The organism is Gillisia mitskevichiae (assembly GCF_003634585.1).
In the GTDB taxonomy this organism is placed as follows: domain Bacteria; phylum Bacteroidota; class Bacteroidia; order Flavobacteriales; family Flavobacteriaceae; genus Gillisia; species Gillisia mitskevichiae.
This window is the reverse complement of the sequence record NZ_RBLG01000001.1, coordinates 346,030-807,402: the sequence shown is the minus strand read 5'-3', so window position 1 is coordinate 807,402 and position 461,373 is coordinate 346,030. Positions and strand designations below refer to the sequence as shown.

Sequence of the window (461,373 nt, the reverse complement as noted above, 5' to 3'; positions counted from 1 at the left end):
AAATCATTTGTAAGGCTTTCGTCTGCTATAATCTGCTCCCTACTTTTACCTTCAGCAATGGCAGTTTTTACGTTAGCATGAATTCCTTCTAACATTTTTAAATAATTCTCATAATCGGCATAACTCGCCATAGCTCCATGCCCTGGAATGATCTTGGTGTTTTCATTGATAAGCATAAGCCCTGTCTTTGCTGCTTCTAAATCTCCCGCTACACTACCGCCACTTTTAAGATCTATATAAGGAAACATCCCATTAAAAAAAGTGTCTCCAGTATGCAGTACATTACTTTTAGGGAAATAGATTAGCGCATCTCCATCTGTATGAGCATTGTGTACATGAACCGCCATAATATCATCCCCATTTAAATGCAATTGCATTTTATGATCGAAAGTGATCACTGGTAATCCAGATTGATCTGTATTTTTCTCATCTTCTTTTAAACGCCTTCTAACATTTTCATGAGCAAAGATGAGTGTTCCTTGTTTTTCAAAATTTGAATTTCCTCCAGTATGATCTCCATGATGATGTGTATTCACCAAATATTTCACCGATTTCTCGCTTAGCGTTTTTATAGAGGCCAAGATCTTTTCGGATAAGGGTGCAAATTGGTCATCTATCATAAAAACTCCATCCTCTCCAATAGAAACTCCAATATTCCCTCCTGCTCCAACAAGCATATAAATATTATCATTTACTGGGATCACTTCAATTTTCACATCCTCCATCTCTTGAAATGCAAAGGCAGAAAAGCTAATCATTACACTTAAAGCACCTAATAAAATTGACTTTCTCATAATCTAAATTTATTTGTTTTCTTCAAAAATACCACGCTAGAGCCGGGTGCTCGACGATTTGTATATTATTTATTAACTGTTTAATTAAACTTTTTAAGGTTTTTTAATCTGAATAAGTGTTGCCTGAGATGCTGCACAAAGCTTCTCTACTCCATCTTTCATAACAAAAACATCTGCTCTACAAACACTTAAAGTTCTGCCAGTTTTCAGGACATTTGCTCTGGCAATTAGCAAGTCTCCAATTCCCGGAGAGATCAAATTAAGCTTAAACTCTACAGCGAGAACAGACGCAGCTTCTTCCATTAGTGAAAAAGCTGCATATCCAGCAGCATTATCTGCGAGTGTGCTTATAATACCCGCATGAAAAAAACCATCTTGCTGGGTTAAGTTATCATTGTATGGTAAATGGATCTCACAAAACCCAGGTTCAATTTTCATCAGTTTAGCTCCTATAAAATCCATAAATTTCTGGGAGTTGAAACTGTTTTTAACTTTCTGCTTATAGTTTTCTGTTTTGGGCTTAAAGTCCATCTTCCTAATTAGTTAGCACTAAAATCGAATTCCTTTGGAGGTGTTGCTCCCATTAAGTGGGTTACAAAATAATCCCATCTTTTTCTCATCATATAGTTACTGTCCTGCCCAAAACCATGTCTTGCATTGGGGAAGATCACCAGATCGAAATCTTTATTAGCCTTTATCAAGGCATCAACCACCAAATACGTGTTATAAGGAGGCACGTTATCGTCTAATCCGCCATGAGCGAGCATTAGCTTCCCTTGAAGATTTTTAGCTAAAACCGCGTTCGCCTGATCGTCGTAATTTGAATTTCCTTCTTCATCTAGTTTCATAAGTCCTATATACCGTTCTCCCCAATCATCCTCATAATTTCTACTATCATGATTTCCAGATTCAGAAATACCAACTTTATAGAATTCCGGATAGTTAAACATTGCTGAAGCAGTAGCAAAACCACCTCCTGAATGTCCCCAGATCCCTACTCGGTCCAGATCCAGATATCCAAATTTTTCTGCCAATTGCTTGATCCCTGAAATTTGATCTTTCAAAGTATTATCTGCCATATTTCCATAACAGGCGTCATGAAAAGATTTTGATCTATCTGGATTGCAAGTTCCATCTATTACCACCACAATAAATCCAAGTTCTGCCAAGGCTTGATGATCTCTTCTCGCAGGCGCAAAAGATCTACTACCAACTCCACCAGCTTGCGGACCAGGATATATATAATTTACAACAGGATATTTCTTTGAAGTATCAAGATCTGTTGGAACAAACATGAGGCCGTACAAGTCCCATTTTCCATCATTAGATTTTACTTTTATAGGGGTTGCCGGTTTCCAACCGATTGCTTCCAATCTTGATAGATCAGCTTTTTCTAATTCTGAGATTAATTTGCCGTTGAGATCTCTTAATACTGAAACTGGAGAAACATTTGGCTGCGAATACGTATCTACAAAATAATTACTTTCTGGAGCTATATTTACACTGTGATTTCCATCTTCTGGAGTTAATAATTTTAAGTTTTTTCCGCTGAAGTCCACGCTATAAAAATGAGTGAAATATGGATCTCTCCCATTTTCCTTTCCATTTGCAAGAAAATATAATTTTCTGGTCTTTTCATCTATTTTTAAAAGCTGAGTAACCACAAAATCTCCTTTGGTGATCTGATGCTTCAACTTCCCTGTTTCAAGATCATAAAGATATAAATGCCCCCAGTCGTCCCTTTCAGAATACCAAATAACTTCTTTAGATTTCGGCAAATATCTCCAGTTAATAGCGCCTTGACCAGATTCGTATTGAGTTTCAACTTCTTCAGCAAAAATATTTCTTACCTCTCCAGTATTCGCATCTGCAATTCTGAGCCCTGCAATTTTATGATCTCTAGAAGTAGAAACAAATACCAATTTACTAGCATCTGCATTCCACTGATTATCATCGAAACTGCCTTCGCAGGAAATATCATCACATAAAGTTCCTCTTCTTGGATCTGGCGGCAATTGCAACCTGATCACTTTAGGAGCATCAACTTCTATAATAACTCTATGAATACGTATAATATCTTCGTCCTGTGGCAAAGGGTATTTCCAGCTTTGCAAATTAGGAGCACCAATATTAGTAGACACCAGATACATATCGCTCACATGTCGTTGATCTTGCTGATAAGTGGAGATCTTTTTAGAATCTGGAGACCAAAGTAGAATTGGGCGATCACTTTTTCTCCATCCTGCATTATCTGTAGCATATCCAAAATTCTCAATTCCATCTGTAGTAAGCTGGATCTCTTTTTCAGATTCCAAATCCATCATCCATAAATTCCAATCTTTTATATAAGCCGCTTTTTTACCATCTGGAGAAAGCACATAATTATTAATGCTTGGCTTCTGAATAACAACCTTATTCCTTTCAGAATCATCCAATAATTCCGTTAGATCTGAAGATTCTTTCTTTTTTCCAGATTTGGCATCTACCAAAACATACTTAGCTTCAGAATTTTTATTGATTACATACCAAAAATTTCCGTTTTTTAACCAGTTTGGCCTTACAGTAGCAAGATCGGTTAGAGGATACACATTAGAAGGAAGAAATTTTGCCGCCTGCTCATAGTCTTCTGCCGTTAATACTTTTTTCTCGGTTTCCTGTGCATTCAATCCAATACAAAGCAGAGAAATTATGAGGAAACTAAAGGAGGATTTTAAATTCATATGTTTTAATCTAGATGACTTCTACTGAAGTAAAATTATTATTGGTTTAAGATACTTATTATTACTGAACTGCTATTTTAAGTTTGTATTTATCTAATAGCCCAGTAACAGCAGGGATCGAAAAGAAAGCACCTTTTAGCTTATTACTTTCAGGATCTATAGAATAATTAAAGGCAGTATTAAAATTTGACCTTTCTAAATTACTGCGTTCAAAAATGGCTCCCGAGAGATCACAATTATCAAAGCTCGCCTTAGTGAGATTTGCTTCCGTAAAATCTACTTCCTTTAGCTTACTATTTAAAAAGCTGAAATTTATCAATTTCAACTGATAGAAAGAGGAGTGATCTAATTGGCAATTGGTGAAATCTATCGTTAATCCGAAGTTATCACAAAGGTCGAATCTAACACCTAGCATCTTGCAGTCTTCAAATTTCACTTCCTGAAAGGATGACCCAAAAATATTTGAAGAACTCAAATTGCAATCTATAAATTCACATTCTATAAACTTGCTGTTTGAAAGATCCGAATTTGAAAAATCACAAGAAGCAAATACGCATAGTTCATACTCTGCTCTGGTTAAAGGGTTTTTGGTGAAATCTAGCTTATTATATTCTTGTTCTTGTATGATCGCTAGTGACATTAATCTGGATTTGAAATTGTAAATAAATAGGACTACAAGTTAAAAAAGAATAATCTTTATTAATTCAAACATATCCCATTTATTAAAAAGGAGTTAAGATCTCTGCTTAAAGTAATTAAATATTGTAGTAACTACTTTATCTAATTTTTCGATTGGTGGTAATAAAGATGGATTGTTAAGACCCATCAAAATATCTTCAGAAACGTCTAATTGCTTTGGATAGATCAAAATAAAACTATTGCTCGGGAAATAGTTGTTGATATAATCTGAAACATTCTGCATTTGCCTATTATAGGAAGGATAATTCTCCCTGCTTAGAACAAGAAGAATATTATCATTTACATTAACCTGCTCTGAGATTTCTGAAAAATTACCCCAATTATTATAACTTTTGAACTCCGCCTCAATTTGGTGTTGCTTTTGGATCTCCTGCAAGATCTTTAAGGTTCTATCTGGGGCATAAAAAAGTAGTTTTGCACCGGTATTTCTAGAAATATTCCAAACTTTTAGAAGCCATAAAGGAAAACCAATCTCGTTTTCTGTAAATGCAGGCATTATTATAATATATCTCTTAATGGTGGCAATTGGTTGTTCAGATCTATACACAAAAATTGTAGCGCCACTATTTGCCAAGAGTCCGTTGGTGAGTTTACCTAAGAAGTTTTCTGAAATACTTTTATTAGAATGAAACCCCAGCACCAGATCTGTGATATTATTTTCTTTAATAACTCCGGTAATCCCGTTTATAATGTTAAGATCATATCTTAATAATCGTTGTAAAAAAATATCTGTAGAGGCAGCCAATTCTACTGCTTTTTCTAATATTTTTTTAGCTTTCAACTTCTCCTCTGCAGTGGATGTGTTATTAATAACAATGTTCAAGGCATACAATCCATTAATATTATTCTTGGATTTTATGAGAGTGCTAAAATTAATAAGTTCTTCTACGGTGTCTGGATTACTTATTGGGATCAGGATCCTTTCTTCGGTTTCATCTTCTTCCCTTTCTAAAAATTGAGATCCGGAAAACGAGATATTCTGCGCTCCTTTTTGTGCTACAAATGTGGCAATGGTACAAGTGATCAAGATCATAATAATTGTACCGTTTAAAATGCTCTCCCCTAATAACCTAATGGGCTCTCCATCTGTGGTTTCCCCTATTATTATATTATAACCTATTAGAACTGCCGCTAAAGTTGCTGCTGCTTGGGCATTGCTTAAACCAAAGATCAGCCTGCGTTCGTTAACACTAAATTTGAGCGTTTTTTGAGTGAGCCAGGCAGCTATGAATTTACAAGAGGTCGCCGTGATCGTCATGACAGCAGCTACTTTTATAGTTTCAAAGTCTGAAATAAAAGCTTTATAATTTACCAGCATTCCCACTCCAATTAAAAAGAAAGGGATAAAAATGGCATTTCCCACAAAGTCTATTCTATTCATCAAAGGGGATGTAGCTGGGATCAACTTATTTAATGCAAGTCCTGTAAGAAAAGCACCAATAATAGCTTCTACTCCTGCCACCTCAGCAAGAAAAGATCCAAAAAAGACCATGGCCAGCACAAATATGTATTGTGAAACTTTATCTTGATATCTCTTAAGAAACCATCTTCCAATTATTGGAAATAAATAGAGAACTATAACGCCGAAAATTAGAATAGAAACAGAAAGTTTGATCCAGAATTGCAAATTAACCTCGCCACTATGCATTCCCACTATTACCGCCAAGACTAAAAGAGCAAGAATATCTGTGATCATTGTGCCTCCCACTGCAATATTTACGGCCCTGTTCTTTGTAACTCCAAATTTGCTTAAAATAGGATAAGCGATCAAAGTGTGTGATGCAAACATACTGGCAAGTAACACTGAGGTAACCAAGGGGAAATCGAGAATGTAGATGCTTACAAGCATTCCCAAGATCATAGGAATAAGAAATGTATACATCCCAAAAATTAAACTTTTGGAACTGTTCCGTTTAAATTCGGCCATATCTATTTCCAGGCCTGCTAAAAACATAATATAAAGAAGTCCGGCTGTTCCAGAAAGAATAATACCGCTATCCCTTAACAGCAAATTAAATCCATTAGGTCCTATGATGGCTCCGGCAATAATTAGCCCTAAAATATGTGGGATCTTAAGTTTTCCTAGAAGTATAGGTGCAATTAAAATGATAATTAGAATTATCAGGAATTTTAATACCGGATTGGTAAGCGGGAGCGAAGTTTCTATAATGCTTAGGAATACCATATATTACAATTAGGCAAAATCTATAAATCGCTCATAAAAAGTGCACTCTATTCTTAGGTAATATTACGAAAAAAGTGATTCAATATGGTATCAATATTCTGACTCGCAGGAACATGAGAAATAACAAGTTTAATCATTTTTTATAAATCCTTGAATTTATAATTTAAATGAATTCCTTTATTCGTTAAATGCTGAAGGATAGCGCACAATTCCATTCACCCCATCCAGTCCATTTTTAACTAATTCAATTCCTAGTGCATTTTCTTTAGGCACCTCAAAAGGAAGCGAAATCCCAAATTGTTCCAGTAATTTATATCCAAACTTTGGATAGTATTTTTCGTGACCCAGTACGATTATAGATCTATATCCAAGCTGCTTCGCTTTTAAATGGGCTTCTTCAATCAACTTACCACCAATTCCTTTATTTTGAAATTCCGGCAAAACACTAACCGGCGCCAAAGCTAAAGAATCGAATTCCTGCTCCTTATTAATTATTTTGATCTTAGTTAAAAGGATATGCCCTAAAATTTGATCATTAGCTTCGGCTACCAATGATAATTCCGGGATAAATGCAGAAGAATCTCTCAGTCTGTTTACTAAATGTTGCTCTTTATGATCGCTATTTTCCTCATTTCTGAAAGCGCATTCAATAATATTAAACACTATTTTATGATCTTTCTTTGATTCTTGACGGATATTTATTTTCATTGAATTCAGCTTTAAGGTGTCGCAATTTATGGTATTCAGAACATAAAATTAGGATTTAATACTATTTAGTATCCGACAACAAACGCTTACAAACGCAAGTAAACGAAAACAAACCTTTCCCAACCGAATACCGCTGAAGTGCTCACATACATTTGTCTTGTTGAAATGAACCAATGATTTTCAACTGCAATAAATTCTATAGTTATGAGCACTTTAAGAAACAAAGTTCAATTGATCGGGAACGTAGGTAATGATCCTGAAATCGTACATCTTGAATCAGGTAAGATCCTGGCGAAATTCACCATGGCAACCAATGAATCCTATAAAAATGCAAAAGGGGATAAAATAACAGATACTCAATGGCACAATGTGGTTGCTTGGGGCAAGACTGCCGAAATAGTTGAAAACTACGTTCCAAAAGGTAAGGAAGTGGGCATTGAAGGAAAACTAACTTCCCGCAGTTACGAAGATAAGGAAGGAGTTAAAAGATATGTAACAGAGATCGTTTGTAGTGAATTGCTACTATTAGGAAAATAGTACAAGAGTAAATAACATTTACAATTATATAAAAGAAAGCGCCAAGGAGACTCAACTTCTTGGCGCTTTCTTTATTTACTTAATTTAAAAAATTATAAAGCTTTATCCATGATCTCCTGCACCACTTCTGGATTAAGCAAAGTACTGGTATCCCCTAGATTATCTGTTTCCTTACAGGCGATCTTTCTCAAGATCCTTCTCATGATCTTTCCGGATCTCGTTTTTGGTAAACCTTCAGTAAACTGAATTTTATCCAATTTTGCGATAGGCCCTATGTGTTCTGTAATGATCTGATTGATCTCTTTTCTTAGGTTATCATGAATTCGGGATTCCCCTGTTTCTTTCAGAATAACATAACCGTAGAGTGCATTTCCCTTCACATCGTGTGGGAATCCAACAATAGCAGATTCTGCAACCGCCGGATGCTCATTGATAGCATCTTCTATTGGCGCAGTTCCCAAATTATGTCCAGATACAATGATCACATCATCTACTCTTCCTGTAATTCTATAGTAACCTACTGCATCTCTCAAAGCTCCATCTCCCGTAAAATATTTGTTTTCGAAAGCAGAGAAATAGGTGTCTTTATATCTTTTATGATCTCCCCATATAGTTCTAGCCATTCCGGGCCATGGAAATTTGATACACAAGCGACCATCAACTTGGTCCCCCTTGATCTCTTTTCCTTGTTCATCCATTAATGCCGGCTGAATTCCGGGTAAAGGCAAGGTTGCATAGGTAGGAATGGTTGGTGTGCAATATGGAATAGGTGAGATCATGATCCCTCCTGTTTCTGTTTGCCACCAGGTATCTACTATCGGGCTTTTCTTTTTCCCAATGTTATCATTATACCAATGCCATGCCTCTTCATTTATTGGCTCTCCCACGGTTCCTAGAACTTTAAGGGAAGAAAGATCATGATTGTCTACATAATCTAATTTCTCCTTAGCCAAGGCACGAATTGCAGTTGGTGCTGTATAGAACTGATTCACTTTATGCTTTTCTATGATCTCCCAAAAGCGTCCAAAATCTGGAAAATTTGGAACCCCTTCAAACATTACAGTAGTTGCACCATTTGCCAAAGGCCCATAAACTATATAACTATGCCCGGTGATCCAACCAATATCGGCAGTACACCAATAAACATCCCCTTCTTGATATTGAAATACATTTTTAAAAGTGTAGGCGCTATAAACCATATAACCCGCTGTTGAATGCATCATACCCTTCGGCTTCCCGGTAGATCCAGATGTATATAATATGAAAAGTGGGTCTTCTGCATCCATTATTTCAATAGGACAGTCCTTTTCTGCTTTATCTAAAAGCGGCTGCAACCATTGATCTCTTCCCTCTTTCATATCGATATCAGCTTCGGTACGCTTCACCACCAAAACAGATTTTATGGTTGGTGTGTTCTCCAAAGCTTCATCTACAATTCCTTTAAGATCTATTTTTTTAGTTCCGCGGAAAGAACCATCGGAAGTGATCACCATATTGCATTCACAATCATTTATTCTGGTAGACAAAGCAGTTGCTGAAAATCCTGCAAATACTACAGAATGTATAGCTCCTATTCGCGCACAAGCTAATACTGAAATAGCCAGTTCTGGGATCATAGGTAAATAAATACATACCCGATCTCCTTTTTTAATGCCTTGATCTTTTAACACATTTGCAAAAGCACATACTTTTTCGTGTAGCTGCTTATAACTAATATGTTGTGCTTTTTCTGAAGGGTCATTCGGTTCAAATATGATAGCAGTTTTATCTGCCTTAGTAGCCAAATGCCTGTCTATACAGTTTTCAGTAATATTTAATTGAGCCCCTTCAAACCATTTAACTTCAGGTTTAGAAAAATCCCATTCCAACACCTTATTCCATGGCTTTCTCCAAACAAAATGTTCTTCGGCGATCTCTGCCCAGAAATTTTCCGGATCCCGCACCGATTTCCTATATACTTGGTAATATTCTTCTAAGTTCTTTATGTGGTAACTGCTCATACTTAATTCAAAATTTTAATCTGCTTCTAAGATATATAATTTTAAAGAGTATCGATAATGAGAACTGCATTTATAAGAGGATAGGCTTATTTTTTTGGAGAAGATTGTTATTATTGACAATCAAGAAATTTAAAAATAGATCTTTTGTGCCAATCGGAAAGTATTTGCGTGAGCTTCTAATATAATTTTAATATCTGGCGAATAGCCTCCGCCCATGCTTACTTGAACCGGAATCTTGAGATCGTGGCAAGTTTGCAAAACAAAACGATCCCGCTCTTTACAACCACCAATTGTACAACCCAGTTTCCCCAGTTTGTCTGTTGAAAGGATATCCACTCCGCTTAAATAAAAAATAAATTCCGGCTTCGTTTTATCAATTAGTTCTGGAAGATTTTTTTGTAATATTTGAAGATATTCTTTATCGCCGGTTTGGTCTGCCAATTCAATATCCAGATCGGATTTCTCTTTTCTAAAAGGATAATTATTTTTTCCATGTATTGAAAATGTAAATACTGAAGTATCATCTTGAAAGATCTCTGCCGTCCCATTTCCCTGATGCACATCCAGATCTACAATAAGAATCTTTTTTAATCCCTTTTTCTTCTGAAGGTATTTAGCTGCGATTGCCTGGTCGTTCAACAAGCAAAAAGCTTCCCCATGACTGGAGTAGGCATGATGTGTTCCCCCTGCAATATTCATTGCTATATCATATTCCAGAGCATGATCGCATGCTTTCATGGTACCATCTGCAATAATAAGTTCTCTTTGAATTAGCTCCTTAGAAAGTGGAAAGCCTATTTTTCTGGCAGCTCGGCTTTCAATAGCAAGATTCAATAGGTTGTTTACATATTCCTTATTATGAACAGCCAAAATATTGGACATTTCTGCCAGCTCCGGTTGAAAGAAATTCTCCATGGTACAAGTTCCTTCGTGGAGCAATTGCTTTGGTAGCAGATCATATTTCTCCATAGGAAACCGATGTCCATCTGGTAAAGGATGTTTAAAAATAGGATGGTATGCTATTTTGAGCATTGATTGTTATTATTAAAAAACCTCACTCCTAATAGCTTTGGGACGCTCGAGGAGACACATACTCGATTGTCAGTTCGAGCGGAGTCGAGAACTATCAAGAGTCTAGAACTAATTTAATCTTTATTTCTAAAATGTGAGTCATTCCTGCATTCAGCTAAAAGATGTAATAATAAATCATCTTCATTTGACAGAGCTCTTTTCTTAAATGCACTCCACTTTTTAATTTTCTTTTCAAAGTAGATAGCTTGATTCACATCACTGAATTCTTGGCTAAAAATGAGGTTTATAGGTCTTCTTTTATAGGTGAAACACGATTTATTTAAGCCTGAATTGTGTTCATTTATTCTTCGAACTAGATTATTTGTGATACCTGTATATAAAAGCATGTCTGAACATTCGACTATATATACATAATAGAATTTCATAACCAGCTATTTAGGTGATAACCTCTCTCCCGATAGCTATCGGGACGCTCGAGGTGACAATACCAGATTTAAAAACACAAATTGCATTCACAAAAGCCAAAAGACCTCTCGACTCCGCTCGAGGTGACAAAACTGGAATGTCAGTTCGAGCGGAGTCGAGAACTACTTAACACTTGACCTAACTAATTATAGTCCCGTTCTTCACGTTTTCCTCATCTGGGTTCAAAAACACCAATTTCCCTTCTGCATTCTCTGTCATCAAGATCATTCCCTGGCTTTCTACACCACGTAATTTTCGCGGAGCAAGATTCACCAAAACAGTGACTTTCTTACCGATAATTTCTTCAGCCTTAAAACTTTTAGCAATTCCCGAAACAATAGTTCTTACATCGATACCGGTATCTACTTTTAAAACTAAAAGTTTATCCGCTTTTGGCATTTTAGAAGCTTCAACAATGGTCCCAACACGAAGATCCATTTTGGTGAAATCCTCGAAAGTTGACTCCTCTTTTTGAGGCTCAGCTTTTTTATTATCGGCTTCATTAGCTGCTTTTGTAGCTTCCAATTTATATAGTTGTTGTTGAATTTGTTCGTCTTCAATTTTACTGAAAAGCAATTCTGCTTTCCCAATACTATGTCCTGCAGGAATCAATATCTCTTTTTCTGACACTTCTCCCCATTTAGGAGCAGCTTCTTCAGAAGAGATCTTTAAAATAGCTTTCAATTTTTCAGAAGTAAATGGTAAGAAAGGCTCACTCAATGTTGCTAATGCAGCCGAGATCTGAAGCGCCACAAACATTACTGTTTTTACACGTTCTGGATCTGATTTTACCACTTTCCATGGCTCCTCATCGGCTAAATATTTATTTCCAAGTCGTGCCAAGTTCATTAACTCTCCTTGAGCTTCTCTAAACCTGTATCGTTCTATAGAACTAGCTATCACCGCTGGATATGCCTTAACTGTTGCTAAGGTTTGTTCATCTACTTCAGAGAATTCTCCTGGTGCTGGTACTACTCCTTCATAATATTTATCTGTAAGCACAACTGCACGGTTAATGAAATTTCCGAAGATCGCAACTAATTCATTATTATTTCTGGCTTGAAAGTCTTTCCAAGTAAAATCGTTATCCTTAGTTTCAGGAGCATTAGCAGTAAGTGTGTACCTTAACACATCTTGCTGATTTGGGAAATCTTCCAAATATTCATGTAACCAAACTGCCCAGTTCTTAGAAGTGGAAAGCTTTTTCCCCTCCAAATTCAAAAATTCGTTAGCTGGCACATTTTCAGGAAGTATATAACTTCCTTCAGCCTTCAACATAATTGGAAAAATAATACAGTGAAATACTATATTATCCTTTCCTATAAAATGCACCATTTTGGTGTCTTCTTTTTTCCAGTAATCTTCCCAGTTCTTTCCTTCACGAGCTGCCCATTCTTTAGTAGCCGAGATATAACCAATTGGAGCATCGAACCAAACATATAATACTTTCCCTTCAGCTCCTTCTACCGGAACAGGAATTCCCCATTCCAGATCTCGAGTTACTGCACGTGCACGCAATCCTTCATCTACCCAAGATTTTACTTGTCCGTAGACATTAGCTTTCCAATCTTTTTTATGCCCTTCCAGGATCCATTCTCTCAAGAAATCTTCATATTGATCTAAAGGCAAGAACCAGTGTTTGGTCTCTTTCATACTAGGAACTGCACCTGTAATAGCCGATTTTGGATTAATAAGATCGGTAGCATTTAAAGAACTTCCGCAACTTTCACATTGATCGCCATAGGCTTCAGGATTGCCACATTTAGGGCAAGTCCCAGTAACAAATCGATCTGCTAAAAACTGATTTGCTTCTATATCGTATAATTGCTCGGTAGTTTCTTCTATAAATTTTCCGTCTTCATATAACTTCTTGAAAAATTCTGAGGCTGTGTCATGATGAATCTTACTAGAGGTTCTGGAATAATTATCGAATGTCATTCCAAAATCCACGAAGGATTGTTTGATAATGCCATGATACTTATCTATTAATTGCTGTGGCGAAATTCCCTCTTTCTTAGCCTTCATTGGGATAGCAACACCATGTTCATCACTTCCGCATACAAAAGCCACATCTTTCCCTTGCATTCTTAAATATCTTGCATAAATATCTGCAGGCACATAAACCCCCGCTAAATGCCCAATATGAATTGGCCCATTTGTATAAGGTAAAGCTGCGGTAATAGTATATCGTTGTGGTGAATTGCTCATTAGCTTCTATAATTTAATTAATAATCTTGAGCCAAGCCCAAGAGATATATCCCGATTTCCCGGGAAGAAAATACTTTTAATAAATACAGGCATTCCAATAGCTATTGGGATGATAAATTAAAACCCTCAGCGAGGGATTTAAGGCTGCAAAGGTAAGCAACTGCTAAATACTAAGCGTTAAATTATTGCAAAAGACAATGCCTATGTCCTGTTAGAACTCCATTTTAGCCTAAAATAAAATATATGCGCAAGTTTTTCCTTTTATCGGCTATTCTACTCATTGTTTCGTGTAATTCATCCAAAAACACAACAGCACCAACTTCTAAACAATTTTTTGTTGAAGATCTGTTAGAGATGAATGCCACTAGCATTAAAGATGCTTTTCCAAATGAAGTGATCACTGAAGATGTTGGTTTATTTGAAGAAGGAACCGAAGAACGCGCATACACAGTGATCTCACCTAATTCACCAGATGAGTTGCATATTACTTGGAAAGATAAAAATAGAACTCAGATAGAGGATATTAGAATGGACTCCAACGGAAAATGGAAAAGTAAAACCTCAATAAAAATAGGGTCTACCTACGATGAATTGACGGAAATGAATGAAAAACCAATTTCTTTCTATGGCTTTGGCTGGGATTACAGCGGTGCAACTTTATGGAATGATGGAAAATTAGAAAAATCTAATCTTCATGTATTTCTTGCGCCAGAAAAGGAGCCAAAAAATAAATTTTATGGAGATCATATCGTGAAGGCCACTCCTGAAGAAATTAAAGAAATGGATCTTAAGGTTAAGGCTATATTATTTAAATCTTAGTAAAGCTTCAAGATCGAATATTATGTAATCTACTGAAAAATAGTACATTTAAGTCATTATTATTTCCCTAAGAAACAACAATGTACAATAAATGGCATCTCACAACGAACTCGGTAAAAAGGGAGAGGACTTAGCGGTTTCATACCTTTTAAAACACGGCTATAAGATCGTAGTCCGAAATTTTAGATATCAAAAAGCAGAAGTAGATATTATTGCCAGAAAAAAGGATGTTTTGGCTATAATAGAAGTTAAAACCCGGAGCACTCCAGATTTTGGGAATCCACAGGAGTTTGTAAAAGGCAAACAAATCCAGAATCTTGTAAAAGCTGTGAATTTCTTTGTTACCGAACATGAACTAGAAGTAGAAGTTCGATTCGATATTATTGCAATCATAAAAAATAGTTCTGGAACCAAAATCGAGCATTTGGAGAATGCTTTTTTATATTTTTAGATTATTAGTTAATATTCCATTGTATATTTTAGTTCTCAACCATTTATAAAAACTAAATGCAATTATTTAAACATGCGATTTTCATTACTCTTACCTTTTTCTGCTTCAGTTTAATTGAAGCGCAAGAAATATCTGGCGAATATAAATTATTCGATTCCAAGATTATTGCATCGGACATTGGAGTTGTCTATAACTTTAATGAAAATGGTACTTTCACTAATATAACACATGAACATTTAGGAGAAAAGACTATTTCTAGAGGAGATTATTATATTAATAATGACAGCTTAATTCTTAATTATAAAAAGCTGGAAGGAGAGAATAAAAAGTCTTTAGAATTCATAAAAAAGAAAAAGTTAGATTCTCAAGATCGATTTTTTGCTGATCTCCAAATCTTTAATAGCAAAAACTTTCCTCAATCTGGGGTGAATATGTTGCTTCAAAATAAAAATAAAAAGAATGTGATGGCATTTTCTTCCGATGAGAATGGGAAATTCCCGGCCTTAGTAATAACTGACAATTACATACAATACCTCACATTTTCATTTATTGCGCATCGAGCACTCACCATTAATACAGATACTCTTTTCGGTTATGATACTGCAATCAAGGTCAATTTGGAAGACTCTGCAGAAACCTATAGTAATCATGAAGGAACTTATGCTTTTATAATAAAAAATCTTAATTCCGAAGGATTAGAATTGTTAGCCTTGAAAAATCAAAAAGAAACAATTAAGTTGAAAAGAATTAATTGATTTATAATCTAATAATTTAGGCAACTAAAAATATGAGAAATACCGTTTTAACTTTATTAGTGATTTTTACTGGAATTTTATATACTCAGGCTCAATTGAGTAGCATTCCTGAAAATCAGGTTAAAATGATCAAATATCTTATTCTTCATCCGAACTACAGCTTAAGAGCATATTAGGCGATCCTATAAATATAACCAGCGAATATTGGGAGATGGAGGAACTATGTGTTCAAAAATATCACTATTCTGGAGCAGACATTTATTTTAAGAATGGAGTAACTGGAATTAATATTGGTACAGGTGATCATATATACATTTATATAGAATATAATGGCTCCAATAAAATAACTTGTAAAGAGCAACGCTATTATTAAATTAAGCTTTAGCCTCTTCCTCCACTTTTACTCTAAAATCTAAGGGTTCCAAAACTTTTAAAGCTTTTTCTATAGAAGAGATCTTTTCAAAAGTTAGCAATAATCTTAAACCTGCTCTGGTTTGCTTTTCCTTCATAGTACAAGAATGTGTATGAGAATGTACATATTGTAAAACTTTGGAGAAAATTGGAGTTTGGTAGAATTTAGATTGTTGATCTGCTATAAAGTATCCAATTAACTTACCTTTTTTCATGATCACTTTCTCTAAACCAATATGAGCCGCGATCCATTTTATACGAACACTATTTAAAAGATCTATGGCTTGTGTAGGCAACTCGCCAAATCGATCTTCCAGATCTGCTTCAAATTTTTGAAGTTCTTCCTCGGTCTTCAAGTTGTTCAGCTTTGTATAAAGACTCAATCTTTCTGAGATGTTATTTATATAATCATCTGGGAACAACAACTCAAAATCGGTATCTATTTGCGCATCCTTAACAAAGACTTTCTGATCCACATCTTCGGTTTGCTCATATAGATCTTTAAATTCGTTTTCCTTAAGCTCCTCAATCGCTTCATTCAATATTTTCTGATACGTATCAAAACCTATATCACTAATAAATCCGCTTTGTTCTCCTCCCAAAAGATCTCCCGCTCCACGAATTTCAAGATCCTTCATGGCGATGTTAATTCCGCTTCCAAGATCAGAAAATTGCTCTAAAGCAGTAATTCTCTTTCTGGCATCGTCTGTCATTGCAGAATATGGCGGAGTTATGAAATAACAAAATGCCTTTTTATTGCTTCGTCCTACTCTACCTCGCATCTGGTGCAGATCTGATAATCCGAAGTTATTGGCATTGTTAATAAAGATGGTATTTGCATTGGTTACATCCAATCCGCTTTCAATGATCGTTGTAGATACCAACACATCAAACTCACTATTCATAAAACCAAGCATCAAGTTTTCAAGTTTCTTTCCTTCCATTTGCCCATGACCTATACCCACTTTAGCATCTGGCACCAAGCGCTGGATCAGTCCCGCAACTTCCTTAATGTTTTCAATTCTATTATGAATAAAGAAAACCTGTCCTCCACGTTGGATCTCATAAGAGATAGCATCGCGAATAGTTTCTTCTGAAAACCTGATCACATTAGTTTCAATAGGATATCTGTTGGGCGGCGGTGTGGTAATAGTAGAAAGATCCCTTGCAGCCATAAGACTGAACTGAAGTGTACGCGGAATTGGCGTTGCGGTTAATGTAAGTGTATCCACATTTTCCTTAATGGTCTTCAATTTATCCTTTACCGCTACTCCAAATTTTTGTTCTTCATCTACAACCAACAACCCAAGATCTTTGAATTTTACGGCTTTACTCACTAATTGATGTGTCCCAATAATAATATCGACTCTTCCATTTTCTAGGTCTTCTAGAGTCTGCTTACGTTCCTTTGCCGTTCTAAACCTATTTAAATAATCTACGGTCACTGGGAAATCCTTTAATCGTTCGCTAAAGGTTTTATGATGCTGAAAGGCGAGTATAGTAGTTGGCACTAAAATAGCCACTTGTTTGCCGTTATCTACAGCTTTAAAAGCTGCTCGAATTGCAACTTCAGTTTTACCAAAACCAACATCTCCACACACCAAGCGATCCATGGGTCTTGGACTTTCCATATCTTCCTTTACTGCTGCAGTAGCCGTGCTTTGATCTGGAGTATCTTCATATAAAAACGAAGCTTCTAATTCTAACTGCAAATAGGAATCTGGACCATATTGAAAACCTTCCTGAGTTCTACGTTTTGCATATAATTCAATTAGATTATAAGCGATATGCTTAACTCTAGCCTTGGTTTTCTGCTTTAAGTTCTTCCAGGCATTACTACCCAGTTTATATATTTTTGGTGGTTTCCCATCCTTACCGTTAAATTTCGAGATTTTATGAAGCGAGTGAATGCTCAAGTATAAAATATCGCGTTCTCCATAAAATAATTTAATGGCTTCCTGCATCTTTCCTTCTACATCTATCTTCTGAAGTCCGCCAAACTTTCCAATTCCATGATCTATATGGGTAACATAATCTCCAACTTCTAGATTTGTAAGCTCTTGTAAAGTAATAGCTTGCTTTTTAGCATACCCATTCTTTAAATGAAACTTGTGGTAACGCTCAAAGATCTGATGATCTGTATAACAAACCATTTTAGCATCTTCATCTATAAAACCTTGATACATCGATAGCACCACGGTTTTATATTTCACTTCCCTTTCCTGATCTTCAAAAATATCGTGAAATCTCTTAGCTTGTTGCTCGCTCACACAAAAGATGAAGTTCTTATAACCGGCTTCCTGATTCTCGATTAAGTTATCTATTAATAACTCAAATTGCTTGTTAAACGAAGGTTGTGGCTTGGTATTAAACTCAATAACTTCTCCGGCGTCTTCTACGGAAGTGCTGGATTTCTTCCTAAGATTATTAATGTTACCAAGATTAACAACTCTAAATTCCTCCAGCTGCTGGGTTAAAAGCCCGGAGGAACAAAATAATTCTTCTGGCGTATTATGTTTAACGTTGTCCCCTAATTTAGCAAAAGCCTCTTGTGCTTTTCCAAATAATTTATCCATTTCTCCAGAAAGCAATTCTGGATTCTTGATAAAGACTATGGTTTTTTCTGAAATATATTTTAAAAAGCTCTCTCTAACCTCATCCAAACGTTTGTGTTCCACATTTGGCATTACAGAGATCTTCTTTACTTTTTCTGTTGAAAGTTGAGTTTCTACATCGAAGCTTCTTATGCTATCCACTTCATTTCCGAAGAATTCTATCCTGTATGGCTCGTCATTACTAAAGGAAAACACATCGATTATTCCTCCACGCACAGAGAATTCTCCTGGTTCGGTTACAAAATCTACTCTGGTAAACTTGTATTCGAACAACACTTCATTTACAAAATCTAATGAAAGCTGGTCACCTACCGCGATCTTTAAAGTGCTTTTTTCTAACTCTTTTCTGGTAACAACTTTTTCAAATAACGCATCTGGATAGGTAACAATAAGAGCAGGCTTTTTTCTAGAGTTAATTCGGTTTAAAACCTCTGCTCTTAAAAGCACATTGGCATTATCTGTTTCCTCCAACTCGTAAGGCCTGCGGTAACTTCCCGGATAAAAAAGTACATTTTTATCACCCATTAATTGTTCTAGGTCATTCAAATAATAGGCAGCTTCTTCTTTATCATTAAAGATCAATAGAAAAGGTCTTTCTGAAGTGCTAAAAGCATTGGAAAGCACGTAGGATAAAGAAGATCCTACCAGTCCTTTTAATTGAATTTTTGTAAGATTATTTTGGGAAGAGGCAATAAAACTCTCAAGTTTCTGCTGTTGCAGAGACTTTGCAAAGGTTTGGGCAATAGTTGCGTTACTCATTGCGGCAAAGATAATCGCTGAAGCTAAGCCGTACAAAATATTAATAATAATTTGTATAATATTAATATCTATTTACTTCCATCTTACTAAACGTGATTTAGCATTATAGTAATTGATGAAGATAATTCCATGAAACATGGTTCTAGGTGCTTATACTACGAACTATTTATAATTTTGTTCGTTAAACATGTAGATGTTAATTTCAGCCTAAAACCAGACATATTTAAGTTTAAGGCTTCAATTTTAATTAATTTTCAACTCCATCTAAGAAAAATAGTATGTCAGGTTTTGAAGAGTATGATGTTTTTGTAATTGGTTCTGGAACGGCTGGAAAGCTAGTTGCTACCACATGTGCAAAAGAAGGTTTAAAAGTAGCTATTACAGATAATAGAGAATTTGGCGGCACCTGCCCAAATAGAGGCTGTGATCCTAAAAAAGTTCTTTTTGGTCTTACAGAAATTTTAGATCGGTCCTATAAAATGATGGGAAAAGGAATTGTAAAAATGCCAGTTACAAATTGGGAAGATCTAATGGATTTCAAAAAGACCTTTGTGAACGCGGTTCCTGCAAAAACAGAAAAAGATTTGAAAGCTTTAGGAATTAAAATGTATCATCAGTCCCCTAAATTCTTAGATAAGAACACCCTTTCTGTAGAAGGGAAAACGGTAAATGCAAAAAAGATAGTTATTGCCACCGGTAAAATCCCTTTAGAGCTTAAGATTCCTGGAAGAGAACATGCTTTAACCAGTGATGACTTTCTTAATCTAAGAAAATTACCAGAAACCATGCTTTTTATTGGAGCTGGATATATTGGGATGGAATTTGCTCATATTGCCGCAAGATTTGGGGTGAAGGTTACTATGATAGATACCGGTGAACGCCCACTTCATAATTTTGATGAGGATATGGTTAGCCATTTGCAAAAGGCATCAGAAGAGCTAGGGATTAAATTCATTTTTAATGCTGAAGTTATTGAAATAGAAAAATTGCGAAAAAATTTTAGAGTTACAGCAAATCAGAAAGGAAAGGAAATTTCAGAAGCAGTGGAATTAGTTTTTAATACTGCAGGAAGAATTCCCTCTATTGAAGATCTAGATCTGGAAAAGGGAAATGTAAGTTTTAGTAATCGTGGAGTTCTTGTTAATAAACACCTTCAAAACACCAGCAACGAAAGTGTATTTGCATGTGGGGATGTATCAGACAGTGATGGTTTGCCATTAACCCCCTTATCTTCAGAAGAAGGGAAAATTGTTTCAGAAAATATCTTGAAGAAAGGAATGCCAGCAATTTCAGAATATGCCCCGCAACCCTCGGTTGTATTTACCTTACCTAATCTTGCGAGTGTAGGACTTTCAGAAAAAGAGGCTAAAGCACAAGGACTGGAATATAGGCTGGAAAATAAACTAGTGCCAAGTTGGTTCAATGCGAAAAGAATAAATGCAGATGAATATGCTTATAAAACACTAGTAGATACTAAAACGGGGCTTATCTTAGGAGCTCACTTAGTTGGTCCGGAAGCTGCAGAGATCATTAATTTGTTTTCTATGGCAATGGCAGGAAATCTCAGTTGCGAGATAGTGCGTAAAATGATATTTGCATATCCAACATGGGGTAGTGATATTAAAAGCATGCTTTAATTTTTAAACATCATTTTGTACATTGGATTGCTCTTGCGATTAATAAAACCGTGGTAAGATATATTGACTAGTATTAATAGTGCTGCAATTAAACCTACATAAGCTAATGTCGTATGTTCATCTACTTGTTTTACGTAAATAGCTACCAAAGCCCAAACTCCCACTAAAGCAAATTCCCTCATATTTCTAGTGTAGATAATCGTGATATTAATTATGGCTGCTACAATAATCATAATAATGGCCCATTGCACTTCTGTAAGAAAACCACCACTCCAGCCTAGTTTTGCTAAGTAGGCAGAAATGTTTGCTATAGTTGCCACAGTTATCCATCCTGAATACAGGCAAATTGGCCACCAGAAAAACCCAATGATCTTAAAAGGGGCATCCCATCGCTCCATATTATTTTTTATAATAATAGCAATAAGGCTGCCTAACATGATAAGCATTAAAATAATTGAGAGTAAAGTATACTCATAGAGCCATGCGAAAACCCAAGAAGCATTTGCGAAATTCGCTATGAAAAACCAAGGTCCTGTTTTAAATAATCTTTCATCCTTAGGCTGATTTAAAAAAGATCTGTAGACTTGAAAAATAACAAATATTAAAAGCCCTATATAAATTGGTCCCCAAATAGCAAATGCATATCCTGCCGGAGTAAAGAGATTGTTATATTCGGCACTTAAACCACCTATAGTATTGCCATTTATACCAACTAACTGGGAATAATAACTAGCGAAAATGGCGGTTATTACCGATAACATATTTAAAACAGCTATTCTCTTACTCATAATTTCTAAGGTTTAAAAAACTGAAATAACTTCAGATTTTGTAATTGCAAAGATGCGGTCTCCTTCATTTGGCGAGATCCAGAAATTGCCTGTAAATTCACCAAAAGCGGGTAATATTAACTGTTCCTTGTTCTGATAAAAGCAGCGTAATTGAAGGATTTGCCTTCCGTTGCCTCTTAATTTAAATCCGGGGTGAAGGTGTCCACATATATTAAAAAAACCTTCTCTTTCTTCGGGATGATGCGTTAATAAAAGATCTCCAATAATAATTTCAGAATAGATCTTCACTCCTAAAGCTTCATATTTAAGCTCCGAGATTATATCGTGGTTTCCTGCCACCAAAATCACCGGGATGTCGATAGTTTGTATCCATTCTGTAAATAGATCCCACTCCATATTTAAAGAACTATGAAATAGGTCTCCCATAAAAACAATACTTAGCGGAGAAAAGAAATTTACCACTTGATCCAATCTCCTAAAATTCTCTGAAATAGCAGCCTGCGGGACAGCACTTCCATATTTTCTAAAATGCGAGATCTTTCCCAGATGCACATCGCTTATAAGCAGCATTTCTTGTTCTTCCCAAAACATAGTCCCGGAATGATGTAAAATAAATGTTTGATTAGCTAACTGGATCTTTTCTATCACCCTGCAAATTTAATTACTTTTCTAATTGTTTGAGCATTTTACGAATACGGTCTTCCACTTTTTCTGAAGTCAGTTTTTCGCGAAGCCTATCTGTAATTATAGGAAATGAAAAAGGAGTCGCTTTTTCACAAGCTTTCCATATAATGTCTTGAGTCGAAATCCTTTCTAAGGCTTGTCTTAATCTGCCTTCTTCCAACTGATGTTCAAAAGTTTCTCGAAAAGCCTGAAGAAATAAGAGATTATCTGCTTCATAATCTCTAAAAACACTAAAAAGCAACTGCGAATTGGATTGAAGGTGTTTTGTCTTAATTAGTTTATTGGGATAGCCAGTAAAGACAAGTCCTGCAATTACTGCCACATCCCGGAACTTCCTTCGTGCCATTTCAGTAGCATTTAAACTCTTATAGAGATCGTCCATTAAAAATTCCGATGAAAAAAGGTTGTTATCCAAAACCTCTTCCATGTTTATTTCTTGGTCTGAAAGCAACTCGAAACCATAATCATTAAATGCCAATGTAAAACTTATTGGAAGCAACAAACTGATTCTATAAGCTAGCAAACTACCAAGCGCCTCATGTACAAATCTACCTTCGAAAGGATAAAAAATGGCATGATATCCTTCTCTTGTTTTAAAAGTTTCAATTAAAAATTCATTGCTTTTAGGAATTATAGATTCGCGTAATTGTCTCTTGAAAATAGGTTTAAGCGCTTTTAATTCTTCTGAAGTTTTATTTAATTTTCCATTAGCATCTTTCTCCATTGAAGCTGCTGCTTCATACATTTCTTCTCGAAGTAATTCACTCATCTGTGCAGAAAACGCCATTCTTCCCCCTTGCCAACTAGGAACTCTGGAAGTTTTACTTTTTGAAGCCCTAACAATTACTTGCATATTCTTGATTTGCACCAATTCTAGATTTCTTCCGGCAAAGGTGAAAACATCGCCAGGCTTCAATTTGGAAATAAACCATTCTTCTATACTTCCTATAAAGCCACCTTTCATATATTTTACCGTGAGAACAGCATCACTCACGATCGTTCCAATTTGCAATCGATGCCGCATTGCAACTCCTCTATCGTTCACTTTAAATTTACCATCCTCCTCTATTTCCACTTTTTTATACTCATCATAAGCTTGTAAACTCTGACTTCCTTTGGTGATAAAATTAAGAACCCACTGCCATTGCTCATCTGTTATGGCTTGAAAACAGAAAGTGGATTTAATCTCCGGATAGATGTCGGCAGGGAAAAAACCATCTGAAACTGCTAGTGTGGTAAGGTATTGCACTAACACATCAAAACTCAATAAATATGGGATTCTATCTTCTACCACAGTTTTATTCACTGCTTTTTGCAAGGCAGAAGCTTCTATCAATTCTATTGCATGCGTAGGTAAAAAATAGATCACACTTTGCTTGCCCGGTTGGTGCCCGCTCCTTCCCGCCCGCTGAATAAATCTAGCGACTCCTTTTGGACCACCAATTTGAATAATGGTTTCTACAGGTGCAAAATCTACTCCTAAATCTAGACTAGAAGTACACACTACTGCCTTTAAAGATTCATTTCTTATAGCTTGTTCCACCCAAAGTCTTGTCTCCTTGTTTATACTTCCATGATGCATCGCCACATCTCCCGCAAATTCAGGATATTTCTCCATTAATTTCTGAAACCACAATTCACATTGAGATCGAGTATTGGTGAAAATTAAGGTGGTCTTAGAATTATTAATAATAGGAACAACCTCAGCAATTAAATGTAAACCTAAATGCCCTCTCCAAGGAAACTTCTCCATTTTCTTAGGAATAATCGAGCGCACATCTATTTTCTTGTTAAGATCTGCCTTGATCATTACTGAGTTTTGGTAAGCTTGTGAGTTTGTACCTAATAATACTTCTCTTGCCTCCTGAAGATTTCCAATAGTTGCAGAAATCCCCCAGATCTTTAGTTTTTTAGAAATTGTTTTAAGTCTGGATAATCCCAACTCTACTTGTACTCCGCGTTTTGTCCCTAATACTTCGTGCCACTCATCTATCACGATCGCATTTAGATCTTTAAACATTTTAGCATAATTCTTTGAAGAAAGCAACAATTGCAAACTTTCAGGAGTGGTAATTAATAGATCTGGCATCATGCGTTTTTGGGCAGCACGCTCTTTTTGGGAAGTATCCCCAGTTCTAATCCCAACGGTTAACTGCGTACCCATTTCCTCTGCAAATCTTCTGGCAGATTGCTCTATTTCTACGGAAAGGGCCCGTAGCGGAGTGATCCATATGGCTTTTAATCCCTTTTTATGTTTGGTTTTATAGTCTGGATTATTTTTAATGTATTCTAAAACTATTGGAACCCACAAAGCATAGGTTTTCCCACTTCCAGTTGGAGCATTTAATAGTCCGTTTTTGTTTTGCAGGTAAGATTTCCAGGTATCTTTCTGGAATTTAAAAGGTTTCCATCCTTGATTGGAAAACCAGTTACCTGCTAATTTTAGAGCTTCAGATCTGTTCAATTTAACAAATAGAATATTTGATGGTTATCAATAAAATGATGTTTTCGCTGAGCTTTTGTTTAAATTCAAATTAAATAAAAAAAGCTATCGCTTTAGTTTAAAATTATTAAGATCTATATCATCTACACCTATACTATCAAATGGATATTCCAATTGATTTTGGATATTATATAATGAGATCAATACAAACTGGGTTAATAGAACAATAAAATAAGCGATCCAATCTGCATCATTTAAGCCTAAATTATAAATGATTGTTGGCGCATAGATAAGAGGAAATATATAAATAAATACTTCACAATAGGCCATTAAACTTATAGGTGTTCTATGAATGTGAATTGCGTGTAAATTCTCTATAGATTCATGGGTATCTTTCATAAACCTAAAAACTCTGTCCCTAAGCTTATAGGGAATAAGGTTTTCCTTATCTGAAACAAAACTATATACTTGGTGTACAATTTCGTCTAATCCCTTAATGTCATCATTTCTTTTAGACAAATGCTCTATAGTTTTTATATTGATCTCAAATAAAAGATTTTCTACTTCAATTTTTCGATCTTCTACAACCTTATCATTACTTAAAATGTAATATTTCACCGTCTTTAAAGAGCTTAAAAATTTACTTAAATGTTCTAAAGCCTTTTCCCTTCTTTTAAATGAACTGCGAATTGTAAAAACCAAGGGGAAAATAATTGCAATACTCAGCAAGGTAAGGTCTACATTAAAGTTAATTCCTAACCTAAAGAACAAATATGTAATTACTGCCGAAAGGAATAAAGTAATAAATGTTCTAAAATTTATTATAGATAAATATTTTCTAATAGCTTGATTTTTAATATCTTAGATAAATATACATTTATTATGGGTAAATCTACTATCCTCAGTATTTTGCTCCCCACAATTTTCTTTATAAATATTTCTCTTGCGCAAGAATCTAAGAAAGATCTGCCAGAGATTCCATCTGCACTTTTTCTTAATAATGAAGTGATGCACATTTCGCTTAAGTACTCTAATAAAGATATTAAAAAAGTAACCAACGATTCTACATTTATTACAACCTTTCTAAAATTTAAAGAGCAAGAGGAAAGTTGGGATTCTTTAGAGGTTAATCTACGTAAGCGTGGAAATTTTCGACTCAAGAACTGCTATTTTGCTCCAATTAAGGTGAAGATCAAAAAAAAGGAAGGAAATAATACACTCTTTGAAGGACATAAAAACTTAAAGTTAGTTTTACCTTGTTTAGTGGAAAGAGAATCTAACGACAATATTATTAAAGAATATTTAGCTTATAAACTATATGAAATTGTGTCTCCTTTCCATTTTAAATCGAAATTAGTACACCTTAGTTACGAAGAGCAAAAGGGTAAGAATACAAAACCTTATGAAATATTCTCTATTCTAGTAGAAGATGATAAAACTGTAGCAAAACGCATTGGAGGAAAAGTTCTAAATATAAAAGCCCATCCGTTAAATCAGGTGCCATTAGAATGCGTTAGAAATTCTTTTTTTCAGTACATGATTGGGAATACAGATTTCTCCACCGCTTATCAGCACAACACAAAACTGATCTTTTACGAAAATAAGATCATCCCAGTGCCTTATGATTTTGATATGTGCGGAATGGTTAACACCAGCTATTCCACAGTTTCTCAAATAAATAATGAGCAATTATCCATAGATAACGTTAAACAACGGCTTTATAGAGGTTTTAAAAGAGACCCTTTAATAATAGCTGAAGTGAGACTGGAATTTTTAAAAAACAGGGCTGCCATATTAGAAGCCATTAAAGAATGTGAACTATTATTTGAAAATAAAGCTGAGTATGTTTCTACCATAGAATATATAGAAGACTTTTTTGAAGTGCTGATTGATGATAGAAAATTTGAAAAAGAAATTGTTAGTAAGGGAAGATCAAACTAAATATAGAACCCAGCTTTACTGGATTAGGGCTTTAAGATCTTCTAGCGTATTAGCTTCATTTATTTTCTTGTCTTGTCTCCATCTTAATATTCTGGGGAATCTGGTAGCTACACCACTTTTATGCCTTTTGGACTCTGCGATTCCTTCAAAAGCAATTTCAAATACGTGATGCGGAGTCACACTTCTAACAGGTCCAAAACGTTCTAATGTATTTCTCTTGATCCAAGCATCCACTTTTCTGAATTCTGCATCTGTTAAGCCCGAATAAGCTTTGGCAAAGGTTACCAATTCATTTTTTTCCTCATCCCACAATCCAAAAGTATAATCTGTAAATAAATTAGAACGTCTTCCATGTCCTCTCATTGCGTAAGTAAGCACTGCATCTATTGTTAAAGGAGCGACTTTCCATTTCCACCAATCTCCTTTTTTTCTGCCTACCAAATATGGCGAATCTAACTTCTTAAGCATTAGACCTTCAGATTTTTCCTCCCGAGAGCGCTCTCTTTCTAATGCCACTTCTTCCCAAGTATTAAAGGAAATACTTTTTGAAAGTTGAAGCGGAATAGCTTCAGTAGAGATTTGAGAAACTAAATCTTCTAAAATTTCGCGTCTTCTCTTAAAAGGTTCGGTTCTAATATCCTCCCCATTCCATTCTAAAAGATCATACACTTTTAAGATCACTGGAGTTTTTTCCAGCAAAGCTTTGGACACGGTTTTTCTACCAATTCTGGTTTGTAGGTCGTTAAAAGTACCAATCTCTCCCTTTGGATAAGGCAAGATCTCACCGTCCATAACAGTTCCGTTTGGAATAGTATTAATGAAGGCTTGAAATTCAGGATATTTATCTGTTACCAATTCTTCTCCCCGACTCCACACAAAAAGTTCATTATTTCTAATGATCACTTGCGATCTTATTCCATCCCACTTATGTTCTGCGCTCCAATCTTTAACATCTCCAAGTTCTTCAACTTCACTTTCCAAAGCGTAAGCCAAATAGAAAGGATAGGGTTTAGAGAGGTAATCTTCTTCGTTTTCTTCAAGAATTAGCTGCGTATAGGTGATCTTAGAAGGTTCCCAATTTCCCATTAATTTATAGGCAAGAATATCTTCGTCGATTTCTGTTGCTTTTGCTAATGCACGGGTCATTAATTTCTGACTCACTCCTATTCTAAAACTTCCAGTAATTAATTTACTGAATACAAAACGTTCATAATAATTGAGTTCCAGCCAATTCTTATGTAGATATTCCTTTTTCTCTAGCTCAGATAGCTTTTTTAACTCGATGATCTCTAATAAAAACTGATTCAAACTTTTATCTGAAGAACTATCTGATGCAGGAATTATCAAAGCAATAGTTTCTGCTAGATCTCCAACTATATGATATGATTCTTCAAATAACCAAAGAGGAATATTCGCCAATTCTGTCGCCCATTCTCTTAATAAGGTTGTATTTACTGGCCTAGGAGGTCTTCTATGTGAAAGAATTGCAATAGCCCATACTTTGTCTTTGTCTGGAGCATTTTCAAAATATCTAGTTAATGCTTCTACTTTTAATGTAGTTTTATTCGTGCTGTCCAGAGTTCTTATTAATTCAGCGAAAAGCTTCATAAGCTAGTTATTTTATCTACTGGTTCAGGATCCTTTTCTATTTCACTCTTCGCTTCTAATTCTCCTATTTCTCCTTCATACTGAGTTTCTTCTGTTCTAGCATCATATCCTTTTTCTCTTAAAAATCTTGAAAAAATATCGGTATATCCATGTGTGCAGATCACTTTTTCACATCCTGTTCCTTCTATTGCTTGTAGCAAACCTTGCCAATCACAATGATCTGAAAGCACAAATCCTTTATCTATAGCTCTTCGTCTTCTCGCGCCACGAAAGGTCATCCATCCACTTGCAGATGCAGTAACATAAGGAACCATTTTCCTTATCCAAGGAGTACCGTGAGCACTTGGAGGCGCCAAAACCATACTCCCTTTTAGTTCCTCTTTTTTAGTATCTCTTGTAATTCTAATAGTTTCGGGCATGCTTAACTGAGGTCTTAAAACTTCAGTCATATTTTCTATAGCTCCATGCGTATAGATCTTCCCAATGCTCGGGTCTAAATACTTCAACAAACGTTGAGCTTTTCCTAAGGAATATCCAAATAGAATGGAGGTTCTCCCATCCTCCCTATTTTGCTGCCACCAGTTATTAACATCTGTCATCACTTGATCCTGCGGTGTCCATTTAAATGCCGGCAAACCAAAGGTGCATTCAGTAATAAAAGAATGACATTTTACAGACTCGTAAGGAACTGCAACCCCATCATCTTCCATTTTATAATCTCCTGTAAAAACCCAAACTTCCCCTTTATATTCCACTCTAATTTGTGAGGAACCAATAATATGTCCCGCGGGGTGAAGGGAGAATTTAACACCGTTAATAGTAAATGTCTCATTCCACTCTTTTCCCGTAACTACTATTTCTCCCAATCTGTGTTTAATAATTGGAACATTAGAGTGATGAGTAATATATTTTTTATGTCCCCATCTGGAATGATCTGCATGTCCATGAGATATTATCGCGTGATCTACCGGTTGCCAAGGATCCAAATAAACCCTGGCTTGCTCACAGTAAATTCCCTTATCATTGAACACTAACAATGGATTACTCATAATGCTTCATTTGTTTTAGCTGAAGAAAGTTAGGGAATTTGCTTTTTTTGATAAAGCGATTAAGAAAAGATTAGCGAATGTAGAAGCCCAAATTAATTATGATATAATTGATTTCACATCATTCGAGGTTTATCTATATTTGCAGCATTAAATTATATTATATATGTCATTTGTAGATTTGTTTGACTCGGGAGAGCATTTACGTAATTTAGGTCACTTTGCAGCTATTGTTAACTTAGCAGCAATAGATGGTGAAATAAATGAGCTGGAAGAAGTTCAGCTTCAAAGATTTGCCAGAAAATTGAATATCGATGAATCTGAATATACTAAGGTATTAAAAAACCCTTCTTCGTTTCCAATTCAACCGCCTAATACTGTAGAAAGAAGATTGGAAAGACTTCATGATCTTTTCACCATCATCTTTTCAGATCACAATATAGATGAAGAAGAAGCAGAGCTTATCAAAAAATATGCAATTGGACTTGGTTTTTCTGAAGAATCATCTAAAGCAATCATCAAAAGATCTGTAGATATCTTTAGTGGTCACTTAAGTTTTGACGATTACAGGTATTTATTAAATAAAGACTAGATTCTAGCGATCTTTCGCCGTCATAAATTCTTCAGCTTTTTCTACCATTTTTGTACTTCCACAAAAGAATGGAACTCGTTGATGCAACTCTGTCGGCTTTAGATCCAATATTCTATCAAACCCATCGCTGGCCTTACCTCCGGCTTGTTCAACAATAAAGGCCATTGGGTTACATTCGTATAACAAACGTAATTTTCCAGAAGAATTCTGTGAGCTTTTAGGATAGATAAAAATCCCCCCTTTTATCATATTTCTATGAATATCGCTCACCATAGATCCAATATATCTAGATGTATATGGACCTTCAGGTTTCTCTTCCTGGCAGTATTTAATATAGTCTTTTACCCCTTGTGGAAAATGAATATAATTCCCTTCGTTTATTGAGTAGATCGTTCCAGTTTCAGGAAATTTCATTTGTGGATGAGATAAATACCACGAACCTAAAGCGGGATTTAAAGTAAACCCATTCACTCCGTTCCCTGTAGTATAAACCAACATAGTAGAAGTTCCATAAATAATATATCCGGCAGCAACTTGTTTATTCCCTGGTTGTAAAAAATCCTCTTTAGTCACTGGAGTTCCAACTGGAGTTACTCTTCTATATACAGAAAAAATAGTTCCTACAGAAACATTTACATCTATGTTAGAACTTCCATCCAAAGGATCCATAAGCACCACATATTTATTCTTGTGATCTTTATTATGACCTTCAATAGTTATAAAATCGTCATTTTCTTCGGAAGCGATCCCACAAACAATTTCTCTATTAGTAAGGGTCTTTATAAAAGTATCATTTGCATAAACATCCAACTTTTGCTGGTCTTCTCCCTGAATATTAGTCTCCCCATGAGCACCAATAATGTCCACTAATCCTGCTTTGTTAACTTCGTGATTTACCACTTTTGCAGCAAGCCTAATAGAATTTATCAATCTAGACAGCTCCCCGGAAGAGTAAGCAAAATCCTCTTGATTTTCTATTATAAATTCACCTAAAGTCTGATTTTTCTTGGACATTTTAATGGGATATGATTAAGTTGCGGCAAAAATATCTAAAATATATAAGGTACTATAACGTTTTCGTGTTTTAAATAATTGTAAGTTCCTTATTTTTGAATTAATTAACACGAATATGAAATTTACAATCCGCAAAGCTGAAAAGAAAGACCTTCCACAAATTCTGGAACTAATCCAAGAACTGGCAACCTTTGAAAAAGAACCTGATGCAGTAGAGATAAATGTACAGGATCTTGAAAAATTTGGTTTTGGTACCGATGCGTTTTACACTTGTTTCGTTGCTGAAGCTAATAATAGAATAGAGGGTATTGCTCTTGTATATTTTAGATTTTCTACCTGGAAAGGGAAAGTGGTCCATTTAGAAGATCTTGTAGTTAGACAAGAAATGCGAGGCACTGGAATGGGAAGTGCTTTATATAAGAAAGTGATTGCTTATGCTTTAGAGCAAGGCGTTAAAAGAACAGAATGGGTGGTTCTAGATTGGAACACTCCAGCAATAGAATTTTATGAACGCAGTGGAGCCAAAGTTTTGAAAAATTGGCATATTGTTCAAATGGATGAAAAAGCCATGAAATCTTATATAGAAAGGTAAAACCGTTTTAAGATATTCTCTAAAATGCAAAGCTTCTAAAACCTATAACTAGAATCTTTAGTTGCCAATCTCCAGATAATTATTCACTTTATATTCAGCCATTTAAATCTATAGATGGTAGGACTAATGGGAATACAATCACAAAAAAAATCAGAAATTCAGTTAAAAATTTATACGTGTATATTCAAATTCTACTTTCACATAACTACCATATATAAGAATGGTTTGCTAAATTTGTGAAAAAGCAACAATTATGGAATATACAATTAGAGAAGCACAAAAAAATGATATGCCACAAGTTCTAGAGCTTATCAAAGAACTTGCAGCATACGAAAATGCATCTAATCAAGTAGAAATAGAAGTTGCAGATCTAGAAAAAGAAGGTTTTGAGAACGGAAATTTCAACTGTTTCGTGGCTGAGGTGGATGGTAAAATTCAAGGAATGGCATTGGTGTATTTCAGATTTTCCACTTGGAAAGGACGTACCGTTCATTTAGAAGATCTAATAGTTAAAAAAGAGATGCGAGGTACAGGACTTGGTGGTGCTTTATACAAAAGAGTAGTACAGTATGGCCATGACAATGGAGTAAGACGCGTAGAATGGGTGGTTTCTGAAGGTAATGAAAATGCCATCGAGTTTTACGAAAATACTGGAGCAGATGTTAAGAAAAACTGGTATACCGTGCACATGGACGAAACCGGAATACAAAAAAATATCGAAAAGTAAGAATGGATATATATAAGTTTGGTGGTGCATCAACTAAAGACGCGGCTTCTGTACAGAACGTTTTAAAGGTGCTCAAACTAACAGGGGCAAAAGATAAAGTGATCGTTATCTCTGCAATGGGGAAAATGACTAATGCTTTTGAAGTTGTTATCAAAGATTATTTAAATAATCCAAAAGCTATTCCCGAAAGTCTTTCTGATATTAGATCCTATCATCTTGAAATTGTAGATCAATTATTCCGTTCTAAGCAAGCTCCCATTTATAAAAAGTTAGATGTTTTCTTTGAGGAGATCCAGAATTTCATGGTTCATAATAAATCTACCAAGTACGATTTTGTTTATGACCAATTGGTGTGTTTTGGAGAATTGATATCCTCTACTATTGTAAGTGAATATTTTACAGCCCAAGGGATCGATCATACTTGGTTAGATGCCCGAACCCTCATAAAAACCGATAATATTTATCGAGATGCCTCGGTAAATTGGGAAGAAACTCAAAACAGAATTGCAAACAAGGTTAAAAAAGAGCAACTCTATCTTACCCAAGGATTTATAGGGGGAGACACAAATAATTTTACCACGACTCTAGGTAGAGAAGGGAGTGATTATACCGCTGCCATTTTTGCTTATTGTTTGAATGCAGAAAAAGTGGTTATTTGGAAAGATGTTCCCGGAGTGCTAAACGCGGATCCTCGGGTTTTCGAAAATCCGCAGCTTCTGCATCAAATTTCTTATGAAGAAGCTATAGAATTGGCATTTTATGGCGCTTCTGTAATTCACCCTAAAACACTACAACCATTACAAAGAAAAGAAATACCTCTTTTTGTAAAATCATTTATAGACCCGTCTGGAAATGGAACAGCTGTAAGTAAAGGACAAGCTCTAATCCCAGCAATTCCTTGCTTTATAGTAAAAAAAGGTCAGGTTCTAATTTCATTATCTTCTCTAGATTTTTCCTTCATGGTAGAAGAAAATATCAGTGAGATCTTTAGACTATTTCATCTCTACCAAATAAAAGTAGACCTCATCCAAAATTCTGCTATAAGTTTCGCAGTTTGTATAGACAATAAATTTAATAATCTCGAGAAACTTATTCAGCATTTAAAAGCAAGATATAAGGTGAGTTACACTACAGGGGTTTCTCTTTATACAATTAGACATTTTAATGAAGGAGCTATTGGATCTTTAGAAAAAGATAAAGAAGTATTATTGAAACAAGTAATGCAAAACACCGTTCAAATAGTAACAAAGTCTTAAACTAACTCGAAAATTCTATTCGCTATCTTTGTTAACAATTTAAACAACGCTTAATGGGAATTGTTACCGCGCAGGAAGTTGCCAAAGTTATGAATCTTCAAAAATTAGGACCAATAGGCACTGCTATTGGTTGGATCGTTCTACGAAGCACAAAACTTTCTACTCTAAATAAAGAATACGAATCCAGAAAGAATCTAGATGGAATTACATTTATAAATTCTATTCTGGAAGGTTTTGAGATCGATTTTGAGATCCCCGATAAAGATTTAAAGCGAATTCCGAAAACTGGTGCTTTTATAACAGTTGCAAATCATCCTTTAGGCGGAATAGACGGAATGATCCTTATGAAGATCCTTTTAGATAAACGAAGTGATTTTAAAGTGATCGCTAATTTTCTTTTACATCGTTTAGATCCTTTGAAACCCTATATAATGCCGGTTAATCCTTTTGAAGATCATAAGGATGCAAAATCCAGTTTAGGAGGGATCAAACAAGCGATTGCACATTTAAAAGAAGGTGGAGCATTAGGGATTTTTCCCGCAGGAGAAGTTTCTACTTATAAAGACGAAAAATATATTGTAGATAAACCTTGGGAACCATCTGCTATGAAACTTATACAAAAAGCTAAAGTTCCCGTAGTCCCTATTTATTTTCACGCAAAAAACAGCACTTTCTTTTATCGCCTAGCTAGTATGAGCGATATTTTAAGAACCGCTAAATTACCAAGTGAAATGCTTTCTCAAAAGAAAAGAAAGATCATGGTTCGTATTGGGAATCCTATCTCTGTTGAAGATCAAACTGCAAATCCAAATTTAGAGGCTTTTACAGCATTTTTACGGAGAAAGACCTATATGTTGGCCAATTCTTTTGAAAAGAAAAGCCTTTTTGACAATATTCCAAAAAGTTTAAAACTGCCAAAAAGCCCAAAAAAGATTCCGTTACAGGCGAATCAGGCTTTAATGGAAGAGGAAATAGAAACTTGTAGGAGATTGGATAAACGCCTATTGTCGAGTAAAAATTATGAAGTCTTTTTAGCCAAAAAAGAAGTGATCCCAAATATTCTTACTGAAATTGGAAGATTAAGAGAAATCACCTTTAGAGAAGTTGGCGAAGGAAGCAATAACTCTATAGATCTGGATCCTTTTGATGAGTATTACTATCATTTATTTCTATGGGATAACGATACTAAAAAAATAGCTGGAGCTTATAGAATGGGAATGGGAAAAGAAATTTTTAAAGCCTATGGAATAAATGGCTTTTACCTTCAAGACCTATTTAGATTCGAGCCAGAGTTGTACGATATGATGAGTCAATCTATAGAAATGGGAAGAGCTTTTATCATAAAGGATTATCAATTACGGCCTATGCCTTTATTCTTGTTATGGAAAGGCATCGTTCATTGTACTTTACGTTTCCCAGAACATAAATATCTTATTGGCGGAGTAAGCATCAGCAATAAATTCTCGAATTTCTCCAAGTCTTTAATGATCGAGTTTATGAAGTCTAATTATTACGATCCCTATGTGGCTCAATATATTAGACCGAAAAAAGAATTTAAGGTGAAATTAAATGATGCCGACAAAGACATTGTCTTTGATGAAAGTGAAGCCGATCTAAACAAATTCGATAAAATTATAGATGAATTGGAACCGGAAAGCTTAAGACTTCCCGTTTTAATTAAAAAGTATATAAAACAAAATGCACGGGTAGTTGCCTTTAACGTAGATCCATTATTCAATAATGCTATAGATGGTCTCATGTATATTAAAATAGCAGATCTACCAGAAAGCACCGTTAAACCTGTAATGGAAGAGTTTCAGAAAGAATTGGAACAAAAGCTTAATCATACCTAAGTTTTTGATTATCGTGAGTTGTTAATTTCCTGTTATACCTTCAGCAAAATTGGGAATTGGATGATTTCATAAGTATATTAAAAAACTTTAAAATAAATAAGATGGAAAGAGTATTAGTAGTGGGAGCTACAGGACAGACAGGAAAAAGAATTATAGAAATATTGAATAGCTCTAGTACCTTCGAGCCATATGCAATGATCAGAAAAGAAGATCAGAGACAAATGTTTGAAGATATGGATGTAGAAACTGTAATGGGAGATCTAGAAAAAGATGTAGACCAAACAGTGCAAGGAATGGATAAAGTGATATTTGCTGCCGGTTCTGGTGGAAGTACTGGTGAAGAAAAAACCATTGCAATAGATCAAAATGGAGCGATAAAAATGATAGATGCCTCTAAAAAGGCAAAAGTTAAAAAATTCGTGATGTTGAGTTCTATGGGAGCAGATAAACCTGAATCTAATAAAGATCTAAAAGTTTATTTGGAAGCCAAGCAAACTGCAGATGAACACTTAAAAAATAGCGGACTTTCTTATACTATTGTACGTCCCGGAGCATTGAATGATGATCTAGGATTAGCAAAAGTAAAGCTTGCTGAAAAATTAGATGAAAGTGGTGAGATCTCTCGAGATGATGTTGCCTTTTTATTGGTGATGAGCCTTGCAGATCCTTTGGTTAAAAACAAAACTTTTGAAGCATTAGAAGGAAAAGAGTCTATAAAAAATGCAATTATAGATTTAAGTAGATAACATTTCGACATCCCGATAGCTATCGGGACAATGTGACAAGTTTCAATTTGTTATCCTGAGGGAAATAAAAAATCTCCAAATAGCAGCAATCACGCTCTATTTGGAGATTTTTTTTATGCTATTTATAAGAAAGCTTTATCGTTGGGTTCCCAAAGTTCAATTTTGTTTCCTTCTAAATCCATTATCCAACCAAATTTCCCTTCTTCTACAGATTCTGTTTTACCCAATACTTGAACTCCTTCTGCTTTTAGTGTCTCTAAAAGTTCATCTAGATTTTCAACTCTAAAATTCATCATGAATTCTTTTTTGGAAGGTTCAAAATAACCGGTGTCTTCTTTAAAGGGACTCCATTGCGTAGAACAGTCTTCGCCTTCTTTGTTCTTCCACCAAAAAGTAGAACCCCACTGATCTGTATTTAATCCTAGATGATCACGATACCAATCTTTTACCGCTTTTGGATCTTTGGTTTTAAAGAAAACTCCACCAATTCCTGTAACTCGATTTTTCATTGTCATTATTTTCAGAATTAGATTTCTATAATTTACTTCTTATATCGCTTCTCCAAATTTATCTATGATCTTATAGGCGATAGTAGAAGCCAATTTTCTGTGAGACTCCTCGGTCCAACCTGCAACATGCGGACTTAAAATTACATTTTCAAAAAACATAAGCTCCTTAAGATCGGGAGGGATTTGGTGATCTTGAAATAAATGCTCGAAAGAATCTTTTTCATATTCTAAAACATCTAAACCCGCTCCAAGAATCTTGCCTTCTATAAGCCCTAAAACCAGATCTGCAGTAATTACACTTTTCCCTCTTGCTGTATTTATAAACCAAAAAGGATTCTTGAACTTATTTATAAAGTTCGTGTTTACCATCTTATTTGTTTGCTGTGTCCATGGAGTATGCAAGCTTAATACTTCAGCAGTATTTTGAAGTTCTTCCAAACTCACTTGAGTGGCATTTTCATCTCCTACCCCTTTTAAAATATCGTAACAAAGAACCTTAACATCAAAACCTCTTAGCTTTTTAGCAAAGGCTTTTCCCATATTTCCATATCCAATAATACCAACTGTTTTCCCGTCTAGTTCTATTCCTCTATTATCCTCTCTATGCCAATATCCTTGATGCACTTCCCTATTGGCTTTGGTTAACTTATTAAGAAGAGAAAGTAACATTCCTAAGGCATGTTCCCCAACGGCATTGCTATTCCCTTCTGGCGCTGCAAAAAGTTCAATTCCACTTTCCTTTGCATATTCTACATCTATACTTTCCAAACCCGCACCAACTCTGGCTATAAACTTTAAATTTGGAGCTCTATCTATAAAGTCTTTATCGATCTTAAATCTGCTTCGAATTATAATTCCATCAAACAAATGTTGATTGGCAAGAATATCTTCTTTACAAACATCATAGGCTTCAACATTGTGATAACCTACTTTTTGTAATTCTTTGATCAGTAAAGGATTATTACTATCGGCATGCAGAACTATCATGGTTTCTAAATTTTTGGATACGAATTCACCGTTAACTCACTTTCTACATTACCTGTGTGTTTTACAGAAAGTTTTTCAAAAAGCATCACATGCACCTCTTCATCGTTCTTCGTCATTGGGCAATGCTCTACACCTTTAGGAACTACTATTAGTTCACCTTCCTTAACTTCCACCGTTTTGTCTCTAAATTGTATATATAAAGTGCCTTTTATAACTTGAAATAATTCATCTTCCTCCTCGTGGGTATGCCAGATAAATTCGCCTTTGAGTTTTGCAAGTAACACTTGCATATCATCTACCACGGCTATTTGATGCGGATTCCAATTTTTACTGAATTTTTCAAATTTAGAATTGATATTAATACTTTTCATAGAAACAAATAATGATGTGAGGTAAAAAAAGCTCCGGCCGGAGGGGTTGAAGGTTGCTTCTACTAAGTTAGAAACCTAAAATGATTTTCGCAATACTAAAATAAATTAATATTCCGCAAATATCATTACTAGTAGTAATAAAGGGTCCTGTTGCCATCGCAGGGTCTATTCCCTGTTTATCTAAAATAATAGGTACGAATGTTCCTATTAAAGATGCGATCACTATAACTGAGATCAAGGAAATCCCAATAGTTAACCCAAAGGTAAGGTCGAAGCCTAGTAAAAAGATGCCACCTACAGTTAGTAATATCGCAAGCACCACCCCATTAAAGAGACTTAAAACGATCTCTTTTAAAAGTCTATTTAGTAAAGAACCCTTTAAACTTTTGTTAGCCAAACCTTGCAAGACAATTGCTGAAGATTGTACTCCAACGTTTCCTGCCATCGCAGCAATTAAAGGAACAAAAAAGAATAATGCTGCATGTTCTTTCATCGCATCATCAAAAGTTCCTAAGACAGAAACACTAATAAATCCTCCAAAAAGCGCTAAAACAAGCCAAGGTAAACGCGCTCTGGTAAGCAACCAAATACTATCATCTGCCTCTACATCTTCAGAAATACCCGCTGCCATTTGGTAATCTTTCTCGGCTTCATCCTTTACAAAATCCAAAATATCATCAATAGTAATTCTACCAACGAGTCTTCCCATTTCATCTACAACTGGAATAGCTTCCAAATCGTATTTCTGCATGATCCTAGCCACTTCCTCTCCCGGCGTATGCACGTTTACATAATCCACCTGCGGGATGTACACGTCGCTTATATGTGCCTTACTTGGGGCGGTAAGCAAATCCTTTAGGGATAATCTTCCTTTTAGTTTATTTCTATCGTCCACTACATAAATAGAGTGAACTCTGGTTACGTTCTCTGCCTGATTTCGCATTTCGCTCATGCAACCTGTAACGTTCCAATTTTCATTTACTTTCACTAATTCCTTGGCCATAAGACCACCGGCAGAATCTTCATCATATCGAAGTAATTCTACAATATTATCTGCATGCTCTTCATCTAAGATCTGGGCAATAACCTTTTGTTGACGCTCTTCAGAAAGTTCAGAAATAATATCTGCGGCATCATCGGTGTCCATTTCTTCTAGTTCCTCGGCAATTTCCTTTGGAGATAAACTATCTAAAATACGCTCCCTTACCCCTTCTTCCAGCTCCATTAAAGCTTCTGAAGTTTTTTCGCTATCCAGTAATTTTACGATATAGGTAGCCTCTTCAATATCTAATTCCGAAAGGATCTCGGCGATATCTGCAGGGTGAACTTCCTCTAAATGCAATAGCAGTTCCGCATCGTTCTTTTGTTCGATGAGGTATTCAATTTTTTCAATTAATTCTTCACTTAATTCAAATTGCATCCTGCTGAATTTTTTCTGTAAGTTCTATAAACTCCTGAACACTTAACTGCTCTGGTCTTTGCCCAAAGATAACATCTTCCCTTAAATTATCTGATAATTCGAAGGTTTTCAAACTATTTCTCAAGGTTTTCCGGCGTTGCTGAAAAGCAGTCTTAACCACTCTAAAGAATAAAGCCTCATCACATGAAAGTGTGAAATTTTCTTTGCGTTTTAATCTTATCACTCCACTTTCTACTTTTGGAGGCGGATTAAAAACTGTGGGTGGCACGGTAAATAAATAATCTACTTCAAAAAATGCCTGTGCAAGTACAGATAGAATCCCATAGGTTTTATTTCCATGAGGTGCCGCTATTCTTTGGGCAACTTCTTTTTGGAACATTCCAGCAAACTCAGGGATAAGCTCCCTGTTCTCTAGAGTTTTAAAAACTATTTGTGTAGAAATATTATAAGGGAAATTTCCAATAATGGCATAAGGTTCTTTTTCAAAAATCTCGCTAATATCGGTCTTCAAAAAATCTTTCTCAAGGATCTTGCCTTCCAGTTGAGGATAGTTTTCACCCAAATAAGCAACACTATCTCTGTCTATTTCTATAACATGAAGATTTATGTCCTTCTTAATTAAATACTTAGTAAGAACACCCATTCCTGGGCCTATCTCTAATACATTCTTATAACCTTCATAGCCAAGAGATTCTGCAATTTTATCTGCAATTCCCTCATCGGTAAGAAAGTGTTGTCCCAAGTGTTTTTTTGCTCTAACATCGCCATCTGCACTAAAAGCGGCTTTCCCGGGAGCATATTTACTTTGCTTAAATTTATTATCCTTTGAATTGAAAGGGTTCTTGTGATTCTTTTTCATGCAGGGGTTTTTTACTGCTAACTATAATAAATAAAGTACAGCTTATTGCTCACTTACAATTTCCATCTCGGTTCTAAAGGCTACGAACTTACCTTCAAAGGGTTTCGATCTTGCTCTTAATGTTGCAGCATTCTCTTCATAATATTTTTGCAACATTGCTTTACTCTCCGTAGTAAATTGAACAGAATAAGTGATTCCGCCCATTTCTTCATTTACCATCACTCTACTCATCAAGGCTTTTTTAAATTTCCCTGTTTCCAACATCTCAGGAATATGCTCAGATTTCATCCAGTTAACCCATTCGTCGTGTATGTCCTCTTGGATATTTATGGTTACGTTATATATATACATGCAATATTTTATTAATCGTTAAGTGCTTTCTTTTCAAATACTTTTTGTGGATCTTAACTTATCCATGGCTTTGTGCTGGCAAATTTAAGCAAACTTCTAAGAGCTAGGATTGACAATCTAAATACTTATTTAGACTAAGCGAAACTATCTCTTAATTTATCACTCTAGTTCGTCTCCTCGTAGAGCACGGAATTTTTTACGCGCATCTACATAATAGATACTATCTGGAAAATTAAAAATGATCTGCTCGTAATATTGTTTCGCCTGTTCAGGATTTTTTAATTGATCCTTATATAATTCTGCTAACAAAAAAGTAGCATTATCTGCTAGGATATCCTTTCCATAAAATTCCAAGATCTTTAAATAATTATTTTCCGCCTGTTTCCAGTTTTCAGACATTTTAAATAATTCTGCCTGCTTTAACAGAGCTTCATCTTCAATTTTCTCTCCTTTATGATTTTGCAAGATATCATTTAACACCTCAATTGCCTCTTCTGTTTTATTCTGAAAAGCTAACAGATCAGCTTTTGCATATAATTTCAAAGCAGTTTGAGTAGAATCTTCTAGGCTATTTTCCTTGATAAGCAAACTCAACTCCAGCGCATCATTTGCAATTAATTGAGTGGTAGAAGCTTTTAACACATTTAACTGAGTAAGCGCCCAATTAAAATCTCCCTTAAAATAACTCGTTTTTGCCACCTTAAATCTTGCGTTTTGAGCGATCTCATTATTCTTTACTAAGCTTTGAATTTGGGAATAATAGATTAGCGCCTGATTGAATTTTTGATCCAACACAAGAATATCTGCCAGAGTCATCTTGATAGCTGCTTGCTGAAAATTATTTAGCTGGCTTTTAGAAAGCGTATCCAATAACTGCTTGGCCTCACCAATCTCCCCCACTCTAAAAGCTAGGAAATTGGCGAAATCTATTTGAATTGCCATGGTCTCCAAACCTGTTCCGAATTCTAAAAGCACTTTCTCATAATCCTTTTTAAGTTCTTTGAAATCTGACTCTTTTACAGTGCTCAACTTCATATCCAGTAATAATTGATTGGCTTGAATAAGTATGGTTGGCGAAGTAGTTTCAGCAATAATAAATGAAACTATTTCTTTAGCTGTTTCAATATCATCTTCAGACTTTGCTATAACCGTAAGCTGAATGATACGTTGTAGATCTTGATTGTTCCTTTTAAAGATCGCTTTCTCCTGAAGAAAAGCTTTGTCAAAATCTTTTTGCTGAATAAAAAGCCAGGCCAATAATTCGCTATAAGTAAGATCCTGAGTTTTTTGAAGCTTTTGAAGCAACTGTTTCCTAAGCGCGATATTTGCCAAATTAGAAGCATCTTCTAAGATGTACCTATCAAATTCCCGCATTAAGCTAATGCTCATATCGGGCTGCTTTGTAATTAGTTCTAAATAAGCAGCAAACATCTCATCTAATTTCCCTTGTTCTCCATAAATTCTAGCCAAAGGAAGCTCAAAATTCATTTCTGGATTTAGCTGCATCCCTAGAACATACGCCTGTTCTGCATAATCTAGTAAACTATATTTTTCAAAATTTCGAGCGATAGAATATGCGTAATTTGACTTTTCATTTAAAGCATTTAGAGCTTCTGTATATAGCTTTTTAGCAAATTCTGGCTTGTTCTGCAGCTCAAAATTATGACCTAATTCAATTAAAATGCTCGGATTATTATTGGTGACTTTAAGTCGTTCTTGCAATAAAACCTCGGCTTCATCAAAATTTTCTAGCTGTTGGTGAGAGTTCACCAAACCCATAAAATAGTTAGAATTTCCAGGTGATTCCTTTACTAAATTCTGATAGACGCTAAGAGCTTTGGCATATTCACCTTGATCCAAAAATTTTTGTGCCAATTCATCTGATTGACAAAAAACGCTCTGAATACCTATAAAAAATAAGGCTATATATAAGAAACACCGCATTTTGTAAAGATAACAAAATGCGGTGTTTGGAAATAACTATATAAATAAAACCCTATTAAGGGATTAATCGATCATTGAAAATCCGGTATACTTAACCAATACTTCAGGAACTTTAATTCCATCGGGAGTTTGATAATTCTCAAGAATTCCGGCTAACACTCTTGGCAATGCCAATGCACTTCCATTTAAAGTATGCACCAATTCCTTTTTTCCTTCTTTATCTTTATACCTCAACTTTAATCTATTTGCCTGAAAGGTTTCGAAGTTAGAAACAGAACTTATTTCTAACCATCTATCCTGAGCGGTAGAAAACACCTCGAAATCATAAGTTATTGCAGCTGTAAATCCAAGATCTCCAGCACACAACCTTAATATTCTATATGGTAACTTTAGATCTTGTAAAAGATCTTTTATATGATCTACCATCCCATCTAAGGCTGCATAAGAGTTCTCTGGTTTTTCAACTCGTACGATTTCAACTTTATCAAATTGATGCAACCTATTCAATCCTCGTACATGTGCTCCGTAAGACCCAGCTTCTCTTCTGAAACATGGAGTGTGACCAGTACAAGAAATTGGCAGATCTGCTTCAGTAAGCATTCTATCTCTAAAAAGATTGGTCATTGGCACCTCTGCAGTAGGGATTAGATAAAGATCATCTTCTGTAACATGATACATTTGCCCTTCTTTATCTGGTAATTGCCCGGTTCCAAATCCTGATGCTTCATTAACTAATAATGGCAATTGATATTCTGTATAACCAGCATCTACAGCTTTATCTAGAAAATAAGTGATCAAAGCTCGTTGTAATCTTGCTCCTTTACCTTTATACACAGGAAAGCCTGCCCCGGTAATTTTATTACCAAGCTCAAAATCTATAATGTCGTATTTTTTCGCTAATTCCCAGTGAGGCAAAGAACCTTCTGCTAATACCGGAATATCTCCTTCTTTAAAGATCTCCTCATTATCATCTTCTGTAATACCTTCAGGAACCAGATCGTTGGGAATATTAGGAACGGTATAAAGCAATTGCTCTAACTTAGCAAGGGTTTCATTAAAACTATCTGAAAGTGCTTTAGACTTATCTTTTAATTGAGAGGTTTTCTCTTTTAAGATATTCGCTTTTTGCTGTTCTCCAGATTTAAACAACATCCCAATTTCTTTGGAAAGCTGATTGGATTCGGCCAAAGTTTCATCTAATTGCGTTTGTGTGGAACGGCGAGATTCATCTAATGTTAAGATCTCTTCAAAGATCTCTTCAGCATTAAAATTCCTCTTTTTTAGGGCTTTAATATATCCCTCTTTATGCGCTCTAATATTGCTAACTTGTAACATAAGGCCAACTAATTTTTAGTAAGCAGCAAATGTAACAAAAGCAAGTAAAAATATCAGTCTAATTTAGAAGGTAAAATCCAGTCGTGGTGCTTAAAGTGATGCCACTTCTCATTTGCAAGATCTACTTTTGGATCTATAAATTGTTGGTAAGGTCTACCATTCACACTCACCTTAGAATCTACAAACACCTGCACATCTTGACCTTTTTTAGCATATTCACGTTTTAATCGCTGTGAAAATTGCCAGATCATATCGGGCTTAGAACTTATTGCCCCCAGTTGTTTTTTAGATAAAAACTTTGTTTTATCTATAAAATCAACTTTTTTAGTGTCTTTATCTACTACCCTAAAAGCGCTTCTCCCACTTTTACTACGCAGCATCATTCTCCAGGAAAGTCGGTGCCCTTCCTCTGTCCATAACACATCGTCTTCATAAAACCAATGTCTTAGTGGCAATCCTATTTGAAAAATGAACCAAATAGAAAGGACTGCTAAAAAAGCATTTCTATACTTCGGAATAACGACTTCTTTCTCATCGTAATATTTCTTTTTCCCTCTTAGAAACCATTTGTTTATTTTTTCAGCAGGGAAAAAGAACAAGATGAATGCGAGTGAGAGATATGGGAAAATCCCAATATGAAAAATAAAACTATTAAATAAGTGAAAGAAAATAGCTGCTATAAATATTGGAAGTCGAGTTTTTCTATATAATAGCAAGGGTATTATTAAAAGATCAAATAAAAATCCAAACCAAGAAATGGTGAAATGTGTCCATTTTTGCTGAAGCAACTCTCCCACTAACCAATAATCTGCTTTAGATTTCATTAATATCGCAGGAAATTCTCCTGTAAACCAATCTGGATAAAGTTTTGCCACCGATGCATAGGTGTAAACGATCCACATTTGAAACACAATAAAGAGCCAAACCCAACGCGGCATTGAAATTTCCCGAAGCGAGGCATTTCTCCAAGCATCTATAGAAACATTTTTATGAGCTGGTAAAAAGAACATAATACCACATAAAAGCATTAATAGATAATAATGGTTGTTATAGGAGGATTTTTGCATTAGATAGACAGATGCCCACATAATTCCATAACAAAAAATACTAAACCTATATTTATAACCTACCATAACTAATAAGCCAAACAAGCCCATTAATCCATAATAGTAAAGCATTCCATTACCAGGCAGAGGTTGTAAAAATTCGAAACCAATAAAATTAAAAGTCTCCTGAGGTTCTATAAGTGTGCGTTTTACCCAGCCTGTAGCAATACTGCCAAAAGCCTCCAATGCTGTTAATAATCCAAAAAACACCCGAAAAACTACAAGTGCAGAATTATCTATACGGGTGAAAAGGAACCTATTCAGCATAGTTATCTTTAATAAACTGTGAACTAAAAGCCTCGTCTTGTTTCATTGCTATCTTTAATGCATCTATAGAATCGAAATTCTTTTCGTCTCGAATTCTAGCAAGCAATTGGATCTCCAACTTTTGTCCGTAAAGATCCTGATCTAATAAGAAAAAATAAGTTTCTATAGTTTGCTCTGTACCTCCAACTGTAGGATTTGTCCCAATATTCATCATCCCAAAATATGGGATCTCATCTATAATTGCTCGAGCTATGTATACCCCATTTTTCGGGATGAGTTTATAATTTTCTTCGATTTTTAAATTCGCGGTTGGATATCCAAAACCTTTACCCAGACCTTTTCCTCTAACTACCGTTCCATTTAGCATAAAGGGTTTCTTAAGAAAGCGATTTGCTTTTTCTACCTTTCCTTCCATCAATGCTTTTCTGATCTTGGTAGAACTCACCGCAACATCTTCTATCTCTTGTTTTCCAATTTCCTCTACCTCAAAATCATATTCTTTCCCGAATTCTTTTAAGGTATTTATATCTGCGGTTCTATTCCTTCCAAATCTATGATCGTAACCTATAATGATCTTTTTGGCATTTAGTTTATTCACCAAAATATCGCGCACGAATTCTTGTGCAGTAAGTCTGGAAAATTGATGCGTGAAAGGATGAATGATAAGATGATCTATCCCAGAATCTGAAAGTATCTCCTTACGCTCGTCTATGGTATTAATGAGTTTAATATCGCTTTCTTTTTGCAATACCATTCTTGGATGTGGAAAAAAGGTAAGTATTGCCGATTCCATATTGCTAAGTTTAGCAGTATTCACCAGCTTTTCTATTATTTTTTGATGTCCAGCATGTACCCCATCAAAAGTACCAATGGTTATTACCGTTGGAAATTCACTTTTAAAAGTATATGCTCCTAAATGTTCTTTCAAGTGACTCTTATTTACCGTTAAAAGTATTCATTGTGATGTTTATTCCTGCGGTTCCGAAAGACTTAATAAGTTCGGCTGCTTTTTCTAATCGTTCTGGAAGCTGTTTCTCTTCTTCTAAAGACCATTCTCCCAACACATAATCTACCTGTCGTCCTTTAGAAAATTCATCGCTAATCCCAAATCTAAATCTGTTATAGGTTGCAGTATTTAACTGCAGTTGAATATCTTTTAATCCGTTATGTCCCCCATCGCTTCCTTTGGTTTTAACGCGAATAGCTCCAAAATTAAGATTAAGATCGTCTGTTACCACTAGTAAATTCTCTAAAGGGATCTTCTCCTTGGTAAGCCAATAATTCACCGCTTTCCCACTAAGGTTCATGTATGTACTAGGTTTTAGAAGAATAAAAGTTCTTCCCTTGAACCTGAAACTTGCAATATCCCCCAATTTATCAGTTGCGAATGAAACCCCCTCTTTTTCAGCTAAATAGTCTACTACTTTAAAGCCTATATTATGCCTTGTGTTGTGGTATTTTGGACCTATATTTCCCAGCCCAGCAATCAAAAATTTCTTCATAGGGTCTACTTCTTCCTCTGATGGTTTTTTACTAAATATTCTTCCGAAGAATGCCAACATGGAGTTTGTTTTGGTAAAGATAAAATTAATAATATTCTTCGCCTTACCAATTTTAGATGAGACTTTTAATAATTGATTTTTAATCGCTTCAGAAATAAGATTTAAAACGCAAATCGAATTATTTTTAAATAAAAAAGCATTCCGAATCCCGACTGAATCGGAACTGGAATGCTTTTAAATTTTATGCTAAGTGAAAGATTACTCTTTTACAGCAGCAGCATCATCTACCTCAGTAGCTGGTACTTCATCTGCAGCAACTTCATCTTCATCTTCATCAAGTTCAGCAGTAATATTACGAGATGTCTTAACTTGACAAACTACAGTATTATCTGGGTGATTGATTGTGTAACCATCATTTGATAAAGCAGTTACATATAATTTGTTTCCAATCTTAAGAGAGGTCACATCGGCTTCAATAAAATCTGGAAGATTTCCTGGAAGACCTTTAACTTTTAAACGACGTAAGTTGTAACGTAAAACTCCACCATTTTTAACTCCACGTGCAGTACCTTTAGTATGTACAGGAATTTCCATAGTGATTTCCTTATCGTCAAATATTTGATAGAAATCCATGTGTAGGATAGCATCGGTTACCGGGTGAAATTGGATGTCCTGAAGAACAGCATCAATTTTCTCCCCACCTTCCAAAGTAATTACCACAGTATGCACATCTGGTGTGTATACAAGGTTTTTGAAGGCAATTTCATCTGCTGAAAAATGTAATGGTTCGCCTCCTCCGTATACTACGCAAGGAACCTTTCCAGCATTACGTAAGGCTTTAGTAACTTTCTTACCTACGCTTTCTCTTTTAGATCCGTTGATCGTGATTGATTTCATTATAAAAAATTTTAGTGTGCAAAGGTGCGACTTTTTTTGATAGTATAAAATACTGAAATGGAATTATTTAAATGCCGTTTCAATTTAGCTATCCATATAAGTTATAGCCCTTGCAACCTATTACATAATAAATTTTGAGCTGATAGATTTATTATTGTGTACCCGATTCATTACATCTGCAAATAGATCGGCACAGCTTACAACTCTAATCTTATCGCATTTTTGTTTTAATGGAATAGAATCTGTTACAATTAATTCTAATAACTGTGATTTTTCTATCCTATCATAGGCCTCTCCAGAAAGTACAGGATGAGTACAAATAGCTCTTACGCTAATTGCTCCTTTTTCCATCATAACATCTGCAGCTTTAGTAAGGGTTCCGGCAGTATCTACCATATCATCTACCAATACTACATTTTTTCCAGTTACATCTCCTATAAGTTCCATGTGTGAGATCACATTTGCCTTAGCGCGTTGCTTATAACATATAACTACATCACTTTCCATAGCTTTAGAATAAGCATATGCTCTTTTAGAGCCACCCATATCTGGGGAAGCGATCGTAAGATTTTCTAGATTTAAGCTTCTTAAATAAGGCAAGAAGACAGTAGATGCAAATAAATGATCTACCGGTTTTTCAAAAAATCCTTGAATTTGATCTGCATGAAGATCCATGGTGATTATTCTAGTTGCTCCCGCAGTTTCTAAAATACTAGCAACCATTTTAGCTGCAATTGGAACTCTAGGTTTATCTTTGCGATCCTGTCTTGCCCATCCAAAATATGGCAGAACTGCAGTAATATGTCTAGCTGAAGCTCTTTTAGCTGCATCCAACATTAATAACATTTCCATTAAGTGATCTGCTCCTGGATGTGTAGACCCAATAATGAAAACACGAGAACCTCTAACAGATTCTTCGAAAGATGGTTGGAATTCTCCATCACTATAAGTACTCGTTATTACATTTCCCAGTGGTGCGCCGTAGGCTACAGCTATTTTTTCTGCAAGTGCTCTACTTTGGGTGCAATTAAAAATCTTGGCTTCGGGAATTACATTTGGCATGAGGTGTTGTGTTATAGGGTTAAATTAAGGTTTTGTTGTGTGCCCCAAATTTAGAAATTTATTCCCTGCCATTACCAAAGGAAAGCTTAGAATGTTCTTAAAATTTAAAAATTCTGATTATTCCAGTTCATAATCCCTAAATGCTGTAATCCAATACATTAATAAATAAAAAGCTACCTAAAAAAGTAAAAGGAAAATGTTTTTTGACTATTTATCCTTCTAAGTAATAGTTAATGTTGCTAGTGAGACCACTTCAATTTTAATGTGTTTTTTTTTAGTTTTAAAGTTCTATAATTACAAAATATCCTAATTTAAAAAAGCATGTTACTTATATTTAATAGGCTTAAGTAAAAAGTTCGGCTTAAAAATTGTAGATAACAAAAGCAAACATCTAACCTTCGGTTGCCCTACCTTCTGAAATATTAATTAAATCTTCAATTATGAAATTAATTTACATTCTAGTATTCTTCATTAGCATTAATATTCAAGCAAAAACTATTACAGGAATAGTCACCGATGATCAGGGATTACCATTACCTGCCGTAAATATTATCGTTGAAGGCTCTGCAAATGGTGTTCAAACAGATATAGATGGAAAATATTCTATAGAGGCAGAAGAAGGTGATATACTGGTATTTAGTTTTATAGGACTAAAAATGAAAAAACTAACTGTAGGAAATAAAACAGTACTAAATGTGGTATTAGAGAATGATAATTCCAGCCTTGATGAGGTAATAGTCTCTGGTTATTCAAAACAAATTAAAATTAGAGGAGTCTCTAGTTTTAGAGAACATATCACTGCAAATGAATCTTATAAAGAAATAGAGGAAAACAAATTCAAATTAGTAAAAACTTCTCCCCTTTCCACCTTTTCTATTGATGTAGACAAGGCGGGTTATAGCAATATTAGAAGAATGATCAATACTGGTAGTGAGATCCCAAAGGATGCTGTAAAAATCGAAGAAATGGTGAATTATTTCAATTACGATTATAAGCAACCAAAAGGAAATGATCCATTCTCCATACAAACAGAACTCATACAAACTCCTTGGAACAGCGACACCAAACTCGTGAAGATTGGAATTAAGGGAAAAGAGATTCCTCTGGATAATGTACCTCCATCTAATCTTGTTTTTCTATTAGATGTGTCTGGATCTATGGGCCAACCAAATAAGCTTCCGTTATTGAAATCGGCCTTCAGCTTACTTACAAATCAACTAAGAGAGCAAGATAAGATCTCAATAGTGGTTTATGCTGGTGCTGCAGGAATCGTTTTAGAACCAACATCTGGAAACCAGAAAAATAAAATAAAAGAAGCATTAAATAAATTAAATGCTGGCGGATCTACTGCTGGTGGCCAAGGAATAGAACTTGCTTACCAAATTGCACGCGATAACTTTATTAAAAACGGAAATAACCGTGTTATACTTGCTACCGATGGAGATTTTAATGTGGGATTGCAAAGCGACAGTGCAATGAAAGATTTAATAATAGAGCAGAGAGAAAGCGGCGTTTTTTTAACCGCTCTTGGCTTTGGAATGGGAAATTATAAGGATTCTAAACTGGAAACACTCGCTCAAGCTGGAAATGGTAATCATGCCTACATAGATTCTATGCAAGAAGCCCAGAGAGTTTTAGGAACCGAGTTTGGCGGCACTATGTATACCATAGCTAAGGACGTAAAGATTCAAGTTGAATTTAATCCAGAGAATGTTGAAGCTTTCCGATTAATAGGCTATGAAAACAGATTATTGAATGATGAAGATTTTAAAGATGACAAAAAAGATGCGGGGGAATTAGGCAGCGGACATAATGTTACTGCAATCTATGAGATCATTCCGCATGGTAGTAAAAGTGACTATTTAAAAGTCGTAGACGATTATAAATACAGTCAACAGGTTTCTAAAGGCAAGAATTCTGAAGAATTATTAACAGTGAAATTTAGATATAAGGAACCTACTGGCAAGAAAAGTAAAGTGATAGAAAGTATCGTAAATACCAGTTCGGAAAAAGCTCCCTCTGAAGATTTTAATTTCATATCGGCCGTAGCTCTTTTCGGAATGAATCTCAGGGAATCTGAATTTACCAATGGAAAAAACCTAGCTATGGTATTGAAGCTCGCTGAAAACGGAAGAGGTAAAGATAGCGAAGGATATAGAGCTGAATTCATTAGACTTGTGAAAAGCTATGAAAGTATGAATGAAAATTTAGCAGAAGATAATTAAGACCCTCATTATCCTAAATGAGGATTATTTAATGCTTCTAATAAATCTAAATTTTAGATCTATCCACTCTATCTATATGGCTTACTGAAGGTAAATCTCATAAATACAATTAGGTACATTTATTAAAAATGTTCATGATTATTTAGATTAACTATTTCTAAAAAAATTGTTAAGCGAATAAATAATTATGAACTTCCATGTATCTTGTTCAAAATTTAAAAACAACCTATGGCTTCAGGCTTTTTTGCACTTTTAGATGATGTTGCAGCACTTATGGATGATGTTGCAGTAATGGGGAAATTAGCTGGTAAAAAAACTGCCGGCATATTGGGTGATGATCTGGCCGTTAATGCGGAAAAAGCTTCGGGCTTCATATCTTCTCGGGAAATACCAGTTTTATGGGCTATTACAAAAGGTTCTCTCCTAAATAAACTAATTATCCTACCCTTGGCCTTCTTACTAAGTTGGTTATTACCATCCGCTATCACAGTAATTTTATTACTAGGAGGTTTGTACTTGGCTTATGAAGGTGCTGAAAAAATTTATGAATGGATATTTCCTCATCATCATGAAACAGCAAAACCAGAACTAAAAGAAATCACCAAAGAAGAAGCTTTAAGTTTGGAGAAAGAAAAAATAAAATCGGCGATCATAACAGATTTTATACTTTCCGTAGAAATAGTGATTATAGCTTTAGGTACTGTAGCAAGTGAAGCTTTAAATATTCAAATTATTGTTGTTACTATTATAGCCTTAGTTGCCACAGTTGGTGTTTATGGAATTGTTGCACTAATTATTAGAATGGATAATTTTGGGGCAAAACTTATATCATTAAATGATAGAAATGATAGTATTTCGGATATTATAGGAAGGTTTCTAGTAAATGCATTACCAATAGTTATTAAGAGTCTCTCTGTAATTGGTACTATAGCACTTCTACTAGTTTCTGGTGGGATTTTTGTGCATAACACGCCTTATTTTCATGGTTTTACTGAAAATATTCCTAGTATAATAATTGAGTTTCTGGTGGGGTTAGTTGTTGGTATAGTTGTTTTACTAATAATTAAACTTTTAATTAAGGTTTGGACTAAATTCTTTAAACCCTCTACTTAAGGACTTTATATAAAAGATGATTTTAAATTTTTTATGTAGGCTTTAAATAGCTTATGAATATACGGATGAAAAAAACATCCGATTATTGATAATTTTTAATCAGATTGTTCCATTCCATAGATTTTAAAGTGGCGATAAGTACTGGGTTAATTTCTCCCACAAGCATCGATCCTTTCGGAAAACTATAACTGTAATAATCTCTTTTTAATGTCTGCTGAAGGACCTCAAGCTCATCATTCAAATTTCTTCTGTCGATTTCGAATTTTAATATAGGCTGATCATAAACAAACAAAGCAGACTCTTTATCCTGAATTTTTTGAATCCCCTCCTTTTCGTTTGCTACTTCTTCACTTCTAATGTTATATTGATTAAGAAGTTCTTGCGCACTTGATCCGGCTACCGTAATTACTTCAAAATTATCCAAATCCTGAATATTATTTATCTCGTCTGAAATATTTTGAACCGTAAGTGAAGATGCTATTCCCGCGGTTAAACTAGAGATCATTATTATTGCCATAAACATCCAAATAAGCCCAATAAAGCGACCACCAAAGGTTTTAGGTGATTTATCCCCGTATCCCACAGTAGTCATAGTTACAGCGCTCCACCAAAAACCATGGAAAATTCCTTTTACCCCATCTCCAAATTCTTCATTATTTTTTTTTCTTTCAAATAGCCATACAAGAAACCCAAAAAGAAGAATTACTCCTAAAAGAATTAGTATAGCCGATAAAAATTTCCAGCTAAACATGTTTACAAGATAAGACCAAATCATGGTTTCACTTTTTTTTGCGATACCCGTATAGGAAATGAAATATGGTTGGGAGAAATCCAAGCGTTTCATTCTTGGATTTGTCACCGTCACAGGATTAATACTTAAATCTACCTCATTATTTTCAACGGCCTCCATTAAATGTATAAGTGAAGGGTAGGTTTTATATTCATATTCCAAGTTGAGAGTTTCATTAACCAGTTCCCACGAGGCAATACTTAATCCAGAAAATTCATTACCCTCTTTTACTATAAATGGAGGTGTTTCAGTAATACCTATAACAAGTTTACCATTTACGCCTGGAGATTGTATTGAATCTATTTCCTGTGCCATCCCTATTTCTGAAAAAAAGAAAATGCTGAATATACATAGGCTAATTATAGATTTCATAATCCAAGTTTAAGTGAAATCCCAAAATATGCTTTTTTTTTGGCTGAAGCTAATTAAAAGCTATTTCAACAATTACTGCTTTAATTTTGTATTCAGTAAAGGATGTAAATTTAATACAACTTTATATTTTCCAATTTCTATAAAAGCCCTAATACATTATCTTTGTTTTAATAATTTTTCATAAAATGGAAGAAGAAAAAAAAGATATTTATCAAACTGCCGAAGTAATCTTACTTATTATAAAATACGAAGGGGAGATTGAGGATATTATAGAATATCCATCAGAATTTGAAGCCGCTTATAAAGAGTTGCTTCAATATAAGATCATTAAACAAGGTGATGGTAAATACCTACCTGATGTTAATTTCACTAAAGCTCAAGAACTGGGTTTTAGAAAATATATCGAGCAAAGTAACAAACCATCAAAACTCAAACAATACATTACCAGCAAACCAACTTTAGGAGTTTTAGCTGGGGCGGTTTTAGTTACTGCAGCTTATCTTATGCGGACTGAGAAAAAGTATACTCATTAAATAAAGAAGTTAACTGAAAAGTTCTAAATATCGAACTCTGAATCTCGCAATACTTATTTGGGAATTTCCTTTTTCTGATTTATAGATTATTCAGTAAAAATTCTTTTTGGCCATGAAATCTTTCATTCTAGAATCATGTTCTGCGACGTCACAATTATGGATTTCTGACAATTTAATTCCTAGGTACTTATCTTTAATTTTAAAAGCAGAAATTTCTTCTTTATTGACCAGGAATTTTTAATAGATATCATAAAATCTATTACTAATAATATCCAGATTGCGATTTACTGATTTGGCTTCGACTGAAGATCCACGATTTCTATTCGCTTTTGAATTCCATCGATTTTGTCTATAATAATCCATTATAAAATCTGAAGATTAAATATTTGGAATATAATAGAATGAAAAAATGTTCTCCTATAATAGGAGGGTTTACTCTAGCCGTATTTGCTGTACTATTAGTAATCATTAAATTCCGCTAAAGTTAAAACAAGTTAAAATTCCGACTAAATCATTTATTAAGAAGCAATTATCATCATAAAATCCAAATGAGGATTAATACGCCATTATTAAAATTATTTCCGAATCATTGATGATTTCATCATTAAACACTTCTTAAATTTTATAAATTAAGAAATGTTTTAACATATCAATAACTTTTCAAAAGTTATAATTCTTTACTTTTAAAAATATTGACTAGCCTCCCTAAAACCTTGTTTATGAAAGATATAGATAAATGGAATGAAGCTGTAGATCCAGATAATTTAAGTGATGACGAGAATATGATTCTCGATGCTATGGGACTTAATGGAAGTTCAAGAAGGAAATTCTTAAAACAAGTGTCCGCAGCAAGCTTAAGTATTTACGCTTCTTCTTTTTTTACTTCAGAATTATTTGCCAACACTATGAAAGACTTGCCAGAAAAAACAACAGCACTCTTAAATGAGATTAAAGTAAATATTAAGGTGAATGATATGGTTAAGCCATTAACCTTAGACTCCCGAACTTCTTTGCTTGATGCACTTAGAGAAAGACTTGGATTAACAGGTACAAAAAAAGGTTGTGATCATGGGCAATGCGGTGCTTGCACTGTAATTATAGACGGAAAACGCAATCTTTCTTGCCTTACACTTGCAGCCACCTGCGAAGGAAAAGAGATCACTACAGTAGAAGGATTAGCGAAAAATGGCGAAATGCATCCAATGCAGCAGGCATTCCTAAAACATGATGGCTTCCAATGTGGATATTGTACTCCAGGACAAATATGTTCTTCTGTAGCACTATTAGAAGAAGCCAAAAATGGAGAAGTAAGTTATGTAACCGAAGATCTTAAGAAAGTTCAATCTGGTTTAAGCCTTTCCGAAGAAGAAATTAGAGAAAGAATGTCTGGAAATATTTGTAGATGTGGTGCCTACAATAATATTGTACAGGCCTTTAAAGAAGTGCATACCGGAAATGATGAAATGCCAACTTGGGAATTTGCTACACAGGAACAAATGGATAAAGCCAAGAATGCTTAAAAAATGCAAATTATCCTTATAACCAATGAATTTGAACATTTCAAGACTTTAAAATTAATCAACCATGAGACCATTCACTTATACCAGGGCAAATAATAAAGAACAGGCGCTTCAAGCTTTCACAGCAACTTCGCATTATCTCGGGGGTGGGACAAATCTGGTGGATTTGATGAAAGAAGATGTTGAAAGGCCAGATCAACTTATCGATGTTAATAATCTCGATTATAAAAAAATAACCTCTAATGATAAAGGCGGATTAACACTTGGTGCAATGCTTAGTAATTCCGAAACTGCCAATAATAAGGAGGTAAGAACCAATTATCCATTACTATCCATGGCTATGTTATCTGCTGCCACAGCACAAATAAGGAATATGGCTAGCAATGGAGGGAATTTGTTACAACGTACTCGTTGTCCTTATTTCTTTGAAGTTTCTATGCCTTGTAATAAACGCGATCCAGGTTCCGGTTGCGGAGCCTTGAATGGAATGAATGCATTACATGCGATCTTTGGATATAGTGATAGCTGTATAGCAACAAATCCATCAGATATGTGCGTGGCTCTTGCAGCCATTGGAGCAACTGTTGAAGTTCAACAGGCAGATGGGACTTCCAGAATGATAGAATTCACAGATTTCCATCGTTTACCTGGAGATCGGCCAGAAAAAGATACCACCTTATCGCAAGGAGAGTTAATCACCGCTATTCATTTACCAAAGGCTGAATTTTCCGATCATTATTACTATTTAAAGATTCGCGAACGTTCCAGTTATGCTTTTGCATTGATATCGGTTGCTGCCGGATTACAAGTTGAAAGCGGAGTGATTAACAAGGCAGGTCTCGCTATGGGTGGAGTTGCTCATGTACCATGGAAGCTCACCAAAGCAGAAGAATTCCTTGCTGGGAAGAAACCAACTACAGAAAATTTTGAAGCGGCCGCAGAACTGGAAATGAAGGATGCTAAACCGTTTGAGGCGAATAAATGGAAAGTAGATATGGGTAAAAATGCCATCGTAAGAGCACTTACCCAAGCGTTTGAAAGAGAAGTATAAGCCAATTTCAAAAAATAAAATTATGACAAAGTCGATAAATACATCCGGAGTTGGAAGTGCTATAAATAGAGTAGAAGGTCATCTAAAGGTGATGGGGAAGGCTAAATATGCATCTGAATTTCCGATAGAAAATAAAGTATATGGACAAGGAATCAATTCCACAATCGCCAAAGGTGAGATTGTTTCAATAGATACTTCTGAAGCTGAGAAGCTTGAAGGAGTGTTAAAAGTGATTACTTATAAGAATGCAGAAAAGCTTAAAACCTTAGAGGGAGTACGACCAGAAATTGCCACAGATACTATTGCGCCAGTGTTGCAAAGTAATAAAGTACATTATTTTGGGCAATATGTTGGTCTTGTGGTGGCAGAAACATTCGAACAAGCCCAATATGCTGCTAGTTTAGTAAAGTTTGAATATAAAAAAGACCCTTCAGCAGTTATCGACTTTGAGAAGTCCAGATCCAAAGCATATACCCCAGATAATGATTCAAATTATTCAAGAGGAAATATGGATCAAGGGCTAGCTGAGGCGGATATGGTAGTGGAACAAACTTATAATACCCCTATTGAACATCACCATCCAATGGAATTGCATGCCGTTATCGCTTCTTGGGATAATGGAAAAGTAACAGCATATGCAAGTCAGCAAATAATCGAAGATGCTAAAATAGCTATCTCTGGAACTTTCCAGATTCCAAAGAAAGATGTGCGCGTAATTTCCCCTTTTGTGGGTGGAGGTTTTGGCTCTAAACTAAATTTAGATCGACATGTGATAATGGCCGTAATGGCATCTAAAATGGTAGATAGACCAGTGCAGGTTACAGTTACGAGAACTCAAATGTTTACCAATACGAACATGCGCCAACAGAACGAGCAAAAAATGCGCGTAGGTGCTAAAAAAGATGGTATTCTTACAGCTCTTTCTCACGAAACACTTTCTCATACCTCTACCACTCAAGAATTCCAAGAGCCATGCGGAATGGTTTCTAAGATGTTATACAATGTGGCCAATAATGAAGTAACCTATAAGTTGATCCCGATGAATATGCAAACACCGTTTGCCATGAGAGCACCTGGAGAAGCAACGGGAAGCTTTGCATTGGAATCTGCTATGGATGAGATGGCATGGAAACTTAAAATGGACCCTATAGAATTCCGAATAAAAAATGATACCCAAACAGATCTTCATGAAGAAAGGCCGTTTTCTTCGAGATTGTTAGTTGAGTGCTTAAGAATTGGAGCTGAAAAATTTGGTTGGAAAGACAGAAAACCTGAGCCTCGCACAAATAAAAAAGGAAATTGGCTTATAGGATATGGTGTAAGTGCTGCTTCCAGAAATTCTCCATATCAGAAAACGCATTCTAAAGTAATTCTGGAATTAGATGAAGATAAAGTATTTGCCACCATTCAAATGGATGCAACAGATATCGGTACTGGTAGTTATACCATTATAGCACAAACCGCTTCAGAATATTTAAAAATCCCAGTGGAACAAGTAAATGTAGAATTGGGTGATTCAGATTTCCCAATAACACCCGGATCTGGAGGTTCGTGGGGTGCTGCTTCCTTTTGCAATGGTGCTCGTGCTGCCTGTGAAAATGCAATTAAAACACTTAAGAATAATAGAAATATAGCTCAAGATGAAGAAGTTGCTGTTTCTGAACTTCTAAAAAAGAATCAACTAACCAAATTCGAAGCTGAAGGAATGGCGGAGCCATCTGCAGAATTCGAGAAATACTCAGTCTTCTCATTCGGAGCTAATTTTAGTGAGGTTTGGGTAGATAAAGACACTGGGATGTACCGAATTAAAAGAATGGTGAATGTAGCTTCCGCTGGAAAAATATTAAATCCGAAGACAGCTTACGGACAGATCATAGGAGGTTTAACGATGGGTGTAGGAATGGTATTGGCTGAACAAACTAGAGTAGAACCTAATTTTGGAAACTTTATCACTCGTTCTTTTGCAGATTACCACGTTCCTGTTAATCTAGATCTGGCCAATATAGATGTAATCTTCCTTCCGGAAGAAGATAAGATCGCCAATAAAATGGGAATTAAAGGAATAGGCGAACTTGGGATTACCAGTGTTGCTGCCTCCGTTTCCAATGCCATATTTAATGCAACAGGAAAACGAATGCGAGATCTTCCAATTACTCCAGAAAAACTTATTGAAGCTGGTCTTGAAGAAGGTGTTACAGCTTAATGAAAATTATAAAGTCCAGAATCTATTCTGGACTTTTTGCATTTATCACCCCTAACTGCCAATAGTTCTTTTCTGAAATTTACAAAGGTGATTTATCGTAATTTTAATCTTCGTCTTTTCCATTTACTTCAGGCAAACCAATCCCTTAGGTTCTAAAAATCTTAAACCCATTGTGTTTTTTATTTACCCCCTCAATTCTATTGCTCGTTCTAAGAAAACTAAGTAAAAAAGAGAATACATTTAAGAATTACCAAATAAAAGCATTCTAAGCTTAGGATTATAAGTAATTAATTTCTTAATTTTTAGAAAAATTTAAGATCATGGCAGAATTCAGTATTACCATCAATGGCAAAAACCTTTCGGTAGATGTAGATCCTACTACTCCCCTACTATGGGTTTTAAGAGACCATTTTAAACTGGTTGGAACTAAATATGGTTGTGGTATAGCACAATGTGGTGCCTGTACTGTTCATTTTAATGGAACTGCCGTAAGATCCTGCCAGCTTCCAATTTCGGCTGCTGCAGATAATAAAATCACAACAATAGAAGGATTATCAGAAAATGGAGATCATCCGGTTCAAAAAGCGTGGTTAGAGCATGATGTACCGCAATGTGGTTATTGTCAAGCAGGACAAATTATGTCTGCTTCTGCGCTATTAGAACGTAACCCAACACCTAGCGATAAAGATATAGAAAATGCTATGAGCGGAAATATTTGCCGTTGTGGTACGTATACTAGAATTAAAGCAGCAATCAAAACAGCTTCAGATTCTCAAACAATTTAATTATCAGTTAATTCAAATTCATAACAATGACTAAAGTAAAAACATCATTAGGTAGAAGATCCTTTATAAAAAGTGTATCTCTAGCTGGAGGCGGACTGATAATTGGATTTAACTGGTTAGCGTGCAAAGGACCTGTAGAAGAAGGAAGCGAGGAATTGGCAATGCAAATGCCAAAGGAATGGTTTGAGTTGAACGGATATTTAAAAATTGGGGAAAATGGAATTGTAACCATTTATTCACCAAATCCAGAAATTGGTCAGAATGTGAAGACCTCAATGCCGATGATCGTTGCTGAAGAATTAGATGTAGACTGGAATAATGTTATTGTAGAACAAGCTCCACTAAATACTGAAATTTTCACCCGTCAACTTGCAGGTGGAAGTCAGTCCATACGCCAAGGATGGCAGTCATTAAGAACAGCGGGTGCAACAGCAAGACAAATGCTGCTAACTGCAGCAGCAGACCAATGGGGAGTCCCTATTTCTGAACTTAGCGTGGAAAATGGAGTAATAAAACATGAAGGCAGCGATAAAACTATAGGTTATGGGGAGATCGCCAAGGCTGCCGTAAATGTTGAAATTCCAGAAGAAGTTGAATTAAAAGAAATTGATAATTTTAAAATTATAGGGACATCTCGCAAAAATGTAGATGCAAAGAAAATAGTTACAGGTCAACCTTTATATGGAATAGACACTTATAAAGATGGAATGCTAATAGCCATGGTCATTCAGCCACCCGCCTTCGGAATGGAATTTAAATCTATGGATGCGGAGAAGGCCAAAGGAATGCCGGGTATAAAAGATATTTTTACCATAGACACCTATCCTGAAGATATGGAGAAAGAATGGAGCGATGTTGGTTCTTTTTCTAAACTTGTGGTTGTAGTAGGTGAATCTACTTGGCAGGTCATGCAAGCCAAGAAAGCAGTTAAGGTAGAATGGGATCTAAATCCTAAGCTAACTAAAGAAATTGAAATACTTGAAAAATCTGCCGGAATGGATGGTGCAACCGGATTGGAAAGCAGTGATATTCATACTAATCTAATGGCTGAAGTTGGATCTAGAAAATCAGAGATCGTTAGAAAAGATGGTGATCCAGAAAAAGCATTTAAAAATGCAGCACGGGTGATCGAGCGCTCTTATACCTGCCCTTTCCTATCTCATAATTGCATGGAACCTATGAATTTCTTCGCCGATGTTAGCGATGGGAAAGCAGAATTATTAGGACCTATACAAACTCCAGAATATGCAGAGAAAAGTGTAAATAAACGCTTAGGCTATGACCTTGAAAATATAGACATTCAAATGACCCGCATGGGTGGTGGTTTCGGCCGTAGACTTTATGGTCATTTCCTTGTGGAAGCAGCTGTAATTTCAGAAAAGATGGGTACGCCAATTAAACTTGTGTATTCTCGTGAAGACGATATGACGAACGGAGTTTATCGCCCAGCTTATCATGTTACTTATAGAGCTGCCCTTGATGCTAATAATAAATTAACTGCTTTTCATGTAAATGCAGGTGGAATTCCGGAAAGTCCACTTTTTGCCAATCGTTTTCCTGCAGGGGCAGTAGATAATTATCTTGCCGAAAGCTGGTCTTTAGAAACAAATATTTCTGTAGGAGCATTTAGAGCGCCAAGATCTAATTTTATCGCGGGGGCAGAACAGTCATTTTTAGATGAACTTTCAGAAGAAATGGGTCAAGACCCAATTCAATTCCGTTTAGATCTGTTGGAGCGAGCAGGAAGTGATCCTGTGGGTGAAGAAAACGACTACGATGCAGCCCGCTATGCTGCTGTACTTAAACTTGCTCGTGACAAATCGGGTTGGAATAATAGTTCGGGAATGAATCGAGGTGTTTCTGCCTACTATTGCCATAATTCATATGTAGCCCAGATCCTAGATTTAAGAGTAGAAAACAACAAACCATTAATAGATAAAGTTACTTGCGCAGTAGACTGCGGGATTGTAGTAAATCCAGATGCCGCAAAAAATATGGTTGAGGGTGGGACGATAGATGGAATTGGTCATGCCCTATATAGCGAGATGACCTTCAAAGATGGAGTGCCACAGCAAAGCAATTTTGATACCTATAAGATTATTCGCCATAATGAAGCTCCAAAAAGTATCGATGTTCATTTTATAGATAACGGGATAGATCCAACTGGTTTAGGTGAACCACCATTCCCTCCTGTAATGGGAGCATTGGCAAATGCATTGTATAAGGCTACTGGAAAAAGATTTTATAAACAACCATTTATTACTGAATTGCAGGGTGATTTAAAAACTTAAAAGAATTTCCTTGAATGAAGCAATTAAAGATCAAGTGTTGGATAGAAGAGGATGGAGAAAAGTTTTATGGACCGGGACCTCATGAACTCCTTAAACAGATTCAGAAGGAAGGCTCCCTTTCCAAAGCCGCCGAGCAAATGCAAATGTCCTACAAAAAAGCCTGGGCAATAGTTCAAAGACTGAATCAATTATCAAAAGAGGCATTGGTGATTTTGAAAAAAGGAGGTCAACATGGTGGAGGTGCGGAAGTAAGTCTTTACGCATTAGAAATAATGAAAGAATATGATGAGCTTCAATTGAAAATACAACAGCTGATAGAGCAAGAAGAAAAATTACTGAAGGTCTTAAAATAACTTTAAAGCCTAAAGATTAGTCGTTAGGCTTTATTAAATTTATATACCGATATGTTTACAAATACATAACGCTTTTAATGAATACTAAAAAGAAGATCTATTTAGATTATAATGCTACTACTCCTGTTGATAAAAGAGTGGTTGAAGTGATGTTGCCATATTTCACTGAAAATTTCGGGAATGCTAGTAGTGACCATATTTTTGGATGGGATGCTGAGGAAGGTATTGAGTTTGCGCGTGAGCAGGTTTCCAATCTGGTGAATTGCAAATCTACAGAGATCACCTTTACTTCTGGAGCTACCGAAGCTGCAAATCTTGCTCTTTTTGGCTTTTGTAAAAAGAATAGCTCGAAGGGAAAGCATATCATCACCTGTAAAACAGAACATAAAGCGATTTTAGATACTATGCAAGCGCTGGAAACAGATGGTTTTCAGATCACTTATCTAGATGTGGATGCTGAAGGAAATATAGATCTTGAGGAATTAGAAAGATCTATTAATTCGGAAACAATTTTGGTCTGCCTGATGTTGGCCAATAATGAAACCGGACTCATACATCCTCTGAAGCAGATCGCGAAAATTGTGCATGAGAAAGGAGTGAAATTGATGAGCGATATTACTCAGGCCGTAGGTAAATTTCCGGTAGATCTTATAGATCTGAATCTAGATCTAGCCATATTTTCATCACATAAGCTCTACGGACCTAAAGGTGTTGGTGCATTATATATCAATAAAAAGAATAAAATAGAGATCGATCAAACAGTTTTTGGCGGAGGCCAAGAAAAAAGAATGCGTCCGGGAACTCTAAACGTTCCAGGAATTGTTGGTTTTGGAAAAGCTGCGGATCTCATTTTTTCGGAAATGGAGGAAGAATCTAATAGAGTATCAAAATTGAGAGATCAGTTAGAAGCGCTTTTGGAAGAAATTGAAGATGTTCATATCAATTCTAAAAAAGCTAATCGCTTACCAAATACAACAAATGTCTCTTTTGAAAATATTGACGGCAATCATTTATTGAGAAAACTGAATAATCTTGCTGTTTCTCGTGGATCAGCTTGTACTTCGAACATTGTGCAGCCATCGCATGTTCTTAAAGCGATGGGATTAAGTGATGAGCTTGCATTGTCCTCTCTTCGAATTAGTCTCGGTAGAAATACTACGCATGCCGATATTGAATTTGCTTCACAAGAGATAAAAAATACAGTCAATCAATTAAAAAAAGCTGTGATATGAGAGAATTAGAATTCATCATAGCACAATACGAAAATTTAAGATCTCAGGAAATTGGATGTGTGCTTGCGACAGTGGTTCATGTGGAAGGTTCTTCCTATAGAAGAGCCGGAGCGAGAATGTTGGTAGATGAATATGGGAATATAACAGGAGCTATCAGTGGTGGCTGCCTTGAAGGCGATGCTCTAAGAAAAGCTTTACACGCCTTACATAAGCAGAAAAATAAATTAATCACTTATGACACCAGTGATGAAGATGATGCGATAATTGGTGCTCAGCTAGGCTGCAATGGAATCATTCAGGTATTGTTCGAACCTTTAGATTACGAGGATAGCCATAACCCATGCGAATTGCTTAAAACTGTTGTTGAACAGAAGCACCCTTTTGCGATAACTGTCATGTTCAATTTAAATAGATCTAAAGAGCAATTGGGAACTATTTTGCTAATTGATGAACATTCAATGTATAGCGGGAAGCAACCGGGTAAAGAAATATTAGATCTTATTCTGGAACAGGCTAAACTCACTTTTGAAAATAAGAGTTCTTATTTTGCTGAATTCAATATTGACAGAGAAACACAGCATCTTTTTATTCAGAATTATCAACCTCCTGTAAAACTGATCATTATTGGAGCAGGAAATGATGCTCAGATCTTAGCTCAACAAGGAGATCTGTTGGGTTGGGAAGTGATAGTAACCGATGGAAGGCCAACGCATGCTAATAATGAACGCTTCTCCAGTTCCTGCCAGGTGATCGTAACAAAACCTGAGCGAACGCTGGAACATATAGAGATAGATAAGCGGAGTTGTTTTGTATTGATGAGTCATAACTATAATTACGATTTGGCTGTATTGAAATTGTTGCTAACTGAAGACCAAATTCCATATATCGGAATTTTAGGCCCATTGAAAAAATATAATCGGATGCAAAATGATCTGGAGCCTGAAGGAATTCGACTTTCTGAAGAAAATAGGAGTAAGATCCATGCTCCTATTGGTTTGGAAATTGGTGCTGAAACACCTGCGGAAATCGGACTTTCAATTCTATCTGAAATTCAATCTGTATTGACGCAAACTGGTGCAAGACCATTAAGAGAGAAGTCGGAACCTATACATGAGAAGAAAGATAATCATTTTAAAGAAATAAAAGTTTGATACAGAATGCTAAAATCGGAGTTGTAATACTAGCTGCAGGTTCTTCCAGCCGACTTGGATATGCCAAGCAATTAGTGGAATTTAAGGGGAAATCTTTATTGCAACATACGATAGATGTTTCAACTTCGATTGATTTTGACAGCAAAGTTTTGGTCTTAGGAGCTAGAAAAGATAAAATAGAAAGTGAAATAGATCTAAAGGAATTTGTAGTCGAAATGAATGAGAATTGGCAAGAAGGAATGTCTACTAGTATAAAAAAAGGAGTATTGCGGTCTCAGGAATTAGAAAATGAGTTAGACCATATATTGATCTTGTTATCAGATCAACCCTTTGTGAGTAAAGAAAGAATTAAGGAATTAATTCAGGTTCAGTTGGACAAAAATACTCAAGCAACCTATTCAGAATACTCAGGAGATATTGGCGTTCCTGCAATTTTTTCCGCAGAAGTTTTTTATGATTTAAAAGAATTGAAAGGCGATCAGGGAGCAAAAAAACTAATTCATGATCAGGAACTAGATTACGAGATCGTGAAATTTGAAATGGGAAATTTTGATGTAGATACTGCAGAAGATGTAGAATTATTAAAACAGATGGAAGAAGAATGAAGGTGAATGTAAAATATTTTGGTGCGATCGCTGAATCAGCCGGGAAAAGTGAAGAAGTTTTGGATTTAGAGAAAGGATCATCTGTAAAAGATCTAAAGAATCAGCAGATCAAAAAATATCAGATTCAAGATGCAGATTCTATACAAATAGCGGTGAATCAGGATCTAAAGAATGAAGTTGAACTAAAAGACGGTGATGAGGTGGCTTTTTTACCACCATTTGCAGGAGGCTGATGAGATACGACAGACAAATAAAATTAGATGAAGTTGGAATTTCCGGACAAGAAAAACTCCGAAATTACAGGGTGCTTATCATAGGTGTGGGCGGACTTGGATGTCCTGCAGCGCAATATCTAGCAGGTGCTGGTGTAGGGAAGATTGGGTTGATGGATCATGATAAAGTTTCTATTACCAATCTACATCGTCAGGTTTTATTTAATGAGGATGATATTGGTAAGTCTAAAGTTTTGGTAGCTAAAGAAAAGTTACAACAATTGAATAGTGAAATAGAACTAATTGCAATTGAAGAAGCCTTAACGATTGAAAATGCGGAAAAGCTTTTTAGTGAGTATGATATTATTATTGACGGAACCGATAATTTTGAAACAAAGTACTTGATCAATGACGCTTGTATTCTTGCAGGAAAACCCTGGATATATGCATCTATTTATAAATATGAAGGACAGCTTTCGGTATTTAATTATGAAAATGGACCGACATACAGATGTCTTTTCCCAAAGACAACACGACAAAATATAAGTTGTGAAGCAACCGGAGTTTTAGGAGTAGTTCCGGGAATTTTTGGAATGCTTCAAGCAATGGAAGCTCTCAAGATAATTTTAGGGATTGGTGAAATTCTTTCAGGAAAACTAAAATTATCCAATTTGTTAACTGGTTCAGAACAAATTTTGAAGCTTCAGAAAAAGCAAGAAGAGATCGATAAGATTAAAGAGAACGGAATTATTCCGGTGAAGATTGTATGCAAGTTAAACGATGAATCTAGGCTGTATTTAGATATTCGTGAGATTTTTGAACAGCCCAGAATTAATTCAGAAAAAGTCATTCAAATCCCACTGAGCGATCTTGACGATCGAATTTGGGAAATTCCGAAGGAGAAAGAGATATTAGTCTTTTGCCAGTCGGGAAAACGAAGTAAGAAAGTGGTGGATCTCTTGAAAGCTGAATATGGTTTCGAGAATCTTAAAAATGTAGAAGGAGGAATAGAAACAATAATAGATGGATAAGAAAAAACCAAAGAAAGTATTTGTAGATGGCGCGATTCCGCCGGAAAAGATAGCGACTTCCATTGCAAATCATCAGTCTAAGACCAATATTGGTGCACACAGCATCTTTTTAGGTCAGATTCGTGCCGATGAAATAGACGGAAAAACGGTGAGTGCTATTGAGTATTCGGCGTATGAAGAAATGGCTGAAAGTATTTTTCATGAGATCCGGGAAGCGGCATTTTCCAAATTTGATATCACATGTGCTCATATCTATCATAGTCTTGGCGAAGTGAAAACCGGCGAACTATGCCTTTTTGTGTTTACTTCTTCGGCCCATCGAAAGATTGCGATTGAAGCTTGTAATTATTTTGTAGAAGAGATCAAGGCCAATGTGCCCATTTTTGGAAAAGAGATTTTCGAAGATGAAACCCACCAATGGAAAGTGAATAAATAGATGGTTGATATTACCCATAAAATAAATACGTTAAGAGAAGCTACCGCGATCGCGATTGTGCGAACTTCCAGCGAAGAAACGATCAAGGCGTTACAGGAAAATAGAGTCCCGAAAGGCAATGTTTTTGAAATGGCCAAAGCTGCAGGATTGCTTGGAGTGAAAAAAACTCCAGATCTTTTGCCCGATTGCCATCCGCTACCTATTGAATATACAGGAATAGAATATGAGATAAACGGATTGGAGATCCAAATCTCAGTAAAGGTTAAGACAATTTATAAGACCGGTGTTGAGGTGGAAGCAATGCATGGTGCGAGTATAGTTGCGCTTACTATGTATGATATGTTGAAACCTATAGACCAGAATGTAGAGATCGGGACTATAAAACTTCTGAATAAAAAAGGAGGAAAATCTTCTTATAAAATAGAGGCTGAAGGATTGACTGCGAAAGTCATTGTTTGTTCAGATACTATTTCCAAAGGACAAGGAGAAGATAAGGCAGGAAAGGTGATTGTTTCAAAATTGGAAGAATTAGGAATTAAATCTGAACGGATTATTATTCCAGACGAACCTGAAGAAATAAGAACTGCATTAAATTCTGCAGAAGCCAATATTGTAATTTTCACAGGAGGAACTGGCGTTAGTTCGCGTGACGTAACTCCGGATACTATAGAACCAATACTGGACCTTAAATTGAAAGGCGTAGAAGAACAAATGAGAAATTATGGCCAGCAGCGCATGCCTTATGCAATGCTTTCCAGATCTGTAGCCGGAATAAAAGACGGAAAAGTAGTTTTGGCATTACCAGGGTCTACCAAAGGAGCTGCAGAATGTATGGATGCAATATTTCCGCACGTATTGCACGTTTTTAAAGTGATAGAAGGGAAAAGACATGATTGAGGAGAAAAAGAAAATAGTAGATAATTTTGGTAGAGCACACACGTATCTTAGGATCTCCCTAACAGATCGTTGCAACCTGCGTTGCTTCTATTGTATGCCGGAAGAAGGGATAGAATTGATGGAGAAGTCGAGCATCATGAGCATTGAAGAGATCATTGCACTTGCTACTACTTTTCGAGATCTGGGAGTGGATACGATTCGGCTTACCGGTGGAGAGCCACTTGTGCGTAAGAATTTCGGATTTTTAGTAGAGGAACTGGCAAAACTTGGTGTTACACTAAAGATCACTACCAACGGAATTATGCTGGATAAATATCTGGAACTGTTTCAGAAGATAGGTTTGAAAAAGATCAATCTGAGTCTGGATACCTTGGATAAAGCAAAATCGGTTTTTATTACGAAACGGGATTATTTCGATCGCATTATGAAGAATATCGAAATGGCGTTGGAAATGGATATGGAATTGAAGCTGAATATTGTATTGATCAAAGGAGTGAATGACAATGAGATCAATGATTTTATAGAATTGACGAAGCATAAAAACCTCGCAGTAAAATTTATTGAGTTCATGCCATTTAAAGGCAATAACTGGGACTGGAGCAAAGGCGTGTCAGAACACGAGATATTAAATATCGTTTCCGCCGAATTTGGAGATATTCAAGAGCTCAAAAATCCCAAACATAGTACTTCCAATAATTTCCAGGTAAAAGGACATGTGGGAAGCTTCGGAATTGTGAGTACGATCACCAATCCGTTTTGCGATGAGTGTAATCGCATTAGGCTAACTGCAGATGGGAAAATGAAGAATTGTCTTTTTGCAAATTCTGAAACCGATCTGCTTACTCCTATGCGTAATGGTGAAGAAATGAACGAGCTAATTACAAATGCGATCAAGACGAAAAAGTTTTCACGTGATGGTATGGATGTAAAAATGGATGCCGAGCATTACGAACAGAATAGATCTATGATCTCAATAGGAGGATAATGGTTACAATTGAAGAAGCACATAAAATTATAAAAGATCAGAAGGTTAAGCTGAAAACCGAAACTAGGAAACTTGAAAACTGCTTAGATTTTTCAATTTCAGAAGATATTACTGCTCCCTTTGATATGCCATCTTTTGACAATTCCGCGATGGATGGTTACGCCTTGTGCGGAATTTCTCAGGAATACATCATTATTGGTGAGGTTGCAGCGGGTGATAAGAAAGATTTCAAATTGAAGTCGGGAGATGCGGTCCGGATTTTTACTGGCGCAAAAGTTCCTAAAAATACTACTGCAGTGATGATGCAGGAGAAAACTAGTGTGGTTGGGAAAAAGCTGACTTTGCAACAAATGCCGAAGGAAGGACAGAGTATTCGTAGAAAAGGAGAAGAATTAAGGAAGGGACAGCTAGTTTTCGAAAAAGGAACCACGATCACGCCAGCAGGAATTGGACTAATAGGAAGTCTGGGAATTCAGAATATTGAGGTTTATAAAAAGCCACTTATTAATTTGATCACTACAGGAAATGAACTGATCGAGCCCGGAAAGCCTAAGGCGGAAGGGCAGATTTACGAATCCAATAGCTATGCACTGGCTTTAGCTTGTGAACAATTTGGATTTAAATATGGGAATAAAAAGCAAATCGATGATGATTTTGAAGCAATTAAATCGGGAATCAAAAAATCCTTAGAAACTTCAGACGTATTGATCCTTTCCGGCGGAATTTCGGTGGGAGATTATGATTATGTAAAGCAAGCTCTAGAGGAAAATGGCGTAGTAGAACAGTTCTATAAAGTCTTTCAGAAACCAGGGAAACCCCTTTATTTCGGAAGAAAAGAAAATAAATTTGTATTTGCTTTACCAGGAAATCCTGCGTCTTCCTTAAGTTGTTTCTACGTGTATGTGTTGCCATTTCTTTATCGGCTTAACGGATCTGCAAAAAATGGATTGCAACGGTTTTCTTTCCCTATTTCCCACGATTTTAAAAACAAAGCAGATCGGCCTTTATTTTTGAAAGCAAAGATCAGCAATAATGAAGTTGAAATATTAGACGGACAAGGTTCCTCAATGATATTATCTATGGCACATGGAAATGCATTGGCATTTATTGAAGCTGAAACTTCGTATAATAAGGGAGAAAAGCTAGAATGTCTTCTAATCTCATAATATGCCTATAGAATATCTGCCATTTATCTTTTTCTTTATCGCTTTATTCTACAGTTCGGTTGGTTTTGGAGGAGGCTCTAGTTATCTAGCGATCTTGAGTCTGATACTTACCGATTTTTATGAGATACGATCTACAGCGCTCATCTTAAATATTTGTGTAGTTACAATTGGAACTATCATTTATATTAAAAACGGAGTTTTAAAGCCGAAATTAATCTGGCCGTTTTTTGTACTAAGTATACCAATGGCATATTTAGGAGCACTGGTAAAGCTTTCCCAAAATGCATTTTTCCTGTTGTTAGGAAGTGCTCTACTCTTGGCAGGAATTTTTATGATGCTGAAACTGATTCAAAGCAGAATAGAATCTGTAGAATTTTCCAATCCAAAGAAGCTGTTGTTAGGAGGAAGTATCGGATTGCTATCTGGTATTTCTGGGATTGGAGGAGGAATCTTTCTATCTCCGGTGCTAAATCTTTTAAAATGGAAAGACTCCAGAATCATCGCTTCGCTAGCTTCAGTTTTTATATTGGTTAATTCTCTGGCCGGGCTTGTTGGCTTAAACGTAGCGGGAACATTTAAGTTAGATTATGATCTAATTTTTAAGCTCATAATTGCAGTTATACTCGGCGGAAGTCTTGGCTCTTATCTTTCCAGTAAGAAATTCAACTTAAAGATTTTAGGGATTCTTACAGCGGTTCTAGTGATCTATGTAGGGCTAAAACTTATTCTTGACCATGGCTTCGGAATCCAGATCTAATTTTATTTCTTTCCACTTTCCTCTACTTAGCCAAAAATATAAAGCGTTGTCATTAGATTTTATTAGATAGGGTATTTTCCTGATTTGCCTTTAAAGAAATTCCTATCAGAAATCTTACAGTTTAGTAAAGTTCCAAAACAATTAATTGTTAGCAACAATAGGGCTTAGAGGTGTTTTGGAAAATTATAAAGCTAAAATTTGATGTTATTTTCTTCAAAGTGAATATAAAATATTATGAAATTAAGCTCAATAAAAATAAAAAACCCCATCAAAATATGAAAGGGTTTTATAGTACTCGAGGCGGGAGTGCTTGAAAATCTGCTTGTGCCGTTATTATTAGGCACTCCAAGCATTGGTAATTGGAGTGTCCCCGAATTAGACACCTTTAACTCAGTTTTAAGATTTACAAGAAGTTAAAAACTCTTCAGCCTTTTCCACCATTTCTTTATTACCACAAATAAAAGGCACCCTTTCATGTAGTTCTTCAGGCTGTAACTCCATTATTCTTTTAAGACCATCCGAAGCTTTTCCCCCAGCCTGTTCGGCTAAAAATGCCAAAGGATTACATTCATACAATAACCGCAATTTACCTTTTGGAGCTGTTGTTCCTTGAGGATACAAATAAATTCCACCAAGTAACATATTTCTATGAAAATCTGCCACCAAGGAACCGGTGTACCTAGAAGTAAAAGGTCTATTCTCTTCTTCGTTTAGCTCCTGTACCCATTTAATATATTTTTTAATTCCAGCAGGAAAATGTACATAATTCCCTTCGTTAACAGAATAAGTGCTTCCAGTAGCAGGAAATTTAATACTTGGATGAGAAAGAAAAAAAGATCCGATTCCTGGATCAAAAGTGAAGCCATTTACCCCGTTTCCGGTAGTGTATACCAGAATTGTAGAAGTACCATAAATCAAATATCCAGCTGCTACTTGCTTAGTTCCGGGTTGTAGATAATCTTTTAATTCTACCTTGCTTCCTTCAGGAGTAATTCTGCGGTAAATACTGAAAATAGTTCCTACAGTAATACCTACATCAATATTGCTTGAGCCATCAAGAGGGTCTATAAGCACAACATATTTCGCATTCTTATGTATTCTATCATCAAACACTAAATAGTCTTCTAACTCTTCAGAAGCTAGTCCGCAGATTTCACCACGTTTACGAAGGGAACTAATAAAAATATCATTAGCCATTACATCTAACTTCGCCTGGCTCTCTCCTTGTATATTTTCTTTACCAGCTTTTCCTAAAATTTCGGCAAGTCCAGCCTTATTAATTTGCTGATTTACCATTTTCCCTGCAAGCCGAATAGAACTTAGCAAAGCGCTTAATTCCCCTTTTGCATAGGGGAAATCCTTTTGATTTTCAACAATAAATTCTCCTAAAGTTATATGCCTTTCCATTCTTTTGATTTATATAAATTAATGATATCAGGCACTTTTAGAAATAAACCTTTTTTACTTCCCTTTCAGCTCCTTTATAATCGAAGTGCATTTTTTTACAAGGTTTACAATTTCAGTATAATTATAAGACCCAGTAGAATCCTTTATCATAAGCTTAGAACCAATACCCACACAAAAAGCCCCAGCATTAAACCAATCTTTTAAACTTTCCTCTGTAGGTTCAACGCCACCTGTAGGCATAATACTTGTCCACGGCTGTGGCCCTTTAATTGCTTTTATAAATTCAGGTCCATATATAGAACCCGGGAATAATTTCACCACTTCACAGCCCATTTCCTCCGCTTTTGCTATCTCAGTTAAAGATCCACAACCTGGAAAAAATGGAATTTTTCTTCTATTGCATACTATTGCAATATCTTCTCTAAACACAGGGGTTACAATAAAATCTGCCCCTAATTGAATATATAATGATGCTGAAGACCCGTCTGTAATAGAACCAATTCCCAATGCAAGACCGGGATAATTTTTTTGAACATGTTTACTTAGTTCGTTAAACACTTCATGAGAAAAATCACCACGTGCAGTAAATTCTAAAACCCTTGCTCCCCCATCGTAACAGGCTTTTATGATTTTTTTTGCAACCTCTATATCTTCATGATAAAATAAGGGAACTAAGCCTGTAGATCCCATAATATTTAATACCTCGAGTCTTGATAGTTTAGACATATCTAATAATTTTTATCGTTTTACTAATGCAGATAAGTCTCCTTGCATAATAGCATTGATCTCATTTAAGGAGGCTAAATTGATGTCTCCTGAAATTGTGTGCTTAAAAGAACTTGAGGCTACCGCAAAATCTAAAACCTTTTGAGCCTCCCAATCTTGACTTAGGCCATAGATAATACCTGCCATAAAAGCATCTCCAGTCCCTAAACGATCTACTACCGGAATGATTTCCTTTATATCTGAGGTAACTAATTTTCCGTTGGAATACATTATTCCACCAATTTTTTGATGCGATGCACTTTGGGAGTATCGTAATGTTGATGGTAAGAATTCTAGTTCTGGACAACTTTCTAAAACTTCTTTATAATGATCTCCTAAGGTCTCTGGCAAAGTATAGTCAGGATCAATATCTCTTCTCCCTAGCATTTTAAAAAGTGTAGCAAGATCAGCCAATATAACATTTGTTAAGGCTAAAATCTCTGGTAAGACCTCATCTGGTCTTTTTCCCCATTTCCAAAGTGTTTTGCGATAATTAAGGTCACATGAGATTTTAATATTCATGCTTCTTGCAGTCTTGCAAGCAAGCAAACATTCCTGAGCTGCCGCCTCAGAGATACCCGGTGTTATACCCGACCAATGAAACCATTCGACTCCTTTTAAAGCCTTTTCCCAGTTTATATCGCCGGTTTTCACATTAGCAATAGCACTTTCTGCCCTGTCATAAATAACCTTTCCCGATCTAATCGCAGAACCTTTTTCCAAAAAATAAATTCCGAGTCTATCACCTCCCTTTACAATATGCTTTTGTCCTACACGATATCTACTAATTTCTGAAAGAACCTTATCCCCAAAATCATTATCCGGTAATTTCGTTACGAATTGAGTTTTTAAACCCCAGTTTTGCAAAGAAACCAGGGTATTAAATTCTGCTCCACTGTAAGAGGTCTCAAACGTGTTTGCCTGAAAAAACCTAAGATGATCAGGTGGAGATAATCGCATTAAGATTTCACCAAAAGCAACAATATTTTTCATAAAGTTTTTTAAATTTAAGATTAGCTAAATGCTAGACTTAAGTTGATCTCTATATAATTTCCTGTTCTAAATAAGTTACTTCTGAAGCTAAATAACTCACAATATCTACAATTTGATATGCTTCAGTTTTTCTATATTCAAGAATTGCAATAACTGCTTCTTCCCTAATTTCATTTTTTAAAGTAATCATGGAAGAAGGATAATTTACAACATTTAGATTCCCAATGCTTGTCCACCACCAATTTGAATGGTTTCCGCAGTAATAAAAGCAGCATCATCACTTACTAAGAAGGATATAACAGAAGCTACTTCTTCCGGCTGTCCTAATCGCCCTAAAAGAATATTGTTCTTCCAAGAAGCAAACACTTCTGGTTTTGTAGATTTAATTTGTGCATGGAAAGGCGTGTCTATGGTACCAGGAGAAACTGCATTAACACGGATGCCATATTCTGCCAAGTCTTTAGCTAGCGCTCTTGTAAGAGTGTTGACAGCCGCTTTTGAAGTTCCATAGATACCTGCACCAGGACCACCAGCATTCCATCCAGCATTGGACGTATAATTTATAATTGATGGATTTTTTCCAAGTTTTAAAAATGGGATAGATGCTCGGGAAGCAAAAAATGCTGAATCCAGATTTAATGCCATTACAGATCTATAAAATTCTGTGGTCATATCTTCAAACCTAGATCTGCCTCCAAGACCACCTGCATTGTTTACAAGCACATCTATCTTACCGTATTTCTCTCCTATTTTTTTAATATTTGAAGAAACAGCCTCCTCGTTTGTTACATCAAAACCATAGTACTCTGCAGAAATACCATCTTTTTTAAGCTCCTCAATCCTGTCGGCGCCTTTTTCATCTTCAATCCCGTTTAAAATTACGGTATAACCGTCTTTTCCAAGTCTTTTAGCTACTTCGAATCCAATTCCGCCAGTTGCTCCTGTTATTAATGCTACTTTTTTCTTTGAATCACTCATTATATTTCAATTTATTTGATTAATTATTATTCTTTTTGTTATCTACGGGGCCAATATTTCTACATAATAGGTATACTGAAAGCACACCCAGAGGTACAAATACTGCTATTAGTATAAAGGCCGGAGTATAGGATTCTTTAGTAATTACAGGAATCAAAAAGTTCATTATAATTACTGAAAAAATCCCTACTGAACCTCCAAGTCCAGCTAGTGATCCTACAGATTTTCCACTGAATAGGTCGCTAGGTAACGTTTGAATATTAGAAATAGCGAACTGAAATCCAAACAACACAATTGCTACAATCCCAACAAATTTTACCGGTGTATCTGCATATAAAATTGTTGTAACTAGACCTAGGAACATTAAAAGACCACCTATCCAAATAGTTCTTTTTCTAGAAGTATCAACGGAGTTCCCACTAGCTATCCAGGTCCCCGTTAAAAGTCCACCTATAACACTTCCCGCAGCAGCACCAACAAATGGCACCCAGGCAAAAAGTCCGATTTCTTTTACATCAAACCCATAGGTATCTGCAAGATATAAAGGCATCCAACCTACAAACAACCACCAAATTGGTTCCAGAAAGAATCGGGATGCTAATACAGCCCAAGATTCTCTATGAGAAAGGATCTGCATTATACTTAACCCCTCGTCCTCATCATCTTCATTTCTCCCAAGGTGACGCCCGGAAACTATATGAGCTTTTTCTTTTTCTGTTATCCATTTATGATATTTAGGTTTATTCTTATTAAATATCAACCAGGGTATAATCCACAACATCCCACTAGCTCCAATAATAATGAAAGTTGTCTCCCACCCGAATGCTAAATACAAATAGGCAATTAATGGCGGTGCAATTACAGAACCCATGGAAGCACCAGCATTAAATATTCCTTGAGCGATAGCCCTTTCCTTTACTGGAAACCACTCGGCATTACTCTTAACAGCTCCAGGCCAGTTTCCTGCTTCTGAAACTCCTAGTAATACTCGAAATGCACTTAAGGATAACAATCCTCTTGAAAATGCATGCAAAATTGAAGCTAAAGACCAGAAGAATATTGAAAGTACATAACCAACACGTGTTCCTACCTTATCATACAATTTTCCTGAAATAGATTGCCCCAAAGCGTAGGCTACCATAAATACATTTAATATGATGGCATAATCTGAATCTGTCATGCCTAGATCTTTAGAAATCCCGGGCCACATAATTGCCAGTGCTGATCTATCAATATAGTTAATGACAGTAGCAAGAGCTATTAAACCTATAATCCACCATCTAAGACCTTTTATTTTCATAATTTTTGTTTTCTTATAATTAATGAGATACTAGCTTTAAATTAAGGCAAAGTATTCCCATACCCAGTCTAGAACTGAGTTTTATAGACAATAAATAATATCATTTACAGGTATAAATTTTAGAGAAGGAAGTCTATACCAAGGAACTATATCTATTTAATTAATTTCTCTCATTTCAACTTTTATAATTTGGAACGTGCATTCCAATTTTGCCATTTATAAGTCTACATTGTAACAATATTTATATAAACTTCTAAAATGTAATTTCATTTTCTCCTTAGCTTCTTGAGGATCCATATTTTTTATTGCTTTATAAATAGCTTTATGTTCTTCAATTCCAAGAATTGCTTGGTTTTCATCACAAACATGATATTTCGCGAAATTTGTAATAATTTCTGGAGTAATAATAAGCATGAAAGTATTCATAGTACTATTACCACTTGCTTTAGCGATAGCCAAATGGAATAGAAGATCTTCCTGAACTGCATCTTCCCCTTTAAGAGCCTTTTCCGTATAAGCTTCTAATGCATCTTTCATTTGCTTCAGCTGTTCCTCAGTGCGTCTCAGGGAAGCTAATCTCACGGTTTTTAACTCCAATAAGATTCTAGTTTCAACCAGAGATTTAAAGTCTGGATCATTTAAACTCAAAATATCCGAAATCATTCCGTTTAGAGCAACCACTCCAATATTGGCTAAATAAGTACCACTTTGAGGAACACATTGTAAGAGTCCGTAAAACTCAAGAGTTTGGATTGCTTCTCTTAAATTATTTCTACTTACTCCAAACCTATCAGACAGCATACGTTCTGAAGGCAACTTATCACCCGGCTCCAGATTTTTGAAATTAATATAGTCCCTTATTTCAGAAATAATATTATTCACTGTTTCCTGCTGAATATTTTTTTTGTTAAATGACTCCACTTTCATTTCTTCTTGTTTTAAAACGAGCTTAAGAATTGGTTAACCAAACTGGTTTGTCAAATTTAGGTATTTTTTTTTAGTTTACAGGATTAACTGAATTCAATTAATACATTCCTTTGCATTCTAGTGATTATTAGCTTTCACAAGCTTGTAAACTTGTGAAAGTCAATAATACTAATTGAAACTAAACCAATTTTAAGCTAATTCCTAATAGTTTCAATGGCTTACTTCAAGATCAAAATATTTTACTTTAGCAAATGAATTTTCATTTTTACTTGCAAAATAATTTCCGGCCTTAAAGTAGTTTTCAAATACATTCCATTTTTGGATATGTATATTATCGTAAACAACTTTTTCTTTATCATTTAAAGTTATTTCCATCTTTCCTTTGGAAGCAACAATCTCTAGAGTAAATTTTTCATGTCCAACTTCTTCTAAAAAATTAAAACCTTCATCATCACCCCAAGCATCTGTGAATAAGATCTCAGTGTCTGAAGCTTCAATATCTTTTAGGACTTTTGTTTTCACCCGTATCTTTCCTTTAAACCAATATATCTTTAATATAGGTGGCGCATTATTATCGTCTTCACCAATTAAATCCCTTTGCTCATTGGTAAGTCTGCCATGGATTTGCATTACTATTGTTCTTTCAAACTCCCCGTTCTCATCTTTAGAAATTTCTGGAACCGATAATGTACCTTTCATTTTCCCGCCTTGTTCGAAGGTCCAATTTACACTGTTATTTCCTGGTTGCATCTGCTCCCTGAGTTCTGTTCTGGAATAAGATGAGTTTGCAGTAGATGAAGCAGGAAATGTGTAAAAAACAAGTGAACCATCCGTAGAATCGTTATACATAAACCTTTTTAAGGTCTCATTTGTAGCATAATCTATAATCTCCGGCGGCTCAACTTCTGTAGGATTTCCTATTGGAATAGTAACTTTCCAATGGCTAAGATCTATATTTGGTAACTTATAGTCTTTAGAGATTTCCGTTTCTGGTACTACTTCTATAGGATCTACAATAGGTTTATCCACCGCTTCCTCTTTTTCACAGCTAATAAAAATACTCAGCAGGCCAAGCGTATAGAAAGAAAAACAGACGGACTTAAAATATTTCTTATATCTCCTATTTCTCATTTTCAATTTGTTAATGTGAAACTTTCAGTTTAGAGAATTTCACTTTAGCATATGCGCCCTCATCTGTGGTTTGAAGATAATTTCCTGCCTTGAAATAATTTTCGAATACTCCCCATTTTTCCATGTGAATGTTGTCATAGGTTTTAAATTCATTATTATTCAACGAAATCACCATCTTTCCATCTGATACATCAATTTCAATATCAAACTTTTTAAATCCAACCTCATTTTGAAAAGTGTAACCATCATCATCAGCCCAAGCTTCTTCATACAGCAGACCATCTGCTTTTGTGCCTAAAAATTTCAATTCTTTGGTCTTCACTCTTATTTTTCCATTATGCCAGTAAATTTTCAATATTGGTGGGGCATTATTATCCTTTTGCCCGATTAATTTCTTCTGTTCATCTGTTACTCTTCCATGAATTTGAAGAATGATCACCTTATGGTATTTTCCTTCTTTATCTCGCGATACATCTTCCATAGAAATGGTAGCTTTCAAGTTTCCTCCTTTTTTAAAGGTCCAATTAATATCATCATCCCCAGCAACCATTTGTTCTCGTAATTCAGACCTTGAATATTTAGTATTCGCTGTTGTCGCATTACTTGGGTGCGCGTAAAATACCAATGCACCAGAAGTTGAATCATTATACATATAAGGTTTCAACACTTCATTGTTTGCATAATCGAGGATTTTAGGAGGTTCCACACTTATGGCCCCTCCTTTTCCCTCCCCTTCCGGGATAGTTACTTTCCAATGACTTAAATCTATATCTGGTAATTGATACTTTTTATCTGAGTTAAGATCCTTTTCTGATGGATGATTAATTGCAGATCCAGCACTCTGACATTGAATTGAAATGGAACTAAAAGTTAGCACTCCAATTAAAATCACAGCTTTTTGAAAATATTTCATTGGTTGCTTAATCATTCTCCCTCTGTTTCTTCCTCCTCAATAACTGGAACTATAGATACATCATCTATGTAAGCATCACTCGTATTGTTAGTATCAAATAGCATGGAAATTTCTCCATTCGCACCAGTTTCAAATTCGATAATTAGCGCATTATAATTCCCTTTACCCTCGTTTTTCTCACCTTTTTCCTGAGCTAATAGCGTAGCAGATTCAAATTCATCATAATTTGATAATTGACCATCTATAATGGAAACCCTTATATAATCACCATCAGACTGCAATGCATAATAGACTGTGAACATATATTTTGTGTTAGGAGATACTGTTATACCTTGATAGGATTGACGTCCATTTGTCGCACTAGCTGGATATTTTGCAGCTTGTGTATCACCTCGGCCATCAGAACCTGTTATTTGATGAATACTTGCCCCGCTTAATCTCCAACAGTCCCGGCCATCTTGCCCATCACCACAAGCTTCGCTACCATCCTCAAAATCTGCCTCTCCTATAGTTGGTGTAATTGCTGCAGGCACTGGAGGCTCTACTACCTTAACTTCTTTGCTAAAGGAATTTGTTACGCCTAAATTATCTGATACTGTTAAAGTAACCATATAAGTCCCTTCGTCCGGAAAAGTATTAGTGGCGTCCAACTCTGTAGAGGTGTTACCATCTCCAAAATCCCACATAAAAGTTGTTGCACTATTAGATAGATTAGCAAAATTATATGTTAGAAAATCTGTATCACTTTGTGATGCTGTAAAATTTGCCGAAGGAGGTGTTTTATCTGCAATAGAACCAGCTTCAGGTAGATCATATTCATAATCACAAGCAAAAAGGCTAGACATCATTAAGACCACAGACATTAGCTTAAAAGATCTTAAGATGGAAAGTTTATTGATTATTGTTTTCATTTTAAATTTTTTAAAGATTTTAATATCCTGGATTTTGCTGCATTATCCCATTACTCAGGTTAATTTCCCTTTGCGGAATTGGTAGTAATAGATCTGTAGCACTAAAGCTATAATCATTCATACTTGAGAATGCGGAAAGGACTTCTTGAGCTGCCCCAAAACGAACAAGATCAAAGAATCTATGATTTTCAAAGGCTAATTCTACACGTCTTTCATCCAATAGGTCTTGTTTGGTAATAGTTGTAACAGTTTCTGTAAAACCTGCTCTATCCCTAACTTTTTGAAATGAATTTATCGCAGCAGTAGCACTTGTTTCTTGACCTCCAGCTAAAATTGCTTCAACATGCATTAATAAAACATCTGCATATCTAATGATTATCCAATCATTCCCCGCCAATTCTGGATTGCTGGATGTAGGTTCTATATCTAAACTTGAATCTCCATTCGGAAGATATTTTACAACTTGATACTGTGTAGGTTGCGCCATGTCTTGTCTATAGGAATACTCTGTTCTATTCCCTCCTTTAGCATCCAAAGCCAATCTAGCATCTGCGGTTACATAATTCACTCCACTGGTTCTACCTACGGAATTCAACCATTCTGCGGAAATATTCTGACTTTCTGAAGAAAGATCTGAAGTATAACCTATTGCAAAAATCACTTCATCATTATTCTCAGTATAAAATACATCCTTGAAATTCGATTCTAGAGAAAATTCTCCACTTGTAATAACCGATTCTAAAAGTGTTTGTGCTTCAGAATAATTTGTGCCTAGGGTTAGATAAACTTTAGCCAGAAGTGATTGAGCCGCAGCTTTAGATGCTCTATTCTTATAACTATTATCCAAGTTCTGAATAGATACTTTAAGATCACTAATAATTAGATCGTAAATTTCACTGGATGGAACTCTGGTAAATGCTATTTCCTTTTCAAGTGGGCCTATTAAACGATCTATCAAAGGAATATCTCCGTACAATCTCACCAAATTAAAATAAGCATAGGCTCTTACAAATTTCGCTTCTCCTTCAAACTTCGGAGATTTCGCCTCAGATGCTGCATCTAGATTTTCTAAAACCAGATTAGCACGGTAAATAATCTCATAAAAACTTATGTAATAATTAGAAACTATACCATTACTGGCAGTTACGTTATAACTTTCAAACTGAGCAGCTTCTCCTTCACTAGATTTAGTTCTGGTGTTATCGCTACGCATTTCAGTAAGGTAATATTCTCTTTGAATACTAAAGTTGTCGTCCAAATCATTAGAGTTCACACCTTGTATAGCATCATACATTCCTATAACTCCTGTTTCAATTTCTTCATCATTTTGAAAGTAACCCACTGAAGAGATTGCAGATTCTGGCAAAGGCTCTAGAAAATCGGCTCCACAGGAGATCATCATGATGGATAAAAATCCAAAAATTAAATATTTTATTTTTTTCATAATTGTGTCTTTTATACTTTTCTTACAATTAAAAATCTGCGTTTAATCCAATCGAAATTGTTTTATATATAGGAGATCCTCCTCTTTGATACCCGTAAGTTGTTGCCGAAGTGTCGTCTATAGATTCTGGATTAAATCCAGTATAGTTGTCTGCTGTCCAATACTTAAGGTTTTGTCCTGCTGCATAGATTCTTAATCCCGTTAATCCTATTTTTGAAGTAAGATTCTCTGGTAAATTATAACCAATATTAACATTTCTAAGAGCTACATAAGATGCATCTTGAATTACAGAATTGGTAAATATTTTTTCTTTAATAAAACCTTGGTTTGGGGTTGTTGCTGGAACAAAATCTTGCCCACTATTAAAATGATTGAATATGTATTGATCTCCCATATTCCTAACCTCCGCTCCATGGCTTCCCTGAAATAAGAAACTCACGTCTACATTTCCAATCTTAAAGTCGTTTGTAAGACTCCATAATAAATCTGGATACGGATTTCCAAGAATAGTTTTATCATCATCATCTATAACCCCATCGCCATTTAAATCTTTTACATATACATCTTGGGCCTGAGCTCCTATAGGAAAGAAAGGTTGTTGTAGATTTTCTAAAGCAATTTGCTCATCTACCACCCAACCGTAAAAGGAAGAAATAGGTTGCCCTTGTAAATTTATCCATTCTGCAGCTCTCTTGTCATCCACAATTTGGATTTGACCATTGGAATCTGCAAAATCTGTTAGTTCGTTATCATTCATAGAACCCAAAATAGTAGTACTCCATTTAAATTTAGAAGTGGATATGTTTCGTGTTCTTAACTCTAATTCCAAACCACTGTTTACAACTTCACCTATATTTACTAATGCATTTCTAAAACCGGTTGTGGAAGAAACAGGATTAAAAAGTAATAGTTGATCACTAGTACGCTTATAATAATCTACAGATCCTGTTAATCTGTTTTTAAAGAATCCAAAATCTAATCCAGGATTAATTTCTTTAGAACGCTCCCATTTTAAATCTGGATTTGCAATATTCAAAGCAATAAATGCCGACTCTAAACCACCACCTATTGTAGCAGATGCTGGTCCTAAAAGTGGTAATGATGGATAAAGATCTATAATATCGCTATTGGTATCTAAGTCTTTATTTCCGGTGAACCCATAACTTAATCTAAATTTAAGATTACTTACATAATTATTTTCTCTAAGAAAATCTTCTTGTGCTATATCCCATCCAACAGAAACAGCAGGGAAATCCCCATACTTTGATTCAGCTCCAAAAATAGAACTACCATCACGACGAAAACTTACAGATGCAAGATACTTATCTGCATAAGCATAATTCACTCTGGCAAAGTAACTTTGAAAACGTTCTGAATAAATAAAGGATCCAATATCTGTTGCAACAGTTGCTGCCGAAAGTGTTTTTATTAAGTCTGAAGAATAACCAGTTCCAAGAGAACTACTCCCTTCATAATCCCATTTTTCGAATGAAATACCAACCAAAGCATCAATTTCATGATCACCTATTGTAGTATCATAACTCAAATAAGTTTCAGAAGCTACATGAATTCTATTTTCATTAGACACTTCATAACTAGCATCGGAGGCACCGTTTCTACTAGATAAAACTCCCTGCCATCTATCTCTAAATGTATTTTGATAATCTCCAGATAAATTAGCTCTTATACTTAAATCATCCAAGATCTTATACTCTCCATAAAAATTACCATATAATTTTAATTTCAAATCATTTCTATCTCTCTCCACCACTTTCGCAACAGGGTTTGTGTTTGAGGTATCACTTATATCTATAAGAGTGCCGTCTCCAAATAAATCATAATTGTCAAAATGCCTCTGTATCGCATAATCTCCAATTTGAACATCTGGATAAACATTACGATCTACATATTGAATAGAATTTTCATCATGGTAAACTGGAAGCCAAGGAGATTGGCGTAGAATATCATGTGTAGATCCATCAAATCTTCTTGTATTAGTGTAAGAAGGAGCTAAATTTCCACCCATCTTAAATTTATCACTAACCTTAGTATCTAATTTTAATCTTAGATTATATCTTTTGTAATCATCTGTAAGTAAAACACCTTCATCATGAAGATAGCCCATTGATATACTGAATTTAGTTTTTTCAGTTCCTCCACGAGCACTTAAAGAGTGATTTTCAATAATCCCACCATCAAATATAATGTCTTGGTAATCACGGTCTATTCCAATTTTCTGAATATACTGAGTTCTGTTTGATAGCTGCCCGGTTGCGGCAAGTTCTGCTGCAGCGGTTTTAGCTACAGAAAAGTAATATGCATCGCTTTCTCTAGCTTCTTTAAACCCCATATAAGTTTGATAGCTAAAAACCGTTTTACCTTCTTTCCCTTGTTTAGTGGTAATTAATATAACCCCATTACTTCCTCTAGATCCATAAATAGCCGCAGATGCAGCATCTTTAAGCACATCGAAAGATTCAACTTCGCTCATATCCAAACTTCCCAAGAAATCATTGTCTACAACAAGACCATCTACAACAATTAAAGGATCTGAACTTCCTGTTAAAGAACCCGTTCCCCTAATTCTTATAGTTGGTGCAGAACCAGCTTCACCTTGCGTTGCCTGAATATTAACCCCAGATATCTGTCCAACAAGTGCATCATCTATTCTTGCCACCGGCAATTGATCAAGATCTTCGTTCACTACACTAGAGACCGCTCCGGTTAAGTGGCTTTTCTTTCGAGTACCGTAACCAATTACAACAGTTTCATCAAGTTGTTGTGCATCAACAGACATAGAAACATTCAATATTTTTTGTTCATTAATAATAATTTCTTCCGTATTGAAACCTAAAAAAGTGAACTGAAGGACATCTCCCTTCACTACATCGATTTCGTAATTACCATCAAAATCAGACACTACTCCCCTATTCGTACCCTTAACAATTACGTTAACCCCAGGTAAGGTAAGTTGATCTGATTCCGAGCTAATGGTTCCCGAAAGAAGAAAGCTCTCCTGCGCAATAAGAGTGAAATGGCAGAAAAACACCATTAAAACAATTGCAAATTTCTTCAAATTCATAAGTTGATTTTTTAGTTAATTAGACTCATTTAATAAATTAGTTACCAGACTAATCTTTAGATTTAATAATTCCTACCAGTGGAAATTCAGAGGAAAAAAGAGATTTGGATTACTTATGAATTTGTACATTTGTAACAATTGGTTACTACCAAGTAATCGATATGTATTTATAACTTCTCTCAATGAAGTTTTTATAAAAGGATAGGCGTGCACCTATCCTTTTTTCTTTTCTTAAATTTAATTATATAAGAACTTTTTCTGGTAAACCAATTTGGTTTTCCAATCTGGTTTACCAAATATATATTAATTTATTGTTAATTAAAAAATATATTGAGGTAAATTTTGCGGTTTTTTTAGTTAAAGTTTCTCAATTATGTACTTTGAAAGAAATCTTCTCTAATTGGACTGAATACATCTATCAAAATTCCTTTTTCTTTACAGATCGCTCCATGCATTTTATGAGGAGGAATATAAAAAGAGTCTCCTCCTTTCAAGATTTTAGTTTCATCTCCAATGGTTAATTCGAATTTTCCACTTACCACATAAGTTACTTGAGAATGGTGGTGCTCATGCATTGGACCTATGCTTCCTACCTCAAATTTCACTTTTGCCAGTAAGATTTTGTCATCGTATCCAAGAATTTGTCTTTGCACACCTTCTCCAACAGTTTCCCATTTAACTTCTTCGGACTTTAAAAATTCTTTACTTGTGCCTATATCTTTCATAATATTTAGTTTTCAATTATTGTATAATTCCCTTTCCAGGAAATTTCATTATTATTTATCCTTAAACTATGCCGGCCTTCTCCATTTTTATTAGCTATTACAAGAAGTAGCTTCGTTTTATTAAATCCAATAAGCTCAACAGCAGTATACTCATCATTATCTATAAGGATTTTCGCTTCCTTAATTTGGCTAAAGGAATTGTTCCCTAATTCGGTTATTGGATTATAACTTCCATGAGGCTCTAAAACCGAAACAAATACTGCATCTTTAGCTTTATGTTTTCTCCAAATGTAAACCGGATCTCTTCTTAGGTTGAATTGAGGATCTGAAGCTCCTAATCTGGCCATAATTAAACTATCTCCCTCTTTAGTAACATTAGTTAGCGTATAAAACTTATTATTATTAGACCAGGTGAATTTAGAATTGTTAGCAGAGGAGATTCCAGCAGCTTCTTTCCATAAATGCTGATATCCATTTTTTGAACCTAATTTTTCAAGTTTTTCTGGTGAATTATATTCAAAATTTGTTTCTATTATTTGACCGAAATAATAAAATGGCAAGTCATATTGATTCTCTTTTGCTCCTGTTACTCTAAAAATATCGATCATTACAGGTTTTTGAAAAATGTCACTATTTATTAATGCCATTGTTCTATGCATCTGAGTACCTGGATATGCATTATTTTCCTTTGCACTTATTATTTGGACATCTGGTTTGGAAAAATCTGAAAAATACTTCTCAGAATGAAACTTGGTACCTGTATCAAAATCACCATTAAAGTGAGAAGTTTCATTTTGAATAATTGTATTATGCGCTATACTTTGTTTTGCCCAGCTGGTGTTTTCTTTCAAATATCCTCCACCATTTTTTTGTTCAATATTTACGAATCTCGCAAAACCATAATCCTGGATCACTTCTTCTCCATCATTATAAAATGAATAAGAAAGTTTATCGTAATGTCCATGACTATCTCCTTGAGAAGTATATTTCATTACCAACGAGTACCTACTTTTATCCTCCTTACTATGTAAAATTGCTACACCTCCTTTATTCCCTTTTGACCCATCCGTAAGAATAATTGACTCTTTAAGAAACTCTTGCTCTTCCTTGTTTTTTAATCCAAGGGCTACAGCGAGTCCGGCATCATCTAAAGTAACCTCACCCTGTTTTTTTGCAATAGAAAGTAGCATTGGATTATGTTCTCCATAATAATATGCTGCATCTACAGACATGATCACAGAGTTATTGAAATAAGACATTCCTTTTTGGGCATCGTTCAAAGGGAAGAATTCCCCATCCGCATCAGTTAAATTTATCAAGGCATAAACTGATTTTACCAAGATGCCATCCTTATATTCAAAAATCTTTAATTCAGGTTTTTTATTCTGTAAGGCTTTCGCAAACAGCATAAATGGATACAATGCATATCTCTGATAGTATGGGCCTTCTGTATAGTATCCTGAAGGTGAAAAAGCTTCTTCCATATTAGCCAAAAAACCAGCTGCCTGACCTTTTTGCTTGATAAGTCCGCCATCATTATCTCTTGCAGTCTCATCTATATTATCTTCTTTAAGGCCATAAAGCGCAAGGTCTACCAACTCTTCATCATTCATTACTAAACCAATCATACCAACAGCGGCATTTCCCCAAGTACTGTGATTATGAATTCTGTTAAAAAATTGAGGGCTTTCTACTGAAAGAAAATCGGCAAAAGGCTTAAATAAATTGTTTTCTAAAGTTGCTCTTTCCTCTTTACTTATCCAGTTGTAGATACTGCTATAAGCCTGACTCATAGAAACCAACCAATTTGAATCGTTTAATGACTGCCAAAATATTTTTCCTCTTGCATAAGAACGCTCTTCAGGATGCAGGGGTAATTTTGGATACATCGCTGCATATTCCAAAAGCATCTTTTTAATATAATTGGCATATTTTTCTTCTCCTAGAATATTAAAAAGTACTCCGGCTTTCTGTGCTGTACTATAATTCTTCTTGTGGCGTTCGTGTGTATACCCACCTGCAAGATCTTTAGGGATAGGCACCTCAATACCATTATTAATTTCTATATCTACCTCATCTTTAATTTCTTGTAAACTCCTATCGAACAAAGGAACTTGTCCAAGATTATCTTTAATTTTCTTAAGACCCTCTTCTGTCAATATCAAACCTGAAGATTTTGAAGATGCCTGATCTTGTGCCTTTATAAATTGGCTGAAGATGAAAAGAAAAAAGAAAATTCTTAAAGAGTGACTTTGGAAAAGGCTTGTCATACAGGCTTTAGGTTTAGTGTATATTCAAAAAGATGAACTAATTTTTGTAATAAATTACTATATCGATATAGTAAATTGGTAATTGGTTTACCAATTTGGTTTACCAAATATAATAAAAAATTTATATGAAGCAAATGATACCTATGCGAATCTTAAAAGGAATTAAAATTTTAAGAGATAGATCTCAAATTTTTCTCTTGGTTGAAGTTCTACTTCTTGCTTATTCCCTTTTTTTAAATTGCCTTTAGTAGTAAAGCTTATTTTAAAAGGCTTAACTGAAAGTGATTGAATTAAGATCTTACTATCCGTTTTCTTAAGATAAATATCTGAGGATGCAGAAATATCAATTTGAGTGTTCTCTATTTTCAAACTAGATACAGAAAATAAAAATCCCGTATTCCCTTTTATTAATGATTTCAAATCTACTCCCTTCAACTCCCACGGTGTATCTATATTAAGTTGCCATCCTTTCAAATCGGGAGTTTTTTCATCTTCATTTATTCTTGCATCAAATACCTCAAAAGGAAATAGAATTGTGATAAAGCTGAAATTGGCCTGAGGCTTGGAAGATACTATAGACCATTGTTTGCCACGTTGTCCTGAGCTTACTACAGTATCTACAGATTGCAATTGGAGAATATCTAGCCCGGAGCCATCATCAAACGTAGATCTCAATAAATTTGGCGCCTGTTCTGCAGTATAATGTCCTTGCCAAATTTGTTTGTAAGTGTGATCTTTTTCAGCATTAAAATTATCCTTAATAATCCAAAAATCATCTTTTACAAAAATTACTTGTCTGGAATATTCTACTCCAATATTATTAAAGCCGTCATGACTGCCTATATATAGATCAAGCTCAGGATTTGATTCAAATACAATCGTATTTGGCTGGGGCAGCTCTCCAAATTTGCCAAAGCCACTGCCTCCTTTATTAGATTTATAATCCTTTCCTTGAAGTTCGTCATCTACCAAGGCAACATTCTTAACTAAAGAATTTTTAAAAAGTTCAAGATCCTCTAGTGAATAGCGCACTTGGTAATTAGGTAAAATCACTTTGCCATTGGCTATTGCCTGAATTCCCAACATATCCCCATGCTGATGATCTGGCTTTTTATCATCCAAACCAGCAGAAATAACCATCATTTTATCCTTTGCCTCCCAGCCATTACGCATTATATAATACCCGGTTTCTGTAAAAGCTAGAGATTTAAAATCTGGCTGTTTTGTTTTAATATTCTCTAACATCCCTAATTGATTCCCACTTAAATACCAATACATGTCAGATTCGACTTTATTAGTAGCAAAAAATCCCATTCCCGGATCGCTAAAAAGCAAGTATCCCAAGGTCATCGCACCAGAAATGTTATTTCTTTCTGCCCAAGGCGCATCGGTATCATCAGAAAACACAGGCGCAGATCGGTCAGGAAAAGCAATTTTCTCTAGCGAGATAAACAAAGATTTCAACTTTTCTTCCCAGACAGGTCCTACATTAATATCACTATTTTTTGCTAACTGATATACATAAAAATAATTTTTAATATCACTCATGTGGTAATGCACCGTCCTTTCAAACTGAAAACCATCTTTATTTATTTCCGCAGATAAATGTTGCTCCAACAGATCCATCGAACGTTCATACCATTTATCGGTTCCCTCCAAATCTCTTAAAAGAATACTTAGCATTGCAAGTGCAGACATTCCACGAGTTTGATGATTCCCAGAACTAAATTCTTGGTTATTTTCAAATAAATTCGCTCCATGTTGAAGCAAAGTGGCAATTGTTCTTAATTGATCTTCATCTGAATATTGCTTTTCTCCTAAAAACATATTATGAATTTGAAGCCAGTTTAATATTCTATATCCAGAACGAAATACTTCATACACCCCGTTTCCATCGTCAATAGTTTCAAATTTATTAGCTTCTAAAGCTTGGTTTAACGATTGTAATTGGGATGTGAAATAATTTAAGTAGGTTGTATCCTTTTGCTTATAATTATAATAAAAGGCTATATCCACCATTTTATGCTGCCGTGCTAAATGTCTAAGCGCATAGGCATCTACAGCTTCACCGGTTAAATAATTAAATGGTAATTTCCATTTAGCGTCACCTGGATATTTAGAAAGGTGATCTAAGGCTCTTTCAGTATGATGACCTTCAGATGAAGGATAAAGATTATTGTGAGTTTTAAATCTCTCGTCAAAATTTTTCCAATCGTAAAAATATCTTTCTGAAAATTTTTCACGAAAATAATTAGCTAGAACTGCGTTAGAAATAACACCTTTTTCCTCAGCTATTGCATTTTTAACCTCAGGCTTAAGATATGCAACAAGTTCATTATTGGGAATAACTTTCTCTGTAGGAAATTCCTGTGCATGAATACCTGTAGTCATCATAAAAAAGCAAAAAGGAAGAAAAATTTTAATAACTGACATTTATAGAATTTTAGTACATTAATTTTTGCTTCAGATTCTCTTCTATCTTGATCTCTCCGGAATTTTTGATGCTATTATTCTCAGGCTTCTGACCTTTTTCACCCCAAAGGATGGCGATATATTTTACCGAATTGTCTATAAAACTATTATCAGAAAACACGACATTCACTATCCCTCGAGTCTTTAATAGGATTTCTGTGTTTTCTGAAGTACCAGAGTTTTTGAAGGTGTTTCCTGTTAAGATTAGATTACCTCCAATTGTAGATTCATCATAACCGCCTCTATAATAATTTAAAACCTCCTCCTTAATATTGCTGAAATTGGAATTGGTGATGTAAACAAATTCTGCATTGTACTCTCCCTTATCATCGGTTTCTTCTGCCAGATTTATACCGCTCTGAAGATCTTTAATTGTTGAATTTGCTATAGAAATTGTATCGGCAAAAGAGCGTTGAGAAACTTTCAGAAGATTTTTAAATCCGCTAATTTCCGAATTATCAATCCACAAATTATAAGCGCTGGACATATTTTCTTTTAATGTCCCAAAAGCATCCCGGTTCTTTGTGCCCTTTAATATTATGTTTTCCATCTTAAGAGCTCCTTCCGGATTCATTTCGAATGCAGGAGAAGAATTACTTTCTGAAAATTGAAGAATAGCTTTCTTCTTTCCTTTTTCTGATCTAATACTAATCTTTTTATTTATTGGGATAGAAACCTCTAGCTTATAAGTACCAGATTTTACTTCTATAATATCTTCTGAAGCTGTTTTTTGGAGCACTTCCAGTAATTCGTCTGTAGTTGAAACTTTAAAAATCTTAGACTTTTTACTTTCCTTTACCGGAGTATACCAATCTGGCCCATATTCAGATAATTCGAACAAACGTTGATCTTTTTCTACTGGAAGGCTTACAGCACCAATACTTTTAATCTCGGTTCGATTGGTTCCAAAAATATCTTCCTGGATCTTTTCAAAATCAAAACCCGAATAAACCTCTGTTAGATTTTCAACAGGAACGTATAAATAGTCACTGATCTTTTTAATTTTAAAATCCTTTGTAATAATGCCTTTATCCTGCACTTCACTCTTATTGATACTATTTGAAATATTGTTTTTAAAACGTACCCCATCTACAGTATCGTAAGCTACAATTGGAAAATTCTGTTCCTTATCATTATAAATTAAATTATTGGCCAGCAATACACGCTCAGGTCTCGCAGAACGTATTTCAGTAGCAGGCAACACTTCACTTTTATCTACATTAGATCCTACACTAAAATGCCAAGGAGAGATGCAATTAACATAAGTATTGAAAGCAGCAACCACATCGGTCACCTGATTATATCTGTTCAAAGGGGATTTAGGGATTCCATTCATGACCGCTAATGGACTTCTAAATTCTGAACCTTTTAATTTATAAAAATAGTTGTTGGTGATCCAGTGCCCAGTATTTATTACCCGAATTCCACCTATAAATTCTGAATTATCATTTCCAATAAAAACATTTCCATCGATCGTTGCATAATTACCATGTCTTAGAACCAAGGAACCCTCCGATTCGAAAAAAACATTGTGGCTAAATTGATTGAAATTGGATTTGCTTGAAATAATTTCTACCTCCCCATTACATCTATAAAATAAATTCTCAGCAACATTAACGTATGCGGGTGTCATTGAGGTTTCACTAGAACCTATTTGAAGGGTTTCACCGTGAGGACCTCCTTTTCTGGGTCTAGGACCAAAATAATTATTAATGATTTGATGATGAGTATTAATATTTTCATTTCCCTTTAGGAAAACTCTTAAAGTAGGTCCGGAATTAGATTTCCCTGCTATATAACAATGATCTAGCTGATTATTTCTTCCCCAGAACTCTATCCAGTGATCCTGAACATCCCGACTTGGTTGAGTAAAGTTTTCAATTACACAATTAGTGACCCGGGAATGGTTAGCAATATTATCATTATCAACTTTAAATTGAATGACAGAATTAGACGGAGTGAAACCATTTTTGAAATACAAACCGTCCACTATTAGATATTCTCCTGCCAATTTCAGTGAAGATTTCCCTTCAATAGTTACCTTTCCCTTTTCTTCAACACTTAAAGAAATAGGTTGGTCTTTTGTTCCATTTCCCTTGAAAATTAATTCTACATCTTTCCAAACACCACTAGCCATTATAATATTCTCACCAGGTTTGGCAGAAGATACTGCAGAATTAAATTCTGTGATATTTTGAACTAGAATTTCTTTCCTGGAGACTTCTTGTGAAAAGTTTAGGCTGGAAGATAAAAGCGTAAAAAGGAGAAGGAAATATTTCATAATATAATCTGGTTTACCAATTTGGTTTACCAAATATAAAAATAATCACCTCTTTACCAAATATTTTTAGTCATTATAAGAATCTTCTAATTGATTTTTTTCCTTCTCTACACAACTTTAAAAAGTAAACAGACCATTATGTTTAGGAAAAAATATATAAAATTTATTAGCTTTTATAATCCTTCCACCCTAGGCTTATAATAATTTATTGTAATCATATTTTTGAAACTGTATACCTTACATCATCGCGTTTTCTTAGCATGTTTAATTGAAAAAAATCTTCAATTTAATATTTCCATTCTTTTGATAGGTGGGATTTTAACTGATATTCTATTCCATAATTACGGATTTATTTTTCTAAAAACTCATGTCTTCCACAAAGTCCCCCAAATCTACCATAACTAATCTTGCGCGTGGATCCTGTGCTGTTTTTATAGCGTACGGGAAGTTAAGCGTAAAATAAAAACAGCATAGGGCGCAAACTACTTTTGACGCAACTGGTACAGTAAAAAATTACGAATTTACTGGGGTTTCCAATCCATTTACTGTAAAATTAGGATAATTTGCGTCAAGGTCAATTGTTATGACAAAGCCTATTTTTTCTCCTCTAACCACTGCTTAAAATTATCTTCAACCTCTGGGTTTTTCGAGAAATACTCTTGATACTTTTCATTGCTAGTTTCCATAAGGATTTGATAGAGTTCAAATTTTTCGTTCTGTGTTTCACGCAAAGAATACCCAAAATAACCCAAAAGACTTAATGAAAGGATACCCAGTGAACAAACCAGGATCAGCAGATAATTCGGAATTATCCGAGCGTGTTTTAATTTCCTTTCTATCTCCCTTAGCACTTGATCCTTTAAGCTGTTTTCTTTTTGCTGTTGCTCTAAGAATTTATTCAAACTCTTATCCAATGCTTCGGTACTTATTGGAATGCTTAATTCGTGTAGCCTCGTCGAGAGTAGTTGAAGCGAAATAATTGCGGTTTTAAAATCTTCCATCTCATCAGTCATGAGCTCCATAATTTCATCTAGTTTTTTCATCTTTTAATTCTTTAAAATCCTATTCCCGCATCTAAACTTCTTTTAATCACTTGTTTTACTAGGCCTTTGGCTATACTTGCTGCCATATTACCGCTGAGTTGAACCGTTTTATCCAGCAATTTTAAACTTGTGGGGATTTCTTTCATTCTTGTATATGCTGAATTTCTAGTAATCTCACCAATGAGTTTACCACCCGTCATAGATCGGTGTACCTCACTTCCCTTTAAATTCACTCCCTTATATTCAAATCGGAAGCCTTGTAATTGATTTGATTTATTGATGCTTGGAATCACGGTTACTTGGTTCGCCTTCATCTTGCTGATATATTCATCTAATGATTTAGGCCTAGATTCCAATACCCGATCATGGATCTGTTTTATTATCAATCGCTGCGGATTTAGTTCTTGTAATTTTTCTTGTTGTACTTCTCGAACTCTGGTCAGACCTAACTCTTTCGCTACATTGTCTGCAGCTAGCTGACTTCGTTTTCCAATAAAGCTGTCGTTATAGGCTTTCCCATCAAATCCAATCCGGTTGGTATAAATATGTACATGGGTATGTGCTTTATCCCGGTGGACAAATCCAATGGATTGGTTGTTCTGCAAATTCATTTCCTTTAAAAACTTTTTAGAGAGTTCTTCCAAGTCTTTTACGCTTAAGTTTTTTCCATCTTCAATAGTTGGACTTAGTATAAAACTCAAGGTATTATTGATGCAGCGCTCATTTTGCGATTGGATGATCTTAAACTCTTCGGTGATTTCTTCGGGAGTATCCCCTGCCAGATATTCCTTTAGTACTACTTCCGCATCTTTTTCTTGGTTCCATCCGTACCCAATTGATGCTCCCGTTCTTGCTATGGAATGTCCCTTGCCAATCATTTCTTGAAATTTTTTAAATGGGATCTGATTTCCTCGGCAAGCTCTTGTACTTCTTTGGCAAGTTTTGGATTCCCCTTTTTAAACATATTACTAATCCGGCTAAAGTTGTTTTTATATTGAATCAAGAGTTGATAGGCTTCCAATTGTTCTTGAGTAATTCGTTCCACCATATTTATTTTGAATGCCGTAGCACGCAGATATTCAGAAAGGGAAATTCCAGCCCTGGCCGCTCTTTTTTTGAGCAACTTTTTCTCGTAGATCGAGCAGCGTATTTGGATGTATTCTCGTTTCATTTTTTCTTTTAAAATCTTTGCAACCTTCGGGAGCAAAGCAAGATTGTCATGACAATGACACATCTTGCTTTGCTTCTCCAAATGAAATTCTCCCTTTGGGCGTTCACCGGAGTTTTTTAATTTTCTTAATCATTTCTTTTCCTTTTCTAATTGAGATCAGTTGCTCGTTCAGATCCTTATAACCTATGTAGCAATCACTTTTATCTTTCACATTGGAATATCGATCGGTTAGTTCCTTAGAATGCATTCTTCCAGATTCATCCTGATCCAAATACAATTCAACTTCCTTATAATTTTCAAACAATTCCGAAACTGCTTGTAAAAAAGAGAGCGAGTTTAAAACAATCACATCGGAGTTTTCTAGTTGATTTGGATATAACTCAGCCATGGACAACAGATCGAACATCCCTTCTATAATTATTAAACGGTCTGCATTGTTTTTTAAATAAGTATAGGCTTTAGGAGAACTAGAGATCTTAAAATATTTATTTCGAAGTTCCCAACCACCCTCCTTATTTTGAAGACCGATTGAAAAATAGAACTTCCCAATAATTTGATAATGAACTTCCTTGCAATATCTCTGCGCTGTTTGTATCGAAATCATTCTAGCATCCATATATTGAATCAAACCTTGATGTTGGATGGGTTTCATTTCTAATATTTTTATTTCTGGCCTTTTTGGCTTTTTTAAAATGGGCTGCTGAAAAAAAAAGAAGTCCTTTTCTTTACTTAGAAGTTCTAGTGCTTCTCTAACTGAACACTTTTTCATAGCCACGATCAAATCCAGCCCGTTTCCGCCTGTTCCTAGTCCATGGTCATACCATTTGTTCAAAAGCAAAGAAACTTTGAAAGAGGCCTGCGTTTCTGACCGAAGGGGACTCAGAAACCAGGCTTCTTTCTCCGTTGTCCTGCTCGGAAAGTGCCCGAAGCTGGCTAGCGTTTTTACGATGGACAGCTTTCGGGCTCTTTCGCAGGTGATTCTTTTTGAGTTCATTATCTCTTATTTTACTATTTATATTTTTTCTTTCAGCAGCATTTTTTTTGTGTGGAATTGTACTTATTTATTAGCTTCCTAATGCTTAAATTATTTGTCATCATTTTATTTTTGATGACACTTTGATGACACTTTGATGACAGCCGTATCTCTTACTATCACTGGTCTAAGAGTATTCTGTCATCAAATCATCAAAAAAAGAAAGAATTTAAAAGTGTTTACTCCAAAAACTGGTTTGATTTTGATGAAATGATGACAACGCCCCAAACCCCCTCTAAAATCAAGGGTTTCGGTGTCATCATTTTGTCATCAAATCATCATTTTCCTTTTTATTTCTCGATTTTAATCTGAGTTTTGATCTTCAAAATGCTCCAAAAGGAACTTTTTATTTATAGTGAAATAGCGTCCTTTGCCATCTGTAAAATTGGTGCTACCATCTCCCCAGAGCGTAAACTTTTGATAACGGTTCGAATTCGGACTGCTTTCAAGCTTCCAGTCTTTCTTAAGAATTTTCCGGATCTGGGTTAAATCGGTTCTCAATCTTGTTTTGCTTAAAGCGTTTAAAGCGTCCAACGGACAAAACTTGATTTCTTCGAGATCGTGATTTTCCATCACCATCAGTAATATGCTTGCCAGTTCTTTCTCTACTCTATTTCGGTTATTTTGCACCAACTTGAAAAGTGCGGGAGTCTCTATTTGTTTGGGGGTAAACCACATCCTGGTTTGATGCGGACTATGTGGCTTTCGAGTTTGAAGGAAATATAAAAATGCAGGAATTTCCTGTTCTAAATTTTCTAAAAAACTCGTGATTTCCTTTTTAACTGATGGAACTTTCAATACCCAGAACCGGGTTTCATGATGGTCTATTTTTATAAAGTTCTCTTCGTTGTTACTGCAAAGGATGAACTTCCCAAAGAATTCTACCTCTCGCTTATCAACTCCTTTTTTTTCAAGTTTATTATAATTGGTCGTGCTTAAATACTTGATTCGCTCAGTGAGTTCCTCTTTATTGAACAAGACTTCATCGATGCAAATCAGCAATTTATTGGCCCAATCTGCATTAAACTGACTGCTAAAGCTATCATTGGTAAGATAAGTAAGATTGTTTTCAAAGATTTGCTTGAGCCATTTTAAAAAAGTACTCTTACCCGTGGAACGCTCACGGGATACCAGACAAAGAATAGGAAGTATTTGGATGGGTTTGGTATATAAGAGTTGGAGATAATCCAAACCCAGTTCAGAGTGATCCCCGAAAATATGTTTTACAAATTTTAAGGATTCACTGCAACATCCTTCCAGTATATGATGGTTTAACGGAGAATAGGTGTTGTAAAAGTTGTTATAGGTGGATTGAAAATTAAGATGATCCGGAATACAGGTAAAGCCATCGTATTTTGGAATACTGGCTAGAAATGTTTTTCCATGGTCTTGGCGAATAGTTTCAATGTTCCAAGAAACCAAAAGTTCATTTACCTGTCCGGCAATGGTGGGTGCTTCAACTATTTTGTAATAACTGACTCCTACCCGTATATATGAATTTTCACTTTGCATCTATTTCAAAGATGTTCAAACGTCAACACTATTCTCTTAAACCATAATTTATATGCTAATAAGAGTAAAATGTATTAACAAAACATCAATTCAAGATACAAAATTTCAGTTTTATTTAAACATTATTCAGTTAAAATACCTATTTAGTAAGAATAGTTCAATCTGATGTCAGATGAGTACAAATTTTATATAAGTTAGTACAGAATCATATCAAATGAGTTAATTTGAAATATTACAGTTTTTTGGAGAAAATGAACAAATAAGAAAATGTCGTCAGATTTTGATTTTTTGGTCATTAATACAAGAGAAAATAAAAGGCATTTCCTTTATAAAATTTTTAAGCGAGAATATTATTCCCTGTTTTTATCCTGCATATCAATTCTTTTCTTCAATAAATTCATATCCTCGCTTAATTTATCATCCAGTACCTTGGCATAATGTTGCGTTATTTTAAGGGATTGATGACCAAGCATTTTACTTACTGATTCTATAGGCACACCATTGGAAAGGGTAACAGTTGTAGCGAAGGTATGCCTGGCCATGTGAAAAGTCAAATTCTTATTTATTTCACAGCGATCGGCTATTTCTTTTAAATAACTATTCATTCGTTGGTTAGAATACACTGGGAGTAACTTTTCAGTTGGACTATCTAGATCTTTATATTTATCAATAAGTTTTTCAGCTACGGGAAGGATTGGAATGCTGCTCAAGGATTTAGTTTTTGTTCTTTTTATTTTAATCCATTGGTTTCCATCAATACCTTTTACAATATCATCAGCAGTTAGTTTGAAAACATCGGCATATGCCAAACCTGTGTAACATGAAAAAAGAAAAATATCCCTCACGTGTTCAATTCGTGGAATAGTAAATTGCTTTTCCATGATGCTAATGATTTCTTCTTTAGTTAAGAATTCACGTTCAATTACCTGAAGCTTAAGTTTGAAATTATAGAACGGATCTTTTTCTATCCAGCCATTTGCATAGGCTACTCGTACAATCTTTTTAAGATAAGCAAGGTACTTTACAGCAGAATTATGAGAATGATTTAGTTCAGTTTTTAAATAATAGATAAAACTATTAATGAATTTAGTATCAATATCCTTTACTGGATAATCCTTCATTTTATAATCGAATTTAATAAAAGAAGAAATATGCTTTTTTGTGGTTTTATAACGCTGCAGGGTTCTAAAAGAATAATCCCTTCCTATTAGTTTTTCCATTCTAGAATTATGTTCTTCAAACATTTCTACTATGGATTTCTGATTATCATTATTTCCTAAGTACACATCTTTAATTTTTAGAGCAGAAATCTCCTCTTGATTGTCTAAAAATTTTTGATAGATTTCATAAATCCTATTTTTGATGATGTCTAAATTCCGATTTACTTGTTTAGCTTCAATGGATGTTCCAATAACTTTATTTGCTTTAGGATTCCACTTTGAGCGTGTAACTTTCCTCATTGTACTTAACTCAACTCTTCTGCCTTCGTAGGTGATTCGCAGATAAACGGTAGCTTGAATAGCATTTTTATCTTTACTTTTTCTTGTATAGAATAATATTGATAATTGATCTTGCATCCTTTTTAGTTTAAAATTACATCTAAATTTACCTGAAAAAATTATAACTAAAAACCCCTAAAGCTTTATTTAACAGTCACTTACAAGCCATTCGGGGACACCTAACCAATTAACTAGAGTGTCCCCGAATTAGACACCTTTTAGATGTATTTATATGATATCAAATGAGTACAAGAAAAAAGAAAAACCCTATAAACAGTGAGGTTTATAGGGTTTTGGTGTTATTTGATACGTTAAAAGTACTCGAGGCGGGAATCGAACCCGCACTCCCGAAAGAACTGGATTTTGAATCCAGCGTATTTACTACTAAATTTCCATAAGATATATTATAATCAACTGATTAGCATATATTTAATTTTATATAATATCAATTGATATCGTTTAAAATCATAATTTGTTGTACCTATGTTGTACCAAAAATGATTATCTTTATATCCTAATATTTAAGATATGTCATCAAATGCAAAAATAGTACTTCGGAAAAAGCCTAATAAAGAAGGACATTGTCCTCTTTGTATTCGTATCACAAAAAACCGTCGCTCAAATTATCATTATATAGGTCATAATATTGACCCAAATGATTGGGATGTGAAAAATATTAGAGTTAGAAAATCACATCCTTACTCAGATAGGTTAAACGGTTTGCTTAGTACCAAACTGTCTGAGGCAAATAAAATGCTGATTGATTTGCAGTCGAGCAAAAAGGATATATCGGCAAATCAAATAAAAGAGAAACTTTATGCTTCTTCGGAATCAGTTACTTTTTTTGAAGTGGCACAAGACTTTCTTGATGATTTAGAAGCAAACGAAAAGCTGTCTAGGCTTTCAACAGATAAAGCAAGAATTAATCACGTTTTAAAATTTACCACGTCAAAGCAGCTAACCTTTCAAGAAATTGATGAAAATTTTCTAAAGAAATTTAAAACCTACCTCCGTACAAAACACAACCTATCAGAAAGGTCGATAGTAAATAATCTTATTGTGATTAGAACTATCTATAATAGGGCCATAAAATTGGGTATCGTAGATAGAAAACTTTACCCATTCGGTTCGGATAAAATACGAATTAAGTTCCCTGAAACTGAAAAAATAGGTCTTACTCGAAATGAAGTCATAGAGCTAGAGTCAGTTGATAACCTTACCAAGAATGAAACTCACGCTAGAAATCTCTGGCTTTTCAGTTTTTACTTTGCTGGCATCCGTGTAGCTGATATATTAAAAATTCGTTGGAACGACATTTTTGATAATAGACTTCACTATCGAATGAACAAGAATTCAAAACTGTTATCCTTAAAAATTCCAGATAAAGTTTTTCCAATTTTGAAAGATTACATAAATGACAAGCAGAGCGAAGAGGACTTTATATTTCCTGAAATGAAAAAAGCCGATTTAAAAAATGCTAAAGATGTTTATGCTAAAACAAAAACCGCTAATAAGAAATTCAATAAATATTTGGTAACGGTAGCTGATAAAGCCAAAATATCAAAAAAAGTAACTATGCATATTGCTAGACATACATTTGGGAATATATCGGAAGATAAAATCCCAATTAATATGCTCCAAAAATTATACAGACATTCATCGATTACCACTACAATAAATTATCAATCTAACTTTATGCATAGAGATGCGGATGACGCATTAGATAGCGTGGTAAATTTTTGAAGGGATAAAAAAATCAATTAGCGGATATTTTGAATATGCTAAACCTATCTGTAACAACAAAATATCTGTTCTTTATCTTTTCCAATTAAAAATTTAGTCTTTCCTAAATAGGAATTAAATTTAAATTGGATCCGCTAATTTTTGATTGAAACATTTTACCAACATTTTATATAGGTCAGGATGTTTCTTTTTGAGTAAGTCTGGACGCTCGAAGAAATATTCTGAAGCTACTGCAAAGAATTCAGCTTGATTTGTACCTCCATATTTTCGGATATCAGAATGATTGTCGTTTATGGCTTCCATTTCCTTATGAATTAAATTCAACCAAGGTAATGCATATTGATGTTCTAATAATCGCTCTGGAACTCCATCTGTACTATCATCCAGCTTATCAATAAGATGCACAAATTCGTGTATGCCAGTATTACTTTTATCGGTTGTGTTTTTAAAGCCGTGGTACAATGCTTTTTTAGATAAAATCATTTGCTTCTCAAAACGTCCATTCCCAACTATTCCACCAATATTTCTTGAGTTATCCTTACTACTAAATTGCATATCCTCATTAAAATAATCTGGATATAAAAGGATACCGCTTAAGTTGGTGTAATGCCATTCTTTAAAACCAAAAACAGGGATTACTGCGCTTGCCGCAATTAAAATCTTATCCAATTCTTCCAATTCAAACTGCACAGCATCGATATAGACCTCACTTAAAAATTGCATCATTTTTTGCTGAAAAATAAGCTGCCTATTTTTTGAAAGGTTTCTGTAAAACAGCACATTATCCATCAGTAATTTGTGCCAATCCTCTGGAAATGGCTTTACACTATGGCGTTTCGCTTTTCTATAAAAATGAACAGCAAAGAGAACAATCACAACTAAAATTAAAATGTAAGCCATATTAAAAAAACGTATTAGTCTACAGGTTCCGCCTTAAATCCTACTTTTTTCAAAGTTGATTTTACGTCTTCTTCGGTTGCACCATCGCTTTCAATGGTTAGGATTTTATCAGGATTAGAGGTATCTACTTCCCAACTTTCTACACCTTCTTGTTTGTTTAAAAAAGGGGTTACTTTCGATACACACCCACCACAATTGATATTTGTTTTAAATTTTAAAGTTTTCATAGTATTGAATTTATTTATTATTAAAGTTTTACTCGTTTAAGTCTTAAGCTATTTGCAACAACGGATACACTACTGAATGCCATTGCTGCACCTGCAATCATCGGGTCTAATAAAAATCCATTTACGGGATAAAGAACCCCTGCTGCGATTGGAATACCAATGATGTTGTAAATGAATGCCCAAAATAAGTTCTGACGTATGCCCAAAACAGTTCTTTTTGATAGTTCCAATGCTTTTGGGATGGATTGTAAATCCGATGTTATCAAGGTCATTTTCGCTACATCCATTGCTATATCCGAACCTTTACCCATTGCAATACTCACATTGGCTTGCGCCAAAGCGTGCGAATCGTTGATACCATCGCCTACCATTGCGACTATCTTTCCATCTGCCTGTAATTTTTCAACAAAAGCGGCTTTGTCCGAAGGCATTACTTCGCCCTGGTAATTTGAAATCCCCACCTGATTTGCCACGGCGGAAGCCGTTTTATTGTTATCTCCCGTGAGCATATAGACCTCGATGCCCCTTTCTTGAAGCGTAGCGATGGCTTTTTTTGAAGTTTCTTTAATCCTGTCCGCAATTGCCAGTATCGCAAGCACTTGATTTTCGTTACCCAAGAATATGACTGTTTTTGCCTTCTCTTCCAGACTTTCTGCTGTGTGCATTAAAGTAGCGTCAATTTGAATATTCTTTTCGACCATTAGTTTATGGTTGCCCACATAATATTTTGAACCATTCTCTGATTGCGCCTTTACTCCTTTCCCTGTAATGCTTTCGAAGGAAGTAATTTCTGCTTGTTCAATATTTTCCTCTTTTAAATGATTAACTACTGCTTCTGCCAAAGGATGTTCCGATTGTGCTTCGATAGCCAAAAGAATTTCCTTGTATTCATTTTGATTTTTAAGCTTGTCCTTCCAAAGAATGTCGGTTACCAATGGTTTTCCTTCTGTAATGGTACCTGTTTTATCCAGGATTACTGCATTCACTTTATGGCCGAGCTCTAAACTTTCGGCATCCTTTATAAGGATATTATTTTCTGCTCCCTTACCAATACCCACCATTATGGCGGTAGGCGTTGCCAAGCCCAAGGCACAGGGACAAGCTATAACCAATACCGCTACAGAGGTTAATAAGGCTTGCGAGAAGGCATTATCGCCTCCTACTGACATCCATACTATGAAGGTGACAATGGAAATACCCAATACCACGGGAACGAAGATACCGGCAATCTTATCGACCAGTTTTTGAACGGGTGCCTTACTCCCTTGCGCTTGCTGAACCATTTTAATGATTTGGGAAAGCAAGGTTTCTCCACCAACTTTTTCAGCGGTAAATTGAAAGCTTCCTTTTTGATTAACCGTACCAGCGAAGACCTTTTCCCCTTGGGATTTCTGAACTGGAACGGGTTCTCCCGTTATCATACTTTCATCTACATACGAGCTTCCCTTGGAAACTTCGCCATCCACAGGAATCTTTTCTCCGGGACGTACCAAAATGGTCTGACCAACCTGTACGGATGAAATAGGGATTTCCTTCTCTTCCCCATTCTCAATAATTTTAAGGGTTTTAGGCTGAAGACCCATTAGCTTTTTAATGGCTGAAGATGTATTTGATTTAGCCTTTTCTTCCAATAATTTCCCCAAGGAAATAAAGGTAATAATCACGGTAGCCGCTTCGTAATACACGTGAGGTTCGATACCACGACTTAACCAAAATTCAGGAAAGAAAGTATTGAATACACTAAAGAGGAAAGCGATTCCGGTACTCAAAGCGACCAAGGTATCCATATTAGCTTTACCGTGTTTCGCCTGCTTAAACGCATTGACAAAAAAGCTACGCCCGAACCAAAAGAGTATAGGAAAAGCCAATACCAAAGAAATCCATTTGCCTGGGTCCCATTGCATATAGAACATTCCCAACACAAAAATGGGAAGCGTGAGGATGGCCGACCAGATAGTACGACTTTTTATGTCCTGATAATGCTTTTGCTGAAGTTCTTGCTGTACTTCGGAAGGGTCTTCGGCATCTATGATAATATCGTAACCGACCTGTCTTAGAGCGTTTTGCAATTGTTCTTCGGTAGTGGCTTCGTCATAATCCACCAATACCGAACTGCTGGCAAAGTTAACCTGCGCGTCGTTCACACCTTCGGTATGTGAGAGTATAGATTCAACACTGGATGCACAGGCCGCACAGGTCATACCTGTTACTGGAAAGGATTTTTTTATTCCCTGTTGATGACTCTTTTTTTCGGTTTCAAATATGTTGACTGTCTCCATAAACCTATTCTTATTTATACACTACAAATTTCAGAATTAATAGGCTTTAATATGTTACGTTATATGCTGAATGATTTGTAGAATTCTCCCATATTCCTTAAAACGAATCAAGGACTACAATCATCTTGTAGTCCTTGATAGCGTCTTGCTTAGCAAATAAGCTTTCTACTCTTTAGCTCAAGAATTCCTCGCAAGCTTCAGCACATTTTCTGCAGGCATCTGCACATTCTTGACAATGTTTATGGTCGTGTTTGTCACATACATCCGCACATTTTTTACAGATATCACGGCATTGCTCTACCATACCCCTTACATCGGAATAATTTGAAGCAAGCAGATTTGCCGTGGCGCTACAGATTTCGGCACAGGCCCTATCGGTTCTAATACAATCAACCATCATTTTAATGTCGCCTTCGTCAAGACAAGCATCTGCACAATGATTACAATGTGTTACACAATTATTTAAAGCTTCGATTAACTTTGAATTTTTCATAAATATTTAAGAATTAAAATTAGTCCACTAATATAGCAGACATTAGTAAGGACAATTTAATATTTGAAGTAGTGTTTTTTGTTATGGAATATGCCGAATGATTTGTAAAATTTTCGGATTAACAGAGTTTAACATCAAATCTCATCCAAAGATTTGCGATTCTGATTTGTGCTTTTTTTAAACTGTGTAGGTGTCATTCCTGTAACCTTTTTAAACTGATTGCTTAAATACGCGACACTACTATAATGTAGTTGAAAAGCTATCTCACTCAAGGTTAATTCATCGTAAACTATAAGTTCTTTAACACGTTCAATTTTCTGGTTTATGATGTACTGCTCGAACGTAATACTTTCTACCGACGAAAAAAGTGAACTTAAATATTTATAATCCAAGTTAAGTTCGCCTGTAACAATATCTGCCCATTTGAAATCGAGCTCCTCGGAAGAATGATGGATTTTATCTACAACCAATGTTTTCATTTGTTCAATAAGTTGACTTTTACGGTCGTCAATCAAACTAAAACCTGAATTTTGAAGCGCTTTGGAAAGACCATTTTTGGTCTGGACACTTAATGAAGAAACTAATTTAACCTCCCCCAATTTTATAGAAACATACAGTATTTCAAGTTGTTCCAAAATATTAGATACCGCCGAGATACATCTTGGGCAGACCATATTTTTAATATGGATAATCTCATTCATATAGTACTTGTTTCAAAATAATTTTAATCCAGATTTGTATAGAGAATAATAAACAGCAGCTATTGCAGCAACTACAAAAATCAATACTATCACAACTAAAGCGATAATTTTATCTTTTCTTGAAATATCACTTTTAGGCTGATGTTTCTTTCTGTCATTTTTTCTTCTATTTCTTCTACTTTCACTCATTATCGTTCGCCGTGATAAAACCAAAATTAATTTATGGTCTTATTCAGATTACTTGATTAATCCATAATTCGCTTTATTGTAAAGTTGCATTTACTTCGCCACAGGTTAACATAGCCTCTCCATAATATGGGTTTCGCACCTCTTTTTCCAAACTAATCCAATAAGCTCCCTTATTGTTATCGGCCATTGGACAAAACTGGATATATACATTTTCGTTAACACCAAAAAGTTGCACGCTACTTATCATATGCGCAGAAAGATGTTTAAAATGTGCTCTTTGTGTTGCTATATCTGAATTGTTCTCAATAGTATTAGCCGAGGTCTTTAGTTCTTTTTGAATGGTCATCCAATGGTTATGTGCTTTTTCATCAGATAATAATTTCATATCCACTTTTTTCAAAGATTGGTTTATTTGTTTTCCTGCCTGTTGAGCGCCCTTGGCATCATCATTTACCAAAGCATCTTTTAAAAGGATATAATCATCAAAAACCTGTTTTAACTGATTCTGAAATTTGTTTGAAACTTCAATCCTTTCTTTCATTTGAGAATGGTTGGCTTCATTTGTATTTTCTCCAGAATTATCTTCTTGCATTCCCAAATGCCCTTCGTGGCCTGTCATTGTTTTACCACCAGATGCATTCATCATACTTTTTTTTCCCTGTAATTGTGCAGCGGCATCTACGGTAAATGTTCCGTTAGTTACGACTTCATCTCCATTCTTTAAACCTTGAAGAATGGTATAACTATCGCCATTGGCATTGCCCAATAAAACTTCCCTCATTTCAAAAATAGCTTCATTAGGGTTTGTTTTGACATAGACTACAGAGCGTTCTCCCGTCCACATAACAGCGGTTGACGGTACGGAAACAGTATTCTCGGTGCTTGTTTGCGTACCCTCAATTATACCTTCCACAAACATTCCCGGTTTAAAGAGGTCTTTCTTATTTTGCAAGACCGCTCTTACAACCACCGTTCTAGTTGCAGAATTTAATAAGGGGTCGATGAATGAGACTTTTGCATCAAAAACCTCATTGCGATAAGCATTTGTGGTCACTTTAATAGTTTGCCCTTCTTTTAGGGATGCAATTTGATTTTCATAAGCATCAAATTCTGCCCATACTGTATTGAGATTCGCAATTTTATATAAGGGTTGTCCTTGCTTTAAATAATCCCCTTCTTCTACCATTTTCATTGTTACCGTTCCTGAAACGGTTGCAAAAACCGGAAAGTTTTCTTGCACTTTCCCGGCAGTTTCTATGGCGTTGATTTGCTTTTCTGAAAGTTTCCAAAGTTTAAGTTTGTTCCTAACAGCCTTATACAATTCTGGTTGCGATTCTTTTAATGATGAAGCGGTAAGCAGTTCTTGCTGTGCAGCAACCAATTCTGGCGAATAAATAGTTGCCAAGCGTTGTCCTGCTCCAACACGTTCTCCTGTAGAATTAACGTACAGTTTTTCTATTCTTCCTCCAAAATAGGTAACCTGTACAGCATTTGACTCTTCATTAGCTTTTATCTTACCAGATAATTTAAGGGAATTATTTCCCATTTGTCCTTTTCCTACAAGTGATGTTTGGATATTGGCCAGAGCCATTGCGTTATCGGTCATTTTTATTTCATTGGCATTGAGACCATCTGCACCAGATTCGGCTGGAATTAAATCCATTCCACAAATGGGACAATCCCCAGGTTCTGGTTGCATAATCTGTGGATGCATAGAACACGTCCACATTTGATTAGAAGCAATTTCTTCTGAATGGTCGTGGGTGTCTTTCACATTAATTGTTGCCTTGTCCGCAGAACCTCCACCGAATAGTAGAAAGCCGCCTAACAGGCCAACAATCAAGGCAACACTTATATAAATGATGTTTTTATTCATTTTAATTTTATTTATTTGTTATTTTCCAATCGTTTTATCATTGCTTTCATTTCTGCAATTTCCTTTTCTTGTGCCTTGATAATATCTTCAGCTAACTTTTTAACTTCTGGATCTTGGATATCAGCACGCTCACTTGTTAAAATCGCAATAGAGTGGTGAGGTATCATTGCTTTCATCCACAATATGTCTCCTACCGTTGACTTCTGGTCGCGTACCAATCCTAATGCACCAACAAATAGCACAATGCTACCCCAAACAATGGCGATATTCTTCTTTTTGTTTTGGTACATATTACGCATCGCCACAAACATTATAATGGCCATAGCAGCAATACCCAAGCAACTCATATAAAAACGAGTAAGGCTAAAATAGACGTGATCTAATTGATAAGAGTTTAGGTACATTGTAATGTACATTGCCACAAATGATGCCGCCAGCATACCTACAAATTTTGTGTAATTGTTTTTTTTTGAATTTTGATTTGAATTTTCCATTATATATTGATTTTAGTGTTACTTATTTTCGTTTCTTTTTAATTATTTTTCTAATGGTTGGGGATGAAGTGTACCAAAGTAAAAAACCACTTAATACAGTAATCAACCCTAATAGTGAAAACCCTCGCAATACTAATGTGTTAAAATTGTCTCTACCTTGATAATCCATAGTGTGTGTCATCCAAAGGAAATCGAACCAACGCCAATCCCTGTGTCTTACCGTTTGAAATGCGCCATTTTCAATGGCCACGTAGGCCTTTAAATTTTGAGGTGTTTCATACGAAATTTCATACGCCGGAAGTGGACGACCACGATATTCGTGATGGTCTCCAACTTCATCAATAAGTTCAATACCTGATATTTTGAGGTCTGATAACATATATCTAGTAGCCACTTGTTTTGCTTCATCTCTAGTAATACCATTTTTTATATCTCCAGTACTTGCGTTGAAAAGTGTGGTCTCATTAATCCAATAATAAGGTTTACCAGCTATTTCCAATAGTTCTAAAGTTTGGATTGGTTGCTCTGTATCGAGTTGAGATGTACCGAGTAAATCGTTAAAAGACTTCTGTTTAGGTGCTACTTTTTTAAACTGGTCGCCGTGAATTTCATCTATATCTGTCCAACTGAAATACATCCCGCTAATCGTCCACATCAAAAACTGGATACCTAAGAAGATACCCAAGTAACGGTGTGCTTTTCTAATCCATTTTGCTGTTTTTCTGTTGACCATTATTGTTTTTACTTTATTCTTTATCTATATTTTAATTCACGAAAAATTTTACAATCAGTCCACCTGCCAACCATATATAACAGATATAGGCCGCATATTTTAAAACACTTTCAAGCAATGGACTTTTCGGTGCCATTTCGCTCATTGAGTGCTTTACATCCTTTCTCTTGAAAAACCCTAAGTATATGAGATATCCTGAAATTGCGAGAAAAGCCATATTCAAATAGAAGGTATAGTCAATTTTGAAATGCTCTTTGTCCTGTATTTTAACTTGTGATGTGTCAGGCAACATACCCAACAAATCGAAAGAGTAATGCAGAGCCAAAGCTGTTCCTATTAATGCCGTAAACAGTAAGAATAAAATGAACAGCGACATTTTCCACCCATAATACTTGGCGTTAATACGAAGTACAGGAAAGACTACCAAATCACTAAAAATAAAAGCCATAACCCCTGCAAAACTCACGCCCTTTCCAAAAAGCAATGCCGCCAACGGAATATTACCCATTGAGCCAATAAAAGTTAAAAATGCGGCAATAGGTCCTACAACGATATGTTCCAATATTTCAAGAAAGGTAAAGTCTGTATTGCCTTGACCACTATTGATAAATAGTGTCTGGAAGAAAGAATCGGGAACGAAGGCTGCGACGATACCTGCAATGGTAAAGCCAACGGTAACGTCCTTCCATACCATCTGCCATTCCATCTTATATTTTTTGGCAACCCTTGCCCAACTATCTTCTTTCTTGATTTGTTTTTTCCAATCTTTGGAATCATCCATTGAATCGTCATCTTCGTTCTCTAAATTCTTGCGCGCTTTTTCTATGAGCTTTTTAGGATTGATTATTCGTATCAAAATCCACGAAATAAGAATTAAAAGGATTCCACCTACATATTCGCCGACTACAAACTGCCATCCCAAAAATATGGAAATGATGATTCCAAGCTCAATTACGAGATTGGTCGATGCAAGAAGAAAAGCAATGGAAGACACAAAGCTTGCACCTTTTTTAAAGATAGATTTTGTGCCCGCTAAAGCCGAAAAACTACACGAGCTGCTTATAAAACCGAAAAACGTGCCTAAGAGTACACTTTTACCTTCACTCTCGTTCATTGTTTTTTGCATCCTTTTTTCAGTCACAAAAATCTGTATCATACTACTGATGATGTATCCCAAGATGAATGCCCAAAGCGCCATCCAGAAAAATCCGGTGGTCGTATAGGCCGCTTCGCCCCATTGTTTTAAGAATTCGCTCACAGTTTAAATTTTATTTTACATTTCTTGACGAAGAATGTGTTTTAATAATCTTCCATTTACCATCCATCTTTTTTAAGATAGACGTCGCTACTCCTTTTTTCTTTATCGTTCTACTTTCGCCTTTTTCATCTGGATTGAGCACGATAGTGTAGATGTAGGTTTCAGTAGTAAATGCATAAGGCAAATCTACTTCCGCATCAATTTCATAATCTGAAAATTCAAATTTTTTGAAATGCCCCAACTCAGGCCCCAAATGGTGTTCTATATAGTGCGCATACGAGCCTTCTACACCACCAGATTCAAATACTTTTGAATCTTCTGTAAATAGTTCAAATGTCCCCTCGGTCGTTAAGTTTTGTAGTGCATCTTTGTAAGCTTTCATTACTGCGATAACATCTTCTTTATCTTTAGAATCTTTATCATTCTGTGCATTGGTAATGCTGACTGTTGAAATGAGAACAGTTACGAGTGTAATAATTTTAAGTACTTTCATATTTATATTTTTAAAGGGGTTATTTGTTAACGTGAATTCTATTAATGTTTGCAATACCAAATACCAATACCAAAAAGCTCAAGAAAACTTCCATCATTACCAATAGTTTACCTGCAATATTCAATGGTACAATATCTCCGAAGCCAACCGATGAAAAAGTAATTAAGCTGAAATATAAAAACTCAAAAAACTGTAATGAAAATGAGCCATTGAGCGCTGTACTCGATTTAAAATTTTCAGGGTTCAAAGTATATAAAGCGTGATAATCTGCTGAAAACGAAAGGACAATCAAAATAATCAATACTCCAAATAAAGTAAGAACGTGGGTTAGCTGATGACTTTCGCCTATTATTTTACTTAACTGTATAAAAGTGAGCCTTACGATAAAAATGGTTTTGACCAAAGCCAAACCAACAATTATAAAGGGTAGAAATTGGCTGGCGGAATCTACACCTACCCATAGTATATAACTTAACGATAGAGCAATCACTATACTTGCAGTAAGCAATACCTTTTTAAACAGTTGCTTGTAAAAGCCAATTCTTTCAGATTTTTCTATTGTGTTCACTTTAGTCATTTTCAATTTATTTCCTTAACTAAATAATTGAAGCGCCAAAGCACCACCAACTATTAAGATTAGTATGGTATATATTATGTAATTGAACCATTTTCTAACTACAGACTTTTCAGTTGTATTTTGACACCCGTCTTTGCAACACTCTTTCATTGTTATATCTTCCTTTTTTATATGCAAAATCCTTTAAATAATACTTGAAAATGAGAGGCAACCTTTATTAACCAATAAACCAACCAAATGTTTACCCCTCACAATCAAGTACTCTTCACTAAACTTCTCTTCATCATAAATTTTTAATTGCCTGACATAGGAAGAGAGATGTTATTATTTTAGGGATATATTCTCTCTCCCTTGTGCAGGCTGCTATTAACCAAATCAACTTTTCTTTTCAAAATTAATTGTGCCTGACTAGGGAAGGAACTAACACTAACCATCAACATTGTTTTCCTTCCCAGGACAGGACTTAAAAACTATTCGGATATCTTTATCATTTTACAACCTTCTGTTAACTAATAAACCAGAACATTGAAAATATTTTTATACAAAAGGCTATCTATTGAATAGTTTTTTGAACTTTTCCACATTTAAGCATTTTGCTTCCGTAATACGGGTTCCTAACTTCGTTACTTGTACTTAACCAAGCACTACCTTTATCATACATTGGGCAAAATTGCTCGTATAACGTGCTTTTTGTACCCGTAATAGCTACCATATCAGTAATATCCTTACTTAACGTTTTAAAATGCTCGCGTTGGTGGTCTATGGCACTTTCAGAAATATGTTCTGCGTGCTCGGTAGCATCTTCTATGATATCAGCAAGCTCTTTTTGTTGTTCTTTTGTATAACTACCCATATCAAATGCTTTAAGAGAGGCTACCAATTTTGTTCCTGCTTGTGCTGCCTTTTTTGTATCGTCCGCAACTAAAGCATCTTTTAAATTAAAGTAATCACTTAAAATAGCTTCTGCTTTTGCGTCACTATTTTTATTCATCATTTTGCTATGGTCCATTTTCATATCTCCGTGATCGTGGTTCATTTTTTCTTTTTCCTGTGCATTGGTAAAAGAAACTGCTAACAATAGCATTGCTGCAATACTCATTTTTAAATTTTTCATTTTAATTACTTTTAAATTATTGTTTATAAACTATCTTTTAATTGTGTGATAAAATTGATTAACTCTTCTGCTTCAGCTTCTGTAAATGTTGCCTCACTATGTATCAAAGTGTAAGAATCCAAAGGCATTTCGCCATTTTCAATCTGCTTGATAATAGACCTTAACTTACTTGCTTTTCTTCGGCTGGATAATGAATCCCATTCGTTGAAATTAAGTTCAGCTTTGCCTTCTTTAATATGGTCTTCCAAAAACCAAGCAACAGGTTGAATCTTATTATACCAAGGGTATTGAGTATTATTGCTGTGGCAATCATAGCAGGATACCTGTAACTTTTTTTGAATAGTTTCTGGTACATTATTGACCAGCATAAAATCAGTTGACGGTACAGTATCACTTTGATTGCGTGTAGTGGGAATAAATTGAATTCCCACGAACGCTACCAGCAGTATTATTGCTATAATCTTTACAATTTTCATTTAGTTAATTTCACGTTGTACTTTGCCGCATTTTAACATTTGACTACCATAGTATGGATTGCGCACTTCCTCTTTAGTACTTAGCCAAGCTGTACCGCCATCATACATAGGGCAAAACTGCTCGTAAAGCTTCATCTCTGCTCCTGTTATAGCTACCATATCTATTACATCTTTACTTAAAACTTTAAAATGTTCGCGCTGGTGTGCTATATCACTTTCTGAAATGTGTTCTGCGTGTTCAACTGCATCCTCAACAATATCCTTTAATTCCGATTGCTGGGCATCGGTATATTGTGAGGCGTCAAAATTTCCTAAGGATGTTGCGAGGGTTGCCCCAAGTTCTTTGGCTTTGCCATTATCATCTCCCACCAACGCATTCTTTAAGTTGAAATAGTCATTTAATACCGCTTGCGCATTACTATCTCCACTCATTGCCATTTCCTTCTTTTCGCCGTCGTGATGACCATCACTGTTATCGTGGTTCATTTGTGAATGGTCTCCATCCGTGCTATTTTGTTCTTTGCTGTTGTCTTTACAAGACATTACTGTTAAGGTTATGAATGCTATCGCAACTATACCTAATGTTGATTTTAATTTGCTCATTTTGTTTTAATTTAAGTTTGTGTTTATTAATTATTATTACTGCCTTTTTATAGTGTCTTATAATTTTTCAATGACGTTTTCCAACATTGCAGTTATTTCGCTGGCTACCTCATTCAATTTTTCATTTTTTACAGCTTGCATTGATGCCATTGGGTTTACGGCCGCAACTTCAATGATACCTGCTTCGATTTCCTGTACTATGACATTGCAGGGCAACATCGTTCCAATTTTATCTTCTGCTTGCAAAGCTTTATGTGCATAGGGCGGATTACAAGCTCCGAGTATCCTATACTTTTTAAAGTCTATATCCAGTTTTTTCTTTAGTGTTTCTGTTACATCAATTTCTGTAAGGATTCCAAAACCTTCTTCCTTTAATCCTTGTGTCACTTTCTCGATGACCTCTTCGAAGGTTCCATTGATTGTTTTATTAAAATAATAGTTCATCTTTTTAATTTTTAGTTGTTTAAAATCTTGCTAATAGTCCACCACCCAATCCATATCGGTTATTGTAGTTAGCTTGGATTGAAAAATTGCGCGAAAGAATGTATGCAACCCCTACCAACCATTGTGTTTCGCTTTCAAATGATTTATTATTCTCTAAATCATTGACCCATCCAAAATCTGCTCTGTATTCGTATTCGCCTTCCAAAAAAATTCTTGGAAAAATCAATAATTCTCTGTCCAAACGTATTCTTGGGCGTAGCTGATGGTCCATACTCACATCTACATTAAATCTATAAGGCGTAAAATACTTTACACCAACCAATCCTACGGTATTAAATGTATCGTAAGAATCTGGTGTTGACGTTTCGGTATTTACTCCTGCATAAACACGTACCCAATCGTTCAGATACCTATTATAACTTATTTCGGCTTCAAGATTTTGGTCGTAATCGAACTCTGTTCTCAAACCAAATTCATTTCGGATATTGCTCGACGTTAAAAAGAGTTCATTAAAGTTTGAACCTGCACGAGCCAATCCCCACGAATAATAATGGTCTGTCTCATCGATAAGTTTCTGAACTGGATAATCTTTCATTCTATCATCCCTTGGGGTATCGTAACTAAACACTCTTGCCATACCACCCATCATATGGTACAATACGTGACAATGAAAGAACCAATCGCCATACTCTTCGTTATAAAATTCAATAATAACTTTCTGCATTGGTGGTACGTTCACGGTATGCTTTAATGGGGAACGTTCTCCTTTTTCATTGATGACCCTGAAGTAATGACCGTGCAAGTGCATTGGATGGTGCATCATAGTCAGGTTATTTAATGTAATTCTGGTTACCTCGCCTCCTTTTATATTTATCTTATCGGTTTCTGATAATGGAACCCCATTCATACTCCATACATAGCGATTCATATTACCTGTTAGGTTAAGCAACACTTCATTTACTGGTAAATCTGCCTTAAATTCAGTTTTTTCTTTTGCCTCTAAAAAATCATAGTTGAAGTATGTCTTTCGCTCCTCATAATCAAAAGAAGTAGAATCCTTCTGCATCATTGGCATATTGTGCATATGACCTTCCATTTTATTTGATGCTCCATTATGGCTCATTGACATCGAGTCTTTTTTCATTCCCATTGTATCATCCATCTTCATATCCATTTGGTCATTCATTTTGCCATCTTTCATCGACATCTTATCGTTCCCCATTTTCATCTCGCCGTCCTTCATATTCATCTTCATTCCGTACTTCTGCATTAAAACTTCGGGTGTATTCTTCTTCTTGTTTCCAACCATTGCAGGTGCTCCCATTTTCATATCCATTTTAGCCATTTGCTTCATCATCGCTACCTTATCAGGTCTATCAATTCTTTTGGCTGGGTAAAGAGTGCCATTACCTAACTGTATAGAGGTATGACCTGAACCATCTTGAGCGGTTGCGGTAATTTCAATAGTTCCTTCTGGAATAGTTACAATTACATCATACGTTTCGGCTATGCCAAAGAGAAATCTGCTTTTGGAAACGGGTTGCACGTCAACACCATCACTGGAAACCAACATTGGGTTACCTCCGCCAAAGTCCATCCAATAATAGGTAGAAGCCGATGCGTTAATGAAGCGAAGCCTTACTTTTTCGCCAGCCGTAAATTCTGGATACTCTGCCAGTTTTTTACCGTTGGACAAAAATGCGGGATAATAAATGTCTGCAATATCAGCCCCTTCCATACGGTCTCTCCAAAATTTAAGTTGAGCACCAAAGGCACCTTCTGAAATGACCCTACTTAATGGCACTGCTGTGCCTTTTTTAACTTGATACCACTCGTTACCTCTTTTAAGGTTTCGTAATACATTCATTGGTTTTTCATTGGTCCAATCTGATAATACCACGACTAAATCTTTATCATATTCCAAGGTTTTCTCTTTTGGATGAATGATAATAGACCCATAAACACCTTTTTGTTCTTGTAGCATTGTGTGGGAATGGTACCAATATGTTCCCGATTGGTTGATTGGAATCCTGTATTGGAAGGTTGTTCCTGGCTCAATCGGTGGGGTAGTTAAATATGGAACCCCGTCGTAAAAATTGGGAAGTATCAATCCGTGCCAATGCACTGAAGTTTCTTCATCCATTTTATTGGTTACGTTGATTATAGCAAGGTCTCCTTCATTAAATTCCAAAACAGGCCCAGGGATACCTCCATTGATGGTCATTGCATTGGCAGTAACACCTCCAAGTGTCATTTCGTTTTCCTCAATGGTAAGGTTATACTCCTTAACAGGTCGCCCATCTTCCTTTCTATCATTTCCGTTTGTGCCTACTTGGGCAAAAATTGAAGTTGTGAAAAGTAATAGCGTAATAATTTTTATTGTTTTCATTTTGTCAAATAATTTATGATGGCATATTCTGTATAATACCCTCTATTAGATTCGATTAAATTGATTTGAAACCTTAACTGCAATTCTTGTACATCGAGCACATCGTTAAAATCTATAGTTCCGGTTTCGTAATTCTTAATGAGAATTTCTTCGGCGTCATTCGCCTGCTTTAAATTGTCTGTTTGTACATTAAACTTAATTCTCATTGTATTTCTATTATAAATAGCTTGTGCAAGACGTGTTTCAAGGTTATTGAGCCTCTCTTCTTTCTGTGATTTTATTTCCAATTGTTTCAATTCATTTTGCTTTGTCACTGACTTATATTTATTATTGAAAATGGGAATTGAAATAGAAACCATAGGCATCACAATGTCTTTACCATTATCGGAAAAATTCATATCTGGACGTTCTGATACAGGCACATAGTCCAAACCAAAACCGATATTGGGCGCACTCTCTTTTTGGTTTAATAATTCGGCTTCTTCGATAGATTCATATAATTTATCGTATTTAATAAGTTCTGGGTTAAGCTGTAGATTGTCAGTCAAAATAAACACATCTTCTTCGGGAATTATCATCTGCTTTACGACCTCTACGGCAATATTTTCATCACGATTCAAAAGATTATTAAAGAGCGCTTGCTCCGCCAAATAATCTTGTTCCAGCACTTCTTTCTGCTGAATCAACTCGTTCTGTCTTATCTGAAGGCGAAGTACATCAACCGCTGATGCCTTTCCCACTTCTACAGAGGTTAATGCAAGGCGTTCATAGGTTTCCAGAAGTTCTATATTCTCATCCAGAATACCCTGTTTTGCACTTATGGCATAGAGTTTATAATAGGATTGGGATACTGATAACGAAAGTTTTCTTTTTGCAATCGCTATATCAACAAATTGGGCTTCGGCCATTGATGAAGTATAGTTTTCCCTTGCTGATATGGTTCCAAACCAAGGCAACATTTGCTTTACTGAAAAACGTGCACGTTGCGCCCCTGTTCGGGTTTCTGGTTCACTTATAAAGTAGCCTACGCCAATCTCTGTATTTGGTAACCAGTCAACTTCATTTACCTTTTCTTCAGCTATATTATAGCGCAGTTCAAAAGCCTGAATTTCAGGATTGTTCTTTTCAGCTTCCTGAATATAGGAAGCTAAATCTTGTGCATTTACTTCCGCGAAAGCGAAAAAAACAAGTCCTATTAAAATTATATATCTCATTTTGTAGCTCGTTTTAATTGATATTCTTTCTTCCAGCTAAATAGCACTGGTAATAAGAAATAAGAGGTAATATCGATAATCATTCCACCAAAAATTGGGATTGCCATAGGTATCATTATATCACTTCCTTTTCCTGTGGATGTGAGGATGGGTAATAGTGCCAGAATGGTAGTTACCGTTGTCATTAAACAAGGGCGTATTCTCTTGCCGGCAGCTTCAAGCGTTGCCTGTCGAATTCCCTTTTTGTCCGTTGGATTTTCTCTATCGAAGGACTGTGTGAGATAGGTTGCCATTACCACGCCATCATCTGTAGCAATGCCGAAAAGTGCAATAAAGCCTACCCAAACCGCCACACTTAAATTAATGGTTTTCATATTGAACAGGTCTCGCATATTTTCCCCGAAAAGATTAAAATTGAAGAACCAATCTTGGCCGTATAACCAAATCATAATGAAACCACCAGCAAAGGCTATAGTAATTCCTGAAAATACCATAAGCGATGTGCTGACTGATTTGAACTGGAAATATAGAATCAAGAAAATGATTACAAGTGCGAGCGGCACTACAACAGAAAGTGTTTTCTCTGCCCGTAATTGATTTTCGTAGGTACCTGTAAATTTGTAACTGATTCCTTTAGGAACGATCAACTCGCCAGCCTCAATTTTCTTTTTAAACAAAGCCTGCGCATTTTCAACCACATCTACCTCGGCAAAACCATCTAGCTTATCAAAAAGTACATACCCCACAAGGAAGGTGTCTTCACTTTTAATTACTTGCGGTCCTTGTTCATAGCGAATATCCACCAACTCGCCTAAAGGAACAGGACTTCCTTTTTCCACAGGTACATAAATCTTTTTAAGGTCTTCTGGGTTGCCACGCAACTCTCTTGGGTAGCGAACACGAACCCCATAACGCTCGCGACCTTCTACTGTTTGGGTAAGTGGCATACCACCAACGGCGACTTGAAGTACTTCTTGAACATCCATAATTGAAATTCCGTACCGCGCCAATTGCTCTCTTTTAATATCAATTAACAAATAGGGTTTACCTACAATACGGTCTGCAAAAACAGCTTGTTCTTTTACACCTTCGGCTTGTTTCAAAAGACCTTCCAATTGCAAACCAAAAGCTTCAATGGTTTTTAAATCAGGCCCTTTCACTTTGATGCCCATCGGTGCTCGCATTCCAGTTTGAAGCATTACCAATCTTGTCTCGATAGGTTGTAGTTTCGGTGCAGAGGTAACTCCAGGGAATTTAGTGACCTTAACTATTTCATTCCAAATATCATCAGGACTGACTATTTCTGGTCTCCAGTTACGGTAGTATTCCCCATCATCATCTGGAATTAAATCTTCATTAGTTGCGTTTGTTTTAAGCTGAGATGCTTCGTAGTTTGCATCGTCACTGATTTCGTTATTTGGGTTGATGATGAATTTTTCATTTTTCAATACAAACAATCCGTCATCATTCATTTTATAACGTTGGCGCTCTCCAGATTCATTCCGCATATATTCAGATTTATACTGAATCATATTTTCATACATCGATAGTGGTGCAGGGTCGAGCGCGGATTCTGTTCGACCTGATTTTCCTACTACTGTTTCTATTTCTGGAATCGTGGCAACCGCCATATCGAGTTGTTGCAGTACACGCTTATTTTCTTCTACACCAGAATGTGGTAAAGAAGTAGGCATTAAAAGAAATGAACCTTCGTTGAGCGATGGCATAAATTCTTTACCAGTATTTCGCATTATAACCACTCCTAAAATAAACACCGTTGTTGGAATGATTAAAAACAGTAGTCGGTTTTGAAGTGCCCAGCGTAATATATTGTCATAATACCTTTGGAAAATTGAAAACACACCCAGTAACCCAAAACAGATAATCGCTACAAAAATCAAGTTCATTAAGATGCTCCGATCAAAACCGAGCGGTCGCCAATATTCAGCAAGCAAGAACACAATAGCAATGCAGGAAATAATTATGTGAAATAAATTAGCTCTTTTAGTTGTTATAATATCTCTTACGCTCAAGAGCGCAACAACGCCATAAGCTATTAAGATAAGCCCTAACCAATAGCCGTAAACAATGGCAGTGATGCCAAGAATAATAAGCAAACCGTTGAGAATATATTTAGAACGTTCTCTAATATTCGTTTTCCTAAACAAGAATGCGGCAAATGGTGGTATCAAGAAAAGAGCAATAACCAAGGCCGCAGAAAGTGCCATTGTTTTAGTAAATGCCAGTGGTCTAAATAGTTTGCCTTCAGCACCTATCAATGTAAATACTGGTATGAAGCTTATAATAGTTGTGAGTACAGCTGTTAAAATAGCTCCTGAAACCTCAGCAGTAGCATTATAGACAATTTCATTTGTTGTGTATTCTATTCCACTTTCTTTAAAGCGTAATTTTTCATCTTCCAAATGCCGAATCATATTTTCGGCAAGTATGACGCCTACATCCACCATTGTACCAATGGCTATAGCAATACCTGATAAGGCAACAATATTTGCATCTACATTGAATAGTTTCATCGCAATAAATACCATTAATACGGCAACAGGTAATAATCCTGAAATAAGAATAGATGCGCGCAGGTTGAACACCATCACGATGATGACCAAAATGGTAATTAAGATTTCAAGTGTAAGAGCTTCATTAAGCGTATGAAGTGTTTCTTGAATGAGTTCTGTTCGGTCATAAAATGGGACAATAGTTACCTGTGAAGTGCGACCGTCAGCTAAAACTTTGCTTGGTAGTCCTGTTGAAAGTTCAGCTATTTGATCTTTGACGTTATTAATGACTTCCATTGGGTTTGCACCGTAACGAGCCACAACGACACCACCCACAACTTCGGCACCTTCCTTATCCAGAATACCGCGTCTGGTCTGTGGTCCTAAATTTACTTTTGCGATATCCTTGATTCGTATAGAAGTAAAATTTTCTGAAGTAACTACTGCATTTTCAATATCAGCCACAGATTTTACATAACCCAAACCACGAACTAAATATTCTGCTTGATTTATTTCCAGTGTCTGCGCGCCAATATCTTGGTTGCTTTCCTTTACTGCTTTTACAACATCGCTTAAACTAATACTGTATTGGCGCATTTTTTCAGGGTCAACATCAACTTGGTATTCCTGAACATAACCGCCAATAGAGGCAACTTCTGAAACACCACTTGCCGAGGACAATCCGTATTTTACATAGTAATCTTGAATACTACGCAGCTCCTGCAAATCCCAGCCTCCAGTTACATTTCCTTTTTCATCACGCCCTTCTAACGTGTACCAATATATTTGACCTAAACCTGTGGCATCGGGTCCTAAAGATGGATTTACGCCATCTGGTAATAGGTTGGCTGGCAGTGAATTTAGTTTCTCTAAAATCCGACTACGTGACCAATAGAATTCAATATCTTCTTCAAAGATGATATAGATACTGGAAAACCCAAACATAGAGGAACTACGAATGGTCTTTACACCAGGAATACCCAGAAGCGAAGTAGTAAGTGGATAGGTAATTTGGTCTTCAATATCTTGTGGTGAGCGACCTTGCCACTTGGTAAAAACAATTTGTTGATTTTCCCCAATATCTGGAATAGCATCTACAGCAACAGGATTAGATGGTAAAAAGCCGGTGTCCCAACCAAAAGGTGCGTTTACAACGCCCCAACCTATAAATAGGGTGAGCATTAAAACTGCGACGAGTTTATTCTCTATTAGAAATTTGATGCTTTTATTCAGCATAGAAATGATTATTAAGTAATTATAAATCTTGTTTAAAAAGTGACAAACAAGCACAAAGGTCCAAAACAAATTAATGTAGGACTACAGTTCTAATTACTTAAAAATCAAATAAGGAAGGTTTGGTCTAAAACTTGAATATCCCTGACCAAGGGAGGAGGTGTATAATCTCTATATGAATTTAAATCTTCTTGAAATTCGAAAAACAAATTTATATAGGTGTGGATAAAAGCAGCAACAAACAGTTGTTGGTCTTTATCCAATTTGTCGAACGACGTTTTTAAAGTATCTTGACCTTCAACAATCACTTGTTCATCACTACAACAACCTTTTTTGGAGATATCACACTCTGATGAATTCGATTGCTGTTGAACTTCCATACCGCAGGTTTCAGCGTGACCGAATAAAGAAGTATCCACTAAAGTATCGCCACAGTAATGACTATCAACAGTAAAAGATACTGTTGATAATAACACAATAAGTGCTAAAGAAAATGACGCTATTTTATGAAATATTTCTTTCATTATTGTTGCAAAGTTATGAAAAAATAATTCTAATTCCTGTATTTAACTTTTTTACAGCATAAAAATACAATGGATTTATCTATCAAACTGTCTTAAGAATTATGTACAAATAGACACCTTTTATATTAAATTTTATATGACGAAAGTCATATTCTAGTTGAAGTTTGTTAATTATCTTCGTAAAATATATCTCTATACTCTATACATAAAATTCTGATTATGAATTTATTAAATAAAATATCATATAGTTACTAAAAATCAAATGTTAAACAAAATTTAACTATCTTTAAGCGTGAAGTCTACTTTTGCCAAAATATTGTCCTTCTTTTTAGCATTATCAATACTGTTTTCTACCTCTTCCTTTACGGTAGATATGCATTTTTGTTGCAATAAATTAGTAGATATGGCTTTTTTTAGTAAAGCGAAATCTTGTATGGAGATTGTGAAAAAAAAAGATGATAATACCAAAAAATGTACTTCCATACAAGAGAAAGACTGTTGCGATAATCAGACCATTGTAAAAGAAGGAGATGATACTTTTAAAAAGTCTAATACAATACTCACAACCGAGACTATCGTTTTCTTAAACACATTCGTCTATTCCTATATAAATCTTTTTGAAGGATTAGATGAAAACGTAATTTCCTATAGAGCCTACAGGCCACCATTGCTCTCTACAGATATAATAATTCTCAACGAGACCTTCTTAATTTAAATTTCTACTGCGCAGGTTAAATTTAATCTGCATTGCATCTATAGCCACAGTTTCACTTCTGGCTAAAAATTGTTGTACCCCATTTTCAACAACACTATAACACCATTAACCCTGTTAGGTCTTATCCTTTCAAACCATTGAGTTAAAACTCAATGACAATACATTCTATACTATGAGCGAACCAAAGGAATTTTGGATTAAGAATATGGTCTGTAACCGCTGTTTAAAAGTAATTATGCAGGAATTACAAGAACTTGGAGTAACTGTACTTTCATTGGAACTGGGAAGACTATTGGTAGAAGCACCAAAAAAAACCAACAATGAAATTATCAATGCAGTAACAACCGTGCTTCACGCCAATGATTTTGAAATAGTGCAGAACGAAGAAGAAATGCTCGTAGAAAGAATCAAGATTATTCTAATTGAACAATTGCAAGAGCTACCATTACATATCAAAGTAAAAACATCTGAACTATTGGCATCAAGCCTTCATAGGGAATACAAGACATTGAGTAAATTATTTTCAGCAAATCAACAGACAACCATTGAAAAGTACTTTATCAAATTAAAGATAGAGAAAGTTAAAGAGCTCATTCAACTCAAACAACATTCCTTTTCAGATATAGGGTACTTATTGGACTACAGCAGCGTAAACCATCTGTCTAGACAGTTCAAAGAAGTAATTGGAGTGAGTATGACCGATTATAAAAATACTGAAAACTGGAAAAGAAATTTTTACGATGAAATTATGTAGATAACAACGAAAGTTATGCAGATAAACGCTTAAGGCAATCATTAATTTTATCAAAATAAATCAAACTAAAATGAAAAAACTACTCATCACATTAGTATTAATTCCGTTTCTAGGGATTGCACAAACTATAGAAAATTTAGAGTACATCTCGCCTTTTAACAATGAAGTAGCTGCCATTAAAAAAGGGAACGAATGGGGGTTTATTGACCAAGACGGCAAAGTAATCATTGATTTTCGAAATGATTTGGTGCTAACCAAAACAGGAAATGCAACCTACCCCATATTCAGTAACGAAAAATGCTTGATTGCCCATCAAAAAGATGGCATACTGTATTATGGCTATATCGATAAAACTGGAAAAACTGTCATTACACCTCAATTCTTGAATGCGACCAATTTCGAATATGATAAGGCATTGGTACTAAAAGTTGAAAAAGAGACCATAGGCTATAATGACATTTTCAACAAAGACGTCGTTAGCTACCATTATTTTGAAGTAGTTATAGATAAACAAGGAAAAGCCATTGACCATCTAACTCAATTGGCCATTCACATATCGCCTAAAGATAAGGAGGGTAAAAATCCACCTACCATAACATCTAAATTCATTTCGGAAAATTTAGTGGCCATTAAAGACAGCAACAAGAAATGGCGTTTAAAAAAAATTGAATAACAACGAAAAAGTTCCGGACAGAAATGAAATTAAAGAAGATTGAAAACCTTTTTAAATCTGACAGTTAATAGCTGATAACCCATTCCCTAAACTACGGTTTGTGGATTGTTGGGAATGGGTTTATAAAAATAAAAGTTTAACTCAATAAAATAGAAAATTATGAAAACATTACTAATTGTTTTATCAACAATCGGGCTTTTAAGCTTAAGCAGTTGCAACCAAGGAGCAGATCCTCAAGCACTTTTGGAAAATCCTGAAACTCGTACGGAGGTGTTTAATGCCATTACCGAGAACCACGATTATATGACCGAGTTTATGGAAAGTATGCACGGCAGTCAACACACAATGGCAATGATGCAGGGCAACAAAAAAATGATGGGCTCTATGATGCAAGGAGAAGGAATGCAAATGATGATGAAGGACAGTATAATGATGCATTCGATGATGAACCAAATGATGAATGACGGAAAAATGATGGGAACAATGATGAAAATGATGCACGAAAAAGGAATGATGAGCGAGGACTGTATGGAATCTTGCTCAAAGATGATGGGCGAAAAAGGAATGGATATGCAGAATATGAATAGTCCAAACAAACAGGATCATACCGAGCATCATTAATTTTTAACTTCTAAATACAAAAACAATGAAAAACAATCACTGGATTTGGATGGTCATAGGTTGTGGGCTACCACTATTGTTCATCTTTTTAGCGCCCTCATTTGGTATAGGAGGTGGTTCATCACTATTTATTTTCATCCTTTTTATGTTCGGCATCCATCTGTTTATGCCCCACGGTTCACACGGACACGGAAGGCACAATAATCATAAGCATCAGGATAGCGACCACAATCATTCTGAACAAGAAACAAAAGAAGAACACAAAGGACATCAACATCACTAAAAACTATATACAATGAAACAAAAATTTCAAATAAACGGAATTAGTTGTGGTGGATGTGTAGCAAGGGTCAAGAAGACTTTGGAAGAACATCCCAATATCGAAAAGGCAGAAATTTTTCTGGCACCAAAAGGAGCTACACGTATCACGATGAATGAAGCACTTTCGGTTGCCGACTTGCAAAAGCAACTCGATGAGCTCAATGGATATACAATCACAGAACTTAATCAATAACAATTAAAACCTAAAAACTATGCATTTATACGACGGACACTTTGGAGGAATGCACCTAATATGGTGGATTATATGGGTCATCTTACTTGCTTGGATATTCTTTATCCCAGCAGATATACCCTATCAAAAAACAATGAAGGACAGCCCACTGGATATTCTTAAAAAACGCTATGCAAAAGGCGAAATATCCAAGGAAGACTATGAAGAATCTAAAAAAATTTTAAACTCGGACAACTAATCTTAAACTATAAAATTATGCATCGCTTAAACGTAAAAAAACTCGGATTTGCCTTCGGTCTTACAGGAACCATAATTTATTTGGGCTGTATGATAGTAATGGCTACAGCAGGACGGGAAGGTTCAATCATCTTTTTCAATAGCTTATTGCACGGCTTGGACACTTCCAATATCATTAGAATGGATATTCCCCTATTAGAAGTGTTAATGGGTATCGTACAAACTTTTATCCTTTGGTGGCTTATAGGCGCTTCTATTGGCGCTTTTTATAATGCGCAAATAAAAATAAAAAAGTAAAAAAACCTTTTAGGATTTATGCAATACGTCTGGTTTATATGGTCACTAATTATTCTTGCCCTTTGGGCAATAATCTATTTTTCAAAAAAAGGGCATAGAAAAGAAATGCTCAAAATGAGCCTGATTACGATGCCCTTTGGTTTAACAGAACCGTTGTTTGTACCAGAATATTGGTTTCCACCTTCGCTTTTTGATTTGGCCGAAAAAACAGGCTTCGATATCGAAAGTTTGATTTTCTCTTTCGCAATAGGTGGCATTGGCACTGTACTCTACAACCTTATTTTTAAAAGAGGACTTGCCCAAATACCGCATAGCGAACGAAGTCATAGCAGGCACCGATTGCATATTTTTATACTTTTTATACCAGCAGCTGTATTCATCATTCTGGCGCTTTTTACGTCGCTCAATCACATTTATTGCGGCATTATAGCTTTGTTCATAGGTGGATTGGCGACTCTTTATTGTCGCCCAGATTTAAAAGGAAAGATTTGGGTTGGGGGAATTCTGTTTACGGTATTGTACTTCATTTATTTCGGAAGCATCCTTCCGTTCTATCCTCAATATGTGGAGTTGTACTGGAATCTTGACAACCTGACCCATATTCTTGTCTTGGGCATTCCTATTGAAGAATTATTATTCGCCTTCACTTTTGGGATGTTCTGGTCTGGATTATATGAACACATCTATTGGCGGAAACTCATAAAATCAAATAAAACAAGTAATCAATTTAAACCTATATAAAAAAGAATAAAGCATAGGATATTTAATCAATAAAACATTCAAATTATGAAAATAGTATTAGCAGTAGATGGCTCGGATTTTAGCAAGGTTGCCATTAAGAAACTTGCAAAATTTCCATTACCACAGGGCAGTGAAATTAGTATAATAAACGTTTATGAACATCCTGCGATGTCAACCCCAGAACTCATATCCACAACAGTAACTCTTGACGTGTATTATCAAGAATTTATAGCCAATGCTGAAAAAATAGGGAAAAAGATTGTTTCCGAAGCTGGTAAAGTATTGAAAGAAAAAAATCGCTCACTTCTTATAACAACAAATGTAATCAGCGGTCTTCCAAAAAGAGAAATTTTGGAAAAAGCGGAATCTTTTGATGCCGATTTAATTGTAGTCGGTTCGCAAGGGCAAGGAGCATTTTCACGTCTTTTATTAGGTTCTGTTTCACAATATCTAGCAACACACGCCAAATGCTCGGTATTAATTGTAAAAGAAAAAGAAAATGCTTAAGCATTTGTAAATGAGCTTCAAGCAATCTAATCTTTAAAAACATTCAAATTATGAAAATAGTGTTAGCCATAGATAGTTCTGATTTTAGCAAGGTTGCCATTAAGGAACTTGGAAAATTTCCATTACCAAAGGAAAGTGAAGTTTGCATCATAAATGTTTATGAGTATCGTGCGTTGCCAACATCAGGGTTACATTCAACAACAGCAACACTTTATAAATACCCTGATGAAGCTATAAAAAATGCACAAATAATAGGGGATAAAATTATTTCCGAAGCCATCAAGATATTAAAAGAAGAAAATGAATCGCTTAATATCACAACAAGTGTTATCAGCGGTCTTCCAAAAAAAGAAATTTTAGAAAAAGCAGAATCGTTCGGAGCAGATTTAATCGTGGTCGGGTCACAAGGTCAAGGGGCATTTTCACGTCTTTTATTGGGTTCTGTTTCACAATATTTAGCAACCCAAGCCAAATGTTCAGTAATGATTTTGAAAGACAAGGATGCAAAATAATCTATGGCTAATAACAATGTATAAAAACTAAATATGAACGTCAACCATTCAAATACTGCTATTACAGAATCTGCTTGCAAGATAACAGATGAAATCTGCCTTCCAGATACTAATTTACCTCGTGTTGTTATTATAGGTGGTGGGTTTGCAGGTTTGGCATTGGTTGAAAAATTAAAACATAAAGAGGTGCAGGTAGTATTGTTCGATAAAAATAACTTCCACCAGTTTCAGCCATTATTTTATCAGGTGGCAACGAGTGCTTTGGAGCCTGACAGTATTGTTTTTCCATTTAGAAAACAAATCAATGGCTATAAAAACGTATTGTTTCGTTTGGCTGAAGTGGAAGAAATCCAACCTTCTACAAACACCATTATAACCAATAAGGGAAGCGTTCATTTCGACTATCTCGTATTGGCAACGGGAACAACTACTAATTTTTTTGGTATGGACAATGTCGAGTCCCATAGTCTTGGGATGAAGGACATTCGCGATTCTCTAAATATTCGTCATATGATGCTGCAAAATTTAGAACAAGCTGCAATCACTTGTGATGACAAAGAACGTGATGCCTTAACAAATTTCGTCATCGTTGGAGGTGGTCCAGCTGGCGTGGAAATGGCAGGAGCTTTGGCTGAATTCTGTAAATACATTCTTCCTAAGGATTATCCCGAGTACCCTTCTTCCATTATGAACATTTATTTGATAGAGGCCATTGATGAATTGTTAAGTACGATGTCTGAAAAAGCATCTACGAAAACCCTGAAATATTTGAAGGACTTGGATGTAAAGGTACTATTCAATGAATCGGTAAGCGATTATGACGGCTCAATAGTAACAACCAAAAGTGGAAAAACCATTTTAGCCAAAAACCTAATCTGGACGGCGGGTGTTAAAGGACAGTTCCCAAAAGGTATTGATGAAAAACACGTGGTTAGGGGCAATCGCTTAAAAACCGACTCATTTTTAATGGTAGAAGGCTATGACAACATTTTTGCCATAGGCGACATAGCGGCTGTAATTACAGAAGAAACGCCAAAGGGGCATCCGCAAGTAGCACAAACAGCTATTCAGCAAGGTAAGTATTTGGGTAATATATTATTGAAAATTATTAAGAATGAGGGCGTAAACCCTTTTGAATATAAAGACAAAGGCTCATTAGCAACAGTAGGAAAACGCAGAGCGGTTGCCGATTTAGGCAAATTTAAATTTGCAGGCTATTTCGCTTGGTTGCTGTGGTCAATTGTACACTTATTATCCATAAGCGGATTTAGAAATAGATTGATGGTTGGTTTTAATTGGGCGGTAAGCTATTTCACTTATGAAAAGAGCAATCGCCTAATTATTAGAAATTTTGAACCAAAATCTTCAATTAATAACACAAAGAAATAATTTACAAATGAAAAACACCACAAATGAAAACGATAAGCTTTCCCTAATAGGTTCCATCTCTCTTGGTACAGGTGTAATGATAGGTGCTGGCATATTTGTACTTATGGGACAAATAGCTGAATTGGTAGGCGATTTATTTCCGATTGCTTTTATTGCAGGTGCTATCGTGGTAGGTTTTAGTTCATATTCTTATGTGAAGTTCTCAAATGCCTTTCCGTCATCTGGGGGGGTGGTTAAGTTTTTCAATAAATCCTATGGACCTGGAACGACCACAGGTGTCTATTCTTTACTAATGTATGTTTCAATGGTCGTTGCACAAAGTTTGGTCGCGGGAACCTTTGGCGCATATACCCTTCGATTATTCCCAGAAAGTTATGCTGGTTATGCATCCATTCTTGGTATTCTACTTTTGGTAACAGCGTATGTCATAAATATTCTAGGAAATAAAGTGATTGGAGCAACGGCCACATTTACAGCAATTATTAAAGTAGGTGGTATTGCATTGCTCGCCATTGCAGGTTTAGTAGCTTCCGGATTTGCAGATATTACAGGAGACTATATCCCACAAAATACCGAAACGCTACCACAAGGGCTAAGCTTTGTAGCGGCATTGGCATTATCAATCCTTGCCTATAAAGGGTTCACAACAATCACGAATCAAGGTGGAGACATCAAAAATCCACACAAAAACCTTGGAAGATCCATTGTGATTTCTATTCTTATCTGCACACTTATCTATGTGGCCTTGGCACTTGCTGTTGCAGGCGGTTTGAGTATCCCTGAAATAATAAAGGCAAAAGATTATGCTTTGGCAGCAGCAGCCGAACCTGTTTTTGGGGAATGGGGTTTATGGTTTACTATAGCAATCGCTATTGTAGCAACCTTTTCAGGGGTTATCGCCAGTGTCTTTTCGGCATCGCGCTTATTGGGGATGTTGAGTAATATGAAACAAATACCCTCTTTAAAAAAAATGGGTAATTTTAAAAATCCAGCACTCATATTTACGGTTGCCCTTGCCGTTTTACTCACTTCCTTTTTCGATTTAACAAGAATCGCTTCTATCGGCGCTATTTTCTATCTCATTATGGATATCGCTATCCATTGGGGGCTTTTTCGCCACTTAAAGAACGAGGTAAAATTTAAACCCATCATTCCTTTAATAGCCATTGTAATGGATATAGCAGTACTATCAGCTTTTCTATATATAAAATATCTGAATGATCCAATGGTGCTCATCGTAGCAGCAATTGGAATTATCCTGATTCTTGTTGCGGAACGTTTTTTTATGATTTCGCATACAGATGATGATGGCAATATGCCAATGGGAATGGGCGAGGATAAATCAAAAATAATAGAAAATCAAGTTAATTAATTTAAAATCAAAAAAATGAAACAACAAATTGAAATTACAGGAATGACCTGCGGAGGTTGTGTTAAAAATGTTAAAGAAGCATTAAAACAAATTGAGGGAGTACAAACGGTAGAAGTAAGTCTGAATCCACCCCAAGCAGTTATTGAAGCAAATGAATCTATAAGCAAAACGCAACTCAGTCAAGCCTTGGTAAAAGCAGGTGGTTATAGTATCGCGGGCGCAGAAGGGGATAAAAATCAAAAAAAATCAGGAGGATCCTGTTGCAGTTAAAAACCTGATTAAAACTCGGAGTAAAAGAAAAAGTTAAGATTTATTCAACAACATATTTATAAACTAGAAAATGAAAAATATAGCAGTTATAGGATACGGAGTCATTGGAAAAAGAGTGGCCGATGCCATCAATCTACAGGACGATATGAAGCTTTCGGGCGTGTGCGATATCATTAGCGATTGGCGCATTCAAAATGCCGTGAGAAAAGAGTACGATATCTATGCAGCCACCCCAGAAGCAACTGATAAAATGAAATCCGAAGGTATTTCAGTAAAAGGCGATATGCACGACCTGTTGAAAAAATCAGATCTCGTCGTGGACTGTACCCCTAAAAAGATTGCGGCTCAAAATGTCGCAATTTATAAAGAACAAAACATCAAATTTATTTTGCACGGAGGCGAAAAACACGAAACAACAGGCCATTCCTTTAGTGCTGAAAACAATTATCAATCAGCTCTAAATCTAGATGCTACAAGAGTTGTTTCTTGCAACACCACTTCTATTTTAAGGACGTTGACCGCTTTAAAAAGAGCCGATTTATTGGATTATGCCAGAGGAACACTTTTAAGAAGAGCAACAGATCCTTGGGAAAGTCATTTGGGCGGAATTATGAACACAATGCTTCCAGAAAGAGATATTCCAAGCCATCAAGGTCCTGACGCTAAAAGCGTAGATCCTGATTTGGACGTCATCACTTCCGCAGTAAAAGTTCCAGAAACATTAAGCCATATGCACTATTGGAACGTGAAGTTAAAAAAGCAAGTCTCGAAAGAAGAAGTCTTAAATGCTTTTAAAACGTCTAGTCGTATCAAACTAATTCAATATGACCAAGGCCTGGTTTCAAACAACACCATTAAAGAAATGTTCTTGGATATGGGAAGACCTTGGGGCGATATGTACGAAGTAGCCCTTTGGGAAGATATGCTGAAGGTAGTGGGAGATGAACTTTTTTATGCCTACGTGGTCGATAACCAAGCCATTGTAATCCCAGAAACGATTGATGCCATCAGAGCACTTACTGGAATTGAAACAGATGGTGCCAAATCCATCGCCAAAACAAATGAAAGTTTAGGAATTCATTAAATCTTATTCCAATGAAAACAAATATAAATATTACAGAACTATTAGGTGAAAAAGCGTCCTTCTATTTGAATCACGTTTGTGAAAAAATAACCAAGGACGAATTGCAAACACCTAGTAAGACAAGCCTAGACAGGGTATTTACTCAAAGTAATAGAAATCCGCAGGTACTACGAAGTCTTTCACAATTGTATAACCACGGAAATCTTGGTGGTACAGGCTACTTGAGCATCCTGCCTGTAGACCAAGGTATCGAGCATAGTGCAGCTTTTTCTTTCTATAAAAATCCGGATTATTTTGACCCAGAGAATATTATAAAATTAGCGATGGAAGCAGGTTGTAATGGCGTGGCTTCCACCTTTGGTGTATTGGGATTGAACGCTAGAAAATATGCCCATAAAATTCCCTTTATCGTAAAGATTAACCACAACGAACTACTTACCTATCCCAATAAATATGACCAAACCTTATTTGGCAAAGTAAAAGCTGCGTGGGATATGGGAGCAGTTGCCGTCGGTGCAACTATCTATTTTGGTTCCGAAGAAAGTAACAGACAGCTTAAAGAAATAGCTGAAGCTTTTGAAGAAGCCCATAATTTAGGTATGGCTACCATTTTATGGTGCTATACCCGAAACGAAGCTTTTAAAACCGAAAAAGAAGATTATCACGCCGCTGCCGATGTAACTGGACAGGCCAATCATTTGGGTGTTACTATTCAAGCTGATATCATCAAACAAAAATTGCCAACAAACAATTTTGGTTTTAGGGAGATAGGATTTGGAAAATATGATGATGAAATGTATGAAACGCTGACAACAAAACATCCCATTGACCTATGCAGGTTGCAAGTGGCTAATTGCTATATGGGGAAGATCGGATTAATTAATTCCGGTGGTGGCTCTAAAGGAGAGTCTGATTTAGTGGAAGCGATTACTACAGCAGTAATTAATAAAAGAGCTGGCGGTTCTGGGCTGATTATGGGAAGAAAGGCGTTTCAAAAGCCCTTCGGTGAAGGTGTGGAAGTATTACAATCCGTTCAAAAAGTTTATTTAGACCATAAAATTAGTATTGCATAACAAAATAAAGAATGTTCGAAACAGAAGTAAAATCACTTAAGTCACTAAATCACTATCTGGTAAAACTCGTAGAAAGCCGCTTATGGCTTAAGGTTATTATTGCCTTGTTTTTAGGTGTTGGATTTGGGTTGTTGTTAAGTCCTCATAATGGTTGAATTACCAAAGAAACAGCTGATGGTTTAGGAAATTGGCTGGCATTGCCAGGCGTACTCTTTCTAAAGCTGGTTCAAATGATTATGATTCCATTGATTGTGGCTTCAATCATCACAGGAATCGCCAGTAATGACAAGGATAGTTTGAAAAAATTAGGTGGTGGCGTATTATTATATTTTCTGGGCACTACCATAGTTTCGGTAAGTCTCGGTGTTATACTATCACAACTTTTTAGACCTGGTCGTTTTTTGCATCAACAATCGCTATCCGAACATAACGAAATAATGACCACCTCTACGGAGGATACCGAACTTTCTTTTGGGCTTGAAAATATTCCAGATGCCATTTCAAACCTGCTTCCCGAAAACCCTTTGGCGTCTATGGTAAATGCCGATATGTTAAGTATCGTGATTTTTACAATTATTATTGGTGTGGCTGTGCTCTCACTTAATGCAGCATTATTGCGCCCAGTAAAGATACTCTTAAGTGCCATTCAAGAAGTCTGTATGACGGTAGTGAAATGGTCTATGTTGTTAGTACCTGTTGCTGTTTTTGGGCTTATGGCACAGCTTACCTCTAGTGTTGGCTTGAGCTCTCTGTCAGGTCTAGCCTACTATGTTGTGGTGGTGTTACTCGGTCTATTGTTACTGGTGTTTTTCTATTTAGGACTGGTTGTCCTTCTTGGAAAAACAAACCCATTGCATTTCCTAAAAAAAATAAGGGATGTTCAACTATTGGCCTTTTCAACCACGAGCTCTGCGGCTGTAATGCCCTTGTCACTAAAAACAGCGGAAGAAGAACTGAAAGTGGATAAGAGCATTAGCAATTTTATTATACCTATTGGCGCAACCGTCAATATGGATGGAACGGCGCTCTATCAAACTATAACGACTCTTTTTATAGCCCAAGCCTATGGACTGGAAATGAGCTTACTCAATATTATAGTGGTCATCGTAACCATAGTAGCTGCTTCCATTGGCACACCAGCCATTCCTGGAGGCGGTGTGGTTATACTCGCTTCTGTTTTGGGAAGTGTCGGCATACCCGCTGAAGGCATCATTATTATTATTGGTGTAGAGAGACTCTTGGGGATGTTTAGGACTGCGGTAAATGTAACTGGTGATTTGACTGCCTGTATGGTTTTCAATAGATACTATGGTAAAACCCCAATCTTGGTTAGTGAGAAAACGGATAATAAATCAATTTCAAAACAATGACATTACTACTCATATCCATAGTGTTCATTCTTCCTGTTGTAGCTATAGCAAGCTATCAGCATTACAAAATTGGTAAGCAACCAGCTTATGATGCCAAAGAAACACTGTTGAATTATGAAATAATAGGCTCTGGAGAAAACAAACTTGTTTTGTTGCACGGTTTAACAGGCTCATTGCATTATTGGAAACGCAATTTAGAAAGTATTACAACTACACATAAGCTACTTTTAGTCGACCTGCTAGGTTTTGGTGATTCGCCAAAACCACAAAGTGATTATTCCCTTTCAATACAATTGCAAGCCCTTGAATTAATTTTAAACAAAGAAGAATTCAATGATGGCAAAACAATTATTGCGGGACATTCTATGGGAGCTATGATTTCATTGGCACTATTGGAAAAGCAACCAACTTGGTTCAAGGCAGGAATTTTTATAAGCATACCTGTTTATAAGAACGCTGATGAGTTTAAAGAAATTATGTCATCCCATTCCTTTGTGGATAGGATTTCAACAAGCAAATTCTCGAAATACATTTGTATGATTCATCCCATTTTTATGTCGAGTGCATTCAAACCTGACAACCTCACAGATGATGTTTATGAAGATGCAAAAAAGCATCATTGGCAGAGTTATTATTATTCACTTACAAAGGTCATCTTGAAAACAGATTTATATGCGATTGCAAAGAAAATTAAGGATAAAGACGTGCTTTTTATTCACGGAGAAAAAGACACCACTGCACCTTTAGAAAATGCCTTAAAATTATCAAAGGAATTTAAAAACGCACAACTAATTACTTCATCTGAAGGAGACCATCAGTTCTTTCTGAAAGAAGCAGAATTTGTTTGGAACACAATTCAAGATTTTACTATTTCAGATAAAAAATTACAAAAAACCATATCTAATGAGCACTAATAAAATTAAACATATAGGCGTATTTACTTCAGGAGGCGACAGTCCTGGAATGAACGCTGCATTGTACGCCATTGCAAAATCCGCTGAAGTAAAGGGTATAAAAGTAAGTGGTTTTCGAAAAGGGTATGAAGGGTTGATAGACGGTGATTTGGTTCCATTAGCATCACACGAACTAAAAAAAATAACCCAAAAAGGCGGTACCATTCTAAAAACAGCAAGAAGCAAACGATTTCTGGAATTAGAGGGCCGTAAAAAAGCATTGCAAACTCTAAAAGCAAACAACATAGATGCTTTAATTGCTATTGGTGGCGATGGCACTTTTAAAGGTTTATTGGCTTTTTCAGAAATATGCGACATCCCATTCATTGGTATTCCCGGGACTATTGACAACGATATATCTGGTACTGATTATACCCTTGGTTTTGATTCCGCAGTAAACACGGCTATTGAAAATATTGATAAAATAAAGGACACTGCCGAATCTCATAACCGCGTATTTATTGTTGAAGTAATGGGAAGGGATTCAGGCTACATCGCTATTCATTCGGGATTAATGGTAGGTGCAGATGCCATACTAATTCCTGAAAGTGCAAAAGATTTTATTTACCTATTGGACAAGATTAAAAATTACGATAGCGAAGATGCTTTTCTTGTCGTGGTTTCTGAAGGTGATGAAATAGGCGCTGAACTGGTTTCCTCAAAAATAAAGGAAGTCAATCCCAATGTCGATATACGAATTACGAGGCTTGGGCACGTTCAGCGAGGTGGAAATCCTTCTGCTTTAGATAGGATGTTGGGTATTAGGCTTGGGGTGGAAGCCGTAAAATCACTTTTACAAAGTAAAAAGAATGTAATGGTCGGGATTTTAAACAATCAATTGCACTTAACCCCTTTTAATGAAGTGGTCAAACAACATCAGGTCAATAAAGAATTGCACGAACTCTTAGAACTATTTGGAAAATAAAAACGAGAAAAATGAAAACATACATAGAGGAAAGACCTTGGGGAAACTTTGAACGCTTTACCCATAACGAGATTAGCACCGTAAAAATACTTACGGTTAATCCAAACGAAGAGCTAAGTCTACAGTTTCACCATAACAGGGAAGAATTCTGGAGAGTAATAGATGGAACGGGAACTTTCGTAATTGGCGACAATACCAAAGTTGGCCATAAAGGGGACGAATTTTTTATCCCGAAGGAAACCGTACATCAAATAAAAACATCTGATTCTTCTGTAAGTGTACTTGAAATTGCTTTTGGAAATTTTGATGAAAACGATATTGTCAGGCTAAAGGACAAATACAACAGGGAAGACCCCAAATAAATATTACAATATGGAACATACACATCAAATTAATACCAGAATACCCATAGAGAAAAAAGGGATACTGCTCAGTCCCACTAAATTGAAATTTGAGAGCAATGGGGTTTTAAACCCTGGAATATCTCAAGAAGGTGAAGAGGTGCATATCTTTTACCGTGCGGTGGAAGATGGCAATTACTCTACCATTGGATATGCCAAAACCAATGAGCATTTAGATCTCATAGAAAGGAAATCAAGCCCGTTAATAACTCGTGATTTTGATTATGAAAAACATGGTGTGGAAGATGCTCGTATTGTTAAAATTGAAGATATCTATTATTTAACTTATACAGCTTATGACGGGTTCAATGCCATGGGTGCTTTGGCAACTTCAAAAGACCTGAAACATTTTGAGAAAAAGGGGATAATCACACCATTCATTACCTACAAAGAATATAAATACCATTTGGAGCATTGTAATCAGGAAAGATTGAATCCAAAGTATTATTATTACTACAACTTGTTTGCACAAATTGGATTGGCAGATGAAAAACATAGGTATCTGAGGGATAAGGACATTGTCCTGTTCCCCAAAAAAATCAACGGTAAATTTGTAATGCTCCACCGTATATGGCCAGGAATACAAATAGTACAGTTTGAAAAGTGGGAAAACCTTACCAAAGAATTTTGGGAAAATCATATAAAGAACCTTCACGATCATATTCTTATGGATCCGTTCTACGATTTTGAAGTGAATTATCTCGGTGCCGGATGCCCTCCCATAGAAACAAAGGATGGTTGGCTGATGATTTACCACGGAGTTTGTGAAACCCACATTGGAAAGACCTATCACGCCGCCGCTGCGTTACTGGATATTGAAGACCCTATAAAAATAATTGGACGATTGCCCTATCCCTTATTTTCCCCTACCGAAGAATGGGAACTGCTTGGTGTTGTAGATCATGTGGTATTTCCTACCGGGACCGCATTGTTCGGGGACGACCTTCATATATATTATGGAGCGGCCGACAAACATACGGCGGTAGCTAAAGTAAGCCTACAACTAGTATTGAATGAATTAAAAAAAACAGCTATATCATGAAAAATCATAAAATTTTATTCGTATGCTCATATCCTCCACGCGAGTGCGGTATTGCTACTTTTTCACAAGATTTGATACGGGCTTTGAAAAGATGCTTTGGCTCAACCATAGAGATCGAGGTTTGTGCTCTGGAAAATGAGTGCTGCGACGCTAATGATTATCCAGAGGAAGTTAAATATAAAATAGATGCCCAAGAGTTAAGTTCCTTTTTCAAAGTAGCTAATAAGTTAAATGAAAGGGACGATATTGGAATGGTTTGTATACAACACGAGTTTGGGCTGTTTGGAGGTGACTACGGTGGCCATTTAGTGGCTTTTCTGCTAAAGTTAGACATCCCTATTTCTTGTGTGTTTCATACCGTGCTACCCTATCCAGATGAAAAAAGAACTAAAATAGTGCAAGCGTTGGGTGATCTTTCCGAGAAACTGATCGTTCTTACCAATAAATCCGCAGAAATACTAGAAAGTGATTATCATATTGATACTAACAAAATAGCTGTCATACCCCATGGCACCCATATTGTACTATGGAAAGAAAAACAACGGCTTAAAAATAGATATGGCTTTCAAAATAAAAATGTGCTCTCCACATTTGGTTTATTAAGTGAGAATAAAAATATAGAAACAGCCCTTCGTGCATTGCCAAAAATACTCCAAAAATTCCCTAACACAGTTTATCTGGTTTTAGGCAAAACACATCCTGATATAATAAAGAGAGAAGGCGAAACATATAGAAATGCGCTTTTAACAATAGTCGATGATTTAGATATTAAAGACCATGTCATTTTTATAAACGAATATTTGGAACTTTCCAAATTGTTGGAATACCTATCCTTGTCCGATGTTTACTTATTCTCATCTAAAGATCCCAACCAGGCCGTTAGCGGCACTTTTGCTTATGCCATGAGTTGCGGAAACCCTGTTATATCAACTCCTATTCCCCATTCTAAAGAATACCTTGATTCCAGTACTGGTATTTTATTGAATGATTTTGAAGATCCCATAGAAATTAGTAACGCTGTTATCGATTTGTTGGAACAACCGCTAATAGCAACATCAATGGGAAAAAATGCTTTTCTTAAAATGCGTGCTTTTAGTTGGGAAAATGTAGCCATTTCCTATTCCGATATTTTTCAGGATTATTTGCAACATAATAATTCTTTGGATTTTAGTTTACCACCCATAAAAACAGACCATATTGAAGATATGACTACTGACTTTGGGATGCTTCAATTTTCAAATTTTAGTGTCCCGGATACGTCTTTTGGTTATACACTTGATGATAATGCAAGGGCGCTTATAGCAATGCTTATGTATTATAAGAAAAAAAGAAATGACAAAGTCCTGCGGCTCATTGAAATTTATATGGACTTTATTGTGTTTTGCCAACAGGACGATGGACTGTTCTATAATTATGTGGATTATGAAAAGCAATTTACCAATCAGAATACCGAAGTGAACCTGGAAGATTCCAATGGCAGGGCCATTTGGGCACTTGGCTATGTATTGTCTGATACAGAAAACCTGCCAAAAAGTTTAGTAGCCAAAGCAGAAAACTGTTTTAAAAACGTCATACGAAATGTAGCGGATTTCAAATCCCCACGAGCCATTGGCTTTATATTAAAAGGACTTTATTATTATCAAGAAAATGAGCCTAAAACCCAATATAATCAGTTAGCAGATACATTGGCCCAAGAGCTCTTGCGCATTTTTAATATTACCAGTGATAAAAAATGGGAATGGTTTGAAGATTACCTGACCTATGCCAATAGTATATTGCCAGAAGCGCTTTTTTATGCTTGGCTAATCACAAAAAATAAAAAATACAAGGACGTTGCCGAAACTACTTTTGACTTTTTATTATCACAATATTTTATGAAAGGGCAAATTAAAGTCATTTCTAATGACGGATGGTTTCACAAAAGAAACAAACGTACCTTTCACGGCGAACAACCCATTGAGGTGGCTTATACCATTCTTTCATTGGACCTATTCTGTAAAGTTACCCATAAAAAGAAATACTCCAAACAGCTTCATACCGCATTTAATTGGTTTTTAGGCAATAACCATCTCAAGCAAATTATGTACAACCCTGTTAATGGTGCCTGTTATGATGGTCTTGAAAAAGAAAATATTAATATAAATCAAGGTGCGGAATCCAGCTTGTGCTACGTAATGGCGCGTTTAGTTGTTGAGGGTTACCCTTTGGAGGTTGGTCTTAAAGAAAATAAATTAGATTTAAGTTTAAAGATGGACTCGGCTTCAAAACGTGGCAAAAAGATCATCCAAGAAAAGTGCATCGGTAAAAGTTTAAAAATAGAACGAAATGTATCAAACAGTTAGCGATTTTAATCCTACCAAGCAATAAAAAAGTAGTTATGACCGAGGCCTTTAAAAATATCAACCCTTTCATCCTTGGACTGCTCATCAGTCTGGGCATTGGCCTTATTCTTGGGTTGGAACGTGAATATGATAAATTGAAGGAAGAACAAGGCTTTGCAGGTATAAGAACCTTCCCAATTGTTGCCATTATTGGTTTTATATTGGGAAATCTTTCCACAACCTATACACCTTGGTTGGTCATTATCATTGCGGCAGCATTTCTTTTGTTTCTGTCTTTGAGTCATCTTTCCATAGTACAAAAGCATATTATGACTGGTATTACCACCAATATGGCCTTGTTCGCTACGCTAATTTTGGGTGTTATGGTTGCCAATCATTTGCATAAGGAAGCAGTTGCGACCGCAGTAGTCGTGGTTACGCTGTTATCATTGAAAACGACCTTTAATACATTCATTAAGAATATTACTTCTGAAGAGCTCTTTGCTTTTATTAAGTTTTCAATTATTGCGCTTCTTATTTTGCCTTTCTTACCAAATCAAGATTATGGTCCAGAAGGTTTGCTAAACCCTTTTGAGATTGGAGCGATAATAGTAATAGTATCTTTTCTGAATTTCATCGGCTATTTTCTTGTAAAATATGTAGGTTCTAAACGTGGTATTCTGCTTACTGCTATTTTAGGTGGATTGATTTCAAGTACCGCAGTAGCTTGGATATATGCTTCGCGAAGTAAAGAATCGCCAGAACTTTCAAAAGAATATGCTGCGGGTATCATTATAGCTTCCGCAATTATGTTTCCCAGACTTGCGATTCTGGCCTATATTTTCAATAGTGCCATACTTTTAAATTTAGTCATTCCATTTACTATTCTTACCCTTATCTGCTTGATAAGCGCACTCTTATTCATCAAAAAGAATACAGATGTCACAAAAACAGCTATCAATCTGGGTAATCCGCTCAATATTTGGAACGCTCTTGGGTTTGGTGGTATTTATGTGGTCATCCTGTTTGCAGTTTTTTATGGAAATCAATTTTTTGGCGAAAGCGGTTTATACTATTCAGCCCTAATTGCAGGATTGGCAGATACGGATGCGATAACTATCAGTATGGCAAAATTTGGGTCATTGGAAGAAAAACTCACGCTGGCCACCAATGTCATTATAACAGCAACCATAAGCAATATGATTGTAAAACTTGGTATTACCTATTTCAAAGGTTCTAAAAAGACCGGGAAACTCGTGATGCTAATTTTTGGAACTGTTGTCATCGTAGGGTTAGTATATATTTTAATACAGTTAGGAAATTAAAAAAAGTGAAATGAAAACAACAGTATTCAGCACGCATAAGTTTGAAGAGCCGTATCTCGTAAAAGCGAATGATGGTAAGCATCAATTAAAGTTGCTTGAGAGTCGTTTAACTCAAGAAACTGCTATTCTCGCAACGGGTTCTAAAGCAGTAAGTCTATTTACGGGCGATGATGCCTCGGCACACATTCTTGAAAAATTCAATGCTTTTGGCGTAAAATATATTGCTCTGCGTTCAGCAGGATTCAATCACGTGGATTTAGCAAAAGCAGCTGAACTGGATATGAAGGTGGCACGTGTTCCAGCCTATTCCCCTTATGCCATTGCAGAGCATACAATGGCACTCATACTTGCATTAAACCGAAAATTGATTAAAGCACATAACAGGGTTCGTGACCAGAATTTCTCATTGAACGGTCTTACCGGTTTCGACCTCAATGGAAAAACCGTCGGCGTTATCGGGACTGGAAAAATTGGGTCTGTATTGGTAAAAATACTACACGGTTTTGGTTGTAAAATACTTGTTCAGGATGTCATTGTGGATGAAAATTTAATCAATTCCTACAATGTAATCTATACCAATTGTGAAACTATTTGTAAGCAGTCCGATATCATAAGCTTACACGTACCACTAACGTCTTCAACGAAACACTTGATTGATGCAAAACATATTTCATTAATGAAGCAAGGCGTAATGCTTATCAATACAAGTCGTGGAGGATTGGTCGATACCAAAGCTGTTATCGAAGGATTGAAAACTAAAAAAATTGGGTATTTCGGAATAGATGTGTATGAGGAAGAAGAAGGATTGTTCTTTGAAGACCATTCCGATGACATTTTGCAAGACGATGTGATTGCCCGATTAATGACCTTCAACAATGTTTTGATAACCAGTCATCAGGCCTTTTTAACCGAAACTGCATTGACAAATATTGCTGAAACCACAATATATAATCTGGATTGTTTTGAAAAAGGCAAAGTTTCAGGAAATGAAGTTTCTTGATTAAGAAGCAAAAAATAGTAGTAACACTTAAATCTTAAAATTATGAATCGAGTAAAAAATAAAGTAGCCATTGTCACAGGAGGTGCCTCTGGTCTAGGGAAATCAAGTGCTATTTTATTAGCACGTGAAGGAGCAAAAATCGTTGTTACAGATATAGATGAAGAAGATGGAAAAAAGGTAGTCCAACAAATCAAAGCTAACGGTGGGGAGGCTATATTCATTAAACAAGATGTATCCAAAGAAGATGAATGGAAAAATGTCATTGAGACCACGCTCAAAACTTTCGGAAAATTACACATATTAGCTAATTCTGCCGGAATAGGATTAGGTGGAACTGTAGAAGAAGTTACCCTTGAAGATTGGAAAAACCTCATAGATGTAAACCTAAATGGCACTTTTTTAGGTACTCAGTATGGTATAAAGGGTATGAAGGAAACTGGAGAAGGTGGTTCCATTATCAACTTCTCTTCCATTGAAGGACTTATCGGGGACCCTAACCTACCTGCTTATAACGCAAGCAAAGGCGGTGTTACCATATTCACGAAATCTGCTGCCCTGCATTGTGCAAGACAAGGCTACGGAATCCGTATCAATTCTATACATCCTGCTTATATCTGGACACCAATGGTAGAAAATTTTCTGAAAGCTCAAGGTGATGTAGAAGAAGGCAAAAAGCAATTAGAAAGTTTGCATCCTGTTGGCCATTTGGGAGAGCCTGATGATATAGGCTATGGAGTCGTCTATCTAGCTTCGGATGAATCCAAGTTTATGACTGGTTCTGAATTGGTAATCGATGGTGGCTATACCGCACAATAACAAACTACCCTAAAACAAAAAATTATGAAAAACATACTTGTACCTACCGATTTCTCTGAAAACTGTACTAAAGCTGCACATCTCGGGATTAAAATGGCAAAAACATACAATGCAGAAATACACTTTCTACATCAAATGACAACACCTGTGGATTGGGTAAAATTAGACAAACTTAAAGAAAAGCGTTATCCAGAAACCTTAAAGCAGATAGGTGCTGCAAAGGCTAATTTACGTGAACTCGAAAAAATAGCAGAACACGAAGGTCTTAAATGCCGAACCTTTCTTCAGTTCGATTCAGGACAAAAAGATATTCTGGAACATTCTGGCCATTTTCATCACGACTTTATCATTACAGGTAGTAGCGGAACAAAGGGTCGTGTACGGGAGATAACAGGCAGTAATGTTGAGAAAATTGTCCGAAAGGCTAATGCCCCGATTATTGTGGTCAAAGAAGAGGAAGTAACATTTCCCTTTAAGGACATTCTGTTCGTATCAAATTTTGAAGAAGATGTGAGTCATCCGTTTCAAGCGGTGCTTTCAATAGCTGAAAAATGCGATGCTAAAATTCATTTGTTACGTATAAATACAGAAACAGACTTTAATAGTATCAACGCTGGATTAAACCCTGTCAAGCAATTTCTTGAAAAGTTTCCCGCCTTAAAAAACTTTTCTATGAGTGTTCATAACGAATCTTCAGTAGAGGCAGGTATTAATACATTTTTAAAACATCAGCCAGCAGATTTAATTGCGATGAGTACCCACGGAAAGACAGGTTTTTTGAGCCTATTTTCAAAAAGTATTGCCGAAGGTGTAACCAATCATTCAGAACTTCCTGTAATGACCATACATATTAAAAAATGAAACATCCAATAAACATAGTAAAATATTCGGGCGACGTGGTAGCCTTTGATGTGGATAAACTTATCAATTCATTAAGACGTTCGCAAGCAAGTGAAGAATTGATTCAGCAAATAGTAGGGCAAGTTGAAGACCAATTATACGATGGTATTACCACAAAAAAAATCTATCAAATGGCATTTAAAATGCTAAAAGGTAAGTCGAGAGTAAGTGCTTCAAAATACAAACTCAAAAAAGCCCTGATGGAATTTGGTCCTTCTGGCTTCCCATTTGAGAAGTTGGTAGGCAAACTATTGGCGCACGAAGGATTTTCAACACAGGTTGGTGTCATAGTTCAAGGCAATTGCGTTCAGCACGAAGTGGATGTGATAGCCCAAAAAGACAATACCCATTATATGATTGAATGTAAATACCACAGTGACCAAGGTAGGTTTTGCAACGTGAAAATTCCCTTATATATCCACTCAAGATTTTTAGATGTTGAAAAACAATGGGAACGACAAAAAGGTCACGAAGCCAAGCTTCATAAAGGAGGCGTGTACACCAATACACGATTTACAAGTGATGCGGTGCAATATGGTAAATGCGTAGAGCTACTATTGACAAGTTGGGATTATCCAATTGGTGACGGTTTAAAAGACAGAATAGATAAGTTGGGACTGCACCCTTTAACCGCATTAACTACCCTAACCAAAGCTGAAAAAACAAAGTTATTAGATGAAGGTATCGTGCTCTGCAAGGAGCTTCACGAAAAACCTGTGTTATTGGAAAAGATAGGAATTGATAAAAAAAGACACAAAAAGATTTTAGAAGATTCAGAAGCGCTATGTAAAAGCTCTTGAGAATTAATAATATAAAAGTTCAACAATCTTAAAACAAAAATTATGAAATGAGCCATAGCGATTCTTGATAACAACCGAGATTTTTAATGGCGAATTACATCTGACCGATAAAAAACAATAAAATTTAAACAGATGAAAACAGATGAACTGCAAGAACAGAAAAAAATTGACCTAGAGCCATTTTACCAAGCATTGGAAGATGACCCAAAACTACTTGAGGAAGCCCTTGAAATATTATTGGGTATGGTACACTTCGAGCCTAAATCCGTAAAGAAGTTGGCACTCTTAATCAAAGAGGATTCCCGCAATCTATATAATGAAATAGCGGAATTGAGCAAATCAAACCAAGAAAAAGGAAATACGCCTTCCTGTTGTGGTGGACATTAAACAAATAACATAAAGATGAAAAACAATAAAATAAACATCCACTTTCTAGGAGCGGCAGGTACAGTAACCGGCTCAAAATATCTAGTGGATACAGGAGATAGAAAGATACTTATAGACTGTGGACTTTTTCAAGGGTTAAAGGAATTGCGTCTTAAAAACTGGGAGTACCCACCTGTTAATGTAGGTGATATTGATGCTGTTTTGCTTACCCACGGTCATATGGACCATACAGGTTATTTACCCAGATTGGTAAAACAAGGCTTCAATGGTCCCATTTATGGTACGAATCCTACTTTGGACATTGCAAAAATCATTTTGAATGATAGTGCAAAAATACAGGAGCAAGAAGCCGAACGTGCCAATAAGGAAGGCTATTCCAAACATAGTCCCGCAGAACCATTATACGATTTAAAGGATGTAGAAAAAACTATCCCACACTTTAAAGGAATTCCACAATCACAATGGATTCCATTATTTGACGGTATTAGAGTTCGCTTCCAATACAACGGACATATTCTGGGTGCAACCTATATTGAGTTGGATGTGCACGGAAAACGTTTTGTCTTTTCAGGAGACATTGGTAGAACCAATGATTTATTGCTATATCCACCCCTAAAACCAAAAAAAGTGGATGTACTTTTTATAGAATCTACTTATGGTGGAAGGCTTCATCCTGACGAAGTGGAAGCACTTCCGCAAATTGAAAAATTGGTCAACGACACCATTAATAGAGGGGGCAGTCTATTTGTCCCAAGCTTTTCGGTAGAACGTGCCCAGCTAATGATGCTCATCTTTTGGAAATTATTGAAAGAAAAGAAAATTCCAAAAGTTCAAATGATTATGGACAGTCCGATGGGTGCCAACGTATTGGAATTGTTTCATAGAACTCGTGATTGGCACAGACTGGAGGACAATGAATGTGATGAAATGTGTTCTCACTTTACGGTCGTAAGCAGTTATCGTGAAACAATGGAATTAAGAACAGACAACAAACCAAAAATCGTGATTGCTGGAAGTGGAATGCTTACAGGTGGAAGAATGCTCAACTATCTCGAAACCCAAGCGCAAAACCCAAATAACACCTTACTTTTTGTAGGCTATCAAGCTGAAGGCACTCGTGGAAGAAAACTATTGGAAGGCGACAAGGAATTAAAAGTGTATGGGAAAACGGTATCCTTTCAAATGGAAGTAGCCGAAATTCAAGGCCTCTCGGCACACGCAGACCACGCTGAACTTATAGACTGGATGAGCAAAATAAAAAATAAACCAGCCCGAATTTTTATTGTGCACGGAGAAAAAGAAGGTGCCGAAGCCCTTCAAAAAGGAATGAAGGAAACCTATGGGTGGGATGCAGAAATCCCACAGCTCTATAATATTGAAGAAATAGAATAAATCGAAAAATCACAACAATCAATAAAATATGGACACACACTCAAACATATTAAAATATAAACATCTCGGAATCTATACCCAAAACGAAAATGTAGTGTATATGCGCGAAGATTGCCACGTCTGTATTTCAGAAGGGTTTGAGGCACTTACCCGAATAAGAATATCCAATGCAAATAAATCAATCGTAGCAAGTCTTAATGTCCTGAATTCTGATATTCTGTTGCCCAATGAAATCGGACTATCAGATGCTGCTGCGAAAAAACTGAATGTTTCCCCAAATGATACATTATATGTTTCCCATTTAGAACCAATTGAATCTTTAAGCCACGTCAGGGCAAAAATCTACAATCAAAAGCTGGATTACAATGCATATAACAACATCATAACCGATATCGTTGAAGGCGATTATTCCAACATCCACCTTTCGGCATTCATAACTGCCTGCGCAGGTGACCGAATGGATATTGATGAAATATCTGACCTTACCAAAGCAATGATTGCTTCTGGTAAGCAACTGAACTGGAACAAAGATATCGTGGTGGACAAACATTGTATTGGCGGATTGCCTGGAAATAGAACAACACCGTTAGTCGTTGCCATTGTTGCCGCATATGGGCTTACTATGCCAAAAACATCCTCACGGGCAATCACTTCGCCAGCAGGCACAGCAGATACAATGGAAGTACTTACCAATGTGACGCTTTCTTTAGAAGAAATAAAGACCGTGGTAGAAAAAGAAGGCGGTTGTTTTGTTTGGGGCGGAACAGCCCAATTAAGTCCTGCGGATGATGTGCTCATCAAAATTGAAAAAGCCTTGGATATTGATAGTGAAGGGCAGCTCATTGCTTCGGTACTCTCTAAAAAAGCAGCAGCTGGTTCCACTCACGTGGTCATTGATATTCCCGTGGGTGAAACCGCCAAGGTTCGTAGTACCGAAATGGCTCAAAAACTAAAAAATCATATGGAAACCGTTGGGACATCTGTTGGCTTGAATGTAAAAGTTGTCATTACAGATGGCTCACAACCTGTCGGAAGGGGTATCGGCCCCACTTTAGAAGCCATTGATATTTTAAAAGTTTTGAAAAATGAAGCAGATGCACCAAAAGACCTAACAGAAAGAGCATTGCTTTTAGCCGCTGAACTAATAGAGCTTTCTGGCAAAGTAGAAAAAGGGAAAGGGTTAGAAACCGCACATCAAATTCTCACATCTGGTCAGGCTTATAAAAAATTCCTTGCTATTTGTAATGCGCAAGGTCGCTTTTCAAAACCTGTTTTAGCACCCTATAAAACCGAAATTAGAGCAGAAACCCCTGGGGTTTTAAAGCGAATTGATAACCGAAAAATCGCAAAACTCGCCAAGCTTTCCGGAGCGCCTCAATCCAAGTCCGCAGGGATTCTTCTAAATGTTCATTTGGGAGAACAAATTGAGGAGAACCAATTGCTTTATACTATATATGCTGAATCCAAAGGCGAACTCAACTATGCCCTGGAATATAAAAACAACCATAACGATATCATAACTATAATTTAAAAAACTATGAAAACAATATTATTCAGTCTTCCCGGAAATGAAGAACTCACAGAACTAATGGCTACAAAAATGGAAGCTGAAGTGGGCAAAGCCACTTTACGGAAATTCCCTGACGGAGAATCATACACGCGCATATTATCTGATGTTAAAGACAAATGTGTGGTACTGGTATGCACCTTGCACGAACCAGATGCAAAACTCTTGCCACTCTATTTTCTAAGCCATACAGCCAAATCGTTGGGAGCAATGTGTACCTGTTTAGTAGCGCCCTATTTGGCTTATATGCGTCAGGACAAAGTCTTTAATGAGGGTGAAGGGGTAACTTCTGGTTTCTTTGGAAAATTGATTTCAGGTTTTGCGGATAGCATTACCACGGTTGACCCTCATTTGCATAGAATTAGTTCTTTAGGAGAAGTGTATCAAATTCCAAATAAAGTGATTCACGCTGCCGATGCTATTTCAGAATGGATTAAAGAAAATATCGAAAATCCGGTACTTATTGGACCCGATTCGGAAAGTGAACAATGGGTTTCTGAAGTCGCCAAAAATGCCGGAGCACCATTTACAGTATTACAAAAGGTGCGTCACGGCGACCGTGATGTAGAAGTCTCTGTTCCCGATGTGGATAAATACAAAGATGCTACTCCCATTTTGGTAGATGATATTATTTCGACAGCACGTACAATGATTGAAACCGTACAACATCTGAAAAAAGCAGGAATGAAACCACCTATTTGCGTAGGTATTCACGCCGTTTTTTCAGGAAATGCCTATCAAGATTTATTGGATTCCGGAGTGGAAAAAATAGTGACGTGCAATACCATCCCGCACCCTTCAAATGCTATTGATTTAAGCGATATTATGGCAAAAGAGGTCAAAAAATTAATGCATCACATATGAGAAAACAAGGCTTCATAGTACTATTTATATTATTCAGTATCACAATAAATGCACAAACTGAAATGCTCATTGGGCAGATTTCAGGTAGAGTTGTTATTCGAGAAAATTTTGATGAAGAAGGCTCTTTTCTAAACAAACAAACTTTTGAAGCTGGTGAAACAATAAAGAAAAATGGATACTATGAAATTGAGGTGGTTACGGAATTGTTTGATAAAGACAAAATAGCGACCGATAAATACACCACAACCTATCGCTGTAAGCCTGATGAAGCCAGTATAATGGTAATGGCATTTCCATTTTCAAACCCAAAATCAAAAGAAACCGAAATTAATACCACTTCTAAAAAATTTAAAGAACTCTACGACTTGAAAAATCTTGAAAATATAGAACTGGAAATGAGTTTTGATTCGGGCTTGTTGAATTTTTTTGGCTCAAAAAGTACCATAAAAATTTACGACCGAAAATTTAATAATAGCGAAAATAATATTAATTCAAAAATTAACATTAAGGCCTATGCCTTGGGAATTCGCATTAAGCAACTCAATTATACTGTTAACGAGAAATTAAATGCACAAGGTCTATTGACCTTTCAAAAATTTACAGAAGAAGACAACAGTTATTTTACAATGACTTATAAATAAAAATAAATGAAAAATTATGACACCCTTTCAGAAGCTATTAACGATTTGCAGACAAACGAATACCCTTATGATTTCAACTTAAAACCTGAATGTCTGGAATGTGCTTCCCTGAAAATTGAGATTCGACCAGAAGATTTTAAAGTGGATAAAATATATCGCTTTGAAGGAATGAGCAGTACCGATGATAACAGCATTTTATATGCAATATCTTCCAAAAAAGGGCTTAAAGGTCTTTTAGTAGATGCTTATGGCGTCTATGCCGAAAACATATCGGAAGCAATGAGAAAAAAATTACGATAACACTTAAACAATACTATAATGGAAAATCACGAGCAGCACAAAAACAACGAAATGGACCATTCGAAAATGGATCATTCTAAAATGAACCACGAAAAAGAAGATCATTCCAAAATGGATCATTCCAAGATGAGAAATGGAGGTGGAGACCATTCGGGTCATAATCCGGGTCACGGACAAATGGGTCACGACCATCATAAAATGATGATTGCAGACTTTAGAAAACGGTTTTGGGTAACACTCGTGCTTACCATCCCCATATTGTTCTTCTCACCAATGATTCAAGAATTTTTTGGTTATGAATTTTTACTTCCAGGAAATCCATACATCCTTTTTGCACTTTCCACTGTTGTATATTTTTATGGTGGTTGGCCTTTTCTTAAAGGATTTGTTTCCGAAATAAAGAATGGTGCACCTGGTATGATGACACTTATATCTATGGCAATAAGTGTCGCCTATTTCTACAGTTCTGCAACTGTCTTTGGTTTACGAGGAGTTGACTTTTTCTGGGAGCTGTCAACACTAATTGCTATTATGCTTGTTGGTCATTGGATAGAAATGAAAAGTGTATTAGGCGCTTCAAAAGCATTACAACTTTTAGTTAGTATGATGCCTGCCGAAGCTCACAGGGTAAAAGGCGACACTATTGAAGATATACCACTTGAAGATTTGTTAAAAAATGACGTGATTTTGGTAAAGCCAGGAGAGAAAGTTCCAGCTGATGGTATCATAGTAGAAGGTTCAAGTTATTTAAACGAATCAATGCTTACAGGGGAGTCCAAGCCTGTAAAAAAAGAAGAAAAGGATAAGGTAATAGGTGGTTCAGTAAATGGCAATAGCACTTTAAAGGTAAAGGTGGAACATACAGGAAAAGACAGCTATCTCAATAAGGTTATTACGATGGTTGAGGAAGCACAAAAGACCAAATCTAAAATGCAAAACCTTTCCGATAGGGCAGCAAAATGGTTGACTTATATAGCTTTGGCTATTGGTTTTGGTACGTTGGCAGTTTGGCTGATTTTAGGCTTTCCGTTTGTGTATGCATTAGAAAGAATGGTTACCGTTATGGTCATCGCTTGTCCACACGCATTGGGTCTTGCAATTCCTCTTGTAGTTGCCATTTCTACTGCTGTATCTGCACAAAATGGATTATTAATCCGTAATAGAACTGCCTTTGAAGAATCACGTAAGATATCCGCCTTACTATTTGACAAAACAGGGACTTTGACCAAAGGGGACTTTGGCGTTACTCGAATCAAATCTGTAAATGCGTCCTATTCAAACGATGAAATCTTAAGACTGTCAAGTGCGTTGGAACAAAGTTCAGAACATCCAATTGCTGTTGGGATTATTAAAAAAGTTAAAGAAGACAATATTACAATCCCAAAGCCTGAAAACTTTAATGCGATCACTGGTAAAGGTGTAGAGGCAAATGTAGAAGGAAAGCAAGTAAAAGTGGTTAGTCCTGGTTATTTAAGGGATGAAAAAATAACTATTCCTGAAGATGCTTATAGTGACGCTGCTGAAACTGTTGTATTTGTATTAATTGAAGGACAACTAGCAGGATACATTGCGCTTGCTGATGAAATAAGACCTGAATCTGCGGAAGCTATAAAAATATTTAAAAAGAATAATATCAAAGTTTTGATGGCAACTGGGGATAACGAAAAAACAGCCAAAGCTGTGAGTGAAAAATTAGGATTGGATGGCTACTATGCCGAAGTGCTACCGCACCAAAAAGTAGAAATTGTAGAAGAATTACAAAACAAAGGAGAGTTTGTGGCTATGACTGGAGACGGCGTAAACGATGCGCCCGCACTTGCCAAAGCTGATGTAGGAATCGCTGTTGGTTCTGGTACTGATGTAGCCGCCGAAACAGCCGATATTATATTGGTAAATAGCAATCCACAAGATATTGCAAACCTAATTTTGTTCGGAAAGGCTACGTACAATAAAATGATTCAGAACCTAATATGGGCAACTGGGTATAATGTGGTGGCCATTCCATTAGCTGCAGGTGTTCTATACTCTTCTGGCTTTGTTTTAGGACCAGCTGTAGGAGCGGTATTTATGAGTTTGAGTACAATTATAGTGGCTATTAATGCGCAATTATTGAAGCGAAAAATCGGTAAAAAATAAATGGATAGAAAAGAAAAACTCAACAGGATATTTTTAATTCTATTGAGTTTGTTTGTAGTGATGTTGGGCTATGGTATATTATTGCCAACCCTTCCTTACTATACCGAAAGATTAGCTTTAAAAGACAATCTTGACACCGACCTTATCAATTTCCATATTGGATTGCTCACAAGCATTTATCCATTTTTTCAGTTACTATTCGTAGTGGTTTGGGGAAAACTATCGGACAGATACGGCAGGAAACCTATTATCATTTGTGGACTAATCGGTTTTGTAATTATGCAATTACTTACCGGCCTAGCCACATCCTTGACAATGCTATATATCGCTCGAATTTTTGGTGGAATTTTTACGTCATCAGTTATTCCAGTTAGCAATGCATATTTAAGTGATATTACATCTGAAAAACGTAGAACAAAAATAATGGCCTGGTCTGGTGTTGCCATTAGCTCTGGTGTTATTTTCGGCCCTGTCATTGGCGGCTTTCTGTCCCAAACTGATATTCATATAAAATATACAATAGGCCTGCTACATTTAGACCGATTTTCAGTGCCCTTTTTATTCGCTGCACTACTAGGATTGATTGTCCTTTTGGTTGTGATGAAATGGTTAAAAAACACCGCTCGCGTACATAAGTTCACAACACGAAAAGTGAGTTTGCGGTTCACATTTACTAAATATTTTATCGTATTACTAGTGCTATCGTTTGTTATCCAATTTGTGGTGACGCTATTTGAAACTGTCTTTTCAATCTACGGAAAAGATGAATTAGGATTTAATAGTAATCAAGTTGGTATTGGTTTTATGCTATGTGGTTCAATAATGGCTGTTTTACAACCTGTGTTCGCTACTTATGGAGAGAAGTTTTTATCAACAAAGAAACAAATTGCTTTAGGGTTATTAATATCTGGTTTATCCTTGATTGCCTTTCCATTTTTTAACAATGAATTTTTAGTCTATGGATTAATCGTTGTTTTTGCTGCTGGAGGCGCTATGGTAACACCAAATTTGCTCTCTGCGGTTTCATTAATATCAAAGAAAAATACTGGCAGGAATATTTCTATTCAGAGTTCGACCAATAGTATTGGTCAGATTCTAGGCCCCGTTTTAGGAACTTGGCTGATTGCAGGCGGTTTTTACTATCCTTTCATAATTGCTGGTAGCATTGTTTTGCTCGCTATTGGTTGTCTGTTCTTTTTTAAAAATCCCCCATAAAAAGATATAACATACAAACATTACTTATTGATAATTAACCCAAATCTAAAGCCCCAAAAATATTTTGCATAAGTTAATTCATATAATACTAGACAATTACAAAGAGGAAATAAAAGTAGTTGAGGAATCTAATCTAAACGATTTCAACAATGTTGAACAAGGTATTTCTATTTCAAGACAATACTTGCAGAAATTACGCATCTGTGTAAGGGAAAATGAATTCGTAGATAAAAAGAATGAAATAATATTCTTTAAAAAGCATAAACCTTACATCTATAGCAGACTGAAATTTTATGCCAAACTCTACAATTTCTTGATAAATAGACCTGCGGGAACAATAAAATCTCAACAGGAATTTATTGATTCAGAAATAAATAGGCTACAAGAAAGTAATCGACGGAATATAGATTTCATTAAATATTATAGAGAGGATTCTGAACTTCTGGATGAATTCTATTTTCTGCGAGGAAATGATAAAATTAGCTTGGTATCAAACACTTCTCATTTTTATACAGATGCTGAATTTTCCACAAGCCACGATAATGCAATTGCCAAAATTATGGCCTATGACCTATTAATAAGCCATTACGTTGAAGAGTTAAGTAATTTAAGGGATTTGTCATACGGCATACCGAATAAGCTGAATACTCTATCAAACGGTGAGCGACTTGGTTGGACTGCTTCAAAAACAGACCTAATTGAGTTAATTTATGCATTACAGGCATCTGGCGCAATAAAAAGTGGTACAGCTGGTATTAAAGAAATGGCATCAGCTTGTGAAGATATTTTTGAACTTAATCTTGGTAACGTTTATAGAACTTTTCTCGAAATAAGAGAACGGAAAATCGACCAAACCAAGTTTATTGATAGACTAAAAGCAACACTTTTAAGGCGAATGGAAGAAACGGACGGTTGATATTTTCATTTTTAAAAATGTTAAATTTCTTCCCAAGTTGGGTCTTACTTGGGAAAAAATAAAATTAATTTTATCTATTATCATTTGGCATAGATGATTTTAAGTGACACCTCTAAATCAAACCAATTTAAACCATTGAAAATGAGTAAATAAAAACACCCTACTTGGGTACAACTTGGGATTAAAATCCAATAAACCATCCCAAATTTGTAGAACGAAAGTCAAATCCTGCGAGGGGCTATCAAATTAGTTTAGACTGAGGCGGTAGCCCTTTTCATTTAAAACCGTTCTATTATGCCAACAAGTATCATTACCACAGACGATCTTCGGGAATTCAAAATGGAATTGCTCGATGACATTAAAAAGCTCCTATCCCGACAAGCAACCGGTAAACTTAAAAAGTACCTGAAATCTTCCGATGTAATGGAACTGCTTCAGGTCAGTCCGGGAACACTTCAAAATCTTCGTGTCAATGGCACATTGCCATACACGAAAGTGGGCGGTATCATCTATTACGATGCCGAAGAAATCCAGAATGTAATGTCTGCAAACCGTGTGCAGCACGGATTAAATTCTTAAGCGATGAATTATATAAAGCTACTCAACGCGGCTTTTGAAAAATTCTTTTTCGATGACCGCTTGAACCCGACCCATATCAGCCTGTATATGGCGCTGTTCCAAGAGTGGAACAGCAGCCGTTTTGCCGATGAGTTTTTTGTGAACCGTCGAGAGTTGATGCGCGTGGCTAAAATAGGTTCTAAATCGACCTATCATCGCTGTGTTACCGACCTGCACTCGTGGAACTATCTATCTTATTTTCCATCGAACAATCCTTACAAAGGTAGCAAAATCAAGATGTCCATTATCGGGACAAGTGATGAACCGGATATGGGACGGTACAATCCCGAATTGGAACAGCTTGCGGAACGGTACCATCCCATACGTGAACCAGTAGTGTACCAACACCATCCCACCAACGGACAAGCTGTGTACCCGCACCGTCCCTTGAGTGGACAAGCATTGGTATCTAATATAAACAATACCAAACAAGTAAACATTAATAAACAACCAAAGGGCAGGCAGGCCGTTTTAGATTTTTTTGTTGAAAAAAATTTTAATGCTGATGAAGGAAAAAAATTCTTTGCGCACTATGAAGCCAACAATTGGAAAACAAGCGATGGAAAAATAATACGTGATTGGCGGGCTCTAGCCAAAAATTGGATGGATAGAACCGAATTATTTACCGAAGAAAACAAACCAAACAAAAAGGGAGCGTCCCAAAATCGGGACAACCTTAAAACCACTAAAACCAAGGATTATGGACAACCCCTCTAAAATAACCGAAGGCGGCGTGGAATATTCGCTCGGCAAATTTGACGGGAAATGCGTGCTTTACGATTTCCCGAGAATACTAATTTATCTGAATGCCAAGGGAAAGCTCCTCTTTGGAAAGAAATTCAAAATTTATGAAGAGGACAAGGATATTTTGCTAAAGCTCTGTTCCTACTTCATCAAGGACAAGGAAAACTGCCAAAAATTTCAGATCGATGTTGACAAAGGTATTTTACTTTCGGGCCCAGTAGGGTGCGGGAAAACCAGTTTATTGAAACTTTTACGGCATTTAGTGCCATTGCAAAGACCTTATGAAATGATCCCCTGCCGAAATGTGGCATTCAGTTTTAATCATCTTGGTTTTAAAACCATTGAAGACTATGGAAATACGAAGTTTTTCTGTTTTGACGATCTGGGCGTAGAACCTGCCGGAAGGTTCTACGGTAAAGACCTGAATGTGATGGGTGAAGTCTTACTTTCGAGATATGAACTTTACCTTCAAACCAAGCATAAAATCAAAACTCACGCAACTACAAACCTAAACGCTGAGGAACTGGAAGAACGTTACGGAAACCGTGTCCGTAGCCGGATGCGGGAACTGTTTAATTTGATAGCCTTTGATGAAGGGGCTGGGGATAAAAGAAAGTGAACTTAAAATATTTTTTTCAAAGAGTACTTTCTTTGTGCCTGGGCATCTATATACTATTTGGCGGTCAGAGTCGGCGAATTTTTTAGCAACAACTTTTGTTTTCTTGAATTGGCGGACAAGGTACAGTTCCATAAGAGCAATAAACACAACAATCTCCTTCGTTTGGTTTTAGAACCGTTTTACAATTCTCACACTCGTAAAAGAATTGACAAGCGTTTGTTGGCATATCTTCTACTTTTTTATGTCCGCAGTTTGGACAAGTAATTTCTGATTTTAATATAATTTCCATTCAATTTTTTTATTATAGCATATGTGGTATGTCCGAAGCCAAAGTTGGATATGAGAAAATCATTGTTCTAATATCATTAACCTTCATCTTTGTTTTTATGGCCATTGCAAAGAGATTTATTGTTTCTTCTGTATGTGGTCCGATTAAATGCGCTCCCAAAATTGTTTGAGTTTCTTCGTCAATAATAGTTTTGAACGCATATTCTTCTACATTCAAACGCTTGGCATTGAACCAATTACCAACCTCCTTATAATTAATTCGAATATTGTAATTCAGCTCTTTCGCTTTCGATTCAGTACATCCAACAGAAGCCATAGTTGGTAACGTAAACACCACTGTTGGCATTGGCGGATAACTTATTTCTTTAGAATTGCCTTTAATAATATTTGAAGCAACCGTATGACCTTCCAGAACTGCAACTGGCGTTAAGGGCAAACCTTCTGAATCTGCAGCATCGCCTGCTGCATAAATATGAGGGTTTGAAGTACTTTGCAAGTATTTGTTCACTGTAACACCTTTATTAGTAAAGGCTATGTTCGCTTTGTCTAATTCCAAATCAAATATGGCTGGTGGTCGTCCGGCAGAGTTAAAAACAGCTTCAGCTTCAAAATATGCTGTTTTCTCTTGAGATTTACCTTTTACTCGATACTGGCTATCCACTTTCTCAATAGCCGTAACATCTGTATTAAGAATGAGTTTTATGCCTAACTCTTTTGTGGCAGAAACAAGATGTTTTACAATATCCTGTTCAAAATTTTCCAAGGGATTTTCTCTACGATGAACAATAGTGACTTCTGCTCCGCATCGAGCCGCTATATGTGCAAACTCAAAAGCGATATATCCACCACCGATGAATACTAAAGATTTTGGCAATTTTGCTAAATTCAAGAAATCGGTACTGGATTTTGCATAATGACCACCTTCAAATTCTAAAACCCTTGGCTTGGAACCCGATGCGATTACAATTTTGTTAGCCTTTATTTTGTCTGTTCCAACTTCCAATGTGTTTTCTGACAGGAATTTTGCTGAACTATGAAAGGTGTCTATTCCGTTCTTTTTATATCCTTTTTCAATTTTTGGTGGCATTTCATCCACAAAGGATTGTTTAAAGGCCATAATGTCCTTCCAATTGACTTTAGGTATGGTATCAATACCATTTCCTTTAAGCCTATTAGCAAAGTCTCGAACTTCCGTAGCGCCTATAATCACTTTTTTTGGGTCACAACCTCTCAAAGCACAGGTGCCACCATAAGGTAATTCATCCGTTATTCCTACTTTTAGCCCTTTTGAGGCACATTTATTTGCGATGGTCATTCCTGCCATTCCCGAACCAATTATAAATACATCATATTCTTTCATACTAATTGATTTCTTTTTTGTCGGTTACTTTATAACCTGTTGAGTTAATTGCTTTCTCGATTTCCGTTTCATTAGATTTGGATTTGTCAAATTCAATGATTGCGTTTCCATTCTCGTAGGACGCTTTTGTATCTACAATTCCGTTTAGTTTATTTACTTCGTGTTTGACGTGTTCTTCACAACTGACACAGGTCATTCCGCTGATTGTAAATTCTGTTGTTTTAATATCCGATTTGTCAACTACGATTATTTGCTTTTCCGTGTTTGGGTAAAAAATTCCTGAATAGTACGGGAAAGCCAACATTATAATTGCAAATGCAGTTACAATTCCTAAAAAGGTTTTTGATTGAATGAATTTTGGTTTCTCTTCCGTTTCGCATTCACAGTCAATTTCTTTTTGAGGTTTTAGTTTTTTATACCAAGCAAAAGCAAGAACTAAAATTGTCATTCCAATTAGATAAGGTCTAAAAGGTTCTATCCAAGAAAATGTTGAAGCAATTCCGCTTGTTCCTGCGATTAGAGCCAATACTGGCGTAATACAACATAATGAAGCTGTAATTGCAGTTAACAAACCTGCACCAATTAATTTGTTGTCACTTTTCATATCGTTTCTAAAATTTTGTTTTTATCAAGTATCTCAAAAAATGGGTTTAGCATTTTTTCGTATTCAGCTGTGAGTGAGTAAAAAATCGTTTGGGCTTCTCTATCGGTTTCTAATAGATTTCGGTCTTTCATTTTTCTTAAATGTTGAGAAATGGCAGAAATATTCATTCCGAGAATATCGCTTAAATCACAAACGCAAAGTCTTTTTTCCTCAAAGAGTAGATAAAGTATTTTAAGTCTTACGCTATTCCCGACCAATGAAAGTCCATTCGCTAAATAGTCGAACGATTCATTTAATTCTGAAACCGTGTCTTTGCAACGATTTATTTGTTCAATATCGGCTTGTTGTCTTATGCAAGAATTATTTTCCATAGCCAAATATACATTTATTTCTTATTTAAGCAAACACTAAACTAATGAAGTACAAAAAAAACTTAGATTTTTTAATTTGATAGCTTTTGAGTAGGCTGGTGATACAAAAAAGTAAATTTAAGGTGAATGGTTTTTCATAAACAGTGTATAGGGTTTATTCGGGTTTACTACCGGAAGCGACAAATACACCTCCATAATTAAAACTATCATCCACTTTAAAATTGGAAACCTTCGTCTCTAAATATTGGTATATTGGTCTGTCCACTTCGCCTTTCCCAATCCATTTTACAAAATCGCCCTTCAAACTTGGTTTTTCAAGATACCAGTCCAGAATAACAATTCTACCGTTTGGTTTTAAAATTGAAATCATATTGTCGATTATGTTTCGCCATTCGGGCAGCCCTGACAAACCAAGGTCGCAAAAAACAGCGTCAACGGTAATTTGTTCGTTTCGATAATCAAGCCAATTTCGGTCAATTTTAGTAGCATCGTTTAATTCCGTTTCGATATTCTTCCAACCGTTTTTTTCTATTTTTTGTTTGGCCTTATCAAGCATTCCACTCGACAGGTCAATGCCAATGATAAGTCCTGTATTGTTCAAATATTCGTTGAAATATTTAAAGTTGACCCCTGTTCCGCAGGGCACGTTTAATAAGGTCTGTCCATTTTTGAGTTGAAGCTCTTTGATGGCATAGTTCCTGGCTTTTTTATAATACCAATTTGAGATGTAATCGTAAATGACGGAAAGCTTATCGTAGTAACGAATAGCGTTTTCCTGTTCTTCCTTTGTTCCGTACATTTGAGTTTCCATTATGCTTTTTTATCTGGTGATGAACTTGATGTATAAAAATACTCATTTCTTATTTTTTAGGTCATAAATCTGCCTTAGAACTTCTGACAAAAAAACTTTCAATACTTCTCGGATGCTTTTAATTGTTTCGATGAATAAGTCTTTCATAATCGTTTATTTGAGTAGTTATAGATTCCTTTTAAAATAGCCATCGCCACGGCCTTGATTTTAGGAGGCTGCAAAAAATAGAATCCTTCATCTTCGTTGGTAAGAAATCCAACTTCTACTAAAACAGCAGGGCGGTAATCAACATTTTCCCGTAGCACCTGAAAATTCGCAAACTTCACGCCTCTACTCTCAAAACCCAATTCTTTTTTAAAATAAGCCTGCAACAGATAAGCAAGCAAGGTTGAAAGGTCTGAAAACTGAGATTTAGTATTTGCCACATAAACTTCAATGCCTCTTACGTTAGCATTATCTGAATGATTGCAATGCAAGGAAATAAATACATCCGTATCTAAAGCATTGGCCAATTTAGTTCGATCAGATAACGAAATAAGCGTATCACTATACCTGGTCAAATAAATATCCAAAGGTTTTTCCAATTCATTATTCAGCTTTAAAATGGCGTTTGAAATATCCAAAGCCACATCCTTTTCTTGGATACCATTTTTTCCAATTGCACCAGAATCTTTTCCACCGTGTCCAACATCAATTACAATTCGTTTTTGAGCACTCGTTTCTTGACCAAAAATGAAACACATTTTTAGAAGCAAAATCACAAAACTGACGTTTTTGAGCACTTTTTTCATTTTCACTTTTCGGGTTATTAACAACTCGTCTTCCAAAATCCATAGAATTTGATGTCAAATAATGGCAACGGAATTCAATTACTATCAAATAATATTTTATTCACAAATATTTGATTTTCAGGTGTTTGAATATAAATATATGTACTTTTCCCTTAACGAAAACGAATCAAAAACTTAAACTATTCCGTTATGAAAAAATCAATCTACTTGGCAACTTTTCTTTCGTTGCTCTCAACATCGCTTTTTGCACAAATTGGAGGAATCGAAGATTCAGTTGACGATGTTTCCAACACCATCAGGACAATTTTTCCAATAATCCTTGGTGTAATATTCCTAATCGGTTTCCTGTTCAACGCGGGACATTTCTTCGGGGAAAACGCCGATCTCAAAAAAGGGATTACCCGTGTTCTCGTTTTTGTATTGATTGCAGGAGCTGTGGTCGGCATTTTCACTTACCTAATCGGAATCGTAGTCTAAGCCTCTAAGAGGCATTTTAAAAAAATATGTGATATGAAAAAATTCGAGGTTTATAAAAACATCAGGAAGCGGGCTGTCATTTTCGGGCTGCCCATTTCCCTGTTTGCCATAATGATGGTTTCCATACTTGCTTCGCTATTGGTCATCATCTTTTCTTTCAGTTTCGGGATTATCATCGGCGTAATAGTTCTTAATTCAGCCTTCTATATCGCTTTGACCCGGATAACAAGCAATCCACAGCTTTTCCAAATGGCAAAAGCCTTCCCAAAAATCATCAGTAACAAAAGAAACTCCGGCATCGATTATGAACAAGATTAACCTTTCGGCATACCGACCCATCGCGGATATCCAGGACAATATCATTTTTGCCAACAATGGCAATGTGGTCTTATGCTACCAAGGCAACCTGCCCGAGATCTATTCCTTGTCCGAAAAGGATTTTGAGGATATGCACGGGGCTTGGTTTCAGGCTTTGAAGTCGTTGCCGGTGGGAACTGTAGTTCATAAGCAGGATATTTATTTGAAAAAATCCTATTCTTCGCAACAACTGCCCAATAAAACCTTTTTGGAAAAAGCGACCCACGATCATTTTAAAGGGCGTGAATATATGGAGCACCGCTGTTTCCTGTTCTTTATCCTGACCAAGAACAAAGCGCTTAACAGTCCCAAATATGTCAACCCCTTCCGAAAGGTTTCCAAGAGCATTATCCGGGAACTTGATGATAACGTGCGACGCTTTATCGGCTCGGTCAGCGATTCGGTTTCCTTTATCAACAATAGCCGTAAAATGGAATTTTCTCCACTTGATGCGGATTCAATTCAAAATCTAACGAATGGCTATTTCAATGGCTTCAATGAAGGCTTTGATACGGATATTTTACTTGAAAGAAAAAACGTCAATATAGGCGAAAATTATTTTGATGCCCTAGCCATCAACAGCGAACTGTGCTTTGGCGAAAGTGTACAGAGCAGCAAGACCAATGAGAAATTCACTTCTGACGATTTTGTATTTCATCAAGGGTTTATTGATGGTTTAGGGCTTACGCTAAACGAGAACCACATTGTCAATCAGATTCTATATCTGGACGATAAACAAAAATGGCGCAAGCTGCTCGATAAGAAAGTAGAGGAACTGAACAAAAGCTCCAACTTTGGTTCGCAGAACAAAGTGGTACTCGGAAAAATCCAGCACATCCTTGACCAGATCAATGCCGATGACAATGCGCGGATTATCCGTGGTCATTTAAATATTGTTTACTGGGACAAGAATCCAGCGTATTTACTACCAAATTTCCGTAAGTCATATTATAATCAACTGATTAACATATATTTAATTTTATATAATGTCAATTGATATCGTTTAAAATCATAATTTGTTGTACCTATGTTGTACCAAAAATGATTATCTTTATATTCTCAATACTTAAGATATGGCATCAAACGCAAAAATAGTACTTCGGAAAAAGCCTAATAAAGAAGGGCATTGTCCTCTTTGTATTCGTATTACAAAAAACCGTCGCTCAAATTATCATTATATAGGTCATAATATTGATCCTAATGATTGGGATGGGAAAAATATTAGAGTTAGAAAATCACACCCTTACTCAGATAGATTAAATGGTTTGCTTAGTACTAAATTAGCTGAGGCGAATAAAATGCTGATTGATTTGCAGTCGAGCAAAAAAGATATTTCGGCCAATCAAATAAAAGAGAAACTTTATGCTTCTTCCGAATCAGTTACTTTTTTCGAAGTGGCACAAGATTTTCTTGATGATTTAGAGGCAAACGAGAAGCTGTCAAGGCTTTCAACAGATAAAGCAAGAATTAATCACGTTTTAAAATTTTCCACATCAAAGCAGCTTACCTTTCAAGAAATTGATGAAAATTTTTTAAAGAGATTTAAAACATACCTCCGCAAAAAACACAACCTGTCAGAAAGGTCGATAGTAAATAATCTTATTGTAATTAGAACTATCTATAATAGAGCTATTAAATTGGGCATAGTAGATAGAAAACTCTACCCCTTCGGTTCAGATAAAATACGGATTAAGTTCCCTGAAACCGAAAAAATAGGCCTTACCAAAAATGAGGTTATAAAACTTGAATCCGTTGAAAATTTGACTGACCACGAAACTCACGCTAGAAATGTTTGGCTTTTTAGTTTTTATTTTGCCGGAATTCGGGTAGCTGACGTATTGAAAATTCGTTGGACCGATATTTATGACGCCCGGCTTCATTATCGAATGAACAAGAATTCAAAATTGTTATCCCTTAAAATCCCAGATAAAATATTTCCGATTTTGGAATACTATCAGGACATTAAACAAAATGATGATGATTTTATATTTCCGGAAATGAAAAAGGCAAATTTACAAGATGCAAAAGATGTCTATGCTAAAACAAAAACGGCCAACAAGAAATTCAATAAATATTTAGTTACGGTAGCTGAGAAAGCAAAAATTTCAAAAAAAGTAACGATGCACATTGCAAGACATACATTTGGGAATATATCGGAAGATAAAATCCCAATTAATATGCTCCAAAAATTATACAGACATTCTTCGATTACTACCACAATAAATTATCAATCTAACTTTATGCATAGAGATGCAGATAATGCCTTGGATAGCGTCATTAATTTTTGATTTCTGAAATTCTAAATCATCTTTGCACAACCTGTGCATCACAATTTTCTTATCTTTGCAGAGTGAAAATATTAACTATCATATTATCCCTTTACTTTTTGGTACTCAACGGTGTGCCCTGTGATGATAGTGAAGTTAGTTTATACGATTTTCAAAATGACTTACTGACGCAGTTAGATCATAATTCAGATAATACCGAACAGCCCGTATGCGTCAATTTTTGTCTATGCAGTGGTTGTCACGTAAATATTGTGAATGTCGATATATTGACATTCTCTGTGCCAACATTTGATATTTCCTCTGAAATATTTTTTCATTTTAATGGTTCGGGAGAAGATATTCCTCACTCCCTATTCCAACCTCCACGTGTTTAATTCAGTTTTTATAGGATAGTTATATCCTACTTTGACCTTTTTCTTGAGGTCAATTCTAATTTGATATGATTTTGCTCAAGGCAAATTCGTGTCGATAAGTTTCACTGAATTAAACCTTTCTTTTTTTATGATTAATAAAATCATTTCATTTTCAATCAATAATAAATTTATTATTGGTCTGTTAATAGTAGCCCTTGTAGGTACAGGCGTTTGGTCAATGGCCACTATTAATCTGGGTTCCGTTCCAGATATAACCAATAATCAAGTGCAAGTAATAACCACTGCCCCAAACTTGGGTACGGAAGACATCGAGCAATTTGTGACCTACCCTGTGGAACTCGCAATGGCCAACTTGCCTAATGTCATAGAACTACGTTCTGTATCACGCTTTGGTCTTTCTGTGGTTACCATCGTTTTTGACGATGAGGCAGGCACCTATCTTCCTCGCCAACTGGTACAAGAAAAGTTAGCGGAGGTCAGTGAAGAAATACCAGAAGGTTTTGGGTCGCCTTTTATGGCTCCCATTACCACAGGATTGGGGGAAATATTTCAATACACCTTAAAAATTAAGGAGGGCTATGAAGACCAGTATGATGCTATGGAGCTTCGCACCATACAGGATTGGATTGTAAAACGGCAAATGGCGCTCGTCCCCGGTGTTGTGGAAGTCAATGCTTTTGGCGGATATGTAAAGCAATATGAGATAGCTCTTAATCCGGATAAACTCAAAAGTTTTGGCATTACGATGAGCGAAGTGTTTGAAGCCCTTAAAATGAACAACGCCAATACTGGAGGAGCTTATATCGAAAAAAATCATCAGGCCAATTTTATAAGGGGAGAAGGCCTGGCACGTAGTCTTGAAGATTTAGAGAACACAGTGGTTATTACACAAAATGGCACCCCAGTATTAATAAGGGACGTGGCTGAAAAAGTAGGTTATGGGAGCCAAATACGGTATGGGGCGTTTACCCAAGACGGAAAGGAAACCGTTGGCGGACAAATTCTTATGCTTAAGGGGCAAAGTGCCAATAACGTAATAAACAATGTACAAAGTCGAATAAAGGAAATTCAAAAATCCCTTCCTGAAGGTGTTTATATTGAACCCTTTTTGAGCAGAAGCGAGCTTATTGGAAGAACGACCAGCACAGTAGAAAAGAATTTGGTCGAAGGCTCACTGATTGTGATATTTGTCCTCGTTCTCTTGTTGGGAAGCTTACGCGGTGGATTGATTACTGCATCTGTAATTCCTTTATCGCTTTTATTCGCCTTTATTTTAATGAAACAGTTTGGCGTTTGGGCAAACCTAATGTCACTTGGTGCCATTGATTTCGGGATTATCGTGGATGGTGCCGTAATTATCGTTGAGGGAATGGTTTTCCACATTCATCAAAGAATGAAAAAGTCCACCAAGCTTGTCAATCAGGCAGAAATGGATGAAATCGCCTATGAATCTGCAAGTACAATGATGAACTCCGCATTCTTTGGCCAATTAATAATCCTTATTGTATTTACCCCAATTTTATTCCTAACGGGCGTTGAAGGCAAAATGTTCCGTCCAATGGCATTTACCTTTGGTTTCGCGGTTCTTGGAGCCATTATCCTTTGCCTTACCTACGTCCCAATGATTTCCGCACTATTCCTTAAACCTGCAAGAAATCCAGATAGCTGGTTCGCAAAGTTTGAAAATAAGATTGACAGGTTTAGTGACCGTATTATGGCCGGTCTTAATAAGGTATATAGACCCCTACTTTCATTCGCCCTCAGATTTAAAGCCGGAGTAATCATAAGTGCTGTTGCTTTATTATTGATAGCCGGCTTTATATTCAGTAATATGGGTGGTGAATTCATCCCGAAATTTGATGAGGGCGATATCGCAATGCAAGCTCTTATTAAACCAGGTAGTAGTCTTACCGAATCAATTGAAGCTTCAAAAAAGCTACAGAATATCATTACAAAGTTTCCCGAAGTCAAAACAATGATTTCTAGAATTGGTGTGGCAGAAATACCCACCGATCCAATGCCTATGGATATTGCTGATAGTTATATCATACTTGAAAAAGACAAAAGCAAATGGACGAGTGCAGACACTAAGGAAGAACTTATCGAAAAAATTCAAGAGAGTATTTCTGTGATTCCAGGTGTGAACTTTGTATTCACACAACCCGTAGAACTTCGTTTTAACGAACTGCTCACAGGTGTACGAGAAGATGTGGCAATAAAGCTTTATGGAGAAAATTTGGACGTGCTGTCGGAGAAGGCAAACGAAATGGCTTCAATTATAAAAACTGTCCCCGGAGCCGGTGATGTTCGAGCGGAGGCAACCAGTGGGCTTCCTCAGATGACCGTGGAATATAACAGAGCTAAAATGGCTCAGTACGGAGTGACAATTGACAAGTTGAACGATTATGTAAGCGCATCATTTGCCGGGGAAAAGGCAAGTGTTGTTTTTGAAGGAGAAAAAAGATTTGATGTTGTCATTCGTCTTGCGGAGTCATTCCGTCAAGACATTAATAGTCTAAAGAATTTATATATCGACCTTCCCAATGGTGCACAAGTTCCTCTTAAAGAAGTGGCCGATATTAGTTATAAACCCGGACCTATGCAAATTTCGCGGGACAATACCTACCGACGAATTTCGGTCGGTGTCAATGTAAGGGGACGTGATGTAAAATCGATGGTAGAGGAAATTCAGCAAAAACTGGATGCCCAATTAAATCTTCCCCCTGGCTACTATATTACCTACGGTGGTTCTTTCGAAAACCTTCAGCGCGCTACAGACCGTTTAATGATTGTAGTGCCTATTGCACTTTTCTTAATCTTCATTTTGCTCTATTTCGCACTTAACTCATTTTCACAATCGGTAATGATCTATATGGCCGTACCCTTGGCCGCCATTGGTGGGGTGTTCGCCCTTTGGATTAGGGGAATGCCATTCAGTATTTCCGCTGGGGTCGGTTTTATCGTGCTCTTTGGGGTTGCGGTATTAAATGGACTTGTGCTTATCAATAAATTCAATGAACTAAAAGAAAGCGGTATGACAAATATAAAAGATAGAATTTATGAAGCCACCCACGAGCGGCTACGTCCCATACTCTTAACGGCAACTGCCGCCATTATGGGCTTTATACCAATGGCAGTGTCCACTTCGGGAGGCGCAGAAGTACAACGTCCCTTGGCGACAGTGGTAATCGGTGGACTGATAACGGCCACTTTCTTAACATTGGTCGTGGTTCCCGTTCTGTATAATTGGCTGGAATCCCGTAAAGAGCGCAAAGGCAATGGTAGCGAAACCAGTTACATCAAGAAAAGTACCACCGTCATTATTGTGCTTTTTAGCTTGGGAGGATTTCTGACCTCAAATTCGGCAGCTGCGCAGAATAGCCAAATGGCCCAAACAATTACTTTGGAAGAAGCCATAACAATGGCCAAGAAAAATTATCCTTCCCTAAGGGAAAGTCAAGCTTTTATTGAGCGAGAACAGGCGATGAAAGGCACCAGTTTCGACTTGGGAAATACACAGGTATTTACAGGAAAAGAAGAATACAGCAATAACCTTCCCGGTGTCCAGACCACTATTGGTGTGCAACAGCAAAATATCGATTTGCTTTCGGGTTTTTCAAAATTGAAATTTTACAAACAACGTGAGGTTTTGGGCGAAAAGTTCTATGCTGTGAACGAGCAGCAATTGATCCGAAATGTGATGCAGGCCTATGACCGTATCAATTATAACAAGGCACAGCTGCGCTTTGCGGAACAGTTGGACAGTGTTTACACCAACTTTAGGACAGCTGCCCAATTGCGCTATGACACTGGAGAAACTGGTAAACTGGAATTTATCGCCGCCTCTTCGGAATATCAGCAAATTCAGGTATTACGACAACAGGCCTATGACGATATTGAAATCGCCAAAAGAGCACTGAAGCAATATTTGGGTATCGACCAAGAAATAGAAACGGTTGGGCTGCCCTATGACACAATTAGTTTTATGGGCGTTCTGGATTCAGCTTCAGTGGCCAACAATCCAATATTGCAGTACTCAATGCAGAATGCGGAAGTAAGCAAAGCGAACATCGGTGTGGAAAAAGCACAGTTCCTGCCCAAGTTCAACTTGACCTATGGAAGACAGATCGTGGACGATGTTTCGGGCTTTAACACCTATCAAGCAGGTATTAGCATACCGCTTTGGTTCTTTCCCCAGAAATCAAGGGTAAAGGCTGCCAAGGCAGATGCAATGGTGGCAGAAAATCAATATTTGGAACAAAAAGCGATGACCGAAAGCACGGTCTCACAGCTAATAAAATCGCTGGAAAAAACACAAAAAATCCTAAACTATTATCAGGAGGGCGCATTGCTATTGGCTGAAGAGCAAATCACTACCGCCGAGTTGGCATCCCAAGAAGGGGAAATAGATTATGTAAACTACATCACTATCCTTAATAGTGCCATTAAAATTAAACAGAATCATTTGCAATATATCAATCAGTATAATCAACAGGCCATTGAATTACAATATCAAATGGGAAACCTTTAAACTAAAAAAAGTAAAAATGAAGAAAATCGCAATAATAAGTACCCTTATACTAACTATAATTTTAATAGGCTGTAATGGGAAATCAAACTCGGAAGTCGGGAATAAAAAAGCCAACGAACTTTCAGAAAATTTTCAAAATACTGAGGCAGGGGAAAATGAAGAAGGTGAAGAGGGTGTTGTAGAAATTACCAGTGAGCAAGCTGAAACTATAGGTCTTGAGTTGAATCAGATTGAAGAAAAAAGTCTAGGCAACAGTGTAAAGGTAACTGGCATCTTGGAACTTTACCCTCAATATAAGGCCAATATTAGTCCTTTTGTAGGGGGTAATGTTAGCTCGATACAAGTAATTGAAGGAGATGAGGTTCGAAGAGGGCAGGTATTGGCATATTTACAGCATCCTGATATTATAAGTATGCAACAGGAATTTCAGGAAAAGAACGATGAACTCGTCTTCTTAAAACAGGATTTTGAACGTAAGCAGACTCTATATGATAAAGGGGTTTCGTCGGCCAAGGATTTTCAAATGGCGCAGTCAAAATTCCGAAGTACCACGTCCAGTGTTAATGCTTTAAGTGCAAAATTAAAGCTATTAGGTTTTAATCTTGATAAAATAGCCAAGGGGGAAATCTTTCCCGCTGTGCCCATTACATCGCCAATTGGTGGGTTTGTTGATGAAGTTATGGTAAGTCTTGGTGACTATGTAGCTCCCCAGACCAAAATGTTTGCGGTAAGTGATAATTCGGAAATTCACGCCGATTTTAAAGTGTATGAAAAAGATATTTATAAAGTAAAGGAAGGTCAACAAATCTATTTTACCGTAGCATCAAAGCCAGATCAGCTTATAAAGGCAAAAATTCACGCAATAGGCAAAACATTTGAAACCGATCCAAAAGCCGTTCACGTGCACGCAGACATTCACAATGAAGATAAAGAATTACTTCCTGGAATGTATGTGGAAGGTAGAATAGTACAAGGTGAAAAAATGGTCTTGGCAGTACCAGAGGATGCAATTGTCAAAAATGGTGAAAAAACGTTCATTTTCGTAAAGGATAATGACAAGAAAGAAGAAAATAAACTACGGTTCAATATGGTTCCTGTAAATATAGGGATAAGTGATTTGGGCTATGTGGAAATAAGCCTTCCTTCAGGTATATCTAAAGATATAACCATTGTTACAAAGGGAGCATACATTCTCTCTTCCGAGATGATTAAAGCTGAATTGGGCGACGACGATTAGACCAAAATATAACAATGGTTTTGATTCCGAGTTTGTTTATCGTCTTAATTAGTTAGTTAAAAATTAAAAAACAGGCTCGGTTCAAAATCAATTAGCAATAAATAATTATGAAAGAAATAAAAGCATTTGTAAAACCGAACAGAATACAACGGGTCATTGAAGCCCTATCGGACAACGGATTTAAAAGTATGACCCTGTCGCAAGCAGAAGGCACTGGTGCATTTAAGGCGAAAGGTGCTAGACCGTCACTCGATTTTCACATAACGGACAGTCCCGTGGTAAAATTGGAACTCGTCTGCCAGAACGAAGAGGCTCAAAAGGCTATAGATATTATAACCGAAAACGGCAAATCTCCGGAAAAGGGGGACGGAATAATTTATATAACCAGTATAGACGATGCCTTTAAAATCAAAACTGGTGAATCTCTCAAGAGGTATGACTTATAAAACCTGTTGTTGTGTATTTGACCAAACTCTACGGAAATTAGAAAGTAAAAATAAAAAAATATGGATGCCAAGTTTATTAAAGTCTTTTTGCGATTAGCAATTTCAATCGGTTTTTTATCGGCGGTCGCCGACAGATTTGGAATTTGGAGCAAAGAAGTTTCTGTTTGGGGAAATTGGGACAGTTTCTTGAGTTATACCCAAATGATAAATCCTTGGATTCCGAATTCACTAATCCCAACAATCGGAATTTTGGCAACCGTAGCCGAAATTGTTTTTGCGATTTTCTTGATAATAGGATTTAAAACGGAACTGTTTGCAAAATTAAGCGGATTTCTGTTGTTGATATTTGCTTTGGCTATGACTTTTTCAACCGGAATTAAAGGAGCGTTGGACTTTTCTGTTTTTATTGCTTCTGCCGGAGCTTTTGCTTTGAGTCTTATGAAAGAGAAGTTTTTGGAATTGGACAGTCTGATTTCTAAACCGAAAAATTGAACAAATATAATAACGACGCAACAACAGCTTGTAAAAGTAATTACTTGTCCTTGCCTATTCGGAAAATCCGCAAGGATTTTCCAGTTGGTTCTGGACTTGCGAAGTTTATTTCTAAAATGCGCAATAATTGTTGCACAAACCTGATGTACAAATGGAAGACATAGTAAAAAAAATGGAAGATAAGGGCGTTAAACCTACCGCTATGCGCCTGCTAACTTACAAACATTTATCAAAAATGAAAGTGGCAATAAGTTTGGGCGAACTCGAAAAACATTTTAAAAGTTCAGAGCGTAGCACACTTTTCCGTACTATAAAAACATTTGAGGAAAATAAATTAGTACACGCCATCGAAGACGGTACTGGCCTTGTCAAATATGCCCTTTGTGGCAAAGATTGTCAATGTGAAGTGGGCAACGATCTTCATCTGCATTTTCACTGTAATAAATGCGATGAAACAATTTGCCTCACAGACCATAAAATACCCCAAATCAACCTACCCCAAGGTTTTAAGGCAGAAAATATCAATTTGATCGTACAGGGGATATGCGTTAAGTGTGCGAAGGAAGGTCAAGGTTCACTATGATTTTAAGGAATAAAATTGAAAAAGATTTCAAAATGATGACAATAACAAAACAAAACAAAACCCTCTACCTTATAGCTAAAGGAGTACTTGACCACAATGACTGTGCGAACTTTTTTTCAGAGTTGAATAGACAAATCAACACTGCTAAAGATCTCCGTTGTTATTTTGAAATGGGGGATTGCCAAGGCTGTACACCAGAGGTATTTCAGAAAGATTATTTTCTGAACCTTGAAAAAGAGAAACACCTTGAGAAGGTTGCGATTGTAAGTACTCCGAAATACCACGAAGAATTTACCAGATTACTAATGCCCTTTTCCAGAGCACATATCAGGTATTTTGATAGTAAGGATTCCGCTACTGCCAAAGAGTGGATTGAGGTTTAAACAGAAAATTAATAAACATTGAAAAACAGATATTATGAAACAAATTAAAAATGTAGGTATTCTAATGATTTTGGTGGCTTTGATGATAAGCTTTCAAAGCAATGCACAGCAAAAAAAAACAGACAAAATTTTGAAGGACCCTGAAAAAAGGGAACAGGTTATGACGGCCATTAGCAACAATCCTGAAATGAGGAAGGAAATGATGAAAATGATGATGGAAAAAGATTCAACGATGATGAAAGGGATGAAAGGGATGAAAGAAAAAATGATGATGGGAATGGAAAAAGACTCTATAAAGTCAAAAAAGATGAAGGAAAAAATGGCCACAATGAAAGAAAACAAGGATATGGAGTGTGACTGTAAGTGTAAAGATGAGGAAGAGAAGTGCCAATGCCAAATGAAGGATGATGATGATAAAAATAAGGATAAAAACAAAGATGGTGAACAGTGATACTATGATAAATATGTAGTGTTCATCTTTTTGGGGTTCTATTAAATCCCCTATTTCACGAATAATCAATAGAAAATTATGGAAGAGAATAAAATTGATAGAAGGAACTTTATAAAGCTAGGCAGCATAGGTGCCAGTGTTGTAATTACTTGGCCACTTTTAAGTTCTTGTAACGGTTTTGCTTCAGAAAACGATAAAGTCAACCCCAATTTTCAAGCAGATTTGGACTTAGAACTGACTGCCAAAGAGGCGAATGTTCAATTGTTCAAAGGAAATACCACCAAGGTTTGGATGTTTGAAGGAAAGGTTCTGACCGGTGATGGAACCGCAGTCCAAAAATTGGGCGAGAGCTATTTAGGGCCTGTGATTCGTGTAAAAAAAGGGCAGAAAATTAGAATCCGTTTCATAAATCAATTACCCGAAGAAAGTATCGTGCATTGGCACGGAATGCACGTCCCTGAAAAGGATGATGGCCATCCTAAAGATGTAATAGGAAACGGTGATACCTATGTGTATGAATTTGAAATAATGAACCGTGCAGGGACCTATTGGTTTCATCCCCATCCACACGGACGCACAGGACCTCAAGTATATAATGGACTTGCAGGGCTTTTTATAGTTACGGACGATGAGGAACAATTGTTGAAGTTGCCATCAGGCGAATATGACGTTCCCGTTGTACTGCAAGATCGCCAGTTTGATGGTAATAATCAATTGGTATATCTAAACCGTGGACGTATGGATAGGATGAACGGTTTTTTGGGCAACCGTATTCTTGTCAATGGAAATCCGGATAGGGAACTTTCTTTTAAAAATGGATGCGTCTATCGACTGCGTTTTCTCAACGGTTCCAATTCGCGCTTTTATAAGTTGGCGTGGGAAGACGGCACTCCCCTTGTTATTATAGGTAAGGATGGGAGTTTACTGGATAGTCCTAAATCTAAACCCTATATAATGTTGGGCGTTGCGGAAAGAATCGATGTATGGCTCGATTTAAGGAACAAACCTCAAGGCTCCCAAATGATTATGAAAAGTTTGTCGTTCTTTCCCGGGATGATGGGGATGATGGGTGGAATGATGGGCAGGGGTCGAAACAACCTTCCCCTAGGCAGTGAGTATGAAATATTGAAAATTTCCATCGATAAAGCAGGAAGCAACAACTTCCAGCTCCCACAAAAACTGGCAGTATTCAATAAACTTGATCCTGCCACTGCCGTTAATAGAAACAATCCAAGAACGTTCCGCTTCTTTATGAGGCGAATGCAATGGACAATCAACGGACGAACTTGGGAAATGACGGGGGTTACCGAAGAAGAAACGGTAAAATTAGATACAACTGAAATTTGGGAAATCGTAAATAGTGGTGGTGGAATGATGGGCAATGGTAATATGATGGGAGAAAGAGGTCGAATGCGAGACCGTGGAGAAATGGAAGGAGACAAAGGAATGATGGGCGGGGGAATGCAAATGCCGCACCCTTTTCATATTCATCATTTACAATTTAATATTCTTGAAAGGGACGTTTCTAAAGTGGACAGCAGGATTTGGAATTCGGTTAAGGATGGATTTATAGATGAGGGTTGGCAAGACACGGTTCTGTTAATGCCAGGTATGAGTGTTAAATTAATAATGCGCTTTGAAGACTTTAAAGGGCTCTTTTTATACCACTGCCATAATCTGGAACACGAAGATATGGGAATGATGCGCAACTTTAAAATTGAATAAAAGGTGAACAGGCATAGTACTGGCCGGCCTTTTATAAAATCGATTTTTGAAGAGTTTTGCTATGACAACAACGGAAAAAATATTATTTGCCAAAGGGATACGCCCTACTGTAATGAGGTTGAAAATTTACAAATACCTCAAGAGAAAGACCTATGCCGTAACCTTAAAGGAAATGCACAAAGTCTTTATCGCCAAAAGTCAAAAAAACAAAACAGCAAATAGAACTACCTTTTATCGCAACCTAAAGACTTTTGATGACAAAGGGCTGATTCATCAAATTAACGATGGGACTGGAGTGGCAAAATTTGCAATTTCTGATGACAATGCCAAAGGTAAATACGGTACAGATTTACATATGCACTTTCATTGTACCAATTGTGGAGAAACAATCTGTCTACCGAATAAAATATCGGAAGAAAGCTTGCCAGGCGATTATGAAGTGAGCGATGTGAACGTGGTATTGAAAGGAATATGTGAAAAATGCAGGGGAAAATAACAGGTGGGAGTTCCAGATCCCTGAACCATTGCGCCCAATGGTCAGGTTCAGGTATCTTCCACCTTCTCTAACTTAAAAAATATTTGAATATGGAAAAATTTGATGTAACTATTATAGGATCTGGCCCGGGCGGGTATGTAGGTGCCATCCGCTGTGCCCAATTAGGTTTAAAAGTGGCCATTATTGAAAGGTATAGCACCCTGGGCGGCACCTGTCTTAATGTGGGCTGTATTCCGTCAAAAGCTTGGTTGGAAGCCTCTGAACATTATTACAAACTCAAACATCAATTTGAAAATTTTGGGATTGATGTAAAAGAAGCAAATGTCGATATCGTAAAAATGAACCAAAGGGTTCAGGACGTAGTAAAGGAAATCATCAATGGAGTTGACTATTTGATGAAAAAGAACAAAGTTACCGTATATGAAGGCCACGGCAGTATTAAGGACAAAAATACGATTGAGATTAAGGGCGGAGATAAAACGGAAACCATAGCAACCGATAAAATCATCATTGCCACAGGGTCGAAACCCGCTTCATTGCCCAATATTAAAATCGACAAAAAGCGCATCATCTCTTCTACCGAAGCCCTTGCCTTAAAAGAAATCCCCAAACATTTATTGGTCGTTGGCGGCGGGGTTATCGGTGTAGAGATAGGTTCCGTATTCTCCCGCTTGGGTTCAAAGGTTTCTATTGTAGAATATTTTGATAGTCTCATAGCCAGTATGGATAGCTCTTTGGGACATCAATTGCACCGTTCCTTAAGAAAACAGGGTATCGAATTTTATTTGGAACACAAGGTTACGGAAGCAACAACGATGGACAACAAAGTGGAATTGAAAGCAGAAAACCTTTCCAATAAAAAAGAAATGAGTTTAGAAGGCGATTTTTGCCTTATGGCCATTGGTCGTAACCCGTACACCGCCAATTTAGGACTTGAGAATATAGGAGTGGAAATCAATGAAAAAGGACAGATATCAGTAGACGAAAACCTTGAAACCAATGTCAAAGGGGTATATGCCATAGGAGACGTAATTCGGGGAGCAATGCTTGCCCATAAGGCCAGTGAAGAGGGTGTTTTTGTAGCCGAAAAAATTGTCGGCCAAAAGCCACATATCAATTATTCGCTGATACCCAATATTATTTACACCCAGCCAGAGGTTGCCGGCGTAGGCTTGACCGAAGAAGAACTAAAGAAGGACAATAGAAGTATAAAAACAGGCTCTTTTCCATTTAAGGCTAATGCAAGGGCAAAAATTAGTATGGATACCGATGGTTTTATCAAGGTAATCGCAGATAAGCAGACCGATGAGATATTGGGTGTACATATGATAGGGCCTCGCATTGCAGATAGTTATACCGAAGCGGTGGTAGCGATGGAATTTAGGGCATCTGCCGAAGATATTGCAAGGATGTCACACGGGCACCCCACTTTTTCAGAGACCTTTAAGGAGGCGTGTCTGGCTGCTACCGATGATAGGGCATTGCATATTTAATTTTTACAAAAACTGGCACAATAAAATTAAAAAGAATGAAGAAGCTTCAGCAATTGACCAAGGAAATTAACGAATTGACATTGAGGATTGAACAGGACTACCCTGAACTATACCAATATCTTGATGAAAACCCAATTACCATTTCCTATAGTGATCAATCCGAGCTTACCGTTAACTCATTCTCTGAATATCTAGATAGTTTAAAGTCAATCTTGGAAAGATATATAGAATCGCATAAATAAATGAAGAACAGATGGAAGATTTTAAAAAAAGGTTCAACAAGCTCCTGACCAATAAATTTGGAAGACATCCAAATTTGTTGAGACCAGAAGTAAATTTTAGTGAAGACCTCGGGGCGGATATTTTGGATATGGTGGAATTGATGCTAGAGTTTGAAAATGAGTTTAATATAGCCATTTCAGATGATGAAGCAGAAAAAATAACTACCCTAGGCGAAGCCGAGACATATATTAAAGAAAAAATTAAAAATAGTAGATCTTAACAAAAGTGGAGCAAACTTGAATATTTCAAATAGCAAGTAATCAGGCTTTAAATTAAATAACCCAGTAGCACATAATAATGAAGAAAAGCACTTTCATAATAAGTAAAATGGACTGTCCATCAGAAGAGCAGATGATTCGGATGAAATTAGAGACTTACACCCAAGTTAAATACTTGGATTTTGATATACCCAACAGAAAATTGGAAGTGTACCATTTAGATGCGATCGAGGAGATACGTTCATCAATTGCCGAATTAAAGTTCAATGAAACACTTCAGGGAACCGAAGAAGCCGAACCTCCTGTAATGGAAGACCAATCCAAACAAAAAAAGATTCTTTGGTGGGTCTTGGGAATCAATTTTGGCTTTTTCGTCATCGAAATGACCACGGGTTGGATTTCTTCTTCTATGGGTCTTATTGCAGATTCGTTGGATATGTTGGCAGACTCCATCGTGTATGCGTTGAGTCTTTTTGCGGTCGGCGGTGCTATTGCTAGAAAAAAGAAAGTGGCGAAATTCAGCGGATACTTTCAGATGGCCCTAGCGACACTTGGATTTATGGAAGTATTGAGAAGGTTTTTTACTGAAAGCGAAACACCTTTATTCCAATGGATGATCATTGTTTCCATATTTGCCTTACTTGGTAATCTTATTTCACTTTGGTTGATTAACAAAGCCAAAAGTAAGGAAGCGCATATGCAGGCGAGCGCAATTTTTACCTCCAACGATATTATAGTAAACGGAGGTGTCATATTAGCGGGAACCTTGGTGTATTTTTTAGATAGTAAATGGCCAGATTTGGTTATTGGAGCTATTGTTTTCACGTTTGTTATGCAGGGAGCGATTAAGATTTTAAAATTGTCCAAGTAATTTAAATGTGCGTTTTCGCAAAGCATTGGGTGACACCAAGACAATTATGAAGAAAAGAAATATAGTCTTATTGATTTTACTGTTGTTGGCTATAGACCAGGCAATAAAGATATATGTGAAGACCCATTTCTATTATGGAGAGGAATACTATGTATTTGGCCAGAATTGGTTTCGCTTACATTTCTTGGAAAACCCCGGGATGGCCTGGGGATTAAAGTTTGGTGAAGGATATCTAGCCAAGGTTGTTTTAATCTTATTCCGATTAGCCGCCATTGTTTGGGGAACTTTTTATATCAAAAAGATGATTAGCAAGGGATATGCCAAGATTTTTATAATCTGTGCAGCATTTATATACGCAGGTGCGCTGGGCAATTTGATTGATGGAGCTTTCTACGGGATTATTTTTGAAAAAAGCGATCCAGCGCTTCAGAACATTGCAAAAATATTCCCGTCAGGCGGTGGTTATTCTGGATTTTTAAATGGCAATGTAGTGGATATGTGGTTCTTTCCGATTATAGATACAAGGCTTCCGGATTGGTTGCCGCAATGGGGAGGTAACAAATTTACGTTTTTTGACCCGGTATTCAATACTGCGGATGTTTGGATCAGTACGGGCGTGATTTCACTCCTGATTTTTCAAAATAAACGGCGTAAAGACCTAAAAATATCGAATAAGAAAAAGTCGAAATATATTGAAGGTAACGGAACAGTTTTAAACAACGATCAATAATGAACGTATTTAAATCAGTTTGAGGCTATTTCATTGGATTCGGGCAAATAATAATACAGAAATATGAAAAAGAAAAAATTAAACTTAAGGGATCTCAAGGTCGATGATAGCGGCAAAAAGGAAAATTCTATGAATAACAAAGTTTCATCACAGCTGAGCATTAGGGAATATATACCTTCCATATTCAGTTTTGTAATGCTGATAGCAGGCATCCTTTTTGACTATTTTGAAACATTTCCCCAATTTTCGGGCTGGATCCGCATCCTCTGGTACGTGGTTGCGTATATCCCAGTTGGATTTCCTGTAATAAAAGAGGGTTGGGAAAGTATTAAACAGGGGGATTTCTTTACCGAATTTTTTTTGATGTCCATTGCAACCTTAGGAGCTTTTGCCATTGGCGAATATCCTGAAGGCGTTGCGGTAATGCTTTTTTATGCCGTAGGCGAACTGTTCCAAAACGCAGCCGTAAAAAGAGCTAAGGGCAACATAAAGGCACTATTGGATGTAAGACCCAATACGGCTTTGGTCTATCGGAACGGCGATTATGTTTCGGTTGACCCTGAAACTGTAGAAATTGGGGAAAAAGTTCAAATCCGGGTAGGGGAAAAAATTCCTTTGGATGGAGTGCTACTTTCTCAAAAGGCATCGGTAAACACTGCTGCCATTACGGGAGAAAGCAAGCCCGATGCAATTTCAAAGGGTGACAAGGTATTTGCAGGAAGCATAAATCTAGAAGGTGTTATCGAGATTCAGTCAACAAAAGAATTCAAGGACAGTTCCATAGCCCGGATCCTGGATATGGTGCAGAATGCGACCGCTCGTAAATCAAAGACCGAATTGTTCATTAGAAAATTCGCTCGCATTTACACCCCTATCGTAGTTTTTTTGGCTATTTGCTTAACGGTCCTGCCCTATTTTATTGTTGAAAATTATGTATTTAGTGATTGGTTGTACAGGGCATTGATTTTCCTTGTAATATCCTGTCCCTGTGCGTTGGTCATTTCCATTCCTCTGGGTTATTTCGGCGGATTGGGTGCTGCATCCCGAAATGGTATTCTCTTCAAAGGTGCGTCCTTTTTGGATACAATGACCCAAGTGAATACCGTGGTTATGGATAAAACCGGAACCGTAACCCACGGGGTTTTTAAAATCAAGCAAATTGTAAGTTCTGCTTTTGCAGAAAAAGAGTTTATGAACTATCTACTTGCAATGGAAGAGCAATCCACACACCCCATTGCCCGTGCCGTTATGCAGTACGAATTACCAATAAAAAAATTCAGCGCCACGAAAGTAACGGAAATAGCAGGCAAAGGCCTCAAGGGTACCGTTAACGGAAAAATGGTCTTGGCAGGAAATAAGGCTTTGATGACAGCCAATAAAATAGAAGTTCCTGCGGAAACCGATACAATAGTAGAATCAATCGTTATGGTCGCTATTGATGGCAATTTTGCCGGCTATATAACCATTGCGGATGAACTGAAAGAAGATGCCCACGAAGCAATAAAGCAGATTCGGGAATCGGGTATTTCCAAAATCATAATGCTATCTGGAGACAAGGATTCCATAACCCAACAAGTGGCAAAAGAAATGGGTGTTGATTGGGCAAAAGGCGGACTGCTTCCTGAAGATAAGTTAAACGAAGTAGAGGCCTTAAAAAAACAGGTTGGCACTAAAGTAGCCTTTATTGGTGATGGTATCAACGATGCCCCCGTATTGGCAGCGAGCGATGTTGGCATCGCAATGGGTGGCTTGGGCAGCGATGTGGCCATTGAAACGGCAGATGTTATCATCCAGACCGACCAACCTTCAAAAATTGCAAGAGCAATAAAAATCGGTCGTTCTACACGTCGTATCGTCTGGCAGAATATTGGTTTGGCCTTTGGTGTAAAAATCATTGTTATGATTTTGGGTGCAATGGGGATGGCTACAATGTGGGAGGCTGTTTTTGCAGATGTTGGAGTGGCCTTTCTGGCAATACTTAATGCCATTCGATTACAGAAAATGAATTGGAAATAATTTAAAATTTCAAGAAGCAAAAAAAATGAAAAAATGTCTCAAAATCGAAGAAAGAGAAGGCAGAGAAAAAAGGATGAAAGACCTGTAGAAAGTACCATAACGAAGAAAGACAGACTGTATGGCATCTTAGCACTTGCCGGAATCTTTACTGTAGTACTTATTTTTTATTTCTTTGAAGCCATTTTTTATTTCTTTTACCTGCTCTTTTCGAATAAATAAAGTTGAAATAATGAATAAAAGTTAAAGGCTTTTAATTTATCTAATAATAGTGGGAGTTGAAAATTTAATGTTTAACTAAATGATTTCTTTAGATGATATCGTATTCCATTTAAGGATAGAAAGTTTGCATTATTCAGGGGGACTGTCTCTTTTGCAAGGTAAACCGTGTCTTGAAATGCTTGTAATTAAATTATGTCGTTAAACCGAAGGATAAGAAGAAGGGAGAAAAGGTCTAAGAGTAAAATAACCAAAAGAGATAAGTTATTGGCATCTATAGCCCTAATAGTAATTTTTATCGCAGCTATCCTCTTGTTCCATTTCTTTTTAAAAGATTTCGCACTGAAGTAACTCAGTGAGAATTTTTTTAACCACTCTTTTTCGAATGGATTGATTTTTAAGTGTATTTTTGTTTTTATTTAGTCTAAATAAAAATAGTAATTATTATAAAAGATTTTTATGTTACAACACAAGCGTTATTTATACAATTTTATAGTGGGTCTCATTGCTCTATTGAGTTATTCAAACATCTATGCTACGACGATAAAAGACGAATCCAACATTCAGACTATAATCCATTTATTGGATTATCTCTCAAAAGATTATCCCGCAGCAGTTAAAAATGGGGTTATAATAGATGAAGGTGAATATCTTGAAATGAAAGAATTTAGTGAAACCATCCTCTCTTTAAGCAAGAAACTTGAGCTCACTAAAAAGCAGGCGAATCAGATACAGAGGAATTTGATGGATTTGAAAGCAAATGTACTAAACAAGGTTTCCCATCAAAAAATAAAAGCTGTCACTTCAAAGGTCAAGTGGGCTATTATCAATTTTACGGAATTCGAAATTAGCCCACTTAATTGGCCAAATATTGATAATGGACAGAAGCTATTCCTGAACAATTGCATACAATGTCACGGAGCAAGCGGCAATGGAAAGGGCAAACTGGCGGTGGGTTTAAATCCAGCACCCACAAATTTTTTGAACGATACCATTATGCGTGAGGTGTCCCCGTTCCAGGCCTACAATACTATTAAACTTGGCGTAGAAGGTACTGCAATGCAAAGTTTCGGTATGTTGAGCGATAAAGAAGTATGGGATCTTTCCTTTTATATCAAATCCCTGAGGTTTAATGCCACTTTTGCGGATTCGCTTGAGCTAAAGGAAATATTTGACAAAGTCTCTAATGAAGTTTCCTTAAAAGATGTGGCTACTCTATCCGATAAGGAATTGATTCAAAAGTTGGGTTACGAAGATTCCGTTACTTATAAAAAAATGAAAGCTTTAAGAATTTTTTCTCTTCACGAGACCTCGACCGAAAATAGTCTTGTTGTTGCAAGAAATTACCTGAACGCTGTTCTGTTAGATTATAAGGAGGGCAATAAAAAATCGGCACGTCAAAACGCCTTAAATGCGTATCTCGAAGGTATTGAACCAGTGGAGGTACGCTTGAAAGCCAACGACCCAGAATTTACCTCACACCTAGAGCAGCAAATGATGGCGGTTAGACAAGCTATAGAGAGCTCTAAAAGCATCTCCACAGTACAAGCTGAAATCGCTAATGCGCTATCAATGATAGACCGTGCAGACCAATTGATGAGGGATACGAAGCTCAACTATTGGCTTTCTTTTTTCTTGGCAGCATCTATTATGTTGCGCGAGGGGCTTGAAGCATTCCTTATCATTGCCCTGATTCTGGCTTTAATAAAAACTTCAGGCACAAAAAAAGCGCTCCCGTATGTACACGGAGGGTGGATTATGGCCATTTTAATAGGTATTGCAGGATGGTTCCTTTCAGATTGGATAATAGGTATTAGTGGTAAGAACCGTGAGATTATGGAGGGATTAATTTCTTTAATAGCGGTAATAGTGTTAGCATTTGTTGGGTTTTGGTTGCATAATCATTCCCATTCAAAAAAGTGGAAAGAATTTATAGAAAAAAAGATAGGCAAACAACTAAGAGGGGAGAAAATGTTAGGATTGGCCGTATTTTCTTTTATGGTAGTATTTAGGGAAGCCTTCGAATCCATCCTTTTTTTACAGGCCATTAGCTTAGAGACCAAAACTGGCGATGGGTCTTCCATAGGTTTGGGCGTAATTGCTGCTTTTACACTGATAGCATTGCTTGCCGTTATTTTTGTAAAATATTCCAAAAGAATTCCAGTAAGGCAACTTTTTAGATACTCATCTTGGGTAATAACCTTACTTGCGATAATCTTGATTGGGAAAGGGGTTCACGCCGTCCAAGAGGCAGGCTGGGTATCAGTCACTAGTTTCCCTATTTCCCTTAAGATAGATTGGTTGGGCGTGTATCCTACAAATGAAACTCTAATGGCACAAGTGGTCTTGTTAGGGTTTCTTTTACTGTTGTATTATGTTAGCAATCATAGAAATAAGGCTATTCAAGTTAAATAAGAGATGCGTAGACTTGAGTTCCTCAAACTTTTACAGGCTTGAATATAATGTAATAATAAACCTAACGAATTAAAAAGCCTAATAATGGTAATAAAGTAACATTTATAGAGCGTGTATTTTAACTAGTCTCTCTTTATGACACCAAATGATTTAGGTGTTTTGTATTAAGTCGTATTGGAAACGATGTTAAGATGCAAAATGCGATTTCTTAAACCCCAAAATTACAGTTGTCAATAATGTGGGTTTTATTTTATTAACATTTAAACCCAGATTAAATTTGGAAAAAGATTTACTTAAAATAATAGAAGATTTCAAAAATGAAATATTAGAAATAGAGGAGTCCAACGTTAATGATTTCAATGTAGTTGAAAAGGGAATTACAATCTCAAGGAAATATTTACAAAAACTTCGGCTATGTATTAGAGATAATAATTTCAAAAATAAAGAAAATGAAATAACATTTTTCAAAAAGCACAAGCCGTATGTTTATAGCAGGTTGAAATTCTATGCTAAACTGTATAATTTTTTGATTAATCGCCCGGCGGGAACGATTCAATCTCAACAGATCTTTATAGACGAAGAAATTCAAAAACTTCAAGAAAGTAATCGCCGGAATATCGACTTTATTAAATATTACCGGGAGGAATCTACGGTTTTAGATGAATTTTACTTTATAAGAGGTAAAGATAAAATTAGTCTGGTTTCGGACACTTCCCATTTCTATACTGATGCTGAATTTTCTACAAGTCACGATAACGCAATTGCTAAAATTATGGCCTATGACCTCTTAATAAATCACTACGTTCAGGAATTAAGTTATTTAAGAGATCAGTCCTACGGTATTTCAAATAAACTAAACACTTTAGCCAATGGTGAGCGCCTTGGCTGGACGGCTTCAAAAACTGACCTGATTGAATTGATTTATGCCTTACAGGCTTCTGGAGCGATAAAAAGCGGTACAGCTGGTATTAAAGAAATGGCTTCAGCTTGTGAAGACATTTTCGAACTTAAACTTGGAAATGTATATAGAACTTTTCTAGAAATTAGAGAACGAAAAATCGACCAAACCAAGTTTATCGATAGACTAAAAGCCACACTTTTAAGGCGAATGGAAGAAACGGACGGTTAATATTTTGAGCTTTTAAAATGTTAAATTTTTTCCCAAGTTGGGTCTAACTTGGGAAAAAATAAAATTAATTTTATCTATTATCATTTGGCATAGATGATTTAAAGTGACACCTCTAAATCAAACCAATTTAAACCATTGAAAATGAGCAAATAAAAACACCCTACTTGGGTACAACTTGGGATTAAAATCCAATAAACCATCCCAAATTTGTAGAACGAAAGTCAAATCAGGTCAGGGACTATCAAATTAGTTGAAATCGATACGATAGTCCCTTTCTTTAAAACCGTTCTATTATGCCAGCAAATATTATTACCACCGACGACCTTCGAGAATTTAAAATGGAATTGCTCGATGACATCAAGAATCTTCTATCTAAACAAGCAACTGGAAAACTCAAGAAATATTTAAAATCTTCCGAGGTAATGGACTTGCTTCAAGTCAGTCCAGGTACATTACAGAATCTTCGCATCAATGGAACGTTGCCATACACAAAAGTTGGGGGCATTATCTACTATGATGCAGAGGAAATTCAAGATGTAATGAACTCAAATCGAGTGCAGCACAAGCAAAATTCTTAAAAGATGAACTATATAAAGCTACTAAATGCGGCTTTTGAAAAGTTCTTTTTTGATGACCGCCTCAATCCAACGCACATAAGCCTTTATATGGCACTGTTCCAAGAATGGAACAGTTGCCGATTTATGGATGAATTCTACGTAAACCGTAGAGACTTGATGCGTTGTGCCAAAATAGGCTCTAAGTCCACATATCATAGATGCATTGTGGAATTAGATTCTTGGCAATACCTATCGTACTTCCCTTCCAACAATCCGTATAAGGGCAGCAAAATCAAGATGGCCATTCTGGGGACAAGTGATGAACCTGATACGGGACGGTACAGTCCCAAATTAGAACAGCTTGCGGAACACTACCGTCCCATTGAAGAACCAGTAGTGTACCAGCACCATCCCAATAATGGACAAGCTGTGGACTCGCACCGTCCCACCAGTGGACAAGCATTGGTATCTACTATAAACAATACCAAACAAGTAAACAATATAAAACAACCAAAGGGCTGGCAGGCGGTAATAGATTTTTTTATTGAAAAAGGTTTTAATGCTGATGAAGGAAAAAAATTCTTTGAGCATTATGAAACCCGGAACTGGCAAACGAGTGATGGAAATGAAATTAGAGATTGGCGTGCCTTGGCCACAAACTGGATGGACAGAACAGAATTATATGCCGAGGAAAACAAACCAAACAAAAAACAAGCGTCCCAAATCAAGGACAACCTGCGAACCAGTAAAAACAAAGACTATGGACAACCCCTCTAAAATAACCGAAGGTGGCGTTGAATATGCGCTCGGGAACTTTGATGGCAAAAGCATTCTCTACGATTTCCCAAAAATTTTAATTTACCTGAACGCAAAAGGGAAGCTGCTTTTTGGCGATAAATTTAAAATCTACGACCAAGATGAAGCAATAGTCCTGAAGCTTTGCAATTATTTTGTCCGCGATAAAGAAAACTGCAAAAAGAACGGCATCGACCCAGAAAAAGGCATTTTGCTTTCCGGACCCGTGGGATGTGGCAAAACAAGTTTAATGAAATTACTGCGCCACATTGTACCGCTGCAACGCCCCTATGAAATGATTCCCTGCCGGAATGTAACCTTCAGTTTTAACCATTTAGGTTTCAAAACCGTTGAAGAATATGGCAACACGAAGTTTTACTGTTTCGACGATTTAGGTGTCGAACCCGCAGGTCGGTTTTATGGCAAAGACCTAAACGTTATGGGCGAAGTTTTGCTATCGCGCTATGAATTATTTGTTCAGACCAAAGGCAAGGTAAAAACCCACGCAACTACCAATCTCAACGCAGAGGAACTGGAAGAACGCTATGGGAATCGGGTACGTAGCCGAATGCGTGAACTTTTTAATTTGGTTGCCTTTGATAAAGGGGCTGAAGATAAACGCAAGTAACTCAACTTTTGAAGGATTAATACAGCAAAATTATTTCTGAAATAAACTGCTCTACTATAGCCTTCAAGCTCTTTGTTAACTCTAAAAAAATATCTTTCATAATTTTATGGATTTTTTAATGGATATTAATATTGATAGTGCGATGCGTTCAATATTGTTGTTATCTAAAATATAGCTTCCCTCATCCCAATTGGATAAAAAGCCCAATTCCAATAGTATTGATGTGCAATACTCAACAGTTTCTCGAAGTACCTGAAAGTTCGCAAACTTCACACCTCTACTTTGATAGCCTATTGTTTCACAAAATACTTTTTCAATTTGATAACCAATGAAAACGGATTCTTTAGAATATTCCCCTTGTTTCTTTGAAGAATAAACCTCAATCCCGCTTGCTTCTGGATTATCAGAATGATTGCAATGCAAAGACACAAACAAATCAGCATTTAAGGCTTTGGCCAGCTTGGTTCTATCCGATAGCGAAATGAGCGTATCACTATACCTGGTCAAATAAATATCCAAAGGCTTATCCATTTCATTATTTAGATTCAAAATGGCATTTGCAACATCCAAAACCACATCCTTTTCTTGGATGCCATTTATTCCGATTGCACCAGAATCTTTTCCACCGTGTCCAACATCAATCACAATTCTTTTTTGAGCAGTCGTTTCCTGTCCAAAAATGATGCACATTTTTAAGAGCAAAATCACAAAACTGACGTTTTTGAGCACTTTTTTCATTTTCAATTTTTGGGTTATCAACAATTTACTTTCTAAAATCCATAGAATTTGATGCCAAATAATAACAAACGAATTCAAACTAAATCAAATAATATTTTATTCACAAATATTTGATAATCAGTTATTTATGAACAAATATATGTAAATTTCCAATAACGAAAACAACACAAAATTCTAAACTGTTACGCTATGAAAAAATCAATTTATTTGGCAACTTTTTTGTCGTTGCTCTCAACATCACTTTTTGCTCAAATTGGGGGAATTGAAGATTCGGTCGATGATGTTTCAAACACCATCCGAACCATTTTTCCCATCATTTTAGGGGTTATTTTCCTAGTTGGTTTCCTATTTAATGCAGGACATTTCTTTGGGGAAAATGCTGACCTCAAAAAAGGAATCACAAGGGTTCTCGTATTTGTTTTGATTGCAGGCGCAGTCGTAGGCATCTTCACTTACCTAATAGGAATCGTAGTATAAATGAAACGGTTCGAGGTCTATAAAAACATTAGGAAACGGGCGGTCATATTTGGGCTGCCCATTTCCCTGTTTGCCTTGATGATGGTTTCCATACTTGCATCGCTGTTAGTAATTATTTTCTCTTTCAGCTTTGGGATAATTATAGGGATATTGGTATTCAATGCTGCATTATATGTCGCCTTGACTCGAATAAACCACAATCCGCAGCTTTTCCAAATGGCGAAAGCCTTCCCAAAAATTATCAGTAACAAAAGAAATTCAGGCTTCGATTATGAACAAGATTAATCTTTCGGCATATCAACCCATTACGGATATTCAAGATAATATCGTATTTGCAAATAATGGCAATGTGGTATTGTGTTTTGAAGGAAACCTACCCGAAATCTATTCTTTGTCCGAAAAGGATTTTGAAGATATGCACGGTGCTTGGTTTCAGGCTTTAAAATCTTTGCCTGTTGGGACAGTGGTTCACAAACAGGATATCTACCTGAAGAAATCCTATTCTTCGGAACAGCTTCCCAATAAAACTTTTTTAGAGAAAGCAACACACGAGCATTTTAAGGGTCGGGGACATATTGAACATAAATGTTATCTGTTCTTCATCCTCACTAAAAACAAGGCGCTTAACAACCCAAAATATGTCAATCCGTTCCGAAAAGCTTCAAAGGGAATTGTACAAGAACTGGATGACAACATTAAAAGCTTCGTCAACTCGGTAAGCGACTCTGTTTCCTTTATAAACAATAGCCGAAAAATGGCGTTCCTTCCCCTTAAAACGGAAGATATTCAGAAGCTCACAAGTGGCTATTTTAATGGCTTCAACGAAGGCTTTGATACTGACATAATACTGGAAAAGAAAAGCGTCAATATTGGCGAAAACCATTTTGATGCCCTTGCCATCAATAGCGAACTGTGCTTTGGCGAAAGTGTACAGAGTAGCAAAACCAATGAGAAATTCACTTCAGATGATTTTGTGTTTCATCAAGGGTTTATTGATGGTCTTGGGCTTACGCTTAATGAAAATCATATCGTCAACCAGATAATCTATCTCGATGATAAACAAAAGTGGCGCAAGCTGCTCGACAAGAAGATTGAGGAACTCAACAAAAGTTCCAACTTCGGTTCGCAGAATAAAGTGGTTCTTGGCAAAATTCAGCACATTCTTGACCAAATCAATGCCGATGATAACGCACGGATTATTCGTGGTCATCTTAATATCGTGTATTGGGCAAAGGAAGCTAAAGAGCTCGACAAGATAACTTCAAAAATAAAGACTGAATTTAAGGAATTGGATATCATCCCGTATTACCCACGAGGCGAAGAACGTAAAAACTATATTCTAAATAGTTACTGCTGCTTTTCATCCAACTTTTCAAACAACGATTTATATGTAACCGATTTAAAACACGCGCTCTGCTTGTTCATCAATAACACCAACTATAAAAGCGATAATACCGGAATCATCTTTAATGACCGTGAACATAACATTCCTGTTCTAAAGGATGTTTGGGATGAAAAGAAGAAACGCATCAAGGCACGAAACTTTGCCATTTTCGCCCCAACTGGCGAAGGAAAATCCTTTTTAGCAAATAACATTCTGCGCCAGTATTTTGAAAGTGGCGTTCGCTTGGTCATTATCGACTTAGGTGGCTCGTACACCAAATTCGCAAAGCTCTATCCTGAAAAATATACGGTGCTTCGCTACGAAAGCGGAAAGAACTTGGGTATCAATCCATTTTACATCAGTCATCAAGATGACTTAACACCAGAGCGATTGGAAGACTTATCCGTTTTTCTATTTGAACTCTTTGCTTCAGATTTAAAAGTTACGAAAGCACAATCGGTTTCCGTTAAAAAGATACTGCGCCATTATTATGATAGTACTTCTGAAAATCACTCGTTAGATGGTTTTTACAGCTTTATAGAAAAAAGCCAAGAAAATCTACTTGACACTCTTAAAATCCATCCCGACTACTTCAATGTCACGAGCTTCTTGCACGTAATGTCCGAATATGTCGGCGATGGTCTATACAGCTTTCTATTTGAAGTCAGCGAAGACCAGACTTATAAAATCGAAGACAAACGATTGATTGTTTTTGAACTGGATGAAGTAAAGGATAACAAAGAAATCCTATCCGTGATGTTGAAGCTGATTAAGTCAGCCATCCAAAGAACCATTTGGAAAAATAGGGCTGAAAAAGGCATCATTCTTTTTGATGAGTTTGCCAAGCAACTGAAGTTTGAAAACGTATTGGAAAGCGTTGAGTTCTACTACCAAGCAATTCGTAAACAGAACGGTGCTATTGGGATTATTCTTCAATCCATTAATCAGCTTCCGAACAATTCAACTTCAGCGAGCATACTGGAAAACACACAGGTCATTTATAGTTTGAATAATGAAAAAGGCTATGACGAATTGGTCAAACGTCTCAATCTATCCAGCCACGATTTGAACCAATTAAAATCCATCAAGAACAATCTTTCTGGACCACGGAAGTACACCGAAATGTTCATCAAGATAGGCAGGGAAAGTAACATCTTCCGTCTTGAAGTTCCGAAGGAAGTGTACGCAGCTTATTTGACCGATGGTCAGGAAAACGAAGAAATAATGAAGCTCTACAATGAGCATCACGATATGCAAAAGGCAATAATTCAATTCACTTCTAAAACATAATATTATGAAGACAAAAATCAAAATTTTAGTAATGACAGTAGCCCTTACCTTATTTATGTCGGGCAATGCTATTGCACAGGGAATGCCCACTTATGACAACACCAATTTTATCAGTTTGGTAAAACAACTGATAGAATCAGGTAAACAGACAGCTCAAATGATTAAGTCTGTAAAATTCCTAAAAGATGCAAAGGAAAGCATTGAGAAGGTATCAAGTGTTGTGCAACAATTAAATGCGGTTCAAGAAATTGGACAAAATAATCAACGCCTTATCAATATGATGCAAAACGATTTACAGGATATTTTGAACTCGCCTTACATCAAGCCAGGCGAAGTTAGCAGAGTTGTGGAATCATTCGATGCCATAGTCCAAAACTCACTGGACACGATGGATTTCATAGACGAAATCCTATCCAGCGATTATCTAAAAATGAGCGATGCTGAACGAGCTGAAATTCTTAAACAAAAAGAACTGGAATCAAAGGAAATGGTTTCTAATGTCAAAGCCAAAACCAAACGATACAAGGATATTATTTCCTTCAGAAAAATGCAGGATAAAATAAATAACCGCGAAACCGAATATTAAAGATGACCGCAACCATCATTTTAGGGATTGGATTGGAATATATAGACACGGTTTTCCAGACCATACAGAACAGCAGCTTCTCGCAATATACTATTGCAGGAATGAAAACGCTTGCTGTTCTGTTTTTTCTGGTCAATATCCTTAAAAAATATAATGAAGGTATTGCGGATAAGGATGGCTACACTTGGGGTTTGAGCCCAGGCGAACTGGCAAAGAATTTTGCAATAGTAGTTTTGGTCATATTTTCTACACAGGTGTTAGGCTTTTTCGATAGTATCTTGGTTTCTATAGAAGCACAATATCGAGGAACTGCTCCAGCCTTATTGCCTTTGCAAATGCAGGACATTCCAATAGAAGAAGATGTAAATTTAATTGACGCTGCAAAAAATGCAATGACATTGCTTTATGAAGCTTTGGTCACACCACTTTACGGGTTCAAAATATTTGCCTTTATCATTGGGATTATCCTATGGATTTTAGACCTGTTTATTTATCCGCTCTTTTTAGCAGAACGATTCTTCCTTTTGGGCATTATGCAGGCATTTTTTCCATTGGTCATCAGTTTAGCTGTATTTGAGAAATTCCGTTCCCTCGCCTATAATTTTTTCAAATTGTATGCAGCGGTATATATGCTCGTGCCAGCCTTCTTTTTGGTCAACGTATTTGTTAATGCGCTATACACAGAAATCAACACAAACTTTTGGAATAACCTTTTTGGAACAGATGTAGGTGAAGGTTTTTTTGCTCCTGTTGTACAACTTGGTTCAGTTGGCTTTATCGTCTTTCTGAAATTTAAGTTATACAGGCGCGCCACCTCCTTCACGTTAAGATTATTTTCCAACTAAAGCAAATCAGAATGAAAACACCTTATAAGAATATTTACAATGTCCTAAAGTTGAATAGGTTTATCGTTTTAGCAGTCGTAATATTTTCCTTTTTGGCTAGCACATTTTCGGTTTGGATGGCATTTACTACCCATAAAAGTGCACTAAACAATGCCTTTGCAATCAATACCGACGGTAGCATCATTCCGCTAAAACTCGTTACCCAAAAAGAAAATTTCAGGGTTGAAGCTTTGGCGCATTTAGAGTTGTTCCATACGTATTTCTACAATATCGATGCGAGTAACTATGAACGCAATTTAGAAAAAGCGCTTTGGTTGGGTAACAGTTCCATTGACAACCTTTATCGCCAGAAGAAAGCTGATGGTGTTTATAATCGACTCTTACAATACTCCTTGGTTCAAAAAGTATTGAGTATCGATTCAAGGGTAATCGAAAATAATGATTCATATAGTTTTACCACGACGACCATTTTTGAAATCAATAGAGGTTCCATAATTGACACTTATGAACTGGTTTCGACAGGAAAGCTGATTATGGTTGACCGAAACTTCCCGAACAATCCACACGGATTATTGATAACCGATTACTTTGAAAACACCTTAAAAAAATTGAACAATGAAAATTGAAAAAAATAAAATTGTCTTTGCAGCAGTATTGGCTGTGATTTTCATATTTCTAATTTCCTATTCCGTAATGGTAATTGGCGATGATGAGAGTGAAAATGAAAACCTTGAACAGACCTTGATACCCGATTTGGAAGAAAATCAAAAAGAATACGATTCCAAACTGGATGCCATCAATGATTTAAAGGAAGTACGTGAAAACAATGCACCGAGCATCTATGATGAAAAACTGATTGATTCCCTTGGCTTTTATGATGCAGATTTGCCTCAACGTGAAAAAGAACGTATCGTGGATAGCATTTATTCCGCAGGAAAAATCAAATATTCTGATTTGACTTATCAGAATCTTGGTTCAAGAAAAACAATTCGCAAAAAAGTAAAAGAGGTAGATTCCACTGAAATTAAAAGAGAACAAAAGATTGAAGCCAAAGAATTAGGCTTGGAACATCAATTGTTCTTTGCTGCTTCGCCAAAACCAAACGACATTTCCATTATCGGGAATACGGATGAAACAATCTATGTGGTCGTCGATGGCGACCAAGTAGTAAAAGCAAACTCCAGATTAAGAATGCGGCTTACCAAGGCTGCTATGATTAACAATAAGCAAATGCCAAAAAACACGCTCGTTTTTGGGTTTATCAGTTTTCAGCCCAATCGTGCTTTAATAGAAATTGAAAATATCAAACACCATCCCACTAAACTCAAAGCCTTCGATTTACAGGATGGTAGCGAGGGCATCTATGTCGAAAACAATTTTAGGGCAGAGATAACAACGGAAGTCCTGGACGATGTTATAGGCGATATTAATATTCCAAGTGTTCCTGAAGTTGGCGGAATCACAAAAATCCTCAAACGTAAAAACCGAAGTGTGAAAGTGACCGTGCTGAACAATTATAAACTTATTCTAAAACCAAAACTATGAGCCATCTCGGGTTCTTAAAAATTCACTATTATGAAAAAATATATCATAACTTCATTATTACTAGCTGTTTCCACATTTGCACCTCGAATTTGCTTCGCGCAGGTTACAGCACAAGACACAATTGTAATTGATACCATATATGCGAATGACACTAAAAATGTTGCGCTGTTTTTTCCAGAGCCCATTCGCCAGGGAATAACCGGTGCAGAAAATTTTATATTTACCTACAATCGTGAAAAAGAGCAGTATTTCGGGCTTCTTCAAGCAAAGCCTGGGAAAGAAAGCAATCTTCTGATAGTCAATAGAGATGGTTCAATTTTTTCGTATATTGTAAGGTATAAAGCGCAGCTATTAAAATTCAATTATTTTATTCCGAAGTCAAGTAGTATCGGGAATGAAAGACCAATATTGAATGATTCTATTTCTGTTGTTACTGCTGAAAGCAATGTTGATAACAGGAATTATTATTACCAGAAATTCAGTTCCTATCTTCTTGAGAGAAAGCAGCGTGTAGGTAGGATTAAAAAGAGAACCGAAGGTATAGTTTTGAGCGTTGAGAACATTGTTTTTGATACGGAAGAACTTTACTTTGTCATCCAGATTAAGAATAATTCTACGTTGGATTATGATTTGAATTTCTTAAAACTCTCTGTTGAAACAAGACAGAAGGGGAAAAAGAAATCGTTACAACGACTGTATCAAGAACCGATTTTCAAACATAATATGCCTTCTAAAATCACAGAAAACGAAACGGTTCGGTTTGTTTATGTCTTGCCGAAGTTTTCGCTATCCAATGACCGCAGAGCAATTTTTGAACTGCACGAAAAAGATGGCGAACGTAATATTGAACTGAAAATATCACATAGTTATATCAATAACCCAAATTAGTAACGTTATGAAAAATTTAGTCATTTGCTCGCTCATATTGTTGTTCTTCTCGTGTTCAGAAAAAAAGAACCTTTCCCCTTCTGAAACCACCAAAGTTGTTGCCGAAAGTTTTTATCACGGTGATGAAGCTACCTTAAAAAAGCATACAACTGCGGAAGGCTATGCAAACCTTTCAAGCATTCAAGAAATGTTTACTGAAGATAAAGATTCAGAGGCTAATTTTAAAGTGGTCGATGAAGCTATGGATGGCGAGGTGGCTTGGGTTAAATATTCAACAGCTTACGACCCAAAACCGGGTGTTTTAAAACTGGTTCAAGAAGATGGTCAATGGAAGGTTACCCATAATGGACCGAGGGATAAAGGGCCTTTTTGAAATGTTATTTATTTTTTGCTAAGTTTCAATATCAAAACCTGCTAATAATCACAAACTTTGTTAATTTTATTGATTAACAAATTTGTGATACTATTTAATGGCATTATTCCAGACATCAGTTCTAAAGAAATATTTAGCACAACAAGACGAGACAGCAGTTGATAAAGCGTACCGCAAGTATTCCAAATACTTTTTAAACCCTGAAGTACAAGAAAACATACGCAGTAGTAAAGAAGAGCAGTTTCAAGCTACATTTCTTACTGAACTTTTTGTGAATGTGCTGGATTATACTATAAATCCAAGCCCCAAATACAATCTTACTACTGAATATAAAAACGAAAAAAACAATCGAAAAGCCGATGGGGCTATTTTACACAACGAACTTACCGTTGCAGTTGTCGAACTCAAGGGAACTAACACCAAAGATTTAGAGAGCATACGTAGACAGGCATTTGATTATAAAGTAAACCATAAAGGTTGCCGGTTTGTAATTACCTCTAATTTTGAAAAGCTTCGTTTCTACATTAATGATGCTACCGATCACGAAGAATTTGATCTCTTCCAGCTTACACTAAAGGATTTTGCGTTGCTGTATTTATGTCTTCAGAAAGACAATTTGCTTAAGGCTGTACCATTAAAAATCAAGCAAGACTCATTGGTAAAAGAAGAGCAAATTACCAAAGATTTTTATAAAGATTATTCCCAGTTTAAGCGTGAACTTTATAGAGATTTGGTAAAGCGAAATAAGAAAAAGCTTAAAACTACTCTACAAAGTGACGTTAACATTACTGATGATTTAGAACACCTAAATGACTTGGAACGTCTTGAGAAGAATATCAAACTCACACTTTTTAAAAAATCCCAAAAACTTATCGATAGATTTCTATTCATCTTTTTTGCAGAGGACAGGGATTTACTAGAATATAATTACACTAAAAAGTTGTTGGAGGATTGGCAAAATGTTCGCAAATTAGATATTGATGAACCTTTATACGACCGCTTTAAAAAGCATTTTAGCTACCTAGATCAAGGTCGTAAAAATGAAAATGGAAGAAGTGAAATTTTTGCTTACAACGGAGGATTATTTAAACCAGATCCTATACTTGATAATTTAGAGATAGATGACAATTTACTCTATAATCATACATATACATTATCAACTTATGATTTTGAAAGTCAAGTAGATGTCAACATTCTAGGACATATTTTTGAAAACTCTCTTAATGAAATAGAAAGCATTACTGCGGAAATAGTAGATGGCGAATTCGACAAACAAAAAAGTAAGCGAAAGAAAGATGGTGTTTTTTATACGCCTAAATACATTACAAAGTATATCGTAGAAAACACTATAGGAAAGTTATGTGAAGAGAAGAAAGCTGAACTTGGTTTTAGAGAAGAAGAATATTTTAAGGGAAGGAAAAATCGAAAAGGATTTTTTCTTCAAAAGTTGGTGGATATACTTGACACTTATCGCGACTGGCTCTTACAGATTACCATTTGTGACCCTGCTTGCGGGTCTGGAGCATTCCTAAATCAGGCATTAGATTTTCTCATCAAGGAACATCAGTACATAGATGAACTCAAGGCAAAAGTTTTGGGTGGTGGGTTACAGTTTCCAGATATTGAAAACACAATTTTAGAGAATAACATATATGGTGTGGATCTTAATGAAGAGTCGGTAGAGATTGCAAAACTCTCACTTTGGTTACGTACCGCTCAACCACGAAGAAAGCTCAATGATTTGAGCAATAATATAAAATGTGGAAACAGTTTAATAGATAGCAAGGCCATTGCAGGAGACAAAGCTTTTCAATGGGAAAATGCTTTTGCTAAAGTGTTTGCAAATGGTGGGTTTGATGTTGTAATTGGGAACCCACCTTATGGAGATTACTTTTCAGAAAAAGAAAAAATCTATTTGTTAAAGAGATATCGACGGTCATTTTCAGGTACATTTGATATGTATATATTTTTCTTTGAAGTAGCCCTCGATTTATTAAAAAACGCTGGAAAGTTATGCTATATTACGCCAAATACTTTTATAGATTATTCTCAATTTTCAGGAATAAGAGATTTACTCAAAGCAGGAAACAATATAGAGCAAGTTATTGGGCTAACGAATGTTTTTGAAGATGCAATAGTTGATACGGCAATAATTTCTTTAGAAAAGAATAAAAATCAAACTTCAAGCTTTTTAGGCAATATCATTAAAACGAAACTTTTATCTCTTGACAATACAGAGTTATCAGCCATATCCTCCACTAATTTATTTTCTAAGGGCTTTGTAATTAGAGAGACCAAAGGTATGGATGTGTTGAAAATTATTACTGAATGTACTCACAAACTTTCTGATAAGATTAAAATAACACAAGGAATTACCACAGGAGGAAATTTAGCGTTTCTTAATACAGAAAAATATTTCACAGACGCTAAAATATCTCCTGAATATATACATAAGGTTCTTAAAGGAAAGACTATAAATCGATATCAAATCTTGTTTGATGATGAATACATATTATATTCAACGAAAGAAACTAACGAACAGGATCAAAAAAAAATCGCGAATTTATTAATTCCTTTTGAGGAAAAACTATCAAATAAAAGAGAAACAAAAAGCGGTAAATTGCCTTGGTATTGTCTTCATTGGTCAAGAGATGAGAAGGATTTCAACGAACCAAAAATTCTAATACGCCAAACAGCATCCGAAATAATTGGAGTGCTTGATGTTTCTAATTATTACCCAATTGATACTATTCATACACTAAACTTAATCCATAAAAGTGATAATAACGTAAACGAACTAAAATTCATACTAGGATTATTGAACTCATTATTTTTCAAATTTCTATACAATTGGAAGTTGGACGAAGCAGGTAAAGTATATCCACAAATAAAAAAAGTGAATATTGAATGGATTCCATTACCAAATTATACTATTACCGAAGTTGATTGTATGGCAAATCTGGTTAATACTGTTCAAGTTTTGATACAGGATTTGAATAAGCTCAAATATCAATTTAAAAGATATTTGATCTCTAAAATTCAAATAGTTAAGATATCTAGCAATATGGAAAACTGGCAAAAAATTGATTCTACGGAGTTTATAATCGAATTGAATAAAGCTATAAAAACATCCAACAAACAACGTGAAAAAGAAAACCAAAAACTGATAAACATCCTTACAAAAACAGATGAATTTGAATGGCTTGATCTCTTTGAAAAGAATAAGAAAAAAGCCCAAGAGCTGCAATCACAAATTGATTCCATAGAGCAACAAATAGATGCTATGGCGTATGAGCTTTATGGATTGAGTGAAGATGAGATTAGAATTGTGGAGAATGGGTAATATGGAAGGAACTTGTGCATTATATAGAACAGAAGGAGAATTAAGGAATAGTCACATTCTCCCAAAATTCATCATTAAACATTCCAAAAAAACAGGTTCAAAGTACCAAAGACGTGTTGTAGAACCTAATGTAAGGATGCAAGATGGTATAAAAATTCCATTACTAAGTCCGAAAGGCGAACAGGAATTTGGTAAGCGTGAGAAATGGTTTGCAGAGAATATTTTTCATCCTTATTTAAAATCTAAATACAAGCTTCCGTATAATGAGAATCTTTTTTATTTCGCTATTTCATTACTATGGAGAACAATACATTTAGAATTGAGAATGGACAAAAGTCTTTCTGAAAAATGGCATTATCAACTTTTATTAGATTGCGAAAAGGAATGGAGAGACTTTCTCTCAGTATCAATGTTCCCTAGAAACCATTCAAGTTGTTATTTATGGTTTACAGATAGAGTTGAGTTTCATACCACAGAACTTGAAGGTGTTGATTATTATATGACGCGAATAAATGATCTCACAATAATCAGTAACCCTGAAAAAACTTACCTAGCCATTTATGCAAAGTTCAACAGATTTATTTTCTTTTCAGTACTCAAGTCTCCAGGTGGCGAAGATAATTTGACTGCATTAGCTATAAACCCTATTCGAGGAACTTACTATATACCGCAACAATTCAATTATTGGGCTTTGTCAGAATTTTTAACTAACAGAATACACGGTATAAGTAAGCACAATTTAGCTAGCGAAGATCAACAAGAGAAAATATATGAAGAGATTGCTAAAGATCCTGAAGCATTTTGGGAATCAGATGCAGGACAATCTTTATATAATGATCATTTCAATTTAAAGAAATAAAAAAAATGAGACTAGATTTTTTACACATACAAAATTTTAGAAAACTTAAAAACTGCCGTATAGATGTGTCAGCTAAAGAAACTTTATTAGTTGGTGCAAATAACAGTGGAAAGACTTCTGCAATGGATGCACTAATTCTATTTCTTACTAAAAATAGAACCTTTGATCTTAAGGATTTTACTTTATCCAACTGGTCTGCCATCAATAAAATTGGAGAAACTTGGTTAAAAGAAAAAGATCCTGATAAAATAGATCTAACCAGCAAGCCTTGGGAATCTGAAATACCTACACTCGATATTTGGCTGCACGTTGAAAATAAAGAATTACAACACGTAAGTCATATTATTCCTTCTCTAGATTGGAAAGGTGGTTTGTTAGGTGTAAGATTACGTTTTGAGCCTACCGATATAGAATCTTTATATGCCGATTTTATTAAAACCACTCAAAACGCAAACAAAATCTACGATTCTAAAAAAGGGAAATCTGCAACTTTTAATTTATGGCCTAAAAACCTACGCGATTTTTTAGATAAAAAACTGAGTTCTTATTTTAAAATACAAACCTATTTGTTAGATCCTGCAAAAAGTGAAACACCACAATTGTTAACAGATAAAGATTTTGCAGTTCAAAATGAAGTCTTAAATAAATTGATAAATGTTGACATTATAAATGCTCAACGAGGTTTTACTGATGTGAACACAGATGCTGTTGAAGGTAGTGGTACAAAAAATCTATCATCGCAATTGCGTACTTATTACGAAAAACATCTGAACCCTAGTGTTAACCCTACGAAAGCAGATGTTGACGCTTTAGTGCAGCTACATCAGGCAAAAGAAACATTTAATATAAACTTAGAATCTAGTTTTAAGGATGCCTTGGGAGAACTGGAGGATCTTAATTATCCTGGTTTTGGAAATCCACAAATAAAGTTAAGTAGTGAAATAAATACGGCAAGTAGTTTACAACACGACTCTGCTGTACAATATGCTCTAAATGATGGTGTTTCCGATTTATCGCTACCAGAAAAATATAATGGTTTAGGTTATCAAAATTTAATTTCTATGATTTTTAAACTTATCAGTTTTAGAGATAAGTGGATGAAAAAAGGAAAAAGCTTAGACCCAAATGATTCAGAAATTATTTTTCAACCCATTCATTTAGTTTTAGTGGAAGAGCCAGAAGCGCATCTTCACGCCCAAGTGCAACAAGTATTTATTAGAAAAGCATATAATGTTTTGCGTAAGCATAAAAACCTTGGAGACGACAAAACTTTTATAACACAATTAATAATAAGTACACATTCTAATCACGTGGCTCACGAAATTGATTTTACAGCTTTACGTTATTTCAAAAGAAATATTTCAGAAAAAGGCACAATTAATACATCTTCTGTAGTCAACTTGTCAAAAACTTTTGGAAATGATGATGAGACTACAAGATTTGCAAAAAGATATTTGAAAACAACTCACAGTAATCTTTTCTTTTCTGATGCCGCGATCTTAGTAGAAGGTCCAGCAGAAAGAATGCTATTGCCATACTTTATAACCCATCATACCCAATTAAGTAGCTGTTATGTTTCAATTTTAGAAATAGGTGGTAGTCACGCTCATACCTTAAGACCGCTTATCGAATCTTTAGGATTAATAACCTTAGTGATTACTGATTTAGATTCTGTTATTAAGGACTCTAGAGGAAAAAAAACGCAGCCAGCTTTAGGTAAAGGTTACGAAACCGGAAATTCGTCACTCAAAGAATGGATTCCTGCGGAAAAAGATTTAGATAAATTGCTTGCTACAACCTATAAAAACAAGGAAGATAAAAATAACCCAATACGAATAGCTTTTCAAACACCTTTAGAAATAGAGCAAGGTAAAAAACAAGTCAAGGTTTATCCATACACTTTTGAAGATTCACTCGTACTTGAGAACGCTTCAATTTTTAAGAGTTTGACAGATGCCAAAGGTTTACTAAAGAAAATGGTTGATGCTACTAATGAAGTTTCAGTTCAAGAATCAGCAGATAAAATGTATAAAATCATTACAGACCCATCATCAAAAAAAGCTGAATTTGCTTTAGAATTATTTTATTTCAGAGAACCAGATATACTTAAAACTCCAAAATATATTGAAGAAGGACTTTTATGGGTTGAAGAGAAATTGAAGATGGAAAAAACAGGTTTGCAAATTAAAACAGTAGAAAAATGAGTTTAAATGATGGCAACAATGTGGATGACAACGTTGATTTTCAGATATCGGAATGTTTGAATCCCAAAAGCCCAAAGAGTTTTTTTCTCTTTGCTGGAGCAGGTTCTGGCAAAACCAGATCGCTAGTAGCGGCATTAACTGACTTCAAAACAAATCACGGTAATAAGTTCATCCTTAATAATCAAAAAATTGCGATTATAACTTATACAAATGCTGCCGCTGATGAGATTAAGCAACGATTAATGTTTGACCAAATATTTTACGTGAGCACCATTCACAGTTATGCCTGGGAACTTATACAGCTCTTTACTTTAGATATAAAATCTTATGTACAAACTAAGCTAATAGAAGATATAAAAGACCTCGAGCTAGCTCAATCAAAATCTAGGAATTTACAAAATAAGACATCAATAGATCGGGCACGAAAAATTAAAACGAAAACTAAGCGATTAGAAAACCTTATAAACGTTACTAGATTTACTTATAACCCTAACGGAGACAATTTCAAAAAAGACTCATTAAATCATAGCGAGGTCATTGGGATAACAGCAGACTTCATTGCTAATGAAATTTTGATGCAGGATATTGTAGCTGCAAGATTCCCTATAATTCTGGTTGATGAAAGTCAGGACACAAAAAAGGAATTAATTGATGCGCTGTTTACTTTACAAAAAAATAAAAAAGAAGTGTTTTCTTTAGGTCTGTTTGGAGATACTATGCAGCGAATTTATGCAGACGGAAAGCCAAACTTGGGAGAATCATTACCTCCAGATTGGGTACTTCCTGTAAAAAAGATGAACCATCGCTCTAACAAAAGGATTATAAAATTAATAAATGACATCCGCCAAGATGTCGATGAGCAAAAACAACAACCACGAAAAGAAAAATCAGAGGGAGTAGTCAGATTATTTATAGCCGATAGAGCTACGGATAAAGTTGCTACTGAAAAAACTGTAGCTGAAAAAATGTCTGCACTGACAGAGGACAAAAATTGGATAGAATCTGATAACGTCAAGACTTTAATTTTAGAACACCATATGGCGGCAATAAGGATGGGATTTTTTGGAATTTTCCAACCTTTATATAAGGTTGACAGATTAAAAACTAGCTTAATAGACGGTTCGCTATCCACGTTGAACCTTTTTAAAAATACAATTTTACCGTTGATAGAAGCTCACAAGACTAATGATAAGTTTTCAGTTATGCGGATCATCAAAACTAACTCTACTTTATTTGACAAAAAAATAATTGAGAATTCAAAAGATCAATTAAAGCATTTATCTAATATTAATGGTTATGTAACAAAATTGCTAGCATTATGGGATGGTGAAAATGATCCAAGTCTAAAAGATATACTTCACGTGATTTACGAAACCAAATTGTTTCCTTTACCAAGTATGTTTAAGGTTATTAGTTCGAGAACTAAAGATGAACAATCAACCTTTGAAAATCTGGATACCGAAGATGAAGAACCAAATGATGAAGCTATTGAAGCTTGGGATCTAGCGTTAGAAGCTAAGTTCTCCGAAGTATCTAAATATAATGAATATTTGAATGAAGGGTCTAAGTTTGCTACACACCAAGGAGTAAAGGGATTAGAGTTCCCAAGAGTTGTAGTAATTATAGATGATGAGGAAGCAAAAGGTTTTATGTTTAGTTATGATAAATTATTCGGCACTAAAGATCCAAGTGCTACTGATAAAAAAAATGAGGCTGAAGGCAATGAAACAGGGATAGATAGAACAAGAAGATTATTTTATGTTGCTTGCAGTCGTGCGGAAGAAAGTCTTGCAATAATAGCTTACTCAGACAATCCTGATCTAGTCAAAACAAATGCTATGACTTACGGTTGGTTTGCAGATAGTGAAATTGAAATAATATAAAGCCAAAAAATATAGAGAATATTTTGAATCATTGAAATAACCCACTTACCTCCTTATAAACTCTCTCAAAATTAGCTGCCAAATCAGCCTGAGAAAACTGCTTCGATTCTTGCGGAAACTCTCTTTTAATATTGGCTAACTTGAACTGTATCTTTTTATCCTTTCCATCTGCATAGGTTATAAATTCGCCTTGTTTCAATCTGAAAAAGACATCTGCCCTAATTTTTGGTATTTCTTTTTCTCCAGTTGTAATTCGAGTATCAAAATCGAGATTATGCCCACGACTTATACTTTTGGTAGGATCCTTAATAATTTCAAAAAACCGTTCGTAATATTTTGCGGTGTCTGGGTCATTGACTTTACCGAAAAATTGGTAGGATAGATTGCTTAAAATCGCTTTGCTTGCCTTGTCCCCATACATCATATCATTTTGTATTTTGTCCTGCATCACATAAATCGTAGAAATATTATAGCTTCGAAGTGTCGCAGGAATACGATGCATATTCAATAAACGAATGGTTGGTGCTTCTTCCATCATCAAAAAAGAAGGCTTTGCATTGCGTACACTCATTTGTTTTGTAATGGTATGGATGATGGTGGCAATCACAGGAGAATACGAAGTTTCAAATTTGGGATTGTTCACGACCGAAATTACAGTTGGATTTTCAGGACTATTTATATTGAGTGGCACTTCGTCCGCAGACAACGCCATAAAAATGCGCTGTGTACTAATTCGTTTCAAAGCATTGGCCAAGGTGCTTTTTACTCCTGCGGTCTGTCTTTCAGAATCTTTTCCACTTATAAAAGCATCTGCCATTGCCCTCGATGTCGTATTGGTTTCCAAAAACTGGATAAGGCTGTTTGTGTCCAGATATTGATAAATGGCGATTAAATGTGGAAGGGTACAGAATTGTGGATAGGTAGTTTTTAATTTCCAAATCAATCCACCAATCAAGCCTTCCGCAGCATCATTGAAAAATTTGGTCGTTCCAGTTGTTCCAGATTCCCGTTGTTCCAAAAGGTTTTCAATCAATACCCTTGAAACTTCGTTTACGCTTTCCTCGTTCTCTAAATAGCGTGGTGCAATAGGATTTACCCTATGTATGATTTTATCGAAGGAAATGACCTTAAAAGGGATATCGCCATCCTTAAAGAGTGGATAAGCCATTTCGGTAAGCTCAAAATCCTTGTAGTCGTGGATAATTCCGCAAAACCCTTCTTTTTCGAAGTGTTTCAAAAAACCATAGACTACACTTTCTGTCTTTCCACTTCCCGCAGAACCGATTATAGATGCACCACGTTTGATGTTATCCAGTCTGAAGTTTCCTTTTGTAGTAGCAAAGTTGACCTGATATTTGGCATTTCCACTTTTAGGCTCGTCCGTTTTATGCAAGAATACATACATTACTATATTAATTAATGTCAGAGGACAAACCAAATAAAGTGCTATTTGAAACAATGGTAATTGTTCATTTAAATAATACACAAAAGCACCAATCAATAGAAAATTGACGACAAATGCATATCTGCTTATCCGAAATATTCCATAAAAAACACTACTGGCCAAACCAATAATAAAAAGTACCGTTACGAGATTGTCCATTTGCATAGTTTTAGATTAGATTCCGATGGAACTCGATTTGATGGCCACTTCCGCACCACGTCGTAGCCTATTAAAAATTTTCATTGCCAATTGTGCCTGTGTAACTGGAATACTCGGCATCATCGGGATGCCACTTTTCCCCATTATTTTGAACGCCAATGCTTTTTCGTTGGTGGGCAGTTTCATTAGTGAAGCAAAATAGATTTTCGGATTCTTGATAAAATCCTTTCTTGCTTTATAGGTTTCAGCGAAGTTCCTTTGATAGCCAAAAGTCTTATCAAAAGTCTTTTCTGCTTTCTCAAAAAACCCATCTCTATCAAATCCCCGTTTTACCGTTTTACCATTTAATTCAACGTCGGAAGCTTTATATTTACTTCCAGGTGACAAACTGAATTTATTGGAAACATCCTTACGGCTCACAATGATGTGAATATGGCTTTGGCTGCCCTCCTTTTGCATTCCCTGTACTATTCGTTTTCCGTTCTGTTGGTGCGGTGCTTCTCTTTCTAGTTTCCCAATCTCTTTTTCCATTTTTTTTAGATTTCCTTCCGCTCGCCCTTCTTGCACATTTCGGACTTCAGTTTTTAGTTGAAGTATTTTTGTAGCATACGGTTGGTTTTCTTTTATCTGAAAGTCCGTGCCTTTGAAGGTCCTTTGATGTTCAATTTTTGCATAATATTTAATATCATCGATGTTAATGGGTCGCCCATTGATTTCGCGATTAAATGAAGCCACATAATCCTTCATAATCTCACGGGTGTATTTTTGCAAATCTTGACTATGATTCTGCAACCGTTTGAGTTCGTATTTAGATGGGCTTACGGTAATAGAATAAAACCGTGGTTCGTGTTTTTCAAGTTTTGCAGTATTGCCGTCTATTTCCCTGACCACTTCTTCTGCTGAAATCTCGTCGCCATCTTGGTTAAAGAAATGCTCCATATCCTGCTGTTCCAATCCTTGATTTTCCTTCTCCAGATAGCCAACAAAATCAGCCGAACTTTTAGAATAATTACCTCCTATTTTTTGAGGTGTGATTGTAATGTACATAGCTCAAAAATTTACAGTTGGTTACTTGGATTTTGTTTTTCACGGAAGCGTACTTCCTTTTTTTCTTCGGCATATTTCTTTTCCAAAATCAGCGGTTTTTTGTTTGGCTGTTCTGTCTCAAAAAGGGATTGAATCATTGCGACCGTTGGTTTGGTTTGTGTCTTTTCAACATCACGCATTATAGCGATGACTGCATTGATTCTTTTTAATAGTTTGGCTTCGATGGTTCGCCCTGTCGGACCTAACTTTTCTTTTGGCGATATCTCATTATAGAAGAAAAAATCAAGAATGGCTTCCATCGTTTCAGTATGTGTTTTGAAGTGCTTTTTTGAAAATTCTTGAAAACGTTTGGCAGTTTTCCTTTTGAACCTGATGGTGATGAATGAATCCATTTTCTTTCGCTTTTATTGTGCATTTGACGTAAATCCATCCCTGTTTACAGGTTGTTCAAGGGCATTTGACGCAAATTGAAGAAATTTATATAATCCATTAATTTTCAAGTATTTGAAATTCAATGGTTTATACGCTAAAAGGAATATGTAACGTGGCTCTGCCCGTTACCCTCTTGCTATTCCTTTTCGTCACGCCAAAGCGTGACAAAAATTTCATACAATCTGGCTAAAAAGCCAATTGCCCTTTTAGGAATTCGGAAATTCCAATATGTAAAATATAGATGGATACAGCTACCAGCGAAAGTTAAAAATAGGGTAGCTATATAAATTATGTGTGCTGAATTTCAGCGAAATAAAGATACGGTTTTTTTATTGAACTGGAATTACTTGAAAAGAAAAAACACCTCCAAAATTTAGAGGTGCTTGATTATTAAGTTTAGAAAATTAGATGTTGAATATGAACTTATAGGAATATAAATTTCGTAATGCTTCTTCCTCTATCATCGTTTCAAAACAGGTGTAATTTTCCCTTACGTATTTGCGAATATCATCGCCAAATTTTCGTTCCACGTCTTTTTTAGAATCCTCTAAAAGTCGGTTTTGAGCCTCCTCGCTCAAGTCTGTAAAATTGAGATAAACCATAGCTTTAAAATTTAGTATTCGCTTGGTAACATCAACGTATCATTTACAAAAAATAACCGCAGTTCATCGAGCGGAAAATCGGTTGCCCGATAGCCGTGTTTTTCCAAAATATTGTCGTTGCCATCGGTGTAAATTATCTCTGCTTCAAAGCCAATAATTTCTTGCTTTTCTTCGGGCAATCTTTTAAAGTCTATTGTGATAAATTCGCTTCGGTTCATCAGACTTTTTGCAATTACGGAAGTGTCCGTAATGAGCCAAAAACAATCTGCCACATTAGCAAGATATTTTAATCCGTCCGTAAAACGTGTCCTCAATATTGGGATTTGATAGAACATTTCCGTACCGTGGAAATGTTGCAATCCTTCTTTGATTTCGTTAACTTGTGCTTTCATAATTAATTTGATTTAAAGAGTTAATAATGAAAAGAGGGCGCAACTTTCGATGGGAACGCCCTCTTTAATTTTTATAGTTACTTACCATTTTTAGACCCGAGCAAAAGGATTTCTCTTGCTACAACTTCGGTATAGTATCTTTTTTCGCCTTCCTTGGTTTCATAAGAGCGTTGCGCCAATTTGCCCTCGATGGCAATTTGTTTTCCTACGACTATATATTTCTCAATGATTGAAGCAAGTTTTCCCCAAGCCACAACACTATGCCAATGGGTTTCCGATTGCTTCTGCCCTTTTGAGTCTTTGTAATCTTCATTTGTAGCCATAGAGAACTGTGCTACAATTTTTCCATTTTCAAGATTTGTAATTTGTGGGTCTTGCCCAATTTTTCCAATTAACTGAACGTGATTTTTAATAGTTTTCATAATAAAAAGTTTTAAAGATTATTAATAAAAAAGGGCGCAACTTTTGAGAGAAACGCCCTCTTAAATTTTAAATCCTACTTGTCGTTTTTACTTCCAAGTAATAGGATTTCATTTGCTTCGATTTCGGTTACATATCTTTTGATACCTTCTTTGTCATCGTAGCTTCGAGATTTCAATTTCCCTGTAACACCTACTTCCTTTCCTTTGCCTACATATTTTTCAATAATTTCGGCAGTCTTGCCCCAAGCCACAACGGTATGCCAATTGGTTTCCGTTTGCTTTTCGCCTTTGGCATCTTTGTAATACTCGTTTGTTGCGATTGAAAAACGGGCTACTTTTTTACCGCTTTCAAGGTTTGTAATGGTTGGCTCTTGTCCAACGTTTCCGATTAACTGTACGTGATTTTTCAAAGTACTCATAATAAAATATTTAAAGATTAATTAAAATGCTATCTGAACCATTCAGACAGTTTGCGTTTATATTTTTTTGAAGTGATTTACTTATTATATCTTGAGCGTTTTCCTTTTTTGTTTTTTTTGGTGTCGCTTCCTTTTTGATGTTTTTGTAAGATTTCATAAGATTCATTTTAGATTTACTTCCCATAGCGCCCTCGCTGTTACCTTTTTTTGTTGCTGATACATTTTCAAGATTTTGAATTGATAAGGACTTATAAAAAGTGAAGCGCAGCGAGAACGGTTTATGCAGTCTGTTCAAGTTCAAAATGTTGGTATTTTGCTGGCAAAAAAAGGGTATAACAGCGAGGGTGCGGATGTAGGTCTAAAAGCTTTTGTGAAGTATAAAAACATAGGAAGCGGCACCAAATCATTAAATGGAATTCCGATTTGGCGGACTCCGTTCACGATTTCGGATTGGGAATGAAGCGTCCCGCTCTAGCGCAGCGGAGCGGGTAGCGGAATGGAAAGTAGAAATTGGGGATGGTGTCCAAGACCTATTTAGAGAAGTTCTTTTTCCGGAATGTAGCTTTTCGCGAAATGTAGGGGAATGTGCTGAACGGGTTATGAAAGTCGTTTCCAATAAAAGGTTATTATTACTTTTGTGAGTAGTTAGCTTACTCTACAAAAAGTTCTTTCTGGTTTTTAGATTAAACATTATTTAATAATACGTCGTAGTAAAGTGGATGCTTTTCTCTGTAGTAAGCTAAGTGACTTTCGCCACTTTCAATAGTGTAATTTTCACTACTTAATTGATAATGTTCTTCTGCTTCTTCTATTGAAATGTTCGGTTTTACAGCTATACTTTTCATAATGTTAAATTATTTTGGTTAAACAATATTTGAGCAGAAACCAAACGGAAGCTAAAATCACAGCTCAAAAGGAAACGGAATAAATAAGTGATGGTAGCAGCGATGGCTTTATGCCGTAGTCTTTTGATGGGTGTATTTTACGAGTTTACCTTGCGTGTATATTGTATGATAATTAACTTCCTTTTTTAAGCGGACTTAACTTGAAAGGTGTAGGTTGAAATGGAGTTTGACCACTTCCCGATTTTCTTGGGAATGAGTGGGCAAGTGGAAAGGAAATCGGAAGCTTTGGAGTTGTGTCCAAGACTTGTTTTAATGAAGCGCTTTGCCTGAAATATAGCTTTTCGCGGAATGTAGGGGAATGGGCTGAATGGCCGTATTATTATCGATTCAATTCATCATCAATATTTAGGTTTCCATTTCCAATTACATTTAGGTGCAAACAATTCTGGATTGAAATAGATTTCGCTAATCAAATCAAGAAACTTGTTGCTTCTCAAAAGTCCACCGCAATGTTCTGGTTCTGTTGCGATAGTAAATCCTTTTAAACGTTCAAAAATCCAATGAATTAATGGATTGTCCTTATCTAACATTGTACGTATTTCTTGTTCCTGTAGATAGGTAAATTCAAAAGAACCATCACTTAAGCCATTCTTTATCGAAAAGAAGTCCAAGTCTATATCAAAAAATACAGATGTTTCTGAAGAATTCAATAGGGCACCCTGTAAGGCTTTATACGTTTTGAATTTTTTAATTGCGTGTCTGTTTCCATAAGTATCTATCAGTTCTTCATCTTTCCAAGTATCTTGACCAAGCTCTTGCCTGCAATGAACATAAATATCCCCAATCAAATTGAGGTAAGCCGCACATAAAATATGACCGTCATTATTCCCCGCAAGTTTTGCCCAAGAAAATAAAGACACTTCTGCATCACTCGTTAAATCTAATTTATCTAACCATTCTTTTTCTGTTTCAAAAGGGTAGCATAAATCCTGATGCCAGTCTAGCGAAACCAAACAAGGTGGATTAGTATTTTCATTTTTACGCATCCATTTGTTCCAATAGAAAAATGCGTATCGATGTTCTTGAAATACTGCAAGTTCTATTGCTTCAGTTTCATTTGTTGGATGCGATAATATTTGTCGTGAAACACCTGGTGGTTCTATGTGATATGGGTTTCTGAATTCAATCATTTTCAATGGTCTTGAAAGGAACAATATCGCTTAAATCATTTTTGATACCTTGTTCACGTAGTGGCGAAGTGATATTCAACTGAACGACATCTCTATTTTGTCTCCAAATAATCTCTGCGATGAATGCAATTGTTAATTGTACAGATTCCGCTGGATTTTGATTTTCATTTGTGTTCCAGCGTTGTCTCAACTCACTATTCTCATCAAGATTCAAGTCGATTACAGAGGCATATACGTTTCTGTCTGGTATAATTGGTTCAAGACGCAGTTCTTTAATCTCATCAGCTTTGAGGTCTGGATGATTAATTCTCGGAAGGTCAGTCTTTGGCAGAACGAATAGTACATTTGTAAAAACTGGCGAAGTCAACCTAATCATATTCTCAAGGAAATCAGGTATTTCGACTAAACCATTGTCGAAAAAACCAAACCCTACAATTAGATGTTTCTCTTTATCGTATTTTAATCTTTTAAACGCATCTTCAAAGTTTTCTCTGTCTATTAAGTATCTACGTGTTCTCGCTCCGAGGAAAGAGTTTGGAATATATCGATTGATTTGGTCATAAATGATTTGTTGTGCAAATATCGAATCATAATTTAGATGTGGTATGTCTCCTTCTGTAAAACCTTCTTTTCGGAAAAGTATGGAACCTCCATTTAGACCGAATCGCATCACAGGTTCATCATTTGCAAAATCATCTTTATTTATTATGAGGCTGTACTGATTAAATGCGTCGTCTATCATCGTTGAACTGCTGGCCAAAAATTGATTGATTTTATTATCAGATAATGGTGCATTTGTTCTATTCTGTTGAATTTGCTCTTCAATTCTAATTCGTAATTCAGGCTCAAAACCTTCTATATCCTCAAAAATAGCATCTGACAAATTATAGCCCAGTAAATCCAATAAGTCTTTATTCTCTAATATTTTGTTTAAACAAAACTTGAAATAGTCCAAAGCATCTTTCCATTTAAGTAATTCAAGTACTTTATTTGGCAATCTTGGTTGTTCGGTAAATTGATGAAACGTATAATAGGGTTGCAAGAAAAATTGTCTTATAAAAAGCAAACATACATATTGACAAATCCAAAAGGTTATTTGTCGTGAGAGGCCTAAATTATCAATGTCTGGAAATGGGTATTTAAAATCTGTAGGCGTAACTCTGTTTACATACCCTTCTTTAAAATAGGCAAACCAGTAGAATATGTCATACATAGAGTTAGGCAATAGGTAATAATCTGGCGGCTGACTTTGTGTGAAATTTAGAATTCGTTTTAGTCCATTATTGTTTTGACGATACAATAGCAAGCCACCCAATGCATAGTGAAACTCTAAAAATCTTATCTGTTCACTTTCTCTTATTTCAATTTCCTCCTTGTTCTCATAATCTCTAATATCGATGTTGTATTTGCCAGTTTTCCTCCCTAATTGAAATCTATAATATTGGTGTGCAGTGCTCCAATGCTCCTTTATAAACTTTGCATTGTCGGAAATCTGATAGATATTGCCCCACATACTATCATACGTTTTTTCTGATATTGGAATCTCCTGAAAATCCTGTCCCAACAACCACCAATTTGATACTGCGGGAGAAGTCAATCTATCCAATTCAGAAACTTCTTTCCGAAGCAATTTTTTAATTAGCTTACGGGTTACGTCATAAAAATAAAATGGATATTCTAAGGCTTCGCTTGAATTATGATTATGACGAATTTTAATAAACTCTTCAGTATAAAACTTACTCAATTCCTCTTGTAAATGGATATCCTCCTTTTCTACAGCGAAATAGGCTATCTCGTTAAGTGAATTGATAAGGTTTTCTTTATATCTACTTTCTTTTGAGATTAATTGATATTTCGCAATCAGATATTTCAATAGGCGAGCTGGTTTTCCGTTGTATAACGCTATTTTGTCAAGCCAGATTATAAAGGATATTACAAGAAAAAAGGTAAGAGTTAATGTCAATAATTTTGCAGAATTTTGCATCCATATTGAGTTTTTCCAAAATAATGGTTCGGCACCTGCAATCAAAAAGGCAAATGATGCGATAGTGAAGAACAACAGCCATTCGAAAGTGGTAACTTTCCTGCTCCGAAATGGCAAAATGCGACCATATGCCCTTTGTGGAAATTCTTGTTCAAAAACTTCGGAAAGATAATTTGAGTCATACCTATTTCCAATATTCGATATTTTATCAATTATTATAGGATAAGCGATACCAATAATGGCTATATCAATCCCAATGCATATTTCTATTATATATTTTAGATTCATTTCTTCATATTTATAGTAATTCCACCGCCTTATACCAATAATAAAATATGCTTTTATCTGGCTGTCGTTTTAGTTTGTTCAAAAATGCCCAATCTGCTTTTTCAATGTTAAGTTTACTTATGTCTTGTCCTTTGTAATATTCAATTTCTGTTATCTCATCTTGCAACAATATAGCATTCAAATAAGCTACCCTGGCAGAAGCTGCAAGGGCTTCCTCTATTCTGAAATTTCCCGTCATAAGAAATGCACTTCCAAAACTGCGTATACCACGGTTTAATTCCTCGAACTTCTTTTTTGTTTCTTTTGTTGCGTTGCGCTCTCTTTTGGCGATGATGGTACAGGTGTCTATGGCATCCCAAAGCACATCTGTTTCTTTGAGGTTTCTGCCGCTGAAATCTTTATCCAAACTGCGATAGGATAGTTCCGCTTTCGCGAAAGCTGAAAAGCTTTTTTTAACCATTGCCATATCCGTAATGTTTTCAAATAGCTTTCCTAAATCGAACAGTTGTTTGCAGATTTCCATAGCAAATAACTGGTCGCCCTTATAATATGGAATACCGATGGTCTCTGGCGCAAAAGCAGTAAGCTTGTCGCCACAGATGGAATTTACCGAAGGTGTGGTAATTGATATTATAGGCTCATTAACCGATAGCCAAGGAATTTCAATGGAAGATTCTATGAGCTCTGGATAATGTGGGCTGTCAAAAAGAATATCCAACAGAATGGTTCCTGGAACGTTCGGGTTGTAATCTGAATCAAATTCAAAAGTATAATGTGCCTTTGGAACGCCTTCTTTATAACTTCGACGTTCATTCAAAGTGTGGCTTTTAAAATGTGAGTTGGCAACAACCGCATCAAGGATTTTTTCCAATGGGTCACGCTCTACACTCGAAATAATATCGATATCTATTGAAAACCGATTGCCTTCTTCAAGTAAAAGCACCAGTGAAGTGCCCCCTTTAAAGACAAAATCAAGTCCTTCTATTTTTAGATGTTCCAACAATGAAAATGCGTGAACCATTTTTTCCAAAATGGTCACATTAATGCCTTTATGTTCTTTTTTTGACCGAAAAATACCCAGCCACTCTTTTGTGAAGCTTTTGTTTTCAATCATTGATTATGTCCTCTAAAATATTCGGTATGTGGTTATTCATAAATTGCTTGATTTCCTGTTCTTTCTTTCGTCTTTTCGCATAGCTAAAGAGCTTTGTGAAATTAATACTGTATCGCTCAAGTATCTTTTCATAAATATTTATGAGTTCAGAGCCTTGGTAAAAATGGTACAGGTTTTCATCGGCAAACAAGTCCACCATTATTTTTTCAAGCGTGGCAACTGGAACTACATTTTTTTTGTCTTTCAATTTACTTATCGGTGCTCTGGTGACGAGACGTTTTATGACCACGGGAACAGCACTCTCGGAAATGTAGAATTCAATTTCCTTGTCATCGGGATTCAAGAAAAAATCCATTTTCAAGGAATCGTTTAGATAATAGTATAGTGATTCTGTAAATTCCTTTTCCACTTCTACTACAATCATTTGATTGGATACTTGATGCTGCGTAAATTCATTGAGCCATTGGTTTTCCCATATAGCATATTGGATTTCCTCAAACCGTTCATTGGTCTTACTTGCTATTTTTAGAACACTATCAGACAGTACTGGTCTATACTTGGGTTTATAGGATATAACATACAATCCACGACCAATAGTTTTGATGATGTCTTTTTTCTTCAGGTCGTAAATGCGCCAACTAAATGTACTTTCCTTCAAATCCGGTTCAAGGTCCAAATAGAACTGAAATAGCTGGTTCCTATCAAAGGAACTTTGCTCTTTAAACGCTTCTATAAGCTTATTTTCTATAATTTTTGGCATAATACAATATCAAAACTTTGCCAAAAATACAAAAAAGTGGCGAATATTTGAAAACTAATTATCGCCACTACATCAATAAAGTGGTAAATATTTGAAACGAGCTATTATTGAAAAAGAAAAAAATCCAGTTTAAGGTACTGGATAGACCTTCAATAATACTATGCCATCGCATAGACTTCATTGAACAGTTTCTTGTCCAACCGTTCTTGTTGGCCAAAGCTTTTCTTTAAGACATTATGAAGTACTGAATTAAAAGCATTATAGCCCAGCCAAAGATTAGGTTCTTCATTGAGCAACAAGGCTTCATAGTTCAAGATTTCGATGACCTCACGAGACTTTTTCGACGGGTCGCTATTGTTATCGCTACATTCATACCGGAATAATTTCGTTTTGTCAAGAATCGCTTTGACAAATTCCTGTGTATCGATGATCTTAAATTCCTTCATCTTGTCGAACTTCTTGGTAATGGTGTAGAATTCATTATCCAGAAATTTATCGAAAAGATTGTTCAACCTTGGCATAATCAATTGTGTATTGTTCTTACTGTGTTTTATGGAAAACTCGATTTCTGCCTGTGACACGTGCAGACCGTTTGAGCACACTTCTCTATAAAACCCGAAGTGTCCAGAGGTCTTTTCACTTCCGTCATACGAGTTTTTAAATCGAAGCATCGGTAGTATCAAGTCCTTATCGTTCTTAACCGTAAACTGGCTTTTGTCGTCGATAATAAAGTCAGTAATGAACGACCTGTCATTTTTGTTGATGGTGCGTTTGTGGAAGTTCAATTGTGCATCGGTCAGCATTTCTTCAGCTTTCTTGAAGAAAAGTTGATTTGGAATGTGGCCATAGCTGTTCGATACCACATTGACGATTTTGCCATTAGAGATGATGACATTTTCAAGCCCTCGTCGGGATTCCATCTGTGTCAGACTTTTTAAGGATTTCATTTCTGATGGTACGAAGATTTCATCCTGTTGCAAATTTTGTAAATACATAGCATTTGAATTTAGATTAAACAATATTTGAGCAGTACCCAAAACGGAAGATAAAATCACAGCTCAAAAGGAAACGGAATAAATAAGCGTAGGGTGTTGTTTTGGCTTTATGCCGTAGTCTTTTGATGGGTGTATTTTACGAGTTTAACTTTGCGCCATCTATTGATTGATAACCCCTTCCTTAAGAACCCATCTTTTAAAAAACTATCATAAAAAAGAAAAAGGGCCAGCACGAATGCCGACCCTTCTTCAAACAACAAAAGCTAATCGTTGAGTTCCTGAATTTGCTTTTCAAGAACTGTGATGCGCTCTTTCAAACGTTCCTCACGTTTGTCTCTCTTCTCGGCATATTCCTTTTCTATGCCGGCAATCTTGGATTTGTAATATCCTTGCATTGCGTTGTAGAATGAAATGTTCGTCAGATTATTGACGTGATTGCTTTCGCCAAAATGCACTTGCTTTGTGAGCATATAGCGTATCAACTTGTGAAAGATTTCTTTTTTGAACTTCTTCTTGAAATTCTCAACCATTTCAACTTTGGTCATCTTTGAAGTGACGCCCAAGAACTTTGAGAAATACTTTTGTTGGCTCATATAGTCCACATTGTTCTCAAATAGCGATATCGAGAATGCCACCATTTCATCTGTTGAAATTGTCTTCTTGGTATCAATGTATTTCGTCTCACGAATCATTTCTACAACTTCTTGAAACTGCTTGTTGTTCTCTATTTGCTTCTTCCGGATTTCCCTTTCGTTGATTTTTACGATTTGTTCTTCAGGCGTACAATCTGCCATTTTTCTGTTGGCCAATGGTGTCGAATATTCCGTAGAATCGTTCTTTGATTTTTCAACAATCTTTACAAAAATTTCTTTGTGCTGGAATGAATCGGGATGGAACACAATACCGCTTTTAAATCCATCTTCTTTTGCTGAATTGAATTTTTCCAATGCTTCTTTATAATTCTGCATTGCTTCATCCAATTCTGCTTTTAATTCATCTTCAGAATAATCGTAATGTTGATATTCTTTCTGAATAGCTTCGATTGTTGGCTCAATCGGATTCTCTATAATTTCAACATCGTCCAATAGATAGACTTTCAATTTGTTTTTTTCCAATTGTGATATAATGAGCTGATTGTTCTCGTCATCTGCCCAATACTGTCGTATTTCAGGGATTAAAAGGATATTCTCTTTCTTGGACTTTTCAATCAGGTTTAAGAACGATTTACTTTTCTTCGTCTCAAAACAGGCTGATTTTGTACATACCATTTTACCATCGCCGAATAAATTTCCTTGATTTGCCGCATTGAACGGACATTCTATACAAGACCCAGCTTTCGGAAGTAATTTTTTATCGGCTACATCAAAAGATGCTTTTTCCAAATCGTAAGTCTGGTCTTTAATCATCCTGTTTATCTGATGCGCATTAAAATCCTCGCCCATCGTTTCCAGCATCATCTGCTGTTCTTCGGGTTCAAAGAGCGCTACACCTACACCCAATGAGATTGTCATTTCGCCATTGCGTACAAAGTCCTTGAAACCGTCAATCAATCCTGCCAGTTTAAGTCGCTGTCTGATAAAGTTATCGGTTCTTCCCAACCGTTTTGCAATTTCGGTAGGCGCATATCTTTCGCTTAAATAAGCAATCGCCTCTGCTTCTTCGGTTGGCTCAACATCCTGTCTTTGTAGATTTTCGATGATTTGAATTTCCAGAACATCATTGTTCTTGTATTCCCTAACGATACACGGAATTGATTTCTTGTTGGCCAATTTACTGGCTCGATACCTCCGCTCCCCCATTACGATGATAAAATCGTTTCCAGATTTTCGGACTGTAATAGGTTGCAGAACACCGTGCTTTTTGATACTTTCTGAAAGCTGCTTTAACGCATCCTCATTAAAAGTCTTCCTGGGCTGCATCGGGTCGGGAATGACCTTTGCAATTGATAGGTTCTCAATCTGAAGCCCAATCGCTTTTTGTGTCAATTTTTCTTTGACTTCTTTCTTGGCGGCCGTAATTTTTTTACCGCTCTTTCTTGTGGTACTCGCTTTTGTTGTCATAATACTCAAATTTTAGATTAAACAATATTTGAGCAGAAACCAAACGGAAGATAAAATCTTGGCTCAAAAGGAAACGGAATAAATAAGCGATGGAAGAGAAGTTGGCTTTATGCCGTAGTCTTTTGATGGAAGTATTTTACGAGTTTAACTTGCGTGTATATTGTATGATAATAAACTTCCCTTACGAAGAAGTAAGGTCGTGATTAGATAAAATTTATTATTCTGATAGTAAATTCATAGGGTTTAAAAACAAATAGAAGAATTTAACATCAATAAAAATGTTGCCTTCAAAATAGCAAAATGTTGTACCTATGTTGTACCAAGTCATAAAAAAAGCCGAGATTTTCATCTCAGCTTTTTTAGTACCGAAGGCGGGAATCGAACCCGCAAGCCTTGTGAGCAATGGATTTTGAATCCATCGTGTCTACCAATTCCACCACTTCGGCATACTTTTTTTCCCTTCTCAAATTTGGATTTTGAATCCAGCGCGTCTACCAATTCCGCCACTCGAGCTAGTGGACGGCAAAATTATAAAAAAATAATCATTCACAACCTAAAATCATACATTTAAATCTTTAAAATTTGAAGTTCATATTTGGAACAATAATGGGGGATTTCCCCTATATCCTAATCATAAATTTCGTTTCAACTTTATTATTGTTATTCTAATCTACCTGCGAATAAGTTTTTATTCTACCCTATTTATTAATTTATACACCATGAGGGACGATAGTTTTATTCGTATAGCCGAATTTTTATTTTTAATTAGTAGCATCGCTTTAGTAGTATTTATAGTATTAAAAGTTACTGCTTGACTATGTAAAGAACTTCTATTAATAAGACTGTAAGTTTTATAGCTTAATTTATGAATCGAATTTATATTCTAATACCAGTTGGAAGCATTGCTGTTTTAAAAAACTAAATTTCATATAAAGGCATATATAGGAGAATTTCGCATTTAAGCAACAGCACTTTTTATTGCCTAGATCAATCAGATACAAAATTCTTTTATAATTTTTAAAACATAAAAAGCGCCATCCTTTTAGGAACTTACACTTCCCTACAAGTATAATTTCTTTCAAGATATGGCGCTTGATTCGTGTTTTTAAATTCAATGCTCCACAAATTTAGAATGTTTTCACGTCTTATGTTACGGTTTCCCGTAAATTGAATTTCAATATTCTCCATCCCGAACAGGAGAATAGTAAGTAAATATCACAGGTTATAGGAATTAAACCAATGAATTTAACTCACACTAATTTTCTCAACCTAAAAGAAAAACAAGCCGTTTTTAAACTTTGGAACCAAGAGTATCCAAAAAATTTAAGTTACTCATCTATAAAGGAGTTTGATAAATACCTCTCCGGACTTCAAAATTTAGATCACGTACTAGTAAAAAATGAACAAAACCAGATTTTGGGTTGGTATATAGATTTTATAAGATATAATGAAGTTTGGTTTGCAATGATTCTTGATTCCACCATTCAAGGCAAAAGAATTGGAACTCGCTTACTAGATGAAGCTAAAAAATCGCATAAATCATTAAATGGTTGGGTTATAGATCATGCCAAATACTCAAAAATGGATAGCACTATTTATAGATCTCCATTAGGGTTTTATTTGAAAAATGATTTTATAATTATAAAACAAACGAGATTAGAATTACCAAAAATTTCTGCCGTTAAAATAACTTGGAAAGAAAACTAGCAAAATACGTGTCTATATTCTTTGCTTCTAAGGGAAGCTGCTCTTTTTCAAAAATAGAATTTAGTACTCATTATCTTGTAATTTAACGTTAATAAAATAAAACCGTAAATAATGAATAAAGGTAGATTAGAAGCTTTTAGCGATGGGGTTCTTGCTATTGTTATAACCATTATGGTTTTGGAAATTAAGGTACCTCATGGAAATGATCTAAATGCACTACTCCCATTAATTCCTGTTTTTATTAGTTATGTATTAAGTTTTATTTATTTAGGGATATATTGGAACAATCATCATCACATGATGCAAACTGTCACTTCTGTAAAAGGCGATATTTTATGGGCCAATTTACATTTGTTATTTTGGTTGTCCCTAATTCCTTTTGTAACAGGGTGGATGGGTGAAAATAGTTTTGCTCCAATGCCAATGGCATTTTATGGTTTTATTCTATTGATGTCTGCACTCGCATATTTTATTCTACAAAAACGCATTATTGCTGCACACGGCAAAGATTCGCTACTCTCTAATGCATTAGGTAACAATCTCAAAGGTAAAATCTCACCTGTACTGTAAGTCTTAGCAATTGCATCAACTTATATAAGCCAATGGATTGCTGCTGGAATTTATGTTTTAGTAGCATTTATGTGGCTAATACCGGATAAACGTATAGAAAATGCAATTATTAATTCTGAAAAAAGCAACTTAGAAGAAAGTTAGAAAGAACATTCCTAAATCTGAATATCTACAACCTTAACATCATAATTCGATCTCTTTAAATCATTCTGCGGAATAGGTTTTTAAAAAGTGGTATTTTCAGAGAAAAATTTAATTCATGCAAACATTTTTAATGAGCTTAGTCCTCTTTCTCTGCACACTATTTGGCTATACACAAACTGCAAAACCAGTAACACCCGTTCTACCAGATCTGTTATCTCAATTCGAAAATATTCGTGATTTCTGTATGACTTCAGATGGAACAGAAATTTATTTTACCGCCCAAAGTCCTCTTCAAGAAGTTTCTATTATTGTTCGGGCTAATAATACTGGTAGCTCTTGGAATAGTGAACTTTTATTAAATCCTTCTGGAAAACATGAAGATCTAGAACCATTTTTAGCTCCAGATGGCTTAAAATTATACTTTGCCTCTAACCGCCCATTAAATAATTCTTCAGAAATAAAAAAAGATTTTGATATCTGGTACTTAGAACGTCAAGACTTGAATGCTAAGTGGTCTGAACCTATAAATATTGGTTCACCTATTAATTCTGAATTCAACGAATTTTATCCATCTGTTTCAACTAACGGAAATATGTATTTTACAAGTGATAGAACAGCTAGTAAAGGCAAAGATGATATTTTTAAAAGTGAATGGAATTCAAATTCTTATCAAACCCCGATTTCTTTAAGTGAATCCATAAATACAGATGGATATGAATTCAATGCTTTTATTTCTCCAAATGAAGATTTTTTGATCTTTAGCGGGTACAATCGGGAGGATGGTTTTGGAAGCGCAGATCTATATATTAGCACTAAGTTGAAGAATGGAGAATGGGGAATGTCTAAAAATTTGGGTGAAAACATAAATTCAGAAAAAATGGATTATTGTCCGTTCTTAGATCTCGAAAAAAATATGTTATACTTTACTAGTAAAAGGAGTGAGATTAGACCTAGGGAATTCAGCTCTTTAAAGGAATTTAAAACCTTGCTTGATACTTTCGAAAACGGAGAAAGCAAAATATATAAAACCACTTTTAACCTAAATCAATACTTGGAGTAAAGATTAAACCTCCTTATAAATCTTATTCTTTTTAAGGTATAAATTATCCTCAAGATCATTGAAATCATATTTTTGTTAACTCTATAATAAATTGTAATTTCGAGTCTTAGCACCCCCACTATATGTCTGAATTTTGGTTATATTTTAGGTTAGGCCTTGAACATGTATTAGACTGGCTGGCATACGATCATATTTTGTTTATAATCGTTTTAGTTGCAGCCTATTCATTTAGTAGTTGGAAACGAGTTTTATGGTTGGTAAGTATTTTTACCATAGGCCACACGCTCTCCCTATTTTTATCAGTTTACGATGTTGTAAAGGTAAATGCCGCGTGGGTAGAATTATTAATTGCTATCACGATCCTGTTTACAGCAATGTATAATATCCTTTCTGCCAAGAAAAGAGAGCATCAAAGAAATATTAGCGTGCTATATTTTAGCACAGCTTTCTTCGGAATTATACACGGCTTAGGCTTTTCTAGATATTTTAAAATGATCTTCCCAGATTCTTCTAGTAAGTTTTTGCCATTACTAGAATTCGCTCTTGGAATTGAAGCAGCCCAGATAACAGTAGTGCTTTCAGTCTTAATACTATCTTTTATTCTTCAAAATGTATTTCGTGTAACAAGAAGAGACTGGATTTTAGTAATTTCAGCAATTGTAATTGGGATCTTATTTCCTATTTTAAAAGATACTATTATAGCCGTTTGGTAAAAATTTAACGACAATAAATTGTTTTAACCCTTGTCTTACAATATTTTAGTAGGCTTTTTGTTTAAATGCTTAACTACAGTATTCAGAAGGAATTGATAAAAAAAATGCAAAAAGAAAAGCAATTAAAATTTGATAAAGCTTATTTAAGAATAGCAAACGAATGGGGAAAACTGTCTCATTGTAAGCGTAAACAAGTTGGTGCACTTATTGTGAAAGATAGAATGATTATTTCCGACGGATATAACGGTACTCCTTCTGGTTTTGAAAATTACTGTGAAGATGATGAAGGTTATACAAAGTGGTACGTTTTGCATGCAGAAGCTAATGCGATCTTAAAGGTTGCTTCCTCCACACAATCTTGTCAAGGCGCTACACTTTATATAACTATGTCTCCTTGCAAAGAATGTAGTAAATTAATACATCAAGCTGGCATTACAAGAATTGTGTACGAAATAGGATATAAAGATAATACCGGATTAGAATTTTTAGAAAAAGCCGGAATAGAATTAAATCAAGTAACAGAACTGGACAATTGAAGAAAAAACACAAAATATATCTTCCCTTATTACTAGGACTAGCTTGTGCCGGTGGAGTTTTACTTGGCTCAAAGTTAGATTTTACTCCAGACCAAAAAGGGCTTTTTTCTTCTAATGCAAAAAAAGAAAAACTAAATAGACTAATAGATTATATAGACTATGAATATGTAGATGATGTAAATACTGATAGTATTGTAGACGTTACTGTAAATAGGATCTTGGAAAATTTAGATCCACACTCTGTATATATCCCTAAAAATGAATATGCCGGGGTAACCGAAAATATGCAAGGAGATTTTGTGGGCATTGGCGTTAGTTTCTATAATGTACAAGATACCATTGTAGTAATTCAAGCAATGACGGGCGGGCCAAGTGAGAAGCTAGGGATTAAAGGCGGAGATAGAATTCTTTACGCGAACGATAAACAACTCTTTAATAAACAAATAAGTAACGATTCTATAATTGCACAATTAAAAGGGGTAGAAGATTCTAAAGTCACCTTAACAGTATTGCGTAAAGGCCTCAATAAATTGCTAAAATTTAATGTGAAACGCTCTAGAGTCCCATTAAAAAGTGTAGATGCTGCTTATATGCTTAATGCTGAATTAGGTTACATAAAGGTCAATCGTTTTTCTGAAACCACTTATCAAGAATTTAGAGCAAGCTTATATAAGCTAAAAAAGGAAGGCGCAACTAAAATCGCTATAGATCTTAGGGATAATCCAGGAGGATATCTTTCTGAAGCTATTAATATAGTTGATGAATTTTTAGAAGACGGGCGGTTAATCTTATTTACTAAAAATAAGAAAGGTGACATCGAAGAAACTTTTTCAAACAAAAAAGGAGCTTTCGAGAAGAATAAACTTTTTGTGTTAATTAATGAAAATTCAGCTTCTGCAAGTGAAATAGTTGCAGGTGCTTTTCAAGATAACGACCGTGGAACTATTATTGGAAGACGCTCTTATGGAAAAGGCCTTGTACAACGCGAAATGGAATTAGGCGATGGAAGTGCCGTAAGATTAACTATTGCAAGGTATTATACTCCAACAGGAAGATCCATTCAGAAATCATATGAAATGGGGAATGAAGCCTATTTTAACGACTATATTTTACGATATAAAAATGGGGAATTGGCAACTGCAGATAGTATTCATGTATCCGATTCCTTACGTTATAAAACTCCCGGCGGTAAAATCGTTTATGGTGGAGGGGGAATTATTCCAGACATATTCGTGCCTAAAGACACAAATATGGAACGAGAAAATATAAACTACATTCTTAGAATGGGGCTCTTTAGTCGCTTTGTATTTGAAGAATTAGAAAAAAATAGATCCTACTATAATGCACTTTCCTGGAAAAAATTTTCCCAGAGCGAAATAGTCACAGATAAGATAATTGAGAACTTTCTCTCTTATATGAAAAGTCAGAATGTTCCTATGAAAATAGATAACTATCAGCCGCTTTTAAAAAAATATATTAAGGCAGTGATGGCAGAACAACTATTTGGGACGAATGAATTTCAACGGATTATTAATGAAAATGACCGAATTATTAATAAAGTAATGGAATTATCATTAACAAACTAGTATATTCGTAGATACTGTGGATGCTTATAACGACTATACCGCCATTTTTCTTTTACTTTCTCCTTTGTTCTTTTACATTGTAGCGGTGAGCTTCCGTCTATTAGACAATAGTGCACTTTTATTCTTACAGAAAGAGATCCTGGTAGATTCTTCAAATGTTTCTTTAGGGGCTATAAAAAGTCAAATAGATTCTTCAGGAGATTATCAATTCAAATCTAAATTGAAAAGAGCCTTGCTCTACAGAAAACTTCATAGAGTATTCATAATCTTAATGATCGCTTCACTTCCAGTAACTGTGGTTACTTATTTCACCTTATTTTACTCATAAGAAATCACCAAAAAATTTCTTAATATAAAGTTTCATCTAGAATAAAATTATTTATAAACGTTTGTAAATCATTAATTTAAACAACACGTTATTAGATAAAATTAGTTCCTTAAAAACTACGAATTTTGGAAAAATACTTTTGGTAATAAACCTGTATTTTTTTAAACTCTGCAGGATAGGTTCTATAATTGAAATTTATAAGCATAAATCACAATTGTAAGTATTTTCATACTTTTTGAATATTAAAATGTAAGATTAATCATACGTTTAAATGATTAAATTTCTTACTATTCTCAATCTTAATGGGATGCCTAACCTATTTCTTGTTTTTTGCTTTATGATCTATCGCCTTAGAAGTCAGCAATATTGATAGTAAGACGATCACACAAGCCGCACATACAATTCCAATAAGTGCAACTGCACTATCTTCACTTAGAAGATCCTCAAAATTTAGCACTGTCACGTTATATGCAATAACAATGGCAGATAAGGCTATTAATATGTAGATAAATATTTTCATTTAAATAAATTCTGAATGTTAGCGGCAAATAATTTTACTGCAATAGCCAATAAAATTACACCAAATATTTTTCGGATTACATTAATTCCCTGCTTTCCTAAGAAATGCTCGATCTTACCAGAAGATTTTAGCACTAAATAAACAAAGACAATATTAATTACAATTGCGACAATTATATTAATTGTATCATATTCAGACCTTAAAGATAATAAGGTTGTCATAGTACCAGCACCTGCAATAAGGGGGAAAGCCAATGGAACCACTGCAGAAGTTTCCGGTGTTTCATCTTTATAAAGGGTGATTCCTAGTATCATCTCTAATGCTAGAAAAAACAAGATGAAAGAACCTGCAACTGCAAATGAATTTACATCTATACCTATTAAATTTAAGATCTCTGCTCCAACAAAAAGAAACATCACCATTAAAATACCTGCCACAATCGAAGCTTTTTCGCTCTGAATATGTCCGGCTTTTTTCTTAAGGTCTATAATAATTGGAATACTACCAATAATATCTATTACAGCGAATAAGATCATGCTGGCGGTACCTATTTCCCGAATATCTAGTTTCATAACAACAAACATTAAAATAGCCGCAAAATTACGCTTAATATGTAGAAAGCAAATAAATTCCTAAGGAAATTTACAAAAGCCTAACCTCCCAAAAAAGGCTTGAGAAAGAGCCTCTAAATTCAGTTTATATAATATCTTTGCGGCTATGTTCCAAATAGGTAAAACAATCGTTTCTGAAGATATAATCCAAAAGGATTTTGTGTGTAATCTATCTGCCTGCAAGGGAGCTTGCTGCATAGATGGTGATGCGGGAGCACCTTTAGATGCTAAAGAAACTCAAATTCTTAAAGACATTTATCCAAAGGTTAAACCTTTTCTTCGTAAAGAGGGGATTGCAGCTATAGAAGCTCAAGGCACCTTTATAACTACTGAAGATGGAGAACTAGAAACTCCTCTTATAGATGGAGCAGATTGCGCATATGTAACCTTTGATAATAGAGGAACTGCTTTGTGCGGAATTGAAGAAGCATATAATCAAGGAGAGATAGATTGGAAAAAGCCTGTTTCTTGTCATTTATACCCAGTAAGAGTTCAAGATTATTCTGAATTTTCTGCTGTGAATTACCATCATTGGGAAATTTGCGATGATGCCTGTACTCTTGGAAAAGAACTTCAAGTACCTGTCTACAAATTTGTTAAACAAGCCTTAATAAGAAAATTTGGTGAAGACTGGTTTGGGGAACTAGAAAAAGTTGCGGATAAATTAAATAAATAACTTAGCCTTTTTCCATACATAAGCAGCCAAGACGCTTCCAAGATCCATATTCCATAATTAGAAAATATGCATTTTCAATAAGGGAAGATTAATATGTGGTTTTTCTCTATCAATCTATTTTAAAGCCTCCAACTAGTACAAAAAATACTCAATTCTCTTCATTATTTTAGTTGATTTTTATGACTAATTTTGATTAAACATCTTAATATCAATAAATTAAGTTATTGTTTAATTATTTAAAACCTAATTAATCATGAAAAGATCTTTTAGTTATTTCAAGAAAACATTTACAAGTTTCACATTTATTTCTTTGGTTATTCTGTTAAATCTTACCGGATGTAAAGACGAGAAAAGCAATGAAGAAATCATTGTTTTAACCGAAGAGAAAGCTAAAGTAGAAAAGCCTGAACCTGGAATTGTTGAAGTTGTTACAGAAAATATGGATTTTAAAATGCCAAAATCGATTCCTTCTGGCTGGACCACTTTTAAGTATCGTAACCAATCTAAAGACACTCATTTTCTTATCCTAGAAAAATATCCTGAAGGAAAATCCATCTCAGATGCCAAAAAAGAAATAATACCGATATTTCAGAGCGCTATGGATTCGATATTCGTAGGTAAAAAAGAGGCTGGAATGGCCGAGTTTGCTAAATTCCCGGAATGGTTTCATCAAATCCAATTTACAGGGGGAACAGGATTAATCGCCCCTGGGAAAATAGCACAAACCACACTTAACTTAGAACCTGGAAAGTATTTAGTAGAGTGTTATGTAAAAATGAATAATGGTATGTTCCATTCTTATATGGGGATGATAACAGAATTGGAGGTGACAACTACAGAAAATGAAAAGGTTGCTCCCACCCCAACTTCAGAAATAAGTATTTCTAGCGCCAAAGGAATAGAATTCGACAAAAACATAAATTCGGGAAGACAAATATTTAAGATCGATTTTAAAGATCAAAAAGTATATCCAAATTTTCTTGGTCATGACCTGCATTTGGTGAAAATCTCTAAAGGAACAGATATTAAGACTTTGGAAAGTTGGATTAATTGGCTGGAACCAAAAGGACTCATCTCTCCAGTACCACAAGGCTTTGAATTTCTAGGCGGCGTTCAAGATTTACCAGCAGGACATTCTGGGTACTTTTCAGTTAATTTGGATGAAGGTGACTATGCATTTATAGCTGAAATCCCGGATGCATCCAAATTTAATATGTTGAAAGAATTTAAAGTAGGAAAGAAAGATCTTGCATCCAATTAAAGAGCTAAATGTTAAATTAAGGTTTAACAAGCTAATTATAAGTTAATTATAATCATTGGTTATATTTTCTGTTGTATATTTAAATTAATATACTGCCCTACAATTTTAGCATTACTTATCCCCTCAATTGTTTTTTGACCTTCTAAAATATAAACGTGCTTAGATTTTTTTAAATGGGCTTCTCATTTATGGAGACTAAATACCCTGCTATTTATCGATTAACTTCGATATTTAAAAAGATCTAACCGTTTTATTTTAAAATTCCCACTAATTTTAGTCATTATTTACAAAGGATATCCATTTTATTTCTTCAGGATCTAGACCAAAAATCTGTTAAAATAATTCTTATAAATAAGCAATTGTTAATAGCTGCAAAACAAGCTTGTATAGGTCTATTTTAAAGGGATTTCCTAATAATACACTGTCTCAAGTTCATTTTTAAAAACAAATCCTATTTAATTGATTTCCAATTTGTTAAGTCAAAAATTTAGCATTATTTTAAGAATTCAAAAATAGGCCAGTGTTAAAAACTTTGTTGAAAACGTTTGCCCATTTTCCTTTCAAAATCTAATAGATTTTTCAATATTTGTTTGAACGAGTATTTCACGTTTAGATCACTATAAAAAAACCTCAATTCTATGGCACAACTTGAACCAATTTTACAAGAGAACAAAGACCGTTTTGTAATCTTTCCAATTAAACATCACGATATTTGGGATTGGTATAAAAAGATGGAAGCCAGTTTTTGGACTGCTGAAGAGATTGATCTTCATCAAGACCTTTCAGACTGGAATAACAAGTTGAATGCAGATGAGCGTTATTTTATTAAACATATTCTTGCGTTTTTTGCCGCTTCAGATGGAATTGTAAATGAAAATCTTGCTGAGAATTTCGTTAATGAAGTTCAGTATGCAGAAGCAAAATTCTTTTATGGTTTCCAGATCATGATGGAGAACATTCATTCTGAAACCTACTCGCTTCTTATAGATACGTATGTAAAAGATGAAAAAGAAAAAGACCAGCTGTTTCATGCTATAGAGACTTTTCCTGCAATCAAGAAAAAAGCAGATTGGGCTTTACAATGGATAGAATCTGATTCTTTTGCTGAAAGATTGATAGCTTTTGCTGCGGTAGAAGGAATTTTCTTCTCTGGCGCATTCTGTTCTATCTTCTGGTTGAAAAAACGTGGATTGATGCCTGGATTAACTTTTTCTAACGAATTAATTTCTCGTGACGAAGGTGTACACTGTGACTTTGCAGTGCATTTACACCAAAATCACATTATAAATAAAGTGCCTAAAGACCGTATTCGCCAAATACTTACCGATGCTTTAACTATAGAGCGTGAATTTATCACCGAATCTTTACCAGCAAGTCTTATTGGTATGAATGCCAAATTAATGACGGAATATCTGGAATTTGTTGCAGATAGATTGTTAGTAGAATTTGGGTGTGAAAAAGAGTATGGTAGTGCAAATCCATTCGACTTTATGGATATGATCAACCTACAAGGAAAAACAAACTTCTTTGAGAAACGTGTAGGAGAATACCAAAAAGCAGGTGTGATGAATAAAGACAAAGACACCGATAAAATAAGTTTTGACGCTGACTTTTAAATAAGCGTTTTTTATATTAGATACGATCGTGCCCCCCATCGCGATTGTATTTAATATGTTTTTAACCCATAAAATTTTCGAATAACCGAGTTTGAGAAACCCCAATCTTCTCAACTTCCACTTTTCGGCTAATATAAATTTCTGTTTGTATGCTATGAACCCTCATAATATACAAGCCCATTAAAACCATAAGCCAATGTATGTATTAAAAAGAGACGGCCATAAGGAGCCCGTTATGTTCGACAAGATAACTGCCAGAATTAAAAAACTTTGTTATGGCTTAAATGAATTGGTGGATCCGCTTAAGGTTGCAATGCGTGTTATTGAAGGATTGTATGATGGGGTTACTACAAGTGAATTGGATAACTTGGCGGCAGAGGTTTCTGCAACCATGACCACTTCTCATCCAGATTATGCGAAACTTGCTGCAAGAATTTCTGTATCTAACCTGCACAAGAATACCAAGAAAACATTTTCTGAAGTGATGACAGATCTTCATGAATATGTAAATCCTAGAACCGGAAAAAAAGCTCCGCTTTTAGCAGATGAAGTACAAAAAGTGATTCAGGAGAATAAAGAATTACTGGATTCAACAATTATTTACAATAGAGATTTCAATTACGATTACTTCGGATTTAAAACCTTAGAACGTTCTTATTTATTAAAATTAAATGGGAAAATAGCAGAGCGCCCACAACATATGTTGATGCGTGTTTCTATTGGAATTCATATAGATGACATCGACGCGGCGATAGAAACTTACGACTTGATGTCTAAAAAGTTCTTTACGCATGCAACGCCAACATTATTCAACTCTGGAACACCAAAACCACAAATGTCTTCTTGTTTCTTATTAACAATGAAAGATGATAGTATAGATGGTATTTACGATACGTTGAAGCAAACCGCTAAGATCTCACAATCTGCCGGTGGAATTGGATTATCTATTCACAATGTACGTGCTACAGGATCTTATATTTCTGGAACTAACGGAACTTCCAACGGAATCGTTCCTATGCTTCGAGTATTTAACGATACCGCGAGATATGTAGATCAAGGTGGTGGAAAACGTAAAGGTTCGTTTGCAATGTATGTAGAACCATGGCATGCAGATATCTTCGATTTCTTAGATCTTAAAAAGAATCACGGAAAAGAGGAAATGCGTGCAAGAGATCTTTTCTATGCCATGTGGATCCCAGATCTTTTCATGCAACGTGTAGAGAAAGATGAGAATTGGACATTGATGTGCCCTAATGAATGCCCAGGCCTTTTTGATATTTATGGAGATGAGTTTGAAGCATTATATCATAAATACGAAGCAGAAGGAAAAGGTAGAAAATCTATCAAAGCTCGTGAGTTATGGGAGAAAATCCTAGAATCTCAAATTGAAACTGGAACTCCGTATATGTTGTATAAAGATGCAGCAAACAGAAAATCCAATCAGAAAAACCTTGGAACTATTAGATCTTCCAACCTCTGTACAGAGATCATGGAATACACTAGTCCAGATGAAGTTGCGGTATGTAACCTAGCTTCTATCGCATTGCCTATGTTTATTAAAGGCAATGAATTCGATCACAAAGAACTTTATAAGATCACCAAACGAGTGATAAAGAATTTAAACAAGGTAATAGACAGAAACTACTACCCTGTTAAAGAAGCAGAAAATTCTAATGTACGTCACCGTCCTGTTGGATTGGGTGTGCAAGGATTAGCAGATGCTTTCATAAAATTAAGAATGCCATTTACCAGTGACGAGGCGAAAGCTTTGAATCAGGAAATATTCGAAACTCTTTATTTCGCATCGGTTACAGCTTCTATGGAATTAGCTATTGAAGAAGGACCATATTCTACCTACGAAGGATCTCCAATTAGTAAAGGAGAATTCCAGTACAACATGTGGGGAATTAAAGATGAAGATCTAAGCGGACGATGGGATTGGGCTAAATTGCGCAAGCAAGTGATGAAAAATGGAGTTAGAAACTCGCTGTTAATGGCACCAATGCCTACAGCATCCACTTCTCAGATCCTTGGAAATAATGAAGCTTTCGAGCCTTATACTTCTAACATCTATACCAGAAGAGTACTTTCAGGAGAATTCATAGTTGTCAACAAACACCTATTGGAAGACCTTGTAGAGCGTAATCTTTGGACAGAAGATGTGAAAAACGCTATTTTACGTGCTAATGGATCTGTACAAGGAATAGATATTATTCCACAAGATCTTAAGGAATTATATAAAACGGTTTGGGAATTAAGCATGAAAGACATTATAGACATGTCTAGACAACGTGGATATTTCATAGATCAGTCACAATCGCTTAACCTGTTCATGGAAAATGCAAACAACAGCAAGTTAACTTCAATGCACTTTTATGCATGGAAAAGCGGACTTAAAACTGGAATGTATTACCTAAGAACTAAGAGTGCTGTAGATGCTATTAAATTCACCCTTTCTAAGGAAACTAAGAAAGAACCGGTATTAGAGTCTTATGCAGAATTAGCGCAGCCAGATGAAGTTGTTGCTCCGGTAAAAGCGGCAGTGCAACCAACACCACAACCAGTACAGGTAGCTGTAGAAGGAGATGCACTTTCTCCAGACGAGTTAAAAGCACTTATTGCTCAGGCCAAGGAAGCTGAAGGCGATGATTGCCTAATGTGCGGTTCTTAAAAATTAAATTTACCCCGACTATTAAATAGTCATCATTAACAAAAGGGAAGTATTCGCAAGTTTACTTCCCTTTTTTATTACTTTTGATATCGGTGGATTGGGCGTTACCCTTCGGGTCGGGCTTTCGCTACTCGCTTCCCGAAAAATCGGGAGAGCTCAAACAAATAGCTCAATCCCTAACGCAAACCTAACAACATGATGAATTGGGAACAACTTCTATCTTTAAAGAGATATGGAGATACTAATAAAAGATTAAGAAAAGAGCAAAATGAAACCCGTTTAGGTTTCGAAGTAGATTACGATCGCATAATTTTCTCTTCAGCATTTAGAAGTCTACAGGATAAAACGCAAGTAATTCCGCTTTCAAAAACAGACTTTGTTCATACTCGCTTAACTCACAGTTTAGAAGTATCTGTTGTTGGAAGGTCTTTAGGAAGACTTGCCGGACAAAAGATCTTGGAAAAACATCCCCAACTTAAGGAAACACACGGTTACCAAATGAATGATTTTGGAGCTATTGTTGCCGCATCATGTTTAGCGCATGATATTGGAAACCCCCCATTTGGCCATTCCGGAGAAAAAGCCATTGGTGAATACTTTAGTCTTGGAAATGGGAAACGCTTCAAAGATCAGCTTTCAGATAAAGAATTTCAGGATCTTATAAAATTTGAAGGAAATGCGAACGGCTTCAAAATACTTACCGAGAACAGACCAGGAATAGAAGGTGGATTACGTTTATCTTATGCAACTTTAGGAGCTTTTATAAAATATCCAAAGGAATCCCTTCCACATAAACCCACAAAAAATATTGGCGATAAGAAGTTTGGTGTTTTTCAGTCTGAAAAAGAAATATTTGAAGAGATCGCAGAAGAATTAGGTCTTAAAAATGTGAGAAATGGAGAATTCACAGCCTATTCTCGCCATCCTTTAGCATTTCTAGTGGAAGCAGCAGATGACATTTGCTACACCATCATCGATTTTGAGGACGGTATTAACCTTGGATTGATAGATGAGGAATATGCTTTAGAATATTTAATTAAGCTCGTAAAGAGCAGTATAAACACTTCTAAATATAATTCACTTACAAGTACCGCAGACAGATTAAGCTATTTAAGAGCATTAGCGATAAACACCTTGATCACAGAAGCGGTTGCTATTTTTCTGGAAAACGAGGAAGCAATTCTAAAAGGAGAATTTCATGAAGCTTTATTTGATAAAAGCAGTTATGAAGCCCAGATCAAGGACATCATCAAGATCTCTGTAGAACGGATTTATCAAAGTGAAGAAGTGATCAATAAAGAGATCGCTGGGTACAAAATGCTTTCTCATCTGTTAGACACGTATACCGAAGCTTTTCTTCCAGAATCTGCGGCTTTAGAAGATTCTAATTACAATAATCTAATTAGAAAATCGGTTCCAAAATTAAAAATTCAAGAAGATCAATCTGTTTACGAAACCTTGATGCAGCTATGTTCTTACACCGCATCACTGACAGATGGCATCACAGTGGCTTCTTTTGAAAAATATAAAGGTTTAAAAATTTAATTCTTGCTTGGCTTATGAAAATCCATAACTATGAGATCAGGGTGGAATGGACTGGGAATCTTGGAAAAGGAACTCTAGATTATAAGGCTTTCAACAGAGATCATATAGTTTCCGGAGAAAACAAAGCAGCCCAGATTCAAGGCTCTTCAGACCCATCTTTTTTAGGAGATAATAAAAGATATAACCCGGAAGAACTCTTGGTGTCTTCAATTTCATCCTGCCACATGCTCTGGTATCTACATCTTTGTGCGGTTAACAAGATCGTTGTTCTAAGCTATATGGATAAAGCTACAGGAGTTATGGAGGAAACGAAAAATGGTAGTGGAAAGTTCAAGGAAGTAACCTTAAATCCTCAAATAACTTTGGAAAATATTGAGATGAAGGAGAAAGCTGAAGAGTTACATACTGAAGCTAATAAAATGTGCTTTATAGCGAATTCCTGTAATTTCCCTATTCAACATCGCCCACAATTCAACATTATAAATTAATTATCCCTTAGAATTCATACATCACACCTACACCAAGTAATTGCTTGAACTGAATTTTTGGGCCAAGCGTCTCCAAAGTACCATCGTCATTGGTGTCTTCTTTGAATTTTACATCGTCATCGTAAATAAGATGAGACCCTATATTAGCTTTTACAAACTCGTTAACCACCAAATTCAATTTCAATTCCCAGTCTACATCTATGTTTCCAAACTTATTAAGATAATCTGTATAAAAACTTACCTGATTTTCCAGGTTTACATTGGTAAAAACCTCTTTACTAAAATTGTTTGTTACCAATATCCCAACTTCTGTGCGCACATTTTCCCCTCTGGTAATAATATTTCCAATGCTATCTCTTACAGCTGGAGTTACACCAAACATACCTTCATCTGCCAACCTTTGGTCTAAAACAAAAGTAGATTTATCTGTTAAAGGAGATAGATAAACGGTAAGATCTTCCTTAGGCGCAGAATACTCTGCTCCTACTCCCAAAAACACATATCCGGGAGCCATAAAACTGGAGATCGATTTATCCCTTTGCGGGTATTTATAACCGTTTGCAAACTGTGTTTTAAAATTGAATTTTGCAGAATACCTGAAATTTGAAGTGGAATCTCGTCTATAACCATAGGTAGAATTCAAGGAGATCTCATCATCTGTTTTTCTCACCTTTCTTCCATCTTGAGCATTAATTCCATATCTAATAGTTGCGTTTGTTTTCCAAAGCAAAAGATTTTTCTGAAATTTCCTTTCGAAATTCCCATAAAACAAGGCAGAAATTGAATTGTTCCCACCAGCATTCCAATTCACAAATGCTACTTCATTCATATTAACCCCAACAGAATTTTTTTTAGACCACATCATTAACATGTCTTGACTATCTTCTTTGATAGAATCTGTCTTTGTACTATCTACCGAAGTAGTGTCTGATATGGTTCTTGGCCAAGAATTAGCAAAAGAGCTTGAAGCCGATAGAATAAAAATAAATAAAATGGGTAGAATTGGATTAAATCTCATTGTAATCTATAATACTATGCTTTTAAAAATACATTAATGCTATGGGCTATACTTGTAACGTCTAATTTCACAATTTCATATAATTCCATCATATTTCCTTGCTCCACGAATTCATCTGGAATTCCCAAACATCTAATCTGGCTGGTATAATTGTGCTTCGCGATAAACTCTAAAACCGCGCTTCCAAATCCCCCAGATATAGCTCCTTCCTCCACGGTTATCACTTTTTTAAATTTGGAGAACAATTTGTGCAGCATAACTTCATCTAATGGTTTTACAAATCCCGCATCATAATGAGCTACTTTTTCTTCCATTCCCAAAGAGGCGATCGCTAATTTAACATTTTCAGCAATACTTCCAATACTAATTACTGCTAAGTCTGTTCCTTCACTTAGCAATTCTCCTTTCCCTATTTCAAGTTTTCTGAATTCCTGCTTCCAGTCTAATCGCACTCCCCTTCCACGAGGATAACGTATTACTAATGGGTGTTTTAAGTTTATTTGGGAGGTGTATAATAAGTTGCGTAATTCCACCTCATCTCTAGGTGCAGCGATTATTAAATTAGGGATACATCTTAAAAAAGCGATATCAAAAACCCCATGATGTGTAGCTCCATCTTCCCCCACCAATCCTGCTCTATCTAAGCAAAAGATCACAGGTAGATCCTGCAAAGCAACATCATGGATCACTTGATCGTAAGCGCGTTGGAGAAAAGTGGAATAAATAGCACAGTATACTATAAACCCCTGAGTAGCCATCCCGGCCGATAAGGTTACCGCATGTTGTTCTGCAATTCCCACATCGAAAGCTCTTTCCGGAAAAGCTTCCATCATATATTTCAAGGAACTTCCTGTTGGCATTGCCGGAGTGATCCCTATTATTTTTTCATTCTTTTCAGCTAACTCTACTAAAGTTAACCCAAAAACATCCTGATATTTTAAAGGCAATCCTTCAGAATTAGATGGTAATAATTCCCCCGTATCTGCAATAAATTTTCCTGGAGCATGATATTTCACCTGATTTTCTTCTGCCTTTTGCAAGCCTTTGCCTTTAGTGGTGATTACATGCAGAAATTTTGGGCCTTGTATTTTCTTCAGTTCTTCAAAGACCTCTAATAATCCTTGAATATCATGACCATCTACCGGGCCAAAATAATTAAAGTTCAAGGCTTCTATAATATTGTCTTGTTGTGGCTTATGCCCCACTTTGGCTTTGGTAAGATATTGCTTTAATGCGCCCACACTTGGATCTATCCCAATTGCGTTGTCATTTAAGATCACCAATAAATTGGCATTACTCACTCCAGCATGATTTAAGCCTTCAAAAGCCATCCCGCTTGCAATAGAGGCATCTCCAATTACTGCAATATGTTGTTTGGAGAATTCTCCTTTTAAATTAGAAGCTATCGCCATTCCTAAGGCAGCAGAAATAGATGTTGAAGAATGTCCAACTCCAAATGTGTCGTATTCGCTTTCAGATCTTTTAGGGAAACCGCTTAATCCATTTAATTGTCTGTTGGTATGAAATATGTCTCTCCTTCCAGTAAGTATCTTATGCCCATATGCTTGGTGACCTACATCCCAAACCAAGAGGTCTTCGGGAGTATTAAAAGCATAATGAAGAGCAATTGTAAGCTCTACCACACCTAAACTGGCACCTAAATGCCCCTCTTTAGTGGCCACGATATCTATGATGAATTTCCGAAGTTCCTTTGCCAGAACAGGTAATTCTTCAGTAGAAAGTTTGCGTAGATCTAAAGGGGAATCAATATTTTTTAAAATACTTTTTTCCATGGAAAGCAAAGGTACATTTTGAAATTGTATTTTTGGATATGGATTTAATTTTTGACGATGCCTATTTTATGCGAAAAGCCTTAGACGAGGCTAATTACGCCTACGAAAAAGGTGAAATCCCTGTTGGAGTAGTAATTGTAATAAAACAGCAGATCATCGCGCGAGGGCACAACCTTACCGAAATGCTAAATGATGTAACTGCTCATGCCGAAATGCAGGCAATTACCGCTGCTGCTAATTTTTTAGGCGGAAAATACCTGAAGGATTGCACGATGTATGTAACCTTAGAGCCTTGCCAAATGTGTGCGGGAGCATTGTATTGGAGTCAGCTTTCTAATTTGGTTTTCGCAGCATCAGACCATGAACGTGGTTATAGAAAATTTGGTGGGCAACTGCACCCTAAAACCAAAGTGAAAAATGGAATTATGGAAGAAGAGGCCTCTAAACTTTTAAAACGATTTTTTATTGAACGCAGGAATTTGAACTAATCAAAGGAATTTAGTTAAAAGCAAAAATCAATGCGAATTGCTTTAACCATACTAATTGGGCTACATGGAATGATCCATTTAATTGGGTTTTTGAAAGCTTTTGGCATTTTTCAATTTGATGCAATATCACAACCCGTTTCCAAAACTCTCGGAGTCTTATTCTTAGTAGCCTTTTTCTTTTTCGCAGTAACTGCCAATTTATTTTTTAGAAGACATGATTATTGGTGGATAATTGGCTTATTGGCTGTTCTTATTTCTCAATTTCTGATCATCTCTTTTTGGAAAGATACAGGATTTGGCAGTATTTTAAATCTAGTCATTCTTACAGCATCAATTATAGGGTATTCTACAAATAGCTTTAAGGAAAAGGTACATGCCGAAACAGCCAAGATGTTATCATATATAGATACTTCAGAGAAAAAGAGCGTCTCAAAACAAATAATCGCAGATCTTCCAAGCCCTGTTCAAAAATGGCTCTTAAATAATGGCAGCCTTGGAAAAGAAAATATAAGCAGCGTTTTCTTAAAGCAAGACTTGCAAATTCTTATGAAGCCTGAACAGAAACAATGGAGCACTGCAAAAGCTAAACAATATTTCACAATAGATCCACCTGCCTTTAATTGGTGCGTAAACTTAGAAATGAAACCTTGGATAAAACTAGTAGGGAGAGATAAATTTGAGAAGGGAAAAGGTGAAATGGAGATAAAGTTATTGTCCCTTTTTCCTATTGTTAACTCAAGGAACGATGAGAAGATCAATCAGGCAAGTTTACAGCGATATTTAGCCGAAATCGTTTGGTTTCCATCTGCTGTCTTTAGCTCCTATATCAGTTGGGAATCGATTGATGAAAATTCTGCTAGAGCAACAATGAGGTATAATGGAACTGAAGGCTCCGGTGTATTTCATTTTGACGAAATGGGTGATTTCAAAAAGTTTATAGCAATGCGCTACAAGGATACTACGCTTACAGAATGGGTTGTGAATGCTACCAAAACCGAATTAAGAAACGGAATAAAAATACCTGTGGAATGCAATGCAGCTTGGAAGTTAGAAGATGGCTATTGGACATGGTTAAAAATTAAAATAACACACATAGAATACAACCTGAAATAAGACCAGCCACTAACACATTCGCAATACAATTATTTTATATGGAGAGGGAAGTTTTAAAGCTTCAGGTGTAGTAATAAAAACGAAGAGGAAATAAGTAAACTAACTTATTTCCTCTTCGTTTTATCTGCTTTATTAATTGCAGAATGCCTTTAAAGCAATTCTGAAATTCTGATTTCTTGATATTTAACTAACCACCTTTTTAGCTTCTTCAGGAATATCCCACATATCTTCTAACTCTTCTAAAGTTTTCCCTTTTGTTTCAGGGATATATTTATAGGTAAAGAATATAATTCCTAAAATGAATATTGAAAAGATGAAATAAGGCAAGGATCCATTCCAGAAATCACCTTCGTTCAATTTACTTTCAGCAACCATAGGGAAAGATTGAGTCACTAAATAGTTTGCGGCCCACTGCGCTGCAACTGCTATAGACATAGCTGCACTTCTTATATTATTCGGGAACATTTCTGAAAGTATTACCCAAACTACAGGCCCCATAGACATTGCAAAGGACGCAATGAATAATAACACCCCAACCAAAGATAATATACCAACAGAATTCGTCATTAAAGTGGTTCCTAATAATATAAATCCAGCTAACATCCCTACTGCACCTATGTATAAAAGTGGCTTTCTACCAAACCTGTCTACCGTTGCCATTGCGACAAAAGTGAATACCAAATTTATCCCTGCTAATAAAACCTGTTGAAGCAACACGTCTTCTTTTCCAAAACCTAAGGCTTTTTCGAAGATATCGGCTCCATAATAAAGCACTGCATTAATTCCGGTGAATTGTTGCAACATAGATAGCACAGTTCCTATAGCGATTATCGCAAAAACACCTTTAGCAAAAATACTCAGCTTCAATTTGTTCTTATCTTTCTGAAGAGATTTCTCTATCTCTATAATTTCATTTTCTGCGATCTCCGCCCCATGAATTCTGGTTAGTACTTTTAAAGCATCAGCTCTTAAACCTTTCATAGCAAGCCAACGCGGACTTTTAGGAACAAAGAATAATAAGACTAAAAATGATAAACTAGGAATAAGTTCAGACCAAAACATCATTCTCCATCCAGACTGTATATTTTCTGCTTCTGTAGCGCTATTTCCAATAAAATAGGTCGCTAAAAAGACCACGAAAAACCCTACCACTATCGCTAGTTGATAATAGGTTACCAAGGTTCCTCTTATTTTTGCAGGAGCAATTTCTGCTATATAGGTAGGAGCATTCATAGATGCAATTCCAATTCCTAAACCTCCAATGATTCTAAAAACCACTAATAAGCTTACAGATTCCGGCAGAAATGCCGGCAAACCTGAACCCCATGCGGAAAGAGAAAATAAAACTGCAGAAATGATCAACGAATATTTTCTACCAATTCCTTTACTTAATGGCCCCGATACAATGGCACCAACAAAACATCCTATTAATGCGCTTCCAACTACCCAACCTTTCATCCCTGCATCCAAATCGAAATACTGACTGAAATAATATTGAGATCCATTAATTACACCGGTGTCATATCCAAAGAGCAATCCCCCTAAGGCAGAAACGATAGTGATTAAAATTAGAAATGTTTGGTTTTTCATTGTTGAGGAATTTGTTGGTAATATATTTTTATAATTTGGTAACCTTAATGTAATCTACGTAAAGTTTTTGAGGCAATGCAGAATCATCCACAACTGCACCTCCTAAATTTCCACCAATCGCAAGATTGATCAAAAAATAAAAGGGCTTTCTAAAGGGGTAATGCTTATCATTATACTCTTCTGGAACAAATGTATACAACAAAGCATCATCTACATAAAATTTAATGTTGTCCTTGCTCCAATCTGCCTTAAAAATATGATAACCCACCTCGATTCCAGGGATCATAGTTTTTTTAGTATTAATGGTATTGCCATGACTTGCAGGAGTATGCAAAGAAGTGAAAACCTTCCCTGGTTCCTTACCAACATATTCCATAATATCTATTTCCCCAGAAGCTGGCCAACCTACCTCATTAACATCTGCACCCAGCATCCATAATGCAGGCCAAAATCCTTTAGCTGTTGCTAATTTAGCCCTTACCTCAATACTTCCATATTGAAACTCGATTTTATTTTTGGTGTTGATTTTCCCTGAGAAATATTGATCTCCTTTTTTAACAGCAGTAATTACAAGATTTCCATCTTCTACCTTAACATAATCCCTATTATAGGTTTGAAGTTCATTATTACCCCAACCACATAGATCTGGGCAACCATTTCCTTCTTCGTAACTCCAATAATCCATATTCAAAGAGTCACCATCAAAATTATCCTGAAAGATCTTGGGGGCACAAGAGGTAAAAAACAAGACGCTTATAACGAAAATGGAAACTTTATAATTCATAAAAGGACAATTTCTAATTCTTAAAAGTAAACTCGGCAGCCTTTAATTCTTTGGAGTTACCTCCAACAAATATATTAAAATCACCAACTTCTGCTTCCCAAATCCTATTGGCAGTATAGAATTCTAACATTTTTTTAGTGATCTTAAAACTCACTGTTTTCGTTTCTCCCGGCTCCAGATCTATTAGCTGAAAGCCTTTCAACTCCTTTACAGGTCTTGTTCTGCTCCCAATAATATCCTGAAGATACAATTGCACCACTTCTCTACCTTTTACTTTACCAGTATTCTTTATTGTGATACTTGCTTCTAAATCCTTTTCTGAATTCATTTCTACTCCTGAAAGTGATACATCTCCATATTCAAATTGCGTGTAGCTTAATCCGTATCCAAAAGGGTACAATGCATCTTTCTTGACATCGGTATAATGAGAATAGGTAACATGTTGATCATTTGAAGGTCTTCCTGTATTTTTCTGATTGTAGTATAAAGGTTCCTGTCCTACCAGTCTAGGAAATGATACCGGTAATTTCCCTGACGGATTGTACTTTCCGAATAACACATCTGCAATCGCATTTCCACTTTCCGTTCCCAATTGCCATGCTACAACTATAGCAGGAAGATTTTCTGAAGCCCAAGAGATCTCCATAGGTCTTCCGTTAATAAGCACTAAAACTATATTGCTATTTACCTTTTTAATTTCTTCTAAAAGTTCTTGCTGAAGCCCCGCTAATCCAATTTTTGCCTGACTTCTTCCTTCACCTGCCTGAAATGCATCTTCTCCCAATACCATTACCACCAACTCTGAATTCTTAGCTAAGTCTATAGCTTCCTTAAATCCGGATCTGTCAGTTTTATTGATCTCCAAAGGCAATAAGAAGGCTCGTTCGCTTGTTCCCAAGGAAGTTCCTAAGGAATAATTCACCTTGGTGTTTTTCCCAACTGCATTTTTAATTCCTTCTACTACAGATACTGCAGAATTTGCTTCTCCCTGCGCTCTCCAATTTCCAATTGGTGCATCCTTATCATTTGCCAAAGGACCTATAACAGCAATAGTTTTTACTGAAGTTTTAATTGGCAACAGCTCTTGTTCGTTTTTAAGAAGCACAATAGATTTTGCAGCAATTTCTCGTGCTGCTTTTCTGTGCTCTTCATAAGAAATATTCTTTTTAACCTCCGGATTTGAATATTTATAAGGATCCTCAAATAGTCCTAATTTAAACTTAACTCTTAGTACACGCCTAACAGCATCATCTACCATTGCTATATCTACGGTTCCCTCAATTACTAATTCTTCAAGACTAGATTCATAAGCGCCACCTTCCATATCCATATCACTACCTGCATTAATAGCTATTTGTGAAGCTTGCTTTTTATCTTTGGCAAATCCATGGTAGATCATTTCCGTGATAGAACCCCAGTCTGATACCATAAAACCTTTCCAGTCCCATTCTCCTTTTAAAATATCTCTTTGCAGATATTTATTTCCTGTGGAAGGGATTCCATCGATCTCATTAAAAGAGTTCATAAAAGTTGCTACTCCTGCTTCAGCCGCCGCTTTAAAAGGAGGAAGTATTGTATTATGAAGTTCATTTTCACCTAAATGCACAGTATTATAATCTCTACCGGCTTCAGCAAAACCATAACCTGCAAAATGCTTAGCAGTGGCTGCGATGGTTAACTGATTGGAAAGATCGTCACCCTGATATCCTTTAATTTTAGCTACTCCCACAACCGAAGTTAGATAAGGATCTTCCCCGGAACCTTCCATTATTCTACCCCAACGTGCGTCTCTGGAAACATCTATCATTGGTGAAAAAGTCCAATTAATTCCTTCTGCAACAGATTCTATAGCTGCAATTCTAGCAGAAAGTTCCATAGCTTCTAAATCCCAACTGGCTGTTTCACCAAGTGGCACAGGAAAAATAGTTTTATATCCATGAATTACATCGTAACCAAAGATTAACGGGATCTTCATTCTGGAGTTATCCACAATGAGTTTTTGTGCCTCTCGGGTAGCATCTACAGAAAGTACATTTAACATAGAACCTACCAATCCATTTTTAAGATTGGTTTCTTTTTGTTTACTGTCCAATTCTGAAGCAGGACCCGTAAGATCCCAACTACCATTGTATTGCACTAATTGTCCGACTTTCTCTTTTAAGGTCATTAAGGACAACACAGAATCTACCTTTGTCTCTATATTTTCAATAGAGCTAGGGATTTTAGAATTCTGACTAAGTGCTGAAGCACAACTTAATAAGAGAATAAGTATTTGTAAGGGTTTCTTTCTCATTTTTGTCAAATAAATATCTGGAGGAAATAATTTCCTCCAGATAATTTTGGCTAATTATATAAACTTATTGGTAAACTTTTATGTAATCTATTTCCATCGACGATTCTTGAAAATCATCTCCAATAGCTCCACCAAAGGTTCCACCCATGGCAACATTTAAGATCAAGAAGAAGTCTTTATTAAATGGCGAATCTGCATTGTTCTCATACATATGAAAAACCTCACCATCTACCAAAAACCAAATTCTTTCTGCAGACCATTCTACCGTATAAATATGAAATTCTGTACTTGCATTTTCAATCACTGTAGCGCCTGTATCTGCATTTGCTCCCGATCTTTCAGGATAATGTAATGCTCCATGGATGGTGTTTTGGCTGTTACCAGTATGTTCCATAATGTCGATTTCACCAGTCTCAGGCCATCCAACTTCATTAAAATTTGATCCTAACAGCCAGATCGCAGGCCAAGTTCCAGCACCTGCTGGTAATTTTGCTCTAGCTTCAATTCTACCATAAGTGAATTCAAACTTATCTTGAGTTGTAATTCTGGACGAAGTATAATCAAAACCACTTTCAGATTCTCTTTTTGCAGTAATAAGCAAATTACCATCTATAATAGATGTGTTAGAATCTGTATAATATTGTTTTTCATCATTCCCCCAGCCATTATTATTTCCAATTTCAAAATTCCATGTATTGGTATCTAAAGATGTAGCGTTTTGATAATCTGACTCCCATAATAGAGTATCAAAATCAGATTCAAATCCTGTTTCTTCACCTCCACCGGTTTCGGCATTTTGAAGGTCGTAGGAAAGAGTCGTGAATTTAACATACCATGCAAGTGCAGGATTATTTCCCATTACTGCTCTAACATACATACTGTTTTCATCTATACTCAATATTTCATAAGAGCTTGCTCCAATGTAATAACTCATAAAACCAGCATTAGAATAATCTATTTGCGTACCTCTAGAAGTTGCAATTCCTGAACTTGCAGGAGATAAAGTGGCATTTCTAACTCCGCTCGTATCAAAATCTATACATTGGTCTCCACTTCCTGTTGGCCCACCAAATTGTCCCACATAATCTACGTTGAAGAAGGTTTGTCCATTATTATTTAATTCATAAGTCAGGTTATCTTCCCCTGTTGTGCTATATGTTAAAACGTCTGTATAAAAACAACTACTAGCCTCTGTACCCGCTTTTTCAAAAGGAGCCGCTTGATAATAAATAGGAGAATCAAAACCATCTCCAGAAGAAGGACCAACACCCAAATGACCCGGTAAATAAGAGGCTACATACCATTTTTTGGAACTACCACCTGTTAAGAATTGTTTAGTTTCAGGGTCTGAGAAATCACTTTGAACTTCAATTTCTATAGCTCTAGAACTACTAATACCACCTGTTCCATATGCGATCACGTTTACCAAATAGGTATTTAATCCGTTTTTACTGAAACGTTTAGTAAAAGTTCCATCTAAGGTAGAACCTGTTGTGCCATCTCCAAAATTAAACTGATAAGAGATCGCATTATCTGCTGATACCGTAAATTCTACGATCCCAGAACCATCTGTGCTAATATCTGTATTAACTAAGATATTGGAGGGTACCATCATTGATTCCAAACCAAGATCATCTTCCTGACAACTTGAAAATAAGAGGGCAATTGCCAATAAGCTAAAAATTATTCTATAGTATTTCATAGTTTATTTTTTTCTATTTCTGTTCGATATCATCTATGTAGAAAGTCCCAGCACTAGTACCAGCAAAATCTAAGAAAAGAGATATATTATCATATTCACCTACCGCTACAAAAGCTTCACCTACTCCTTGATTCCCATCTATATAACTCTTTCTGGCGTTATTAAAGTCAAAACTCAAAACTTCCCATCCTGTTCCACCATGATTCACTTCCACTTCATTAGCTCGCTCTCCATTTATACCAGTTTCTAGTTTAAGTGCTACTGGATATGCAGTTTCAGAGAAAACCTTCATAGTTATGGTTTTATTGGTTCCAGAAAAATCTATTGCTTCATCAAGCATAAAGGATAAAGCTTCATATGCAACCCCTGTATTAGTCACCGCACCAACTTTTGTGTCTGTAGCATTGATCCCAGATTGCTTAGGGTTCGTTACAACTTCAAAAGCAACACTATTAGCTCCAGTAGTATAAGTGACAGGCCCATCAAAAGTTGCGGGTAATTTAAAAGAAGTGCTTTCCATTCCTTCCAATTCGATATCATCTATATAGAAAGTACCTGCCGTTGTTCCTGCAAAGTCTAGGAAAAGAGATATATTATCATATTCTCCTACTGCCACAAAAGCTTCCCCGACTCCTTGATTACCGTCTATATAACTCTTTCTAGCATTATTAAAATCGAAACTCAATACTTCCCATCCAGTTCCACCATGATTCACCTCAACCTCATTAGCTCGCTCTCCATTTACACCAGTTTCTAGTTTAAGTACAACAGGATATGCAGTCTCAGAGAAAACCTTGATAGTTATAATTTTATTCACACCAGAAAAGTCTATTGCTTCATCAAGCATAAAGGATAAAGCTTCATAGGCTACTCCAGTATTTTTAACCGCACCTACTTTGGTATCTGTATCATTGATCCCAGATTGCTTAGGATTCGTTACAACTTCAAAAGCAACACTATTCTCACCCGTAGTGTAAGAAATAGCCCCTTCAAAATCTACCGGTAATTTAAACGGATCTGTATTTAAAGCTTCTTGTTCAATATCGTCTATATAGAAAGTACCTGTTGTGGTTTTACCTATTTCGGCAAAAATCACCATCGAGCTATATTTCCCAGTTGGTACAAACGAAGCTCCATTTTCTGGATCTCCATCTAAATAACTTTTAACAGCATCTGTAGCAAAATTGAATGTTAAAACTTCCCATCCAGTTCCGCCATGAGATGCAGCAACTTCATTTGGACGATCATCGTTTGTTCCTCCTTCAAATTTTACAAGTACAGATATTGGTTTATCTGAATAAAACTTCATTGAAATAGTTTTATTAGCTCCACTAAAATCTACTGGCTCTACTAAAGTATAAGCACCACCTTCATAAAGACTTCCACTATTAACTAGTTTTCCAACTCTAGACTCTGCTGTATTTGCACCAGAAAGGAATGGATTGGTAACTACTTCAAAAGTTGCACCTTCAAAAGTTCCAAGCGCGTAATTTACAGTTGGAATATCGTATGTTATTGGCAGTTTTACAGGGTCGTTTGCTTCTGGAACTACCACTTCTACTGTAGTTTCTGTTGTTGCAACCCCAGCACCTTTAGCAACTACACGAACTGTGTATGTTCCAGGAGTTGCATAAATATGATCTATAGAACCGTCAGGCATTAACTGAGTTGGTTCTTCCTCTTCTATATCTCCAAAATACACATCGAAAGTTGCGGCAAAATCTGCAGCTGCACTTACACTTATCATAGCAGGATTACTCGCAGGCTGTGTTATAGTTACATCTAAATTTTCAGGAGCTCTGAAAGAGATCAATAATCTCTGGTTAAATTCACTAGTAAGACCCGTAGAGCCAACAGCAATCACTTTTACAAGATATTCCCCTTCTCCATAAGTATAAGAGACTGTCTCACCTTGAGCGACCTCTAATGGGGAATCATCGCCATCTCCAAAATAAACCTGAAAAACTTGTGCACCCTCACCACTAGGAGTGATGGTAACTTTTCCAGAATCATCTTGAGCCACATCAAAATTGGCTTTTACATTCGTAGGAGCAGAGATTTCCTGGAAAGCATAATTTGTAATCTCCTCCTTCTCACATCCAGTAAATAAAAGGACCGAGATTGTTAGCATCGCTAAAAATTTAAATATTTTCATCTTTATTCGTTTTATTTAATTTTTAATAATTTGGATTTTGCTCCCAGTTATTCCCTGCAAGTTGTATCTCGATTGCTGGAATTGGAAATAATTCATGCTTACCCACTACAAAACCGTCTATAGCACTAGCGGCTCTTCCTGTACGTACAAGATCAAAGAATCGATGACCTTCCCCAACTAGTTCTGATCTACGGTCTTTATATATTTGATCTAATAATGCATTTCCAGAAAGTTGTACAGGATCTAACTCTGCTCGTACTCGAACTCTATTTAAATACTCTCTGGCTTTTCCTTCATCTGGAGGTGATTTTTTAAAATTAGCTTCCGCAGCCATCAATAAAACATCTGCAAACCGGATAGCTCGGTAATTATTTGGATTGGTAAGATTGGCATCTCCTGTATTAAGATCTCCTTTTCTTGCAATATATTTTCTGTTGTAATAGCCAGTATGCTCATATCCCTCTACGTAAGTAGCTCCTGTTTGAGAGGCAAACTCTTCAATATCCAATATGGCAACATCCTTGCGAATATCTCCAGCCTCGAAAGCATCTACAGTTTCTTGCAAGGGTAAATTAAAACTAAAACCAGAATCGAAAGTAGGACCATTGAAATTCCTTATTCCATTAAAACCAACAGCTACATTTCCTTCACTACATTGTAGACATCCAAAACCAGCGCCTTCTTCATCTGTATATTGAACCTCGAATACAGACTCTGTTCCATTTTCACCTTCTGGTTCAAAAATACTCTCGTAGTCTGTTACCAACATATAAGGTCCGGCGATCACTTTTTCTAAAGCTACTGCCGCTTCACTAAATTGATTTTGGTATAAATAGGCTTTTCCCAGAAGAGCATTTGCAGCTCCAGAAGTAATTCGTCCCTTTTGAGCTTGATTAGCTGGAAGGTTTTCTGCAGCAAAAATTAGATCTGCTTCTATTTGATCATATACTTCTGAAGCTGGCGTACGAGCGATATCGAATTGATCACCAAAAGCTAGAGGCTTATCTATAACCAATGGTACAGCACCAAAGAATTTAACCAATTCAAAATAATAGTAGGCTCTTAAAAATCTAGCTTGAGCAATTACTTGTGTTCTTCCATCAAACTCGGTTTTATCTTGATATTGAAGAATATAATTTGCGCGATTTACACCGGCAAACATCCAATTCCATATATCCCGTAATTGTTGATTCAAAGGATTATGCGTCATTTTATCAATTTGTTGAAATCCAATAACATCATTAGCGCTTTCTCCACCAGCTAAGGTATTGTCTGATGCTATTTCACCAATCATAACATTTAGATAGGTAGCTTGTAAAAGATCATAAGCTCCAATTAATGCTTGCTGGTATTCTTCTTCAGAATTGAAATAGTTATCTGCACTTTCATTTTCAGAAGTTACATTCACAAAATCGTCACTACAAGAAATAGCCATAAATGCTACTAAAGTGAAGATAATTCGGTTTTTGAGTGTGTTTATTTTCATCTTCATTTTTATTAAAATTTAAAGTTTAAACCTGCAGAATAAACCCTAGGTACAGGATAAAATCCTTGATCTATACCTCCTCCAATTGGATCTCCAGATGAGGCAGAAGGATCATATCCGTTATATTCTGTTAAAGTGAAAGCATTATTCACAGATACGTAGAATCTCAGTTTTCTAATCCCAAGCTGATCTGTGATTCTATTATTTAAACTATATCCTAATTGTACATTTTGCAATCTTACATAAGAGGCATCTTCAACATAAAAATCTGAAAATACATTATTAGAATTGGGACCAATATTTACTCTTGGATACACATTTGAGGTTCCTGAGCCTGTCCATCTATCCAAAACATAAGAGGTTTTATTGGTGCGTATTTCATTTCTATCGTATGCTCTAACGATTTCGTTCCCAACAGAAGCAAAGGCATAAGCAGAGAAATCGAAATTCTTGAAGTTGAAGCCTATATTAAGTCCCATGGTTAAGTCTGGAATAGGATCTCCAATATTTATACGATCATCTGTATCAATAACACCATCATTATTCTGATCTACATAACGAAGATCCCCAGGATTGGCATTAACTTGGGTTGCAGAATTTGCTATTTCTGTAGCATTTTGAAAAATTCCATTAGTTTCCAATCCATAGAAGTAACCAATAGGCTGACCGGCTTCCATTCTAGCTGGATCTTCTCCTTGACCTACTGCAAAGAATCCGCCGGAAACAAACCCATTTTCATTTGCTACAGATAATACTTCATTTTCTAAGGTGGTAAGATTGTAACTGATATTGAAATCGAAATCGTCTGAAACCACTTCCTTGTATGAAAGTGAGAACTCCCATCCTTTATTTTCTACAGAACCAGCGTTTACAATTGGAGCACCAGCACCTGGAGCACCTACTCCTAAGATCCCTGAAACTTGAGGCACCAATAATAGGTTATCTGTTTGTCTTTTAAAATAATCTACGGTTAGATCTAATTTGGAGTTAAATAATCTCGCATCTATACCTATATCGAAAGCGGTTTGCTCTTCCCATTGTAAATTAGGATTAGAAAGTCTACCTGCAGCAACACCATAATACAGAGTGTTATCAAACACATAAGCTCCCTCCGCATCTAAAAGTGAGGTGTATCCATATGCTCCAATTCGATCATTTCCAAGAATACCATAACTACTTCTTAATTTAAAGAAGTTTACAATATTGTTCTCAAAAAAGCTTTCTTCACTCATTACCCACCCTACCGAGGCAGATGGAAAATAACCAAATTTATTGTTAGGGCCGAAGTTAGAAGATCCGTCTCGCCTAATAACAGCAGACACTAAATACTTCTGATCATAATTATACTGAAGTCTTGCAAAATAGGAAAGCAACCTAGAGTCGAAGATCCTGTTGCTTACATTTAAGTAATTATCTACTACATCTGATGCGTTTTCTATGCTTGCATTTTCGTATATATTCCCTGGGATATTAAAGCCTGTAAATCCATAAGAATCACCAGTAGTTTTAAATACAGATGTTCCTAAAAGAGCGGTAACATTATGAACATCGTTGAAAGAGTTATTATAAGAAATAAAAGCATCAAAAGTATAATCTCTATAATAATCTGTGCTTTCGTTCACCACATTTCTGCCCTCACTAATATTAAAAACTTTCCCTGAACCATAGAATGCTTCCGGGAAAAAACTGTTCTCCCTTACTTCAGAATAATTAAATTGATATCTGGCTTCTGCTGTAAAGTGATCAAAAAAGTCATATGCTAATCCAACAGTTCCTGTTATTTTATCTACTTGTGCATTGTTGTATGTATTCGCTATTTGTGCAATAGGGTTAATAACTTCGTTCCCTAAACCTTCTGCCAAACTATATTCCCCATCTGCATCGAAAATAGGAATTGTTGGAGCCATATTAATAGCGTTAAATAACACAGATCCTAAAGAATTTTCAGAAAGTGTACTTCTATTGGAATGAGTATATATAGATGTGGTAGATAGTTTTAAATTTTCTAGAATATCATAATCAAAACTTCCTCTAGCAGAAACTCGTTCAAAATTGGTTCCAGATCCACCAACAATACCATCTTGATTTAAATAACCTCCCCCTGCAGAATAGGTCGCTTTTTCTCCACCTCCATAAATGTTCACATTTACATCTGATATAAATGCTTCTCTAAATATCTCATCTTGATAATCTGTGCCTTCTCCTAGAACACTAAAATCATTGAACGGAGGAGTTTGACCGCCAGCCGCAAAAGCTTCATTTATTATCACTGCATATTCTGTAGCATTTAATACAGGTAATTTTCTACTTGTTTCCTGAACGCCAGTATAAGTATCGACTTCAACTCTAAGATCAGTGTTTTTCTGACCACCTTTTGTTGTAATTAAAATAACACCATTTGCTGCTCTTACCCCATAGATACCAGCAGTAGCATCCTTTAGAACACTAATACTTTCTATATCATTTGGATTAATTACACTTAGATCCTCTATAACTGCGCCATCTACCAAAATTAAAGGTCTGGAATCTCCGTTGGTAGAAATCCCTCTAATACTAATTGTAGCAGCACTACCTGGCGAACCAGAAGTAGATGTAATATTTACACCGGCAACTCTTCCCTGCAGCGCTTGTTCCACTCTAACTGGATTAAGCTCTTCAATAGTTTTAGACCCTACTACACTTACAGCTCCAGTTATTTCCTTTTTAGCCTGTGTCCCATATCCAATTACTACTACCTCCTCTAAAGATTCTGAATCGGTTAATAATTGAACATTCAAAGACTGATTACCGGTAATTGTAAACTCTTTTGGTAAAAATCCGATATAAGAAAATTGAAGAATATCTCCTGATTTTACATTCTCTATCTTAAAATTACCATCAAAATCGGTGGTCGTTCCACGCGATTCATTCTTCACTAATACATTTACTCCTAATAGTGGAACATTATTCTCATCGGTGACGGTTCCTTGTACCGCAATCGATTGCGAAAACATAGAAACAATTCCCCCAAAAAGGACAATTAATAAACATGTAAATCTTTTCATTTGAAAATTTGTTAAAATTGCATTAGCAATATATTAATAGAGTCTTAAGAATTGAGAAAATCCACCTTTACAAAATATATACAGATGAATATTAATATGTAGATAAATTCTGAAGCCTAGTAATAGCTAGGTGTATAATTGGAATATGCTTATTAAAAGGTAGTTACATTCCTTTAATAATTCATCCTAAAACTGCTGTTTGTAGAGTTTATGTATAGTTTTAAATACGAAATGTAAAGGTTTAAACTGCGAGAATATACTCCACAAGATTCACATCTCGGTTTAAAAGCATTTTTTTACGCAAACGATATCGTTTAATTTCTACACTTTTCACGGAAATGTTGAGAAGCGGAGCGATCTCTTTTGATGAGAGATTCAATCTTAAATATGCACATAACTTAAGATCATTAGAAGTAAGATCTGGATGCTTAGATTTTATCTTTTTAAAGAACTCCTTATCTGCATTATTAAAAGCATCTCTAAACAAATTCCAGTTATCTTCTTCATTGATATCTTTGTCTATTGTTTTAATAACAGATTTTACTTTAGAAGATTCAGATTCTTTTAATTGATCTTTTATGTTAGTAAGAAATTCATTCTTTTTAATTAAGCTCATTGTAGAGACAGCGAGTTCTTTATTCTTATTAGACATGTCCATTTCCAATTGAACATTTTGAAGCTTAATGATCTTTTGTTCGGCTTCAAGATTTTTCATTTTGAGTTCCTTCTCATTTTCTAAATTAATCTTTCTATGATGCCTCAAATTTGCTCTATGAATTAACCACAGGATAGTTAGAAAAAGTAATACATAACTAGTTAATGCTATCCAACTTAAATACCAAGGCCTTGAAATTTTAAAAAAGTAGGATATCGTTTCTGTAGTATTAGCTCCAATCTTTCCTTTTACTTGAAATTCATAATCTCCAAAAGACAAGTTTTTGAAAGTTGCAATAGGATTTTTGCTCCATCTACTCCAATTGGAATTTAAACCTATAAGTCTATAACTATATTCCGGAGAAATAAATTTTTCAAATTCTGCTACGCTATATTCTATATTAATGTTATTGGACTTATACGGGAAAACTGATTTCCGGTTTAAAGGAACTAAAATTGGATTATTCTCTACCGTTGCATTGCTTAATTTGTTAATTTTTATCTCATACTCATGATCTAATATTGCCCTTTGATTATAAATTAAATACCCATTGGAAACTCCAATTATATATTTGTCATTATCCAGCACAGTAATATTTTCATGTCCAATAGTAATATTTCTAAGTTCTTTAGGAAGATAAATGGGCGTTAAATTATAGCCAGATCTCAATTTGGAAAGGCCAACGTTAAAAATTGAACTTTCGGTAAATCCCCAGATCTTATCTACCCCATCATTTATAATAGTACCCGAAACTTTATTGAAATTAGCTGTGATCTTTGACAACTCGTTCTGCGAATTGAATTTATCTAAACTCGGAATGTATTGAAATATATTTGCTCTTGTAGAATAATATAGAGTGTCATTAAATTTAAAAATACTTGATGTAATTCCCGAAACTCCTTTAAAAGGATAGTTTTTGATTTTACTTATTTTAGTTAGGGAATCGTTCAATCTAATTTTAAAAACTCCTTTATGCTCATTTCCAATCCATACATCTCCATTTTTATTAGAAACAATGGATTTAGAGGAATGTGGAAAATCTTTTAACATAGGAGATGCTATTAATTTGTCTCCAGTAAGTTTTAAAACACTTAGCCCATTATAATGTCCTTGTAGATACACATCCTGATACTGCTCCAGTTTTACAACTTTCCACGTACCAGATCTATCAGCAATTTTATTAGCTATACCATCTTTCACTATAAATGTTCCAGTATTGTGACCGCAAAATATAATATCATCTATATTCTGCAAACTCCACACTTGACCGTTGGTTCCTGGAATAAAAGTATATGCGCTTTCTCCATCCTTTTTGTAATATAAACCTTGATTTGTACCTAGATATAAATATTCCTTTTCCTTAAGTGAAGTGTAAACAGAACCGATTTTACCATTCTTATCCTGAAATATTTCGAAATCTGAATTAAGATTTATCACACCAAGCCCATTATCTAATCCAGCCCAGAGATTTCTATCTACATCTTCGAATAAACTAAGTACTGTATTATTTAATAGACCATTGGTCTGATTAAAATTTTGCAAAACTTCCCCCTTTGAGTTAACTTGATAAACTCCATTCTCAACCGTTCCTAGAATCAACGACTCATCCGCTAGATTCAGCGCACAAAAAATACTTAGCCCATTAAGGACCTTGGTTAATTCTTCATTAAAAGCAATTAATTGAGCTCCATCCCAAGTATGGAATTTACCAGACTTAGATATTATTCTAAGGTCATTTTCATTTAATGAGAGATTTACCACTTCTAAATTTCCAATAATTTCAGGAGGAATCACCAATACTGGTTTCCCATTTTTAATTTGGAAGATTCCTAAGCCTTCTTGTTGAAAGTAGATATTCTCATCTACTTTAAAAAGGTTGGTGATTGGCGAAGAATTATCAGTTTTTACAGTGGTCACCTTATCTGTGAGAAGATTATATAAATACAATTTTTCAAAACTTTGAAAGATCATAATATCTTCACTATTCTCTATATGCCAAAACTGTTCTCCATCTTTAACTTTATCTGGAAACTTATTTAATAAACTGGTATAATCTAATGTGCCAAAATCATTTTTCTCCCAATACCCTACTTCCATATATGCACCAGTAAAGATCTTTTCTCCAACAGCTTTCACAGATCTTACTATAGTATTATTAGGTACTGGATACAAACTCCATTCAGCTCCATTAAATTCTAGAAGTCCAGTTCCATTTGCGATATATAAATTCTTATTTTCTGATTGGGAGATCATCCAATTTTGATTTCCCGCATCATAGACTGTGGAACTATAATTGATCACTGGGGGCAATTCCTGTGAAAATCCAGAAAAAGTATATAAAGCAATTATAAAGAAGAAAAATCTCAAGATTATGGTTTTGAAGCTAATTTAAATTTTATTCCACAATAAATCAGTTGAAAGTATAAAAGCTATTTAGAAAACTTGATCCTATTAATAAAAATTAACCCCAATTCTATTGAATAATAAAAAATTCAAAAAAAATGAATTCTATACTAATTTGAAACGAGCGTTTAACTCGAAGTTATCAAAAATGTTATAGTACGTTAAAATTTATTTACATATGTTATTTTTTTTGAATCTTGCTTGCTTTTAGCGGTTTTCCCTATGTATTAAACTAATAAAATAAGATCTTAACAACTATTATAATATGCACAAGTCTACTACTTTAAGAAGTTCCCACCGAATTTTTAACTTCTCGAACTTCAGTCTTTTATTTCTTTTCAGCATTTTTTCTTCAGGTTTTGCACAAGACAAAAGTGCGACTCAAGGAAAAGAAGTTGCCCATACCTTTTATATCACAGCCAATACTGCTTTGGATAAAAATGATAAGACCTCGCAAGAGGTATTAAATGGGATCATTAAGTCTTCAGAAGAAGACAAAGACGCGACTTTATTAATTGTAGGAAATATTACAAAAAAAGGCTATCCATCTAAAGACGATGCTCAAAAGAAGACAGAAGCATACCTAAAGAATTCATTATTAGATCCAATAGATAAATTTAATGGGAATGTGATCTTCACTCCTGGGGTGAATGAATGGAATAAAAAAGGACATATTAGCATAGACGATCTGGAATCTTTTTTACAAGATAACAGCAAAGCGAAATTTTGGCCAAATGATGGCTGTCCTATTGAAAGCGAAGAGATTAACGACGATGTAGCGCTTATCATGATAGATTCTCAATGGTATTTAGAAAATTGGGATGATCACCCTTACATTAATAATAAATGTGAAATTAAAACTAGAGAGCAGTTCTTTGCAGAGTTTAGAGATGAATTAAAGGACAACTATGGTAAAACTGTTATTGTAGCAGTGCATCACCCTATTTTGAGCAGTACCAAATACGGTTTCATTAAAAAAGTTGCAGGTTTTTCAGATCAAACCTATCAAAATGCAGAACAGAGTAAACTACATAATATATTGGAAGCTACTGCGCGTGAATTTGATGACGTAATTTTTGTTTCTGGGAACGATAAAAATCTTCAATATTTAGATCATCATGAAGTGCCACAAATTATAAGTGGAGCAGCAGCTAAAACTCAAAATGCTAGAGCAGAGAAAAAAGGACATTTTGCTTCAGATAAAAATGGATATGCAAAACTCATCTTATTTAAAGATGGTAGTTCTCTCGTTAGGTTTTATGAGTCTACAGCCACAGATTCCAAATTCTTGTTCGAAAAAGAGATTCAGAGAAAACGAACCTCATTAGATGAAGTTTCTTATAAGCCTAAAGACACTTATGGTAAAACTGCGGTTTCTTCAGTATACACAAAAGAAGAAACAGATAAAACTGGATTATACAAATGGGTTTGGGGAGAGCATTACCGTGATATTTATAGTAAACCAATTAATGCTCCAGTATTATTCTTGGATGATCTGCCAGGAAATGTGAAACCAATTACTGAAGGCGGTGGACATCAATCTAGATCTCTAAGACTAATAAATGATAGCGAAAATGAATATACGCTAAGAGCTCTAAGAAAAAGCGCAATTCGTTTTATTCAGAATAATGTAAAAGAGCATTATTTAGGAGATATTGTAGAGAATACTGTCGCTGAAAGAATTGTGATGGATTATTATACTACTGCACATCCTTACGCACCCTACGCATTAAATGATCTAATGGACGATGTAGATATTCTTCATGTGAGTCCGAAAATATATTACGTGCCAAAACAAGAAGCATTAGGTGTATTTAATGATGAGTATGGAGATGAGTTATATATGCTGGAAGAACACGTGGGAGATGAAAATAAAAATATGGAGATCTTTGGAACTCCCGATGATATTTTAAGCTCTTCAGACCTTAGACTAGAATTGTTGGAATCTAAGGATGCAAGCGTAGATGAAAGGGAATATATTAAATCTAGAATCTTTGATATGTTGGTAGGAGATTGGGATAGACATGACGACCAGTTTAGATGGGCAGAATTTCAAGAGGAGGATGATAAAAAAGTATATAAAGTAATTCCAAGAGACAGAGATCAAGCTTTTTCTAAATATGATGGTCCAATAATTTCTCTATTAAAATTAGGCTTCCCACCGTTTAGAGCAATGCAATCATTCAATTCTTCAATAAAGAGTGTTAAATGGTTTAATACTGCGGGATATCCCATGGATAATATGATCATTCAAACTTCTAGTTGGCAGGATTGGGAAGAGCAAGTAAAATTTATTCAAGCAAATATCACCGATGCTAAAATTGAAGACGCATTTAACAATGTTCCTGAAGAAGTGCAAGATGAAAGTATAGTGAACATCAAAAAGAATTTGAAAATTCGTCGGGATAATTTAATGGCTGTTGCTCGGAATTATTATGAGTATTTAAATAAATTTAATGTTATAACAGGAACAGATAAAGAAGATAAATTCCTTATTACTCGAAAGAAAGACGGAATTACAGATATTCAGATATCGAGTAAGGATGAAGTTGTTTTTGAAAATAGCTATAATTCCAAGGAAACTAAAGAGATTTGGATCTATGGTCTAGATGGAGACGATGAATTTAAAATTGAAGGAAAAGGAAACGACCTAATAAAATTGAAAGTTTTAGGAGGCGAAGAAAACGACATTTATAATTTCGAGAATTCCAGAAAAACTAAACTATATGATTATAAGTCTAAGGACAATACTATAGAAAAAGCTGGTAAAAAATGGTTAGTAGACTCTTACGAAATCAATAATTACAATTTCACCAAGCGCAAAACTACCCAGAACAGCATTTTTCCAGTAGTTGGTTTTAGTTCTGATGCTGGCGTTAATGTTGGAGTTTCAGATACCTATACCACTTACGGCCTGGTTAAAAACCCTTTTACAACTCAGCATACTTTAGGAGTGAATTACTTTTTTGATACTCAGGGATTAGAATTAAGCTATTTCGGAGAATTTGCTCATATTTTCTACAATTGGAATCTTGGAATAGATGCATACTACACAAGTCCAAATTTTACTCTGAATTACTTTGGAAGTGGGAATGAAACTGTATATGATGATAGTGATGTAGATCTAGATTACAACAGAGTGAACATAGAACAATGGCATTTTGCACCCTCATTAATCTGGACAAACAGAAGAGGAAGCAGATTCCAATTCAGTACTATGCTAGAATCTTTAGAAGTTGAAAGAGATACAAAAAGATTTATAGGAGATAGATTCCAAGCAAATAACGATGTATTTGAAGATCAGATCTATGCAGGAGCAGAAGTTAATTACAATTATTTAAATAAAAGGAAAAACCCAGCATATCCAACATTAGGGATGGAGTTTGATCTTACTGCGGGGTATAAGATTAATATAGACGATAATGATAATGAGCTAGGTTACGTTAAACCGTCTATTTCTATAGATTACCCATTACACAGTAGCGGAATAATTGTACTTGCTACTAAAATTGGTGGAGAGGTTATTATTAGTGATAAATATGAATTTTACCACGCTGCCATGTTAGGTGGAAATGATAATTTAAGAGCCTTTAGGAATCAACGTTTTAATGGTAAAAGTAGTTTTTATCAAAGTACCGATCTTAGAATAGGATTAGGGAAGATAAAAACTTCATTCATACCTTTAAGATTCGGATTAACTGGAGGTTTTGATTATGGAAGAGTCTGGGTAAATAATGATAACTCTAAAGATTGGCACACCAGTTATGGTGGTTCTGTATTTATAAACGGATTTAGTGCTTTTACAGGAAATGTAGGATACTATACAAGTGAAGAAGGAAACAGAGTAGTGTTCACCTTCGGATTTAAGTTCTAAATCGAACAATTTTTCAAGTTAAAAAGCGAAGCCAGATCTAATAGCTCTGGCTTCGCTTTTTTATTTTTAATATATCTTAGCTTTAAAAGTCAATTAATTTATATGAATGCTAATTGTTGCATTACAGAGCTAACAATAAAGTTGTAATCTCATTAAGATTAGATCCTGTAATATCTGGCTTTAATGCTAAAGGATATAATGATTTTCCAGGTCTAGCTATAAAAGCTGCTTGAATTCCCGCTCTTTTTGCACCTGCAATGTCCCAACCATGGGCTGCAATTAACATAGTGTCCTCTGGTAATACATTCATTAATGAATAGGCGCAATGATAGGTAGAAACATGTGGCTTATAATTTTTAACTTCCTCTATGCTCAATACTTTATCGAATAAGTGATGGATCTTTGCATATTTTAATTGTTCATCTACAACCTGCGGTTTTCCATTGGAAAGCGCAACGAGTTTAAATCCCTTTTCTTTTAAAACTTCAAGAGTATTTGAAACCTCAGGATATGCCGATAATTTTGTAATCGGACTTAAGACACTCTTTATCTGTGCGGCTGTCAATGAAACATCCAGTTGGTGAGCTGTCATTTTTAAAGTTGATTCAGCAATTTCAGAAAAATCCTTATAATTTTTAGTAATAGTTTCCACTAATGAATATTGCAATAAAGTAGGAAACCAGATATCAAAAGCTCTTTCATCTTTTAAAGACTCATTTATAGAGTTCTTTAAAGGTTCCATATTTAGCAATGTTTCATTGACATCAAAAATCAATAATTTTGGTCTAATGTTCATGACTATCTATTTTATAAGTATTCAAATTTAATAAATAAAAAAACCGACCCTTACAATATCAAGGATCGGTTTTAAGATATTTTGGAGTACTATTTATTGAATAGCATCAAATTCAAATTTTTGTCCACCAACAGAAATTCCTGCCATGGCTCCAGCTTTTGGTTTGGTAACAACACCAACACCATCTCTAAATTCTACATCTCTAGAAACTCCCTCCTCTAAAAGTACTGCAGATGCATTACCAGACAGTTCGTAACTACCGCTTTTAAATCTATTTAAAGCATCTTGAGTTTGAAAGAATATAACCTCTATGTACGATTTCCCACCTGCTTGTAATCCAACATCCACCTGTTTCATACTAGAATATCCTATTAAGGCGCCATTTTGATAAACCGTCCCATGTCCTGAAGCTGCTCCAATTATATAGGCTCCTTTTCCTACATTAGGAAAGATCACATAACCAACTGAGGTGTCAAATAATTCTGCTACCTGAGGATGGCTTTTAGAAATTGTAGCTTTTGCGTCTCTGGAATCTGCCATAATATCTGCAGAAGTAGTTTGAGTAGCTCCACAACTAGACATTACTACTACCAATAAAGCTAAGACAGGTTTTAATAAATTCGATTTAAATATTTTCATAATTCTCTTTATTTTGGTTTGTAAAACAAAGATAATTACTGCTATAATGCCTTTATGTTAAGTGACTGTTATTTCACTTTTAATTAGGAGAACCTAGTGAAACTATTAGATCGAGATATGTGTTTTTGCGATTATAAAAGTGTAGAATCTAAATGAATGATCTCTGTTTTTAAAACCTTTTCTACAGTCTCTTTTGGCTGAGGTTCTTTAATTCTTTTAACCAGTAATTTTGTAGCAGTTTCCCCTATATTTAGTGGATGCTGATCTATATATGAAATTGAGGGCCAAAGAAATGGTGCGAAATCTTCATTAACATATCCAATTATCTTAATATCTTTTGGAATATTTAATGCTTTTTCCTGTACTACTCTTGAGGTTAAAAGTGTGCTTAAATAATCTAAGGTTACAAAGGCTTCCATTACATTATTTTCCAATACAAGACTAAGTTGCTTTTTTAAGTTCTCGGGATCGTTAGACACGATCAAAAACTCCTCTGGAAATGCAATACTTGGTTCGCTCATAGCAGCCTTATATCCATCTATTCTAGCTTGGGCAAGACCAAGATCTCCAATACTACAAACCAAACCTATTTTACTAAGACCTTTAGATTTTAGATATTGGACGGCATTATAAATACTTTGCATATCATCTACCCCCACTTTATCTAAGCTAAGATCCACATTAATTCGGTCAAATAATACCACAGGGATCTCATATTCGGTGAACCTATATATATGCTCGTAATTTTTTGATTTTTGAGTTTCTGCAGAAACAGACATTAACACCCCATCTGCCAATCCATTAGAGATCAATTCCATGATTTGTTTTTCAACTGTTAAAGACTCATTAGTGATGTAGGTTATTAACTGATATCCATTTTTTCTAGCTTCATTCTCTATTCCACCTAATACTTTTGCGAAAAACGTATTTGAAATATTAGGAACGATCACTGCGATATTTCCTGTGCTCTTTCGCTTGAGATTAACCGCAGTAAGATTAGGGCTATAATTATGCAACTCTGCTAATTCCTTTACTCTTTTTACTGTATTCTCGCTTATTTCTGGGCTTCCATTCAGTGATTTTGAGACTGTGGAAACTGAAACATTTAATAATTTGGCCAAATCTTTTAGGGTGATCTTGGATCTCATAAGCGTAATAATTACTTGAAATTTAAAATTAAAGAAGTTCTAGTAATTACGCCTCGTTTATACTTTAAATTATTCAGAATTTAGGTTTTTCCCATAAAAAACCCCGAATTTTAGATAAAAATTCGGAGTTCTTTATGAATTTGAATAATTTATTTAATTACGGGAGCGCTTCATATTCAAATTTTTGACCGCCCACGGCTATTTCAATCATGGCACCAGCTTTGGGCATGGTTGCCACAGCCAAACCATTTGTGAAATCTATACTTTTTGCTTTCCCTTCCTCCACAACTACTGCAGAAACATTTCCAGAAAGTTCAAAATTCCCTTTTTTAAATTCATTTAGTTGTTCTTGGGTTTCAAAAAAGATCACTTGTCTAAAAGCTTGACCACCCAACTGTAACCCAATATCAATCTGTTTCAACTTAGCCAAACCAACAATATCCCCATTTTCGAAAACTACGCCATTACCAGCCGCTCCACCAACAATATATGCGCCTTTTCCCACATTTGGAAAAATAACATATCCTGCAGAAGAATTAAATAAGGTTTTAACCTCAGCATTACTATTCATGAAAATAGTTTTAGCCTCATTGGCATCATTTATAAGCTTCTCATGATCCTGCATATTTTCTATATGATTTTCACTTTTCATGTCCATTTCGTCATCCTCAGTTTGTGCTTTGATACTACCAAATGATAGTATCAATAACAGGATGAACAAGCCATGACTAATCTTTTTTTCAATAGCTTCCATAATTTGATTTCTGTTTAGTGGTTAATACATTACAAAATTAAATAATGAAGAAATTAAATTTTGTTAACCCATTGTTATAATGTTGATAAATAGATATTTAAATAGGTTGTGACCTCGCCAAGAATCGAACTTGGATCTAAAGTTTAGGAAACTTCTATTCTATCCGTTGAACTACGAGGCCAATTTTTATGTTATATAAATGTATAACTTATAAGGTATTAAATAAATCATCTATATTCTTATTCCCTCTATTGCTTGTAGAATCAAGTTCAGTAGTAAATAGGTATAATTTTACTATTTTTAAATAAAATATGAAGTATGATCCAAAATTATAAACACACACTTATATTCCTAATAGGCTTAATGTTCTTAGGGACTATAACTGCCCAAACCCATCCTATTATGAAAGACCCCTTTGCACATACATTTTCTATAGTTGCCCGAGATTCTGTAACTGGAGAAATGGCCGTGGGTGTTCAAAGTCATTGGTTCTCTGTAGGGCCATTGGTGGCTTGGGGAAAATCTGGGGTTGGAGTTGTTGCTACTCAATCTTTCGTTAATCCAGCTTATGGTCCAAACGGCTTAAAACTTATGGAAGAAGGAAAATCTGCTTCTCAGGCTTTAGAGAAATTAGTTGCTGAAGATGAGGGAGAAGAATATAGACAAGTTGCATTTTTGGATTCTTCTGGAAGAACAGCTGCGCATACAGGTAGCAGTTGTGTGGAATCTGCTTTTCATTATACTGGAAAAAATTACTCTGTACAAGCAAATATGATGCTTAACGATAAAGTAGTACCGGCAATGAAAGCTGCCTTTTTGGAACATTCTGAACTTCCTCTTGCAGAGAGAGTGGTTAAGGTGCTACAAGCTGCACAAAATGCAGGAGGGGATATTCGGGGAAAACAATCTGCTGCCTTAATTGTAGTAGGAGCAAATAAAGTAGAGAATTCTTGGGAAGATAAAATAATAGATCTTAGAGTAGATGATAATGCAGAACCTTTAGTAGAGCTAGAAAGGCTCTTAACTGTAGCAAGGGCTTATGAATTCATGAATAAGGGAGATCTAGCAATGGAAGCAGAAGATGTAGACGAAGCTTTAAAGCAATATGGAAGTGCTGAAAAATTATTTCCTGATAATTTAGAAATGAGATATTGGAAAGCGGTTGCACTTGCAAATAGTAAAAGGTTCGAGGAAGCTATCCCTATATTTAAAGCTATATTTGAAGCAGAAGATAATTGGAGAACAATGACCTTGAGACTACCCGCCTCTGGATTACTAAATGTAAGTCAAGAAGAATTAAATAAGATTGTAAATTAGATACTTAAATAGATTTTTACTGAATTTAAAAACTATAATTATGAGAAATAGACTCTTAAATATTACCATCATTGCATTAAGTTTAAGTACAATGATCGCTTGTAAAGACGAAAATAAAGAAGTTGAGGCATCACCGGCTAATTTAGAAGTAGAAGCTAAAGACAATTCCAAAACTACGGCTGCATTAAACCCCGTTCATGGAGAACCAGGACACCGTTGCGATCTTCCTGTAGGCGCTCCTTTAGATCAAGCTGCCAGCACAAGCCTTCAGCAAAATGGCACAATTCAAAATCCAAATGTTTCTCCTGTGAGAGTTAATGGAGGAGATACTCCTGCAGTAAATCCACCACACGGGCAACCAGGACATGATTGTTCTAAACCAGTTGGAGCAGATTTAAACTAGACTGTAAATAACCTATTATATCCCCTCTTATATTATTTCAGTAAAAATATAGAAGGGGAAATTTTACGGTTATCCGATCGACTAAAATTCTAAAATTAAATATGGCAACCTCAACCAGTCTGAACTTTTACTCCAGGCTAGACTTACAAACAATTTCTATTAGTGATCTGGTTGCCAATAAATCACTTTTTTCTAAAGTTCCTGAAGATTGGTATGTAATTGCTGCAGATATAAAGAATTCTACTGATGCTATTAAAAATGGTAATCACGATCAGGTTAATTTAGTAGCAACCGGAAGTGTTATTGCTATTTTAAATTTAGCATATTCAAAAAAAATAACCATCCCTTTTTTCTTTGGAGGTGATGGTGCTACTATGCTAATACCTTCGGAATTAATGAACGGCTCAATGGCAGCTTTAAATCAGCATAGAATAAACACTCTGGAGAATTTTGGATTTGAACTAAAAATTGGAATGCTTTCCATAAAGGAGATCTATAGCAAAGAGATCGAGTTGCAGATCTCAAAAGTTAAAATAAATGATATTCTAACAATTCCAATAGTTCTTGGGGAAGGTCTTCAGTATGCAGAAAGACAAATAAAAGCCGATTTTAAAGATTCCAGTAACGAAAGCAAAAAAATTCCTGATCTTCTAAATTTAGAAGGCATGGAGTGTAAGTGGGATAAAATAAATCCGCCAGAATCAAATCAGGAAGTTGTTAGTCTGATAGTAATAGCCTGTAATGAAGTAGATCCTTCAGAGGTGTTTTCTAAAGTTTTAAAGAATATAGATACTATTTATGGTTCCGTAAATAGTAGAAAACCTATCTCAGTAAAACGATTAAAACTTAAGGCAAGTCTTAGAAAATTGAACGATGAAATGCGCACCAAATTAGGCAGATACGACGCCTTCTACCTCTTTAAGAATTGGTTGACTACAAAATTTGGTAAATATTATTTAAAAAATACTACAGCAGGAAAAACCTATCTACAGAAGCTAGTAGAACTAACAGATACGTTAACGATTGATGGGAGAATTAATACCGTGATTACTGGAACTCCGCAGCAACGAGAATCTTTGACCTCTTACCTAAATCACTTAGAGGAAAAAGGAAAGATAAAATATGGGCTTCATGTAAGTGAACAAAGTGTAATGTCTTGTTATGTTAGAGATATGAAGAAAGATGACCATATTCATTTTGTAGATGGTGCTGGAGGTGGGTATACAAAAGCAGCAAACCAACTAAAAAATAAATAGTCTTTTAGTTGGTTTGCAAATCTTAAGTAATTATTTTTTTTAATCCAATCCGCCTTTTCTAGTAGCATCTCTAGCCTCTGGCCAAGTCATTTGCTCACCAGATCTCTTGCTAATTGGTAAAACTCTTTTTTCTCTTGAAGTCTTTTCAGGATCTTCACTTGCCATATATGCCATAATTGCGGTAAGTATCACGTTGCTACGAACATCATCAAACACAATTTTATCATAGGTATCCAAATTGGTATGCCAGGTATAATTCCAATAAGACCAGCTTATAGAACTTAGACTAAAAGCAGGAACTCCAGCAGCAAGGAATGATGCATAATCAGATCCGCCACCACCAGGAATCCCAGGAAAGGTAGTTTCAATTTGACCAGAAATTTCTTCTGGCACTGCTTCCAACCATCTTCCTAGATAATCGTACGAATTTAAAAATCCTCCTCCAGAAAGATTTACTACTCTTCCTGTTCCATTATCCTGATTGAATAATGCCTGAACATTGTCTACGATTTCTGGATGATCTTTTACAAAGGCTCTAGACCCATTTAAACCTTGCTCTTCACTACCCCAATGTCCTGCAATTATAGTACGCTTTGGATTTGGATACATTTTTTTAAGAATTCTCATTGCTTCCATCATCACCATAGTACCAGTTCCATTATCTGTAGCTCCTGTTGCTCCATCCCAAGAATCAAAATGTGCTGAAAGAATTACATATTCCTCAGGCTTTTCTGTTCCTTTAATGGTTGCTATCGTATTAAATGTTGGTACAACTCCCAATTCTTCAGATTCTGCAACTAATCTTAATTTAGGTTTATCTCCATACTCAGCCAATCTATAAACCATTCCATAATCTTCTAAAGAAAGCTCTATAGTTGGGATCTTTTTAGTGGAAGCAGAGAAAATCTTATTTGCTCCAAATCCTCTAGACCAGTTTAAGGTGATAATTCCTGCTGCCCCAGCTTTTTCTAAAGCTTCAGAAATATTTCTATTTGTATATCCTGTTTTGGTCATTCTATCTGACCACGCGTCAGACTGTGCTTTTCTATCTTCTTTCATTTTAACAAGAGAAGAATCTGTAGCGAATTCTTCCCAATTATAATCTGGCCTTCCGGTCATTTGCGGCATAGAGATCATTACCAATTTACCTTTTACCCCAGACAATAGCTTTGCGAAATTAGAAGAATCTGTAGCTTCTGGTAAAATAACTACTTCAGCTACAATAGGTTTTTTTCCAGAATTAGGACTCCAAGCCAACTGCATTCCAGAAAGTGATCTAACTCTAGGTTCTATTAGATCTATATGTGTGATTCCGCGTTTCCAACCTCTCCATTCTCCCCATTGCTGATTTTCTGCAGAAATATCCCATTCTTTATATTTATTAACAGCCCAATCATTGGCTTGTTTCATTTCTGGGGTACCAACTAATCTGGGACCAACTACATCTAAAAGTTCATGACCTAGCTTTTCCAGTTGAGAATTATCTGAAGCTTCTTTAATAATGTTTTTAATAACTACATCCTGATCTTGCGCAAATAGGACTGTAGAGAAACATAGGGAAATAATGAATAAGAACTTGTTTTTCATAAAATAGTGTTTAGTTAATTCTAAGTTCTTCAAATATATCTTTTTTTGATGAAACTGAATTGTAGGTATATATCAATAAGAAAGTATGGAGATCCAATAAAAAAACCGCTAAAAATAGCGGTTTTCTAAACATCTATTATAAAGAAAGGATCATCTTAAAACCAAATTTTCCAATGTTATTAGGTATTCTTTTTTAACAGCATCATAATTAATACTGTACGTGGTAGGATAGTATAATCCTGTTCTTTGGAATTCTGCCGGCTGAGGAATAGCAATTTGCTCTTTTCCTTTTTGCTGTAGATACGCCAAAGTGATCATAGGTTCATAGAATATGAATTCCTGATCATATGATCCATAGATAAATGTTCTGGTAAATACACCTCCGGGTTGTAGTTCGGCCGCATTAAGATCTAGCCAATGTTCCCCCATATAAGGAACTAATCCGCCTGGAGTAAAATAGCCTTCCGGAATATATTTAGCATCTGGAGGAGTTTCTATTAAGGCAGGATCCAGAATAGTATTCTTATAATCTACAGAGACCATATAAAAATGAATGTCGAAATGAGGGATATCATAGATCCCAGGTGGTTCATGCCCATGTGGATTCCAACCAAAATCTATATGATCGAAAGCCATTCCCTTCATTTTGCTGGACAAGTCTAGGGTGATGTTTAGTTCTTCATGAGGTAATCCCGTCAAAACTTTTTCCGAGATCCGCAGTCCTATTGCCTCCGGAGTTCCATCATGCTTCATTACAACCATACTCTTTAAGACTCCATCTCCCATTTGCTTGGCGGGGCCATAAAAAGTGTTCATTTTCCCAGAAGAATTTGGAGCTTTAGAATTGTTTGAGGTTAAAGATTGTGATGCTTCTTCAGAAACCTGGTCGGTTTCACAACTAATAAAGATTAGTAATAATAGTAGGTATAAAAGGGGGCTTAGACTTTGAGGCGACAGTTTGAAAGTTTTAAATTTCTTCATGACGCAAAATTATTTTAGTTATATGTAAAACTAAGCAAATTAAAACCAACTACGCACTCTTAATTAGTTAAAAATCAGGTGAATAAAAAAATTAAATCTAAATAGTTTTTGCAATAATAAATGTATTCTTTGGTATCATTCTATATTAAAAATCGCTTTATTATCGAGCCTTATAAAAACTGTATATTTTTATTATTACATTCACTCTAGATCATTTTTAAAATTAGCAATATGGACATTGATTATATACGAGAACAATTCCCTTCCCTTAAAAAAGGATACACATTCATGGATAATGCAGGTGGTTCACAAATTTTAGGGAGTAGCATCAATTGTATTTCGGAGTATTTTTTGAACTATAACGTACAATTAGGTGCCTCCTATGAAGTTTCAGCAAATGCCGGAAAGGCCTTGTCACATTCAACAGAGAAGATTGCAGAATATCTAAATGTTTTCAATCCCAAAGAAGTCATTATTGGGCCATCTTCTACAATGCTGTTAAGGATCCTGAGTATTTGTATTAGCCATAGCTGGAAAGCCGGAGACGAGATTATTATAACTAATACAGATCATGAAGCCAATGTTTCATGTTGGAAAGATTTAGAAAACAAAGGCATTAAAATCAAGATCTGGAAAGTGAATCCAAGTTCTTTTGAATTGGAGTTAAATGAACTTTCTAATTTACTTTCCAACAAGACAAAATTAGTAGCGGTAACACATTGCTCGAATGTTTTAGGAAGCATTAATCCTATAAAAGAGATTTCCAAAATAGTACATGAAGCTGGAGCACTTATTTGTGTAGATGGCGTTGCGTTTGCACCACATAGACGAGTAAACGTGCAAGAATTAGATATAGATTTTTATGTGTTTAGCTGGTATAAAGTGTTTGGACCACATTTAGCGGTGATGTATGGAAAATTGCCTTTGCTTATTGATATGCCCGGAATTAATCACCAATTTTTTAAACCAGAAGATGTACCCTATAAATTTCAGCCGGGGAATTATAATTTTGAACTTACCTACAGTTTAAAAGCTATTCCAGATTATATGATCGGGATATATGATCATCATTTTTCTAATAATAAATTTAGTAGAAACGAAAAGCTGGATGCTAGTTTTGAGTTGATAGCTGCTTACGAGGCTCAGTTGGCTCAGGCTTTATTAAGCTATCTAAGATCTGTAGAAGATATTAAAATCATTGGAGCTTCGAGTGCAGATGCTTCCCTTCGAGTACCTACTATTTCCTTTATTCATTCAAAATTCAAGAGTTCAGAAATAGTTGAGTTCATAGACAAAAAGCACATTGGGATTAGATATGGAGATTTTTATGCGAAACAGTTAATTAAAGATCTGGACTTGGAACAATATGAAGGTGTCGTTAGAGTGAGTTTAGCGCATTATAATACTTTGGAAGAAGTTAAGAATTTAATAGCGGCCTTTAAAGAGATCTTTTAAGTTAGATCTGAAGATCTAATTATTTTTCCTCCAGCATGAAGGATCTCTATTTTAGCTTTTTCAAAATTTTCCTGAGAAATGGCTTTTGTGGCATCTTCAATTAAAATGGCCTCAAAACCTTCCTTTAGAGCATCGATAATGGAGAAATACACACAGTAATCTGCTGCAAGTCCACAAAAATAAAGGGTACTTACTCCTTTATCTTTAAAATAACCAGCAAGCCCTGTAGATTTTAAGTGCGCGTTATCATAAAACCCGCTATAACTATCTATTTCCTTATTGGTTCCTTTTCTGAAAATGGCTTCAATTTTATTTGAATTCAATTCCTGGTGAAATTCTGCTCCTTCTGAATTTTGCACACAATGAACTGGCCATAAAACCTGATCTATTTCATTCAATTTGAGGATTTCAAATTCCTTCTTCCCTGGATGATTTATAGCGAAACTAGAATGATCTAATGGATGCCAATCTTGGGTTGCAATTACCAAATCGAATTTATTCTGAAGCTCATTAATGATCGGAAGAATTTCATCTCCATCGGCAACAGCCAAAGACCCGCCTGGAATAAAATCATTTTGCATATCTATTATCACTAATGCTTTCATTCTTATTTTTTGTATTTCTTCATCAACTTTTCTCGTTCCTTCTTCAGCATTTTACTTATCCCCACTTTATATATATGAGGATTATCAAAACGTTTATATTCCATAGGAAGACTGTCCAATCGTTCTCGTGAGTAGGCCGCTATCTCTTTTAAACTTCGGGACTCTTCGGTTCTTTTCCCATTTTTCATTACTAAATGAAGCAAGACTTCGGTTTTATAACTCTTCACTGGCAAAGATTTTAATATTTCCTGCGGATCATAAATCCTTGAAACCTCTTCCTCCTCTCTCATTGTTATAGCATCGGCACCTATAAGTTCTCCTTTTGCATTCATCAACCTGTATACTTGCTTTTTATGCGGAATGGTTACTTTAGAAAGACTTTCAGAGATCTTCAATCTTGGAATACCGTTAGAAGCTGTTAACTTATAAACTCCATCTAATGCGGCATCTGGATCTCCAGTCACCAAATTAGTACCAACTCCAAAAATATCTATGGGCGCATTTTGCTCCAACAAACTCTTGATCACATATTCATCTAATTGATTGGATGCTGCAATTTTCACGTAATTAAGACCAGCATCATCCAGCATTTTTCTACTTTCCCTTGCCAAATAAGCCAAATCGCCACTGTCTAATCTAATCCCAGCTAATTTTTCTCCTAGCACTTCCATTTCCTTACCTATCTTAATGGCATTAGGAAGCCCGCTTTTAAGCGTGTCGTACGTATCTACAAGTAGCACGCAATCTTTTGGTCGGACTTGGGAGAAGGCTCTAAAAGCTGTTATTTCATCATCATAGCTTTGAATAAAAGAATGTGCCATAGTTCCCGAAACCGGGATATCAAAATTTTTACCCGCTACCACATTACTTGTACCATCAAATCCCCCAACTATTGCCGCTCTACTTGCATAATATCCACCAGGACCATGCGCCCGTCTTAAGCCGAATTCAAGTAAAACACTATCTTTTGCCACCAATCTCATTCTACTAGCTTTTGTGGCTATTAAGGTTTGAAAATTTAATAAATTAAGCAGTATCGTTTCTATAAGCTGAGCTTCAATAATAGTAGCTTCTACTTGAAGTATGGGTCTATTAGGAAATAAAACATCTCCTTCTTTTGCCGCCATGATATTCCCAGAAAATTTAAAGTTTTTTAGGTAATCTAGAAACGCTTCAGAATAATTCTGATCCTTTAAATAAGCAAGATCTTCTTCACTAAATTTAAGGTTCTCCAGAATTTCCAAAAGATCCTCTAAGCCAGAAAATATAGCATAACCTCCATCAAAAGGTAATTTTCTAAAATAGTAATCGAAAACTGCAGGATGTTCTTTTTGTCCATTTTCAAAATATACTTGAGCCATGGAAAGCTGGTACTGATCTGTGTAAGTAGCAGTAAAATTAATCATAAATGCTATAGTTATTATGAGCAGGTGAAATTACGAAAATAAGGTAAAACAATTTTTAGGTTGCAGGTTTGAGGTTTGAGGATGGAGGTTTGCAAATCCTAAGAAAGTGGATTGCACTTATTATCACCGCTGTAAATAGTTATTATATGCAAAAGTTTAAAACGTTAAGATCCTGAGTGTCATAAAGCTTTTTCAGAATAGATTGCATAAGTGATAAGGGTCATATTATAACTCCTAATCTTCACTTACTATTGTTATAGGTATACTCTTAATAATCAATTATACTTAAATTCTATTAAAGATGATAAATACAAATGTTCCAGCTAAAAAAAATCTCTCAAAAGATTCTTCTTCAGAAAAAACAATTAATATGAAAGGCCTTGTATATAATGGGCCAGGAAAAATAGAATATAAGGAAGTCCCAAAACCTGAGATAAAAAAACCGACAGATGCGATTGTGAAAATAATTAAAACTACAATCTGCGGAACCGATCTAGGAATTTTACATGGTAAAACACCTAGTGTAAAACCTGGAACTACATTAGGTCATGAAGGTGTTGGAATAATTGAAGAAGTAGGCGCTGGTGTAGGACATTTTAAAAAAGGCGATCGGGTGATAATTTCCTGTATTACTGCATGTGGTTCTTGTGAATATTGCAAGAAGCAAATGTATGGGCACTGTAAAGACGGAGGCTGGATATTAGGAAATCTAATAAATGGAACCCAAGCTGAATATGTGCGTATCCCTCATGCAGATAATAGTCTTTATATCGCAACAGAAGATATAAATGATGAAGCTTTGGTTATGTTAAGTGATATTTTACCAACAGGCCACGAGATGGGAGTTATTAATGGCTGTGTAAAACCCGGGGATACAATTGCAATTGTGGGTGCAGGGCCAATTGGGATGTCTGCTCTACTTACCGCACAATTTTACTCTCCCGCTAAGATCTATATGATAGATTTAGATGATAACCGTTTAGAATTGGCAAAAAAATGGGGTGCTACAGATTCTATTAATTCAGGATCTGAAGATGCTGCCAAAAAGATCCTTTCTGAAACAGCAGATGGTGTAGATGTAGCTATAGAAGCCGTTGGTGCACCTGCAACCTTCGATATCTGTCAGCAAATAGTTAGACCTGGAGGCCATATTGCCAATATTGGTGTCCATGGAAAAAGTGTAGATCTTCAAATTCAGGATCTATGGATTCAGAATATCACCATTACCATGGGACTAGTTAATACCAACACCACCCCTATGCTTTTAAAAACATTAACTTCAGGAAAAATTCAAGCAGAAAAATTGATCACTCATCATTTTAAATTAGATGAGATCATTCGTGCTTATGAAGTATTTGGCAATGCTGCGGAAGAAAAAGCTTTAAAAATAATCTTGACCAATTAATTCATTTAAAAGCTATAAACGGCATAAATTATAAATGAAGTGTCATAAACTGAAAATTGATATCATTCTTCCCCGGGGCCTCGAGATTTTTAAATCTGTAAATATCTAAGTGAATACTATAAATTGAGATCCTGAAATAAATTCAGGATGACGAAATATTAGTATAACTCTTAAAGTAGATACAATTAAACTTACTAGCTAAAATACTTAAACCTCTCAATTCCCTAATGCAGAAAGAATTAAATTGAAAGTCTATTAAATTTTATATGACAGAAATACAGCTAATAATCCTATTTTGTAATATAATAGATAACAAAATTAAATAGTATCCTTAAAGTCATTGCAATGAATGATCAACCAGATGAATATTTAGATAATCATTACATCCATAGAAGTAATTGGTTACGAGCAGCTGTTCTTGGTGCTAACGATGGAATTTTATCTACTGCAAGTCTTGCTATTGGTGTTGCTGCAGCAACCGACATGAGAGAACCCATTATATTGGCTACTCTTGCTGGATTAGTTGCTGGAGCTTTATCTATGGCAGCAGGAGAATATGTTTCTGTAAGTTCCCAGACAGATATTGAAAGAGCTGATATTGAAAGAGAAAAAATAGAATTAGAGGAAACCCCAGAAATAGAACTTCAACGCCTAGCTGAAATATATGAGAACAGAGGTTTAAGGAAAGAAACTGCTCTAATAGTGGCTAAAGAATTAACCGAGCACGATGCTCTAGCCGCTCATGTTAGAGATGAATTAGGAATAAATGAAATAAGTCAGGCCAATCCTATTCAAGCCGCATTGGCTTCGGGAGCCTCTTTTACCGTTGGAGGCCTACTTCCACTTTTAGTGGTCCTTTTTCTTCCACTTTTATTTATGGAGTATTATTTATATGGATTTGCAACCTTGTTTCTAATAATATTAGGTGCATTAGCTGCTAAAACAGGAGGCTCCAGTATTGGAATTGCCATTCTTAGAATCACATTTTGGGGAACCGCAGCAATGGGTCTAACCGCATTCGTAGGATATTTATTTAGTACAAACGTCGGATAAAAATGTAGATATAGTTAAAAAGCTGATGATTTTGGGTCTGAAATTTCTTATCTAATTTTTAATGAATTTCACTTCGCTGTAATTTTAGAGACTTAACTCTGTGCTTAGAAATACAATCCAATCTTTAAGTATCTTTGAAAAAAAATAGATAATGCTTCATCTAAAGTTAGAAACAGATCCCCGATGGGTAAATATTGTTGAATCCAATATAGAAGAAATTCTTACCGATCATGCTTGGTGTGAACAGAAGGCAGCAACCAATGCCATCACTATTATCACATTAAATTCTGAATATCCAGACTTGGTTACAGAATTATTGGAACTTGCAAAAGAAGAATTGGAACATTTTGAAATGGTTCATGAGATCATTAAAAAACGAGGCTTTAAATTGGGGCGAGAGAGAAAGGACAGCTATGTTAATGAGTTATATAAATTCATGAACAAAGGTGGCAGTAGATTGAATTCTATGGTAGATAGGCTCCTGTTTTCTGCAATGATAGAAGCAAGAAGTTGTGAACGTTTCAAATTGCTTTCCAAAGAAATCAACGATCCAGAACTATCTAAATTTTATCATGATTTAATGATAAGTGAAGCAGGTCATTACACCACTTTTATAAGCTTTGCACGTAAATACGGAAAAGATATCGATGTGGATTCCCGCTGGAAAGAACTAGTGGAATTTGAAGGGGAATTAATAAAAAGTTATGGTAAACATGAAACTATTCACGGTTAACTAGAAACTATAGATCACCTTAAAATACAATTACTAAAATGTATGGATCTAATATTGAAAAAAATTAGAATATCCATTTAGCTAAACCCCACTCTTTTAAATTATTCAAATCCTGCAGAAACAAATTATTGAGAATTTGCTTAATTCTTAAAAACAAAAAAGCCAGACATTACTGTCTGGCTTAGTTTTGCTCCTCTCCCGATAGCTATCGGGATGGATCGAACTTTCATGAATTATATGTATTTAATAAACGTTCCGATATCTCTGGAGAACTACCCAAATTTAAAAGGTATTTTCTGCTTTTCATTGATTTAATGTGTTTTTCAATTTTTCTCGCCTGCGAAACATTTTTGCATTCTATTTTAAAGAACAATTCCCAATCCTTCGCAATTGTAGTAAAGGAATTACTATAAAATCCACTTTTATGATTATCTAATCTGATTTCAAGATTTGAAGTTTCTCCAACATAGTTTTTATCTGAGAAATTAGAATATAATATGTAAACAAAATGCATGTTGGATCTATTGAGAGTAGATCAAGATACAGACAATCGTAAGATTTTCAACAATTCTTAAAAACAAAAAAGCCAGACATTACTGTCTGGCTTAGTTTTGCTCCTCCTCTTGGGCTCGAACCAAGGACCCTCTGATTAACAGTCAGATGCTCTAACCAACTGAGCTAAGGAGGAAACTGTATCTATATAATTCTAAAAGAACGTGTTACTACTTTAAAGATCCTAACTCTTAATCTGGACCTGCATTAGAGACTTAAATATTTCTCTTTTGCGGTTGCAAATATAAATCAATTTTTAAATGCTTACAAAACAAAAATCGACTTTTTTTTACGAATTTTTAATAATTTTTTCTGTCTGCATTTTAGTCGGCTGCTATTATTCGAACAACCAGCGATATAAGTCATTTCCATTAGCAAATAACACCAATGCGATCAATATAAAGAACCCGAGCATTTGTGCATATTCCATAAACTTCTCATTTGGCGCTTTCCCAGTAATGATCTCGTAAAGTAAGAACATTACATGTCCTCCATCCAATGCTGGAATTGGCAGGATATTCATGAAGGCTAATATGATAGAGATTAAAGCCGTTGCTAACCAGAAGCCTTGCCAATCCCAAGCGTCTGGAAAAAGGCCTCCTATTGCTCCAAAACCACCAACTTGGGTAGCCCCTTTCGCGGTAAAAACATATTTAAATTGAGCAACATAATCGTGTAGCGTCCAGTAACCATAGCTAAAACCAGCTTCTATACTTTCACCAAGACCATACTTTCTTGTTTGCACATTAAAGTCTCGTTTTGAGGAAACCCCAAGTAATCCATCTTCATCTGGAGTTACCATAAGGCTCATAATTTTTCCATCTCTTTTAAAAACTACCTCTACTTCTTTCTCTTTATTTTCAGCAGTTATTGGAGCTAACTCATGCCAGTATCCAATTTCCTGTTTATTAACAGAGATCAAACTATCTCCTTTTTTCAATCCTGCTTTAGATGCCGCAAGATCTGCAACAACAGTATCTAATACCGCATTTTGAATAGGTACAAAGGGTTGCATAACTCCTTCTTGAAACATTTGAGACCCTATATCTTCTGGAATAGAAATAGTTTCTTCTTCCCCAGATTGATGAATCACAGTAATGTTATTTACATCACGCATAAAAAGGTAGCGGTTTACATCTACGCTATTTTCAAACTCTTCACCATTCACTGAAAGAATTCTATCCCCATCTTCAAAACCAAAGGCCTTAAATTCATCTGCAACAGCAAATCCTTGTGGCATATCATCTGGGCCAACAAAAGAGCTTCCCCAAACGAACAATACCATCATGTAAATAAGGAAACCAAGAACCAAATTAACAGTAACTCCACCTAACATAATGATTAGACGTTGCCAAGCAGGCTTGCTTCTAAACTCCCAAGGTTTTGGAGGAAGCGCCATTTGCTCCTTATCCATACTCTCATCTATCATTCCGGATATTTTTACATATCCTCCAAGCGGCAACCAACCTAAACCATATTCAGTTCCACCAATTTTTTTCTTAAAAAGAGCGAATTTTACATCAAAAAACAGGTAGAATTTCTCTACTCTTGTTTTAAATAATTTCGCTGGTATAAAGTGTCCAAACTCGTGTAGAACGATTAATAAGGATAAACTAAGAAGTAACTGTATTGCTTTTATTAAAAATGGATCCATTCTCTCTGCTTCAAATTTTAAATCGCACAAAAGTAACCTTTTAATAGCTCCTAAAAAAGTATAAATGGCTACCGGAATCTACCTCATAGAAAATTTAGTACTTCCCTTGCTCGTATTTAGTTAGAAGGCTTTAATTTTGTGACAAATTACTTATAATGCTTCATTTTTTCTCTAAATTCAAACCGCTTGCTATTGTAATGGCAATTCTTTCTGTCGTTATTATCTACAGCATTTATACCTTATTAAATCCTGAAAAAAAATTACCTGTTTTTCAACCAGATATGGTGAATTCAGAATTAGTAGATACCACAGTTCAATATGTGAGGAAATATCATAAGATCGCAGATTTTGAACTATTAAACCAAAACGGAGAAACAATTACCCAAGATACTTACAAGGATAAGATCTATGTTGCCGATTTTTTCTTTACGACCTGCCTAACAATTTGCCCTATAATGACAGGACATATGTTAGAAATTCAAGAAAAATTAAAAGATGATCCAGAGGTGCTACTGCTTTCTCACACCGTGATCCCCGTGGCAGACAGTGTGCCTCAGCTTAAAAAATACGCTTTAGAAAAAGGAGTGAATGATGCTAAATGGAATTTAGTGACAGGAGATAAAAAGCAAATTTACGAGTTGGCGAGAAAATCCTATTTAGCTACTAAAACAGATGGAGATGGCGGACCTTATGATATGATACATACCGAAAATTTCATTCTTGTAGATAAAGAGAAAAGAATTCGTGGTTTTTATGATGGTACAGATGCAGAAGCCATAGATGATCTTTTACAAGACATTGAAATTTTAAAAGCTGAATACTAGTAATTATACTTTTCTAGCCGAAACTTTTGTAAGACTTATTTTTAAACTATTTTTGCCTTGTTTAAAATCAATCTAAATAAAAATGAAGCTAACTATTGCTCATTTACAGCGCGGCCAGCGAGGGATCATTAAGGAATTAATCGTAGATAAAATTCCTTTAAAACTCTTAGAAATGGGCTGCTTACCAGGAAATCTAGTAGAGTTGGTACAAACTGCACCTTTTAGAGACCCTATGTACTTGAACATTAACGGGAGTCATTTAGCAATTCGCAAAGAGACTGCATTGCTTATAGAAATAGAATTAATATAATATTATGGGGAAACAAATTAATGTTTCGTTAATTGGAAACCCAAATACTGGTAAAACTTCAGTTTTCAATCAACTTACTGGCCTAAACCAGCAAGTTGGGAATTACCCGGGGATTACTGTAGAAAAAAAAGAGGGAATTTGTAAACTTCCACGAGGTCTTAAAGCACATATTTTAGACCTCCCAGGAACCTACAGCTTAAATGCTTCTTCTCTAGATGAAAATGTAGTAATAGAACTATTGCTGAATAAAAACGACAGGGACTTCCCAGACGTTGCAGTAGTAGTTAGTGATGTGGAGAATCTAAAACGAAATTTACTACTTTTTACTCAAATCAAAGATCTAGAAATACCTACCATTCTTGTTATTAACATGGCAGATAGGATGGAACGTAAAGGGATTTCACTAGACATTGGTATTTTAGAAGCTAAATTAAATACCAAGATCGCACTGGTAAGTGCCAGAAAAAATACTGGAATAGAGGAACTAAAAGAATTGATCCTTAATTACCGCCAAATTTCTACAGAACCTTGTTTACATGCCTCCATCATGGATCCCGAATATTTTGGGAGATTAAGGAAGGCTTTTCCAAATCAGTCTTTATACAAATTATGGTTAGTTATTACACAAGATGTAAATTTTGGAAATGTAAACAGACATTCTTTAAACGACGATAATAGTTTCCACACAAAAAGTAACAGCGACCTTAAAAGACTTCAGCAAAAAGAAACCATTTTAAGATATCAGTTTATAAATGGATTACTAAAAGAAGGTCTAAAAATAGACTTAAACTCTGCCACAGATCTTAGAATACGATTAGACAGGATCTTAACACATCGAGTTTGGGGTTATGTGATCTTTTTTATGGTCTTGTTAATTATCTTTCAGGCGATCTATAATTGGTCTAGTTACCCAATGGATTTCATAGATTCCAGTTTTGCTTCCTTAAGTGAATGGACAAAAAACATGATGCCCGCGGGACCTTTCACAAATCTAATTTCTGAAGGAATTATCCCTGGACTTGGTGGAATTGTAATTTTTATTCCGCAGATCGCATTTCTTTTCTTTTTCATCTCCTTATTAGAAGAAAGCGGCTATATGAGCCGTGTGGTCTTCTTGATGGATAGAATTATGCGAAGATTTGGACTAAGCGGTAAAAGTGTAGTGCCCTTGGTATCTGGTACTGCCTGTGCGATTCCTGCTGTAATGGCAGCAAGAAATATCGAAAATTGGAAAGAACGCCTTATAACTATTCTGGTTGTTCCCTTTACCACCTGTTCTGCAAGATTACCTGTATATCTTATAATTATAGCATTGGTAATTCCAGATGAGAGCTTCTTAGGGTTTAATCTTCAAGGATTAACTTTAATGCTTTTATATTTATTAGGATTTGGAACTGCATTAGTCTCTGCTTGGATCTTAAATAAGATCCTTAAGATAAAAAGCAAAAGTTATTTTGTGATTGAAATGCCCAATTATAAACTACCAATGGTTAAGAATGTTGCCATTAATGTAGTTGAAAAAACAAAAGCCTTTGTTCTTGGAGCAGGAAAGATCATTCTTGCAATATCTATTATTTTATGGGTTTTAGCCAGCTATGGTCCCGGCGATAATTTTAATAAAGCTGAAGAAATCGTTACATCCAAACATATTGCAAATGCTGATTCTAATTTGGAACAAGAAATTGCTGCCTATAAACTGGAGCATTCTTATATAGGGATACTTGGAAAAGGAATTGAACCTGCCGTAACGCCTTTAGGCTACGATTGGAAAATTGGGATCGCTATTGTGAGCTCTTTTGCAGCACGGGAGGTTTTCGTTGGAACCTTGGCTACAATTTATAGTGTTGGTAGTGATGAAGAAGAAACTATTAAAAACAGAATGGCAGCAGAAGTGAACCCGGTATTGGGTGGTCCATTATTCACCTTTGCCAGCGGAATAAGTTTACTCTTATTCTATGCTTTTGCAATGCAGTGCATGAGCACTTTGGCCATTGTGAAAAAAGAAACGAACTCTTGGAAATGGCCAATATTGCAACTTGTAATTATGAGTGCCTTTGCCTATCTAGTTGCACTGATAGCGTTTCAAGTTTTAAAATAATGTAAGATTATAATTGTAAACCGACTTAATTAAGTATCATGGACGTATTACAAAACATACTAGTATTTATCACGTTTTTGATCGCTGTTGGATATGTGATCACAAAATTTGTGTGGAAGCCAGCGTTTCTAAAAACTAAAAAGGAAGCCGAAAAAGCATGTGGAGTTTCAGGATGTGGTTGTAGTTAACCACTCATTTTAACTTTTACTAAGCCGAATCTTTAAGCAATATTCTGAATCTGCTATTTTGTGGGTAGATTTTGGGAAAGGATATAGATCTAGGGCGTCCAAGGAATAACTATTTTTTGAATCGGAGAGCCCAAAACTAAATCCTTTGGTTTGTTTTAAAGAAATGATCTTTTCCTCTACTTGTCTTCCATTCTGCATTACTGCAATTAAGACTTTTGCTTCCCCAGCCCAAATACAGGTAACATCTGTGGGACATCTAGAATCTGAGATCACCTTTTTAAATTGAATGGATCTATTATCAAAAGAAAATAACTCTCCAAGATCGAGCTCTGCATTAAAATTTACTATTGAATCCTTTTCTTGAGCATAAGATGAACTTAGGAATAAGGCAAAAATAAAAGCAAAGTAATATTTCATATTCTATTTTAATTTAAAGACTCTAAATACATTTGAATGTTGCAAAATTTAGCCCAAAGCAACGTCCAAAGTCATCATGAGTATAAAACCTCCTATAAAGCCCATTGTAGAAATATCTGTAAATTTATCTCGCTGGGATTCTGGGATCACCTCTTCTACAACCACAAAGATCATTGCTCCTGCAGCAAAAGCAAGCGCATAAGGTAAGATTGGCTGAAACGTCATTACCGCCCATGCTCCTAAAACAGCAGCGATAGGCTCTACTGCAGCAGAAAGCTGCCCGTAATTAAAACTTTTCCACCTACTTAAGCCTTGTCCTCTTAGCGGCATTGCTACTGCAAAACCTTCAGGAAAATTCTGTAAACCTATACCAATTGCCAAAGCTACAGCTCCTCCAATGGTAGCACCATCAAATCCTGCAGCTACTCCACCAAATAGAACCCCAATTGCTAATCCTTCAGGAATATTATGCAAAGTTATTGCTAAGGTTAAGAGTACAGATTTATGCCAAGGAGTTTTAATACCCTCTTTCTCATCCATCTTGAAATTTACATGTAAGTGAGGTAAAATTTTATCTAAACCAAAAATAAAGAGTGCTCCAAGAAAAAAGCCAATAGCAGCTGGCATTACTTTAATAAATCCTTCTCCAGGACTCATCTCTATTCCAGGTGCCAACAAACTCCAAAAACTTGCTGCAACCATTACCCCGCCCGTAAAGCCCAACATTCCGTCGAACAAGGCTCGGTTCATTTTTTTAAAGAAAAAAACTAATGAAGCCCCAAGTGCTGTGACCCCCCAAGTAAATAGGGTAGCATATAAAGCGGCTAATATAGGATCTATACTTTCAAGATAGGCGATAATATCGTTCATCATAGTTAAGAAGTTTTTATATATAAATTACTTGAGATCACATTAGAGATCTTTAGTTCTTTGCCATTTAAGTTGATCAACATTGACTGATCAAAGGATTCTATTTCTAAGATGCTAATCTCTTTTCCTAAAGCAATATTATTTTTATCTAAGTATTGCAGGAATTCTGGCGTAGAATCTTTAACACCAATACAAATTCCAGACTCTCCTTTCTTCAATTCGGCTAAGAGTACTTTGTTAGAGATTGCAAAATTCCCCTTTGAATCCGGAATAGGATCCCCGTGAGGATCCCGTTTCGGAAAATCTAGAAATCTATCAAGTTCTTTTATTAATTTATCAGATTTAATATGCTCCAATTGTTCTGCGACTTCATGTACCTCATCCCAAGCAAATCCTAGTTTATCAACCAAGAACACCTCCCAAAGACGATGTTTCCTAATTATATCTACAGCTGCTTCTCTACCAATTTTGCTAAGTTTTACACCTTGATATTTTTTATAAGCCACCAATTTTTTCTCAGATAATCTCTTGATCATATCTGTAACAGAAGAAGCTTTCGTACTCATTTCTTCTGCCAAAGCATTGGTACTAACGCCTGTTGGAAATGACCTTTCCAGATGAAAGATCGCTTTTAAATAATTTTCTTCAGAGAGGCTGAACATAAACTCATGTTTTAATCTTGCTAAACTACATTTTTTATTCTAAAAAAACTATTTTTAGAGTAGTCTAAAAATTAATTATATATTTGTAAAAATAAATTTTCATGAAATACTTAATACTCTGCACGTTTTTAATTACTTCTTTCTCCTTTGCGCAGGATATTGAAACCAGTGTTTCTGGTACTGTAACCTCCAAGGGGAATCCCGTTCCATTTGCTTCCATCTACATAAAAGGAAGAGCATCGGGAACAAATGCAGATGCTAATGGCAAGTATCAACTTAATATTTTTCCTGGGGAGATAAGCCTCGTTGCCCAGTCCCAAGGATATAAATCACTTACAAAAACTTTCATCATAACCGAAGGCAATACCAAACTGCTAAATTTTGATCTTGAAGAAGGCAATGAAGCTCTAGATGAAGTGGTGATTACTGGTACCAGAACAGAAAAGCGCAGAACAGACTCTCCAGTTATCGTGAATTTAATTAGCAGTGAAACCTTGGAGCAAGTTGTGGCTACAGACCTTTCTGAAGGACTTCGTTTTCAACCGGGTCTTCGAGTAGAGATGAACTGCCAAACATGTAATTACAGCCAGATTCGTATGAATGGTTTGCAGGGTGGTTATTCGCAGATCCTCATTAATGGTCGCCCAATATTCAGTCCGTTAACAGGTTTGTATGGTTTAGAACAAATTCCTGTAAATATGATTGAACGTATAGAGGTAGTTCGCGGTGGGGTCTCTGCACTTTATGGCTCCAGCGCAATTGGAGGTACGGTAAATGTGATCACCAAGATACCAAAGAAAAATGCCTATAGCCTAGGTTACTCTTTTCAAAATATAGACGGAAGCGCTAATCAAAACCTTATAAACGGAAATGCAACTGTGGTGAGTGAGGATTATAACGCAGGTGCCAATTTCTTTGTAAATAATCGTAAAAGAGAAGCTTACGATGCTAATGCTGATAATTTTTCTGAACTACCTCAGTTAAAAGATAATTCTTTTGGTGTAAATGCTTTTTACCTTCCTTCTGAAGATTCGAAATTAGAACTGAGTGTTAGTAGTCTAAATGAATACCGTTATGGAGGTGAAATTGTTGATAAACCAGCTTATTTGGCACAGCAAAGCGAAGAACGAACACATAATGTATTGATGGGAAGTTTAGATTATCAAATCAATTTTAACCAGGATAAAAGCTCTCTCATTCTTTATTATGGTGGCCAACGCACAGATAGAGATCATTATACCGGAATAATACCTGATGAAGAAGCAGAAAAACAAGTCTTTTTTGCAGCCCCACCTTACGGAACTTCAGAAGTAACCACGCACCAAGGTGGGACTCAATACAATCAGAGATTCGATAAATTCTTAGGCGGAAAGACCGTATTAACTGCTGGAGCAGAATATGTTTATGATGCAGTGTACGATGAAATTGACACTTACAATTACCTAATAGACCAGACTACAAGAAATTTAGGTGTTTTCGTTCAGAACGATTGGGATATCACTAAGAACCTGAATTTTCTTTCTGGCTTTCGTATAGACAAACACAATTTGGTTAATTATGCTATTTTTAGTCCCCGTGCTTCCCTACTCTATAAATTGAAGGAAACAACCCAATTTAGATTAGGTTGGGGTACAGGTTTTCGAGCGCCACAAGCCTTTGATACCGATTTGCACATTGCCTTTGCTGGAGGTGGAATTTCCAGGATCTCATTAGCAGAGGATTTGAAAGAAGAACGTTCAAATAGCTTCACTGCTTCCATAAATTATGACAAAGCCACAGAGCATTTTATAGCCGGTTTTACCTTAGAAGGATTTTATACTCATTTGGATGACGCCTTTTATCAATATCCGCTAGGTGAAGATCAATTTGGAGAACGCTTTGAAAAGCGAAATGGCAGCGGAGCCACGGTTAAAGGTTTTACCATGGAATTCCGAACCAATTATGACTACATACTAGAACTAGAGGCTGGTTTCACCATACAATCCAGTTTGTTTGATGAACCAGTAGAAAATATTGAAGGTCTTCCCGTAAAGCGTGAATTTTTGCGAACTCCTAATGATTATGGATATGCAACCCTTACTTATTCACCTACTAAAAAATTGAATGTGAGTGCCAATTTGGTTTATACCGGTCATATGGATATTGCACATTTCGGCGGGGAAAATACAGGTCAATTAGTAGATGAATATTATGTAACACCCACTTTTACAGAATTGAGTTTTCGAATGGCCTATGATTTTGACTTGCCAAATATTAGTACGGGCTTGGAACTTTCTGGAGGAGTTAAAAATGTAACCAACAGTTATCAAGAGGATTTTGATATTGGTAAAAATCGCGATAGCAATTATATATATGGCCCTGCAGCGCCACGAACCATTTTTGTTGGATTAAAAATTAAATCTTTATAAATTTTGAAACAAGTCCTTTTAATTTTATTTCCATTTTGTTTTTTATTTTTTGGTAGTTCAGCTTTTTCACAAAATGATAAACAGGTGACCTGGCTCAATTTTGAACAATTGCAAGATTCCCTGATGCTAAGTCCTAAAAAGGTTTTTATAGACTTTTATGCAGATTGGTGTGGACCATGTATACGAATGCAAAAAGAGGTGTTTACCGATCCAAAAATTATTCAGAAATTAAATAAGGATTATTATGCCGTAAAGATGAATGTAGAAACTACCGATACTATCTATTTCGGAGAGCAACTATTTGTGAACGAAAGGGCTAACCGAAGAAACCCCATACACCAGATCCCTATGTTAATGGCGAGACAAAAAAATAGAGCATTTTCATTACCAGCTCTTGTCCTTTTAGATGAAAACTTTAAGGCTACCGCACGTTATTTTCAATATTTGAATGTAGAACAACTCTATAGAATTCTATCAAAATAACAGCTACTATATCCCTCTTTCCTTTTGAATGCTTTCGTAAGCTTCCTGAACCATTCTGAATTTTTCTTCAGCGCCATTTCTGTAAGCTTCATCCATATGTTGTAGCTTATCTGGATGGTATTTCTTTGCCATGGTTCTAAATGCCTTCTTTACTTCCGCATCTGTAGCAGATTTTTCGATCTCTAGGATCTTGTAAGCATTATCGGCACTTTTAAAGAACATTGCTTTTATACTTTCAAAATCTCTAGTGTTTAAAGCTAAAAATCCTGCGATAGATTGGAGTTGTGACAATTCAGAATTAGAAACATTTCCATCTGCATTTGCAATGTTAAATAAGAAATGTAAGATCTGTAATCTCACCTCATATTTTGTACGCTGTTGAAGATATACACCTATGCGCTGCGCAGAGATCTCCCTATTCTTAATAACTTCATTAAAAGTACGAAAAGTGGCATTTGCACGCTCCTTCCCATAAGCGCGCACAAAATAGGTGCGCACATAATCCATTTCAGATTGAGACACTTGCCCATCTGCCTTTATAACTAAAGAAGCTAATGAAAGAAGATTCAATTCAAAATCGCCTGGCGACACAGAATTGCTTTCAGTTTTAAAAACCGAGTTAAATCCGCCTGAAGAACGATTCCAATTATCTATTACAGTTCCTAATATAAACCCAAGTACTGCTCCCGGGTATCTGAAAAACATATAGCCAGCAAAGGCTAATATCCATTTAAACATAAATTCCTACTTGATAAGAGGCAAATATACTATTTTGAATAAGTATAAGACAGGCCATATCTTATAAACTTCTTTATCTCATCTATAAGAAGAACCTATTAGCATATAGGAAATTGAGATATGCAGAGCTAAACTTAATTTGTATCTTTGCCCTTTATAAATTATAATAAAAACTCTATATATGTATCCAGCAGATTTAGTTAAACCAATGAGAGAAGACCTTACAAATATAGGTTTTCAAGAATTACATACCGTTGCAGATGTAGATGCTGCCATGGAAAAAAAGGGAACAACTCTAGTGGTTGTGAATTCAGTTTGTGGTTGTGCTGCAGCTAATGCACGTCCAGGAGCTCGTATCTCTTTACAAAACACTAAAACTCCAGACAATCTAGTAACTGTTTTTGCAGGTGTAGATAGTGAGGCTACAGATAAGGCTCGTGGTTATATGATCCCTTTTCCTCCTTCTTCTCCATGTATGGCTTTATTTAAAGACGGAGAATTAGTTCATATGTTAGAGCGTCATCACATTGAAGGACGTCCTGCAGAAATGATCGCAGATAACTTAACAAGTGCTTTCAACGAGTTTTGTTAATTCAAAATCTCTAAATAATTCAAGCCGGTCTTAATAAGATCGGCTTTTTTTATACGCTATATTTAGCTGATTTTTTGATAACTTTATTTTTAATTCTGAAAAATCTATAAATGATGAAATTTTTAATTCTGGTGCTATTATTGGCAGGGACGGCTGGGAGTTGCGATCGTTCTGAAGATGATCAGGAAATAAGCTCTAAAGACCTAGACTTGCAATTTGAAGCGATCACTAATTTAGTCGCCACACAAAATTGCAGCGATAGCTCGCAATGCAGTTATATGGCCTACGGAAGTAAAGCTTGCGGTGGCCCAAAGGGGTATTTGGTTTTTTCTTCAGATGTAGATACCGTAAAACTCAGAACTCTAGTAGATAATTACACCAAAGCTGAAGATACATACAATCAACAAAACGGGATAATAAGCGATTGCAGTATTGTCCCTCCTCCCCAAAACATTAATTGTATAGATGGCAACTGCGTTAAAATAGATTAGATCCACCTCGGAAGTAATAACAAAGCTAAGAATAGGAAAATACTTTTATAAATTAAAAGTGAGCTTGAGGAATTAAACCTTCAATGAGGGATTAAAGGTTTTTAATAGTTCAATAAAAATGTATTTTTGCTTCAATTCTATATAAAGATGAAGAAAATACTCGCATATCCTCTTTCGATTTTATCTTACTTTTTTTTCTTTTTAACTTTAGTGGTATTTCACGGAATCCAATGGTTCTGCTTTACTTTTATTGGAAAGGAAGCACATAAAAGATCTGTAGATATTTTTAATCTCACACTAATGAGATGTCTAAATATTTTAGGAACAACTTTTACAGTAGACAACCAGCATAATATCCCAACAGATGTGCCTTGCATTTTCGTTTCTAATCATCAAGGCCTCTATGATATTCCACCCATCATTTGGTATCTTAGAAAACATTATCCAAAATTCATTAGTAAAAAAGAGTTAGGTAAAGGGATCCCTGGGATTTCATATAATCTTAGGCATGGAGGTTCTGCTCTTATAGATAGAAAAGACCCTAAGCAAGCGGTTGTTACGATCTCAAAATTTGCAGATTATCTAAATAAGAATAACTATTCCGCAGTAATATTTCCTGAAGGCACACGCAGTAGGGATGGAAGACCAAAGAAATTTGCTGAAACTGGTTTACAGATCATGCTCAAAAAAATGCCTCATGCGTTGGTGGTGCCTATCACCATCAATAATTCATGGAAGTTGTTTGAATATGGGAGTTTTCCTTTAGGTATTGGTCATAATATTAAAATGAAGATCCATCAACCAATATTGGCAAATTCTGATGATGCAAGTAGCATTATTGCGAAAGTGGAACGAACCATCACTGCAGATATTCTTTAGAAATCAACATACCTAATATGAATTCAGAAAAAATTGTAGAAAACACTATTAAGTTCGTTCAGGAAACTTTGAAAAATGCTGAAGGCGGACATGATTGGTTTCATATTCTTAGGGTTTTAAATAATTCTAAACTGATCGCTGCAACAGAAAATGTTGATCTTTTAACGGTAGAGTTGGGAGCCCTACTTCATGATATTGCAGATTCTAAATTCCATAATGGAGATGAAACAGTTGGACCAAAAGTAGCAAGAGCCTTTCTAAGCACTCAAAATGTTACGGAAGAGGTAATTGCTCATGTAGTTAATATCATTGAAAACATCTCCTTTAAAGGAGGAAACAGCAACCAATTATTTCATTCTAATGAACTAGCAGTTGTTCAGGATGCAGACAGGCTAGATGCCCTTGGTGCGATAGGAATAGCTAGAGCCTTTAATTATGGCGGATTTAAAGGAAGAGGTTTATATGATCCGGAGATTCAAGTGAATCTTAAAATGAGCAAAGAAGAATACAAAGCCTCTACTGCACCAACTATAAATCATTTCTACGAGAAACTTTTATTGCTTAAAGATAGAATGAATACAGAAACTGGGAAGACAATTGCAGAACAGCGACATAAGTATATGCAAGATTTTTTAGAGCAATTCTATGCAGAATGGAACGGAAAAGCTTAGCATAAAAAAAGCCTTACTAGAAAGTAAGGCTTTTTTTATATCTATTGGTCTTTCTACTAAAACCAAGCGCTCCATGGAATTCTTGAAAGCACTAAAATTAAAGCTAGTGTATAAAATATAGCTAGGATCTTGAACTTTGGTTTAGAGGTAAGTTTCTTTTTGTGTTTAGAATATCCCATAGTTATAAAAACGATGGCTAAGATCATCACTATTGGGTGCTCTACATTATATAATCTAAGAACAGAATCCTTCATCACTCCGCCCATTCCAACTTCACCCCACATTTTAAAGTAAGGAGTGGTAAAGTATAATACGAACCCAATAAGCAGTTGTAAATGTGAAACAATTAGGGTAAACAAGGCAATTCTAAAATTGGTTGCTCCATATTCCTTATTGCTGCTATACCCTATAATTGCATTTACTGATGCTACAACGAGCACAATAAGCACTAAATATGCCCAATAAGAGTGTATAAATTGAATAGTTTCGTACATAATAATTGCGGTGTTAGATATCTATTGATTAATAATTTAATCCCATTTATTTTCTGCTGAAGCTCCTCCCCATATTAATGTAGCAATATATGGATTATCTATAAAAATATTTCTATTTCCTTGGGCAGCATAAATAACCTCATTTCGTTGCATCTCGAAAGCCGAAACAGGGTCTTCTCTATTCCATTTTAGAAGCAGATCCAATCCTCCAACTTTCACGAACTCCTCACCATAACGTACATTTAAATATAACACCATTCTGGCTACATCACCTTTCCATTCATCCCCTGGAAACCAAGAATTTTCATTTATTAGTTTGTAAGAACCACTTCCATCGGTATACTCATAATTACTTCTTAATGAGTTGATATCTGCATCTGCAGATCTTAAATGATGAAGATCTGTAACCGCACCTTCTGAATTTAATTTAGACTGAGGGAAAATATGCTCGGTATTAAATGTTTGTGGACTATAAGAGTTTGATCCCGAAGTATATTCTTTATAATATCTACTCTCACCAGTATACATAAGAATCACATTATCTGAATTTGTTAGATCTGCATCGGCATTATAAAGATATTCATGTCTTTGCCCGTAAGAGAGGATAGTAGTATGATTTTTTATAGTATGATCTGAAACGAATTCATAATTAAGATCCCCATCTATAGTGATAGCAAGATCTTCATAATAAGATTTTAAATTGTTAGGAATATTAAGAGCAACAGGGTCTAAAACAGTAACCTTAACTGTAGCTGTAGAACAAGTAGCAACTTCATCATCATCACAAAGAGAATAAGTAAAACTATCTTCTCCCTTAAAACCATTTGCTGGCACGTAGGTAACACTTCCATTGCTATTTAGAGTAACTGTTCCAGAAGAAGCAGAACCATCTACAGAAGTTATAGTAGCATCATCTGTAATATCATCGTTTGATGCTAAATTGGTAATCGTTAACGAAACCGAAGTTACCGTCTTAACTTCATCATCCACGGCATCTGGAGATCCAGCATCATTCACAGTGATGGTAACAGTAGCAGTAGAACAGTTAGAATCTTGATCACATAGTTTATAGGTAAAAGTTTCTTCACCTACAAAATCTTTGGTAGGAGTATAAGTATAACTACCATTTCTATTATCTGTAACAGATCCACCTTTTGAACTATTTGTATCTGCTGAAGTGATCCTTGCACCTGTAGTAACAGTATCATTACTTAATAGATCTGAGATCACTACACTTTCATCTTCAACTGTTTCTGCTGTATCATTAAGCGCTACAGGTTTATCTTGAGACACGGGAGGAGTTGGTTTTTCTGTAGTACCACCATCATCTGTGCTACAGGAAACTATAAAAACTGCTATTAAAATATAGATGAATTTTTTCATAAGTTGTATTAATTTAGGATGTTGCAAATATCACATAATTCAAAGAATAAAAAAACCTCTTATCCAAAAGCATGGATAAGAGGTTTTGTATAATGTATAAAGTTGTGTTATTCGTTAATAACCCAAACTCCATTAGTTTTAATTAAGCTTAACTCTTGGCTAACTACAGAGCCATTGTATACATCGAAAGTAACTACATATTGTTGTCCTTCTTCAGCATTTGGCATAAGGTTATCTAAAACTACATTCATAGCTTCAATTAACATTTCTGGTTTCCATAAGTTACTAGATGATTCTCTTACATCAAAACTTGAGAAGTTTCCAACATTATCTGCAGGACCAGGGTAAGTAGCCAAAAACTCACTTCCAACTAATGAATAATCAGAACCAGCTAAAGTATATCTTATAGTATTGTCTGGAATCCAAACACCATCTATATTTCCAAATTGAATGCTTTGACTTAAAGTATTGTTATAAGGAGAAAACTTAGCTCCGTCGTAAATAAAGTATTTTACGTAGCTATAAGTAGCTCTATCTGTAATACTACCATCACCATCTACATCTTGAACATCTGTAGTGTAAAGTTTGTACATAATAGATTTAATATCTCCTGCTTCAAGAATTTCAAACTTGTACTTTTCCTTTAACAATAATGGAAGTTTCACATCTGCTTCATCTTCCGTAGAGAAATTAGGGAAACCTTCCCCAACTAATTCATATTCATCATCTGTTAAACCTGGGATGAATTGAAATTCATCATTAACATAAAGAAACCCGTTGTTTAAGGTTTTTAATGAACCATCATAGAACTTGTAAGTTAAAGAAACTAAAGTACGATTCTCTAGATCTGGAAACTTGTCATTTAAAAAAGCATAGATCTGGCTATTGTCATCAAAATTATTATACTCTTCTGTTTCAGGATATGCATCATAATCCTCTGTAGTAACAGTATATACCTTTAAAAACTTCTCAGTTGATTGCGGTGCATAAATATCAAAAGTTAATTTTGCCGATGACTTAGCACCATAATTAGGGTAATTATCCTCTAAAAATGCAGGCAATAAACTCTTTGCATCATCTACAGAATTAAAATTCGGGAAATTTAATCCTAAATCATCATAATCATCTTCTGTTAAAGTATAAACTATATCTCCAACAGCTCTTTCATTCTCTAATTTAGAGTTGATATCGTCATGGATATCTTCCATAGGCTCACAACTTGTAAGTGCTAGCCCTAAGAAAATAGCTAAATAATAAAAAGTGTTTTTCATCTTGAGTATTTTTTAAAATTTAATTTTAGCTCCAACAGTATACGTACGACCGAAACCATACCAAACAGATGCAGAATTAGCATCGTGATCTCTTCCATCTCTAGCATCAGCAATATATTCTGTATCTAAAGCATTAAATAAGTTGGCATTAAGTGTAGCGTCAAATGGTCCAAACTCAAATTTGTGAGTAACTCCAAAATCTAATAAACCATAATCTGGTGCTTGCCATGGATCTGCTACATCTGGTGTAGTTCTATCTGTAGGCTCAAAATCTGCGAAGTATCTGTCATTGTAAGTAAAGTCTGCACGTAAGTAAGTTCTAGGAAAAACTTCGTAATTAACTCCTAAAGCCATTGTAGTTTGAGCAGCATCTCCAACTGGAGTATCCTTAATGTAAATATCAATAGGATCATCTGCATTAATTGGATCATTATTTTCATCAAAGATCACAACGTCTGTTACATCATTAGCCCATTGGTAATCTCCAATAGATGCCATAGCAGTTAAAGTAAGCCTATCTGTAGCTCTATAATCAAGATCTATTTCTAAACCTTGGTGAATAGCGTCTACTCCTAAAATGTTAGCTGTAAAGAATTCATCACCTTGTCCTTGAATAGACTTAATGAATGTTCTATCCTGCCAAGAAGTTCTATAAATATTTACGTTAGCTCTAAAGTCTGCAGTTCTAAATCCATATCCTAACTCAGCACTAAAGATCTTTTGATTCTCTGCACCTTCGTTAATTTCATTTGTGTTATTAAGAAAAACAGCATTTAAGAATGGTGCTTTTTCAAAATACCCAACATTTGCAAAAAAGTTACTTTTTGAACTCACGTTGTAGTTTGCTCCACCTTTTGCGCTATATCCAAAAAAGTTAACGAAATCTGTTTCTTGATTAGGATCACTGTCTAAATATTGGAAGTAATCTATTCTTTTATAAGATGTATTAGATGCTGCAACAGATATGAAAGCTGAAAGATCATCTCTAGAATATTCTGCTTGAGCAAATAATCCTTCCCAAAGAACTACACCATCATTATTATATGCCATTTTATCACCAACTTGAGTTAAGTTGTTGGGATTGTTGTCATTATTATTATCAGCCCAGTACTGTCCACCTAAAAGATCTTTAACTTCTCTAAAGTGTTTTCCTTTATAATATCTTAGATCTACTCCACCACTTAATTCAATATCATCTGTGATTTTAGTAGTTAAGGTAGATAAAGCTCCATACCAGTTATGGTCGTTTCTAGAATCATAAAGAATAGTTCCAGAACCATCTGCTCCATTCGCAGCATTTTCTGCCTGAACGCGATCTAATTGTAAAGGTTGGTAATCTGCAAATCTATATGCACTACCAGTTGCATTTCTTAAGTTAGCATCTCCAGTGTAACCACCTCCACCACCAGTACCAAAAGATACATAGGCAGCAGTAGAAAGATCTGTTTTATCAGAAATGTTCCAATAGTGATTTAATGAGATTTGTGGTTTGTGGTAGAAGTTATCTTGCACGTTAACTACTTCTCCATTCTTGTAACCCCAGTCTCCGTTGAATTTGATATCTCTATCACTTCTCTGGTAATCTTCTATAGAATACTGAGTTTCTCTTTGACCGTGACGTTGTGGTGCACCAAAAGCAGTAAGAGATAATAAATGATCTTCATTAATCTCTTTTGCTACGTTTACAAAATAGCTATACCCTTCAAATTGAAGTCCATCTGCAAAACGCTCTCCGCTTGTTTTAGATGCAGCAATTGTAGCAGCCCATCCATTATCAGATTTCCCTGTAGATACAGTGAATCCAAATTTCTGAAGACCATCGTTTCCAACAGATCCAAATACGTTACCACCTTCTTCCATATCGGTAGATTTAGTAACAATGTTTACCGTTCCTCCAATAGAAGGTACAGCAACTTTAGAAGCACCAAGTCCTCTTTGTACTTGCATAGTTCTAGTTACATCTGTAAGCCCAGCCCAGTTACTCCAATATACACGACCATTTTCCATGTCGTTTACTGGAACACCGTTTATCATAACAGCAATATTCTCAGAGTTAAAACCTCTAAGTCTTAATTCAGCATCTCCAAATCCACCTCCAGATTTAGTTGCATAAACTCCAGGAGTTGATTTAAGGATTTCTGGAAATTCTTGATTTCCAATTTTAGTTTCAATTTTTTCTGCACTAATTGTAGAAACAGCAACTGGCGTTTTACGATCTATAGCAAGAGAAAAACTTGTAACTACGATCTCATCCAATGCATTTGCATCTGCATTTAACACAATGCTTCCTAAATCTTTTGTTGCTCCATTTGCAACAACGAATTGCATAGACTTCTTTTCAAAACCAATAAAACTGATTTCTACTGTTCCAGAAGCTGCTTTAACATTCAACGAAAATTTACCGTCAAAATCTGTAGTCGTTCCATTGTTTGTACCAACTACCATCACAGTTGCTCCAGGCAAAGGTGCATTCATGTCAGAATCCATTACCGTACCGGTAAGGGTTCCTTGAGCAAAAATTGTAGCAGTGGTTAAAAACAATGCTAGGGCTAATAATCTCCTCATGCTTTAATTGTTTGTGTATTAGTTTATAATTCGCGGCAAAAAACGTCATTTTCTGAAAAACATACTTTAACTTAATGTTAAGATTTCAGAATTTAACATTTACCCGCAACAAACATAACATTTTTACACAAATGATTATCAGTGAAGATCTTAAACCTATTAAGAATTTATTAACAATAAAAGAATTGTTAATTTAAATAAGATTTTAACAATTCTGTAGTAGAATTATCATGATTAGAGACCTTAGAACTATCAATTTCATTAAGAATCTTGGAAGCTAATTGTTTTCCTAATTCCACTCCCCATTGATCATAACTATATATATTCCATATCACCCCTTGCACAAAGATCTTATGCTCATACATAGCGATTAATTTCCCTAAACTTTCAGGTGTTAACTTCTCAATTAAAAGAGATGTAGTTGGCTTATTTCCTTTAAAAACTTTAAATGCAATTAACTTTTCAATTTCTGTAGTGGTAAGTCCTTGATTGGTTAATTCCTTTTTCACCTCATCTTCAGATTTACCCATTAAGAGCGCTTCTGTTTGAGCAAAATAATTAGCCATTAATTTATCATGATGATCCTTATCTTCAAATAAAGATCTCTTAAAACCAATGAAATCTGCAGGGATCAACTTAGTACCTTGATGTATTAACTGAAAAAAGGCATGCTGAGAATTGGTGCCGGGTTCTCCCCAAATTATATTACCAGTTTCATAAGTAACAGGTTTCCCATTTCTATCTACACTCTTTCCATTACTTTCCATTATTGCCTGCTGAAGATAGCTTGGCAATTTTTGAAGATATTGAGAATATGGAATCACTGCTTCACTTTCAGCTTTAAAAAAATTATTATACCAAATACTTAGCATTGCTAACTGAACCGGTATATTGTTGCTGAATTTTTCATTTCTAAAATGATCGTCCATTTTATTAGCTCCCATTAGAAGCTCATCGAATTTCTGAAATCCAACAGCTAAACTTACAGATAAGCCTACGGCGCTCCATAAAGAAAATCTTCCTCCAACCCACTCCCACATTGGGAATATGTTTTCTTTTGAAATTCCAAAATCTTCCACTTTCGAAACATTCGAAGAAACAGCAACAAAATGTTTTTGAACGGCTTCCTGTGAAGCTGATTGTAAAAACCACTTTCTTGAAGTAATGGCATTGCTCAAGGTTTCTTGAGTTGTAAAAGTTTTAGAAACAATTACAAATAGAGTTGTTTCAGGATTTAAGGGCTTTAAGGTCTCATGAACATGGTCCCCATCTACATTAGAAATATAATGTATATTAAGATGATTCTTATAAAATTTTAAAGCTTCAGTAACCATGGCAGGCCCAAGGTCTGAACCTCCAATTCCTATATTAACCACATCTGTAAATGCTAATCCAGAATATCCTTTTGCACTCCCAGAGATAATAGCATCTGTAAATGCCTCCATTTTAGCTTTCACCTCGAACACCTCAGGGATCACATTCACACCATCCACAAGTATGCTATCTGAGTTTTTTGCTCTCAAAGCTGTATGCAAGACAGGTCTATTTTCGGTTCTATTAATGCTTTTTCCTCCAAAATAAGAATCGATCGCTTCTCCCAAACCACACTCTTCTGCAAGATCTCCTAAAAGTTGTTGCGTTTCTGTAGTGATCCTATTTTTGCTGAAATCAACTAAAAAATCCTCCCAATGAATACTAAAATCTTGAAATCGTTGAGGCTCTTTAGAAAAAAGTTGCCTCATTTCTACTTCTTTTATCTCTTCGAAATGTTCTTGTAATTTTCTCCAAGCAAGAGTGGTTGTAGGGTCTATATTCAGCATCTCTAAATTTCTTTGAATGGGATTTTATCTAATTTTGTTTTTGTCAATTTTATAGAAGCAAAATAATCTTCTCTTAAATTGTCTGCGATAGGCTCTGCTGCTGGTAAGTTTTGGCGAAAAGGATCTACTTGTTTTCCTCGCACCCAAAATCTATAACACACGTGTGGTCCCGTAGCAAGACCGGTACTTCCCACATATCCAATAACATCTCCTTGTTTTACTCGTTGCCCAACTCTTACATTTCGCTTGGACATATGCAGGTATTGGGTTGTATACGTTTCGTTATGTTTTATTTTAACATAGTTCCCATTTCCTCCCGTATAACTAGAGGCAATTACGGTTCCGTTAGCTGTAGACCAGATCGGGGTACCATGAGGAGCTGCATAATCTGTTCCTTTATGGGCTTTCCATCTTTTTTGAACAGGATGATATCTATTTCCTGAAAATCTAGAGGAGATCCTACTAAAATTTAACGGCGCCTTTAAAAAGAAACTTTGTAATGGTCGTGCTTCTTCATCATAAAAATCTACATCTCCTTTTTCTGGATCTGCCATATAATCAAATGCATAATATGGTTTACCTTGATGTACAAAAACGGCACCTTCAATATTTTCAATCCCGGCATATATACTATCGTTAATATAACGCTCATTATATACCATTTTAAACTGATCTCCTTTTTGAAGTTTCCAAAAATCTATACTCCACTGGTAAATACTGCTTAACTCATGAGACAACAATACACTTAAACCTTGATTAGACATGGCTTCCGATAAATTGCTTACAATTACCCCAGAAACGGTCTTCCTTTTTATGGTAACCGGTTTTTGAGATTTGAATGCAGCAATGTTATCCCCAATATTTACAACGGTATAATCAATTTTATCATTCTCATAGATGAAGTACTCTGGAGTACCTAAAGAATCTTTCGCTTTTAAAATAACATAAGGCTTCCCTACCACTAACTTTGTAGGGTTAAAGGTTTCATTGCTCACTTGCTCTGTGATCTCATAGACTTTAGACCTGCTAACACCTTGGTTATCTAAAAGTTCTCCAAAACTGTCCCCAGATCGTATTGTATCCCTAATAACATTATAATCATTCAGCACAAAACCATATTCCTTAATTATAGGAATAACCTTTTCTACTTTAACTTCACTAATTTCTTTTTTACTATCATCTTCATTATTGCATGCTGTAAATGCAACTACCAATAAAAGCAAATATTTTATATTCTTCAATTTCAATGCTATTTTTGTGAATTATACATGTGCTCAACCCATTCTTTACCCCAATTATCAAACTCCTCTTCGCTCCATAGATTTGGGAAAAAACTATTTTTCTGAAAACTTGGAGGTAAAAATTCTTTCCAGTTGGTTCCTCCAGTAGCAGAAATGGTTTTATTATCCTTATTAAGATATCTATGTGCTGCTCCCATGTGCATTAACAACCAATTTATATTAATATTGGTATCGAACTTACGCAGACCTTCAATTAATAACGGATTACTTTTTTCTTCTTCTGGAAGTTGAAGATATTGGTGATATAAGGTTTTCCCTTTAACTTGATTTGCAATTCTCAAGAATCTTGAGGTATATCTAATTTCAAATTGTTTAAGAGTAAGTGTTTTTTCTCCTGTCGAAAGATCGATCCCGCCCTTTTTCCAATAAATATTCTCATAAAGCTCTTCAATAGTATTTTCTGAAGAAAAATTATGACGCTCCTTAAATGGGATTAAATGCTGAAGTGGAGTCGCGTTAATCTCGATCATTCGGAATTGCGCAGATTGGAATCCACTAGCTGGTAATAATGCCATTCTAAACTGAAGAAATTGCTCCCGCTCCATCCCCTTGATCATCACATCAAAAGAATTTATTAGTATTCTAACATACCTATTTAGTCGGGTTAATTTTTCAATAAAATAAGAACCGGTTAGATTCACCTCAGCAATTATTTGCTTTTGTTCATGCAAAATAAGCTTAAAATAAAGCTCAGTAATTTGGTGGTAGGTAACAAATATTTCCTCATCTGGAAAATGAGTTTTAGGATTCTGTAGACTTAATAAGGTATCTAAACCAATGTAATCCCAATAAGTAAGATATTTATCATATAAAAGCCCATCTAAGTAAGAACCCATATCCTGACCAGAATTCTTGAATTTTTCTTCAAGCAACAAAATTCTCTCAGCGATCTCGGGTTTAATTTCGTTCATTCTTTAATTCATTATAATTTTTAACTGATGCTTTAATCCTTTAAATTCTTCCAGATCTGCTGCGAGTGAACCCACCGCAAGATCTGCTTCAATTTTTACCGGGATCTTATTTTTATCATCACTTATCCAAAAAGTAAGACTTTCTTGCTCTTTAAAAACTCTTCCGGCCATTACATATGGCCTGAATTTCAAAGTGGCAATTTTACCAAATTTTGTGCTTAAAACTTCCTTTCCGAGGAACTTTAATTTAAAATCATGATTTTCCTTATCAAAAAACATGTTTAAATGAAGCTCATCTCCAACGTTTAAACTACTTGGATTGATATCATTTCTAACAAAATAAAATGCAGATAACATATCATGCACATTCTTCTCTGTAGTAAAGGTTTTATTTTCGTTATGCTTTTTATCAAATACTACGGCCTTATTATTGTCTTGATCAAACTCAATTTGAAGATTTTTAGTATGCCCACCTTCATCTATTTTCCTAATAAATCTATATGGCAATCCTGTTCTTTTATCTATATAAGTCTCATAATTATCATCTACCTTAAAAAACAAATGCAGTAATCCTGTAGATTTCCCCTTACCAACTATATGATATACTTTTTTATTATTAAGGCTTGTTTCATTTACACCAATAGTAGCAAAACTAGCATTAAAAGGGCCGTAATGTATTCTAAATTTAAACCACTCGCCATCTTGAAAGGCTTTCTGGGAAAAAGAACTTAACGGCAAAACAAATAAGAGGAGACAAAGAATTGTAAATCTATTTTTCATGTAATGGGGTTTTAATTAACACCTATGAACTTTTTAAGTTTTTATTGATATTCAAGAATTACAATTTCCATTCCAAATGTATAAAACAAAAAAACCCCATCAAATTAATGATGGGGTTTTTATCTTATTAACCAACTAAAACTTAAATTATGAAAAAAAATTTAATTCATTCTTGGTAACCACTCCAAAAATGCGGTGCAAAAGTCCTGAGATTTAATCTGTTTTGCAACCTTAAAATAAACTTTAACTCAAAATTTATCAAGTCGGCAGTTATTTGGTTCTTATCTAATTAAGTCCTTATTATTTTAATTATTTCTACAATGTTCCTCGCAATTCTTGCTCTCTTTCAATAGACTCAAATAAGGCCTTAAAGTTCCCTGCACCAAAACCTTTTGCTCCCATTCGTTGAATGATCTCAAAAAACAAGGTTGGTCTGTCCTGTAATGGCTTAGTGAAAATCTGCAATAAATAACCTTCTTCATCTGCATCTACCATAATTCCTAGACCTTTTAATCTTTCAAGATCTTCACGCAGCTCATGACTAAATTCTTCCAACCTTCCTGGAATTGCATTATAATATTCATCTGGAGGAGTAGATAAAAATTCTATCCCACGGGATCTTAGATCTGTAACCGCTTTTATGATATCATCTGTAGCCATCGCAATATGCTGAACTCCCGGACCTTCATAAAAATCTAAATACTCCTCAATCTGAGATCTTTTCTTTCCTTCAGCAGGCTCGTTGATAGGAAATTTAATTCTTCCGTTCCCATTACTCATTACCTTACTCATTAAAGCAGAATACTCTGTATGAATTTGTTTATCATCAAAGGATAGGAAATTCACAAAGCCCATTACATCCTCGTACCATTTCACCCAAATGTTCATTTCGTTCCAACCTACATTTCCCACCATGTGGTCAATATATTTTAACCCAACTGGCTCTGGATTGTAATCTGACTCCCACTTAACATAGCCAGGTAAGAATGTTCCATTAAAGTTTTTACGCTCTATGAACATATGCACAGTTTCACCGTAAGTATAAATTCCAGCTTTTACAATTTCTCCGTTTTCATCTTTTTCTACCGTTGGCTCTAAATAAGATTTAGCGCCTCGCTTAGTAGTTTCTTCATAAGCAGATCTAGCATCTTCCACCCAAAGCGCCACGACTTTAACTCCATCTCCATGCTTTACAACATGTTTATTGATCTCTTGTTCAGAATTCAATGGCGAAGTAAGTACTAGTCTAATTTTATCCTGTTTTAAAACATAGGAAACAGTATCTCTGCTTCCAGTCTCTAATCCTTTATAAGCTAGTGATTGAAAACCAAATGCAGTTTTATAAAAATGGGCCGCTTGTTTAGCGTTTCCAACATACAATTCTACATAATCTGTTCCCTGAAGTGGCAAGAAATCTTGCGCTCCTTCAAATATTTTCTCTAATCCGTAATTTACTGATTCTATCTTTTTGCTCATTGTTTTAATTTTTGAATTCATTCAACCTCTTTTTCGCAATCTGGGGCATCTAATTTACCACATCGCTCTAGCTTGAACAGAAATGTTTTCCTTTTTATCCATAAATTAATGATCTAACCATGATTTATGATATGTATCGTCGGCTATTTTCATAGCCTCTTCTGTTACCATTAATGGTTTAAATGTATCTACCATTACTGCAAGCTCTTCAGTTTCAGTCTGGCCAATACTTCTCTCTACAGCTCCTGGGTGTGGCCCATGAGGAATTCCCGCTGGATGCAAGGAAATATGTCCTGCTTCTATATCATTTCTGCTCATAAAATCGCCATCAACATAATACAATACCTCATCGCTATCTATATTACTATGGTTATATGGTGCTGGAATACTTTCTGGATGGTAATCGTATTTTCTAGGACAAAAACTACAAACCACAAAGGCATCGGTCTCGAAAGTTTGATGCACTGGTGGCGGTTGGTGTATTCTTCCCGTTATCGGTTCAAAATCGTGAATAGAAAAAGCATATGGGTAATTGTAACCGTCATAACCTACCACATCAAAAGGGTGAGTAGCATAGATCATATCAAAAATTTCTCCCTGCTTTTTAACTTTGATCAGGAAATCTCCTTTTTCATCATTAGTTTCCAATTCATAAGGCTGTCTTAGATCGCGCTCACAAAATGGAGAATGCTCCAATAATTGTCCGAAGTAATTTCTATATCTTTTTGGCGTATAAATAGGCCTTCTTGATTCTACTATAAAAAGACGGTTGTTTTCGTCATCAAAATCAAATTTATAAATAACACCTCTTGGGATCAATAAATAATCTCCATATTTAAAATCAAGATTCCCTAGATGGGTTCTTAATTTTCCGCTTCCTTTATGAATAAAAATCAGCTCATCTGCATCTGTATTTTTATAAAAATAGTCGTCTGTGGATTGTTGTGGAGAAGCTAAAATAATATCTACATCACTATTTGTAAGCATCACTTTTCTGCTTTCTAAATAATCTGGATGTGGTATTACTTGGAACCCTCTAAATCTATAGGATTTAATATTGTTTGCTGTAGCAACTTTTGGTTTAACACTATAGCTTCCTCTTATTTCCTTAACCTGTGTAGGTCTATGCTCGTGATAAGAATTAGAAGACATTCCATCGAAACCTATAGTTCCAAAAAGTTGTTCAGAATACAAGCTGCCATCTGGTTTTTTAAAAACGGTATGGCGTTTATGTGGAATTTTCCCCAGCTTATGATAAAATGGCATGAGATCTCGGTTTTAGGTTAAAAACTTCAGTTACTAAAGTTTACTACTTATATGTGTGAAGTTTACTGTCAAGTCTAACAAATATCGCTATTTTTTATCAAAAATATACTAAAGAAGCCTTAAAAGTAAAAGGAGTGCAACAAGGTCGCGCTCCTTTAATTGTTCAAATATCTGGTTCTCTGGATTTGGTATTCGAACCTAATCCCATTTCATTTTCTGAAGTCTAACTGCATTCAAAATAGCCAATAAAGCTACACCTACATCCGCAAATACAGCTCCCCACATAGTTGCCAATCCTACTGTTCCCAAAATTAACACAACGGCTTTAACGGCAAAAGCTAAACCTATATTCTGCCAAACTACATTTCTTGTAGATTTTCCAATTTTTATCCCCATTAAAATCTTAGAAAGCTGGTCAGTTTGTATTACCACATCTGCAGTTTCAATAGCTACATCGCTCCCTAAACCACCCATAGCAATTCCAACATCACTCACAGCTAAGACCGGCGCATCATTAATTCCATCTCCAATAAAAGCAACTTTTCGCCCTAGCTGATTTTTAAGCTCTTCGACTTCATTTAACTTATCTTCTGGCAACAAGTCTCCTTTTGCTTCAGCAATTCCTAGATCAACTGCTACTTTCTGAGTAATAGAGTCCTTATCTCCAGACAACATTAGGATCTTGTTTATACCGAAATTCTTCAATTCCAGAATACTTTTCTTAGCATCTTCCTTTAATTCATCGGCTACGGTAACATATCCCGCATAAATTCCATCTATCGCCACTAATACCGTAGTATCTACAATAGAATTTATAACAGCTGGAAACTTTACTTTATATTGTTCTAGTAAACCTGCATTTCCAACAAGTACTTTTTTATTATTTACTTTTCCTTCTAATCCTTTTCCTGAAATCTCTTTGACCTCTTCCACAGAAAAATTTTGAGAACTAGTTGTTCCTTCTACGATTGCACGGGCAATAGGATGTGTAGATTTTTTCTCTAAAGCAATTAAATAATTTAAAAATTCCTCTTTTTCAATTTCTTTTGTTTCAATCTCCTGCACTTTAAATACTCCCTTAGTTAGCGTTCCGGTTTTATCCATAACTAAGGTGTTTATTTTTGTGATTTCATCTAAGTAAGAAGCTCCTTTAAACAAGATGCCGTTTTTTGAAGCAGCTCCCAATCCTCCAAAATACCCAAGAGGTACAGAGATCACTAAAGCACAAGGGCAAGAGACTACTAAAAAGATAAGAGCTCTATAAAGCCAATCTGAAAAAATATAATTTTCTACGATTAAATATGGTACGAAAGTTAATAAAGTTGCCGAGATCACTACAAATGGGGTATACACTTTAGCGAACTTCCGTATAAACAGTTCTGTTTTAGCCTTTCTGGAACTCGCATTTTGCACCAATTCTATAATTCTTGCAACAGCACTTTCATTAAATAATTTTGTGGTTTCTACTTCAATCACAGCATTTAAATTGATTGAACCACTTAGCACCAAATCTCCTTTTTTTACACTTATTGGCTTACTTTCTCCGGTTAGTGCTGAAGTATTTAATTCCGCTTTTTCTGATATTAGTTTCGCGTCTAAAGGAATTCTTTCACCTGATTTAACTTGAATTTTTTCGCCAATTTTTACATTTTCTGGATGTACTTGTATGTAATGATTTTCTCTCCAAACCGAAGCTATATTTGGCCTAACATCTAAAAGCGCCTTAATATTAGATTTTGCGCTTTTAACTGCAGACTCTTGAAACAATTCACCAACAGCATAAAATAACATAACTGCTACCCCTTCTGGGTATTCTCCAATTGCAAAAGCTCCTATAGCCGCGATAGACATTAAGAAAAATTCTGTAAAGAAACTTCCTTTTAGGATGTTCTTTACCCCCATCATCAATACGGGATATCCTACAGGAAGATAAGCTAAAAAGTACCAACCAATTCTAAACCACCCATTAAAAAAGCTAGTCTCTAAAAAATTATCGATAATTAAACCTATACTCAACATTATAAAACTGAATAAGGCTGGAAAATAAAGTTTGAATTTGGACTTTTCTGTAGTTGGAGCACAAGACCCGCAACAATCTTGATTTGCTTCTTCTAAAACAATCTTTTCATTTGACATGTATGCTATATTTATTTTACAAAAATACAGCCCATAGCATTGCAATTGTAGTGCATTAAATTCTATTACACTTCTCGCAAATGCCTTTTACAACCAAATTCACATCTTCAGCTAAATATCCCTCTGGAAGATTTATTTGTGGGATCTTATGATTGGTCAAACAAACCGTTTCATTGCATTGTGAGCAATGAAAGTGAAGATGAAGATCTGATTCTACATCGCAGCGGCAATTTTCTTCGCAAAGCGCATATTTTGTAACTCCAGAGCCATCATCTATAGTATGTACCACTCCGTTTTCTTCAAAAGTTTTAAGGGTTCTATATAAAGTAGTGCGTTCAGATTTATCAAAAGCATTTTCAATATCTGTAAGGCTAGTCGCCACATTTTGCTCTGCTAAATATTTGAAAATAAGGATCCGCATAGCGGTGGGCCTTATTTTCTTTTGCTCCAAAAAATTATCAATATTTTTAATCATTTTTGCTTGTCTAATTAAGAAACTAAGGGGAATTTCCAAGATAATATTTGAGCCCTGTTTTAGAAAATCAAATATTTATTGGGACGGATAATTTAAGCCTCAAAGATGGAATTAATGTCCGTGTCCACCACCATCGTCACTATTTTTGGCAGTCGCTAACAAGGTGTTTGCATCCTTTAGCACAATAGAAACCTTTTTAAAATCAAGCTCCTGTCCAACTGGATTTATTTGAATTACCCCAGCTTCAGAAGAACCTGTTTTTACTTCCAACATTTCAAAGTTATGCTTTTCAACTCCATCTTCCTGTTTGGTTCCTTTACTAATAAAAATATAGTTTTTCGCATTAAATCTTACCACAGCATTTTCTGGAAGGGTATAACTATCAGATGTTCCCGTCTCAATCCTTGCATTTACGAACATTCCAGGCCATAAATCTTCATACTCTTTTAATAAGTGACCGTGCACAGTAATACTTCTGTCGTCACGAACTCCACTTCCAATCAAATATACCTCCGCTTCTTTCCAGTTTTCAGGTTCATTGGCTACGCTAAATCTTATTTTTTGTCCTGTTTTTACTTTAGTTATATCACTTTCGTAAACGGTAAGTTCTACATGAAGATCCTTTGCATCTGTAACATCCATGATTATATCTTCTGGGCCTACAAATTTTCCAATATTGCTAAAAACTTCACGTACCTGACCCGTAACCGGAGAATAAATATTCACTGCAGAACTAACTTTCCCAGCTTTTAAACTTTTTAAATTCACCCCTATTAATTGCAGTTTAGCTTCCATGGCATTAATCTGAGCCTTATTGGTACTATATTCACTTTTAGCTTGCTGAAACACTTTTGCTGAAGAAACCTCCTCTTTATATAGGATTTCTTGACGTTCGAAATCCGTTTTTAAGTATTCTCCTTCAGCTAAAGTTTCTAAATATTTCTGCTGAATATCTATAAACATAGGGTTTTCTACAACCGCTAACAATTGTCCTTTTTTCACTTTAGTTCCGGGTAACATTTCTGTATATTTTAGAAATCCACCATAAGGGATATTAATGGAGATATTTCCTTGTGGCGGAACATCTATCATTCCATTTACACTAATCTCACTTCCCAAGGAGCGCATCTCGGCTTTTCCTATTTCTATATTGGTGTTCTTAAGCTGCTCGTTAGTTAGTTCAATATGGTTTTCGTCTTCTGAATGTTGCTCTGCATTCTCCTCTGTTTTTTCTTCTGAAGAAGTTTCGCCACAACTCACCATAGAGATGAAAAGGAATGCTAAAGCTAATTTTGATATTATATTTTTCATTTCGATGCTTTTATTGTTGGTTTCCGGTTATGAATTCTAAATCTGTTTTGGTTTGATAGAAATTATTGACAATCTCTAAATAATCTAATTCTATTTTTGCTGCTCTATCCAAACTTTGAATATATTCTACATAGCCAATTTCTCCTTCCTTAAAGCCTCTTTGGGCCTGTTTAAAGATCAACTTGGCCTGCGGAAGCGCATGTTCATTATAAGATTCAAGGCTTGATTGCAGCTGGGCTAATCTTTCCTGTAAGAGAATATAATGAGTATTCATCTTATTGCTTACAGATTTATAGCTTGCTTCTCTTTCTTTAATCTTAAATCTTTCTGCCTTAATTTTAGAGAGTTGAGGTTTTGCCCAGAGTGGAAGTGAAATTCCAAATAGGACTCCCGAAAATCTATCGGAAGAGTCATATATCACTCTATCTCCCGCTAAATTTTGTCCAAGACCATTAGAAGATTGATTAAAATAACCAATGCTTAGATCTGGTAAAAGTTTTGCTTGTTCAACTTTCCTTTCTAACTCTGAGACTTCAATTTGCTTTGCAAAATAAGCAAGTCGTGGATTGTCTATAGAATCTTTTTGAAGCGCTACTTTTTCCTGCCCTCCCACAAATTTCGTGGCTAAAAAAGGTACATCTACCAATTGGTCTATATTCAGTAATTGTTGTAATTCTCTTTGATGACTTCTAATTGCAACTCGATTTTCTTCTTGTTGCACTTCAATTTCTGCAACTCTGGAACCTGCGGTAGCGCGTTCCAGAATATTGCTTTCTCCCGTTTTATACCTTATCTCTGCTGCTCTATTAAAATTGGAATAGATACTGTCCTGTTTTAAAAAGACCTCTCTTCTACCTTTTTCGATCAAAAGCATGTAATATGCCGCTTTTACCTGCGCAATAAGTTCGTTTTTGGATTGAGCTTCCAAGATCTCACTACTTTTTTCTTCAGCTTTATTAAGTTTAGACCTATTTATATAAACAGAAGGGAATTCAAATCGCTGACTAACTGTTAAGCGAAGGTCATCATTATAAATACCATTATTTTGACCATACTCCCCGTTAAATTCAGTTTTAGGAAGATTCCAAGAATTTCCGATCAAGGCTTCCACTTGTTTTGTTTTGAATTTAGCCGCCTCTATTTCCGGATTATTCTGAACTGCAGCTGTAATTAATTCCTCTAAAGATGAATAGGTTTTTATAGGATCTTTTTCTTGAGCAAACCCAATATTCCCGAAACCGAATCCAAAGATCACAAGTAAGATTGTAGCTTTTGGAGTTTTTCTCCATCCTTTTTCAAAATAATAGTACAATACTGGAAGCACTATTAAAGTAAGTAGGGTGGCAGAAATTAAACCTCCAATTACTACAGTTGCCAGAGGGCGCTGTACTTCTGCTCCCGCCGAACCTGAGAGTGCCATTGGAAGAAATCCTAAAGAAGCTACAGAGGCTGTCATGATCACCGGGCGTAAACGCGTGGCTGTACCTTGATACACTCTTTGAAAAACATCTGTTACTCCATCTTTTTTAAGTCGGTTGAATTCGGCTATAAGGACAATTCCATTAAGTACCGCAACTCCAAAAAGTGCAATAAAACCAACCCCTGCAGAGATACTAAATGGTAGATCTCTTACATAAAGCGCAAATACACCACCAATCGCGGATAGTGGGATCGCGGTAAATATGAGTATTCCTTGTTTTATAGATCCAAAAGTGAAATACAATAAGATAAATATCAGCAATAATGCTAATGGCACTGCATAACTCAGTCTTTTCGTAGCTTCCTGAAGGTTTTCAAATTGTCCTCCATAACCAACGGTATACCCAGGTGCAAAACTAATTTCCTCATCTATCTTCGCACTTATTTCCTCTACAACACTTTCTACATCTCTATTACGAACATTAAAAGCAACTACGATCCTTCTGTGAGTATCATCACGCTGAATTTGGTAAGGCCCATCTTCTATACTAACCTCAGCTACTTGATTTAATGGAATCTCTCTCCCATCGGGTGCAGATAAGTATAAATTCTGAACGCTTTCAAGATTGTTCCTGTTTTGCTTATCTAATCTCACTACCATGTCAAATCTTCTATCTCCTTCGTACACCAATCCTGCCGAAGCCCCTGCAAATGCTGCTTGAATATTCTGATTTACATCTCTAATATTCAATCCATATTTAGCTATCTGGTCTCTTTTAAAATCGATAGCTATTTGTGCAACGCCAGTTACTTCTTCAATATAAATATCGGTAGCGCCTTCAACATTTTCGGCTATACTTCCAATTTGGCGGGCATAATCGGATAGTTCATCTAAATCTTCCCCATAGATCTTGATAGCTACATCCTGCCGGACTCCTGTCATCAATTCATTAAACCTCATTTGTATAGGTTGCTGAAAACCAAAAGTCACCCCCGGGATCACATCCAAAGCTTCGCTCATTTTATCTGCAAGTTCCTCTCGGGAAGAAGCCGAGGTCCAATCGTCTTTGTCTTTTAAAATGATAATAAGATCGGCAGCTTCAATAGGCATAGGATCTGTAGGGATCTCCCCAGATCCAATTTTGGAAACCACCTGCTCTACTTCTGGGAAGTTATCCAATAGAATCTTTTCGGCTTTAGTGGTTGCTGCAATGGTGTTATTTAAAGAACTGCCCGTCAATACACGAGTTTCTACTGCAAAATCCCCTTCTTCTAAGGTTGGGATAAACTCTCCTCCCATATTCAGAAAAACAAATAAAGAAGCTATAAACAAACCTAAAGTGATCAATAAAACACCTATTCTAAAATTCATTGCGCGCTTTATCAATGGGTAATAGATCCTATTGAAAAAAGCCATGATCTTGTCTGAAATATTTGGTTTGTGATTCGTGTTTTTACTTAATACCAAAGCAGACATCATTGGCACGTAAGTCAATGATAAAATGAATGCTCCTAAAATGGCAAAACTCACGGTTTGCGCCATCGGGCCAAACATCTTTCCTTCGGTTCCTACCAAAGCTAATATTGGCAGATATACAATAAGGATAATTATTTCTCCAAATGCTGCAGATGTTCTAATTTTACTAGCAGATTGATAAACCTCTTCGTCCATTTCTTGCTGGGTGAGCTTTCTGGTAAATTTCAGAGCTCCTAAGTGAAAAAGTGTGGCTTCCACGATAATGACAGCTCCGTCTACGATCAATCCAAAATCTATAGCTCCCAAACTCATAAGGTTTGCGGAAACCCCGAACACATGCATCATTCCAAATGCAAAAAGTAAGGCTAATGGAATAACCGAAGCGGTAATTAACCCCGCCCTTAGGTTTCCTAATAAGAGTAATAAAACGAAAATAACAATTAGAGCTCCTTCTACCAGATTTGTTGTTACTGTGCTCGATGCCTTATCTACTAATTTTGTTCTATCCAAAAAGGGCTCTATAACTACTCCTTCTGGAAGTGTTTTCTTGATCTCCTCCATTTTAAGCTTAACCCTTTCTATAACCTCAGCAGAATTAGCTCCTTTTAGCATCATGACAATAGCGCTAACTACTTCCCCTTGTCCATTACGCGTTGTTGCGCCATATCTCACCGCACTTCCAATTTGAACTTTAGCTACATCTTTAATTAAAATAGGGCTTCCACTGGGATTGTTCTTCACAACAATATTTGCGATATCTTCTAGCGAACCTACTAAACCTTCACTTCTAATGAATAAAGCATTATTACCTTTTTCAATATATGCTCCTCCAGTATTTTCGTTGTTAGATTCTAAAGCCTTAAAAATTTCACTTATAGAAATATCCATGGCATTTAAACGTTCTGGAGCTATTGCAATTTCATATTGCTTTAGGTGCCCTCCAAAACTACTAACATCTGCAACTCCCGGGGTTCCTAGTAACTGCCGTCTAATTATCCAATCCTGAATAGTTCGTAATTCTCTATCATCAAATTGATCTTCATACCCATCTTTGGTAGTGATCACATATTGGTATATTTCTCCAAGCCCTGTAGAAAGCGGAGCGATCCCTGGTTTCCCTGCTGAAGATGGGATCTGTGATTGTGCTTCAGTAAGTCGTTCATTTACTTGCTGTCTGGCCCAATAAATATCTGTATTTTCTTTAAAAACGATGGTAACCACGGACAATCCAAATCTCGAAAAGGAACGAATTTCCTCTATTTCAGGAATTGTGGCCATCGTAATCTCAATAGGGAAAGTAATAAGTCTTTCTACTTCTACCGCAGCTAAATTTGGAGAAGAAGTAATTACTTGTACTTGATTATTGGTGATATCCGGCACGGCATCTACCGGTAATTGTTTTAAGGAATATGCACCCCAGAGTATAAGTCCAAAAGTGAGTAAGCCAATTACCAATTTATTGGTAATGGAAAATTTTATAATACTATTAAGCATAATTAAGCTGAATATTAATTGAAAAAAGAATGGAAAAATTCGGTTTTCTCAAGACAAAATAATTTTAGAGCAACAACAAATGTTCTGCTTTAAATTATCTGACTAAAACCCTTGCTAAAAATTATACTTGAGGAGGCTGAAAAGGAGAGTCAACAAATTCTGAAAAGAACTCAGAATTATAAAACGAGTATTGAGGTTTTAACTCTGCAATCTCTGGAGAGATCACAAATTCTGTATCTACAGATTGAAAAACTAAAGAATGTGAACAACAATGATGACTGCCTTGAAATGGTAATTCTTCATGTTCTGAGTTATCATGATGTTCCTGTGAACCATCAAAAGTAAAATAATCTTCTTCTAAAAATTCCATAAAAGAGTCTCCAAAAGCTTCATTATGCTCTTCATAATGTTCAAAAAGATTAGAGATCTTCGGTAATTCACAACATAGGTCCAATGTGAGCCCAAATCCTTGAAGAAGGAATAAAAATGTTAGTGATATGGAAGTGATGAAATTCATTATTTACAAAAGTACTTTTTTTTGCGTGCAATGCAATTGCATTTAAAACCAAAATCCAATACTAATAAACCATTCATTTTGTTTGATCTCCGGAGAGTAAGAATATTTTAATTCCAAAGGCCCCAAAAATGTTTCTAATCCATAACCAATGGCATATCCCGTATAATCTGGAGTGGAGAACCAATTTCCAGTAGAATAGAGATCGTTCTCTACATTCGCAAAATTCGCACTAAGGCTTATATGGTTTTTTCTGAAAATCTCATAATCCAATTCCAGCATCCCTTTTATATAACTGTCTCCAGATATGCTTATAAAATCATAACCATAAAATGGAATGAAATTATTTATAAAATCGTTCCCATACCCTCCCAAAAAGAAATCTAAAGAATTAGGACCTACCTGCCCTATTCTAAAACCTGTTTCTGAAGATATTTTGGTAGTGAATTTATTAAACGGACTAAAGACATAGCCTACCGCTCCTTTGGCTATCGAGAATTCATCAAAATCGTTATTATAATCTGAAGAGAATCCATAAAGATGAAAATCCCCTTCAAAATAAACTCCTTTGGTTGGAAAATGTTTATTATCGAAGCTGTCTAATTTTAAATATCCAAACGCGCTATAATAACTGCTTTTTTCAAATGTCCCATTTGGGTTCCCACTCATAGAAAGATTATCTAAGGTCTCTGTACTAACCTTCAGAAATTTATGCTCGAGACCAACACCAAATGAAAATACTTGTTGAAATTGGGTTTCTATATAAAACTGACTGGTGTAATCCTGATAATCTACTTCAATATTATTAATTCCAATACCGTCTACATCTGCGGAACTATCAACAAAATCAAATGGAATTCCCTTATTAAATGTATTGTATCTGGACTTTATTCCAACACTCCAATAATATCCTTTATCTATATAATACTGAAAATTATATCTGAAATTATCCCCTAATACTACATCTAAAGAAGCTGCGTCATTTGTAAATAATGAACTTTTCTTTGTAATATTAATCAAGGCGCCACTTTTATATAGATTATCATAATGTATGGCGAGCCTTAAAAAGGTCTTACTTTGGCTTTCTTCCAGTTTTAAAGCTAGTGTATAAGCATCTTTTTTGGGAGTTAAACTATAATTGATCTTATTGAAATTTCCGGTTGCAGAGAGTTTGTTTATTCCATCCGTTAAATTTTCAAAGGTATAATTAGAATCATATTTAAGATTTAGTTTTCCCAAGATATAAGCTCTTGGGTAACTGCTATTTCCCTCTATTGCTAGGGCATCTATATTTATAGTATCAACCCTCTTTACTTTTATAGGTGGTTTTCTTTCCCCGGTTTGCTTTGAAGCAATTAGTTTAAGATTTTTCAATTTAGTTCTAGCTGCCACCTCTCCAGAATCTATAATTGCTGAACCTTTTTCAAATGAAAGCACGCTAAATCCATTGATGTTTGGCTTAATATAAACATCTGTTAATGCTATATTTTCTTCCATATGTGCGATGGTCCTAAAATTATTTATCTGGGTAAGTATTTCGAAAACCCCTTTTAGGTGCTTTCTGTCTGTTAAACTATCTTGAACATCTACCCCAATAACTATATCTGCGCCTCGTTTTCTTAATTCTGCAACAGGGTAATTATTTACTACTCCCCCATCTGTTAATATTTTACCATCTATAGTTACAGGACTAAATATAGATGGGATAGCCCCACTGGCAGAAACTGCTTTTGCTAAAGAACCTTTCTCCAATATAACTTGTTCGCCAGTTTCAATATCTGCCGCAATACAAAAGAAAGGAACTGGAAGCTTACTAAAATCTTGATTTCCACCTAAATGCCAAGTGAGTTTAGACATTAAATTATAAATATTTTGTCCTTTAGAGAGCCCTGAAGGAAAGGAAATATTAAAATTGTCGAAGGGTAATGTTAATGCATATTTTTCATCTTCTTCCTTCTCATAAAAAGTTTTAGAACTTCTGGGAACGTTATCTTGAATAAGAATATTAAAGTTGATCTCATGGAAAATAGAGTCTAACTGATGAGCGGTATAACCCGCAGCATATAAGCCACCAATAATAGCACCCATACTACTTCCGCCAATGTAATCTATTTTAATTCCCGCTTCCTCGATCACCTTTAAAACCCCAATATGCGCAAGACCTTTCGCTCCTCCTCCACTTAATACCAAACCTACTTTCACCTCTTCCTTATCCTGAGCAAAACCTGAAAAGGATAGTAAAATGGCAATAAGTATCAGGTAATTCTTCATTTATTCGGGATGATATTTATTATAGATAATACTCGCTTTGGAAAGTCCAATAACGGGTGTTAATTCCTCTAAGGTAGCCTCTTTTACTCTCTTAAGTGACCTAAATTGCTTCAATAATTCTACAACGGTCTTATCTCCAATTCCCACAATAGATTCTAACTCTGTATTTAAAGCCTCACTACTGCGTTTATTTCTGTGAAATGTAATTCCAAATCTATGTGCTTCATTTCGCAGTTGCTGAATGATCTTTAAAGTTTCAGATTTTTTATCTAGGTATAAAGGAATAGAGTCCCCGGGATAATACAACTCTTCCAGCCTTTTTGCTATTCCAATGATCGCTATTTTACCTCTTAAGCCTAATGCTTCTAAAGCTTTAACTCCTGATGAAAGTTGTCCTTTTCCTCCATCTACAATTATTAATTGCGGCAAGGGTTCATCTTCATTAAGCAATCGTTTATATCTTCGGAATACAACTTCTTCCATAGAGGCAAAATCATCTGGCCCTTCTACAGTTTTTATATTGAATTTTCTATAATCTTTCTTACTGGCTTTCCCATTCTTGAAAACCACACAGGCAGCCACTGGATTAGTTCCTTGAATATTGGAATTGTCGAAACATTCTATATGTCTAGGTTCCACACTTAAACGCAAATCCTCCTTCATTTGTGCCATGATCCTATTTACATGCCTATCTGGATCTACAATTTTCATTTGTTTAAATTGTTCCTGCCTGTAATACCTTGCGTTTCTATGGGAGAGATCTACAATACTCTTTTTATCTCCTAATTGTGGTACCGTGATCTTAATATCTTCTCCAACATCTACCTTAAATGGCACATATATTTCTCTAGACATAGAGCTAAAGCGTTGTCTTATTTCAATTATTCCAAGTTCCAGTAATTCTTTATCCGTCTCATCCAGTTTTTTCTTCATCTCTATAGTATGGGAACGAATAATGGCTCCATGCGAGATCTGTAAGAAATTTACATATCCATAACCTTCATCACTTACAATAGAGAACACATCTACATTATTGATCTTTGGATTTACCACAGTAGATTTAGACTGATAATTTTCTAATACATGGATCTTTTCTTTGATCCTTTGGGCATCTTCAAACTCCATTTTATCTGCATGATCTCTCATTTGCTGATGAAATAACTGCAAAGACTCTTTAAAATTCCCTTTAACTATATTTCGGATCGCTTCAATATTCTCGTTGTATTCTTTCTCCCCCTGCAGTGCTTCGCAAGGGCCTTTACAATTCCCCAAATGATATTCTAAACAAACTTTATACTTTCCGTTTCTTATTTTTTCTTCAGCAAGATCATAATTACAGGTTCTTAATTGATAAAGGCCTTTTATAAGATCCAACAAGGTATTTACAGTTTTAAAGCTGGTAAATGGTCCATAGTATTCGCTACCATCTTTTATTAATCTTCTAGTGGGAAACACTCGAGGAAACCGCTCATTTTTTATGCAGATCCAAGGATAGGTTTTATCATCCTTTAACATCACATTAAATCGTGGCTGATACTTCTTAATAAGATTATTCTCCAACAACAGCGCATCGGTTTCAGAGTTCACCACAATATGTTTTATATCACGGATCTTCTTCACCATCACATCTATTCTATGGCTATCATGAGATTTATTGAAGTAAGAGGACACTCTTTTCTTGAGATTCTTCGCTTTACCTACGTAAAGAATTTTACCATTCTTATCGTAATATTGATAAACTCCCGGACTGTCGGGAAGTGTTTGTAATTGTATTTTTAGGGGCGTAGTTTCCATTTTTTCAAAGATATTACATATTCCTGGGAGCACTAAACTTTAGGTTCTTGTAAATGTTAAATTTTTCTAGCTTTCTAAAATGTTTTTAAATTTAAGTTCTCCCCTTTCTGAAACAAATGTTTTATAAAATTGGTTTTTTACAAACTCAAAATATCGCATTAATCAATTTTGTAACTTGCAGCCATGGAGAAAAGAGTAATAGGAAAGTTCGATAAAGCCGATTTTCCAATGTTGAAAATGGAAAATATCGCAATAAAAATTGATACAGGAGCATATACTTCCTCTATACATTGTAACAATATTGTGGAACAAGAAGATGCAATTCATTGTACTTTTCTAGATGAAGAACATCCGCTTTATAATGGAACAGAGATCATTTTTAAAGATTACGATATAGTTTTCGTAAAGAGTAGTAATGGCATCATTCAGAAGCGATTCCAAGTGCAATCCACCATCAAGATTTTTGATAAACTATATAAAATTTCCCTTTCTTTGTCTGCTCGGCAAGAAATGCGTTACCCTGTATTAATAGGTCGAAAATTTCTTACCAAAAAATTTATTGTAGATCCTGAGCTAGTAGACGTATCCTATAATTTAAAATTAAATGAACATAAAAATACTGTCAAGAAATAGCAGTCTTTATTCAACTAGGCGTCTTGTTGAAGCAGCCAAAAAAAGAGATCATCATGTAGAGGTTATAGATCCTCTTAAATGTGATCTCATTATTGAAAAAAAGAAACCGTCTATTTTCTATAAAGGTAAAATTCTAGGAGAAACAGATGCCGTGATCCCGAGGATTGGCGCATCTATTACTTTTTATGGTACTGCAGTTGTACGACAGTTTGAAATGAATGGTGTTTTTACTACTACTTCTGGGCAGTCTTTAATGCGAAGCCGGGATAAATTAAGAAGTCTTCAAATTTTATCTAGAGCCAGATTGGGATTACCTAAAACAATTTTCACCAACTATTCTAAAAATGTGGGAGAGGTGATCGCACATGTTGGAGGCGCTCCTCTAATTATAAAGTTACTGGAAGGAACTCAAGGTTTGGGCGTAGTTTTAGCTGAAACACAAAACGCAGCAGAATCTGTAATAGAAGCCTTCAATGGTTTACAAGCAAGAGTTATAGTTCAGGAATTCATTAAAGAAGCAGGCGGCGCAGATATAAGAGCTTTGGTGGTAGATGGGCAGGTTGTAGGTGCTATGAAGCGACAAGGTAAAGAAGGAGAATTTAGATCTAACCTTCACAGAGGAGGAACGGCTAGTATTATTGAACTTACAGATGAGGAAGAAGCTGCTGCGATAAAAGCTGCAAAAGCAATGGGCTTGGGAGTTGCTGGAGTAGATATGTTGCAAAGTGCTAGAGGACCACTTATATTAGAAGTAAATTCGTCGCCAGGGTTGGAAGGGATAGAAGCTGCTACAGGAGAAGATATCGCAAAAACCATTATAAGATATATAGAAAGACATTCATAAATATGGCTCATATAGATAAAAACAATGTTTTAGAGATATTAGGCAAGAAGATACTTCCTGGCCAAGGAGCTGTAATCAACCTGAATATGGCTAAATTATATACGACTACCTCTGTAGAGGTGCCCGTAATAATTGAACGCTCTAAAAAACCAGGGCCAGTATTATTAATAACAGCAGGGATCCATGGAGATGAATTAAATGGAGTGGAAATTGTACGCCAACTAATTTCTAAAGGGATCAATAAACCAGTTATTGGAACTGTTATTTGTATTCCCATTGTAAATGTTTTTGGATTTTTAAATCTATCTAGAGAATTTCCCGATGGCAGGGATCTAAACCGAGTTTTTCCTGGAACCAAAAATGGCTCTTTGGCCAGTAGGTTTGCTTACCAGTTCGTCCAAAAAATATTACCTGTTGCAGATTTCTGTATGGATTTCCATACTGGAGGTGCAAGTAGATTTAACGTGGCTCAAATTAGAATCCAAAAAGATGACGAAGACGGGCAGAAATATGCCAAAATTTTCAATGCTCCTTTTACCTATTACTCCAAAACAATTGGAAAATCATATAGAGAAACCTGTAAAAGATTAGGAAAAACCGTACTGTTGTTTGAAGGAGGGAAATCTTTAGATAGTAATAAAGATATTGCAAAATCTGGGGTAGATGGTACTATGAGAGTGCTAAAGCATATGGGAATGCTAAAACCCCGTTTTATATGCGAAGATCCTCCTCTGGATAGTATTATTATTGAAAATAGTACTTGGATGCGTGCTAAGTACAGTGGTTTAATACATGTTAAAATTGCATGTGGCAAGCATGTAGAAAAAGGAGAATATATAGCTACTATTACAGATCCTTATGGTAAATTCAGGCATAAAGTAACCGCTTCTTATACAGGATATGTCATTAATGTAAATGAATCTCCAATTGTGTATCAAGGAGATGCTATTTTTCATTTATCTATTCCAACTAAATTGGCTCATGAAGAATAAACTTCGTAAGATATATGTTTCCAAGCGAGATGAATTAACTCCAGATCAAATTGAAGAATTTAGTCTTGAGATAGCTAATAAACTGCTTCAGTTACCAATTTGGGATCTAGAATATTATCATCTCTTTCTAAGTATTACTGAGAAGAAAGAAGTGGAAACAGAATTCATTCTTCATATTTTACAAGGAAAAGATAAAAATATTGTTCTTTCTAAAAGCGATTTCGACACTAGAAAATTGCACAACTTTTTACTTACAGATAGCAGCGTTATAAGAAAGAATAAATGGAATATTCCTGAGCCTGTAGATGGAATCGAAATTCCTTCAGAAAAGATCGATGTGGTTTTTGTTCCCTTATTGGCTTTCGACCTAAACGGGCACAGACTAGGTTATGGGAAGGGCTTTTATGATATCTTTCTTGCTTCCTGCAAACCAGGAGTAATAAAAGTGGGAGTTTCTTTTTTTGAAGCAGAAAAAATGATTCCGGAACTGGAAACAAGCGATATTGCCTTAGATTTCTGTGTCACACCCCACAAAACGTACGTTTTTTAAAAAATAAGCATCTATATTTGGTAAATTTTTAACATTAGCTTACATTTAAATACCCCAACTAACAATTGATGCTCAACGACCTTCAGTTAAATAATATCTTAGAAGATTTTGACATCGCCTATTGGAAGATCAATCTGCTTACAAAAGAAATTACTTGGTCAGATCATTTTGAAGCTTTAGTTGGCACTCCTCCTGCAGAAGAATCCCTTTTTGAACACTTTATAAACAATGTTCTGCACAAGGACTATCGATATGATTATCGGGTTGCTTTTGAAAATCTCACCTTAGGCTCTGAAAATTTAAACCAGGAAATTAGATTAAAGCTCAAAAATGATAAATTTAGATGGTTTGAATGTCGCAACTTAAAGAGGAAAGACAGCAATAATATTGAAACTGCAGTTTTGTTGTTTGTAAATATTCATCAATCTAAAAGAGACCAATACACTATAGAGGAAAATTTCTTCTATTACCGGGAAACCGCAGAAATGACCACTACTGGTGGGTGGTATATAGATATTACCACCAAATCTATCTATTGGGACGATGTGACTAAAAAGATCTTAGATTGTCCAAAGGATTTTAATCCAGACTACGATAAAAGATTACAATTTTATGCATCGGAACATCAAGAACAGGCAAATTCTATTTTCGAAAAATGCGAGAATTACGGGATTCCTTTTAAGACAGAACTTAAAATGGTAACCCTTTACGGACGCGAATTTTGGGTGCAAGCCACAGGAAAGCCTGTTTATAATGAAGAACAACAAATAATTGGGATACGTGGAGTTTTACAAAATATAGACGAGAATAAAAGCAATGAGCTTAATTTACAGAATTCCTTAGATATCATTGCTGCCCAGAATTCGAGATTGTTCAATTTCGCACACGTAGTCTCCCATAATTTAAGATCGCATAGCAGTAATTTAAGTTTAGTGGTGCAATTGCTGAACGAAGCTAAAAACTCTCAAGACAAAATTGACCTTATAGAAAACGTTGAAGATATATCAGTAAATCTAGATGCCGCTATTTCTAGGTTAAATGATATGGTGTCCCATCAAAACCTATTAAAGAAAGAGCGGACTCTCGTTTCTTTCAAGCAATCTTTAGATATTGTTATTTCTTCTGTTTCTTCGTTAATTAATAGAGAAAGCGCCAAAATAATATCAGAATTTAAAGCTCTAAAAGAAATTTCGTATATTCCTGAGTACTTGGAAAGTATTTTACTAAATTTAATCACTAATGCTATTCGCTATAAGCAACCTGGAAGAGTCCCTGTTATTTTTATTCAGACCTACTCTGTTAACGACCAGAATTTTATGGAGATAAGTGATAATGGAATTGGTATAGACCTGGATCAATATGGCGATAAAATGTTTGGTATGTACAAGACATTTCATAGCAATCCAGATGCAAAAGGTATAGGCTTGTTTATCACCAAAAATCAGGTGGAAACGATGGGAGGGTCTATTTCTGTTACCAGTACTGTAAATATTGGAACAACGTTTAAAATTAAATTCTAGATCTTAATGGGGCAAAAAATGGAGCTAGCGTGTATTATTGATGATGATAAAATATACGTGAACTTAGTTAGAAAAATCATCGAAATTAAAAAATTATCTGAAAATCTACTGATCTTCAAAAACGGCTTAGAAGCCTTGGATTACTTCAAGATCATTCTTACCAATATGACAGAAGAAAAATTACCAGACATTATTTTCTTAGACCTTAACATGCCAGTGATGGATGGATGGGAGTTTTTAGGAGAATTTATCAAAATTAAAAATCAGTTCGACAAAAAGATCACTCTTTATGTGGTATCCTCTTCTATAGATCCAAGAGATCTAGAAAGAGCAAAATCTTTTAATCTAGTTACAGATTATTTGATTAAACCTATAGAATTAAAGAAGTTCGAAAAAATATTCGATAGAGTTGCAAGTGTTGCCTAAGAAGATTGCCCTACTTATTCTGATTCCTTTTTAGGAAATGCCTTTTTATTGAAAAGCAATAATAATCCTACCCCTACACTAATTGCAGTATCTGCAACATTAAATACAGGATCGAAGAAAGAAAAATATTCCCCACCCCAAATTGGCAGCCACTTTGGCAACACACCTTCATATAAAGGGAAATAAAGCATATCTACGACCTTTCCATGAAATAATGTTCCATAGCCACCGGTTTCTGGTAAAAATTGCGCTACGTGCCCGTAACTGTCGTCAAAGATAAGACCATAGAATACGGAATCTATGATGTTCCCAAAAGCTCCTGCAAAAATACAAGCAATCGCAGTAATCAATATTCGTGAGCCATTATTTCTTACAGAATCCCATAACCAATATCCAATTCCAACTATTGCTCCCAACCTAAAGAGGGTAAGTAATAATTTACCATATTCTCCCGGGATCTTTGCGCCCCAAGCCATCCCTTCATTTTCAACGAATAAAATACTAAACCAATCTAGCACTTTAACCTCTTCGCCTAATACAAAGCTCGTTTTAATATAAATTTTAGAAATTTGATCTATTAAAAGGATCAAAATTATAATTAGGGAAGCTTTTCTTAAAGACATGAATGGATTGAATTAAATCGGGTCAAAAATACTAATATTATTTAGTTTTCCACCACACTAATATTTCCGTTGATGGAGGTGGCTTTTATTTTATGTTTTCCGCTAAATCCTGCAGGTAGCATAACTTCCCCGTTTCTAGAGACTGCAGTTACGGTTGCATCTGTAGTTTGAATATTGATCGCTCCTTTAAAGGTGTTTATAATTGCATTCCCCTCAAAATCAGACAATTTGCAATACCCTGAATTTAATTGAATTTGCAGAAAATCATATACTCCATTTGCCTCTACCGATGCTATATTGGATTTTATAAAAATCTGTAAATTTTCAGGAATCTTAATAGTGACCTCCAATGAGAACACTTTATGCGCACTCAATTTATCATATCCGCTTTGTAAGATCTCACGAAATTGTGTGGTTAGATAGATAGCATTTTCCTTTACTTCTGTATTTAAAGCAATATCATTAAAGTATTCTCCTTCAGAATGTGTGAAAATGGATACCTGATCACTGTTGTTTGTGGTTTCTATATGAATTCTAAAAACCTCATCGGTTTCTATATATAGACTTTTAATCCCATGTGCATCTAATTGTTTAGATGTGTCTTTTTGCGCGAAGGCAAAAGAGCTAAACAAGAAGATGAAAAAAATTAAATAAAATCTCATGGTGAAATAGATACAAAAAACGCTCCGAGTTATATTTAACTGGAGCGTTTAAATTATTTTTAAATCCGTACTAACTATCGTTGCAAGTTTTTTGCTTCAATACTTAATGTTGCATGTGGAACCAATTTAAGACGTTCCTTAGCGATTAATTTCCCTGTAACCCTACAAATTCCATAAGTTTTGCTTTCTATACGCACTAAAGCATTCTTAAGGTCTCTAATAAATTTCTCTTGCCTTATTGCTAATTGTGAATTCGCTTCTTTACTCAAGGTTTCACTTCCTTCTTCGAAAGCCTTAAAAGTTGGTGATGTATCGTCGGTGCCATTATTACCGTCGTTTACATACGCACTTTTGTAAAGGTCCAATTGTTCTTGTGCCTTTTTGATCTTTTCTAAGATCAAAGTCTTGAATTCGGCAAGATCGGCATCGCTGTAACGTTCTTTAATTTCTGTTGACATGGGCTTAATGTTTTTTGATACTCAGCTTAGTAACTATATCGTCGAATTCTATTTCCGTTCCAACATCAATTACGTCTGCAAACTCGAGATTTGCAGTGAGCGTCTCGTTCTTAATATACTTTATATTTTGTTGTACAGCATCCTCGACAATGCCATCTCTAAGTAGGGTCACATCTATGGTATCGGTAACTTCTAAACCGGAATCTTTTCTTAAGTTCTGAATTCTATTTACCAATTCCCGAGCAATTCCTTCTTTTTTCAATTCTTCAGAAATGCTCACATCTAACGCCACGGTAATATCTCCACTGCTAGCAACTAACCAACCTTCAATATCCTGTGATGTTATTATAACATCTGTGGATGCCAATTTAATCATTTTCCCGTTAATCTCAACAGTAATATCACCTTCTCTTTCAACAGATTCTATGTCTTTAGCAGTAAAATTGTTAATAACCTGAACTACTGTTTTTACATCCTTCCCGTATTTTGGTCCAAGGACCTTAAAGTTAGGCTTCACTTGTTTAACCAATAATCCGGAGGCATCATCAATCATCTCTATTGACTTCACGTTTACTTCAGATTTAATAAGATCTGCAACTGCTAGGATCTCTTCTTTCTGTTTTTCATCCAATACCGGGATCATTATTCGTTGTAATGGCTGTCGAACTTTAATCATTTCCTTTTTACGTAACGAAAGCACTAAAGAAGAAATTGTTTGTGCTTTTTGCATTTTATGCTCTAAAGAATCATCCACCAAGGATTTATCAAAAACAGGGAAATCTGCTAAATGTACTGAAGAGAATTGCTCTTTTCCAGAAACTTCGTTAAGATCCTTATAAAGCTTATCCATAAAAAATGGCGCTACAGGTGATCCTAATTTGGCAACTGTTAACAAACAAGTGTATAGAGTTTGATATGCAGAAATTTTATCCTGCTCGTAATCTCCTTTCCAAAACCTTCTTCTGCTTAATCTTACAAACCAGTTACTCAAGTTTTCCTGAACAAATTCTGAAATTGCTCTCGTAGCTCTAGTAGGCTCGTATTCTTCATAGAACTTATCTACTTTTTCTATAAGCGTATGCAATTCTGAAAGGATCCAACGATCTATTTCTGGACGATCTTTCATTGGCACATCTTCCTCTTTATAACTGAAGCTGTCCAAATTGGCATATAAAACAAAGAACGAATATGTATTATAAAGAGTTCCGAAGAACTTTCTACTCACCTCGGCAATTCCTTCAATATCAAATTTTAAGTTATCCCATGGGTTTGCATTAGAGATCATATACCATCTAGTGGCATCTGGTCCAAAAGCAGCCAAGGTTTCGAAGGGATCTACTGCATTTCCAAGACGTTTAGACATTTTTTGTCCGTTCTTATCTAATACTAATCCATTAGAAACTACATTTTTGTAGGCAACATCATCAAAGATCATGGTTGCAATTGCATGTAAAGTATAAAACCAACCACGTGTTTGATCTACTCCTTCTGCTATAAAATCGGCTTGACGCTCACCGTTCTCTACCATTTCCTTATTCTCAAAAGGATAATGCCACTGAGCATAAGGCATAGAGCCAGAATCGAACCAAACATCTATAAGGTCTGATTCTCGTTTCATTGGTTTTCCTGAAGCAGAAACCAACGTAATCGTGTCTACTACGTTTTTATGAAGGTCTACTAACTCGTAATTTTCATCAGAAAAATTATCCACTTCAAATTCAGCAAAAATATCCTTGATCATAAGTCCAGCTTCAATAGCCTTACTTATTTCCGCCTTTAGTTCTTTTATGGAACCTATTATAATTTCTTCTTTCCCGTCTTCTGTTCTCCAAATAGGCAATGGCACACCCCAATACCTACTTCTAGATAAATTCCAGTCGTTTGCATTGGCCAACCAATTTCCAAATCTACCTTCTCCTGTAGCTTTCGGCTTCCAGTTAATAGTCTGGTTCAATTCGAACATCCTATCCTTAAACTCGGTCACTTTTATAAACCAAGAGTCCATTGGATAATATAAAATAGGTTTATCTGTTCTCCAGCAATTTGGATAACTGTGCACATATTTTTCAACTTTAAAAGCACGGTTGTCTTCTTTTAGTTGAATTGCGATCTCTACATCTACAGATCTTTCTGGAGCTTCCCCATCATCATAATATTCATTCTTCACATATTTCCCGCCAAGCTCTCCAAGTTCCTCACGGAATTTCCCTTGAAGGTCTACCAATGGAACTAAGTTATCATTCTTATCTTTTACCAATAATGGTGGAACTTCTGGAACTGCTTGTTTTGCAACCATAGCATCGTCTGCACCAAAGGTTGGCGCTGTATGTACGATACCGGTACCATCTTCTGTAGTAACAAAATCTCCGGCGATCACTCTAAAAGCATTTTCAGGATTATTGTAAGGCAGAGCATATTGCAATAATTGCTCATATCTCATCCCAACTAAATCTGTACCCTGAAAGGTTTTTTCTATGAAATAAGGAATTTTGTCCCCTTGCTTGTAAGCTTGGAGCGCTTCCTTATTTTCAATTTTAATGAATTTCTTATCGAATTGCTTAGCAACAAGATTGCTAGCAAGAATGATATTTGTAGGTTGAAATGTGTATTGATTAAATGTAGAAACCAATGCATATTCTATTTTAGGCCCAACTGTAAGAGCTGTATTAGAAGGTAAGGTCCAAGGAGTCGTTGTCCAAGCAGTTAGATAGATCTCGTTAGATATTTCTGAAAGAAAATCTGGCAAGGTTTCTGGCTTTACCTTGAACATGGCAGTCACCGTAGTATCTGTAACATCTTGGTAAGTTCCAGGCTGATTCAGTTCATGAGAACTCAAACCTGTTCCTGCTTTAGGAGAATATGGCTGAATGGTATATCCTTTATAAATAAGCCCTTTCTTATATATTTCAGAAAGCAACCACCAAACCGTTTCCATATATTTGGATTTGTAGGTGATATATGGATCTTCCATATCTACCCAATATCCCATCTTTTCTGTAAGATCGTTCCAAATTCCTGTATAACGCATCACGGCACTTTTACAAGCTTCGTTGTATTTCTCTACGCTTATCTTAGTTCCAATATCTTCTTTAGTGATCCCAAGTTCTTTCTCTACACCAAGCTCTATAGGCAACCCATGAGTATCCCAACCTGCTTTTCTCTTAACCTGAAATCCTTTTTGGGTTTTATATCGGCAAAAAATATCTTTAATAGAACGCGCCATTACGTGATGAATTCCCGGAAGGCCATTAGCCGAAGGAGGTCCTTCAAAAAACACGAAAGGTTGAGCACCGTCTCGTGCACTCATACTTTTTTCAAAAATCTCATCTTCTTTCCAATAGTTAAGAATTTCTTCAGCAACTTTTGGTAAGTCAAGTCCTTTATACTCAGGGAACTTTGCGCTCATTATATCGTAATTTCTTTTGAGTTGCGAAAATAACGATTTTTAAGAAAAGAGAGGACTGTTATTGATTAAAAAGCTAATCCTTTATCCATCAGATAATTCCATAAACCACTTAGTGAAGAAATACATATTTGAGAAAATATGAAGGCAATTAAATTTGAAGAATACCATATTTACAAACTATACCTTAACGCTAAAATAAAATTTCTTCCAGCAGAAGAGATTCCGGAAGAATAAGTCCTATAACGCTGGTCTGTAATATTTTCTACTGAAGCTGTAGCATTCCAATGCTCAGAAAAACGATAGTTCCCGGTAATATTTAACGTGTACCAATTAGCAAAATATGGATTCCCATTCCTGTCTAATGCGTATAAATAATCCTTATCCTGTTCTGAAGGAGCTAGTTCATCGAAATCCAATTTTCCATTATATTCTGAAAACAAATCAAGCTTAAATTTTCCTTTATTATAAACTAAGTGAGTATTTCCATAAAGTGGTGCCGCGTGCCTTAGTGGAGCTTTTTCTCCATTATCCTGCTCTTCCTTTCCTTTAGTGATCGTTATTTGAGACTTCAACTTTAATGTTCTTAAAATCTCAAGTTCTACTCCACCTTCAAAACCATATACATAAGCGTTTGCTGCATTTTGAATGGCTTGAATTCTACTAGGTTCCCCTTGATAATCTATACTTGTGTTTCCATTCATTGAGTAATCTCTTCTTACCAATGCATCTTCCAAATATGTATAAAAAGTGGCCAGATCAAACCGGATCTTTTTCGTAGGTTTCCATCCAAGGCTCAACTCTCCATTATAGGCATATTCTGGTTTAAGATCTGGGTTTGGCACCACAACCGCTCCAGGCTCAGAATCGAAGATCTTACCTATATCATCTATATTAGGTGCTCTAAAAGCTGTCGAAAAATTTATTTTCCAATCCAATTTGTCGTTCTGTTGCCAACTCAATCCAGCACTTCCAGTAAATGCTCCGGTGTTTAAATTTGCATCATTAAAAGGAAAATCATATTCGGAAGAAGGGAATTTCGCTTCTATCATAATATAATTATACCTCACTCCAGATTGTAAATTTAAATTATCTCTTAATTTCCAATTATAGCTTAAATAAGCAGCTAAAGATTGCCAAATAGCGTCATCTGGATATCTAGAAGCGTTTGGCCCTAACTCCTCTGTTAGAATATTTTTAGATTCCCCTGTAGAATTCACCTTATTTGCCACATATTCCAACCCATAAAACAGTTTATTCTTCTCGAAATCCTTTTCAAGATCTAAATTAGCGGAGTACGCATTCACCTCTTCCTTTGTACTATATAGAATTTCATTTCCAAATTTCCTATCCAACCTACTTTCTTCAAAATTTTGATAAGCTCCCGTAAACTGAAGTTTATCATATAGCTTTCCGTTTCCTTTTTTATTAATTGTGGCATTTCCCATAAACCAAGACTGCGGACCATAGTACCAATTTGCATATCTTAAATTACCATCCTTTTTTTGCACCAGTCTATCATATCTAGGATAATTTGAAGTGTTAGAATAAATAAGTCCAAGACTAAAATCCCATATTTCATTTGGCACAAAAGCTACTTTTTGAAGCAGATTTATTTGGTTGTATCCTGTTGGAACCTGTTTTTTAGGATCTTTATTTACAATCACCAAATCTTCGCCATTTACTCTACTAACGTAATTTGGTCTTAAAAACTCTTCTGGACCATGGCTTCCCATTTTTAGATCACCAAAGTCTGAGTAGGAGATACTGCTTAAAAACGCCCATTTTTTCAATCCAATATTAAAATCGGCATGAGTTGTTTTCTCCTCATTTGCAGAAGATACTCTAGCATATGCATTGGCTGTGAATTCCAAATCATCTATAGAAGATCTCTTCGGTTTTAGGGTATAAAAATTCATAACTCCACCAATCGCATCACTTCCATATACCACAGAGCCAGGACCTAGAATTATTTCAGCATTGTCTACAGAGAGTGGATCTATAGAGATGATGTTTTGAATATTTCCACTTCTAAAGATCGCTGTATTCATTCTAACTCCATCTACTGCGATAAGCAATCTGTTAGTAGAAAAACCTCTTATCATTGGGCTTCCTCCTCCTAATTGACTTTTTTGAACATACACTCCTCCAGAGCTTTCCATTAGATCTGCAGAAGTTTGCACGTTGGAAAAAGCAATGTCTTCTGAAGACAAGCTCACAATACGTTGTGGAATTTCCTTTTTATCCTGCTCAAACTTAGCGATAGAAAGCACAACTTCCTGCAACATAGTTTCGTCTTCTTCTAGATAAATAATAAGATCTTGCGCAAGCTCAGACTTTAGAATACTTTTTTCTAAATGAGAAACATGTTGAAAGATCAACTTTTCATCTATAGAGAATTTAGAGATATCTGCCTCTCCATTAAAATTAGAAAGTACGCTTTTAGATTTATTAAGATTGAAGATGGCAACATTCCCAATTGGATCGTTGGTTGCTTGATCTAAAATTTTGATTTCTTGAGCTTGAAATGAAAGTGTAAAAAATAGCAGCGTAAATAAGCTAGTAAAGATTGATCGCATTTAATTAAAAATTTCGTGTAAGATGCTAAGCGATTTAGGCTTTTTAAAAGATTCTATATGTAATTGGTAATAGGTAAGCAATAATCCTAATAGTTCAGAGCGGTTAGATCTGGTAAGTTTAATCTCGTGTAAGGCCTCAAATTTTGTGCCTAATAGCACCTTTAAATTCTCTAATACTTCCCCATTCACGCAATACCCATTTGTTTTGGATTGCTGAAACACGCCATCTAACAAATTGAAATATGGTAATTCCATTTCTGAATCTTCTGGATAAAAACCTAAATATTGAGTCAGTTTCAAGAGAAATAATAGGTGAAAGTTGGCAATGTCTGCATGTATATCCAGCCAATTTATTGCTCCTTCTAAGTAATCATACAATCCCTCATTTACTTCTTCCTCGTGAATCGTATTCTTAAGCATTTCAGAAATGAACATTACCATCGTAGATTTAACCACTTCGGTATGCAGACTTTGATAATGAACAAGGATCTTTGCATCTTGTAAATACTCCAGACTCCCTTTATCCTTATGCTTGGCTACTAACTCCAACTGAGTTAACGGCTGAAATAATGAGGTTTTAAATTTCCCTTTTCTAGATTTTAGGATACCACGCAACATATATGTTTTGAGTCCAGATTTTTGCGTGTAACATTTCACGATTAAATCTGCCTCTGCATATTTTAAAGCACTTATTACAATTGCGTTGGTATGAACTACCATGACTGAAAATTTTGCCGAAAGATAAATAAAAAAAGCCGCTAAAAAGCGGCTTTCTTAATTCTATAATACGGGTGAAATTATACTACTCCCTGTGCAAGCATAGCATCTGCTACCTTTACAAAACCAGCGATATTTGCTCCTTTCACGTAATCTACATTTCCGTTTCCATCACTTCCATATTCTACACATGCATCATGAATATCCTTCATGATCCCGTGAAGTTTCTGGTCTACTTCTTCTGCAGTCCAGTTATATCTCATAGAGTTTTGAGACATCTCAAGACCAGAGGTTGCAACACCTCCTGCATTAGATGCTTTTCCTGGAGAAAATAAAATATTAGCTTTTTGGAAAACTTCGATCGCCTCTGGAGTAGTTGGCATGTTAGCGCCTTCTCCTACAAGTTTACAACCATTTTCTACTAATAATCTCGCATCTTCTTCGTGTAATTCATTTTGAGTTGCACATGGTAAAGCGACATCACATTTAGTTCCCCAAGGGGTTTTACCTTCAAAATACTTGGCTCCTGCAAATTTATCGGCGTATTCAGAAATTCTTCCACGCTTTTCATTTTTAAGTTCCATCACAAATGCTAATTTCTCTGCATCTATACCAGCTTCATCTAAGATATATCCTCCAGAATCTGACATTGTGATCACTTTAGCTCCAAGCTGAGTTGCTTTTTCTGTTGCATACTGAGCAACATTTCCAGAACCTGAAACAACTACTGTTTTTCCTTCTAACTTATCTCCTTTTAAAGCTAACATGTTTTGAGCGAAATAAACATTACCGTAACCTGTTGCTTCCGGACGAATTAAAGAACCACCGTAAGAACGCCCTTTACCTGTAAGTATACCTGTAAACTCATTTCTAATACGTTTGTATTGGCCAAATAAGAAACCTATTTCACGACCACCAACTCCTATATCTCCTGCAGGCACATCTGTATCTGCTCCAATATGACGTTGTAATTCAGTCATAAAACTTTGACAAAACTTCATTACTTCATTATCAGATTTACCCTTTGGATCAAAATCTGAACCTCCTTTTCCACCACCCATAGGCAATGTAGTTAAGCTATTTTTGAATACTTGCTCGAATGCTAAGAATTTAAGAACACTTAGATTAACAGTTGGATGAAAACGCAAACCTCCTTTATATGGCCCAATAGCAGAATTCATTTGAATTCTAAAACCTCTGTTTATTTGCGTATTTCCTTGATCATCTAACCATGATACCCTGAACATGATTACACGTTCTGGCTCTACCATTCGCTCTAAAAGCATGGCATTCTGATATTTTTTATTCTTTTCTATAAAGGGTATAACCGTTTCGGCAACCTCATGTACAGCTTGCATAAATTCTGGTTCGTTCTGATTTCTCTTAGAAACTACATCCAAAAAATCTTTTACACTTTGCTCCATAATATAGGATAAATTGTTAATTATAACGTTTTCGTAATTATTTGCAAATATAAATTTTTATATAACGAAGTACCTTGAAAATTTACAATTTCATATAATATTAACTCTTTATTGTACAAGTTAAATAAGTAGTGCTATATCTTCTATCTTCGTTAGTTCCATTTTTATATATTTGTTTATACATCAACTTGTTGTGTATGGCGCGGTTCCGACCAATTATTTTATTCTTATTACTTCTACTATTCTGTAAGGAAAGTGGATTTGCCCAACTCGGAATTTCACACGAAATCGGGGTTTTGGCAGGGCCTACATCATTTTTAACAGATTACGGGGAACGTTATAATCTACAAAATAATATAGCTAATTCCGGCATTGGTATAGGCCTTATTCACTATATGAACTTTGCGTACAGAGCAGAGTGTAATTGCTATACTGTTGATCGTTATTTTAATGATCATTTTAAAATTAGAACCGAATTAGATTATTTTCGAACAGACTTAGAGCATAATGGCCCCGTGGCCGAATCAAATTCTGCTGGAGGAAAATTGCTTAGAGCAATGCATGGGAAAACTCAAACTATAGAAATAGGAACTCATTTAGAATATTACCCTCTTAGCATAAGGGATTATACTTCTTTCTCCTACCTTTTTATGCCTTTTGTAAGTTTGGGAGTTCATTTTGTAAATTATAATCCAGATGCCTATTCAGATTTCGGTCCAATTACCGATGAGGAAAACATATTCCCAACCTTTAGAGGTGGAATAGATCTAGATGGTGGTTCTACCTGGGCATTAGTAGGTATTGCCGGAGCCAGATATAAACTAAGCCCTTCAAGTGACTTACAAATAGAAGGCCGATTTCAATATTACGATGTAGATTGGATAGATGGGCTTAATTTAGATGCGCCTCAAAACAAATTTAACGATGTTGTTTTTTGGTTAAATGTTGGTTATATTTATTACTTAAATTATTAAACCTAAAAGGTCTCAACTAAGTTGAAACCTTATTTATAATATGTTTTAAAAGCATGGTATCGCTATCCTAATGCCTGTTTTAAATCATCTATAAGATCTTCATCATCCTCAATCCCTACACTTAATCGGATTAAAGAATCTACAACCCCAGTTTTCTCTCTTTCCTCTTTTGGGATAGATGCATGCGTCATAGTAGCTGGATGTCCCGCTAAAGATTCCACCCCACCTAAAGATTCTGCTAAAGTGAAAACTTTGAGCTTTTCTACAAGCTTCACAGCACTCTCCAAAGTATTCTCGGCAGTTGTAAAAGAGATCATTCCTCCAAAACCTTTCATTTGGGCTTTTGCAATATCGTGGTTTGGATGATCTTCGAAACCGGGCCAGTAAACATTGCCTACCTTAGGGTGAGACCTTAAGAATTCAGCGATTTTTTCCCCATTTTCACAATGTCTCTGCATTCTAATATGCAGCGTTTTAATTCCTCTTAGCACTAAAAAACTGTCTTGTGGTCCGCAAATCGCACCGCTAGCTTTTTGTATAAAGTGCAATCTATCTGCTAATTCCTTGTTTTTTACAACTAGTGCCCCCATTACTACATCGCTGTGACCACCTAAATATTTAGTTGCACTATGCATTACAATATCTGCTCCTAGATCTAAAGGCTGTTGTAAATATGGAGTTGCAAACGTATTATCTACCGCCAAAAGCACATTGTGTTTCTTAGCAATTTTAGAACATGCCACGATATCTATTATACTCATCATTGGATTAGTAGGTGTTTCTACCCAGATCAATTTAGTATTATCATTAATATGTTCCTCAATTTTACTTGCATCTTGCATTCCAACAAAATGAAATTTAATGCCTAATCCTTCAAATATTTTTGTAAAAAGTCTATAAGAACCTCCGTAAAGATCGTTGGTAGAGATGATCTCATCTCCAGGCTTAAATAATTTCAATACCGCATCTATTGCTGCTAATCCAGAGCCAAAAGCAAGACCATATTCTCCATTTTCAATACTTGCCATCGCATTCTCTAAAGCTGTCCTTGTTGGGTTTCCACTACGAGAATATTCATAACCTTTATGTCCCCCCGGAGTGGTTTGAGAGTAGGTGGTGGTTTGATAGATTGGCGGCATAACAGAACCGTAAGCAGGATCTACATTATGCTGGCCTCCATGTATAGTTTTAGTATTGAATTTCATAAATAAATATTTGTATCAAATGTAATACTCGTATTGGCGAACTACAAAATAGCATGTACCTTTATCCCTAATTTAACACAGAAAACCCGTTGTGAAAAAACTGCTTTTAGCCCTGACCTTCAGCTCCTTATTAATTGGTTGTAATAAAGACGCTCCAGAATTGAGCTTTGATGAATTGAATATTGAGCAAGTTTCTGAAGTGAACTGCAATCCAGAGGAGGAGAACTGCACATTTATAGGCATTAAGATTCCGTGGGCAATGGGAAAGGATACCAGAAGCAATTTAATGAATAGTCATATTGAAGATCATATTATTAAACTAATAGATTATCAAGACGACCAAGAACTAAATTCCCTTGAAAATTTAGCCCAAACCTTTATTAAGGATTATGAAGCTAGTGCCGAAGAATTCCCTGAATATAACATTCCTTGGGAAGCTTTCGTTGAAGGAAAAGTTACTTATGAATCTGAAAAACTGATCTCTATACAATTCGATCTGGCCCTATTTACGGGAGGTGCACACGGATATACCAGTATTACATTTTTAAACTTCGATCCTGTGACTGGAAGACTAATTTCCAATAAAGACCTATTCTCTCAGGATTTTAAAGTTTTTGCTGAAAAAAGATTCAGAGATAAAAATGACATCCCAGAGAATGACCCCATCAATAGTACTGGATTCTTTTTTGAAGACGATAAATTTCAACTTCCTCAAAATATTGGTTTTCATCCAAATAAAATAGTTTTAAGATATAATGCTTATGAGATCGCTTCCTATTCTGAAGGAACTATTCAACTAGTTTTCAAAATGGACGATGCAAAGAAATATTTTAAAATTCTTTAATTTTAAACAATCTCCTAAAAGATAGGTTTCCCAATGAAGCCTTTCTTGTTAATGATTTATAAAAGTTATTATGAAAAAGATCTATCACCTCTCCTCCTGTTCTACCTGTAAACGGATTTTAAATGAATTGGAGCCTTCTTCTGCATATATTCTACAGGATATAAAGAAAGACCCACTAAATGAAGAGCAACTAGATGAAATGTACAATTTAGCGGGAAGCTACGAGTCACTTTTCAGCAAGAGAGCACAGCTTTATAAGCAGAAAGATCTTAAAAATGAGACCTTAGATGAAAGCGATTACAAAAATCTAATTTTAGAGCATTATACTTTTTTAAAGCGACCTGTAATCATCAATAATGACAAGATCTTTATAGGAAATTCTAAAAGCACTGTTGAAGCAGCGAAAAGTGCCATGAATGAATAGCCGTACGCTTGCCATTCTAGCGGCAACTGGAGCAAGTACTATTTATGGGATCAACCATACAATAGCCAAAGGACTAATGCCTGTATACATAGAGCCTTTTGGGTTTATATTTTTAAGAGTTACAGGAGCTGCCATATTATTTTGGATCATAAGTTTTTGGGGACCAAAGGAAAAAATAGCTACAGGAGATTGGACTAGAATTTTAGCATGTGCACTTTTTGGGATGGTAATTAATATGTTGTTATTCTTTAAAGGACTTAGCCTCTCTACCCCAATTAACAGCTCTGTAATAATTACGGTTTCCCCAATTCTTGTGTTGTTGCTCGCTGCAGTGCTAATCAAAGAAAAAATAACTGTTTTAAAAACCGTTGGAATAGTAATTGGACTTGCTGGGGCCTTAGCTTTAGTGCTTTTTAGCAATCCAGAAACCGTGAATGCGCCAAATATTCCAGTAGGAAATATGCTGTTTATTGTAAATGCTTTGTCATACGGAATCTATCTAATTCTAGTAAAACCGTTAACAGCAAAATACCATCCTTTTACCTTGATGAAATGGTTATTCCTAGTTGCCGTAATTATTAATTTTCCCATCACGATCTCGGAATTCTCAAGAGTTGAATGGTTAGAATTACCTGCACATGCCATTTGGAAAATGGGCTTTGTAATTGTAGGCACTACATTTTTAACTTACCTGCTAAACATTTTTGCTCTTAAGGAATTAAGTGCTGCGACCATAAGTGCATTTATATACTTACAACCGCTTATAGCTATAACTTTTGCTGTAGCTATTGGGGCAGACTCCTTAGATATGGTAAAGATAACCGCAGCAATTTTAGTATTTACTGGAGTTTACATGGTAACTAGAAAGACAAAACCTAAACTGGCTTCATCTCCAAATTCTTAGGAGTTTTACCGAATTTGCGAGTGTCTTCCTTTGTAAGGATCCTAAAATCTTCTGTATGTGGAATTCTATCTATATCTTTCCTCATGTGCTCTGGCAAACCGATAAGTTTGCGCTCTTTAAGGTCTATCCATCCTCCCATAGCCTCGCAACTCGCAAAATTTCTTCCTTTATGATCATAGAAGTTATGCACAAATTCAAAATACATTCCATCTTCAGAAAGGCCTTTTAGCTCTAAACTCACCTTTACTGGCATTCCCATAAATGCCTCACGGAAATAGTAGATGTGTTCATAAAAAACTACAGGGCCCAAATTATTTTTGGCTAATTCCTGCTGATCGAATCCATTTTCCATGAAATATCCCATTCTGGTATGACTCATGAAATTAATATATGCTGAATTTGCTAAATGTCTATTCGCATCAATATCACTCCATCTTATTTCAAAATCCTTCGTGTACATAAATTCAAAATTTTTACAAAATTACTATTATTTATTATGCATGCATAATTCAATTAGTTAAGTATATGCCATTTTTATTTCCGAGATTTGTCCTCTATGCCAATATTAGAAAGTACTTATACACCACCGTACCTCTTTAGAAATTACCATATTTCTACCATTTATGCTGCAAAACTTAGAAGTGTAAAAGCTGTACCCCAAACTAGAGAGCGCTTAAAATTGGAGGATGGCGATTTTATTGATATAGACTGGAGTTCTGCAAATTCCTGTAAATCCAACAAGGTTCTTGTTATATTACATGGATTGGATGGAAATGCACAACGCCCTTATGTTCTAGGACTTGCTCATCATTTTAATCATCACGGCTGGGATGTAGCTGCAATTAATTTTAGAGGTTGCAGTGGAGAAATAAATAGGCTTTACAAATCCTACAACGCAGGAGCTAGTGATGATCTTAATAAGGTAATTACAAATATTCTATCTAAGAAAAAATATGATTCTATTGCTATAAATGGTTTTAGTTTAGGTGGGAATTTATTATTGAAATATCTTGGAGAGGGAAATGATCTCCCAAAAGAATTAAAGGCAGCGGTTGCAATTTCTGCTCCCTGCGACCTTTACGCCTCGCTTAAAAAGTTAGATGAGAGCAGAAACTGGCTATATTCTAAACGTTTTGTAATGCAACTTAAAAAGCAGTTATTTTTAAGAGAAAAACATTTTCCAAAAGAAATTACGAAAGAGCAAATTTCAAAATGCACCAATTTGTATGCAATAGATGAGTTGTACACCAGCCAGGCCCATGGTTATGCCAATGCCTTAGAATATTATGAAAAAAGTAGTGCTTTGAGGTTTTTGCCTAACATTAAAACTCCGACACTTCTTATAAATGCGAAAAATGACGGATTTCTTTCAGAGAACTCCTCGCCTATAGCAATCGCAAAAAACAATTCGAATTTTTATTTAGAAACTCCAGATTATGGAGGTCATGTTGGATTTCTTCAGAAGAAAGAAGCAACTTATACGGAGGAGCGCGCACTAAAATTCATAAGTTCTTATATCTAGGCGCATACTTTCCTTAAGATTCTTTGTCCTGCTTAAGATTTAGTTATCTTTGCCCAACCTTTTAAAAATCAAGCATGATTCAGTCAATGACCGGTTTTGGAAAAAGCCTTTTACAGCTTCCATCCAAAAAAATTACCATAGAAATTAAATCCCTTAATAGTAAGAGTCTGGATCTAAATGCCAGAATCCCGGGTCAATACCGTGAAAAAGAATTGCTATTAAGAAATCTTATAGCAAAATCTTTAGTTAGAGGAAAAGTGGATTTTTCGCTTTATGTGGAGGTTACTGGCGAAGAAACTACAGCTTCTGTGAACCCGGTTGTTGTAAAGAAATACATGGAGCAGTTAAGACAAATTGCTAATGCCGATGATGCTGAGTTGTTAAAAATGGCTATTAGAATGCCAGATACCATGAAAACTGAAAGGGAAGAAATTGATGAAAATGAATTTATCGAGATCGAAAAAACCTTGAATAAAGCATTAATAGAGATCAATGATTTTAGAAACGATGAGGGTAATGCTTTAGAGAAAGACCTTTTAATTAGAGTTTCTAATATTGCTCAATTACTGCAGGATATTATAGCAATGGATCCAGACAGAATTGAGGGAGTAAAGGAACGCTTAAGAAAAGGGGTGGCAGATCTTCAAGAAAAGGTAGATGAAAATAGATTCGAGCAAGAATTAGTTTATTATATAGAGAAATTTGATATCACAGAAGAAAAGGTTCGATTGGAAAATCACTTATCTTATTTTCTGGAAACCATTAATTCTACAGATTCTAACGGTAGAAAATTAGGTTTTATTTCTCAAGAAATGGGAAGAGAGATCAATACTATTGGTAGCAAATCCAATTATGCACCTATGCAGCAATTGGTTGTGCAAATGAAAGATGAACTGGAAAAAATAAAAGAACAACTTTTAAACGTATTGTAATGAAAACTGGTAAATTAATTGTCTTTTCTGCACCCTCGGGATCGGGAAAAACTACCATAGTTCAGCATTTATTAGCTCATCCAGAATTGAATCTGGAATTTTCAATTTCAGCAACATCCCGCGAGCCAAGGGGAGATGAAGTGGAGGGAAAAGATTATTATTTCTTGAATTTGCATGAATTTAAACAAAAGATAAAACACGAAGAATTTTTAGAGTGGGAAGAAGTATATCGTGATAATTTCTACGGCACTTTAAAAGCAGAAATAGAACGCATTTGGGCCTCTGGTAAAAATGTAATCTTTGATATAGATGTGGTTGGAGGTTTAGATATAAAACATATATATCCTAAGCAAACCTTGGCAGTATTTGTAAAACCACCAAGTATTGAAGAACTTAAGATCAGATTAAAAAAACGCAAGACCGAAAGCGAGGATAAAATAAATATGCGCGTTGCCAAAGCTTCTATAGAACTTGCCACAGCACCTCAATTCGATTTCATAATAGAGAATAACAATTTACAATTAGCATTGGATGAAGCTTACAATCTTGTTTCCACTTTTGTAGAAGCCAATAGCGAAGTAGGATGAAAAAAAAGGTAGGTCTTTATTTTGGTACATTTAACCCTATCCATGCTGGACACCTTATAATTGCCAATTACATGGTGGAATTTTCTGAACTCACTGAAGTTTGGATGGTTGTAACTCCACATAATCCATTTAAAAAGAAAAGTAGCTTGCTAGATAATCATCATCGCTTAGAGATGGTTTATAGAGCCTGTGAAGATTATCCCAAATTAAAACCTAGTGATATCGAATTTGGTTTACCGCAACCAAATTATACAGTAAATACCTTGATCCAATTAGAAGAGAAATATCCAGATCTGGAATTTGCTTTAATAATGGGTGAGGATAATTTAAAGAGTCTTCATAAATGGAAGAATTACGAAGTTATCTTAGAACGATACTCCATTTTTGTATATCCAAGAATATCTGAGGGCTTAGTTGAGAATGAGTTTCTTTCTCATGAAAAAATCACAAGAGTACCAGCTCCTATTATAGAATTGTCTTCTACATTTATAAGGAAAGCAGTTAAAATCGGCAAGAATATTAGACCGATGTTACCAGAAAAGGTTTGGAAGTATTTAGATGAGATGAATTTCTATAAATAAAAAACTGTTTAAAAAATTTTTTTGATCTTCAGTTGAGTTAATTGAACCTACTTTTTTCATTGTGGAACTATAACCTAGCACATCGACTGCGCTCAATATAAAACCTCAAACTTTTTAAACAGTCCTTTAATAATTTATTGTGAATCCTTTAATTTTTCAATGCTGGAATTCTTAATACTTGTCCAGGATATATTTTATCTGGATCTGTAAGCATTGGTTTATTTGCTTCGAATATTTCTGGATATTTACTCGCAGAGCCATAATGTTCTTGAGCAATCTTCCCAAGTGTATCTCCTCTTTCTACAGTATGGAACACAGCTTCAGGTTCTTTATTTTCCACTTCCATATTATCGTCTACTTGAGCGATCCCTTCTACGTTCCCAACCACTAAAATGATCTTTTCTCTTGTAGCCTGATCATATGCTTTTCCACTTATCGTGGCCATATCATTACTAATATGAATATTTAAATTTTCAATTTTAAGATCAAGATCATGGATAGTAGTTTCCAGTTTTTTGGCAGCTTTTGCATTTTCAAGCTCTTCTTCCCTCTCTTTCTCTGCAGTTACTACAGCGGTTTTATCTTTAGTATTCTTTTTAGAACCAAAAATTTTGGCTCCCGCATTTTTTATGAATGTAAATAATCCCATTATGTTTGTTATTGGTTAGATTTCTAACTCCAAATTACAAATATAGCTTTATACAACCCACATTAAATATATTAAAGTTTTGTTAGTATTACAAAAAAACAGCGTAGAGCTTAATTAACTCTACGCTGTTCCATTAAATAACCAACCAAAAAACTAATTTTAAAGACCCTAGTAATTTCTATTATCGATCTTCCCTTTTATAACGAGTTTAAAGTAAAAAGATTGTAATTAAATAATAAATCCTCAGGAATTTACATTGTGTTAAAATTATGTATTTTTGAACCGAAGAAAATGTATTATGAATAAGACTCCGAAATTTGGTGTGCTTGGCGGCGGAAGTTGGGCCACTGCGATCGTGAAAATGCTTAGTGAAAACCTGGATGAGATCAATTGGTATATGCGCAGCGAAGCTGCTATTGAACATATACGTACACAGGATCATAATCCTAATTATTTAAGCTCGGTAGAATTTGATGTTAATCAGCTTAAATTAAGCAGCGATATAAATGAAGTAGTTAAAAACTCAGACTATTTAATATTTGCCATTCCTTCGGCATTTCTAAAAAGAGAGTTAGATCATCTTACAGAATCTTTAGAGGGAAAAGTGATTTTTTCAGCAATTAAAGGGATAGTTCCAGAAACTAGTTTGATCGTTGGAGAACATTTTAATGAGGAGTATGGAGTTCCAGATGAAAATATTGGTGTGATCACTGGGCCATGTCATGCAGAAGAAGTTGCATTAGAACGCTTATCTTATCTTACTATAGCTTGTTTAGATGAAGAAAAAGCACAAATAGTAGCCAATAATTTACAGAGTGATTATATTACTTGTAAGACCAGTGATGATGTTACTGGGACAGAATATGCGGCTATGCTAAAAAATATTTACGCAATTGCAGCAGGAATTGCTCATGGCCTTGGTTATGGGGATAATTTCCAGAGCGTACTAATGAGCAACGCTATTCGGGAAATGAAAAAATTCATCAAGAAAGTACACAAGATGAAAAGAAACATCAATGATTCTGCTTACCTAGGGGATCTATTGGTAACAGGATATTCTGTGTTTAGTAGAAATAGAATGTTTGGCAACATGATAGGGAAAGGATACACTGTAAAAAGTGCTCAAATGGAAATGAGCATGGTTGCTGAAGGTTATTATGCAACAGAAAGTGCCTATAAAATAAACTTAGAAAAGGGTGCGAAGACCCCAATTATAAATGCTGTTTACAGCATATTATATGAAGGAAAAAATCCAAAGACCGTCTTTAAAAAATTAGCCGAAAAATTAGACTAACTCTAAAGTTTAAAGTCTAAACAAAATCAACTTATTTAAATTTATGAATAACTCTATCTTAAAGGGCGGCTTTCTAGTTGCCCTTGGAGCATCCAGCTATGGAATGCTCACAACTTTTGTGAAAATGGCATATGCAGAAGGTTACACTTCTTACGAGATCACTTTTTCTCAAATGTTACTTGGTCTAATTGGTATTATTATCCTCAACTTTCTTTTTGTAAGAGAAAAGCAGGTTTACACTGAAGAAACAAAGACCAAGAGCATCCTAAAATTGATGGCCGCGGGAACTTCTTTGGGTCTAACAAGTATCTTTTATTATATCGCTGTAAAATACATTCCAGTATCTATAGGTATTGTTCTTTTAATGCAAAGTGTATGGATTGGAGTTCTTTTTGAAGCTGTTATGGCAAAGAAGAGACCGGGACTAAATAAGATACTAGCCGTTGTTGTTATTCTAGTTGGAACCGTATTGGCAACCAATATTTTAATGAGTGATATAGAATTAGACTGGAGAGGTATTGGCTGGGGCTTATTAGCTGCCCTTTCGTACACTGTTACTATTTACACTTCAAATACGCTAGCGCTACATTTACATTCCTTTAGAAGAAGCTTATGGATGATGGTTGGAGGAACTTTAATAATTGCTATTATTTCTGCTCCTTACCTTTTAGAACAATTCAACTTAGATATATTTCTTAAATGGGGATTGATCTTAGCATTATTTGGAACCATCTTGCCTCCAATCCTCTTTACTTCCGGAATGCCAAAAATAAACGTAGGACTAGGAGCTATAATTTCCTCTGTAGAATTGCCAGTAGCAGTATTAATGGCATATTTATTATTGGATGAAGTAGTTAATATTTATCAGTGGATTGGGATTATAATCATTATCCTATCAGTGATTCTTATGAATATGCCTAAACTATTCAAAAAGAAGAAGTAGAATAAATAAACTAAACCGCCAAGATCCCTTTCATATTCATGATGGGGATTTCTGTTAATGCACTTTCCTTTATAACTCCATTATTAAAGACAAAGGTGCGTTCATACATTTTTCCGTCTGCAAAAAAGGTGATCGCGAATTTATTTTCAAGCTGCAAAAGTTTTTCTTGTAGGAACTCGATCTTTGCAAAATACTTAGCGGGTAAGACTTTTATCGAATGTCTCATAGCTGGAGTGATCTTTTTATCGTTAGAACCACTGCTTACAATAAGAATCATTTCTAAAGGATCATTTCTATCATTTATAATATAGGCATTCCAATCCATCGTTTTATATTCCGGGTGCTGCTCATAAACCGCAGCCACGTAAACTCCTTCTACCTCTGGTATTTCAATATCTTTTCTCAAAATCTAATCGAATGTATGTTTTATTTTATGCCAAGCTATCCAAATTAAGATAGCAGCCGCAATAAAAAGAATGGCTCCAATCGCTATTTTTATAACAGCAATAATAAAAGTCACGTAAATAATTACTGCAAATATTACGATTGCAAGTAAGAAGAAACCCATTTTTTTCATCTATAAAGCAGATTTAAATTGTTCAAGGAAACGCACATCATTTTCATAAAACATTCTAATGTCACCAATTTGGTATAATAACATTGCAATTCTCTCTATTCCCATTCCAAAAGCAAAACCAGAGTATTCTGTAGGATCAATTCCGCAGTTCTTTAAAACATTAGGATCTACCATTCCACAGCCCATAATTTCTAACCAACCGGTTCCTTTGGTAATACGGTAATCGGTTTCTGTTTCCAATCCCCAATAAATATCCACCTCAGCACTTGGCTCGGTAAATGGGAAATAAGAAGGTCTTAGGCGAATTTTTGATTTACCGAAGAGTTGTTTGGTGAAGTATAATAAAGTTTGTTTAAGATCTGCAAAAGACACATCCTTGTCTATATACAATCCTTCTACTTGGTGAAAGATACAGTGAGATCTAGCAGAAATAGCTTCGTTCCTAAATACTCTTCCTGGAGAAATAGTTCTAATTGGCGGTTTGTTCTCTTCCATATATCGCACCTGCACAGATGACGTGTGCGTACGTAATAAAATATCTGATGGATCTGTTTGGATAAAGAACGTATCCTGCATATCTCTCGCAGGATGATATTCTGGAAGATTTAAAGCAGTAAAATTATGCCAATCATCTTCAATTTCTGGCCCTTCGGAAACATTGAATCCAATATTGGAAAAGATCTCTATGATCTGATTTTTTACTATTGAAATTGGATGTCTAGACCCTATTTGTATAGGTTCTGAAGGTCTTGTAAGATCTCCATATTTTCCACGTTCTTCTTGCTTTCCCTCTAATGCTTCCTTTAAAATAGAAACTTTTTCAGTAGCAGCATTTTTAAGAGTATTAATAGCTTGACCAAAATCTTTTTTCTCCTCGTTCGGTACGTTTTTAAATTCAGCAAAAAACTGATTTAAAAAACCTTTTTTACCTAAATATTCAATTCTGAAAGCTTCTATTTCTGAAGAATTCTCTGAACTGAATCCTTCAACCTTTGAAATATGTTCCTTTATCTTATCAATCATCACTACATTTCTTTAAAGAGGAGCAAATTTACTAAAATTGAGCATTTTGCCTACTATCCTAATTAGCTTATTCTATATATCCATTTTCTATAAAATAGTTGACGATCGCTTCTTTCATTAAAACCGATTGCTCCCCAGCTTTTAGGCTTGGTAATGTTTCTATAGTTTTATAATGAGGCCACTTATCTTCATCAAAATATTCAAATTCATAATATCCATATGGCTCCAGAAGCCTGCATATTGCAATATGCATAAGATCTAATTTATGATCTTTTTTGAATTTTTTATGAGGTTGTCCAAGTTCCTGTACACCTACTAAATATATAATTGCATCTAGATCCAACAAGTCTCCATCTGCAAATTGATTGGAGATCTTTTGCTGTAAAGCACCCCAACGTTCTTTTAATTGTTCATCTCTTGCCATTTGGCAAAGATACGTATCTTAGGGCTTGTAACACTATCCAAAAAAGATGAATATTGTAGATATCATACTAGGAGTAATCCTACTATACGGACTGGTTCGAGGGTTTTTTCGTGGTTTTTTTGCTGAATTGGCTTCCTTAGTTGGTTTTATCTTAGGAATTTACATAGCTGTATATTTCTCGCATTATATAAGTGATTATTTAGTAGAAAGAGTCTCGTGGAATATGAGGTTTGTTAATCTAGCATCTTTTGCTATCACATTTATTCTTGTAGTGTTCCTAATTTCGCTAGCGGGAAAATTTTTAACCAAAATTGCCAGTTTTGCAGCGCTTGGGATTTTAAATAAATTTATTGGAGCAGGATTTGGATTTATTAAAGTTGCCTTTGTAGTAAGCGTGGTGATTATGTTCTTTGGGTCTACTAATGAGAATATTCATATCGTAGAGCAACAAACTTTAGAAGAGTCTACTCTTTACGCCCCAATAAGAACCATCGCTCCATTATTACTTCCTGCTATTTTAAGAGAAGCCAAAGAATTAGATCTTATAAAAGAAGAAGAATCTGAAGCATAAAAAAATCCGCCAATTTAATTTCACTAAAGTGAATAAATTGGCAGACTTTATCCTTGATTATTTTTTTAAAAATTTAGCTGATACACCTTTTCCAACTGGGAATCGTTACTAAAGTTCACATCCAAATCCTTTATAATTCCAGATCCTACTCCATAAACCCATCCATGAACACTTAGATCTTGTTTATTTCTCCATGCATTCTGTATTATAGATGTTTTAGCAAGGTCGAAAACCTGCTCTTTTACATTTAGCTCCACAAAACAATCAAAACGCTCTTTTTCATCAGAAATAGCATTCAATTCATTTTTATGTAACCTATAAACATCTTTAATATGTCTAATCCAATTATCTATTAAGCCTACAGATTGCTGCCCCATTGCTGCTTTTACACCACCACAACCATAATGACCACATACAATTACGTGTTTCACCTTTAGCACATTTACAGCATAATCCAGTACACTCAACATATTCATGTCTGTATGCACTACCATATTAGCTATATTCCTGTGTACAAATACTTCTCCTGGTTCTGCACCTATAATTTCATTTGCAGGTACTCTACTATCTGCACAACCAATCCATAAAATTGGAGGTTGCTGCCCGTTAGCTAATTTATTAAAATATTCTGGGTCTAGCTTTAACTTGCTTTCCACCCATTTTTTATTATTGTCTATTAAGTTCTTATATAAATCTTGCATTTGTTTTTTATTTAATGAGCTGCTTTAAATACTTCTACACCAAAAATCTCTCTATAACTCACAGGATTCTCAAAAATCCCTCTTTCTGATATAAATTTAATGTTTATATTCTTGCTTCTTGCTGTTACCGCAAAATCTTCCAAGATCTCTAAAACATCTAAGTCTAAAGATCTGGTCTTGGTAACGTCTATCTCCAGAAAAGTATTAGCAGGCAAGGTGTTTAATTCTCGCTGTATCGCACCTTTATTCAAAAATGTTACTTCTTCAGCAAAGACCATTTTCATTTTCGTAACTCCATTAGAAACATCTTCCATGTGTAGGAAATGAGAATTTTTGTAGCTATTAATTAAAATGGTAATAATTCCCACTGCTAGCCCTAACATAATTCCAACTAGAAGATCTGTAGCAACTATTGCCACAACCGTAACTACAAATGGTACGAACTGAGATTTCCCCAATTTGTACATTTGAAAGAATTGCTTTGGGTTAGCCAATTTATATCCAATTATCAATAATACTGCTGCTAGTACTCCAAGCGGAATTAAATTAAGAAAATGAGGAATTAACAATACACTAAATAGTAATAGAAAACCGTGAAGAATTGTTGAAAGCTTTGTTTTACCTCCGGTCATTACATTCGCAGAACTTCTTACAATAACCTGTGTAATTGGTAAACCACCAACTAATCCAGAAAACGTATTTCCAATTCCCTGAGCTATTAATTCTCTATTCGTTGGAGTAACCCGTTTTTCAGGGTCTAATTTATCTGTAGCTTCAACACTTAAAAGTGTTTCTAAACTTGCTACGATCGCAATTGTTATTGCAACTATGTATATTTTAGAGTTACCTAGTTGAGAAAAATCTGGAAAAGTAAATTGACCAATAAAATCTGTAATATTATCTGGCACTGGTACATTTACAAGATTACTTCCGGTGATTTCAAACGGAGTAGAACTTCCGCTAAAAATTAATTGATAACTAATCCCTGCAATAACCGCAACCAAAGGTCCAGGCACCAATTTGAAAAACTTATTCTTTTTGGCAAGAACATTATCCCAAACTAATAAAAGAATCAATGAAATAGCAGTTATAACTATTACCCCCACCGAGACAAAATCTGTCATGTGGGCCAAACTCAAAAACGTATCCTGACCTGTAGTTTCAAAGAATGAAAAAACACTTTCAGATTGGTCATCAAACCCCATAGCTAAAGGAATTTGTTTTAAGAAAATAATAATTCCTATAGCAGAGAGCATTCCCTTTATAACAGAAGATGGAAAGAAATATCCAATTACCCCTGCTTTCAATAATCCTAAAACAATTTGCATGATTCCGGCCAAAACCACCGCTACTAGAAATAACTCATAACTTCCAAGATCCGAAATCGCCGTAAGCACAACTACTGCCAATCCTGCTGCAGGACCACTAACACCAAGGGACGAACCAGAACCAATCCCTACAACTATTCCTCCAATAATTCCAGCAATTACGCCTGAAAATAATGGTGCTCCACTTGCTAGAGCAATTCCCAAACATAAAGGAAGGGCAACAAAAAATACCACCAAACTTGCTGGTAAATCACTTTTTAAATTTTTAAACATCTAAATACTATGTGTAACAGAAATTGTAATCTTAAAACTTCCAAGAAATGGAAATCCTCTACTGCTAAACTTGAAAAAGCCTGCGATAAGAAAATGGGGTATCGGACCTTGTATTTTGGCCAATATCCTTAACAATCCCTTTATTTATAATTAATTAAGTAGGTAATTACTCCATAAAATAAGAACAGTCCTTTTCCTCTGCTTCAGTTGAAGATGGATTTAGAAAATAGTACTTATAGTAATTGTAATTTTGTAAACGAAAGAGATTATGCCAGATCTGGCGGAGGTGATATAATTTCAGGATAAAGAGATTGAACATCATGCCGTTCTTTATCGATGATCAACGATTTTTTGCGTAAGTAATCTATACTTAATTGATGTGCGTTAGTTTCGTTGTGGATATATTCTAATGAAACATTATTCTTTGCTTGCTCTTCTTCCGCAGAAGATGAGATAAAAGAGATATCGGTATGATTATCAATAAGTACCACTATTGTTGGTACCATAAGAAAACTCACAAAAATAAACACCAATATATAAGCCGTTTTCATCATTTCGGCAAAAATAACAATATTGTTTGATTTTAAAAAAGAATGCTTATAAATTAACCAATACTTAGCATTTGTTAAATCCGTTTAAAGAAATTTAATGGAAGATTTATCCATCCATCCGGTAGAACCATTTGCTAATTCCAATTGCACCCATTCTTGGAAAGTGTTTAGAATTTGGACTTTTGTTCCCTCATGGAGTAAGAATAGCTCATTCCCTCTTAAATTAGGCTCATTTCTAACAGATACCTCTTCAGAAAAAACTATTGCAAATTCCTTATTTTGAGTATTGGTTTTTAAATAAAATGCGAAAATTAAGGAGATAAAAGAAATTATAATTGAAGTGATCGCGAAACTAAAAAATGCTCGTTTCCATTTGCTGGCAATACTGAAATAATAGAGCAAAAAGAGAATTGAAAAGATCACTAATCCAATTATAGCAATCCATGCCCATCCATTAAAACTAAAAATACTTATTGCATTAGTAATAAAATTAGATAATCCAGATTTTGGAACCACTTTAATATCATCTATGAGCATGTTATTAGCAAACTCCAAATTGTTTTTAATGGTTTTATCTCCCGGGTCTAATAACAAGGCTTTTTCGTAATTATAAATGCTTTCTGCTATATCATTAAGTTTGTAATGGGCATTGCCCAAGTTGAAATATAACTCTGCAGATTCTTCTCCATTTTTTAGAACTTCTGTATAACGACTAACAGCTTCAGGATAATTCCCTGCGTTATATGCTTCATTAGCTTTTTCAAATAATATATTATTCTGCCCCATTATGGGTGCGCTAATTAAAATTAAAAGGAACAGTATTCTTTTCATGCTTATAACTGTTTATCTAATGCCGAAATAGTTGTTGCAGCTTTTTCATAATCCTGGTTCATAGTAACACTAGATGAAGGAGCATATCTTGCAAACTCACAACTTTCTATAAGTGATATAAATTCTTTGCTTGTTGCGGCATCCACTTTCCTCTCTTGTAGCAATACATCTATTTTATCCTTACTCATCTCGTTGGTTTGTAAATGTAATTTGGCCTTGAGATAATTATGCAAGGCTCGCTCTAGAGCTATATAAAAAGATTTTTGATCGCCCAAATTGTTCTTAGCTTCAGAAAGGTATTTCTTGGCTAAGCGATTCGCTTTTTTAATCTTATTGCCTTGTACATCATTTACCATTTTTCGTCTCTTTTTCCCTAGTATGATGCCCAAAAACACTACTGCTATCGGAAGAGATAAGAATGTCCAAAATAAAACCGAACCTAGAAATGGACCAGAATTAATAGGTTTTAAATTGGTGCTTAATTTAATATATTCAAATTGCTTTCCTGTCCCTTCTACTGGAAGCTTATTCACGTTGTTTCCTGCTGAAAATGAGGAGTTAGCTGGGGCTCCCGAAACATCCAACATAATCTCTTCAGCATTAATGGTTTTATAACTTTTACTGCTTAGATCAAAGTAAGAAAATGATAAGGCTGGAATAGGGAAATTCCCTTTTTGGTTAGGCACTACAGTATAAGTATCTGCAATGCTTCCCTGAGTACCATTAAGGTCTGTTCTTACGTTTTCAATTCGTTCTGGCTCATACAACTCAATAGAACTTGGCACTTCTAACTTAGGCAGGTCAAAAAGTTTTAAATTTCCTTTTCCGGAAACCTGTACTTTAAAGGTTAAAGATTCTGTAGCTGCTAATTTGGTCTTACTTGCATTTACTTTGAAATCAAAATTACCAACAGCTCCTGTAAAATTAGCTGGTTTATTTACGAGTGGTAATGACTTCACATTAATATTTCTTTTCCCTGCGGTAACCGTTTTATCCACTGTCGTGTATAGTCTTCCTCCAAAAATATCACGACGTTCACTCGGGACGTCCACAGATACAGATAAAGCCAGAGGTTGTATTTCTAATTCCCCTGTTTTTTGAGGATAGAGAATGGTTTTTCGAAGTACTACAAATCTATAAGGCTCTCCTTCATATGTGCCAGATTCGATTTTCAGCTGCTTAATATCTATATTCTGACTCCAAAAATCGCTGTAAACCGGACTATCCATTTCACGCCAATTACTTACACTTACTAATGGGCTTACATATAATTTATAAACAACCGTAATGGCTTCGTTTAAAAACGGATTAGAATTGGATATTTCTGCAACCAAATGGAGGTTTTCTGAAGCTACAAAATCGGAGTTATTTCCATCTGTAGGAGTTTCTACAGCAGAAGTAACCTCAACCTGAATTGGAGTTGTTTTATATATTTCTCCATCTATTGTTATCTCTGCCTGAGATATCGTGACTCTTCCTCGGGATGTAGGCGCTAGAAAATAACTGTAAGTCTTGGAATAAGTGCGTTTTCCATTAATCCAACTATTACTAACTGCCTGATTAGGACCTCCTACAACCGTAAATCCTTTAAAAGAAGGCGGAATAAAATTGTCCCCATCCTTATTCATCTCAAAATCTACTCTTAGACGTTCATTAACGCCCAACTTATTCTTACTTGCTTTAGCTTCAAACTTTACCTGAGCAACAGAAATTGTAGAGATCGCTAGAAAAAACGACAGTATGATTATTCCTAATTTCATTCTTTAAATGCTCTTTTTTATTGAACCCTAATTCTCACTACCAATCTTTGGCAGTTTTTGTTTTTGCCCCTTTAGCCTTTTCGGCATTTATTTTATCCTGAACTTTTTTCTCTTCATTGTTCATGGCTTCCAATAAATTCTTTATTTGCTGAGGAGAAAGTTGCCCTGGCTGAGGTTGCTGTGGCTGCTCTTTTTCTTGATCTCCCTTTTCGTCCTTATTTTGTTTCTGATCTTTTGGCTCTCCCTTATCATCTGGCTTTTCAGGTTCCTTTTTAGGCTCTTTTTCCTTCTCTCCGCCTTCATTTTCCTTATTATCACCCTCGTCCTTCTTATCCTTCTCACCTTTATCGTCCTCTTTTTTATCTTTATTCTGATCTTCTTTTTCTTTCTCCTTATCCTTTTGGTCGTCTTTTTTATCGTCCTGATCTTTGTTTTCCTGCTGCTCTTTTTCCAACATTTTCTTCGCTAAAGCGAGATTATATCTAGTTTGCTCGTCTGTCGGGTTATTCCTCAACGCATTTTTGTAAGCCTCTATTGCTTCAGCATATTTTTTCTGATCCATATAGGAATTTCCCATATTATGAAAAACATCATGCTTATCTTCCTTTGTTTCTGCCACTTTAGCCGCTTGCTTATATCTGGAAGTAGCTTGTGCTGGCTTTTCTTTTCCATAATACATATTAGCCATATTATATCTGGCAGTCGCACTGGATTCGTTTTTAGAAACCGCTTTTCTATAGGAAGCTTCTGCGGAAGCAAAATCGTTTTCCCCTAACTCTTCTTCTGCAGTCTTTAAGATCTTATTAGTTTCACGATTCAATTTTTTATCATTCTCCAGATTGGTTTGAGCTTGTAAACCAGAAGCTATTAAGAAAAAGCCCATCAAAAATAAATTGATGCGCGAAGGGATTCCTTGAATTTTAAAAAACTGCTTCATCTTATTTTTTATGTTCATTAAACAGATCTAATCTCTTGATCCATCGTGTTTTTCGTTCCAACAAAAAGACATCTAAAAGTATCAACAATATTGCCAATCCCAAAAACCACTGAAATTGTGACTGATAGTCTGCAAATTGCTTGGCTTCAAACTCGGTTTTATCCATATTCTGAAGGCTCTCTGTCACTTTTTCCAGTACTGTATTAGTAACATTCCCTTGAATATATTCTCCATTCGCATCGTTAGCTAGTTCCTTTAAAGTCTCTTCATTCAACTTCGTGATCACCGTTTCTCCATTCTGATCCTTTTTATAGGTCTGGATCACGCCATTTCTCTTAATTGGGATTGGGCCGCCTTTTAAAGAACCCACCCCTATTGTAAAGATACGAATCCCTTTATCTGCTGCTTCTTTTGCTACATTACCTATATCTCCTTCATGATCTTCCCCATCACTAATTATAAAAAGCACCTTACTGGTCTGGTCTTCTTCATTAAAATAAGTAGAAGAAAGTTCTATAGCTTCTTTAATGGCGGTTCCTTGAGAAGAAACCATATCTGTATTCATAGCCTGCAAAAACATCTTTGCCGAAGCATAATCTGTAGTAATTGGCAATTGTGGAAAAGCACTTCCTGCATAGGCTATAATTCCAATTCTATCACTCGCTAGATTATTTATAATTTGAGTGACCAACTGTTTGGACTTCTCCAATCTATTAGGAGCAACATCCTCTGCCTCCATACTTTTAGAGACGTCTATTGCAAAAACGATATCTACCCCTTCTCTAGTAACCGTCTCCATCTTCGTGCCTATCTTAGGGTTTACCAAGGCTAGGATTAGTAAAATAAATGCCAATAACAATAACCCAAATTTTAACCAAGTTTTAAAGACAGATTTATCTGGAGTAAGTTGTTCCAACATTTCGGCTGAAGCAAACTGCTTTTGTTTGGATTTTCTCCAAAATAACAAGCCTATAAAAAGAACTATCAAAGCCGGGATGATCAGCAATAACCAGAAAAATTTTTCTTCTTCTAAAATATACATCTGTGTGTTCTTTTATAAATGTGAGAATTCTCTCGTGATATTCTCTAAATAAAACTTCTAAAAATCGTGAATCTCAAAAATAGTTCCATCAGCAATAAGAAACCTGCAAGTAGCACAAGCATTCTAAAATTCTCCTGATAATTGTAATATTTAAATTCTTCTACCTCCGTCTTTTCCAAACTATCAATTTCTTCATAGATGTCCTCCAACTTCTCATTATTTGTAGCTCTAAAATATTTACCTCCTGTGGTGCTTGCTATTTCCTTGAGTAGCTCTTCATCTATTTCCACTTTTTGATTCCCATATTGGAAATTTCCGTTTGGTAATATGCCTACTGGAGAAAGAGCCATTCCATTGCTACCAACACCAATAGTATATACTTTAATCCCATATTCCACAGCTAACTCACTTGCTATCTTAGGATCTATAAAGCCTGCATTGTTCACTCCATCTGTTAATAAAATAATTACTTTACTTAGAGCTTTGCTGTCTTTGATCCTATTTACAGAAGTCGCCAATCCCATTCCAATGGCTGTACCATTAACAAGTACTGGACTGTAATCCATATCTTTAAGAGAGCTTAATACGATGGCTTTATCACTGGTGATAGGGGTTTTAGTAAAACTTTCTCCCGCATATTGCACCAAGCCTATTCTATCTGTAGGTCTACCTTTAATAAATTCACTGGCAACTTTTTTTAAAGCCTCAAGCCTGTTTGGTTTTAGATCGCGGGCCAACATACTCGCGGAAACATCTATAGCTAGCACAATATCTATCCCTTCTGTAGAAGTTGTTTTTGTTGAAACATCTGTAGTTCTAGGTCTTGCCATTGCAATAATCAACAAGGCTAAAGCCAATAACCGAAGGACAAACAATCCATGTTTCAAATATGGAAGAACACTACGGTTTTTCTTAAAACCTTGAATGCTGGACATCTTTAAAGATGCTTGTTGTTTATCTCGTTTCCAAAAATACCAAACCGCTGCTATTGGCAATAAAACCAAAAGCCAAAAAAATTGAGGATTCTCAAATGTGAAATTGTCAAACATTAATTAGTGGGTTTTTCAAATTCAACGGAATTGATTATTCTATTCGCGATCTCATCGGCATAAGTATCCTGCTCATTATAGATCACTGTAATTTGTTGGAAACCTCCATTTACAGCAAAATTTAAAATGATATACTTCTTATTAATGCTCCTGTCCTTTTTAGGGATCTCCATTTCCAATGTCCCGAAAACTTTTACCCCTTTTACTCCCTCTAAGGTGCTATATTCTTCATCTTTTGTAATAATGTTTTTAGCGCCTTTCTTTTCTAGGTTAGCATAAACACCTTCTACAGCCGTGTTTAATTCAAATTTCACATCCTTTTCAAAGTTTACGGTGCTTAAAACTACATACAGTTCTTCTTCCAACATGCCGTCGATAAATGTCTCATTGCCCACCAACATTTCCTTAGCTTCGTTTGGCATATCTATCTCTCCACGTTTTAAAACTCTTGGAGTGATAATGCTAACAGATGGATCTCCATATTCACTTTGTATCCATTCCCCATCTAATAATTCCTTGGTTGGATTGCCACCGAAAAAGTCTACTATATAATCATAGCCTTTGGTATTTACTAAAATGGTTCCTATAATAAAAACCAAAAGTAATCCTATGAGGGAGGCGGTGATGATCTTCTTCTTTTTACGCTTTTTTAATTGAAGCTGTCTATATTCTTCATCTTTTAACAACTCCTCTTCTGTAGGTTCAGGAATTGCCGCTTTTGTGTCTATAATTACATGTTCAATTTTAGATCTATCACTTTTAGCTGTAATAATATCTGGCTTGGTATTGGCAAATTTTGCTAGATCTGCTCGTTGCAAGATTACTTGAAGATCTGTAATTGTTTGCTCACTTAGTTTCAATTCCCCAGTTTGCTTTTTCAATTCTAAGAAATGGATAAGTTCAGATGTGGTGCTTTCCATTGCACGTAAATGAACTTCATCTTCTATATATCTTCGAACTGCTTCCGTTAATTTTGAATAATATTCCTTAGTTTGCCTGTTCTCTAATAAATGAGATTTATCCAACTGCTCCAGCTCAAATAAGGCTCTTTCATAAGGTGGCAATTGCTTGATCGCTGCATCTCTTTTCTTTTTTCTTCTGATAAAAAAGAATGCCAAACCAGCAAGTATAAGTATTCCCAAGATCCACCAGATCCAATTTGGGATTTCAAAACCAGAAGGCACTTCCATCGCAGGTTTTATAGGAAACATTTTTTGTTTCGTTGTATCTACCACGACATCTGCAACCTCAACTTGAAAAGAATCGGTTAAAAATGCACGCTCATTTATTAAAACTCGCTGCTGCGGAATGGTATAACTACCAGAATCAAACTGAGTTAAATAATATTCTTTAAGCAATCTGAATCTATTTTCTATTCTGGAAGTATCTGTAGAAAGAGACTCTACGACTTCTAAAGGATTAAAGGTTGCTCCTTCTGGAAAAACCACCAATGCAGTAGAATCTGTTTCAACAGAGATCTGATATTTTATTTGCTCTCCAATTTTAATTGAAGTTGAATCTATTCCTGCAGAAATCTGCGGGGATTGAGCAAAGCTATTTAGAGATGCCAATAATAAAAGTCCGAAAGTTGCTATCTTTCCGAAGCCTTTTATAGTATCCACTAAATTTAAGATATAAGCAAGTTTCATTTTATGTGAATCTAACTTTCTAAATGTTGAATATTTTTGTGTCATTATAAATTCTTAGCCTCTTCTTTTAAAATATCCCAACAATTTTTTTACATAACCTTCATCTACACGCGTGTTAATAGTGCCGGCCCCGCTTTTATTAAAGCTCTCTTTAAAATAAACTTCTCGCTCTCTAAAATATTTAGCATAAGAGGTTCTAACAGATTTGGCTCCAGTGTTTACCATCATCATCTCCCCTGTTTCAGCATCTAACATTTGCACCAAACCTAGATTCGGAATTTCCTCTTCTCGCTCGTCGTAAATTCGAATTCCGGTAACATCATGTTTCCCGCTAAGGATCTTCAATGTTTGTTGATATCCATCATCCATGAAATCTGAAAGCACAAAAATGATGGCTTTCTTCTTCATTACACTACTCACATATTTTAAGGCTTCAACAAGATTTGTACTTTTTCCTTTTGGTTCAAATTCTAGCAATTCCCGAATAATTCTAAGCACATGAGATCTTCCTTTTTTGGGCGGAATAAATAATTCCATTTGGTCTGAAAATAACAAAAGCCCAATTTTATCATTGTTTTGTGTTGCAGAAAATGCCAAAGTTGCAGCGATCTCGGTAATGATCTCTTTTTTAGATTGTAGGCTAGTTCCAAAAAATTCGGATCCAGAAATATCTACAACTAACATCATTGTTAATTCCCGCTCTTCCTCAAAAACCTTTACAAAAGGTTCATTGTATCTGGCAGTTACATTCCAATCTATACTTCGTACATCATCACCAAATTGGTAACTTCTTACTTCACTAAAAGTCATCCCTCGACCTTTAAAGGTAGAATGATATTCGCCCCCAAACACGTTATTGCTTAAACGCCTGGTCTTGATCTCAATTTTTCGGACTTTTTTAAGTAGTTCTTTAGTATCCATAGCTTTTAAAGCTCTGATGAATGTGGAATAGGATTATTTTTTGGAAGTTTAATTATTTGGATATTATTCCTAAGGCACTTCTACCTCGTTAATGATCTTCTGGATAATATCTTCTGAAGTTACGTTTTCTGCTTCTGCTTCATATGTAATTCCAATTCTATGTCTTAACACATCGTAAACGATAGCTCTAACATCTTCAGGGATTACATATCCTCTTCGCTTTATAAATGCATAACATTTAGCAGCGATGGCTAAGTTGATACTTCCACGTGGAGAAGCTCCAAAATTTATAAGTGGTTTTAATTCTGCTAAATTGTATTTTTCAGGGAATCTGGTAGCAAAAACAATATCTAAAATGTATTTTTCGATCTTTTCATCCATATACACTTCACGAACAGCAGCCTGCGCTCTGGCAATTTGCTCTAAAGTCACCACCTGATTTACTTTTTCGAATCCTCCTTTTAAATTGGCTCTTATAATAAGTTGTTCATGAGCCATTTCAGGATATTTAATCACCGTCTTCAGCATGAATCTATCTACCTGAGCTTCTGGTAACGGATACGTTCCCTCTTGCTCTACGGGGTTTTGTGTAGCCATTACTAAAAATGGTCTATCTAAAATAAACGTTTCGTCCCCAATAGTAACTTGCTTTTCCTGCATTGCCTCCAAAAGTGCCGATTGCACTTTAGCCGGAGCACGGTTAATCTCATCTGCTAATACAAAATTTGCAAAGATTGGCCCTTTTTTAATGCTGAAATCATTCACCTTCATATTATAAATCATAGTACCAACAACATCTGCAGGTAAAAGATCTGGAGTGAACTGAATTCTACTAAAACTTCCATGTACCGCTTGGGAAAGGGTATTAATAGCTAAAGTTTTTGCAAGTCCTGGAACACCCTCCAATAAGATATGTCCTTGTCCTAACAAACCAATTAATAATCGCTCTACCATTTCCTTTTGCCCTACGATCACTTTATTGATCTCGGAGGTAAGAATATCTACAAAGGCACTTTCTCTTTCTATTTTCTCATTAAGACTTGAAATGTCTACCGGAGCATTATTTTCTATCATGGATATTATTTTTAATATGTGAAGATATTTACAAATTACGAAAGGTGCAAGTAGAACAATTATTGAACCATAAACGTTAAAATAAGAATAAAAAAATAGGGCTCCTTAAAATTTTTCAATTTTAAGGAGCCCTTCTAAAAAAGAAATCTAATCTCTAATTCAAAAAGATCGTTTCCAAATCTATAGTTCCATTAGCCGTAACTTCAATGTTATTCATTGTCTTTACCTCGAAACCAGATAATAATGAAGGCTTAATTGTCACCTTATAAATTCCTGCTGGAACTCCGTTTAATGCAAATTCTCCATTGGCATTCGTATAAGCAGAAATTGTATTTGTTGCACTTTGTGCTGTGATCTCACTTTGGAAATTAGTAGGATGTACGGCACCTATAATAACTCCAGTTTCAGAAGTTGCAGTTGCACGAATCACTGGCTTTAAAATAAATCCTCCAGAATTACCCGCAGAAACTACAGACTTATCTACATCAAAGTCCAATAAGAATTCATATTCTTCCCCAGCTTCTAATTCTTGATCTACTTTAATCTTTAAACCAGATTGCTGAGCACTAGGAGTACTAAGTTCTTGTCTTGAGCCATCATTTAAAATTAAATAATTATCTCCTCCAAGTTCCAATCTAATTTCACTAAGAAATCCAGCTTCCACCTCAGCATCTGCCAACAATTGTGTTACTCCTCCCGTTAAAGTTAAAAGATCATACATTCCTGTTTGAACTCCTGCAAGACTAACCCATGCATCATCATCTGAAGTTGACGCATCAGATTTAATCATTACATCAACTACATTCACAAACACCGATTTGTAATCTCCTGGAGCATCTGTCATTCTAACCTTTACCCTAGCAGACCCATCTCCATCATTAGAATCGTCATTGCTACAACTAAACAGTACAGTTACAGCTAAAATTGCCACTAAAAATCCTGTAAATTTCTTCATTCTCATATTTGCTAATCTCTTTTTCATATATAATTAATTTGGTTTGATGTGGATAACGATGCATTATAGAATAGATTTTATGATGCGCCCACAATTAACTATTTTTAACAAGACTTAACATTCGTTTACAATTCATACCAAGGATAATCTAAATACATTTTATAATTATAAATGACCTTTAATTTATTAAGATAATAACATGACAAAAATTGCATTGATCACTGGAGCCACAAGTGGAATTGGAAAAGCTACCGCAATTGAATTTGCGAAAAACAATATCAATTTGATCTTATGTGGAAGAAATACAGATGTTCTGAAAAAATTGGAAGCCCAACTGTCTAAACAAGTAACTGTAACCACCTTGAATTTTGATGTTCGGGATAAAATTGAAGTATTTAAAAAAATAGAAAGTTTACCCGAGTCCTTTAAAAACATTGACATCCTTATTAATAATGCTGGGAACGCTCATGGCTTGGATCCTATTCAGGATGGAAATCTAGAGGATTGGGATGCCATGTTGGATATTAATGTGAAGGGTTTGCTCTATGTAAGTAAAGCCATTATCCCCGGAATGATCAAAAGAAAATCTGGGCATATTATAAACATTGGTTCTACAGCAGGTAAAGAAGTGTATCCAAATGGAAATGTGTATTGCGCTAGTAAATTTGCTGTAGATGCTCTTAACCAAGGAATGCGAATAGACCTTAATAAAACCGGTATTAAAGTGGGCGGAATAAATCCAGGTTTAACCCAAACAGGTTTTAGTAAGGTGCGTTTTAAGGGGGACGAGGAAAAAGCAGAAAAAGTGTATCAGGGATTTAAAGCACTTCAGCCAGAAGATATTGCAGATATTATCTCTTTTGTGGTTTCTAGACCTTATCATGTAAATATTGCAGATCTTACAGTAATGCCTTCAGCACAAGCGAGTAGTACTATTCTCAACAAAAATATTTAAAATCCAACTCTAAATTATATTCAAAATATCTAACTTTTAATACTCTTTAGCACGCCCCGAATAATGATCAATAAACGTCTTTTAATAAAAAACTTACTCGCTCATAATGACGAAAATAGCTTTTATGATAAAAAAAGAACGTTGAATATTGGCCAAAAAGAAGGCAAAGCAAAATTTTTGAAACATGTTTGTGCACTGGCAAATTCCAATCCTAAAAACAATTCTTATATAGTGATTGGTGTAGAAGATGAAGACAACTTTATTACCGGAGTAGATTTTTTTGATGATAGTAAAATCCAGAATTTAATAAATGCTTATTTAGATAATCCGCCATTGGTTTCTTATGAAAATATTCCCTTTCCTCATCTTCCAGATCATTTAGTGGTTGGTTTGGTGAGCATTCGCCCCAATAATGGAAAGGTTTGTTCTCTTCGGAAGAATATTTGGAAATATTATGGAGGCACTGTATATATTAGGGAAGGTAGTATTAGCATGCCTAAGAACTTTGGGATAGAACTTAAAGATGTTAATTCTAAGATCGTTAATTCCATAGAGAATCATGCACAAAACAATATCGAGCTCACCCTAGATGGTGTTTTCGACTTTATGAAAAAGCGCAAAGATTTTCATCCTTCATATAAAGTATTTAAAGAATATTTTGTGGTGTGTTGGGCTGGAAAAACCAAGCAAATAAAAGGTGAAATCTATTATTCTAGACTAGACATAGAATTAATAAATGAACAGGTTAAATTATTTTATTCTGAACTGGATGTAGTGAGTATAAGTATAGACAAGGATTACTTTAAAATAGTGGAATACGTACATCTTGGTCTTCAAGATAAATATCAATATTATCCATTAGAAGAAGTGATTATCAGTTTTAAAGATAATGCCAGCTACGATATGGAAAGTAGACTGTTATTTAAGCCACCCCAATTCGACAAAAAAATTCTATATCACATTTATAACTCTAATAATGCCTTGCTTGAAAAGCTTAAAAATGGGTCTAGACTTACCAAAAATGAGGAAAAAGACTTGTTTAAGATGCCAGCTGCTTATTTAATATGTTATTTTAATGAATTTGATAATTCCATAGATAAATTAGAAGAAGCAAAAGAGTATTTAAAAATTCATAGCACTAAGGCTTACCAAGCTTATAAAGAAAGCATCAGGATTCTTAGAAAGGTAAAATATAATTAAAATGAACAGGACTATTGCTATTGGCGACATTCACGGAGGACTTAAAGCATTGATCCAATTACTGCAAAGGATCGATATTTCACCAAACGATAAACTTATCTTTCTTGGAGATTACGTAGATGGCTGGAGTGATTCTGCTAATACGGTTACTTACTTAATAGAACTGGCCAAGCAAAATACCTGCATTTTTATACGTGGTAATCATGATGATCTTACAGAAGATTGGTTGAAAACTGGAGATTTAAATGAACAATGGCTGCAACATGGGGGGCAATCGAGTATAGATGCATATAGAAATTTTTCTTCCGAAGAAATTGATGAACATTTAAATTTCTATTCACAAATGGTAAATTATTATATAGATCCAGATAACAATCTATTTGTACATGCGGGATTTACAGATATACATGGTCCAGAAAAGGAATATCATCCTAAAACCGTATTTTGGGATAGAACTCTTTGGGAAATGTTACTTTCCCTAGATAAAAAGTTAGATCGAAGTAATGATTATTATCCTAAACGCTTACTTCTCTTCGAAAAGATCTTTATAGGACATACTCCCGTAACACGAATTGGGAAAGAAAAACCAGTAAATATTGCAAATGTTTGGAATGTAGATACAGGCGCAGCTTTTAAAGGGAAAATTTCTGCAATAGAGATCACAACTAAAGAAATTTGGCAAAGTGATCCAGTTTATAAATTATATCCCGATGAGAACGGTAGAAATTAAGAAAAAATTTGGCATGCAAACCTTAATAACTTCATATATTTGAAAATATATATTTATGTGCATCATTTTTGATGATTATATAAAAATACGCCAGCGCTTTACAGAATTCTGTTTTGTAATGTTTGGAAACCCTAAAAAAAGTAAGCTATGGCATTGAGCAACATGAGGTTAGAAGTAATGAAAACTGTCGAGAAACAGGTAGATAGTTTTGTAGATAAGTATTTGATCCCAGTAGAGGAAATATGGCAACCTACAGATCTATTACCAAATCTTCAAAGTGAAAATTATATAGAAGAAATTAAACAGATCCGTGAGGAGTCTAAGGAATTAGGCTATGATTTCTGGGTGGTTCTGGTAGCAGATATGGTTACAGAGGAAGCCTTACCTACTTATGAATCCTGGTTAATGGATATGGAAGGTGTACAACAACACGGTAGACAAGATGGTTGGTCCAAATGGATTAGACATTGGACCGGTGAGGAAAATAGACATGGTGATACCTTAAATAAATACCTTTACTTATCTGGAAGGGTAGATATGCGTGAGATAGAAAAAACAACACAACACCTTATAAGCGATGGATTCGATATTGGAACCGGACGCGATCCTTATAAGAATTTCATTTATACTAGTTTTCAAGAATTAGCTACCAACATTTCTCATAAAAGAGTTGGGCAATTAGCTAAGAATAAAGGGAACAAAATGCTTGCTAAAATGTGTAATGTGATAGCTGGAGATGAAATGAGACATCATTTAGCATATAGAGAATTTGTAAACATCATTTTTGAACATGATCCAAGTGAGATGATGTTGGCTTTCCAAGATATGATGAAGAAGAAAATTGTTATGCCTGCACAGTTCATTAGAGAATCTGGAGAAGGGATTGCTTCTGCTTTTGAAAATTTCTCCAATGCAGCACAACGTTTAGGTGTTTATACTACCTATGATTATATAGACATTTTAAGAAAACTAAATGAGTATTGGCAAATAGATAAATTTACCTCTCTTACAGATGATGCGGAAAAGGCTAGAGATTACCTAATGGCTTTACCAGATAGAATGACAAGAATTGCGAGTAGAATAGCTATTCCTGAAGATCAACACCAATTTAAATGGGTGGCACCTAACGGAAGGCTATAATATTAATTATAGATACTAAATAAACCTCGATTCGAAAGATCGGGGTTTTTTCGTTTTAAATAATAATTTCAATTTCCTGCTTAAAAGCTTTGTGAAATTTTTGTTTAACAAAACCTTAACTACTTACCAAAAACCGCCTCCTACCTCCACCCGTATATTAAAATGAAGGTCGACAATGGCCTTTTTAATTATAACACTTAATAACAATAAACCAATCCTTATGAAAAAGATTAAAATTATTGCGGTTTTAGGAATAATATTGGCAGCGCCAATATTTATCGCCGCCGATCACGTTGATGCTCCAGGAGTAGCTGGTTCTTCTGCAGATATTGCAGATTTCTATGCCTTTGAACCAACAGAAGGTTCAGATAATACCGTTTTTATTGTAGATGTTCAATCTAACGTGTTACCAGACCTTACTTATGGTGAATTTGATGAAGATGTACTAATAGAGATTAATATAGATTTAGATGGTGACTTGGTAGAAGATCAAGTAATTCAAGCAATTCCAAGAGATGGAATTATGTATTTCTTCGGACCTTTTAGCCCTTCTTCCACAGGTCTTAACAGCCAGATAGATACTAATACAGCTTTAGGATCTGTAGAAATTTCTTCTAATACTGCAATTACAAGCACTACAAGTAATGGTGTTTCCTTATTTGCAGGACCAAGACAAGATGCATTCTATTTTGATTTTGTAAGATTTAACCAAGTTATTGCCCCTACTGCTGAAGATAAATCTGGTTTTAATGTTCCTGGAACAGATACTTTTGATGGTGCCAATACTTTATCTATTGCATTAGAAGTACCAAATTCTTTATTAGGAACTCCAACTGCACAAAATGTTATAGGAGTACCAGTATATAAAACTTGGGTAACTACAAACAGGAAACAATAATATATCAATCTTTAAAACATAGAATTATGAAAATATATAATAAGAAATATTTATTTGCAGCATTGTTTGCCAGCTTCTTAGTAGTTGGATGTAGTAATGACGACGACAGTATGAATCCTACGCCTCCTACTATGGAAGCCGATTTTACAGGAACTTTTAGTCAGGTAGATCATATGGGAAGACCAGGAATAAATACCGTTTTAAATGGTAGTGCAGATAATAAGAACATGCATAATAAAACGATTCCTTCTAATATGCAAGCTACATTTCAAGCCTCTTTCCAAGCGCGTTTGGAAGCTTTACACGATGCTTATGCAGTGCTTTTAGGTGCAGATCCAGCAGATATAAATTATGAACCTAACATTTTAGGAGACATCCTTAATGGAGCAGAACCAACTTCAGAAGCTAATCCTAATATCGTTTCTGCGGAAGTATTAACTACTGTACTATCTAATGATGTTTTAGAAGTTGCACCAAACGCACCTACAGTTTATTTTGATGGTGGAGCTGGAGCACCTAGTTTTGAAGGAGCTATTGGATTTACTGGTAGAAAATTACAAGATGATGTAATAGATGTTTCACTTATATTACTTTTTGGTGGAGAAACTGGAGCTCGTTTTAATGGTGAAGGTGGATTACCACAATTGGTAACAGATGGGGTTGCAATCACTGCAGATAATATTACAACTAGCTTTCCTTATATAGGAGCGCCAGAATAAATTTTATTAAATATATTTAAAAGCCCTGTAAAAAGGGCTTTTTTGTATCCAATTATAACCACCATGAAAACCAATTTACTTTTATTACTAAGTTTTTTTCTAATTATAAGTTGTAAAGATTCAACTTCTGAAAAGGAAAAAGAAAAGAAGATAACCAACTCTGAAGATTATAATAATTTTCTAGCTATTCAAAAAGCCAGATCCACTTCTCCATATTTCGAATTATGGAATTCAAAAATAACATCTGATAGTGTAGAGCTACCAAGTTTTACTGCAGTTGCTGGACAATATAATATGTTCTTTGAATCTACTGGGGACATTGCATATCTTAAAAAGGCAGAACAAGCTTTAGAGAAGGCTGTTGAAGTTGCCAATTTAGACAAAGAAAAATATTATAGGTCTTTATCCAGAAATTACATCTCTCAACATAGGTTTAAAGAAGCCTTAGTTTATGCAGATTCTGCTGCAGAACTATCTAAAAATATACCCGCAACACAACATTTATTATTTGATGTACATATGGAGTTAGGGAATTATTCTAAAGCAGATAGTATTAAAAAACTTTTTGCAGATCCTGAAGATTTCAATTACATTATTAGAGCTTCAAAATGGAATGATTACAAAGGAAAATTGGACATGACTATTATGTTCATGGAAAGAGCGAAAGAAAAGGCTGAAGCCAGTAAAAATAGAGGGCAACTTTTATGGGTCTATTCCAACATAGCCGATTATTATGGTCATGACGGAAGAATTAAGGATAGTTATGAGCATTATTTAAAAACCTTAGAGATTGATAGTTCCAATGCCTATGCTAAAAAAGGAATTGCGTGGATAGCTTTTTCTAAAGATAATAATAGTGCGGAAGCCGAAAGAATACTTGATTCCGTTTTAACAGGACACGTATCTCCAGATTATTATTTGTTAAAAGCAGAAATTGCCGAATTTGAAAATGATAAAAAAGCAAAGAAAACTGCGATGGCATCTTTTTGGGAATTAGCAAATAATCCCGCTTATGGCAACATGTACAATACCTACAAGATTGAAGCTTTAGTAGAAGATCCTGCAACTAAAAAAGAAGCCTTAGCCTTAGCTGAGAAAGAAATTTCAAATAGAGCAACTCCAGAAACTTACCAATTACTTGCTTTGGCCAATTTAGTAAATGGGAATAAAGAAAAAGCTTTAGAAATTATCAATGCTCACGTGGTTGATAAAACCTTTGAACCTACTGCCCTACTTACCATGGCTAAAATTTATAAGGCCAATATGATGCCGGACATGGTCAAGGATTTAAAGAATGAATTAATAGAAGCGTCCTATGAAATGGGTCCTGTAAAATTAAAAGAGATCCATGCTCTATAAATAAAACATCAGTTTTTGAATGTAAAAAAAAGCCTCACAATATTGCGAGGCTTTTTTTATATGCTAAATCTTAGCTTAGTTCAAATTCATTTCGGGAATATCTCCTTCTACGATCAAGGTTCCTTCGGTTGCCTTTCTAATGTCTTCCACGCTTACTCCTGGTGCTCTTTCCAATAATTTAAAGCCTTTATCTGTTACCTCGATTACAGCAAGTTCTGTTACAATTTTAGTAACACAGCCAACTCCTGTTAAAGGCAATGAGCATCTTTTTAATAATTTAGATTCTCCTGCTCGGTTAGTATGCATCATAGCAACTATAATATTTTCGGCAGATGCTACTAGATCCATTGCGCCACCCATTCCTTTCACCATCTTTCCAGGGATCTTCCAATTGGCTATATCTCCATTCTCTGCAACTTCCATTGCTCCCAGAATAGTTAGGTCCACATGTTTACCGCGAATCATTCCAAAGCTCATAGCAGAATCAAAAAAGCTAGCTCCAGGCAAGGCCGTTATTGTTTGTTTTCCTGCGTTAATAAGATCGGCGTCCTCTTCGCCATCAAATGGAAAGGGTCCCATTCCTAAAATTCCGTTTTCACTTTGAAATTCTACATTTATATCGTCTCTCACAAAGTTGGCAACCAAGGTTGGAATACCAATCCCTAGATTCACATAATATCCATCTTGAACTTCCTGAGCAATTCGTTGTGCAATTCCGTTTTTATCTAAAGCCATCTCTAATTATTTTTGTCTAACCGTTCTCTGTTCAATTCTCTTTTCATAATTCTTTCCTTCAAAGATCCTTTGAACAAATATTCCCGGAATATGAATTTGATTTGGATCCAATTCTCCTGGCTTCACTAACTTCTCTACTTCGGCAACTGTAATAGTAGCTGCACCACACATTAATGGATTAAAATTTCTAGCAGTCCCTTTAAATATAAGGTTTCCTGCTTCATCTCCTTTCCATGCTTTCACAAATGCAAAATCGGCTTTGTAAGCATGTTCCAAAACATACATTTTCCCATCAAATTCTCGGGTTTCCTTTCCTTCTGCCACCTCGGTTCCAAAACCAGCAGGTGTATATACCGCAGGAAATCCTTGCTGTGCTGCTTGGCACTTTGCAGCTAAGGTTCCTTGAGGAGTTAACTCTACATCTAACTCACCGCTAAGCATTTGGCGTTCAAATTCAGCATTTTCTCCAACGTAAGAGGAGATCATTTTCTTAATTTGTTTTTTATGTAGTAATAATCCCAATCCAAAATCATCTACTCCTGCATTATTTGAAATGCATGTTAGATCTTTAAGGTTGAGTTTTACCAATTCTGAAATAGAGTTTTCTGGAATACCACTAAGTCCGAAGCCACCTAGCATCATTGTCATCCCATCTTTTACACCATCTAGTGCCTCCTGAACGTTCTTTACAGTTTTTTTGATCATAGAAATTTCATTTGCCGAAATTTACAAAAAGTTTGATCTTACTACAACGTTTTAATTCTGAAGATTCTCGATATCTAGTATAAAATAAAAATGCCACATTTAGACTTTGCTATATGTGGCATTTTTATTTTAAAGTTGAAAAGATTAAAAATCTAATTCGTCTGGGATCATTTGAGAATCATTTTTCTCTTTTTTGTAATTATCGCAATCTATTTCTATAGATACATTCTCTGGTCTTGGAAAGGCTCCGCTGGAAACTCCAAGGTCTTTTTCAGTATATACATCTTTCATATACATTCCCCAAATTGGTAAGGCCATTGTTGCTCCTTGTCCAAAAGATATTCCTGGAAAATGCACTGCCCGGTCTTCTCCACCAACCCAAACTCCAGTTACTAAATTAGGAACCATCCCCATAAACCAGCCGTCACTTCCATTTTGAGTAGTACCCGTTTTACCTGCAATAGGATTCTTGAAATCGTATGGATATCCTGTCATTGCCCTTTTATAGTAATCATTATTTACAGCCCAATTTCCTCTTAATCTAGTACCAGTTCCAAATTGAGTAACACCTTCCATAAGATTTACGGTTACAAAGGCTGTTTGCTTGCTTAAAACATCTTTAGTTTCTGGCACATGCTGATAAAGCACTGTTCCATTCTTGTCTTCAATTCGATTTACAATAACTGGTTTTACATAAACTCCTTCATTAGCAAAAGTGCTATATGCTGAGACCATCTCGAAAAGGCTCATATCTGCTGTTCCTAAAGCGATAGATGGCACTGCCGGAATTTCTTTAGTGTCTACCCCCAGTTTGCTTAATAATTCGATTACAGGTCTTGGACCAGTTTGAGCTATCAATCTAGCTGATATTGTATTAACAGAATTAGCAAGTGCACTTTTTAGCGTCATCATTCCCTCATACTTACCATCGCTATTTGCAGGAGACCAGTCACTTTGTGCACCCATCTTACCAGCTTCAATTGTAAAGCGATTTCTTGGTAAGGTGTCGCAAGGAGATAATTTTAATTGATCTATCGCTGTAGCATATACAAAAGGTTTAAAGGTAGATCCTACTTGCCTTTTCGCCTGTTTAACATGCTCATACTTAAAACTCTTGAAATCTATTCCTCCAACCCAAGCTTTCACTTCCCCTGTTTGCGGAGTCATAGACATCATTCCGGCTTGTAGAAAAGATTTATAATATAAAATAGAATCTTTTGGTGTCATGATAGTATCTCTACTTCCCTTCCAGCTAAAAACTCTCATCTCCCTCTTCTTATCGAAAGATTTAATGATTTCATCTTTAGATTTTCCCTGAGCTTCCATTTTATGCCATCTTTCTGAAACTCTCATCGCATTTCTAACGATGTTAGCTACCTCATCTTCATTAATATCTCTAAATGGCGCGGTTTTATTGTTTTCATTTTGTTTATCAAATTCCTTCTGAAGGTTTGCCATATGTTTTGAAACAGCATCTTCAGCAAATTCTTGCATTCTAGAATCTATACTCGTATAGATCCTTAATCCATCTCTATAAATGTTATAACTAGAGCCATCTGCTTTTGGGTTTTTCTCGATCCAATCTTTCATAAAACCTTGTAGATATACTCTAAAATAAGTAGCAATACCTTCGTCATGACCTTGTGGGGTAAAGGTGATCTTCATAGGAGTTTCCTGCAGAGCTGCTTTCTCCTCTCTAGTTAAAAATCCATTTTTCTCCATTTGCTTAAAAACCTGGTCTCTTCTTTGCTTTACTAATTCTGGCCTTCTAATTGGGTTGTAAAGTGCAGAGTTCTTCAGCATTGCAACTAAAACTGCAGACTCTTCCAGCTTTAAATCTTTAGCCTCTTTATCGAAATAGATCTTTGCTGCAGAACGAATTCCAACTGCTTGATAGATAAAATCGTACTTATTAAAGTACATGGTAATAATCTCTTCTTTGGTGTACTGACGTTCTAAGCGGATCGCGATGATGTATTCCTTAAACTTTTGAATAACCCTTTCTACGAAGTTTTTTGAAACATCTTCTGTAAATAATAATTTCGCCAATTGTTGGGTAATGGTACTTGCACCACCACGAGTTCCTAAAAACACGGCAGCTCTTAAAGTTCCTTGAGCATCTATTCCAGAATGCTGATAATAACGCTCGTCTTCTGTTGCTACGAGAGCTTCTATTAGATGATCTGGAAGATCTTCAAATTTAATAGGAGTTCTGTTTTCACTGTAATATTTACCCAGAGTTTCTCCATTGGAGGAGAATATCTCTGTAGCTAAATTAGTTTCAGGATTTTCTAACTCCTCGAATTTTGGCATTTTTCCAAATGCACCCCATCCGGCCAGTAAGAATAATAAAACAATGAACAAAATTCCGGCTCCAAAAAGAGTCCAGAATCCTATTATGTATTTTCTAAAACTTGTTGGTTTTTTAGAGTTCTTAGAAGGTGTTTTTTTTGAAGGGTTTGCCATAGGTGCCATTACATTAATTAAGGATCTTTTCTATACGAAAACCTATTTCTGTGATCCCTTTTAGGTTTTGTATTCCTTTTTCGTTTCCATTCTTACGCATTGCATGTTGAACAGAAACTCTATATTTTCCTGACTCTGGGAACTGAACTTGTTCTTTATACCAAAGTTTACTTTCTTTTAGATCACCAAATCCAGTGCCAAGCCATTTTCCATTAGGAGCTGCCATTTCATATTCCAAGGTATCTGTAACAACCTTTCCTTGTGGGAATTGGATCTCTGCGATTAAAAACAAGTTACTGTATTCAAAATCAGTACTATTTCTAACATTAATGAACAAGTTATAGCTTTGTAAAGTGTCTATGTTTTTAAGAGTAAACGTTAAAACTGAATCTTTATTCCATTCATTAGGAAGACTTTTATATTCATCGAACACTCGATCCTTATCACAGCCAATAAAAAAGGTGACTAATAATAAAATCAATAAAAAAGTTCTAGGCATTATTAGATGGTTTTCCTTTTTTACGTTTATTCTTTCTGCGTTTCTTGGTATTCGTGGACTTTGGAGTATCAAATCTTGTAAGGCTATCTTGTCCAACAACATTTGTATAATCTGTTTTTGATGCTTTTTCCACTTCAACTATAACTTCATATTCTTCTAAACTACCAATAGGTTCTTTGGCAATATTTGCTTTCACAATTTTTGAAGCTTGTTCAGCAGTTAATTTATGCCAGTTCATCCATTCCCCTTCATAAGCATACCAAAGCACGCCTTGAAAAATGTCTATTTTCTGACAAACAGCAGTACCTTTTTTAGTAAATAGTTTGGTGTCTGTTTTTGGGAAATCTTTCAACGCATCTAAATACGTGTCTAGCTCATAATTCAAACAACATTTCAGTTTCCCGCATTGTCCCGCCAATTTTTGCGGATTCAATGATAATTGCTGATATCTTGCTGCTGAAGTGTTTACAGATCTAAAATCTGTTAACCAAGTAGAACAACATAATTCTCTTCCACAAGATCCAATTCCTCCTAATCTAGCTGCTTCTTGACGGAATCCAATTTGACGCATCTCTATACGTGTGTTGAACTCTCTTGCAAATTCTTTAATAAGCTGGCGAAAATCTACCCGCTCTTCTGCAGTATAATAAAAAGTGGCTTTAGAACCATCTCCTTGAAATTCTATATCACTAATTTTCATGCGTAGATCTAGCCTAATAGCTATTTCTCTTGCACGAACCTTCATTTTATCTTCTTTATCTCTTGCTTCTTGCCAAACATCTATATCCCTTTGAGAGGCTTTTCTATATATTTTAAGCACCTCTTCACTATCCACCTTAACTTTCTTCTTCTTCATTTGAACTCTTACCAATTCTCCGGTAAGGGTTACAACACCAACATCATGACCAGGTGAAGCTTCAGTAGCTACCACGTCTCCAATGCTTAAAGTTAAATTTTCTGGATTATGAAAAAATTGCTTTCTACCATTTTTAAATCGGATCTCAACACAGTTGAACGGCTCTACCCCATTGGGTAAAGTCATGTTAGCAAGCCAATCAAAAACAGTTAATTTATTACAACCATCAGAACCACAGGTTCCGTTATTTTTACATCCTTTTGGCTGACCATCTGTCCCGGTCGCGCAAGTACTACATCCCATACTATATATCTTGAAAACCCTAACAAAACAAGGCTTGTTGGATTTGGAGTTATTATTAATTCTCAAAAAGTAAATATACCAATATTAATTGGTCTCGGGGGAATTCCCCCAATTTACTTAATGCTTGTATTTTAACACTTCAGACCTTCCTTTTTTGAAGATCTTGTTGCTATTTGGTATTCCTTTCCTAAGTGCTTTTTGCTCTTCAAAAGGAAGTGCATTAATCTCTTTACACTCTGCAGAACAACAGGTGTCCATTGCTTTAGAACATTCTTCGCATTGTATAAATAGTAAATGGCAGGCTTCATTTGCGCAGTTTACATGAGTGTCGCAAGATTTCCCACATTGATGGCAATTGGAAATCACCTCATCTGTAATACGCTCCCCTCGTCTATGATCGAACACGAAATTTTTACCAACAAATTTATTTTCTAAGGATAGATTTTCAACCTGTCTGGCATACTCAATAATACCACCTTCTAACTGAAAAACCTTTTTAAAACCTTTGTGTTTGTAATACGCACTAGCTTTCTCACATCTAATTCCACCGGTGCAATACATCACCAAGTTTTTATCCTCTTTATGCTCTTTTAGATCTTCTTCAATTATAGATAAAGAATCACGAAAGGTATCTACATCTGGAGTGATAGCGCCTTTAAAATGGCCTATTTCGCTCTCATAATGATTCCGCATATCCACTAAAATAGTATTAGGGTCATTCAGAAGTTCATTAAATTTATCGGCATCTACGTGAACTCCTTTGTTGGTAACATCAAAACTGTCGTCCTCCAAACCATCTGCCACTATCTTATCTCTAACTTTCACTTTTAGTTTCAGAAAAGATTTTAGATCATGTTCTATTGCGATATTCAATCTTATATTTTCAAGGAAATAAATACTGTCTAAGAAATCCTTGAACTCATCAAATTTTTTGGCAGGTACAGAAAGTTGGGCATTAATACCTTCATGAGCTACATAGATCCTTCCAAGAACCTCCATTGCATCCCAGGCAATAAAAAGATAATTTCTAAATAATTTTGGATTTCCAATTTTGGCGTAGGCGTAAAAAGAAAGTGTTAACCGGTCTTCTCCGGCTTCCTCGATAAGAGCAGCTCTTTCCTTTGCGCTTAGTTTATTGTACAGTTGCATGCTATACTAATATTTAAGGTTAAAGTATAATTCTTTGCAAAGGTAAAACTTTAAAGTCAAGCACAAAAAAATGCCTTGAAATTCATTTTCAAGGCATTTTTTCTGAATGGCTAATTCGTTATTTATTATTTTAAGTTTTTCTTTAAAACAATCTAATAACGTTATCCACCATCAATTCTAATATTTCCAATCCCCAAGATTGAAATACCAGAATTAACTCCATTCAAGATTAAACTTATTTTTATAAAACGCATACTTATTGGTCTTACTATAAATAAGATGTAGATATTACAAAAAGGTTGCGTGTTAAAATTGTAGTGAATGAAAACTTGTACTATTTTAGCAGCACGCAAATAAAAAAGAAGAAATGAGCAACGAAAAAGAAAAAGAAGCAAAGTTAAAAGCCTTGAAGCTTACCCTAGATAAGATGGACAAAACTTATGGTAAGGGAACGGTAATGAAAATGAGCGACCAAGCGGTTTCGGATGTAGAAGCTATTTCCACAGGATCTTTAGGTCTTAATGTTGCCTTAGGTGTTGGCGGATATCCACGAGGAAGAGTTATCGAAATCTACGGACCAGAATCTTCAGGAAAAACCACTCTTACACTTCACGCCATTGCAGAAGCACAAAAAGCTGGAGGAATTGCTGCTTTTATCGATGCTGAACATGCATTTGATAGAACGTATGCAGGAAATCTTGGAGTAGATATTGAAAATTTGATTATTTCACAGCCAGATAATGGGGAGCAAGCGCTAGAAATCACCGATAATTTAATTCGCTCTGGCGCAATAGATATCATTGTAATAGATTCTGTTGCTGCACTAACTCCGAAAAGTGAGATTGAAGGAGAAATGGGAGATTCTAAAATGGGATTGCATGCAAGATTAATGTCTCAAGCACTTAGAAAGCTTACTGCGAGTATAAGTAAAACCAACTGTACCGTTATATTTATTAACCAACTTAGAGAGAAAATTGGAGTAATGTTCGGGAATCCAGAAACAACTACTGGTGGAAATGCTCTTAAATTTTACGCTTCTGTAAGATTAGATATTAGAAGATCTACTCAAATAAAAGATAGCAATAGTAATGTGTTGGGTAATAAAACTCGTGTAAAGGTTGTGAAAAACAAAGTGGCGCCACCGTTTAGAATGGCCGAGTTTGACATTATGTACGGAGAGGGAATATCTAAAATTGGTGAAATTATAGATATTGGAGTAGATTATGAGATCATTAAAAAAAGTGGATCATGGTTTAGTTATGAGGACACCAAACTTGGACAAGGAAGAGATGCTGTAAAAGCGATCCTTAAGGATAATCCAGATCTAATGGATGAATTGGAAGTAAAGATTACGAATGCAATTAAAATTACGAAGGAGCAATAAACTGCATTTTTAAATACTTTTTAATTAAAACTCGCAATTGCGGGTTTTTTTTATGTTTATACGCAACCCTTTAGTTAAAAATGCATCTGTAAATTACAGAACCCGTAAGGTTTGATAGTTATTGGGATGAAAAGATTACTGGCGATCATATTTATTGCTTTTATAATTCTAAGTTGTTCAAAAGACGACACTGAATCTTTACAACAAGAATTAGTTCCTACAGTTTCTGTAAACATCCCAGATAGTTTAAAAACTGGGCAAGCTTACGAGTTTGAAGTTCTTTATAAAAAGACTAGTAATTGTCATTATTTTTCGGGATTTGATGTCTCTAAAAATGAGCATACAATTATAGTTGGTGTTGTAAACAATTATAGCTCAGTTAATAATAATTGTAGTACAAACGGAAATTTACAGGAAGCAGCAAAATTAAATTTTGTTGTAGAACGGGAGGATTTTTATATCTTTAAGTTCTGGCAGGGAAAATCTTCAGTAGGTGAAGACGTTTTTTTAACAAAAGAGGTTCCCATTATCCCGTCAGATATTTAAATATTAACAAAACTACCCCAAGCAATTGAGTTTAGAAAAACTCATACATAACTGTAAAAAGCAGGATATAAAAGCGCAGGAACAATTATATAGGCTTTACGCCAATAAATTGTTTGCTGTTTGCTTAAAGTATTCTAATAGCTATCAGCAAGCTGAAGACAACTTGCAGGATGGCTTTATTATAATTTTCGATAAGATCAAACAATATCAAGATAAAGGATCTTTTGAAGGTTGGATGAAGCGTGTAATGATTAATAACACACTTCAGAAATATAGAAAACAAACGGTTTTTGAAATTGTTAATGAAGAACATTTAAAAGAGCCAGAAATAGAAATTGATGATGAATTAGTTTCTGTAGATTATTTATTAAAGATCATACAGGAATTGCCAGATAGATATAGGCAAGTATTTAATTTCTATGCCTTAGACGGGTTTTCTCACAAGGAAATTGCAGAATTGATGCAAATCTCGGTCGGAACATCTAAATCTAATTTGGCAAGAGCAAGAATGATATTAAAAGAAAAGATTGAAGCCAGCCAGGTTATGGCAGTTGCACAGTCTTATTAGAGATGGAAGAAAGAAAACATATAGATAGAGTTTTTCAGGAGAAATTTAAGGATTTCGAAGCTACTCCACGTGATGTGGTTTGGGACAATATCTCTACACGTTTAAATAAAAATAACAGAAAGAACCGCATTTTGCCATTATGGTATAAAATTGCTGGGGTTGCCGCAGTACTTGCTTTATTTATAAATTATGCCAGCGGTCTATTCAAAAACACTGCCGCCAATTCTCCTACAATTTCTACTTTAGTTAATACCGATTCTTTAAATATTAGCTTAGCGTCCCAACAGTATACTCAAAACATGATAAGGTCTTCTATAATACTTAAGACCATTATAGAGGATACAAAAAATAAGGAAGAAGACGAATTAAAAGAAAATTCCATTCTAAACACTTCTAACAATGAAATTAACCAAAGAAATATAAAAGTGATTTCTATGGTTACCAGCGATAAATATTCTTTTAGCAATTACGAGGAATCTATTGTTAATACCACTCCAAAAGAAGACGCCGCAAACAAAACTAATTTAGAAAACAAGAAAGACCTTCCTATTCCTTCTTTAATAGCAGAAAATGAATCATTAGCGGAAAACACACTTTCACCTAAAAAACTTAGAGTTTCCACTATGGCGGCTCCTGTATATTACGATAATTTTGGAAGCGGTACATCTATTGATTCACAATTCAAAAATAATGAAAGCAGTGGGGAGATATCCATCGCTTACGGAATCAATTTAGCATATCAAATTTCTGAAAAGATCAAAATTAGATCTGGTATTAGTAAAGTAGATCTAAGCTATAACACAAAAAATATTGCTTTTACGGCCGCCGTAAATCCTACAGCTTTAAGCAGTATTAATTATTCTGATGGGAACATTCCAAATTATAGAATAGAGAATAGAACGGTTAGGCAGTTTAGTAATTTAACTGCGTCCTCAGAGTTTAACCGTGCTAGTCTCGCAGCTCCAACAGCAGGATATTTAAATCAAAAATTAGGATTTATTGAAGTGCCTTTGGAAATAGAGTATGTTATAATAGATAAAAAAATTGGCTTGAATATTATTGGTGGGGGTAGTACTTTATTCCTCAACAATAACATGATCTCCTTAAATTCTACAGACTTTTCTACAAACCTTGGAAAAGCTAATAACCTGAATAACGTTAGTTTCACAACAAATCTTGGTGTTGGGGTAGATTATAATATCTCACCTCAATTTCAATTAAACCTGGAGCCAATATTTAAGTATCAAATTAATACGTTTAGCAACACCACCGGTAATGTAAATCCTTATTATTTTGGTGTGTATTCTGGATTTAGCTTTAAATTCTAAACTTAATTCAGGAAGATGGATTTCTTAATTCGTTTAAAATAACATCATAAACCTCCTTTTTTAATTCTCTTTTATCTTCTTGTCTTTTGTTAAGGGTAGGAATTATTTTATGCACTTTAGCCCTCATAATTCCTGGACTTCCAGAAAAGAAGGTGTAAGAAAATCGTTTTTTATTATCATGAAAAGTGATAGGCACAATGGAGATTTGATGATCTATAGCCAGTCTAAAAGCCCCGTCTTTAAAAGCAACCAGTTCTCTAGATTTATCAGCTGGAACCCCACCTTCTGGAAAGATACATATACTATTTCCTTGATTTAATCTTCGTTGTGCTTCTTTAAATACACGTAATCTACTTTGTTGGCTTCCTCTGTCTACCACTATACATGTGCGTTTATAGAAGAATCCGAACAATGGAATTTTAGTTAGCTCTTTCTTTCCCACGAAAATAAATGGATGATCTATCACCGCCAACATCATCATGATATCTATTATGGAAGTATGATTAGCAACAAACATATAGCTATTGCCTTTTATTAAAGTGGCAGCATTTAATTTCTTCGGAATAAAACCCATTCCATATAAAATAGATTTAGCCCAAATTCTAGTGCAATAAAAATACTGGGGATAAAACTTTTCAGAAGATGAAAAAACCAATAAAAAAGGAAGCATTATAATAATAGGAAGTCCCATAAGAATATAGAACCAGATTCTCCACAATGCGATTAAACCAGCTTTTAATATGTTCATAGTTGCCAAAAATACTAAAATGAATTAAGCGAATTGAACAAAAGAAGTACCTTTGTGAAAATTTAAAAAATTCCATGGCAAGAATACTTACGGGCGTACAAAGTACGGGAACTCCACACTTAGGAAATTTACTTGGAGCAATAATTCCAGCGATAGAAATGGCTAATAAGCCTGAAAATGAATCGTTTTTATTTATAGCTAATCTACATTCCCTTACCCAAATTAAAGATGCAGCACTTCTAAAAGAAAACACCTATTCTACAGCTGCAACATGGCTAGCCTTTGGCTTAGATATAGAAAAGACCATTTTTTATAGACAAAGTGATATCCCGCAAGTAACTGAGCTTTCATGGTATTTAAGTTGCTTTTTCCCTTACCAGAGACTAACACTTGCTCATTCCTTTAAAGACAAAGCAGATAGGTTAGAAGACGTGAATTCTGGTCTTTTCTCTTACCCAATGCTTATGGCAGCAGATATACTTTTATATGATGCTGAAATTGTCCCAGTTGGAAAAGATCAATTACAACATATAGAAATGACCAGAGATGTTGCTTCTAGATTTCATGCACAAATGGGTGAAACCTTTGTAATGCCAAAAGCCAAGGTAGAGGAACATTCCATGTACATTCCTGGAACAGATGGTGCTAAAATGAGTAAATCCAAGAATAATGTGATCAACTTATTTCAGACAGATAAACAGTTGAGAAAACAGATCATGGGCATCCAAACCGATAGCACCCCAATGGAGGAACCTAAAGATCCAGATACTTGTAATGTGTTTGCTATTTATAAATTACTTGGAAATAAAGATCAAGTGGAAGCCCTTAGACAAAACTATCTTAACGGTAATTTTGGCTATGGTCATGCAAAACAAGCCCTTTACGAACTAATAGTAGAGCGATTTGCAACAGAACGCGAAAAGTACAATTACTATATAAACAATCCTTCAGAAATTGATGCTGCATTAGAAGTAGGAGCTTCTAAGGCAAAAGTGGTTGCCGATATAGTACTAAATAAGGTGAGAACAAAACTAGGTTATTAAATTACCTCAAAGAGTTTCCCAGGCAAAGGTCTAATCGCTCCCTTTAGTTCCATTTCCAGTAAAATTCCTGCAGCTTTAAAAGTGGGAATTTTACAATTTATGGCAATATGATCTAGTTGTTGTTTTCCTTTGCCTTGGAGAAAATCGTAAACTACCTGTTCCTGAGATTCCAGTTCTATAAATAATTGTTTCTGAATTTCTTTTCCCTTAGAATTCAACTCCCAGTTCAAAACATAAATAAGATCTGCAGCAGAAGTGAGCACATGAGCATTTTGAGATTTTATTAAATTTAGGCAACCTACGCTTTGAAGATCAGAAGGTCTGCCTGGCACTGCAAACACTTCCCTATCGTACGAATTTGCGATATCTGCAGTAACAAGCGACCCTCCTTTATTTGCACTTTCTATTATTACTGTAGCTTCACTTAAACCTGCTATGATCCTATTTCTTTTTAAAAAGTTATTTCTATCAAAACTATCACTGCTCCAAAAATCGGTAAAGAAACCTCCATTTTCCTCTATTTGAGAAGTATATCTGGCATGCGACCTTGGATAAATTTGGTTTAATCCATGCGCAAGGCAGCCTATTGTTTGTAATTGATTTTTAACCGCAGCCCTATGGGCGGTAATGTCTACACCGTAGGCAAATCCAGAAACAATAACTGGATCTAAAGGCGAAAGTTCTTCAATAAGCTTTTCGCAAAACTCAATACCAGAAGAGGTGATTTTTCTAGTACCTACGATACTCAATACTTTTTTGTCCTTTAAATTGATGTTGCCCTTAGAAAAAAGCAGGATAGGTCCATCTATACAATGCTTTAATTTTTCGGGATAACTTGGTTCTTGAAAATAATGATGATCAATTTTATTTTTCTGAATATAAGTAAGCTCAGCCTCTGCAGCTTTAAATCTTTTAGCATCAAAAAGGCCCTCCACCCTAAGCTTTCCAATACCATCTATTTTCAATAAATTAGTAAGCTTTTCCTTAAAGATCGCTTCTGCAGATCCAAAATGACGAATTAATTTCTTAGCGGTGCTATCACCTAAATTTGGAGCGTTTTGTAGCGCTAAAACCGAAAGTAATTCAGGATCATTCATATTTAAGTAGAATTGATTAGATTAAAATAGCAGTAAATTTTCGAAAAAATAAAAATAATAAAGCTGTATATGTTTGAATTTCAGACCAATATTATCCTAAAAATACTGAATAAAAGATTTGTTAATAAGATATCTTTGGCTATTTTTAGAGTATCAGATTAATCCTTATTTTTGTTTTGATGACTATAGCAACTTATATTTCCGACTTACTTTACAGGTACGAGTGCGTTATTTTGCCTGGTTTCGGTGCCTTTTTATCTCAAAAGGTTTCAGCTGAATTCAATGAAAAAGAGCAAAATTTCTATCCTCCAAAAAAGCAACTTTCCTTTAACTCCCAGTTAAAGAAAAATGATGGCTTATTAGCTAATTATATTGCCGAAGTAGAAAATTTAGGATATAAACAGGCTGTTTATAAAATTGAAGAATATGTTCAACAGCTTCAATTACAGTTAGAAAAAGACAAGAATTTTACGATTAAAAATATAGGAACTTTCAAAGTTTCTGAGGAAGGAAAACTGCAATTTGAGCCATTATCTAATACTAACTTTTTAGCTGATGCCTTTGGATTATCCTCTATTTCAGCAATTTCTGTTTCTAGAGAAGTTCTTAAAAAACAGGTGGAAGACCTAGAAGAGAAAGCACCAATTTTGTTCACTCCAGAGAAGAGAGCGAGTTCTTCCTATTTAAAATATGCTGCTATTGGTATCCTTGCATTAGGATTAACCGGGTTCACAGGCTTAAAACTATACAGCAACCAAGTTTCTGAGCACAACATTGCCGAACAACAAGCTGCAGAATCTCAACTTCAGCAAAAAATACAGGAAGCTACTTTTATTATAGATAATCCGCTACCGGAAATCACTTTTACAGTAACAAACCAGAGTGGAGATTATCATATTGTAGCTGGCGCTTTTCGTGTAGAAGAAAACGCGCATCAAAAAGTAACAGAATTGCGTGCAGAAGGTCATAAAGCAAGATACATTGGAGAAAACAAGTATGGTTTACACCAAGTTGTTTATAGCAGTTATCTTACTAGAAGAGATGCTATTAATGCACTGCATAAAGTTCAAAGAACCAACTCAGGTTCTTGGTTACTGGTTCAAGAACTTTAGGAATTATTAACTTGTTTAGAGCGGTTTTGCTGTGTACCTTTGCCCAAAAATAGCGGTATGCAAGCAAAAAACCCTAAAGATTCCAGAACTATACTTACAGACTTGGTACTTCCAAGTGAAACTAATCCATTAAATAATCTTTTTGGAGGGGAACTTTTAGCTCGTATGGATAGAGCTGCAAGTATCGCTGCCCGTAGACATAGCCGCAGAATAGTGGTTACTGCCTCTGTTAATCATGTTGCGTTTAATAAAGCTATTCCTCTTGGAAGTGTAGTAACTGTAGAAGCTGCAGTTTCTCGAGCTTTTAAGAGCTCTATGGAGATCTTTATAGATGTTTGGGTGGAAGATCGTGAAAGTGGAAAACGCTCTAGAGCCAATGAAGCTATTTATACCTTCGTGGCAGTAGATGAAACAGGAACTCCTGTAAGTGTGCCCGAGTTAACGCCGGAAACTAAGCTAGAAACAGAACGATATGAAGCTGCTTTAAGAAGAAAACAACTTAGCCTAGTTTTAGCAGGAAAAATGAAACCTAAGGACGCTACAGAGTTAAAGGCTTTGTTTGAATAACGCTTTTTCAATCAGACGTACTTAATAAAACAGGATATTAAAAATGTAAGCTGAGTTACATTTTTAATATCCAATCTGCAGGGTTCATCTTGGTTGTATTCTTATAGATTAAGAAGTGTAATACCGTTTTACCAGAACTTCCACTGGTAGCAACTTCACCTATATCTTGACCTAAAGAAACCACATCTCCCTTGGAAACATATACATTAGACAGGTTATTATATATAGTGATATAATCTCCATGTCTAACCATTATGGCTTTATTCGCACCTTTTACAGCTTGCACTTCACTAACAGTTCCACCAAAAACCGATCTAGCCTTCGCACTTTTATCTGTTTCTATACGCACCCCATTACTCTCTATGGTAGTAGATTTAACTATTGGGTGTTGTTGTGTCCCAAATCGCATTGTAACAACACCAGAACGCACGGGCCAAGGCAATTTCCCTTTGTTACTCGCAAAATTAGCAGCAAGGGCTTTAGCTTCTGGAGTAAGTTCGTAAACATCACTAGACTTAGAACCACTATCTTTATTCGCTTTTGCAATGGATGCTCTAATAATCTCGTCTATTTGCCTATCTATAGCATTAATTTCTTGTTGCTTTTTCTTAATTTGTGAGGCAAAATCCCCTTCTTTTTTACGAATACTTTGTATGAGAACCTGTTGTGACTTTCTGTTTTGCTCTAATTGTGCTCTTGTCCCTCGATTTTCTATAACTAGTTTTTCCTTTATTTTCTTTTGCTCTAGTAAATTCTTATTGAGCCCCTGTAATTCTTCAGACTTCACCTTTATCTCGTCTCCTTGTTTCTTTCTATAGTTAGCATATTGCTTCATATATTGCAACCTTTTATAAGCTTGCAAGAAATTTTGGGAAGATAGCAAGAACATGATCCTACTCTGCTGAGATTTACTCTTATAGGATTTTTGGATCATTTTACCATAATCCTCTTTTAAACTCTCCAATTCCTTTCGAAGTGTTTGAATTTTATTGGTGTTAGAGCTTATATCTCGAGTAAGAATATTAGCTTGTTGATTAGTGACTTTAATTAAATTTTCCGTCGTCCTAATTTGCCTGTCGAGATCTTCAACTTCTGTAAGTACAGATTTTTCCTTTTTCTTATTAGAAGATCGTAAACTATTAATTTTTTGAATCTCCTCACGCAGTTCTATTCTACGCTCTTCTAGACTCTCACGAGTATTCTGAGAATAGACCTTCACACATCCAACAAGTAGAAATGTAATTACAAAAATATGTTTGGAGTAGGTATTTAATTTCATTATTCTATCTGAATTTCATCGTAACCTGAAGGGATCTCGAAAGGAAAACTTACAGATTCATTAAATGCAACCGATCTATATGCAATATCTATCTGAGTGCCTTTCCCTTCACTATTTGCAACGATCTTAATTTCCTCAGGAAAATTCTGATCATTTATCTTTTGATATTTTGTGTAGGTAACCGTTACATTTCTGTTCTCCTTTTCTTGAGATAGCTGTTGTGCAAGCGCACTGTAACTTTTAGCATCTATTAAAAATAGTTTTTTAACCAGTTCTAAAGAATTAGATGGCACTAACTGATAACCTCGTGTAGATTCTGATAACACATATTTATCTTCCCTAAGATCGTAGATCGCTTGCCCAATTAATAAATTTTGAAGTTTTTGAAAATCCAGAGGAGTTCCTAACCATTTACTTACTAAACTATAATCTCCATCAAAATAGGTCTTGCCTATTTTTTCATAATAGCTCACTCTATCCTGAGTTATTAAAACTTTTGCCAAGGGAATCCCTAATAATTGTGCGCTCATCCAAATTGCACTGTCCTTTTGCATTCTAAAACTTACTGTAACAGATTGTGAGCGATCTTCATCTTGATATTGAAGTCTCAGTCTACTATTTAAAGTTTTAAAGTTAGGCTCATTGTTATAATGCATGGCAACCACCTTTTTAACAGCAGCATCTTCAATAACTAAAGCTTTCTTCTTGCTTCCACATCCAATTAATAAAAGGGAAACCAGTATTAGGGTAAATATATTCTTGCTCATTTAATTTTCTGTTTTTTTAATTGAATTAGCCTTTTCTTTTAATTCCGAGGCTTTAGATGAATTTCCGAGCCCTAAATGTGCAACATACAGCTGCTCATAAAAATCGCGTTCCATATCTATATCATCTATTAAATAATCCAGGCCAAATGTAAGTATTTCTTGTGCTTCGTTGTACTTCTTTAAATTATTTAAAGCGGCTCCATTTATAAGGTATAATAAGGCTTGTGCAGGAAATATTTCCAGTCCAGAACCACTTAATTTTGAGGCTTCCTCAAATTTTGAAAGATCTAGCTGCAGCAGTAACGTATTTCTAAGTAATTCGTAATTATCTACATTTTTACTTATACCCATTTCAAAAAAAGTTAGTGCAAGTTCCTTTTCTTTTTTCTGAAGAAAATAATCCCCAAATTTCTTGAAGATCTCTGGGTTATTCTCTTTTTCTGAAAATAATGCCGCAACCTGTTTTAGTTCTTCCTCATACTTTGGATTTTCATTTACAAATAACAAGAAATCATTCAAAACCTTAAATTTCAAAGCAACATCAATTTCTTCAGATTCCAAAACCAATCTCATAGAACTAAGTGCTTCTTCAGTTCTATTATTATTTAAATAAAACTTGTACAGCGCCAAATGGACAACTTTGGAATTAGGAAAAAGTTGTTGCATTTCCTGTGCCGTCTTAAAAGCCTCTGCTTCTAACCCCTCATCACTATACACATAAATGAGATTTAAATAATGCATCTCATTTTCAGGATTTAAAGCTATAGATTCCTGTAAAGTTTTTATTTGTGCAGATGTATTACTGGTAAGTGCATAAATTTGTTGTCTCAGGCTATTTCTATACTCAGTTAAACCAAATTTAGCGTCTAATTGATCTAATAAAGCGATCAATTTATCGAATTGCTGAAGCTCAAAATAATTCTTAGACAAATCTTCGTAATATTTCTCATTATAAGAAACCAACTCTTGATTAACCAAAATACCCTGCTCGAATTGTTTATTCAAATAATAAGATTCCATCAAAGCTTGAAGTATCCATTCTCTATTTGGCTGCAATCTGTTTGCCTTTTGAAAATTAGATATGGCATTAGTCAGATCATTTAGGGATTTATAGTTCTTCCCTAATTCAAAAAAAACAACGGCATTATTAGGCTGAATCTTTTCACACTTCTTTAATGCAACAATTGCTTTTTCATGATTTTCAATTGCTTTTTGCTTTAGCGCTTCAAAAAAATGTTCCTGAAACGCATCGCTTACTTCGCCTAGATCATCTAACACAATTTCTTGCAACGGGTTTTGCCCTTCTTGAGCATTTAGCCCTGAAGTGAAAATACCCTGAACAATAAAAATGTATATAAACAGGCGTTTCATTTAATATATTTTAATACTATTCCAACACAGAATAATCACCAATACTTATTTGGGTGAAATTACCATCGAATTTGGCATTATTCCCGATCATCGCATTGTCCAAATTAGCATTAAGAATTAGAGATTCAGTTTGTATAAGGCTATTCTTTATCGTTGAGTTTTCAATTTTCGTACCATTCCCAATAGAAACATTCGGACCAATTTTAGCATTTATAAGTACAACGTTCTCCCCAATAAAACAAGGTTCAGTAATTTCAGAATTGGTGATCTTCACAGAGTCTGAAATCAATTTTTCTCCATCCTGATGCAAGAAATTAAGCATTCTACCATTGGTCTCCACCGTTATCTGCTTATTTCCGCAGTCCATCCACTCGTCTACCTTGCCTGGTACAAAAACATTCCCACTAGCTTGCATCGCTTTAATACCATCATTTATCTGGTATTCTCCACCACGAATAATATTTTGATCTAATACCTTTTGAAGCTCATCTTTAAGAACTGAAACATCTTTAAAATAATAAATTCCAATTACAGCAAGATCTGAAACAAATTCTTCAGGTTTTTCTACCAACTCGGTGATCTCGTTTTTCTCATTCAGGTTAACTACTCCATAAGCATTTGGGTTTTCAACTTGCTTTACCCAGATAACGGCATCGGCATCTTTATTAAGTGTAAAATCTGCTTTAAACAAAGTATCTGCATAAGCTACAACAGCGGGACCAGAAAGAGATTCCTTAGCGCACATTATAGCGTGTCCAGTTCCCAAAGGTTTATCTTGGTAATAGATTGTTCCTTTTGCGCCCAAACTCTCTGCAATCGCCTTTAAATCGGTTTCTACCTTCTCTCCAAAATCCTGCCCGATAATAAAAGCAACTTCATCTACCTTTTCATCTAAAACTTTCGCAATATCTTCTACCAGTCTATGAACGATTGGTTTTCCCGCAATTGGAATTAAGGGTTTTGGTACAGTTAACGTATGTGGTCTTAATCTTGAGCCACGACCGGCCATTGGTACTATTATCTTCATCTTAGGTTTTTTATTCTATAATTTCATTTGTCAGTTCGTCCCGATAGCTATCGGGAGCAGTCGAGAACTTTTAGTTTAATATAGGTTTCGACTCTGCACAACCTGACATATTAAATTTTGATATAAATTTTATTCCTGAATATTTAAATCTATTTATTCCCAGTACTTCCAAAGCCTCCGGCTCCTCTACTGGTGTCTTCTAATACTTCTACTTGCTCCCAAGTGATCTGTTCGTGTTTGGCAATTACCATTTGTGCAACGCGCTCTCCATTTTCAATAACAAAATCTTCATTAGACAGATTTACAAGAATTACGCCTATTTCTCCGCGGTAATCGGCATCTATCGTTCCAGGTGAATTTAAAACGGTAATTCCCTTCTTTGCGGCAAGTCCGCTTCTTGGTCTAACCTGTGCTTCAAAACCCAAAGGCAATTCCATAAAAAGTCCCGTTTTTACGATTGCACGCTCTAAAGGTTTTAACGTAATAGCTTCTGAAATATTGGCTCTTAGGTCCATTCCTGCAGAGAATGCAGTTTCATAATTTGGTAAGTCGTGTCCCGACTTATTTATAATTTTCACTTTCATGTTCTTAGAATTATTTTCCTTAATGCTGTTTTCTCTTGAGTGTATATTAAAATTATAAATGCAAGCCATAATCCTATACCTACAAAATAATTATTTCTGAAAATGTAGAATGAAACCCCAGAAAATATTATTGAAACTATAAAATACAAACTTATCTTTTTAAGATTATACGGAATTGGATAATATTTTTGACCCAAATAATAGGAGAGAAACATCATAATTCCATAAGCCGATACTGTTGCAATTGCTGAAGCCATATAACTCATTGTTGGAATTAATGCAAAATTGATTCCCAACGTAACAACTGCTCCTATTGTAGAGATATAAGCTCCCATTTTGGTGCGATCTGTCACTTTGTACCAAACAGAAAGATTGTGATAGATCCCCATACAAAAATTGGCCAATAGAATAAAAGGAACAATTTTCATTGCTTCCCAGTAATCGCTATTCCTAATTAAAAGTTCTTTTAAAAGATCTAAAAATGTTATCACTGTTAATAGAATAACAGCACCAAAAGCAACAAAACATCTAGTTATCAAGGCGTAAGTTTCAGGGGCATTATCATCTGTAGCTTTGCTAAAGAAAAATGGTTCTACTCCCATTCTAAAAGCTGTTGCAAATAAAGTCATAAACATTGCAAGCTTGTAACATGCGGCATATGCTCCAACAGCAGATTCGGCAATATTACTAGGTAATAACCAACCTAATAGAATTCTATCAAAAGATTCATTTATGGCAAATGCTATTCCTGCGAAAAGCACAGGATAGGAATATTTAAGCATTTCCTTCCATAGATTTTTACTAAAACTGTAATTGATCTTAAAATAAAACGGAATCAATATTAACAGAGACATCGCACTGGCAATTATCATAGAAATGAAAATGTAGGAAAGCTCAAAGTTGGGTTGATAGATTAAATTTAAAAAATCGCCTGAAGATTCGGAAGCTAGTTCTGGCAACATCATTAAAAAGAACACATTAAGACCTAAATTAACGGCAACGTTCAAGATCTTAATAATGGCATAGCGCATTGGTCGCTGGTTAGCGCGCAACCAGGCAAATGGAATTATAACCAAAGCATCTAAAGCTAATACCCAAATAGTATAGGAAATATATTCAGCCTTAATTCCAGACCAATTTGCTAAGTGGTCTTTTAATGAAAAAGCTAGAACAAGAAATAATAGTGAGCTAATTATCAAGGATACTGTAGCGGTGGAAATAACTAGTTTTTTATCATTTTCCTTATGAAAAAACCTGAAAAATGCAGTTTCCATTCCATAAGCCAGAATAACATTAAAAAGAATGATCCATGAAAAGATAATAGACACCTCTCCATATTCCTTTTTTGGAAGTATATCTGTATATAGCGGGACCAGTATAAAGCTCAACATTCTGGGCAATACTGTTGCCAGACCGTATATAAAGGTTTGCTGAAAAAGTTTTTTTAATGAACCCAATGAGGTTGTACTAGTTAGAGGTGATAAATTTATTCATTTAAGTGATAGGGCACAACTAAAACTGTCTACACTTAAATATCAATTTTAAAATAAAAAAAACGGAGTGAAAAAATCCTCACCCCGTTTCTAATGGTTAATAAATATAAGATTATACTCTTTCTTTAACGCCTGTAAGTTTATAATATTTCACTTTAGAATTTTGGGTGAATATTAGAATGGCTTCATCATCTTTTAGTTCAAAGTCCATTTTTTCTATTTTTTGAGGCATTTTATTTCCAAATTCCTCTTTAGGATCTGAACTCATTATAATATCCGGCTTTGCATTATTAAACTTTGCAAAATAGACCCCCGGAGTATTAACATCTGTAGTTAGCTCTGCCTTTTTATTTCTGAAATAGATGCTATCTAAGCTCACTCTATTGGTTTGAATGGAACTTATAGGAATATACATTGTTGTAATTTCTCCTTGTGTAGTATAATAGGCAGTTCCTAAATTGGCAGGAGCTTTTTCTTGAAGATCCTTATTCCCCGCGCAACTCGCAAAAAGAACAATTACCAAAGTGGCACTTAAAAGAAGGTAGATATTTTTCATGATGATTTTGTTTTAGATATACCCTTAAAACAAAATGAGTGCCAAAAGAAAAACCCTTCAGAAATCTGAAGGGTTTTTTATATTTTGAATACTTTTTAAGTCTGTCTGAGCTTGTCGAAGACTTTAGATATTCTAATCACACTTCGACAGGCTCAGTGTGACAATTAGTTATTAATTGTTCAATGCTTCTGCACCACCAACAATCTCTAAGATCTCATTAGTAATAGCAGCTTGTCTCGCTTTGTTATAAGACAATTTAAGCGCATCTCTTAATTCGGTTGCATTATCTGTAGCTTTATGCATCGCCGTCATACGAGCTCCGTGCTCAGATGCTAACGAATCACTCATTGCTTTGAATAACTGCATTTTTAAAGACTTAGGGATAAGATCTTTTACGATCTGCTCCTTTTCTGGTTCAAAAATGTAATCTAAAGTTACATTCTCATCAGTTTCAAATTTCTCAATAGGTAAGAACTGCTCAGTTATTACATCTTGAGTTGCAGCATTTACAAATTGATTATATACAATTGAGATTTCATCATACTTACCATCTAAGAATGATTGCATGATATTCTCTGCAATTGCAGCTACAGTATCATACTTAAGATCCTCAAAAATAGAGTTATTGTTCTCTGCAACTGTATACGTCTTACTTAAAACATCATTTGCCTTTTTTCCTAAAGTTAAGATCTCTACATTTTTATCGCTGTATTTTGAAGCAGCAACTGCGCGAGCACCTTTAACAATATTTGTATTGAAAGCTCCTGCTAATCCTCTGTTAGAAGAAATAGCAACTATCAAGACCTTTTTAACTTCTCTTTGTTCTGCAAAAGGGCTTCCGCTATCTGCATCCAATGAAGCACTAAGGCTTTGTAGCAATTCTGTTAACTTTTCAGAATAAGGTCGCATTGCAGTAATGGCATCCTGAGCTTTGCTCAACTTTGCAGCCGATACCAATTTCATGGCACTGGTAATTTGCATGGTTGATGAAACCGAGGTAATCCTGCTACGTAATTCTTTTAAGTTTGCCATATGTTAGATAATAGTATTAAGAAGTGAGCGATATAAGCTCACTTCTCAACATTAAAATATGATTATGCTTTATATTTTGAAGAAAGCTCTTTTGCTGCTAACACCAAAGTGTCTGTAATTTCATCTGTAAGTTTTCCAGCTTTTAAACCATCTAACGTAGCACGATGTTTTACATTTAAGTATTCTAAATACTCAGTTTCAAATTCTTTTACTCTGTTTACAGGAACATCTCTTAAAAGGTTCTTAGCACCTGCAAAGATAATTGCAACTTGCTCTTCCACTGGATAAGGATCGTTCTCTGCTTGTTTCAAGATCTCTACGTTACGCTTTCCTCTTTCAATAACATTAAGAGTAGCAGCATCAAGATCAGATCCAAACTTAGCAAATGCTTCCAATTCACGGAATTGTGCTTGATCTAATTTTAAAGTACCTGCAACCTTTTTCATCGCTTTAATCTGAGCGTTTCCACCCACACGAGATACCGAAATACCAACGTTAATCGCTGGACGAACCCCAGAGTTAAAAAGATCTGATGTTAAGAAAATCTGACCATCTGTAATAGAAATTACGTTGGTTGGAATATATGCCGAAACATCTCCTGCTTGAGTTTCGATAATTGGCAAAGCAGTTAAAGAACCACCACCTTTTACCAAATGCTTAATAGAATCTGGAAGATCATTCATTTCTGAAGCGATCTTATCGTTGTTAATAACCTTTGCAGCACGCTCTAACAATCTAGAGTGTAAGAAAAATACATCCCCAGGATATGCTTCACGTCCCGGTGGGCGACGTAATAATAACGAAACCTCACGGTAAGCTACTGCTTGCTTAGATAAATCATCAAACACAATAAGTGCAGGACGACCAGTATCTCTAAAGTACTCACCAATTGCAGCACCTGCAAACGGAGCATATACTTGCATTGGAGCAGGATCTGATGCATTTGCAGCAACTATAGTAGTATATGCCATGGCACCTCTTTCTTCTAATTTCTGTGCAATTCCTGCAACAGTAGAAGCTTTTTGTCCAATAGCAACATATATACAATGTACTGGAACACCAGCATCGTAAAATTCTTTTTGATTTAGAATGGTATCGATACACACTGCAGTTTTACCTGTCTGACGGTCACCAATAACCAATTCTCTTTGACCTCTACCAACCGGTACCATGGCATCGATAGCCTTGATCCCTGTTTGCATTGGTTCTGTAACAGGCTCACGATAGATAACTCCTGGCGCTTTACGCTCCAATGGCATCTCGTAAGTTTCTCCTACGATAGGACCCTTTCCATCTATTGGAGCTCCTAAAGTATCTAATACTCTTCCTGTAATTCCTTCACCTACATTAATAGAGGCAATACGTTGAGTTCTTTTTGCTACAGATCCTTCTTTAATTTGCTTAGAAGGTCCCAAAAGTACTACCCCAACATTGTCTTCCTCAAGGTTAAGTACGATTCCTTCTAATCCACTTTCGAATTCAACTAATTCCCCATATTGAGCATTTGCTAATCCGTAGATACGTGCAATACCATCCCCTACGGTAAGTACTGTTCCTACTTCATCTAAAGTAGCTTTTGCTTCAAAACCTGAAAGTTGTTTTTTTAATATTGCTGAAACTTCAGCTGGATTTACTTCGGCCATAATTATTTAGAATAAAATTGATACACCTAAAGTGTATCTGTTTTCATTAAATTTTTGAAATATACGTGTTGTTAGTAAGCTCTCTGCTTAAATTACTAAGGCTTTTTGCAACACTTGTATTGTATTGAAGATCTCCTATTCTAAGGATAAAACCTCCTAGTATACTTGGATCTACTTTACTTTCTAAAGTTGCAGTATTCCCTGTAAGCTCTTTTACTTTATCAAGTATCTTAACTTCTAATTTAGCATCCAAAGGAACCGCTGTAGTTACATGTGCAACTTGAATGTGGTTCATTTCGTTAAATAATGCCGTATACCTTTTAGCTACAGATTGTAGCTGAATAATTCTATTATTGTCTACGAGAATATCGAAAGCTCCTAATGTTATAGTATGAGCCGACTTAAAAATTTCTTTTAAAGCACTCTTCTTAACATCGTCTTTTACAACTGGGCTAGCCAAAACTTCTTGAAGTTCCTCACTAGATGAAATAGTCTCGTCTATAGAAACCATATCATTATTCACAGTTTCTGCAGCATTTTGATCTTTTGCCAATTCTAAAATTGCTTTCGCGTATCTCTGTGCAGCTCTGGTACTTTTCATAAACTTATTTTAAGGTAACATCTGCTAACATGTCCTCAACCAACTTGTGTTGTTTCTCTGTAGTAGATAGTTGTTCACGAATCACTTTTTCTGCGATCTCAATAGATAAAGTTGCAACTTGATTCTTAAGATCTACCATTGCAGCATTCTTTTCGTTCTGGATAATAACTTGTGCATTTGCAACAATTTTATCTGCTTTAGTCTGAGCTTCCTCAGTTGCCTCAAGAACTACTTTCTCTTTTAATTCACGAGCTTCTTTAAGCATCGCGTCTCTTTGAGCTCTTGCTTCATTCAATAATTTCTCATTATCTGCATGAAGATTTTGCATTTCTTTTCTTGCATTCTCTGCTGAAAGTAAAGCATCTTTAATTCCTTCTTCACGACTATTTAATGAGTCTAAAATTGGCTTCCAAGCAAATTTTCTTAAAAGCAATATAAGTACTACAAGTACGATTGCTTGCCAGAAGAATAAACCAAAAGAAAAATCATTTATTAACTTTTCCATATATCTTTTTTATAAGTAAACTAGTTTTTAAAATAAAATCAAACTTTGTAACCAACCGTTACAAAGTTTGATTAGTTTCAATTAAGCGAATAACGCTGCGAATGCAACACCTTCCAATAATGCAGCAACAATAATCATTGCTGTTTGGATTTTACCTGCTGCTTCTGGCTGACGAGCAATTGCTTCCATCGCGCGACCACCAATCATACCTAGACCGATACCTGCACCAATGATGATAAGACCCTTACCAATCAAACTTACATCCATTACTTCCATAAACTACTTTGTTAAAAATTAAACTTACTTATTGATAAAATTTTTCTAAATAACTGGTATATCATCACTATGATCATTAGGATGATGATCGTGATCTTCTACAGCCATTCCAATATATAATGCACTTAACAGGGTGAAAATATACGCCTGCAAAAATGCGACTAATAATTCTATTATTGAAATAAATAGAGTAAATCCGAAAAATGCTGGACCTGCAATCCAATTCTGGAATATTACAATAAGTCCTAAAAGACTCATTACAACTACGTGTCCTGCAGTCATGTTAGCAAACAATCGAATCATCAAGGCAAATGGCTTAGTAAGCATTCCCAAGATCTCGATTGGCATTAAAACTATTTTCATAGGGATTGGCACTCCTGGCATCCAGAAAATATGTTTCCAATAATGTTTGTTACCACTAAACTGTACTATAAAGAATGTTGCAAGAGCAAGACAAAAAGTAACCGCTATATTTCCAGTAACATTAATACCTAAAGGAGTTAATCCTAGTAAATTCAAAATAAGAATGAAGAAAAATACAGTTAACAAAAAGCCCATGTATTTTCTATATTTTGGACCAATGTTTGGCTTAGCAATATCATCTCTAACATAGATGACCAACGGCTCTAAAACTCTTCCAAAACCACTTGGAATATCCTTGTTCTTATAAGAAGAAGCTAAACCTTTAAAGATTATAAACATTAGCAAAGAAACCAATAACATAGCTAGAACATTCTTAGTAATAGAAAAATCTAATGGCTTTGCATTTGTAGGATAACCATCTTCACCGTAGGTAATTGTACCTTCAGCATTGGTTTTGTATATTTTATTGTGATATAATTTATAGTGCTGTCCGTCTATAATTGCTAAAGTTTCTCCATGATGAAATTCAGAAGAAGAAAATGCTTTTAAACCATTATCCCATAAAATTACTGGTAATGGAAAACCGTAATGTTCCCCAGTAGCACCATCTGAAAAGAAATTGAAAGAATGAGAATCTTGCAAGTGATGATCTATATAATCAGCAACTTCTTCTTTTGTATCAACTGCTCCAGGCCCTTCATGAGACTCTAATTCTGTATTCTCTCCATGCTCTACTTCATGATCTTGAGCGAAGGTATTTACAGAAAAAAGTACTATAAAAACAGCCAATAAAATTCTAACAGTATTATCCTTTTTCATTCCAGGTATAGTTTCGGTCTATAAATTTCGGTGCAAATGTACACAATTTAAATAAAATTCAATCCTAAAAACATTCAATAAGTTTAAGGACTTAAAATACAATGTAACTAACTGTTTTTATTATAGTTAACACTGTTCAGGATTTTAGAAACATAGAAAATTTCAATACTCAAACACAACACAAAAGGGATAAAAAAGAGCAAGAAGTCGGATTTATTAATTTCGATGTTTTTAGATTTCACTAAAAAATAAAAAAGCACAAATTTTAGCGTGCTAATTCCCAGATAAACAAATCCCAATTTGTCTTCTAATATTTTTTTAAAAACCAGAATGTTCAACATTAATAAATACGTAAATGCAAAATTGAAAAGATAGCTAAATTGAATAAGATTAGTTTCTTTAGCCGAAAGGGTGGTTTGTATAATATTTATTTGAAGAAAATAAGCAAGGCCTAGCAAAAAGCTAATTATAAGAGTGAACTTTAGAATATTGGAAATCATTAATTATTTATTGAGGCTTTTTAATTGTTTTAAAACTATGTATAAAGAGGCAGCAACTCCAAAAAGCACAAACCCAATAGTGAACCAATTTTTATTAGACGGGTATTTTTCATCCAACTTTTTGCCTACCCAAGCACAGGCGAAGATAGTTCCACCCATTTGAAATGCAATTCCTGAAAAGATCGCCCAGTTTCTAAGCTGACCGTTCTTCTCGTTTTCCTTCTTTTCTTCCTTCTTTTCTTCCTTCTTTTCTTCCATTTTGTAGAGATTTTACAGCACCTTTCATAGTACATGTAGCATTAAAAGAAGCGCCAGGTTCAATAGATAATTTTCCTGCATTCACTTCCCCATCAATAACAGCACTAGACCTTAGAGATAAAGTTTCTTCAACATTTAGTTTCCCATCAAAAGATCCTTCAAAATCGGCATTTTTGCAATTTAGATCTCCTTTTATTAAACCTCCTTTACTAATAACAACTTTCCCAGAGGTAGATAAATTACCGATAAGGCTTCCTTCTATTCTAAAACCTCCCTTAGCTTCGATATTTCCAGTAATCTTGGTTCCTGCTGATATTCGATTCTGCTCTTTACTGATTTCTGTTTTTTCTTTTGATTTTGTTGGGCCTTTAAACATAGATCTAGGGTTCTTGTTTATTAATTAATTCTTTGTATTCATCCAGATTTTTCTTCAACTGAATTACTCTGTAATTTTCTGAAGAAATTATAACTGGAGTTATTTCAACTTTGTATTTCTTATTGATGTTAAGCAATTCTGCAAAACCTTCTGCCTTGCTATAAGTATCCAATCCATGAACTACAACAAAAATCAATTTGTCGTTATATACATCCTGAGATACTGAAAGTCCGGAATAATCTAGCTCCAAAATAGCTTTTTCAAGGATCTCTTTTAAACCATTGCTTTTTTCTAACTCATCGATCTCAATAGCGTAAAGCAACTTTAAATTTGATGCTGAATTGCTGTTTATCTCCAGTTTGCTTTTCTCCAAATTAGGAATTGCTGTATTCAACACTTCCAAAGCAGTAATTCCTTCTTGGGTTTGAGGATAATTTGCTGCAATGGAGGATAATTCTTCTTTATAAGCATTCACTCCATAAATTCTTCCCACTGCCCTAGCCTTTAATAATTCAACCTTTGGCAAGAGTTCTTCTTCAGGATATTCATTTATATAAATCTTTCCATCTTTTATCACTTTTAAAAACTCAGAATTTTCAAACAGTGTGTATAAGTCTTTGTATTTGTTTTCAGCTTCATCTTCTTGAGCAATGGAAAGATCTGGATTATTAATCCTTGAGGCATATCTAGAATCTGGATATTTAGTTAAAACCACTTGCTTATATCTTTCGGCTTCTGCAGTATTTCCACTTTCCAGGTTTATTCTATATAAATAATAGTTTGAAGGGATCACTAAACGCTCCTCATCTGTAAAATCCAACAAGGCCGTAAGTTTTTCTGAAGCCAAATCTGGTTTATTGTACTTCTCTTTATAAATTAAGCCAAGGCTATAATAAGCATCGTTTCTTTCCTTTTCTATTTCAGAAATTAAAAGGGGATCGCTTGGAATTTCATCCAAATATGTTTGAGCCGAGAATTTTGGATTATTAGATATAATTAACCCAGAAACCTCATCTAAACTATCCTTAGCTATCGTGGTAAAATTACTGGAATTCAATCTCCAGTTATCTCTTAATTCTCTTGGACCCCAAGTCTTAGCAAAGCTTTCTAATCCTGAAGAAACTCTTCTTGGATTATAAAAATAGAAAGTGTTAGCGGGATCGTTTCCGCCTAAAGAAGGTGGCGCACCTGGAGTATTACGCGAAGAAGGCATCATTGGCTGATTAGCTTCTGGCACTGCTCCCTCTTTTGCTTGGGTAACAGCTGCTTCTTTTAGTTGTGCTGCATATTTAGTAAAATAATCTAGACGATCATCCTCTGGCATGGCCACAAAACGCAAGATGCTATCATTTTTTTCTACAATACTTTCATAGAAAATAACCTCTTTAAGGTTATCTCTTTTGCGTTCTACAAAGAAATAATCACGGGATGTATTTGGGATCTTGGTTAAAGTACTATCGTAATATGCGCTGGCCTCTCTATACAAAGCTTTATCAAAATTCATATTTCCCAGCGTTTCATAATTAAGGGAAATCAAATAGTTATCTTGGGAAGGTTCTCTTAAAGACTTATTATAATATACAGTTGCTAGATTTGTAGAATCTATATGATTGTAATATTCGGCTAACTGAAAATAGATCTTATCCAAATACGGCCTGTTTTCCCGATTCTCTTCCATTTCCTTTAAACGCGATAGCAATATAGCTGGATCTTCCGTTTTGAAATTGAAATTTCTTGTCTTTTCAATTTGTGCATTCACCAAATATTCTCTTGGCGTTTTTCTATTGAGATCGATAATTTCATTAAAAGCATAATTTGCGCTATCTCGTTGTTCCAATAAATTATGAAGTTGCCCTTGGATATAGTAATATCGGCCTTTTTCGGCATTATCGTTGGTGAATTCTGCGGCAGTTCTAATTGGCGCAATGGCACTATCTGGATGATTCAAGTTGATATATGCCTGTGCTAACATTGCATTGGCATCTGCCATATCTTGATCTTTCAAGGTTTCCGCCTTAATAATTCTCTTAAGGTTCTTTATAGCTAATTTGTTATTCTGAAGTCGGATGTTGGTTTTCTCTCTCCAGATCTGGGCATGATTTATTGTATTACTGGCGGGATATTTATGCAAAATATAATTGAAGGCTTCCAAGGCTGGAAAAAATCGCTGATCGAAATAGCGCGCCTTTCCAAGAAGTAGATATGCTTCATCTATCTGAGGATTTTTTTCTTTGCCTTCAATAAGCATCGAGTGCTTTTGAATGGCTTTGGTAGCTTTTTCTTCAGCAAGCTTAAAAGATTGATTTTTTATAGTTCCCGGTAAAGAGATCTCTTCAGAAATTTGCATTCTTTCAACTGGCAGAATATCCCAGAAATTCTCATTATAAGAATCTGCAACTTCCATTTCTCCTTGTTCTAATGCAAGGCCGCCATTGTACAAAATATTGTACTCGGTGCCTATAGCATGCCAATTCCTGTTAATAAACTTATCTTTTTTTGGAGAACAACTGGAAATTGCCATCAACAAAAATAGACAACCAAATACGTGTGTGAATTTATTCAAAATCAATAAGTTCTTGATATTATAAATAACAGAAGTGCTTTACATTTAGTATGCTAAAATACATTTCTTTTTAGATATTGAAGTCTTGAAAAAACAATCGGAGACCTAAGCTTGCTCCTTTAAAGTTAAATCTTTAGAAAAATAAGTTTCCAACTCATCTAACGTAGCAGTAGAAGTCATAAGATCTTTTACAAGATCTCCCTTATCTAACACCACAATTCGTTCACAAACCTCTGTAATATGAATAAGATCATGACTAGAGATTAAAATAGTTGTTTCCTTTTGAGCGGTAAGATCTTTAATGATCTTTTTTAATCGAATCTGTGTAGTGGGATCTAAATTAGCAAAAGGCTCATCTAAGATAATCACTTTTGGACTGCCTATTAAAGCTGCAACAATTCCCACCTTCTTTTGATTCCCTTTTGAAAGGTCTCGCAAATACTTCCGTTTTCCTAGGATTTCACCATGAAAAAAGTCTTCAAAAGTAGAGAGTAAGGTATCTACATCTGCTTTATTTTGCTTCCGCAGATCACCAATAAAATAAAAATATTCTTCGGGCGTGAGATAACCTATTAAAAAACTTTCATCTATAAAAGAACTTGTAAACTCCTTCCACTCCTCATTCTGGCTTACTGTAATTTCATGGTTAAATATATTTCCGGTGGTGGGTTGTATAAGATCTAATAGCATACTAAAAAACGTGGTTTTTCCTGCACCGTTATTTCCAACCAATCCCAAACTTTGTCCCGTGGGAATATCTAAATGTTCTATGTTTAGAACCTTAGTTCCGTTATATACCTTTGTAAGATTTGTTGCTGTGATCATGATTCTAAATTTATTCGCCAGATTGCTTAAAACCTTCAATCATGGCATATTTTTGTCTATTATAACGTTGAGCAATAAAGTTAATGGCGCGATTTCTAAGAATTAATCCAACTAAGCCTAGAACGAATAAAACGCTAAGGGCGCTTTCAAAAGAGATGAACTTATTGATTATCCAAAAAATAAGCAATGGCATTAACATGAGAGGAAGTCCAACTATCCACTGTGTTGCTCCCATTCCTTGATAATTCATAAACGGGCTTTTGTCTAGATCTATCTTTTTTCTATTGAAAGATCCTGCATAAAGTAAAATAGGAATATTTACACCTATATTATAAACTGCACATATCATATTAATTAAAAAGATCTTCCAGCCATAATACAAATAAGGAGTGGAAAGAATTGCTAATACCACAACGCTAAAGGTTATTAAACCTGCTTTGGCTGTCAAGTATTTCTTTAATGGGATATTTTGAGCCATTATTAACGGATAATATCCTGCATCCCAAGCTGGGATAAACTGTCCAAAATTAATCATAAAGATCCCTGTAATAAAAATGCCCACAAAAATAAAGAATGCCGGCATGTCTTGATAAGCATCATTACCATAAAAGATAAGGCCATAAGCCAAAAATAAAATGGATATGTAAACGGTTGTTTTAGGTCTTTTGTTTCTCCATATCATTTTTAGATCTAGTTGCAAGTAAGGTGCTAATTCCCCAAAACGTCTAGTCCAAAGAAATTCGTTGGTATTTGCATCTTTTACTTCATCTTTTAAAGTAGCATCTAAATAAAATTTACTTTCTAAGTCTTTCTGGTTCCATTTATAAAAAACGATAACTATAAGAATTGGTATAAGCGCCAGAAAAGGGAATTCTAGTATTAAATTTAGACCTTTTCCAAACCAAACACTGCTCTCGAAGATCTTGAAGTAATCTAAGCCTGCAATCACTGCAATGCTTGCAACCACCGGAATTAATGCTTTTATATTATCTGTAAAATTCTTTTTAATTATAAAATTCGCAAAGTTTACAGAGAGAGTAAGACCTATCATAGCAACCATCCATGCTAGAATTGTTGCCGTACTAAAAGTTTGCTTGTAAATATTATAGATCCCGAATGGAATAATAATAAGCAGTGGAAGAAAATTGAAGAACGAGTACAAAGATTTTAATAGTACAAAATTCACCACTTTTCGCTTGTTAATAGGAAGTAGCATTAAGGGCTTAATATCCATAATAGGTAAATTCTGAAGCAAAAAACGATATGCTAACTCCAAAACTAACCAAGCTAAAACAAATCTATTTACTAAATATAAAGGTTCTTCTCCAGGGAAATATTCAATAATTAAGGGATATAATCCAATACCGAACATTAAAAAAGCCGCGGTAAAATACAATCCCAAAAATCCCATTAGAATTTTCAGGCCAATACTCTTGCCTAAGCTTGCAGATCTAAAAAATGATTTCCACTCTAGCGAGAATAAGCGCTTGAACATAATAGTTTGTGTTTATATATAGAAGTGTGGAAATTTACCAAATTGTTACAAATAAAAAAGGATAGACTTTGTATTTTTACAGCCAAATTGAAGGACATGAACAAATTTTATAGCCTAAATATAAAAGAAATTATTCGCGAAACAGAACAAGCGGTAAGTATATCTTTTGAGGTGCCAGAGAATCTTAAAGAAGTTTTTTCTTTTAAAGCAGGTCAATACATTACTCTTAAGACAAATATAGATGGGAAAGAAGTACGAAGAGCCTACTCTTTGTGTTCTGCTCCCAATACCAATGAATTTAAAGTTACAGTTAAAGAAGTTGAAGGTGGAACTTTTTCTGTTCTAGCAAACAATAAACTGAAAGCTGGAGACATTTTAGAAGTGCATCCTCCAGAAGGAAAGTTTATTTTTGAACCAAGCAATTCTAAACATAATTATGCTGCTTTTGTTGCCGGAAGTGGAATCACCCCTGTTTTATCTATAATTAAGACAGCGCTAACTAAAGAGACCGACAGCAAATTTGTATTGGTATATGGGAATAAAACTCCAGATGATACTATTTTCTTCAAGGAACTATTACAACTTCAGTTAGCATATCCTGAACGACTATTTATTGAATTTATATATAGTAGAACACAAGAAGATAATGCTCATTTCGGAAGAATTGAAAGCAGCACCGTGAATTATGTGCTTAAAAATAAATTCGATGCTCTAGACTTCGAAAAATTCTATTTATGCGGGCCAGAAGTTATGATTAATAGCGTTTCTGAGATCATGCTGAAAAATGGGATTGAAAAAGAAAAGATCTTATTCGAACTCTTTACTTCTAGCGATTCTGGAGAAATTGAAGCAGATTTAGAAGGGGAAACCAAACTAACCATTTTGGTAGACGATGAGGAAACTACTTTTTCTATGAACAAAACAGACACTGTTCTAGATGCAGCATTAGAGAAAGACTTGGATGTTCCTTATTCTTGTCAAGGAGGGATTTGTAGTAGCTGTATAGCAAGAATTGTGGAAGGAAAAGCAGAGATGGCTAAAAATCAGATCCTTACAGATAGTGAGATCGCAGAAGGATTAATTCTAACATGTCAAGCACATCCTACCACTCCCACCCTAAAAGTAGATTACGACGATGTTTAAGCTTATTTAAGGATTATGATTCTCAAGACTTAGTTACTGGTCTTGGTATAAGATTCTTAAGTGATATTTAAAACTGAGTTGATCTTTACCACCACGGTATCTGGGGAGATAGTTCTCATTACATCTTCATAACCATCTGGTACTTTATTCCCATAGATAGAAGTTGGAATTTGAGGATATTTATTAAGATCTGGCAAAATACAGTTCTCTAAAGGTTGTTCAAAAGGTTTAAAACCAGTGTATGGATGTGTAACTCCCCAAAGAGTGACTACAGGTACTCCATACATAGCTGCTAAATGAGCATTCCCGCTATCCATAGACAGCATGGCATCTAAATTAGATATAAGTGCTAACTCTTCATCAAATTTTAATTTCCCAGCCAGAGATTTAACTCGATCATATTTTGCTGCCAATTCCTCCAGCATTGCAGCTTCCTTTTTCCCTCCCCCAAAAAGAAAAATTTGGATCTTCCCTGCGCTATTTAATTGGGCAAGTACTTTATCCATAAGGTCTAAAGGATAAACCTTAGAATTATGTTGTGCAAAAGGAGCTACTCCTATCCATTTTAATGGATCAGTGCCTGTGATCTCTCGGGTATTTGGTGAGATCTTTTGCTTTTCTGGAAACTTATGTAACCTAAGATCTATTGGATAACCTAATTCATTAAAAACATCTGCATAGCGCTGATGGGTTGCTTTTAATTGTATAAAAACTTTATTGTTTGCTGCGGTAAGCGCCTTTTTTTCTGATCTTCCTTTATCTATTTGCTTCACCGGAATTCCGTAGAAATAAAAAATAGATTTCAAGACATTGCTCCTTAACACATCGTGCATATCTGCAACGGCGTCTATCTCCAAATCTCTAAGATCTTTGGCAAGTCTACTTAATCCAAAAACACCACTATGAACCCCATTAATATCGGCTTCGTAAATACTTATGTTCGGATTGTCTTTAAAGATGGGTGCAAAAAAAGCACGGGTAAGTAATGTTATTTTTAATTGAGGATAGGTTGCGGTAACTACCCGAAGTACCGGTACCAGCATTGCAACATCTCCTAATGCAGATAACCGAATAACCAATATATGTTCTCCCTTAGATGGATGCAAATTGCTTTTATCTTTAGAAGATTTCGATATAATGGTTTTCCTACTCACAACTAGTTCTTCTTTCTTAAAACAGGGTTTAATTCATCGTCATTGTACATTTTCATCTGCTTGTAAACCTTCATATATTTATTCCCGTTTTGAATATCTTCCAATAACTGGTCTATTGCTGAAGAAAGATCTACTCGTTGCTCCAGTAAAACATTCAGTTTTACTCCACATTTATTTCGATGATCATCTGAAGCGTCTTCCCTATTGGCTTCTTCTTCCATATGATAGATCTTCAAAGCTAGAATTGAGAGTCTATCTATTGCCCAAGCAGGGCTTTCAGAATTAATAGTAGCAGAAGGTTTAACACTTACTTCCTTAAATTTATCTAGAAAATAGCTGTCTATAAACTCTACCATATCTGTACGGTCTTGGTTAGAGGCATCTATTTGTCTCTTTAGAGTTAAAGCTGCAACAGGATCTATATTAGGATCTCGTATAATATCTTCATAATGCCATTGTACCGTATCTATCCAAGACTTTCTAAAAAGTAAATGCTCGATTAATTGAGCGTCTTTATTGTATGGATTCTCAAATGACTGATCTACCGAGTTTATTAAGTGATATTTATTTATCACTTCTTGAAAGATCTTATTTGCTTTAGCTGAAAACATATTTAATTTGATATTTAATTTATGATAACTGCAACTCCTTGCAGAAATCTTCAATTTAATTGAATTTTATAAAGGAAAACAAAGGTATTATATTTTGAAATAGTGGAAAGCCTGTAGGCTTATATATCCACCGGTTTAAAAAAATTGGAATTACAAAAATATTGGAAGAAGAATTGGCATTAAGATAAGCACTATTAAAAGCACCTCTTTAAAACCTTTCTCTTTCTTACTATCAAAATAATTCGAGGCAATTATAGAGAATGGAACAAAGAAAAATAACAGTTCGCTTCCGTTCTTAACCGGGGACAATATTGCCACCATCACAGAAATTAAAAGTGTGATAAATACCAACAAATAGGTTGGTCTAGATCTAATTCCAGATTTATTATAAAGTTTAAAATAATGAGACAAGGTCCAAAAAGATAAAGCCAAAATGATGCTAATTGGTATTAAAACACTTAGATTTTGATAGTTCTCGAATTTAAATGAACTATTCTGAAACCAAGCTGCCCACGTGTAAAAGTCATCATGGAATATAAGATGAAAGGTAGTAACTAGAATAAAAACTACAAATACTGCAACCAATGGAATCAACCAGTTCTTAAAGTAATTTATTGCATGAAATAGGATACCGAAGTAAACAATAAAAATAAATAGAATAGACCAAAAATAGAAAAGAGAGGCAATGCAGATCCAAAAAGTAGCATCAAAAATCTTCAAAGCTATATCTTTTCTAGACTTTAAACTTATCACTCTTCTTAATGCAAGAAGAACACAAAGATTTGCAACGATTATTTGATTATCCTGTAAAATTGCCAAAAAGGAAACTGAACATACTGCAAATATCAGGATCTTAAATCCGCTTCTTTTGGTAAGCTCATTCTTCTTTGCAATAAAATCCAGCACCATAGCACTAAGTAAAAAACTAATAAAAACCCCAAGTTTTGTAAAGAGCGTATACATTTCAAATTCCTGAAATATAGGTTTCAGATTAGCCGAAATGAAAAAAACAGCCATAAATAGAATGACAGTTAACAAAATTCCTGGTTTAGATTTGCTAAAAAAGCTTGTTAGCATGTTCGTTTTTTATATTTTTGTGGCATAATATAACAAAGTTATACAATGAAAGATCTTTTTGAAGGAATCGCCTGGCTTTTTACAGAAATATTATTTATTCCTTATGATGCTTTAAGAAGCTTACAAGACGAGTCTTGGGCTTTAGCCAATTTAATGAACTGGATCTTTATGATCATATGTGTTGCCGCTTTGGTTTACTGGATGTTGCAACTAAAAAAATTCAACGAAAATGATGAAGAAGATCGCGATCCTAAAGCACATTCCTTTTTAGGCTAGATCAAAACCTAAGTCTTTTCTATAATACATCTTATCAAAATGAAGCTTATCTACATTTTGATAAGATTTTTTTAGTGCCTCATTGTAATCTTTCCCAAAGGATGTTACTGCGATCACTCTCCCACCATTTGTTACTACTTTCCCATCTTTATTAGTAGTCCCGGCATGAAAAACAAGGGAATCCTCGATTTCATTTAACCCAGTTATTTCAGCACCCTTACCATAAGTTTCAGGATATCCTCCAGCTACTAACATTACAGTTGCAGCGGTTTTTGGAGAGATCTTTACATTGACCTCATCTAATTTCTGATCCTTTAAAGACCCAAAGAGTTCTACTAGATCACTTTCTATTCGCGGTAAAACCACTTCGGTTTCAGGATCGCCCATCCTAACATTATATTCTATTACGTAAGGTTCCTCTCCAACTTTTATCAACCCTATAAATACAAATCCCTTGTAGTCTATATTTTCTTTTTGAAGTCCGTTTATTGTTGGTTTCACTATTCGCTCTTCAATTTTATTCATCAAGACCTCATCTGCAAATGGTACTGGAGAAATTGCTCCCATCCCTCCTGTATTTAAACCTGTGTTTCCTTCTCCTATTCTCTTATAATCTTTGGCCGTTGGTAGAATCTTATAATTCTTACCATCGGTTAATACAAAAACACTTAATTCTATCCCATCTAGAAACTCTTCTATCACGACTTTTTCACCGGCATTTCCGAATTTACTATTAACAAGCATGTGCTCTAATTCTATTTTAGCTTCCTCTAGATCTTCCAGGATCAAGACTCCTTTCCCTCCGGCAAGGCCGTCTGCTTTAAGCACATATGGCGCTTTTAAAGTTTCTAAAAAAGATTTTCCCGCTTCTAAACTTTCAGCAGTAAAACTTTGATAAGCCGCAGTTGGTATATTATGCATAGCCATGAATTCCTTGGCTCTTTCCTTACTTCCTTCTAGTAAAGCTCCTCTTTTAGACGGCCCTACAACAGCTATATCACTTAATTCAGTATCATTGCTGAAGAAATCTGTAATTCCCATTACTAAAGGATCTTCCGGACCCACAATTAGCATAGTTACTTTTTCCTGAAGAACAAATTCCTTAATTGCTTCAAAATTAGTTACCTTCAAATCGATATTAGTTGCAATTTCAGCAGTTCCGGCATTACCGGGAGCAACAAAAAGTTGGTCGCAATGTTCACTCTCTAAAATCTTGTGAGCAAATGCATGTTCACGGCCACCGGCACCTAATATCAAAATATTCATGTGGAAGTTGTTTTAAATTCTTGCGTCAAAAATAAATGTTTGTAAATTGAAGCACTAATAATTTCGAATAAATTAAAGTATTCCCAGCCTTTGAATTGGTTTAAAATCTCACTTCAGCTTAATAAATTCCCTATTAATAGGGCTCAAAAGCTATTACAAGAAATTCAGGATATTCCAGAGGAAGAATTCGAAGATTATGTGCAAAACCGCAGGAAAGTCATTGTAAATTATCATTTATCCCATAACTCTTATTATAAAGATTTCTTCGGAAATAAGGAATTTACAAATTGGCAAGAAGTACCTGTAATGCAAAAGTCTGATCTGCAAAGACCATTAAACAATAGACTTAGCAAGAAATATAATAAAAAGAACAGCTATATAGGAAAGACTTCTGGGTCTAGCGGTCATCCATTTATTTTTGCAAAAGATCGCTTTTGTCATGCGGTTACTTGGGCAGAATTTATAGACCGATATAAATGGATAAATATAGACCTCAACAAATCTTTACAAGCTAGATTTTATGGAATTCCTTTAGATCTCTACGGAAATCTAACAGAACGCTTTAAAGATCAGGTAAGCTTACGAAGAAGATTTAACGTCTTCGATCTTAGTGAAAAGAAGATGGAAGAGTTCTTAACTCGCTTCACAAAATCTGAATTCGACTATATTAACGGGTACACTAGCGCAATTTTACTATTTGCGAAATATTTAAAGAAACGGAAGCTTGTTTTAAAAGAATCCTGTCCCTCTTTAAAAGTTTGTATCGTTACTTCAGAAAAACTTTTTGAGAATGATAAGAAACTTATTGAAGCAGCATTCGGGATTCCTGTTGTAAACGAATATGGAGCAAGCGAAGTAGGACTAATTGCTTTTGAAAATACGGATGAGGAATGGATAGTAAATTCAGAAAGCCTATTTATAGAGATTCTGGACGATGATAACAGGAGTTTACCACACGGGAAGGAAGGAAGAATTGTTATTACCTCCTTGTATAATAAAGCACACCCAATGATTAGATATGATATTGGAGATACCGGGACTTTATCTACCAAAAGCACATTTAAGCATCCTGTTTTATTGAATCTTACTGGTAGAACTAACGATGTGGCTCGTTTAGCAGATGGGAAAGTGGTGCCTGGACTTACATTTTATTACGTTACAAAATCTATTATTGAAGATGCTGGCAGCATTAAAGAATTTTTAATTGTGCAAACTGCTTTAGATAAATTTAAAATAGAATATGTAAGCGAACACGTACTTACAGAGGTGCAGATTCAGAAAATATTAGTCGCCATTGAGACTTTCGTGGGGAAGAACCTACATGTAGAGTTTGAGAAAATGCCAATTCTAAAAAGAAATAAAAGCGGAAAATTGAAGCAGTTCACTTCTCTCATCTAGAAACTACCTGTTTTTTCTTAACAAAGAAATGTTCCTTTAAAAATACTCCCATCTTTAGCAAACTCTTTAATTTGTTATATTTCAAAAATTCAGAGTAGATTAAATAATTATATTTTAATAGGGCGGTCTTATTATTGGAAATAGAGTTTTCTCTAATTCTATACGCTGCAAGTGGTTCTAATATTCCTTGAGTGGATTCTATCTTTTTTAAAATAGTAAGCCATAATGCCCAATCTTGCCTTTTTCTTAAATTTGGACTATAAATCTTTCCCAGCTTTTTTACATTATATATTCCTGTGAGGTTCCCTACATAATTGGATTTCAGCAATTTTTTATAGGTAAGAATTGGTAGAGCCTGAACTTTTTTAGCAAGCGCCTGTCCAAATTCATCTATTAAATAATAACTAGAGAAGGTCATCTCCAGATTCTCACTTTTCATGAAATCTAATTGAGTTTTTAGCTTGTTAGGAAGCCAAAGATCGTCTGCATCTAAAAATGCGATATATGAGCCCTGAGAGGATTTTGTGCCTACATTTCTACTCACACCAGCGCCCAAATTTGTTTTATTCTGAAAATATTGAATTCTGGGGTCTAAATTAAAGGTTTTAATAATTTCAAGAGTATTATCTTCTGAAGCATCATTTATTATTAATAATTCCCAGTTAAGATAGGTTTGTTGAACAACAGACTGGATAGCATCTGCAATAAAATCTGCCGAATTATATGCGGGCATTATTACCGATACTAATGGCGATTCTTCCATTTAGCTGTTATTAGCGTCTTATATGCTTCGTGAAATCCTTATGCTCACTTTTAAACAATTCCTCTTGGGTAAGCTCTTTAAAATAATCGTAGGTGATCTTCATCCCTTCTTCCCTAGAGACTTTTGGTTCCCAACCTAAGATCTCTCTAGCTCTGGTTATATCTGGTTGTCGTTGCATTGGATCGTCCTCTGGCAAAGGCACGCAAACTATTTTTTGATTGGTATTGGTAAGTTTAATAATTTCATCTGCAAATTCCCGGATGGTAATTTCATCTGGATTCCCAATATTCACAGGGTCTGAATAATCACTTAGTAACAATCTATAAATCCCTTCTACCTGATCGTCTACATAACAAAAAGAGCGGGTTTGAGATCCGTCTCCAAATACTGTGAGGTTTTCCCCTCTCAAGGCCTGTCCAATAAATGCCGGGATCACTCGCCCATCATTTAATCTCATTCTTGGGCCATAAGTATTAAATATTCTGGCAATTCTTGTTTCTAGTCCGTGAAAACGATGATAAGCCATAGTCATAGATTCCTGAAAACGCTTTGCTTCATCATAAACCCCTCGAGGGCCTATAGAATTTACATTTCCATAATAATCTTCGCTCTGTGGATGCACCAAAGGATCTCCATATATTTCTGAAGTAGATGCAATAAGGATCCTTGCTTTTTTCTCCTTTGCCAAACCAAGCAAATGCAAAACTCCAACAGATCCAACTTTTAAAGTCTGAATAGGAATTTTCAAATAATCTATTGGGCTAGCGGGAGATGCAAAATGTAGAATATAATCCAATTCTCCTGCAACATGAACGTATTTAGTGATATCATGATGATAGAACTCGAAATTTTCCAACTTTAAAAGATGTTCGATATTCTTCATGTCGCCTGTTATTAGATTATCCATTCCAATAACTCGATATCCTTCTTTAATAAATCTATCGCAAAGATGAGAGCCCAAAAATCCAGCTGCTCCGGTAATTAATATTCTCTTAGGCATTTATTATAAATTGTTGTTGTATAAATCCAACACGGCATCCTGCCATGAGTCAACTTCTAACTCGAAATTAGTTTTAAATTTAGTTTTATCTAAAACACTATATAAAGGCCTTTCGGCAATAGTTTTATAAGAATTATCTTCATTTAAAATCACCTCATTAGATTTATTTGAAACCCTTAAGATCTCCTTTGCAAATCCATGCCATGTAGTTTCGCCAGAATTACTATAGTGATATAAACCATAATTTTTATTTTCTTCTTTTATGATTTTCACTAATAATTCCGCCAGATCATTAGCATTTGTAGGTGTGCCTTTTTGAGCCGTGGTTATATTCAAGGTAGTCTTCTCTGCGGCTTTATTGAGAATTGTTTTATAAAAATTATGCCCGAATTCTGAATATAACCAAGACGTACGAAAAATAAAATAGTATCCAATTGTGTTCTGAATGTTTTGCTCACCCTTCAATTTTGAAGCACCATACACATTAATTGGATTGGTTTTATCTGTTTCTTTATATGGAATATTGTTCCTTCCATCGAATACATAATCTGTCGAGATATGCAATAGAACAGTGGAATGCTTTTTACAGATCTCAGCCAAACTCTTAACTGCTTCTGCATTAATTTTATAAGCTTTATCCTTATCAGATTCTGCTTTTTCAACATTGGTATAGGCTGCGCAATTAATACAGTAGTTTATTTCTTTACTGTTAAAGCACATCTTAAGATCCGATTTTGAGGTAATATCTATTTCCGAAGAATCCATAAATAGCCAATCTATCGTATGGTCATTTGCGGCGATCTTTTGAATGCATTTACCCAGTTGACCAGATGCTCCAGTTACCAATACCGTTTTCATGGAAATAATTCTTTGAGTGTTGGTAATTTAGTGTCTTTTTCTGATAGAATAAACTCCTCTTCAGAAATTTTCCAATCTATAGCAAGATCTGGATCATTATAAATAACCCCAGATTCTGAACCAGGGTAATAAAATCGATCGCATTTATAAGAAAAAACAGAAGTTTCAGACAAGGTGATAAACCCATGTGCAAAACCCTGAGGTATAAATAATTGATGATGATTCTTGTCTGATAATATTATTTCATAAGACTGCTTAAAAGTTGGAGAATCTGGTCTTAGATCCACCACCACATCTAACACTTCTCCATAAATCACCCTTACTAATTTAGCTTGTGCAAATTCTCCAGATTGAAAATGCAATCCTCTTAACACCCCTTTTTTAGAAACCGACTGATTATCTTGTACAAACTCTAAGTCTAAGCCTGAAATCTCATTAAATTTCTTTTTATGATAGCTCTCTAAAAAAATACCACGCTGGTCTGGATATACGTCCGGAGTTAAAATGAAACAATCCTTTAAAGCTGTCTTTTCAAACTTCATTAATTATGAATTAAAAATTTGTTCTAAAATCTTTTCGGTGATCAAATAGGTTGGTTTTACTCCTGTGGTGCCTAAACCTCCAGATGCTAACGTGCTTCCTGTCTCAAGTGGATTATCTGAGGCGTAATAAGCATATCTCACTTTTACATCTTCTTTTATATTCCCTCTTAATCTTGAAGCAGACTGAATTGCCTTTTGATAATGAACTCCTTCCATTTCCAATCCAACCACATCCCATGTAGATTCTTGAAAGAACTTTAATATATCTCTATTTTGAAGAGATGTTCCCAAAACCGTGATCATAGAACCATCTACGACTTTGATGCCATTTCCTTCTAGATCTTCTTTTTTAAGTTCGTTATAAAATGGATAATTATCTGCTGTTCCCTCAAATAAGTGGGCAGTAGGTATCATAATATCTCCCTTTCCTCCATCCAAAATCCCTGCTTTCCCCATGATAGAAACCGAATCTACATTTAGATGTATTTCCTTGTCATCATACCTATAAGGTTTCAACAGTTCATCCATAGTCTCATAAGCCTGTTCTCCAAAAGCATAATCCATAACCAAAAGCACCGGTTTCTGATCATCATTTTTCATATTGAAATTTGGACTTCTAAAACCATCCTTAATCTTCGCAGTGTCAAACACCTGTACATCTATATTAGTACCACTGGCATCTTCAATAAACTTCATTCCGTTTTCCAGAGCCACTTTCATCACCTTATTTCTAAGCTGCCCATTCCCACTATTACTCAATTCTTCATAAACCTGCATAGATTTCTTTTCCTTCAATTCTTCTTGCAAGGCAATTGGAGAAAATAAAGTGTTCATAACACTGTGCATATTGGCACTTATAATATGAATTGGCCGGTGCACTAAATTATTTTCAACTAAATATTCCTTAATAGAATCTGCCCAGATCTCGCCGTGAATGTGATGTCCTAAACGCTCTCTAAGTACTGGACTAAAGGTTACAATGCGTTTATTATTATTTATAGTCTCATCTATTGCCAACTTCCCTAACCAATATATTATCTCAAGAAAACGCTCCTCATTTTCCGGGATCATAAATTTAGGATACATGGTGGTAACCTCCTTGAAAGTTCTTCCTAAAATATTAGCTGTATGCGTAAGGGCAATTTCACGCTCATTTTGAGTTAAACTAGATTTTAAAACCGCAGCTTCCAACTTCATCCAATCTCTAGTAACACTTCCCTCTTCATCTATAATTACGCGCCTCATAATTTTGTGAGATTCTATAAACAAGAATGTAAGGTGAGTAAGGATGTCATAGATCTCAGACCTACCACGAGTTACTTCAATATTCATTTGCTCTTCATCTATCCTGTAGCAATTTCTTCTTCTTTTTGGTGGAACAATTGGTTTGAAATGAGAATTTGCATAACCTTCATCGCTTGTTAGATTGATGAATCTACATTGTTCTATTCCAACGGGAAGTCGCTCTATCACGTATAAAAGTCCATCTAATTCTACTTTTTCCTCTGCAATAGTTCCATAGATCTCTGGTCTTAATGTTAGTAAAGATTCCCTTAAAGTTTCTCCAGAAATTCCCATGGGTTTGTAAAAACCACGATTAAATAGATGCCGCATTGTTATATACATGCGTTCTATTGCATTAGTACTTTCTTGCGCCCGGGTTCTTCCCATTAATTTCAAATTCACCATATTTTATTGCTTTATAGTTTTTCTAGAATCTCTGCGATCTTTCTGTCGTTAGAGAGTCTTGGTAATTTATTTTGTCCTCCCAATTTTCCAATAGATTTCATATACTGCTGAAATCCATTCTCGGGAATTTTTTTAATTTTTAATTGCTGAAGGATCTTTCCATCTATCAGGTCTAAATAATAAGAGTTTTGGTCTTGCATAGATCTATCTAGGATCTCTGAGAATTTCTGAAGATCTTCAGGTTCCTTTTCAAATTCTATAAACCATTCATGATATGGTAACTCCTGTCCATCTGGAGTTATTTGTGGTGCCACAGTAAACTCGGTTATCCTACTTGAAGTTTTTGAAGTTGCCTCTTGCATTGCCTGCTCCACTTCTTTAGCGATCACGTGTTCTCCAAATGCCGAAATAAAATGCTTGATCCTTCCAGAAACGATCAATTTGTATGGTTTTACTGAAGTAAATTGCACAGTATCACCCAAGTTATAACCCCATAATCCAGCAGTTGTAGAAACGATCATTACATAATTTACTCCAACTTCCACTTCGCCAATGGTCAATCGGATTGGATTATCTTGAAAGAATTCTTCAGATTTAATAAACTCATAGAAGATTCCAGAATCTAATTGAAGCAACATTCCCTTATCTCCCTGTTTATCCTGAAAAGCAAAAAAACCTTCAGAAGCAGGATACAGTTCTATGCTATCCACTTTTCTTCCTATTAAATTTTCAAACTTAGCACGATAGGGCTCATAATTTACTCCGCCATATATAAAGAGATCGAAATTCTTGAATAAATCGCCCACCTTTTTCCCAGTGGTTTGCTGTAACTTTTCAAAGTACATTTGTACCCAGGATGGAATCCCGCTTATTACGGTCATGTCCTCCTCTTTTGTTTCTCCTACAATAGCATCAACCTTAGTTTCCCAATCTTCAATGCAATTCGTTTTTAAACTAGGTAATCTATTTTTCTGAAGATATGATGGAACAAAATGCGCGACAATTCCAGACAATCTTCCCAATTTCACTCCATTCTTGTCTGTTAACTCTGGACTACCTTGTAAGAAGATCATTTTGCCGTCTACAAATTTAGACTTTCCAGTTTCGGCTATGTAGCATAAAATAGCATTTCTAGCGGCATTAATATGAGTGGGCATAGATTCTTTAGTGAGTGGAATATACTTTGCACCACTAGTTGTACCAGAGGTTTTAGCATAATAAAGCGGCTTTCCCGGCCACAATATATTTTCTTCTCCTGCCACCATTTTATCCACATACATCTTTAGCTCTTCATAATCGCGAACAGGAACTTTAGATGCAAATTCTTTATAAGAATTGATCTCTGTAAAATGATGATCTAAGCCAAACTGCGTATTCTTAGCTTTTTCCAAAAGTTCTTTAAAAACCTTTTTCTGTGTAGCCTCGGGATTAGAGGCCCACTTGTTAATTTTATTGCGAATGTGCTTTGCAAAGACCTTTGCAGCAATGGATTTTATAGACATAGAAGTTTAATCAAAATCAATATAATCTTGTGGGTTTACTGGATTCCCTTCATTCCATAATTCAAAATGTAAATGTGGGCCAGTTGTAAGCTCTCCAGCAGATCCTGCAGCGGCGACCACTTCTCCAGACCTCACGAAATCTCCTTGTTCTTTTGTGAGGGATGAATTATGTTTATAAACAGAAAGCAATCCGTAATTGTGCTCTATAATCATTACATATCCAGTTTCCGCACTCCATTCAGCAAAGATCACCCTACCGTCTGCAACACTTTTTACAGGTGCATTTTTGGCAACTACAATATCTATAGCATAATGCCTTGTTTTGATATTATAAGCTTCAGTAATGGGTCCTTTAACTGGTGGAAATAATACAAATTCAATATCAGAGCCTGCAGTTTGTAGCACATTGTATTTATCTTCTAAAGCTACTTCTTCTCTTAGTAAAGAATCTGCTCTAGATGGAGATAGATCTATATATTCTGAATCTATTCTTTGAGTATTTAATATAGAATCTCTATTAAGATCACCTATTTCTAGATCTCCAGTAAGAACCTTTCTAATGGATTCATAAAACTGATTATTTAACATTAGAGCAGTTTGAAGGGAATCTGTTTTATAAGTTAATTCTGTTGCTTGCCTCTTCAGTTTTGTTGAAGAATATCCAGGAATATATTCCCGTAGTCCAGTAAAAGCAATTATGAAGGTTGTTAGCGCAATTAGCAAGATTGCACTAGAGGTAATTGCCACAAATAAATTTAACTTAGTTAATTTAAATGAAAGGCGCTCCTCAAAGGTGTCCTCATTTAATACTACCAATCTGTATTTATGAAGTAACTTTTTGGTGAATTTCTTTTTATTTTCTTTTGTTTGAGACATAATTTATGCTGCTATCACAAAGATAGCATAAAGTTAAATTTATACTATTTTAATGCTGATAAACGTTTATATTAATGAATTCTTGTTAAGTTTGTAACAACAAAACTTTTTTATTATGAACGCATTGTTTTTACCTTTAGTTATAGGTGCTCCTCAAATAATATTAATTGTTGTAGTGATATTATTATTATTTGGAGGAAGAAAAATACCTGAATTAATGAGAGGATTAGGTAGTGGTATTAAAGAATTTAAAGATGCCTCTAAGGATGATGATGACGATACAGACAAAAAGATTCCTGAAGACAAAAAATAATATTTCTTATACTATTCAAAAAAAGCCCAATTAAAATTGGGCTTTTTTTTTAGTCTATTTTTGCCGATTTTAATATCGCTTCCAACTCAAACATATTATCTCGTTTGGCCGTTGCTGGAGCAAAAGTAAATCCTTCAAGAATGATATATCTATTATTAACGCTATCTCTTACCGCATAATTAATAAAAGGTCCAGCCATAAAAGCATTTTTCACTTCCCAAGTTCCTTTAGTTTCATAAGCGAATTTCCCGTCTACTTTAGAGTTAAATAAATAAGGCGCATAGGCTTCTTCGGTAATCATAAAGCTTCCTTCTATAGGTCCAGGAATATGTGCCTGCCCAATAGAATCTCTCATCTTAATGATATTAGCAATTACACTAGTATCCCTATCTATTTGATTTAAAGGCACAGCGTATACTAATATTTCCATATTCCCTTTAGGAATGTCTTTTCTAATCCAAAAGAAATCATCATTTTCCATAGCATATCTATATGCTGTTGGAAATTTTAAAGAAACCCCTAAAGTTTTTTTTAGTTTTTCGTCATCTTTCAAGGATTTATTAATCCTTCTTTGCTTCTCTTTAATTTCTGTATCCCGAAGGGCTACAATAATCTCGTCTGAATTTTTATTGATCTGATTGATAATCTCATCAGAATCTTTTCCAGTTATTACAACCCCAGTTTGAGGATGAGCAAAAGGATCATTAAATATTTTAAAACGACCGGCTTCGCCATTTTCAATCTTCACAAACAATCTATTTTTACGTACAAAACCAGAAAATGCTTCTGGCGGCATTTGGTTTAAGGAAAACATAGGTTCCTCTTGAGGTAGTCCATCTACAGGAGCTGCTAAAGATTTTCTAAGTGCTTCTCCAATAGAGCCTTCCCAAAGTTCATTATCTATTACTACAGAGATATTATTGATATTTCCCGAAGATGTAGCCAACAAAATAGGATCTTTACTATCCGAATCCTGACATCCAATAAACAAGAAAGAGATAAATAAACTTAGGAATAAATAATTCTTCATAATTATAATTTAGTTGATTCTAGCTTCCAGAAAGCTTTAACTTCATTCCGGGCTTAAGCGATGTACTAGACATCCTATTCCATGCTCTCAAATTCTGTACCGAAATTCCTGGGAATTTCTGAGAAATGCTCCAAAGTGAGTCTCCATTTTTAACGATATAGGTTTTCGCTTGCGCATTAGGCTTGGAACTGCTTACCGTACTCTTAGCAATACTTACAGGTTTTCTAGGATAGATCGTTAAATATTGACCTATTCTAAGGTTATTGCTTCTTAAATTATTCCATTTTTTAATACTACTTACGCCTACCCCATATTTACTGGCTATTTTCCCTAAAAAATCTCCGCTTTTCACTCTATATCTTACCTTATCTTCTGCTTCCACAAAGCGAGGTAGTTCTTTTTCTTTTTCAGCTAATTCTGTTTTGGCGAAATTATAGATTGCAGCTTCATTATTAACAAATACACCAACGTTCTTTCTTGGTAACCTTAATGCATAAGCTTCATCCTCTACAAATGGTATAATATCTAACTTATAACTAGGGTTTAAGAATTGTAGCATTTCTTTATCTACACCCGAAACTTTATTGATCTGGTCGAAAGTTAGCATTTGCTTTACATGCAAGGTATCTGTATCAAAAAAAGCGACTTCCGGTCCATTTGGTTGGAAATCATGTTCTTTGGCATATTCAAATAAATAAAGAGTAGCTAAGAAAGCGGGAACATACCCAGCTGTTTCTCGAGGTAAATAATTTCTTAATGTCCAATAATTAGTAGATCCTCCACTCCTTCTTATCGCTTTGGCTACATTTCCAGGGCCAGAATTATAAGAAGCCAATACCATATCCCAGTCCCCAAAGGTTTTGTATAAACTCGCTAAGTACCTCACAGCTGCCTCTGTAGACATTATTGGGTCCATTCTCTCGTCTACGTAAGAACTAACGTCTAAGCCCTGCATTTTACCTGTTGCAAACATAAATTGCCACAAGCCAGTTGCTCCAACTCTGGATTTTGCCCTAGGATTAAGTGCAGACTCTACAATAGCAAGATATTTTATTTCTAAAGGCACATCATATCTATCCAATTGCTGCTCGAACATTGGGAAATAATATTCGCTCAACGCCATGAGGCGTTCCATAGATTTCTTATTCCTTTTCAGGTAAGATTTAATTACGCTTTCCAGAATGGGATTGTACTCTATGTTAAAAGGCGTACGTGCATTTAATCTTGCCAGTCTTGCTTTTAATGTATCTGTGGGTAATTCCTTAAACACAACTTCAGAATAATCCTGTTTAAGGATCTCTTGTTGCATTTCTTCATACAGATCTGAATTTAAAAGTTCTTTCTTCCAAGCCGAATCTATAATTGCAGCATGAGGCAGATCTTTAAGATCGTTAATATTCGTCTTCTTTATTTTAGCTGAAATTGGTAATCTATCCTTGAATTCTGGATCAGGATTTTTTAATTCTATTTTAGCTGTATCAGTTTTTTTAAAGACTTGTACTCTAAAATTTGCCTTTTCGGTTTTTGTTAAAGGCTTAGAGTTATCTTTCGTTGGTTTTTTTTGACCCATAGAGCCAAAAAACACGAACAACATTAAAATGGTGATTATCTTTTTCATATTTCTACAACTAGGGTACAGAAACGTTTAATATTCTAATTTCTTACTTACTCTTCAGAAATTGCCTTAATTCCAGGAAGTATTTTCCCTTCTAGCATTTCTAACATCGCTCCACCACCGGTAGAAACGTAGCTCACTTCATTTTCTAAATTAAATTTTTTCACAGCGGCTACAGAATCTCCACCTCCTACAAGTGAAAATGCTCCGTTAGCCGTAGCTTTAGCAATAGCCTCCCCAAGTTTCTTAGTTCCTTCAGAAAAAGATTCCATTTCAAAAACTCCTACTGGCCCGTTCCACAAAATTGTTTTGGATTTTAAAATAACTTTAGAAAAAAGTTCTACAGATTGTGGACCTGCATCTAGTCCCATCCATCCATCTGGAATATCATCTATAGGGCAAACATCTTTATTAGCCATTTCAGAAAAACTGTCTGCAATAATACTGTCTACTGGTAGATGTACTTCAACTCCCTTTTTAGATGCTTTTTTTAAGATCTCCAAAGCAAGTTCCTGTTTATCCTCTTCTACAAGAGAACTTCCTATTTTCCCGCCTTGAGCTTTAATAAATGTAAAAGCCATACCGCCTCCTATTATTAAATGATCCACTTTATCTAAAATATTTTCTATTACCGTGATCTTAGAAGAAACTTTAGCGCCTCCAATAATTGCAGTAACAGGTTTTTCAGCAGCATTCAATACTTTATTTAAGCTTTCAATCTCCTGTTTTAATAGGTAGCCAAAGCACTTCCTTTCAAAATATTTAGCAACAACTGTTGTAGAGGCATGTGCTCTATGTGCAGTACCAAAGGCATCATTTACATATATATCTCCGAGTTGAGATAATTGCTTCGCAAAATTGGTGTCTCCTGCAGTCTCTTCCTCATGATATCTCAAATTCTCTAGCAAAAGGATCTCTCCAGGTTTAAGATTATTTGCTGCATTTTCTGCAATATCACCTACGCAATCGTTTACGAATTTAGTTTCTACTCCCATTATTTCAGAAACTTTAGAAACTATTTGCTGTAAAGAAAACTTAGCTTCTTTATTCTTAGGCCTTCCCAAGTGGGTCATTAATATAACACTTCCACCATCTTCTAAGATTTTGATTATGGTTGGCCTTGCGGCTTCTATTCTAGTACTGTCGTTCACCGTTCCATCTTCATCTATTGGAACATTGAAATCTACCCGAATTAGTGCTTTCTGGTCTTTAAAATTATAGTCGTCTACTGTTTTCATAAGCAATGTGTATGCTACAAATATAAATTTTTCTAAAGATATAAAGTGAAGATTAATTTTATCTTTGCCTATGCTCTTTTCTGAAGTTTTAGGATTACCCCATATTAAAAATCACTTAACCACTACCGCAGACAGGGGTCGCATTCCGCATGCGCAATTATTTGTAGGGAATCATGGAAGTGGATTATTGCCTATGGCAATCGCTTATGCACAGTATGTATTATGTGGAAATACTAATTCTGAAAATAATACTGGTAATACGGCATGTAATTTAAAATTTAATCATCTTTCCCATCCAGATCTGCATTTTGCTTTTCCGGTAGCCACTAATGATAAGGTGAAATCTCATCCAGTTTCCAATCATTTTATGGAATCTTGGAGAGCCTTTCTTAGTAAGAATCCTTATGGAAGCCTATTTGATTGGTATCAAGAAATTGGGATCGAGAATAAACAAGGTCAAATTGGTGTAGATGAAGCACAGGAAGTTTTAAAATCACTGTCACTAAAATCTTATGAAGGCGGATATAAAATCATGTTGATCTGGATGGCAGACAAAATGAATACTGCCTGTTCTAATAAATTACTGAAGTTAATAGAGGAACCTCCAAATAAAACACTTTTTATACTAATTGCTGAAGACGAAGAGCAAATAATTCAAACCATTAAATCTCGTTGCCAAATTCTTAGGTTCCCTCCTCTTTCTGAAAATGTTATCGAGGAAAAATTAATGCTTACAGAAAAACTTGATGCACTATCTGCAAAGAAAATTGCAGTTCAAGCGAATGGAAGCTATTCTCAGGCACAACATATATTTAAAAATGATTCTGGGGACGAACAATTTGAAAATTGGTTCATCACATGGGTTAGAACAGCCTTTAAAGCTAAAGGAAATAAGGCCTCTATTCTAGAACTAATTACTTGGAGCGATACTATTGCTGCCGCTGGTAGGGAAACACAAAAGAGTTTTTTACACTATTGTTTGGACTTTTTTCGCCAGGCATTACTTTATAATTATAAAGCAGAAAAGTTGGTTTATATTCAGCCAAAAACTACAAATTTTAAATTAGAAAAATTTGCGCCATTTATAACAGGAGCAAATATATTGGGAATCACTTCAGAAATTGAAGATGCTATCTACCATATAGAACGAAATGGGAATGCAAAGATCATTCTTACAGATCTGTCTATTAAACTCACACGATTAATTCATAAAAAAGTAGCTTAAACAAACAACTATGGAAAACCTTACCAATTATATTACAGAGATCCTTATTCTTATATTTATTGTAATTACATTTTTACAATCTGGAATTGACAAAATCACCGATTGGAAAGGAAATATCGGATGGTTAAAAGGCCATTTTTCTAAAACTTTTCTTGCAGGACAAGTACCTTTAATGGTTGGAATAATTTTGATCTTAGAAGTAATCGCAGGACTAATGGCTTTAGTTGGGATATTCTATATTATAAGCAGCGGACAAACAGAAATAGCACTTTATGCCAATATTCTAGCTGCAGTTACCTTGCTAATGTTATTATTTGGACAACGTGTAGCTAAGGATTATGCTGGAGCTTTTACTATTGTGGGATATTTTATTGTAGTAATTTTAGGGGTAACTTTACTTTCTTAATTCAAATTCAATTCGATTGTCAACCGGCATAACTCTTTAAAATCGCATCACCCTGAACTTGATTTAGGGTCTCCTTACACCTTATTAGGATGCTGAAACAATTCCGATAGCTATAGAAACAGAATAACAAAAAAGCCTAATACTGCCAGTTAAAATATAATTGGAAAATAAAAAAAGCATCGATCTCTTTAAGACCGATGCTTTTTACATTTAAGAATTAGAGGATCTCTATTTCTTATAACTCTCGTTTAATTTCTCAAGAATTTCTTCAGTAATATCTAAACCATCTTTAGCATACATAATGTTTGCAGATTCGTTAGATCCAAAGATATAGGTATAATCGTTATCCTTTCCATATTCCTTAACGTATGCTTTTACTTTAGTTACTATAGAATCTATAACAACATCACTTTCTTGACGAAGTTGATTCCCCATCATTTGTTGTTGTTGTTGGATAGTTTGCTGCTTAGCCATTAACTCTTGTTCCTTTTCTTGTCTTTGTGCAGTAGACATACCATTCATGTTAGCTTGGTATTCTTGCACTTCTTTTTGAAAACTTTGAGCTAAAGAATCCAATTCAACTTTAACCTTATCAGATTTTGAAGTGAATTCCTCTTCCACTTCCTTCATTTCGCGATACTCTTTAATAATTTTGGTTGTATCTACGTAAGCTGTTTTTTGTTCAGTACAACTTGTAAGTCCGGCTGCAATTAAAACAACCAATAATAACTTCTTCATAATTTTAATTTTGTTTGGCGCAAAAGTAATAAAGTATCAATGGAAAAAAAGAAAAAAATATTCCCTATTACCTACAATAGGCAAATCTTATAGTTAAAATTTAATAAATAAATTATTTCAATGAAATTTGGCTTGATTTAACGGCTTTTAAGGGGTTTTCCCGTATTAGAACCATAATCAGCCTATTGAAACAAGAAATAATCAAGGAAACAGCCTAAAATTAAGTTTTAGACAGATTTTTGGAAGAAATATGCGATAGAAGAATACTCGGAAGATCTTTTGGCTTTAAGATTAGATCTTAATCCAATTAAAAAGGCTTTTAAGAAATTACTTTTTTTATTCTTATATTTTTCTGATAATAGGCTAACATAAAAAGAATCGAACAAAAGCGGTTTTTCTTCAATTAGCGAAAAGGAGGTATCGCGAAATAGTTTTTCAAAACTCTTTCTGGAGAAATGCCATAAATGTCTTGGAACATCAAACGCGGCCCAATGCTCTTTATAATATAACGCATCGTAACTTTTAAAATTTGGAACGGCAATTATTAACAATCCACCCTTTTTTAGCAACTGCTCCAATTCTATGATCTGATTCTTTAAATCATATACATGTTCAAAAACATGCCACATGGTGATGACATCAAATTTTTCAGCTTTAAAGTTCGAAGAATCGGAAACAAGTTTTAAACCTTTTTTTTGAGCTAGCTCTCGTGCATTTTCATCTGGCTCTATACCCTTTACTTTCCAACCCTTATTTTTTGCAGTTAATAAAAACTCTCCTGTTCCCGCTCCAATATCTAAAAGTTTTCCTTTTTTCTGAGAGTGAGTTTCAATCCAGTTTAGTTTTTTAACCAACATCCTTTTCTTGACGCTTTGATAAATTTTATCTGTAAAAGAACTTTTGGAATCTGTGTGAGAGATATAATCTTCACTTTTATAATACGAGCCTAATTTATTCAGATCTGGTTTTGGAGAAGTAATTAAAAGTTCCATTTCTGGATCTAATATTAAATTGAATTGCTCGCCAGAAACTGTATAATCTTTACAAGTAATATAATTAGTATCGAAGTTATCTTGCTTAGAACTATCCACAAATATGAAACTGGTTTATATAATTTGAATGCTAAATATAGATGAAAAATTAGATTGTTCCACGTGAAACAATTTATCTTCCCATATAAACAAGAAGCACAGAAATGTCGCTTGGACTAACTCCACTAATTCTTGATGCCTGAGAAACCGTTACAGGTTGAATCTTATTTAGCTTCTCCCTTGCTTCATAAGACATGGATTTAATATTTGAATAATCGAAATTCTGAGGGATCTTAATATCTTCTAGTCTATGCAATTTATCTGCATTATTCTTCTCCTTATTTATATACCCAGCGTATTTAACTTGAATTTCGGTTTGCTCAAGCATTTCCTCATTCAACTCATTATCTGCAATAAATTCATTAACTCCGGGAAATTCCATAACATCTTCCATCGTGATATTAGGTCTAGAAAAGATCTTAAATATCTTGTCACTCTGTTTCATAGGAGCTGAATCCTTTGCTTCCAAAACTGGATTAGAGAATTCTGGAGTAACACTAGTATCATGCAAATAATCTACAAAACTTAAGGATTTCTCCTTCTTCTCTTCCATCTTATGTAGACGTTTTTCTGAAGCTAGACCTAGATCAAAAGATTTCTGAGTCAGTCTAAAATCGGCATTATCCTGCCTTAATAAGGTTCTATATTCTGCTCGAGAAGTAAACATTCTATAAGGCTCCTCTGTTCCCTTTGTAATAAGATCATCTACTAAAACTCCAATATATGCTTCATCTCTTTTTAAAATAAAAGACTCTTTTTCTTGAACTTTTAAAGCGGCATTAATTCCCGCCATTAAACCTTGCGAAGCTGCTTCTTCATATCCCGTTGTACCGTTAATTTGACCAGCGAAATATAACCCTTCTACAAGCTTTGTTTCTAAAGTATGTTTTAATTGTGTAGGTGGAAAATAATCATATTCTATTGCATAACCTGGTCTAAAGAATTTCACTTTTTCAAAACCAACTACGGAACGCAATGCTTTAAATTGAACATCTTCTGGTAAAGAAGTGGAGAATCCATTTACATAAACCTCACAAGTATTCCACCCTTCTGGTTCTACAAATAATTGATGCCTGTCTTTATCTGCAAATCGGTTTATCTTATCTTCTATAGATGGGCAGTATCTTGGACCAACACTTTGTATTCGTCCATTAAACATTGGAGATCTATCAAAACCTTCTTTCAGCAACTCATGTACTTCGGGAGAAGTATATGTCATATAACAAGATCTTTGTTTTACCAATGGTTTTGTCTCATCTAAGTAAGAAAATTTAGATGGTTTTTCATCCCCTGGCTGCTCCACCATTTTAGAATAATCCAAGGATCTTCCATCTACTCGTGGAGGGGTTCCTGTTTTCATTCTACCAGACTCGAAACCTAACTGTATTAGTTCTTCTGTAATTCCTGTAGAAGCTCTTTCTCCAGATCTACCACCGCCAAAATTTTTATCTCCAATATGGATCAATCCATTTAAAAAAGTTCCGTTGGTAAGCACCACAGATTTACCTTTTATCTTTAATCCAAGAGAAGTTTTTATACCTACCACAGCGCCGCCTTCTAAGATTAATCCAGCAACCATTTCCTGATAAAAATCTAGATTTGGTGTACCTTCCAATCGCAATCTCCAGTGCTCTGCAAACATCATTCTATCACTCTGCACTCTTGGACTCCACATTGCAGGTCCTTTAGATTTGTTGAGCATCTTAAACTGAATTGCACTGGTATCACTTACCAATCCGCTATATCCACCTAATGCGTCAATTTCACGAACTATCTGACCTTTTGCAATACCACCCATTGCCGGGTTGCAACTCATTTGAGCAATATTCTGTAAATTCATAGTTACTAACAGAGTTTTAGAACCCATATTAGCGGCAGCCGCAGCGGCCTCACTTCCAGCATGACCTGCTCCAACAACAATTACATCATATACTTCACTAAACATAAATCTCTTTTTTTAAGATTGTTCCACGTGGAACAATTTCATTTTTTCCTCTTCCTTGCTTCTCATAAGAGCCGCCTCTTCTTCGGTTTTATCCTTATAACCGCTAAGGTGTAAAACTCCGTGACTTAGTACTCGTCGTAATTCGTCTTCAAACTTTACATTAAATGTTTCTGCATTTTCGCGAACACGCTCTGTACTAATATAAATTTCACCTTGTAATATTTTGCCTACAGAATAATCGAAAGTAATAATATCTGTGTAGGTGTCGTGATCTAGGTACTCCATGTTTATCTTTAGAAGATATTCATCATCACAAAATATGTAACTAATCTCTTCTAGAGATTTTCCTTCAGATGCGATCACATTCTCAATCCATGAAGCATAACGTACTTCATCTTCAAGAATGAAATCATTTTCAGAATAAAAATTAATTTTCGACAGATTCAAAATAGCGCTTTACTTTAGTCTTATAAATTTGCCGCAAAGGTAAGCTTTGTCTATTTAAAATTTCAGTAGAATTAAAATATTCTTTGGCTCTAATATTTTGATCCTGAGTAGTGTTTTTAAAATTTTCCTGATTGGTTTTCGAGGTTCTTACATCCTCTTCCTCCTGCTCTCTCACAGCTTCCTCTAATTGAAGTAATCTATGTTGAATTTGATTCATTCTACTTAGGGTTTCCTTATTAAAACCCTTCTCTAGAAGCTGTCTTTCTATTCGCTCCATCTCGTTTAAAACAACGGCATTCTTTCTATCTAGTCCTGCCTCTCTTAACTTGTCTTCTAATTGTTGTCTTAATTGCTGTTGCTCCTTAAAGATTTCATATAGCTTCTCGCTTCCTTGCTCATCTAATCTATTTTCACCTTGCCCATCTTCTCCATTTCCTGTCTTGCCTTTTTTCCCTTTATCTCCAGACTCGTCTTCTCCGTCCTCTTCAGATTTTCCTTTTCCTTGATTGAGTCCCTTTTGCATTTCCGTATTCAAAGCTTCTTGAGCCTTAATTATATCTGGAAGTTGCATGCCTTCACCCCTTCCATTTGGCGCAAGACTAAGATTTGCCATTTCTTCCATGCTATTTAAAACCTCACTTAACATATTTGCTAACTCATTAGTGTTAGTCATAACATATTGCTGACTCGCCGTTCCTTGCTGCAATTCATTTTGAGCAAGCCTCTCTAGAGCCTTATTAATATCAAACTCAATATCGGTAAGTTTGCTGGTGATCTTTTCTGAAATCATTGGATTATTCATAGCTAGTACAAATAAACTGTCATCTATATGCAGAAAATGTTCTTTTAGAACCTGTTGCTTTCGTAATTGTTTCGGATATGCAGGATTGTTTATTCTTATACCTTTAAAATCTAGCATAAGGGCTTCCTCCTCGAAAGAAAAGATCATTAGATTGTCTAAGATCTGCCGTAAGCTATTAATATTAGCATTCAACTGCTCTCCTTGCGCACCAGCTTGAGCAGATTTCATCTTCTTGCTCATTTCTTTCATCTTCTCCCCCGCTTCTTTTTGAGGTGATTTCGCGCCTTCTTTATTGTTTTGCTCTAATTGTTCCTCGGCATTCTTCTGCTCGTCTTGGATTGTCTGTTCCTCTGTCTTTTCTCTTTCTAGTTCAAAAGGTTTTTTAAGTGTTTTATTCTCTTTCTCTAAAGCCTTCATTTCTTCTTTGAATTCATTAAACTCTTCAGTTAGCTTTTTTTGGTTTTCCAAAGAATTCAATGAATCTTGCTTTGCTAAATTTTCTTGCTTCTCTCCTATTTCTTCTAGATCTCTTGCCAGCTTTTGAGTTTTTTCCTGAACATAATACCGCTTTGTAAGTTCCAGTAATTGCTCTAAATTTTTTTGCTCTGAAGTATTCTGCTTAGAAAGTTTCTCCAACTTTTCCATTAAATCTTCTTCACTTATCTTATCTGCATAATCCTGAAGCTCTTTTAACAGCTGCTCATTTTCTTTTAAGCGTTCTTCGTTTCTTTCTAGTCTATCTTTAAGTTGTTCTTGGAGTTCTTTGTTTTCTTCTGAACTGTTTTTTTCTTCTAAGGATTTCTGGAGCTTTTCAGAATAACTCTTCATCATTTCAGATTGCTGCTTCTGTCTTTTCAGGAACTCTTCTAGTTTTTTCTTATCGTTATAATTAAGCTGACTTTTTTGCTTTTTAAGCCTAGACAATTCCTCCAAATCCTTATTAGATTCCTCCATCCTTTCCAGACTTTCAGAAATTCCTTGAATAGACTCACTTTGTTGCTCTAACTTTTCTGTACTTAATTCCTTTTCAGATTTAAATCTAAAGTTAAAAAGCTCGCTTTTACTGGATTTAGCACCTCTAACTCCATCATTATCAAACACTTCAAAATAAACGCTATAATTGGTTCCTTGTACTAAATCTAAACCCCCAGGGAATGTATATAGAAATTCACCCACATTTTGATTGGGAATAGGAATAGCAACTTTTAACTCGCCATCCTTTTCATTTTCAGGATAATAAACCATGTTCACTTTAGTGATAGCGTAGTCATCTGTCACTTTTCCGAAGAAATAATTAACATCTGTCTTAATGCTATCCTGTTTATGTTGAACATTTATTTGCGGGAACTGATCTTTTATTACTTCTATGGAATATTTTAAAGACTCATAATCCTTGACCTCGTTATTAGATGTATTCACCGAGTATTGCAAGGGAGCAAAGATCTTATCTGAATATTTAAATTCTGAAGCGCTTTTATCAAACTTTAAGATGGTGTCTTCGGTTTTAAACAGGACTTCCTCTGTGGTACGAGTTTTTAAAACCCATGAAATTTTAGTGCCTTCTGGCACTACTGCATTACCTGTGCCTTTAATGGTTTGTTTTTCCTTTCTTAAATAAGCAGGGAAATTTAAATTCATTTCAAAATTTAGCAGTTTTGGTACTTTGATGATACTAATTTTATAAGGTCTAGAAGTAACCTTATTTGCACTTAGATAAAATTCAACATCATTTTTTAATCCTTCAAAAGGATATTGGAAGGAGTTTGGGGAAGAGTTCTTTAAATAGTATTCCTCATCGTTAAAGTGAATTGCTACATTTTCTGGAACTAGTTTTCCCATAGTTTTTACATCCAGATTAAAATCTTTGCCTTCTTCAACAATCAAATCACCTTCATTTATTAAAAAAGTGAATGGTGCTGGTGGTTCATACGCCGTGTTATAATGTACAACGCGGGTATAGCTTTCAGAAAAAATAGAAGAATTACCAGTAAAAAGAATCACGAGGATCAATAAAATTGGAAAGGCAGCATATTTTAGATATCTAAGACTTGCGTTAAAATTTACAGCTGTCTTAAAAGGAACAGGGCTAAGTTCCTTAGACTTTTGAGAAATGCTCGCAAGCAGTAAATCAGATTGCTGAGATGAGTTTTGTAGCTGAAGCACATTCAGCAATTTATCATTCACTTCAGGGAAATGTTTCCCAATAAGAATAGAAGCATCTGTGAGACCCAAACCTTTAGATAACTTGAAGAGTTTTGTTATAGGCCAAAGTATAAATCTAAAAAAGAGAATACCTGTAATAAGAATGAAAACCCAAAACAACAAACTTCTATAAGGAGGAGAAAGCCAGAAAAAGTATTCTATAAGTAAAATAACAATGCTATATAACACCCAAACAGAGAAGAACAAAATGCTGCCTTTCAACAATTCATTAAGGTAATAACGCCTAATAAATGCTGTGAGTTTTTGTTTTATAATATCAAATTCCACCATGTGTACTCCCCTACTTTTCCTTCACTTAAAACTACAAATTTCATTTTACTTATTCTAAGTGGGTTTAAAACATCTTCATTTTCTAAAAGCTATAAACAGGACAGTCTTAAATTGATGGGTTTTCCATTAAGAATCTATTATCTTTGCGGCTAAAATTACAATTTTATGTCTGCTAAAGTACGAGTTCGTTTTGCGCCAAGTCCAACAGGACCTTTACACATTGGAGGAGTAAGAACAGCCTTATATAATTATTTATTTGCTAAGAAACATGAAGGAGATTTTCTTTTGCGTATTGAAGACACAGATCAAAATAGATTTGTAGAAGGTGCAGAGCAATATATAATTGAAGCTTTAAACTGGTGTGGGATCCCTTTTGATGAAGGACCGGGAAAAGATGGTGGATTTGGACCTTATAGACAGAGTGAAAGAGCACACTTATATAAGGAATATGCCGAAAAATTAATTTCTAGTGGAGATGCTTATTATGCTTTTGATTCTCCAGAAGCTTTAGATGCACATAGAAAAGATCATGAAGAAAAAGGAAAAACATTTATATACAACTGGCATAATAGATTAAAATTACAGAACTCTCTGGCGCTCTCTTCTGAAGAAGTTCAGCAAAGATTAGATGCCAATGAAAATTATGTGATTAGATTTAATACCCCAATTTCTGAAACTTTACATCTTACCGATGAGATTCGTGGAAATATGGAAGTTGACTCCAGTATTTTAGATGATAAAGTTCTTTTTAAGAGCGATGGTTTACCAACTTATCACCTTGCTAACATAGTAGATGATCATTTGATGGAAATCACCCATGTAATTCGTGGGGAAGAATGGTTGCCATCTTTAGCTTTGCATTATCTGCTTTATCGTGCATTTAATTGGGATGCACCAAAATTCGCTCATTTACCTCTTATACTAAAACCTCAGGGTAAAGGTAAATTAAGCAAAAGAGATGGAGATAAAATGGGCTTTCCTGTATTTCCATTAGAATGGAAAGATCCAAAATCTGGTGAAATTTCTTCAGGATATAGAGAAGAAAATTACGACCCTAAAGCAGTAGTTAATATGTTGAGCTTTTTGGGATGGAATCCAGGTACAGAGCAAGAATTTTTTGAATTAGACGAATTAATTACAGCTTTTGAGATCTCCAGAGTTCATAAATCTGGTGCTAAATTTGATCCAGAAAAAACAAAATGGTTCCAAGCCCATTACCTTCAAAAAACAGAGGATATTGAGTTGGCTTCAAAATTCATGAAGATATTGGAAAGTAAGGGTGTTTCAGCGAATATAGATTATACAACTTCTGTAATTACTCTCTTAAAAGAACGAGCAGTTTTTGTGACAGATTTTTGGGAATTAGGCAGTTATTTCTTCGTAGCTCCTTCTTCTTATGATGAAAAAGCTTTGAAAAAGGCATGGAAAGAAGATACTCCTGAAATCATAGAAAAACTGATTCAAATTGTCACTGAAACATCAGATTTTAATAAAGACAATGTTCAAGATAACATTAAGGGATGGATCACTGCAAACGAAATAGGTTTTGGAAAGGTGATGCAACCTTTTAGACTTGCTTTAGTTGGATCTTTACAGGGACCAGATGTATTTGAGATTTCAGCATCTATAGGTAAGGAAGAAACTATTAAAAGATTACAATCTCTTCTAGCTAAACAATAAGCTTTTTAAAAATAGTATACGATTCCTGCTGTAGCCATTCCTAGATGACCTTCTAGATTTGCTGCGCGGGAATCTTTATTTTGAAGATCTCCGTCACTTAAATTCTTAAGAAAATTGGTTAGCCCATATTGGTATTGTACCCAAAATTTCACGTCTGCAATCCCCGCAGATAAACCAGCAGCTAGATTAAGATTTATTCGGGAAACCTCTTCTAAGTCTTTAGCTGTAAATAGATAATCTTCTACTAAATGATCTTTAAATTGATTATCCACTTCCCACTTACTGTTTATTTGAAGAACTGGCCCCGCTTCTATGCTTAAATGTTCTTTTATGATCTTATGTCCGGCAAATAAATTTAACTGTACTCCAGTAGTTTTAAAATCAATATTTTCAAATTTATTACTGTTTAGAGCATGCCCCATGATACCGGTCTTCATAGAGTAAAAATTAACTCCGTATACAACTAAAAAATTATTGTAAACATTGGCGCGTGTTGTTAAACCTGCCATAAAACCAGTGTTCTTGGTAGTATTAAATTGATCACTATCTATCCCACCATGAGTAACTCCAGCTTGCACTCCTAACCTATTATAAGTATCTCCGTTATAATTACGTCTTTGGGCAGCTAGTGGATTAAAAAGGGAACAAATAAAGATGAACAAAAATGTATATAAATAACGCATGATAAATAACTTTAAGGGTAAATGTAGCCTAAATATTGCTATCTTAAACTTTCAAAATTTATATAAACTATATGATAGCAACAGTTTTAATCCCCATTTTAGTCGTCTTCGGCTTAATAATTCTCTTTACCGGTATCTTTACCGTCAAACAACAAACAGCAGCCGTATTAGAGCGATTCGGAAAGTATAGAACCATCAGACATTCTGGATTGCAATTTAAAATACCTATTATAGACCAGATAGCTGGAAGAATTAATTTGAAGGTTCAGCAATTGGATGTTCTTGTAGAAACTAAAACGAAAGATGATGTTTTTGTTAAATTGAAGATTTCTGTACAGTTTCAGGTAATAAAAACAAATGTGTACGATGCCTTTTATAAATTGGAAAGTCCACATGATCAAATTACCTCTTACGTTTTTGATGTAGTTCGTGCTGAAGTTCCAAAAATGAAATTAGATGATGTCTTTGAAAGAAAAGATGATGTAGCTATTGCAGTGAAAAGAGAGCTAAATCAGGCAATGTCTGATTATGGATATGATATTATTAAAACCTTGGTAACAGATATAGACCCAGATTCTCAAGTAAAGTCTGCAATGAACCGAATTAACGCTGCAGAGAGAGAGAAAGTTGCTGCAGAGTATGTTGCAGAAGCAGAACGTATAAAAATCGTTGCTAAGGCACGTGCAGAAGCTGAGAGCAAACGTCTACAAGGTCAGGGTATTGCAGATCAACGACGTGAGATCGCAAGAGGACTAGAGGAAAGTGTAGATGTGTTAAATAATGTTGGAATAAACTCTCAAGAAGCCTCCGCATTAATTGTGGTAACTCAGCATTATGATACGCTACAATCTATTGGTGAACACACTAATAGTAATTTAATATTATTACCAAATTCTCCACAAGCTGGAAGTGATATGCTTAATAATATGATCGCTTCATTTACTGCATCCAACCAGATTGGCGAAGCGATGAAAGAAAAGAATGCTAAGATCTTAGCAGCTAAACCCAAGCCTAAAAGAAGAAGAGAAACACCAGATAGCGAAGAAGAAACCGAATAAAAATATATTTAAATAAAAAGGCGGATGCTCATTAGAACATCCGCCTTTATTATTTACTTCTGAAATTATCTTGAGGTAACTACCTTCTTAACTCCAAATATTTTTGATACTGCTTTTAAAACAAATGCTTTTTGCGCAATAGAGCCTATCACTCCTCCAATTAAAGATATTGGGGATAGACTTTCTTTCGTATGCTCAATACTCAATCGTATCTCTTCTTTATCAATCTGATTTTGAAGTTTCAATATCTTCAAATCCCGATCTATTTCTTCAAATGAACTATACTCTTTCATAAAAATTATTTAGTCGTTAAAGAAGGTTCTGGAAGATTTGATCAAAATGATTTTCTCTATATGTTTTTTTCCGAAGAACCATATAATTAGGAATATCAAAAGATAAAATGCGCCAACTATAAAGAACCCTGCGCTAGGAACTCCTATGGCGTTACTTATTCCTAATGCAACTGCAATAGAAACAAAGAAAAGAGCGATAAGACAAATAAAACCAAGCAACATCATATTCACCATAGAGATCACCCCTTTAATGATTTTTTTATAAAGATCAAGTTTATAATACTCGGTACTGCTCTTGGCTAGATCGCGAACATTGTCATTAAGATCATTTATGCTGTTGGTTAGTTTTTCAAATGCCATAGGCTTATACTACTGCTTTATTAGCTGATGTTGAAGCTTGTTCTACCTTAACGTCTTTTTGCAATTTTGCATTCTGCATTCTTAAGTCTTCCAATTTAGATTCTAATGCAGATAAAATATCGTCTGCTTTAAAACTTGCTGAAGATAAAGTAGATTCCAAACGAGATTCAAAATCAATTTTAGCTTGTTTTGCTTTAGAAGAAAGATTAGAACTTGTCTCCTTATATTTTTTATTGAATTTATCTTGAGCTTTTTTAGCGTCTTTATTCAATTTATTTCTAGTCTTTTCTCCACTATCTGGAGCATATAACAATCCAACTGCTGCTCCTATTGCAGCCCCTGTTACTAAAGCTAAAAGTGTATTTCCTGTATTTGCCATGATTTTTTGTTTTATATAATTAATTCCACAAATTTAAGTTAAACCACAAGACATTCCTGTTAATAACCGGTTAATATGTAAACTTGCTTTATTAAAGTATTCTTAAAGGAATAAGTATAAAACAATGTATTAACTAAGTTTTTCCCAAGAATCTCTTAAGGTAACTGTTCTATTAAAGATAAGATTTTCCTTTGTACTTTCTTTATCTATACAAAAATATCCTATTCTTTGAAATTGAAATTTATCTGCGACACTTGCATCTTTTAAACTTGGTTCCACGTACCCAGTGATCACCTGGAGTGAATCTGGATTTATAAATTCCATGAAATCCTTTTCCTTATCGCTATCTGGGGCTGCAACTGTAAATAAACGATCGTAAAGCCTTATTTCAGCTTTTATAGCGTGAGGTATAGAAACCCAGTGTAAAGTTCCTTTAACCTTACGTAAAGACTCCTCGGTACCGCTCCCACTTTTACTCTTAGGATCGTATGTACAGTGAATTTCTAGAATATTACCTGCTTCATCTTTTACAACACTTTCCCCTTTTATAATATAAGCACTTTTTAAACGCACTTCTTTTCCAAGAGTTAATCTAAAGAATTTTCTATTTGCCTCTTCCTTAAAATCTTCACGTTCTATATAAAGTTCTTTTGAAAATGGTATTTTTCGAGTTCCTGCATTTTCATCTTCAGGATTATTCTCTGTCTCTAACCATTCTTCGCCTTCTTCGTAATTTGTTATTACAAGCTTTACAGGATCTAGCACACCCATTACACGGGGAGCAATTTTATTAAGATCCTCACGAATACAAAATTCTAAAAGTGATACATCTATAATATTCTCTCTTTTAGCGATCCCAATAGTATCTGCAAATTTTCTGATGGAAGTTGGAGTATAACCTCTTCTTCTAAAACCAGAGATCGTAGGCATTCTAGGATCATCCCAAGAGTTTACCGTCTTATTCTCTACCAATTGTAACAACTTTCGTTTACTAACAATAGTATGACTTAGGTTTCTTCTTGCAAACTCTCTTTGCTTAGGAATAAAATCTTCTTCCTTGCTAATCTTACTTATAAACCAATTATAAAGCTCACGGTGTGGTAGAAATTCTAAAGTACAGAAAGAGTGAGATACACTTTCTATAAAATCGCTTTCCCCATGTGCCCAATCGTACATAGGATAGATCTTCCAAGCATCTCCAGTTCTATGGTGCTTTTTATGTAAACTTCTATACATAACAGGATCTCTCATGATCATGTTAGAAGAAGTCATATCTATTTTTGCTCTTAAAACATGAGCTCCCTCTGGAGTTTCCCCATTTTTCATCTTCTCAAAAAGTTCCACATTTTCTGAAACAGATCTGTTTCTATATGGACTTTCTGTTCCTGGTACGGTTGGAGTTCCCTTTTGATCTGCGATCTCTGCGGAAGTCTGACTATCTACATAAGCATTTCCAGACTTAATAAGATCTACAGCCCAATCATATAATTGTTGGAAATAATCTGAAGCATAACACTCCTTATCCCATTTAAAACCCAACCATACAACATCTTCCTTTATAGCATCTACATACTCCTGCTCTTCTTTTGTAGGATTTGTATCGTCAAATCTTAAATTCACAGGGGCATTATATCGTTCTCCTAAACCAAAATTTAAACAAATGGAAGACGCATGGCCAATATGGAGATATCCATTAGGTTCTGGAGGGAATCTAAATTTAAGATCTTGTTCGGTATAAGAGCCTTTTAAATCTTCTTCTATAATTTGCTCAATAAAATTGAGTGATTTTTTTACTTCAGACATAGTTCAATTTCAAAATATCCCGCAAAGTTATCAAAAATTACCACGGAAAATCCATAATCTATAGGTTAAGGATATTTATTAAACATGATATGATGTTTAAATTCAGCAATAAGATCAAATTAATAGCCTAAAGTTGAATTTTCTTAATAAATACTCCATTATACCGGCTGCAGTTTTACCTTTGTAAAAAAATATTTTGGGTAAAATAACTTTAAAAAACATCAAGGTTTTCTCCTATCATGGATGCCTAGATGAAGAGGGAAAAATAGGTAGCGATTACCGGGTAGATCTTATGGTAAAAGGCAATTTATCTCACTCTGCAAAGACAGATTCTTTAAGTGATACAATAGACTATGTACATCTAAATAAGATCGTTAAGGAAGAAATGGCAATACGAACAAAGTTATTGGAAACAGTAGCAGATAGAATTTTAAATAGGATCTTTAAGGAGTTGGAATTAGTAGAAAAGGCACGTGTAGAAGTATCCAAGATAAACCCTCCAATTGGTGGTGATGTTGGAATGGTAACTGTTTCCAGTACTAAATCCAGATAGAAACTTGTTTGTGAACAGATATTTTTTATTACATTTGCCAACCTAAATTAATGGCATCGTGGCCGAGTGGCTAGGCAGAGCTCTGCAAAAGCTCGTACAGCGGTTCGAATCCGCTCGATGCCTCCAAAAGCTTCCCTAACGGGAAGCTTTTTTTATGGAGTTTATTCAGAAAAATTACTTCAGAAAAGAGTTAGACATACTTAACTCTTAATTTCCTCACTTTTATTGAGGTCAAAAACCACGTTTCCTGGCTCTAAGATCTCTATTTGGTCTTGTAAACGTTCAATCTTTTTAGGAAAAATCCCTCTTGTAATTAAGATCCCACCAAAGATCACCATTAGCATACTAATCCCTCTTTTCATCTTGAATATACGGCCAGGTGTAAGTTTTCTATTTAATTTTTTAGCAAGAATAATTTTAAATATATCTATAAAAAGATAAGTACCTAACACTGTAGAGAAGAATACGGTAATACGGTTAGGTTCCATATCTAAGGTAGGTCCAAACACAATTATAAGTCCCAGCCAAAAGCCTAGAACTCCAATGTTTATAAAGTTTAAAAGAAATCCTTTTGCCGCTAGTCCAAAGTAGTCGCTTCTACTAAGCTTCCTTAACTCTGGCGAGTCATCTTCAACTTGAATAGATCTTTTTGTTTGAATAAAAGACATTATTCCATAAGTACTCAAGATCATCCCTCCAAAAATAAATAATCCCGGATCGTCTTTTAGGCTACTTAAAAGCTTAGAAGTACTTAAATATGCTATTAAAAGAAAAACAACATCTGCCAGAATAACACCTATATCAAATGAAATAGCTGCCCTAAATCCCTTTAATGCCGCAGTTTCCAACAACACAAAAAAAACTGGACCTAATAAGAATGCCAAAAAGATTCCCATTGGTATTGCAGCCAAAATATCTTGCACCATAAAACTATTAGATTTTCACGAAGATAAGTTTCTAATTTATCTTCTTAATCGTTCCGCCAAAAGTGGTACTTTCATCTATCTTTTCAGGATTTCCATATATATAAATGGTTCCTCCTGCTCTTACTTTTGCATTTACATATGCTTTAGAGAATATGCTTGCAGTTCCGCCGCCAGCAATACTCACCTCAATATCGGATCCTATAAGATTTTCACCTTTAAAATCACCCGCAGCTTTAACATCTATATCCTGTTTTGTCGCAGTACCAATTATAAATAGATTTCCACCAGTTACCACACTAGCATATAGATTTTCTACCTCTATATTTGCTTTCACATCTGCCCCTTCCTGAACTCTTATTTTAAACATAGGTTGAACAATTTTACCACAGATATCGATCTTGGCATTTTGTTTCGCTTCAACCTTTAATAACTGCTTATAGTAGATATTTACAATGGTATTATCTTCGTTCCATAGATGATTCAAATCTACACTTATCTTTAAAACTCCATTCTTTACTTTAAGATTTACATCTTCTCTACTACTACCAGTAATAACGGCCTTATTCTCCTCTGCATGAGTGAAATTTACTTTAAGACCTTTGGTGATCTCCGCTTCGGTAAAATTATCTAACTCTACTGTTATTTCCTGTGCATAACTTAAAGAAGCACAGGATAATAACATTAATAAAATATATTTTTTCATCACTAATACTATTAATTAGTTTGTTCTTTCTTTCCAATTAAATTGAAGTCCAAATGTCTCTTCACAAGATCTGCATTCTTAACAGATATGTAAACTTCATCTCCTAATTGGTACATGTTCTTAGTTTTTCTACCAACTATTGCATATTGCTCTTCATCAAAATCATAATGATCATCTCTAATGTCTCTAAGACGAACCATTCCTTCACATTTATTGGATATAATTTCAACATAGATACCCCATTCAGTAACCCCAGAAATAACTCCTAAAAATTCCTCATCTTCATGATCTAACATAAACTTCACTTGCATGAATTTTATAGAATCGCGTTCTGCATTAGTCGCTAAACTTTCCATTTCACTACTATGATGACATTTTTCTTCATATTCCTCTTCTTTTGCTGAAGGTTTATCATCCAGATAATTTTGCAATAATCTGTGCGTCATAACATCTGGATATCTTCTAATAGGCGAAGTAAAATGAGAATAATAGTCGAAAGATAATCCGTAATGTCCTATATTCTTAGTGCTATAATAGGCCTTACTCATTGTTCTAATAGTAAGAGTATCTACTAAATTTTGCTCTTTTGTTCCTTGAACGTCACTTAAAAGCGCATTTAAAGAGGAGGAAATAGAGGATTTGTCTTTTAAGTTGATCTTGTATCCAAATTTAGCAATAACCGTTTGTAGGGTACTTAATTTAGAATCGTCTGGCTCGTCATGACATCTATACACAAAAGTCTTCTTTGGAGTTTGTTTTCCAATAAATTGTGCCACCCTTTTATTTGCAAGCAACATAAATTCTTCAATCAACTTATTGGCCTCTTCAGAAGTTTTAAAAAATACTCCAACAGGTTCGTTTTGCTCATTTAAATTGAATTTCACTTCAACTTTATCAAAAGAAATAGCACCTTCAGCCATACGTCTTACCCGCATTTGCTTAGCAAGATCGTTAAGAGTAACAACCGCATCTACAATATTTTCTTCAACATTATATCCATTTTCACGTATAGAAATCTCTGCTGGAATCGTTCCTTTCTCAGTTTCAATAATATGCTGAGCCTCTTCATAGGCAAAACGCTCATCCGAAAGAGTTACAGTTCTACCAAACCATTCTGTGATTACATGCCCTTTTCCATCAATTTCAAATAAGGCTGAAAAAGTGTATTTTTCCTCATTCGGTCTCAAAGAACATGCATTATTAGATAAAACTTCTGGTAACATAGGTACTACCCTATCAACTAAATATACAGAGGTTGCTCTTTCATAAGCTTCATCGTCCAGAATTGTTCCCGGTTTTAAATAATGAGATACATCTGCAATATGAATTCCTATTTCGAAATTCCCATTTTCCATCTTTTTAAAACTCAAGGCATCATCAAAATCCTTTGCATCCTTAGGATCTATTGTAAACGTTAAGGTTTCACGAAGATCTCTACGTTTTTTTATCTCATCTTCCTGAATTGAGGTATCGATATTATTTGCAAAATCTTCAATTTCTTTCGGAAATTCGTGAGGCAATCCATATTGAGCAAGAATTGCATGCATTTCTGTATGATGTTCTCCTGGCTTCCCTAAAACTTCTTTTATGCTCCCAAAAGGTGAATCTGCCTTTTCTGGCCATTCTTCCATAGTCACCACAACTTTATCTCCGTCCTGAGCATCCAGCATTTTATTCTTCTGAACAAAAATATCTGTATACATTTTAGGATCTTGTATGGCAACAAATCCAAAGTTTGGTTGCATTTGTAAAACTCCTACAAATTCAGTTTTTTTCCTTTTAATGATCTTTACGATCTCTCCTTCAGATTTTCTCTTATTTCTCTTATTGTAAATATATACTTCAACTTCATCCCCATTTAATGCCTTATTTAAAGCATTAGCAGGAATAAAAATATCCTCTTCCATATCGTCAACTACAACATATCCAAAGCCTTTGGTTGTCATATCAAGTTTACCTTGATAATATTCTGGATTTCCACCCATTTTAAACTTACCAAGTGTTTCTTCTACAATCTGCTTTTTAGCCGTTAACTGTGCCAAATTTCTAATTATCTGATTCCTAGAACTAGCATCTGTAAGATCTAATTTTGCAGCAATTTGTTTGTAGTTAAAGCTTGTGCTTGGGGATTTTCTTAATATATCTAGAATGCTTTTGGAAAGACTTCCTTCATTCCTAGATTTTGACCCTTTATTCTTTTTATTCATAAATCTTAATAAGCTATAAAATTACAGCTAAAATGTGACTTTAAAATAATCTATTAATAAAGTTTTGTTAAGCCTCTAATTACAAGCTATTAAAGAGTTCTTTTTAACTTGTTTTGATAATCAGATACTTAAGAATCACAAAATCTTAAAAATAATTTTTATTTTCTTAAAGTTTTCTTAATTTTAAAGTAACATCTCTTTCATAATTTCCCCACAAATTTGTAAGAAAAAGTGATTTTAATGAATAAGTCTACTAAAATCTCGCTTTTATTCTATCTCATATTTCTCTTGGGAATTTTAGGAGTATTTTCTATTGTGAGTAAATCTCTAAATAAAAAAAGTCATGTAGATTTTCATTCTTCCTCGAAAATTATTTCTGAAAGTCTAATCTAGACTATTAACTAGAAATCAAATACTTATAGTTTTTTTACTTATTTCTATTAGTTATATATTAAACATAAATACCTTATTTACAGATTATTAATAACATTTTATCCTTTTTTTAAAATTAAATTCTATTAAATAGCTTCTAAAAATTTCGAATAATACTTTAGAGAAGAGCTTTAAAACTGAAGTTATAAACACTTATATTATATTTATCTTTTTTCTTCTTTTTAAAAAATTAAAACTGTTGGTTATTATAGCTTGTTAACTTCTAGCATAACTTTTTTAAATAAAAATAGGTTTTTGAGATACAAACAATTTAGATTGACTTATTAACAGCTTAATATTTTTATAAGGATCTGATACTCTTGTTATTTTAAGATTTACTTAACAATCGTGAATAAATATATGTTAATAGAAATCCTTGAAAACTATATCACTTTTCGTTGTTCACAATCTACAATTTGATGCTCATAACTTCCCTAGAAATTCTATACTTATAATTAGGAGAATTGGAATTTATATCGCTATTCTAAATTCTAAGTTAGAAAGCAAATTATCTTGTTATTTTCTAGCATATTGTTATTCACATTTTATCAAAAATCTTAACCCCTTAAAAACAGGACATTTAGAAATAGTAATTAACAATGGATATTATAATAGTTAACAAGCCATTTTCTACCTTTGTTCAACCTTAAAAACAAACTTATGAAAATAGCAATTGGAAATGATCACGCTGGAACTGAATACAAAGAAGCTATAGTTGCCTTCCTGGAATCTAAAGGAATAGCAGTTATTAACTATGGTACTAATAGTGAAAATAGCGTGGATTATCCAGATTTTGTACATCCAGTAGCAAGCGATGTAGAAGGAAATAAGGTAGATCTAGGAATTATTATTTGTGGTAGCGGTAACGGAGCTTCTATGACTGCAAATAAGCATCAAGGAGTTCGTTGTGCTTTATGTTGGACAGGAGAGATCACAAAACTAGCTAGACAACATAACAATGCAAATATTTTAAGTATTCCTGCCAGATTTGTATCTCAAACACAAGCCGTGGATATGGTAGATATATTTCTAAAAACTGAATTTGAAGGTGGTCGTCATCAAAATAGAATAGATAAAATCCCCGCTAAATAATTTATGGGACATGATCATGATCATAGCCAGAATGTAAGTGGTAAAAATCTTTTATTTTCTATATTTTTAAATATAGGTATTACCCTTGCTCAGGTAATTGGTGGTTTGTTAAGTGGAAGTTTGGCATTACTATCAGATGCACTTCATAATTTTAGTGATGTACTGTCTCTATTAGTTAGTTATATAGCTAATATTCTTTCTAAAAGAGATGCCTCTTTAAAACACACTTTTGGATATAAAAGGGCAGAAATTGTTGCTGCGTTTGTAAATGCCTCTACCCTAATTGTGGTTGCTGTAATTCTAATCATTGAGGCAGTACAAAGATTTCAGAATCCAGAGACTATTAACTCCAATCTTGTTATCTGGTTGTCTCTTTTAGCTATTGCAGGAAATGGTTTAAGTGTTCTGCTTTTAAAAAAAGATAGTAAAGCTAACCTCAATATGCGTTCTGCATATTTACACTTGTTAACAGATATGATGGCTTCTGTTGCAGTCTTATTTGGAGGTTTATTAATGAAATATTATCAACTATTCTGGGTAGATAGCATACTTACATTAGCTATTGCCATTTATCTCATTATTGTTGGATTAGATCTGCTAAAATCGGCTACCAAGGTGCTTATGCTCTTTACGCCAAGCGATCTTGCTTTGGAAGATATAGCTGAAAAGATCACTACTATTTCACAAGTTAAAAATGTTCATCACCTACATGTTTGGCAATTAAATGAAACAGAAATTCATTTGGAAGCACATATAGATTTTACTGAAGATATATCACTTTCAAAATTTGATAAGATCTTGTCTGAAATTGAAGAACTACTGTATCATTCCTACGGAATTAATCATGTGAATATTCAACCAGAACTTGGTAGGTGTGACAATAAAGATCTAATTGCTCAGGATTAAAAAATAAATTATGCAAATTAAAGTAAAGACATTTCAAGAGTTAAACCTGGACGAATTATATGAAATTTTAGCTCTTAGGTCTGAAGTTTTTGTGGTAGAACAAGATTGTGTATATCAAGATATTGATGGAAAAGACCAAAAAGCCCTGCATATTTCAGGATATAAAGACGATAAATTAGTTGCCTACACCAGATGTTTTAATAAAGGATTATATTTTGAAGAAGCTTCTATAGGTAGGGTTATAGTTAAAGGGGATCAAAGAAAATATGGTTTTGGGCATGATATTCTAGAGGCCTCCATTAAAGAAATTGAAACCAAATTTTCTACTAAAACAATTAAATTGTCAGCTCAAAAATACCTAACTAGATTTTACGAAAGTCATGGTTTTAAACAAATTGGAGAAGGATATTTAGAAGATGGAATACCACATATTGCAATGATCAAGGATTAGTTATTTTAATATTCCTTGGTATCTTGTTGTATTATTTAAAATCTCTTGAGCTTCAGCTATTTCTGGATTTTCAAGAATGTAATGCTGATATAATCCTTCTTGAAAAAAATATCGTTTAATAATTTCATCTGTTAATAAAGTAGTGATCTCTGCTTTCTTAATATCTAGATCTGCTTTTTTAGCAATTTTAATTTCAGCTAAAGTCTGTTTATAATTATCTAATATATCTGCACTAAAGCCTTCTTCTTCTGCAGTAAAAAGTGCTTCTTCTAAATCTTTTTCAGTTCTAGTTTGATAGCTAAAATCGCTTTTATTTAAATATGTTTTAAAGGAATTATAATCCTCCTCTGTAAATTTAAAAGCTTGTGGACTTTCGAGCTTATGAGAATAATAATATTGGGTAGCAAAGTCAAAAATAGCATTGTTAGCTAGCAACGCATTAGTAACTGCACTAAATTCTGAAGTTTCTAAAGTGATGTCTGGTAGTACTCCTCCTCCATCAAAAACGCTTCTTCCATTCTTGGTTTTAAATTCGTTATAATCCTCCATTTTAGTACGAATAGCTTTGCCATCTTTATCACGCTCTCTATAATTTAAGGCTTGAATGCAGCGACCGCTTGGTGTGTAATACCTAGAAATAGTGAGTTTTAATTGAGTGCCGTAGGCTAACTCCTTTGGGCGTTGTACAAGTCCTTTTCCAAAACTTCTGGCACCTACGATAACACCTCTATCTAGATCTTGAATAGAACCCGCAACAATTTCACTAGCTGAAGCACTGCGCCCGTTTATAATGACCACCAACGGAATCTTGGTGTTTATTGGTTCTTTCTGTGTAAAATACTCTCGGTTGTACTTTTCTATTACAGATTTAGTAGTGGTTATTAATTGGCCTTTATCTAAAAAGATATTACTAACATTAATGGCTTCACTAAGCAAGCCTCCAGGATTTCCACGAAGATCTAAAATTATTTTTGTTGCTCCTTTAGCCTCAAGATCTTTTAATGCTTTAATAGTTTCTGAAGAGGCATTTTCATTGAATCTCGACAATACAATATACCCCGTATTATCAGGTAACAATTCATAAAAAGGAACAGCTTTTAAAGTAACCAAGCCTCTAGTTAAGGTAGTAGATAGTTTTTTTCCTTGTCTTAAATAAGTAAGTGATATTTGTGAATTTGGAGCGCCATTAAGCAAATCTGAAGCATTATCTGTAAAATCGGCTACAGAGAGTCCGCCAATCTCTGTTATTTCGTCTCCGGGCTTTAAACCCGCTTTATCCGCAGGAAAATCTTTATATGTTTCAACAATCACAAAGCTGTTTTTCTGAATTCTTACGGAAGCACCAATTCCTTGATATTCTCCGGCAGTGTTCATTCTTGCAGCTTCTACATCTTGTTCGTTATAGTAATTGGTATAAGGATCCAGATCTTCTAACATTGCTTTAATAGCAGTATCCATGAGCTCTGCAGGATTGGTTTCATCTACATAATTCATATTAAGTTCCTTAAAAAGTGTAGTGAATATTTCTAATTGTTTCGCTATTTCAAAAAAATCGGTTCTAAATGAGCTAGCTCCAATAAAGAGGATACCGGCAATAAATACTACTGAAATTCTTTTAACGATCCTGTTTTTCATGAGCCAATTCCTTTTCTTTTAATTTCTTCAAAAGCAGAATAATGCAATCTGAGATCTCTTGAATATCATAATTTTTACGCGCTGTAAATATGAACATTAACGCGTATTTATGGTTTAAGTTGCTTTCTACAAGATACTTATTTTTCCTGAAAGCCTCACGCATGAGCCTTTTCAAATAATTGCGATGCACAGCTTTCTTAAAATTCCTTTTAGGAACTGAAACCCCAGTTTTACAAGTGGTGATATCTGGGTTTTTAATTGGATGGTAGAGTAGTTTAATGGGAAACTGTTTAATGGAATTTCCTTCCGTAAATAGGATATCTATTAAAATTTTGCTTTTCAGTTTCTCTGATGCAGGAAAGGTTTCACTCATTATTACCAGTTGATTTGGCTAAATTAAAAAAATCCGCTTTGGGAATTCCCAAAACGGATTTTCTTTTGAATACAAAGCTTAAAATAGTTTAGGAAAACTACTCCACTTCTACTGTAACAGCTTTGTTTAATTCATTATTCTCTCTATTGATATCTGCCATTAACCCAGCAGGATCTATTTGCACATTAGAAATTGTGCTTTTTGGCTTAGCTATACTTAATTTATAAGTTGGATATGCCCAAGCCCAGTCTTTGGCAACTGTTCTTTCCATTTCTCCTTCAGCTGGTTTATTCCAACGCATCATTTGTAATGGAATATATATCATTTCTGAGGTTCCATCAGTATAAGTTACCTTCACATCTAATGGCATTGGCATTAAACCTATACGTTCAAGATTCACATCTGTAGTTTCGCCTTCTTCAGTAAGACCAGTAACTGCATAATCTATTGTATTTGTAGTTTGTGTCCAATCTATTAAATACCAGTCTAGTTCTGCTCCAGAAACTTTTTCAGCAATTCTAATAAAATCATTTGGAGTAGGATGTTTAAATTTCCAAACATCATAATATCTATTTAAGGTTTTCTGAAGATTTTCTTGACCAATTATATAACCTAATTGAGCTAAGAAAACAGAACCTTTTGTATAAGCTGCCGCTCCATAAGCACCATTAAGATTATATCTATCTGCATGTGTACTTTGTGGTTGCTCTACTCCAGATTTTGCCAAACCAACATATCCTCTAAAAGATCCAGCAAAAACATTCTCTTTTTTAGAATCACTTATCTCATTTTCTGCTAAAGTTGAAATGTAAGAGGTAAATCCTTCATCCATCCATTCATTCACGCTTTCATTGGTTGCCATTAAATGCTGAAACCAAGCATGTGCCATTTCATGTGCAGTAACTCCCACTAAACTTCCAAAGCTACGTTTTCCAGTAATTAAGGTAGCCATAGCATATTCCATTCCACCATCTCCACCTTGGATCACAGAATACTGCTCCCATGGATAAGCCCCGATATGTTCGTTGAAAAACATCAATAATTCTTCAGTTTTAGGCTGAAGATTCTTCCAGTTTTCTTTAATCTCAGGAGTGTTTTTGTAAAAGAAGTGCAAAACAGTTCCATCTGCAGCGGTTCTTTTATCATGAACAAATTCTGGATCTGCAGCCCAAGCGAAATCGTGTACCATTGGTGCTACAAAATGCCAAGTTAGCTTTTCCCCTTTTGCTTGTTTTACTTTAGTTCCTTCTGCTTCATAACCATATCCAATTTCTTGTGGGTTTTGCAAGTATCCAGTACCACCAATCACAAATTTCTTGTCTATAGAAATTTTTACATCAAAATCTCCCCAAACTCCGTGAAATTCACGACCTATATAAGGATCTGCATGCCAACCTTGGAAATCATATTCTGCCATTTTAGGATACCATTGCGTCATAGAAAGCGCAACTCCTTCTGCATTATTTCTACCAGATCTTCTAATTTGCTGAGGCACTTGTCCTTTAAAATCCATTTTAAAAGTTGCTTTCTTCCCAGGTAAAAGTGGTTTACTAAGTTCCACTTCTAATACAGTTCCAACCTCTTCAAAAGAAAGATTAGCTCCATCTTGGGTTAAGGAATTCACTTTTAAATATCCTTGTTCTGCTTCGGTTAATTTAGAGATTCGGTCCCCAACTCTGCTATCTGGATCTTTAATGGTTCTTGATCTAACATCCATTTCGCTTCCCGGCTGAAAAGCATTAAAGAATAAATGATAAAACACACGATTTAAAGTATCTGGAGAATTGTTGGTATATACCAATTCTTGCTTTCCGGTATATTGGTAATTCTTTACATTCATATCCACTTCCATCTTATAGTCAACATTTTGTTGCCAATAAGAAGTGCTGTTTTGAGCTTGTGCCCAAATGCTTGTAAAAATTGTTATTACTAAAAATATTCTCTTCATAATTTGTTATTTAGATTCTCTTTCTGCTAAAATAAGCGCATTATATAAATTTACCATCTTCCCAGAAACAGAAAGTTCTGTAAACTTTTTGTTCATAGTATTTTCACTAACCACAACCGATGCTTTTGTAGACACACCACTGTTCATTATAATGTTCTTAACCTGGGCAGCGGTTAATTTTGGATACTGAGAACGGATAATTGCAGCTACTCCAGCTACTGCAGGTGCTGCCATAGAAGTTCCTTGTAAAAATTCGTAAGTATTATTTGGAGTTGTAGACCAGATCTTAGTTCCAGGAGCAAAAACATCTACATTCGTTTTTCCGAAGTTAGAAAAACCTGCAACTAAACCAGAACCATACTCATAATTTAAAGCTCCCACGGTTAATACGTTATCAACAATTTCAGTTGAATTTTGTGGAGTTTGATCGTTTGGATATACCATTTTAGTGTCTAGATCCAACCCTTCGTTTCCAGCTGCATTTACAATTAAAACATCTTTAGAAGCGGCATATTTTAAGGCGTCTATCACAAATTCAGGATTTGGAGAAAAGTATTTACCAAAACTGGTATTAATAACTTTTGCACCATTATCTACTGCATAACGAATTCCTAAGGCAATGTCTTTATCATATTCATCTCCATCTGGCACAGCGCGCACTACCATTATTTTCACATTATTTGCTACTCCATCTATTCCGATGTTGTTATCTCTTTTTGCAGCGATAATTCCGGCAACATGAGTCCCGTGTTTTACATCTTCTTTATCTTTTGTTGGTCCAGACACTTTATTATTTCCATATTTATTGTCTTTAATATCGTAAGGATCGTCTCCTACGATTGCTCTACCATCAAGATTTAGATTGAAGTGAGTTTCTAATCTATTTCCAAAATATTCTATCGCATCATTTAATTGAGTTAATGCAGTGGGAATGTTTTCATCTACATTATTCTGAATTTGACCTAACATTGCTTTATACTGTTGCATTTCTGGAGTATCCGCAGTCATTGCAGCTAGTTCTTTCTTGGTATAATCCTCTTTTCCAAGTTTAGCGGAAACTGCTTTATGAGCAGTTGTAAGTTGTTGCTTTATTTGATCGTACTGATTCTTATTTTGAACCGTCTCATTATATTCTTTTTCATATTCAGCTTTCGCGCTAACATACACATCATACCCTGCTTTATCACCAGAGCTTATTGAGCTTGCAGGTTTACCATCGTATTTAGACTTTAATCGTTTATAAATACGGGTATATTCTAGATTTTCCTTTACGGCATCTCCAAGAAAATTCCATCCGTTCACATCATCTATATAACCATTGTTATCATCATCCTTTCCATTATTGGCTACTTCTCCTTTATTGATCCAAACAACGCTTTTTAAATCTTCATGAGCAATATCTACTCCGCTATCCACAACAGCCACGATCACTTGATTTCCAGATTTATTTTTAATGATCTGGTTATATGCCTTGTTTATACTCATTCCTGGGATGGTATCTGTTACCAGATCATATTGTCCCCAGTTTTTTAATTGAATATCTGTTAGGGGTGTTACTTTTAAAGGAATCTCATCTATATTCTCTATTGGTGTAGAGACCAGAACTGGATTTGTTGTACCACAAGCAGAGAATGTTAATGCAATTCCTGCAATAAATAAGGGTTTAAAAAAGGGTATTTTCATATTTGATTTTAGTTAAATAGTTCTTTAAAAGTGAATGTTTTATTTAGTCGCACACCTTTTTCGGTATGTTTTAGGGTAATGATCTCATTGTGAGCATCATGTTCTAGAAAAAGATAAAGTTCCTCATCTGCAGCCTTATTCAGAAAAAGTTCTTTTTCGTTAAGAGTTAGTAGAGGTCTGGTATCATAACCCATTACAAATGGTAAAGGAATATGTCCAGCTGTTGGCAGTAAATCTGCCATAAAAACTAAAGTCTTTCCTTGATATGAGATATGTGGGATCATTTGTTTATCTGTATGTCCATCTGCAAAAAACACACCAAAGCCTAGTTCTTCTGAAATTGTAAAAGTTTTATTAGCCTCTTTTTCAAGGAAATGAAGCCTTCCGCTTTGTTCCATGGGGATGATGTTCTCTTTTAAAAATGAAGCTTTTTCCCTAGCATTGGGCTGAGTTGCCCATAACCAATGATCCTTATTACTCCAAAACCGTGCATTTTTAAAGGCAGGTTCATATCCGGTTCTATCTTTATTCCATTGCACGCTTCCACCACAATGATCAAAATGTAGATGAGTCATAAAAACATCGGTAATATCGTCTCTATGAAACCCGTGCTGTTTTAATGATTTGTCTATAGAATGATCTCCCCATTGATAATAGTAACCAAAGAATTTTTCACTTTGTTTATCTCCCATGCCCGTGTCTATAAGGATAAGTTTATCCCCTTCTTCAATTAATAAACAGCGAGCAGCAATATCAATCATATTGTTATTATCTGCGGGATTGGTTTTATTCCATAAAGATTTGGGAACTACGCCAAACATGGCACCTCCATCTAATTTAAAATTTCCTGCTTCTATTGGATATAATTTCATAACTCGGTATTTGAGTTGCAAAGTACTAAAACCGCTATACTTACTTTATGGCTCTACTTCAGAATTTAAATTTTTTAACAAAACATTGAGGATTCGTATAATTATAAAGCAAAACTTTTATCTAGGATAAATTCTTCTGTATTTAATTAACAGAAACATCCTATTTTTGCATTTTTAATTCTATTTTACTTTAAATTAAAATTAAAGCCCTACCAATTTTCATTTTTTCGGGCGTTGGAAACACTAAATTTTGAATAAAACAAGGATGGCAAGTGCCGTCTTCAAAAAAATATTTTTTTAATGCTAGAACTTGCAGGTTTAATAATATTAGGAATATTGGCTCAATGGATGGCCTGGAAATTAAAAATACCAGCTATTCTTCCACTTATTTTAATTGGTCTTTTTGTAGGACCTATCTCTACATTGATTTCTGAGGATGGTACCAAATGGTTAGAACCTATTTGGAATGGGGAAGAAGGTTTATTTCCTGGAGAAAGTTTGTTCTATTTTGTTTCTCTTGCCATTGCAATTATTCTATTTGAAGGGGGACTTACTCTTAGAAAAAGTGAGATTGGTAACGTGGGACCAGTGATATTAAAGCTAATTAGTGTAGGAGTTGTAGTTACTTTTTTTGGTGCAGGTTTAGCTGCCCACTTTATTTATGATTTCTCATGGGAGATTTCCTTCCTTTTCTCCTCTTTAATAATTGTCACAGGACCTACAGTAATAACTCCTATTCTTAGAAATATACCCCTTAAAAAGCATGTTTCTTCCATTTTAAAATGGGAGGGTATTTTAATAGATCCAATTGGAGCTTTAGTGGCTGTATTGGTTTATGAATTTATTCGAGTAGAAAGTGGTGCAGATTTCACCCAAACGGCACTTATAGAATTTGGGAAGATCGTTCTCTTCGGATTTACTTTCGGATTTACATTTGCTCATGTTTTAGCGTTTGCAATAAAGAAAGATGTAATCCCACATTACCTACTTAATGTGTTTACGCTTGCTACTGTTTTAGGAGTGTTTGTGTTGTCGGACATGTTTGCACACGAAAGCGGATTATTGGCAGTAGTGGTTATGGGAATGGTGATGGGAAATACCAAATTACCCAATCTTAAGGAGCTGCTTTATTTCAAAGAATCATTGAGCGTACTGCTTATATCCATTCTTTTCATATTACTCGCAGCAAATATGGAAATCGAAGACCTATTATTGGTTTACAATTTTAAAGCGTTAATGTTATTTGGAGCTGTAGTTCTAGTAATTCGTCCTTTAGGAGTGATCTTAAGCTCTATTGGAGCCGGCTTAAAGGTTAATGAAATAGCTTTTATTAGTTGGGTTGGTCCAAGAGGGATCGTTGCTGCAGGTATTGCTTCCTTATTCGGATTAAAACTGGCTAGTGAAGGAGTTGAAGGGGCAGAATATATTACTCCTTTGGTCTTCATGATCGTACTATGTTCTGTATTACTAAATGCTACTACTGCGAGATTATTCGCAAAACTGGTTGGAGTATTTATAAAAAATTCTGAAGGGATCTTAATTATTGGAGCATCTTCAGTTTCCAGAATAATAGCCAAATACCTGAAGGATAATAATAGACATGTGGTATTAGTAGATAACAACTTTTCAAACATTAGAAAGGCTAAGGCTTTAGGAATTGAAGCCTTGGAAGGAAGTGTATATTCAGATGATCTTTTAAATAATATAGAATTAAGTGATATCGGCTATTTAATGGCAATTACTGGTAACAGTGATATTAATAGAACTGCGATAGATAAATTTCAGAAGCAATTTGGAGAACAAGGCTCTTTTAGGCTGATCTCAACAGATGAAATGAGCGATCCAGAGAGAAATCCGGAACAAGGTTTATTCTCTCATACAGACGACTTTATTAAGCTTACAGAGGTTTCTAGAAGGTATCCAACAATTCATGAGATCGTTTTAAACAGTAGAGAACATTATGAAGGAATCATTGAGATCTCTAAGACTGAATCTGAAATGGTTCCCTTATTCGTAAAGTCCGATACGGGAGATCTTAAGATAATCCCATCTCATAGCCAGGAAGTAGAAATCAAGGAAGGTTTTGCTTTAGTATATCTAGGTAAGGAGATTCCAAACAAGGAAGAACAGAAAAAAGAGGATGTAGAACGCACGGAAGAGTAAGTGATTTCTAGTATTATTTATATAATCAAAAAGGTCCCAAACTACATAGTTTGGGACCTTTTTGATTTTGTATAATTAGATAAATTCCCTAATCGTTAAGTTTAAGAACGGCCATAAAGGCTTCTTGCGGAATCTCTACATTTCCTACTAATCTCATACGTTTTTTACCTTTTTTCTGCTTTTCAAGTAACTTACGTTTACGTGAAATATCCCCACCATAACATTTTGCGGTAACATCTTTTCTTAAAGCCTTAACCGTTTCTCTTGAAATGATCTTAGCACCAATAGCTGCTTGTATTGGAATATCAAATTGTTGTCTTGGTATTAATTCTCTTAGCTTTTCACACATTTTCTTACCAATATCATAAGCATTATCTGCGTGTAATAAGGCGGAAAGTGCATCTACAATACTTCCATTAAGTAAAACATCTACTTTAACAAGTTTAGATGCTCTCATTCCTATTGGAGAATAATCGAAGGATGCATACCCTTTAGAAACAGTTTTTAATCTATCATAGAAATCAAAAACGATCTCTGCTAAAGGCATATCAAAGGTTAATTCTACTCTTTCTGGAGTAAGATAATTTTGATTGGTGATCTGCCCTCTTTTTTCAATACATAAAGACATTACAGATCCAACAAAGTCAGATTTTGTAATGATGCTTGCTTTTATATACGGTTCTTCTACCCTATTTAAACTTGATGGATCTGGAAGATCTGTAGGATTGTTTACTAAGATCTTTGTATCCGGGTTTTTATGAGTAAAAGCATGATAAGAAACGTTAGGAACAGTTGTTATAACTGTCATATCGAACTCTCGTTCTAGTCTTTCTTGAATAATTTCCAGGTGAAGCATTCCTAAGAATCCACATCTAAACCCAAAACCTAAAGCAGCAGAGCTTTCTGGAATAAATACTAAGGACGCATCGTTTAATTGCAGTTTTTCCATCGAAGAACGCAAATCTTCATAATCTTCGGTATCTACAGGATAAATTCCAGCAAAAACCATAGGTTTTACATCTTCAAATCCTGCAACAGCTTCAGTAGTTGGATTTTTTGCATCAGTAATTGTATCTCCTACTTTAATTTCCCGAGCTTCTTTAATTCCAGTAATTAAATAACCTACATCCCCTGCTTTTATTTCTTTCTTTGGTTCTTGTTTCAATCTTAAAGTACCCACTTCATCTGCAAAATAATCCTTTCCGGTTGCAACGAATTTTATATGTTGTCCTTTTTTAATACTTCCATTTATAACTCTAAAGTAAGTTTCTACTCCTCTAAAAGGATTATAAACAGAGTCAAAGATCAGAGCCCTTAGTGGAGCATCTATTTTTCCTGTTGGTGGTGGAATTCGCTCTATAATTGCTGAAAGAATTTCTTCTATACCTATCCCAGTTTTAGCACTGGCAGGAATTACATCTTCTATCTCACATCCTAATAATTCAACGATATCATCAGTTACTACATCCACATTTGCGCTTGGAAGATCCACTTTGTTAAGAACGGGGATTATTTCCAGGTCGTTTTCTAAAGCCAAATATAAATTTGAAATTGTTTGGGCTTGGATACTTTGTGCGGCATCTACAATTAGTAACGCACCTTCGCAAGCTGCGATAGATCGAGAAACCTCATAAGAGAAATCCACATGTCCAGGAGTGTCTATAAGGTTTAAAACATATTCCTCACCCTTATATGTATAATTCATTTGGATCGCGTGACTCTTGATAGTGATACCACGTTCACGTTCTAGATCCATACTGTCAAGCAATTGAGCCTGACTTTCACGATCGGTCACAGATCCAGTAAACTCTAGCAATCTATCTGCAAGAGTACTCTTTCCGTGATCTATATGGGCAATTATACAAAAGTTACGAATGTTCTTCATGAGTCATTTTCAGAGTTGATGAGGTCAATAAATACCCATCATATTAAAGTTTACAAATATAGTTTTTTTAATACGGTTTGTATAAATATTCTTACTAGCTGTTAAGGAAGTATAATTACAAGATTTATCTATCTATTTGTAACAGAATTTCAAACCTAGAACAAATTATAAATGGATTGATTAGAATAAGTTGAATTATAAAAATTTAATCAACATTTAAAAGATTATAAAAAAAATTATAAAAGTATTTGTTTCTTTTAAAAAAAGACTTCTTCTTTGTTGGTAGAAAAGCTAAATGTTAGACACTTAAGTATTTTATGCCTTTTTCAAATGTTCTTTTTTAGGTTTAATTCAAACGTTTTCGTTGGAAAGCCTGATTTAACTAATCATTTTTTAAATATTTGTGTAGTATCATCATCTATAATTTTTCAGAAGTTAAGGTTATGATCAAATCATCTTTAAATAATCTTACATACGAGTACTTCTATGAAAAATCAATCTATTTCAGATACTGCTTCGCATAAAAATGAAAATACAGGAACCAATCGTTCCATAATTATAATTGGAGCACTCTTTTTTATCTTCGGTTTTGTTACCTGGTTAAATTCGGTACTTATTCCATATCTAAAAATTGCATGTGAGCTAAATAACTTTGAAGCGTATTTAGTTGCCTTCGCATTTTATATCGCTTATTTAGTTATGGCTTTGCCATCTGCCTGGATCTTGAAAAAGACAGGTTTTAAAAAGGGAATGTCTTTAGGCTTGCTCGTCATGGCAGCTGGATCTTTAATATTTGTACCTGCAGCTTATTCTCGAACCTATGAATTATTCCTGTTGGGATTATTTGTTCAAGGAACCGGATTAGCGATACTTCAAACGGCTGCAAATCCATATGTTACCATTCTGGGACCAATAGAAAGTGCTGCTAAACGAATTAGCATCATGGGAATTTGTAATAAGATCGCTGGTGCCATTGCTCCAATAATTCTGGGTGCTGTAGCGCTTAAGGATGTAGACGCATTAGTTGAAAATCTTAAAGTAATGCCGGTGGCGCAAAAAATAGCAGAACTAGACCTACTTTCAGAAAGAGTGGTATTTCCATATTTAATAATGATGGCAGTATTAATAGTGCTTGCCATTATGATCTATTTTTCAACTTTACCAGAAGTAGACACAGAGCAAGAAGATGAAGAACTTGCTACTACAAATAGTAAAAAAACAAGTATTTTTCAATTCCCTCACTTATTAATGGGAGCCTTTGCACTTTTCTTGTATGTAGGGGTAGAAGTAATTGCTGGAGATACTGTAATAAGTTATGGGGTAGCTCAAGGCATCTCATTTGTAAATGCAAAATTCTTTACTACTTACACCTTGATCGCTATGCTGGTTGGGTATATAATTGGAATTCTCACTATTCCAAAATACCTCTCTCAAGAAAAAGCATTGAAAATCTCTGCTATTATAGGGATCATATTCGGACTTGGAGCAATCTTTACAGATGGTTTTGTTTCGGTATTATTTATTTCCCTATTAGGATTAGGGAATGCCATGGTTTGGCCGGCAATCTGGCCAATGTCTATAGCAGGCTTAGGAAGGTTTACCAAAATAGGATCTTCCTTCTTAATTATGGCAATTGCCGGTGGAGCAGTACTACCGCCTCTTTACGGATACCTTGCAGATATTGTGAATCCGCAGAATGCATATTGGATCGTGATCCCTTGTTATGCTTATATCTTGTTTTTCGCTAGTAAGGGCCATAAAATTAGAACCAAATAAAAATTTTAAAATAGATAAAAGGTGAAGTGCTTTATTCAAAACATTCTATTATTATTTTTGGTAGTCTTTACATTTGGCTGTTCCACCTCAAATTCATTCATCGCAAATAATACAAGTAATTCTTCGATTGCAATTATTCCAAAACCACAAATTTTAGCTATTAATGATGGGACTTATGTTCTACCAAAAGTCAATAATATTTCCTTTTCAGGATCTAGTATAATTGCTGCGGAATTGCTCAAAGAATTACTTCAAAAGGCTAATTTAAATACTGTTATCAAAGATAATTCAGATAGTGGAAATTTTAAATTGATCGCAGATCTATCTTTAGAGAAGCAGTTAGGAGCAGTAGGCTATATTTTAGATATTAATGAAAACGGGGTAATTATTAAGGCAGTAGGAGAAACTGGACTTTTCTACGGAATTCAGAGTCTAAGACAGCTTTTGCCTGCAGGTTTAGAAGATGGTTCTTTTAACTCTAGAAAAATCACGCTTCCAAAGCTTCATCTTCAAGATTCTCCAAAGTATACTTGGAGAGGAAGCATGATTGATATTGCACGTAGTTATTTTGGAGTTGAGTATCTCAAAGCTCATTTGGATAGAATGGCTCTTTATAAAATGAACCGTCTTCATCTACATTTAACAGATGATCAAGGCTGGAGATTGCAATTAAAAAGCAAACCACGGCTAACTGAAATTGGAGCAAAAGGTTCGGTTAAAAATGGAAGATCAGGGTATTTATCTATTGAAGAATATAAGGAATTACAAGTTTATGCAAAGCAAAACCATATTGTTATTATTCCAGAAATAGATCTTCCGGGGCATATTTATGCAGCTCTAGTTTCATATCCAGAACTTAACTGTGAAGCACTTAGTAATCTCAACCCGAAAATGGTTTCACCACCAGAATTGTTTGATGGTTATAAGGTGGGTTGGAGCAAATTATGTTTAACAAATCCAGAGACTTATAATTTTGTAGCAGATGTTCTTCAAGAAGTATCAGAATTAACTGATGGTCCATGGATACATATTGGTGGCGACGAAATTAAAGATGATCTCTATAAAACCTTTGTTGTTAAAGCAGATTCTATTGTTAGAAGCAATGGAAAAACACCTATTGGCTGGGAAGAAGTTTCTAAGGCAAAAGTTAGTAAAGAACTTATTAGTCAGCGGTGGAATGGAAAAACCGCTCCCTTAAATAAATCTAAAGTCATTGAATCTATTTGCACGAGTTTTTATTTGGACCATGCAAATGTAACAGGCCAGGAGAATACAAATAATTGGTGCAAGAAAACAGGAGTTTCTTTAGAAGATGTTTACAATTTTAAAGATAAGGAAGAAGAGATTATCGGGGTAGAAGCTCCTGTTTGGACAGAATTGGTAGTAACAGATGCTATGCTAGATAATCGACTATGGCCAAGGTTAATTGCGGTTGCAGAAATTGGCTGGTCTCAATCTCATAATGACTTTAAGGAATTTACGCAACGTTTGAAACAACACAAGTCAAGATTGGAAGCCTTAGGAATTAATTATTATCCTTCGCTAGAATTAAATTGGAACGATACTATGAACTAATAAGTTCAATAAAAAACAATTAAAATTATTATCTACAATGAATATAATTCACATCTATGAATAAAAGAACAACAGAGCAAGGCTCCCTTTATAATGATCTGGAAAAGATGGACACCCTTCAATTATTAACCAATATTAATAATGAAGATAAAAAAGTAGCGGAAGCAATAGAGAAAATATTACCAAATATTGAAAAGCTGGTAGATGTAATAGCCTCAAAAATTTCAAGCAGTCAAGGAAGGCTTTTTTATATAGGTGCAGGAACTAGCGGAAGATTAGGTGTGTTAGATGCATCTGAATGTCCACCTACTTTTGGAGTATCAGACAATGTGATAATAGGTTTGATTGCTGGGGGAGATGTAGCTTTAAGGAAGGCGGTAGAAAATGCGGAGGATAATAAGAATCAGGCGTGGGAAGATCTTAAAGAATATAATATCACGGAAAACGATGTTGTAATAGGAATAGCAGCTTCCGGGACAACTCCTTATGTAATTGGAGGAGTTAAGAGGGCAAGAGAGAACGGGTTAATTACAGGTTGTATCACCAATAACGCAGATTCACCACTTTCAGAAGCTGTAGAATTCCCTATAGAAATAGTAGTAGGGCCAGAATTTGTTACTGGGAGCACAAGGATGAAATCTGGGACTGCTCAAAAATTGGTACTTAATATGATCTCTACAGCAGTAATGATCAAATTAGGAAGAGTAAAAGGGAACAAAATGGTAGACATGCAGCTATCTAATAATAAACTGGTAGATCGTGGAATTAAAATGATCATGGAGGAATTAAATATAGAAGAAGATGAAGCCTCAAAATTACTGGAGAAGTACAAAAATGTGCGTTTAGCGATCCAAAATCATAAAAAATAAGACCACTTAACTAAAAATTTTAAAGAAGTTTAACTATTACTTTGAAATTTTAACGTTAATTGTGTTTTTTTTACTAATATTATAAATCTAAAATTATTAAGTCTAATATTTTAGGAATTAAGTGTGTATTTAAATAAAAATCAATAACAGTTTATTAAATAGATTCAAATTATGGAAAAACGATTACTCTTAATTTTACTCTGCTTTATTGGAATGCAGGCATTTGCCCAAGAGCGGATGTTGACTGGTACAGTCATGGATGGGAAAGGTTTGCCGGTTACTGGTGCTTCAGTATATATAAAAGATACAAATAAAGGTACCGTAACAAACATGGACGGAAAATTCACCTTGAATGCTCCAGAAAATATTGATGCTATATTAGTGATCTCTTCTTTGGGATTTGATACGCAAGAACTCAAGCTAGGAACTCAAACAACATTTAATGTTACTCTAGTAGAAAATCTAGAAGGATTAGATGAAGTGGTGGTAACTGCCTTGGGGATTAAGAGAGAGAAAAAAGCTCTTGGATACTCTGTTACCGAAATTAAAGGTGAAGCTATTGCCGAAACACAACGTGAAAACTTTGTGAATGGTCTAGCAGGTAGAGTTGCAGGGGTAGAAGTTAATAGTACTTCTGGGCTTCCTGGAGCATCTACTTCTATCGTAATTAGAGGGATAAGTTCCTTAAGTGGTAGTAACCAGCCATTATTTGTGGTAGATGGTTTGCCAATTAGTAATAACACAACCTCTACGGCGATATTCGCATCTTCTGTTTCTGGAACTTCATTTGACAATAGAGGGGTAGATTTTACAAACAGAGCAGCAGATATTAATCCAGAAGATATAGAATCTGTAACTATCTTAAAAGGGCCAGAAGCAGCAGCATTATATGGTATTGAAGCGGCATCTGGAGCAATAGTTATTACAACAAAAAGAGGAAAAGCGGGTAAAACTCGTATAGATTATAGCAATAGCTTTAGAATAGACAGAATTGTTGAATACCCTGATATTCAACAAACCTATGATAGAGGTGCAGGTGGTTATACCAACGAAGGAAATGAGGAATTGTATTATTTTGGAGAACCTTATCCTGAAGGAACGAAATTCTACGATAATGTAAAGAATTTCTTTCAAGATGCATACACTCAAAAACATAACCTTTCCATTTCTGGTGGTAATGAGAAGAGTCAATATAGAATTTCTGCTTCTCATACAGATGCAGAAGGATTTGTTCCTACTACAGGATTGGAGAAGTTGAATCTTTCTACTGCGATCACTGCAGAGTTTAACGACTTTCTTTCGGCAGATGTAACTTTCGATTATACACGATCTGATAATGATCAAACCTTTAGAGGGTCTGGAGGACCATTATTACACTTATTACTTTGGCCTTCTACAGATGATGCAAGTAATTATTTAACTCCTGGTGGAGCTAGAAGAGATTATGCAGATTACTCGAATGCAGTAGAAAATCCTTTCTTCAATGTAAACAAGAATATTTTCAACTCATTAACAGATAGATATAAACTGAATACACAAGTTACTGCAACTCCATTAAAGTGGTTAAAATTTGTTGGACAGGTGGGAGTAGATTATTTCACAACAAAAAACACCATAGTAAGACATCCAGAATCTAATACAGGTAAAGATTATGGAGGAATTTTCGATCAAGCATTGGTTACTACGAGAAACCTTACTTTCCAGTACTATACCCAGATCACTCCTCCAAATCTTTTTAACGATAAGCTTAAAACAGATATAAAAATTGGTAGTGCGGTTTACGATTACAATACCTTTAGTGCAGCGGCTGGTGGTCAAGACTTTCAGGCGCCAGATCTATGGTCTATCAACAATACAGATCTAGATACGCATAGAGCTTTTAATAATTTAACTGAACGTCGTCTAGTAGGAGCATTTGCTAGTTTAAATGCTAGTTACGATAACATGCTTTACCTTACTTTAACAGGTAGAAATGACTGGAGTTCTACATTGCCTAAAAAGAACAACTCTTTCTTCTACCCTTCAGCAGGTCTAAGTTTTATTTTTACAGAACTTGAAGCTCTTAAACCATTTAAAGATGTTTTAACTTATGGAAAGTTAAGAGCCTCTGTAGCACAGGTAGGAAAAGATGCAAGACCTTATAGTATTCGTCCTTTCTACACCAACGCGCTAACCACAGGTGGTGGTTTCCGTTATGGATTTACAGGACCTAGTTTAGATTTAAAACCAGAGATGACAACTTCTTATGAATATGGAATAGAGTTGAAATTATTTAATAATAAATTAGGTATAGATGCAACTTATTTCAATAAGAATTCTGTAGATCAAATTGTACAAAACCTTAGACTTAGTTATGCAACTGGATTTGTACTTATGACTTTTAATGCAGGGGAGATCCAAAATGAGGGAATCGAACTTCAATTAAATGCGACTCCTGTAGAAACTGAAAACTTTTCTTGGGATGTTTTAGCAAACTACACTAAAAACTGGAGTGAACTTGTAAGCCTTCCTGGAGATGTATCAGAATTCTATAATTCCGATACTTGGTTATACGGGAATGTACGTGTAGGATCTAGAGTTGGAGGATCTTTAACAACATTTACTGGATACGATTATGAAAGAAACGAGCAGGGGGATGTATTAATTAATCCTTCTAATGGATTACCATTATTAGATACTAGTGAATGGATAGTGGTTGGAGACAGAAACCCAGATTTTACAATGGGAGTTACCAACTCTTTGAGATATAAGAATCTTTCACTAAATTTCTTATTGGATTTTCGTGTAGGAGGAGATGTATATAATGCTACCGAACATTATTTAACAACTAGAGGTTTAAGTAAAAGAACTTTAGATAGAGAAACTCCAAGAATTGTAACAGGAGTTTTAAAAGACGGAAACGAGAATACTGGAACTCCTACAGAGAACAATATTCCAATAGATTTGTATAGAAACTCAACTTATTGGTCTTCTATTTATCCTCACCAAAGTTTCATAGAGAAGGATATAAACTGGATGCGTTTAAGAGATGTAACACTTAGTTATAACTTCCCTGCAAGTGCTTTAGAAAGAGCTAAATTTATTAGATCAGCTAGCGTATTTGTAACTGGAACAGATCTATTTTTGTGGACTAATTATTCTGGTCTAGACCCAGTAGCAAGTGGAAATTCTGCTGCAGTTGGTGGAGCAGGAGGAGCTGGACTGGATTATGGTAACTTCCCGTTACCAAGAGGATTGAATATTGGAATGAGAGTTGGATTTTAAATAAAACGAGAAATGAAAAAAATATTATACACATGTTTAATGATAGCCGGCACACTTACCTTTTCTGGTTGTGACGATTATATAGACGTAAACACAAACCCAAATGGTCCGGATGCCCTTTTGCAGCCAGATCTATTTCTCCCACAAATTCAGTCGGAATTGGCTGTGGCAATACAATGGGATGGAAGGTTCACAGGATTTTATACTCAAAACTGGGCTTATTCCTCAGGAGAGTCTTATTCTTTGAATTTACATAGTAATCCATTATCAGATTCTTATGCTCAATTATGGAGAGCAGTATACTGGAGTATGGGATACAATCTATCTGATATGATAGAGAGTGGAATGATCAATGAAAAATACGATTTTGTAGGAGTTGGTTATATTCTAAGAGCATATGGATGGCAAATGCTAACAGATTATCATGGACCAGTTATTGTTTCTGAAGCATTTAATTCAGATCAACGAGTTTTTAACTATGACGATCAAGAAGAAGTTTATGCAGAAATTCAGAGACTTTTAGCTTTAGGTATTGAAAACTTAGAAAGAACAGATGGATTAAGTCCTCAGGATTCTGGCCTAAGTCAAGCAGATCTTATTTATAACGGAGATCGTGATAAATGGAAGAAATTCGCTTATGGATTACTTGCAATTAATGCACACAGACTTACAAATAAGAGTTCTTATAATGCCGATGAAGTAATTGGTTATGTAGATATGGCTTTATCTGGAAATCAAGACGATGCTAGTATATCTTTTGATGGAACAGTTAGTTCCAATACGAATTTCTTTGGCCCACGTAGAGGAAATATCGGGCGTTACCGACAAACAAAATTTATGATTGGTTTACTTGATGGTACAAATCCAGAGCTAACAGATCCTAGTTTAATAGGGGCAGATCCACTTGTAGAAAACAGTGAAGAGCACTTAAAAGATCCAAGAATAACTGCAATGATGGCACCATCTCCAGATGGGAAATATAGAGGGATTTCTCCAGTTGTTGGAATTAACGAATGGTCTGCAGCAGAATCGGATCTTGTTCCTAAGAATTTCTGGAACGAAGAAGGTTATTCAGGAGAGACTCCATCTCCACAGATCTATTTCTTCAATAATGATGCAAGATTTCCATTAATGACTTATGCACAACTTCAATTTATTAAAGCAGAAGCTGCATTTATCTCTAATAAAAATGATGTAGCACTTACGGCTTATCAAGCTGGTGTAAATGCACATATGGATTTTGCTAAGCAATATGCGCCAGATCCTGCGTTATTTGAAGAAAGAAAAGCTACTTATTTAACTAGCGAAGAATTATATCCGGTAACAACTGCAGAGTTAACCTTGTCTAAGATCATGTTGCAAAAATATATTGCAACTTGGGGATGGGCATTCTTTGAAACTTGGTCTGATATGAGAAGATATCATTATGATATTGATGCAGCTGATCCTGTTTATAAAGGCTTTGAATTACCAGATCCGTTATACCTTACCAATAATGACAAACCTGCATATCGTGCAAGACCAAGGTATAATTCAGAATATATGTGGAACAAGGATGCATTAGAAGTTCTTGGAGCATTTGAAGAAGATTATCACACTTACGAAACTTGGTTTAGCAAACCTGAATAACTATAAAATTATGAGAAAGACATTCAATAAATTACTAATATTATTTACAGTAGGTCTCCTTTTTAACGCATGTGACGAAAATGCTATCCCTGTAGTAACAGAGCCAGTGTCTGATGACGCCACGTTTGTTAAATTCTTCTTTCATGTAGAAGACGCACCAGATGTAAATATTTATTTTGATGATCTAAAAGTTAGTGCAGTAGGATCAACCAGTTCAGATGAAGAACAAGGGAAATCTTACGGTTCTGTATATCCATCTAATGCATATGCTTTAATCCCATCTGGATCTTTCAATGTGAACGCAAGAGATCTTGATGGAAATGTAATAGCTTCTACTAATGCTTCTTTTGATGCTGATAAGAATTATTCAGCATATTTAGTAGGTACTACAGAAAGCTATGAGATTTTTGCAATGGAAGATCAACTTCCAGCATTAGATAACGTAAAGATTTACTGGAGATTTGTAAATACCATGGCAAATATGCCATTTTCAGTAGATGTTTTTGCAATTAAGAAAGCAGTTCCTGCCACAGACGATTCTCCGGCTCAAGAAGTTCAAGTGATTTCACTGGGTGAGGCTTTAGGATTTAAAGAAGCAGGAGAATATAAAGAACTGGATCCTGGGAATTATACTTTTAAAGTTTTCGAATCGGGAACAGAATATGATGTGGAAACATCCACACCATATATTCAAAATACAGTGAATGTAGCCAGTAAGGGAAGGGTTTACTCTACTCAAATTAGAGGTACATATGCAGAATCTCCAAGTTCAAGTAATATGGATTACTGGAGGGAGCGCTAAGCTTTAATTAGAAACCCTTATAAAAAAAGAAAGAGACACATATTGTGGCTCTTTCTTTTTTACCAATACTATTTGGTTGTTGGATTTTAATTTTAAAATTTGTTTCATAATTATCAATTACTATATGTCCCTAAAAATTAAATCTATTTTGGTGTTGTTGCTATGTACTGTAGCATTAAATTCTTGTAAATCTACTAAACCTGCGGTTTCAAAACCTAGCGCTCCAAAAAAGGAGTTGCCACAGGCTGTAGAGAAACCTAATCCTTCTTCTCCCGAAATAATAAAGGAAATTGAAGCAGGAGAAGACACATCAACTGCGCAGCCATTTAAACCTAGTCCTTATCTAATGCGCGAATTTCGTGCAGCTTGGATTGCCACTGTAGCAAATATCAATTGGCCAAGTAAATCTGGTTTGTCTACACAACAACAACAGGATGAAGCAATAAAATTATTGGATTTTTTAAAAGATCATAATTATAATGCGGTGATCTTCCAGGCAAGGCCTCAAGCAGATGCCTTATATCAAAGCGAGTTAGAGCCATGGTCTTTCTTTTTATCTGGAGAGGTGGGCAAAGCTCCAAACCCTTATTACGACCCTTTAAATTTTTGGATAGAAGCGGCCCATGACAGAGGTATGGAATTGCATGTATGGTTAAATCCTTATAGAGCACATCATTCTACAGGAGGCGCGGTATCACCAAAATCTATGGTAAAAAAGCATCCAGAATTTATGGTAGGTTTAAAGAACGGTATGTGGTGGATGGATCCTTCTAAACAGGCAACCCAAGATCATTCTTCTGCTGTTGTTATGGATTTAGTAAAAAGATATGATATAGACGGAATTCATTTCGACGATTATTTCTATCCTTATGCGTCTTATAACAAAGGGCAGGATTTTCCAGATTCAGAAAGTTATCAAGCCTATTTAAAAACAGGAGGAAAGCTTACTAAACCAGACTGGCGAAGAGATGAAGTAAATGGTTTTGTGGAGCGTATTTACAATGAAATTAAAGCAGAAAAACCAGAAGTAAAATTTGGTATCAGTCCGTTTGGGATCTGGAGACCGGGCTACCCAAAATCCATTTCAGGAATGGACCAGTACAATGAGTTGTATGCAGACGCTAAGCTTTGGCTGAATAAAGGCTGGATAGATTATTTTACTCCACAATTGTATTGGAAGATCAATCAAACTGCACAAAGTTTTCCTGTATTATTAGGTTGGTGGGAAGGTGAAAATTCTCAGGATCGCCATTTATGGCCTGGAATTAATATAGATTTTGGTGGAGATGCCGCTAATGTAGATGAAACTATCAATCAGATCATGTTAACTCGTGGTATGGTTTCAGAAAGTAAGGGAACAGTACATTGGAGTATTAGTCCTTTATTAAAATATCCAAATCTAGCTAAGGCTTTGGTAGATGGTCCATATAAAAAACAGGCCCTAGTTCCAGCGAGCCCATGGTTAGATGAAGTCTTGCCAGAAGCTCCTTCTATTTCCACAAAAATCGAGGGAAATAGTGTAAAAGTATCTTGGGATCATCAACAAATTGGAGATGTGTCTAATTGGGTAGTTTTCTATAAATATGGAAATAATTGGGATTATAAGATCCTGGACAGAACCAAAAATTCTATTGAATTCTCTCATTACTTAAAGGAAAAAGAGAAAAAGGATCCCTTAACCTTTATTGGTGTTACTTCTGTAGATAAAACAGGAAATCAGAGCACTTTCAACGAAATTAAGATTGATGCTAAATAGCTAAGAAAATTTTTACAGTATGACCCCATTATTAGTTTTTGGCGTAATAGCCGGTTACTTTGTTTTATTGCTTATAATTAGCCACTTTACTTCTCAAAAGGCAGATAATACTACATTTTTTACAGCCAATAGAAGATCCCCATGGTTTCTGGTAGCCTACGGAATGGTTGGTGCCTCTTTATCTGGAGTAACTTTTATTTCGGTGCCTGGAGAAGTTGGTAATTCAAATTGGACCTATTTACAGTTCGTAATGGGGAATATGGTGGGATATGCTGTGATCGCTTTTGTACTTATCCCTTTATTTTATAGACTTCAACTGGTTTCTATTTATGAATATCTAAGAGATAGATTTGGTGAAAAATCCTATTTAGCGGGTGCATCCTTCTTTCTGATCTCACAAACCATCGGTGCTTCTTTTAGGTTGTTCCTTGCAGCTGTAGTATTACAGATCGCATTTTTTGATGCCTTTGGGATTCCATTTTACGTCACGGTGCTAACAACTATTTTATTAATCTGGTTGTATACTTTTAGAGGAGGAATTAAAACCATTGTTTGGACAGATACACTTCAAACCACATTTTTATTAGCTGCTGTTGTTATTAGTATCATTGTGATAATTAGTCATATGGATCTTAATGTAGGAGATGCTTTTAGCTTGGTATCCAAAAACAAAATGTCTACAATTTTTGATTGGGATTGGAGATCTAATCGCAACTTCTTTAAAACCTTTTTAGCAGGAATATTTATTACAATTGCTATGAATGGTCTGGATCAAAACGTGATGCAGAAAAACCTAACCTGTAAAAACAAGAAAGATGCTCAGAAAAACATCTTTTGGTTCTCTATCGTATTCTTTTTTTCAACCTTATTGTTTTTAGCCTTAGGAGTATTGCTATATCAATATGCCCTAGATCAAAATATATTATTACCTGAAAGAACAGATGACCTATATCCAACTCTTGCTCTTAATTATTTTGGCACATTCGCTGGAATTGTATTCTTAATAGGTATTGTAGCAGCTGCTTTTTCTAGCGCAGATTCTGCCTTAACGGCTTTAACAACCTCTTTTTGTGTAGATATTTTAGATATATCAAAGCGTAAAACCAATCAGAAAAAAACAAGATTTTTAGTGCACATAGGTTTTTCATTATTGATGTTCGTGGTGATCATCATTTTTAATTCCTTAAATGATAGTAGTGTAGTAAGTGCAGTTTTTAAAGTTGCTGGTTTTACATATGGGCCCTTATTAGGATTGTTTGCTTTTGGATTATTATCTAAGCGAGGAGTAAAGGATAAATGGGTGCCACTTGTATGCGTGTTTTCACCGATCCTTTCTTTTATACTAGACCAAAATTCGGAAAGTTGGTTTTACGGCTATAAATTCGGATTTGAAATATTATTGGTAAACGCCGCAATCACGTGTTTGGGTCTGGCGCTTTTATACCAGAGAAAACCTGGATTTTTGTAATTTTAAACTGAATGTGATTTTATGAAAATTGAATTCTACACATATAATCTGGAACTAAAGAACACTTTTACAATTAGTCATGGTTCAAGAGATTTTCAAGAGACTTTGATAGTCGCTTTATCTGAAGGTGAATTTACCGGCTATGGAGAAGCGGCAGCTACAGTTTATTATGGAGTAACAACTGAAGCTATGATAGCTTCTATTAAATCTGTAGAAACTATCGTTGCAGAAAACATTCACTTAAAGCCCGAAGAACTTTGGGAACTTACCTTTCCACACTTACAAGATAATCCATTTGCCCAATGTGCACTGGATATTGCAATGCATGATCTTCATGGAAAAAGAAATAAACAACCACTTTATAAATTATGGGGTTTAAATCTTCAGAATATCCCGCTTACTAACTATACCATCGGAATAGATACTGTTGAAAAGATGGTAGAAAAGATAAAGGAATTTCCTTGGCCTTTGTATAAGATCAAGTTGGGAACCAATGAAGATGTACAAATAGTTAAAGAACTTAGAAAACATACGAATTCGGTTTTTAGGGTAGATGCTAACGGCGCTTGGACGGCAGAGCAAACCATCAAGAATTCTGAATTATTGAAGGATCTAAATGTAGAATTTTTAGAGCAACCTTTAAACCCAAAAGATCTGGATGGAATGGCAGAAGTGTACAAAAATTCTGCTTTGCCAATAATTGCAGATGAAAGTTGTATTGTTGAAACTGATGTTGCAAAATGCAAAGACTATTTTCATGGGGTCAATATTAAATTAACTAAGTGTGCAGGACTAACACCAGCAAGGCGAATGATCACTGAAGCCAAGAAACTGAATATGAAGGTGATGGTTGGATGTATGACAGAATCTACAGTTGGTATTTCAGCAATTGCTCAATTATTACCTTTGTTAGATTATGTAGATATGGACGGCGCGCTTTTATTGAAATCTGATATTGCAGATGGGGTAAAAGTATACGATGAAAAAGTGCATTTTCCGGATAGAAATGGAACTGGTGCAAAATTATTAATCCCTGAATAAAATAAAACTTAATGATATGAACATATTTAAAAAGATCAATTTATTAGCCTTAGTAGGGCTTTTATCAATTACTTCCTGTAATGAGAAAGTAGAAGAAAAAAAAGACAATAAAGCGGAAGCTTATATTAAAGATGTAAAACAGGAATATGCTCCAGATAAAAGAGTGGCTTTATTCGATGTGGAAGCCACGCAATCTAATGATATGTATACCTTAAAAGGAGAATCTAATTTACCAGATGCAGTAAAAGCTTTAAAGGAAAAATTAAATTCTGAAGGAATCACTTTTACAGATAGCATTCTTTTGCTTCCTGAAGCAAGTGTAGAAGGAAAGACCAACGGACTTATAAAAATATCTGTAGCCAATTTAAGAGGAGAAGGAAAACATTCCGCAGAGCTTGTCACACAAGCTACCATGGGAACTCCAGTGAAGATGCTAAAAAATAATGGTGGATGGAGTCTAATTCAAACCCCAGAAGGATATATTTCCTGGGTAGACAATGGTGGAGTTATAGGATTAACCGATGCTGAATTTTCTAAATGGAAAGCTGCAGATAAGATCATTTACTTAAATCCTTATGGGAAATCATATGAAAATGCAGATACCAAGAGTCAAGTTGTATCAGATCTTGTGGCTGGAGACATTTTAGAGCTTTTAAGCGATAAAAATGGATTTTTTGAGGTAATGTATCCCGATGGTAAAAAAGCTTTTGTAGACAAGGCAGATGCGATGTCTTATCTTGATTGGGTGGCTTCCGTAGATCAATCTGGTGAAGATTTGGTAGCTACGGCAAAAAAAATGATGGGATTACCTTATTTATGGGGAGGCACTTCTCCAAAAGGAGTAGATTGTAGCGGTTTTACCAAAACGATATTTTTCTTGAATGGATTGATAATTCCAAGAGATGCTTCACAACAAGTACATACTGGTAAATTAATAGATTCTACTAAGAACTTTACAGATCTTGTTGCCGGAGATCTTTTATTCTTCGGAAGAAAAGCTACAGACTCTACTTCAGAAAGAGTGATACATGTAGGAATGTGGATTGGAGATCAAAAATTCATTCATTCTATGGGGAATGTTCATATAAGTACTATGGATACTACTGCTGCAGATTTTGATGAATATAATTACAATAGATACTTAAGAACAAAACGAATAATCGATCAGGAAGGGAATGGGCTACTATATCTATCTAAAAAGGATATTTTCATGACCAAGAAAGACTCTACTTCGGTAAAAGAATAAGCTTTCAAAATTGTTCAAATAAAAAAGCTCATCTAAAATTTAGAGGAGCTTTTTTATTTTTTAACCACTAATCTCTTACAAATACTTCTTGTAAAGATTATTCAAGACTTTTAGATCATGATCTGTTAAAGTGGAATTTACTTCTGTTTGAATAAAATGCAGTTTAAAAGCTTTGATAGCTGCAGGCATATCACTTACATCGTACCCAATCACTTTAAGAGCAACTTTTGGAGTCACATCTAAAAGAGGGATTAACTCTGGAGCCTTTACTTTGGCCACAATAACAGAGTCGTTTACTTCTGTTTTAATTTCTTGAGGTATTTCTGTAGTAAGGATATTACCTTTGTCCAAATCCTGAAGTTTTTCTGTTTCAGGTATTTCATCATACCAAAGCCCAAATCCTTCTTTCGCTAATTCTTCCCAAGGAAAAGTCTTATTCGGATCATTTTTTCTGGTTGGAGCGATGTCTGAATGACCAATAAAATTAGCTGCGGGGATCTTATATTTCTCTTTTAGATCTTTTAATAATTCCAGTAAACTATTAATTTGAAGAGGAGAAAAATCATCTCTCCCATTATTATCTAATTCAATTCCAATAGAAGAGGAATTTAGGTCTGTATTAGAGCCCCATTGTCCTGTTCCACCATGCCATGCTCGATAAAGGTCGTTAAGCATGTGATAGATCTCTCCGTTTTTTCCAATTACATAATGCGAGCTCACTTGAGTTCTCTTTAAAGTGAATGTTTTTAAAGTTTGCCCTACCGAGTCTTGTGCAGTATGATGAATTACCACAATATTGGGCTTTCTAAGATTAAAATTGGTAGTTCCCACCCAATCTTCAGCAACATTTAAAGCACTTGCAGAACCTGGATATGGAGGAGGTAATATTTTTAACTCTTTGCTAAGTTCTTTACTGTGTTTTTTATGAACCTTATTAGTAGGAGCATAGGGATTGCTTGCGCACGAAACTATCATACAAGCTGCAGCAATTATGGTTATCGTATTATTAATACTTTTCATTTCCTGAGATTATTTAAAATTTCCAGCGAACAAAGGCTTCCATAGCTTCATAATCTGCCAGCCCTAATTTGTGATAATTAATTGCGGTTTCACTATTTCGTTCCTGTGCACGTACCCAAAATTCCCGCTCATCATCGCCAGGGAATACAGGATGATCTTTTTGTGATTGATGCTGAAATATGGCTTTTCTTTTACGACCCACTTCTTGTGGAGAAAGCGGTACTGCCATCTCAATTTCATGGGTTTCAAATTCTTGCCAAGCTCCTCTGTACATCCAAAGCCAACAATCTTTTGTCCACTCTTCGGTTTTTCTTAGACGGTTCATGGCCTCGATAATAATTCTAAAGCATACAATATGAGTTCCATGAGGATCTGCAAAATCTCCTGCTGCAAAAATCTGATGTGGTTTTATCTTCTGTAAAAGTTCCATGGTTAGAAGAACATCTTTTTCTGTAACCGGATTTTTTACGGTCTTTCCTGTTTCGTAGAAAGGCAAGGCCATAAAATGAATGTTTTTGTCATCCAATCCTGCAAACCTAGCTCCAGCAAAGGCTTCAGATTTTCTTATAAAACCTTTAACTTCTCTAATCTCTGGCAAGTCGATCTCATTGGGTTGTTTGGACTTTAAAAAGCTTCGCATCTCTTCATAAATACCTTCCAGTTTTTTTGAATCGTCTCCTATACTTTTATTAAAGTCTATAGCAAATTCCATATATCTAAGCACATCTGTATCCCAAACTGCAGTATTTCCAGAGGTTTGATATGCAACATGAACATCATGTCCTTGATCTACCAATCTTATAAAAGTTCCTCCCATAGAAATAACATCATCATCTGGATGCGGTGAAAAAATAAGGG

General features: G+C 35.2%; 424 protein-coding genes, 4 tRNA genes and 2 pseudogenes (2 of these 430 cut by a window edge). 200 read left to right on the top strand and 230 right to left on the bottom strand.

The features are described 5' to 3' along the window. From BC962_RS03705 to BC962_RS03680, 6 genes are all read right to left on the bottom strand, one after another. Window positions 1-794 carry the 5' portion of an MBL fold metallo-hydrolase gene (locus BC962_RS03705; protein ID WP_121344544.1) on the bottom strand. It extends 88 nt beyond the left edge of the window, so only the first 794 of its 882 coding nucleotides appear in the window; it begins with the start codon at window positions 792-794; its stop codon lies off the left edge, out of view. 93 nt (window positions 795-887) lie between these two features. Continuing rightward, window positions 888-1,325, bottom strand: a complete 438-nt coding sequence (locus BC962_RS03700; RefSeq protein ID WP_121344543.1) for a PaaI family thioesterase — start codon at window positions 1,323-1,325, stop codon at window positions 888-890. A gap of 8 nt (window positions 1,326-1,333) precedes the next feature. Next, window positions 1,334-3,514: a S9 family peptidase gene (locus BC962_RS03695; protein WP_121344542.1), complete on the bottom strand. Its 2,181-nt coding sequence runs from the start codon at window positions 3,512-3,514 to the stop codon at window positions 1,334-1,336. A 61-nt stretch (window positions 3,515-3,575) separates the two neighbouring features. Then, window positions 3,576-4,154, bottom strand: coding sequence for a pentapeptide repeat-containing protein (locus tag BC962_RS03690; protein WP_121344541.1), 579 nt, complete (start codon window positions 4,152-4,154; stop codon window positions 3,576-3,578). Window positions 4,155-4,247: 93 nt separating this feature from the next. Further along, on the bottom strand, window positions 4,248-6,398 hold the full coding sequence (locus BC962_RS03685) for a cation:proton antiporter (protein ID WP_121344540.1): 2,151 nt from the start codon (window positions 6,396-6,398) through the stop codon (window positions 4,248-4,250). 177 nt (window positions 6,399-6,575) lie between these two features. Continuing rightward, entirely contained in the window at window positions 6,576-7,106 is a 531-nt protein-coding gene (locus BC962_RS03680) for a GNAT family N-acetyltransferase (protein WP_121344539.1), read from the bottom strand. Between the two features lie 204 nt (window positions 7,107-7,310). Here BC962_RS03680 and BC962_RS03675 point away from each other — a divergent pair, with 204 nt between their 5' ends. Further along, complete coding sequence (locus BC962_RS03675) at window positions 7,311-7,643, top strand: single-stranded DNA-binding protein (protein ID WP_121344538.1); 333 nt, start codon at window positions 7,311-7,313, stop codon at window positions 7,641-7,643. A 92-nt stretch (window positions 7,644-7,735) separates the two neighbouring features. Here BC962_RS03675 and acs read toward each other — a convergent pair whose 3' ends face one another. From acs to metG, 4 genes are all read right to left on the bottom strand, one after another. Further along, a complete protein-coding gene (acs, locus tag BC962_RS03670) occupies window positions 7,736-9,643 on the bottom strand; it encodes an acetate--CoA ligase (RefSeq protein ID WP_121344537.1) in 1,908 nt (635 codons plus the stop codon). Window positions 9,644-9,772: 129 nt separating this feature from the next. Further along, window positions 9,773-10,675, bottom strand: a complete 903-nt coding sequence (locus BC962_RS03665) for a histone deacetylase family protein (RefSeq protein ID WP_121344536.1) — start codon at window positions 10,673-10,675, stop codon at window positions 9,773-9,775. Window positions 10,676-10,788: 113 nt separating this feature from the next. Continuing rightward, the gene (locus tag BC962_RS03660; protein WP_121344535.1) at window positions 10,789-11,100 is read right to left on the bottom strand and encodes a GIY-YIG nuclease family protein; all 312 of its coding nucleotides are present in this window, start codon (window positions 11,098-11,100) and stop codon (window positions 10,789-10,791) included. Between the two features lie 178 nt (window positions 11,101-11,278). After that, window positions 11,279-13,348, bottom strand: a complete 2,070-nt coding sequence (gene metG / locus BC962_RS03655) for a methionine--tRNA ligase (protein ID WP_121344534.1) — start codon at window positions 13,346-13,348, stop codon at window positions 11,279-11,281. A 243-nt stretch (window positions 13,349-13,591) separates the two neighbouring features. Between metG and BC962_RS03650 the strand changes: the two genes are divergently transcribed. The 5 genes from BC962_RS03650 to BC962_RS16305 all read left to right on the top strand — a co-directional run bounded on the left by BC962_RS03650 (window position 13,592) and on the right by BC962_RS16305 (window position 15,746). Further along, entirely contained in the window at window positions 13,592-14,167 is a 576-nt protein-coding gene (locus BC962_RS03650; protein WP_121344533.1) for a hypothetical protein, read from the top strand. 91 nt (window positions 14,168-14,258) lie between these two features. Further along, a complete protein-coding gene (locus BC962_RS03645; protein ID WP_121344532.1) occupies window positions 14,259-14,618 on the top strand; it encodes a YraN family protein in 360 nt (119 codons plus the stop codon). A gap of 56 nt (window positions 14,619-14,674) precedes the next feature. Next, entirely contained in the window at window positions 14,675-15,373 is a 699-nt protein-coding gene (locus tag BC962_RS03640; protein WP_121344531.1) for a hypothetical protein, read from the top strand. A 32-nt stretch (window positions 15,374-15,405) separates the two neighbouring features. After that, window positions 15,406-15,549: a hypothetical protein gene (locus BC962_RS16310; RefSeq protein WP_183075439.1), complete on the top strand. Its 144-nt coding sequence runs from the start codon at window positions 15,406-15,408 to the stop codon at window positions 15,547-15,549. Between the two features lie 35 nt (window positions 15,550-15,584). Then, a complete protein-coding gene (locus BC962_RS16305) occupies window positions 15,585-15,746 on the top strand; it encodes a hypothetical protein (protein WP_183075438.1) in 162 nt (53 codons plus the stop codon). A 1-nt stretch (window position 15,747) separates the two neighbouring features. Here BC962_RS16305 and mfd read toward each other — a convergent pair whose 3' ends face one another. Further along, complete coding sequence (gene mfd, locus BC962_RS03635) at window positions 15,748-19,158, bottom strand: transcription-repair coupling factor (protein ID WP_121344530.1); 3,411 nt, start codon at window positions 19,156-19,158, stop codon at window positions 15,748-15,750. A 278-nt stretch (window positions 19,159-19,436) separates the two neighbouring features. On the opposite strand from mfd, the gene BC962_RS03630 reads away from it, so the two are divergent. Next, window positions 19,437-20,795, top strand: a complete 1,359-nt coding sequence (locus BC962_RS03630; RefSeq protein WP_121344529.1) for a dihydrolipoyl dehydrogenase family protein — start codon at window positions 19,437-19,439, stop codon at window positions 20,793-20,795. Here the strand turns inward: BC962_RS03630 and BC962_RS03625 are convergent. From BC962_RS03625 to BC962_RS03610, 4 genes are all read right to left on the bottom strand, one after another. Next, the gene (locus BC962_RS03625) at window positions 20,792-21,583 is read right to left on the bottom strand and encodes a tryptophan-rich sensory protein (protein WP_121344528.1); all 792 of its coding nucleotides are present in this window, start codon (window positions 21,581-21,583) and stop codon (window positions 20,792-20,794) included. The two genes, BC962_RS03630 and BC962_RS03625, sit on opposite strands and share 4 nt — an antisense overlap. A 12-nt stretch (window positions 21,584-21,595) precedes the next feature. Next, window positions 21,596-22,231, bottom strand: coding sequence for a ligase-associated DNA damage response endonuclease PdeM (gene pdeM, locus BC962_RS03620; protein ID WP_121344527.1), 636 nt, complete (start codon window positions 22,229-22,231; stop codon window positions 21,596-21,598). Window positions 22,232-22,244: 13 nt separating this feature from the next. Next, complete coding sequence (locus BC962_RS03615; protein WP_121344526.1) at window positions 22,245-24,731, bottom strand: ligase-associated DNA damage response DEXH box helicase; 2,487 nt, start codon at window positions 24,729-24,731, stop codon at window positions 22,245-22,247. Window positions 24,732-24,815: 84 nt separating this feature from the next. Continuing rightward, window positions 24,816-25,481: a hypothetical protein gene (locus BC962_RS03610; protein WP_245984006.1), complete on the bottom strand. Its 666-nt coding sequence runs from the start codon at window positions 25,479-25,481 to the stop codon at window positions 24,816-24,818. 111 nt (window positions 25,482-25,592) lie between these two features. Here BC962_RS03610 and BC962_RS03605 point away from each other — a divergent pair, with 111 nt between their 5' ends. Further along, window positions 25,593-26,651 (top strand): hypothetical protein, encoded by a 1,059-nt coding sequence (locus BC962_RS03605; protein WP_245984004.1) that lies wholly within the window; start codon window positions 25,593-25,595, stop codon window positions 26,649-26,651. A 15-nt stretch (window positions 26,652-26,666) separates the two neighbouring features. Here BC962_RS03605 and BC962_RS03600 read toward each other — a convergent pair whose 3' ends face one another. Continuing rightward, the gene (locus BC962_RS03600; protein ID WP_121344523.1) at window positions 26,667-28,259 is read right to left on the bottom strand and encodes an ATP-dependent DNA ligase; all 1,593 of its coding nucleotides are present in this window, start codon (window positions 28,257-28,259) and stop codon (window positions 26,667-26,669) included. Then, window positions 28,256-29,308: a ligase-associated DNA damage response exonuclease gene (locus BC962_RS03595; protein WP_121344522.1), complete on the bottom strand. Its 1,053-nt coding sequence runs from the start codon at window positions 29,306-29,308 to the stop codon at window positions 28,256-28,258. Before BC962_RS03595 ends, BC962_RS03600 begins: the two co-directional genes overlap by 4 nt. 163 nt (window positions 29,309-29,471) lie before the next feature. Here BC962_RS03595 and BC962_RS03590 point away from each other — a divergent pair, with 163 nt between their 5' ends. Continuing rightward, the gene (locus tag BC962_RS03590; RefSeq protein WP_121344521.1) at window positions 29,472-29,897 is read left to right on the top strand and encodes a tellurite resistance TerB family protein; all 426 of its coding nucleotides are present in this window, start codon (window positions 29,472-29,474) and stop codon (window positions 29,895-29,897) included. Between the two features lie 3 nt (window positions 29,898-29,900). Here BC962_RS03590 and fbp (BC962_RS03585) read toward each other — a convergent pair whose 3' ends face one another. Next, complete coding sequence (fbp, locus tag BC962_RS03585) at window positions 29,901-30,911, bottom strand: class 1 fructose-bisphosphatase (RefSeq protein WP_121344520.1); 1,011 nt, start codon at window positions 30,909-30,911, stop codon at window positions 29,901-29,903. Between the two features lie 115 nt (window positions 30,912-31,026). On the opposite strand from fbp (BC962_RS03585), the gene BC962_RS03580 reads away from it, so the two are divergent. From BC962_RS03580 to BC962_RS03560, 5 genes are all read left to right on the top strand, one after another. Next, window positions 31,027-31,503 (top strand): GNAT family N-acetyltransferase, encoded by a 477-nt coding sequence (locus BC962_RS03580; RefSeq protein ID WP_121344519.1) that lies wholly within the window; start codon window positions 31,027-31,029, stop codon window positions 31,501-31,503. Between the two features lie 253 nt (window positions 31,504-31,756). Beyond that, a complete protein-coding gene (locus tag BC962_RS03575) occupies window positions 31,757-32,230 on the top strand; it encodes a GNAT family N-acetyltransferase (protein WP_121344518.1) in 474 nt (157 codons plus the stop codon). A gap of 2 nt (window positions 32,231-32,232) precedes the next feature. Beyond that, window positions 32,233-33,486, top strand: a complete 1,254-nt coding sequence (locus tag BC962_RS03570; protein WP_121344517.1) for an aspartate kinase — start codon at window positions 32,233-32,235, stop codon at window positions 33,484-33,486. Window positions 33,487-33,539: 53 nt separating this feature from the next. After that, the gene (locus BC962_RS03565) at window positions 33,540-35,339 is read left to right on the top strand and encodes a GNAT family N-acyltransferase (protein ID WP_121344516.1); all 1,800 of its coding nucleotides are present in this window, start codon (window positions 33,540-33,542) and stop codon (window positions 35,337-35,339) included. A 101-nt stretch (window positions 35,340-35,440) separates the two neighbouring features. Next, a complete protein-coding gene (locus BC962_RS03560; RefSeq protein WP_121344515.1) occupies window positions 35,441-36,085 on the top strand; it encodes an SDR family oxidoreductase in 645 nt (214 codons plus the stop codon). 122 nt (window positions 36,086-36,207) lie between these two features. Here BC962_RS03560 and BC962_RS03555 read toward each other — a convergent pair whose 3' ends face one another. The 13 genes from BC962_RS03555 to BC962_RS03495 form a co-directional block, all read right to left on the bottom strand. Continuing rightward, window positions 36,208-36,594, bottom strand: a complete 387-nt coding sequence (locus BC962_RS03555) for a VOC family protein (protein ID WP_121344514.1) — start codon at window positions 36,592-36,594, stop codon at window positions 36,208-36,210. Window positions 36,595-36,633: 39 nt separating this feature from the next. Continuing rightward, complete coding sequence (locus BC962_RS03550) at window positions 36,634-37,581, bottom strand: 2-hydroxyacid dehydrogenase (protein ID WP_121344513.1); 948 nt, start codon at window positions 37,579-37,581, stop codon at window positions 36,634-36,636. Between the two features lie 5 nt (window positions 37,582-37,586). Then, window positions 37,587-37,952 (bottom strand): cupin domain-containing protein, encoded by a 366-nt coding sequence (locus BC962_RS03545; RefSeq protein ID WP_121344512.1) that lies wholly within the window; start codon window positions 37,950-37,952, stop codon window positions 37,587-37,589. Between the two features lie 67 nt (window positions 37,953-38,019). Continuing rightward, window positions 38,020-39,372: a magnesium transporter gene (gene mgtE / locus BC962_RS03540; protein WP_121344511.1), complete on the bottom strand. Its 1,353-nt coding sequence runs from the start codon at window positions 39,370-39,372 to the stop codon at window positions 38,020-38,022. Next, window positions 39,362-40,231, bottom strand: coding sequence for a 16S rRNA (adenine(1518)-N(6)/adenine(1519)-N(6))-dimethyltransferase RsmA (rsmA, locus tag BC962_RS03535; RefSeq protein WP_121344510.1), 870 nt, complete (start codon window positions 40,229-40,231; stop codon window positions 39,362-39,364). Before rsmA ends, mgtE begins: the two co-directional genes overlap by 11 nt. Before the next feature lie 42 nt (window positions 40,232-40,273). After that, a complete protein-coding gene (locus BC962_RS03530; RefSeq protein ID WP_121344509.1) occupies window positions 40,274-40,582 on the bottom strand; it encodes a DUF4286 family protein in 309 nt (102 codons plus the stop codon). A 159-nt stretch (window positions 40,583-40,741) separates the two neighbouring features. Continuing rightward, window positions 40,742-42,457 carry a tetratricopeptide repeat protein gene (locus BC962_RS03525; protein ID WP_245984001.1) on the bottom strand — a complete coding sequence of 572 codons (1,716 nt, stop codon included), beginning with the start codon at window positions 42,455-42,457 and terminating at the stop codon, window positions 40,742-40,744. 132 nt (window positions 42,458-42,589) lie between these two features. After that, window positions 42,590-43,861, bottom strand: coding sequence for a serine--tRNA ligase (serS, locus tag BC962_RS03520; RefSeq protein WP_121344507.1), 1,272 nt, complete (start codon window positions 43,859-43,861; stop codon window positions 42,590-42,592). Window positions 43,862-43,914: 53 nt separating this feature from the next. Then, on the bottom strand, window positions 43,915-45,234 hold the full coding sequence (locus BC962_RS03515; protein WP_121344506.1) for an HTTM domain-containing protein: 1,320 nt from the start codon (window positions 45,232-45,234) through the stop codon (window positions 43,915-43,917). Continuing rightward, on the bottom strand, window positions 45,224-46,162 hold the full coding sequence (locus BC962_RS03510) for a bifunctional riboflavin kinase/FAD synthetase (RefSeq protein WP_121344505.1): 939 nt from the start codon (window positions 46,160-46,162) through the stop codon (window positions 45,224-45,226). The genes BC962_RS03515 and BC962_RS03510 overlap by 11 nt, the downstream gene beginning before the upstream one ends. A gap of 7 nt (window positions 46,163-46,169) precedes the next feature. Next, window positions 46,170-46,796 (bottom strand): aminoacyl-tRNA hydrolase, encoded by a 627-nt coding sequence (gene pth / locus BC962_RS03505; protein ID WP_121344504.1) that lies wholly within the window; start codon window positions 46,794-46,796, stop codon window positions 46,170-46,172. A 198-nt stretch (window positions 46,797-46,994) separates the two neighbouring features. Further along, window positions 46,995-47,633, bottom strand: coding sequence for a 50S ribosomal protein L25/general stress protein Ctc (locus BC962_RS03500; RefSeq protein WP_121344503.1), 639 nt, complete (start codon window positions 47,631-47,633; stop codon window positions 46,995-46,997). Window positions 47,634-47,753: 120 nt separating this feature from the next. After that, window positions 47,754-48,695: a ribose-phosphate pyrophosphokinase gene (locus BC962_RS03495; RefSeq protein WP_121344502.1), complete on the bottom strand. Its 942-nt coding sequence runs from the start codon at window positions 48,693-48,695 to the stop codon at window positions 47,754-47,756. A 440-nt stretch (window positions 48,696-49,135) separates the two neighbouring features. Between BC962_RS03495 and BC962_RS03490 the strand changes: the two genes are divergently transcribed. Both BC962_RS03490 and BC962_RS03485 read left to right on the top strand, forming a co-directional pair. After that, window positions 49,136-50,920, top strand: coding sequence for a vWA domain-containing protein (locus tag BC962_RS03490; RefSeq protein ID WP_121344501.1), 1,785 nt, complete (start codon window positions 49,136-49,138; stop codon window positions 50,918-50,920). Between the two features lie 228 nt (window positions 50,921-51,148). Next, window positions 51,149-52,033, top strand: coding sequence for a DUF808 domain-containing protein (locus BC962_RS03485; protein ID WP_121344500.1), 885 nt, complete (start codon window positions 51,149-51,151; stop codon window positions 52,031-52,033). An 82-nt stretch (window positions 52,034-52,115) separates the two neighbouring features. On the opposite strand, the gene BC962_RS03480 is transcribed toward BC962_RS03485, so the two are convergent. Further along, window positions 52,116-53,195, bottom strand: coding sequence for a transporter substrate-binding domain-containing protein (locus BC962_RS03480; protein ID WP_121344499.1), 1,080 nt, complete (start codon window positions 53,193-53,195; stop codon window positions 52,116-52,118). 185 nt (window positions 53,196-53,380) lie between these two features. On the opposite strand from BC962_RS03480, the gene BC962_RS03475 reads away from it, so the two are divergent. From BC962_RS03475 to BC962_RS03395, 17 genes are all read left to right on the top strand, one after another. Further along, window positions 53,381-53,728 carry a hypothetical protein gene (locus BC962_RS03475; RefSeq protein WP_121344498.1) on the top strand — a complete coding sequence of 116 codons (348 nt, stop codon included), beginning with the start codon at window positions 53,381-53,383 and terminating at the stop codon, window positions 53,726-53,728. A gap of 719 nt (window positions 53,729-54,447) precedes the next feature. Next, window positions 54,448-55,248 carry a 2Fe-2S iron-sulfur cluster-binding protein gene (locus BC962_RS03470; protein WP_121344497.1) on the top strand — a complete coding sequence of 267 codons (801 nt, stop codon included), beginning with the start codon at window positions 54,448-54,450 and terminating at the stop codon, window positions 55,246-55,248. A gap of 64 nt (window positions 55,249-55,312) precedes the next feature. Beyond that, a complete protein-coding gene (locus BC962_RS03465; RefSeq protein WP_121344496.1) occupies window positions 55,313-56,299 on the top strand; it encodes an FAD binding domain-containing protein in 987 nt (328 codons plus the stop codon). 22 nt (window positions 56,300-56,321) lie between these two features. Then, entirely contained in the window at window positions 56,322-58,502 is a 2,181-nt protein-coding gene (locus BC962_RS03460; RefSeq protein WP_121344495.1) for a xanthine dehydrogenase family protein molybdopterin-binding subunit, read from the top strand. Between the two features lie 320 nt (window positions 58,503-58,822). Continuing rightward, the gene (locus BC962_RS03455; RefSeq protein ID WP_121344494.1) at window positions 58,823-59,287 is read left to right on the top strand and encodes a (2Fe-2S)-binding protein; all 465 of its coding nucleotides are present in this window, start codon (window positions 58,823-58,825) and stop codon (window positions 59,285-59,287) included. Between the two features lie 26 nt (window positions 59,288-59,313). Then, window positions 59,314-61,578, top strand: coding sequence for a xanthine dehydrogenase family protein molybdopterin-binding subunit (locus tag BC962_RS03450; protein WP_121344493.1), 2,265 nt, complete (start codon window positions 59,314-59,316; stop codon window positions 61,576-61,578). A gap of 14 nt (window positions 61,579-61,592) precedes the next feature. Further along, window positions 61,593-61,931 carry a winged helix-turn-helix domain-containing protein gene (locus BC962_RS03445; RefSeq protein WP_121344492.1) on the top strand — a complete coding sequence of 113 codons (339 nt, stop codon included), beginning with the start codon at window positions 61,593-61,595 and terminating at the stop codon, window positions 61,929-61,931. Between the two features lie 77 nt (window positions 61,932-62,008). Beyond that, window positions 62,009-63,163 (top strand): cysteine desulfurase family protein, encoded by a 1,155-nt coding sequence (locus tag BC962_RS03440; RefSeq protein WP_121344491.1) that lies wholly within the window; start codon window positions 62,009-62,011, stop codon window positions 63,161-63,163. Further along, window positions 63,160-64,314, top strand: coding sequence for an XdhC family protein (locus tag BC962_RS03435; RefSeq protein WP_121344490.1), 1,155 nt, complete (start codon window positions 63,160-63,162; stop codon window positions 64,312-64,314). Before BC962_RS03440 ends, BC962_RS03435 begins: the two co-directional genes overlap by 4 nt. Then, window positions 64,311-64,919, top strand: coding sequence for a nucleotidyltransferase family protein (locus tag BC962_RS03430; RefSeq protein ID WP_121344489.1), 609 nt, complete (start codon window positions 64,311-64,313; stop codon window positions 64,917-64,919). Before BC962_RS03435 ends, BC962_RS03430 begins: the two co-directional genes overlap by 4 nt. Then, a complete protein-coding gene (locus BC962_RS03425) occupies window positions 64,916-65,152 on the top strand; it encodes a MoaD/ThiS family protein (protein ID WP_121344488.1) in 237 nt (78 codons plus the stop codon). The genes BC962_RS03430 and BC962_RS03425 overlap by 4 nt, the downstream gene beginning before the upstream one ends. Continuing rightward, window positions 65,152-66,162, top strand: coding sequence for a HesA/MoeB/ThiF family protein (gene moeB, locus BC962_RS03420; RefSeq protein ID WP_121344487.1), 1,011 nt, complete (start codon window positions 65,152-65,154; stop codon window positions 66,160-66,162). The genes BC962_RS03425 and moeB overlap by 1 nt, the downstream gene beginning before the upstream one ends. Beyond that, window positions 66,155-66,598 (top strand): molybdenum cofactor biosynthesis protein MoaE, encoded by a 444-nt coding sequence (locus tag BC962_RS03415; protein ID WP_121344486.1) that lies wholly within the window; start codon window positions 66,155-66,157, stop codon window positions 66,596-66,598. Before moeB ends, BC962_RS03415 begins: the two co-directional genes overlap by 8 nt. Then, a complete protein-coding gene (gene moaCB, locus BC962_RS03410; protein WP_121344485.1) occupies window positions 66,599-67,495 on the top strand; it encodes a bifunctional molybdenum cofactor biosynthesis protein MoaC/MoaB in 897 nt (298 codons plus the stop codon). Then, window positions 67,488-68,480: a GTP 3',8-cyclase MoaA gene (gene moaA / locus BC962_RS03405; RefSeq protein WP_121344484.1), complete on the top strand. Its 993-nt coding sequence runs from the start codon at window positions 67,488-67,490 to the stop codon at window positions 68,478-68,480. Before moaCB ends, moaA begins: the two co-directional genes overlap by 8 nt. Then, complete coding sequence (locus tag BC962_RS03400; protein ID WP_121344483.1) at window positions 68,480-69,646, top strand: molybdopterin molybdotransferase MoeA; 1,167 nt, start codon at window positions 68,480-68,482, stop codon at window positions 69,644-69,646. Before moaA ends, BC962_RS03400 begins: the two co-directional genes overlap by 1 nt. A gap of 1 nt (window position 69,647) precedes the next feature. Then, the gene (locus tag BC962_RS03395) at window positions 69,648-70,403 is read left to right on the top strand and encodes a sulfite exporter TauE/SafE family protein (protein WP_121344482.1); all 756 of its coding nucleotides are present in this window, start codon (window positions 69,648-69,650) and stop codon (window positions 70,401-70,403) included. Window positions 70,404-70,799: 396 nt separating this feature from the next. On the opposite strand, the gene fbp (BC962_RS03390) is transcribed toward BC962_RS03395, so the two are convergent. The 22 genes from fbp (BC962_RS03390) to BC962_RS03290 form a co-directional block, all read right to left on the bottom strand. Further along, a complete protein-coding gene (fbp, locus tag BC962_RS03390; RefSeq protein WP_121344481.1) occupies window positions 70,800-71,810 on the bottom strand; it encodes a class 1 fructose-bisphosphatase in 1,011 nt (336 codons plus the stop codon). A gap of 54 nt (window positions 71,811-71,864) precedes the next feature. Further along, window positions 71,865-72,536, bottom strand: a complete 672-nt coding sequence (locus BC962_RS03385) for a bifunctional 4-hydroxy-2-oxoglutarate aldolase/2-dehydro-3-deoxy-phosphogluconate aldolase (protein ID WP_121344480.1) — start codon at window positions 72,534-72,536, stop codon at window positions 71,865-71,867. Between the two features lie 12 nt (window positions 72,537-72,548). Next, complete coding sequence (locus BC962_RS03380; RefSeq protein WP_121344479.1) at window positions 72,549-73,568, bottom strand: sugar kinase; 1,020 nt, start codon at window positions 73,566-73,568, stop codon at window positions 72,549-72,551. A gap of 49 nt (window positions 73,569-73,617) precedes the next feature. Beyond that, complete coding sequence (locus tag BC962_RS16300) at window positions 73,618-73,758, bottom strand: hypothetical protein (protein WP_183075437.1); 141 nt, start codon at window positions 73,756-73,758, stop codon at window positions 73,618-73,620. A gap of 23 nt (window positions 73,759-73,781) precedes the next feature. Further along, the gene (locus tag BC962_RS03375) at window positions 73,782-74,546 is read right to left on the bottom strand and encodes an SDR family NAD(P)-dependent oxidoreductase (protein WP_121344478.1); all 765 of its coding nucleotides are present in this window, start codon (window positions 74,544-74,546) and stop codon (window positions 73,782-73,784) included. Between the two features lie 19 nt (window positions 74,547-74,565). Next, a complete protein-coding gene (locus tag BC962_RS03370; RefSeq protein WP_121344477.1) occupies window positions 74,566-75,846 on the bottom strand; it encodes an MFS transporter in 1,281 nt (426 codons plus the stop codon). Between the two features lie 216 nt (window positions 75,847-76,062). Then, window positions 76,063-76,773, bottom strand: coding sequence for a FadR/GntR family transcriptional regulator (locus BC962_RS03365; protein WP_121344476.1), 711 nt, complete (start codon window positions 76,771-76,773; stop codon window positions 76,063-76,065). A gap of 210 nt (window positions 76,774-76,983) precedes the next feature. Beyond that, the gene (locus BC962_RS03360) at window positions 76,984-77,904 is read right to left on the bottom strand and encodes a polysaccharide lyase family 7 protein (protein WP_121344475.1); all 921 of its coding nucleotides are present in this window, start codon (window positions 77,902-77,904) and stop codon (window positions 76,984-76,986) included. A 10-nt stretch (window positions 77,905-77,914) separates the two neighbouring features. Then, window positions 77,915-78,832, bottom strand: a complete 918-nt coding sequence (locus BC962_RS03355) for a polysaccharide lyase family 7 protein (RefSeq protein ID WP_245983998.1) — start codon at window positions 78,830-78,832, stop codon at window positions 77,915-77,917. Then, window positions 78,829-79,728: a PKD domain-containing protein gene (locus BC962_RS03350; RefSeq protein ID WP_245983995.1), complete on the bottom strand. Its 900-nt coding sequence runs from the start codon at window positions 79,726-79,728 to the stop codon at window positions 78,829-78,831. Before BC962_RS03350 ends, BC962_RS03355 begins: the two co-directional genes overlap by 4 nt. Before the next feature lie 19 nt (window positions 79,729-79,747). Further along, complete coding sequence (locus BC962_RS03345; RefSeq protein WP_121344474.1) at window positions 79,748-81,172, bottom strand: RagB/SusD family nutrient uptake outer membrane protein; 1,425 nt, start codon at window positions 81,170-81,172, stop codon at window positions 79,748-79,750. A 28-nt stretch (window positions 81,173-81,200) separates the two neighbouring features. After that, entirely contained in the window at window positions 81,201-84,254 is a 3,054-nt protein-coding gene (locus tag BC962_RS03340) for a SusC/RagA family TonB-linked outer membrane protein (protein ID WP_121344473.1), read from the bottom strand. Window positions 84,255-84,625: 371 nt separating this feature from the next. After that, the gene (locus BC962_RS03335; RefSeq protein WP_121344472.1) at window positions 84,626-84,979 is read right to left on the bottom strand and encodes a cupin domain-containing protein; all 354 of its coding nucleotides are present in this window, start codon (window positions 84,977-84,979) and stop codon (window positions 84,626-84,628) included. Window positions 84,980-84,984: 5 nt separating this feature from the next. Next, a complete protein-coding gene (locus BC962_RS03330) occupies window positions 84,985-87,249 on the bottom strand; it encodes a heparinase II/III domain-containing protein (protein WP_121344471.1) in 2,265 nt (754 codons plus the stop codon). 162 nt (window positions 87,250-87,411) lie between these two features. After that, window positions 87,412-89,682: a heparinase II/III family protein gene (locus BC962_RS03325; protein WP_121344470.1), complete on the bottom strand. Its 2,271-nt coding sequence runs from the start codon at window positions 89,680-89,682 to the stop codon at window positions 87,412-87,414. Between the two features lie 10 nt (window positions 89,683-89,692). Then, window positions 89,693-92,002, bottom strand: a complete 2,310-nt coding sequence (locus BC962_RS03320; RefSeq protein ID WP_121344934.1) for a chondroitinase-B domain-containing protein — start codon at window positions 92,000-92,002, stop codon at window positions 89,693-89,695. A gap of 593 nt (window positions 92,003-92,595) precedes the next feature. After that, window positions 92,596-93,045 carry a DUF6730 family protein gene (locus BC962_RS03315; protein WP_121344469.1) on the bottom strand — a complete coding sequence of 150 codons (450 nt, stop codon included), beginning with the start codon at window positions 93,043-93,045 and terminating at the stop codon, window positions 92,596-92,598. Between the two features lie 11 nt (window positions 93,046-93,056). Beyond that, window positions 93,057-93,923 carry a relaxase/mobilization nuclease domain-containing protein gene (locus BC962_RS03310; RefSeq protein ID WP_121344468.1) on the bottom strand — a complete coding sequence of 289 codons (867 nt, stop codon included), beginning with the start codon at window positions 93,921-93,923 and terminating at the stop codon, window positions 93,057-93,059. Beyond that, window positions 93,920-94,216, bottom strand: a complete 297-nt coding sequence (gene mbpA / locus BC962_RS03305; RefSeq protein ID WP_121344933.1) for a mobilization protein MbpA — start codon at window positions 94,214-94,216, stop codon at window positions 93,920-93,922. The genes BC962_RS03310 and mbpA overlap by 4 nt, the downstream gene beginning before the upstream one ends. 103 nt (window positions 94,217-94,319) lie before the next feature. After that, a complete protein-coding gene (locus BC962_RS03300) occupies window positions 94,320-95,048 on the bottom strand; it encodes a toprim domain-containing protein (protein WP_183075436.1) in 729 nt (242 codons plus the stop codon). A gap of 504 nt (window positions 95,049-95,552) precedes the next feature. Then, window positions 95,553-96,761 carry a primase-helicase family protein gene (locus BC962_RS03295; RefSeq protein WP_121344466.1) on the bottom strand — a complete coding sequence of 403 codons (1,209 nt, stop codon included), beginning with the start codon at window positions 96,759-96,761 and terminating at the stop codon, window positions 95,553-95,555. Window positions 96,762-97,111: 350 nt separating this feature from the next. Next, a complete protein-coding gene (locus tag BC962_RS03290) occupies window positions 97,112-98,338 on the bottom strand; it encodes a site-specific integrase (protein ID WP_121344465.1) in 1,227 nt (408 codons plus the stop codon). Between the two features lie 164 nt (window positions 98,339-98,502). Here BC962_RS03290 and BC962_RS16295 point away from each other — a divergent pair, with 164 nt between their 5' ends. Together BC962_RS16295 and BC962_RS03285 are read left to right on the top strand one after the other, a co-directional pair. After that, entirely contained in the window at window positions 98,503-98,658 is a 156-nt protein-coding gene (locus tag BC962_RS16295) for a hypothetical protein (RefSeq protein ID WP_183075435.1), read from the top strand. A gap of 130 nt (window positions 98,659-98,788) precedes the next feature. Beyond that, window positions 98,789-100,003: a site-specific integrase gene (locus BC962_RS03285; protein ID WP_070237438.1), complete on the top strand. Its 1,215-nt coding sequence runs from the start codon at window positions 98,789-98,791 to the stop codon at window positions 100,001-100,003. A 120-nt stretch (window positions 100,004-100,123) separates the two neighbouring features. Here BC962_RS03285 and BC962_RS03280 read toward each other — a convergent pair whose 3' ends face one another. The 20 genes from BC962_RS03280 to BC962_RS03190 form a co-directional block, all read right to left on the bottom strand. Then, window positions 100,124-100,903 carry a M90 family metallopeptidase gene (locus tag BC962_RS03280; protein WP_121344464.1) on the bottom strand — a complete coding sequence of 260 codons (780 nt, stop codon included), beginning with the start codon at window positions 100,901-100,903 and terminating at the stop codon, window positions 100,124-100,126. Window positions 100,904-100,917: 14 nt separating this feature from the next. Next, window positions 100,918-101,130 (bottom strand): heavy-metal-associated domain-containing protein, encoded by a 213-nt coding sequence (locus BC962_RS03275; RefSeq protein ID WP_121344463.1) that lies wholly within the window; start codon window positions 101,128-101,130, stop codon window positions 100,918-100,920. Between the two features lie 20 nt (window positions 101,131-101,150). Then, window positions 101,151-103,409 (bottom strand): heavy metal translocating P-type ATPase, encoded by a 2,259-nt coding sequence (locus BC962_RS03270; protein WP_121344462.1) that lies wholly within the window; start codon window positions 103,407-103,409, stop codon window positions 101,151-101,153. Window positions 103,410-103,581: 172 nt separating this feature from the next. Continuing rightward, window positions 103,582-103,713, bottom strand: a complete 132-nt coding sequence (locus tag BC962_RS16590; protein ID WP_317127952.1) for a four-helix bundle copper-binding protein — start codon at window positions 103,711-103,713, stop codon at window positions 103,582-103,584. Window positions 103,714-104,036: 323 nt separating this feature from the next. Continuing rightward, the gene (locus BC962_RS03260) at window positions 104,037-104,603 is read right to left on the bottom strand and encodes a helix-turn-helix domain-containing protein (RefSeq protein WP_121344460.1); all 567 of its coding nucleotides are present in this window, start codon (window positions 104,601-104,603) and stop codon (window positions 104,037-104,039) included. A 12-nt stretch (window positions 104,604-104,615) separates the two neighbouring features. After that, complete coding sequence (locus tag BC962_RS16290) at window positions 104,616-104,792, bottom strand: hypothetical protein (RefSeq protein ID WP_169833977.1); 177 nt, start codon at window positions 104,790-104,792, stop codon at window positions 104,616-104,618. A gap of 73 nt (window positions 104,793-104,865) precedes the next feature. Further along, entirely contained in the window at window positions 104,866-106,668 is a 1,803-nt protein-coding gene (locus BC962_RS03255) for an efflux RND transporter periplasmic adaptor subunit (RefSeq protein WP_121344459.1), read from the bottom strand. An 11-nt stretch (window positions 106,669-106,679) separates the two neighbouring features. Then, complete coding sequence (locus BC962_RS03250; RefSeq protein WP_121344458.1) at window positions 106,680-107,162, bottom strand: DUF305 domain-containing protein; 483 nt, start codon at window positions 107,160-107,162, stop codon at window positions 106,680-106,682. A gap of 22 nt (window positions 107,163-107,184) precedes the next feature. After that, on the bottom strand, window positions 107,185-107,895 hold the full coding sequence (locus tag BC962_RS03245; protein WP_121344457.1) for a PepSY domain-containing protein: 711 nt from the start codon (window positions 107,893-107,895) through the stop codon (window positions 107,185-107,187). Between the two features lie 31 nt (window positions 107,896-107,926). Further along, window positions 107,927-109,153 (bottom strand): permease, encoded by a 1,227-nt coding sequence (locus BC962_RS03240; protein WP_070237428.1) that lies wholly within the window; start codon window positions 109,151-109,153, stop codon window positions 107,927-107,929. A 10-nt stretch (window positions 109,154-109,163) separates the two neighbouring features. Next, entirely contained in the window at window positions 109,164-109,646 is a 483-nt protein-coding gene (locus BC962_RS03235) for a YybH family protein (RefSeq protein ID WP_026754889.1), read from the bottom strand. A 19-nt stretch (window positions 109,647-109,665) separates the two neighbouring features. Then, complete coding sequence (locus BC962_RS03230) at window positions 109,666-110,214, bottom strand: potassium channel family protein (protein WP_394330317.1); 549 nt, start codon at window positions 110,212-110,214, stop codon at window positions 109,666-109,668. Window positions 110,215-110,776: 562 nt separating this feature from the next. Further along, window positions 110,777-111,337, bottom strand: a complete 561-nt coding sequence (locus tag BC962_RS03225) for a DUF3347 domain-containing protein (protein WP_121344456.1) — start codon at window positions 111,335-111,337, stop codon at window positions 110,777-110,779. A 23-nt stretch (window positions 111,338-111,360) separates the two neighbouring features. Continuing rightward, window positions 111,361-111,813 (bottom strand): heme-binding domain-containing protein, encoded by a 453-nt coding sequence (locus BC962_RS03220; RefSeq protein WP_121344455.1) that lies wholly within the window; start codon window positions 111,811-111,813, stop codon window positions 111,361-111,363. Continuing rightward, window positions 111,814-112,416, bottom strand: a complete 603-nt coding sequence (locus tag BC962_RS03215; protein ID WP_121344454.1) for a DUF3347 domain-containing protein — start codon at window positions 112,414-112,416, stop codon at window positions 111,814-111,816. It lies immediately after the preceding gene. A gap of 57 nt (window positions 112,417-112,473) precedes the next feature. Continuing rightward, window positions 112,474-112,860 carry a DUF302 domain-containing protein gene (locus tag BC962_RS03210; RefSeq protein WP_008991354.1) on the bottom strand — a complete coding sequence of 129 codons (387 nt, stop codon included), beginning with the start codon at window positions 112,858-112,860 and terminating at the stop codon, window positions 112,474-112,476. Between the two features lie 19 nt (window positions 112,861-112,879). Further along, complete coding sequence (locus BC962_RS03205) at window positions 112,880-115,249, bottom strand: multicopper oxidase domain-containing protein (protein WP_070237423.1); 2,370 nt, start codon at window positions 115,247-115,249, stop codon at window positions 112,880-112,882. Next, complete coding sequence (locus tag BC962_RS03200) at window positions 115,246-116,463, bottom strand: TolC family protein (protein WP_121344453.1); 1,218 nt, start codon at window positions 116,461-116,463, stop codon at window positions 115,246-115,248. The genes BC962_RS03205 and BC962_RS03200 overlap by 4 nt, the downstream gene beginning before the upstream one ends. After that, entirely contained in the window at window positions 116,460-120,212 is a 3,753-nt protein-coding gene (locus BC962_RS03195; RefSeq protein ID WP_026754881.1) for an efflux RND transporter permease subunit, read from the bottom strand. The genes BC962_RS03200 and BC962_RS03195 overlap by 4 nt, the downstream gene beginning before the upstream one ends. Before the next feature lie 104 nt (window positions 120,213-120,316). After that, window positions 120,317-120,733 (bottom strand): HYC_CC_PP family protein, encoded by a 417-nt coding sequence (locus BC962_RS03190; protein ID WP_026754880.1) that lies wholly within the window; start codon window positions 120,731-120,733, stop codon window positions 120,317-120,319. A gap of 292 nt (window positions 120,734-121,025) precedes the next feature. Here BC962_RS03190 and BC962_RS03185 point away from each other — a divergent pair, with 292 nt between their 5' ends. The 39 genes and pseudogenes from BC962_RS03185 (at window position 121,026) to BC962_RS02995 (ending at window position 154,744) form a co-directional block, all read left to right on the top strand. Further along, a complete protein-coding gene (locus BC962_RS03185; RefSeq protein WP_121344452.1) occupies window positions 121,026-121,448 on the top strand; it encodes an HYC_CC_PP family protein in 423 nt (140 codons plus the stop codon). A gap of 172 nt (window positions 121,449-121,620) precedes the next feature. Further along, window positions 121,621-122,202 (top strand): helix-turn-helix domain-containing protein, encoded by a 582-nt coding sequence (locus tag BC962_RS03180; protein ID WP_121344451.1) that lies wholly within the window; start codon window positions 121,621-121,623, stop codon window positions 122,200-122,202. Window positions 122,203-122,272: 70 nt separating this feature from the next. Then, the gene (locus tag BC962_RS03175) at window positions 122,273-122,875 is read left to right on the top strand and encodes a WG repeat-containing protein (protein ID WP_121344450.1); all 603 of its coding nucleotides are present in this window, start codon (window positions 122,273-122,275) and stop codon (window positions 122,873-122,875) included. Window positions 122,876-123,178: 303 nt separating this feature from the next. Continuing rightward, window positions 123,179-123,496, top strand: coding sequence for a hypothetical protein (locus BC962_RS03170; protein WP_245983989.1), 318 nt, complete (start codon window positions 123,179-123,181; stop codon window positions 123,494-123,496). Between the two features lie 25 nt (window positions 123,497-123,521). Continuing rightward, the gene (locus BC962_RS03165; protein WP_034886845.1) at window positions 123,522-123,779 is read left to right on the top strand and encodes a hypothetical protein; all 258 of its coding nucleotides are present in this window, start codon (window positions 123,522-123,524) and stop codon (window positions 123,777-123,779) included. A 12-nt stretch (window positions 123,780-123,791) separates the two neighbouring features. Further along, window positions 123,792-124,010, top strand: a complete 219-nt coding sequence (locus BC962_RS03160; RefSeq protein WP_034886844.1) for a heavy-metal-associated domain-containing protein — start codon at window positions 123,792-123,794, stop codon at window positions 124,008-124,010. 19 nt (window positions 124,011-124,029) lie between these two features. After that, window positions 124,030-124,248, top strand: coding sequence for an SHOCT domain-containing protein (locus BC962_RS03155; RefSeq protein WP_117157961.1), 219 nt, complete (start codon window positions 124,030-124,032; stop codon window positions 124,246-124,248). A 17-nt stretch (window positions 124,249-124,265) separates the two neighbouring features. Further along, the gene (locus BC962_RS03150; RefSeq protein ID WP_117157962.1) at window positions 124,266-124,544 is read left to right on the top strand and encodes a DUF5676 family membrane protein; all 279 of its coding nucleotides are present in this window, start codon (window positions 124,266-124,268) and stop codon (window positions 124,542-124,544) included. An 18-nt stretch (window positions 124,545-124,562) separates the two neighbouring features. After that, window positions 124,563-125,285 carry a lycopene cyclase domain-containing protein gene (locus BC962_RS03145; RefSeq protein WP_121344448.1) on the top strand — a complete coding sequence of 241 codons (723 nt, stop codon included), beginning with the start codon at window positions 124,563-124,565 and terminating at the stop codon, window positions 125,283-125,285. Window positions 125,286-125,330: 45 nt separating this feature from the next. Further along, a complete protein-coding gene (locus tag BC962_RS03140; RefSeq protein ID WP_026754869.1) occupies window positions 125,331-125,792 on the top strand; it encodes a universal stress protein in 462 nt (153 codons plus the stop codon). A gap of 50 nt (window positions 125,793-125,842) precedes the next feature. Beyond that, complete coding sequence (locus BC962_RS03135; RefSeq protein WP_121344447.1) at window positions 125,843-126,304, top strand: universal stress protein; 462 nt, start codon at window positions 125,843-125,845, stop codon at window positions 126,302-126,304. A gap of 33 nt (window positions 126,305-126,337) precedes the next feature. Next, a complete protein-coding gene (locus tag BC962_RS03130) occupies window positions 126,338-127,693 on the top strand; it encodes an NAD(P)/FAD-dependent oxidoreductase (RefSeq protein ID WP_121344446.1) in 1,356 nt (451 codons plus the stop codon). A 7-nt stretch (window positions 127,694-127,700) separates the two neighbouring features. Further along, the gene (locus BC962_RS03125; RefSeq protein WP_121344932.1) at window positions 127,701-129,065 is read left to right on the top strand and encodes an APC family permease; all 1,365 of its coding nucleotides are present in this window, start codon (window positions 127,701-127,703) and stop codon (window positions 129,063-129,065) included. Between the two features lie 15 nt (window positions 129,066-129,080). Beyond that, a complete protein-coding gene (locus BC962_RS03120; RefSeq protein ID WP_051605472.1) occupies window positions 129,081-129,335 on the top strand; it encodes a heavy-metal-associated domain-containing protein in 255 nt (84 codons plus the stop codon). A 70-nt stretch (window positions 129,336-129,405) separates the two neighbouring features. Next, complete coding sequence (locus BC962_RS03115) at window positions 129,406-130,419, top strand: type II glyceraldehyde-3-phosphate dehydrogenase (RefSeq protein WP_026754865.1); 1,014 nt, start codon at window positions 129,406-129,408, stop codon at window positions 130,417-130,419. Between the two features lie 11 nt (window positions 130,420-130,430). Beyond that, complete coding sequence (locus tag BC962_RS03110) at window positions 130,431-131,492, top strand: class I fructose-bisphosphate aldolase (protein ID WP_026754864.1); 1,062 nt, start codon at window positions 130,431-130,433, stop codon at window positions 131,490-131,492. 11 nt (window positions 131,493-131,503) lie between these two features. After that, a pseudogene (locus tag BC962_RS03105) lies at window positions 131,504-132,862 on the top strand (dicarboxylate/amino acid:cation symporter). Beyond that, a complete protein-coding gene (locus tag BC962_RS03100) occupies window positions 132,859-133,776 on the top strand; it encodes an alpha/beta fold hydrolase (protein ID WP_121344445.1) in 918 nt (305 codons plus the stop codon). Before BC962_RS03105 ends, BC962_RS03100 begins: the two are co-directional and overlap by 4 nt. Beyond that, window positions 133,766-134,740: an ATP-dependent 6-phosphofructokinase gene (locus BC962_RS03095; RefSeq protein WP_121344444.1), complete on the top strand. Its 975-nt coding sequence runs from the start codon at window positions 133,766-133,768 to the stop codon at window positions 134,738-134,740. Before BC962_RS03100 ends, BC962_RS03095 begins: the two co-directional genes overlap by 11 nt. Before the next feature lie 11 nt (window positions 134,741-134,751). After that, the gene (locus BC962_RS03090; RefSeq protein ID WP_121344443.1) at window positions 134,752-135,102 is read left to right on the top strand and encodes a phosphomannose isomerase type II C-terminal cupin domain; all 351 of its coding nucleotides are present in this window, start codon (window positions 134,752-134,754) and stop codon (window positions 135,100-135,102) included. A gap of 10 nt (window positions 135,103-135,112) precedes the next feature. After that, window positions 135,113-136,183 carry a glycoside hydrolase family 130 protein gene (locus BC962_RS03085; RefSeq protein ID WP_121344442.1) on the top strand — a complete coding sequence of 357 codons (1,071 nt, stop codon included), beginning with the start codon at window positions 135,113-135,115 and terminating at the stop codon, window positions 136,181-136,183. Continuing rightward, window positions 136,180-138,525, top strand: coding sequence for a glycosyltransferase (locus BC962_RS03080; RefSeq protein WP_121344441.1), 2,346 nt, complete (start codon window positions 136,180-136,182; stop codon window positions 138,523-138,525). Before BC962_RS03085 ends, BC962_RS03080 begins: the two co-directional genes overlap by 4 nt. 35 nt (window positions 138,526-138,560) lie before the next feature. Next, window positions 138,561-139,829: an MgtC/SapB family protein gene (locus BC962_RS03075; RefSeq protein WP_121344440.1), complete on the top strand. Its 1,269-nt coding sequence runs from the start codon at window positions 138,561-138,563 to the stop codon at window positions 139,827-139,829. Window positions 139,830-139,839: 10 nt separating this feature from the next. Then, window positions 139,840-140,829 (top strand): 2-hydroxyacid dehydrogenase, encoded by a 990-nt coding sequence (locus BC962_RS03070; RefSeq protein ID WP_121344439.1) that lies wholly within the window; start codon window positions 139,840-139,842, stop codon window positions 140,827-140,829. A gap of 42 nt (window positions 140,830-140,871) precedes the next feature. After that, window positions 140,872-141,645 carry an SDR family oxidoreductase gene (locus tag BC962_RS03065; RefSeq protein WP_070237408.1) on the top strand — a complete coding sequence of 258 codons (774 nt, stop codon included), beginning with the start codon at window positions 140,872-140,874 and terminating at the stop codon, window positions 141,643-141,645. A gap of 24 nt (window positions 141,646-141,669) precedes the next feature. Then, a complete protein-coding gene (locus tag BC962_RS03060) occupies window positions 141,670-142,506 on the top strand; it encodes a universal stress protein (protein WP_121344438.1) in 837 nt (278 codons plus the stop codon). Continuing rightward, window positions 142,503-143,345 (top strand): ATP cone domain-containing protein, encoded by an 843-nt coding sequence (locus tag BC962_RS03055; RefSeq protein ID WP_121344437.1) that lies wholly within the window; start codon window positions 142,503-142,505, stop codon window positions 143,343-143,345. Before BC962_RS03060 ends, BC962_RS03055 begins: the two co-directional genes overlap by 4 nt. Before the next feature lie 132 nt (window positions 143,346-143,477). Beyond that, window positions 143,478-143,732 carry a hypothetical protein gene (locus BC962_RS03050; RefSeq protein WP_121344436.1) on the top strand — a complete coding sequence of 85 codons (255 nt, stop codon included), beginning with the start codon at window positions 143,478-143,480 and terminating at the stop codon, window positions 143,730-143,732. A gap of 15 nt (window positions 143,733-143,747) precedes the next feature. Next, window positions 143,748-145,124, top strand: coding sequence for an MBL fold metallo-hydrolase RNA specificity domain-containing protein (locus tag BC962_RS03045; protein WP_121344435.1), 1,377 nt, complete (start codon window positions 143,748-143,750; stop codon window positions 145,122-145,124). A gap of 28 nt (window positions 145,125-145,152) precedes the next feature. Further along, window positions 145,153-146,655 (top strand): thymidine phosphorylase family protein, encoded by a 1,503-nt coding sequence (locus BC962_RS03040; RefSeq protein ID WP_121344434.1) that lies wholly within the window; start codon window positions 145,153-145,155, stop codon window positions 146,653-146,655. A gap of 6 nt (window positions 146,656-146,661) precedes the next feature. After that, complete coding sequence (locus BC962_RS03035; protein ID WP_121344433.1) at window positions 146,662-147,555, top strand: ribose-phosphate pyrophosphokinase; 894 nt, start codon at window positions 146,662-146,664, stop codon at window positions 147,553-147,555. Then, entirely contained in the window at window positions 147,552-148,196 is a 645-nt protein-coding gene (locus BC962_RS03030) for a hypothetical protein (protein WP_121344432.1), read from the top strand. The genes BC962_RS03035 and BC962_RS03030 overlap by 4 nt, the downstream gene beginning before the upstream one ends. A 6-nt stretch (window positions 148,197-148,202) precedes the next feature. Next, window positions 148,203-148,496, top strand: coding sequence for a hypothetical protein (locus tag BC962_RS03025; protein WP_034886805.1), 294 nt, complete (start codon window positions 148,203-148,205; stop codon window positions 148,494-148,496). A gap of 18 nt (window positions 148,497-148,514) precedes the next feature. Beyond that, window positions 148,515-150,632 (top strand): copper-translocating P-type ATPase, encoded by a 2,118-nt coding sequence (locus BC962_RS03020; protein WP_034886804.1) that lies wholly within the window; start codon window positions 148,515-148,517, stop codon window positions 150,630-150,632. Beyond that, window positions 150,633-151,847 (top strand): MFS transporter, encoded by a 1,215-nt coding sequence (locus tag BC962_RS03015; RefSeq protein WP_121344431.1) that lies wholly within the window; start codon window positions 150,633-150,635, stop codon window positions 151,845-151,847. Between the two features lie 64 nt (window positions 151,848-151,911). Beyond that, window positions 151,912-152,763, top strand: a complete 852-nt coding sequence (locus tag BC962_RS03010; protein WP_070237401.1) for an RteC domain-containing protein — start codon at window positions 151,912-151,914, stop codon at window positions 152,761-152,763. Between the two features lie 294 nt (window positions 152,764-153,057). Next, the gene (locus BC962_RS03005; protein WP_121344430.1) at window positions 153,058-153,342 is read left to right on the top strand and encodes a helix-turn-helix domain-containing protein; all 285 of its coding nucleotides are present in this window, start codon (window positions 153,058-153,060) and stop codon (window positions 153,340-153,342) included. A 3-nt stretch (window positions 153,343-153,345) separates the two neighbouring features. Then, on the top strand, window positions 153,346-154,098 hold the full coding sequence (locus tag BC962_RS03000; RefSeq protein ID WP_121344429.1) for a hypothetical protein: 753 nt from the start codon (window positions 153,346-153,348) through the stop codon (window positions 154,096-154,098). Further along, window positions 154,082-154,744: a P-loop NTPase family protein gene (locus BC962_RS02995; RefSeq protein ID WP_121344428.1), complete on the top strand. Its 663-nt coding sequence runs from the start codon at window positions 154,082-154,084 to the stop codon at window positions 154,742-154,744. The genes BC962_RS03000 and BC962_RS02995 overlap by 17 nt, the downstream gene beginning before the upstream one ends. Window positions 154,745-154,826: 82 nt before the next feature. Here BC962_RS02995 and BC962_RS16455 read toward each other — a convergent pair whose 3' ends face one another. The 6 genes from BC962_RS16455 to BC962_RS02965 all read right to left on the bottom strand — a co-directional run bounded on the left by BC962_RS16455 (window position 154,827) and on the right by BC962_RS02965 (window position 158,969). Continuing rightward, the gene (locus BC962_RS16455; protein ID WP_072319420.1) at window positions 154,827-155,033 is read right to left on the bottom strand and encodes a GDCCVxC domain-containing (seleno)protein; all 207 of its coding nucleotides are present in this window, start codon (window positions 155,031-155,033) and stop codon (window positions 154,827-154,829) included. Window positions 155,034-155,045: 12 nt separating this feature from the next. Then, a complete protein-coding gene (locus tag BC962_RS02985; protein ID WP_009781463.1) occupies window positions 155,046-156,392 on the bottom strand; it encodes a dihydrolipoyl dehydrogenase family protein in 1,347 nt (448 codons plus the stop codon). A gap of 1 nt (window position 156,393) precedes the next feature. Next, on the bottom strand, window positions 156,394-156,996 hold the full coding sequence (gene merTP, locus BC962_RS02980; RefSeq protein WP_121344427.1) for a mercuric transport protein MerTP: 603 nt from the start codon (window positions 156,994-156,996) through the stop codon (window positions 156,394-156,396). After that, complete coding sequence (locus tag BC962_RS02975; RefSeq protein ID WP_121344426.1) at window positions 156,993-157,367, bottom strand: ArsR/SmtB family transcription factor; 375 nt, start codon at window positions 157,365-157,367, stop codon at window positions 156,993-156,995. Before BC962_RS02975 ends, merTP begins: the two co-directional genes overlap by 4 nt. 154 nt (window positions 157,368-157,521) lie before the next feature. Next, on the bottom strand, window positions 157,522-158,178 hold the full coding sequence (locus BC962_RS02970) for a class I SAM-dependent methyltransferase (RefSeq protein WP_121344425.1): 657 nt from the start codon (window positions 158,176-158,178) through the stop codon (window positions 157,522-157,524). Between the two features lie 143 nt (window positions 158,179-158,321). Beyond that, a complete protein-coding gene (locus tag BC962_RS02965) occupies window positions 158,322-158,969 on the bottom strand; it encodes an N-acetylmuramoyl-L-alanine amidase family protein (RefSeq protein WP_121344424.1) in 648 nt (215 codons plus the stop codon). 189 nt (window positions 158,970-159,158) lie between these two features. Here BC962_RS02965 and BC962_RS02960 point away from each other — a divergent pair, with 189 nt between their 5' ends. From BC962_RS02960 to BC962_RS02840, 26 genes and pseudogenes are all read left to right on the top strand, one after another. Continuing rightward, window positions 159,159-159,446: a hypothetical protein gene (locus tag BC962_RS02960; protein WP_031428457.1), complete on the top strand. Its 288-nt coding sequence runs from the start codon at window positions 159,159-159,161 to the stop codon at window positions 159,444-159,446. 33 nt (window positions 159,447-159,479) lie between these two features. Then, window positions 159,480-159,764, top strand: coding sequence for a hypothetical protein (locus tag BC962_RS02955; RefSeq protein WP_121344423.1), 285 nt, complete (start codon window positions 159,480-159,482; stop codon window positions 159,762-159,764). Next, window positions 159,751-160,713 (top strand): annotated as a pseudogene (locus BC962_RS02950) (TraG family conjugative transposon ATPase); the annotation flags it as partial. The gene BC962_RS02955 and the pseudogene BC962_RS02950, both read left to right, overlap by 14 nt. 163 nt (window positions 160,714-160,876) lie before the next feature. Then, the gene (locus BC962_RS02945) at window positions 160,877-162,091 is read left to right on the top strand and encodes a site-specific integrase (RefSeq protein WP_121344422.1); all 1,215 of its coding nucleotides are present in this window, start codon (window positions 160,877-160,879) and stop codon (window positions 162,089-162,091) included. Between the two features lie 62 nt (window positions 162,092-162,153). Beyond that, on the top strand, window positions 162,154-162,465 hold the full coding sequence (locus BC962_RS16625) for a DUF6660 family protein (protein ID WP_394337506.1): 312 nt from the start codon (window positions 162,154-162,156) through the stop codon (window positions 162,463-162,465). A gap of 127 nt (window positions 162,466-162,592) precedes the next feature. After that, window positions 162,593-166,996 (top strand): CusA/CzcA family heavy metal efflux RND transporter, encoded by a 4,404-nt coding sequence (locus tag BC962_RS02940; RefSeq protein ID WP_121344421.1) that lies wholly within the window; start codon window positions 162,593-162,595, stop codon window positions 166,994-166,996. A gap of 16 nt (window positions 166,997-167,012) precedes the next feature. Beyond that, entirely contained in the window at window positions 167,013-168,233 is a 1,221-nt protein-coding gene (locus tag BC962_RS02935; protein ID WP_121344931.1) for an efflux RND transporter periplasmic adaptor subunit, read from the top strand. A gap of 107 nt (window positions 168,234-168,340) precedes the next feature. Continuing rightward, window positions 168,341-168,679, top strand: a complete 339-nt coding sequence (locus BC962_RS02930; protein ID WP_121344420.1) for a P-II family nitrogen regulator — start codon at window positions 168,341-168,343, stop codon at window positions 168,677-168,679. Between the two features lie 60 nt (window positions 168,680-168,739). Beyond that, a complete protein-coding gene (locus BC962_RS02925) occupies window positions 168,740-169,171 on the top strand; it encodes a DoxX family protein (protein ID WP_121344419.1) in 432 nt (143 codons plus the stop codon). A 151-nt stretch (window positions 169,172-169,322) separates the two neighbouring features. Continuing rightward, window positions 169,323-169,754, top strand: a complete 432-nt coding sequence (locus BC962_RS02920) for a Fur family transcriptional regulator (RefSeq protein ID WP_121344418.1) — start codon at window positions 169,323-169,325, stop codon at window positions 169,752-169,754. 32 nt (window positions 169,755-169,786) lie between these two features. Continuing rightward, window positions 169,787-170,137, top strand: coding sequence for a SpoIIAA family protein (locus BC962_RS02915; protein ID WP_183075434.1), 351 nt, complete (start codon window positions 169,787-169,789; stop codon window positions 170,135-170,137). Between the two features lie 34 nt (window positions 170,138-170,171). After that, the gene (locus BC962_RS02910) at window positions 170,172-170,588 is read left to right on the top strand and encodes a hypothetical protein (RefSeq protein WP_121344416.1); all 417 of its coding nucleotides are present in this window, start codon (window positions 170,172-170,174) and stop codon (window positions 170,586-170,588) included. A gap of 78 nt (window positions 170,589-170,666) precedes the next feature. Continuing rightward, window positions 170,667-172,313, top strand: coding sequence for a multicopper oxidase family protein (locus BC962_RS02905; protein ID WP_121344415.1), 1,647 nt, complete (start codon window positions 170,667-170,669; stop codon window positions 172,311-172,313). 61 nt (window positions 172,314-172,374) lie between these two features. Continuing rightward, complete coding sequence (locus BC962_RS02900) at window positions 172,375-172,809, top strand: Fur family transcriptional regulator (RefSeq protein ID WP_121344414.1); 435 nt, start codon at window positions 172,375-172,377, stop codon at window positions 172,807-172,809. A gap of 89 nt (window positions 172,810-172,898) precedes the next feature. Beyond that, window positions 172,899-174,302 (top strand): dihydrolipoyl dehydrogenase, encoded by a 1,404-nt coding sequence (gene lpdA / locus BC962_RS02895; protein WP_121344413.1) that lies wholly within the window; start codon window positions 172,899-172,901, stop codon window positions 174,300-174,302. Window positions 174,303-174,337: 35 nt separating this feature from the next. After that, a complete protein-coding gene (locus BC962_RS02890; protein ID WP_121344412.1) occupies window positions 174,338-174,544 on the top strand; it encodes a hypothetical protein in 207 nt (68 codons plus the stop codon). A gap of 11 nt (window positions 174,545-174,555) precedes the next feature. Then, window positions 174,556-174,804 (top strand): acyl carrier protein, encoded by a 249-nt coding sequence (gene acpP / locus BC962_RS02885; RefSeq protein WP_121344411.1) that lies wholly within the window; start codon window positions 174,556-174,558, stop codon window positions 174,802-174,804. A 77-nt stretch (window positions 174,805-174,881) separates the two neighbouring features. Further along, complete coding sequence (locus BC962_RS02880; protein ID WP_183075433.1) at window positions 174,882-175,673, top strand: cation transporter; 792 nt, start codon at window positions 174,882-174,884, stop codon at window positions 175,671-175,673. A gap of 46 nt (window positions 175,674-175,719) precedes the next feature. Continuing rightward, window positions 175,720-176,403, top strand: a complete 684-nt coding sequence (locus BC962_RS02875; RefSeq protein WP_121344929.1) for a lipoprotein signal peptidase — start codon at window positions 175,720-175,722, stop codon at window positions 176,401-176,403. 63 nt (window positions 176,404-176,466) lie between these two features. Further along, window positions 176,467-178,419, top strand: coding sequence for a heavy metal translocating P-type ATPase (locus BC962_RS02870; RefSeq protein WP_121344410.1), 1,953 nt, complete (start codon window positions 176,467-176,469; stop codon window positions 178,417-178,419). 33 nt (window positions 178,420-178,452) lie between these two features. Continuing rightward, complete coding sequence (locus BC962_RS16285) at window positions 178,453-178,638, top strand: hypothetical protein (RefSeq protein WP_121344409.1); 186 nt, start codon at window positions 178,453-178,455, stop codon at window positions 178,636-178,638. 456 nt (window positions 178,639-179,094) lie between these two features. Beyond that, window positions 179,095-181,050: an FTR1 family protein gene (locus BC962_RS02860; protein ID WP_121344408.1), complete on the top strand. Its 1,956-nt coding sequence runs from the start codon at window positions 179,095-179,097 to the stop codon at window positions 181,048-181,050. 277 nt (window positions 181,051-181,327) lie between these two features. Continuing rightward, window positions 181,328-182,179, top strand: coding sequence for an RteC domain-containing protein (locus tag BC962_RS02855; protein WP_121344407.1), 852 nt, complete (start codon window positions 181,328-181,330; stop codon window positions 182,177-182,179). 293 nt (window positions 182,180-182,472) lie between these two features. Beyond that, entirely contained in the window at window positions 182,473-182,757 is a 285-nt protein-coding gene (locus tag BC962_RS02850; protein ID WP_008610945.1) for a helix-turn-helix domain-containing protein, read from the top strand. A 3-nt stretch (window positions 182,758-182,760) separates the two neighbouring features. Beyond that, complete coding sequence (locus tag BC962_RS02845) at window positions 182,761-183,513, top strand: hypothetical protein (protein ID WP_121344406.1); 753 nt, start codon at window positions 182,761-182,763, stop codon at window positions 183,511-183,513. Beyond that, window positions 183,497-184,159 carry a P-loop NTPase family protein gene (locus BC962_RS02840; protein ID WP_121344405.1) on the top strand — a complete coding sequence of 221 codons (663 nt, stop codon included), beginning with the start codon at window positions 183,497-183,499 and terminating at the stop codon, window positions 184,157-184,159. Before BC962_RS02845 ends, BC962_RS02840 begins: the two co-directional genes overlap by 17 nt. A 96-nt stretch (window positions 184,160-184,255) precedes the next feature. Here BC962_RS02840 and BC962_RS02835 read toward each other — a convergent pair whose 3' ends face one another. Then, on the bottom strand, window positions 184,256-184,897 hold the full coding sequence (locus BC962_RS02835) for an N-acetylmuramoyl-L-alanine amidase family protein (protein ID WP_121344928.1): 642 nt from the start codon (window positions 184,895-184,897) through the stop codon (window positions 184,256-184,258). A gap of 189 nt (window positions 184,898-185,086) precedes the next feature. On the opposite strand from BC962_RS02835, the gene BC962_RS02830 reads away from it, so the two are divergent. From BC962_RS02830 to BC962_RS02770, 12 genes are all read left to right on the top strand, one after another. Then, on the top strand, window positions 185,087-185,374 hold the full coding sequence (locus BC962_RS02830) for a hypothetical protein (RefSeq protein ID WP_121344404.1): 288 nt from the start codon (window positions 185,087-185,089) through the stop codon (window positions 185,372-185,374). Between the two features lie 271 nt (window positions 185,375-185,645). Next, window positions 185,646-188,048: a TraG family conjugative transposon ATPase gene (locus BC962_RS02820; RefSeq protein ID WP_121344402.1), complete on the top strand. Its 2,403-nt coding sequence runs from the start codon at window positions 185,646-185,648 to the stop codon at window positions 188,046-188,048. 4 nt (window positions 188,049-188,052) lie between these two features. Next, window positions 188,053-188,634 carry a conjugal transfer protein gene (locus BC962_RS02815; RefSeq protein ID WP_121344401.1) on the top strand — a complete coding sequence of 194 codons (582 nt, stop codon included), beginning with the start codon at window positions 188,053-188,055 and terminating at the stop codon, window positions 188,632-188,634. A gap of 2 nt (window positions 188,635-188,636) precedes the next feature. Then, a complete protein-coding gene (locus BC962_RS02810; protein WP_121344400.1) occupies window positions 188,637-189,479 on the top strand; it encodes a hypothetical protein in 843 nt (280 codons plus the stop codon). 11 nt (window positions 189,480-189,490) lie between these two features. Beyond that, a complete protein-coding gene (locus BC962_RS02805; protein WP_121344399.1) occupies window positions 189,491-190,105 on the top strand; it encodes a conjugal transfer protein TraK in 615 nt (204 codons plus the stop codon). Then, window positions 190,095-191,024: a conjugative transposon protein TraM gene (traM, locus tag BC962_RS02800; RefSeq protein ID WP_121344398.1), complete on the top strand. Its 930-nt coding sequence runs from the start codon at window positions 190,095-190,097 to the stop codon at window positions 191,022-191,024. Before BC962_RS02805 ends, traM begins: the two co-directional genes overlap by 11 nt. A gap of 30 nt (window positions 191,025-191,054) precedes the next feature. Beyond that, window positions 191,055-191,912: a DUF4138 domain-containing protein gene (locus tag BC962_RS02795; protein ID WP_183075432.1), complete on the top strand. Its 858-nt coding sequence runs from the start codon at window positions 191,055-191,057 to the stop codon at window positions 191,910-191,912. Window positions 191,913-191,919: 7 nt separating this feature from the next. After that, window positions 191,920-192,285: a hypothetical protein gene (locus tag BC962_RS02790; protein WP_121344396.1), complete on the top strand. Its 366-nt coding sequence runs from the start codon at window positions 191,920-191,922 to the stop codon at window positions 192,283-192,285. Window positions 192,286-192,382: 97 nt separating this feature from the next. Then, window positions 192,383-195,628: an Eco57I restriction-modification methylase domain-containing protein gene (locus BC962_RS02785; RefSeq protein ID WP_121344395.1), complete on the top strand. Its 3,246-nt coding sequence runs from the start codon at window positions 192,383-192,385 to the stop codon at window positions 195,626-195,628. Further along, entirely contained in the window at window positions 195,600-196,487 is an 888-nt protein-coding gene (locus BC962_RS02780; RefSeq protein WP_121344394.1) for a hypothetical protein, read from the top strand. Before BC962_RS02785 ends, BC962_RS02780 begins: the two co-directional genes overlap by 29 nt. Window positions 196,488-196,492: 5 nt before the next feature. Next, on the top strand, window positions 196,493-198,691 hold the full coding sequence (locus tag BC962_RS02775; RefSeq protein WP_121344393.1) for an ATP-dependent endonuclease: 2,199 nt from the start codon (window positions 196,493-196,495) through the stop codon (window positions 198,689-198,691). Then, window positions 198,688-200,574 (top strand): UvrD-helicase domain-containing protein, encoded by a 1,887-nt coding sequence (locus BC962_RS02770; RefSeq protein WP_121344392.1) that lies wholly within the window; start codon window positions 198,688-198,690, stop codon window positions 200,572-200,574. Before BC962_RS02775 ends, BC962_RS02770 begins: the two co-directional genes overlap by 4 nt. Before the next feature lie 28 nt (window positions 200,575-200,602). On the opposite strand, the gene BC962_RS02765 is transcribed toward BC962_RS02770, so the two are convergent. The 16 genes from BC962_RS02765 to BC962_RS02690 all read right to left on the bottom strand — a co-directional run bounded on the left by BC962_RS02765 (window position 200,603) and on the right by BC962_RS02690 (window position 215,173). Continuing rightward, entirely contained in the window at window positions 200,603-202,183 is a 1,581-nt protein-coding gene (locus BC962_RS02765; RefSeq protein ID WP_121344391.1) for a type IV secretory system conjugative DNA transfer family protein, read from the bottom strand. Between the two features lie 9 nt (window positions 202,184-202,192). Next, window positions 202,193-203,224: a MobB family relaxase gene (mobB, locus tag BC962_RS02760; RefSeq protein WP_031427451.1), complete on the bottom strand. Its 1,032-nt coding sequence runs from the start codon at window positions 203,222-203,224 to the stop codon at window positions 202,193-202,195. Window positions 203,225-203,235: 11 nt separating this feature from the next. Beyond that, window positions 203,236-203,616 carry a BfmA/BtgA family mobilization protein gene (locus BC962_RS02755; RefSeq protein ID WP_031427450.1) on the bottom strand — a complete coding sequence of 127 codons (381 nt, stop codon included), beginning with the start codon at window positions 203,614-203,616 and terminating at the stop codon, window positions 203,236-203,238. Window positions 203,617-204,060: 444 nt separating this feature from the next. After that, the gene (locus BC962_RS02750) at window positions 204,061-204,258 is read right to left on the bottom strand and encodes a hypothetical protein (RefSeq protein ID WP_073101100.1); all 198 of its coding nucleotides are present in this window, start codon (window positions 204,256-204,258) and stop codon (window positions 204,061-204,063) included. Window positions 204,259-204,269: 11 nt separating this feature from the next. After that, a complete protein-coding gene (locus BC962_RS02745; protein ID WP_121344390.1) occupies window positions 204,270-204,650 on the bottom strand; it encodes a DUF6876 family protein in 381 nt (126 codons plus the stop codon). 77 nt (window positions 204,651-204,727) lie between these two features. Continuing rightward, a complete protein-coding gene (locus BC962_RS02740; RefSeq protein ID WP_121344389.1) occupies window positions 204,728-205,072 on the bottom strand; it encodes a single-stranded DNA-binding protein in 345 nt (114 codons plus the stop codon). A 74-nt stretch (window positions 205,073-205,146) separates the two neighbouring features. Further along, window positions 205,147-205,491, bottom strand: a complete 345-nt coding sequence (locus BC962_RS02735) for a single-stranded DNA-binding protein (RefSeq protein WP_121344388.1) — start codon at window positions 205,489-205,491, stop codon at window positions 205,147-205,149. Between the two features lie 10 nt (window positions 205,492-205,501). Continuing rightward, the gene (locus BC962_RS16280; protein ID WP_183075456.1) at window positions 205,502-205,648 is read right to left on the bottom strand and encodes a hypothetical protein; all 147 of its coding nucleotides are present in this window, start codon (window positions 205,646-205,648) and stop codon (window positions 205,502-205,504) included. 526 nt (window positions 205,649-206,174) lie between these two features. Further along, window positions 206,175-206,336, bottom strand: a complete 162-nt coding sequence (locus BC962_RS16275) for a hypothetical protein (RefSeq protein WP_183075431.1) — start codon at window positions 206,334-206,336, stop codon at window positions 206,175-206,177. A gap of 398 nt (window positions 206,337-206,734) precedes the next feature. Then, window positions 206,735-207,526, bottom strand: a complete 792-nt coding sequence (locus tag BC962_RS02720; protein ID WP_121344385.1) for a UPF0489 family protein — start codon at window positions 207,524-207,526, stop codon at window positions 206,735-206,737. Further along, window positions 207,519-209,798, bottom strand: a complete 2,280-nt coding sequence (locus tag BC962_RS02715; RefSeq protein ID WP_121344384.1) for a hypothetical protein — start codon at window positions 209,796-209,798, stop codon at window positions 207,519-207,521. The genes BC962_RS02720 and BC962_RS02715 overlap by 8 nt, the downstream gene beginning before the upstream one ends. Window positions 209,799-209,808: 10 nt before the next feature. Continuing rightward, window positions 209,809-210,912, bottom strand: a complete 1,104-nt coding sequence (locus BC962_RS02710; protein WP_121344383.1) for a nucleotidyl transferase AbiEii/AbiGii toxin family protein — start codon at window positions 210,910-210,912, stop codon at window positions 209,809-209,811. Next, window positions 210,905-211,672 carry a DUF6577 family protein gene (locus BC962_RS02705; protein ID WP_121344382.1) on the bottom strand — a complete coding sequence of 256 codons (768 nt, stop codon included), beginning with the start codon at window positions 211,670-211,672 and terminating at the stop codon, window positions 210,905-210,907. Before BC962_RS02705 ends, BC962_RS02710 begins: the two co-directional genes overlap by 8 nt. Before the next feature lie 158 nt (window positions 211,673-211,830). Next, the gene (locus BC962_RS02700; RefSeq protein WP_121344927.1) at window positions 211,831-212,667 is read right to left on the bottom strand and encodes a DUF932 domain-containing protein; all 837 of its coding nucleotides are present in this window, start codon (window positions 212,665-212,667) and stop codon (window positions 211,831-211,833) included. A gap of 263 nt (window positions 212,668-212,930) precedes the next feature. After that, window positions 212,931-214,727, bottom strand: coding sequence for a ParB/RepB/Spo0J family partition protein (locus BC962_RS02695; RefSeq protein WP_121344381.1), 1,797 nt, complete (start codon window positions 214,725-214,727; stop codon window positions 212,931-212,933). 363 nt (window positions 214,728-215,090) lie between these two features. Further along, window positions 215,091-215,173: transfer RNA gene (locus tag BC962_RS02690), tRNA-Leu, on the bottom strand. A 793-nt stretch (window positions 215,174-215,966) separates the two neighbouring features. Here BC962_RS02690 and BC962_RS02685 point away from each other — a divergent pair. The 7 genes from BC962_RS02685 (at window position 215,967) to BC962_RS02655 (ending at window position 221,371) form a co-directional block, all read left to right on the top strand. Further along, a complete protein-coding gene (locus BC962_RS02685; RefSeq protein WP_121344380.1) occupies window positions 215,967-216,434 on the top strand; it encodes a GNAT family N-acetyltransferase in 468 nt (155 codons plus the stop codon). Between the two features lie 111 nt (window positions 216,435-216,545). Then, complete coding sequence (locus BC962_RS02680; protein ID WP_317127947.1) at window positions 216,546-217,004, top strand: TMEM175 family protein; 459 nt, start codon at window positions 216,546-216,548, stop codon at window positions 217,002-217,004. A 259-nt stretch (window positions 217,005-217,263) separates the two neighbouring features. Continuing rightward, the gene (locus tag BC962_RS02675; RefSeq protein ID WP_121344379.1) at window positions 217,264-218,208 is read left to right on the top strand and encodes a TolB family protein; all 945 of its coding nucleotides are present in this window, start codon (window positions 217,264-217,266) and stop codon (window positions 218,206-218,208) included. A gap of 122 nt (window positions 218,209-218,330) precedes the next feature. Beyond that, window positions 218,331-218,921, top strand: a complete 591-nt coding sequence (locus BC962_RS02670) for a HupE/UreJ family protein (RefSeq protein ID WP_121344378.1) — start codon at window positions 218,331-218,333, stop codon at window positions 218,919-218,921. 104 nt (window positions 218,922-219,025) lie between these two features. Continuing rightward, window positions 219,026-219,457, top strand: a complete 432-nt coding sequence (locus BC962_RS02665; RefSeq protein ID WP_026837143.1) for a deoxycytidylate deaminase — start codon at window positions 219,026-219,028, stop codon at window positions 219,455-219,457. After that, window positions 219,454-221,043 (top strand): S41 family peptidase, encoded by a 1,590-nt coding sequence (locus BC962_RS02660; protein ID WP_121344377.1) that lies wholly within the window; start codon window positions 219,454-219,456, stop codon window positions 221,041-221,043. The genes BC962_RS02665 and BC962_RS02660 overlap by 4 nt, the downstream gene beginning before the upstream one ends. A gap of 16 nt (window positions 221,044-221,059) precedes the next feature. After that, window positions 221,060-221,371, top strand: coding sequence for a hypothetical protein (locus BC962_RS02655; RefSeq protein WP_121344376.1), 312 nt, complete (start codon window positions 221,060-221,062; stop codon window positions 221,369-221,371). 316 nt (window positions 221,372-221,687) lie between these two features. On the opposite strand, the gene BC962_RS02650 is transcribed toward BC962_RS02655, so the two are convergent. Beyond that, window positions 221,688-221,891 (bottom strand): hypothetical protein, encoded by a 204-nt coding sequence (locus BC962_RS02650; RefSeq protein WP_121344375.1) that lies wholly within the window; start codon window positions 221,889-221,891, stop codon window positions 221,688-221,690. After that, window positions 221,888-222,463, bottom strand: a complete 576-nt coding sequence (locus BC962_RS02645) for a MarC family protein (protein WP_121344926.1) — start codon at window positions 222,461-222,463, stop codon at window positions 221,888-221,890. The genes BC962_RS02650 and BC962_RS02645 overlap by 4 nt, the downstream gene beginning before the upstream one ends. A gap of 145 nt (window positions 222,464-222,608) precedes the next feature. On the opposite strand from BC962_RS02645, the gene BC962_RS02640 reads away from it, so the two are divergent. The 6 genes from BC962_RS02640 to BC962_RS02615 all read left to right on the top strand — a co-directional run bounded on the left by BC962_RS02640 (window position 222,609) and on the right by BC962_RS02615 (window position 230,759). Further along, window positions 222,609-223,178, top strand: a complete 570-nt coding sequence (locus BC962_RS02640; protein WP_121344374.1) for a DUF3109 family protein — start codon at window positions 222,609-222,611, stop codon at window positions 223,176-223,178. 253 nt (window positions 223,179-223,431) lie between these two features. Continuing rightward, window positions 223,432-224,439, top strand: a complete 1,008-nt coding sequence (locus tag BC962_RS02635) for a hypothetical protein (RefSeq protein WP_121344373.1) — start codon at window positions 223,432-223,434, stop codon at window positions 224,437-224,439. Between the two features lie 638 nt (window positions 224,440-225,077). Beyond that, window positions 225,078-226,055, top strand: a complete 978-nt coding sequence (locus tag BC962_RS02630; RefSeq protein WP_121344372.1) for a ribonucleotide-diphosphate reductase subunit beta — start codon at window positions 225,078-225,080, stop codon at window positions 226,053-226,055. Between the two features lie 196 nt (window positions 226,056-226,251). Then, window positions 226,252-228,726 (top strand): ribonucleoside-diphosphate reductase subunit alpha, encoded by a 2,475-nt coding sequence (locus BC962_RS02625; RefSeq protein WP_121344371.1) that lies wholly within the window; start codon window positions 226,252-226,254, stop codon window positions 228,724-228,726. Between the two features lie 198 nt (window positions 228,727-228,924). Beyond that, the gene (locus BC962_RS02620; protein ID WP_121344925.1) at window positions 228,925-230,271 is read left to right on the top strand and encodes a deoxyguanosinetriphosphate triphosphohydrolase; all 1,347 of its coding nucleotides are present in this window, start codon (window positions 228,925-228,927) and stop codon (window positions 230,269-230,271) included. A gap of 14 nt (window positions 230,272-230,285) precedes the next feature. Continuing rightward, window positions 230,286-230,759, top strand: coding sequence for an OsmC family protein (locus BC962_RS02615; protein WP_121344370.1), 474 nt, complete (start codon window positions 230,286-230,288; stop codon window positions 230,757-230,759). A 7-nt stretch (window positions 230,760-230,766) separates the two neighbouring features. Here the strand turns inward: BC962_RS02615 and BC962_RS02610 are convergent, their stop codons facing one another. Together BC962_RS02610 and BC962_RS02605 are read right to left on the bottom strand one after the other, a co-directional pair. After that, window positions 230,767-231,777, bottom strand: coding sequence for a DUF3078 domain-containing protein (locus BC962_RS02610; protein ID WP_183075430.1), 1,011 nt, complete (start codon window positions 231,775-231,777; stop codon window positions 230,767-230,769). A gap of 14 nt (window positions 231,778-231,791) precedes the next feature. Continuing rightward, window positions 231,792-233,570 carry a 1-deoxy-D-xylulose-5-phosphate synthase gene (locus BC962_RS02605; RefSeq protein ID WP_121344368.1) on the bottom strand — a complete coding sequence of 593 codons (1,779 nt, stop codon included), beginning with the start codon at window positions 233,568-233,570 and terminating at the stop codon, window positions 231,792-231,794. Between the two features lie 38 nt (window positions 233,571-233,608). Between BC962_RS02605 and BC962_RS02600 the strand changes: the two genes are divergently transcribed. Both BC962_RS02600 and BC962_RS02595 read left to right on the top strand, forming a co-directional pair. After that, entirely contained in the window at window positions 233,609-234,058 is a 450-nt protein-coding gene (locus BC962_RS02600) for a nucleoside deaminase (RefSeq protein ID WP_121344367.1), read from the top strand. A gap of 30 nt (window positions 234,059-234,088) precedes the next feature. Then, on the top strand, window positions 234,089-235,171 hold the full coding sequence (locus BC962_RS02595) for a DUF6920 family protein (protein ID WP_121344366.1): 1,083 nt from the start codon (window positions 234,089-234,091) through the stop codon (window positions 235,169-235,171). Window positions 235,172-235,354: 183 nt separating this feature from the next. Here the strand turns inward: BC962_RS02595 and BC962_RS02590 are convergent, their stop codons facing one another. From BC962_RS02590 to BC962_RS02555, 8 genes are all read right to left on the bottom strand, one after another. Next, complete coding sequence (locus tag BC962_RS02590; RefSeq protein WP_121344365.1) at window positions 235,355-236,761, bottom strand: sugar porter family MFS transporter; 1,407 nt, start codon at window positions 236,759-236,761, stop codon at window positions 235,355-235,357. Between the two features lie 28 nt (window positions 236,762-236,789). Beyond that, a complete protein-coding gene (locus BC962_RS02585; protein ID WP_121344364.1) occupies window positions 236,790-237,545 on the bottom strand; it encodes a glycoside hydrolase family 16 protein in 756 nt (251 codons plus the stop codon). A gap of 13 nt (window positions 237,546-237,558) precedes the next feature. Further along, window positions 237,559-239,838, bottom strand: a complete 2,280-nt coding sequence (gene bglX, locus BC962_RS02580) for a beta-glucosidase BglX (RefSeq protein WP_121344363.1) — start codon at window positions 239,836-239,838, stop codon at window positions 237,559-237,561. Window positions 239,839-239,902: 64 nt separating this feature from the next. After that, the gene (locus BC962_RS02575) at window positions 239,903-241,540 is read right to left on the bottom strand and encodes a family 16 glycosylhydrolase (RefSeq protein ID WP_121344362.1); all 1,638 of its coding nucleotides are present in this window, start codon (window positions 241,538-241,540) and stop codon (window positions 239,903-239,905) included. A 13-nt stretch (window positions 241,541-241,553) separates the two neighbouring features. After that, on the bottom strand, window positions 241,554-243,695 hold the full coding sequence (locus tag BC962_RS02570; protein WP_147405610.1) for a hypothetical protein: 2,142 nt from the start codon (window positions 243,693-243,695) through the stop codon (window positions 241,554-241,556). Window positions 243,696-243,717: 22 nt separating this feature from the next. Beyond that, the gene (locus BC962_RS02565; protein ID WP_121344360.1) at window positions 243,718-245,187 is read right to left on the bottom strand and encodes a RagB/SusD family nutrient uptake outer membrane protein; all 1,470 of its coding nucleotides are present in this window, start codon (window positions 245,185-245,187) and stop codon (window positions 243,718-243,720) included. Between the two features lie 5 nt (window positions 245,188-245,192). Continuing rightward, window positions 245,193-248,225: a SusC/RagA family TonB-linked outer membrane protein gene (locus BC962_RS02560; RefSeq protein ID WP_121344359.1), complete on the bottom strand. Its 3,033-nt coding sequence runs from the start codon at window positions 248,223-248,225 to the stop codon at window positions 245,193-245,195. Window positions 248,226-248,466: 241 nt separating this feature from the next. Continuing rightward, complete coding sequence (locus BC962_RS02555) at window positions 248,467-251,247, bottom strand: helix-turn-helix and ligand-binding sensor domain-containing protein (protein WP_245983987.1); 2,781 nt, start codon at window positions 251,245-251,247, stop codon at window positions 248,467-248,469. A gap of 301 nt (window positions 251,248-251,548) precedes the next feature. Between BC962_RS02555 and BC962_RS02550 the strand changes: the two genes are divergently transcribed. After that, window positions 251,549-255,157, top strand: a complete 3,609-nt coding sequence (locus BC962_RS02550) for a metallophosphoesterase family protein (protein WP_121344358.1) — start codon at window positions 251,549-251,551, stop codon at window positions 255,155-255,157. 121 nt (window positions 255,158-255,278) lie between these two features. Here the strand turns inward: BC962_RS02550 and BC962_RS02545 are convergent, their stop codons facing one another. From BC962_RS02545 to BC962_RS02525, 5 genes are all read right to left on the bottom strand, one after another. Continuing rightward, window positions 255,279-255,953, bottom strand: coding sequence for a haloacid dehalogenase type II (locus BC962_RS02545; protein ID WP_121344357.1), 675 nt, complete (start codon window positions 255,951-255,953; stop codon window positions 255,279-255,281). 93 nt (window positions 255,954-256,046) lie between these two features. Continuing rightward, entirely contained in the window at window positions 256,047-256,592 is a 546-nt protein-coding gene (locus BC962_RS02540) for a lipid-binding SYLF domain-containing protein (protein ID WP_121344356.1), read from the bottom strand. Between the two features lie 131 nt (window positions 256,593-256,723). After that, a complete protein-coding gene (locus BC962_RS02535; protein ID WP_121344355.1) occupies window positions 256,724-257,740 on the bottom strand; it encodes a LacI family DNA-binding transcriptional regulator in 1,017 nt (338 codons plus the stop codon). Window positions 257,741-257,897: 157 nt separating this feature from the next. After that, entirely contained in the window at window positions 257,898-258,494 is a 597-nt protein-coding gene (locus BC962_RS02530; protein WP_121344354.1) for a lipid-binding SYLF domain-containing protein, read from the bottom strand. 109 nt (window positions 258,495-258,603) lie between these two features. Then, window positions 258,604-258,675 (bottom strand) — tRNA-Arg (locus BC962_RS02525). Between the two features lie 137 nt (window positions 258,676-258,812). Between BC962_RS02525 and BC962_RS02520 the strand changes: the two genes are divergently transcribed. The 3 genes from BC962_RS02520 to BC962_RS02510 all read left to right on the top strand — a co-directional run bounded on the left by BC962_RS02520 (window position 258,813) and on the right by BC962_RS02510 (window position 261,470). Next, complete coding sequence (locus tag BC962_RS02520) at window positions 258,813-259,811, top strand: DUF1028 domain-containing protein (RefSeq protein WP_245983985.1); 999 nt, start codon at window positions 258,813-258,815, stop codon at window positions 259,809-259,811. Between the two features lie 40 nt (window positions 259,812-259,851). Then, entirely contained in the window at window positions 259,852-260,214 is a 363-nt protein-coding gene (locus tag BC962_RS02515; RefSeq protein ID WP_121344353.1) for a hypothetical protein, read from the top strand. 101 nt (window positions 260,215-260,315) lie between these two features. Continuing rightward, window positions 260,316-261,470 (top strand): DUF3095 family protein, encoded by a 1,155-nt coding sequence (locus BC962_RS02510; protein WP_121344352.1) that lies wholly within the window; start codon window positions 260,316-260,318, stop codon window positions 261,468-261,470. 39 nt (window positions 261,471-261,509) lie between these two features. On the opposite strand, the gene BC962_RS02505 is transcribed toward BC962_RS02510, so the two are convergent. Both BC962_RS02505 and BC962_RS02500 read right to left on the bottom strand, forming a co-directional pair. Continuing rightward, a complete protein-coding gene (locus tag BC962_RS02505) occupies window positions 261,510-263,057 on the bottom strand; it encodes a M20/M25/M40 family metallo-hydrolase (protein WP_121344351.1) in 1,548 nt (515 codons plus the stop codon). A 150-nt stretch (window positions 263,058-263,207) separates the two neighbouring features. Next, window positions 263,208-264,038, bottom strand: coding sequence for a hypothetical protein (locus BC962_RS02500; protein ID WP_121344350.1), 831 nt, complete (start codon window positions 264,036-264,038; stop codon window positions 263,208-263,210). A 231-nt stretch (window positions 264,039-264,269) separates the two neighbouring features. Here BC962_RS02500 and BC962_RS02495 point away from each other — a divergent pair, with 231 nt between their 5' ends. Further along, entirely contained in the window at window positions 264,270-265,493 is a 1,224-nt protein-coding gene (locus BC962_RS02495) for a cysteine desulfurase-like protein (RefSeq protein ID WP_121344349.1), read from the top strand. On the opposite strand, the gene pncA is transcribed toward BC962_RS02495, so the two are convergent. Together pncA and BC962_RS02485 are read right to left on the bottom strand one after the other, a co-directional pair. Further along, entirely contained in the window at window positions 265,490-266,098 is a 609-nt protein-coding gene (gene pncA, locus BC962_RS02490; RefSeq protein WP_121344348.1) for a bifunctional nicotinamidase/pyrazinamidase, read from the bottom strand. The genes BC962_RS02495 and pncA overlap by 4 nt on opposite strands. A 2-nt stretch (window positions 266,099-266,100) precedes the next feature. Then, on the bottom strand, window positions 266,101-267,504 hold the full coding sequence (locus BC962_RS02485; protein ID WP_121344347.1) for a nicotinate phosphoribosyltransferase: 1,404 nt from the start codon (window positions 267,502-267,504) through the stop codon (window positions 266,101-266,103). 301 nt (window positions 267,505-267,805) lie between these two features. Between BC962_RS02485 and BC962_RS02480 the strand changes: the two genes are divergently transcribed. The 3 genes from BC962_RS02480 to miaE all read left to right on the top strand — a co-directional run bounded on the left by BC962_RS02480 (window position 267,806) and on the right by miaE (window position 270,695). Further along, window positions 267,806-268,909 (top strand): zinc-dependent alcohol dehydrogenase family protein, encoded by a 1,104-nt coding sequence (locus BC962_RS02480; protein WP_245983983.1) that lies wholly within the window; start codon window positions 267,806-267,808, stop codon window positions 268,907-268,909. Window positions 268,910-269,254: 345 nt separating this feature from the next. Further along, window positions 269,255-269,962: a VIT1/CCC1 transporter family protein gene (locus tag BC962_RS02475; RefSeq protein WP_121344346.1), complete on the top strand. Its 708-nt coding sequence runs from the start codon at window positions 269,255-269,257 to the stop codon at window positions 269,960-269,962. A 151-nt stretch (window positions 269,963-270,113) separates the two neighbouring features. Then, window positions 270,114-270,695, top strand: coding sequence for a tRNA-(ms[2]io[6]A)-hydroxylase (miaE, locus tag BC962_RS02470; protein WP_121344345.1), 582 nt, complete (start codon window positions 270,114-270,116; stop codon window positions 270,693-270,695). A 226-nt stretch (window positions 270,696-270,921) separates the two neighbouring features. Here the strand turns inward: miaE and BC962_RS02465 are convergent, their stop codons facing one another. The 3 genes from BC962_RS02465 to rseP form a co-directional block, all read right to left on the bottom strand. After that, window positions 270,922-271,209, bottom strand: coding sequence for a GIY-YIG nuclease family protein (locus BC962_RS02465; protein ID WP_121344344.1), 288 nt, complete (start codon window positions 271,207-271,209; stop codon window positions 270,922-270,924). Window positions 271,210-271,309: 100 nt separating this feature from the next. Beyond that, window positions 271,310-271,383 (bottom strand) — tRNA-Asn (locus tag BC962_RS02460). 201 nt (window positions 271,384-271,584) lie between these two features. Beyond that, on the bottom strand, window positions 271,585-272,901 hold the full coding sequence (rseP, locus tag BC962_RS02455; RefSeq protein WP_121344343.1) for an RIP metalloprotease RseP: 1,317 nt from the start codon (window positions 272,899-272,901) through the stop codon (window positions 271,585-271,587). 155 nt (window positions 272,902-273,056) lie between these two features. Here rseP and BC962_RS02450 point away from each other — a divergent pair, with 155 nt between their 5' ends. The 4 genes from BC962_RS02450 to BC962_RS16270 all read left to right on the top strand — a co-directional run bounded on the left by BC962_RS02450 (window position 273,057) and on the right by BC962_RS16270 (window position 276,321). Next, window positions 273,057-273,725 (top strand): SCO family protein, encoded by a 669-nt coding sequence (locus tag BC962_RS02450; RefSeq protein ID WP_121344342.1) that lies wholly within the window; start codon window positions 273,057-273,059, stop codon window positions 273,723-273,725. Between the two features lie 82 nt (window positions 273,726-273,807). Next, entirely contained in the window at window positions 273,808-274,035 is a 228-nt protein-coding gene (locus tag BC962_RS02445; RefSeq protein ID WP_121344341.1) for a FeoA family protein, read from the top strand. 4 nt (window positions 274,036-274,039) lie between these two features. Beyond that, window positions 274,040-276,133 (top strand): ferrous iron transport protein B, encoded by a 2,094-nt coding sequence (gene feoB / locus BC962_RS02440; protein WP_121344340.1) that lies wholly within the window; start codon window positions 274,040-274,042, stop codon window positions 276,131-276,133. 38 nt (window positions 276,134-276,171) lie between these two features. Then, window positions 276,172-276,321, top strand: coding sequence for a hypothetical protein (locus BC962_RS16270; RefSeq protein WP_183075429.1), 150 nt, complete (start codon window positions 276,172-276,174; stop codon window positions 276,319-276,321). Between the two features lie 9 nt (window positions 276,322-276,330). Here the strand turns inward: BC962_RS16270 and BC962_RS02435 are convergent, their stop codons facing one another. Genes BC962_RS02435 through BC962_RS02425 form a run of 3 tightly spaced genes read right to left on the bottom strand, consistent with a single transcriptional unit; the run spans window position 276,331 to window position 278,270 of the window. Next, window positions 276,331-276,738, bottom strand: a complete 408-nt coding sequence (locus BC962_RS02435; protein WP_121344339.1) for a hypothetical protein — start codon at window positions 276,736-276,738, stop codon at window positions 276,331-276,333. Between the two features lie 48 nt (window positions 276,739-276,786). Then, window positions 276,787-277,608: a ZIP family metal transporter gene (locus tag BC962_RS02430; RefSeq protein WP_121344921.1), complete on the bottom strand. Its 822-nt coding sequence runs from the start codon at window positions 277,606-277,608 to the stop codon at window positions 276,787-276,789. Between the two features lie 5 nt (window positions 277,609-277,613). Then, window positions 277,614-278,270, bottom strand: coding sequence for a metal-dependent transcriptional regulator (locus BC962_RS02425; protein ID WP_121344338.1), 657 nt, complete (start codon window positions 278,268-278,270; stop codon window positions 277,614-277,616). A 101-nt stretch (window positions 278,271-278,371) separates the two neighbouring features. Here BC962_RS02425 and BC962_RS02420 point away from each other — a divergent pair, with 101 nt between their 5' ends. Together BC962_RS02420 and BC962_RS02415 are read left to right on the top strand one after the other, a co-directional pair. Beyond that, entirely contained in the window at window positions 278,372-280,678 is a 2,307-nt protein-coding gene (locus BC962_RS02420) for a TonB-dependent receptor (RefSeq protein WP_121344337.1), read from the top strand. Window positions 280,679-280,762: 84 nt separating this feature from the next. Beyond that, window positions 280,763-281,161 carry a thioredoxin family protein gene (locus BC962_RS02415; protein ID WP_245983981.1) on the top strand — a complete coding sequence of 133 codons (399 nt, stop codon included), beginning with the start codon at window positions 280,763-280,765 and terminating at the stop codon, window positions 281,159-281,161. Window positions 281,162-281,167: 6 nt separating this feature from the next. On the opposite strand, the gene BC962_RS02410 is transcribed toward BC962_RS02415, so the two are convergent. Next, window positions 281,168-281,899 (bottom strand): TerB family tellurite resistance protein, encoded by a 732-nt coding sequence (locus BC962_RS02410; RefSeq protein WP_121344335.1) that lies wholly within the window; start codon window positions 281,897-281,899, stop codon window positions 281,168-281,170. 181 nt (window positions 281,900-282,080) lie between these two features. Between BC962_RS02410 and BC962_RS02405 the strand changes: the two genes are divergently transcribed. The 4 genes from BC962_RS02405 to BC962_RS02390 all read left to right on the top strand — a co-directional run bounded on the left by BC962_RS02405 (window position 282,081) and on the right by BC962_RS02390 (window position 284,532). Beyond that, on the top strand, window positions 282,081-282,491 hold the full coding sequence (locus tag BC962_RS02405) for a BrxA/BrxB family bacilliredoxin (RefSeq protein WP_121344334.1): 411 nt from the start codon (window positions 282,081-282,083) through the stop codon (window positions 282,489-282,491). 110 nt (window positions 282,492-282,601) lie between these two features. Next, a complete protein-coding gene (locus BC962_RS02400) occupies window positions 282,602-282,982 on the top strand; it encodes a hypothetical protein (RefSeq protein WP_245983979.1) in 381 nt (126 codons plus the stop codon). 147 nt (window positions 282,983-283,129) lie between these two features. Then, the gene (locus BC962_RS02395; RefSeq protein ID WP_121344333.1) at window positions 283,130-283,861 is read left to right on the top strand and encodes a lysophospholipid acyltransferase family protein; all 732 of its coding nucleotides are present in this window, start codon (window positions 283,130-283,132) and stop codon (window positions 283,859-283,861) included. Between the two features lie 17 nt (window positions 283,862-283,878). Continuing rightward, window positions 283,879-284,532 (top strand): HD domain-containing protein, encoded by a 654-nt coding sequence (locus BC962_RS02390; protein ID WP_121344332.1) that lies wholly within the window; start codon window positions 283,879-283,881, stop codon window positions 284,530-284,532. A 56-nt stretch (window positions 284,533-284,588) separates the two neighbouring features. On the opposite strand, the gene BC962_RS02385 is transcribed toward BC962_RS02390, so the two are convergent. From BC962_RS02385 to uvrC, 17 genes are all read right to left on the bottom strand, one after another. Then, window positions 284,589-285,026: a hypothetical protein gene (locus BC962_RS02385; RefSeq protein WP_121344331.1), complete on the bottom strand. Its 438-nt coding sequence runs from the start codon at window positions 285,024-285,026 to the stop codon at window positions 284,589-284,591. Between the two features lie 36 nt (window positions 285,027-285,062). Then, on the bottom strand, window positions 285,063-286,409 hold the full coding sequence (locus BC962_RS02380) for an endonuclease (protein WP_121344330.1): 1,347 nt from the start codon (window positions 286,407-286,409) through the stop codon (window positions 285,063-285,065). A 107-nt stretch (window positions 286,410-286,516) separates the two neighbouring features. Continuing rightward, window positions 286,517-287,680 (bottom strand): hypothetical protein, encoded by a 1,164-nt coding sequence (locus BC962_RS02375; protein WP_121344329.1) that lies wholly within the window; start codon window positions 287,678-287,680, stop codon window positions 286,517-286,519. Between the two features lie 12 nt (window positions 287,681-287,692). Beyond that, window positions 287,693-290,245, bottom strand: coding sequence for a TonB-dependent receptor (locus tag BC962_RS02370; RefSeq protein WP_121344328.1), 2,553 nt, complete (start codon window positions 290,243-290,245; stop codon window positions 287,693-287,695). Between the two features lie 188 nt (window positions 290,246-290,433). Continuing rightward, window positions 290,434-292,065 carry a glucose-6-phosphate isomerase gene (pgi, locus tag BC962_RS02365; protein ID WP_121344327.1) on the bottom strand — a complete coding sequence of 544 codons (1,632 nt, stop codon included), beginning with the start codon at window positions 292,063-292,065 and terminating at the stop codon, window positions 290,434-290,436. 2 nt (window positions 292,066-292,067) lie between these two features. Next, a complete protein-coding gene (locus tag BC962_RS02360) occupies window positions 292,068-293,306 on the bottom strand; it encodes a peptidoglycan DD-metalloendopeptidase family protein (RefSeq protein WP_121344919.1) in 1,239 nt (412 codons plus the stop codon). Window positions 293,307-293,314: 8 nt separating this feature from the next. Then, window positions 293,315-294,277, bottom strand: a complete 963-nt coding sequence (locus BC962_RS02355) for a tryptophan 2,3-dioxygenase family protein (RefSeq protein ID WP_121344326.1) — start codon at window positions 294,275-294,277, stop codon at window positions 293,315-293,317. Window positions 294,278-294,280: 3 nt separating this feature from the next. Further along, on the bottom strand, window positions 294,281-295,057 hold the full coding sequence (locus BC962_RS02350; RefSeq protein WP_121344325.1) for a DUF3108 domain-containing protein: 777 nt from the start codon (window positions 295,055-295,057) through the stop codon (window positions 294,281-294,283). 315 nt (window positions 295,058-295,372) lie between these two features. Further along, window positions 295,373-296,533 carry a 4-hydroxyphenylpyruvate dioxygenase gene (hppD, locus tag BC962_RS02345; RefSeq protein WP_121344918.1) on the bottom strand — a complete coding sequence of 387 codons (1,161 nt, stop codon included), beginning with the start codon at window positions 296,531-296,533 and terminating at the stop codon, window positions 295,373-295,375. A 105-nt stretch (window positions 296,534-296,638) separates the two neighbouring features. Next, window positions 296,639-297,799: a homogentisate 1,2-dioxygenase gene (locus BC962_RS02340; RefSeq protein ID WP_121344324.1), complete on the bottom strand. Its 1,161-nt coding sequence runs from the start codon at window positions 297,797-297,799 to the stop codon at window positions 296,639-296,641. 198 nt (window positions 297,800-297,997) lie between these two features. Beyond that, window positions 297,998-299,935, bottom strand: coding sequence for a heavy metal translocating P-type ATPase (locus BC962_RS02335; RefSeq protein WP_121344323.1), 1,938 nt, complete (start codon window positions 299,933-299,935; stop codon window positions 297,998-298,000). A 55-nt stretch (window positions 299,936-299,990) separates the two neighbouring features. Continuing rightward, window positions 299,991-300,410 (bottom strand): Fur family transcriptional regulator, encoded by a 420-nt coding sequence (locus BC962_RS02330; RefSeq protein ID WP_121344917.1) that lies wholly within the window; start codon window positions 300,408-300,410, stop codon window positions 299,991-299,993. Window positions 300,411-300,521: 111 nt separating this feature from the next. After that, window positions 300,522-301,721, bottom strand: a complete 1,200-nt coding sequence (locus tag BC962_RS02325) for an efflux RND transporter periplasmic adaptor subunit (RefSeq protein ID WP_245983976.1) — start codon at window positions 301,719-301,721, stop codon at window positions 300,522-300,524. Between the two features lie 10 nt (window positions 301,722-301,731). Continuing rightward, window positions 301,732-306,111 carry a CusA/CzcA family heavy metal efflux RND transporter gene (locus BC962_RS02320; protein ID WP_121344321.1) on the bottom strand — a complete coding sequence of 1,460 codons (4,380 nt, stop codon included), beginning with the start codon at window positions 306,109-306,111 and terminating at the stop codon, window positions 301,732-301,734. Window positions 306,112-306,232: 121 nt separating this feature from the next. Then, the gene (locus tag BC962_RS02315; protein ID WP_121344320.1) at window positions 306,233-306,628 is read right to left on the bottom strand and encodes a hypothetical protein; all 396 of its coding nucleotides are present in this window, start codon (window positions 306,626-306,628) and stop codon (window positions 306,233-306,235) included. A 42-nt stretch (window positions 306,629-306,670) separates the two neighbouring features. Next, entirely contained in the window at window positions 306,671-308,896 is a 2,226-nt protein-coding gene (locus tag BC962_RS02310) for a patatin-like phospholipase family protein (protein ID WP_121344319.1), read from the bottom strand. Further along, window positions 308,897-310,690 carry an excinuclease ABC subunit UvrC gene (gene uvrC / locus BC962_RS02305; RefSeq protein WP_121344318.1) on the bottom strand — a complete coding sequence of 598 codons (1,794 nt, stop codon included), beginning with the start codon at window positions 310,688-310,690 and terminating at the stop codon, window positions 308,897-308,899. 183 nt (window positions 310,691-310,873) lie between these two features. Between uvrC and BC962_RS02300 the strand changes: the two genes are divergently transcribed. From BC962_RS02300 to BC962_RS02275, 6 genes are all read left to right on the top strand, one after another. After that, on the top strand, window positions 310,874-311,323 hold the full coding sequence (locus tag BC962_RS02300) for an ATP-dependent zinc protease family protein (RefSeq protein WP_121344317.1): 450 nt from the start codon (window positions 310,874-310,876) through the stop codon (window positions 311,321-311,323). After that, complete coding sequence (gene rimK / locus BC962_RS02295) at window positions 311,295-312,167, top strand: 30S ribosomal protein S6--L-glutamate ligase (RefSeq protein WP_121344316.1); 873 nt, start codon at window positions 311,295-311,297, stop codon at window positions 312,165-312,167. Before BC962_RS02300 ends, rimK begins: the two co-directional genes overlap by 29 nt. 2 nt (window positions 312,168-312,169) lie before the next feature. Then, a complete protein-coding gene (locus BC962_RS02290; RefSeq protein WP_121344315.1) occupies window positions 312,170-313,159 on the top strand; it encodes a succinylglutamate desuccinylase/aspartoacylase family protein in 990 nt (329 codons plus the stop codon). Continuing rightward, window positions 313,149-313,709 (top strand): 5-formyltetrahydrofolate cyclo-ligase, encoded by a 561-nt coding sequence (locus tag BC962_RS02285; protein WP_121344314.1) that lies wholly within the window; start codon window positions 313,149-313,151, stop codon window positions 313,707-313,709. The genes BC962_RS02290 and BC962_RS02285 overlap by 11 nt, the downstream gene beginning before the upstream one ends. Window positions 313,710-313,777: 68 nt before the next feature. Then, window positions 313,778-315,229 carry a sensor histidine kinase gene (locus BC962_RS02280; protein ID WP_121344313.1) on the top strand — a complete coding sequence of 484 codons (1,452 nt, stop codon included), beginning with the start codon at window positions 313,778-313,780 and terminating at the stop codon, window positions 315,227-315,229. 6 nt (window positions 315,230-315,235) lie between these two features. Beyond that, entirely contained in the window at window positions 315,236-315,655 is a 420-nt protein-coding gene (locus BC962_RS02275) for a response regulator (RefSeq protein WP_121344312.1), read from the top strand. Between the two features lie 14 nt (window positions 315,656-315,669). Here BC962_RS02275 and BC962_RS02270 read toward each other — a convergent pair whose 3' ends face one another. The 7 genes from BC962_RS02270 to gdhA all read right to left on the bottom strand — a co-directional run bounded on the left by BC962_RS02270 (window position 315,670) and on the right by gdhA (window position 325,521). Next, window positions 315,670-316,278 carry a lipoprotein signal peptidase gene (locus BC962_RS02270; protein ID WP_121344311.1) on the bottom strand — a complete coding sequence of 203 codons (609 nt, stop codon included), beginning with the start codon at window positions 316,276-316,278 and terminating at the stop codon, window positions 315,670-315,672. Window positions 316,279-316,319: 41 nt separating this feature from the next. After that, window positions 316,320-316,940: a DUF4097 family beta strand repeat-containing protein gene (locus tag BC962_RS02265; protein WP_121344310.1), complete on the bottom strand. Its 621-nt coding sequence runs from the start codon at window positions 316,938-316,940 to the stop codon at window positions 316,320-316,322. Window positions 316,941-317,014: 74 nt separating this feature from the next. After that, complete coding sequence (locus BC962_RS02260) at window positions 317,015-317,398, bottom strand: TraR/DksA family transcriptional regulator (RefSeq protein WP_121344309.1); 384 nt, start codon at window positions 317,396-317,398, stop codon at window positions 317,015-317,017. Window positions 317,399-317,402: 4 nt separating this feature from the next. After that, window positions 317,403-320,804, bottom strand: a complete 3,402-nt coding sequence (gene ileS / locus BC962_RS02255) for an isoleucine--tRNA ligase (RefSeq protein WP_121344308.1) — start codon at window positions 320,802-320,804, stop codon at window positions 317,403-317,405. Between the two features lie 170 nt (window positions 320,805-320,974). After that, the gene (locus BC962_RS02250) at window positions 320,975-323,380 is read right to left on the bottom strand and encodes a TonB-dependent receptor plug domain-containing protein (RefSeq protein ID WP_121344307.1); all 2,406 of its coding nucleotides are present in this window, start codon (window positions 323,378-323,380) and stop codon (window positions 320,975-320,977) included. Then, window positions 323,381-324,100 carry a DNA repair protein RecO gene (recO, locus tag BC962_RS02245; protein WP_121344306.1) on the bottom strand — a complete coding sequence of 240 codons (720 nt, stop codon included), beginning with the start codon at window positions 324,098-324,100 and terminating at the stop codon, window positions 323,381-323,383. A gap of 77 nt (window positions 324,101-324,177) precedes the next feature. Beyond that, window positions 324,178-325,521, bottom strand: coding sequence for an NADP-specific glutamate dehydrogenase (gene gdhA, locus BC962_RS02240; RefSeq protein ID WP_121344305.1), 1,344 nt, complete (start codon window positions 325,519-325,521; stop codon window positions 324,178-324,180). A 197-nt stretch (window positions 325,522-325,718) separates the two neighbouring features. Between gdhA and BC962_RS02235 the strand changes: the two genes are divergently transcribed. Continuing rightward, entirely contained in the window at window positions 325,719-326,495 is a 777-nt protein-coding gene (locus BC962_RS02235) for a THC0290_0291 family protein (protein WP_121344304.1), read from the top strand. Between the two features lie 62 nt (window positions 326,496-326,557). On the opposite strand, the gene BC962_RS02230 is transcribed toward BC962_RS02235, so the two are convergent. Continuing rightward, window positions 326,558-327,700 carry a cystathionine gamma-synthase gene (locus BC962_RS02230; protein ID WP_121344303.1) on the bottom strand — a complete coding sequence of 381 codons (1,143 nt, stop codon included), beginning with the start codon at window positions 327,698-327,700 and terminating at the stop codon, window positions 326,558-326,560. 91 nt (window positions 327,701-327,791) lie between these two features. Here BC962_RS02230 and BC962_RS02225 point away from each other — a divergent pair, with 91 nt between their 5' ends. From BC962_RS02225 to BC962_RS02215, 3 genes are all read left to right on the top strand, one after another. After that, window positions 327,792-328,544: a DUF3298 and DUF4163 domain-containing protein gene (locus BC962_RS02225; RefSeq protein WP_245983974.1), complete on the top strand. Its 753-nt coding sequence runs from the start codon at window positions 327,792-327,794 to the stop codon at window positions 328,542-328,544. Window positions 328,545-328,614: 70 nt separating this feature from the next. Continuing rightward, window positions 328,615-328,968, top strand: a complete 354-nt coding sequence (locus tag BC962_RS02220; protein ID WP_121344302.1) for an arsenate reductase family protein — start codon at window positions 328,615-328,617, stop codon at window positions 328,966-328,968. Further along, complete coding sequence (locus tag BC962_RS02215) at window positions 328,961-329,872, top strand: DMT family transporter (protein ID WP_121344301.1); 912 nt, start codon at window positions 328,961-328,963, stop codon at window positions 329,870-329,872. Before BC962_RS02220 ends, BC962_RS02215 begins: the two co-directional genes overlap by 8 nt. Here the strand turns inward: BC962_RS02215 and BC962_RS02210 are convergent. Continuing rightward, a complete protein-coding gene (locus BC962_RS02210; RefSeq protein WP_121344300.1) occupies window positions 329,844-330,332 on the bottom strand; it encodes an acyl-CoA thioesterase in 489 nt (162 codons plus the stop codon). The two genes, BC962_RS02215 and BC962_RS02210, sit on opposite strands and share 29 nt — an antisense overlap. A 96-nt stretch (window positions 330,333-330,428) precedes the next feature. On the opposite strand from BC962_RS02210, the gene BC962_RS02205 reads away from it, so the two are divergent. The 4 genes from BC962_RS02205 (at window position 330,429) to nadD (ending at window position 333,494) form a co-directional block, all read left to right on the top strand. Next, window positions 330,429-331,394, top strand: a complete 966-nt coding sequence (locus tag BC962_RS02205; protein ID WP_121344299.1) for a YheT family hydrolase — start codon at window positions 330,429-330,431, stop codon at window positions 331,392-331,394. Window positions 331,395-331,468: 74 nt separating this feature from the next. Next, window positions 331,469-332,326 carry a YicC/YloC family endoribonuclease gene (locus BC962_RS02200; protein ID WP_121344298.1) on the top strand — a complete coding sequence of 286 codons (858 nt, stop codon included), beginning with the start codon at window positions 331,469-331,471 and terminating at the stop codon, window positions 332,324-332,326. After that, the gene (gene gmk / locus BC962_RS02195) at window positions 332,326-332,913 is read left to right on the top strand and encodes a guanylate kinase (RefSeq protein ID WP_121344297.1); all 588 of its coding nucleotides are present in this window, start codon (window positions 332,326-332,328) and stop codon (window positions 332,911-332,913) included. Before BC962_RS02200 ends, gmk begins: the two co-directional genes overlap by 1 nt. Further along, entirely contained in the window at window positions 332,910-333,494 is a 585-nt protein-coding gene (nadD, locus tag BC962_RS02190; RefSeq protein ID WP_121344296.1) for a nicotinate (nicotinamide) nucleotide adenylyltransferase, read from the top strand. Before gmk ends, nadD begins: the two co-directional genes overlap by 4 nt. Before the next feature lie 148 nt (window positions 333,495-333,642). Here the strand turns inward: nadD and lysM are convergent, their stop codons facing one another. Next, complete coding sequence (lysM, locus tag BC962_RS02185) at window positions 333,643-334,143, bottom strand: peptidoglycan-binding protein LysM (protein ID WP_121344295.1); 501 nt, start codon at window positions 334,141-334,143, stop codon at window positions 333,643-333,645. 298 nt (window positions 334,144-334,441) lie between these two features. Here lysM and BC962_RS02180 point away from each other — a divergent pair, with 298 nt between their 5' ends. Both BC962_RS02180 and BC962_RS02175 read left to right on the top strand, forming a co-directional pair. Further along, window positions 334,442-335,437: an NAD(P)H-dependent glycerol-3-phosphate dehydrogenase gene (locus BC962_RS02180; protein WP_121344294.1), complete on the top strand. Its 996-nt coding sequence runs from the start codon at window positions 334,442-334,444 to the stop codon at window positions 335,435-335,437. A gap of 43 nt (window positions 335,438-335,480) precedes the next feature. Beyond that, window positions 335,481-336,380 (top strand): EamA family transporter, encoded by a 900-nt coding sequence (locus BC962_RS02175; RefSeq protein ID WP_121344293.1) that lies wholly within the window; start codon window positions 335,481-335,483, stop codon window positions 336,378-336,380. 10 nt (window positions 336,381-336,390) lie between these two features. Here the strand turns inward: BC962_RS02175 and BC962_RS02170 are convergent, their stop codons facing one another. The 4 genes from BC962_RS02170 to BC962_RS02160 all read right to left on the bottom strand — a co-directional run bounded on the left by BC962_RS02170 (window position 336,391) and on the right by BC962_RS02160 (window position 338,404). Next, entirely contained in the window at window positions 336,391-336,786 is a 396-nt protein-coding gene (locus tag BC962_RS02170; protein WP_121344292.1) for a hypothetical protein, read from the bottom strand. Window positions 336,787-336,789: 3 nt separating this feature from the next. Then, window positions 336,790-336,957, bottom strand: a complete 168-nt coding sequence (locus tag BC962_RS16265) for a hypothetical protein (RefSeq protein ID WP_183075428.1) — start codon at window positions 336,955-336,957, stop codon at window positions 336,790-336,792. Further along, window positions 336,958-337,980 (bottom strand): phenylalanine--tRNA ligase subunit alpha, encoded by a 1,023-nt coding sequence (pheS, locus tag BC962_RS02165; protein WP_121344291.1) that lies wholly within the window; start codon window positions 337,978-337,980, stop codon window positions 336,958-336,960. Between the two features lie 67 nt (window positions 337,981-338,047). Beyond that, complete coding sequence (locus BC962_RS02160; protein ID WP_121344290.1) at window positions 338,048-338,404, bottom strand: hypothetical protein; 357 nt, start codon at window positions 338,402-338,404, stop codon at window positions 338,048-338,050. Between the two features lie 46 nt (window positions 338,405-338,450). On the opposite strand from BC962_RS02160, the gene BC962_RS02155 reads away from it, so the two are divergent. After that, window positions 338,451-338,975, top strand: a complete 525-nt coding sequence (locus tag BC962_RS02155) for a CvpA family protein (protein WP_121344289.1) — start codon at window positions 338,451-338,453, stop codon at window positions 338,973-338,975. 65 nt (window positions 338,976-339,040) lie between these two features. On the opposite strand, the gene can is transcribed toward BC962_RS02155, so the two are convergent. The 12 genes from can to BC962_RS02095 all read right to left on the bottom strand — a co-directional run bounded on the left by can (window position 339,041) and on the right by BC962_RS02095 (window position 352,073). Next, window positions 339,041-339,676, bottom strand: coding sequence for a carbonate dehydratase (gene can, locus BC962_RS02150; protein ID WP_121344288.1), 636 nt, complete (start codon window positions 339,674-339,676; stop codon window positions 339,041-339,043). An 11-nt stretch (window positions 339,677-339,687) separates the two neighbouring features. Next, window positions 339,688-341,277, bottom strand: coding sequence for a SulP family inorganic anion transporter (locus BC962_RS02145; RefSeq protein WP_121344287.1), 1,590 nt, complete (start codon window positions 341,275-341,277; stop codon window positions 339,688-339,690). Window positions 341,278-341,543: 266 nt separating this feature from the next. Further along, on the bottom strand, window positions 341,544-341,831 hold the full coding sequence (locus BC962_RS02140) for a hypothetical protein (RefSeq protein WP_147405608.1): 288 nt from the start codon (window positions 341,829-341,831) through the stop codon (window positions 341,544-341,546). A gap of 81 nt (window positions 341,832-341,912) precedes the next feature. Next, window positions 341,913-342,659, bottom strand: a complete 747-nt coding sequence (locus BC962_RS02135) for a tetratricopeptide repeat protein (RefSeq protein WP_121344285.1) — start codon at window positions 342,657-342,659, stop codon at window positions 341,913-341,915. 2 nt (window positions 342,660-342,661) lie between these two features. Next, window positions 342,662-344,419, bottom strand: coding sequence for a BatD family protein (locus BC962_RS02130; protein WP_121344284.1), 1,758 nt, complete (start codon window positions 344,417-344,419; stop codon window positions 342,662-342,664). Between the two features lie 37 nt (window positions 344,420-344,456). Then, the gene (locus BC962_RS02125; protein WP_121344915.1) at window positions 344,457-345,356 is read right to left on the bottom strand and encodes a tetratricopeptide repeat protein; all 900 of its coding nucleotides are present in this window, start codon (window positions 345,354-345,356) and stop codon (window positions 344,457-344,459) included. Window position 345,357: 1 nt separating this feature from the next. Then, window positions 345,358-346,398, bottom strand: a complete 1,041-nt coding sequence (locus tag BC962_RS02120) for a vWA domain-containing protein (protein ID WP_121344283.1) — start codon at window positions 346,396-346,398, stop codon at window positions 345,358-345,360. Window positions 346,399-346,442: 44 nt separating this feature from the next. Further along, complete coding sequence (locus tag BC962_RS02115; RefSeq protein WP_121344282.1) at window positions 346,443-347,447, bottom strand: vWA domain-containing protein; 1,005 nt, start codon at window positions 347,445-347,447, stop codon at window positions 346,443-346,445. After that, on the bottom strand, window positions 347,447-349,141 hold the full coding sequence (locus tag BC962_RS02110) for an LPXTG cell wall anchor domain-containing protein (protein ID WP_121344281.1): 1,695 nt from the start codon (window positions 349,139-349,141) through the stop codon (window positions 347,447-347,449). The genes BC962_RS02115 and BC962_RS02110 overlap by 1 nt, the downstream gene beginning before the upstream one ends. A 9-nt stretch (window positions 349,142-349,150) precedes the next feature. Then, window positions 349,151-350,017, bottom strand: coding sequence for a DUF58 domain-containing protein (locus BC962_RS02105; RefSeq protein ID WP_121344280.1), 867 nt, complete (start codon window positions 350,015-350,017; stop codon window positions 349,151-349,153). A 69-nt stretch (window positions 350,018-350,086) separates the two neighbouring features. Next, window positions 350,087-351,091 carry an AAA family ATPase gene (locus BC962_RS02100; RefSeq protein ID WP_121344279.1) on the bottom strand — a complete coding sequence of 335 codons (1,005 nt, stop codon included), beginning with the start codon at window positions 351,089-351,091 and terminating at the stop codon, window positions 350,087-350,089. Between the two features lie 154 nt (window positions 351,092-351,245). Continuing rightward, window positions 351,246-352,073, bottom strand: a complete 828-nt coding sequence (locus BC962_RS02095) for a DUF4382 domain-containing protein (RefSeq protein ID WP_121344278.1) — start codon at window positions 352,071-352,073, stop codon at window positions 351,246-351,248. 172 nt (window positions 352,074-352,245) lie between these two features. Here BC962_RS02095 and BC962_RS02090 point away from each other — a divergent pair, with 172 nt between their 5' ends. The 7 genes from BC962_RS02090 (at window position 352,246) to BC962_RS02060 (ending at window position 359,047) form a co-directional block, all read left to right on the top strand. Then, on the top strand, window positions 352,246-353,001 hold the full coding sequence (locus tag BC962_RS02090) for an SDR family NAD(P)-dependent oxidoreductase (protein ID WP_121344277.1): 756 nt from the start codon (window positions 352,246-352,248) through the stop codon (window positions 352,999-353,001). Between the two features lie 63 nt (window positions 353,002-353,064). After that, window positions 353,065-354,201, top strand: coding sequence for an ATP-binding protein (locus BC962_RS02085; RefSeq protein ID WP_121344276.1), 1,137 nt, complete (start codon window positions 353,065-353,067; stop codon window positions 354,199-354,201). A 1-nt stretch (window position 354,202) separates the two neighbouring features. After that, window positions 354,203-354,931 (top strand): metallophosphoesterase family protein, encoded by a 729-nt coding sequence (locus BC962_RS02080; RefSeq protein ID WP_121344275.1) that lies wholly within the window; start codon window positions 354,203-354,205, stop codon window positions 354,929-354,931. A gap of 147 nt (window positions 354,932-355,078) precedes the next feature. Beyond that, entirely contained in the window at window positions 355,079-356,071 is a 993-nt protein-coding gene (locus tag BC962_RS02075) for an acyl-ACP desaturase (protein ID WP_121344274.1), read from the top strand. A gap of 220 nt (window positions 356,072-356,291) precedes the next feature. Beyond that, entirely contained in the window at window positions 356,292-356,969 is a 678-nt protein-coding gene (locus tag BC962_RS16545; RefSeq protein WP_121344273.1) for a DUF4331 family protein, read from the top strand. A gap of 26 nt (window positions 356,970-356,995) precedes the next feature. Further along, window positions 356,996-357,688 (top strand): DUF4331 family protein, encoded by a 693-nt coding sequence (locus BC962_RS16540; protein WP_121344272.1) that lies wholly within the window; start codon window positions 356,996-356,998, stop codon window positions 357,686-357,688. A 63-nt stretch (window positions 357,689-357,751) separates the two neighbouring features. Next, on the top strand, window positions 357,752-359,047 hold the full coding sequence (locus BC962_RS02060; RefSeq protein ID WP_121344271.1) for a tetratricopeptide repeat protein: 1,296 nt from the start codon (window positions 357,752-357,754) through the stop codon (window positions 359,045-359,047). A gap of 75 nt (window positions 359,048-359,122) precedes the next feature. Here BC962_RS02060 and BC962_RS02055 read toward each other — a convergent pair whose 3' ends face one another. The 6 genes from BC962_RS02055 to trhO form a co-directional block, all read right to left on the bottom strand. Then, complete coding sequence (locus BC962_RS02055; RefSeq protein ID WP_121344270.1) at window positions 359,123-359,782, bottom strand: CoA transferase subunit B; 660 nt, start codon at window positions 359,780-359,782, stop codon at window positions 359,123-359,125. Between the two features lie 6 nt (window positions 359,783-359,788). Next, on the bottom strand, window positions 359,789-360,487 hold the full coding sequence (locus BC962_RS02050; RefSeq protein WP_121344269.1) for a CoA transferase subunit A: 699 nt from the start codon (window positions 360,485-360,487) through the stop codon (window positions 359,789-359,791). 144 nt (window positions 360,488-360,631) lie between these two features. Continuing rightward, window positions 360,632-362,953, bottom strand: a complete 2,322-nt coding sequence (locus BC962_RS02045; RefSeq protein ID WP_121344914.1) for a penicillin-binding protein 1A — start codon at window positions 362,951-362,953, stop codon at window positions 360,632-360,634. Window positions 362,954-362,966: 13 nt separating this feature from the next. After that, on the bottom strand, window positions 362,967-363,452 hold the full coding sequence (locus BC962_RS02040) for a gliding motility lipoprotein GldH (protein WP_121344268.1): 486 nt from the start codon (window positions 363,450-363,452) through the stop codon (window positions 362,967-362,969). Beyond that, the gene (locus BC962_RS02035; RefSeq protein ID WP_121344267.1) at window positions 363,445-364,611 is read right to left on the bottom strand and encodes a PSP1 domain-containing protein; all 1,167 of its coding nucleotides are present in this window, start codon (window positions 364,609-364,611) and stop codon (window positions 363,445-363,447) included. The genes BC962_RS02040 and BC962_RS02035 overlap by 8 nt, the downstream gene beginning before the upstream one ends. 117 nt (window positions 364,612-364,728) lie before the next feature. Next, complete coding sequence (gene trhO, locus BC962_RS02030) at window positions 364,729-365,760, bottom strand: oxygen-dependent tRNA uridine(34) hydroxylase TrhO (protein WP_121344266.1); 1,032 nt, start codon at window positions 365,758-365,760, stop codon at window positions 364,729-364,731. Window positions 365,761-366,127: 367 nt separating this feature from the next. Between trhO and recA the strand changes: the two genes are divergently transcribed. The 4 genes from recA (at window position 366,128) to BC962_RS02010 (ending at window position 369,586) form a co-directional block, all read left to right on the top strand. Beyond that, entirely contained in the window at window positions 366,128-367,144 is a 1,017-nt protein-coding gene (recA, locus tag BC962_RS02025; protein WP_121344265.1) for a recombinase RecA, read from the top strand. 126 nt (window positions 367,145-367,270) lie between these two features. Further along, window positions 367,271-367,690 carry a hypothetical protein gene (locus BC962_RS02020; RefSeq protein ID WP_121344264.1) on the top strand — a complete coding sequence of 140 codons (420 nt, stop codon included), beginning with the start codon at window positions 367,271-367,273 and terminating at the stop codon, window positions 367,688-367,690. A gap of 25 nt (window positions 367,691-367,715) precedes the next feature. Next, entirely contained in the window at window positions 367,716-368,258 is a 543-nt protein-coding gene (locus BC962_RS02015; RefSeq protein ID WP_121344263.1) for an RNA polymerase sigma factor, read from the top strand. A gap of 2 nt (window positions 368,259-368,260) precedes the next feature. Then, window positions 368,261-369,586, top strand: a complete 1,326-nt coding sequence (locus BC962_RS02010) for a hypothetical protein (protein ID WP_121344262.1) — start codon at window positions 368,261-368,263, stop codon at window positions 369,584-369,586. Window positions 369,587-369,593: 7 nt separating this feature from the next. Here the strand turns inward: BC962_RS02010 and BC962_RS02005 are convergent, their stop codons facing one another. After that, a complete protein-coding gene (locus tag BC962_RS02005) occupies window positions 369,594-370,334 on the bottom strand; it encodes a lysophospholipid acyltransferase family protein (RefSeq protein WP_121344261.1) in 741 nt (246 codons plus the stop codon). 74 nt (window positions 370,335-370,408) lie between these two features. Here BC962_RS02005 and trpS point away from each other — a divergent pair, with 74 nt between their 5' ends. Further along, window positions 370,409-371,377, top strand: a complete 969-nt coding sequence (trpS, locus tag BC962_RS02000; RefSeq protein ID WP_121344260.1) for a tryptophan--tRNA ligase — start codon at window positions 370,409-370,411, stop codon at window positions 371,375-371,377. Here trpS and dprA read toward each other — a convergent pair. After that, window positions 371,374-372,474 (bottom strand): DNA-processing protein DprA, encoded by a 1,101-nt coding sequence (gene dprA, locus BC962_RS01995; RefSeq protein WP_121344259.1) that lies wholly within the window; start codon window positions 372,472-372,474, stop codon window positions 371,374-371,376. The two genes, trpS and dprA, sit on opposite strands and share 4 nt — an antisense overlap. Before the next feature lie 179 nt (window positions 372,475-372,653). Here dprA and BC962_RS01990 point away from each other — a divergent pair, with 179 nt between their 5' ends. Both BC962_RS01990 and BC962_RS01985 read left to right on the top strand, forming a co-directional pair. Next, window positions 372,654-373,586: an HU domain-containing protein gene (locus BC962_RS01990; protein WP_121344258.1), complete on the top strand. Its 933-nt coding sequence runs from the start codon at window positions 372,654-372,656 to the stop codon at window positions 373,584-373,586. Between the two features lie 57 nt (window positions 373,587-373,643). Then, window positions 373,644-374,153, top strand: coding sequence for an acyl-CoA thioesterase (locus BC962_RS01985; protein WP_121344257.1), 510 nt, complete (start codon window positions 373,644-373,646; stop codon window positions 374,151-374,153). 55 nt (window positions 374,154-374,208) lie between these two features. On the opposite strand, the gene BC962_RS01980 is transcribed toward BC962_RS01985, so the two are convergent. The 19 genes from BC962_RS01980 to BC962_RS01890 all read right to left on the bottom strand — a co-directional run bounded on the left by BC962_RS01980 (window position 374,209) and on the right by BC962_RS01890 (window position 392,486). Continuing rightward, window positions 374,209-375,432: a murein hydrolase activator EnvC family protein gene (locus BC962_RS01980; RefSeq protein ID WP_121344256.1), complete on the bottom strand. Its 1,224-nt coding sequence runs from the start codon at window positions 375,430-375,432 to the stop codon at window positions 374,209-374,211. After that, the gene (locus BC962_RS01975) at window positions 375,432-376,199 is read right to left on the bottom strand and encodes a DUF4292 domain-containing protein (protein ID WP_121344255.1); all 768 of its coding nucleotides are present in this window, start codon (window positions 376,197-376,199) and stop codon (window positions 375,432-375,434) included. Before BC962_RS01975 ends, BC962_RS01980 begins: the two co-directional genes overlap by 1 nt. Beyond that, a complete protein-coding gene (locus tag BC962_RS01970; RefSeq protein WP_121344254.1) occupies window positions 376,200-377,570 on the bottom strand; it encodes a tetratricopeptide repeat protein in 1,371 nt (456 codons plus the stop codon). It lies immediately after the preceding gene. A gap of 16 nt (window positions 377,571-377,586) precedes the next feature. Continuing rightward, window positions 377,587-378,597 carry a sugar phosphate nucleotidyltransferase gene (locus BC962_RS01965; RefSeq protein WP_121344253.1) on the bottom strand — a complete coding sequence of 337 codons (1,011 nt, stop codon included), beginning with the start codon at window positions 378,595-378,597 and terminating at the stop codon, window positions 377,587-377,589. A 149-nt stretch (window positions 378,598-378,746) separates the two neighbouring features. Then, entirely contained in the window at window positions 378,747-379,181 is a 435-nt protein-coding gene (dut, locus tag BC962_RS01960; protein WP_121344913.1) for a dUTP diphosphatase, read from the bottom strand. Beyond that, window positions 379,178-380,638 carry an oligosaccharide flippase family protein gene (locus tag BC962_RS01955; protein ID WP_121344252.1) on the bottom strand — a complete coding sequence of 487 codons (1,461 nt, stop codon included), beginning with the start codon at window positions 380,636-380,638 and terminating at the stop codon, window positions 379,178-379,180. Before BC962_RS01955 ends, dut begins: the two co-directional genes overlap by 4 nt. A 148-nt stretch (window positions 380,639-380,786) precedes the next feature. Then, window positions 380,787-381,230 carry a hypothetical protein gene (locus tag BC962_RS01950; protein WP_121344251.1) on the bottom strand — a complete coding sequence of 148 codons (444 nt, stop codon included), beginning with the start codon at window positions 381,228-381,230 and terminating at the stop codon, window positions 380,787-380,789. A gap of 171 nt (window positions 381,231-381,401) precedes the next feature. Next, complete coding sequence (gene atpG / locus BC962_RS01945; RefSeq protein WP_121344250.1) at window positions 381,402-382,262, bottom strand: ATP synthase F1 subunit gamma; 861 nt, start codon at window positions 382,260-382,262, stop codon at window positions 381,402-381,404. 62 nt (window positions 382,263-382,324) lie between these two features. Next, window positions 382,325-383,905, bottom strand: a complete 1,581-nt coding sequence (atpA, locus tag BC962_RS01940; protein ID WP_121344249.1) for a F0F1 ATP synthase subunit alpha — start codon at window positions 383,903-383,905, stop codon at window positions 382,325-382,327. A 46-nt stretch (window positions 383,906-383,951) separates the two neighbouring features. Next, the gene (gene atpH, locus BC962_RS01935) at window positions 383,952-384,506 is read right to left on the bottom strand and encodes an ATP synthase F1 subunit delta (RefSeq protein ID WP_121344248.1); all 555 of its coding nucleotides are present in this window, start codon (window positions 384,504-384,506) and stop codon (window positions 383,952-383,954) included. 4 nt (window positions 384,507-384,510) lie between these two features. Next, the gene (locus BC962_RS01930; RefSeq protein ID WP_121344247.1) at window positions 384,511-385,011 is read right to left on the bottom strand and encodes a F0F1 ATP synthase subunit B; all 501 of its coding nucleotides are present in this window, start codon (window positions 385,009-385,011) and stop codon (window positions 384,511-384,513) included. A gap of 81 nt (window positions 385,012-385,092) precedes the next feature. Continuing rightward, a complete protein-coding gene (atpE, locus tag BC962_RS01925) occupies window positions 385,093-385,287 on the bottom strand; it encodes an ATP synthase F0 subunit C (protein WP_034920281.1) in 195 nt (64 codons plus the stop codon). A gap of 45 nt (window positions 385,288-385,332) precedes the next feature. Further along, complete coding sequence (atpB, locus tag BC962_RS01920; RefSeq protein WP_121344246.1) at window positions 385,333-386,469, bottom strand: F0F1 ATP synthase subunit A; 1,137 nt, start codon at window positions 386,467-386,469, stop codon at window positions 385,333-385,335. 107 nt (window positions 386,470-386,576) lie between these two features. Next, window positions 386,577-386,969, bottom strand: coding sequence for a DUF6168 family protein (locus BC962_RS16620; RefSeq protein WP_121344245.1), 393 nt, complete (start codon window positions 386,967-386,969; stop codon window positions 386,577-386,579). 3 nt (window positions 386,970-386,972) lie between these two features. Continuing rightward, on the bottom strand, window positions 386,973-387,227 hold the full coding sequence (locus BC962_RS01910; protein ID WP_121344244.1) for an AtpZ/AtpI family protein: 255 nt from the start codon (window positions 387,225-387,227) through the stop codon (window positions 386,973-386,975). Further along, on the bottom strand, window positions 387,163-387,603 hold the full coding sequence (locus BC962_RS01905; RefSeq protein WP_121344243.1) for a bactofilin family protein: 441 nt from the start codon (window positions 387,601-387,603) through the stop codon (window positions 387,163-387,165). Before BC962_RS01905 ends, BC962_RS01910 begins: the two co-directional genes overlap by 65 nt. A 4-nt stretch (window positions 387,604-387,607) precedes the next feature. Continuing rightward, window positions 387,608-390,124 (bottom strand): type IX secretion system periplasmic lipoprotein PorW/SprE, encoded by a 2,517-nt coding sequence (porW, locus tag BC962_RS01900; RefSeq protein WP_121344242.1) that lies wholly within the window; start codon window positions 390,122-390,124, stop codon window positions 387,608-387,610. 147 nt (window positions 390,125-390,271) lie between these two features. Further along, complete coding sequence (locus BC962_RS01895; protein ID WP_121344241.1) at window positions 390,272-390,991, bottom strand: ABC transporter ATP-binding protein; 720 nt, start codon at window positions 390,989-390,991, stop codon at window positions 390,272-390,274. 10 nt (window positions 390,992-391,001) lie between these two features. Then, a complete protein-coding gene (locus BC962_RS01890) occupies window positions 391,002-392,486 on the bottom strand; it encodes a DUF5687 family protein (RefSeq protein ID WP_220660177.1) in 1,485 nt (494 codons plus the stop codon). 96 nt (window positions 392,487-392,582) lie between these two features. On the opposite strand from BC962_RS01890, the gene BC962_RS01885 reads away from it, so the two are divergent. Continuing rightward, on the top strand, window positions 392,583-393,629 hold the full coding sequence (locus BC962_RS01885) for a ferredoxin--NADP reductase (RefSeq protein ID WP_121344240.1): 1,047 nt from the start codon (window positions 392,583-392,585) through the stop codon (window positions 393,627-393,629). A gap of 56 nt (window positions 393,630-393,685) precedes the next feature. On the opposite strand, the gene BC962_RS01880 is transcribed toward BC962_RS01885, so the two are convergent. From BC962_RS01880 to BC962_RS01870, 3 genes are all read right to left on the bottom strand, one after another. Continuing rightward, entirely contained in the window at window positions 393,686-394,783 is a 1,098-nt protein-coding gene (locus BC962_RS01880) for a glycosyltransferase family 9 protein (RefSeq protein WP_121344239.1), read from the bottom strand. A gap of 2 nt (window positions 394,784-394,785) precedes the next feature. Further along, window positions 394,786-395,394, bottom strand: coding sequence for a DUF4254 domain-containing protein (locus BC962_RS01875; RefSeq protein WP_121344911.1), 609 nt, complete (start codon window positions 395,392-395,394; stop codon window positions 394,786-394,788). A 150-nt stretch (window positions 395,395-395,544) separates the two neighbouring features. Beyond that, window positions 395,545-396,411, bottom strand: a complete 867-nt coding sequence (locus BC962_RS01870; RefSeq protein ID WP_245983972.1) for a DUF6427 family protein — start codon at window positions 396,409-396,411, stop codon at window positions 395,545-395,547. 105 nt (window positions 396,412-396,516) lie between these two features. On the opposite strand from BC962_RS01870, the gene BC962_RS01865 reads away from it, so the two are divergent. Next, entirely contained in the window at window positions 396,517-396,747 is a 231-nt protein-coding gene (locus BC962_RS01865; RefSeq protein WP_121344237.1) for a DUF6341 family protein, read from the top strand. Here the strand turns inward: BC962_RS01865 and purD are convergent. After that, a complete protein-coding gene (gene purD / locus BC962_RS01860) occupies window positions 396,739-398,013 on the bottom strand; it encodes a phosphoribosylamine--glycine ligase (protein WP_121344236.1) in 1,275 nt (424 codons plus the stop codon). The two genes, BC962_RS01865 and purD, sit on opposite strands and share 9 nt — an antisense overlap. Before the next feature lie 90 nt (window positions 398,014-398,103). On the opposite strand from purD, the gene BC962_RS01855 reads away from it, so the two are divergent. After that, the gene (locus BC962_RS01855; RefSeq protein WP_121344235.1) at window positions 398,104-399,411 is read left to right on the top strand and encodes a phenylacetate--CoA ligase family protein; all 1,308 of its coding nucleotides are present in this window, start codon (window positions 398,104-398,106) and stop codon (window positions 399,409-399,411) included. Here BC962_RS01855 and BC962_RS01850 read toward each other — a convergent pair. The 7 genes from BC962_RS01850 to BC962_RS01820 are packed head-to-tail and all read right to left on the bottom strand — an operon-like array spanning window position 399,404 to window position 406,641. Beyond that, a complete protein-coding gene (locus BC962_RS01850) occupies window positions 399,404-400,174 on the bottom strand; it encodes a glycosyltransferase family 2 protein (protein ID WP_121344234.1) in 771 nt (256 codons plus the stop codon). The genes BC962_RS01855 and BC962_RS01850 overlap by 8 nt on opposite strands. A gap of 10 nt (window positions 400,175-400,184) precedes the next feature. Next, a complete protein-coding gene (locus BC962_RS01845) occupies window positions 400,185-401,174 on the bottom strand; it encodes a UDP-glucuronic acid decarboxylase family protein (protein ID WP_121344233.1) in 990 nt (329 codons plus the stop codon). Between the two features lie 3 nt (window positions 401,175-401,177). Next, window positions 401,178-402,032 (bottom strand): dTDP-4-dehydrorhamnose reductase, encoded by an 855-nt coding sequence (gene rfbD, locus BC962_RS01840; protein WP_121344232.1) that lies wholly within the window; start codon window positions 402,030-402,032, stop codon window positions 401,178-401,180. Beyond that, on the bottom strand, window positions 402,029-402,574 hold the full coding sequence (rfbC, locus tag BC962_RS01835; RefSeq protein WP_121344231.1) for a dTDP-4-dehydrorhamnose 3,5-epimerase: 546 nt from the start codon (window positions 402,572-402,574) through the stop codon (window positions 402,029-402,031). The genes rfbD and rfbC overlap by 4 nt, the downstream gene beginning before the upstream one ends. Window positions 402,575-402,577: 3 nt before the next feature. Continuing rightward, the gene (locus BC962_RS01830; protein WP_121344230.1) at window positions 402,578-404,263 is read right to left on the bottom strand and encodes a DUF6909 family protein; all 1,686 of its coding nucleotides are present in this window, start codon (window positions 404,261-404,263) and stop codon (window positions 402,578-402,580) included. A gap of 11 nt (window positions 404,264-404,274) precedes the next feature. Next, entirely contained in the window at window positions 404,275-405,765 is a 1,491-nt protein-coding gene (locus tag BC962_RS01825) for a GH3 auxin-responsive promoter family protein (RefSeq protein ID WP_121344229.1), read from the bottom strand. Between the two features lie 6 nt (window positions 405,766-405,771). Further along, window positions 405,772-406,641: a M23 family metallopeptidase gene (locus BC962_RS01820; RefSeq protein WP_121344228.1), complete on the bottom strand. Its 870-nt coding sequence runs from the start codon at window positions 406,639-406,641 to the stop codon at window positions 405,772-405,774. Window positions 406,642-406,756: 115 nt separating this feature from the next. Here BC962_RS01820 and tatA point away from each other — a divergent pair, with 115 nt between their 5' ends. Next, complete coding sequence (gene tatA / locus BC962_RS01815) at window positions 406,757-406,954, top strand: twin-arginine translocase TatA/TatE family subunit (RefSeq protein WP_121344227.1); 198 nt, start codon at window positions 406,757-406,759, stop codon at window positions 406,952-406,954. A 49-nt stretch (window positions 406,955-407,003) separates the two neighbouring features. On the opposite strand, the gene BC962_RS01810 is transcribed toward tatA, so the two are convergent. Genes BC962_RS01810 through BC962_RS01800 form a run of 3 tightly spaced genes read right to left on the bottom strand, consistent with a single transcriptional unit; the run spans window position 407,004 to window position 410,837 of the window. Further along, complete coding sequence (locus BC962_RS01810) at window positions 407,004-407,984, bottom strand: DUF4837 family protein (protein WP_121344226.1); 981 nt, start codon at window positions 407,982-407,984, stop codon at window positions 407,004-407,006. Window positions 407,985-408,003: 19 nt separating this feature from the next. Continuing rightward, complete coding sequence (locus BC962_RS01805; protein ID WP_183075427.1) at window positions 408,004-409,602, bottom strand: lytic transglycosylase domain-containing protein; 1,599 nt, start codon at window positions 409,600-409,602, stop codon at window positions 408,004-408,006. Between the two features lie 47 nt (window positions 409,603-409,649). Beyond that, complete coding sequence (locus BC962_RS01800) at window positions 409,650-410,837, bottom strand: phosphoglycerate kinase (RefSeq protein WP_121344225.1); 1,188 nt, start codon at window positions 410,835-410,837, stop codon at window positions 409,650-409,652. A gap of 70 nt (window positions 410,838-410,907) precedes the next feature. Between BC962_RS01800 and BC962_RS01795 the strand changes: the two genes are divergently transcribed. Beyond that, window positions 410,908-412,062, top strand: a complete 1,155-nt coding sequence (locus tag BC962_RS01795; protein ID WP_121344224.1) for a DNA polymerase III subunit — start codon at window positions 410,908-410,910, stop codon at window positions 412,060-412,062. A gap of 10 nt (window positions 412,063-412,072) precedes the next feature. After that, window positions 412,073-412,468 carry a DoxX family protein gene (locus BC962_RS01790; RefSeq protein WP_121344223.1) on the top strand — a complete coding sequence of 132 codons (396 nt, stop codon included), beginning with the start codon at window positions 412,073-412,075 and terminating at the stop codon, window positions 412,466-412,468. Window positions 412,469-412,696: 228 nt separating this feature from the next. Here the strand turns inward: BC962_RS01790 and BC962_RS01785 are convergent, their stop codons facing one another. From BC962_RS01785 to BC962_RS01765, 5 genes are all read right to left on the bottom strand, one after another. Continuing rightward, a complete protein-coding gene (locus tag BC962_RS01785) occupies window positions 412,697-413,206 on the bottom strand; it encodes an OmpH family outer membrane protein (protein WP_121344222.1) in 510 nt (169 codons plus the stop codon). Window positions 413,207-413,433: 227 nt separating this feature from the next. Continuing rightward, window positions 413,434-414,297, bottom strand: a complete 864-nt coding sequence (locus tag BC962_RS01780) for a class I SAM-dependent methyltransferase (protein ID WP_245983970.1) — start codon at window positions 414,295-414,297, stop codon at window positions 413,434-413,436. Window positions 414,298-414,370: 73 nt separating this feature from the next. Beyond that, a complete protein-coding gene (mnmG, locus tag BC962_RS01775) occupies window positions 414,371-416,242 on the bottom strand; it encodes a tRNA uridine-5-carboxymethylaminomethyl(34) synthesis enzyme MnmG (RefSeq protein WP_121344221.1) in 1,872 nt (623 codons plus the stop codon). Between the two features lie 12 nt (window positions 416,243-416,254). Continuing rightward, a complete protein-coding gene (ybeY, locus tag BC962_RS01770; RefSeq protein ID WP_121344220.1) occupies window positions 416,255-416,689 on the bottom strand; it encodes an rRNA maturation RNase YbeY in 435 nt (144 codons plus the stop codon). After that, window positions 416,670-419,984 (bottom strand): DUF4175 family protein, encoded by a 3,315-nt coding sequence (locus BC962_RS01765; protein WP_121344219.1) that lies wholly within the window; start codon window positions 419,982-419,984, stop codon window positions 416,670-416,672. Before BC962_RS01765 ends, ybeY begins: the two co-directional genes overlap by 20 nt. A 165-nt stretch (window positions 419,985-420,149) precedes the next feature. Here BC962_RS01765 and gltX point away from each other — a divergent pair, with 165 nt between their 5' ends. Continuing rightward, a complete protein-coding gene (gene gltX, locus BC962_RS01760) occupies window positions 420,150-421,664 on the top strand; it encodes a glutamate--tRNA ligase (RefSeq protein WP_121344218.1) in 1,515 nt (504 codons plus the stop codon). A gap of 5 nt (window positions 421,665-421,669) precedes the next feature. On the opposite strand, the gene BC962_RS01755 is transcribed toward gltX, so the two are convergent. Then, window positions 421,670-422,347, bottom strand: a complete 678-nt coding sequence (locus BC962_RS01755) for an outer membrane beta-barrel protein (protein WP_121344217.1) — start codon at window positions 422,345-422,347, stop codon at window positions 421,670-421,672. A gap of 71 nt (window positions 422,348-422,418) precedes the next feature. Between BC962_RS01755 and BC962_RS01750 the strand changes: the two genes are divergently transcribed. Continuing rightward, window positions 422,419-423,405 carry an SPFH domain-containing protein gene (locus BC962_RS01750; protein ID WP_121344216.1) on the top strand — a complete coding sequence of 329 codons (987 nt, stop codon included), beginning with the start codon at window positions 422,419-422,421 and terminating at the stop codon, window positions 423,403-423,405. Between the two features lie 65 nt (window positions 423,406-423,470). On the opposite strand, the gene BC962_RS01745 is transcribed toward BC962_RS01750, so the two are convergent. The 4 genes from BC962_RS01745 to BC962_RS01730 form a co-directional block, all read right to left on the bottom strand. Beyond that, on the bottom strand, window positions 423,471-423,698 hold the full coding sequence (locus BC962_RS01745; RefSeq protein WP_121344215.1) for a DUF6327 family protein: 228 nt from the start codon (window positions 423,696-423,698) through the stop codon (window positions 423,471-423,473). Between the two features lie 9 nt (window positions 423,699-423,707). Continuing rightward, entirely contained in the window at window positions 423,708-424,058 is a 351-nt protein-coding gene (locus BC962_RS01740) for a phage holin family protein (RefSeq protein WP_121344214.1), read from the bottom strand. Between the two features lie 4 nt (window positions 424,059-424,062). Next, the gene (locus BC962_RS01735; RefSeq protein ID WP_121344213.1) at window positions 424,063-424,437 is read right to left on the bottom strand and encodes a YtxH domain-containing protein; all 375 of its coding nucleotides are present in this window, start codon (window positions 424,435-424,437) and stop codon (window positions 424,063-424,065) included. Between the two features lie 129 nt (window positions 424,438-424,566). Next, window positions 424,567-426,240, bottom strand: coding sequence for a glutamine--tRNA ligase/YqeY domain fusion protein (locus BC962_RS01730; protein ID WP_121344212.1), 1,674 nt, complete (start codon window positions 426,238-426,240; stop codon window positions 424,567-424,569). A gap of 196 nt (window positions 426,241-426,436) precedes the next feature. On the opposite strand from BC962_RS01730, the gene folB reads away from it, so the two are divergent. Both folB and BC962_RS01720 read left to right on the top strand, forming a co-directional pair. Continuing rightward, a complete protein-coding gene (gene folB / locus BC962_RS01725) occupies window positions 426,437-426,793 on the top strand; it encodes a dihydroneopterin aldolase (protein ID WP_121344211.1) in 357 nt (118 codons plus the stop codon). Between the two features lie 52 nt (window positions 426,794-426,845). Then, window positions 426,846-426,919, top strand: a tRNA-Cys gene (locus BC962_RS01720). 74 nt (window positions 426,920-426,993) lie between these two features. Here BC962_RS01720 and BC962_RS01715 read toward each other — a convergent pair. Genes BC962_RS01715 through rnr form a run of 3 tightly spaced genes read right to left on the bottom strand, consistent with a single transcriptional unit; the run spans window position 426,994 to window position 430,629 of the window. Beyond that, window positions 426,994-427,719 (bottom strand): LysE family translocator, encoded by a 726-nt coding sequence (locus BC962_RS01715; protein ID WP_121344210.1) that lies wholly within the window; start codon window positions 427,717-427,719, stop codon window positions 426,994-426,996. 31 nt (window positions 427,720-427,750) lie between these two features. Then, window positions 427,751-428,422, bottom strand: coding sequence for a head GIN domain-containing protein (locus tag BC962_RS01710; RefSeq protein WP_121344209.1), 672 nt, complete (start codon window positions 428,420-428,422; stop codon window positions 427,751-427,753). Window positions 428,423-428,433: 11 nt separating this feature from the next. Next, window positions 428,434-430,629, bottom strand: coding sequence for a ribonuclease R (gene rnr / locus BC962_RS01705; protein WP_121344208.1), 2,196 nt, complete (start codon window positions 430,627-430,629; stop codon window positions 428,434-428,436). Between the two features lie 1,092 nt (window positions 430,630-431,721). On the opposite strand from rnr, the gene rpiB reads away from it, so the two are divergent. From rpiB to BC962_RS01690, 3 genes are read left to right on the top strand one after another with little or no spacing between them, the layout of a single operon-like run. Then, a complete protein-coding gene (gene rpiB / locus BC962_RS01700; RefSeq protein WP_121344207.1) occupies window positions 431,722-432,153 on the top strand; it encodes a ribose 5-phosphate isomerase B in 432 nt (143 codons plus the stop codon). Window positions 432,154-432,156: 3 nt separating this feature from the next. After that, entirely contained in the window at window positions 432,157-433,059 is a 903-nt protein-coding gene (locus BC962_RS01695; RefSeq protein WP_121344206.1) for a cation diffusion facilitator family transporter, read from the top strand. 10 nt (window positions 433,060-433,069) lie between these two features. Continuing rightward, window positions 433,070-433,510 (top strand): GNAT family N-acetyltransferase, encoded by a 441-nt coding sequence (locus BC962_RS01690; RefSeq protein WP_121344205.1) that lies wholly within the window; start codon window positions 433,070-433,072, stop codon window positions 433,508-433,510. Here the strand turns inward: BC962_RS01690 and BC962_RS01685 are convergent, their stop codons facing one another. From BC962_RS01685 to BC962_RS01665, 5 genes are all read right to left on the bottom strand, one after another. Next, a complete protein-coding gene (locus tag BC962_RS01685; RefSeq protein ID WP_121344204.1) occupies window positions 433,511-435,145 on the bottom strand; it encodes a S41 family peptidase in 1,635 nt (544 codons plus the stop codon). After that, window positions 435,126-435,518 carry a ribonuclease P protein component gene (gene rnpA / locus BC962_RS01680; RefSeq protein ID WP_121344203.1) on the bottom strand — a complete coding sequence of 131 codons (393 nt, stop codon included), beginning with the start codon at window positions 435,516-435,518 and terminating at the stop codon, window positions 435,126-435,128. The genes BC962_RS01685 and rnpA overlap by 20 nt, the downstream gene beginning before the upstream one ends. 97 nt (window positions 435,519-435,615) lie before the next feature. Beyond that, window positions 435,616-437,466 (bottom strand): M1 family metallopeptidase, encoded by a 1,851-nt coding sequence (locus tag BC962_RS01675; RefSeq protein ID WP_121344202.1) that lies wholly within the window; start codon window positions 437,464-437,466, stop codon window positions 435,616-435,618. Between the two features lie 6 nt (window positions 437,467-437,472). Continuing rightward, window positions 437,473-439,149 (bottom strand): S8 family peptidase, encoded by a 1,677-nt coding sequence (locus tag BC962_RS01670; protein ID WP_121344201.1) that lies wholly within the window; start codon window positions 439,147-439,149, stop codon window positions 437,473-437,475. Window positions 439,150-439,157: 8 nt separating this feature from the next. Continuing rightward, the gene (locus BC962_RS01665; protein ID WP_121344200.1) at window positions 439,158-440,021 is read right to left on the bottom strand and encodes an MBL fold metallo-hydrolase; all 864 of its coding nucleotides are present in this window, start codon (window positions 440,019-440,021) and stop codon (window positions 439,158-439,160) included. Between the two features lie 300 nt (window positions 440,022-440,321). On the opposite strand from BC962_RS01665, the gene BC962_RS01660 reads away from it, so the two are divergent. Then, entirely contained in the window at window positions 440,322-442,184 is a 1,863-nt protein-coding gene (locus BC962_RS01660; protein WP_121344199.1) for a cation:proton antiporter, read from the top strand. A gap of 88 nt (window positions 442,185-442,272) precedes the next feature. Here BC962_RS01660 and lepA read toward each other — a convergent pair whose 3' ends face one another. Continuing rightward, on the bottom strand, window positions 442,273-444,069 hold the full coding sequence (gene lepA, locus BC962_RS01655; protein WP_121344198.1) for a translation elongation factor 4: 1,797 nt from the start codon (window positions 444,067-444,069) through the stop codon (window positions 442,273-442,275). A 486-nt stretch (window positions 444,070-444,555) separates the two neighbouring features. On the opposite strand from lepA, the gene BC962_RS01650 reads away from it, so the two are divergent. The 10 genes from BC962_RS01650 (at window position 444,556) to BC962_RS01605 (ending at window position 459,495) form a co-directional block, all read left to right on the top strand. Continuing rightward, window positions 444,556-445,845 carry a sugar MFS transporter gene (locus BC962_RS01650; protein ID WP_121344197.1) on the top strand — a complete coding sequence of 430 codons (1,290 nt, stop codon included), beginning with the start codon at window positions 444,556-444,558 and terminating at the stop codon, window positions 445,843-445,845. 21 nt (window positions 445,846-445,866) lie between these two features. Beyond that, entirely contained in the window at window positions 445,867-447,420 is a 1,554-nt protein-coding gene (locus BC962_RS01645) for a beta-N-acetylhexosaminidase (protein WP_121344196.1), read from the top strand. Between the two features lie 56 nt (window positions 447,421-447,476). Further along, window positions 447,477-448,289 (top strand): N-acetylmuramic acid 6-phosphate etherase, encoded by an 813-nt coding sequence (murQ, locus tag BC962_RS01640; protein ID WP_121344195.1) that lies wholly within the window; start codon window positions 447,477-447,479, stop codon window positions 448,287-448,289. Between the two features lie 171 nt (window positions 448,290-448,460). After that, window positions 448,461-451,553, top strand: a complete 3,093-nt coding sequence (locus BC962_RS01635) for a SusC/RagA family TonB-linked outer membrane protein (protein ID WP_121344194.1) — start codon at window positions 448,461-448,463, stop codon at window positions 451,551-451,553. Window positions 451,554-451,565: 12 nt separating this feature from the next. Then, window positions 451,566-453,182, top strand: a complete 1,617-nt coding sequence (locus BC962_RS01630) for a SusD/RagB family nutrient-binding outer membrane lipoprotein (protein ID WP_121344193.1) — start codon at window positions 451,566-451,568, stop codon at window positions 453,180-453,182. A 10-nt stretch (window positions 453,183-453,192) separates the two neighbouring features. Beyond that, window positions 453,193-453,984 (top strand): DUF4397 domain-containing protein, encoded by a 792-nt coding sequence (locus BC962_RS01625; protein ID WP_121344192.1) that lies wholly within the window; start codon window positions 453,193-453,195, stop codon window positions 453,982-453,984. A 124-nt stretch (window positions 453,985-454,108) separates the two neighbouring features. Next, entirely contained in the window at window positions 454,109-455,740 is a 1,632-nt protein-coding gene (locus tag BC962_RS01620) for a glycoside hydrolase family 10 protein (RefSeq protein ID WP_121344191.1), read from the top strand. A 19-nt stretch (window positions 455,741-455,759) separates the two neighbouring features. Then, the gene (locus BC962_RS01615) at window positions 455,760-457,208 is read left to right on the top strand and encodes a sodium:solute symporter (protein WP_121344190.1); all 1,449 of its coding nucleotides are present in this window, start codon (window positions 455,760-455,762) and stop codon (window positions 457,206-457,208) included. A gap of 21 nt (window positions 457,209-457,229) precedes the next feature. Beyond that, entirely contained in the window at window positions 457,230-458,249 is a 1,020-nt protein-coding gene (locus BC962_RS01610) for a dipeptide epimerase (RefSeq protein ID WP_121344189.1), read from the top strand. A 16-nt stretch (window positions 458,250-458,265) separates the two neighbouring features. Then, window positions 458,266-459,495 (top strand): C40 family peptidase, encoded by a 1,230-nt coding sequence (locus tag BC962_RS01605; RefSeq protein WP_121344188.1) that lies wholly within the window; start codon window positions 458,266-458,268, stop codon window positions 459,493-459,495. A gap of 75 nt (window positions 459,496-459,570) precedes the next feature. Here BC962_RS01605 and BC962_RS01600 read toward each other — a convergent pair whose 3' ends face one another. Both BC962_RS01600 and nagB read right to left on the bottom strand, forming a co-directional pair. Beyond that, window positions 459,571-460,515, bottom strand: coding sequence for an N-acetylmuramoyl-L-alanine amidase (locus BC962_RS01600; RefSeq protein WP_121344187.1), 945 nt, complete (start codon window positions 460,513-460,515; stop codon window positions 459,571-459,573). Between the two features lie 13 nt (window positions 460,516-460,528). Then, window positions 460,529-461,373: the 3' end of a glucosamine-6-phosphate deaminase gene (gene nagB / locus BC962_RS01595; RefSeq protein WP_121344186.1), read on the bottom strand. It continues 1,075 nt past the right edge of the window; the window shows 845 of its 1,920 coding nt (coding positions 1,076-1,920); its start codon lies beyond the right edge, outside the window; the stop codon is at window positions 460,529-460,531.

Excerpts from the sequence above, each read along its gene's own strand:
- lpdA (WP_121344413.1), top strand. The coding sequence starts at position 172,899 with ATGGAAAAATTTGATGTAACTATTATAGGATCTGGCCCGGGCGGGTAT.
- BC962_RS01625 (WP_121344192.1), top strand. The coding sequence starts at position 453,193 with ATGAGAAAGACATTCAATAAATTACTAATATTATTTACAGTAGGTCTC.
- BC962_RS02530 (WP_121344354.1), bottom strand. The coding sequence starts at position 258,494 with ATGGAAGCTATTGAAAAAAAGATTAGTCATGGCTTGTTCATCCTGTTA.
- BC962_RS03320 (WP_121344934.1), bottom strand. The coding sequence starts at position 92,002 with ATGAAATATTTCCTTCTCCTTTTTACGCTTTTATCTTCCAGCCTAAAC.
- BC962_RS03645 (WP_121344532.1), top strand. The coding sequence starts at position 14,259 with ATGGCATCTCACAACGAACTCGGTAAAAAGGGAGAGGACTTAGCGGTT.
- BC962_RS02820 (WP_121344402.1), top strand. The coding sequence starts at position 185,646 with ATGAACAAGATTAATCTTTCGGCATATCAACCCATTACGGATATTCAA.
- BC962_RS01800 (WP_121344225.1), bottom strand. The coding sequence starts at position 410,837 with ATGAAAACAGTAGACGACTATAATTTTAAAGACCAGAAAGCACTAATT.
- BC962_RS03180 (WP_121344451.1), top strand. The coding sequence starts at position 121,621 with ATGAGCGAACCAAAGGAATTTTGGATTAAGAATATGGTCTGTAACCGC.
- BC962_RS02710 (WP_121344383.1), bottom strand. The coding sequence starts at position 210,912 with ATGATTGAAAACAAAAGCTTCACAAAAGAGTGGCTGGGTATTTTTCGG.
- BC962_RS02215 (WP_121344301.1), top strand. The coding sequence starts at position 328,961 with ATGAATAGCCGTACGCTTGCCATTCTAGCGGCAACTGGAGCAAGTACT.
- BC962_RS03115 (WP_026754865.1), top strand. The coding sequence starts at position 129,406 with ATGAAAAATATAGCAGTTATAGGATACGGAGTCATTGGAAAAAGAGTG.
- BC962_RS03120 (WP_051605472.1), top strand. The coding sequence starts at position 129,081 with ATGAAACAACAAATTGAAATTACAGGAATGACCTGCGGAGGTTGTGTT.
- BC962_RS02475 (WP_121344346.1), top strand. The coding sequence starts at position 269,255 with ATGAATGATCAACCAGATGAATATTTAGATAATCATTACATCCATAGA.
- BC962_RS01805 (WP_183075427.1), bottom strand. The coding sequence starts at position 409,602 with ATGAAAAAGATAATCACCATTTTAATGTTGTTCGTGTTTTTTGGCTCT.
- BC962_RS02405 (WP_121344334.1), top strand. The coding sequence starts at position 282,081 with ATGTATCCAGCAGATTTAGTTAAACCAATGAGAGAAGACCTTACAAAT.
- recA (WP_121344265.1), top strand. The coding sequence starts at position 366,128 with ATGAGCAACGAAAAAGAAAAAGAAGCAAAGTTAAAAGCCTTGAAGCTT.
- BC962_RS02945 (WP_121344422.1), top strand. The coding sequence starts at position 160,877 with ATGGCATCAAACGCAAAAATAGTACTTCGGAAAAAGCCTAATAAAGAA.
- BC962_RS02320 (WP_121344321.1), bottom strand. The coding sequence starts at position 306,111 with ATGCTTAATAGTATTATAAAATTTTCCATTACCAATAAATTGGTAATT.
- BC962_RS03380 (WP_121344479.1), bottom strand. The coding sequence starts at position 73,568 with ATGAAAAATATTGTTGCTTTTGGTGAAATCTTAATGCGATTATCTCCA.
- BC962_RS03365 (WP_121344476.1), bottom strand. The coding sequence starts at position 76,773 with ATGAAAGTGGAGTCATTTAACAAAAAAAATATTCAGCAGGAAACAGTG.
- BC962_RS16300 (WP_183075437.1), bottom strand. The coding sequence starts at position 73,758 with ATGATTACTTTAAAAAATGAAATTAGGGAAGAAGCAGTTATTGCAATT.
- lysM (WP_121344295.1), bottom strand. The coding sequence starts at position 334,143 with ATGGGATTATTTACATTCATAAAAAATGCGGGAGCCAAAATTTTTGGT.
- BC962_RS02720 (WP_121344385.1), bottom strand. The coding sequence starts at position 207,526 with ATGATTGAATTCAGAAACCCATATCACATAGAACCACCAGGTGTTTCA.
- BC962_RS02815 (WP_121344401.1), top strand. The coding sequence starts at position 188,053 with ATGAAGACAAAAATCAAAATTTTAGTAATGACAGTAGCCCTTACCTTA.
- BC962_RS02715 (WP_121344384.1), bottom strand. The coding sequence starts at position 209,798 with ATGAATCTAAAATATATAATAGAAATATGCATTGGGATTGATATAGCC.
- BC962_RS03015 (WP_121344431.1), top strand. The coding sequence starts at position 150,633 with ATGGATAGAAAAGAAAAACTCAACAGGATATTTTTAATTCTATTGAGT.
- BC962_RS03600 (WP_121344523.1), bottom strand. The coding sequence starts at position 28,259 with ATGAAGCTTTTCGCTGAATTAATAAGAACTCTGGACAGCACGAATAAA.
- BC962_RS03260 (WP_121344460.1), bottom strand. The coding sequence starts at position 104,603 with ATGAATGAGATTATCCATATTAAAAATATGGTCTGCCCAAGATGTATC.
- BC962_RS03165 (WP_034886845.1), top strand. The coding sequence starts at position 123,522 with ATGAAAAACAATCACTGGATTTGGATGGTCATAGGTTGTGGGCTACCA.
- BC962_RS03530 (WP_121344509.1), bottom strand. The coding sequence starts at position 40,582 with ATGTATATATATAACGTAACCATAAATATCCAAGAGGACATACACGAC.
- BC962_RS03650 (WP_121344533.1), top strand. The coding sequence starts at position 13,592 with ATGCGCAAGTTTTTCCTTTTATCGGCTATTCTACTCATTGTTTCGTGT.
- BC962_RS03495 (WP_121344502.1), bottom strand. The coding sequence starts at position 48,695 with ATGCCAAATGTAATTCCCGAAGCCAAGATTTTTAATTGCACCCAAAGT.
- lepA (WP_121344198.1), bottom strand. The coding sequence starts at position 444,069 with ATGAAGAACATTCGTAACTTTTGTATAATTGCCCATATAGATCACGGA.
- BC962_RS02535 (WP_121344355.1), bottom strand. The coding sequence starts at position 257,740 with ATGAGATCCAAGATCACCCTAAAAGATTTGGCCAAATTATTAAATGTT.
- BC962_RS02765 (WP_121344391.1), bottom strand. The coding sequence starts at position 202,183 with ATGCAAATGGACAATCTCGTAACGGTACTTTTTATTATTGGTTTGGCC.
- BC962_RS02290 (WP_121344315.1), top strand. The coding sequence starts at position 312,170 with ATGGCTCATATAGATAAAAACAATGTTTTAGAGATATTAGGCAAGAAG.
- BC962_RS01910 (WP_121344244.1), bottom strand. The coding sequence starts at position 387,227 with ATGGAAGAAAAGAAGGAAGAAAAGAAGGAAGAAAAGAAGGAAAACGAG.
- BC962_RS01795 (WP_121344224.1), top strand. The coding sequence starts at position 410,908 with ATGCTCTTTTCTGAAGTTTTAGGATTACCCCATATTAAAAATCACTTA.
- BC962_RS03575 (WP_121344518.1), top strand. The coding sequence starts at position 31,757 with ATGGAATATACAATTAGAGAAGCACAAAAAAATGATATGCCACAAGTT.
- BC962_RS03060 (WP_121344438.1), top strand. The coding sequence starts at position 141,670 with ATGAAAAACATACTTGTACCTACCGATTTCTCTGAAAACTGTACTAAA.
- trhO (WP_121344266.1), bottom strand. The coding sequence starts at position 365,760 with ATGCAACTGTACAATAAACTAAGCGCAAAGGAAAGAGCTGCTCTTATC.
- BC962_RS03350 (WP_245983995.1), bottom strand. The coding sequence starts at position 79,728 with ATGAAAACAATAATCAATAAACTTTCCATCTTAAGATCTTTTAAGCTA.
- fbp (WP_121344481.1), bottom strand. The coding sequence starts at position 71,810 with ATGGAAAGGCATATAACTTTAGGAGAATTTATTGTTGAAAATCAAAAG.
- BC962_RS03220 (WP_121344455.1), bottom strand. The coding sequence starts at position 111,813 with ATGAAAATTGTAAAGATTATAGCAATAATACTGCTGGTAGCGTTCGTG.
- BC962_RS01870 (WP_245983972.1), bottom strand. The coding sequence starts at position 396,411 with ATGGCTGTTTTTTTCATTTCGGCTAATCTGAAACCTATATTTCAGGAA.
- BC962_RS01620 (WP_121344191.1), top strand. The coding sequence starts at position 454,109 with ATGTCCCTAAAAATTAAATCTATTTTGGTGTTGTTGCTATGTACTGTA.
- dprA (WP_121344259.1), bottom strand. The coding sequence starts at position 372,474 with ATGAATGATCCTGAATTACTTTCGGTTTTAGCGCTACAAAACGCTCCA.
- BC962_RS03065 (WP_070237408.1), top strand. The coding sequence starts at position 140,872 with ATGAATCGAGTAAAAAATAAAGTAGCCATTGTCACAGGAGGTGCCTCT.
- BC962_RS03395 (WP_121344482.1), top strand. The coding sequence starts at position 69,648 with ATGCCTATAGAATATCTGCCATTTATCTTTTTCTTTATCGCTTTATTC.
- BC962_RS02860 (WP_121344408.1), top strand. The coding sequence starts at position 179,095 with ATGTTACAACACAAGCGTTATTTATACAATTTTATAGTGGGTCTCATT.
- BC962_RS16620 (WP_121344245.1), bottom strand. The coding sequence starts at position 386,969 with ATGATTTCCAATATTCTAAAGTTCACTCTTATAATTAGCTTTTTGCTA.
- BC962_RS02635 (WP_121344373.1), top strand. The coding sequence starts at position 223,432 with ATGAAAAGATCTTTTAGTTATTTCAAGAAAACATTTACAAGTTTCACA.
- BC962_RS03225 (WP_121344456.1), bottom strand. The coding sequence starts at position 111,337 with ATGAAAAATTTAAAAATGAGTATTGCAGCAATGCTATTGTTAGCAGTT.
- BC962_RS01790 (WP_121344223.1), top strand. The coding sequence starts at position 412,073 with ATGGAAAACCTTACCAATTATATTACAGAGATCCTTATTCTTATATTT.
- BC962_RS02875 (WP_121344929.1), top strand. The coding sequence starts at position 175,720 with ATGAAGAAAAGAAATATAGTCTTATTGATTTTACTGTTGTTGGCTATA.
- BC962_RS02640 (WP_121344374.1), top strand. The coding sequence starts at position 222,609 with ATGTTCCAAATAGGTAAAACAATCGTTTCTGAAGATATAATCCAAAAG.
- BC962_RS03565 (WP_121344516.1), top strand. The coding sequence starts at position 33,540 with ATGGGAATTGTTACCGCGCAGGAAGTTGCCAAAGTTATGAATCTTCAA.
- BC962_RS02795 (WP_183075432.1), top strand. The coding sequence starts at position 191,055 with ATGAAAAAATATATCATAACTTCATTATTACTAGCTGTTTCCACATTT.
- dut (WP_121344913.1), bottom strand. The coding sequence starts at position 379,181 with ATGAAAGTGAAAATTATAAATAAGTCGGGACACGACTTACCAAATTAT.
- acs (WP_121344537.1), bottom strand. The coding sequence starts at position 9,643 with ATGAGCAGTTACCACATAAAGAACTTAGAAGAATATTACCAAGTATAT.
- BC962_RS03700 (WP_121344543.1), bottom strand. The coding sequence starts at position 1,325 with ATGGACTTTAAGCCCAAAACAGAAAACTATAAGCAGAAAGTTAAAAAC.
- BC962_RS02925 (WP_121344419.1), top strand. The coding sequence starts at position 168,740 with ATGGATGCCAAGTTTATTAAAGTCTTTTTGCGATTAGCAATTTCAATC.
- BC962_RS02625 (WP_121344371.1), top strand. The coding sequence starts at position 226,252 with ATGTATGTATTAAAAAGAGACGGCCATAAGGAGCCCGTTATGTTCGAC.
- BC962_RS02910 (WP_121344416.1), top strand. The coding sequence starts at position 170,172 with ATGAAACAAATTAAAAATGTAGGTATTCTAATGATTTTGGTGGCTTTG.
- BC962_RS03055 (WP_121344437.1), top strand. The coding sequence starts at position 142,503 with ATGAAACATCCAATAAACATAGTAAAATATTCGGGCGACGTGGTAGCC.
- BC962_RS02130 (WP_121344284.1), bottom strand. The coding sequence starts at position 344,419 with ATGAAATTAGGAATAATCATACTGTCGTTTTTTCTAGCGATCTCTACA.
- mobB (WP_031427451.1), bottom strand. The coding sequence starts at position 203,224 with ATGTACATTACAATCACACCTCAAAAAATAGGAGGTAATTATTCTAAA.
- BC962_RS02420 (WP_121344337.1), top strand. The coding sequence starts at position 278,372 with ATGAAATACTTAATACTCTGCACGTTTTTAATTACTTCTTTCTCCTTT.
- BC962_RS03290 (WP_121344465.1), bottom strand. The coding sequence starts at position 98,338 with ATGCAAGATCAATTATCAATATTATTCTATACAAGAAAAAGTAAAGAT.
- miaE (WP_121344345.1), top strand. The coding sequence starts at position 270,114 with ATGCTTCATCTAAAGTTAGAAACAGATCCCCGATGGGTAAATATTGTT.
- BC962_RS02310 (WP_121344319.1), bottom strand. The coding sequence starts at position 308,896 with ATGAAGAATTACCTGATACTTATTGCCATTTTACTATCCTTTTCAGGT.
- BC962_RS03160 (WP_034886844.1), top strand. The coding sequence starts at position 123,792 with ATGAAACAAAAATTTCAAATAAACGGAATTAGTTGTGGTGGATGTGTA.
- BC962_RS03630 (WP_121344529.1), top strand. The coding sequence starts at position 19,437 with ATGTCAGGTTTTGAAGAGTATGATGTTTTTGTAATTGGTTCTGGAACG.
- mbpA (WP_121344933.1), bottom strand. The coding sequence starts at position 94,216 with ATGAAACGAGAATACATCCAAATACGCTGCTCGATCTACGAGAAAAAG.
- BC962_RS03550 (WP_121344513.1), bottom strand. The coding sequence starts at position 37,581 with ATGATAGTTCTGCATGCCGATAGTAATAATCCTTTACTGATCAAAGAA.
- BC962_RS03170 (WP_245983989.1), top strand. The coding sequence starts at position 123,179 with ATGACCGAGTTTATGGAAAGTATGCACGGCAGTCAACACACAATGGCA.
- BC962_RS02410 (WP_121344335.1), bottom strand. The coding sequence starts at position 281,899 with ATGTTTAAATGGATATTAGCCTTTGCTGGCTATATGTTTTTCAGATAC.
- BC962_RS03640 (WP_121344531.1), top strand. The coding sequence starts at position 14,675 with ATGCAATTATTTAAACATGCGATTTTCATTACTCTTACCTTTTTCTGC.
- BC962_RS02900 (WP_121344414.1), top strand. The coding sequence starts at position 172,375 with ATGACAACAACGGAAAAAATATTATTTGCCAAAGGGATACGCCCTACT.
- BC962_RS03515 (WP_121344506.1), bottom strand. The coding sequence starts at position 45,234 with ATGCTGAATAGGTTCCTTTTCACCCGTATAGATAATTCTGCACTTGTA.
- BC962_RS01660 (WP_121344199.1), top strand. The coding sequence starts at position 440,322 with ATGCTAGAACTTGCAGGTTTAATAATATTAGGAATATTGGCTCAATGG.
- BC962_RS03665 (WP_121344536.1), bottom strand. The coding sequence starts at position 10,675 with ATGCTCAAAATAGCATACCATCCTATTTTTAAACATCCTTTACCAGAT.
- BC962_RS02890 (WP_121344412.1), top strand. The coding sequence starts at position 174,338 with ATGAAGAAGCTTCAGCAATTGACCAAGGAAATTAACGAATTGACATTG.
- gltX (WP_121344218.1), top strand. The coding sequence starts at position 420,150 with ATGTCTGCTAAAGTACGAGTTCGTTTTGCGCCAAGTCCAACAGGACCT.
- purD (WP_121344236.1), bottom strand. The coding sequence starts at position 398,013 with ATGAATATTTTGATATTAGGTGCCGGTGGCCGTGAACATGCATTTGCT.
- trpS (WP_121344260.1), top strand. The coding sequence starts at position 370,409 with ATGGCAAGAATACTTACGGGCGTACAAAGTACGGGAACTCCACACTTA.
- BC962_RS02350 (WP_121344325.1), bottom strand. The coding sequence starts at position 295,057 with ATGAAAAATAGATTTACAATTCTTTGTCTCCTCTTATTTGTTTTGCCG.
- BC962_RS03315 (WP_121344469.1), bottom strand. The coding sequence starts at position 93,045 with ATGAAAAAACTAGATGAAATTATGGAGCTCATGACTGATGAGATGGAA.
- BC962_RS02435 (WP_121344339.1), bottom strand. The coding sequence starts at position 276,738 with ATGAAATATTACTTTGCTTTTATTTTTGCCTTATTCCTAAGTTCATCT.
- BC962_RS02600 (WP_121344367.1), top strand. The coding sequence starts at position 233,609 with ATGGATTTAATTTTTGACGATGCCTATTTTATGCGAAAAGCCTTAGAC.
- BC962_RS03245 (WP_121344457.1), bottom strand. The coding sequence starts at position 107,895 with ATGGTCAACAGAAAAACAGCAAAATGGATTAGAAAAGCACACCGTTAC.
- BC962_RS03270 (WP_121344462.1), bottom strand. The coding sequence starts at position 103,409 with ATGGAGACAGTCAACATATTTGAAACCGAAAAAAAGAGTCATCAACAG.
- BC962_RS03200 (WP_121344453.1), bottom strand. The coding sequence starts at position 116,463 with ATGAGATATATAATTTTAATAGGACTTGTTTTTTTCGCTTTCGCGGAA.
- BC962_RS03125 (WP_121344932.1), top strand. The coding sequence starts at position 127,701 with ATGAAAAACACCACAAATGAAAACGATAAGCTTTCCCTAATAGGTTCC.
- BC962_RS02180 (WP_121344294.1), top strand. The coding sequence starts at position 334,442 with ATGAATAAGACTCCGAAATTTGGTGTGCTTGGCGGCGGAAGTTGGGCC.
- BC962_RS02955 (WP_121344423.1), top strand. The coding sequence starts at position 159,480 with ATGAAAAAATTCGAGGTTTATAAAAACATCAGGAAGCGGGCTGTCATT.
- mnmG (WP_121344221.1), bottom strand. The coding sequence starts at position 416,242 with ATGTTTAGTGAAGTATATGATGTAATTGTTGTTGGAGCAGGTCATGCT.
- BC962_RS02260 (WP_121344309.1), bottom strand. The coding sequence starts at position 317,398 with ATGTCAACAGAAATTAAAGAACGTTACAGCGATGCCGATCTTGCCGAA.
- BC962_RS16545 (WP_121344273.1), top strand. The coding sequence starts at position 356,292 with ATGAAAAAGATTAAAATTATTGCGGTTTTAGGAATAATATTGGCAGCG.
- metG (WP_121344534.1), bottom strand. The coding sequence starts at position 13,348 with ATGAGCAATTCACCACAACGATATACTATTACCGCAGCTTTACCTTAT.
- BC962_RS02840 (WP_121344405.1), top strand. The coding sequence starts at position 183,497 with ATGGACAACCCCTCTAAAATAACCGAAGGTGGCGTTGAATATGCGCTC.
- BC962_RS02145 (WP_121344287.1), bottom strand. The coding sequence starts at position 341,277 with ATGTTTAAAAATTTAAAAAGTGATTTACCAGCAAGTTTGGTGGTATTT.
- BC962_RS02940 (WP_121344421.1), top strand. The coding sequence starts at position 162,593 with ATGATTAATAAAATCATTTCATTTTCAATCAATAATAAATTTATTATT.
- BC962_RS02055 (WP_121344270.1), bottom strand. The coding sequence starts at position 359,782 with ATGGCTTTAGATAAAAACGGAATTGCACAACGAATTGCTCAGGAAGTT.
- BC962_RS02585 (WP_121344364.1), bottom strand. The coding sequence starts at position 237,545 with ATGAATTATAAAGTTTCCATTTTCGTTATAAGCGTCTTGTTTTTTACC.
- BC962_RS03355 (WP_245983998.1), bottom strand. The coding sequence starts at position 78,832 with ATGATTAAGCAACCAATGAAATATTTTCAAAAAGCTGTGATTTTAATT.
- BC962_RS03465 (WP_121344496.1), top strand. The coding sequence starts at position 55,313 with ATGAGACCATTCACTTATACCAGGGCAAATAATAAAGAACAGGCGCTT.
- BC962_RS02550 (WP_121344358.1), top strand. The coding sequence starts at position 251,549 with ATGCACAAGTCTACTACTTTAAGAAGTTCCCACCGAATTTTTAACTTC.
- pncA (WP_121344348.1), bottom strand. The coding sequence starts at position 266,098 with ATGAAAGCATTAGTGATAATAGATATGCAAAATGATTTTATTCCAGGC.
- BC962_RS02750 (WP_073101100.1), bottom strand. The coding sequence starts at position 204,258 with ATGGTTTATCTCAATTTTACAGACTTGAGCGAGGAGGCTCAAAACCGA.
- BC962_RS02665 (WP_026837143.1), top strand. The coding sequence starts at position 219,026 with ATGCAAAAAGAAAAGCAATTAAAATTTGATAAAGCTTATTTAAGAATA.
- BC962_RS01990 (WP_121344258.1), top strand. The coding sequence starts at position 372,654 with ATGACTATAGCAACTTATATTTCCGACTTACTTTACAGGTACGAGTGC.
- BC962_RS02430 (WP_121344921.1), bottom strand. The coding sequence starts at position 277,608 with ATGAACGATATTATCGCCTATCTTGAAAGTATAGATCCTATATTAGCC.
- BC962_RS03545 (WP_121344512.1), bottom strand. The coding sequence starts at position 37,952 with ATGAAAAGTATTAATATCAATTCTAAATTTGAAAAATTCAGTAAAAAT.
- BC962_RS02685 (WP_121344380.1), top strand. The coding sequence starts at position 215,967 with ATGAATTTAACTCACACTAATTTTCTCAACCTAAAAGAAAAACAAGCC.
- BC962_RS02040 (WP_121344268.1), bottom strand. The coding sequence starts at position 363,452 with ATGCCTAGAACTTTTTTATTGATTTTATTATTAGTCACCTTTTTTATT.
- BC962_RS02045 (WP_121344914.1), bottom strand. The coding sequence starts at position 362,953 with ATGGCAAACCCTTCAAAAAAAACACCTTCTAAGAACTCTAAAAAACCA.
- bglX (WP_121344363.1), bottom strand. The coding sequence starts at position 239,838 with ATGAGAAAGAAACCCTTACAAATACTTATTCTCTTATTAAGTTGTGCT.
- BC962_RS03345 (WP_121344474.1), bottom strand. The coding sequence starts at position 81,172 with ATGAAAAAAATAAAATATTTAATTTTTGGATTTTTATCCATCATGATG.
- rpiB (WP_121344207.1), top strand. The coding sequence starts at position 431,722 with ATGAAAATAGCAATTGGAAATGATCACGCTGGAACTGAATACAAAGAA.
- BC962_RS03025 (WP_034886805.1), top strand. The coding sequence starts at position 148,203 with ATGAAAAATTATGACACCCTTTCAGAAGCTATTAACGATTTGCAGACA.
- BC962_RS01965 (WP_121344253.1), bottom strand. The coding sequence starts at position 378,597 with ATGAAGATAATAGTACCAATGGCCGGTCGTGGCTCAAGATTAAGACCA.
- BC962_RS02005 (WP_121344261.1), bottom strand. The coding sequence starts at position 370,334 with ATGAACATATTAAAAGCTGGTTTAATCGCATTGTGGAGAATCTGGTTC.
- atpH (WP_121344248.1), bottom strand. The coding sequence starts at position 384,506 with ATGAAAAGTACCAGAGCTGCACAGAGATACGCGAAAGCAATTTTAGAA.
- BC962_RS01970 (WP_121344254.1), bottom strand. The coding sequence starts at position 377,570 with ATGAAACGCCTGTTTATATACATTTTTATTGTTCAGGGTATTTTCACT.
- gdhA (WP_121344305.1), bottom strand. The coding sequence starts at position 325,521 with ATGGAGCAAAGTGTAAAAGATTTTTTGGATGTAGTTTCTAAGAGAAAT.
- BC962_RS02850 (WP_008610945.1), top strand. The coding sequence starts at position 182,473 with ATGCCAGCAAATATTATTACCACCGACGACCTTCGAGAATTTAAAATG.
- rnr (WP_121344208.1), bottom strand. The coding sequence starts at position 430,629 with ATGAATAAAAAGAATAAAGGGTCAAAATCTAGGAATGAAGGAAGTCTT.
- BC962_RS03215 (WP_121344454.1), bottom strand. The coding sequence starts at position 112,416 with ATGAGCAAATTAAAATCAACATTAGGTATAGTTGCGATAGCATTCATA.
- BC962_RS03475 (WP_121344498.1), top strand. The coding sequence starts at position 53,381 with ATGGAAGAAGAAAAAAAAGATATTTATCAAACTGCCGAAGTAATCTTA.
- BC962_RS01895 (WP_121344241.1), bottom strand. The coding sequence starts at position 390,991 with ATGATCACAGCAACAAATCTTACAAAGGTATATAACGGAACTAAGGTT.
- BC962_RS01735 (WP_121344213.1), bottom strand. The coding sequence starts at position 424,437 with ATGGCAAATACAGGAAATACACTTTTAGCTTTAGTAACAGGGGCTGCA.
- BC962_RS03310 (WP_121344468.1), bottom strand. The coding sequence starts at position 93,923 with ATGATTGGCAAGGGACATTCCATAGCAAGAACGGGAGCATCAATTGGG.
- BC962_RS02355 (WP_121344326.1), bottom strand. The coding sequence starts at position 294,277 with ATGAACGAAATTAAACCCGAGATCGCTGAGAGAATTTTGTTGCTTGAA.
- BC962_RS03210 (WP_008991354.1), bottom strand. The coding sequence starts at position 112,860 with ATGAACTATTATTTTAATAAAACAATCAATGGAACCTTCGAAGAGGTC.
- BC962_RS02480 (WP_245983983.1), top strand. The coding sequence starts at position 267,806 with ATGATAAATACAAATGTTCCAGCTAAAAAAAATCTCTCAAAAGATTCT.
- hppD (WP_121344918.1), bottom strand. The coding sequence starts at position 296,533 with ATGAGCAAAAAGATAGAATCAGTAAATTACGGATTAGAGAAAATATTT.
- BC962_RS02650 (WP_121344375.1), bottom strand. The coding sequence starts at position 221,891 with ATGAAAATATTTATCTACATATTAATAGCCTTATCTGCCATTGTTATT.
- BC962_RS02285 (WP_121344314.1), top strand. The coding sequence starts at position 313,149 with ATGAAGAATAAACTTCGTAAGATATATGTTTCCAAGCGAGATGAATTA.
- BC962_RS02975 (WP_121344426.1), bottom strand. The coding sequence starts at position 157,367 with ATGGAAAATAATTCTTGCATAAGACAACAAGCCGATATTGAACAAATA.
- BC962_RS01980 (WP_121344256.1), bottom strand. The coding sequence starts at position 375,432 with ATGAAATTAAATACCTACTCCAAACATATTTTTGTAATTACATTTCTA.
- BC962_RS02745 (WP_121344390.1), bottom strand. The coding sequence starts at position 204,650 with ATGAAAGCACAAGTTAACGAAATCAAAGAAGGATTGCAACATTTCCAC.
- rimK (WP_121344316.1), top strand. The coding sequence starts at position 311,295 with ATGAACATAAAAATACTGTCAAGAAATAGCAGTCTTTATTCAACTAGG.
- BC962_RS02670 (WP_121344378.1), top strand. The coding sequence starts at position 218,331 with ATGTCTGAATTTTGGTTATATTTTAGGTTAGGCCTTGAACATGTATTA.
- BC962_RS02965 (WP_121344424.1), bottom strand. The coding sequence starts at position 158,969 with ATGAAAAAAGTGCTCAAAAACGTCAGTTTTGTGATTTTGCTTCTAAAA.
- BC962_RS02370 (WP_121344328.1), bottom strand. The coding sequence starts at position 290,245 with ATGAGGAGATTATTAGCCCTAGCATTGTTTTTAACCACTGCTACAATT.
- BC962_RS02060 (WP_121344271.1), top strand. The coding sequence starts at position 357,752 with ATGAAAACCAATTTACTTTTATTACTAAGTTTTTTTCTAATTATAAGT.
- BC962_RS03660 (WP_121344535.1), bottom strand. The coding sequence starts at position 11,100 with ATGAAATTCTATTATGTATATATAGTCGAATGTTCAGACATGCTTTTA.
- BC962_RS02700 (WP_121344927.1), bottom strand. The coding sequence starts at position 212,667 with ATGTATTTACAAAATTTGCAACAGGATGAAATCTTCGTACCATCAGAA.
- BC962_RS01810 (WP_121344226.1), bottom strand. The coding sequence starts at position 407,984 with ATGAAGAATTATTTATTCCTAAGTTTATTTATCTCTTTCTTGTTTATT.
- BC962_RS02620 (WP_121344925.1), top strand. The coding sequence starts at position 228,925 with ATGAATTGGGAACAACTTCTATCTTTAAAGAGATATGGAGATACTAAT.
- BC962_RS03370 (WP_121344477.1), bottom strand. The coding sequence starts at position 75,846 with ATGAAAATAAAAGGTCTTAGATGGTGGATTATAGGTTTAATAGCTCTT.
- BC962_RS01630 (WP_121344193.1), top strand. The coding sequence starts at position 451,566 with ATGAAAAAAATATTATACACATGTTTAATGATAGCCGGCACACTTACC.
- BC962_RS02220 (WP_121344302.1), top strand. The coding sequence starts at position 328,615 with ATGAAAAAGATCTATCACCTCTCCTCCTGTTCTACCTGTAAACGGATT.
- BC962_RS02610 (WP_183075430.1), bottom strand. The coding sequence starts at position 231,777 with ATGAGATTTAATCCAATTCTACCCATTTTATTTATTTTTATTCTATCG.
- BC962_RS03140 (WP_026754869.1), top strand. The coding sequence starts at position 125,331 with ATGAAAATAGTATTAGCAGTAGATGGCTCGGATTTTAGCAAGGTTGCC.
- BC962_RS02115 (WP_121344282.1), bottom strand. The coding sequence starts at position 347,447 with ATGTTTGACAATTTCACATTTGAGAATCCTCAATTTTTTTGGCTTTTG.
- fbp (WP_121344520.1), bottom strand. The coding sequence starts at position 30,911 with ATGTCCAAGAAAAATCAGACTTTAGGTGAATTTATAATAGAAAATCAA.
- BC962_RS02395 (WP_121344333.1), top strand. The coding sequence starts at position 283,130 with ATGAAGAAAATACTCGCATATCCTCTTTCGATTTTATCTTACTTTTTT.
- BC962_RS03150 (WP_117157962.1), top strand. The coding sequence starts at position 124,266 with ATGCATCGCTTAAACGTAAAAAAACTCGGATTTGCCTTCGGTCTTACA.
- BC962_RS01885 (WP_121344240.1), top strand. The coding sequence starts at position 392,583 with ATGAACAAATTTTATAGCCTAAATATAAAAGAAATTATTCGCGAAACA.
- BC962_RS01865 (WP_121344237.1), top strand. The coding sequence starts at position 396,517 with ATGAAAGATCTTTTTGAAGGAATCGCCTGGCTTTTTACAGAAATATTA.
- BC962_RS03195 (WP_026754881.1), bottom strand. The coding sequence starts at position 120,212 with ATGCTGAATAAAAGCATCAAATTTCTAATAGAGAATAAACTCGTCGCA.
- murQ (WP_121344195.1), top strand. The coding sequence starts at position 447,477 with ATGAATAAAAGAACAACAGAGCAAGGCTCCCTTTATAATGATCTGGAA.
- BC962_RS02010 (WP_121344262.1), top strand. The coding sequence starts at position 368,261 with ATGGAAGAAAGAAAACATATAGATAGAGTTTTTCAGGAGAAATTTAAG.
- pth (WP_121344504.1), bottom strand. The coding sequence starts at position 46,796 with ATGTTGGCATTCTTCGGAAGAATATTTAGTAAAAAACCATCAGAGGAA.
- BC962_RS02275 (WP_121344312.1), top strand. The coding sequence starts at position 315,236 with ATGGGGCAAAAAATGGAGCTAGCGTGTATTATTGATGATGATAAAATA.
- BC962_RS02035 (WP_121344267.1), bottom strand. The coding sequence starts at position 364,611 with ATGGGATGTAGTACTTGCGCGACCGGGACAGATGGTCAGCCAAAAGGA.
- BC962_RS02085 (WP_121344276.1), top strand. The coding sequence starts at position 353,065 with ATGATCAATAAACGTCTTTTAATAAAAAACTTACTCGCTCATAATGAC.
- serS (WP_121344507.1), bottom strand. The coding sequence starts at position 43,861 with ATGTTACAAGTTAGCAATATTAGAGCGCATAAAGAGGGATATATTAAA.
- BC962_RS02235 (WP_121344304.1), top strand. The coding sequence starts at position 325,719 with ATGGCGCGGTTCCGACCAATTATTTTATTCTTATTACTTCTACTATTC.
- BC962_RS03470 (WP_121344497.1), top strand. The coding sequence starts at position 54,448 with ATGAAAGATATAGATAAATGGAATGAAGCTGTAGATCCAGATAATTTA.
- BC962_RS03080 (WP_121344441.1), top strand. The coding sequence starts at position 136,180 with ATGAAAAATCATAAAATTTTATTCGTATGCTCATATCCTCCACGCGAG.
- BC962_RS02770 (WP_121344392.1), top strand. The coding sequence starts at position 198,688 with ATGAGTTTAAATGATGGCAACAATGTGGATGACAACGTTGATTTTCAG.
- traM (WP_121344398.1), top strand. The coding sequence starts at position 190,095 with ATGAAAATTGAAAAAAATAAAATTGTCTTTGCAGCAGTATTGGCTGTG.
- BC962_RS03280 (WP_121344464.1), bottom strand. The coding sequence starts at position 100,903 with ATGGCTTACATTTTAATTTTAGTTGTGATTGTTCTCTTTGCTGTTCAT.
- BC962_RS03675 (WP_121344538.1), top strand. The coding sequence starts at position 7,311 with ATGAGCACTTTAAGAAACAAAGTTCAATTGATCGGGAACGTAGGTAAT.
- atpE (WP_034920281.1), bottom strand. The coding sequence starts at position 385,287 with ATGGAAGTAATGGATGTAAGTTTGATTGGTAAGGGTCTTATCATCATT.
- BC962_RS03695 (WP_121344542.1), bottom strand. The coding sequence starts at position 3,514 with ATGAATTTAAAATCCTCCTTTAGTTTCCTCATAATTTCTCTGCTTTGT.
- BC962_RS02935 (WP_121344931.1), top strand. The coding sequence starts at position 167,013 with ATGAAGAAAATCGCAATAATAAGTACCCTTATACTAACTATAATTTTA.
- BC962_RS03360 (WP_121344475.1), bottom strand. The coding sequence starts at position 77,904 with ATGAGAAATAGGAGATATAAGAAATATTTTAAGTCCGTCTGTTTTTCT.
- BC962_RS03000 (WP_121344429.1), top strand. The coding sequence starts at position 153,346 with ATGAATTATATAAAGCTACTCAACGCGGCTTTTGAAAAATTCTTTTTC.
- BC962_RS03680 (WP_121344539.1), bottom strand. The coding sequence starts at position 7,106 with ATGAAAATAAATATCCGTCAAGAATCAAAGAAAGATCATAAAATAGTG.
- BC962_RS02325 (WP_245983976.1), bottom strand. The coding sequence starts at position 301,721 with ATGAAAAATATAATATCAAAATTAGCTTTAGCATTCCTTTTCATCTCT.
- BC962_RS02330 (WP_121344917.1), bottom strand. The coding sequence starts at position 300,410 with ATGATTAAAAATATTGATAATTTTTTGGAGCAAAAGAAAATAAGGCCC.
- BC962_RS03490 (WP_121344501.1), top strand. The coding sequence starts at position 49,136 with ATGAAATTAATTTACATTCTAGTATTCTTCATTAGCATTAATATTCAA.
- BC962_RS03480 (WP_121344499.1), bottom strand. The coding sequence starts at position 53,195 with ATGAAATCTATAATTAGCCTATGTATATTCAGCATTTTCTTTTTTTCA.
- BC962_RS02445 (WP_121344341.1), top strand. The coding sequence starts at position 273,808 with ATGAAGCTAACTATTGCTCATTTACAGCGCGGCCAGCGAGGGATCATT.
- BC962_RS02680 (WP_317127947.1), top strand. The coding sequence starts at position 216,546 with ATGAATAAAGGTAGATTAGAAGCTTTTAGCGATGGGGTTCTTGCTATT.
- BC962_RS02210 (WP_121344300.1), bottom strand. The coding sequence starts at position 330,332 with ATGTACACGAAGGATTTTGAAATAAGATGGAGTGATATTGATGCGAAT.
- BC962_RS02175 (WP_121344293.1), top strand. The coding sequence starts at position 335,481 with ATGAATAACTCTATCTTAAAGGGCGGCTTTCTAGTTGCCCTTGGAGCA.
- BC962_RS01765 (WP_121344219.1), bottom strand. The coding sequence starts at position 419,984 with ATGGTGGAATTTGATATTATAAAACAAAAACTCACAGCATTTATTAGG.
- BC962_RS03625 (WP_121344528.1), bottom strand. The coding sequence starts at position 21,583 with ATGAGTAAGAGAATAGCTGTTTTAAATATGTTATCGGTAATAACCGCC.
- merTP (WP_121344427.1), bottom strand. The coding sequence starts at position 156,996 with ATGAAAAGTGACAACAAATTAATTGGTGCAGGTTTGTTAACTGCAATT.
- BC962_RS02505 (WP_121344351.1), bottom strand. The coding sequence starts at position 263,057 with ATGAAAAACAAGTTCTTATTCATTATTTCCCTATGTTTCTCTACAGTC.
- BC962_RS02280 (WP_121344313.1), top strand. The coding sequence starts at position 313,778 with ATGCTCAACGACCTTCAGTTAAATAATATCTTAGAAGATTTTGACATC.
- BC962_RS02120 (WP_121344283.1), bottom strand. The coding sequence starts at position 346,398 with ATGTATATTTTAGAAGAAGAAAAATTTTTCTGGTTATTGCTGATCATC.
- BC962_RS02270 (WP_121344311.1), bottom strand. The coding sequence starts at position 316,278 with ATGTCTTTAAGAAAAGCTTCCCTAATTATAATTTTGATCCTTTTAATA.
- BC962_RS01635 (WP_121344194.1), top strand. The coding sequence starts at position 448,461 with ATGGAAAAACGATTACTCTTAATTTTACTCTGCTTTATTGGAATGCAG.
- acpP (WP_121344411.1), top strand. The coding sequence starts at position 174,556 with ATGGAAGATTTTAAAAAAAGGTTCAACAAGCTCCTGACCAATAAATTT.
- BC962_RS02595 (WP_121344366.1), top strand. The coding sequence starts at position 234,089 with ATGCGAATTGCTTTAACCATACTAATTGGGCTACATGGAATGATCCAT.
- BC962_RS02155 (WP_121344289.1), top strand. The coding sequence starts at position 338,451 with ATGAATATTGTAGATATCATACTAGGAGTAATCCTACTATACGGACTG.
- BC962_RS03595 (WP_121344522.1), bottom strand. The coding sequence starts at position 29,308 with ATGAGTAATCCATTGTTAGTGTTCAATGATAAGGGAATTTACTGTGAG.
- BC962_RS02090 (WP_121344277.1), top strand. The coding sequence starts at position 352,246 with ATGACAAAAATTGCATTGATCACTGGAGCCACAAGTGGAATTGGAAAA.
- porW (WP_121344242.1), bottom strand. The coding sequence starts at position 390,124 with ATGGCAATTTCCAGTTGTTCTCCAAAAAAAGATAAGTTTATTAACAGG.
- atpA (WP_121344249.1), bottom strand. The coding sequence starts at position 383,905 with ATGGCCGAAGTAAATCCAGCTGAAGTTTCAGCAATATTAAAAAAACAA.
- tatA (WP_121344227.1), top strand. The coding sequence starts at position 406,757 with ATGAACGCATTGTTTTTACCTTTAGTTATAGGTGCTCCTCAAATAATA.
- BC962_RS02495 (WP_121344349.1), top strand. The coding sequence starts at position 264,270 with ATGGACATTGATTATATACGAGAACAATTCCCTTCCCTTAAAAAAGGA.
- BC962_RS16265 (WP_183075428.1), bottom strand. The coding sequence starts at position 336,957 with ATGAAAAAAATGGGTTTCTTCTTACTTGCAATCGTAATATTTGCAGTA.
- moeB (WP_121344487.1), top strand. The coding sequence starts at position 65,152 with ATGAGATACGACAGACAAATAAAATTAGATGAAGTTGGAATTTCCGGA.
- BC962_RS02380 (WP_121344330.1), bottom strand. The coding sequence starts at position 286,409 with ATGAAAAAATTCATCTATATTTTAATAGCAGTTTTTATAGTTTCCTGT.
- BC962_RS02315 (WP_121344320.1), bottom strand. The coding sequence starts at position 306,628 with ATGAATTTCATCACTTCCATATCACTAACATTTTTATTCCTTCTTCAA.
- BC962_RS02400 (WP_245983979.1), top strand. The coding sequence starts at position 282,602 with ATGATGAAATTTTTAATTCTGGTGCTATTATTGGCAGGGACGGCTGGG.
- BC962_RS03605 (WP_245984004.1), top strand. The coding sequence starts at position 25,593 with ATGGGTAAATCTACTATCCTCAGTATTTTGCTCCCCACAATTTTCTTT.
- moaA (WP_121344484.1), top strand. The coding sequence starts at position 67,488 with ATGATTGAGGAGAAAAAGAAAATAGTAGATAATTTTGGTAGAGCACAC.
- BC962_RS03045 (WP_121344435.1), top strand. The coding sequence starts at position 143,748 with ATGAAAAACAATAAAATAAACATCCACTTTCTAGGAGCGGCAGGTACA.
- BC962_RS03155 (WP_117157961.1), top strand. The coding sequence starts at position 124,030 with ATGCATTTATACGACGGACACTTTGGAGGAATGCACCTAATATGGTGG.
- BC962_RS03085 (WP_121344442.1), top strand. The coding sequence starts at position 135,113 with ATGGAACATACACATCAAATTAATACCAGAATACCCATAGAGAAAAAA.
- BC962_RS02230 (WP_121344303.1), bottom strand. The coding sequence starts at position 327,700 with ATGAAATTCAATACTAAAACTATACATGGAGGCCAGCATAATGTAGAT.
- BC962_RS02920 (WP_121344418.1), top strand. The coding sequence starts at position 169,323 with ATGGAAGACATAGTAAAAAAAATGGAAGATAAGGGCGTTAAACCTACC.
- BC962_RS01715 (WP_121344210.1), bottom strand. The coding sequence starts at position 427,719 with ATGGTGCAAGATATTTTGGCTGCAATACCAATGGGAATCTTTTTGGCA.
- BC962_RS01650 (WP_121344197.1), top strand. The coding sequence starts at position 444,556 with ATGAAAAATCAATCTATTTCAGATACTGCTTCGCATAAAAATGAAAAT.
- BC962_RS01710 (WP_121344209.1), bottom strand. The coding sequence starts at position 428,422 with ATGAAAAAATATATTTTATTAATGTTATTATCCTGTGCTTCTTTAAGT.
- BC962_RS03255 (WP_121344459.1), bottom strand. The coding sequence starts at position 106,668 with ATGAATAAAAACATCATTTATATAAGTGTTGCCTTGATTGTTGGCCTG.
- BC962_RS03415 (WP_121344486.1), top strand. The coding sequence starts at position 66,155 with ATGGATAAGAAAAAACCAAAGAAAGTATTTGTAGATGGCGCGATTCCG.
- BC962_RS02970 (WP_121344425.1), bottom strand. The coding sequence starts at position 158,178 with ATGGAAACTCAAATGTACGGAACAAAGGAAGAACAGGAAAACGCTATT.
- BC962_RS02125 (WP_121344915.1), bottom strand. The coding sequence starts at position 345,356 with ATGAAGCAGTTTTTTAAAATTCAAGGAATCCCTTCGCGCATCAATTTA.
- BC962_RS01695 (WP_121344206.1), top strand. The coding sequence starts at position 432,157 with ATGGGACATGATCATGATCATAGCCAGAATGTAAGTGGTAAAAATCTT.
- BC962_RS02390 (WP_121344332.1), top strand. The coding sequence starts at position 283,879 with ATGAATTCAGAAAAAATTGTAGAAAACACTATTAAGTTCGTTCAGGAA.
- BC962_RS02205 (WP_121344299.1), top strand. The coding sequence starts at position 330,429 with ATGCCAATATTAGAAAGTACTTATACACCACCGTACCTCTTTAGAAAT.
- BC962_RS02870 (WP_121344410.1), top strand. The coding sequence starts at position 176,467 with ATGAAAAAGAAAAAATTAAACTTAAGGGATCTCAAGGTCGATGATAGC.
- BC962_RS01850 (WP_121344234.1), bottom strand. The coding sequence starts at position 400,174 with ATGGAAGAATCGCCATTAGTATCGGTAATAATGCCCGCATATAATTCG.
- BC962_RS03685 (WP_121344540.1), bottom strand. The coding sequence starts at position 6,398 with ATGGTATTCCTAAGCATTATAGAAACTTCGCTCCCGCTTACCAATCCG.
- BC962_RS16590 (WP_317127952.1), bottom strand. The coding sequence starts at position 103,713 with ATGGTAGAGCAATGCCGTGATATCTGTAAAAAATGTGCGGATGTATGT.
- BC962_RS01690 (WP_121344205.1), top strand. The coding sequence starts at position 433,070 with ATGCAAATTAAAGTAAAGACATTTCAAGAGTTAAACCTGGACGAATTA.
- BC962_RS02735 (WP_121344388.1), bottom strand. The coding sequence starts at position 205,491 with ATGAGTACTTTGAAAAATCACGTACAGTTAATCGGAAACGTTGGACAA.
- BC962_RS03435 (WP_121344490.1), top strand. The coding sequence starts at position 63,160 with ATGAGAGAATTAGAATTCATCATAGCACAATACGAAAATTTAAGATCT.
- BC962_RS01685 (WP_121344204.1), bottom strand. The coding sequence starts at position 435,145 with ATGAAAAACAGGATCGTTAAAAGAATTTCAGTAGTATTTATTGCCGGT.
- BC962_RS01905 (WP_121344243.1), bottom strand. The coding sequence starts at position 387,603 with ATGTTTAAAGGCCCAACAAAATCAAAAGAAAAAACAGAAATCAGTAAA.
- BC962_RS03030 (WP_121344432.1), top strand. The coding sequence starts at position 147,552 with ATGAGAAAACAAGGCTTCATAGTACTATTTATATTATTCAGTATCACA.
- BC962_RS02785 (WP_121344395.1), top strand. The coding sequence starts at position 192,383 with ATGGCATTATTCCAGACATCAGTTCTAAAGAAATATTTAGCACAACAA.
- BC962_RS03100 (WP_121344445.1), top strand. The coding sequence starts at position 132,859 with ATGACATTACTACTCATATCCATAGTGTTCATTCTTCCTGTTGTAGCT.
- BC962_RS03275 (WP_121344463.1), bottom strand. The coding sequence starts at position 101,130 with ATGAAAACTTTAAAATTTAAAACAAATATCAATTGTGGTGGGTGTGTA.
- BC962_RS02705 (WP_121344382.1), bottom strand. The coding sequence starts at position 211,672 with ATGCCAAAAATTATAGAAAATAAGCTTATAGAAGCGTTTAAAGAGCAA.
- BC962_RS16285 (WP_121344409.1), top strand. The coding sequence starts at position 178,453 with ATGTCTCAAAATCGAAGAAAGAGAAGGCAGAGAAAAAAGGATGAAAGA.
- BC962_RS03325 (WP_121344470.1), bottom strand. The coding sequence starts at position 89,682 with ATGTCAGTTATTAAAATTTTTCTTCCTTTTTGCTTTTTTATGATGACT.
- BC962_RS01730 (WP_121344212.1), bottom strand. The coding sequence starts at position 426,240 with ATGTCTGAAGTAAAAAAATCACTCAATTTTATTGAGCAAATTATAGAA.
- BC962_RS03190 (WP_026754880.1), bottom strand. The coding sequence starts at position 120,733 with ATGAAAGAAATATTTCATAAAATAGCGTCATTTTCTTTAGCACTTATT.
- BC962_RS03330 (WP_121344471.1), bottom strand. The coding sequence starts at position 87,249 with ATGACAAGCCTTTTCCAAAGTCACTCTTTAAGAATTTTCTTTTTTCTT.
- BC962_RS02755 (WP_031427450.1), bottom strand. The coding sequence starts at position 203,616 with ATGGATTCATTCATCACCATCAGGTTCAAAAGGAAAACTGCCAAACGT.
- BC962_RS02835 (WP_121344928.1), bottom strand. The coding sequence starts at position 184,897 with ATGAAAAAAGTGCTCAAAAACGTCAGTTTTGTGATTTTGCTCTTAAAA.
- BC962_RS02425 (WP_121344338.1), bottom strand. The coding sequence starts at position 278,270 with ATGTTCAGCCTCTCTGAAGAAAATTATTTAAAAGCGATCTTTCATCTG.
- BC962_RS03440 (WP_121344491.1), top strand. The coding sequence starts at position 62,009 with ATGAATACTAAAAAGAAGATCTATTTAGATTATAATGCTACTACTCCT.
- BC962_RS03095 (WP_121344444.1), top strand. The coding sequence starts at position 133,766 with ATGAGCACTAATAAAATTAAACATATAGGCGTATTTACTTCAGGAGGC.
- nadD (WP_121344296.1), top strand. The coding sequence starts at position 332,910 with ATGAAAAAAAAGGTAGGTCTTTATTTTGGTACATTTAACCCTATCCAT.
- BC962_RS02485 (WP_121344347.1), bottom strand. The coding sequence starts at position 267,504 with ATGATTAATTTTACTGCTACTTACACAGATCAGTACCAGCTTTCCATG.
- BC962_RS02500 (WP_121344350.1), bottom strand. The coding sequence starts at position 264,038 with ATGAAGAAATTTAAAACTTTCAAACTGTCGCCTCAAAGTCTAAGCCCC.
- BC962_RS02565 (WP_121344360.1), bottom strand. The coding sequence starts at position 245,187 with ATGAAGATGAAAATAAACACACTCAAAAACCGAATTATCTTCACTTTA.
- BC962_RS02845 (WP_121344406.1), top strand. The coding sequence starts at position 182,761 with ATGAACTATATAAAGCTACTAAATGCGGCTTTTGAAAAGTTCTTTTTT.
- recO (WP_121344306.1), bottom strand. The coding sequence starts at position 324,100 with ATGGTAGTTCATACCAACGCAATTGTAATAAGTGCTTTAAAATATGCA.
- feoB (WP_121344340.1), top strand. The coding sequence starts at position 274,040 with ATGGGGAAACAAATTAATGTTTCGTTAATTGGAAACCCAAATACTGGT.
- BC962_RS03130 (WP_121344446.1), top strand. The coding sequence starts at position 126,338 with ATGAACGTCAACCATTCAAATACTGCTATTACAGAATCTGCTTGCAAG.
- BC962_RS03570 (WP_121344517.1), top strand. The coding sequence starts at position 32,233 with ATGGATATATATAAGTTTGGTGGTGCATCAACTAAAGACGCGGCTTCT.
- BC962_RS01670 (WP_121344201.1), bottom strand. The coding sequence starts at position 439,149 with ATGAAAATACCCTTTTTTAAACCCTTATTTATTGCAGGAATTGCATTA.
- BC962_RS03560 (WP_121344515.1), top strand. The coding sequence starts at position 35,441 with ATGGAAAGAGTATTAGTAGTGGGAGCTACAGGACAGACAGGAAAAAGA.
- BC962_RS16290 (WP_169833977.1), bottom strand. The coding sequence starts at position 104,792 with ATGAGTGAAAGTAGAAGAAATAGAAGAAAAAATGACAGAAAGAAACAT.
- BC962_RS03035 (WP_121344433.1), top strand. The coding sequence starts at position 146,662 with ATGAAAACAATATTATTCAGTCTTCCCGGAAATGAAGAACTCACAGAA.
- BC962_RS02905 (WP_121344415.1), top strand. The coding sequence starts at position 170,667 with ATGGAAGAGAATAAAATTGATAGAAGGAACTTTATAAAGCTAGGCAGC.
- BC962_RS02960 (WP_031428457.1), top strand. The coding sequence starts at position 159,159 with ATGAAAAAATCAATCTACTTGGCAACTTTTCTTTCGTTGCTCTCAACA.
- BC962_RS03090 (WP_121344443.1), top strand. The coding sequence starts at position 134,752 with ATGAAAACATACATAGAGGAAAGACCTTGGGGAAACTTTGAACGCTTT.
- BC962_RS16540 (WP_121344272.1), top strand. The coding sequence starts at position 356,996 with ATGAAAATATATAATAAGAAATATTTATTTGCAGCATTGTTTGCCAGC.
- BC962_RS01820 (WP_121344228.1), bottom strand. The coding sequence starts at position 406,641 with ATGTCTCAAACAAAAGAAAATAAAAAGAAATTCACCAAAAAGTTACTT.
- BC962_RS03485 (WP_121344500.1), top strand. The coding sequence starts at position 51,149 with ATGGCTTCAGGCTTTTTTGCACTTTTAGATGATGTTGCAGCACTTATG.
- BC962_RS02050 (WP_121344269.1), bottom strand. The coding sequence starts at position 360,487 with ATGATCAAAAAAACTGTAAAGAACGTTCAGGAGGCACTAGATGGTGTA.
- BC962_RS03555 (WP_121344514.1), bottom strand. The coding sequence starts at position 36,594 with ATGAAAAATCGAGTTACAGGAATTGGTGGAGTTTTCTTTAAAACCAAA.
- BC962_RS16455 (WP_072319420.1), bottom strand. The coding sequence starts at position 155,033 with ATGGAAATTATATTAAAATCAGAAATTACTTGTCCAAACTGCGGACAT.
- rfbC (WP_121344231.1), bottom strand. The coding sequence starts at position 402,574 with ATGAAGTTTGAAAAGACAGCTTTAAAGGATTGTTTCATTTTAACTCCG.
- pgi (WP_121344327.1), bottom strand. The coding sequence starts at position 292,065 with ATGCTGAATATAGACCCTACAACCACTCTTGCTTGGAGAAAATTACAA.
- BC962_RS03250 (WP_121344458.1), bottom strand. The coding sequence starts at position 107,162 with ATGGAAAATTCAAATCAAAATTCAAAAAAAAACAATTACACAAAATTT.
- BC962_RS02160 (WP_121344290.1), bottom strand. The coding sequence starts at position 338,404 with ATGGCAAGAGATGAACAATTAAAAGAACGTTGGGGTGCTTTACAGCAA.
- BC962_RS02075 (WP_121344274.1), top strand. The coding sequence starts at position 355,079 with ATGGCATTGAGCAACATGAGGTTAGAAGTAATGAAAACTGTCGAGAAA.
- BC962_RS02790 (WP_121344396.1), top strand. The coding sequence starts at position 191,920 with ATGAAAAATTTAGTCATTTGCTCGCTCATATTGTTGTTCTTCTCGTGT.
- BC962_RS02615 (WP_121344370.1), top strand. The coding sequence starts at position 230,286 with ATGAAAATCCATAACTATGAGATCAGGGTGGAATGGACTGGGAATCTT.
- BC962_RS02810 (WP_121344400.1), top strand. The coding sequence starts at position 188,637 with ATGACCGCAACCATCATTTTAGGGATTGGATTGGAATATATAGACACG.
- BC962_RS02385 (WP_121344331.1), bottom strand. The coding sequence starts at position 285,026 with ATGTACGAAACTATTCAATTTATACACTCTTATTGGGCATATTTAGTG.
- BC962_RS03110 (WP_026754864.1), top strand. The coding sequence starts at position 130,431 with ATGAAAACAAATATAAATATTACAGAACTATTAGGTGAAAAAGCGTCC.
- BC962_RS02775 (WP_121344393.1), top strand. The coding sequence starts at position 196,493 with ATGAGACTAGATTTTTTACACATACAAAATTTTAGAAAACTTAAAAAC.
- pheS (WP_121344291.1), bottom strand. The coding sequence starts at position 337,980 with ATGATTGATAAGATAAAGGAACATATTTCAAAGGTTGAAGGATTCAGT.
- BC962_RS03425 (WP_121344488.1), top strand. The coding sequence starts at position 64,916 with ATGAAGGTGAATGTAAAATATTTTGGTGCGATCGCTGAATCAGCCGGG.
- BC962_RS02915 (WP_183075434.1), top strand. The coding sequence starts at position 169,787 with ATGATGACAATAACAAAACAAAACAAAACCCTCTACCTTATAGCTAAA.
- mfd (WP_121344530.1), bottom strand. The coding sequence starts at position 19,158 with ATGAGTAACGCAACTATTGCCCAAACCTTTGCAAAGTCTCTGCAACAG.
- BC962_RS02985 (WP_009781463.1), bottom strand. The coding sequence starts at position 156,392 with ATGAAAGAATATGATGTATTTATAATTGGTTCGGGAATGGCAGGAATG.
- BC962_RS03455 (WP_121344494.1), top strand. The coding sequence starts at position 58,823 with ATGGCAGAATTCAGTATTACCATCAATGGCAAAAACCTTTCGGTAGAT.
- BC962_RS02575 (WP_121344362.1), bottom strand. The coding sequence starts at position 241,540 with ATGAAATACTATAGAATAATTTTTAGCTTATTGGCAATTGCCCTCTTA.
- BC962_RS02465 (WP_121344344.1), bottom strand. The coding sequence starts at position 271,209 with ATGCATTTTGTTTACATATTATATTCTAATTTCTCAGATAAAAACTAT.
- BC962_RS02135 (WP_121344285.1), bottom strand. The coding sequence starts at position 342,659 with ATGAAAAGAATACTGTTCCTTTTAATTTTAATTAGCGCACCCATAATG.
- BC962_RS01975 (WP_121344255.1), bottom strand. The coding sequence starts at position 376,199 with ATGAGCAAGAATATATTTACCCTAATACTGGTTTCCCTTTTATTAATT.
- BC962_RS03075 (WP_121344440.1), top strand. The coding sequence starts at position 138,561 with ATGACCGAGGCCTTTAAAAATATCAACCCTTTCATCCTTGGACTGCTC.
- rsmA (WP_121344510.1), bottom strand. The coding sequence starts at position 40,231 with ATGAAAAAGAATCACAAGAACCCTTTCAATTCAAAGGATAATAAATTT.
- BC962_RS02110 (WP_121344281.1), bottom strand. The coding sequence starts at position 349,141 with ATGACACAAAAATATTCAACATTTAGAAAGTTAGATTCACATAAAATG.
- BC962_RS03050 (WP_121344436.1), top strand. The coding sequence starts at position 143,478 with ATGAAAACAGATGAACTGCAAGAACAGAAAAAAATTGACCTAGAGCCA.
- atpB (WP_121344246.1), bottom strand. The coding sequence starts at position 386,469 with ATGAAAAAGGATAATACTGTTAGAATTTTATTGGCTGTTTTTATAGTA.
- atpG (WP_121344250.1), bottom strand. The coding sequence starts at position 382,262 with ATGGCAAACTTAAAAGAATTACGTAGCAGGATTACCTCGGTTTCATCA.
- BC962_RS03295 (WP_121344466.1), bottom strand. The coding sequence starts at position 96,761 with ATGCAAAGTGAAAATTCATATATACGGGTAGGAGTCAGTTATTACAAA.
- BC962_RS02780 (WP_121344394.1), top strand. The coding sequence starts at position 195,600 with ATGAGATTAGAATTGTGGAGAATGGGTAATATGGAAGGAACTTGTGCA.
- BC962_RS02675 (WP_121344379.1), top strand. The coding sequence starts at position 217,264 with ATGCAAACATTTTTAATGAGCTTAGTCCTCTTTCTCTGCACACTATTT.
- BC962_RS02540 (WP_121344356.1), bottom strand. The coding sequence starts at position 256,592 with ATGAAAATATTTAAATCGAATTTATTAAAACCTGTCTTAGCTTTATTG.
- BC962_RS03070 (WP_121344439.1), top strand. The coding sequence starts at position 139,840 with ATGAAAACAACAGTATTCAGCACGCATAAGTTTGAAGAGCCGTATCTC.
- BC962_RS02140 (WP_147405608.1), bottom strand. The coding sequence starts at position 341,831 with ATGATGAAAACGGCTTATATATTGGTGTTTATTTTTGTGAGTTTTCTT.
- BC962_RS02740 (WP_121344389.1), bottom strand. The coding sequence starts at position 205,072 with ATGAAAACTATTAAAAATCACGTTCAGTTAATTGGAAAAATTGGGCAA.
- BC962_RS16275 (WP_183075431.1), bottom strand. The coding sequence starts at position 206,336 with ATGAAAAGTATAGCTGTAAAACCGAACATTTCAATAGAAGAAGCAGAA.
- BC962_RS16270 (WP_183075429.1), top strand. The coding sequence starts at position 276,172 with ATGGACGTATTACAAAACATACTAGTATTTATCACGTTTTTGATCGCT.
- BC962_RS01740 (WP_121344214.1), bottom strand. The coding sequence starts at position 424,058 with ATGGCATTTGAAAAACTAACCAACAGCATAAATGATCTTAATGACAAT.
- BC962_RS02250 (WP_121344307.1), bottom strand. The coding sequence starts at position 323,380 with ATGCGATCAATCTTTACTAGCTTATTTACGCTGCTATTTTTTACACTT.
- BC962_RS03690 (WP_121344541.1), bottom strand. The coding sequence starts at position 4,154 with ATGTCACTAGCGATCATACAAGAACAAGAATATAATAAGCTAGATTTC.
- BC962_RS02995 (WP_121344428.1), top strand. The coding sequence starts at position 154,082 with ATGGACAACCCCTCTAAAATAACCGAAGGCGGCGTGGAATATTCGCTC.
- BC962_RS01745 (WP_121344215.1), bottom strand. The coding sequence starts at position 423,698 with ATGAAAGAGTATAGTTCATTTGAAGAAATAGATCGGGATTTGAAGATA.
- BC962_RS03340 (WP_121344473.1), bottom strand. The coding sequence starts at position 84,254 with ATGAATTTGAAGAAATTTGCAATTGTTTTAATGGTGTTTTTCTGCCAT.
- BC962_RS03040 (WP_121344434.1), top strand. The coding sequence starts at position 145,153 with ATGGACACACACTCAAACATATTAAAATATAAACATCTCGGAATCTAT.
- BC962_RS03385 (WP_121344480.1), bottom strand. The coding sequence starts at position 72,536 with ATGTCTAAACTATCAAGACTCGAGGTATTAAATATTATGGGATCTACA.
- BC962_RS03500 (WP_121344503.1), bottom strand. The coding sequence starts at position 47,633 with ATGAAATCAATCACGATCAACGGATCTAAAAGAGAAAGCGTAGGTAAG.
- BC962_RS03460 (WP_121344495.1), top strand. The coding sequence starts at position 56,322 with ATGACAAAGTCGATAAATACATCCGGAGTTGGAAGTGCTATAAATAGA.
- rnpA (WP_121344203.1), bottom strand. The coding sequence starts at position 435,518 with ATGAGTGAAACCTTTCCTGCATCAGAGAAACTGAAAAGCAAAATTTTA.
- BC962_RS03020 (WP_034886804.1), top strand. The coding sequence starts at position 148,515 with ATGGAAAATCACGAGCAGCACAAAAACAACGAAATGGACCATTCGAAA.
- BC962_RS03450 (WP_121344493.1), top strand. The coding sequence starts at position 59,314 with ATGACTAAAGTAAAAACATCATTAGGTAGAAGATCCTTTATAAAAAGT.
- uvrC (WP_121344318.1), bottom strand. The coding sequence starts at position 310,690 with ATGGAAACTACGCCCCTAAAAATACAATTACAAACACTTCCCGACAGT.
- BC962_RS01750 (WP_121344216.1), top strand. The coding sequence starts at position 422,419 with ATGATAGCAACAGTTTTAATCCCCATTTTAGTCGTCTTCGGCTTAATA.
- BC962_RS02805 (WP_121344399.1), top strand. The coding sequence starts at position 189,491 with ATGAAAACACCTTATAAGAATATTTACAATGTCCTAAAGTTGAATAGG.
- BC962_RS02880 (WP_183075433.1), top strand. The coding sequence starts at position 174,882 with ATGAAGAAAAGCACTTTCATAATAAGTAAAATGGACTGTCCATCAGAA.
- BC962_RS02645 (WP_121344926.1), bottom strand. The coding sequence starts at position 222,463 with ATGAAACTAGATATTCGGGAAATAGGTACCGCCAGCATGATCTTATTC.
- BC962_RS01845 (WP_121344233.1), bottom strand. The coding sequence starts at position 401,174 with ATGCCTAAGAGAATATTAATTACCGGAGCAGCTGGATTTTTGGGCTCT.
- BC962_RS03400 (WP_121344483.1), top strand. The coding sequence starts at position 68,480 with ATGGTTACAATTGAAGAAGCACATAAAATTATAAAAGATCAGAAGGTT.
- BC962_RS02830 (WP_121344404.1), top strand. The coding sequence starts at position 185,087 with ATGAAAAAATCAATTTATTTGGCAACTTTTTTGTCGTTGCTCTCAACA.
- BC962_RS01665 (WP_121344200.1), bottom strand. The coding sequence starts at position 440,021 with ATGAAATTATATCCAATAGAAGCAGGAAATTTTAAATTAGATGGAGGT.
- BC962_RS03235 (WP_026754889.1), bottom strand. The coding sequence starts at position 109,646 with ATGAAAGTACTTAAAATTATTACACTCGTAACTGTTCTCATTTCAACA.
- BC962_RS03145 (WP_121344448.1), top strand. The coding sequence starts at position 124,563 with ATGCAATACGTCTGGTTTATATGGTCACTAATTATTCTTGCCCTTTGG.
- BC962_RS02630 (WP_121344372.1), top strand. The coding sequence starts at position 225,078 with ATGGCACAACTTGAACCAATTTTACAAGAGAACAAAGACCGTTTTGTA.
- BC962_RS01830 (WP_121344230.1), bottom strand. The coding sequence starts at position 404,263 with ATGGTGAATTTGAAATTAATGGGAAGAACCCGGGCGCAAGAAAGTACT.
- BC962_RS16295 (WP_183075435.1), top strand. The coding sequence starts at position 98,503 with ATGAGTACAAGAAAAAAGAAAAACCCTATAAACAGTGAGGTTTATAGG.
- BC962_RS03580 (WP_121344519.1), top strand. The coding sequence starts at position 31,027 with ATGAAATTTACAATCCGCAAAGCTGAAAAGAAAGACCTTCCACAAATT.
- BC962_RS02100 (WP_121344279.1), bottom strand. The coding sequence starts at position 351,091 with ATGATAGAAAATAATGCTCCGGTAGACATTTCAAGTCTTAATGAGAAA.
- BC962_RS01755 (WP_121344217.1), bottom strand. The coding sequence starts at position 422,347 with ATGCGTTATTTATATACATTTTTGTTCATCTTTATTTGTTCCCTTTTT.
- BC962_RS02520 (WP_245983985.1), top strand. The coding sequence starts at position 258,813 with ATGATCCAAAATTATAAACACACACTTATATTCCTAATAGGCTTAATG.
- rfbD (WP_121344232.1), bottom strand. The coding sequence starts at position 402,032 with ATGAAAACGGTATTGGTAACTGGAGCATCTGGTCAACTGGGTAAATGC.
- BC962_RS02515 (WP_121344353.1), top strand. The coding sequence starts at position 259,852 with ATGAGAAATAGACTCTTAAATATTACCATCATTGCATTAAGTTTAAGT.
- gmk (WP_121344297.1), top strand. The coding sequence starts at position 332,326 with ATGAAAACTGGTAAATTAATTGTCTTTTCTGCACCCTCGGGATCGGGA.
- BC962_RS02080 (WP_121344275.1), top strand. The coding sequence starts at position 354,203 with ATGAACAGGACTATTGCTATTGGCGACATTCACGGAGGACTTAAAGCA.
- BC962_RS03205 (WP_070237423.1), bottom strand. The coding sequence starts at position 115,249 with ATGAAAACAATAAAAATTATTACGCTATTACTTTTCACAACTTCAATT.
- BC962_RS03135 (WP_121344447.1), top strand. The coding sequence starts at position 125,843 with ATGAAAATAGTGTTAGCCATAGATAGTTCTGATTTTAGCAAGGTTGCC.
- BC962_RS01605 (WP_121344188.1), top strand. The coding sequence starts at position 458,266 with ATGAACATATTTAAAAAGATCAATTTATTAGCCTTAGTAGGGCTTTTA.
- BC962_RS16305 (WP_183075438.1), top strand. The coding sequence starts at position 15,585 with ATGGAGGAACTATGTGTTCAAAAATATCACTATTCTGGAGCAGACATT.
- BC962_RS03375 (WP_121344478.1), bottom strand. The coding sequence starts at position 74,546 with ATGAGTGATTCAAAGAAAAAAGTAGCATTAATAACAGGAGCAACTGGC.
- BC962_RS02570 (WP_147405610.1), bottom strand. The coding sequence starts at position 243,695 with ATGAAAATATTTAAATTTTTAGCGATGCTAACAATCTCGGTCCTTTTA.
- BC962_RS02510 (WP_121344352.1), top strand. The coding sequence starts at position 260,316 with ATGGCAACCTCAACCAGTCTGAACTTTTACTCCAGGCTAGACTTACAA.
- BC962_RS01930 (WP_121344247.1), bottom strand. The coding sequence starts at position 385,011 with ATGGAAAAGTTAATAAATGATTTTTCTTTTGGTTTATTCTTCTGGCAA.
- BC962_RS02375 (WP_121344329.1), bottom strand. The coding sequence starts at position 287,680 with ATGAAAAACACTTTTTATTATTTAGCTATTTTCTTAGGGCTAGCACTT.
- BC962_RS01875 (WP_121344911.1), bottom strand. The coding sequence starts at position 395,394 with ATGTTTTCAGCTAAAGCAAATAAGATCTTTCAAGAAGTGATAAATAAA.
- BC962_RS01985 (WP_121344257.1), top strand. The coding sequence starts at position 373,644 with ATGCAAGCAAAAAACCCTAAAGATTCCAGAACTATACTTACAGACTTG.
- BC962_RS02450 (WP_121344342.1), top strand. The coding sequence starts at position 273,057 with ATGCTTCATTTTTTCTCTAAATTCAAACCGCTTGCTATTGTAATGGCA.
- BC962_RS02300 (WP_121344317.1), top strand. The coding sequence starts at position 310,874 with ATGGAGAAAAGAGTAATAGGAAAGTTCGATAAAGCCGATTTTCCAATG.
- BC962_RS03175 (WP_121344450.1), top strand. The coding sequence starts at position 122,273 with ATGAAAAAACTACTCATCACATTAGTATTAATTCCGTTTCTAGGGATT.
- BC962_RS02105 (WP_121344280.1), bottom strand. The coding sequence starts at position 350,017 with ATGGATACTAAAGAACTACTTAAAAAAGTCCGAAAAATTGAGATCAAG.
- ileS (WP_121344308.1), bottom strand. The coding sequence starts at position 320,804 with ATGAGCGCAAAGTTCCCTGAGTATAAAGGACTTGACTTACCAAAAGTT.
- BC962_RS03005 (WP_121344430.1), top strand. The coding sequence starts at position 153,058 with ATGCCAACAAGTATCATTACCACAGACGATCTTCGGGAATTCAAAATG.
- BC962_RS16310 (WP_183075439.1), top strand. The coding sequence starts at position 15,406 with ATGAGAAATACCGTTTTAACTTTATTAGTGATTTTTACTGGAATTTTA.
- BC962_RS01825 (WP_121344229.1), bottom strand. The coding sequence starts at position 405,765 with ATGTCTATAAAATCCATTGCTGCAAAGGTCTTTGCAAAGCACATTCGC.
- BC962_RS02930 (WP_121344420.1), top strand. The coding sequence starts at position 168,341 with ATGAAAGAAATAAAAGCATTTGTAAAACCGAACAGAATACAACGGGTC.
- BC962_RS01950 (WP_121344251.1), bottom strand. The coding sequence starts at position 381,230 with ATGAAAAATATCTACCTTCTTTTAAGTGCCACTTTGGTAATTGTTCTT.
- BC962_RS01600 (WP_121344187.1), bottom strand. The coding sequence starts at position 460,515 with ATGAAAAGTATTAATAATACGATAACCATAATTGCTGCAGCTTGTATG.
- BC962_RS01890 (WP_220660177.1), bottom strand. The coding sequence starts at position 392,486 with ATGTTCAAGCGCTTATTCTCGCTAGAGTGGAAATCATTTTTTAGATCT.
- BC962_RS02095 (WP_121344278.1), bottom strand. The coding sequence starts at position 352,073 with ATGAAAAAGAGATTAGCAAATATGAGAATGAAGAAATTTACAGGATTT.
- mgtE (WP_121344511.1), bottom strand. The coding sequence starts at position 39,372 with ATGCAATTTGAATTAAGTGAAGAATTAATTGAAAAAATTGAATACCTC.
- BC962_RS01785 (WP_121344222.1), bottom strand. The coding sequence starts at position 413,206 with ATGAAGAAGTTATTATTGGTTGTTTTAATTGCAGCCGGACTTACAAGT.
- BC962_RS02590 (WP_121344365.1), bottom strand. The coding sequence starts at position 236,761 with ATGAAAAACCAAACATTTCTAATTTTAATCACTATCGTTTCTGCCTTA.
- moaCB (WP_121344485.1), top strand. The coding sequence starts at position 66,599 with ATGGTTGATATTACCCATAAAATAAATACGTTAAGAGAAGCTACCGCG.
- BC962_RS02265 (WP_121344310.1), bottom strand. The coding sequence starts at position 316,940 with ATGAGATTTTATTTAATTTTTTTCATCTTCTTGTTTAGCTCTTTTGCC.
- BC962_RS16280 (WP_183075456.1), bottom strand. The coding sequence starts at position 205,648 with ATGAAATCTTACAAAAACATCAAAAAGGAAGCGACACCAAAAAAAACA.
- BC962_RS02560 (WP_121344359.1), bottom strand. The coding sequence starts at position 248,225 with ATGAAAAGATTTACATGTTTATTAATTGTCCTTTTTGGGGGAATTGTT.
- BC962_RS03445 (WP_121344492.1), top strand. The coding sequence starts at position 61,593 with ATGAAGCAATTAAAGATCAAGTGTTGGATAGAAGAGGATGGAGAAAAG.
- BC962_RS03335 (WP_121344472.1), bottom strand. The coding sequence starts at position 84,979 with ATGAAAGATATAGGCACAAGTAAAGAATTTTTAAAGTCCGAAGAAGTT.
- BC962_RS01610 (WP_121344189.1), top strand. The coding sequence starts at position 457,230 with ATGAAAATTGAATTCTACACATATAATCTGGAACTAAAGAACACTTTT.
- BC962_RS02545 (WP_121344357.1), bottom strand. The coding sequence starts at position 255,953 with ATGAACATTAGACCAAAATTATTGATTTTTGATGTCAATGAAACATTG.
- BC962_RS01675 (WP_121344202.1), bottom strand. The coding sequence starts at position 437,466 with ATGAAGAGAATATTTTTAGTAATAACAATTTTTACAAGCATTTGGGCA.
- BC962_RS02335 (WP_121344323.1), bottom strand. The coding sequence starts at position 299,935 with ATGTCAAATGAAAAGATTGTTTTAGAAGAAGCAAATCAAGATTGTTGC.
- can (WP_121344288.1), bottom strand. The coding sequence starts at position 339,676 with ATGCAAGATTTATATAAGAACTTAATAGACAATAATAAAAAATGGGTG.
- rseP (WP_121344343.1), bottom strand. The coding sequence starts at position 272,901 with ATGGATCCATTTTTAATAAAAGCAATACAGTTACTTCTTAGTTTATCC.
- BC962_RS02020 (WP_121344264.1), top strand. The coding sequence starts at position 367,271 with ATGAAAAGATTACTGGCGATCATATTTATTGCTTTTATAATTCTAAGT.
- BC962_RS02605 (WP_121344368.1), bottom strand. The coding sequence starts at position 233,570 with ATGGAAAAAAGTATTTTAAAAAATATTGATTCCCCTTTAGATCTACGC.
- BC962_RS03590 (WP_121344521.1), top strand. The coding sequence starts at position 29,472 with ATGTCATTTGTAGATTTGTTTGACTCGGGAGAGCATTTACGTAATTTA.
- BC962_RS02695 (WP_121344381.1), bottom strand. The coding sequence starts at position 214,727 with ATGACAACAAAAGCGAGTACCACAAGAAAGAGCGGTAAAAAAATTACG.
- BC962_RS02200 (WP_121344298.1), top strand. The coding sequence starts at position 331,469 with ATGATTCAGTCAATGACCGGTTTTGGAAAAAGCCTTTTACAGCTTCCA.
- BC962_RS01615 (WP_121344190.1), top strand. The coding sequence starts at position 455,760 with ATGACCCCATTATTAGTTTTTGGCGTAATAGCCGGTTACTTTGTTTTA.
- BC962_RS02340 (WP_121344324.1), bottom strand. The coding sequence starts at position 297,799 with ATGCCATTTTATCATAAGCTGGGGAAAATTCCACATAAACGCCATACC.
- BC962_RS03285 (WP_070237438.1), top strand. The coding sequence starts at position 98,789 with ATGTCATCAAATGCAAAAATAGTACTTCGGAAAAAGCCTAATAAAGAA.